Origin of the sequence: Nocardioides lianchengensis, assembly GCF_900101465.1 — a bacterium.
Lineage (GTDB): Bacteria > Actinomycetota > Actinomycetes > Propionibacteriales > Nocardioidaceae > Nocardioides > Nocardioides lianchengensis.
This window is the reverse complement of sequence record NZ_FMZM01000002.1, coordinates 113,743-470,135: the sequence shown is the minus strand read 5'-3', so window position 1 is coordinate 470,135 and position 356,393 is coordinate 113,743. Positions and strand designations below refer to the sequence as shown.

Annotated in this window: 372 protein-coding genes, 3 tRNA genes and 1 pseudogene (1 of these 376 running past the window's edge); 159 read left to right on the top strand and 217 right to left on the bottom strand. The window is 72.7% G+C overall.

The features are described from left to right. Positions 1-137: 137 nt before the first annotated feature. From BLT76_RS05870 to BLT76_RS05860, 3 genes are read right to left on the bottom strand one after another with little or no spacing between them, the layout of a single operon-like run. On the bottom strand, positions 138-371 hold the full coding sequence (locus tag BLT76_RS05870) for a biotin/lipoyl-binding carrier protein (protein WP_090852084.1): 234 nt from the start codon (positions 369-371) through the stop codon (positions 138-140). 37 nt (positions 372-408) lie between these two features. Then, positions 409-1,485, bottom strand: coding sequence for a hypothetical protein (locus tag BLT76_RS05865; RefSeq protein ID WP_244509272.1), 1,077 nt, complete (start codon positions 1,483-1,485; stop codon positions 409-411). Positions 1,486-1,496: 11 nt separating this feature from the next. After that, positions 1,497-2,252, bottom strand: a complete 756-nt coding sequence (locus tag BLT76_RS05860; RefSeq protein WP_090852081.1) for a carbon-nitrogen hydrolase family protein — start codon at positions 2,250-2,252, stop codon at positions 1,497-1,499. Positions 2,253-2,279: 27 nt separating this feature from the next. Between BLT76_RS05860 and mobA the strand changes: the two genes are divergently transcribed. The 4 genes from mobA to BLT76_RS05840 are packed head-to-tail and all read left to right on the top strand — an operon-like array spanning position 2,280 to position 4,802. After that, positions 2,280-2,846 carry a molybdenum cofactor guanylyltransferase gene (mobA, locus tag BLT76_RS05855; RefSeq protein WP_090852078.1) on the top strand — a complete coding sequence of 189 codons (567 nt, stop codon included), beginning with the start codon at positions 2,280-2,282 and terminating at the stop codon, positions 2,844-2,846. Between the two features lie 13 nt (positions 2,847-2,859). After that, positions 2,860-3,186: a DUF6457 domain-containing protein gene (locus tag BLT76_RS26120; RefSeq protein ID WP_179714447.1), complete on the top strand. Its 327-nt coding sequence runs from the start codon at positions 2,860-2,862 to the stop codon at positions 3,184-3,186. A 22-nt stretch (positions 3,187-3,208) separates the two neighbouring features. Beyond that, positions 3,209-4,177, top strand: a complete 969-nt coding sequence (locus BLT76_RS05845) for an NAD(P)H-quinone oxidoreductase (RefSeq protein ID WP_090852075.1) — start codon at positions 3,209-3,211, stop codon at positions 4,175-4,177. A 31-nt stretch (positions 4,178-4,208) separates the two neighbouring features. After that, complete coding sequence (locus BLT76_RS05840; protein ID WP_090852071.1) at positions 4,209-4,802, top strand: bacterial proteasome activator family protein; 594 nt, start codon at positions 4,209-4,211, stop codon at positions 4,800-4,802. Between the two features lie 130 nt (positions 4,803-4,932). On the opposite strand, the gene BLT76_RS05835 is transcribed toward BLT76_RS05840, so the two are convergent. From BLT76_RS05835 to serS, 5 genes are read right to left on the bottom strand one after another with little or no spacing between them, the layout of a single operon-like run. Beyond that, positions 4,933-5,556 carry a hypothetical protein gene (locus BLT76_RS05835; RefSeq protein ID WP_090852068.1) on the bottom strand — a complete coding sequence of 208 codons (624 nt, stop codon included), beginning with the start codon at positions 5,554-5,556 and terminating at the stop codon, positions 4,933-4,935. A gap of 17 nt (positions 5,557-5,573) precedes the next feature. Continuing rightward, on the bottom strand, positions 5,574-6,368 hold the full coding sequence (locus BLT76_RS05830) for an HAD family hydrolase (protein ID WP_090852065.1): 795 nt from the start codon (positions 6,366-6,368) through the stop codon (positions 5,574-5,576). Beyond that, entirely contained in the window at positions 6,365-6,856 is a 492-nt protein-coding gene (locus BLT76_RS05825) for a GNAT family N-acetyltransferase (RefSeq protein WP_090852062.1), read from the bottom strand. Before BLT76_RS05825 ends, BLT76_RS05830 begins: the two co-directional genes overlap by 4 nt. Continuing rightward, the gene (locus BLT76_RS05820; RefSeq protein WP_090852059.1) at positions 6,838-7,701 is read right to left on the bottom strand and encodes an HAD family hydrolase; all 864 of its coding nucleotides are present in this window, start codon (positions 7,699-7,701) and stop codon (positions 6,838-6,840) included. Before BLT76_RS05820 ends, BLT76_RS05825 begins: the two co-directional genes overlap by 19 nt. Next, entirely contained in the window at positions 7,694-8,980 is a 1,287-nt protein-coding gene (serS, locus tag BLT76_RS05815; RefSeq protein WP_090852056.1) for a serine--tRNA ligase, read from the bottom strand. The genes BLT76_RS05820 and serS overlap by 8 nt, the downstream gene beginning before the upstream one ends. Before the next feature lie 68 nt (positions 8,981-9,048). Here serS and BLT76_RS05810 point away from each other — a divergent pair, with 68 nt between their 5' ends. Continuing rightward, positions 9,049-10,629 (top strand): bifunctional phosphatase PAP2/diacylglycerol kinase family protein, encoded by a 1,581-nt coding sequence (locus BLT76_RS05810; RefSeq protein WP_170866950.1) that lies wholly within the window; start codon positions 9,049-9,051, stop codon positions 10,627-10,629. Positions 10,630-10,801: 172 nt separating this feature from the next. On the opposite strand, the gene BLT76_RS05805 is transcribed toward BLT76_RS05810, so the two are convergent. From BLT76_RS05805 to BLT76_RS05790, 4 genes are all read right to left on the bottom strand, one after another. Then, positions 10,802-11,833, bottom strand: a complete 1,032-nt coding sequence (locus BLT76_RS05805; protein ID WP_090852053.1) for a hemolysin family protein — start codon at positions 11,831-11,833, stop codon at positions 10,802-10,804. Beyond that, on the bottom strand, positions 11,833-13,197 hold the full coding sequence (locus tag BLT76_RS05800) for a hemolysin family protein (RefSeq protein WP_090852050.1): 1,365 nt from the start codon (positions 13,195-13,197) through the stop codon (positions 11,833-11,835). Before BLT76_RS05800 ends, BLT76_RS05805 begins: the two co-directional genes overlap by 1 nt. Positions 13,198-13,334: 137 nt before the next feature. Beyond that, complete coding sequence (locus BLT76_RS05795; protein WP_090852046.1) at positions 13,335-14,156, bottom strand: MBL fold metallo-hydrolase; 822 nt, start codon at positions 14,154-14,156, stop codon at positions 13,335-13,337. Positions 14,157-14,224: 68 nt separating this feature from the next. Next, positions 14,225-15,691 (bottom strand): MFS transporter, encoded by a 1,467-nt coding sequence (locus BLT76_RS05790; protein ID WP_211752734.1) that lies wholly within the window; start codon positions 15,689-15,691, stop codon positions 14,225-14,227. A 121-nt stretch (positions 15,692-15,812) separates the two neighbouring features. Here BLT76_RS05790 and BLT76_RS05785 point away from each other — a divergent pair, with 121 nt between their 5' ends. The 6 genes from BLT76_RS05785 to BLT76_RS05760 all read left to right on the top strand — a co-directional run bounded on the left by BLT76_RS05785 (position 15,813) and on the right by BLT76_RS05760 (position 24,530). Then, positions 15,813-16,823 carry an Lrp/AsnC family transcriptional regulator gene (locus tag BLT76_RS05785; RefSeq protein ID WP_170866949.1) on the top strand — a complete coding sequence of 337 codons (1,011 nt, stop codon included), beginning with the start codon at positions 15,813-15,815 and terminating at the stop codon, positions 16,821-16,823. A gap of 224 nt (positions 16,824-17,047) precedes the next feature. Next, on the top strand, positions 17,048-18,712 hold the full coding sequence (gene kdpA / locus BLT76_RS05780; protein ID WP_090852040.1) for a potassium-transporting ATPase subunit KdpA: 1,665 nt from the start codon (positions 17,048-17,050) through the stop codon (positions 18,710-18,712). Beyond that, positions 18,709-20,673, top strand: a complete 1,965-nt coding sequence (kdpB, locus tag BLT76_RS05775) for a potassium-transporting ATPase subunit KdpB (protein ID WP_090852037.1) — start codon at positions 18,709-18,711, stop codon at positions 20,671-20,673. The genes kdpA and kdpB overlap by 4 nt, the downstream gene beginning before the upstream one ends. Positions 20,674-20,743: 70 nt before the next feature. Further along, on the top strand, positions 20,744-21,358 hold the full coding sequence (kdpC, locus tag BLT76_RS05770; protein ID WP_090852034.1) for a potassium-transporting ATPase subunit KdpC: 615 nt from the start codon (positions 20,744-20,746) through the stop codon (positions 21,356-21,358). Positions 21,359-21,360: 2 nt separating this feature from the next. Next, complete coding sequence (locus BLT76_RS05765; protein ID WP_090852031.1) at positions 21,361-23,847, top strand: sensor histidine kinase; 2,487 nt, start codon at positions 21,361-21,363, stop codon at positions 23,845-23,847. Next, a complete protein-coding gene (locus BLT76_RS05760) occupies positions 23,844-24,530 on the top strand; it encodes a response regulator (protein WP_090852028.1) in 687 nt (228 codons plus the stop codon). Before BLT76_RS05765 ends, BLT76_RS05760 begins: the two co-directional genes overlap by 4 nt. Positions 24,531-24,567: 37 nt before the next feature. Here the strand turns inward: BLT76_RS05760 and BLT76_RS05755 are convergent, their stop codons facing one another. Both BLT76_RS05755 and BLT76_RS05750 read right to left on the bottom strand, forming a co-directional pair. After that, positions 24,568-25,344 carry an EI24 domain-containing protein gene (locus BLT76_RS05755; protein WP_090852024.1) on the bottom strand — a complete coding sequence of 259 codons (777 nt, stop codon included), beginning with the start codon at positions 25,342-25,344 and terminating at the stop codon, positions 24,568-24,570. Between the two features lie 27 nt (positions 25,345-25,371). Beyond that, the gene (locus BLT76_RS05750; RefSeq protein ID WP_211752732.1) at positions 25,372-25,776 is read right to left on the bottom strand and encodes a DUF4446 family protein; all 405 of its coding nucleotides are present in this window, start codon (positions 25,774-25,776) and stop codon (positions 25,372-25,374) included. Between the two features lie 22 nt (positions 25,777-25,798). Between BLT76_RS05750 and BLT76_RS05745 the strand changes: the two genes are divergently transcribed. Both BLT76_RS05745 and BLT76_RS05740 read left to right on the top strand, forming a co-directional pair. Beyond that, positions 25,799-26,638 (top strand): prephenate dehydratase, encoded by an 840-nt coding sequence (locus BLT76_RS05745; protein WP_090852021.1) that lies wholly within the window; start codon positions 25,799-25,801, stop codon positions 26,636-26,638. Positions 26,639-26,652: 14 nt separating this feature from the next. Further along, a complete protein-coding gene (locus BLT76_RS05740) occupies positions 26,653-27,444 on the top strand; it encodes an ion transporter (RefSeq protein ID WP_211752730.1) in 792 nt (263 codons plus the stop codon). On the opposite strand, the gene BLT76_RS05735 is transcribed toward BLT76_RS05740, so the two are convergent. Next, positions 27,398-27,739 carry a hypothetical protein gene (locus tag BLT76_RS05735; protein ID WP_090852019.1) on the bottom strand — a complete coding sequence of 114 codons (342 nt, stop codon included), beginning with the start codon at positions 27,737-27,739 and terminating at the stop codon, positions 27,398-27,400. The genes BLT76_RS05740 and BLT76_RS05735 overlap by 47 nt on opposite strands. A gap of 106 nt (positions 27,740-27,845) precedes the next feature. On the opposite strand from BLT76_RS05735, the gene larB reads away from it, so the two are divergent. From larB to BLT76_RS05720, 3 genes are read left to right on the top strand one after another with little or no spacing between them, the layout of a single operon-like run. After that, complete coding sequence (larB, locus tag BLT76_RS05730) at positions 27,846-28,529, top strand: nickel pincer cofactor biosynthesis protein LarB (protein WP_090852017.1); 684 nt, start codon at positions 27,846-27,848, stop codon at positions 28,527-28,529. Beyond that, positions 28,526-29,677 (top strand): nickel pincer cofactor biosynthesis protein LarC, encoded by a 1,152-nt coding sequence (gene larC / locus BLT76_RS05725; RefSeq protein WP_090852014.1) that lies wholly within the window; start codon positions 28,526-28,528, stop codon positions 29,675-29,677. Before larB ends, larC begins: the two co-directional genes overlap by 4 nt. A gap of 30 nt (positions 29,678-29,707) precedes the next feature. After that, a complete protein-coding gene (locus tag BLT76_RS05720; RefSeq protein ID WP_090852011.1) occupies positions 29,708-30,937 on the top strand; it encodes an arginine deiminase in 1,230 nt (409 codons plus the stop codon). Here BLT76_RS05720 and BLT76_RS05715 read toward each other — a convergent pair whose 3' ends face one another. Then, complete coding sequence (locus BLT76_RS05715; protein WP_090852008.1) at positions 30,938-32,044, bottom strand: hypothetical protein; 1,107 nt, start codon at positions 32,042-32,044, stop codon at positions 30,938-30,940. Next, positions 32,041-32,544, bottom strand: a complete 504-nt coding sequence (locus BLT76_RS05710; protein WP_170866948.1) for a SigE family RNA polymerase sigma factor — start codon at positions 32,542-32,544, stop codon at positions 32,041-32,043. The genes BLT76_RS05715 and BLT76_RS05710 overlap by 4 nt, the downstream gene beginning before the upstream one ends. A gap of 57 nt (positions 32,545-32,601) precedes the next feature. On the opposite strand from BLT76_RS05710, the gene BLT76_RS05705 reads away from it, so the two are divergent. Then, positions 32,602-32,970: a Crp/Fnr family transcriptional regulator gene (locus BLT76_RS05705; RefSeq protein ID WP_090851999.1), complete on the top strand. Its 369-nt coding sequence runs from the start codon at positions 32,602-32,604 to the stop codon at positions 32,968-32,970. Then, positions 32,967-33,962: an adenylate/guanylate cyclase domain-containing protein gene (locus BLT76_RS05700; RefSeq protein WP_090851996.1), complete on the top strand. Its 996-nt coding sequence runs from the start codon at positions 32,967-32,969 to the stop codon at positions 33,960-33,962. Before BLT76_RS05705 ends, BLT76_RS05700 begins: the two co-directional genes overlap by 4 nt. 3 nt (positions 33,963-33,965) lie before the next feature. On the opposite strand, the gene BLT76_RS05695 is transcribed toward BLT76_RS05700, so the two are convergent. Beyond that, complete coding sequence (locus BLT76_RS05695) at positions 33,966-34,910, bottom strand: DUF5926 family protein (RefSeq protein ID WP_090851993.1); 945 nt, start codon at positions 34,908-34,910, stop codon at positions 33,966-33,968. Between the two features lie 11 nt (positions 34,911-34,921). Next, positions 34,922-35,701, bottom strand: coding sequence for a glycerophosphodiester phosphodiesterase family protein (locus BLT76_RS05690; protein WP_090851989.1), 780 nt, complete (start codon positions 35,699-35,701; stop codon positions 34,922-34,924). Positions 35,702-35,730: 29 nt separating this feature from the next. On the opposite strand from BLT76_RS05690, the gene BLT76_RS05685 reads away from it, so the two are divergent. Together BLT76_RS05685 and BLT76_RS05680 are read left to right on the top strand one after the other, a co-directional pair. Then, complete coding sequence (locus tag BLT76_RS05685; protein WP_090851986.1) at positions 35,731-36,204, top strand: nucleoside deaminase; 474 nt, start codon at positions 35,731-35,733, stop codon at positions 36,202-36,204. Positions 36,205-36,359: 155 nt separating this feature from the next. Next, on the top strand, positions 36,360-36,566 hold the full coding sequence (locus BLT76_RS05680) for a hypothetical protein (RefSeq protein WP_090851983.1): 207 nt from the start codon (positions 36,360-36,362) through the stop codon (positions 36,564-36,566). Position 36,567: 1 nt separating this feature from the next. On the opposite strand, the gene BLT76_RS05675 is transcribed toward BLT76_RS05680, so the two are convergent. Both BLT76_RS05675 and BLT76_RS05670 read right to left on the bottom strand, forming a co-directional pair. Next, positions 36,568-37,761, bottom strand: a complete 1,194-nt coding sequence (locus BLT76_RS05675) for an ATP-binding protein (RefSeq protein WP_090851979.1) — start codon at positions 37,759-37,761, stop codon at positions 36,568-36,570. 21 nt (positions 37,762-37,782) lie between these two features. Next, positions 37,783-38,049 carry a hypothetical protein gene (locus tag BLT76_RS05670; RefSeq protein WP_090851976.1) on the bottom strand — a complete coding sequence of 89 codons (267 nt, stop codon included), beginning with the start codon at positions 38,047-38,049 and terminating at the stop codon, positions 37,783-37,785. 111 nt (positions 38,050-38,160) lie between these two features. Here BLT76_RS05670 and BLT76_RS05665 point away from each other — a divergent pair, with 111 nt between their 5' ends. Together BLT76_RS05665 and BLT76_RS05660 are read left to right on the top strand one after the other, a co-directional pair. Beyond that, positions 38,161-39,027 (top strand): Fpg/Nei family DNA glycosylase, encoded by an 867-nt coding sequence (locus tag BLT76_RS05665; RefSeq protein WP_090851973.1) that lies wholly within the window; start codon positions 38,161-38,163, stop codon positions 39,025-39,027. Between the two features lie 18 nt (positions 39,028-39,045). Continuing rightward, positions 39,046-39,375, top strand: coding sequence for a rhodanese-like domain-containing protein (locus BLT76_RS05660; protein WP_090851970.1), 330 nt, complete (start codon positions 39,046-39,048; stop codon positions 39,373-39,375). A gap of 7 nt (positions 39,376-39,382) precedes the next feature. Here BLT76_RS05660 and BLT76_RS05655 read toward each other — a convergent pair whose 3' ends face one another. Together BLT76_RS05655 and aat are read right to left on the bottom strand one after the other, a co-directional pair. Beyond that, entirely contained in the window at positions 39,383-39,832 is a 450-nt protein-coding gene (locus BLT76_RS05655) for a hypothetical protein (protein WP_090851967.1), read from the bottom strand. Between the two features lie 9 nt (positions 39,833-39,841). Continuing rightward, complete coding sequence (gene aat / locus BLT76_RS05650; protein WP_090851964.1) at positions 39,842-40,528, bottom strand: leucyl/phenylalanyl-tRNA--protein transferase; 687 nt, start codon at positions 40,526-40,528, stop codon at positions 39,842-39,844. Between the two features lie 117 nt (positions 40,529-40,645). On the opposite strand from aat, the gene BLT76_RS05645 reads away from it, so the two are divergent. After that, on the top strand, positions 40,646-41,338 hold the full coding sequence (locus tag BLT76_RS05645) for an EcsC family protein (RefSeq protein ID WP_090851961.1): 693 nt from the start codon (positions 40,646-40,648) through the stop codon (positions 41,336-41,338). Here the strand turns inward: BLT76_RS05645 and BLT76_RS05640 are convergent. The 7 genes from BLT76_RS05640 to BLT76_RS05610 all read right to left on the bottom strand — a co-directional run bounded on the left by BLT76_RS05640 (position 41,299) and on the right by BLT76_RS05610 (position 50,602). Next, positions 41,299-42,516, bottom strand: coding sequence for a hypothetical protein (locus BLT76_RS05640; RefSeq protein ID WP_090851958.1), 1,218 nt, complete (start codon positions 42,514-42,516; stop codon positions 41,299-41,301). The genes BLT76_RS05645 and BLT76_RS05640 overlap by 40 nt on opposite strands. After that, a complete protein-coding gene (locus BLT76_RS05635) occupies positions 42,513-43,622 on the bottom strand; it encodes a hypothetical protein (RefSeq protein WP_090851955.1) in 1,110 nt (369 codons plus the stop codon). Before BLT76_RS05635 ends, BLT76_RS05640 begins: the two co-directional genes overlap by 4 nt. Next, positions 43,619-44,710 (bottom strand): hypothetical protein, encoded by a 1,092-nt coding sequence (locus tag BLT76_RS05630; RefSeq protein ID WP_090851952.1) that lies wholly within the window; start codon positions 44,708-44,710, stop codon positions 43,619-43,621. Before BLT76_RS05630 ends, BLT76_RS05635 begins: the two co-directional genes overlap by 4 nt. A 14-nt stretch (positions 44,711-44,724) precedes the next feature. After that, positions 44,725-45,651 (bottom strand): hydroxymethylglutaryl-CoA lyase, encoded by a 927-nt coding sequence (locus tag BLT76_RS05625; protein ID WP_090851949.1) that lies wholly within the window; start codon positions 45,649-45,651, stop codon positions 44,725-44,727. A gap of 124 nt (positions 45,652-45,775) precedes the next feature. Beyond that, on the bottom strand, positions 45,776-47,623 hold the full coding sequence (locus BLT76_RS05620) for an ATP-binding protein (RefSeq protein ID WP_090851945.1): 1,848 nt from the start codon (positions 47,621-47,623) through the stop codon (positions 45,776-45,778). A gap of 89 nt (positions 47,624-47,712) precedes the next feature. Further along, positions 47,713-49,224: a carboxyl transferase domain-containing protein gene (locus BLT76_RS05615; RefSeq protein ID WP_090852201.1), complete on the bottom strand. Its 1,512-nt coding sequence runs from the start codon at positions 49,222-49,224 to the stop codon at positions 47,713-47,715. A gap of 28 nt (positions 49,225-49,252) precedes the next feature. Beyond that, positions 49,253-50,602 (bottom strand): glycosyl hydrolase, encoded by a 1,350-nt coding sequence (locus BLT76_RS05610; RefSeq protein ID WP_170866947.1) that lies wholly within the window; start codon positions 50,600-50,602, stop codon positions 49,253-49,255. 41 nt (positions 50,603-50,643) lie between these two features. Here BLT76_RS05610 and BLT76_RS05605 point away from each other — a divergent pair, with 41 nt between their 5' ends. Next, the gene (locus BLT76_RS05605) at positions 50,644-51,213 is read left to right on the top strand and encodes an SACE_7040 family transcriptional regulator (protein ID WP_090851939.1); all 570 of its coding nucleotides are present in this window, start codon (positions 50,644-50,646) and stop codon (positions 51,211-51,213) included. Then, complete coding sequence (locus BLT76_RS05600) at positions 51,213-51,956, top strand: peptidoglycan-binding domain-containing protein (protein ID WP_090851936.1); 744 nt, start codon at positions 51,213-51,215, stop codon at positions 51,954-51,956. Before BLT76_RS05605 ends, BLT76_RS05600 begins: the two co-directional genes overlap by 1 nt. 4 nt (positions 51,957-51,960) lie before the next feature. On the opposite strand, the gene BLT76_RS05595 is transcribed toward BLT76_RS05600, so the two are convergent. Both BLT76_RS05595 and BLT76_RS05590 read right to left on the bottom strand, forming a co-directional pair. Further along, on the bottom strand, positions 51,961-52,632 hold the full coding sequence (locus BLT76_RS05595) for an SWIM zinc finger family protein (RefSeq protein WP_244509271.1): 672 nt from the start codon (positions 52,630-52,632) through the stop codon (positions 51,961-51,963). Further along, positions 52,632-55,355: a DEAD/DEAH box helicase gene (locus BLT76_RS05590; protein WP_090851933.1), complete on the bottom strand. Its 2,724-nt coding sequence runs from the start codon at positions 55,353-55,355 to the stop codon at positions 52,632-52,634. The genes BLT76_RS05595 and BLT76_RS05590 overlap by 1 nt, the downstream gene beginning before the upstream one ends. 42 nt (positions 55,356-55,397) lie before the next feature. Between BLT76_RS05590 and BLT76_RS05585 the strand changes: the two genes are divergently transcribed. Both BLT76_RS05585 and BLT76_RS05580 read left to right on the top strand, forming a co-directional pair. Continuing rightward, positions 55,398-55,886: a glutathione peroxidase gene (locus BLT76_RS05585; RefSeq protein ID WP_090851930.1), complete on the top strand. Its 489-nt coding sequence runs from the start codon at positions 55,398-55,400 to the stop codon at positions 55,884-55,886. 83 nt (positions 55,887-55,969) lie between these two features. Next, complete coding sequence (locus BLT76_RS05580) at positions 55,970-57,448, top strand: DHA2 family efflux MFS transporter permease subunit (RefSeq protein WP_179714448.1); 1,479 nt, start codon at positions 55,970-55,972, stop codon at positions 57,446-57,448. Between the two features lie 56 nt (positions 57,449-57,504). Here BLT76_RS05580 and BLT76_RS05575 read toward each other — a convergent pair whose 3' ends face one another. Beyond that, positions 57,505-58,548, bottom strand: a complete 1,044-nt coding sequence (locus BLT76_RS05575) for an NAD(P)H-dependent amine dehydrogenase family protein (RefSeq protein WP_090851927.1) — start codon at positions 58,546-58,548, stop codon at positions 57,505-57,507. A gap of 237 nt (positions 58,549-58,785) precedes the next feature. On the opposite strand from BLT76_RS05575, the gene BLT76_RS05570 reads away from it, so the two are divergent. Both BLT76_RS05570 and BLT76_RS05565 read left to right on the top strand, forming a co-directional pair. Next, positions 58,786-60,720 carry a glycosyltransferase family 2 protein gene (locus tag BLT76_RS05570; protein WP_211752728.1) on the top strand — a complete coding sequence of 645 codons (1,935 nt, stop codon included), beginning with the start codon at positions 58,786-58,788 and terminating at the stop codon, positions 60,718-60,720. Beyond that, on the top strand, positions 60,717-61,949 hold the full coding sequence (locus BLT76_RS05565; protein ID WP_090851924.1) for an acyltransferase family protein: 1,233 nt from the start codon (positions 60,717-60,719) through the stop codon (positions 61,947-61,949). The genes BLT76_RS05570 and BLT76_RS05565 overlap by 4 nt, the downstream gene beginning before the upstream one ends. Here the strand turns inward: BLT76_RS05565 and BLT76_RS05560 are convergent. The 3 genes from BLT76_RS05560 to BLT76_RS05550 form a co-directional block, all read right to left on the bottom strand. Beyond that, entirely contained in the window at positions 61,946-62,836 is an 891-nt protein-coding gene (locus BLT76_RS05560; protein ID WP_090851921.1) for an LLM class flavin-dependent oxidoreductase, read from the bottom strand. The genes BLT76_RS05565 and BLT76_RS05560 overlap by 4 nt on opposite strands. A 9-nt stretch (positions 62,837-62,845) precedes the next feature. After that, on the bottom strand, positions 62,846-63,832 hold the full coding sequence (locus tag BLT76_RS05555; RefSeq protein ID WP_090851918.1) for a hypothetical protein: 987 nt from the start codon (positions 63,830-63,832) through the stop codon (positions 62,846-62,848). Positions 63,833-63,899: 67 nt separating this feature from the next. Further along, positions 63,900-65,990 carry a RecQ family ATP-dependent DNA helicase gene (locus BLT76_RS05550; protein WP_090851915.1) on the bottom strand — a complete coding sequence of 697 codons (2,091 nt, stop codon included), beginning with the start codon at positions 65,988-65,990 and terminating at the stop codon, positions 63,900-63,902. A gap of 51 nt (positions 65,991-66,041) precedes the next feature. Here BLT76_RS05550 and BLT76_RS05545 point away from each other — a divergent pair, with 51 nt between their 5' ends. The 3 genes from BLT76_RS05545 to BLT76_RS25330 are packed head-to-tail and all read left to right on the top strand — an operon-like array spanning position 66,042 to position 67,166. After that, positions 66,042-66,302 carry a hypothetical protein gene (locus tag BLT76_RS05545; RefSeq protein WP_139175430.1) on the top strand — a complete coding sequence of 87 codons (261 nt, stop codon included), beginning with the start codon at positions 66,042-66,044 and terminating at the stop codon, positions 66,300-66,302. A 45-nt stretch (positions 66,303-66,347) separates the two neighbouring features. Then, positions 66,348-66,518, top strand: coding sequence for a hypothetical protein (locus tag BLT76_RS25605; protein WP_170866946.1), 171 nt, complete (start codon positions 66,348-66,350; stop codon positions 66,516-66,518). A 48-nt stretch (positions 66,519-66,566) separates the two neighbouring features. After that, complete coding sequence (locus BLT76_RS25330; protein ID WP_139175429.1) at positions 66,567-67,166, top strand: hypothetical protein; 600 nt, start codon at positions 66,567-66,569, stop codon at positions 67,164-67,166. A gap of 6 nt (positions 67,167-67,172) precedes the next feature. Here BLT76_RS25330 and BLT76_RS05535 read toward each other — a convergent pair whose 3' ends face one another. Both BLT76_RS05535 and BLT76_RS05530 read right to left on the bottom strand, forming a co-directional pair. Next, the gene (locus BLT76_RS05535) at positions 67,173-67,469 is read right to left on the bottom strand and encodes a DUF2470 domain-containing protein (protein ID WP_244509270.1); all 297 of its coding nucleotides are present in this window, start codon (positions 67,467-67,469) and stop codon (positions 67,173-67,175) included. Positions 67,470-67,478: 9 nt separating this feature from the next. Beyond that, positions 67,479-68,012: a hypothetical protein gene (locus tag BLT76_RS05530; RefSeq protein WP_090851910.1), complete on the bottom strand. Its 534-nt coding sequence runs from the start codon at positions 68,010-68,012 to the stop codon at positions 67,479-67,481. 47 nt (positions 68,013-68,059) lie between these two features. Between BLT76_RS05530 and BLT76_RS05525 the strand changes: the two genes are divergently transcribed. Continuing rightward, entirely contained in the window at positions 68,060-68,536 is a 477-nt protein-coding gene (locus BLT76_RS05525) for a group II truncated hemoglobin (protein ID WP_090851907.1), read from the top strand. Here the strand turns inward: BLT76_RS05525 and BLT76_RS05520 are convergent, their stop codons facing one another. The 7 genes from BLT76_RS05520 to BLT76_RS05490 form a co-directional block, all read right to left on the bottom strand. Next, complete coding sequence (locus BLT76_RS05520) at positions 68,537-68,935, bottom strand: hypothetical protein (protein WP_090851904.1); 399 nt, start codon at positions 68,933-68,935, stop codon at positions 68,537-68,539. Positions 68,936-68,939: 4 nt separating this feature from the next. Then, positions 68,940-69,695, bottom strand: a complete 756-nt coding sequence (locus BLT76_RS05515) for a 2-phosphosulfolactate phosphatase (RefSeq protein ID WP_244509269.1) — start codon at positions 69,693-69,695, stop codon at positions 68,940-68,942. Between the two features lie 68 nt (positions 69,696-69,763). Then, positions 69,764-71,707, bottom strand: a complete 1,944-nt coding sequence (locus tag BLT76_RS05510; RefSeq protein ID WP_090851900.1) for a M13 family metallopeptidase — start codon at positions 71,705-71,707, stop codon at positions 69,764-69,766. 33 nt (positions 71,708-71,740) lie between these two features. After that, entirely contained in the window at positions 71,741-72,085 is a 345-nt protein-coding gene (locus BLT76_RS05505) for a hypothetical protein (protein WP_090851897.1), read from the bottom strand. 88 nt (positions 72,086-72,173) lie between these two features. Beyond that, positions 72,174-73,145 (bottom strand): NADPH:quinone oxidoreductase family protein, encoded by a 972-nt coding sequence (locus tag BLT76_RS05500; RefSeq protein WP_090851894.1) that lies wholly within the window; start codon positions 73,143-73,145, stop codon positions 72,174-72,176. 23 nt (positions 73,146-73,168) lie between these two features. Continuing rightward, positions 73,169-74,428, bottom strand: coding sequence for a M15 family metallopeptidase (locus BLT76_RS05495; RefSeq protein WP_090851892.1), 1,260 nt, complete (start codon positions 74,426-74,428; stop codon positions 73,169-73,171). A 166-nt stretch (positions 74,429-74,594) separates the two neighbouring features. Continuing rightward, positions 74,595-75,998 carry an MFS transporter gene (locus BLT76_RS05490; protein WP_244509268.1) on the bottom strand — a complete coding sequence of 468 codons (1,404 nt, stop codon included), beginning with the start codon at positions 75,996-75,998 and terminating at the stop codon, positions 74,595-74,597. Positions 75,999-76,020: 22 nt separating this feature from the next. Here BLT76_RS05490 and BLT76_RS05485 point away from each other — a divergent pair, with 22 nt between their 5' ends. Then, positions 76,021-76,893, top strand: a complete 873-nt coding sequence (locus BLT76_RS05485) for a GTP-binding protein LepA (protein ID WP_090851885.1) — start codon at positions 76,021-76,023, stop codon at positions 76,891-76,893. Positions 76,894-76,900: 7 nt separating this feature from the next. Here BLT76_RS05485 and BLT76_RS05480 read toward each other — a convergent pair whose 3' ends face one another. From BLT76_RS05480 to BLT76_RS26690, 3 genes are all read right to left on the bottom strand, one after another. Next, positions 76,901-77,461 carry a TetR/AcrR family transcriptional regulator gene (locus BLT76_RS05480; RefSeq protein ID WP_090851882.1) on the bottom strand — a complete coding sequence of 187 codons (561 nt, stop codon included), beginning with the start codon at positions 77,459-77,461 and terminating at the stop codon, positions 76,901-76,903. 26 nt (positions 77,462-77,487) lie between these two features. Next, positions 77,488-79,620: a methyl-accepting chemotaxis protein gene (locus BLT76_RS05475; protein WP_090851880.1), complete on the bottom strand. Its 2,133-nt coding sequence runs from the start codon at positions 79,618-79,620 to the stop codon at positions 77,488-77,490. A 71-nt stretch (positions 79,621-79,691) separates the two neighbouring features. After that, positions 79,692-81,131 (bottom strand): fatty acid desaturase, encoded by a 1,440-nt coding sequence (locus BLT76_RS26690; protein WP_090851878.1) that lies wholly within the window; start codon positions 81,129-81,131, stop codon positions 79,692-79,694. Positions 81,132-81,275: 144 nt separating this feature from the next. Here BLT76_RS26690 and BLT76_RS05465 point away from each other — a divergent pair, with 144 nt between their 5' ends. Further along, positions 81,276-82,463, top strand: a complete 1,188-nt coding sequence (locus BLT76_RS05465) for an ATP-binding protein (RefSeq protein ID WP_170866945.1) — start codon at positions 81,276-81,278, stop codon at positions 82,461-82,463. 9 nt (positions 82,464-82,472) lie between these two features. Here BLT76_RS05465 and BLT76_RS26300 read toward each other — a convergent pair whose 3' ends face one another. The 5 genes and pseudogenes from BLT76_RS26300 to BLT76_RS05445 all read right to left on the bottom strand — a co-directional run bounded on the left by BLT76_RS26300 (position 82,473) and on the right by BLT76_RS05445 (position 85,536). Then, positions 82,473-82,730, bottom strand: a complete 258-nt coding sequence (locus BLT76_RS26300; protein WP_244509267.1) for an ATP-binding cassette domain-containing protein — start codon at positions 82,728-82,730, stop codon at positions 82,473-82,475. 100 nt (positions 82,731-82,830) lie between these two features. Further along, positions 82,831-83,217, bottom strand: a pseudogene (locus BLT76_RS26670) (ATP-binding cassette domain-containing protein); the annotation flags it as partial. Between the two features lie 61 nt (positions 83,218-83,278). Further along, complete coding sequence (locus BLT76_RS05455; protein WP_090851874.1) at positions 83,279-84,034, bottom strand: ABC transporter permease; 756 nt, start codon at positions 84,032-84,034, stop codon at positions 83,279-83,281. Beyond that, a complete protein-coding gene (locus BLT76_RS05450) occupies positions 84,031-85,023 on the bottom strand; it encodes an ATP-binding cassette domain-containing protein (RefSeq protein ID WP_090851870.1) in 993 nt (330 codons plus the stop codon). The genes BLT76_RS05455 and BLT76_RS05450 overlap by 4 nt, the downstream gene beginning before the upstream one ends. Positions 85,024-85,158: 135 nt before the next feature. Next, positions 85,159-85,536, bottom strand: coding sequence for a hypothetical protein (locus BLT76_RS05445; RefSeq protein WP_090851867.1), 378 nt, complete (start codon positions 85,534-85,536; stop codon positions 85,159-85,161). Between the two features lie 116 nt (positions 85,537-85,652). Here BLT76_RS05445 and ppgK point away from each other — a divergent pair, with 116 nt between their 5' ends. After that, positions 85,653-86,399 carry a polyphosphate--glucose phosphotransferase gene (gene ppgK / locus BLT76_RS05440; RefSeq protein ID WP_090851863.1) on the top strand — a complete coding sequence of 249 codons (747 nt, stop codon included), beginning with the start codon at positions 85,653-85,655 and terminating at the stop codon, positions 86,397-86,399. A 15-nt stretch (positions 86,400-86,414) separates the two neighbouring features. On the opposite strand, the gene BLT76_RS05435 is transcribed toward ppgK, so the two are convergent. Next, positions 86,415-87,758 carry an NAD-dependent malic enzyme gene (locus tag BLT76_RS05435; RefSeq protein ID WP_090852182.1) on the bottom strand — a complete coding sequence of 448 codons (1,344 nt, stop codon included), beginning with the start codon at positions 87,756-87,758 and terminating at the stop codon, positions 86,415-86,417. Positions 87,759-87,958: 200 nt separating this feature from the next. Here BLT76_RS05435 and BLT76_RS05430 point away from each other — a divergent pair, with 200 nt between their 5' ends. Together BLT76_RS05430 and BLT76_RS05425 are read left to right on the top strand one after the other, a co-directional pair. Further along, positions 87,959-88,519 carry a TetR/AcrR family transcriptional regulator gene (locus BLT76_RS05430; RefSeq protein WP_179714449.1) on the top strand — a complete coding sequence of 187 codons (561 nt, stop codon included), beginning with the start codon at positions 87,959-87,961 and terminating at the stop codon, positions 88,517-88,519. Positions 88,520-88,556: 37 nt separating this feature from the next. Then, positions 88,557-90,884: an MMPL family transporter gene (locus BLT76_RS05425; protein ID WP_090851857.1), complete on the top strand. Its 2,328-nt coding sequence runs from the start codon at positions 88,557-88,559 to the stop codon at positions 90,882-90,884. A gap of 50 nt (positions 90,885-90,934) precedes the next feature. Here BLT76_RS05425 and BLT76_RS05420 read toward each other — a convergent pair whose 3' ends face one another. Genes BLT76_RS05420 through BLT76_RS05410 form a run of 3 tightly spaced genes read right to left on the bottom strand, consistent with a single transcriptional unit; the run spans position 90,935 to position 92,660 of the window. Beyond that, positions 90,935-91,405, bottom strand: a complete 471-nt coding sequence (locus BLT76_RS05420; RefSeq protein WP_090851854.1) for an SRPBCC family protein — start codon at positions 91,403-91,405, stop codon at positions 90,935-90,937. Between the two features lie 9 nt (positions 91,406-91,414). Continuing rightward, positions 91,415-91,915: a glutathione peroxidase gene (locus tag BLT76_RS05415; RefSeq protein WP_090851851.1), complete on the bottom strand. Its 501-nt coding sequence runs from the start codon at positions 91,913-91,915 to the stop codon at positions 91,415-91,417. 46 nt (positions 91,916-91,961) lie between these two features. Next, positions 91,962-92,660 (bottom strand): hypothetical protein, encoded by a 699-nt coding sequence (locus BLT76_RS05410; protein ID WP_090851848.1) that lies wholly within the window; start codon positions 92,658-92,660, stop codon positions 91,962-91,964. A gap of 216 nt (positions 92,661-92,876) precedes the next feature. On the opposite strand from BLT76_RS05410, the gene BLT76_RS05405 reads away from it, so the two are divergent. Then, complete coding sequence (locus BLT76_RS05405; RefSeq protein ID WP_139175428.1) at positions 92,877-99,614, top strand: DUF11 domain-containing protein; 6,738 nt, start codon at positions 92,877-92,879, stop codon at positions 99,612-99,614. A 65-nt stretch (positions 99,615-99,679) separates the two neighbouring features. Here the strand turns inward: BLT76_RS05405 and BLT76_RS05400 are convergent, their stop codons facing one another. After that, a complete protein-coding gene (locus BLT76_RS05400) occupies positions 99,680-100,651 on the bottom strand; it encodes an SDR family NAD(P)-dependent oxidoreductase (RefSeq protein ID WP_090851842.1) in 972 nt (323 codons plus the stop codon). 28 nt (positions 100,652-100,679) lie between these two features. On the opposite strand from BLT76_RS05400, the gene BLT76_RS05395 reads away from it, so the two are divergent. The 4 genes from BLT76_RS05395 to BLT76_RS05380 all read left to right on the top strand — a co-directional run bounded on the left by BLT76_RS05395 (position 100,680) and on the right by BLT76_RS05380 (position 103,656). Next, positions 100,680-101,918, top strand: a complete 1,239-nt coding sequence (locus BLT76_RS05395; RefSeq protein WP_244509266.1) for an FAD-binding protein — start codon at positions 100,680-100,682, stop codon at positions 101,916-101,918. 112 nt (positions 101,919-102,030) lie between these two features. Further along, positions 102,031-102,504: an SRPBCC family protein gene (locus BLT76_RS05390; RefSeq protein WP_090851839.1), complete on the top strand. Its 474-nt coding sequence runs from the start codon at positions 102,031-102,033 to the stop codon at positions 102,502-102,504. A 58-nt stretch (positions 102,505-102,562) separates the two neighbouring features. Further along, positions 102,563-103,156, top strand: coding sequence for a hypothetical protein (locus BLT76_RS05385; protein ID WP_090851836.1), 594 nt, complete (start codon positions 102,563-102,565; stop codon positions 103,154-103,156). Beyond that, complete coding sequence (locus tag BLT76_RS05380; protein WP_090851833.1) at positions 103,153-103,656, top strand: RNA polymerase sigma factor; 504 nt, start codon at positions 103,153-103,155, stop codon at positions 103,654-103,656. Before BLT76_RS05385 ends, BLT76_RS05380 begins: the two co-directional genes overlap by 4 nt. Here the strand turns inward: BLT76_RS05380 and BLT76_RS05375 are convergent. Beyond that, entirely contained in the window at positions 103,629-103,925 is a 297-nt protein-coding gene (locus tag BLT76_RS05375) for a hypothetical protein (RefSeq protein WP_090851830.1), read from the bottom strand. The genes BLT76_RS05380 and BLT76_RS05375 overlap by 28 nt on opposite strands. 172 nt (positions 103,926-104,097) lie before the next feature. Here BLT76_RS05375 and BLT76_RS05370 point away from each other — a divergent pair, with 172 nt between their 5' ends. Both BLT76_RS05370 and BLT76_RS05365 read left to right on the top strand, forming a co-directional pair. After that, the gene (locus BLT76_RS05370; protein ID WP_170866943.1) at positions 104,098-105,603 is read left to right on the top strand and encodes an ABC transporter substrate-binding protein/permease; all 1,506 of its coding nucleotides are present in this window, start codon (positions 104,098-104,100) and stop codon (positions 105,601-105,603) included. Continuing rightward, the gene (locus tag BLT76_RS05365; RefSeq protein ID WP_090851828.1) at positions 105,600-106,361 is read left to right on the top strand and encodes an amino acid ABC transporter ATP-binding protein; all 762 of its coding nucleotides are present in this window, start codon (positions 105,600-105,602) and stop codon (positions 106,359-106,361) included. Before BLT76_RS05370 ends, BLT76_RS05365 begins: the two co-directional genes overlap by 4 nt. Here BLT76_RS05365 and BLT76_RS05360 read toward each other — a convergent pair. Continuing rightward, positions 106,338-106,823: a VOC family protein gene (locus BLT76_RS05360; RefSeq protein ID WP_090852175.1), complete on the bottom strand. Its 486-nt coding sequence runs from the start codon at positions 106,821-106,823 to the stop codon at positions 106,338-106,340. The two genes, BLT76_RS05365 and BLT76_RS05360, sit on opposite strands and share 24 nt — an antisense overlap. Before the next feature lie 85 nt (positions 106,824-106,908). Here BLT76_RS05360 and BLT76_RS05355 point away from each other — a divergent pair, with 85 nt between their 5' ends. Beyond that, positions 106,909-108,105, top strand: a complete 1,197-nt coding sequence (locus tag BLT76_RS05355) for a glycosyltransferase (protein ID WP_090851825.1) — start codon at positions 106,909-106,911, stop codon at positions 108,103-108,105. A 72-nt stretch (positions 108,106-108,177) separates the two neighbouring features. Here the strand turns inward: BLT76_RS05355 and BLT76_RS05350 are convergent, their stop codons facing one another. From BLT76_RS05350 to BLT76_RS05330, 5 genes are all read right to left on the bottom strand, one after another. Then, positions 108,178-109,317: an RNA polymerase sigma factor gene (locus BLT76_RS05350; RefSeq protein ID WP_090851821.1), complete on the bottom strand. Its 1,140-nt coding sequence runs from the start codon at positions 109,315-109,317 to the stop codon at positions 108,178-108,180. A gap of 2 nt (positions 109,318-109,319) precedes the next feature. After that, on the bottom strand, positions 109,320-109,736 hold the full coding sequence (locus BLT76_RS05345) for a YciI family protein (protein WP_090851819.1): 417 nt from the start codon (positions 109,734-109,736) through the stop codon (positions 109,320-109,322). A gap of 94 nt (positions 109,737-109,830) precedes the next feature. Then, positions 109,831-110,238 carry a low affinity iron permease family protein gene (locus BLT76_RS05340; RefSeq protein ID WP_090851816.1) on the bottom strand — a complete coding sequence of 136 codons (408 nt, stop codon included), beginning with the start codon at positions 110,236-110,238 and terminating at the stop codon, positions 109,831-109,833. A 441-nt stretch (positions 110,239-110,679) separates the two neighbouring features. Beyond that, a complete protein-coding gene (locus BLT76_RS25325; protein WP_139175426.1) occupies positions 110,680-111,315 on the bottom strand; it encodes a hypothetical protein in 636 nt (211 codons plus the stop codon). 145 nt (positions 111,316-111,460) lie between these two features. Continuing rightward, on the bottom strand, positions 111,461-112,033 hold the full coding sequence (locus tag BLT76_RS05330; RefSeq protein ID WP_090851810.1) for a hypothetical protein: 573 nt from the start codon (positions 112,031-112,033) through the stop codon (positions 111,461-111,463). A 38-nt stretch (positions 112,034-112,071) separates the two neighbouring features. Between BLT76_RS05330 and BLT76_RS05325 the strand changes: the two genes are divergently transcribed. Further along, positions 112,072-112,317: a hypothetical protein gene (locus BLT76_RS05325; RefSeq protein WP_090851807.1), complete on the top strand. Its 246-nt coding sequence runs from the start codon at positions 112,072-112,074 to the stop codon at positions 112,315-112,317. 111 nt (positions 112,318-112,428) lie between these two features. Here the strand turns inward: BLT76_RS05325 and BLT76_RS25600 are convergent, their stop codons facing one another. From BLT76_RS25600 to BLT76_RS05295, 8 genes are all read right to left on the bottom strand, one after another. Continuing rightward, positions 112,429-112,587 (bottom strand): hypothetical protein, encoded by a 159-nt coding sequence (locus BLT76_RS25600; protein WP_170866942.1) that lies wholly within the window; start codon positions 112,585-112,587, stop codon positions 112,429-112,431. A 70-nt stretch (positions 112,588-112,657) separates the two neighbouring features. Next, positions 112,658-112,795, bottom strand: coding sequence for a hypothetical protein (locus tag BLT76_RS25595; protein ID WP_170866941.1), 138 nt, complete (start codon positions 112,793-112,795; stop codon positions 112,658-112,660). Between the two features lie 418 nt (positions 112,796-113,213). Next, positions 113,214-113,429 carry a hypothetical protein gene (locus tag BLT76_RS05320; protein WP_090851804.1) on the bottom strand — a complete coding sequence of 72 codons (216 nt, stop codon included), beginning with the start codon at positions 113,427-113,429 and terminating at the stop codon, positions 113,214-113,216. Between the two features lie 100 nt (positions 113,430-113,529). Further along, positions 113,530-114,357 (bottom strand): hypothetical protein, encoded by an 828-nt coding sequence (locus BLT76_RS05315; RefSeq protein WP_090851801.1) that lies wholly within the window; start codon positions 114,355-114,357, stop codon positions 113,530-113,532. Further along, positions 114,354-114,947, bottom strand: coding sequence for a hypothetical protein (locus tag BLT76_RS05310; protein ID WP_090851797.1), 594 nt, complete (start codon positions 114,945-114,947; stop codon positions 114,354-114,356). The genes BLT76_RS05315 and BLT76_RS05310 overlap by 4 nt, the downstream gene beginning before the upstream one ends. A 75-nt stretch (positions 114,948-115,022) precedes the next feature. Continuing rightward, positions 115,023-115,316: a hypothetical protein gene (locus BLT76_RS05305; RefSeq protein WP_090851793.1), complete on the bottom strand. Its 294-nt coding sequence runs from the start codon at positions 115,314-115,316 to the stop codon at positions 115,023-115,025. Beyond that, the gene (locus BLT76_RS05300) at positions 115,313-115,951 is read right to left on the bottom strand and encodes a collagen-like protein (RefSeq protein ID WP_090851790.1); all 639 of its coding nucleotides are present in this window, start codon (positions 115,949-115,951) and stop codon (positions 115,313-115,315) included. Before BLT76_RS05300 ends, BLT76_RS05305 begins: the two co-directional genes overlap by 4 nt. Beyond that, positions 115,948-116,235, bottom strand: a complete 288-nt coding sequence (locus BLT76_RS05295; RefSeq protein ID WP_090851786.1) for a hypothetical protein — start codon at positions 116,233-116,235, stop codon at positions 115,948-115,950. The genes BLT76_RS05300 and BLT76_RS05295 overlap by 4 nt, the downstream gene beginning before the upstream one ends. Positions 116,236-116,400: 165 nt before the next feature. Here BLT76_RS05295 and BLT76_RS05290 point away from each other — a divergent pair, with 165 nt between their 5' ends. Together BLT76_RS05290 and BLT76_RS05285 are read left to right on the top strand one after the other, a co-directional pair. Further along, positions 116,401-117,468: an acyltransferase family protein gene (locus BLT76_RS05290; RefSeq protein WP_170866940.1), complete on the top strand. Its 1,068-nt coding sequence runs from the start codon at positions 116,401-116,403 to the stop codon at positions 117,466-117,468. A 30-nt stretch (positions 117,469-117,498) separates the two neighbouring features. Next, positions 117,499-117,678, top strand: coding sequence for a hypothetical protein (locus BLT76_RS05285; RefSeq protein ID WP_090851780.1), 180 nt, complete (start codon positions 117,499-117,501; stop codon positions 117,676-117,678). Here the strand turns inward: BLT76_RS05285 and BLT76_RS05280 are convergent. The 24 genes from BLT76_RS05280 to BLT76_RS05170 all read right to left on the bottom strand — a co-directional run bounded on the left by BLT76_RS05280 (position 117,671) and on the right by BLT76_RS05170 (position 137,747). Beyond that, a complete protein-coding gene (locus tag BLT76_RS05280) occupies positions 117,671-118,900 on the bottom strand; it encodes a hypothetical protein (protein ID WP_090851777.1) in 1,230 nt (409 codons plus the stop codon). The two genes, BLT76_RS05285 and BLT76_RS05280, sit on opposite strands and share 8 nt — an antisense overlap. 10 nt (positions 118,901-118,910) lie before the next feature. Continuing rightward, entirely contained in the window at positions 118,911-120,299 is a 1,389-nt protein-coding gene (locus BLT76_RS05275; protein WP_090851774.1) for an SGNH/GDSL hydrolase family protein, read from the bottom strand. Further along, positions 120,299-120,907, bottom strand: a complete 609-nt coding sequence (locus BLT76_RS05270; RefSeq protein ID WP_090851771.1) for a hypothetical protein — start codon at positions 120,905-120,907, stop codon at positions 120,299-120,301. Before BLT76_RS05270 ends, BLT76_RS05275 begins: the two co-directional genes overlap by 1 nt. After that, on the bottom strand, positions 120,904-122,118 hold the full coding sequence (locus BLT76_RS05265) for a baseplate J/gp47 family protein (protein ID WP_139175425.1): 1,215 nt from the start codon (positions 122,116-122,118) through the stop codon (positions 120,904-120,906). Before BLT76_RS05265 ends, BLT76_RS05270 begins: the two co-directional genes overlap by 4 nt. After that, complete coding sequence (locus BLT76_RS05260) at positions 122,118-122,438, bottom strand: GPW/gp25 family protein (RefSeq protein ID WP_090851765.1); 321 nt, start codon at positions 122,436-122,438, stop codon at positions 122,118-122,120. The genes BLT76_RS05265 and BLT76_RS05260 overlap by 1 nt, the downstream gene beginning before the upstream one ends. Beyond that, the gene (locus BLT76_RS05255; protein ID WP_139175424.1) at positions 122,438-122,722 is read right to left on the bottom strand and encodes a hypothetical protein; all 285 of its coding nucleotides are present in this window, start codon (positions 122,720-122,722) and stop codon (positions 122,438-122,440) included. The genes BLT76_RS05260 and BLT76_RS05255 overlap by 1 nt, the downstream gene beginning before the upstream one ends. Beyond that, positions 122,722-124,020 carry a C40 family peptidase gene (locus BLT76_RS05250; RefSeq protein ID WP_090851759.1) on the bottom strand — a complete coding sequence of 433 codons (1,299 nt, stop codon included), beginning with the start codon at positions 124,018-124,020 and terminating at the stop codon, positions 122,722-122,724. Before BLT76_RS05250 ends, BLT76_RS05255 begins: the two co-directional genes overlap by 1 nt. Then, positions 124,020-124,547 (bottom strand): hypothetical protein, encoded by a 528-nt coding sequence (locus tag BLT76_RS05245; RefSeq protein WP_090851756.1) that lies wholly within the window; start codon positions 124,545-124,547, stop codon positions 124,020-124,022. Before BLT76_RS05245 ends, BLT76_RS05250 begins: the two co-directional genes overlap by 1 nt. Continuing rightward, positions 124,544-126,922, bottom strand: a complete 2,379-nt coding sequence (locus tag BLT76_RS05240; RefSeq protein WP_090851753.1) for a phage tail tape measure protein — start codon at positions 126,920-126,922, stop codon at positions 124,544-124,546. The genes BLT76_RS05245 and BLT76_RS05240 overlap by 4 nt, the downstream gene beginning before the upstream one ends. 15 nt (positions 126,923-126,937) lie before the next feature. Beyond that, positions 126,938-127,078 (bottom strand): hypothetical protein, encoded by a 141-nt coding sequence (locus BLT76_RS25590; protein ID WP_170866939.1) that lies wholly within the window; start codon positions 127,076-127,078, stop codon positions 126,938-126,940. Positions 127,079-127,170: 92 nt separating this feature from the next. Further along, positions 127,171-127,710 (bottom strand): hypothetical protein, encoded by a 540-nt coding sequence (locus tag BLT76_RS05235; RefSeq protein ID WP_090851751.1) that lies wholly within the window; start codon positions 127,708-127,710, stop codon positions 127,171-127,173. After that, positions 127,710-128,117 carry a hypothetical protein gene (locus tag BLT76_RS05230; protein ID WP_090851748.1) on the bottom strand — a complete coding sequence of 136 codons (408 nt, stop codon included), beginning with the start codon at positions 128,115-128,117 and terminating at the stop codon, positions 127,710-127,712. The genes BLT76_RS05235 and BLT76_RS05230 overlap by 1 nt, the downstream gene beginning before the upstream one ends. Beyond that, positions 128,114-129,238, bottom strand: coding sequence for a phage tail sheath protein (locus BLT76_RS05225; RefSeq protein ID WP_090851745.1), 1,125 nt, complete (start codon positions 129,236-129,238; stop codon positions 128,114-128,116). Before BLT76_RS05225 ends, BLT76_RS05230 begins: the two co-directional genes overlap by 4 nt. Positions 129,239-129,242: 4 nt before the next feature. Continuing rightward, the gene (locus BLT76_RS05220) at positions 129,243-129,803 is read right to left on the bottom strand and encodes a hypothetical protein (RefSeq protein ID WP_090851741.1); all 561 of its coding nucleotides are present in this window, start codon (positions 129,801-129,803) and stop codon (positions 129,243-129,245) included. After that, a complete protein-coding gene (locus tag BLT76_RS05215; protein WP_090851738.1) occupies positions 129,800-130,219 on the bottom strand; it encodes a hypothetical protein in 420 nt (139 codons plus the stop codon). Before BLT76_RS05215 ends, BLT76_RS05220 begins: the two co-directional genes overlap by 4 nt. Before the next feature lie 4 nt (positions 130,220-130,223). After that, complete coding sequence (locus tag BLT76_RS05210; protein ID WP_090851735.1) at positions 130,224-130,634, bottom strand: hypothetical protein; 411 nt, start codon at positions 130,632-130,634, stop codon at positions 130,224-130,226. After that, the gene (locus BLT76_RS05205; protein ID WP_090851733.1) at positions 130,634-130,921 is read right to left on the bottom strand and encodes a hypothetical protein; all 288 of its coding nucleotides are present in this window, start codon (positions 130,919-130,921) and stop codon (positions 130,634-130,636) included. Before BLT76_RS05205 ends, BLT76_RS05210 begins: the two co-directional genes overlap by 1 nt. Further along, entirely contained in the window at positions 130,921-131,430 is a 510-nt protein-coding gene (locus BLT76_RS05200; RefSeq protein WP_090851730.1) for a hypothetical protein, read from the bottom strand. Before BLT76_RS05200 ends, BLT76_RS05205 begins: the two co-directional genes overlap by 1 nt. Then, a complete protein-coding gene (locus BLT76_RS05195) occupies positions 131,430-132,344 on the bottom strand; it encodes a hypothetical protein (RefSeq protein ID WP_090851727.1) in 915 nt (304 codons plus the stop codon). Before BLT76_RS05195 ends, BLT76_RS05200 begins: the two co-directional genes overlap by 1 nt. 13 nt (positions 132,345-132,357) lie before the next feature. After that, positions 132,358-132,777, bottom strand: a complete 420-nt coding sequence (locus BLT76_RS05190) for a hypothetical protein (protein ID WP_090851724.1) — start codon at positions 132,775-132,777, stop codon at positions 132,358-132,360. Positions 132,778-132,779: 2 nt separating this feature from the next. Beyond that, positions 132,780-134,102, bottom strand: a complete 1,323-nt coding sequence (locus BLT76_RS05185) for a head maturation protease, ClpP-related (RefSeq protein ID WP_139175423.1) — start codon at positions 134,100-134,102, stop codon at positions 132,780-132,782. Continuing rightward, complete coding sequence (locus tag BLT76_RS05180; RefSeq protein WP_090851718.1) at positions 134,099-135,394, bottom strand: phage portal protein family protein; 1,296 nt, start codon at positions 135,392-135,394, stop codon at positions 134,099-134,101. Before BLT76_RS05180 ends, BLT76_RS05185 begins: the two co-directional genes overlap by 4 nt. A gap of 14 nt (positions 135,395-135,408) precedes the next feature. Next, positions 135,409-137,142 carry a hypothetical protein gene (locus BLT76_RS05175; RefSeq protein ID WP_090851715.1) on the bottom strand — a complete coding sequence of 578 codons (1,734 nt, stop codon included), beginning with the start codon at positions 137,140-137,142 and terminating at the stop codon, positions 135,409-135,411. Positions 137,143-137,147: 5 nt separating this feature from the next. Further along, the gene (locus tag BLT76_RS05170; protein WP_090851713.1) at positions 137,148-137,747 is read right to left on the bottom strand and encodes a hypothetical protein; all 600 of its coding nucleotides are present in this window, start codon (positions 137,745-137,747) and stop codon (positions 137,148-137,150) included. Positions 137,748-138,316: 569 nt separating this feature from the next. Between BLT76_RS05170 and BLT76_RS25320 the strand changes: the two genes are divergently transcribed. Beyond that, a complete protein-coding gene (locus BLT76_RS25320) occupies positions 138,317-139,051 on the top strand; it encodes a TRADD-N-associated membrane domain-containing protein (protein ID WP_139175422.1) in 735 nt (244 codons plus the stop codon). 117 nt (positions 139,052-139,168) lie between these two features. Here BLT76_RS25320 and BLT76_RS05160 read toward each other — a convergent pair whose 3' ends face one another. Both BLT76_RS05160 and BLT76_RS05155 read right to left on the bottom strand, forming a co-directional pair. After that, entirely contained in the window at positions 139,169-139,891 is a 723-nt protein-coding gene (locus tag BLT76_RS05160) for a YfbU family protein (protein WP_170866938.1), read from the bottom strand. Between the two features lie 61 nt (positions 139,892-139,952). Next, positions 139,953-141,065 (bottom strand): hypothetical protein, encoded by a 1,113-nt coding sequence (locus BLT76_RS05155; protein ID WP_090851705.1) that lies wholly within the window; start codon positions 141,063-141,065, stop codon positions 139,953-139,955. A 117-nt stretch (positions 141,066-141,182) separates the two neighbouring features. Between BLT76_RS05155 and BLT76_RS05150 the strand changes: the two genes are divergently transcribed. Continuing rightward, positions 141,183-141,674, top strand: coding sequence for a hypothetical protein (locus BLT76_RS05150; protein WP_139175421.1), 492 nt, complete (start codon positions 141,183-141,185; stop codon positions 141,672-141,674). Between the two features lie 572 nt (positions 141,675-142,246). Here BLT76_RS05150 and BLT76_RS05140 read toward each other — a convergent pair. Genes BLT76_RS05140 through BLT76_RS05130 form a run of 3 tightly spaced genes read right to left on the bottom strand, consistent with a single transcriptional unit; the run spans position 142,247 to position 143,981 of the window. Then, positions 142,247-143,110 (bottom strand): hypothetical protein, encoded by an 864-nt coding sequence (locus tag BLT76_RS05140; RefSeq protein ID WP_090851695.1) that lies wholly within the window; start codon positions 143,108-143,110, stop codon positions 142,247-142,249. 2 nt (positions 143,111-143,112) lie between these two features. After that, positions 143,113-143,550 carry a helix-turn-helix domain-containing protein gene (locus BLT76_RS05135; RefSeq protein ID WP_090851692.1) on the bottom strand — a complete coding sequence of 146 codons (438 nt, stop codon included), beginning with the start codon at positions 143,548-143,550 and terminating at the stop codon, positions 143,113-143,115. Further along, a complete protein-coding gene (locus tag BLT76_RS05130) occupies positions 143,547-143,981 on the bottom strand; it encodes an ASCH domain-containing protein (RefSeq protein WP_090851689.1) in 435 nt (144 codons plus the stop codon). Before BLT76_RS05130 ends, BLT76_RS05135 begins: the two co-directional genes overlap by 4 nt. A gap of 30 nt (positions 143,982-144,011) precedes the next feature. Between BLT76_RS05130 and BLT76_RS05125 the strand changes: the two genes are divergently transcribed. Together BLT76_RS05125 and BLT76_RS05120 are read left to right on the top strand one after the other, a co-directional pair. After that, the gene (locus BLT76_RS05125; protein WP_139175420.1) at positions 144,012-144,536 is read left to right on the top strand and encodes a hypothetical protein; all 525 of its coding nucleotides are present in this window, start codon (positions 144,012-144,014) and stop codon (positions 144,534-144,536) included. Positions 144,537-144,557: 21 nt separating this feature from the next. Next, on the top strand, positions 144,558-145,172 hold the full coding sequence (locus BLT76_RS05120) for a hypothetical protein (protein ID WP_139175419.1): 615 nt from the start codon (positions 144,558-144,560) through the stop codon (positions 145,170-145,172). A 58-nt stretch (positions 145,173-145,230) separates the two neighbouring features. Here the strand turns inward: BLT76_RS05120 and BLT76_RS05115 are convergent, their stop codons facing one another. From BLT76_RS05115 to BLT76_RS05060, 13 genes are all read right to left on the bottom strand, one after another. Then, on the bottom strand, positions 145,231-145,500 hold the full coding sequence (locus BLT76_RS05115; protein ID WP_139175418.1) for a hypothetical protein: 270 nt from the start codon (positions 145,498-145,500) through the stop codon (positions 145,231-145,233). Positions 145,501-145,565: 65 nt separating this feature from the next. After that, positions 145,566-146,480, bottom strand: coding sequence for a DUF2303 family protein (locus BLT76_RS05110; RefSeq protein ID WP_090851676.1), 915 nt, complete (start codon positions 146,478-146,480; stop codon positions 145,566-145,568). A 3-nt stretch (positions 146,481-146,483) separates the two neighbouring features. Next, positions 146,484-146,858 carry a hypothetical protein gene (locus BLT76_RS05105; protein WP_090851673.1) on the bottom strand — a complete coding sequence of 125 codons (375 nt, stop codon included), beginning with the start codon at positions 146,856-146,858 and terminating at the stop codon, positions 146,484-146,486. Continuing rightward, complete coding sequence (locus tag BLT76_RS05100) at positions 146,855-147,163, bottom strand: hypothetical protein (protein ID WP_139175417.1); 309 nt, start codon at positions 147,161-147,163, stop codon at positions 146,855-146,857. The genes BLT76_RS05105 and BLT76_RS05100 overlap by 4 nt, the downstream gene beginning before the upstream one ends. After that, entirely contained in the window at positions 147,163-148,614 is a 1,452-nt protein-coding gene (locus tag BLT76_RS05095) for a ParB/RepB/Spo0J family partition protein (RefSeq protein WP_090851668.1), read from the bottom strand. The genes BLT76_RS05100 and BLT76_RS05095 overlap by 1 nt, the downstream gene beginning before the upstream one ends. Next, positions 148,611-148,976: a hypothetical protein gene (locus tag BLT76_RS05090; protein ID WP_090851665.1), complete on the bottom strand. Its 366-nt coding sequence runs from the start codon at positions 148,974-148,976 to the stop codon at positions 148,611-148,613. The genes BLT76_RS05095 and BLT76_RS05090 overlap by 4 nt, the downstream gene beginning before the upstream one ends. Continuing rightward, on the bottom strand, positions 148,973-149,305 hold the full coding sequence (locus BLT76_RS05085) for a hypothetical protein (RefSeq protein ID WP_090851662.1): 333 nt from the start codon (positions 149,303-149,305) through the stop codon (positions 148,973-148,975). The genes BLT76_RS05090 and BLT76_RS05085 overlap by 4 nt, the downstream gene beginning before the upstream one ends. Next, the gene (locus BLT76_RS05080) at positions 149,302-149,556 is read right to left on the bottom strand and encodes a hypothetical protein (RefSeq protein ID WP_090851659.1); all 255 of its coding nucleotides are present in this window, start codon (positions 149,554-149,556) and stop codon (positions 149,302-149,304) included. The genes BLT76_RS05085 and BLT76_RS05080 overlap by 4 nt, the downstream gene beginning before the upstream one ends. A gap of 88 nt (positions 149,557-149,644) precedes the next feature. Continuing rightward, a complete protein-coding gene (locus BLT76_RS05075) occupies positions 149,645-150,040 on the bottom strand; it encodes a hypothetical protein (RefSeq protein ID WP_090851655.1) in 396 nt (131 codons plus the stop codon). Then, positions 150,037-150,207 carry a hypothetical protein gene (locus BLT76_RS25585; protein WP_170866937.1) on the bottom strand — a complete coding sequence of 57 codons (171 nt, stop codon included), beginning with the start codon at positions 150,205-150,207 and terminating at the stop codon, positions 150,037-150,039. The genes BLT76_RS05075 and BLT76_RS25585 overlap by 4 nt, the downstream gene beginning before the upstream one ends. Positions 150,208-150,403: 196 nt before the next feature. After that, complete coding sequence (locus tag BLT76_RS25315; RefSeq protein ID WP_139175416.1) at positions 150,404-151,099, bottom strand: hypothetical protein; 696 nt, start codon at positions 151,097-151,099, stop codon at positions 150,404-150,406. Beyond that, positions 151,096-151,311: a hypothetical protein gene (locus BLT76_RS05065; protein WP_090851648.1), complete on the bottom strand. Its 216-nt coding sequence runs from the start codon at positions 151,309-151,311 to the stop codon at positions 151,096-151,098. Before BLT76_RS05065 ends, BLT76_RS25315 begins: the two co-directional genes overlap by 4 nt. Then, positions 151,311-151,544: a helix-turn-helix domain-containing protein gene (locus BLT76_RS05060; RefSeq protein WP_170866936.1), complete on the bottom strand. Its 234-nt coding sequence runs from the start codon at positions 151,542-151,544 to the stop codon at positions 151,311-151,313. Before BLT76_RS05060 ends, BLT76_RS05065 begins: the two co-directional genes overlap by 1 nt. Positions 151,545-151,642: 98 nt before the next feature. Between BLT76_RS05060 and BLT76_RS05055 the strand changes: the two genes are divergently transcribed. Both BLT76_RS05055 and BLT76_RS05050 read left to right on the top strand, forming a co-directional pair. After that, complete coding sequence (locus tag BLT76_RS05055; protein ID WP_139175415.1) at positions 151,643-152,011, top strand: helix-turn-helix domain-containing protein; 369 nt, start codon at positions 151,643-151,645, stop codon at positions 152,009-152,011. Next, a complete protein-coding gene (locus BLT76_RS05050; protein WP_139175414.1) occupies positions 152,008-152,529 on the top strand; it encodes an ImmA/IrrE family metallo-endopeptidase in 522 nt (173 codons plus the stop codon). The genes BLT76_RS05055 and BLT76_RS05050 overlap by 4 nt, the downstream gene beginning before the upstream one ends. 18 nt (positions 152,530-152,547) lie before the next feature. Here the strand turns inward: BLT76_RS05050 and BLT76_RS05045 are convergent, their stop codons facing one another. The 4 genes from BLT76_RS05045 to BLT76_RS05030 form a co-directional block, all read right to left on the bottom strand. Further along, positions 152,548-153,573, bottom strand: coding sequence for a hypothetical protein (locus tag BLT76_RS05045; protein WP_090851635.1), 1,026 nt, complete (start codon positions 153,571-153,573; stop codon positions 152,548-152,550). Beyond that, positions 153,570-154,070: an ImmA/IrrE family metallo-endopeptidase gene (locus BLT76_RS05040; RefSeq protein WP_090851633.1), complete on the bottom strand. Its 501-nt coding sequence runs from the start codon at positions 154,068-154,070 to the stop codon at positions 153,570-153,572. The genes BLT76_RS05045 and BLT76_RS05040 overlap by 4 nt, the downstream gene beginning before the upstream one ends. Before the next feature lie 190 nt (positions 154,071-154,260). After that, positions 154,261-155,673, bottom strand: a complete 1,413-nt coding sequence (locus tag BLT76_RS05035) for a tyrosine-type recombinase/integrase (protein ID WP_090851630.1) — start codon at positions 155,671-155,673, stop codon at positions 154,261-154,263. A 136-nt stretch (positions 155,674-155,809) separates the two neighbouring features. Next, a tRNA-Leu gene (locus BLT76_RS05030) sits at positions 155,810-155,892 on the bottom strand. A gap of 166 nt (positions 155,893-156,058) precedes the next feature. Between BLT76_RS05030 and BLT76_RS05025 the strand changes: the two genes are divergently transcribed. From BLT76_RS05025 to pknB, 7 genes are read left to right on the top strand one after another with little or no spacing between them, the layout of a single operon-like run. Beyond that, positions 156,059-156,784 (top strand): FHA domain-containing protein, encoded by a 726-nt coding sequence (locus BLT76_RS05025; protein ID WP_090851627.1) that lies wholly within the window; start codon positions 156,059-156,061, stop codon positions 156,782-156,784. Continuing rightward, complete coding sequence (locus BLT76_RS05020) at positions 156,777-157,250, top strand: FHA domain-containing protein FhaB/FipA (RefSeq protein ID WP_090851625.1); 474 nt, start codon at positions 156,777-156,779, stop codon at positions 157,248-157,250. Before BLT76_RS05025 ends, BLT76_RS05020 begins: the two co-directional genes overlap by 8 nt. Positions 157,251-157,263: 13 nt before the next feature. Next, a complete protein-coding gene (locus BLT76_RS05015) occupies positions 157,264-158,544 on the top strand; it encodes a PP2C family protein-serine/threonine phosphatase (protein ID WP_090851620.1) in 1,281 nt (426 codons plus the stop codon). Continuing rightward, positions 158,541-159,956 carry an FtsW/RodA/SpoVE family cell cycle protein gene (locus tag BLT76_RS05010; protein ID WP_090851617.1) on the top strand — a complete coding sequence of 472 codons (1,416 nt, stop codon included), beginning with the start codon at positions 158,541-158,543 and terminating at the stop codon, positions 159,954-159,956. Before BLT76_RS05015 ends, BLT76_RS05010 begins: the two co-directional genes overlap by 4 nt. Beyond that, the gene (locus tag BLT76_RS05005) at positions 159,953-161,425 is read left to right on the top strand and encodes a peptidoglycan D,D-transpeptidase FtsI family protein (protein ID WP_090851614.1); all 1,473 of its coding nucleotides are present in this window, start codon (positions 159,953-159,955) and stop codon (positions 161,423-161,425) included. Before BLT76_RS05010 ends, BLT76_RS05005 begins: the two co-directional genes overlap by 4 nt. Then, on the top strand, positions 161,422-162,954 hold the full coding sequence (locus BLT76_RS05000) for a serine/threonine-protein kinase (protein WP_244509265.1): 1,533 nt from the start codon (positions 161,422-161,424) through the stop codon (positions 162,952-162,954). Before BLT76_RS05005 ends, BLT76_RS05000 begins: the two co-directional genes overlap by 4 nt. Beyond that, positions 162,951-164,813, top strand: a complete 1,863-nt coding sequence (gene pknB / locus BLT76_RS04995) for a Stk1 family PASTA domain-containing Ser/Thr kinase (RefSeq protein ID WP_090851611.1) — start codon at positions 162,951-162,953, stop codon at positions 164,811-164,813. The genes BLT76_RS05000 and pknB overlap by 4 nt, the downstream gene beginning before the upstream one ends. On the opposite strand, the gene BLT76_RS04990 is transcribed toward pknB, so the two are convergent. Continuing rightward, on the bottom strand, positions 164,755-165,537 hold the full coding sequence (locus tag BLT76_RS04990) for a DUF881 domain-containing protein (RefSeq protein WP_244509264.1): 783 nt from the start codon (positions 165,535-165,537) through the stop codon (positions 164,755-164,757). The genes pknB and BLT76_RS04990 overlap by 59 nt on opposite strands. A gap of 69 nt (positions 165,538-165,606) precedes the next feature. On the opposite strand from BLT76_RS04990, the gene BLT76_RS04985 reads away from it, so the two are divergent. After that, positions 165,607-166,077 (top strand): cell division protein CrgA, encoded by a 471-nt coding sequence (locus BLT76_RS04985; RefSeq protein WP_090851608.1) that lies wholly within the window; start codon positions 165,607-165,609, stop codon positions 166,075-166,077. A 319-nt stretch (positions 166,078-166,396) separates the two neighbouring features. Here the strand turns inward: BLT76_RS04985 and BLT76_RS04980 are convergent, their stop codons facing one another. Continuing rightward, on the bottom strand, positions 166,397-167,335 hold the full coding sequence (locus BLT76_RS04980; protein ID WP_090851605.1) for a rhomboid family intramembrane serine protease: 939 nt from the start codon (positions 167,333-167,335) through the stop codon (positions 166,397-166,399). Positions 167,336-167,347: 12 nt separating this feature from the next. Continuing rightward, positions 167,348-167,860, bottom strand: coding sequence for a peptidylprolyl isomerase (locus BLT76_RS04975; RefSeq protein WP_090851602.1), 513 nt, complete (start codon positions 167,858-167,860; stop codon positions 167,348-167,350). Positions 167,861-168,046: 186 nt separating this feature from the next. Here BLT76_RS04975 and BLT76_RS04970 point away from each other — a divergent pair, with 186 nt between their 5' ends. Then, positions 168,047-168,718, top strand: a complete 672-nt coding sequence (locus BLT76_RS04970; RefSeq protein ID WP_090851598.1) for a hypothetical protein — start codon at positions 168,047-168,049, stop codon at positions 168,716-168,718. A 12-nt stretch (positions 168,719-168,730) separates the two neighbouring features. Here the strand turns inward: BLT76_RS04970 and BLT76_RS04965 are convergent, their stop codons facing one another. The 6 genes from BLT76_RS04965 to BLT76_RS04940 all read right to left on the bottom strand — a co-directional run bounded on the left by BLT76_RS04965 (position 168,731) and on the right by BLT76_RS04940 (position 173,931). After that, positions 168,731-169,753, bottom strand: a complete 1,023-nt coding sequence (locus BLT76_RS04965; RefSeq protein WP_244509263.1) for a 1-acyl-sn-glycerol-3-phosphate acyltransferase — start codon at positions 169,751-169,753, stop codon at positions 168,731-168,733. Between the two features lie 3 nt (positions 169,754-169,756). Beyond that, positions 169,757-170,584, bottom strand: coding sequence for a patatin-like phospholipase family protein (locus tag BLT76_RS04960; RefSeq protein ID WP_090851595.1), 828 nt, complete (start codon positions 170,582-170,584; stop codon positions 169,757-169,759). Positions 170,585-170,588: 4 nt separating this feature from the next. Further along, the gene (locus BLT76_RS04955; protein WP_090851592.1) at positions 170,589-170,990 is read right to left on the bottom strand and encodes a DUF3817 domain-containing protein; all 402 of its coding nucleotides are present in this window, start codon (positions 170,988-170,990) and stop codon (positions 170,589-170,591) included. Beyond that, a complete protein-coding gene (locus BLT76_RS04950; RefSeq protein WP_090851590.1) occupies positions 170,987-171,754 on the bottom strand; it encodes an SURF1 family protein in 768 nt (255 codons plus the stop codon). The genes BLT76_RS04955 and BLT76_RS04950 overlap by 4 nt, the downstream gene beginning before the upstream one ends. A gap of 42 nt (positions 171,755-171,796) precedes the next feature. Further along, a complete protein-coding gene (locus BLT76_RS04945) occupies positions 171,797-172,720 on the bottom strand; it encodes a hypothetical protein (RefSeq protein WP_090851586.1) in 924 nt (307 codons plus the stop codon). A gap of 173 nt (positions 172,721-172,893) precedes the next feature. Continuing rightward, complete coding sequence (locus BLT76_RS04940) at positions 172,894-173,931, bottom strand: Ig-like domain repeat protein (RefSeq protein WP_090851584.1); 1,038 nt, start codon at positions 173,929-173,931, stop codon at positions 172,894-172,896. Positions 173,932-174,026: 95 nt separating this feature from the next. On the opposite strand from BLT76_RS04940, the gene BLT76_RS04935 reads away from it, so the two are divergent. Further along, positions 174,027-174,833, top strand: a complete 807-nt coding sequence (locus BLT76_RS04935) for an MBL fold metallo-hydrolase (RefSeq protein WP_170866935.1) — start codon at positions 174,027-174,029, stop codon at positions 174,831-174,833. Here BLT76_RS04935 and BLT76_RS04930 read toward each other — a convergent pair. The 11 genes from BLT76_RS04930 to BLT76_RS04885 all read right to left on the bottom strand — a co-directional run bounded on the left by BLT76_RS04930 (position 174,821) and on the right by BLT76_RS04885 (position 185,471). Next, positions 174,821-174,896 (bottom strand) — tRNA-Ala (locus BLT76_RS04930). The two genes, BLT76_RS04935 and BLT76_RS04930, sit on opposite strands and share 13 nt — an antisense overlap. A gap of 23 nt (positions 174,897-174,919) precedes the next feature. Beyond that, positions 174,920-175,048, bottom strand: a complete 129-nt coding sequence (locus BLT76_RS26115; RefSeq protein ID WP_211752724.1) for a DLW-39 family protein — start codon at positions 175,046-175,048, stop codon at positions 174,920-174,922. 33 nt (positions 175,049-175,081) lie between these two features. Continuing rightward, a tRNA-Ile gene (locus BLT76_RS04925) sits at positions 175,082-175,158 on the bottom strand. A 92-nt stretch (positions 175,159-175,250) separates the two neighbouring features. Further along, positions 175,251-175,823, bottom strand: a complete 573-nt coding sequence (locus BLT76_RS04920; RefSeq protein WP_090851581.1) for a DUF3566 domain-containing protein — start codon at positions 175,821-175,823, stop codon at positions 175,251-175,253. Then, entirely contained in the window at positions 175,820-178,492 is a 2,673-nt protein-coding gene (gene gyrA / locus BLT76_RS04915) for a DNA gyrase subunit A (RefSeq protein ID WP_090851578.1), read from the bottom strand. Before gyrA ends, BLT76_RS04920 begins: the two co-directional genes overlap by 4 nt. A gap of 53 nt (positions 178,493-178,545) precedes the next feature. Continuing rightward, complete coding sequence (gene gyrB / locus BLT76_RS04910; protein WP_090852159.1) at positions 178,546-180,684, bottom strand: DNA topoisomerase (ATP-hydrolyzing) subunit B; 2,139 nt, start codon at positions 180,682-180,684, stop codon at positions 178,546-178,548. A 215-nt stretch (positions 180,685-180,899) separates the two neighbouring features. After that, a complete protein-coding gene (locus tag BLT76_RS04905; RefSeq protein WP_090851575.1) occupies positions 180,900-181,439 on the bottom strand; it encodes a DciA family protein in 540 nt (179 codons plus the stop codon). Then, the gene (gene recF / locus BLT76_RS04900; protein WP_090851572.1) at positions 181,429-182,583 is read right to left on the bottom strand and encodes a DNA replication/repair protein RecF; all 1,155 of its coding nucleotides are present in this window, start codon (positions 182,581-182,583) and stop codon (positions 181,429-181,431) included. Before recF ends, BLT76_RS04905 begins: the two co-directional genes overlap by 11 nt. Before the next feature lie 6 nt (positions 182,584-182,589). Further along, entirely contained in the window at positions 182,590-183,495 is a 906-nt protein-coding gene (gene gnd, locus BLT76_RS04895) for a phosphogluconate dehydrogenase (NAD(+)-dependent, decarboxylating) (RefSeq protein WP_090851569.1), read from the bottom strand. A gap of 56 nt (positions 183,496-183,551) precedes the next feature. After that, positions 183,552-184,691, bottom strand: a complete 1,140-nt coding sequence (gene dnaN / locus BLT76_RS04890; RefSeq protein ID WP_090851565.1) for a DNA polymerase III subunit beta — start codon at positions 184,689-184,691, stop codon at positions 183,552-183,554. A 363-nt stretch (positions 184,692-185,054) separates the two neighbouring features. Next, positions 185,055-185,471: an organic hydroperoxide resistance protein gene (locus BLT76_RS04885; protein WP_090851561.1), complete on the bottom strand. Its 417-nt coding sequence runs from the start codon at positions 185,469-185,471 to the stop codon at positions 185,055-185,057. A gap of 51 nt (positions 185,472-185,522) precedes the next feature. Here BLT76_RS04885 and BLT76_RS04880 point away from each other — a divergent pair, with 51 nt between their 5' ends. Beyond that, positions 185,523-185,990 (top strand): MarR family winged helix-turn-helix transcriptional regulator, encoded by a 468-nt coding sequence (locus tag BLT76_RS04880; RefSeq protein ID WP_090851559.1) that lies wholly within the window; start codon positions 185,523-185,525, stop codon positions 185,988-185,990. On the opposite strand, the gene dnaA is transcribed toward BLT76_RS04880, so the two are convergent. Further along, entirely contained in the window at positions 185,965-187,443 is a 1,479-nt protein-coding gene (gene dnaA, locus BLT76_RS04875; protein ID WP_244509261.1) for a chromosomal replication initiator protein DnaA, read from the bottom strand. The two genes, BLT76_RS04880 and dnaA, sit on opposite strands and share 26 nt — an antisense overlap. A 479-nt stretch (positions 187,444-187,922) precedes the next feature. On the opposite strand from dnaA, the gene rpmH reads away from it, so the two are divergent. The 8 genes from rpmH (at position 187,923) to BLT76_RS04835 (ending at position 193,061) form a co-directional block, all read left to right on the top strand. Next, positions 187,923-188,060 (top strand): 50S ribosomal protein L34, encoded by a 138-nt coding sequence (gene rpmH, locus BLT76_RS04870; RefSeq protein ID WP_090851553.1) that lies wholly within the window; start codon positions 187,923-187,925, stop codon positions 188,058-188,060. Beyond that, positions 187,999-188,427 carry a ribonuclease P protein component gene (rnpA, locus tag BLT76_RS04865; protein WP_373366993.1) on the top strand — a complete coding sequence of 143 codons (429 nt, stop codon included), beginning with the start codon at positions 187,999-188,001 and terminating at the stop codon, positions 188,425-188,427. The genes rpmH and rnpA overlap by 62 nt, the downstream gene beginning before the upstream one ends. Beyond that, on the top strand, positions 188,424-188,690 hold the full coding sequence (gene yidD / locus BLT76_RS04860; RefSeq protein ID WP_090851547.1) for a membrane protein insertion efficiency factor YidD: 267 nt from the start codon (positions 188,424-188,426) through the stop codon (positions 188,688-188,690). Before rnpA ends, yidD begins: the two co-directional genes overlap by 4 nt. 36 nt (positions 188,691-188,726) lie before the next feature. Further along, complete coding sequence (gene yidC / locus BLT76_RS04855; RefSeq protein WP_218856799.1) at positions 188,727-189,725, top strand: membrane protein insertase YidC; 999 nt, start codon at positions 188,727-188,729, stop codon at positions 189,723-189,725. Further along, entirely contained in the window at positions 189,722-190,252 is a 531-nt protein-coding gene (locus BLT76_RS04850) for a Jag family protein (RefSeq protein ID WP_170866934.1), read from the top strand. The genes yidC and BLT76_RS04850 overlap by 4 nt, the downstream gene beginning before the upstream one ends. 42 nt (positions 190,253-190,294) lie before the next feature. Next, entirely contained in the window at positions 190,295-191,002 is a 708-nt protein-coding gene (gene rsmG, locus BLT76_RS04845) for a 16S rRNA (guanine(527)-N(7))-methyltransferase RsmG (protein WP_342027891.1), read from the top strand. A gap of 161 nt (positions 191,003-191,163) precedes the next feature. After that, entirely contained in the window at positions 191,164-192,111 is a 948-nt protein-coding gene (locus tag BLT76_RS04840) for a ParA family protein (protein ID WP_280139620.1), read from the top strand. Beyond that, a complete protein-coding gene (locus tag BLT76_RS04835; RefSeq protein WP_090851538.1) occupies positions 192,108-193,061 on the top strand; it encodes a ParB/RepB/Spo0J family partition protein in 954 nt (317 codons plus the stop codon). The genes BLT76_RS04840 and BLT76_RS04835 overlap by 4 nt, the downstream gene beginning before the upstream one ends. 57 nt (positions 193,062-193,118) lie before the next feature. On the opposite strand, the gene BLT76_RS04830 is transcribed toward BLT76_RS04835, so the two are convergent. Further along, the gene (locus tag BLT76_RS04830) at positions 193,119-193,880 is read right to left on the bottom strand and encodes a lysophospholipid acyltransferase family protein (protein WP_090851533.1); all 762 of its coding nucleotides are present in this window, start codon (positions 193,878-193,880) and stop codon (positions 193,119-193,121) included. 33 nt (positions 193,881-193,913) lie between these two features. Beyond that, positions 193,914-195,233 carry an aminotransferase-like domain-containing protein gene (locus BLT76_RS04825; protein ID WP_090851530.1) on the bottom strand — a complete coding sequence of 440 codons (1,320 nt, stop codon included), beginning with the start codon at positions 195,231-195,233 and terminating at the stop codon, positions 193,914-193,916. Positions 195,234-195,297: 64 nt separating this feature from the next. Between BLT76_RS04825 and BLT76_RS04820 the strand changes: the two genes are divergently transcribed. Beyond that, positions 195,298-195,966 carry a GNAT family N-acetyltransferase gene (locus BLT76_RS04820; RefSeq protein WP_090851528.1) on the top strand — a complete coding sequence of 223 codons (669 nt, stop codon included), beginning with the start codon at positions 195,298-195,300 and terminating at the stop codon, positions 195,964-195,966. Between the two features lie 16 nt (positions 195,967-195,982). Here BLT76_RS04820 and trxA read toward each other — a convergent pair whose 3' ends face one another. The 7 genes from trxA to BLT76_RS04785 form a co-directional block, all read right to left on the bottom strand. Next, positions 195,983-196,312: a thioredoxin gene (gene trxA / locus BLT76_RS04815; protein ID WP_090851525.1), complete on the bottom strand. Its 330-nt coding sequence runs from the start codon at positions 196,310-196,312 to the stop codon at positions 195,983-195,985. Between the two features lie 91 nt (positions 196,313-196,403). After that, positions 196,404-197,414 (bottom strand): thioredoxin-disulfide reductase, encoded by a 1,011-nt coding sequence (gene trxB, locus BLT76_RS04810; protein WP_090851520.1) that lies wholly within the window; start codon positions 197,412-197,414, stop codon positions 196,404-196,406. An 81-nt stretch (positions 197,415-197,495) separates the two neighbouring features. Further along, entirely contained in the window at positions 197,496-198,287 is a 792-nt protein-coding gene (locus tag BLT76_RS04805; protein WP_090851517.1) for a hypothetical protein, read from the bottom strand. Between the two features lie 55 nt (positions 198,288-198,342). Beyond that, positions 198,343-199,014, bottom strand: a complete 672-nt coding sequence (sigM, locus tag BLT76_RS04800; protein WP_090851514.1) for an RNA polymerase sigma factor SigM — start codon at positions 199,012-199,014, stop codon at positions 198,343-198,345. Beyond that, entirely contained in the window at positions 199,011-200,819 is a 1,809-nt protein-coding gene (locus BLT76_RS04795) for a protein kinase family protein (protein WP_090851511.1), read from the bottom strand. Before BLT76_RS04795 ends, sigM begins: the two co-directional genes overlap by 4 nt. 73 nt (positions 200,820-200,892) lie before the next feature. After that, the gene (gene murJ, locus BLT76_RS04790) at positions 200,893-202,566 is read right to left on the bottom strand and encodes a murein biosynthesis integral membrane protein MurJ (RefSeq protein WP_090851508.1); all 1,674 of its coding nucleotides are present in this window, start codon (positions 202,564-202,566) and stop codon (positions 200,893-200,895) included. After that, positions 202,563-204,842: a DUF6049 family protein gene (locus BLT76_RS04785; protein ID WP_090851505.1), complete on the bottom strand. Its 2,280-nt coding sequence runs from the start codon at positions 204,840-204,842 to the stop codon at positions 202,563-202,565. Before BLT76_RS04785 ends, murJ begins: the two co-directional genes overlap by 4 nt. A gap of 72 nt (positions 204,843-204,914) precedes the next feature. On the opposite strand from BLT76_RS04785, the gene BLT76_RS04780 reads away from it, so the two are divergent. Together BLT76_RS04780 and BLT76_RS04775 are read left to right on the top strand one after the other, a co-directional pair. Next, positions 204,915-206,369, top strand: coding sequence for a CCA tRNA nucleotidyltransferase (locus BLT76_RS04780; RefSeq protein WP_090851502.1), 1,455 nt, complete (start codon positions 204,915-204,917; stop codon positions 206,367-206,369). Positions 206,370-206,450: 81 nt separating this feature from the next. Beyond that, positions 206,451-207,998 carry a helicase HerA-like domain-containing protein gene (locus BLT76_RS04775; protein WP_244509260.1) on the top strand — a complete coding sequence of 516 codons (1,548 nt, stop codon included), beginning with the start codon at positions 206,451-206,453 and terminating at the stop codon, positions 207,996-207,998. A gap of 169 nt (positions 207,999-208,167) precedes the next feature. Here the strand turns inward: BLT76_RS04775 and BLT76_RS04770 are convergent, their stop codons facing one another. Together BLT76_RS04770 and BLT76_RS04765 are read right to left on the bottom strand one after the other, a co-directional pair. Continuing rightward, the gene (locus tag BLT76_RS04770) at positions 208,168-209,253 is read right to left on the bottom strand and encodes an inositol-3-phosphate synthase (RefSeq protein ID WP_090851495.1); all 1,086 of its coding nucleotides are present in this window, start codon (positions 209,251-209,253) and stop codon (positions 208,168-208,170) included. A 50-nt stretch (positions 209,254-209,303) separates the two neighbouring features. Next, complete coding sequence (locus BLT76_RS04765; protein ID WP_090851492.1) at positions 209,304-209,891, bottom strand: PadR family transcriptional regulator; 588 nt, start codon at positions 209,889-209,891, stop codon at positions 209,304-209,306. 162 nt (positions 209,892-210,053) lie between these two features. On the opposite strand from BLT76_RS04765, the gene BLT76_RS04760 reads away from it, so the two are divergent. Together BLT76_RS04760 and BLT76_RS04755 are read left to right on the top strand one after the other, a co-directional pair. Continuing rightward, the gene (locus BLT76_RS04760; protein ID WP_090851488.1) at positions 210,054-212,312 is read left to right on the top strand and encodes a transglycosylase domain-containing protein; all 2,259 of its coding nucleotides are present in this window, start codon (positions 210,054-210,056) and stop codon (positions 212,310-212,312) included. Then, entirely contained in the window at positions 212,309-213,730 is a 1,422-nt protein-coding gene (locus BLT76_RS04755) for a glycosyltransferase family 87 protein (protein WP_090851485.1), read from the top strand. The genes BLT76_RS04760 and BLT76_RS04755 overlap by 4 nt, the downstream gene beginning before the upstream one ends. On the opposite strand, the gene BLT76_RS04750 is transcribed toward BLT76_RS04755, so the two are convergent. Both BLT76_RS04750 and BLT76_RS04745 read right to left on the bottom strand, forming a co-directional pair. Continuing rightward, the gene (locus BLT76_RS04750; RefSeq protein WP_090851482.1) at positions 213,691-214,749 is read right to left on the bottom strand and encodes an alanine racemase; all 1,059 of its coding nucleotides are present in this window, start codon (positions 214,747-214,749) and stop codon (positions 213,691-213,693) included. The genes BLT76_RS04755 and BLT76_RS04750 overlap by 40 nt on opposite strands. A gap of 2 nt (positions 214,750-214,751) precedes the next feature. After that, positions 214,752-215,867, bottom strand: coding sequence for a lipid II:glycine glycyltransferase FemX (locus BLT76_RS04745; RefSeq protein ID WP_139175413.1), 1,116 nt, complete (start codon positions 215,865-215,867; stop codon positions 214,752-214,754). A 137-nt stretch (positions 215,868-216,004) separates the two neighbouring features. On the opposite strand from BLT76_RS04745, the gene BLT76_RS04740 reads away from it, so the two are divergent. The 5 genes from BLT76_RS04740 to BLT76_RS04720 all read left to right on the top strand — a co-directional run bounded on the left by BLT76_RS04740 (position 216,005) and on the right by BLT76_RS04720 (position 221,558). Further along, positions 216,005-216,616 (top strand): RNA polymerase sigma factor, encoded by a 612-nt coding sequence (locus BLT76_RS04740; protein WP_090852151.1) that lies wholly within the window; start codon positions 216,005-216,007, stop codon positions 216,614-216,616. Positions 216,617-216,683: 67 nt separating this feature from the next. Further along, positions 216,684-217,136 (top strand): hypothetical protein, encoded by a 453-nt coding sequence (locus BLT76_RS04735; RefSeq protein WP_090851474.1) that lies wholly within the window; start codon positions 216,684-216,686, stop codon positions 217,134-217,136. Between the two features lie 6 nt (positions 217,137-217,142). Beyond that, on the top strand, positions 217,143-218,726 hold the full coding sequence (locus BLT76_RS04730) for a S8 family peptidase (protein ID WP_090851470.1): 1,584 nt from the start codon (positions 217,143-217,145) through the stop codon (positions 218,724-218,726). Between the two features lie 4 nt (positions 218,727-218,730). Further along, positions 218,731-221,163, top strand: a complete 2,433-nt coding sequence (locus tag BLT76_RS04725) for a CHAT domain-containing protein (protein ID WP_090851467.1) — start codon at positions 218,731-218,733, stop codon at positions 221,161-221,163. Positions 221,164-221,240: 77 nt separating this feature from the next. Further along, positions 221,241-221,558 (top strand): hypothetical protein, encoded by a 318-nt coding sequence (locus BLT76_RS04720; RefSeq protein WP_090851463.1) that lies wholly within the window; start codon positions 221,241-221,243, stop codon positions 221,556-221,558. An 85-nt stretch (positions 221,559-221,643) separates the two neighbouring features. Here the strand turns inward: BLT76_RS04720 and BLT76_RS04715 are convergent, their stop codons facing one another. Both BLT76_RS04715 and BLT76_RS04710 read right to left on the bottom strand, forming a co-directional pair. Further along, positions 221,644-222,441 carry a deoxyribonuclease IV gene (locus BLT76_RS04715; RefSeq protein WP_090851459.1) on the bottom strand — a complete coding sequence of 266 codons (798 nt, stop codon included), beginning with the start codon at positions 222,439-222,441 and terminating at the stop codon, positions 221,644-221,646. Between the two features lie 36 nt (positions 222,442-222,477). After that, a complete protein-coding gene (locus BLT76_RS04710) occupies positions 222,478-222,852 on the bottom strand; it encodes a DUF4406 domain-containing protein (protein WP_211752722.1) in 375 nt (124 codons plus the stop codon). A gap of 68 nt (positions 222,853-222,920) precedes the next feature. On the opposite strand from BLT76_RS04710, the gene BLT76_RS04705 reads away from it, so the two are divergent. Then, positions 222,921-223,676 (top strand): DeoR/GlpR family DNA-binding transcription regulator, encoded by a 756-nt coding sequence (locus BLT76_RS04705; RefSeq protein ID WP_090851453.1) that lies wholly within the window; start codon positions 222,921-222,923, stop codon positions 223,674-223,676. A 22-nt stretch (positions 223,677-223,698) separates the two neighbouring features. On the opposite strand, the gene BLT76_RS04700 is transcribed toward BLT76_RS04705, so the two are convergent. After that, complete coding sequence (locus BLT76_RS04700) at positions 223,699-224,499, bottom strand: serine/threonine-protein kinase (protein ID WP_170866933.1); 801 nt, start codon at positions 224,497-224,499, stop codon at positions 223,699-223,701. Between the two features lie 220 nt (positions 224,500-224,719). On the opposite strand from BLT76_RS04700, the gene rpsF reads away from it, so the two are divergent. The 4 genes from rpsF (at position 224,720) to rplI (ending at position 226,555) form a co-directional block, all read left to right on the top strand. Next, entirely contained in the window at positions 224,720-225,010 is a 291-nt protein-coding gene (rpsF, locus tag BLT76_RS04695) for a 30S ribosomal protein S6 (protein WP_090851446.1), read from the top strand. 110 nt (positions 225,011-225,120) lie between these two features. After that, a complete protein-coding gene (locus BLT76_RS04690; protein WP_090851443.1) occupies positions 225,121-225,675 on the top strand; it encodes a single-stranded DNA-binding protein in 555 nt (184 codons plus the stop codon). Positions 225,676-225,857: 182 nt separating this feature from the next. Next, positions 225,858-226,094 carry a 30S ribosomal protein S18 gene (rpsR, locus tag BLT76_RS04685; RefSeq protein WP_090851440.1) on the top strand — a complete coding sequence of 79 codons (237 nt, stop codon included), beginning with the start codon at positions 225,858-225,860 and terminating at the stop codon, positions 226,092-226,094. Between the two features lie 14 nt (positions 226,095-226,108). After that, positions 226,109-226,555 carry a 50S ribosomal protein L9 gene (gene rplI / locus BLT76_RS04680; protein WP_090851437.1) on the top strand — a complete coding sequence of 149 codons (447 nt, stop codon included), beginning with the start codon at positions 226,109-226,111 and terminating at the stop codon, positions 226,553-226,555. A gap of 69 nt (positions 226,556-226,624) precedes the next feature. On the opposite strand, the gene BLT76_RS04675 is transcribed toward rplI, so the two are convergent. After that, positions 226,625-227,761, bottom strand: coding sequence for a hypothetical protein (locus tag BLT76_RS04675; RefSeq protein WP_090851434.1), 1,137 nt, complete (start codon positions 227,759-227,761; stop codon positions 226,625-226,627). Positions 227,762-227,840: 79 nt separating this feature from the next. After that, the gene (locus BLT76_RS04670; protein ID WP_090851431.1) at positions 227,841-229,211 is read right to left on the bottom strand and encodes an MATE family efflux transporter; all 1,371 of its coding nucleotides are present in this window, start codon (positions 229,209-229,211) and stop codon (positions 227,841-227,843) included. A gap of 582 nt (positions 229,212-229,793) precedes the next feature. Here BLT76_RS04670 and dnaB point away from each other — a divergent pair. Beyond that, positions 229,794-231,083: a replicative DNA helicase gene (gene dnaB / locus BLT76_RS04665; RefSeq protein WP_244509276.1), complete on the top strand. Its 1,290-nt coding sequence runs from the start codon at positions 229,794-229,796 to the stop codon at positions 231,081-231,083. Positions 231,084-231,214: 131 nt separating this feature from the next. On the opposite strand, the gene BLT76_RS04660 is transcribed toward dnaB, so the two are convergent. Beyond that, positions 231,215-231,880, bottom strand: a complete 666-nt coding sequence (locus BLT76_RS04660) for an SDR family oxidoreductase (RefSeq protein ID WP_090851425.1) — start codon at positions 231,878-231,880, stop codon at positions 231,215-231,217. A 162-nt stretch (positions 231,881-232,042) separates the two neighbouring features. Next, entirely contained in the window at positions 232,043-232,465 is a 423-nt protein-coding gene (locus BLT76_RS04655) for a hypothetical protein (RefSeq protein ID WP_090851422.1), read from the bottom strand. Positions 232,466-232,881: 416 nt separating this feature from the next. Between BLT76_RS04655 and BLT76_RS04650 the strand changes: the two genes are divergently transcribed. The 6 genes from BLT76_RS04650 to BLT76_RS26530 are packed head-to-tail and all read left to right on the top strand — an operon-like array spanning position 232,882 to position 237,046. Next, on the top strand, positions 232,882-233,319 hold the full coding sequence (locus BLT76_RS04650) for a hypothetical protein (protein WP_139175412.1): 438 nt from the start codon (positions 232,882-232,884) through the stop codon (positions 233,317-233,319). Beyond that, entirely contained in the window at positions 233,319-234,644 is a 1,326-nt protein-coding gene (locus BLT76_RS04645) for a hypothetical protein (protein ID WP_090851416.1), read from the top strand. Before BLT76_RS04650 ends, BLT76_RS04645 begins: the two co-directional genes overlap by 1 nt. A gap of 60 nt (positions 234,645-234,704) precedes the next feature. Next, on the top strand, positions 234,705-235,133 hold the full coding sequence (locus BLT76_RS26665) for an ATP-binding cassette domain-containing protein (RefSeq protein WP_306457654.1): 429 nt from the start codon (positions 234,705-234,707) through the stop codon (positions 235,131-235,133). Continuing rightward, positions 235,130-235,474 carry an AAA family ATPase gene (locus tag BLT76_RS26660; protein ID WP_306457655.1) on the top strand — a complete coding sequence of 115 codons (345 nt, stop codon included), beginning with the start codon at positions 235,130-235,132 and terminating at the stop codon, positions 235,472-235,474. The genes BLT76_RS26665 and BLT76_RS26660 overlap by 4 nt, the downstream gene beginning before the upstream one ends. Further along, positions 235,471-236,259, top strand: a complete 789-nt coding sequence (locus BLT76_RS04635) for an ABC transporter permease (RefSeq protein ID WP_090851413.1) — start codon at positions 235,471-235,473, stop codon at positions 236,257-236,259. The genes BLT76_RS26660 and BLT76_RS04635 overlap by 4 nt, the downstream gene beginning before the upstream one ends. Positions 236,260-236,263: 4 nt before the next feature. Beyond that, complete coding sequence (locus tag BLT76_RS26530) at positions 236,264-237,046, top strand: MerR family transcriptional regulator (RefSeq protein ID WP_090851410.1); 783 nt, start codon at positions 236,264-236,266, stop codon at positions 237,044-237,046. On the opposite strand, the gene BLT76_RS04625 is transcribed toward BLT76_RS26530, so the two are convergent. From BLT76_RS04625 to BLT76_RS04600, 6 genes are all read right to left on the bottom strand, one after another. Then, positions 237,021-237,407 (bottom strand): PLDc N-terminal domain-containing protein, encoded by a 387-nt coding sequence (locus BLT76_RS04625; RefSeq protein ID WP_090851407.1) that lies wholly within the window; start codon positions 237,405-237,407, stop codon positions 237,021-237,023. The genes BLT76_RS26530 and BLT76_RS04625 overlap by 26 nt on opposite strands. 25 nt (positions 237,408-237,432) lie before the next feature. Next, positions 237,433-237,822, bottom strand: a complete 390-nt coding sequence (locus BLT76_RS04620; RefSeq protein WP_244509259.1) for an MmcQ/YjbR family DNA-binding protein — start codon at positions 237,820-237,822, stop codon at positions 237,433-237,435. Next, the gene (locus tag BLT76_RS04615) at positions 237,819-238,484 is read right to left on the bottom strand and encodes a response regulator transcription factor (RefSeq protein ID WP_090851401.1); all 666 of its coding nucleotides are present in this window, start codon (positions 238,482-238,484) and stop codon (positions 237,819-237,821) included. The genes BLT76_RS04620 and BLT76_RS04615 overlap by 4 nt, the downstream gene beginning before the upstream one ends. Then, positions 238,481-239,575 (bottom strand): sensor histidine kinase, encoded by a 1,095-nt coding sequence (locus BLT76_RS04610; protein ID WP_244509258.1) that lies wholly within the window; start codon positions 239,573-239,575, stop codon positions 238,481-238,483. Before BLT76_RS04610 ends, BLT76_RS04615 begins: the two co-directional genes overlap by 4 nt. A 41-nt stretch (positions 239,576-239,616) precedes the next feature. Continuing rightward, positions 239,617-241,695, bottom strand: coding sequence for an MMPL family transporter (locus BLT76_RS04605; RefSeq protein WP_090851399.1), 2,079 nt, complete (start codon positions 241,693-241,695; stop codon positions 239,617-239,619). 65 nt (positions 241,696-241,760) lie between these two features. Continuing rightward, a complete protein-coding gene (locus BLT76_RS04600) occupies positions 241,761-242,174 on the bottom strand; it encodes a hypothetical protein (protein WP_090851397.1) in 414 nt (137 codons plus the stop codon). 23 nt (positions 242,175-242,197) lie between these two features. Between BLT76_RS04600 and BLT76_RS04595 the strand changes: the two genes are divergently transcribed. Both BLT76_RS04595 and BLT76_RS04590 read left to right on the top strand, forming a co-directional pair. Then, complete coding sequence (locus BLT76_RS04595) at positions 242,198-242,569, top strand: hypothetical protein (RefSeq protein WP_211752720.1); 372 nt, start codon at positions 242,198-242,200, stop codon at positions 242,567-242,569. Positions 242,570-242,620: 51 nt separating this feature from the next. Then, positions 242,621-243,175, top strand: a complete 555-nt coding sequence (locus BLT76_RS04590) for a hypothetical protein (RefSeq protein ID WP_090851394.1) — start codon at positions 242,621-242,623, stop codon at positions 243,173-243,175. Between the two features lie 298 nt (positions 243,176-243,473). Here the strand turns inward: BLT76_RS04590 and BLT76_RS04585 are convergent, their stop codons facing one another. The 3 genes from BLT76_RS04585 to BLT76_RS04575 all read right to left on the bottom strand — a co-directional run bounded on the left by BLT76_RS04585 (position 243,474) and on the right by BLT76_RS04575 (position 245,670). Beyond that, positions 243,474-244,229, bottom strand: a complete 756-nt coding sequence (locus BLT76_RS04585) for a DUF4259 domain-containing protein (RefSeq protein WP_090851392.1) — start codon at positions 244,227-244,229, stop codon at positions 243,474-243,476. 340 nt (positions 244,230-244,569) lie between these two features. Further along, positions 244,570-245,106 (bottom strand): VanZ family protein, encoded by a 537-nt coding sequence (locus BLT76_RS04580; RefSeq protein WP_090851390.1) that lies wholly within the window; start codon positions 245,104-245,106, stop codon positions 244,570-244,572. 168 nt (positions 245,107-245,274) lie between these two features. Continuing rightward, a complete protein-coding gene (locus BLT76_RS04575) occupies positions 245,275-245,670 on the bottom strand; it encodes a DoxX family protein (RefSeq protein WP_090851387.1) in 396 nt (131 codons plus the stop codon). Between the two features lie 37 nt (positions 245,671-245,707). On the opposite strand from BLT76_RS04575, the gene BLT76_RS04570 reads away from it, so the two are divergent. From BLT76_RS04570 to BLT76_RS04560, 3 genes are read left to right on the top strand one after another with little or no spacing between them, the layout of a single operon-like run. Further along, positions 245,708-246,913 (top strand): YibE/F family protein, encoded by a 1,206-nt coding sequence (locus tag BLT76_RS04570; protein ID WP_244509257.1) that lies wholly within the window; start codon positions 245,708-245,710, stop codon positions 246,911-246,913. Between the two features lie 2 nt (positions 246,914-246,915). Next, positions 246,916-247,980 (top strand): carbohydrate kinase, encoded by a 1,065-nt coding sequence (locus BLT76_RS04565; protein WP_090851381.1) that lies wholly within the window; start codon positions 246,916-246,918, stop codon positions 247,978-247,980. Continuing rightward, a complete protein-coding gene (locus BLT76_RS04560) occupies positions 247,977-248,888 on the top strand; it encodes a pseudouridine-5'-phosphate glycosidase (protein WP_090851378.1) in 912 nt (303 codons plus the stop codon). Before BLT76_RS04565 ends, BLT76_RS04560 begins: the two co-directional genes overlap by 4 nt. On the opposite strand, the gene BLT76_RS04555 is transcribed toward BLT76_RS04560, so the two are convergent. Genes BLT76_RS04555 through BLT76_RS04530 form a run of 6 tightly spaced genes read right to left on the bottom strand, consistent with a single transcriptional unit; the run spans position 248,876 to position 254,383 of the window. Beyond that, entirely contained in the window at positions 248,876-250,396 is a 1,521-nt protein-coding gene (locus tag BLT76_RS04555) for a SpoIIE family protein phosphatase (RefSeq protein WP_090851375.1), read from the bottom strand. The two genes, BLT76_RS04560 and BLT76_RS04555, sit on opposite strands and share 13 nt — an antisense overlap. Then, positions 250,393-251,736, bottom strand: a complete 1,344-nt coding sequence (locus tag BLT76_RS04550) for a sensor histidine kinase (protein WP_090851372.1) — start codon at positions 251,734-251,736, stop codon at positions 250,393-250,395. Before BLT76_RS04550 ends, BLT76_RS04555 begins: the two co-directional genes overlap by 4 nt. Continuing rightward, the gene (locus tag BLT76_RS04545) at positions 251,733-252,752 is read right to left on the bottom strand and encodes a SpoIIE family protein phosphatase (protein ID WP_244509275.1); all 1,020 of its coding nucleotides are present in this window, start codon (positions 252,750-252,752) and stop codon (positions 251,733-251,735) included. The genes BLT76_RS04550 and BLT76_RS04545 overlap by 4 nt, the downstream gene beginning before the upstream one ends. Further along, positions 252,749-253,162, bottom strand: coding sequence for an anti-sigma regulatory factor (locus BLT76_RS04540; RefSeq protein WP_090851366.1), 414 nt, complete (start codon positions 253,160-253,162; stop codon positions 252,749-252,751). The genes BLT76_RS04545 and BLT76_RS04540 overlap by 4 nt, the downstream gene beginning before the upstream one ends. Continuing rightward, positions 253,143-253,541, bottom strand: coding sequence for an STAS domain-containing protein (locus tag BLT76_RS04535; RefSeq protein WP_090851364.1), 399 nt, complete (start codon positions 253,539-253,541; stop codon positions 253,143-253,145). The genes BLT76_RS04540 and BLT76_RS04535 overlap by 20 nt, the downstream gene beginning before the upstream one ends. Next, positions 253,541-254,383, bottom strand: coding sequence for an STAS domain-containing protein (locus tag BLT76_RS04530; protein ID WP_244509256.1), 843 nt, complete (start codon positions 254,381-254,383; stop codon positions 253,541-253,543). The genes BLT76_RS04535 and BLT76_RS04530 overlap by 1 nt, the downstream gene beginning before the upstream one ends. Positions 254,384-254,521: 138 nt before the next feature. Between BLT76_RS04530 and BLT76_RS04525 the strand changes: the two genes are divergently transcribed. Both BLT76_RS04525 and BLT76_RS04520 read left to right on the top strand, forming a co-directional pair. Next, a complete protein-coding gene (locus BLT76_RS04525; protein WP_090851361.1) occupies positions 254,522-256,189 on the top strand; it encodes a DUF429 domain-containing protein in 1,668 nt (555 codons plus the stop codon). Between the two features lie 93 nt (positions 256,190-256,282). Beyond that, on the top strand, positions 256,283-259,111 hold the full coding sequence (locus BLT76_RS04520; RefSeq protein ID WP_139175410.1) for an Ig-like domain-containing protein: 2,829 nt from the start codon (positions 256,283-256,285) through the stop codon (positions 259,109-259,111). Here BLT76_RS04520 and BLT76_RS04515 read toward each other — a convergent pair. Together BLT76_RS04515 and BLT76_RS04510 are read right to left on the bottom strand one after the other, a co-directional pair. Next, on the bottom strand, positions 259,105-260,304 hold the full coding sequence (locus BLT76_RS04515) for an FAD-dependent monooxygenase (RefSeq protein ID WP_090851355.1): 1,200 nt from the start codon (positions 260,302-260,304) through the stop codon (positions 259,105-259,107). The two genes, BLT76_RS04520 and BLT76_RS04515, sit on opposite strands and share 7 nt — an antisense overlap. After that, positions 260,301-261,287, bottom strand: coding sequence for an LLM class F420-dependent oxidoreductase (locus BLT76_RS04510; protein WP_090851352.1), 987 nt, complete (start codon positions 261,285-261,287; stop codon positions 260,301-260,303). The genes BLT76_RS04515 and BLT76_RS04510 overlap by 4 nt, the downstream gene beginning before the upstream one ends. 47 nt (positions 261,288-261,334) lie before the next feature. On the opposite strand from BLT76_RS04510, the gene BLT76_RS04505 reads away from it, so the two are divergent. Continuing rightward, positions 261,335-261,838: a mycothiol transferase gene (locus tag BLT76_RS04505; RefSeq protein ID WP_090851349.1), complete on the top strand. Its 504-nt coding sequence runs from the start codon at positions 261,335-261,337 to the stop codon at positions 261,836-261,838. On the opposite strand, the gene BLT76_RS04500 is transcribed toward BLT76_RS04505, so the two are convergent. The 3 genes from BLT76_RS04500 to BLT76_RS04490 form a co-directional block, all read right to left on the bottom strand. Further along, a complete protein-coding gene (locus BLT76_RS04500) occupies positions 261,816-262,343 on the bottom strand; it encodes a hypothetical protein (protein WP_090851346.1) in 528 nt (175 codons plus the stop codon). The two genes, BLT76_RS04505 and BLT76_RS04500, sit on opposite strands and share 23 nt — an antisense overlap. A 149-nt stretch (positions 262,344-262,492) precedes the next feature. Then, complete coding sequence (locus tag BLT76_RS04495) at positions 262,493-263,986, bottom strand: SDR family NAD(P)-dependent oxidoreductase (protein ID WP_211752718.1); 1,494 nt, start codon at positions 263,984-263,986, stop codon at positions 262,493-262,495. A 10-nt stretch (positions 263,987-263,996) separates the two neighbouring features. Next, a complete protein-coding gene (locus BLT76_RS04490; protein WP_090851343.1) occupies positions 263,997-265,271 on the bottom strand; it encodes an MFS transporter in 1,275 nt (424 codons plus the stop codon). A 68-nt stretch (positions 265,272-265,339) separates the two neighbouring features. On the opposite strand from BLT76_RS04490, the gene BLT76_RS04485 reads away from it, so the two are divergent. Together BLT76_RS04485 and BLT76_RS04480 are read left to right on the top strand one after the other, a co-directional pair. Further along, positions 265,340-265,570, top strand: a complete 231-nt coding sequence (locus BLT76_RS04485) for a DUF4287 domain-containing protein (RefSeq protein WP_090852139.1) — start codon at positions 265,340-265,342, stop codon at positions 265,568-265,570. Positions 265,571-265,630: 60 nt separating this feature from the next. Beyond that, entirely contained in the window at positions 265,631-266,128 is a 498-nt protein-coding gene (locus BLT76_RS04480; RefSeq protein ID WP_090851340.1) for a DUF427 domain-containing protein, read from the top strand. A 3-nt stretch (positions 266,129-266,131) separates the two neighbouring features. Here BLT76_RS04480 and BLT76_RS04475 read toward each other — a convergent pair whose 3' ends face one another. The 3 genes from BLT76_RS04475 to BLT76_RS04465 are packed head-to-tail and all read right to left on the bottom strand — an operon-like array spanning position 266,132 to position 268,037. Next, the gene (locus BLT76_RS04475; protein ID WP_090851335.1) at positions 266,132-267,160 is read right to left on the bottom strand and encodes a glycoside hydrolase family 6 protein; all 1,029 of its coding nucleotides are present in this window, start codon (positions 267,158-267,160) and stop codon (positions 266,132-266,134) included. Between the two features lie 18 nt (positions 267,161-267,178). Further along, the gene (locus tag BLT76_RS04470; RefSeq protein ID WP_090851332.1) at positions 267,179-267,769 is read right to left on the bottom strand and encodes a maleylpyruvate isomerase mycothiol-dependent enzyme family protein; all 591 of its coding nucleotides are present in this window, start codon (positions 267,767-267,769) and stop codon (positions 267,179-267,181) included. Between the two features lies 1 nt (position 267,770). Beyond that, positions 267,771-268,037, bottom strand: a complete 267-nt coding sequence (locus tag BLT76_RS04465) for a VOC family protein (RefSeq protein WP_090851329.1) — start codon at positions 268,035-268,037, stop codon at positions 267,771-267,773. A gap of 277 nt (positions 268,038-268,314) precedes the next feature. On the opposite strand from BLT76_RS04465, the gene BLT76_RS04460 reads away from it, so the two are divergent. Together BLT76_RS04460 and BLT76_RS04455 are read left to right on the top strand one after the other, a co-directional pair. Next, positions 268,315-268,674 carry a YciI family protein gene (locus BLT76_RS04460; RefSeq protein ID WP_090851326.1) on the top strand — a complete coding sequence of 120 codons (360 nt, stop codon included), beginning with the start codon at positions 268,315-268,317 and terminating at the stop codon, positions 268,672-268,674. Positions 268,675-268,732: 58 nt separating this feature from the next. Then, positions 268,733-269,953 carry an RNA polymerase sigma factor gene (locus BLT76_RS04455; RefSeq protein ID WP_090851323.1) on the top strand — a complete coding sequence of 407 codons (1,221 nt, stop codon included), beginning with the start codon at positions 268,733-268,735 and terminating at the stop codon, positions 269,951-269,953. On the opposite strand, the gene BLT76_RS04450 is transcribed toward BLT76_RS04455, so the two are convergent. Next, positions 269,940-272,732 carry a collagen binding domain-containing protein gene (locus BLT76_RS04450; protein WP_090851321.1) on the bottom strand — a complete coding sequence of 931 codons (2,793 nt, stop codon included), beginning with the start codon at positions 272,730-272,732 and terminating at the stop codon, positions 269,940-269,942. The genes BLT76_RS04455 and BLT76_RS04450 overlap by 14 nt on opposite strands. A gap of 124 nt (positions 272,733-272,856) precedes the next feature. On the opposite strand from BLT76_RS04450, the gene BLT76_RS26290 reads away from it, so the two are divergent. The 4 genes from BLT76_RS26290 (at position 272,857) to BLT76_RS04430 (ending at position 276,625) form a co-directional block, all read left to right on the top strand. Then, complete coding sequence (locus BLT76_RS26290) at positions 272,857-273,405, top strand: hypothetical protein (RefSeq protein ID WP_244509255.1); 549 nt, start codon at positions 272,857-272,859, stop codon at positions 273,403-273,405. Further along, a complete protein-coding gene (locus tag BLT76_RS04440) occupies positions 273,402-275,321 on the top strand; it encodes a M3 family metallopeptidase (protein ID WP_090851314.1) in 1,920 nt (639 codons plus the stop codon). Before BLT76_RS26290 ends, BLT76_RS04440 begins: the two co-directional genes overlap by 4 nt. Before the next feature lie 222 nt (positions 275,322-275,543). Continuing rightward, entirely contained in the window at positions 275,544-276,239 is a 696-nt protein-coding gene (locus tag BLT76_RS04435; RefSeq protein ID WP_090851311.1) for a PadR family transcriptional regulator, read from the top strand. Beyond that, positions 276,236-276,625: a DUF1707 SHOCT-like domain-containing protein gene (locus BLT76_RS04430; RefSeq protein WP_090851308.1), complete on the top strand. Its 390-nt coding sequence runs from the start codon at positions 276,236-276,238 to the stop codon at positions 276,623-276,625. Before BLT76_RS04435 ends, BLT76_RS04430 begins: the two co-directional genes overlap by 4 nt. Before the next feature lie 107 nt (positions 276,626-276,732). Here the strand turns inward: BLT76_RS04430 and BLT76_RS04425 are convergent, their stop codons facing one another. The 7 genes from BLT76_RS04425 to BLT76_RS04395 all read right to left on the bottom strand — a co-directional run bounded on the left by BLT76_RS04425 (position 276,733) and on the right by BLT76_RS04395 (position 281,837). Further along, the gene (locus BLT76_RS04425; protein ID WP_090851305.1) at positions 276,733-277,338 is read right to left on the bottom strand and encodes a response regulator transcription factor; all 606 of its coding nucleotides are present in this window, start codon (positions 277,336-277,338) and stop codon (positions 276,733-276,735) included. Next, complete coding sequence (locus BLT76_RS04420; RefSeq protein WP_090851302.1) at positions 277,335-278,480, bottom strand: sensor histidine kinase; 1,146 nt, start codon at positions 278,478-278,480, stop codon at positions 277,335-277,337. Before BLT76_RS04420 ends, BLT76_RS04425 begins: the two co-directional genes overlap by 4 nt. 28 nt (positions 278,481-278,508) lie before the next feature. Continuing rightward, entirely contained in the window at positions 278,509-279,300 is a 792-nt protein-coding gene (locus BLT76_RS04415; RefSeq protein WP_090851299.1) for an ABC transporter permease, read from the bottom strand. Further along, a complete protein-coding gene (locus BLT76_RS04410) occupies positions 279,297-280,226 on the bottom strand; it encodes an ABC transporter ATP-binding protein (protein ID WP_090851297.1) in 930 nt (309 codons plus the stop codon). The genes BLT76_RS04415 and BLT76_RS04410 overlap by 4 nt, the downstream gene beginning before the upstream one ends. Before the next feature lie 83 nt (positions 280,227-280,309). Further along, positions 280,310-280,990: a Crp/Fnr family transcriptional regulator gene (locus BLT76_RS04405; RefSeq protein WP_244509254.1), complete on the bottom strand. Its 681-nt coding sequence runs from the start codon at positions 280,988-280,990 to the stop codon at positions 280,310-280,312. A gap of 116 nt (positions 280,991-281,106) precedes the next feature. Continuing rightward, the gene (locus BLT76_RS04400) at positions 281,107-281,442 is read right to left on the bottom strand and encodes a thioredoxin family protein (RefSeq protein ID WP_090851294.1); all 336 of its coding nucleotides are present in this window, start codon (positions 281,440-281,442) and stop codon (positions 281,107-281,109) included. Then, a complete protein-coding gene (locus BLT76_RS04395) occupies positions 281,439-281,837 on the bottom strand; it encodes a MerR family transcriptional regulator (RefSeq protein WP_090851292.1) in 399 nt (132 codons plus the stop codon). Before BLT76_RS04395 ends, BLT76_RS04400 begins: the two co-directional genes overlap by 4 nt. Positions 281,838-281,923: 86 nt before the next feature. Here BLT76_RS04395 and BLT76_RS04390 point away from each other — a divergent pair, with 86 nt between their 5' ends. Together BLT76_RS04390 and BLT76_RS04385 are read left to right on the top strand one after the other, a co-directional pair. Further along, a complete protein-coding gene (locus tag BLT76_RS04390) occupies positions 281,924-282,574 on the top strand; it encodes a class E sortase (protein WP_170866932.1) in 651 nt (216 codons plus the stop codon). Between the two features lie 119 nt (positions 282,575-282,693). Continuing rightward, positions 282,694-284,679 carry an MSCRAMM family protein gene (locus BLT76_RS04385; protein ID WP_090851286.1) on the top strand — a complete coding sequence of 662 codons (1,986 nt, stop codon included), beginning with the start codon at positions 282,694-282,696 and terminating at the stop codon, positions 284,677-284,679. On the opposite strand, the gene BLT76_RS04380 is transcribed toward BLT76_RS04385, so the two are convergent. Then, the gene (locus BLT76_RS04380) at positions 284,645-286,354 is read right to left on the bottom strand and encodes a cholesterol oxidase substrate-binding domain-containing protein (protein WP_090851284.1); all 1,710 of its coding nucleotides are present in this window, start codon (positions 286,352-286,354) and stop codon (positions 284,645-284,647) included. The genes BLT76_RS04385 and BLT76_RS04380 overlap by 35 nt on opposite strands. 110 nt (positions 286,355-286,464) lie before the next feature. On the opposite strand from BLT76_RS04380, the gene BLT76_RS04375 reads away from it, so the two are divergent. Further along, entirely contained in the window at positions 286,465-287,679 is a 1,215-nt protein-coding gene (locus BLT76_RS04375; protein ID WP_090851281.1) for an acyl-CoA dehydrogenase family protein, read from the top strand. A 66-nt stretch (positions 287,680-287,745) separates the two neighbouring features. Here the strand turns inward: BLT76_RS04375 and BLT76_RS25580 are convergent, their stop codons facing one another. Continuing rightward, on the bottom strand, positions 287,746-288,357 hold the full coding sequence (locus tag BLT76_RS25580; RefSeq protein WP_090851278.1) for a collagen-like triple helix repeat-containing protein: 612 nt from the start codon (positions 288,355-288,357) through the stop codon (positions 287,746-287,748). A gap of 77 nt (positions 288,358-288,434) precedes the next feature. Between BLT76_RS25580 and BLT76_RS04365 the strand changes: the two genes are divergently transcribed. Beyond that, a complete protein-coding gene (locus BLT76_RS04365; RefSeq protein ID WP_090851274.1) occupies positions 288,435-289,049 on the top strand; it encodes a hypothetical protein in 615 nt (204 codons plus the stop codon). Here BLT76_RS04365 and BLT76_RS04360 read toward each other — a convergent pair. The 5 genes from BLT76_RS04360 to BLT76_RS26525 form a co-directional block, all read right to left on the bottom strand. Next, a complete protein-coding gene (locus BLT76_RS04360) occupies positions 289,015-289,974 on the bottom strand; it encodes an LLM class flavin-dependent oxidoreductase (RefSeq protein WP_090851271.1) in 960 nt (319 codons plus the stop codon). The genes BLT76_RS04365 and BLT76_RS04360 overlap by 35 nt on opposite strands. A gap of 65 nt (positions 289,975-290,039) precedes the next feature. Then, positions 290,040-290,933 (bottom strand): GNAT family N-acetyltransferase, encoded by an 894-nt coding sequence (locus BLT76_RS04355; RefSeq protein WP_090851268.1) that lies wholly within the window; start codon positions 290,931-290,933, stop codon positions 290,040-290,042. After that, positions 290,930-291,841: a GNAT family N-acetyltransferase gene (locus tag BLT76_RS04350; protein ID WP_090851264.1), complete on the bottom strand. Its 912-nt coding sequence runs from the start codon at positions 291,839-291,841 to the stop codon at positions 290,930-290,932. The genes BLT76_RS04355 and BLT76_RS04350 overlap by 4 nt, the downstream gene beginning before the upstream one ends. A gap of 114 nt (positions 291,842-291,955) precedes the next feature. Further along, a complete protein-coding gene (locus BLT76_RS04345) occupies positions 291,956-292,558 on the bottom strand; it encodes a YceI family protein (RefSeq protein WP_090851261.1) in 603 nt (200 codons plus the stop codon). A 179-nt stretch (positions 292,559-292,737) separates the two neighbouring features. Further along, positions 292,738-292,872, bottom strand: a complete 135-nt coding sequence (locus BLT76_RS26525; protein WP_257024109.1) for a hypothetical protein — start codon at positions 292,870-292,872, stop codon at positions 292,738-292,740. A gap of 235 nt (positions 292,873-293,107) precedes the next feature. On the opposite strand from BLT76_RS26525, the gene BLT76_RS04340 reads away from it, so the two are divergent. The 4 genes from BLT76_RS04340 (at position 293,108) to BLT76_RS04325 (ending at position 297,429) form a co-directional block, all read left to right on the top strand. Next, positions 293,108-293,371: a hypothetical protein gene (locus BLT76_RS04340; RefSeq protein ID WP_244509253.1), complete on the top strand. Its 264-nt coding sequence runs from the start codon at positions 293,108-293,110 to the stop codon at positions 293,369-293,371. A gap of 56 nt (positions 293,372-293,427) precedes the next feature. After that, a complete protein-coding gene (gene glmS / locus BLT76_RS04335; RefSeq protein ID WP_090851255.1) occupies positions 293,428-295,269 on the top strand; it encodes a glutamine--fructose-6-phosphate transaminase (isomerizing) in 1,842 nt (613 codons plus the stop codon). Positions 295,270-295,348: 79 nt separating this feature from the next. Then, positions 295,349-297,094: a DEAD/DEAH box helicase gene (locus BLT76_RS04330; RefSeq protein WP_090851252.1), complete on the top strand. Its 1,746-nt coding sequence runs from the start codon at positions 295,349-295,351 to the stop codon at positions 297,092-297,094. Between the two features lie 38 nt (positions 297,095-297,132). Next, positions 297,133-297,429, top strand: coding sequence for a hypothetical protein (locus tag BLT76_RS04325; protein WP_090851250.1), 297 nt, complete (start codon positions 297,133-297,135; stop codon positions 297,427-297,429). A gap of 9 nt (positions 297,430-297,438) precedes the next feature. On the opposite strand, the gene BLT76_RS04320 is transcribed toward BLT76_RS04325, so the two are convergent. Then, a complete protein-coding gene (locus BLT76_RS04320; RefSeq protein WP_090851247.1) occupies positions 297,439-298,365 on the bottom strand; it encodes an NAD(P)/FAD-dependent oxidoreductase in 927 nt (308 codons plus the stop codon). A 28-nt stretch (positions 298,366-298,393) separates the two neighbouring features. Between BLT76_RS04320 and BLT76_RS04315 the strand changes: the two genes are divergently transcribed. From BLT76_RS04315 to BLT76_RS04275, 9 genes are all read left to right on the top strand, one after another. Then, complete coding sequence (locus BLT76_RS04315) at positions 298,394-298,804, top strand: MerR family transcriptional regulator (RefSeq protein ID WP_090851244.1); 411 nt, start codon at positions 298,394-298,396, stop codon at positions 298,802-298,804. A 64-nt stretch (positions 298,805-298,868) separates the two neighbouring features. After that, positions 298,869-299,804, top strand: coding sequence for an SGNH/GDSL hydrolase family protein (locus BLT76_RS04310; RefSeq protein ID WP_090851241.1), 936 nt, complete (start codon positions 298,869-298,871; stop codon positions 299,802-299,804). A gap of 82 nt (positions 299,805-299,886) precedes the next feature. Beyond that, positions 299,887-300,852: an SGNH/GDSL hydrolase family protein gene (locus BLT76_RS04305; RefSeq protein WP_244509252.1), complete on the top strand. Its 966-nt coding sequence runs from the start codon at positions 299,887-299,889 to the stop codon at positions 300,850-300,852. Between the two features lie 48 nt (positions 300,853-300,900). Next, complete coding sequence (locus BLT76_RS04300; RefSeq protein ID WP_090851238.1) at positions 300,901-302,799, top strand: penicillin-binding transpeptidase domain-containing protein; 1,899 nt, start codon at positions 300,901-300,903, stop codon at positions 302,797-302,799. 141 nt (positions 302,800-302,940) lie between these two features. Next, on the top strand, positions 302,941-305,670 hold the full coding sequence (locus BLT76_RS04295; RefSeq protein ID WP_090851235.1) for a LuxR family transcriptional regulator: 2,730 nt from the start codon (positions 302,941-302,943) through the stop codon (positions 305,668-305,670). 249 nt (positions 305,671-305,919) lie between these two features. Then, positions 305,920-307,377 (top strand): NAD-dependent succinate-semialdehyde dehydrogenase, encoded by a 1,458-nt coding sequence (locus tag BLT76_RS04290; RefSeq protein ID WP_090851232.1) that lies wholly within the window; start codon positions 305,920-305,922, stop codon positions 307,375-307,377. Positions 307,378-307,721: 344 nt separating this feature from the next. After that, positions 307,722-308,084, top strand: a complete 363-nt coding sequence (locus BLT76_RS04285) for a helix-turn-helix domain-containing protein (RefSeq protein ID WP_090851229.1) — start codon at positions 307,722-307,724, stop codon at positions 308,082-308,084. Between the two features lie 3 nt (positions 308,085-308,087). Then, a complete protein-coding gene (locus tag BLT76_RS04280; RefSeq protein ID WP_090851226.1) occupies positions 308,088-308,363 on the top strand; it encodes a hypothetical protein in 276 nt (91 codons plus the stop codon). After that, a complete protein-coding gene (locus BLT76_RS04275; protein WP_139175407.1) occupies positions 308,360-308,704 on the top strand; it encodes a hypothetical protein in 345 nt (114 codons plus the stop codon). The genes BLT76_RS04280 and BLT76_RS04275 overlap by 4 nt, the downstream gene beginning before the upstream one ends. 36 nt (positions 308,705-308,740) lie before the next feature. Here the strand turns inward: BLT76_RS04275 and BLT76_RS04270 are convergent, their stop codons facing one another. After that, positions 308,741-309,637, bottom strand: a complete 897-nt coding sequence (locus BLT76_RS04270) for a hypothetical protein (RefSeq protein ID WP_090851220.1) — start codon at positions 309,635-309,637, stop codon at positions 308,741-308,743. Between the two features lie 104 nt (positions 309,638-309,741). Here BLT76_RS04270 and BLT76_RS04265 point away from each other — a divergent pair, with 104 nt between their 5' ends. Genes BLT76_RS04265 through BLT76_RS04255 form a run of 3 tightly spaced genes read left to right on the top strand, consistent with a single transcriptional unit; the run spans position 309,742 to position 313,034 of the window. Continuing rightward, positions 309,742-310,725, top strand: a complete 984-nt coding sequence (locus BLT76_RS04265; RefSeq protein ID WP_090851216.1) for a DUF2332 domain-containing protein — start codon at positions 309,742-309,744, stop codon at positions 310,723-310,725. Positions 310,726-310,758: 33 nt separating this feature from the next. Continuing rightward, positions 310,759-311,757, top strand: coding sequence for a zinc-binding dehydrogenase (locus BLT76_RS04260; RefSeq protein WP_090851212.1), 999 nt, complete (start codon positions 310,759-310,761; stop codon positions 311,755-311,757). Then, entirely contained in the window at positions 311,754-313,034 is a 1,281-nt protein-coding gene (locus BLT76_RS04255; RefSeq protein WP_090851209.1) for an MFS transporter, read from the top strand. Before BLT76_RS04260 ends, BLT76_RS04255 begins: the two co-directional genes overlap by 4 nt. On the opposite strand, the gene BLT76_RS04250 is transcribed toward BLT76_RS04255, so the two are convergent. The 6 genes from BLT76_RS04250 to BLT76_RS04225 all read right to left on the bottom strand — a co-directional run bounded on the left by BLT76_RS04250 (position 313,031) and on the right by BLT76_RS04225 (position 318,115). Continuing rightward, positions 313,031-313,252: a hypothetical protein gene (locus BLT76_RS04250; protein WP_090851206.1), complete on the bottom strand. Its 222-nt coding sequence runs from the start codon at positions 313,250-313,252 to the stop codon at positions 313,031-313,033. The genes BLT76_RS04255 and BLT76_RS04250 overlap by 4 nt on opposite strands. A gap of 58 nt (positions 313,253-313,310) precedes the next feature. Beyond that, positions 313,311-314,312 carry a LuxR family transcriptional regulator gene (locus BLT76_RS04245; protein ID WP_139175406.1) on the bottom strand — a complete coding sequence of 334 codons (1,002 nt, stop codon included), beginning with the start codon at positions 314,310-314,312 and terminating at the stop codon, positions 313,311-313,313. A 74-nt stretch (positions 314,313-314,386) separates the two neighbouring features. Further along, positions 314,387-314,956 (bottom strand): TIGR03086 family metal-binding protein, encoded by a 570-nt coding sequence (locus tag BLT76_RS04240; RefSeq protein WP_090851200.1) that lies wholly within the window; start codon positions 314,954-314,956, stop codon positions 314,387-314,389. After that, positions 314,953-315,957 carry a sigma-70 family RNA polymerase sigma factor gene (locus BLT76_RS04235; protein ID WP_090851196.1) on the bottom strand — a complete coding sequence of 335 codons (1,005 nt, stop codon included), beginning with the start codon at positions 315,955-315,957 and terminating at the stop codon, positions 314,953-314,955. The genes BLT76_RS04240 and BLT76_RS04235 overlap by 4 nt, the downstream gene beginning before the upstream one ends. 62 nt (positions 315,958-316,019) lie before the next feature. Next, positions 316,020-317,540, bottom strand: coding sequence for a glycerol-3-phosphate dehydrogenase/oxidase (locus tag BLT76_RS04230; protein ID WP_090851193.1), 1,521 nt, complete (start codon positions 317,538-317,540; stop codon positions 316,020-316,022). Continuing rightward, positions 317,537-318,115, bottom strand: coding sequence for a TetR/AcrR family transcriptional regulator (locus BLT76_RS04225; protein WP_090851191.1), 579 nt, complete (start codon positions 318,113-318,115; stop codon positions 317,537-317,539). Before BLT76_RS04225 ends, BLT76_RS04230 begins: the two co-directional genes overlap by 4 nt. 17 nt (positions 318,116-318,132) lie before the next feature. On the opposite strand from BLT76_RS04225, the gene BLT76_RS04220 reads away from it, so the two are divergent. Next, positions 318,133-319,701, top strand: a complete 1,569-nt coding sequence (locus tag BLT76_RS04220; RefSeq protein WP_244509251.1) for an FAD-binding oxidoreductase — start codon at positions 318,133-318,135, stop codon at positions 319,699-319,701. After that, positions 319,701-320,624, top strand: a complete 924-nt coding sequence (locus tag BLT76_RS04215; RefSeq protein ID WP_090851185.1) for a diacylglycerol kinase family protein — start codon at positions 319,701-319,703, stop codon at positions 320,622-320,624. Before BLT76_RS04220 ends, BLT76_RS04215 begins: the two co-directional genes overlap by 1 nt. 89 nt (positions 320,625-320,713) lie before the next feature. On the opposite strand, the gene BLT76_RS04210 is transcribed toward BLT76_RS04215, so the two are convergent. Then, entirely contained in the window at positions 320,714-321,403 is a 690-nt protein-coding gene (locus BLT76_RS04210) for a pirin family protein (protein WP_170866931.1), read from the bottom strand. A gap of 48 nt (positions 321,404-321,451) precedes the next feature. Here BLT76_RS04210 and BLT76_RS04205 point away from each other — a divergent pair, with 48 nt between their 5' ends. Genes BLT76_RS04205 through BLT76_RS04190 form a run of 4 tightly spaced genes read left to right on the top strand, consistent with a single transcriptional unit; the run spans position 321,452 to position 325,414 of the window. Then, a complete protein-coding gene (locus BLT76_RS04205) occupies positions 321,452-322,780 on the top strand; it encodes a GH1 family beta-glucosidase (protein ID WP_244509250.1) in 1,329 nt (442 codons plus the stop codon). Between the two features lie 28 nt (positions 322,781-322,808). Beyond that, the gene (locus BLT76_RS04200) at positions 322,809-323,384 is read left to right on the top strand and encodes a sugar O-acetyltransferase (protein WP_090851176.1); all 576 of its coding nucleotides are present in this window, start codon (positions 322,809-322,811) and stop codon (positions 323,382-323,384) included. Positions 323,385-323,435: 51 nt separating this feature from the next. After that, positions 323,436-324,188 (top strand): DeoR/GlpR family DNA-binding transcription regulator, encoded by a 753-nt coding sequence (locus BLT76_RS04195; RefSeq protein ID WP_090851173.1) that lies wholly within the window; start codon positions 323,436-323,438, stop codon positions 324,186-324,188. Continuing rightward, a complete protein-coding gene (locus tag BLT76_RS04190; protein ID WP_211752715.1) occupies positions 324,185-325,414 on the top strand; it encodes an MFS transporter in 1,230 nt (409 codons plus the stop codon). The genes BLT76_RS04195 and BLT76_RS04190 overlap by 4 nt, the downstream gene beginning before the upstream one ends. Here the strand turns inward: BLT76_RS04190 and BLT76_RS04185 are convergent. From BLT76_RS04185 to BLT76_RS04160, 6 genes are read right to left on the bottom strand one after another with little or no spacing between them, the layout of a single operon-like run. Then, positions 325,411-326,112, bottom strand: a complete 702-nt coding sequence (locus BLT76_RS04185; RefSeq protein WP_244509249.1) for a response regulator — start codon at positions 326,110-326,112, stop codon at positions 325,411-325,413. The genes BLT76_RS04190 and BLT76_RS04185 overlap by 4 nt on opposite strands. Continuing rightward, positions 326,088-327,341 carry a sensor histidine kinase gene (locus BLT76_RS04180; protein WP_090851169.1) on the bottom strand — a complete coding sequence of 418 codons (1,254 nt, stop codon included), beginning with the start codon at positions 327,339-327,341 and terminating at the stop codon, positions 326,088-326,090. The genes BLT76_RS04185 and BLT76_RS04180 overlap by 25 nt, the downstream gene beginning before the upstream one ends. Beyond that, positions 327,338-328,318, bottom strand: a complete 981-nt coding sequence (locus tag BLT76_RS04175) for an acyltransferase family protein (RefSeq protein ID WP_090851166.1) — start codon at positions 328,316-328,318, stop codon at positions 327,338-327,340. The genes BLT76_RS04180 and BLT76_RS04175 overlap by 4 nt, the downstream gene beginning before the upstream one ends. Further along, on the bottom strand, positions 328,315-329,226 hold the full coding sequence (locus BLT76_RS04170; protein WP_090851163.1) for a D-alanine--D-alanine ligase family protein: 912 nt from the start codon (positions 329,224-329,226) through the stop codon (positions 328,315-328,317). The genes BLT76_RS04175 and BLT76_RS04170 overlap by 4 nt, the downstream gene beginning before the upstream one ends. Beyond that, a complete protein-coding gene (gene alr / locus BLT76_RS04165) occupies positions 329,223-330,371 on the bottom strand; it encodes an alanine racemase (protein WP_090851160.1) in 1,149 nt (382 codons plus the stop codon). Before alr ends, BLT76_RS04170 begins: the two co-directional genes overlap by 4 nt. Beyond that, complete coding sequence (locus tag BLT76_RS04160) at positions 330,368-330,991, bottom strand: M15 family metallopeptidase (protein ID WP_090851157.1); 624 nt, start codon at positions 330,989-330,991, stop codon at positions 330,368-330,370. Before BLT76_RS04160 ends, alr begins: the two co-directional genes overlap by 4 nt. Positions 330,992-331,086: 95 nt before the next feature. On the opposite strand from BLT76_RS04160, the gene BLT76_RS04155 reads away from it, so the two are divergent. Genes BLT76_RS04155 through BLT76_RS04145 form a run of 3 tightly spaced genes read left to right on the top strand, consistent with a single transcriptional unit; the run spans position 331,087 to position 333,541 of the window. Next, positions 331,087-331,968 (top strand): ABC transporter substrate-binding protein, encoded by an 882-nt coding sequence (locus tag BLT76_RS04155; RefSeq protein ID WP_090851154.1) that lies wholly within the window; start codon positions 331,087-331,089, stop codon positions 331,966-331,968. Further along, positions 331,965-332,813 carry an amino acid ABC transporter permease gene (locus BLT76_RS04150; protein WP_090851151.1) on the top strand — a complete coding sequence of 283 codons (849 nt, stop codon included), beginning with the start codon at positions 331,965-331,967 and terminating at the stop codon, positions 332,811-332,813. Before BLT76_RS04155 ends, BLT76_RS04150 begins: the two co-directional genes overlap by 4 nt. Continuing rightward, on the top strand, positions 332,810-333,541 hold the full coding sequence (locus BLT76_RS04145; protein ID WP_090851148.1) for an amino acid ABC transporter ATP-binding protein: 732 nt from the start codon (positions 332,810-332,812) through the stop codon (positions 333,539-333,541). The genes BLT76_RS04150 and BLT76_RS04145 overlap by 4 nt, the downstream gene beginning before the upstream one ends. Before the next feature lie 35 nt (positions 333,542-333,576). Here the strand turns inward: BLT76_RS04145 and BLT76_RS04140 are convergent, their stop codons facing one another. Then, a complete protein-coding gene (locus tag BLT76_RS04140; RefSeq protein ID WP_139175405.1) occupies positions 333,577-334,530 on the bottom strand; it encodes a hypothetical protein in 954 nt (317 codons plus the stop codon). A gap of 145 nt (positions 334,531-334,675) precedes the next feature. On the opposite strand from BLT76_RS04140, the gene BLT76_RS04135 reads away from it, so the two are divergent. From BLT76_RS04135 to BLT76_RS04110, 6 genes are all read left to right on the top strand, one after another. Then, positions 334,676-335,833: a CaiB/BaiF CoA transferase family protein gene (locus tag BLT76_RS04135; protein ID WP_090851142.1), complete on the top strand. Its 1,158-nt coding sequence runs from the start codon at positions 334,676-334,678 to the stop codon at positions 335,831-335,833. Beyond that, positions 335,830-336,564 (top strand): glutamine amidotransferase, encoded by a 735-nt coding sequence (locus BLT76_RS04130; protein WP_090851137.1) that lies wholly within the window; start codon positions 335,830-335,832, stop codon positions 336,562-336,564. The genes BLT76_RS04135 and BLT76_RS04130 overlap by 4 nt, the downstream gene beginning before the upstream one ends. 32 nt (positions 336,565-336,596) lie before the next feature. Next, positions 336,597-338,021 carry a flavin-containing monooxygenase gene (locus BLT76_RS04125; protein ID WP_090851134.1) on the top strand — a complete coding sequence of 475 codons (1,425 nt, stop codon included), beginning with the start codon at positions 336,597-336,599 and terminating at the stop codon, positions 338,019-338,021. 55 nt (positions 338,022-338,076) lie between these two features. Further along, entirely contained in the window at positions 338,077-338,271 is a 195-nt protein-coding gene (locus tag BLT76_RS04120; protein ID WP_090851131.1) for a CsbD family protein, read from the top strand. 181 nt (positions 338,272-338,452) lie between these two features. Next, positions 338,453-339,892: a DEAD/DEAH box helicase gene (locus BLT76_RS04115; RefSeq protein ID WP_244509248.1), complete on the top strand. Its 1,440-nt coding sequence runs from the start codon at positions 338,453-338,455 to the stop codon at positions 339,890-339,892. A 6-nt stretch (positions 339,893-339,898) separates the two neighbouring features. Further along, on the top strand, positions 339,899-340,594 hold the full coding sequence (locus BLT76_RS04110) for a CPBP family intramembrane glutamic endopeptidase (protein WP_090851125.1): 696 nt from the start codon (positions 339,899-339,901) through the stop codon (positions 340,592-340,594). Here BLT76_RS04110 and BLT76_RS04105 read toward each other — a convergent pair. After that, positions 340,591-341,472, bottom strand: a complete 882-nt coding sequence (locus BLT76_RS04105) for an NAD(P)H-binding protein (protein WP_090851122.1) — start codon at positions 341,470-341,472, stop codon at positions 340,591-340,593. The two genes, BLT76_RS04110 and BLT76_RS04105, sit on opposite strands and share 4 nt — an antisense overlap. A gap of 56 nt (positions 341,473-341,528) precedes the next feature. Between BLT76_RS04105 and BLT76_RS04100 the strand changes: the two genes are divergently transcribed. Both BLT76_RS04100 and BLT76_RS04095 read left to right on the top strand, forming a co-directional pair. Further along, a complete protein-coding gene (locus BLT76_RS04100) occupies positions 341,529-342,152 on the top strand; it encodes an alpha/beta hydrolase (protein WP_090851119.1) in 624 nt (207 codons plus the stop codon). Continuing rightward, positions 342,149-342,886, top strand: coding sequence for a 2-keto-4-pentenoate hydratase (locus BLT76_RS04095; RefSeq protein ID WP_090851116.1), 738 nt, complete (start codon positions 342,149-342,151; stop codon positions 342,884-342,886). The genes BLT76_RS04100 and BLT76_RS04095 overlap by 4 nt, the downstream gene beginning before the upstream one ends. Positions 342,887-343,054: 168 nt before the next feature. Here BLT76_RS04095 and BLT76_RS04090 read toward each other — a convergent pair whose 3' ends face one another. Next, positions 343,055-343,756 (bottom strand): MerR family transcriptional regulator, encoded by a 702-nt coding sequence (locus tag BLT76_RS04090; RefSeq protein ID WP_244509247.1) that lies wholly within the window; start codon positions 343,754-343,756, stop codon positions 343,055-343,057. 82 nt (positions 343,757-343,838) lie between these two features. Between BLT76_RS04090 and BLT76_RS04085 the strand changes: the two genes are divergently transcribed. The 7 genes from BLT76_RS04085 (at position 343,839) to BLT76_RS04055 (ending at position 354,459) form a co-directional block, all read left to right on the top strand. Next, positions 343,839-345,050 carry an acetyl-CoA C-acetyltransferase gene (locus BLT76_RS04085; protein ID WP_090851112.1) on the top strand — a complete coding sequence of 404 codons (1,212 nt, stop codon included), beginning with the start codon at positions 343,839-343,841 and terminating at the stop codon, positions 345,048-345,050. A 178-nt stretch (positions 345,051-345,228) separates the two neighbouring features. After that, positions 345,229-347,424, top strand: a complete 2,196-nt coding sequence (locus BLT76_RS04080; protein WP_090851109.1) for a 3-hydroxyacyl-CoA dehydrogenase NAD-binding domain-containing protein — start codon at positions 345,229-345,231, stop codon at positions 347,422-347,424. A 108-nt stretch (positions 347,425-347,532) separates the two neighbouring features. Beyond that, positions 347,533-348,765: an acyl-CoA dehydrogenase family protein gene (locus BLT76_RS04075; RefSeq protein ID WP_090851106.1), complete on the top strand. Its 1,233-nt coding sequence runs from the start codon at positions 347,533-347,535 to the stop codon at positions 348,763-348,765. Next, positions 348,762-349,604 (top strand): SDR family NAD(P)-dependent oxidoreductase, encoded by an 843-nt coding sequence (locus BLT76_RS04070; RefSeq protein WP_090851103.1) that lies wholly within the window; start codon positions 348,762-348,764, stop codon positions 349,602-349,604. Before BLT76_RS04075 ends, BLT76_RS04070 begins: the two co-directional genes overlap by 4 nt. Continuing rightward, entirely contained in the window at positions 349,601-350,647 is a 1,047-nt protein-coding gene (locus tag BLT76_RS04065) for a phosphotransferase family protein (RefSeq protein WP_090851100.1), read from the top strand. The genes BLT76_RS04070 and BLT76_RS04065 overlap by 4 nt, the downstream gene beginning before the upstream one ends. Then, positions 350,647-351,291: a histidine phosphatase family protein gene (locus BLT76_RS04060; RefSeq protein ID WP_090851097.1), complete on the top strand. Its 645-nt coding sequence runs from the start codon at positions 350,647-350,649 to the stop codon at positions 351,289-351,291. The genes BLT76_RS04065 and BLT76_RS04060 overlap by 1 nt, the downstream gene beginning before the upstream one ends. 147 nt (positions 351,292-351,438) lie before the next feature. Then, entirely contained in the window at positions 351,439-354,459 is a 3,021-nt protein-coding gene (locus BLT76_RS04055; protein WP_090851093.1) for a S8 family serine peptidase, read from the top strand. A gap of 66 nt (positions 354,460-354,525) precedes the next feature. On the opposite strand, the gene BLT76_RS04050 is transcribed toward BLT76_RS04055, so the two are convergent. Then, on the bottom strand, positions 354,526-355,284 hold the full coding sequence (locus BLT76_RS04050) for an SDR family oxidoreductase (protein WP_090851090.1): 759 nt from the start codon (positions 355,282-355,284) through the stop codon (positions 354,526-354,528). 84 nt (positions 355,285-355,368) lie between these two features. Between BLT76_RS04050 and BLT76_RS04045 the strand changes: the two genes are divergently transcribed. The 3 genes in view from BLT76_RS04045 to BLT76_RS04040 are tightly spaced (each overlapping or abutting the next) and all read left to right on the top strand, a layout consistent with a single transcriptional unit that may run on beyond the window. Further along, complete coding sequence (locus tag BLT76_RS04045) at positions 355,369-355,941, top strand: PadR family transcriptional regulator (protein ID WP_090851087.1); 573 nt, start codon at positions 355,369-355,371, stop codon at positions 355,939-355,941. After that, complete coding sequence (locus BLT76_RS26520; protein ID WP_257024110.1) at positions 355,938-356,069, top strand: hypothetical protein; 132 nt, start codon at positions 355,938-355,940, stop codon at positions 356,067-356,069. Before BLT76_RS04045 ends, BLT76_RS26520 begins: the two co-directional genes overlap by 4 nt. Further along, positions 356,066-356,393 carry the start of an ABC transporter ATP-binding protein gene (locus BLT76_RS04040; RefSeq protein WP_090851084.1) on the top strand. Its footprint extends 395 nt past the window's final position, so the window shows 328 of its 723 coding nt (coding positions 1-328); it begins with the start codon at positions 356,066-356,068; its stop codon lies beyond the right edge, outside the window. Before BLT76_RS26520 ends, BLT76_RS04040 begins: the two co-directional genes overlap by 4 nt.

The window sequence follows — 356,393 nt, the reverse complement described above, 5'->3', positions numbered from 1 at the left end:
GCGGCCCCGTCCTGAGCCTGCGAAGGGCGGGAGCCTGCCGCGAGGTCGAGTAGCCGGGCGAGCGACGAAGGAGGTCGCGACCGGCGTATCGAGACCACATCCAGGGTCCAAAAGAGATACGGATCGCGACCGAGTCGCTAGGAGACGAGCAGCTCCACCAGCACGTCGCCCTCCTGGACGACGTCGCCGGGCGCGACCTTGACGGCGCGCACGGTGCCGGCGACCTCCGCCAGCATCGGGATCTCCATCTTCATGGACTCCAGGAGCGCCACGGTGTCGCCGACGGCGACGGCGTCTCCGGGACCGACAGCCACGCTCAGCACGTTGGCCACCATCTCGGCGACGATCTCGGTGACCTGTTCGCGGGGCATGTCGCGAACCTAGCCGTTACTGAGACGTACGCCGAACTCAGAGCAGCGCGCTCGTCCGCGCCGGCTCCGGGCGGGCCGCCGCCTCCTCCTCGGCCTGCCGCGCCCGGCGACCCCGGGGGCCGGTGAGGAGCAGGTCGAGACGGACGACGACGTACCCGATGACCAGACCGATGACCAGGCCGTAGGTCACCGACAGCCCGACCTCGGAGAGCGAGATGGTGGGGTTCATCAGGGAGTTCGCGACCGGGGTGGTCGCGGCCGCGCCGAACGCGCAGACCCACCAGCCCTGGCGGCGGCGGGCGCGCATGTGGGTGCCCCAGACCAGGGCGGGTACGCCGAGGACGGTCTCGATGGGGCGCGGGAAGGCGCCGAGGTGCTCGCGGCTCCAGCGCACGCCGTCGAGGAGGTTGTCGACCAGGCCGGGGGTGCCGTAGCGGCGCAGCAGCTCGGCGTACGCGAGGGTGACGGCGAGGACGACGGCGCCGATGAGCACGGTGGCGACGCCGCGGCGGCCCAGGCCGTGGAAGCCGGCGCCGAGGCGGTAGACCACGCCGAACGCGCCGGCAAGCGCCAGCACCAGGGTGACGTACTCGAACCGCAGCAGGTCGATGGTCGGCGCGAAGCCCGCCGTCGCGAGCGCGCCGACGGCCGCGATCAGGATCGCGACGACGCACTCGCGGGCCGCCCCCACGAAGCGCCGGGCGGGGACCGTCGCGACCACGCCCAGGACGGCGCTGATGACGCAGGTCATCACGGCCGCGCCGGTGCGCAGCGCGTCCTCGTCGGCGACCAGCACGCCGATGCCGCAGGCGACGGCGAGGACGCCGAAGAGGATCGGCCGGCCTCCGGTGCGGGCGGCCAGGGCCCAGGCGAACGCACCGGCCACGGCGACCGAGCCGGCCCCGGCCAGCTCCTCAGGACCGACCGGGACCATCGCGGCCACCAGGCAGCCGACGCCCGCGAGGACGACGACCGCCCACACGCTCACCGGCAGCCGGGACTCCCCGACGGTGGCGGCGCGCTGACGCAGCGGCTTGCGCTCGCGGCCCTCACGCCGCTGTTGGCGCTCCCGTGCCGGGCGCTCGGCGCGACGGCGGGGGGCGGCGGACGACACGACGAGGAAGGTTACAGACGACGGTTCGCGAGCGAGGGATTGGTACGACGCGCCTCGGCGAGCCGCTCCGGGTCCAGCTCGGCGGTCAGCACGGCCGGCCCGTCCGCGGCCTCGGCGAGCACGTCGCCCAGCGGGTCGACGACGAGCGAGTGTCCGCTGTAGCGCGGACCGGGCTGGCCGGCGGCGGCGACGTACACGGTGTTCTCGATCGCCCGGGCCCGGACCAGGGTCCGCCAGTGGTCGACCTTGCGCGGCCCGGCGACCCACGCCGCCGGCACCACCAGCACCTCGGCGCCGGCGTCGACCAGCGCGCGCGCGAACTCGGGGAAGCGCAGGTCGTAGCAGGTCATCAGGCCGACCCGCAGCCCGCCGACCTCGACGACGGCGGGCGCGATCTCACCGGCGGAGAGCCGGTCGGACTCGCGGTAGCCGAAGGAGTCGTAGAGATGCACCTTGCGGTAGTCGGCGCTCGCCGCGCCCCGGACCACCAGCGTGTTGAACGGACGGTCCGGGTCGGGACCGACCTCGAACATGCCGGCCACGACCGTCGTGCCACGCTCCGCGGCGACCTCGGCGACGGCGGTCGCGAAGGGGCCGTCCGCGGCCTCGGCGTACGGGCTGACGTCGGAGCCGGCCTCCCCGAAGTCGCGGGCGAAGGCCTCGGGGAAGACCACCAGGTCCGCCCCCGCGGGGGTCAGCTCGCGCAGGCGGGCGCGGTTGGCGTCCGGCTCGAGGCCGGCGGGCTCCTGGACCAGGGCGATGCGCACCTCCCCAGCGTGGCACGCTGGTGGGTCATGGAGGACCTGGGTCCGTTCGATTTCTGCGCCGTGGTGCTCGCGGGCGGTACGGCGGCGCGCCTCGGGGGCGCCGACAAGGCGTCGATCGAGCTGCACGGCCGCACCCTGCTGACCCACGCGCTGGACGCGCTCGTGGACGCCGCCGAGGTGGTCGTGGTGGGCGACCCGGTGCCGACCGAGCGGCCGGTGACCTTCTGCCGCGAGAGCCCCCGGTACGGCGGCCCGGTGGCCGGTCTGCTCACCGGGGTGGACGCGCTGCTGCGCACGCCGCGGACGGTCGGGGTGCTGGCGGTCGACATGCCGCACGTGAGCGCGCTGACGTTCCGGCGGCTGCACGAGGCCGCCTCCTCACGTGACGGGGCCGTCCTGGTCGGGCCGGACGGCCGTCGCCAGCTGGCGCTGGTGCTGGACGCCACGCGGCTGGCCGCCGTACGGCCCGGGCTCGAGGCGCAGCACGGCATGGCCGTGCACCGGCTGCTCGGTCCGCTGGACCTGGCCGAGGTCGCCGCCACCGGCGACGAGCACCGCGACGTGGACACCTGGACCGACCTGCGGGACCTCTGAGAGTCTGGAACGCGTGAACCTCCACGACTGGATCGACGAGCTGAGCGACGTCCTCGACCTGGACCCGGAGATCGAGATCGACGAGGCCCTGGTGCTCGACCTGGCGCGCGTGGTCGCGCACACGGTCGAGCGGCCCGCGGCGCCGGTGACGGCGTACCTGCTGGGGCTGGCGGCGGGCGCCCAGGGCACCGACCCGAGCACCGTCGAGAAGCTGGCCGCCCGCGCGCAGCAGCTCGCCGAGGGTTGGGAGCGACCGGCGGGTGCGCCGGACCCCGACGACGTCGACGACGATGTCCCCGACGACAGCGGGGTCGACCACACGGGCGAGCGCTTCGACTGAGAGCCGTCCGTAGGCTGGCGACATGCGTGCTGTCGTAGCGAGCGGGACCGGTGGTCCCGAGGTCCTGTCGGTCGCCGAGGTCCCGGACGTCGAAGCCGGACCGGGCGAGGTGCTGGTGGCGGTCGCGGCCGCGGGCCTGAACCGCGCCGACCTGCTGCAGCGGCAGGGGTTCTACCCGCCGCCGCCGGGCGCCTCCGACGTGATCGGCATGGAGTGCAGCGGCACGGTCGCCGCCCTCGGTGAGGGCGTCACCGGCCTCGCGGTCGGCGACGAGGTCACCGCGCTGCTCGCCGGGGGCGGGTACGCCGGCCTCGTCGCCGTCCCGGCCGGCCAGGTGATGCCGGTGCCCGCCGGGGTCGACCTCGTCACCGCGGCGGCACTGCCCGAGGTCGCGGCCACCGTGTGGTCCAACGTGTTCATGGTGGCCGGGCTCCGGCCCCAGGAGCGGCTGCTGGTCCACGGCGGCGCGGGCGGGATCGGCACCTTCGCGATCCAGATCGCCCACCGGCTGGGCGCGACCGTGCTGACCACCGGCGGCACCGCCGAGAAGCTCGCCTTCTGCACGTCGCTCGGCGCCGACGTCGCCATCAACTACCGCGACGAGGACTTCGTGGCGGTGGTGCAGGAGCACGGTGGCGCCGACGTCATCCTCGACAACATGGGCGCCAAGTACCTCGGCCGCAACGTCGACGCGCTCGCCACCGAGGGCCGGCTCGTCATCATCGGCATGCAGGGTGGCACTCGTGGCGAGCTGGACATCAGCGCCCTGCTCCGCAAGCGCGGCGCGGTCATCGCCACCACCCTGCGCGCCCGGCCGACCGAGGAGAAGTCGGCCATCTGCGCCGCCGTCGTCGAGCACGTCTGGCCGCTGGTCGCCGAGGGCCTCGTGAAGCCGGTCGTGCACGGCACGATGCCGATCGAGCAGGTCGCCGAGGCGCACGCGCTGATGGAGTCCGGCGAGCACACCGGCAAGATCCTGCTCACCCTCTGACGGCTCCGGGCCGCTGGGTAGGGTCGACGCCATGAGCGAGCAGCAGGGGTCCGGCCAGGACGAGCAGCAGGTCATCGTGATCGGGCCGGACGGTCAGCCGTTGGGCGCCGTACCCGCCTCGGCGCTGGCGCAGGCCGCGTCCGACGACGAGGGGTCGGGCGGCGAGCGCGCGATCACCGACCTGGTCGAGCAGCCCGCGAAGGTGATGCGGATCGGCAGCATGATCCGCCAGCTGCTCGAGGAGGTGAAGGCGGCCCCGCTCGACGAGGCCAGCCGCAACCGTCTCAAGGAGATCCACCAGGCCTCCATCCACGAGCTGGAGGAGGGCCTCGCGCCCGAGCTGGTCGAGGAGCTCAACCGGCTCGCGCTGCCGTTCAGCGAGGAGACCACCCCGTCGGACGGCGAGCTGCGGATCGCCCAGGCCCAGCTGGTCGGCTGGCTCGAGGGGCTCTTCCACGGCATCCAGACCGCGATCTACGCGCAGCAGATGGCCGCGCGGGCGCAGTTCGAGCAGATCCGCAAGGGGCTGCCCTCGGGCATGCTGCCGCCGCAGGCCGCTCCGGGCGTCCAGCCCGGGCAGGACCCCGGTGCGCAGCCGGGCGACTCGGGGGGCATGTACCTGTAGGTGGGCCGTCGGCGGGCGGCCGCAAAGGTTCATCGGCTGGCCGATGAACCTCGAGGCTGGACGATGAACCTTTGTCGTCCCGGCGTGAGGTTCATCGGCTAGCCGATGAACCTTTGCGGGGGCGGGCCGATCAGCGCCGAGCCAGGCGCCGTACGACGACCAGCCCGAGCAGCCCGACGAGCACCATCGCGCCTCCGGGGGCGGCCGCACGGGTGAAGGTGGGCGGGTCCTCGACGCCGGGGACCGGCTCGATGCTGGCGGTCTCGGCGGGGACCTCGACGGGGGGCGGCTCGCCCGCGCCGTACAGCGCCTCCAGCTCGACGAGCAGCTTGGGCCGGACGGGCTGGGTGCCGCCGCAGCCGTCGGCGACCAGCGCGTCCTCGGCGGCCTCGACGAAGAACGCGTACCGGCGTCCGGCCTCCAGCCGGCCCAGGTCGCACTCGGAGGTCCCGCGGACGGTCTCGACCTCGACGGTCGACTCGCGGACGTCGCCCTTGTAGATCAGCTCGACGGTGACCTCGGCGGTGAAGACCGCGGTGGCCGTGCCGTCGTCGAGACGGACGACGGTGGAGCCGACGACCGTGCCGGTGAAGACGCTGTTGGCGTTGCGGGCCAGCCGCTCGGTGTCGGAGCGGATCACCGCGGCGGTGCAGGTGCACGCGGCCGAGGCGGAGGACGGCGCCACCCACACCAGCGCGCTCGAGAGCAGGGCCAGCACCAGGAGGCGCAGCAGCGTCACGGGCGGGGTCGGCACGCGCTCATGGAACCAGGTCACAGCCCGAACACACCAGCCAGCACCCGCGCGACGCCGTCCTCGTCGTGCCCGGGGGCGACGTGGTCGGCGATCTCGGTGACGGTGCGGTGCGCGTCCGCCATGGCGTACGACGTCCCGGCCCAGGTGAGCATCGGGAGGTCGTTCGGCATGTCCCCGAACGCCACGACCTCGTCCGCGGAGATCCCGAGCCGCTCGCACAGCAGCGACAGGGTGGAGGCCTTGGTGACGTCGGGTGCGCTGATCTCCAGCAGCGCGGTCGTCGAGGACCAGGTGATGACCAGCCGCCCCTCGGTCGCGACCTCGGCCAGGTCCCAGAACTCCTCCGCGTCGAGTTCCTCGTGGCGGGCCAGCAGCTTCAGCGCGGGCCGGTCGAGGAGCTCCTCGACCGGGGCGCGCCGGCTCCCCTCGGGCATCGGGAAGCGCTCCAGGTAGCCCGGCTCCAGGCCGATCCCGTCCAGGCCCTCCACGGCGTACGACGTCCCCGGGACCGCCGCGCGGATGGCCCGGCAGACCTCGATCCCGAGCGCCGGCTCGATCGGCCGCTCCAGGTCGACCCGCTCGCGGGCGACGTCCCAGACCAGCGCGCCGTTGGAGACGATCGCCAGCCCGTGGCTGCCGACGTGCTCGAAGACCTCCGCGGCCCAGCGCAGCGGCCGGCCGGTCACGAACACCACCGGGACGTCGCGGCGGTCGAGCTCGAGGAGCACCTCGCGGGTGTAGTCGGAGACGCTGCCGTCGGAGCGCACGAGGGTGCCGTCGAGGTCGGTGGCGACCAACCGTGGAGTGGTCACGGGAGCGGCCGCGCCATCACGAGCTCGCCGTCCTCGTTGGCCCCGCGCAGCTGGGTGAACCGGCACTTCGCGAGCACCCGGATGCTGGCCTTGTTGTCCGGCTCGACGCTGGCCCGGACCCGGATCCCGGCCGCGTCGGTGAGCTCGAGCAGGCCGGTCAGCGCCTCGGTGGCGAAGCCCCAGCCGCGGGCCTCGGCGACCAGGCCGTAGCCGACCTCGACCTCGTCGATCCCGTCCTCCAGGCCGGCGGCCGGCTCCGGCGGGCCGAAGAAGCCGATCGAGCCGAGCACGGTCGTGCCGCGCACGATGCTCCGCGGCGCCCACGGGTCGCCCGCGCGCCACAGGGTGGCCGCGTCGCGGTCGTCCCGGCGCGGGAAGTCGGCGTGCCACCCGGGGCGTCGTACGCCGTCGCGCATCGCGGCCACGTCGTCCGCGGTCCAGAGCGGCAGCCGGAGGCGCTCGGTCGCGACTACCGCGGGGAGAACCACTGGTCGATCTCGATCGCGGCGCCGTCCTCGTAGACGCTCTCCGTGACCGCGTCGGCGACGTCGAGGACCGGCTGGATGGCCTGGCCCATCGCCACGCCGCGACCGGCCCACTGGAGCATCTCGATGTCGTTGCGGCCGTCGCCGATGGCGAGTACGTCGGCCGCGGTGAGGCCGAGCTCGTCGCAGACGTGCGCGAGACCCGAGGCCTTGTCGACGCCGACGGCCGCCAGGTCGAGCCACGCGGTCCAGCCGACGACGTAGTTGGTGCCGTGCAGGCCGAGCTCGCCGGCCAGGGCCACGAACTCGTCGGCGGTCGCCTCGGGGTCGCGGATGATCACCCGACTGACCGGGCCGGCGACCAGGTCGTCGACCGCGGTCACGATCATCTCGCCGGAGAGCTCGCCCTCCGGGAAGTGGTCGGTGACGCGGTAGCCGACCCCGCGCTCCTCGACCGCGACCAGCGCGTTCGGGTGCCGCTCGAGGACCGCCTTGACGGCCGGACCGGCGTCGAAGGTCTCCTCCCGGACCACCTCGAGCGGCGGGTAGCGGGTGATCACCGCGCCGTTCGAGGCGACGATCCAGAGCCGGTCGCCGTCCTGGCCGCGCAGGTCGAGCAGGTCGGCGATCGGGGTCATGCCGTGCGGGGAGCGGCCGCTGGCCAGCACCACGTGGGCGCCGGCGTCGAGGGCGCGGTGCACGGCGTCGTACACGGCCGGGGAGATCTCTTCGCGGGTGGCGCCCTCGCCCTCGATCCACTTCAGCAGGGTGCCGTCGATGTCGAGGGCGACGACCTTCGGGGTCCAGTCTGGGTTTCGAGACGGTCGCTGCGCGACCTCCTCAACCACCGAGTCCTCCGACGGGCTTCAGCACCTCGAGGCCGCCGAGATGGGGCTGCAGGGCCTTCGGGACCCGGACCGAGCCGTCGGCCTGCTGGTGGGTCTCGAGGATCGCGACGATGGTGCGGGTCATCGCGCAGAGCGTGCCGTTGAGCGTGGCGACCGGGCCGACCTGGCCGTCGTACCGGGCCCGGGTGTCCAGGCGCCGGGTCTGGAACTCGGTGCAGTTGGAGGTCGAGGTGAGCTCGCGGTACTTGCCCTGTGTGGGGATCCAGGCCTCGCAGTCGAACTTGCGGATGGCCGAGAGGCCCAGGTCGCCGGCGGCCACGTCGATGACGCGGTAGGCGAGCTCGAGGCTGTCGAGGAACTCCTTCTCCCAGGCCAGCAGCCGCTGGTGCTCGGCGTACGAGTCCTCGGTGGTCGTGTAGACGAACATCTCGACCTTGTCGAACCAGTGGACCCGGATGATCCCCTTGGTGTCCTTGCCGTGCGAGCCGGCCTCCTTGCGGAAGCACGGGCTGAACGAGGCGTAGCGCAGCGGCAGCGCGGCGCCGTCGAGGATCTCGTCGGAGTGGTACGCCGCCATCGGCACCTCGGAGGTGCCGACGAGGTAGAGGTCGTCGCCCTCGATCTTGTAGACGTCGTCGGCCGCCTGGCCGAGGAAGCCGGTGCCGTCCATGGCCCGCGGGCGCACCAGCGCGGGGGCGATGACCTGGGTGAAGCCGGCGTTGCGGGCCTGCTCCATCGCCAGGTTGATCAGCGCGAACTCGAGCTGGGCGCCGACGCCGGTGAGGAAGTAGAAGCGGCTGCCCGAGACCTTGGCGCCGCGGTCGAGGTCGATGGCCCCGAGGAGCTTGCCGAGCTCGATGTGGTCGCGCGGCTCGAAGCCCTCGGCGGCGAAGTCGCGCGGGGTCCCGACGGTCTCCAGGACCACGAAGTCGTCCTCGCCACCCTCCGGGGTCTCCTCGGAGGCCAGGTTCGGCAGCGACAGGAGCGCGGCGTTCCACGCCTCGTCGGCGGCGGTCTGGGCCGCCTCGGCGGCCTTGACCTCGGCGGCGAGGGTCTTGGTCTGGGCGAGCAGGGCCTGCTTCTCGTCGCCCTGCGCCTGCGGGATCAGCTTGCCGAGCTGCTTCTGCTCGGCCCGCTTGCCCTCGAAGTCGAGGATGGCCCGCCGGCGCTCGGCGTCGGCGGCGAGGGCCTGGTCGACCACCTCGTCGGACAGCCCGCGCTTGGCCTGGGCGGCGCGCACACGGTCGGGGTCTTCGCGGAGGATGCGGGGGTCGATCATGACGCCAGGCTATCGGGGCGTACGGCGGCGGCTCACGCGAGTAATGCCCCCTTGGTCATACTTGGCCGGTGCTGGATCGTCCCCGTGTCGTGCTGCTGAGCTGGGCAGCCCTGTGCTACCTGCTGTTCGCGGCCCTCGCGGTGGCCGTCGACCAGCGGTGGGCGCCGGTCGTCGACGTCGACGACCGCGGCGGGCCGGCCACCTCCTGGGCCACCGACCTGGGCTGGCTGCGCCACCTGCTGCGCGGCGTCGAGGAGGCGTTCGGCGACGTGGGCATCGTGGTCGCCGGCGTCGCGCTGGCGGTCGGGCTGTTCGTCAAGGGCCACCGCCGGGCCGCCGGGTACGCCGTCGGCGTGCTGGTCGTCGCCCGGGCGCTGACCCACCTGACCAAGCTGCTGCTGGACCGCGACCGGCCCGAGTGGCAGGTGCTGGTCAACGAGCACGGGACGCCGTCGTACCCCTCGGGGCACGCGACGATGACCGCCGCGCTGGCCGGCGTGGTGTGCGTGCTGGTGCTGATGCTGGTGCGCCGCTCCGGCGTACGACGCATCGTGTACGTCGCCGCCGGACTGGTGACCGTGCTGGTCTGCCTCGACCGGGTGCTGCTCGGCCGGCACTACCCCTCCGACGTCGTCGGCGGTGTGCTGCTCGGCATCGGCACCGTGCTCCTGGGGCTCGCGATCTACAGCCCGCTGCCGCGGAGCATCGCGGTGAAGTCCGGCATCGAGCCGCTGCCCGAGGTGTTCAGCTCGGCGCGCCAGCTGGCGGTGGTGCTGAACCCGATCAAGGTCGAGGACGTCGGCGCCTTCCAGGCCATCGTCACCGCGATGGCCACCGAGGCCGGCTGGAACGAGCCGACCTGGCACCTGACGACCATCGAGGACCCCGGCACGGGCATGGCCGAGGCGGCGTCGGTCGCCGGCGCCGACCTGGTGCTGGTGTGCGGCGGCGACGGCACGGTCCGCGAGGTCTGCGCCGAGCTGGCCGGCACCGGGATCCCGGTCGGGATCATCCCCGCCGGCACCGGCAACCTGCTGGCCCGCAACCTCGGCATCCCGCTCTACCTGCGCTCGGCCATCGACATCGGCCTCAACGGCCAGGACCGGGCGATCGACCTGGTGAACGTCAGCGGCGACGGCTTCGACGACACCCACTTCATGGTGATGGCCGGCATGGGCTTCGACGCCGCGATCATGGAGGGCGTCAACGAGGACCTGAAGAAGAAGGTCGGCTGGATCGCCTACGTCCTCTCCGGGATGAAGGCGCTGATGTTCCCCGCCGTGAAGGTCGAGATCTCGGTCGACGGCGCGCCGTTCACCAAGCACCGCGCCCGCACCGTCGTGGTCGGCAACGTCGGGTCGCTGCAGGCCGGCATGCCGCTGCTGCCCGACGCCGCCATCGACGACGGGCAGCTCGACGTCGTCCTGCTGCACCCGCAGCGGTTCCTGTCCTGGGTGCCGCTCGCCTTCCGGGTGCTCGCCAAGCGGTCGCGCACCGACGACACCATCAACCGGATGACCGGCGCGACGATCCACGTCCGCGCCGGCTCCGACACCCCCCGCCAGCTCGACGGCGACTCCATCGGCCTGGGCCGCGAGCTCCGCATGGAGTGCGTCCACGGCCGCCTGCTCGTCCGCGTCCCGCGCTAGCGAGGACGCGCCAGCGGACTCGCTGATGGTGGTCGAGCGAGCCGCGCGGCTGAGCTCGCGAAGCCGCGACCGGCGTGTCGAGACCCATTCCGCTCCCGCGGGAGACCCAGCCGGGTCGCCGAGTCGGCGCGAGCTCGCGCCGACTCGGCACCACCCTCACGCCGACTCGGCGTCAGGCGGGCTGCTCGCGGAGCGGGAACAGGCGCTGGAGCAGGTCGGCGATGGTGACCAGGCCGCGGACCCGGTCCGGGCCGCCGTCGGGTCGGGCGGGGTCGGTGACCACGGCCAGCTGGTTGCTGGACTCCCGCATCCGCGCGAGGGCGGCGTACACCTTGGTGTCGGCGGGCAGCGACAGGACCGGCCGGGTGAGCGGGGCGATCGGGCCCTCGGCGTCCTCCTCGAGGGTGTCGCGGACGTGCACCAGGCCCACGGTCCGGTCGGCGTCGCCGACCAGGATCCGCAGGTGGCCGGTACGACGGCTCGCCGCCTGGACGTCCGCGACCCGTGCACCCTCGGGCACCGCGGTGGGCGTGGCCGCCCGGACCAGGTCGCCCAGGGTGAGGGTCTCCAGCTCCAGGGCGCCCGTCAGCTGGGCGGAGTACGACGCGTCCAGCGCGCCGACGTTCGCCGAGTGCTCGACGAGCTGCCGCAGCCCGGCCGGGTCCTGGCCGCCGGCCATCTCGTCGACGGCCTCGACCCCGACCTTGCGCAGGCACCAGTTCGCGGCGTTGTTGAGGCCGCGGAGCAGCGGACGGGTGAGGAGCATGAAGCCGCGCATCGGGATCGCCAGCAGCGTGGCCGAGCGCTCCGGGTGGGCGATGGCCCACGACTTGGGTGCCATCTCGCCGACGACCAGGTGCAGGAAGGTCACCACGATCAGCGCCAGCACGAAGCCCGCGACGTCGGCGGCCCAGAGCACGACGCCCCAGTCCTCGAACAGCGGGGTCAGCCAGTGGTGGACGGCCGGCTTGGTGATCGCGCCGAGCGCCAGCACGCTGATGGTGATGCCGAGCTGGGAGCCGGCGAGCAGCACGGTCAGCTCCGAGGAGCTGCGGAGCGCGGCGCGAGCCGACCGGCTGTTCGGGGCGGCGTCCTCGAGACGGTGCTTCTTGGCCGCCATGAGCGCGAACTCGACGGCCACGAAGAACGCGCTCGCGGCGATGATGACGACGGTGGCGACGGCCACCACGACGGGGTTCTCCATCAGGACTCCTCGACCTCGTTGGTGACCGCGTGGACGGTGACGCGCACGGTCGCGGGGACGTGCTGCTCCACCTCGACCACCTCCAGCCGCGCGAGGCGCGGGGCGGGCTCGCCGTCCTGGACCAGGTCGGCCGGGTCGTCCGGCAGCCGGATCTCCACGACGGTGCCGACCTCGGGCAGCCGGCCGTGCTCGGCGATGACCAGGCCGCCGAGGGTCTGGTAGTCGCCGTCGGGCAGGTCCTGGCCCAGCGCGCGCTCGACCTCGTCGAGCGGCAGGTCGGCCGGCACCAGCCAGGAGCCGTCGGCCTCGTCGACCGCGACCGGCTCGTCGTCGGTGTCGTGCTCGTCGGTCAGCTCGCCGACCAGCTCCTCGGCCAGGTCCTCCAGGGTGAGCACGCCGACGAAGCCGCCGTACTCGTCGACGACGGCGGCCAGCTCGTTGCGGGTGCTGGCCAGCTCCTCCAGGGCGTCCGGCAGCGCCATCCGGGTGGGGACGACGAGCGGCGGGCGGGTCAGGTCGGCGAGCGTCGCGCCGGGCGCGGCGTCCAGGACGTCGCCGAGGTGGACGACGCCCGCGATGCCCTGCTCCGTGTCGACGACGGGGTAGCGGGAGTGACCGGTGGCCATCAGCCGTCGTACGTCGAGGACGTCGGTGCCGACCGCGACCACGTCGACGCGGCTGCGCGGCACCATCGCGTGCTCGACGTCGCGGGTCGGGAAGTCCAGGACCCGGTCGAGCAGGACCGAGAGCTCCTCCGGGAGGTCGCCGGTCTCACGCGACTCGGCCACGATGTGCTCGAGGTCGCGGGCGGTCGCGGAGTGCTCGACGTCGTGGACCGGCTCGATGCGCAGCGCGCGGAGCAGCAGGTTGGAGGACTGGTCGAAGACCCAGATCAGCGGCCCGGTGGCCTTCAGGTAGGCCAGCGTCGAGATCGCCAGCCGGTCAGCGACCGGCTCGGGCCGGGCGATGGCCAGGTTCTTGGGGAACAGCTCGCCGAACAGCATCTGCACGAGGGTCGAGAAGACCAGCGCCAGCACGGTGCCGATCGCGATGCCGACGCCGGTCGGCACCCCGACCCCGCCCAGCAGCTCGCCGAGCGAGTCACCGATCAGCGGCTCGGCGACGTACCCGACCAGCAGGCCGGTGACGGTGATGCCGAGCTGGGCGCCGGACAGCATGAACGACGTACGGCGGGTGACCTTCAGCGCTCGTTCGGCGGTGGCGTCACCCGCGGCGGCGCGGGCCTTGAGGCGGGAGCGGTCGACCGCCATGTAGGCGAACTCCTGGGCCACGAAGTAGCCGGTCGCCGCGGTGATCGCGAGCACCACCAGCAGGCCCAGGAGCAGCGAGAGGATGGTCGTCATCGGCCACCCGCCTCAGGAACGAGTCGGGTGGCCTGGGATCGTCGAGGTTTCTTCTTGCGCATGGTCCTGGGAGAACGAGCGTGGTCGGCCCTGAGTTCCCGGTGTGGTGGGCGGCACGCGACACGACCTCAGGTCCGCTACTGAACGGGCCGACCGGCGAGGCTCCGCACCTGGCCCTCGTGGATGTCGCGCACCCACTCCCACCCGGGCTCCACCGCGGGACCGATGCGCGGGTCGTCCACGTGACGCCCCTCGCGCAGGGCGTGCAGGTAGGCCCGGTCCAGCTCGATCCGGGCGCCCACCTGGTCGCCCCGCCCGACCGACCCGTGACCCGGTACGACGACCTCGACGCCCGCCGCGGCGGTCTCCAGCACGTCGAGCCCGACGAGGTACTCCTCGACGGGGTCGTTCGTGGCGCCGACGTCGTCGAGCATCGGGACGAACACGTCGGAGAGCATGTCGCCCGCGACCAGCACCCCCTGCTCCTCGACCACCAGGGCTGCGTGCCCGGGCGAGTGCGCCGGGTGCTCCACTACGCGCACCGGCGGGCCGTCCCAGGGGACCTCCGTGCCGCCGGCCGACAGACCCGTGACGAGACCGAAGAGGTCGAGCGGCGTCTCCCCGGCGATCTCCGGCGGGAGGCCCGCCGTCACCCGGGCCCGCCAGTCCGGGTGCGACCGGACCTCGCGCAGAACGGCCGCGCAGCGCGCCGTCCCGTGGCGGGGCACGTCGCCCAGGGCCTCGTGCCAGAGCACGTGGTCCCAGTCCGGGTGCGTGGCGAAGCCGGCCACCACCAGCAGACCCCGCGCGCGCAGGTCGGCGGCGAGGCAGCCCATCTCGGCCCCGGTGATGCCCGGGTCGACGAGCAGCACCCCGTCCCGGCCCTCGACGACCACGGTGTTGTTGCGCAGCAGCGGGCTCTGGTGGACCAGCACGCCGGTCGCGATCTCGGTCAGCACGGGTCAACCGTCGTTCGTGGTCCGGGAGTCGTGTTCACGGATGCTGAGACCCGCAGAGTCGGCGTGGTTCATCGGTCGCCGGTCGCCGACATGCCGACCGATGGTCGGACCCGCCGGCGTACGCCGTCGACCACGCCGGCCGCCAGGCACAGCAGCGCCGCGATGCCGAGCAACGTGGCGTTGACGACGAGCGCCGTGTGCACGGCCTCCGTGGGCGTCGCGCCCGCAGCCAGCCGGTCGGAGAACACCACGCCGAGGATCGCCGGCCCCAGGGCGCCGCCGTACTGACGCAGGGCCGTGTTGGTGGCCGCCGCCATGCCGGCCTGCTGCCAGGAGACCGCGTTGATGGCGGCCGTGGAGACGGTGGTCATCGTGATCGCCAGCCCGACGCCGAAGATCGCGAGCCGCCAGGCGAGATCGGCGTAGCCGGTCCCGGCCTCGATGCCCGTCAGCGCGACGACGCCGACGGCGCTCACGGCCAGGCCTCCGGCGAGCAGCAGCAACGGCTGCAGCCGGTGGAGGAAGGGTCCGAGGAACGGGGGCACCAGGGCTCCCACGCCGGTCACGAACACCATCCGGCCGCCGATCTCGAGCGCGGACAGGTGCTGGACGTAGCCCAGGAACAGACTGAGCAGGAAGAACGCCCCCACGACGGAGAACAGCGCCACGAGCGCGGAGACGCCGGCCGCGGTGAAGTCGGCGGAGCGGAACAGCCGCAGGTCCATGAGTGGCGTCTCGGTGGTCAGCTCGACGGCCACGAACCCGATCAGGGCGATGACCGCGACGGCGTACCCGAGCCAGGTGCTGGTGGCGGACCACCCGTGCTGGCCACCGCTGATGGTGGCGTAGATCGAGGAGGCGATGGTCACCGTCGCGCAGGCCTGACCGCCCCAGTCGGGGCGGCGCCCCTCCGGGGCCTTCGACTCCGGAAGCAGGGCGAGGGCGACGCCACCGGCGGCCAGGGCGAGCGCGGCGGTCGGGGCGAAGATCCAGCCCAAGTCGTCGGTCGCCTCGAGGAGGCTGCCGGAGATGATCGGGCCGAGGGCGAGCCCGAGCATCAGGCCGGTGGCCCACATGCCGATGAACCGCCCGCGTCGACGCGGGTCGGGCACGGCGTGGCCGATCAGCGCCAGGGTGGTGGGCAGCAGCAGCCCGGCGCCGAGGCCACTGACCGCCTGGCCCAGCCACAGCGTGTGGACGGCGGTGGAGCCGGACGCGAGCCCGGCGCTGCCGGCCACGATCGCGCCGAGGACGGTGAGGAGCATGCCCACGATGAAGGCCCGCCGGCGACCGTAGAGGTCGCCGAGCACCCCGGCGGACAGCACAGTGGCGGCCATCGGGATCACGTACGCGTCACTGACCCACTGCAGGTCGGCGGTGGAGGCGCCGGTGGCGGTTCCGATCGTGGTGAGGGCCACGCTGGTGGCCGAGATGGGGACGTAGGTGACGAACACGCCGAGCACGGCGAGCCCGATCGTCAGGGTGGCCTCGCGGGTGGGGGCGTCGGCGGCGCGCGCGACGGCAGCGGTGGGCATGGTGGCTTCCTCGGATCGTGGGGCCCGCCGGGATGCGGGCGCCTCGGAAGTCTCCGGGCCACCAGGGATCCCTCCACCGGACATCACGCGGTGGGCGCATCGATCTGCCATCATCGGCTCCGTGCCCGAGGAAAGTGTCGCTCTCGACCAGATCGATCGACAGATCCTCCACAGTCTGCACCTGGCACCCCGCGCTCCGTTCGCGGTGCTCGCCGGGGTGCTCGGCATCTCCGAGCAGACCGTGGCGAGGCGCTACCGGCGGATGCGCCGGGACGGGATCGTCCGGGTGCTCGGCGTCCGCCGGCCCGAGGGGCGGGGCGAGACCGCCTGGGTGGTGCGGATCCGGTGCCGCCCCGGCGGCGCGCCCGCCCTGGCTCGGGCCCTCGCCCAGCGCGAGGACGTCTCCTGGGTCTCGATCGCCGCCGGCGCCGTCGAGGTCGTCTGCTCGGTGCGCAGCCCCTCCGCCCGGATCCGCGAGGACCTCCTGGTCGAGCGGCTGCCGCGCAGCAGCCCGGTCCTGGGCGTCGAGGTGGCCATGGTGATGCACGGCTACGTCGTCGAGCTCTCCGAGCCGACCGGGCTGCGCGCACTCGACGACGCCCAGCGGGCCGCACTCACCGAGTGGTCCGTCTCCGACCCCGCCCCCGACGCGTCCACCTGGCCACTCCTCCCGCCCGACGCCCACGATCGCGCCCTGCTGGCGCGCCTGAGCGAGGACGGCCGGGCGACGTACGCCGACCTCGCCGCCGTGTCCGGCACCACCGCCGGGGCCGCGCGTCGCCGGCTCCGGTCCCTGCTCGCCGCCGGGCTGGTCTACTTCGACGTCGACGTCTCGCCGGACGTGATCGACCGCGCGGTCGCCGCTCACCTGTGGGCCACCGTCCGGCCCGGCGACCTCGACGCGGCCGGGCGGAAGGTCGCGGACCTGCCCGGGGTCGAGTACGCCGCCGCCATCACCGGCCAGCACAACCTCCTGGTGTCGGTCACCTCCCGCGACCACCGTGAGCTCTACGAGCTCGTCACCCAGGGGGTCGGGTCGCTGCCGGGCATCGTGTCGCTCGAGATCTCGCCGTGGGGCACCGTGGTGAAGCGGACGGGCACCCTGGTGGCCGACGGTCGCCTCGCTCCGTGACCGCGCACCGCGGGTAGGGCATCCGGCAGCCGGGTCCGGGGCGACGGCCGACCCACCGTCCGGATCCCGTCAAGGCCGACCGGAAGGCCGTCAAGGAACCGTCAAGGACCCGTGAGGACGCCGTACGACGGACCTATCAATGAGGACGTGACCGATCTTCTCTACCTCGCCCTGACGCTGCTCGCCTTCGTGGCGATGGCGCTCCTGACCCGGGCGCTCGACCGGTGAGCGACCTCGCCCCGGCCCTCGGCCAGCTCGCGGTGCTCGTCGTCGCGCTGGCCGTCTCCGTCCCCTTCCTGGGCCGCTACCTCGCCCACGTCTACACCTCGCCGAAGCACCTGCGGGTCGAGCGGGCGGCGTACCGCGTCCTGCGCGTCGACCCCGACGCCGACCAGCACTGGCGCAGCTACGCGATGTCGGTGCTCGGCTTCTCGATGGTCGGCGTCCTGGTGCTCTACGCGTTCGGCCGGCTCCAGCAGCACCTGCCGCTGAGCCTGGGCTTCGGGCCGCTGACGCCGGACGGCTCCTGGAACACCGCGGTCAGCTTCGTGACGAACACGAACTGGCAGTGGTACTCCGGCGAGGCCGCCCTGGGCCACCTGATGCAGATGTCCGGCCTGACCGTGCAGAACTTCGTGTCGGCCGCGGTCGGCATGGCCGTCGCCGCCGCGTTCGCCCGCGGGCTCGCCCGCAGCGGGGGGCACGCCCGGGTCGGCAGCTTCTTCACCGACCTGGTGCGCGGCGTCGTCCGCGTGCTGCTGCCGATCTCCGTGCTCGGCGCCGCCGTGCTGATCCTGCTCGGCGTCGTGCAGAACCTCGCCTCGAACGCCGACCTCACCACCCTCGACGGCGCGACCCAGGTCCTCACCGGCGGCCCGGTCGCGAGCCAGGAGGCGATCAAGCAGCTCGGCACCAACGGCGGCGGGTTCTACAACGTGAACGCCGCCCACCCGTTCGAGAACCCCACCGCGCTCAGCAACCTGGTCTCGATCTACCTGATGCTGCTGATCCCGTTCGCCACCGCGTGGTCCTTCGGCCTCATCGTCAAGGACCGGCGCCAGGGCCTCGCCGTCCTGTCGGTCATGGCGACCCTGCTGACGATCGGCGTCGGCCTGCTGACCTGGGCCGAGATGGCCGCGCCCGGGACGGCGCCGCAGCTCGCCGGGGCCGCGATGGAGGGCAAGGAGGCCCGCTTCGGCGAGGCCGGCTCGGCGCTGTTCGCCGCCGTCACCACGGGTACGTCGACCGGCGCCGTGAACTCCATGCACGACTCGCTGACCGCCCCCGGCGGCGGCGTCGCCCTGTTCGGGATGATGCTCGGCGAGATCTCGCCCGGCGGCGTCGGCAGCGGCCTCTACGGCATGCTGATGCTGGCGATCCTCACCGTCTTCCTGTGCGGCCTGATGGTCGGTCGTACGCCGGAGTACCTCGGCAAGAAGATCAGCCAGCGCGAGATCGTCCTGGTCGCGGCGTACGTCCTGACCACCCCGATCCTGCTGCTCGCCGGCATCGCGGTCGCCGTCACCGCGAGCGACGGCGTGGCCGGGCTCCAGGAGAGCGGCCCGCACGGCTTCACCGAGGCGCTGTACGCCGTCGCCTCGGCCGCCAACAACAACGGCAGCTCGTTCGGCGGCCTGACCTCCGGCACGCCGTTCTGGAACACCCTGCTCGGCCTGCTGATGCTCTTCGGACGGTTCCTGCCGATGCTCATCGTCCTCGCCCTGGCCGGCCGATTCTCCGCGCAGCAGCGGCTGCCGCAGAGCGCCGGCACCCTGCCCACCCACCGACCGCTGTTCGTGGTCCTCCTGACGGGCGTCGCCCTGGTCGTGGTCGGCCTGAACTACGTCCCCGTCCTCACCCTCGGTCCGATCGTGGAGTCCCTGTCGTGAACGCCCTCACCCTTCGCCAGGCCCTCCCTGGCGCCCTCCGCAAGCTCGACCCGCGCGAGCTGGTCCGCACCCCCGTGATGCTCGTCGTCTGGCTCGGCGCGCTGCTCACCACGATCCTGTCGGTGACCGACCCGAGCGTGCTCGGCTGGTCGGTCACGGTCTGGCTCTGGCTGACCGTCATCTTCGGCAACCTGGCCGAGTCGGTCGCCGAGGGCCGCGGCAAGGCCCAGGCCGCCAGCCTGCGCGCGCTGCAGCAGGAGACCACTGCCTTCCGGCAGCGGACCGACGGCTCCGTGGAGGAGGTCCCCTCGACCTCGCTGCGCAAGGACGACCTGGTGGTCGTCGTGGCCGGCCAGCGGATCCCCGGCGACGGCGACGTCGTCGAGGGCGTCGCCTCGGTCGACGAGTCGGCCGTGACCGGCGAGTCGGCCCCCGTGATCCGCGAGTCGGGCGGCGATCGCTCCGCGGTCACCGGAGGTACGACGGTCCTGTCGGACCGGATCGTCGTCCGCATCACCTCCGAGCCCGGGCAGTCGTTCGTGGACCGGATGATCGCCCTGGTCGAGGGCTCCGAGCGCCAGCGCACCCCCAACGAGGTCGCGCTGAACGTGCTGCTGTCCGCCCTGACGGTCTGCTTCCTGGCCGTGGTCGGCTCGCTCTGGTTCGTCGCCGACTTCAGCGGCGCGCAGCAGTCGGTCCTGGTGCTGACCGCGCTGCTGGTCTGCCTGATCCCGACCACCATCGGCGCCCTGCTCTCGGCCATCGGCATCGCCGGCATGGACCGCCTGGTGCGCCGCAACGTGCTCGCCATGTCGGGCCGCGCGGTCGAGGCGGCCGGCGACGTCGACGTGCTCCTGCTCGACAAGACCGGCACCATCACCTACGGCAACCGGCGGGCCAGCGAGCTGCTGCCGCTCGACGGCGTCACCCAGCGCGAGCTGGCCGACGCGGCGCTGCTGGCCTCGCTGGCCGACGAGACGCCCGAGGGGCGCTCGATCGTCGACCTGGTCGGCGAGCGGCCGGACGTGCCCGCGGGGGCGGTGTTCGTGGAGTTCAGCGCGAGCACCCGGATGAGCGGCCTCGACGTCGACGGCCGGTCGATCCGCAAGGGCGCGGCGTCCGCGGTGACCGCGTGGGTGGGCCGCACCGACCCCGGGCTCGACGTCCTGGTCCAGCAGGTCAGCGAGACCGGCGGCACCCCGCTCGTGGTGGCCGAGCAGGACCGGCTGCTCGGCGTCGTCCACCTCAAGGACGTCGTCAAGGAGGGGATGCGCGAGCGCTTCGACGAGCTGCGCGCGATGGGCATCCGCACGGTGATGATCACCGGCGACAACGCGGTGACCGCGAAGGCGATCGCCGCCGAGGCCGGGGTGGACGACGTGCTCGCCGAGGCCACGCCGGAGGACAAGCTGGCGCTGATCCGCAAGGAGCAGACCGGTGGCCGGATGGTCGCGATGTGCGGCGACGGCACCAACGACGCCCCCGCACTGGCCCAGGCCGACGTCGGTGTCGCGATGAACACGGGCACGACCGCGGCCAAGGAGGCCGGCAACATGGTCGACCTCGACAGCGACCCGACGAAGCTCATCGACGTCGTCGAGATCGGCAAGCAGCTGCTCATCACCCGCGGGGCGCTGACGACGTTCTCGGTGGCCAACGACGTCGCGAAGTACTTCGCCGTCCTGCCCGCGATGTTCGTGGTCGCGTTCCCCGGCATCGACGTCCTCAACGTCATGCGGCTCAGCTCGCCGGAGTCGGCGATCGTCTCGGCGGTCGTGTTCAACGCGCTGATCATCGTCGCGCTGATCCCGCTCGCGCTCCGCGGCGTGCACTACAAGCCGGCCTCGGCGACCGCGCTGCTGCGCCGCAACCTGCTGGTCTACGGCGTCGGCGGCCTGGTCGCACCGTTCGTCGGCATCAAGCTCCTCGACCTCGTCGTCTCCCTCATCCCCGGGCTCTAGGCCGACGCTCGGCTCACCCGGTTTCGAGACGGTCGCTGCGCGACCTCCTCAACCACCGCAAAGGACTGCCATGACCGACCTTCTGCACCTGTTCCGCCAGAGCCTCGCCGGGCTGCGCCTGATGGTCGCCGCCACCCTGCTGCTCGGGCTGGCCTACCCGCTCGTGATGACCGGCTTCGCCGCCGTCGCCTCGCCCTGGCAGGCCCGCGGCTCGCTGGTCACCTCGACCGGCGCGCACACGACCGACCCCTCGGAGGCGGTCGGCTCGGAGCTGCTCGGGCAGGGGAACACCGACGACGCGCTGTTCTTCCCCCGCCCGTCGGCCGCCGGCGACGGCTGGGACACGCTGTCGACGTACGGCTCCAACCTGGGGCCCGAGAGCCCCGACCTCGTCGCCGCCATCGAGGAGCGGCAGGCCGAGGTGGCCGAGCGCGAGGGCGTCGCGGTCTCCGAGGTCCCGGCGGACGCCGTCACCGCCTCGGCGTCCGGCCTCGACCCCGACATCTCGGAGGCGTACGCCGCCCTCCAGGTGCCCCGGGTCGCGGCCGCGAACGACCTGCCGGAGGACGCCGTACGACGCCTGGTCGCCGAGCACACCGCCGGCCGGACCCTCGGCGTGCTCGGCGAGCCGCGCGTCAACGTGCTGCTGCTCAACCTCGCGGTCCGGCGGCTGGCAGGATCGTGACCGTGCACGAGCCTCGCCGGGGACGGCTGACCGTCTACCTCGGTGCCGCGCCCGGCGTCGGCAAGACCTACGCCATGCTCGGCGAGGCCCGGCGGCGCGGGGAGCGCGGCACCGACGTCGTCGTCGGGTACGTCGAGACCCACGGCCGCCCGCACACCACGGCGCAGGTCCAGGGGCTCGAGGTGGTGCCCCGGCGCGAGCTCGTCCACCGCGGCACCACCTTCACCGAGATGGACACCGACGCGGTGATCGCGCGGCGGCCCGAGGTCGTGTGCGTCGACGAGCTCGCGCACTCCAACGTGCCGGGCAGCCGGCACGAGAAGCGCGCCGAGGACATCGAGCAGATCCGCCGGGCCGGCATCGACGTGATCACCACCGTCAACATCCAGCACCTCGAGTCGCTGAACGACGAGGTCGAGCGGATCACCGGCGTCAAGCAGCGCGAGACGGTGCCGGACGAGGTGGTCCGCACGGCCGACCAGATCCAGCTGGTCGACATGTCGCCGGACGCCCTGCGGCGGCGGATGGCGCACGGGAACATCTACCAGGCCGACAACATCGACGCCTCGCTCACGTCGTACTTCCGGGTGGGGAACCTGACCGCCCTGCGCGAGCTGGCCCTGCTGTGGCTGGCCGACCGGGTCGACGACGCGCTCGACGACTACCGCCGCGCGCACCGCATCGACCACCCCTGGCCGACCAAGGAGCGGATCGTCGTCGCGGTCACCGGCGGCGCCGAGTCGGAGACCCTGCTGCGGCGGGGCGCCCGCCTCGCCCAGCGCGCCGCGGGCTCGGAGCTGCTCGCCGTCCACGTGATCTCCACCGACGGGCTGGCCGTCCCCGACGACCGCCGGGTCGCGAAGGTCCAGCAGCTCGTCGACTCCCTGGGCGGCAGCCTGCACTCGGTCGTCGGCGAGGACGTCCCGACGTCGGTGGTCGACTTCGCCACCGGCGCGAACGCCACGATGATCGTCGTCGGCGTCTCCCGGCACGGCCGGCTGCGCCGTCTCTTCGCCGGTACGACGGGCGACCGGGTCGCCCAGCTCGCGGGCTCGGTCGACGTGCACCTGGTCACCCACGACCAGAGCGCCCGCGCGGGCCGGCCACGGTGGTACCTCTCCCCGCTCAGCCGGACCCGTCAGTACGCCGGCCTGCTGCTCGGCCTGCTGCTGCCGGTGCTGCTCACCGTCGTGCTGGACCACTTCCACGAGCCCGACCAGCTGCCGCTCGACGTGCTGCTGTTCCTGGCGCTGACCGTGCTGGTCGCGCTGGTCGGCGGGCTGGTGCCGGCCCTGCTCGCGGCGGTGCTCGGCTTCGTGCTGATGAACTGGTTCTTCACCCCGCCGCTGAACCGGATCACCGTCGCCGAGCCGGAGAACCTGGTCGCGCTGCTGGTCTTCGTGGCGGTCGCGGTGGCCGTCGCGACCGTCGTGGACCGGGCCTCCCGGCGGGCGGCGGACGCCGTACGGGCGCGGGCGGAGGCGGCCACCCTCGGCGCGCTCTCGCGCTCGGTGCTGACCGGCACCGACACGGCGGACGCCGTCGTCACCCGGTTGCGGGAGACGTTCGGCCAGGACGCCGTCTCGCTGCTGGAGCGCACCGCGGCCGGCTGGACCGTGCTCGCCTCGAGCGGCGGCCCGTGCGCGTCGCACCCCGACGACGGGGACACCAAGGTGACCGTCGACGACGACCACCTGCTGGTCCTCTGCGGGTCGCCGCTGCGGGCCTCGGACCGGCGGGTCCTGGAGGCGTTCGGGGTGCAGACCGGGCTGGTCCTGGAGTACCGCCGGCTGCGGCGCCGCGAGGAGGAGGCGGCCGCGCTGGAGGGCGCCGAGGCGACCAGCACCGCCGTCCTGCGCGCGGTCTCCCACGACCTGCGCACCCCGCTCGCGACCATGCGGGCCTCGGTCGACGGCCTGGTCTCGGGCTCCCTCGACGCCGCGGACCGGGCCGAGCTGGTCGCCTCCGTCGACTCCTCCACCGAGCAGCTGGAGCGGCTCATCGACAACCTGCTCGACCTGTCCCGCATCCAGTCCGGGCTGATGCGGCCCGCGCTCACCCCGCGCAGCCTCGACGAGGTGCTGCCGCTGGCCGTCGCCGGGCACGGCCCGGGCCTCGTCTCGCTCGAGGTCGACGAGGACGCCCCGCTCGTCCTCACCGACGCCGGGCTGCTCGAGCGGGTGGTGGCCAACCTGGTCGGCAACGCCGTACGGCTCTCCGGCGGCGAGCCGGTGCGCGTGCTCGCCCACGTGCTGGCGGAGACTGTGGAGGTGCTCGTCGTCGACCGCGGCCCCGGCGTACCGCCTGCCCAGCGGGAGCGGATGTTCGAGCCCTTCCAGCGCCTCGACGACTCCTCGCCGGGCGGTCTCGGGCTCGGCCTGGCCGTGGCCCGCGGGCTGGCGGAGTCGGTCGGCGGGTCTCTGGCGGCCGAGGACACCCCGGGCGGCGGGCTGACCATGGTGCTCACCCTGCCGAGGGCTCTTCCGTGAGTCCCCGGGTGCTGGTCGTCGACGACGAGCCGGCCCTGGCCCGCGCCCTCGCGATCAACCTGCGCGCCCACGGCTGGGAGGTCACCACCGCGGCCGACGGCCGCTCCGCCCTCGACGCCGCCGCCTCCACCCACCCCGACGTGGTGCTCCTCGACCTCGGCCTGCCCGACCTCGACGGCACCGAGGTGATCGCCGGCCTGCGCGGCTGGTCGGCCGTGCCCATCGTCGTGCTCTCGGCCCGCCAGCACGGCGAGGACAAGGTCGAGGCGCTCGACCTCGGCGCGGACGACTACGTCACCAAGCCTTTCGCGATGAACGAGCTGCTCGCCCGCCTGCGCGCCGCCGTACGACGCGGCGCCTCCGCTCCGCCCTCCTCGTCCGACGCGGTGGTCGAGGTCGGGCCGCTGGTGATCGACCTCGCGCGCAAGCGGGTCGCGCGGGACGGGGCCGACGTACGGCTGACGCCCACGGAGTGGGCCTTCCTCGAGCTGCTCGCCCGCAACGTCGGCCGGCTGGTCACCCGCGAGCAGGTGCTGCGCGAGGTGTGGGGGCCGGCGTACGAGCACGAGTCCCACTACCTGCGCGTCTACGCCGCCCAGCTGCGCCGCAAGCTGGAGGCCGACCCCGCCCACCCGCGGTACCTCCTGACCTCCCCGGGCCTCGGGTACACCCTGGAACCCTGAGGGGGTCGGCGGGGTAGTCCGTCACACGATGGTTGGTCTACTCGCCGGTCACAGCCCCTGTGTGACGGACTACCCCGCCGTCGCGCCCGTCCAGGATCTCCCGCACCAGCATGGTGGAGCCGACGACGGCGGCGGGCATCACGGCGACGGCGCCGAACGGGACCAGGAAGAACGCCTGGGTGGCCAGGCCCAGGCCGAGGACCGACGAGCCGTGGCCGGCCAGCACCTCCTGGCGGGCCGCCCGGTCGAGGCCGCGGGACTCCAGCGGCCGCGAGACCAGCTCGCCGGCGAGCAGCCGGGCGGAGACCACGAACCCGAGCACCGCGCCGACCACCGCACCGACCAGGGGCAGGAAGCCGATCACCGCGAGCACCAGGGCCATCCCGACGCCCGCCAGCATCAGCCCGCCCGCGTCGCGCAGCGAGCGCCAGAAGCCGACGCCGCCCTCGGGGACCTCGCCGCCGATCATCCGCTCGGTCTCGCGCCAGATCCGCTCGTAGAACGGGTCGCCGATCGCCAGGGTCAGCCCGGTGAAGGTCACGCTGGCCAGCAGCACGGCCCCGCCGACCAGCAGCAGCGCCAGCCCCACCCGCAGCAGGGTCCGGACGCCGCCCCAGTCGTCCGCGAACGGCGTCAGCCACGCGACCAGGTCGCCCACGGTCAGCAGCAGCGCGACCAGCGCCGCGGTCACCAGCACCAGCACGATCAGCGCCGGCACCATGCCCAGCAGCATCAGCCCCGGCCGCCGGCGCCACATCGAGAACCCCTGCAGGACGTACGACGCCCCGTGCGCCACGCCGACCGGTCCGCTCACGGGCCCCAGGCTAGGGCCGGTGCCGGGTCAGCGCCGCTTCGGGCGGGCGTGGTCGATCGCCTCGAGCTCCTCGGGCGAGAGCTGCTGCTCGCAGGTCCAGGAGGCGATGCTCTTGGCGTAGGTCCGCGCCTCGGAGCGGCCGGCGATCGAGGTCAGCACCACGCCGTGCCCGGAGTCGTCGAGCAGGGCCACCGACCAGGAGAGGTGGCCGCCCATGTCGCCGAACGCGTCGTACCGGACGACCGCGAGGTGGCGCAGCGCGTCCTTGGCCTCGGTGCGCAGCGCGGCGACCTCCTGGCGCAGGCCGTGCACGTCCTCGGGCAGCTCCGCCGACGTCGTACGACGGCCGCTGCGGACCTGGCGCAGCAGCACCAGGGCCAGCGCCAGGGCGACCAGCGCGACGACCAGTGAGAGCACTCCGAGGACGACCACTCCCCGACCCTAAACTCAGGCCGTGACCGAACGACGACGCATCGCCTACCAGGGCGAGCCCGGCGCCAACTCCCACCAGGTGTGCGTGCAGCACTACCCCGACTGGGAGTCCGTGCCGTGCGCCTCGTTCGAGGACGTCTTCGCGGCCGTGGAGGCCGGCGAGGCCGACCTGGCGATGATCCCCATCGACAACTCGATCGCCGGCCGGGTGGCCGACATCCACCACTTCCTGCCCGGCTCGGGGCTGCACATCATCGCCGAGCACTTCCTGCGGATCCGCTTCCACCTGATGGCGGTGCCGGGTGCCGCGCTCGACGAGATCACCACGGTGCACAGCCACGTCCACGCGCTGGGCCAGTGCCGCAAGATCATCCGCGAGCACGGCCTGAAGGCGATCATCTCCGGCGACACCGCCGGCGCGGCCCGCGAGGTCGCCGAGATGGCCGACCGGACCCAGGCCGCGATCAGCCCGCCGCTGGCCGCGGAGATCTACGGCCTGCAGATCCTGGCCGAGGACGTCGAGGACGAGGACCACAACACGACGCGCTTCGTCGTCCTCAGCCGCGACCTGGTCGAGGCGGCGCCCGGCAACGGGCCGGTGGTCACCAGCTTCATCTTCAACGTCCGCAACCTGCCGGCGGCGCTCTACAAGGCGCTCGGCGGGTTCGCGACCAACGGGGTCAACATGACCAAGCTGGAGAGCTACATGGTCGGCGGCGAGTTCACCGCCACTCAGTTCCTCGCCGAGGTCGACGGCCACCCGTCCGACGCCGGCCTGGCCCGGGCGCTCGAGGAGCTCACGTTCTTCACGACGGACGTGAAGATCCTCGGGGTTTACCCGGCGGACGCGTTCCGGTCCTGACAGACTCACCGCTCGTGAGAGAACGGGTCCTGCAGCTCGTCGAGTCGGCCCGCTTCCAGTGGTTCATCATCGGCGTCATCCTGGTCAACGCGGCCGTCATCGGCGCGGAGGTCTCCCCCTCCTGGATGGCCGAGCACGGCGACGCCACGACCGCGGTCGGCCGGGTCACCGTGGTGATCTTCGTGATCGAGATCGTGCTGCGGATCTACGCCCACGGCCGCTCGTTCTTCCGGGGCGGCTGGAACCTCTTCGACCTGTTCGTCGTGCTGATCGCGCTGACGCCGGGCGCGGGGTCGTACTCCGTCCTCCGGGTGCTCCGGGTGCTCCGCGTCCTGCGCCTGCTCTCGACGATCCGGTCGATGCGGCTGGTGGTCGCCGCGCTGGTGAAGACCGTGCCCGGCATGGCCTCGATCGGCGCGCTGCTCGGCATGCTGATCTACATCTCGGCGGTGATGGCGACCCAGATGTTCGGGGACGCCGATCCCGAGCGCTTCGGCTCCCTGGGGGACTCGCTGGTCGCGATGTTCACCATCACCACCGGCGACGACTGGGCCAACATCATCAAGCCGTCGGTCGAGGCCTACCCGGCCGCCTGGTTCTTCTTCATCCTCTACATCGTCGCGTCGGCCTACATCGTGCTCAACCTCTTCATCGCGGTCGCCGTCGAGGCGCTCGACCGCGAGGCCGAGGAGGTCACCGACGAGATCGAGGAGGTCGTGGACGAGTCGACCGAGGCGATCCTGGCCGCCATCGCCGACCTCAAGACGCAGGTCGCAGGCCTGGAGCTCCGACTGGACCAGCGCTGAGCTGACGGGCCAGCCGGTCGACCTGCGCCTCCAGCCGCCCGAGCTCCGCGACCAGGTCCATCTCCCCCGCCAGCCGGGGCAGCTGGCGGGTGCCCCACTGGTCGCGGCACTCCTCCTGGACCGCCATCCGGGCCCGCAGCACCGCGCCCCGGCGCTCGGCCGCGCCGTCGAGCACCCGGTGGGCGGCGGCGCGGTCGCCCGTCGCCGCCGCCCGGACCACCTCGGCCAGGGCCGACTGCGTGAGCCGGGCCAGGTCGTCGATCGCGAAGCGGGTGCGTTCCTGCGAGGTGGTCATGACTCGATGCTGCGCCGTACGCGCGGGCGCCGGTGACGTCCTGACGGATCCCTGACGGGACGGACGTCGTTCCTGACGGAAGCCGGACGCCGGATAGATTCACCGGGTGAGCGAGCCAGATCCCCGTACCGCCGACCTCGGCTTCGCCCGGGTCGACGTCGACCGCGCGGCGCGCACCGGCGACCCCGAGGTCGTGTACGGCGAGGGCAAGACGCCCGACCAGGTGGTCGCGATCCTGCGGACCCTGCACGAGCGGCACCCCGACCGGGCCGTCCTGGCCACCCGACTCTCGCCCGACGCGCTCGCGGTCGTCGCCCGCGATCTCCCCGACGCGGTCCTGGACCCCGTCGCGCGGGCCGCCACCCTGGGCCCGATCCCCGCCCCGACCGGCACGGTCGCGGTCGTCAGCGCCGGCACCTCCGACGCGCCGGTCGCCGCCGAGGCGGCCCTGACCATCCGGGTGCACGGCGGCGGGGTCGACCGGATCGACGACGTCGGCGTGGCCGGGCTGCACCGGCTGCTGGCCGTGCGCGACCGGCTCGCGGAGGCCGACTGCCTGGTGGTCGTCGCCGGCATGGAGGGCGCGCTGCCGTCGGTGGTCGGCGGGCTGACCGGCGTCCCGCTGGTCGCCGTACCGACGAGCGTCGGGTACGGCGCCTCCTTCGGCGGCCTGTCCGCGCTGCTCGGGATGCTCAACTCCTGCGCGCCGGGCGTCACGGTCGTCAACATCGACAACGGGTACGGCGCGGGCGTCTTCGCCGCCCGGGTCGCGCGGCAGTCCGCGCGATGAGCCGCGCCGTCTGGATCGACGCGTCCTCGGGGGCCAGCGGCGACATGCTGCTCGGCGCCCTGGTGGGGGCGGGGGTCCCGCTCGACGTCCTCCAGGCCGCCGTCGACGACGTGGCCCCCGAGCCGATCGCGCTGCGGGTCGAGGCGGTGACCCGGAGCGGGTTGGCGGCCACCCGGGTGCACGTGGAGGGCACCGAGTCCCACCACCACCGCACCTGGCGCGACGTGCGGGCGCTGATCGGCGGCCACGAGCGGGCGCTGGCCGCGTTCGAGCGGCTGGCCGTCGCCGAGGCCACCGTGCACGGGACCACCCCCGACGAGGTGCACTTCCACGAGGTCGGCGCCCTGGACGCGATCGCCGACGTGGTCGGGGTCTGCGCGGGCTTCGACCACCTCGACGCGTCCTCGGTGACCGTCTCGCCGGTCGCGGTCGGGTCGGGGACGGTCCGGGCCGCGCACGGCACGCTGCCGGTCCCGCCGCCCGCGGTCGTCGAGCTGCTGCGCGGCGTGCCGTCGTACGCCGGGCCGGCCCCGTTCGAGTCCTGCACGCCCACCGGGGCCGCGCTGCTCACCACCCTGGCCACCGCGTGGGGTCCGCAGCCGCTGCTGACCACCTCGTCCGTGGGCGTCGGCGCGGGCGCGCGCGACGCGGAGGGGCACGCCAACGTGCTGCGGCTGCTGGTGGGCGCGCCCTCACCGGCCGCCGCCAACACGGAGCTCGTCCTGGAGGCGAACGTCGACGACCTCGACCCCCGGCTCTGGCCGAGCGTTCTGGACGCGCTGCTGGCCGCCGGCGCCGCCGACGCCTGGCTGACGCCGATCCTGATGAAGAAGGGCCGGCCCGCCCACACCCTGTCGGTGCTGGTGACGACGGAGCGGGCCGACGTCGTCCGCGACGTGGTCTTCCGGGAGACCACGACGATCGGGCTGCGCTCGTACGACGTCGCCAAGCACGCCCTCGACCGCTCCGCGGTGGAGGTCGTCGTGGGGGGGCAGGTGGTGTCCGTGAAGGTGGCCCGGCTGGAGGGCCGGGTGGTCAACGCCCAGCCGGAGTACGACGAGGTCGCGCGGGCCGCGGCCGCACTCGGGCGGTCCGTGGGCGACGTGCTCGCCGAGGTGCGGGCGACGTACGACGGACGGATTGTCTGACAATCCCGTCGGAGGCACTACGCTCCTCCCATGACGTCCACGGGTGCCGAGCACGGCGCGAGCAGCGAGGTCGGCCGACTCCAGACGGTGATGCTGCACCGTCCCGGCAACGAGCTGAAGCGGCTGACGCCCCGCAACAACGACAAGCTCCTCTTCGACGGGATCCCGTGGGTGGCCCGCGCGCAGGAGGAGCACGACGCCTTCGCGCAGGCCCTGCGCGACCGCGACGTCGAGGTCCTCTACCTCACCGAGCTGCTCACCGAGACCCTGGAGAGCGAGGTCGCGCGCAACCACGCGATCACCTCCGCCCTCTCCGGGCTGCACCTCGGTGACACGATGCGCGGCTACCTCGCCCGCTTCCTGCGCGAGGCGTCGCCGGCCGAGCTGACCGACTACCTCACCGCCGGCATCCGCAACGACGAGGTGCGTGGCGGCTTCGGCCTGGTGACCTCGCTGCTCGACCCGCACGACTTCCTGGTCGACCCGCTGCCCAACCTGCTCTTCACCCGCGACTCCAGCGTGTGGGTGCAGGACCGGGTCGCGATCACCTCGCTGTCGATGCCGGCCCGCAAGCGCGAGACCCAGCTGACCGAGCTGATCTACACCGAGCACCCGCGCTTCCGCGGCACCCGCAAGATCCACGGCTGGCACAGCGAGTACGTCGAGGGCGGCGACGTCCTCCTGCTCGGCGACGGCGTGATCGCGGTCGGCGTCGGCGAGCGGACCACCCCAGCCGGGGTCGAGCGGCTGGCCCGCCAGGTCTTCCACGCCGACCTGGCCCACACGGTCCTCGCCGTCCCCATCGCGCAGGAGCGCGCCACCATGCACCTCGACACGGTCTGCACGATGGTCGACGTCGACAAGATCGTGATGTACCCCAACGTCGCCGACTCGCTGACGGCGTACGCCGTGACGCTCGCCGAGGGTGCGGAGTCCGACGCCGAGCTGACCCTGCGGGTCGCCGACGCCGAGCCGTTCCTGGTCGCCGCGGCCAAGGCGATGCAGATCGACACCCTGCACCAGATCGACACCGGCCTGGACCCGGTCACCGCCGAGCGCGAGCAGTGGGACGACGGCAACAACACCCTCGCCCTCGCGCCCCGGGTCGCCGTCGCCTACGAGCGCAACGACGAGACCAACGCGCGCCTCGAGGACGCCGGCATCGAGGTGGTCCGGATCGCCGGCTCCGAGCTCGGCTCCGGCCGCGGCGGGCCGCGCTGCATGAGCTGCCCGGTCGCGCGGGAGCCGCTGCCGGCCTGATCAGAGGCCGGGAAGCAGGACCCGGCCGCCCGGGACGAAGGCGTCGGCGCCGGGCTGCGATGGCTCCACGAGCGCGCAGCGGAGCTCGACCACCGAGCAGCGCCAGATGCCAGTGACGGCCTCGTCCTCCGCGAGGTACTGCGCCACCACCACCTCGCTGTCGCTCTCCCAGCCGACGACTCGCAGGTCGCCCTGCTCCAAGGGGACGACGGTCGCTCCCGCCCGGGTCGCGATCCGGATCCCACCGGCAGCGGCCTCGGCGTACTGCTCGCCGTCGCCGGACCACGCTCCGGAACCGTCGCCGTCGGTCTCCCAGAGCGCTCGGAACCGGTTGCGGTCGTCGACCTCGCCCGCGACGAGGGTCTGGGGACTCGGTGCGACCAGGCCCCCCGGGCGCGGGCCGATGAGGCCGACCTGCGCCTCGGCGCTCAGGCCGGTGACCGGCCGGATCCGCTGCCCGTCGGGGTCCCAGGTCGAGAGCTCGGTCGCGTCCGCGCTGCGCAGCACCACGCGGCCGTCGGGCAGCACGCCGACGGCCGTCGAACCCTCCGCGTCCGGCGGCAGCGACAGCGCCGACCCGCCGGTGGCCGAGCTGACCACGACCGACCAGCCCGTCTCGGGATCACCCTCGACCCAGGCCACCGTCCCGTCCGCGCCGATGACGGGCGTCCCGCTGACCGGGCCGTCCCCCAAGGGGTTGGGACCACCCCGGTCGACGCGCACCCAGGCTCCCGGATCGGTCCGGACCAGCGTGGTCCGACCCGCGTGCAGGATCGCGGTCGCGTCGACAGCGACCTGCGCGTCGCCGAGATGCAGCTGGCCGTCGTCGGCCCCCCACCAGGGCAGCTCCAGCGGCCGTCCCAGGGCGTCACCGGCCGGCGCCGGCGCCGGGTCGACCGCCCGGTCGTGGCCGCCCGGCAGCCCGGTCTGTCCGAGCACGGCGACGACCGCCACGGCCGCGGCGGCCAGGCCGGCGACGACCGAGCGGCGTCGTACCCGCTCGCGACGACCGGCGGCGGCCAGGCCCGGGGTGTCGACGTGCGGGGCGTCCAGGTCGGTGGCGAGCGAGCCCAGCTCGCGGGCCAGGCGCTGCTCGAGGTCGTTCATGCCTGCTCTCCCATCGTCTCGCGCAGCGACCGCAGGGCGGCCGAGCAGGTGGACTTCACGGTGCCGGGGGCGATCCGGAGCTCCTCGGCGATCTCGCGCTCGCTGAGCCCCTCGTAGTAGCGGAGCACCACCACCGCGCGCTGCCGCGGCGGGAGCGCGCTGACCAGCGGCCAGAGCGCGAGCCGGTCGTCGGGGTCCGGGTCGTGGACGGCGGCGTCCGGCGGGCTGTGGACCAGCCGCTCGCGGGTGAATCGCGCGGGCCGTCGCGACGACACGAAGGCGTTGACCAGGGTGCGCCGCGCGTAGGCCTCGGGCGAGGTGGCCCGGGAGACGCGGCGCCACGCGGCGTACACCTTCACGAGCGCGACCTGCAGCAGGTCCTCGGCGTCGGCACGGCTTCCGGTGAGCAGGTACGCCGTCCGGAACAGGGTCGCCGAGCGGGCGGCGACGAACTCCTCGTAGGAGCCCGTCCTCGCGTCGCCGGCCACGGAGTCGATCATCACGTCCGGTAGACGCGGCCTGTTGTGCGGGTGGTTCAGTCGGGGAACCATGCGGTCATGACGGAATCGTTCTTCGACGCGTTCAGCCCGCAGGAGGTCGCGCGGATCAGCTCCGCCGGCACCCACCTGACCCTCCCGCAGGGCTGGTCGCCGATCTGGGAGAACACCCCCGCCGACAAGGCGTACGTCGTCCTCGGCGGCACCGTCTCGGTCCGCCGCGACGGTGCGGAGGTGGCCCAGCTCGGGCCCGGCGACATCGTCGGCGAGGCGGCGATCCTGAACCGGAAGCTGCGCAACGCCACCATCGTGGCGCTCACCCCGCTCGAGCTGATCCACCTGACCGCCGAGTCGGTGCGCGAGCTCTGCGACGAGATGCCGACCTTCCGGGCCACCCTGGACCGGGTGGCGGAGTCGCGGCTCGGGTGAGCGACCAGCCCGACCTCTCGGGGGCGCTCGAGACGGTCGAGGAGTACCTCCTCGGCTCCCGCCCCTCCCTGACCCGCGTCGAGGTGGCGGCGGAGGCCGGCGTACCGCTGGTCGTGGCGGAGCAGCTGTGGCGGCTGATGGGCTTCCCGAACGCGGCCGACGACGACGTCGCGTTCACGGCCGCCGACGTCGAGGCGCTGCGGCTCAGCCACGACCTGATGGAGCTCGGCATCCTCAGCCCCGAGCGGCAGGCGGCGCTGGTGCGGACGTGGGGGCGCAGCTACGCGCGGCTCGCGGAGTGGCAGACCACACTGCTCACCGACGTCGCGCTGGAGGCCGACGACCCGGTCGCCCAGCTGACCTCGCTGGCCGAGCAGGTGCTGCCGCGGGTCGAGTCGCTGCAGTCCTACGTCTGGCGCCGCCACCTCGCGTCGGCCGCCTCGCGCACCCTCGCGGTGGAGTCCGTCGGCTCCCCCGCCGCTCCGCTCGCGGTCTGCTTCGTCGACATCGTGGGCTACACCTCCCGCAGCAAGGCGCTCAGCGAGGCCGAGCTGGTCGGCTGGATCGAGGGCTTCGAGGACGCCGCCACCGGCGTCGTCGCCGACCACGGCGGGCGGATCATCAAGAACATCGGCGACGAGGTCCTGCTGGTCGCCGACTCGGCCGCGGCCGCCGCCGAGATCGCGCTGACCATGACCGCGCGCGGCTCCGACCCGGCCGACGACTTCCCGGAGGTCCGGGCCGGGGTCGCGTACGGCGACGTCGTCTCGCGGCTCGGCGACGTCTTCGGCGAGACCGTCAACCTCGCCGCCCGGCTCACCTCGGTCGCCCGGCCCGGCACGGTGCTGGTCGACCGCGGCGCGCACGACACGCTCGACGGCGACCCGTCGTACGTCTTCCGGCACCTGCGGCGGACGCCGGTGAAGGGGTACGCCAAGCTGCAGCCGTTCGTGCTGCGGCGCCACGCTGGCGGGCGCGGGACGGAGCTGTAACGATCAGCGGATCGTGACCTGGCGGTTGGCGAGCCCGCTGCGGGCGGAGCGCTGCTCGGGGGTCAGGTCGGAGGTGTCGGCCAACGCCTCGGCGAGCGCCGTCGCGAACTTCTCGGCGGGCTCCTCGAGGGCCTCCGGGCCGGTGCCGACCGGCAGGTCCCAGACCGGGCAGAGCAGGCCGTGGGCGCGGAACATGCCAACCAGGCGGGACTCCGGCACCAGCACGTCGGCGCCGGCGGCGTGCAGCCGCGACAGCGCGTCGAGCAGGTCGTTCTCGGGCTCGGGCATCACCCAGCGCAGGTGCTCCTTGGTGCCGACGTTGGTCCAGTACGCCGCCGGCACCGACGTCAGCTTGGCGGTCGGGTGCACCGAGCCGTTGGCCTGCTCGAGCGCGGCCTCCATGCCGGTCTGGTCCTCGACGTCGGCGACCCAGTACTCGAAGCCCTCGTGCACGGTGATGTCGAGCTCGCCGCCCTCGACCAGGTCCTGCAGGCGCGGGCCGGGGCCGGGGTCGCTGGTGAGCCCGACGATGCCGGACTCGCCGCGCTCGGCCTGCTCCAGCGCGGCCGTCAGCACGGCGGCCAGGTCGCGGGACGGGTCGCCGAAGGCGTGCTGCACCTGCAGGCCCAGCCACACCTCGCCGCTGTCGCGCACCATCGCCGGCGCGGCCATCGGCAGCAGCGACGCGAGCAGCACCTTGCGGTCGCCGTTCTTCAGGGTCAGCGGCGCGGTCGCGGCGGGCACCAGCTCGCGCAGGGCGACCAGGTCCGGCTCGGACGGCAGGCCCTCGAACGGGCGGCTGACGTACGCCGTACCGGCGCCGCCGGGCGCGCCGTGGCAGGCCTTGTAGCGCTTGCCCGACCCGCACGGGCAGGGCTGGCGCGGACCGACCTCGCCCTCGGCGAGGGGGGCGGCGTCGCGGTTCTTGGTGCGGGACTTCTTGGCCATGAGGCCGGACTCTAGTTGTCGAGCAGCTCGAGGAGGTACGCCGGGCGGTCGCTGATGACGGCCTTCACGCCGAGCTCGCGGCACAGCTCCAGCTGCGTGGGCGTGTTGACCGTCCACACGTGCATGTCGTGGCCGCTGCGGGTGATCCACTGCCCGAACCGCGGGTGCTCGGTCAGCTCGTCGATGCCCGGCCCGACGATCCAGTCGTCGCCGATCACCCGCCGCAGCATCGGCCAGAACTCGACCCGGTCGATCAGCATGACCAGGGGGATGTCCGGCGCCAGCCGCTCGACCCGCTGCAGCGCGGTGTAGGAGAAGCTCATCACCCGCGCCGGCGTACCGGGGCCGTCCCAGCCGAAGTCGCGCAGCAGCTCGACGACCCGCTTCTCGACGAGGCCGCCGTACCGGGTCGGGTGCTTGGTCTCGATGGCGATCTCGACCCGCCGGTCGTAGTCGGCGACCACCTCGAGGAGCTTGCGCAGCGTGAGCACCTTGTCGTGCTCGGCGTCGCGCTCGGGCGCCTCGTCGTCGAGGTCGGCCCAGGGGTTCTTCCAGGACGCGAAGTCGAGCTCGGCCAGCTCGGCGAGCTCCATCGTGGAGACGGTGCCGCGGTGGCTCGCCGTACGGCGGAGGCTGCGGTCGTGCACGCAGACGAGGTGCCCGTCGGCGGTCAGCCGGACGTCGCACTCCAGGCCCTCGGCCCCCGCGTCCAGGGCGGCGACGTACGCGCCCAGGGTGTGCTCGGCGTTGTCGTGGCTGGCGCCTCGATGAGCGACGACCTGCGGCCTCATGGCGCCCATCATTCCGCGAGGATGGCGTCATGGACGACACCGGACTGCTCCGACACGCCATCGCGATCTCGGCCGACGCCGTGGCCCACGGCAACCATCCCTTCGGCGCGCTGCTGGCCTCGCCGTCCGGCGAGGTGCTGCTGACCGCGGAGAACACCGTCGTCACCGAGCGCGACGTCACCGGCCACGCCGAGACCAACCTCGTCCGCCTGGCCTCGCGGACCCTCGCGCCGGCCGACCTGGCCGCGGCGTCGCTCTACACCAGCTGCGAGCCCTGCGCGATGTGCACCGGCGCGCTCTACTGGGCCGGCATCGGCCGGCTGGTCTTCGCGATGTCCGAGGCCGACCTGCGCGAGATGACCGGCGCCCACCCCGACAACCCCACCCTGGCCCTCCCCTGCCGCGACGTGCTCGCCGCCGGCTCGCGTCGTACGCCGGTCGAGGTGGTCGGGCCGCTGATCGCCGACGAGGCGACCGTGCATCACGCGGGGTTCTGGGGGTGATCGGCGTCGGGTGTCCTAGTTCCCCTGATCACCGGGTAAGTAGGACGTTCCCGGCCAACGCGATCCCCGGGAACGTCCGGGACAGGCCAGGAACCCCCGCGGCCGACCGCGGCGCACCGTCGACGCCGGCCCGATCGACGGCGTAGGTTCCCGGCATGAGCAAGCCGTTCGGCGAGGACCCGTGGCGCAACGTCCAGGCGGTGCGCCTCGACGGCGACGGCACGTTCCACGCCCCGGTCCGGGCGAACGGCACCGACGGGATCGTCGTCGGGACCGAGGCGATCGCCGCGGCGGACGCGCGGCCGGCCGATCCGGCTCCCGCCCGGCCCGGCCTGCTGCGCCGACTGCTGCGGCGCCGCTGACCTACCCCTGCTCGCGCAGGTACCGCCCGAAGTGCGGCACCGTGAACGCGATCCGGCCCCGCTCACCGGAGTAGATCAGCCCCTTCTTCAGCAGCGAGTCGCGGGCGGGCGAGAGCGACTGCGGCTTCTTGCCGAGCACGGCGGCGACCTCGGCGGTGCCGACCGAGCCGACCGCGTCGGAGTCGGGGCCGGCGGCGTCGGCCATCGCGCGGAGGTACTCGCGCTCGCCCGGGGTCGCCCGCTCGTAGCGGGAGCCGAAGAAGCCGACGGCCAGCTCGCGCTCCGCCTCGGGGGCGGCGACGGCGATGTCGGACGCGGTGATCGGGCTGCGGGGGGCGACGTCCCAGGCGGCCTTGCCGTAGGCCTGGATGAAGTAGGGGTAGCCGCTGGTGGCGTCGTAGAGGGCGGCCAGGGCGGCGTCGGCGTACGCCGCGTCCTCCTCGGCGGCCGGTGAGGACAGCGCCCGGTCCGACTCCTCGCGGGAGAGCCGGTCGATGCGCTGGTAGGAGAAGAGCCGCTCGGAGTAGGACTTGCTCGCCGACAGCACCGCCGGCAGGTGCGGCAGGCCGGCGCCCACGACGATGACCGGCAGCCCGTTCTGGGACAGTTCGTGGCAGGCGGCGCAGAGGGCGGAGACGTCGTCGGCGCCGAGGTCCTGCATCTCGTCGACGAACACCGCGATCCCCCGGCCGGTGTCGGAGGCCAGCCCGCCGACGTCGGTCAGCAGCTCGACCAGGTCGATCTCGACGTCGCCGGAGTCGGCGCGCCCGCGCACCGGAGGTACGTCGATGCCGGGGCTCCACCGGTCCCGCAGCTTCGCGTCCGGCCCGGCCTCGCGCTGCGCGAACGACCGGATGACCCCGAGGACGTGGTCGGCCTCGTCGGTCGAGGGGTGGCCGAGCTCGCGGACCGCCTGGTGCAGCGCGGAGGACAGCGGCCGGCGCAGCGACTGGTCGGGCCGGGCCTCCAGCTTGCCGGTCCCCCAGCCCCGTCGTACGGCGGCCGAGCGCAGCGCGTTCAGCAGCACCGTCTTGCCGACGCCGCGCAGCCCGGTCAGGACCAGCGAGCGCTCCGGCCGGCCACGCGAGACCCGTTCGAGGACGACGTCGAACGCGCGCAGCTGGTCGTCGCGACCGGCCAGCTCGGGCGGTCGCTGACCGGCGCCGGGGGCGTACGGGTTCCGGATCGGGTCCACGATCGGACCGTATCGGGGTGTCTAGGAGATTTCGTAGACCGGTGCCGTGTCGGGGCCGTGGTCGACCGCGGCGTCGTAGGCGAGGTCCAGACCGGCGCGCAGCATGTCGATCAGGTCGGGCACCTCGTCGACCGCCAGCCGGAACGACCCGGCGCAGACGTTGTCGCGCCACAGCGACAGCACGACCAGGCCGGAGTCGTGGTGCCACGAGACCCGCAGCGCACGCTCCGCACCGCGGGCGTCGAGGTAGATCGACCCCAGCTGCGGGAGCGGACGGGCGGCGGTCATGCCCCATGATGCGCCGTGAACGCCCCGCCTGTCACCGGTTCGGTCGGTCTCGATACACCGCCTCGTTCCTCGGCGGCACTCGACCACCGATCTCCTCCTAGACTGCTTGCTGTGCCCGAACTGCCCGAGGTGGAGGCGCTGGCCCTCGACCTGAGGAGCCGGCTGGACGGTCGCGCGATCACCAAGGTCCACGTGGCCCAGTTCAGCGCGCTGAAGACCTTCGACCCGCCGCTGTCGGCGGTCGAGGGGACGCTGGTCGACGACGTGACCCGACACGGCAAGTTCCTCGACCTCGAGGCCTCCGGCGTCCATCTGGTCCTCCACCTCGCCCGGGCCGGCTGGGTGCGGTGGCGCGACGAGGTCCCGACCATCCCGCCGAAGCCGAGCACCAAGTCGACGCTGGCGGTCCGGGTGGTCCTCGACGACCAGTCGGGCCTCGACATCACCGAGGCCGGCACCCGCAAGAGCCTCGCGATGTACCTCGTCCGCGACCCCCAGGACGTCCCCGGCATCGCGAGCCTGGGCCCCGACCCGCTGACCGACGACTTCACCGTCGACGTCCTCGGCGCGATCCTCCAGCGCGAGGGCCGCAAGCAGGTCAAAGGCGTGCTGCGCCACCAGGGCACCATCGCCGGCATCGGCAACGCCTACTCCGACGAGATCCTGCACGCGGCGCGGATGTCTCCCTACAAGCCGGCGAGCAGCATCGAGGGCGACGACCTCCAGACCCTGTACGACGCGCTGCGCACCACCGTCGGCGACGCCGTCGAGCGCTCACGCGGCCTGGCCGCCGCCGACCTGAAGAAGGAGAAGAAGAGCAACCTCGCGGTGCACGGCCAGACCGGGAAGCCCTGCCCGGTCTGCGGCGACCTCGTCCGCGAGGTCTCCTTCGCCGACTCCTCCCTGCAGTACTGCCCCACCTGCCAGACCGGCGGCAAGCCGCTCGCCGACCGGCGGATGAGTCGGCTGCTGAAGTAGCCGTCGTACGGTGGTCCCATGATCCCGAGCGTGTCGATCGACGAGGTCCCCGACCCCATCCCGGAGCTGCTGGCGATCCTCGACGTCCGCGAGGACGTCGAGTGGGAGCACGGGCACATCGACGGCGCCGTGCACATCCCACTGATGGACCTGCCGCACCGCCTCGACGAGGTGCCCTCCGGCCAGGTGCTGGTGGTCTGCAAGGTCGGTGGCCGCTCCGGCCAGGCCGTCGGCTACCTCGCCCAGCAGGGCATGGACGTCGTCAACCTCGACGGCGGGATGCTCGACTGGGCCGGCGCGGGCCGGCCGATGGTCAGCGAGACCGGGCAGGACCCACAGGTCGTCTGAGCCGTCCTCAGTACGGCGCGCCGCAGGTGGCGCGGGCCCAGTCGTCGAACGCGTGGTAGGCCGCGTCCTCGGACTCGCTGAGCTCCGGCAGGTCGTCGAGCGTCGAGAGGTCGTCGTCCAGCGCCCCGGACGGGATCGACCGGTTCTTCTCGGCGTAGACCGTCAGCCCGCGTCGAACCTCCGCATCGACGTCCCGGGGCAGGCCCGCGGCCGCCATCCGGTCGGCGTACTCGACCTGGTTGTCGGCGAAGTCGGCAGCACCCGTCGCCATGTCCTCCATCAGCGGGAACGGGTTCAGGAACGCTGCGCAGAACTCCTCCTCCGTCCCGACCGCCAGCTCGGGCAGGTCCCCGTCGCCGGTCCCCGGCTGCCCGCAGACCAGCCACAGCACCCCGGCGACCGCCGCGAGCACGGAGACGACGGTGGTCGCGACGGCGGCGACGAGGAGGCGGTCCACGGCGGGAGGCTAGTGCCCGGCGAACACCCCCGGCAGCGGAACGGTGAGTGACGCCCGCAACAGCTCCAGGTACGACGCCCGCGGCACCTCGACGACCCCCAGCGAGGCCAGGTGCGGGGTCTGCCACTGCACGTCGAGCACCCGCCGGTCGGCGTGCTCGTCACGGAGCAGCTCGACCAGCCCGACCAGGGCCACCTTGGAGGCGTCGGTCGCGCGGTGGAACATCGACTCGCCCGCGAACAGGCCGCCGATCGCGACGCCGTACAGGCCGCCGACCAGGCGCCCGTCCTGCCAGGTCTCGACCGAGTGCGCCCAGCCCAGGTCGTGCAGGCGGCCGTAGGCGCGGCGGATGTCGCGGTCGATCCAGCCCTGCGGCCGCCGCGGGTCCGCGCAGGCGGCGACGACCTCGTCGAAGGCGGTGTCGACCCGGACGTCGTACTCGCGCACCGAGCGGCGCAGCGAGCGCGACACCCGCAGGCCGTCGAGGGGCAGCACGCCGCGGTCGACGGGGCTGAACCAGTACGTCGGGTCGCCGCGGCGGGCGCCGGGCATCGGGAACAGCCCCGAGCGGTACGCCGCGAGCAGGGTCCCTGGCTCCAGGTCGGCCCCGATCGCGACCAGGTCGTCGAGGTCCCCGTCGTCGGCGAGCGCCGGGTCGGGCAGGACCCAGGGCGTCGCAGGCGGCTCGATCGGCACGCCTCGACCCTAGTGCCGTGCGTCGAGAGTCCTGGGGCGCTTCGCGCACTCCGGGCACGCCGACCGATCGACGACTTCCGACGCACGGCACTAGGACGTGCTCCGTACGATCTGGCCATGGGCACCAAGGGCAAGGTCACCAGCGGCGTCGCCCGCCAGCTGGCCCCGCGCGCGATCGCGATGGCGCCCGGGCTGACCTCGTCGTTCGTCCGCGAGGCGCTGCACCGCGCCATCGCCGGCGTCGGCCCGCTGCCGGCGGCGTCGAAGGCTGCCGACGCCCAGCTGCGCGAGCAGAAGGGTGACGTCGACAAGGCGATCCACGAGGTGATCGAGAACCACGTCCGGTACGCCGGCGCGCAGGGCTTCGTCACGAACATCGGCGGCGTCGTGACCGCCGCGCTCACCATCCCCACGAACGTCACCGGCCTGGCGCTCGTCCAGTGCCGGATGGTCGCCGGGATCGCCCACCTGCGCGGCCACGACCTCGACGACCCGCGGGTCCGCAACGCGATCCTGGCCTGCCTGCTCGGCCGCGAGAGCGTCGACAAGCTGGTCAAGAAGCGCAAGCTGCCGGCACCGCCGATGGCGCTGGCCACCGCGCCGCAGCACGACCCCGAGCTCGACCGACGGATCAGCACCGAGGTGGGCACCGAGATGGTGGCCCGGGTCGCCGGGAAGCGGCTGGCCGTGACCGTCGGCCGGCGGGTGCCGGTCGTCGGCGGGCTGGTCGGCCTGGGCGCCGACGGCTACGCGACCTGGAAGATCGGCCGCTACGCCTCCTCCGAGCTCCTGCCCCGCGCCCGGCGGTAGACCCCCAGCAGCCGCTGGCCGGTCGCCCCGGACTGCAGCCGACCCACGACCCGCTCCTGCCACCGGTACGTCGGGTCCAGGTGGGCCCGGTCGAGCTCGCCGCGCAGGTCCTCGACCTCGCGCTGCAGCCGCATCTCGGCCTTGCGGATCCGGGCGTTCTCCAGCAGCAGCGCCTCGATCGCGTCGAGCGAGGCGCTCGCGACCTGCCGCGGCACCGGCCGGTCGGGGTCGGCGAACGTGGCCGGCGGCGCCGGCGCGCGCAGGTCGTCGAGGTCGCCGACGACGTCGTACCCCTGAGCGCGGATCTCGTCGATCCACACCTGGGTGACCTCCTCGACCCACGGGTGCACGGCGGGCGGCAGCGCCAGGCGCGGCGTGTCGGTGCGGCGCGACAGCGTCTGGTGGGCGAGCAGCTCGCGGACCAGCGGCCGGTAGAGCGCCGAGTCGACGACCCCGTCCGTCCGACGGTTGATGCGACGCACGAGCGCGGTCTCCGCGGCACCGAGCGACGGGTTCACCCGGCCCGCGTGGTCGAGGTCGAGCGGGACGTCGTCGAGGCCGAAGGCCCGGCTGAACCGCTCCCAGAGCAGCTGCCGCGGTCCGCCCGGCGCCGGCACGGTGACCAGGTGCACCTGCTCCGGTGGCAGGTCGAAGCCCCAGCGGTCGAGGATGTCGGGAAGCTCCTGGACCCCCCAGAACCAGGTGGCGATCCGGCCTTCGCGCGCGGGGTCGCGGATCTGGTCCAGGAAGCTCGCGTAGCTCAGCCGGCTGCGGTGCTTGACGTTCTCCTGCCACTCGGCCGGGATCTGCCGGGCCAGGTCGCGCACCGAGAGCACCAGGTGCACCTCGGTGCCGGCGCCGTGGCCGAGCGACTCGAGGGCGCGGGCCGCCTGGGCGCGGGAGGCGGTCGCGAGGATCTCGTGGCTGATGATCGCGGTGCCGTCGTGCGCGCGCACGGCCGCAGCGAGCCGGTCCCAGGCGCCGACGGCCTCGGACTCCAGGCCGCCCCAGGCCAGCCGCATCAGGTCGAGCGCGGCCAGGAAGTGCTCGTCGAAGCGCTCGGCGGGGTAGAGGATGCCGTGCTCGGCGAGGAGCGGACGGTTGAGGAACAGCACGTCCTGGAGGTACGACGTGCCGGTCTTGGGGGTGCCGACGTGCAGCAGGACGCGCGCGCTCATCCGACTCCTCCGGTCGCGTTCTCGTGCAGCAGCCGCAGGGCCAGGTCGAGGACGTCGCCGTCGCGTGGCGCGTCGACGCCGTTCCCGGGCGGTCGCAGCAGGACGTCGAGGTCCCCGACGACCGGGTAGCCCTCCTCGCCCAGGGTCCGGTGCAGCCGCTCGGCCTGCTGCCGCACCCACGCGTACCGGGACTCCGGGACCACCAGCGGCGGGCCGCCGCTCCCGGTCAGCTGCGGCAGGAGGTGCTCGCGGAGCAGCCGCACGCGCACCGGCCGCTCGACCAGCACCCCGAGCACTTCCCCGACCCGCCGGGCCAGCTCGCCGGCGGCGGCCGAGACCGGCGGCGGAGGCGTCAGCCCGGGGGCGTCGAGCAGCCCGGGCAGCGCCGCCGGGTCGAGCACGACGCGGAGCCGATCGTCCCCGACCTCGCCGCGCCAGTAGCGGGCGACCCGGGCCAGGTCGGCCCGCCGAGGAGGCGTACGACGACCCGTGGCCGCGTCCAGCCACTCGGGCCAGGACGCGGTGCCGGACGAGAAGCACCGGGCGAGCCACAGGTCGACCAGCATGCCGGCCAGGTCGCCGCCCACGACCACCACCCGCTCGTCGCGCCCGCCGGGCGGACGGCCCTGCGCGACCAGCTGCTCGCGGGCCCGGGTGGCCGGCCAGGGGTCGCCGACCAGCCGGTAGTGGACCGGCCCGGGGCCGCGCCGCAGCCACGACCGGCGCGCGGGCGCGGCCGGCTCGGGGTCGGGCAGGTCCTCACCGGACAGGTCCTCGGCGAGCAGCCCCGAGGCGACCCGCACCAGCTCGTCGTCGGGCAGCGCGGCGGGATCGACCGGTCGCGGCCCGAACCGTCGGTCGCGGGCCGCGCCGACCAGCTCCAGGTCGGGGCGGCCGCGCCCCGGGGCCCCGGCCGCGAGCACCCGCTCGGTCAGCACGGAGGTCGTCGTACCGCTGAGGTGGAGGCGGCGCAGCAGCTCCAGCTGCTGGGCGCCGGGCAGGAAGCGGCCGACGGGGTCCGCCTCGCCCTCCCATTCGACCCAGGGGGTGGTCCCGCCCGCACGCAGGTGGGCGTGCCAGCCCCAGGCCCGTCGCTCGCCGCTCATCGGTCACGCAGCCTGCGGGCGACCTTGCCGACCCGGGCCACCAGCTGATCGTCGGGTCCCGGGCGCCGGTCGGCCTCCATGATGACCGCCACCAGGGCGTCCATGGTCGCGTGGGCCACCGCGCGCTGGCCCGGCCGGTCGGGATCGTGCCAGGGCGCGTCCGGGTCGGGGCGGACCGGGCGCAGGTCGACGAGGTCGCCGACCACGTCGACCCCCGACCCGACCAGCCAGTCGTGCCAGCGGTCCGCGACCTCGTCGGCCCAGTCGTAGGCGTCCGGCGGGAGGGTCACCTTCCGCGGGTTCTCGGCCACCGCGAGCGTGTCGTGCACGATCAGCTGTCGGACCAGCTCGGCGTAGCCGTCGTACCCCAGGCCCTCGGCGCGCAGCCGGGTGTTCAGCCGGCGCAGCATCACGCTCTCGGCCGCCCCGATCGACGGGTTGCGGCGCACGCTGTCGAGCGGCGCCCAGGCGGGGTCGACGGCGATCGCCCGGCAGAACCGGTGCCACAGCTCGCTCGGCGCCCCACCGGGCGGCGGCACGGTGACGACGTGGACGCGGTCGGGGGTCAGCTGCCGGCTCCACCGCTCCAGGACCCGGGTCAGGTCCTGGACCCGCCAGAACGACTTCGCGGTGTCCGAGCGCGGGTTCTTGCGCACCCGGCGCGCGAACCGGCGGTACGACGACACGTCCTGGTGCTTGAGCCGCTCCTGCCACTCGGCCGGCACCTGCCGGGCGATGTCGCGGGCGGTGAGGACGAGGTGGAGCTCGGCCGGGGCGAGCGAGGTGACCGCCCGCTCGACCTGGTCGCGGTCGGCGCCGGCGAGGATCTCGTGGCTGACGACGACGGTCCCCTTGGCCCGCCGGACCCGTCGTACGAGCGCGTCCCACTCGCCGCCGACATCGTTCCCGACCCCGGCCCAACGCCGCTCGACCAGGTCGAGCGCAGGCCGGAACATGTCGTCGTGCGGGCCGACGGGGTAGCGGACGCCGTGCCGGGCGAGGGTGGCGCGGTTGAGGGCCAGCCGGTCCTGCAGGTAGGTCGTGCCCGTCTTGGGCAGGCCCAGGTGGAGGTAGACGACGTCGGCCATAGCCCGATTGTGGCCTACGCCAGGGCGCGCACCACCGCCGACGGGCTCGGCCGACCGAGCTCCCCGGCCAGCCAGGTGCTGGTCGCCACCAGCGCCCCCAGGTCGACGCCGTGCTCGATGCCGAGACCGGTGAGCATCCACACCAGGTCCTCGGTGGCCAGGTTGCCGGTGGCGCTCTTCGCGTACGGGCAGCCGCCCAGCCCGCCGGCGCTCGCGTCGAAGGTGGTGATCCCCGCCCGGAGCGCCGCGTGGGTGTTGGTAAGCGCCTGGCCGTAGGTGTCGTGGAAGTGCATCGCCAGCCGCCCCTCGTCCACCCCGGCGTCGCGGAAGGCCTGCACCAGGGCCGTGACCTGACCGGCCGTCCCGACCCCGATGGTGTCGCCCAGGCTGAGCTGGCTGGCGCCGAGGTCCAGCAGCCGCCGGCCGACGTCGACCACCTGCCGCGGGTCGACCGGACCCTCCCACGGGTCGCCGAAGCACATGCTGACGTAGGCCCGCACGTCCATCCCGGCGTCGCGGGCCCGCCGTACGGTCGGCTCGAACATGGCCAGCTGGGTCTCGAGGGTGCGGTTGAGGTTCTTCTGGGCGAACGTCTCGGTCGCCGAGCCGAAGATCGCGACGTGCTGGAGGCCGAGGGCCAGGGCCCGGTCCAGGCCGCGCTCGTTGGGCACCAGCACCGGGTGCCTCCGGCCGGCCTCCCCCAGGATCGTCATCAGCTCCTCGGCGTCGGCGAGCTGGGGCACCCAGCGCGGGTGCACGAAGCTGGTCGCCTCCACCACCGGCAGCCCGGCCGCCACCAGCCGCTGCACCAGCTCGGCCTTGACCGCCACCGGCACCAGCGCCTGCTCGTTCTGCAGACCGTCCCGAGGCCCGACCTCGTAGATCGTCACCCGCTCCGGCAGTCCCGGCTCCGGCACGACCATGGGCAGCCCGGGGGTCATCGGGGGGCTCCGGGGGTCGTCGGGGCCGGGCTGTAACGCGATGTTCGCCGCACTGGAGACGTGCTGCAGCGCGTACCTAGTGCGGCGAACATCGCGTTACAGCTGCGGCGGCTGCGACCCGGTCTCACGAGGCGGCCCCCGGTTCCACGTGGAACAACCGGGCGCCGAGGGCGACCTGCCGGCCGACGGCGGCGTCGACGTGCGCGACCGTGCCGGCGAAGGGCGCGCGGAGGGTGAGCTCCATCTTCATGGCCTCCAGGATGCCGAGCGGGTCGCCCGCGGCGACGACGTCCCCGACCGCGACGCCCACTGCCAGGACGGTGCCGGGCATCGGGGCGGTGACGGAGCCGTCGCCGGCGGCGGGGCCGTGGTCGGCGAGCGGGTCGGGGCGCTCGAAGGCGAAGCGCTGGCCGAGGTACGACGCCTCCGCGGTCCCGTCGGCCTGCACGTTGACCACCATCGACACCTCGTCGCCGGCCACCGACAGGGTCAGCACGTGGTCGGCGGCGGAGACCTGGCGGACCGGGACTCCGTCGACGGTGCCGGCGGCTCGGTCGACCAGCACCTCCCGGTCCAGCGGTACGACGGTCGCCGCGGGCGGTCCGCCGAGCCGGAACCCGTCGGGCTGGAACGGGTGCCCGGCGTCGCCGTACGCCGTCAGCATCGCGCTGACCCAGGCGACGAAGGTCCGCGGCAGGTCGGCGTCCGGCTCGGGGACGGTGTGCCGGTCGAGCCAGGCCGTGTCGATGGTCGCGTCGCGGAACGCGTCGGAGGCGGCCAGCGCGCGCAGGAAGCCGGTGTTGGTGGTCAGCCCGAGGATCGCGGTCCGGTCGAGCGCGTCGACCAGGGCGGCCCGGGCCGCCTCGCGGTCGGGACCGTGGACGACGACCTTGCCGAGCATCGGGTCGTACGACGTGCTGACGACCTGCTCGGACGCCAGGTCGTGGTCGACCCGGACGCCCTCCGGCCAGCGCACGATCGACGTGGTGCCGGCCTGGGGCAGGAACCCGCCGAAGGCGTCCTCGGCGTAGATCCGGGCCTCGATCGCGTGTCCGTCGCAGCGCACGTCGTCCTGGGTGAGTCCGAGTGACTCACCTGCGGCCACGCGCAGCTGCAGCTCGACCAGGTCGAGGCCGGTGATCGCCTCGGTGACCGGGTGCTCGACCTGCAGCCGCGTGTTCATCTCGAGGAAGTACGCCGCCCCCGTCACCTCGTCGACCAGGAACTCGACGGTGCCGGCGCCGACGTACCCGACCTCGCGGGCCAGGGCCACCGCGGACGACAGCACCAGCTCGCGGACCTCCGCGGAGATGGTCGGGGCCGGCGCCTCCTCGAGGACCTTCTGGTGCCGCCGCTGGGTGGAGCAGTCGCGCTCGAAGAGGTGCAGCACGGTGCCGTGGGCGTCGGCCATGACCTGGACCTCGACGTGGCGGCCGCGCTCGACGTACGTCTCGATGAGGATCGTGTCGTCGCCGAACGCGGCCAGCGCCTCCCGCTTGGCTGCCGCGACGGCCTCGTCCAGCTCGGCGGCCGAGCGGACCACGCGCATGCCCTTGCCGCCGCCACCGGCGGCGGCCTTGACCAGGACGGGGAATCTCGATAGGCCCGCTCGTTCCTCGCGGGCTACTCGATCACCGAAAGCCCCGGCGTCGGTGGGGACGACCGGCACGCCCGCCGCGACCGCGACCTCGCGGGCGACGTCCTTGCGGGCCATCGCCTCCATCGCCGACGGCGGCGGCCCGACCCAGGCCAGTCCGGCGTCGATCACGGCCCGGGCGAAGCCGGCGTTCTCGGACAGGAAGCCGTAGCCGGGGTGCACGGCGTCGGCCCCGGCGGCCAGCGCCTGCGCGACCTGCGCCTCGACGTCGAGGTAGTCGCCCGTCGCGACCGTCGAGGCCAGGCCCAGACGCGCACAGGTGCGGGCGATGCGGACCGCGATCTCGCCGCGGTTGGCGATGAACACCGACTTCACGAAAGCACCTCCAGCGGCAGGGTCGGGGTCCCCGTGGCGTTGTTCACGGAGGAGCGAAGCGGGGGAGTGAAGAACGTCATGGGGTGGGCTTACATCCTGAAGACGCCGTAGGAGGGGGCCGGCACGGGCGCGTGTGCGGCGGCCGCGAGGCCCATGCCGAGCACCCGGCGGGTGTCGGCGGGGTCGATGATCCCGTCGTCCCAGAGCCGCGCGGTCGCGTAGTACGGCGAGCCCTGCGTCTCGTACTGCTCCCGGATCGGGGCCTTGAACTCCTCGTCGTCGGGGCGCCCGGCGACGGTGGCCAGCACCGAGGCGGCCTGCTCCCCGCCCATCACCGAGATCCGGGCGTTCGGCCAGGTCCAGAGGAACCGTGGGTCGTAGGCCCGCCCGCACATGCCGTAGTTGCCGGCGCCGAACGAGCCGCCGATCACGACGGTGAGCTTGGGGACGACCGAGCAGGCGACGGCGGTGACCAGCTTGGCGCCGTCGCGGGCGATGCCGCCGTTCTCGTACTCCCTGCCGACCATGAAGCCGGAGATGTTCTGCAGGAAGACCAGCGGGATCCCGCGCTGGTTGCACAGCTCGATGAAGTGCGCGCCCTTGAGCGCCGACTCGCTGAACAGGATCCCGTTGTTGGCGACGATCCCGACCGGGTGGCCCCAGATGTGCGCGAATCCGGTCACCAGCGTCTCGCCGTACAGCTTCTTGAACTCCTGGAAGCGCGAGCCGTCGACGAGGCGGCGGATCACCTCGCGGACGTCGTACGGCGTGCGCACCTCGGCGGGCACCACGTCGTAGATCGACGCCGGGTCCTCCAGCGGCTCCTCGACCGGGCGCACCTCCCAGGGCGGCGCGGGTGTCGGGCGCAGGGTGTCGACGATGCCGCGGACGATGGCCAGCGCGTGCGCGTCGTCGTCGGCCAGGTGGTCCACGACGCCCGACTTCGTGGCGTGCACCAGGCCGCCGCCGAGCTCCTCGGCGGTGACCACCTCGCCGGTCGCGGCCTTCACCAGCGGCGGGCCGCCGAGGAAGATCGTGCCCTGGTCGCGGACGATCACGGTCTCGTCGGACATGGCCGGGACGTAGGCGCCGCCGGCGGTGCACGAGCCCATCACCGAGGCGATCTGCGGGATGCCGCGGGCCGACATCTGGGCCTGGTTGAAGAAGATCCGGCCGAAGTGCTCGCGGTCGGGGAAGACCTCGTCCTGCATCGGCAGGAACGCGCCGCCGGAGTCGACGAGCGCGATGCACGGCAGGTGGTTCTCGGCGGCGACCGCCTGGGCGCGCAGGTGCTTCTTGACCGTCAGGGGATAGTAGGTGCCGCCCTTCACGGTCGCGTCGTTGGCGATCACCACCACCTCGCGGCCGTGCACCCGGCCGATCCCGGTCACGATGCTCGCCGCGGCCACGCCCCCGCCGTACATGTCGTAGGCGGCGAGCGGCGAGAGCTCCAGGAACGGGCTGCCGGGATCGAGCAGCCGGTCGACCCGGTCACGCACCAGCAGCTTGCCCCGGTCGGTGTGCTTGGTCCGGGCCGCCTCGCTGCCGCCCTGCCGGGCCACCGCCAGCCGCTCGCGCAGCTCCTCGACCAGCTCCCTCATGTTCGCCACGAGGTCAGGTTAGCGATCATTAACCAACCACGCCAGGACAGAGGCCGCCGGGGCACGAGGCCAGCCAGGCCCGGCCGCCCTGCAGCGAGCGCACCGCCTTCCTCCCCTGCGCGTCGTCGAACCAGAACATCGCCCAGAGTGCCGGGGTGCGGGTCCGGCGCAGGGTGTCGGCGACCACCCGCGGGTCCCACGAGCCATCGCTGTGCTGCGGCCCCACCTCGGTCAGGGCCATCCGCGGCACCCGGGCGGCCACGGCGGCATAGCTGGAGAGGTCGAGCACCGCCGGACGGCCGTCGGCGGTGTCGTCGTAGCTGTCGGTGCCGCCGAGGTCGACCCGCGCGGGCACCAGCGCGACCGGGTCGTGCACGCCGCTCCAGGTCCGGGGCGCGGCGGCGTACGCCCAGAGCAGGTTGTGGACGCCGCGCGCGGCGGCGCGCTGCTGGAGCCGGGCGAAGAGGGCGCGGTACTCGGCCGGGTCGGGGTGCCCCCACCAGAACCAGCCGCCGCCCGCCTCGTGCAGCGGCCGGACGACGACCGGTACGCCGGCCGCCCCCAGCTGGGCGAGGGTGCCGAGGTGCTGGTCCCAGGTGGCCCAGAAGGCGTCGTACGCCGCCGTGTCGCCGCCGCTCCGGCGGGTGAGGAGCGCGCCGAGATCGGCGTCGGTCCGGTCGTTCCAGTCGCCGCCGGTCCACGGGTTGCGCGCGTGCCAGGAGGCCGTGAGCACGTGGCCGGCCCGGGCCAGGTCGACCAGCCGGTCGAGCCGTTCGGCCTTGCCGAGCGCGAGGGCGTCGGCCAGCTCGGTGAGGTCGAACCCGACCACCCGGAACCGGGCCGGGGCGACGTCGAGCAGGTCCGCCCAGGCGTCGTTGCTGATGTTGACCTGCTGACCGACGGCGGTCCGGCCGGCGCAGCGCCAGTCGTCGAGGGTGCGGACCAGCGCGACGGCGGCGGCGTCCGCGGCCGCGTCGACCGGACCGGGTCCGCGGCGGCAGGCGACCGCGCCGACCCGGACCCGGATCACCGGCGAGCCGGTGGCCCGACGGCCCCGGGCGGCGGGCACCCGGACCCGGAGGCGGAGCAGGCCCGCGGCGCTGGGCGTCACGCCCAGACGGTAGCGGCCGCGGCGGTCCGTGCGGTCGGTCGCGACCCGGACCCAGCGCTTCCCGACCAGGCGCTGGAGCAGCACCGGACGACGGGCGGCGGGCCGGACCCGGCCGGTCACGACGACCCGCTGACCGACCCGCGGGCTCGGGGTCTCCACCCGGTGGCTCACCGCCGACCGCGGCAAGCGCTGCAGCTCACCGCCGACGGCCGGGACCGGGGCGAGGACCCCGGCGGCCACCAGCACCGCGACCGCGATCCTGAGCACGTGAGCACGGTATCCACCGGCAGCGCCGATAACCTGACCCCATGACGAGCGCCGCCGGGACCCCCACCCGGCGCGAGCAGATCCTCGCCACCGCGGCCGAGCTCTTCGCCGCCCGCGGCTTCCACGGCGTCTCGGTCGCCGACCTCGGCGCGGCCTGCGGCATCTCCGGACCGGCCCTCTACAAGCACTTCGCGTCCAAGGACGCCGTGCTCGCGGCGATGCTGGTCTCGATCAGCGAGGAGCTGCTCGCCGGCGGGCAGGAGCGGGTCGCGGCCGCCGCGACGCCGGCCACCGCCGTACGAGCGCTGGTGGAGTGGCACACCGACTTCGCCCTGAACCACCGCGCGCTGATCGTCGTCCACAACCGCGACTGGGAGTCACTGCCCGACGACGCCCGCGAGCAGGTCCGCACCCTCCAGCGCACGTACGTCGACCTCTGGGCCGAGCAGCTGCGCCGGGTCTCGCCCGACCTCGGGCTCGACCGGGCCCGAGCCACGGCGCACGCGGCCTTCGGGCTGATCAACTCCACCCCGCACAGCCGGCTGCTGCCCGACGAGCCGATGCACGAGCTGCTGGTGCGGATGGCGCTGGGCGCGCTCGGGGTCCGCTGATGCGGACCCGACTGGTCGCCCTGCTCCTCGCGGTCGTCCTCGGGGTCGGCGGGGGCGCGGCAGCGGCGCTGTTCGGCGACGACGGCGGTGGGGACGGCGGTGCGACGTCGTACGCCGACCCGCTCGGGCTCGGGATCCCGAAGATCGACCTCGACTGCACCGGCGAACCTGTCCTGGTCGTCGGCTTCGGCGACAACGCCGCCGCGCTGCGTAACGAGGTCGTGAACACCCCGCACGAGGACCTCCGCTACCTGGAGACCAGCCGCTCGTGCGCCACCCGCTGGACCCCGTCCTCCACCGACGACACCTTCGACTGGGTGGTCTACCGGTCCGGTGACGCCACCGACCTGTGCCTGGACCGGCTGAGGAAACCGATCCACCGGCGCGACAACGTCACCTTCCTGGTCGACGGCATCGACGAGCGGGCGATGTGCCTGTGCGAGGTCCCCGCGACAGAGGCGCCGGTCCTGCAGAAGCGCACCCCAGCGGCGATCGCCCCCCGCAACGAGGTCTGGATCGGCGAGCTGCAGGACATGCTCATCACCATCGACGCCGAGCTGCGCCCGGACGCGGAGGTGCGACTGACCGGGAGGAACCGCGTGCGCGGCAAGTACGGCGAGGTGATGGCGGCCCGGATCTCCGCCGCCCAGCAGGAGTCCCGACTGCCCGAGACCGGGATCCTCGACGCCGCGACCTGGAACCGGATCACGGCCACCGGGTGCCGGCTCTACGACTACCGCTGAGCGGTCACAGCAGGTGGTCGAGCCGGCTGTCCGGGTCGGCCATCAGCTCCAGCAGCCGGGCCGCGCGCAGCGCCGCGTCGAGCGCGGACTCCAAGTCGGCGTCCTGCGCGGCGGGGGCGGCCTGCTCCCGCTCGTGCAGGCGGGCCAGCAGGTCGTCGCGGGCCAGGCCGCGCAGGTGCAGCAGCACGAACGGATCGGCCTCGACCAGCCAGGCCAGCTGGTAGAGCACGGCCAGCGCGTGCCGGCACGGGTCGGCCCAGGCGTCGCAGGTGCAGGCCGAGCCGAGCTCCCCGCCGTACGGGAGCAGCTCGACGCCGGCCTCGTCGGCGTGCTCGACCAGCAGGTGGGGCAGCTCGCCGGACATCAGCGCGGCGATCCGGCCCGCCTCCGCCGCGACCACCTCCACCAGGGCGGTGCGGCCGTCGGCGTCGAGCACCGGCAGCACGCCGGCCACCGTGAAGACGCCGTCCTCGTCCTCGACGGCCGCGTAGTAGCCGCCCTCCTCCACGGTGACCTGCCCGACGCGACCACTGCGCGCGAGCCGGCGCGCGCCGGCCAGGTCCTCCTGGGCGTACGCCGCCTCCTCCACCGCGCGCACCCAGGCCTTGCCCCACCAGGTGGTCGCGCGCGCCGCGCCCCGTCGTACGGCGAAGCGCGGGTGGACGACCCTGCTCATCAGGTGCTCCGCAGCGTGACCAGGTCGCGGAGCTCGTCGTTGCTCAGCTCGGTCAGCGCCGCCTCGCCGCGCCCGAGCACGGCGTCGGCCAGCGCGCGCTTGCGGGTCAGCAGCTCGGCGACCTTCTCCTCGATCGTGCCGCGGGTGATCATCCGGTGCACCTGGACCGGCTTGGTCTGGCCGATCCGGTAGGCCCGGTCGGTGGCCTGGTCCTCGACGGCCGGGTTCCACCAGCGGTCGAGGTGGACGACGTGGTCGGCGCGGGTGAGGTTGAGGCCGGTGCCTCCGGCCTTCAGAGACAGCAGGAACACCGGGGTCTCGCCGGCCTGGAAGGCGCGCACCATCGCGTCGCGCTGCCGCACCGGGACGCCGCCGTGCAGGAACTGGTGGGGGACGCCGGTGCGGGCCAGGTGGCTCTCCAGCAGGTGGCCCATCGCGACGTACTGGGTGAAGACCAGCACCGCGCCGTCCTCCGAGAGCGCGGTCGCCAGCAGCTCGTCGAGGAGGTCGAGCTTCTCGCTGCGCCCCGCGAGTCGCGCGGCTCCGGACTGCTTCAGGAAGTGGGCCGGGTGGTTGCAGATCTGCTTCAGGCCGGTCAGCAGCATCAGCACCAGGCCGCGCCGGGCGTCCTCGTCGGCCCGCTCGATCCGCTCCATGGTGTCGCGCACGAACGCCTCGTAGAGGACGGTCTGCTCGCGGGTCAGCCGCAGCGGGTGGTCGGTCTCGGTCTTGGGCGGCAGCTCCGGCGCGATGCCGGGGTCGGACTTGCGGCGGCGCAGCAGGAACGGGCCGACCAGCTCGGCGAACTGCTTGGCCTTGGTCGGCTCGAGCCCGGACTCGATCGGCGCGGCCCAGACCTTGCGGAAGGCGTTGCGGCTGCCGAGCAGGCCCGGCGTCGCCCAGTCGAGGATGGCCCAGAGCTCGGTCAGGTCGTTCTCGACCGGGGTGCCGGTCAGGGCGACCCGGCCCACGCTCGGCACGGCCCGCAGCGCGCGGGCGGTCGAGGAGCGCGGGTTCTTGACGTGCTGGGCCTCGTCGGCGACGACCAGGTCCCACGGGACCGCGGCCAGCTCCTCGGCCGAGACCCGCATCGTCCCGTACGTCGTCAGCACGAAGCCCGGCCCGCCGCCGCTCAGCAGGTCGGCCTCGTTGAGTCCCTCGAGCGAGCGCTGCCCGCCGTGGAAGCGGCGTACGGCGGTGCCGGGCGCGAACCGCTCGATCTCGGCCTCCCAGTTGCCGAGCAGGCTGGCCGGGCAGACGACCAGCGTCGGTCCGGTCGCGCCCTCGGCCACCCGGTGCAGGTGCAGCGCGATCAGGGTGATCGTCTTGCCGAGCCCCATGTCGTCGGCGAGACAGGCGCCGAGGCCGAGGTCCGTCATCTCGGCCAGCCAGGTCAGGCCCTGGCGCTGGTAGTCGCGCAGCGTGGCCCGCAGCGCCTCCGGCACCGGGACCGGCTCGCGGGTGGCGGCCGCCGCCAGCCGCTCGCGGACCTTCAGCAGGGTGGCACCGACGATCACCTCGGTGGCCTCCGCCTCCCCGCCCGGGGTCGGGACCAGGGCGGTGCCGGTGAGGGTCGCGGCCACCGCCTCGCCGGCGGTGATCCGGCGCAGCAGCCGCTTGCGGGCGCGGCGCGCGACGGCCGGGTCGATGACCGTCCAGCTGCCGCGCAGCTTGAGCAGCGGGGACGCCGACTGCGCGAGCTGCTCCATCTCCTCGTCGGTCAGCGGGTCGCCGTGCAGCGCGACCTGCCAGTTGAACGCGAACATCTCGCCGGCGCCGAAGAGCCCGGTCTGCAGCGGCTCCTCGCGGGGCCCGTCCGACGGCGACGGCGCGCGGTCGAGCACGGCGCGGGTGGTCAGGTCGCGGCCGAGCGAGCGCGGCCAGAGCACGTCGACGCCGCGGTCGCGCAGGGCGGCGACCCCGTCCTCGAGCAGGCTCGCGATCTCGGCCCCGTCCAGGGTGATCTGGTCGGGCACCCGCAGCTCGAGCATCCGGTCGAGCACCGGCCAGGCCTCGGCCGCCGCGCGCAGCGCGATGGTCGCGTGGGTGCGCGCCCGATCGCCGAACCCGTGGCTCGCGTCCGGTCCCGACTCGGCCCACAGCACCGCCGCGTCGCTGACGTGGAGCGGGTCCTGCTCGTCGTGGACCTGCAGCACCAGGCGTACGGCGCCGCCGACCAGCTCCTCCTCGTCCGCCTCGACCCGCAGCGAGACCGCGACCAGCTGCGGCCGGCGGTCGGGCGGCTCCTCGCGGTGCTGCTCGATGCGGCGCCGGAGGCGGGCCCGGAAGTCGGGGGCCGGCTCGGGCGTGGCCGGCCCGGGGGCGGTGCGGGGGACGGCGTCCACGACGGCGGCGAGCACGTCGCGCACCAGCGCCGACGCGGCGGCCGGGTCGAGCCCGACCGCGCCGCGACCGCCGGCCAGCAGGCTGACCCGCTCGCGGTCGTCGGCGTCCAGCGGCGCCACCCGCCAGCTCGGGACGGCCGTCGGGGCGGGCTCCAGCTTGCCGGCGGCGACCAGCCGCAGGCCGAGCAGCGCGGCCCCCGCCAGCAGGGCCACGCTGGGGTGGGTGTCGTCGCGCGCCTGCGCCTTGGTGAGGATCGGCAGCGCCGCGCGGATGGGCAGCACGACCGAGCGCCGGTCGTCGCTGAACTCCACCGTCCCCTCCCGCGGCGGCTCGGCGGGACGGAACGTCGCCGGGCCGGTGGTCGGGACGAAGCTCACGCGCAGACGCTAGCCGGGGCGTCCGACACTAGGGTCAGGAGCATGAGCATCCTCGACGCCCCGATCGCGCGCCTCGACGGCACCGCCACCACCCTCGGCGAGATCACCGGCGGCAAGCCCGCCCTGCTCGTCAACGTGGCCAGCAAGTGCGGCCTGACCCCGCAGTACACCGGCCTGGAGCAGCTCCACGAGGAGTACGCCGGCGCCGGGTTCACCGTGGTCGGTCTGCCGTGCAACCAGTTCCTGGGCCAGGAGCCCGGCAGCGCGGAGGAGATCGCCGAGTTCTGCTCCGCGACGTACGGCGTGAGCTTCCCGATGACCGAGAAGATCGAGGTCAACGGCGACGACCGGCACCCGATCTACCAGGGCCTGGTCGACACCCCGAACGAGCAGGGCGAGGCCGGCGACGTGACCTGGAACTTCGAGAAGTTCCTCCTCGCCGGCGACGGCACCGTCGTGGCCCGCTTCAGCCCGGGCGTCGTCCCCGAGGACCCGGCCCTCGTCGACGCGGTGAAGGCGATCACCGCCTGACCGGCCCGGGCGTGAGCGAGCCCACACGCCGTTGCGACGAAAGTCGGATGCCATCGGTTGAGACCGGCTCTTAGCCTGGGCCGGTGACCAGTGCTCCCGAGACCAGCGCCCCGCCGCCCGCCCCCGGATCCCCCGACAAGCTCGACCGCGACGTCCTGCTGGTCGCCGGAGTGGTCGTGGTCGGCGCGATCATGTCGATCCTCGACATCACGGTCGTCTCGGTCGCGCTGCGCACCTTCGAGGACGTCTTCGACGCGACCACCGCGCAGGTCGCCTGGACGATGACCGCCTACACGCTCGCCCTGGCGAGCGTGATCCCGCTGACCGGGTGGGCGTCCGACCGGTTCGGCACCAAGCGGCTCTACCTCACCGCCGTGGTGTTGTTCACCGTCGGCTCGGTGCTGTGCGCGGTGGCGACCTCGCTGGAGATGCTGGTCGCCTTCCGCGTCGTGCAGGGCTTCGGCGGCGGCATGCTGGTGCCGCTCGGCATGACCATCCTGACCCGCGCCGCCGGCCCCGACCGGATCGGCCGGGTGATGGCCGTGATGGGCATCCCGATGCTGCTCGGCCCGATCGCCGGCCCGATCCTCGGCGGCGCGCTGATCGACAACGCGTCCTGGCACTGGATCTTCCTGATCAACCTGCCGATCGGCCTGGTCGCGCTGGTCTACGCCTGGAAGGTGCTCCCGGCCGACGCCCCCACCCCGTCGGAGTCCTTCGACTGGCTCGGCATGGTGCTGCTCTCCCCCGGCCTCGCCCTCTTCCTGTACGGCGTCTCCTCGATCCCCGAGACCGGCACCGTCTGGGCCGCCAAGGTCCTGCTCCCGGCGCTGATCGGCGCGGTCCTGATCGCCGCCTTCGTCCCGTGGGCCCTCAACCGCCGCAACGAGCACCCGCTGGTCGACCTGCGGCTGTTCGCCAACCGCACCCTCACCTTCGCGGTGATCGGCATGACGCTGTTCGCGATCGCGTTCTTCGGCGCCAGCCTGCTGTTCCCGCAGTACTACCAGGGCGTGCGCGGCGAGTCCGCCATGATGGCCGGCCTGCTGCTGGCCCCGCAGGGCGTCGGCGCGATGCTCACCATGCCGCTCGCCGGCGTGCTGAGCGACAGGATCGGGCCCGGCAAGATCGTGATGGCCGGCGTCGCCACGATCACCGTCGGCCTGGGCCTCTACGCCACGCTGGACGACACGACGTCGTACTGGTTCCTCGGGCTGGCGCTCTTCGTCCAGGGCCTCGGCATGGGCGCCACGATGATGCCGATCATGTCGGCCGCGCTGCAGACCCTGCGCGAGCACACCATCGCCCGCGGCTCGACGCTGATGAACATCATCCAGCAGGTCGCCGCCTCGATCGGCACCGCGATCTTCTCGGTGCTGCTCACCAACGGCGTCAAGAACGACATCGGCGCCACCGACCCCGTCGGCGACCTGGCCGGCGTCTTCAGCGGCGTCTTCTGGGTCGGCACCGTGATGGTCGCGCTGGTGCTGATCCCGGCGTACTTCCTGCCCCGCAAGAAGGCCGAGCAGTCCGTCGACCCGACCGTCCTCGTCGGTCACTAACCGCCGAGTCAGCAGTTGTTGTGGGCCGAGTCAGCACAACTGGTGCTGACTCGGCCTCACTTCGTGCTGACTCGGCCGGTGATCGGCGGGAGGTCCTTCAGGGTGACGATGCCGGGGGGCGCGGCGACGACGTAGGGGACGGCGTTGGTGACCGGCATCGCCGTGTAGATCATCCCGAGGTCCATGAAGCCCTCGCTCCAGTCCTGCGGGGGCAGGCAGTGGATGACGGTGCGCATGTTGGGCACGCCGAAGATCTGGATGACGTGGCCGTGCGCCAGCGGCTTCGGGGGTACGACGTGCTCGCCCATCGTCCAGTTGAAGCCGACGCTGACCACGTTGCGATCGCCGACCCAGCCGCGGTGGTAGCCCATCACGCCGCCGACCGTGCCGGCCGGGATCGTCATGAAGCCGAGGTCGGTGTCGCCGGTGGCCGCGGTGAAGGTGACGTCGAAGGTCAGCCGGTCCAGGGTCACGCCGATCGCGTCGGCCATCATCGCGGCCGACTCCGCGAAGACCTCCGACTCGCGGCGGACCGACTCGGCCAGCCCGGGGGTCTCGGGGTCGAGCGAGAAGCCCATCGCGGTCTGCGTCTCGGCCGACTCATACGTCGAGCAGTCCACCGACTCGGTGATCCTGATCTCGTCGACCTGCTCGCAGGAGCCGCTCAGCACCATCCCGACCAGGTTGGTCATGCCGGGGTGGGCGCCCGACCCGAAGATCGTCGAGCCGCCCCGCTCGCACGCCGTACGGATCCGCTCGAGGTCCTCCGGTGACTGCTTCCCGCCGGTGATCCAGGCCGCGCTGGAGCAGACGTTCACCCCCGCCTCGAGCAGCGCGCACAGCTCGTCGACCGAGGGCCACAACGGGTTGTAGCAGCAGGCGTCGGCGCCCAGGGCCAGCAGCGCGGCGACGTCGTTGGTCGCGAGGACCCCGGTCGGCGACGGCCAGCCGCAGAGCTCGGCGGCGTCGCGGCCGACCTTGTCGGCACCGTGGGCGTAGACGCCGACGAGCTCGAGGTCGGGCCGGGCCAGGATCGCGTGCAGCGAGCGCCGCCCGATGTTGCCGGTCGTCCACTGGATCACGCGCAGGGGCTGGGTCATGATCGCAAATTAGAACGTGTTCCACCTGCTGTCCAGGAGCCTCGTGACCGGAACCACCCCGCCGGGGCTTGAGTCCGGCCCCCCGTCCGCCCCTACGGTGGAGGACGAGCGCGACTCACGCAGCGCGCCTTTCTCGTCCGATCGGACGCCCCATCCGCGGCGCCCCGGACCGTCAGCACCACCGTCGCCCGCCACCCGCGGGCCGCGGCGTACCCGACTCCGAAAGGCCAGTGCCCCGTGTCCCTCATCCCCCTGCGCCGTCCCGACCAGCCGTCCCGGCTGGCGGGCGGCCGTGTCGTGGCCCCCGAGGTCGTCGTCTCCGCCGAGCCGCTGCGCTCCCGGCCCTCACGCCGCGAGATCGTCGCGGTCCTCGAGCCGGTCTGGGCCGCCCCCAGTGGAGACGCCGGCGACTCCGTGCGTGCCTCGGGCGACCTCGTCGTCGAGGCCGCCGAGCGGCTCACCCGCTTCCTGCACCCCGGCGAGGTCGTGGCCGGCACCCCCGAGGGGCGACTCACCCTGCGGCTGCGCCGTGGCGAGCGGGCCGCCCGCCCGGTCCGCCTGCAGGAGATGGCCTACCACGCGGTCGAGGTCCTCGACCTGGTCGCGGACGCCCACGGTCTGCGCCGCGGCGTCATCGACCTCGGCGTCGGCTGGGCCCCGGTCACCCGCAAGCAGGGCGCCCGCCAGGCCGAGGTGAACGCCTCCTCCGCGGCCGCCGAGTCGCTGCTCCAGCGCGACCTCCAGCCCCGTCACCATGCCGCCGACGTCAGGACGCGCCAGCCGCGGATCAACCTCTGGTCGGCCGGCTCCCAGATCGTGTGGGCGACGCTCGGCGCCATGCTGGTGCCGTTCCTGGCCCTGGTCGGGCTCGACGCCGTCGGGCTGGACGTCTCCACGGTCGTCTACTGGTTCCTCGTCGGCGCGCTCTCACTGACCGCGCTGACCATCTGGGCCGAGAGCTCCCAGGCCCTCGACCCGCCGCGCCCGCCGGCCGACCCCGGTCCGGCCCCGCGCGCGACGGCCGTGATCGCGGCGTACCTGCCCAACGAGGCCGACACCATCGTCGAGACGGTCCGCGCCTTCCTGGCCCAGGAGTACGCCGGCGGCCTGCAGGTCGTGCTCGCCTACAACACCCCCTTCGCGGTCCCGGTCGAGGCCGAGCTCGAGCAGCTCGCCGCCGACCACGACGGCCTCACCGTGCTGAAGGTCGCCGACAGCACCTCCAAGGCGCAGAACGTGAACGCCGCGCTGCGGGTGGCCGAGGGCGAGTTCGTCGGGATCTTCGACGCCGACCACCACCCGATGGCCGGCGCGTTCGACCGCGCCTGGGCCTGGTTCAGCGACACCCGCGACCCGGTCGACGTCGTGCAGGGCCACTGCGTCATCCGCAACGGCGACGACTCCGCGCTCGCACGGCTGGTCGCGGTCGAGTTCGAGCAGATCTACGCCGTCTCGCACCCCGGCCGGGCCCAGCTGCACGGCTTCGGGATCTTCGGCGGCTCCAACGGCTACTGGCGCACCTCCGCTCTCGAGCGGATCCGGCTGCGCGGCTCGTTCCTCACCGAGGACATCGAGGCGTCCATGCGGGTCCTCGCCGCCGGCGGCCGGATCGTCAACGACCCCGGGCTGATCAGCCGCGAGCTCGCGCCCGAGACGCCGAAGGCGCTGTGGAAGCAGCGGATGCGCTGGGCCCAGGGCTGGTTCCAGGTCTCGCTGAAGCACCTGCGCCCGATCCTGCGCTCCTCCCGGCTGACCCTGCGCCAGAAGCTCGGGGCGACGTACCTGCTGGGGTGGCGCGAGCTCTACCCCTGGATCGCCGTGCTCGCCTGGCCGCTGATCGGCTTCTACGCGTGGCGCGACGGCGGGCTCGACCTGACCTCGCCGATCTTCGCGCTGGTGACCTTGTTCGTGACCGTCTCCGGGCCGCTGCAGACCTTCGCCGCCTGGCGGCTGGCCGCGCCCGAGATCCGGCGCCACGGCCGGTGGTTCCTCGGCGCCGCGATCGCCAACATGCTCGTCTACACCGAGGCCAAGAACGTCGTCGCCCGGGTCGCGCACCTCAAGCAGCTGCGCGGCGAGCACCAGTGGGTCGTGACGCCCCGCAACGCCCCCAGCTCCGGCAGCAGCCGGTCGACCGACGTCCCCGAGACCTCCGAGGAGGTGGCCGCATGAGCGCCCAGACCGTCCCCACGACCACCGCGCCCCGCTACCCGCTCGGCTGGCTGCGCGCCCTGGCCGCGTTCGCCGTCGTGTTCTTCCACGCCTACCAGCACAACCGGACCGGTGCCGAGGGCACCTGGCCGTGGTCGGGCACGGCCCACCAGCTGATGACCGGCACCGACCTGTTCGTCGACATGTTCTTCGTGCTGTCCGGGCTGGTGCTCTGGCTGCCGATCGCCCGGGCGGCGGCCGCCGGGGCCACTGACAAGCCCGGTCGGGTGCTGCTCTACCGCCGGATGGCCCGCCTGCTCCCGCTCTACTACGTCGTCGTGTTGCTGGTGTGGACGGCGACCAACCCCGAGCTGCCGGGGCACTGGCAGGACCTGCTGACCCACCTGACGTTCACCCACGTCTACAGCGACGAGTACATCTTCTGGACCAACGGTCCGGCCTGGTCGCTCGGCGTCGAGTTCCACTTCTACGTCGTGATGGCGCTCGCCGTACCCCTCGTCCACGCCGGGGTACGACGGGCCGCGACCCGTCGCGGCCGGCTCGCCGTCGCGGCGGTGCTGCCGGCGCTGCTCGTGGTCGTCGGCCTGGCCTACCTGGCCTGGGCGACCCTGCTCTCGGGCCAGCCGCACACCGACTGGTCGCTCTGGTTCTCGCCGATCTCCCGGGCTGCGGACTTCGGCCTCGGGATGGGCCTGGCGGTGCTCGCAGCCGCCGGTGTCCGGCTCGGCCGGGCGGCCCGCGGCGCGCTGGCGACCGGGGGCGTGGCCGTGCTGGTGTGGCTGGTCCTCATCCGCCCGATCGACTCGGTGACGGGCGAGTGGTGGCACCCGGCGTACGCCCTCGCGCTCACGGCGGCGTTCGCCTCGATCGTGCTCCACGACGGCCCGTGGCCGGCCGTGCTCGACTGGCGGCCGCTGGCGTGGCTCGGCGGTCTCGGGTACGGCGTCTACCTGATCCACGAGCCGGTGATGCGCCTGCTCGGCCACCTCGGGGTGCTGCCCGAGGCCCGCAGCGGGAGCTTCTTCGTGGTCACCGCCGTGCTCGTGGTGGTCCCCACCGTGCTGCTCGCCTGGGTCAGCTCGCGCACCGTCGAGGCCGCCGGGCTGAAGCTGCTCGCGATGATCGACCGCCGCGGGGCGCCGCGCGACTACTACGCGCACCTCACCGACGGCCCGCGGGTCGAGGAGCGCGAGGACCGCAGCGACCGGGAGCTCGCCGCGAGCCGCTAGCCCGCCTGCAGGCCCGGCAGCACGTCGGCGGCGACGGCCTCCAGGACGGCCTCGTCGCCGACGTACGCCGTCTCCCGGCGCGGCCAGTGGGTGACCAGGTCGGTGAAGCCGAGCTCGGCGACCCGACCGGCGACCTCCTCGAAGAAGGCCACGCTGGACAGCGCGAACCGGCCCGTGCCGGTGAGGTGCGGGGTCGCGTCGGGCAGGACGTAGCGCGGCACGGTGCCGGGGTCGCGGCCGACCTCGGCGAGCGCGTCGTCGAAGCGGTGCACCGACTCGGCGAGGCCGGCGTACCAGCTGTCGACGGAGTCGGCGGCGTAGGGACCGGTCGTGATCCAGCCGCTGCCGTGGGCGGCGGCGAACCGCAGCGAGCGCGGCCCGTTGGCCGCCAGGAGGTACGGCGTCCGCGGCAGCCCCGGTCGCGTGCGCGCGTCGGCGGTGGAGAACCAGCGGCCCTCGGTGGTGACGTGGTCGCCGTCGCGCAGCTGCTCGAGGACGCCGACGAACTCCTGGAACCGATCGACCCGCTCGCGCACCGACAGGTCGGCACCCCCGAGGACCTGCGCGTCGAGGTCGCCGCCGGTGCCGAGGCCGAGCAGGAACCGGCCGCCCGAGACGTCCTCGAGCGCCTGGGCGTCGCGGAAGAGCAGGTAGGGGTGCCGGAAGTTGGGCGCCGAGACCAGGGTGCCGAGGGGGATCCGCTCGGTGATCGCCGCCGCGGCCGCCAGGGTCGGCGTCGCCCCTGCCCACGGCGAGTCCGGCAGCCCGCCCCAGGTCAGGTGGTCGTAGGTCCAGGCGTGGTCGAAGCCCAGCTCCTCGGTGGCCCGCCACCGCGGCGCCGCCTCGGCCCAGGGCTGGTCGGTGAGCAGGGTGAGTCCGACGCGCATGGGTCGAGCCTAGGGCTTGGGCCCCGGCTCGGGCCGGGGAGCCGGGCGCAGGGCTCGGAGCCCGGCGAGGACGAGCACGCCCCCGCCCGCGACGCCCAGCGCCAAGCCCCACCAGGAGGGGTGCGTGACCGTGAGCAGCTGCATGGCCAGCGGGATGATCGTGACCGTCATGGCGACCACCAGCAGCCGGTAGGCGACGTGACCGGTCACCGCGGCGCACAGGCACCAGCCGAGCACCAGGGCCAGGGCGAGCAGCAGGATCGTCCAGGCGTCGGCGGTGTAGCTCTCGGAGTCGGCCACCGGCCCGTCGAACGAGGACCCGTAGATGACCCCGTCCTCCGAGCTCATCCCCGAGAAGGCGACCGAGAGGCTGTGCTCGAACGACAGCACCCCGGTCAGCACGGCGAACCCGACGACGGTGACCCCACCGGCCACGGCACCGCTCAGCACCCGGCTCGCCGGCAGCCGCCACCCCGCAGCGGTGACCAGCAGCGCGAACAGGGCCAGGGCCAGGGCGATCTGCACCCCCGGGACTCCCTCGCCGTCCCCGGTGCCGACGGCGTCGTCGATGCCCTGCAGGTAGGCGACCAGCAGGCCGAGCACCCCCGTGACGACGAACGGCCCGCGGCGGGTCAGGGCCAGTCCGGCGGCGGAGAGCAGGACGACCAGCAGACCCGCGACGTACGGCGTCGCGTCGTGGGTGTCCATCGCCACCGCCACCATCAGGCCGACGCCGACGCTGCCGAACGCGCCCGGCCAGGCGACCAGGTCGCTCGACCGGTCCCCCTGCTGGAGCCGGAGGTAGGTCCCCACGGCGAACAGGAGCAGCCCGCCCGTGGCCAGCAGGCCCACCGCGAAGTTGGACAGGTCGAGATCGCCGCTCTCACGCGAGTAGAACGCCGACAGCACGACCGCGGTCGCGAGGAGGGCCACGCCGAGGGCCACCACCGGACGGTCTCGGTCGAGGGACGGGCGCAGCGGCAGGGTCTCGATCACGGCGAAACCCTAGGGGGTACCGCCCCCTCTCGGATGGACTCCCGGGGAATCGGCTCGGAGGTCCGGATCAGCTCTGGCTGGCCAGGGCCAGCGGCAGCACCTCGGCCGCGCCGGCCCGCCGGAGCGCCCGGGTGGCGACGGTGAGGGTCCAGCCGGTGCCGACCAGGTCGTCGACCAGCAGCACCCGGGCGTCCGGGGGCAGGTCGGCGTGGAGGTCGTAGCGCCGCCCGACCGCGGCCACCCGCTGGGCGGAGTTGGCCTGGCCCTGGCCGGGTGCGAGGTCGGGGTCGACGATCGCGAAGGTGCCGGCGAGCGGAACCTTGAGGTAGCGGGAGAGTCCGGCCGCCAGGTCGGCCACCAGCGTGGGCCGGGTCGCGGACTCGACGTGGACGACGGCGTCGACCGCGGGCCGCCAGTCGCCGAGGACCGCGACGACCGCCTGCACGAGCGGGACGGGGACCGGCCCGTCGGGGGTCTCCGGCCGGAACAGCTCGCGCAGCGCCTGGCCGTAGCCGAGGTCGGTGAGCCGGGCGACGACCCGGCCCTCGCTCGCGGCTTCGCTGATCCGCCCCTTCCAGTCGATGCCGAGGCTGGCCAGCGCGGTCGGCCACATCTTGCGGGGCTCGAGCGGGACGCCGGGGCGGGACAGCCGGGCGTCGGCCTCCTCGACCGCCGCGGCCGACACCTCGGTCGAGAGCTGCAGGCCGCCGCAGTTGTCGCAGCGCCCGCAGTCGGTGGCGTCGGGGTCGTCGAGCTGGTCGCGCAGGTAGCGCATCCGGCACACGTCGGTGTCGAGGTAGTCGAGCATGGCCCGCTGCTCGCGCTCGCGGGCCTCGGTCACCCGCTGGTAGCGCTCGGCGTCGTAGGACCACGGCTGCCCGGTCGACTCCCAGCCGCCGCGGACGCGGCGGACGGCGCCGTCGACGTCGAGCACCTTCAGCATCGTCTCGAGGCGGTTGCGGCTGAGGTCGACGTGGGCCTCGATGGCCGCCGTGCTGAGCGGGCGGCCCTCGCCGGCCAGCACCTCGAGGGTCTGGCGGACCAGCTCCTCGCGCGGGAAGGCCAGCGAGGCGAAGTAGGCCCAGATGTCGCGGTCCTCGAGCGCCGGCAGCAGCACGACGACGGCCTCGTCGGTGCCGCGGCCAGCCCGGCCGACCTGCTGGTAGTAGGCGACCGGCGACTGCGGCGCCCCCATGTTGACCACGAAGCCGAGGGTCGCGTCGAAGCCCATCCCGAGGGCGGAGGTCGCGATCAGCGCCTTCACCCGGCCGGCCGCCAGGTCGGCCTCGAGGGCGAGCCGCTCGGTCTGCTCGGTCTGCCCGGAGTAGGCCGCGACGTCGTGACCGCGCGAGCGGAGGTAGTCGGCGATCTCCTGCGTGGCCGCGACCGTCAGGCAGTAGACGATGCCGGAGCCGGGCTGCTCGGCCAGGTGGTCGGCCAGCCAGGCCAGCCGCTGCTGCGCCGTCTTGAGTCGTACGACGCCCAGCCGCAGCGACTCCCGGTCCAGCGAGCCGCGCAGCACCAGGACGTCGGCGCCGAGCTGCTCGGCGACGTCCTGGGTGACCCGCGAGTTGGCCGTCGCGGTCGTCGCCAGCACCGGGATGCCGGTCGGCAGGTCCCCGAGCAGGGTGCGGATGCGCCGATAGTCGGGGCGGAAGTCGTGGCCCCAGTCGGAGATGCAGTGGGCCTCGTCGACCACCAGCAGCCCGCAGGTGGCCGCCAGCTTCGGCAGCACCTCGTCGCGGAAGCCCGGGTTGTTGAGCCGCTCGGGACTGACCAGCAGGACGTCGACCTCGCCGGCGTTGATCGCGTCGTGGATCGGCTGCCAGTCCTCGATGTTGGTCGAGTTGATCGTCACCGCCCGGATGCCGGCCCGCTCCGCGGCCTGGATCTGGTTGCGCATCAGGGCGAGCAGCGGCGAGACGATGACCGTCGGCCCCGCCCCGCCCGCGCGCAGCAGCAGGGTGGCCACGAAGTAGACCGCGGACTTGCCCCAGCCGGTCCGCTGGACGACCAGCGACCGGCGGCGGTGCACGGCCAGCGCCTCGATGGCCGACCACTGGTCCTCGCGCAGGGTGACGTCGTCGCGTCCCACCAGGGCGCGCAGGTGCGCCTCGGCCTGGGCGCGGACGTCGGTCGCGGTGGTCGGAGTGGTCATGCGGCCTGTCTACCAGCGCGTCCCGACATTCCGTGCGCGGCGGGGGCCGGGATGGTCCACACTCGTTCCTCCCCAGCAGGGACCGAGACCGTCGTCGTCGTGGTCGGGGGACTCGCCCTGCTCTGCTGGCTGCCGCTGCTGGTGGTCCTGCTCTTCGCGGTCGCCGACAGCGGGTCCGACCTGGGCGACGTCCTGCTCGCCGCCGGCGCCGCCCTGGGGGTGACGGTCGTCCTCGAGGTCGCGGTCCTGGGTCCGCTGAGCCGGCGCTGGGACCTGGCGCACCACGACGAGCCGGCGACCAGCCCGGCCTGAGACCGGTCCCGCTTCGGGCGGGCGGGTTCCGGGTACTCCCCCCCCATGGCCCACCCCGTCCGCCGGATCATCGCGACCCTGCCGGGCCTGCTCGCGCTCTCGGTCTACCTGGTCCTCGCCGCGGGTCCGATGGCCCCGGTCGACGCCGACGTGGACACCGGGCTCAGCAACGGGCCCAGCACCGGGCCCAGCACCGGCCAGCACCGGAGTCCATGACCCGTCTGGGCCATGCCCGCGCCCGGAGGGTCCGACCTACCGTCGGGCATGCGCCTTCCCCTGCCCCGCTCCACCCCGGCCGTGCTCCTCATCGCCGGCGCCCTCTTCGTCGCCGCCTCCGGAGGTGCCGTCGCCGGGACGATGATCACCGGCAAGCAGATCAAGGACGGCACGGTCACCACCAAGGACGTCAAGGACCGAACGCTGAAGGTCCAGGACCTCGCGCCCGGGACGGCCACCTCCCTGCGCGGCCGCGCGGGTCCGGCCGGCGCACGTGGAGCACCCGGAGCACCCGGAGCACCCGGAGCACCCGGCGCACCCGGCGCCGACGGGCTGGTCCGGGCCTACGCCCACGTCCAGGGGACCCTCGTCACCCGCCAGTCGGGGGGCATCACCGCGACCAGCCCGGCCCCGGGGGTGCGCTGCCTGTCCCTGCCCGGGATCGACGCGCAGCAGGCGAGCGCCGTCATCACCCTGGACTTCTCCACCGACGCCACGGGCACCAACGCCCAGGCCTACGCCGAGGTCCAGTCGAACCCCGGCGGGTGCCCGAACGAGACCGATCTCCGGGTCCTCACGTTCTTCCGGAGCGTGCCCACCGGCGAGATCACCTGGGCGGACCAGGGGTTCTTCCTGCTGGTGCCGTGAGGGCGGTCAGTGCGGCCGCGGCGCGACGCCCAGTCGCGCGCAGGCGGCGTCGTACAGCGCCACGACCTCGCGGCGGATCTCGGCCCGCTCGCTGATCGTCCCGGCCGGCCAGGCCACCCGGACCTCCGCGTTGCCGTCGGGCGTGGTCGCGGCGAACACACCGGCCTCCCCGTCGAGGCCGGTCATGGCCGCCGCGGTCGCGTCCGGCCGCGCGAAGGCGCGGACGATCAGCAGGCTGTCGTCGTTGTGGTCGTCGTTCATGTGCGCGAGGACCGCGGTCACGACGGACTCGGGGAAGGTCACGGCGGCAGCCTAGGCGGCCGGGCCCTTCGCCCGTACGTCGGCGACCCGGCCGGTGGCGTCGCGCAGCTCGGCGAGCCAGTCACCCTCGTGCTGGCCGACCAAGCGGACGCACCAGGCCAGCGCGTCCGCCCGGGAGCGGGCCACGCCCGCGTCGACGAGAGTGTCGAGGACCAGGCGCTGCGGCTGGCGCAGCCGGGTCATCACCGGCGTCGACACGTGGGTCCACAGCTCGCCGTGGGCGTCGTCGCCCTCCCCGAGGCGCACGCCCCACGAGACCTTGCGCCCGTAGCGGTGCTCGGCCTCGCGGGCGATGGCCATCCGGGTCTCGCGGGTCTCCTCGCGGAACGCCTTCGCCCGGCCGGCCCGGGTCTCGGCGACCTCGACCGCGGAGGCGCCCTCGGCGGTCGTCACGTCGGGGACGGTGAGCAGCACCGTCACCTCCTCGCGGTCCACGGTCACCTCGGCCGGCGCCGCCGACCAGGCCTCCGGCAGTCGACCGGCGAACCAGCCGCGGATCCGCTCTCGCGTCTCATCCTGAATCATGATTACATGCTTACACCTTTGCAGCGACGGAACCAAGGAGTGCAGACATGGGCGTCGACGAGCCGGGTCTCCCGACCCTCCACGCGTGGGCGGGCGGCGACGCCGCCGTACGCGCGCTGATCGACGCCTTCTACGACCGGGTCGAGGGCGATGCGCTGCTGGCCGGGTTCTTCCCGAGCGGGGTCGACGAGCGGCACCGGGCCCACGTCGCGGCCTGGTGGTGCGAGGTGCTCGGCGGCGCGACGTCGTACACCGACGACCTCGGGGGCTACCCGGCGATGTTCGACCACCACCGCGGGCTGGCCATCACGCCCGAGCAGCGGCACCGGTTCGCCGCCACCATGAGCCTGGCCGCCGACGACGCAGGGCTGCCGGACGACCCCGAGTTCCGCGCCGCGATCGTCGGGTACGTCGAGTGGGGCACCCGCCTGGCCCAGCAGAACTCCCAGCCGGGGGCGACGCCCGTCGAGGACGCGCCGGTCCCCCGCTGGGGCTGGGGAGTGGCCCCGCCCTGGCGGGGGTGATCAGGCGGTGCGGGACCGGCGGATCAGGGCGCCGAGCGCGGCGCCGGCCAGCGCCGGGAGCACGACCAGCAGGGTCAGGAACACGAATCCGTCACCCAGCTCCTCGCCGAACGAGCCGGAGGCGTCGGGCTCCAGCAGGACCGCGGTGAGCGCGATGCCGACCGTGGTCCCGATCCCGGCCAGCACCCACACCGCGGCGGCGGCCGGGTAGGGACGCCGCGAGCCGTCCCAGACGGCCCAGGCGAAGCCGATGGCCATCACCAGCACGAAGTAGAGCAGTCCCGCCCCGAGCGCGTCCCCGCCGTCGGTGCGGTCCAGCACGAGCAGGAACACGGCGTACACCGCGACGAGGAGGGCCGCGCGCAGGACGGCGGCGGCGATGACGCGGAGGACGGGCATCGGGTCAGGATGCCACGAAGGACTCGCCCCGCAGCGCCGGTACGACGTTCGTCGCGTCGAGCTCGCCCGCGACCTCGACGTCGCCGGGGTGACCGGCCGCCACCAGCTCGCGCCCGCTGGCGCACGCGCGCAGCGCGGCGAGCACGTACGCTGCGACCGCGTCGTACGCCGTGACGGCGAGGCGGGCCTCCGGGCTCGGCGTCCCGGCACCGATCGCGGCCAGGATCGCGCCCGCGCCCCAGAGGTCCTCGACCGCCGGCCGCAGCGTCCCGTCGGGCCACCGCTCGCCCGCGGCCACGACGGCGACCGAGGCGCCCGCCCGGACCCGCTCCGCGAGCACCGCGCCCACGGCCGTCGCGTTGCGCAGGCAGCCGCCGAGCACCTCTCCGCCGGCCGTGGCGAGGGCGAAGGAGATGCTCGACCCGTTCGGGCTGGGCAGCACCAGCCGCTCGACGCCGCTCGCGGCGCGGACGCTCAGCGGCGACAGGCTCACCTCGCCCGGCCCGGCCTGACTGCGCCCCACGGCCAGCACCGCGTCCCGCGTCAGCGCGTACGACGTCGCCCGCACGTCGCGCCAGCCGAACGGGAAGACCTCGATCCCGCCCTCGACCGCGACCGACAGCGTGGTGGTGAACGACAGCACGTCGACCACCACCGTCACGTCGGCCGCGACCGCCGCCGCTCCGGTCGGGCCCCAGTCGAAGCGGACGTCGTACGACGCCTGCTGCCAGGCGGGGTTGGTGGTGTCGATACGCGTCACGCCCCCTCGCTCCGGGTCTCGATACGCCCGCTCGTTCCTCACGGGCTACTCGACCAGCGATCCCGTCACTACCAGATGCGGACGCGGTCGTCCGGCTCGAGCCACAGCCCGTCACCGGGCGCGGTCTCGAACGCGTCGTGGAACTCGTCGAGGTTGCGCACGATGTTGGCCCGGAACTCCGGCGGGGAGTGCGGGTCGATGGTGAGGTACTGCTGCTCCTGCTCCGTACGACGCTTGGTGCGCCACACGTAGGCCCAGTTGCTGAACAGCCGGCGCCGGTCCTCGACCGACGCCTCGCCGCCCTGCGAGATCAGGTAGGCCTTGTGGGCGATGGTCAGCCCGCCCAGGTCGCCGATGTTCTCGCCGACGGTGAGCGAGCCGTTGACCTTCTCGCCGGGCAGGTTGCGCGGCTCGAAGCCGTCGTACTGTTCGACGAGCTTCTTGGTCTTCACCTCGAAGGCCGCCTTGTCGTCGGCGGTCCACCAGTCCTCGAGGTTGCCGTGCGGGTCGTACTGGGCGCCCTGGTCGTCGAAGCCGTGGCCGATCTCGTGGCCGATCACCGCGCCGATGCCGCCGTAGTTCTCGGCCGGGAGGGCGTCGGGGCTGAAGAACGGCTTCTGCAGGATGCCGGCCGGGAAGCAGATCTCGTTGGTGCCGGGGTTGTAGTAGGCGTTCACGGTCTGCGGGAGCATGAACCACTCGTCGCGGTCGACCGGGTTGCCGAGCTTGCCCAGCTGGCGGTCGGTCTCGAACGACGATGCCGCCGCCACGTTGCCGAGCAGGTCGTTGGCGCTGACCTGGAGACCGGAGTAGTCGCGGAACTTCTCCGGGTAGCCGATCTTGGGCCGGAACGTCTCCAGCTTGGCGTAGGCCCGCTGCTTGGTCTCGTCGGTCATCCAGTCGAGCGCCTCGATGGAGACCCGGTACGCCGCCAGCAGGTTGGCGACCAGGTCATCCATCAGCGCCTTGGAGGTCGGCGGGAAGTGCCGGGCGACGTACTCCTGGCCGACGGCCTCGCCGAGCGCGCCCTCGACCAGGGCCACCCCGCGCTTCCAGCGGGCCCGCAGCTCGGGCGTGCCGTTGAGGGTGCGGCCGTAGAAGTCGAAGTTGGCCTCGACGAAGTCGTCGGTGAGGTACGGCGCCGCGCTGCGCAGGACGTGGGTGAGCAGCCAGGCCTTCCAGTCCGCGATCGGCACCTCGTCGAGGACGGTCGAGAGGTGGCCGAAGTACGACGGCTGCCGGACGCACGACTCGGCGACGGTCAGCTCGTTGCCGCCGAGGTTGGTGACGTAGGCGTCCCAGTCGAAGGACGGGCAGAGCGCCTTCAGCTCGTCGGCGGTCAGCAGGTTGTAGGTCTTCTGGACGTCGCGGGTGTCCGCGCGCTCCCAGTGGCCGGCGGCCAGCTTGGTGTCGATGGCCAGCACGGTGGCCGCGGCGCCCGCGGCGTCGGGGTGCTCGGCGAGCGTGAGCAGCCGGGTGAGGTAGCCGACGTACTTCTCCCGGACCTCCGCGAACTTCTCCTCGCGGTAGTACGACTCGTCCGGCAGCCCGAGACCGCCCTGGACCAGGTGGAAGAGGTAGCGCTCGGAGTTGCGGTCGTCGGAGTCGACGTACGAGCCGAAGAGGCCGTGCCCGCCGATCCGCTCGAACTCGCCCAGGAAGGCGGCCAGGTCGCGCACGTCGCGCAGCGCGTCGACCGCGTCGATGAGCGGGCGGACGGGGCGCAGCCCCTTGGCGTTGATGGCGTCGGTGTCCATGAACGAGGCGAACAGGTCGCCGATCTTGCGGGCGTCGTCGGTCATGGCCGCCGCGTCCCCGGCCGCCAGGTCCTCGATGATCGCCTTGACGTCGCTCTCCGCGCCGTCGGCCAGCTGCACGAACGGGCCCCAGCTCGAGCGGTCCGAGGGGATCTCGGTCTCGTCGAGCCAGCGCCCGTTGACGTGGCCGAACAGGTCGTCCTGGGGACGGATGTCGGGGTTCATGCCCTCGCGGGCGTCGTCGAGGATCGTCACGGGGACGACCCTAACGAAGAGGTGTGCGGCGGGTCAGCCGTCGATGCGCGTGCGGATCCGCGCGAGGACGTCCTCGGGGGAGCTGCCGTCGCGCTCGGCGATCTCGTTGACCAGCTCGGTGACGACCAGCAGCACGCCGCTCATCAGGGGCGAGATGTCGAGCTCGAGCTCCCCCTCGTCCTCGTCCATCGTCACCTCGATGGCGTCGATCTCGAGGAGTCGGCCGAAGGCCAGCTCCATCGCGTCCTCGTTGTCGACGTCGGCGGCGGTCACGCCGTCCAGGATGATGTGGCCGGCCCGGCGGACCAGGTCGTCGCTGGGACCGTCGTCGCCGTGGTCGTGGTCGCTGTGGTCGTGATCGTGCTGGTGCTCGCTCATGGGGCCATCCTGCCGGGTCGGTCCGCGGCGTCCGTCGTCGAGTGACGCCAGACGGTCGCCAAGACCTGTCCTATCCAGCCATCTCGCGTCACTCGACGGGGCGGACGTGGACCACCGACTTGCCGAGCGTGCGCCGCTCGTCCATGTCGACGAGGGCCTGGCCGAAGTCCTCCAGCGGGTACGTCGAGCCGACCGGCGGCTTCACGACCCCCGACTCCAGCATCGGCAGCAGCCGGGTCCACTGCTCGGCCATGTAGCCGGGCCGGGCCATCGCGTACGCGCCCCAGCCGACACCGCGCACGTCGACGTTGTTGAGCAGCAGCCGGTTGACCTTGACCTGCGGGATGCCCGCACCGGCCGCGAAGCCGACGACCAGCAGCCGGCCCTGCGGCGCCAGCACGCGCAGCGAGTCGGTGAAGGCGTCGCCGCCGACCACGTCGACCACGACGTCGACGCCCGCGCCGCCGGTCAGCCCCTGGACCGCCTCCTTGAACCCGTCGAGCAGCACCGCCTCGTCGGCGCCCGCGGCCCGCGCGACCGCGGCCTTCTCGTCGGTGCTGACCACCGCGACGACCCGCGCGCCCATGCCCTTGGCCACCTGGATCGACGCGGTGCCGACCCCACCGGCGGCGCCGTGCACCAGCACGGTCTCGCCCGCCCGCAGCCCGCCCCGCTCGGCCAGGGCGAAGTCGGCGGTGAGGTAGTTCATCGGCAGGGCGGCGCCCTCGTCGTACGACGTGGTGTCGGGGAGCGCGAAAGTGAAGCCGGCCGGGTTCGCCACCAGCTCGGCCGCGCCGCCCCACCCTCCGACGCCGCAGACCCGCTGACCGGGCTCGAAGCCGGCGCCGCTCACGACGGTGCCCGCGAAGTCGACGCCGAGGGTGAACGGCGGCTCCGGCTTGAGCTGGTACTCGCCCTTGCTCAGCAGCAGGTCCGGGAACGAGATGCCGACGCTGTGCACCTCCACCAGCACCTCGCCGTCGCCCGGCGTGGGCTCGGGGACGTCGCGCAGCTCGACGTCGCGGGGACCGGTGGGCGTGATGACCTGGACGGCTCGCATGCGGCCGAGGCTAGCCCGCGGGGTCAGCGCGGGGCGACGAGCGCGTTCATCTCGAAGTGCATGGGGTCGGTGTAGTTCCAGTCGCCGCCCCAGGCGAAGCCCCACTTCTTGAAGATCGAGACCACGGTGCGGTCCATGTCGCCGGGGATGCCGCGGCCGTTGGTGGAGGTGTTGAGGTCGAGCGCGAGGCCGAAGGCGTGGTTGGAGAGCTTGGAGGACCCGGCGATGAAGCGCGGGTAGTAGCAGCCGGCGTACTGGTCGGGGTCGATCTTGTCGGCGAGGCCGCGCTGGACGATCTCCTCCAGCGCCGCGCGCAGCTGGGGGAAGAGCAGCTTGTTGCAGGTCACCGAGCCGAGGATCGGGACCGGCTCGGTGGCGATGTGCTCGCGGACCCAGGCGGGGTCGGGCGCGACCCGGCCGCCACCGAGGACGGTGTAGGTGAAGGTGCCGACCGCTTGGGCGGTCGCACCCACGACGACCGCGACCTGCTGGGCGCCAGGCTCGAGGCCGAAGCGGGCGACCGCGTCGACGAAGCTCAGCGGCCGCTCCTTCCCGACCGCGGTCCGCACCTGCTTGCCGACGTCCTGCGGGTCGAAGCCGGGCGCGGCGACCAGCAGCGCGTTGCCGGTCGTCATCCCGAGCTCGTCGGCCCACTTCTCGTTGACGACCGCGTCGATGCCGCCGTCGACCTGCGGGGCGTACGAGCCGACGTGCGCGCGTGGTGCCTGCTTGTCGCTGCCGAGCTTGAGGAACCCGTCGGCGTCGACCGGCAGCTCCGCCTGGACGGCGGGGTCGACGGCGATCTCGCCGGCCGCGACCCGGTCCCACACCTGCTGGGTGTCGGCGCTGCCGGCGTCGGCGAAGTTGCGGTACGACGCCGGGTCGACCGCGGCGACCGTCAGCAGCTTGTTGTCGATGCTGACCTGGGCCAGCGAGATCCGCTCCACCGCCGCGACGTTCGGGACCGCGCGCACGGCCGCGAGGGTCTGGTCGGTGATCGACTCGCGGCCGTTGACCAGGATGTCGGCGTAGGTCAGCCGGCCGGTGCGCGGCCCCGGCGCGTCCATCGCGTACGGCGCCAGCGGGTCACCGCCGGCCCCCGCGCCGGGATCGCCGCTGGGATCGCCGGTCGAGTCGTCGGAGGTCGGGGTCGCGGAGGCGCCGACCGTGCTGGGCGACGCGTCGGGCTCGGTCGTGCCGCTGCCGTCACCGCCGCCGCAGGCAGCGACCAGCGCGAGCACGCCGGTCAGCCCGGCGGCCCCGAGTGCCTGCCGCAGTCGCATCTGTCCCTCCCCCGAACTCCGGGCCGGTCTCTCAGGGTAGGTGGGCCGGCCAATCCGCACGGGCGAACGCCGGACGCGGCCGCGGGGTTCTCGGGGAGAACCGGACGTTCTGGGGGGATGCTTCGCCCGGGAACGTCCTAGTTACCCGGATATCCGGGTAACTAGGTCACCCCTCCCGCAGCGCCCCGTTCCGGATCGTGAACCACGACACGAGCCCCCCGACGACGAGCAGCGCCGCGGCGATCACCATCGCCGAGCCGTACGCCGCGTCGAACGCGTCCGGGTCGGCGTACTCCGTGCCGCCGAGGCCGACGACGACCGGCAGCGCGGCGACGGCCAGCAGCGAGCCGGCGCGGGCGACGGCGTTGTTGACGCCGCTGGCGATGCCGGCGTGCTCGTCGGGCGCGGCGGCCAGCACCGTCGCGGTGAGCGTCGCGACCATCAGCGCCAACCCCAGGCCGAAGACGGTGATGCCGGGCAGCACGTCGCGCCAGTAGACGACGTCCGCGTCGACGCCGAGGAGCAGCAGGGTCCCCGCGGCGGTCACCAGCGGACCGACGGTCATCGGCACGCGCGGCCCGATCCGGGCCCCGAGCCGGCCGCCGCGCGCGGCGAGCAGCAGCATGCAGACGGTCAGCGGCAGGCTGGCCAGCCCGGCCGCGAGGGCGCCGTACCCGCCGACGGTCTGCAGCTGCAGGGTGAGGAAGAAGAGCACCGACCCGAGGGCGCCGTACACGAGGAAGGTCATCACGTTCGCGGCGCTGAAGGTCAGGTCGCGGAAGATCGAGAGCTCCAGCATCGGCTCGCGCTCGCGCCGCTCGACGAGCAGGAACAGCACCGCAGCGACGACCGCCAGCACCCCGGCCCACGGCGCGAGCGGCCCGCCCCACTCGATCAGGGCGTACGTCGTACCGCCGAGCGCGGCGGCGGCCAGCACCGCGCCGACGAGGTCGAAGTGGGCGGAGGCGTGCGGGTCGCGGGTCTCCGGCACCGAGCGCGTCGCGATCACGACCGCCAGCGCCGCGAGGGGGAGGTTGATCAGGAAGATCCAGCGCCAGTGGACGTACTCGACCAGCGCGCCGCCGACGAATGGCCCGATCGCCGCGGCGATCCCGCCCAGCCCGGACCAGGCGCCGATGGCCGCGGCCCGGTCCTCCTTCACGAAGGCGCCCTGGATCATCGCCAGGCTGCCGGGGGTGAGCAGCGCGCCGGCGACGCCCTGCAGCACCCGGGCACCGATCAGCACCTCCGCGGTGGGCGCGATTCCGCACAGGAGGGACGCGAGCGCGAACCCGACCGTGCCCCAGACGAACACCCGCCGCCGGCCGAACCGGTCGCCGAGCGAGCCCCCGAGCAGGATCAGGCTGGCCAGGGAGAGCAGGTAGCCGTTGGTGATCCACTGCAGCTGCGCGAGCGATGCGTCGAGGTCCTCGCCGATGGTGCGGAGCGCGACGTTGACGACCGTCCCGTCGAGCAGCGCGATGCCCGAGCCGAGGACCGCCGCCGCGACGACCGCGCGCCCGCCCGGCGAACCCATGCGTACGACGCCGGCCGCCGACTGATGCACCACGTCCGAACGGTAGCCTTCCTCCATGGCTGAGGGGACCCTAACCACTGCGGTGCGGCTCGCCCGGCACGTCGACCGGCTCGAGGCCGAGCACCCGCCGATCGACCTGGAGAGCGTCGACTGGACGGTCGGCCGGCCGGTCGAGTTCGAGGCCCGGTTCGGCCACGTCCTCGACTACATGGCGCGTGTCGAGCTCGAGGTCGACCGCAACGTGCTCGAGCTGATGACGATGCTCCCCGACCCGCCCGAGATCGACCGGCGCTTCTACGCCGACGTCTGGCAGCCGCAGGAGACCCGGCACGGCCTGATCCTCGACCGGCTCCAGGTCGAGCTCGGCCGCGAGCCCGCCGACGCCGACCTGTCCTCGATCGGCAGCAAGCTGAAGATCCTCGGCGCGCTCGGGCGCTGGCCGGCGTTCCAGGACGTCAGCCGGATGATCTACTACCTCACCGGCATGGCCACCGAGCGCTCCGCGGTGCTCGCCTACAACCTGCTGCACGACGGGGTCATCGAGATGCGCGAGGGCGCGATGGCCGAGACGATCATCGCGCCGATCAAGCGCCAGGAGCCCGGCCACTACGCCTTCTACCAGCTGTCCGCACGCGGGCTTTGGGCCGAGCTGGCCGGCTGGCAGAAGTGGCTGGTCCGCAAGCTGCGCACCCTGTCCTTCGCCCCGGTCGGCGCCAACAACGACCGGCAGAAGGCCGACTTCGGCGAGCTGATGGAGACCCTCGGGATCACCGCCGACCTCGATGACTTCGCGCGCCAGATCTCGCGCGTCGAGACCGAGCTGCTCTGGGCGCAGAAGCGCGGGCTGAAGGTCCCGCCGTACGTCGTCGCGGCGTTCCGCGAGGCGGTCCAGCACGCCGAGGCCCGGCGCGCGGCCGCGTCGGCCTGACCTTCCGTCAGTCGCGCAGCACCCGCGCCGCGATCCAGGCGATGTCGTCGGCGGTGGCCTCCGGGGTGTCCGAGGGCTGCATGACGTGGCTGAGGACGACCCGCACGACCATGTCGATCGCAGCGTCGAGACGGTCCCCCGCCGGCCCCACGTCGTACGGCGCCAGTCGCGTCGCGACCACCCCCTTGGCGGCGGCCAGCAGCGACTCGCCGTGCGTGGTCAGCAGCGGCAGCAGCTCGGTGTCGGCCCCGTGGGTGGCCGAGACGACGGCGTGCAGCAGCAGGTTGTCGTGGGCGTGCTCGAGGACCCCGCGGGCGCTCGCGCGGATCGCCTCGACCAGGTCGTCGGGGTGCTCGTCGAAAGCCGCGGAGACGACGTCGAGGAAGCGGGCCAGCTCGCGCAGGATCATCGCCTCGGCCAGCCCGGGCTTGGTGCCGATCTCGTTGTAGACCGTCTGCCGGCTGACCCCCACCCGGTCGGCGAGCTTGGCCATCGTCACCTGCGACCAGCCGATCTCGACGGTCATCGCGACGGCCGCCGCGACGACGCGCTCCCGGGTGGTGGCCATGGCATCAGTCTAGGAAGGGCCCGACCTCACACCCGGAAGGCGCCCACCAGCTCCCCCAGCCGGGCCACGGTGTGCCCGAGGTCCTCGGTGGCCTGCCGGGACTCGGCGACGGCCTCGCGGGTGCGGCCCATGGTGGTCTCGACCTCCCCGAGGCTGTCGAAGATCAGGCCACTGCCCGCGGCCGCGGAGGCGACGTTGCGCGACATGTCGTTGGTGGTCGCGGTCTGCTCCTCGACGGCCGCGGCGATCGCCGTCTGGTAGCCGTCGACCCGGCCGATCGTCTCGGTGATCGCCTCGATGGCGGCCGTCGCGCTGGCGGTGTCGTTCTTGATCGTGGCGACCCGGCTGGTGACCTCGTCGGTCGCCTGGGCGGTCTGGGTCGCGAGCTCCTTGACCTCGCCGGCGACGACGGCGAAGCCCTTGCCGGCCTCGCCGGCGCGGGCGGCCTCGATGGTCGCGTTGAGGGCGAGGAGGTTGGTCTGCTCAGCGATGGACGTGATCACGTCGACCACGTCGGCGATCCGGCTGGAGGACTCGCTGAGGGTCTTCATCACCCGCTCGACGTCGCCGGCCAGGGCGACGCTCTCCCGGGCGACCGCAGCGGCCTCTTGGGCGCTGCCGGAGATCTCGCCGATCGAGGCGGTCATCTCCTCCGAGCCGACGCTGAGGGTCGCCACGTTGTCGGAGACCTGGCCGGCCGACGCGGCCCCGGAGAGCCGGGTCGCCTCGTCCGCGGAGCTGGTCAGGTCGGCGCCGACGCCGCCCAGGCGGTGGGCGGCCGCGTCGACGCGACCGGCCTCGGCCGTGATGTCGGTGAGCAGGCCGTGCAGCTGGCCGACGGCCCGGTTGAGCGCTCGGCTCATGGTGCCGATCTCGTCGGTGCCGTCCTCGGGCACCTCGACCGTGAGGTCCCGCTCGGCGAGCGAGGTCATGGCCGAGGTCAGCCGCGCCATCCGGCGCGACATCCGGGTCGCCACCAGCCACGCGACGGCCGCACCGACCACGGCCAGCCCGAGACCGACCAGGACGAACATCCGCATCATGGTGCTGCGCCCCTCGGCCAGCGCCTCGGCCGCCGCCGCGTAGTCGGGCCCGTAGGCCTGGACGACGATCGCCCACTGGTACGCCGGGTAGTACGCCGAGTAGACGGTGCTCTCGGCCGGGGCCGCGCCCGCACCGCCCAGCCGGTACGACGCCGAGGCCAGCTCGCCCTCGTCCAGCTCGACCGCGCCGGCGAGGACCTGCTCGACCCACGGCACGCCGTCGGCGTCCTCGGCCACGAGCTCGCCGCCGACGAGCGCGTCGTCGGTCGAGGCGATCACGCGACCGCGGTCGGCGGCCGCGGTGCTGAGGATGGAGACCGACCCATGCTCGCCGACCGTCATGTCCGAGAGCGCGCCGCTCAGCGCGGCGATGGCCTCGGCCTGCGGCACGCCGACGAAGACGGCACCGATCACCCGGCCGGATGCGTCGCGGAGCGGGTCGTAGGCGGCGACGTTCCAGGTGTCGACGACCTTGGCGACGCCCCGGTAGGAGTCGCCGGCGGCGATCGCGGACGCGACGGCGTTCGCGCTGCCGTCGGCGTTGACGGCCGGGATGTAGGTCCCGATCGCCCGCTTCCCCTCGGCGTTCTCGACGTTGGTGGCCACCCGCAGCAGGTCGCCGCGCGCGTTCATCCGCTGGAAGACCGTGACCGGGCCGCCGACCATCCGGCGGATCTCGTCGACCAGCGGCGTGCGGGTGTCGACGTCGGTGTTCTGGCCCAGCCAGGCGCCGTCCACCTCCACCCGGGGCAGCGAGACGGTGCTGACCTCGCCGCTGACCTGATCGGTCGCCCGCCAGGTCGCGGTGGCCTCCCGGTCGAGCCCGACGCCGCCGCTGCCGGCGACCACGGCGCGGGCCACCCCCATGCTCCGGTCCTGGGCCTGGAGCACCGACTCGCCGACGGCCGTCGCGAGCCGGTCGACACCGTCGGTGACGTGGCTCAGGTCGGACTCGGTGAGCTCGTCGACCCGCTCACCCGCCTGCTCGGTGAACCGGTCGCTCTGCCAGGCGCCGGCCCCGACCAGGACCCCGGCCGTGACGACGACGCTGCCCGCGCCGAGGGCGATCAGGCGGTGCCGAAGCCGCCAGGAGGCTAGGGAGAAGCGGGAAGTCATACGACACTTGTCGGCTAACGCCCCTCGCGGTGAAGGCTGCCGGGACGAGAGATGGGTCTCACCCCACCCGTTCAGGCGACCTCGTTGCGCGCGAGCGGCACGAAGTCGACCTTCTCCCGGACCCCGCAGTCGGGGCAGCACCAGTCCGCGGGGACGTCGGCCCAGGCCGTGCCGGCCGCGAAGCCCTCGTGCTCGTCACCCGCGGCGACGTCGTACACGTAGCCGCAGCCGGGGCAGCGGGCCGCGAGCACCTCGTCGACCGCACCCGGCACCAGCTCGGCCCGCTCGGCGGCGGAGAGCTCCACCGCCGGCGGCGGGTACGACGCCAGGATCCGCTCCCGCTTGCCGGGCTGGAGGTTGGCCCGGGACAGGTCGCCGCCGAAGTGCGCGTGCACGAGGGGGTCCATCACCCGGCGCCAGACCGGCGGGACGAGGGCGAGCACGATCATCCCGGCGTACCCGGTCGGGAGCGCCGGGCTCTCCTCGAAGTCGCGCAGCGTCTGGTAGCGCCGGGTGGGGTTGGCGTGGTGGTCGCTGTGCCGCTGCAGGTGGTAGAGCAGCACGTTGGTCGCGATGTTGTTGGAGTTCCAGGAGTGCGACGGGTCGACCCGCTCGTAACGCTGCCGCTCGCCGACGCCTACTCGTCGGCGCAGCATCCCGTAGTGCTCCATGTAGTTGACGACCTCGAGCAGCGAGAAGCCGACGACGGCCTGGACGACGAGGTACGGCAGCACGCCGACCCCCAGCCAGGCGACGACCGCGCCCCAGAGCACCGCCGACATCAGCCAGGCGTTGAGGACGTCGTTGCCGATCCGGAACGGATGCTTCTTCTTGCGTGAGTAGCGACGCTTCTCGATCCGCCAGGCGCTCTTCAGGGACCCCAGGACGGTGCGCGGCCAGAAGGCGTAGAAGCTCTCGCCGACCCGGGACGACGCCGGGTCCTCCGGGGTCGCGACCCGGACGTGGTGGCCGCGGTTGTGCTCGATGTAGAAGTGGCCGTAGAAGCTCTGGGCCAGGGCGATCTTGGACAGCCAGCGCTCGTTGGCCTCCTTCTTGTGGCCGAGCTCGTGGGCGGTGTTGATGCCGATCCCGCCGATGCAGCCGATCGAGATCGCGAGCCCGATCTTGTCGAGGACCGTCAGGTCCCCCTGGAACCCGAGTGGGTCGCCGTGAGTGATGAGGTACATCGCGCCGAGGAAGCCGGCGTACTGGACCGGGAGGAACAGGTAGGTGATCCAGCGGTAGTAGCGGTCCTTCTCGAGCCGGTCGATCACGTCGTCGGGCGGGTTCGAGCGGTCCAGCCCCGCGACCAGGTCGATGGCCGGGACGACCACCAGGATCACCACCGGCCCGATCCAGAAGAACGCGCCGACCCCGGTCGCGGCCCAGGCGCCGTACGCCACGAAGGCCAGGGAGGGCACGACCAGACCGATCAGCCACAGGTAGCGCTTGGGGTCGCGCCAGGTCTCGGTCGAGCCCTCGGGGACGGTGCTGTTGGCGACGGTGTCCATCGGTGCTGCCTCCTTGGTCGGCGTCACTGCCGGTTTACAGGACGATAAGATATGTAAACCACGCTTGACAAGAGGCGCCCGAATGTCAAGGTCGGTGGCCGGGTTTACGGTTCCTGATGAACGTCGCCCTTCATAAGGAACCGTGTGAGCCATCCGCTGCCCAGCCCCTACACCCCCGGCGAGACGCCGCCCGTCCTCGTCGGCCGGGGCGCCCAGCTTGCCGACGCCCAGGCCGACCTGGCCCTGCTCGCGACCTACGGCCGTTTCCTGGGCCGGGTGCGGGTGCACGTCGGCTCGCGCGGGGTCGGCAAGACGTCGCTGCTGAAGGCGGTCCGCGACGAGGCGACTCGCGCCGGCGCGGTGGTGGCCTGGGTGACCGCCCGTGGCGACGAGAGCCTGGTGGCGGGGCTGGTCGCCGCCCTCGCCCGGTCCCTCGACGGCATCGGGGTCGACGTGACCCGCCGCTCGCGGCTGCGCGACCGGCTCCAGTCGCTCAGCCTCGAGCTCGGCGCCGGCCCGGCCAGTGCCGGGGTCGAGCTCGACGTCAGCCCGGCCCCGGCACCCGGCGCCGGGGCCGCCTCGGCCGCGTTCGGAGACTTCGTGACCCTCGCGGCCGCCGCCGCCCGCGAGCGGGGCTCAGCCGGGCTCTGCCTGCTGGTCGACGAGATCCAGGCGGCGCCCCGCGAGGACCTGCGCACCCTCGCCTACGCCTGGCAGGAGCTCCAGCAGGCAAGCCCCGAGCCGTCCGCCGTGGTGATCGCGGCCGGGCTCCCCAACACCCCCGACGTGCTCACCGCGGCGGTGACCTTCAGCGAGCGGTTCGCGTTCCGGACCCTGGAGCGGCTCGACGACGCCGACGCGGCCGAGGTGCTCGAGGCGCCGGCCCGCGAGCACCGAGTCGACTGGCACGCCGGCCTGCTCGCCGAGGTGGTCGGGCTGGCCCAGGGCTACCCCTACTTCCTCCAGCTCTACGGCGACGCGGTGTGGCGTGAGGCCGCGCCCGCGGAGGGCGACACCCTCGGCCCCGACCTGCTCGACCGCACCCGCGCCCGGGTCGACGAGGAGCTGGCCACGATGTTCCGGGCCCGCTGGGTGAAGGCGACCCCCGGCGAGCAGCGCGTGCTGACCGGCATGGCCGAGCTGGCCGGGCCGGCGGAGGCCGACGTCCGCCGGGGCGAGGTGGCCGACCACCTCGGCGTGACGAGCAACGACCTGAGCGTGCCCCGGCGCGGGCTGCTCGACAAGGGGCTGATCGAGGTGGCCGGCCGCGGCGCGCTGCGGTTCACCGTGCCGGGGTTCGCCGCCTGGGTCCGCCAGGAGACCGGCGGCTGACGTCCGACCTCAGTGCGCCACGGCCGACCAGCGCCCGCGCCGTCGGTGCACCTCGATGGGATGGGCGAAGGTCTCGGTGACCAGCTCGGTGGTCAGCACCTCGTCGACCGGGCCGGCCGCTACGACCCGGCCCCGCCGCAGCAGGGCCGCGTGCGTGGTCGTGGTCGGCAGCTCCTCGAAGTGGTGCGTGACCATCACGGTCGTCAGCCCGGGGATCGCGTCCGGCAGGCCGTCGAGGGTCTGGATCATCTGCTCGCGGGCGGCCACGTCGAGCCCGGTGCTGGGCTCGTCGAGCAGCAGCAGGGGCGGGGTCGGTCATCAGCGCCCGCGCGATCAGGGTCCGGCCCCGCTCGCCCTGGGACATGGTGTGCCAGTGCAGCGGCACGGTCGCGTCGACGCCGAGGGTCTTCATCAGCTGCCGGGCCCGGTCCAGGTCGGCGGCGGACGGCGTCCACCGCAGCTGGGTCTCGATGGTGCCGGTGACCCCGGTCAGCACCACCTCCTCCGCGGTGAGGTCGGAGCGCAGCGGGTGGCGGGGGTTGACGAAGCCGATCGAGCGGCGGAGCTCGCGCAGGTCGATCTGGCCCAGCCGGTGGCCGAGCACCCGCACCTGCCCACGGCTGGGGAAGGTCACCGCGCCGCACAGGTTGAGCAGGGTGCTCTTCCCGGCGCCGTTCGGCCCGACGAGCGCCCACTGCTCGCCCCGTCGTACGACGAGGTCGACCTCCTCCAGCAGCGGGCGCGCGTCGCGCACGAAAGTCACGCCGGTCAGCTCCAGGGCGGTGTCGTCCACCCCGTCAGCATAGGAACGAGCCTCAGGCGTTCTCCTTGCGGAAGACCGAGACCCCCCACCAGACCGCGAGCCCGAAGAGCGCGACCGTCCAGCCGACGCCCCAGCCGATGGTGCCGAGGTCGTAGTCGCCGAAGAACGCCCCGCGCACGGCGTCGACGACGTGCCGGATCGGCATGAAGTTCGCGAGGTTGTCGAGCCAGGCGGCGCCGAAGCTCATCGGCAGCAGGATCCCCGACAGCAACAGCACCGGCATCATCACCAGGTTGATCACCGGGGCCATCACGTCCTCGCTCTTCACCGTCAGCGCGAAGGCGTTGGAGGCCGCCGCACACGCGCCGCCGAGCAGGATCGTGAGGACGACGCCGAGCACGATGCCGGCGGCGTTGAAGTCCATGCCCAGGGCGAGGCCGAGCCCGACCAGGATCACCGCCTGGACGAAGAGCTGGAGCAGGTCGCGGTAGAGCCGGCCGAAGAGCAGCGCCGCCCGACTGGCCGGGGTCACCCGCTCGGCCTCGATGACCCCCTCGCGCCACTCGCCGATCAGGCTGAAGCCCGCGAAGAAGGCGCCGAAGATGCCGAGCTGGACCAGCATGCCCGGGACGAACCAGGTGTACTTGTTGCCGCCGAGCTGGCTGATCACCGGCTCGAGCAGGGGCCCGAAGAGCAGCAGGTAGAGCACCGGCTGCAGCATCCCGATGATCACCCAGGCGGGGTTGCGCAGGTTCATCCGGATCTGACGCCGGAAGACGATGCCGCTGTCGCGGAGGAAGGTCGTCACAGCTCGGCTCCTTCGGTGGTCGGTACGTCGGCCTCGGCGTCTCGCAGGGTCCGGCCGGTGAGGGTGAGGAACACGTCGTCCAGGGTCGGGCGCGCGATCTCGATGGACTCGAGGCTGACGCCGGCGGCCTCGAGGTCGCGCAGCAGGCCGGGCACCACCTTCCCGGCCCGGGACACCCGGCCCCGGACCTGGCGGCCCTCGACCTCGACGGTCTCCGCGACCGCGCTGAGCCGGTCGCGGGCCACGGGCACCTGCTCGTCGGAGCCCACCTCCAGGGCGACCAGGTCGCCGGCCACCTGGGCCTTGAGGTTGTCGGCGGTGTCGCTGGCCACGATGTCGCCCCGGTCGATGATGACGATCCGGTCGGCCAGCGCGTCGGCCTCGTCGAGGTAGTGGGTGGTGAGGAAGACCGTCGCCCCCTGGCTGGTGCGCAGGTCGGCGATGTGCTCCCACAGGTTGGCCCGCGCCTGCGGGTCCAGGCCGGTCGTCGGCTCGTCCAGGAAGACCAGCGACGGCGAGTGGATCAGCCCCATGGCGATGTCGAGGCGACGCTTCTGTCCGCCCGACATGTTCTTCGGCATCCGGCGCCACAGGCCGTCGAGCTGGAGCCGCTCGAAGAGCGCCTGGCCCTGGGCGACCGCGTCCTTGCGGGACATCCCGTAGAGCATCCCGTGGTCGACGACCTCGTCGCCGGCGTAGGCGCCCGAGAACGTCGACCCGACCTGCGAGCAGTAGCCGATGCTCCGTCGTACGTCGACGGCCTGCGTCGCGACGTCGTACCCGGCGACGGTGGCGGTGCCGGCCGTCGGCTTGAGCAGCGTCGTCAGCATCCGCAGCGTGGTCGTCTTGCCGGCGCCGTTGGGACCGAGGAAGCCGACCACCTCGCCCTCGGCCACGTCGAGGTCGATGCCGTTAACCGCCTGCACGGCCGTCTTCTTCCTGCCCTGGCCGGTGTGGAACGTCTGCACGAGCCCTCGTGCGGTGATCATCGGCTGCCCTCCGCGTTGGTGTGTACCTGGCTAGACCGTCCGTCGGACGACGGGCTCCGGTCAACGCAATTGCGCGCACGGCACAGACCCGGCCACCGACGGGGAATCATCGGCGGTCGGGTGGGGCAGGTGGGCTCAGACCAGCCGCGGCGTACGGCGTACGTCCTCGGCGCCCTGCGCGACCGCCTGGGCGAACTGCTGCGCCCCCGTCGTCCGCACCCGGACGACGTGCCGCGCGGTGCGGATGCCGACGACCCGGGACACACGCCCGCCACCGATCTCGACGCTCGTCACGTCGCGCAGGTGCAGCTCGGTGATGGCCAGGCCCCGGCCGAGCCGGGTCGGCACGAAGCCGAGGTGCAGCCGGGTCAGGGTGATCCGTCCGGCGATCCAGACGGCGCCGTACCCCTCCTGCAGGCGGTCGAGCGCCAGGTCGGCCTCGGACCCAGCGGCTCCCGCGGTGGTCTCGACGAGGAGGTGGGCGCTCTTCGAGCCGATCACGCCGTAGGACATGTCCCCAGTGTGCGGCCGGTCACACCTGCGGCGACCCCTGGACAAGACCAGCTGATTCCCTGGGGTTGATGGGCCGGTCGTGAGGCCGCGAGTCCTGCGTGTCCTAGGGTCGTGGGATGTCCACGACCCACCTTCCGTTCGGCATCGACTTCGGCGGCACCGGCATCAAGGGCGCCCCGGTCGACCTCGAGACCGGAGAGTTCGCGGCCGAGCGGTTCCGGATCAAGACCCCCACCCCCTCGACCCCGGAGCGGGTCGCCGAGGTGTTCGTCGAGCTGCTCGCGGCGTTCCCGGACTCGACCGGGCCGGTCGGCGTCACGGTGCCCGGCGTGGTCCGCCACGGTGTCGTCAGCTCGGCCGCCAACATCGACAAGGCCTGGCTCGGCACCGACGCCGACGCCCTGTTCACGAAGGCCACCGGCCGCGACGTCCACGTCGTCAACGACGCCGACGCGGCCGGCCTCGCCGAGGTGCGGTACGGCGCCGCCGCGGGCCGGGGCGGCCTGGTCATCGTGACCACCCTCGGCACCGGCATCGGCTCGGCCCTCGTGCACGAGGGCGTCCTGGTGCCGAACGCCGAGCTCGGCCACCTCGAGGTCGACGGTCACGACGCCGAGTCCCGGGCGGCCAACAGCGCCCGCGAGGCCGAGGGCCTGAGCATGGAGCACTGGGCGAAGCGGCTGACCCGCTACTACCGCACCCTGGAGAAGCTGTTCTCCCCCGACCTGATCGTCGTCGGCGGCGGCATCAGCAAGCGCGCCGACGAGTTCCTGCCGCTGCTCGACCTCGACACCGAGATCGTCCCGGCGACGCTGCGCAACAAGGCCGGCGTGGTCGGCGCGGCCCTCTACGCGACGAGCTGACCCCGAGCCGGCCCGCTACCGGTCGCCGCGGATGGCGGCGGCGACCGCCTTCGGCACGTCCGGGTGGAAGACCGTCGGGATGATGAAGGACGCGTTCAGCTCGTCGTCGGTGACGACGAGGGCGATCGCCTCGGCCGCGCGCAGCAGCATCTCGATGGACACGTCGGTGGCGCGGGCGTCGAGCAGGCCCCGGAACACGCCCGGGAAGGCCAGCACGTTGTTGATCTGGTTGGGGTAGTCCGAGCGGCCCGAGGCCACCACGGCGGCGTACTTGCCGGCCTCGGCGGGGTCGACCTCCGGGTCGGGGTTGGCCAGCGCGAAGACGACCGGGTCGGTGGCCATGTCCTGGATCCACTCGGCCTGCAGCACGCCGGGGGCGGAGACGCCGATGAACACGTCGGCGCCGGCGAGCGCCGTACGCAGGTCGCCGGTCACGCCGCGCGGGTTGGTCGCCCGGGCCAGCTCGACCTGGGCCGGCGAGAGGCCCTCGAGGTCGGGGACCAGGCAGCCGAGGCGGTCGAAGACCACGACGTCCTGGACGCCCGCGGCCAGCAGCAGCGTCACGATCGCCGTACCGGCAGCGCCGGCGCCGGAGACGACGAGGCGGACCTCGCTCAGCTGCTTGCCGACCACGCGCAGGGCGTTGGTCAGCGCAGCCAGGACCACGATGGCGGTGCCGTGCTGGTCGTCGTGGAAGACGGGGATGTCGAGGGACTCGCGCAGCCGGCGCTCGATCTCGAAGCAGCGGGGCGCGGCGATGTCCTCCAGGTTGATGCCGCCGAAGCCGGGGGCGATGAGCTCGACCGCGCGGACGATCTCGTCGGTGTCCTGGGTGTCGAGGCAGATCGGCCAGGCGTCGATGTCGGCGAACCGCTTGAACAGCGCCGCCTTGCCCTCCATCACCGGCAGCGCCGCACCGGGGCCGATGTTGCCGAGGCCGAGGACCGCGGAGCCGTCGGTCACGACCGCGACCGAGTTGCCCTTGATGGTCAGCCGACGCACGTCCTCGGGGTTCTCGGCCAGCGCCTTCGACACCCGCCCGACACCCGGGGTGTAGGCCATCGACAGGTCGTCGCGGTTGCGCAGCGGGACCTTGGAGGAGACCTCGATCTTGCCGCCGATGTGGAGCAGGAAGGTCCGGTCGGAGGTCCGGTAGACCTCGACGCCCTCGATCGCGTCGACCGCCTTCTCCAGCTCCTTCGCGTGGTCGGCGTCCGAGGCCGAGCACGTCACGTCGACGACCAGGCGCACGTGGCTGGACTCGGTGACGTCGATGGCGGTGACGATCCCGCCCTGGGCGGCGATGGCCGTCGCGACCGCCCCGACCACCGCGTGGTCCGGGACGGTGTGCAACCGCATGGTGATCGAGTACGACGACGTGGTGGCGGTGCGCGGGGAGGACACCCGGACACTTTCCGCCCGGTCGTCGGTTACCGGCAAGTCGGGGACCGACCACAACGACCAGAACCGCCGTACGGGTGACCGCCGTCACAATTTTGCACTATTTGGATCAGAGTGCAAGAATGCACTCCGTGACCGAAAGTGCAACGAGCCGTCAGGTGAAGCGGCTGCGGACGGAGCGGCGGATCAGCCGCTGCGCCCAGCAGCTCACCCAGGAGCGCGGCCTCGACGGCTTCACCATGGACGAGCTGGCGGAGCGCGCCGAGGTCTCGCGGCGCACCCTGTTCAACTACTTCCCCAGCAAGAACGACGCCGTCCTCGGGCCGGTGCCGCCACTGTCGGAGGAGGCCTGCGGGGTCTTCGTCGCCGGTGGCCCGACGGGCCACCTGATCGACGACCTCTCCGCCCTGGCCGACGAGATCCTCGACGCCCACGACGTCGACCGTGAGGACGTCGAGCTGGCCAAGCGGGTGATCATCGGCGAGCCCCGGCTGCTGCCGATCGCCCACGAGCGCTTCGAGACCGTCCTCGGCCAGCTCACCGACCTGATCCTCGAGCGCGAGGGCGACCGCATCACCCCGACCGAGGCCCGACTGCTGATCCGGCTGCTGGTGACGATCTTCGAGTGCGCCATGACCCAGTTCGTGGCGGGCGACGACCGCCCGGTCGACGAGCTCTTCGACGAGAACCTCCGCACCGCCCGCACCCTGCTCGCCTGACCACCCGCTTCCTCCCTCTTCCTCCAGGAGACCACCCATGGCCACCCTGCTCCACCGACTCGGCAAGACGGCGTACCGCCGCTGGCCGTTCTTCATCGCCGCGTGGCTCGTCGCGTTCGTCGCGGTCGGCATCTTCGCGGGCACCATGTCCAAGCCGATGACCGACGCCTTCTCGATCCCGGGGATCCCGTCGGAGAAGGCCGCGGACCTGCAGGCCGAGCTCTTCCCGGGCGCCGTCGACGCCTTCGACCAGGCGTCGGTGAAGGTCGTGGTCGCCGCGCCCGAGGGCAGCACCCTCGCCGACCCGGAGTACGCCGGGCAGGTCCAGGACCTGATCAGCGACCTCGAGGCCCTCCCGCAGATGCCCGACACCCCGCTGGTCGACCCGGTCACCGCCGCGGCCGACCAGCAGCAGGCCATCGTCGACGCCGCTACCCAGGCCGGTGGCGACGTGGCTGCCGCCCGGGAGAACGCGCAGGCGCTGTCGCCGCTCTCCGAGGACGGCCGGGTCGGCACGATCACCTGGGACTTCGACGTCGAGACCGTCGCCGACGTCGAGCCGGAGACCATCACCGACCTCGGCAAGGCGATGGACGCCGCGAGCGAGAACGGCCTCGTCGTCGAGGCCAACGGGTCCGGCTCGGCCGGGATGATGGAGATCAGCGGCACCTCCGAGCTGATCGGCATCGCCGTCGCGCTGCTCGTGCTCGTCCTCACCTTCGGCTCGCTGATGGCCGCGGGCCTGCCCATCGTCACCGCGCTGCTCGGCGTCGGCCTCGGCATCACCGGCATCACCGCCAGCACCGCGTTCTTCGACATCGGCTCGACCACCCCGATGCTCGCCACGATGATCGGGCTCGCGGTCGGGATCGACTACACGCTGTTCATCCTGGCCCGCTACCGCACCGAGCTGCACCACACCGACGACCGCGAGGAGGCCGTCGGCGTCGCCGTCGGTACGGCGGGCTCCGCGGTCGTGTTCGCCGGCCTGACCGTGCTCATCGCCCTCTCGGCCCTGGCCCTGGTCCGGATCCCCTTCCTCACCTCCATGGGCCTCGCCGCCGGCGCCACGGTGCTGATCGCCGTCCTGGTCGCGCTGACCCTGCTCCCGGCCGTGCTGGGCCTGCTGAAGAAGCGCGCCTTCGCCGGCACCGTCCGCCGCTACCAGCCCGAGCGCGACACCGACGGCCTGGTCAAGAACAACGGCGTCCGCTGGGCGCGCCTGGTCGGCCGTCGGCCGATCACCGCCGTGCTCCTCACGGTCGTCGCCCTCGGCGCCCTCGCCCTGCCGCTGAGCAGTCTGCACCTCGCCTTCCCGACCGACAGCACGGCCTCTCCCGAGACCACGCAGCGCAAGGCGTCCGACCTGATCGCCGAGTCCTTCGGCCCCGGTCGGGACGCGCCGATGATCGGGGTCATCGACGGCCGGGACCTGCCGGACGAGGAGACCCGGATGACGGCGTACGCCGACGTGGTGGCCTGGGCGGCCGGCCAGGACGACGTCCAGAACGCCCAGCTGATCGGCACCAACGAGGACGGCACGGGTGCCCGGGTGATGATCACGCCCGACACCGGACCCGAGGACACCGCGACCGAGGACCTGCTCACCGCGCTGCGCGACGGGCAGGACGAGATCGAGGCGGCGACCGGGACCACCATCGGCATCACCGGCCTGACGGCCATCACGACCGACGTGTCGGAGCGGCTGAGCGGCGCGCTGCCGATCTACCTCGCCGTGGTCATCGGGCTGGCGTTCATCCTGCTGATGATCGTCTTCCGCTCGATCCTCATCCCGCTCACGGCGACGCTCGGCTTCCTGCTCACGGTGCTGGCCACCCTGGGCGCGACGGTCGCGGTCTTCCAGGAGGGCGCCTTCGGGATCATGGAGGGCCAGCCGATCGTCAGCTTCATGCCGATCTTCCTGATCGGCCTGGTCTTCGGCCTGGCGATGGACTACCAGGTCTTCCTGGTGACCCGGATGCGCGAGGCCCACGTCCACGGCATGTCGACCCGCGAGGCCGTCGTCGACGGCTTCCGCAACAGCGCCCGGGTCGTCACCGCGGCCGCGGCGATCATGATCGCGGTGTTCTCCGCCTTCATCCTGATCGACGAGCCGATCATCCGCTCGATCGGCTTCGCCCTCGCCGTGGCGGTCTTCTTCGACGCCTTCATCGTGCGGATGACGCTGATCCCGGCCCTGATGTACCTGATGGGCGAGAAGGCCTGGTGGCTCCCCGCCTGGCTCGACCGGATCCTGCCGGACGTCGACGTCGAGGGCGAGAAGCTCGACCGCCCGTACCTGCGGACGTACGCCGACGGCGCGCTCGACGGCCAGCAGTCCGAGACCGAGTCGGTCCAGGTCTGAGCGATAGTCCCTGACGTCCTGCCGGCCTGACCGCTGCAGGACGTCAGGGACTATCCGATCCCCAGCTCCCGCAGCAGGTTCGCCGAGAACCGGTCGCCCATCTGGCCGATGACGCCCTTCATGGTCGCGACGACGGCGGGCGAGGAGAGCTTGGGCAGCGGGAGGTCGAGGGTGATCTCCAGGCTGGTGGCCAGGTGGGTGCCGCCGTCAGGGGCGTCGGAGAGGTCGTACCAGCCCTCGACGCCGGAGCGCTCCTTCTCCCCGGCCGGCGGGTCGTGGTGGAACTCGATCCGCTCGAGGTCGTCGAAGACCATCCGCTCGGTGAACGCGGGCGCGACCTTCACACCGAGGACGTCGAGGCCGGACATCTCCCAGCGCCAGTGCTCGCCGTCGGCGGTCACCCGCTTCAGGAACGGCGTGAGCGCCGCGATCTTGTCGGGGTCCACCAGGACGTCCCAGATCTGCTGGCGCGGGGCGGCCACGACCGCCTCCGCCGAGGTCTTCGCACTGAACCGGGTCATGCCCGGCTGTTACCCGGCGAGGGCCTTCTCGATGTCGGAGGCGATCTTCTCGGGCTTGGTGGTCGAGGCGTAGCGCTTGATCACGGTGCCGTCGCGGCCGATCAGGAACTTGGTGAAGTTCCACTTGATCCGGTCGCCGAGGACGCCGCCCTTCTCGGAGCGCAGCCACTGGAAGAGCGGGTGCGCGTCGTCGCCGTTCACGTCGATCTTCGAGAACAGCGGGAACGTCACGCCGAAGTTGCGCTCGCAGAAGCCCGAGATCTCCTCGTCGGTGCCCGGCTCCTGGTGGCCGAACTGGTCGCACGGGAAGCCGAGTACGGCGAAGCCGCGCTCGGCGTACTGGTCGTGCAGCGCCTGGAGGCCCTGGTACTGCGGCGTGAAGCCGCACTGGGAGGCGGTGTTGACGACCAGCACCACCTGCCCGTCGTACGACGCCAGGTCGATCTCCTGGCCGTCGATGGAGCGAGCGTCGAAGTCGGCCAGCGTCGCCGGCCCCGCGTTTCCTGACATGTGACAAGTCTGCCAGCGGTGGCCTGACCGGGGCGGGAGGTCCCGCTCAGCCGACCATCCGGCCGCGCACCCGCGCGCTCTGCTGGTGGCCGACGGGGTTGTGGTGCCCGGCGAGCTCCACGACGACGCGGCGTCCGGCGACCTGCAGCACCACCCGGTCATCGGCGATCGACTCGACCTCGCCGGCGACGACGTACTCGTCGCCCTCAAGGCGATCCAGCACCGCGCCGGGCGGGCAGCGCTCGACGTCGCCGTGGGCCACCAGCCGCAGCTCCGGCCGGATCCGCTGCCGGTAGCGCCACAGCAGCAGCCCGCCGGCCAGCAGCAGCAGGTCGGCGACCAGCGTCACCACCAGCGCGCCCGACCCGCGCACCTCCCCCTCCACGGAGTACGACGACGGCCGCTCGGGCAGCACGCGGACCTCGATCTCGCCGGCCGCCACCGCCTGCTCGCGGACGTCCTCGGTGACCTCGACCGTCCAGCCGCGGTCGTCGTCGTCCAGCTGCTCGCCGGCGACGTCGTCGGGCAGCTCGAAGCCGACGTACGAGCGGCCGTCCTGGACGGTGTCGGCGACCACCCGGGCCGTCACCTCCACGCCGGAGCGCTCGAGCTGCCAGCGCAGCCAGGTGCTGTGTGCCAGCGGCAGGTTGACCATCAGCAGCACGACCGCGACCAGCAGCAGGCCGAGCCGACCGCCTCCGCCCGCGCGGCGCTCCGGGGTCGACGAGGACATCGACGAGGACATGGGAGCAGTATGCGGGTCACCCCGGCCTTCACCCCTCGATGACCCGTCCGGGCCATTGCCCATGGCCCAGGCGGGCTGGGAGCATCGGGAGGCTCGTGCCCGTCAGGCACCGAGCACCACGACTCGGCGTGGTCGACGAGCAGGACCTGCAAGTGGCTGGGGGGCCCTTCGACGATGAGTCGTTCTATTGCTGCGCGCACGCGCGCCATCAGGCTGTTGACGCAACTGGTCATCACGGCGGTGGTGAGCGGCATGCTCGCCGTCACCGCAGCGGTGCTCGGCGCCGCGCCCGCGCAGGCCGCCGGTACGCCGGACCTGCAGCTGAGCGGCGGTCCGGCCGCCGAGGTGCTCTACGGCAACACCGTCCCGGTGTCGCTGACCGCCTCGCTGCCCGCGGGCGCACCGAAGGGCTACAACCTGGCCTACCGGTTCGTGCTGCCCGCCGGCACGTCGTACGTCGGCGGCTCGGCCGGGTCCGAGGCCGGCGAGCCGACGGTGATCGCGAACGCGCCGACCAGCGGTAAGACCACGCTGATCTGGCCGAACACCTACGACCTGGTCGCCAACGCCAGCCACACGCTGGCCTTCGCGATCGCCTACCGCGACACCGGGGTCGCCGCCCCCCGCTTCGACGTCGGCGACCCGATCGCCGTCGACATGGGCGCCTACCTCTCCACCGACCCCCGCGACGAGGCCGACTTCAGCGCCCTCGGCGTTCCGCAGACCGGCGCCGACTCCTACAGCGGGTACGCCGAGAAGTCGACGACCACCCAGCTCACCGCGGTCGAGATCGTCAAGGACGAGCCGCACCCCGAGGGCGAGATCCCGCGCGGCGTGCACGACCACCAGACCGTCTACACGCTGACGGTGACGAACAACAAGGTGAACCCGACGACCGGGGTCACGGTCGACGACTACCTGCCCGCCGGCCTGGAGTTCCTGGGCTGCGCCGGCCAGGCCGACCACAGCGCCACGCAGGAGTACGCCGGCTCCGGCCCGATCGTCGTCACCGCGCCGACCACCGACTGCGTGGACCCGGTCCTGGTCGAGACGGTCGACACCGACCCCGACGGCTCCGGCCCGCTCCCCGCCGGCGTCTACACGCACGTCCGCTGGACCCACCTCGGCGGCTTCGCCGCCAACGGCGTGAAGAAGATCAGGTACGCCGCCGCCATCCCGATCCGCGAGAACACGGTCACCTGGCCCGGCGCGACCCCCGCCACCACCGGCGCCCAGACCGCGAACCTCGACAACAACACCGGCCCCGAGACGTACGACGAGCAGCCGCTGCTGAACGGCGCGATCGCCGCCGGCACCTACCAGTCGCCGGTCAACGGCCCGCGCACCGTGTCCGACGAGGGCACCCTGCTGCGTACCGCCGAGGACATCGCGATCCAGAAGTCGAACGACAACAACGGGCTCGAGCAGGGCGACCTGACCAAGTGGACGGTCGACCTGCAGGTCTCGGAGTACCGCTACGTCGACCACGTCGTCATCCGCGACACCGTCCCCAACGGCCTGTGCCCGCTCGGCACCGCCAACCTGACGACCGGCAACAGCGCGAGCGACGCCGAGTGCGCCTCGACCGCGGGCAAGCTGCCGAGCCAGCCCTACACCTCGGTCGACGAGCAGTCGAACGGCACCTTCGCCGTCGTCTGGGACGAGAGCACCTTCCCGTCCCTCGCGCGGATCGCCCCGAGCGGCACCCGCCAGCTGACCTTCTGGACGCGCACCCGCGCCAACTACCAGTCCGGCTTCGCCGACAGCACCCCGGTGCTGTCGAAGGACGCGGTCACCAACAACATCGCCACCGAGGGCGTCGACTGGGTGCGCTGCGCGCCCGCCGACCCCACGTGCGCCAGCTCCGGCACCAAGATCGACCACGACGAGACCGACGGCGAGCTCGACTACGACGTCTCCCAGTCCGGCAAGGCCGCCGAGGGCCCGTCCATCCTCAAGCAGGTCGCGGCGACGTACCCCGCGAGCGGTGACTGCGACGACCTCGTGGCCGCGAGCTACGGCAAGACCGTGCCGGTCTACGGCCCGGGCGACTTCGTCTGCTGGAAGCTGCGGCTGGTCTTCCCGACCAACCTGGACACCTACAGCCAGGACGTCTTCGACGTGCTGCCGGACACGCTCAGCTACGTGCCGGGCAGCTGGAAGAAGACGGTCAACAACGACGTCCCGGTCGGGGCGTTCGACGACACCGCCGACGACACCGCGGGCCGGCTGAGCTGGAAGATCGGCGCCGGCGACACCGACGTCGACACCGGGGGCCAGGTCTTCGAGGTCACCCTCAAGACCACCGTCGGCTCGCCGCTCGGCCACCACTCCGGTGACGTCGACGGCAACCTGCAGAAGTTCTCGTACCAGAACACCGCGGGCCAGGCGTTCACGCTGCGCGACAAGGTCGACTTCGCCCTGAAGCTCCCCGAGGTCGGCGTCACCAAGGCCGCCGACGACGAGGCCGTCGAGGCCGGCCAGGCCGTCCACTACACGGTCGGCGTGCAGAACACCGGCGCCGCCCGCGCCGAGGACGCCCGGGTCTGGGACGTGCTCCCGTCCGGCCTCACCTGCGCCGCGATCAGCGCGGTCTCCGACGGCGGCACGTGCGCCGGCGGGCGGATCACCTGGACCGGGCTCGACGTCGCCGCCGGGGCCACGAAGAACGTGACCTACACGCTGACCGTCCCGGCCGGCGTCAGCCCGGGCATCACCTACACCAACCGGGTCGGCGTCGTGGAGTACGGCTACACGACCAACCACGGCACGACGTACCAGCTGGTGCCGAACAACCCGGTCGTCAAGGACCCGGCCCTCCCGACGCCGAACATGCCCGCTGCGGAGGCCACCGAGCAGATCCACACCCCGGATGCCGGCGTCGCCAAGACCCGCACCACCTCGGTGACGGAGTCCGGCAACGGCGCCGGCCAGGCGACCATCGGCGAGGTCGTGACCTACACGGTCACCACCACCATCCCGCGCAACACCACGGTGTACGGCGCCACGGTCACCGACCCGCTCGGCTCCCGGCAGACCCTGGTCCCCGGCAGCCTCTGCGTGAACGGCTGCACCCTCGACGGCGTTGCCTTCGGCGGGGTCAGCGAGTCGCCGGCGAACACGGTCCGGGCCACGCTGCCGACGCCGTACCAGCCCACCACGGCCGACGGCGTCCTCGTCGTGACCTTCCAGGCGACTGTGCTCGACGTCGCCGCCAACGTCCGCAGCGCCTCGCTCGGGAACACCGCGACGCTGGCCTACACCGACCAGGACGGGCAGTCCCGCACCCGGGCCGGCTCGGTCAGCACCACGATCGTGGAGCCCAAGATCGCGGTCACCAAGACCCACGCCGGGTCCGCGACGGTCACCGCCGCCGAGGTGAAGACGTTCACCGTCACCGCCTCGAACTCGTCGGCGACGAACGTCTCGACCGCCCACGACGTGGTGGTCGTCGACACCCTGCCGCTCGGCACCGACCCGGTGACGATCCACGACGGCGGCGTGTGGAACGCGGCCGCGCGCACGATCACCTGGACGGTCGCGTCCATCGCCCCCGGGGCCTCGAAGGCGCTCACCTACGACGTCCAGGTCGAGTCGCCGCCGATCGGTGGCACGACGTACACCAACAACGTGGCCGAGACCGCCCGCAGCCTGGGCAGCATCCCGGGCGCGCGCACCTCATCGTCGACGGCCTCCACAGCCGGTGACTACGCCGCCACCGCCTCCGACACGCTGAAGGTCGTGCTGCCCACCGTCACCAAGACCGTGGACCCGGCGACCGCCACGATCGGCAGCAACGTGACCTGGACGGTCGGGGTCGAGATCCCGGCCGGGGTCCGCTACCTCGACACCACCGTGGTCGACGGCGTCCCCGACGGCCTGGCCGTCGACGGGTACGGCGCGATCACCTGCACCTCGGGCTGCCCCGGCACCGACCCGGCCGTCAGCACCTTCCCGGTGACGACGGCGGGCGCGACCCAGCAGGCCGCCTGGTTCCTCGGCGACCTCGCCGCGGCGCCGCAGAAGCGCACCTACACCCTGGTCCTGACCGGCCACGTGCTCGCGACCAAGCGGGCCGGTGGCGCCGTCACCGCGCCGGTGTCGCTCACCAACACCGCGCGGGTGCGGACCAACCGCACCGACGTCCTGCCCGCCAACCCCGGCGCGGTCGCGTCGTCGTACTCCGACACGGTCGGGCCGGCCTCGGCCACCACCGCCGTCCGGGAGCCGGTCCTCACCCTCGACAAGTCCGCCGACCGCGGGCCGTACGTCGAGGGCAACGACCTGGTGACGTACTCGGTGGCGATCAAGAACACCGGCACCTGGCCGGCGTACGACGTCGTCGTCACCGACCAGCCCGACAGCGAGCTGGTCGACGTCACGCTCGTCGACGGCGCCTCCCGGAGCACCGACGGCTGGACCGCGGGCGACCCGGACCTGGCCTGGCTGATCCCGGGCGGCATCGCGCCGGGCGCCACGGTGACCCTCACCTACACGGCGAAGGTCAAGCCGGGCGCCCAGCTCGCCTCCGGCGACCAGGTCGTCAACACCGCCGCCATCCCGCGCTACTACGGCGCCTCGGGCGCCGAGCGCACCGGCGACAGCGACAACCCGTGGCGCGAGTACGCCGGCCCGCAGGACACGGTCACCCTGACCGTGGCGAAGCCGGAGCTCACCATCGTCAAGACGCCCGACAACGGCGCCGCGACGGCCGGCGAGGACGCGACCTTCACGATCAAGGTGAAGAACACCGACGCCCACGCCACCGCCCACGGCACCGTGCTCCGCGACGTGCTCCCGACGGGGCTGACCTATGTCAGCAGCTCGCCGTCCGGGACCGCCTCGGGCCAGACGATCGACTGGACGATCGGCAGCCTGGCGCCGGGCGCCACCGCGACCTTCACGGTCGTCGCCCGCGTCGGCGCGGACGTCGACACCGGCACCACCCTCACCAACACGGCGTCCACGCACGCCGACGAGGTGCCGACCGACAAGACCGACACCGGCTCGCTGGTGGTCGGGACCCGGACCGACCTGAAGGTCGTCAAGACCGCGTCGAAGACCTCGGTGCGGGCCGGTGAGCAGCTCGTCTACACGCTCACCACCACCAACGTCGGGCCGTCGGACGCGCGGGCCTCGGTGCTCACCGACACGCTGCCGTCGTACCTGACGCTGGTGGAGACCGACGACCCGGACCGGTGCTCGGTCGTCGGGCAGGTGATCACCTGCTCGTACGGCACGCTCGCCCCGGGCGCGACCCGGACGGTCGAGGTGACCGTGCTGGTCGACCCGGCCCGCACGGCCGCGGCCACCAACGCCGCCGACGTCACGACCACGACGCCGGACACCGCCCCGGCGAACAACCACAGCGAGGTGACCACCCCGGTCACCCCGGTCTCGGACGTGTCGGTGGTCAAGACGGCGAACGGCACCGAGTTCCACGGCGGTGACGTCGTCACCTACACGCTGGTGGCCCGCAACGCCGGTCCGTCCACCGCGACCGCCGTCACGCTGACCGACCCGATCCCGGACGACCTCACCTTCGTGTCGGTCACCCCGGGGGCGCCGACCTGCACCGAGGCCGCCGGCACGGTCAACTGCTCGTTCGGGGCGCTGGCCCCGGGCGCGTCGCAGACGGTGACGATCAGGGCCAAGGCCAAGGGCACCCCGCCGGTCCCGGCCGACGACAGCCACGACCACCAGGTCGAGGTGTCGAAGGTCGAGCAGTCGGTCTCGCTGCAGGCCGGCGAGACCCGGACGCAGGACCTGTCCTGCACCGGCGGCGCGACCATGACCGACGGCTCGGTCGAGGTGATGAGCGTCGACCAGGGCGCCGGCGCCAAGACCGACGTCGTCGTCCGCGAGGCCCGCTCGACCGGCCTCGGCAGCTACCGGTTCGTCGTCGCGAACGGCACCAGCGGCCAGGCGCAGCTGAAGCTGTTCGGCACCTGCCTCGCGGCCGAGACCACGTCGGTCGAGGGCCACGCCCACACCATCGAGGTGAGCGCGCCGACGGTCCTGTCCCTCGGCACGCCGACCGCCCTGCCGGTCGGTCGCCAGTCGTTCACGATCCCGGTCGCGGGCGGCACGCGCGGCGTGGCGCCGGGCATCCAGGTCCTCAGCGGCCAGGCCCGGCTGGTCGGCGCCGAGCCGGTCTCCGGGGGCTGGAGGCTGACGGTCGACGTCCTGGCCCCGGCCACGGTCGACCTGAGCCTGCGGACCCTGCGGGCGCGGACCGGCCTGGCCGGCTCGCCGACGCACCTGCACGCGCTGGACCTCCAGCACGTGAAGCGCACGGTGACGCTCGTGCCCGGCGAGAGCGTCGAGCGGGTCGGCTGCCCGACGCTCTACAAGGGCATCACGGCCACCTACGACCTGCCCGCGGGCGTGGTGCTGCTCGGCACCTCCCCGCAGCCGGTCAACCGGGACTTCCGCCTGCTCAACACGACCGGCGGCGACGTCGACGTGCTGCTCGACCTCGAGTGCGTGGCGGTCCGGACCAGCAAGGCGCTCGACCAGGTGCTGACCGTGGTCAACACGGCCGGCGTGGCGACCACGACGTACGACGCGGACGCGTCGAACGACACCAGCTCGGCGACGGTCACCGTGGCCCGGGCCGCCGGCAGCGTGACCCCGACGCCCATCCCGACGCCCACCCCGACGCCGGTCCCGATCCCGGTCGCGCCGTCCTCGGTCGTGAAGGCCTTCCAGGTCGGCTCGGCCGGGCGGGGCGCCAACGTCCGGGTGGCCTGTCAGGGCACCGGGGTCTGCACCGGCACGGTGAGGCTGACGGCCGTCGTGCCGCAGCGCTACGCCCGGGCGAAGCGGGTCGTGATCGGCTCGGCGCGCTACCGGGTGGTCGGCGGGCACACCGAGCGGGTGCGGGTCACCATCAAGAAGAAGTTCCGCAAGCTGGTCCGTCAGGACCGGGTCCGGAGGATCCGCGTCAGCTGACGCCGTACCTCCCTGAGACAGGGCCGGTCCCCTCGCGGGGGCCGGCCCTGTCGGCATCTCGGGCGTCAGTCCCAGTCGGGCGGCGTCTCGGTGCTGATCGCGACGTAGTCGAGGAACCGGGCGACCGCGGCCGGGTCCTGGTCGCGCTGCCAGCCGAAGGTCGTGGGGCGCTGGGCGCGGTCGTGCCATAAGTGGCCGGGCTCGGAGGGCGGTCGGGTGGCGACCAGCCAGACGGCCGTGTCGGCGCCGTCCTCGGCGGTCCGCAGCAGCGGCCTGGTGAGCGAGCGGAAGCGCGGCAGGTGGGTGGCCACGCCGGGCGTCTCGACCCAGCCGGGGTGCATGCTCTCGACGCGGACGTCGGTGCCGTCGTACCGCCGGGCCCAGGCGTCGGCCAGCACCACCTGCATCCGCTTGGTCCGCGCGTACGCCGAGACGCCGCGGTAGGTCCCGTCGCGGTACTCGATCGCGTCCTCGCCGTCGGGCAGCGCGGCGCCGTACATGCCGCCGGTCGACATCCACACCACGATCCCCCGCGCGGCGGTCAGCGCCGGCAGCAGCAGCTCCGTCATCAGGTGCGGCCCGAGCACGTGCACGGCGAGCTGCAGCTCGTGGCCCTGCGGGCTCTCGGTGCGGGTGTCGGTCATCGTGCCGGCGTTGTGGACCAGCCCGTCCAGCCCTGGCACCCGGTCGGCGAACGCCTCGCCCCAGTCCCGGACGGCGTCCAGGTCACCGACGTCGCAGACCTCCTCGACGATCGTGGCGTTCGGGTGCTCCAGCCGCAGCTCGCGGGCCACGCCGGCGAGCTTGTCGGCGTTGCGCCCGAGCACGTGCACGGTCGCGCCGAGCCGGGCGAACGAGCCGGCCATCGCCTCGCCGATCCCCGACGTGGCCCCGGTGACCAGCACCCGCTTGCCGGCGAGCGAGCCGGGGGCGGGGTCGGCCGGCCACCAGCGGCGGCGCAGCCGGGAGCCGAGCGAGGTGTAGCCGAGGACGACGGAGCGGTCCAGCGCCGCATCGAGGAGGTCGGTGATCGCCATGCCACCAGGTAACCAGGAGGATGTGCGGGTGCTGACGAACTGGTCCGGGAACCACCCCTACGCCGCCGCCCGGGTCCACCGGCCGACCTCGGTCGACGAGCTGGCCACCGTGGTCGCGGGTGCGGAGCAGGTGCACGCGCTCGGGTCGCGGCACTCGTTCACGGACGTCGCCGACACGCCCGGCGACCTGGTGGCGACCGACGCGCTGCCGGAGACGGTCGAGGTCGACCCGTCGCGCCGGCAGGTGCGGGTCAGCGGCGGGACGACGTACGGCCGGCTGGCCGAGCGGCTGCACGCCGAAGGCTGGGCGCTCGCGACGATGGCCTCGCTGCCGCACATCTCGGTCGCCGGCGCGGTCGCCACCGGCACGCACGGCTCCGGCGACCGGACCAGGTCGCTGGCGGCGGCCGTCGCCGGCCTCGAGTACGTCGACGCGACCGGCGCCCTCCGGTCCGTCCGGCGGGGCGACGTCGACTTCGACGGCTCGGTCGTGGCGCTGGGCGCCCTCGGCGTGACCACCCACGTCACGCTCGACGTCGAGCCGTCGTACGACGTCCGCCAGGACCTGTACGTCGACCTGCCCTGGGACGTCGCGCTCGCGAACCTGGACGCGCTGACCGCGACCGGCTCGAGCGTCAGCCTGTTCACCGACTGGGCCAGCGGCCGGGTCGCGCAGGTGTGGGTGAAGAGCCGCGGCACCGAGCCGCCGCCGACCCTGTACGGCGCCGCCGCGGCGACCGGCACCCTGCACATGCTCCTCGGCGCCGACACCGCCGCGGTGACCGAGCAGGGCGGCGTGATCGGGCCGTGGCACGAGCGGCTGCCGCACTTCCGGATGGCCTTCACGCCCAGCCGCGGGGAGGAGCTGCAGAGCGAGTACCTCGTCCCGCGCACCCACGCCCCCGCCGCCGTGTCGGCTCTGCTGAGCCTGGCCCCCTCCTTCGCGCCGCTGCTCCAGGTCGCCGAGGTCCGCACCGTCGCCGCCGACCCGCTCTGGCTCAGCCCGGCGTACGGCGTCGACGTCGTCGCCCTGCACTTCACCTGGCTGCGCGACGTCCCCGGCGTGTACGGCGTGCTGCCCGCGATCGAGGCGGCCCTGCTCCCCCTCGGCGCCCGCCCGCACTGGGGCAAGTGCTTCGTCGCCCCCGCCGCCGACCTCCGCCCGCTCTACCCCCGCTTCGACGACTTCCGCGCCCTCGCCGCCCGTCTCGACCCGGAGGGCACCTTCCACAACCAGTTCCTCACCCGCCACCTAGACCTCCCCTGACCCCCCACCTGACCCCGGCATCGCCGAGTCAGCAGCAGTTGCGGGCCGAGTCAGCACCAGTAGTGCTGACTCGGCGGGGTTCCCCACAGGATGGGCGGGGCAGGCTCCTTCCATGCCGCAGGTGACAGCCGAGATCTGGGTGCCGGTCCCGCCGGAGACGGCCTTCGCCGTGTCCCAGACCACCGGCGAGGTCCGGCTCTCCTGGGACCCGTTCATCCGGCACCAGCGGCTCATCGACGCCGAGCGGCCAGGCAAGGACGTGCACACCTTCACCCGCGCCCGGGTCGGGCCGTCGATGGTCAGCCGCTACGTCTCCTACCGCCCGCCGACGTCGGTGGGCATGACGATGGAGCAGGGGCCCTGGTTCTTCGCGTCCTTCGGCGGCGGCTGGCGGTTCACCCCCGAGGAGCGGGACGGCGTCGCCGGCACCCGCGCGGTCTGGAAGTACACCTGGGCCGGCCGCCCGGCCTGGCTCTCCCCCGTCGCCGACCGGGTCGGACGGGCGCTGCTCGGCCGAGAGATCCGCGCCCGGATCGCCGCCTTCGCCCGCGCCTGCGAGGACCCGGCGGTGCTGGCCGCGATCTGAGTGCAACGTTCGGAGCGGGTCCGGCCACGAGATGCTGTGACCCCCGAGGAGGCACCCCGTGCTGGACCACGATCTCGACCACCTGCTGCAGCGGGCGCGCGGCCCCGAGCCGTCCGAGCGGGCCGTCGCGGCCGCCCGCGGCCTGGCCGGCGACCTGCGCCCGACCCAGCGTCCTCACCGTCGCCCCTCACGCCGGCTGCGGCTCGCGGCCGTGGGCCTGGGCGCCGCCGTACTCCTGTCGGCCGGCACCACCCTCGCGGCCTACCAGCTCAGCATCCCGCCGTTCCAGACCCTGCCGGCGGGGATGCAGCGGTTGGAGCATCCCATCCCGCTGGACTTCGTCGAGCCCGACGGCACGCAGCGGCGCTGCCTGGTCTTCCTGGAGTTCACCGACGTCGACGCGGCCGACCTCGAGCGACTCGACCGGGCCGTGGCCGACCGGGCCTGGACGACCGACCAGCAGCGTGAGGTCACCGGGACGGCCGGCGGCCCCGCTCCCCGGACCGAGGACGAGGTGCTGCCCGACACGGCTCACGACCACCTCCTCGCGTTCGCCGTCACCGTCGTCCCCACGCTGAGTGACGACCTGCCCGACGGACGCCGGCCGACCTTCGCCGGGTACGGCGCCAGCTGCGTCGACGGGCTCCCGTGACGACCCACGTCGAGCAGGTGATCGAGCGTGAGCTCCCCGACCTGCTGGCCTACTTCACCCGACGGGTGCGCCCCGTCGAGGACGCCGCCGACCTGCTGTCCGAGACGCTGGTCGTGCTCTGGCGGCGGGCGGACGCCGTACCCGAGGAGCCGGAGGCGGCCCGGCGGTGGGCCTTCGGCGTCGCCCGCAAGGTGCTCGCCACCCATCGCCGTACCCTCCGGCGCCGCGCGGCGCTCACGGACCGGCTCCGCGACGAGCTGAGCGTCCCGAACCCCGACGGCGACGGTGACGCCACGGCTGCGCTGCACGACGCGCTCCTCACCCTGCGGCCCCTCGACCGCGAGATCGTCCGGCTCGTGCACTGGGACGGGTTCTCGCTGGTCGACGCGGCGGCGGTGCTCGGCAGGCGACCGGCCACGGTCCGCAGCCGCTACCACCGGGCGCGCCAGGCGCTGCGGCGCCGGCTGGTGGATCAGGGAGCGCTGAAGAGCGTCCAGTAGCTGCGGTAGTCGGGGTGGTCGACGTACGCCGCGGACATCCGGTAGAGGAACCGCGCGACCTCGTCGGCCCGCCGTGGCTCCTCGGCGAGGTCGCTCCGCATGCTCTCGAGGATCGACAGGCTCTGCCGCGAGAACCGCTCCGCCGGACCGTCGCCGCGCAGCGACGCCTCGCTGACCGACTCCCCGACCCGGGCCAGGAGGAACTCGAAGAGGCTGTCGATCCCGGCGTCGTGGCTGGCGCGACCGGCGCGGGCGCGGGTGTGAGGCATGGGGCATCTGCTCCGGGTCGAGGGCGTGCGAGACCGAGGTTGAGGTGACCGTCCCCCCGGCGTCGCCCCCCGTTGGCGATGCGGCCGGACCACCTGTTCGGATGAGGGTAGCCGCGGACTGTTTCGGGGCGATGACGGTTGGCGCAAAGGTCCAGATGGGTACGACGTCCAGGTGTCCCGTCCACCCTCCGCCGTCCGGCTGCTGCTGCTCCTGGTCGCGACCGCGCTGCTGACGGCGGTCGGCGCCGTACCCGTGCAGGCCGCGGGGCAGGACCGGGCCGCGGCCGATGGCGAGCGCCGGGTGGTCCGGGTCGGCACCGAGGGCACCTACCCGCCGTTCACGTTCACCGACCCCGAGACCGACGAGCTGACCGGCTACGACATCGAGGTGATGAAGGCGGTCGGCGAGAGGGCCGGCTGGGACCTGCGATTCACCCAGGGCACCTTCGACGCGCTCTTCCCGGCCCTGGACGCCGAGCGGATCGACGTGATCGCCAACCAGGTGACGATCAACGACGAGCGCGAGGCCCGCTACCTCTTCACGCAGCCCTACACGTTCTCCCGCGGCGTGATCGTGACCGCGAGCGACACCGACGACATCACCTCGCTCGCCGATCTGAAGGGGCGCACCACCGCCCAGTCGGAGACCAGCAACTGGGCCCAGGTCGCCCGCGACGCCGGGGCCGACGTGCAGTCGGTCGAGGGGTTCGGGCCGGCCGCGGAGCTGCTGGTCCAGGGCCGGGTCGACGCGATCGTCAACGACAACATCGCGGTGCTCGACTACCTGGCCTCCACCGGCAGCGACGAGATCAAGATCGCCGGCGATGCGGGCGAGGAGGTCAGCCGGCAGGCGCTGGTCTTCCGCCAGGGCGACGAGGCGCTGCGCGACGAGGCCGACGCCGCCCTGCGGGAGCTGGCCGCCGACGGCACGCTCGCCGAGATCTCCGAGGACTACTTCGGCGCCGACGTCTCCGTCGAGAACGACGCCGACCTCGACGTCGCCGGCTCCGACAGCGGACGGAGCCGCTGGGACGTCGTCCGGGACGCGGCCTGGCCGATGCTCCGCGGGGCGCTGGTCGGCACCATCCCGCTGACCGTGATCAGCTTCGTCGCCGGCCTGGCCCTGGCGCTGGCCCTCGCGCTCGCGAGGCTCTCCGGCGTACGGCTCCTCGACTGGCCGGCCCGGGCCTACGTCTCGCTGATCCGCGGCACCCCGCTGCTGGTGCAGCTGTTCATCGTCTTCTACGGACTCGGGCAGGTCGGCCTGAAGCTGCCGAGCTTCGCCGCGGCCTGCCTGGCGCTGAGCCTCAACGTCGCCGGGTACGCCGCCGAGGTGATCCGGGCCTCGATCCTCTCGGTGCCGCGCGGGCAGTTCGAGGCGGCGACCACGATCGGCATGGACTCCTGGCAGACGATGCGCCGGATCGTGCTGCCCCAGGCGTCGCGGATCGCCGTACCCCCGCTCGGCAACACGCTGCTCTCGCTCATCAAGGACACCGCGCTCGCCTCGGTGGTGCTGGCGCCCGAGCTGTTCCGAGCCGCGCAGGACGCGGCGGCGCTGAGCACCGAGTACCTGCCGCTCTACTGCTTCGCCGCGCTCTACTACTGGGTGATCTGCTACCTGGTCTCGCTCGCCCAGCAGCCGCTGGAGCGCCGTCTCGGGAGGTACGCCGTATGACGCTCGTGGAGGCGCACGGCATCACCAAGTCCTTCGGCGACCAGACGGTCCTGCGCGGCGTCGACTTCACGGCCGAACGGGGTACGGCGACCGTGCTGCTCGGCCCGTCCGGCTCCGGCAAGACGACGATCCTCCGCTCGCTGAACGTGCTCGAGACCCCGGACGCCGGCCGGGTCCGGATCGGCGACGCGGCGGTCGACTTCGACGACCTCCCCCGCGACAAGGCCGCGCGCCGTCGACAGATCGCCGCGCTGCGGGCCTGCAGCGGCATGGTCTTCCAGAGCCACCACCTCTTCCCCCACAAGACCGCGCTCGGCAACCTGCTCGAGGGGCCGGTCCAGGTGCAGGGCCGCCCGGTCGACGAGGCGACCGCCGACGCCCGGCAGCTCCTGGAGCGGGTCGGCCTGGCCGGCCGCGAGGACGCCTACCCCAGCCAGCTCTCGGGCGGGCAGCAGCAGCGGGTCGGCATCGCCCGGGCGCTCGCCCTGAAGCCGGAGGTGCTGCTCCTCGACGAGCCGACCTCCGCGCTCGACCCGGAGCTGGTCGGCGAGGTGCTGGCCGTCGTCCGCGACCTGGCGGCCGACGGCTGGACGATGCTGATCGTCACCCACGAGGTCCGCTTCGCCCGCGACGTCGCCGACCAGGTGCTCTTCCTCGACGGCGGCGTGGTCGCGGAGCGCGGCGGCGCCGAGGTGCTCACCGACCCGCGGGAGGAGCGGACCCGGCGGTTCCTCTCACGCGTCCTCGAGGCCGGCTGAGCGACCCGGAGCCGCGCAGACGCGATCGGCGCCCCACCACGACACCTTCTGGGTCTGAGCGTCCAGCTCCTGGAAGAGCGTCACGCTCAGTCCGGCCGGCGCTTCGAGGCGCGAGTTGAGCGAGCGCCACGGCGTCTCGACGGGCGGGGCGACGAGCTCCGCGCCACCGGCCACCAGCCGCTCGGTGCGGGCCTCGGCGTCGTCGACCTCGAAGGCCACCCGCAGCCGTACGCCGGTCTGCCGGCCCACCTCGACGTCGTCGATCATCCGGGTCTGCGCCGGGTTGGCCAGCTCCAGGGTGGCCCGGCCCGCGTCGAGGATCGCGACGCGCGCGTCGCCCTCCCCCTGGTACGCCGCCTGCTCCGGCAGCCCGAGCACGTCGCGGAAGAACCGCAGCGCCTCGTCGTAGTCCGTCGCCTCCACGACCAGCCGAAGCTGGCGCACGGGTGTCTGCTCGCTCATGCCGACCAAGATGTCACCGTCCGGTCGACCGGCGCTCACCTGATCCACCCGGCGCCCGCCTCCGGCCGCTCCTACGGTCGCGCGCATGGAGAAGGTGACGTTCCTCGAGGACGGCCCCCGGGTGCTGTCGATGTACGACGGCTTCTTCGCGGGCGGGGCCCGGATGCTGCACACTGCGGTGGTCCGCAGCCTCGAGGCGACCACCAGCCAGCGGCACGCCGTCCTCGGCCTCAGCGACCGCGTGCACCGCGAGGCGACGGTCCAGCTGGCCCGTGAGGACGCGAGCTACCGCCGGCTCCGCGCGGCCGGCGTACCCGTCTCGCTCCTGCAGCGGGCGCCCGCGGACCCGCTGCGCCCCGCCCACCTCGCCTCCCTCGAGCGCGCGGTGGCCGGCGCCGACGTGGTGCTGTCCCTCAAGGAGCAGCCGCTGGCCGCGCTGGCTCGGGTGGAGGTCACCCGGCCCGTGGTCACCTGCCTGCACCGCTCCGACCCCGAGCACCAGGGCCCCGGCCTGGAGACCCTCGTCTCCCTGGTCGAGCGCGGCGTCGTGACGACCGCGATCTGCTGCGCCCGCTCCACCCAGGCGGCCTACCACGCCGCGACCGGCATCCCCCTCGAGCAGCTGCCCGTGGTGCTGAACGGCGTCGACCTGCACCGCTTCCGCCCGGACGCCGACCAGCGCAGCGCCGTACGACGGGAGCTCGGCGTGGTCGGCGACGCCCCCGTGGTGCTGCTCGCGGCCCGCTTCGACCCGATGAAGGACGTCGGCCTCTTCGTGCGGTCGGCCGCGGTCCTCGCCGCCCGCTACCCCGACGCCCACCTGGTCCTCTGCGGCGCCGGCATGTCCCCCGACAACCGCGACCTGACCGACCTGCTCACGACCGGTCTGCGCCGCTGGGACGGCGCCCACCGCCAGGTGCACCTGCTCGGCATCCGCGAGGACATGCCCCGCCTCTACAACGCCGCCGACCTCGTCGTCCTCACCAGCGCGTACGGCGAGGCCGCGCCGCTCTCGCTGCTTGAGGGCATGGCCTGCGGCGCCGTCCCCGTCACCACCGACGTCGGCGACGCCGCGGCGATGGTCGGCGACCGCCGCCTGGTGGTCGACCGCGACGCCGCCTCGGTCGCCGCCGGCTGGGAGGCCGCCTTCGAGCTGCGCGAGGAGCACGCCGAGCGGATCCTGCGGCAACGCCAGCGGCTCAGCGACCAGCGGTGCTTCGACGCCTACGCCGCGATCGTCGCCGGTCAGGTCCGGCCGGAGGTCCTGGAGCTCGCGGTGTGAGTTTCATCGGCTAGCCGATGAAACTCATCCCTGGACGATGAACCTTCGTCGTCCCGGCGTGAGGTTCGTCGGCTAGCCGATGAAACTCACCAGCCTGGCCGCCTGCCGCGTCAGGTGGGTCCGCTCGGCGACGCTGGCGGCCTGGTCGGCGGCCCGGACGTAGAGCTCGCGGGCGGCGACGAACTCGCCGGCCCGCTCGCGCAGCCACGCCTCCACGGCGGTACGGCGCGGCAGATCGGCCGGCACGCGCTCCAGGGCGCGCAGCCCGGCCAGCGGGCCGTCGACCTCGCCGACGGCGACGGCCCGGTTGAGCGCGACGACCGGAGAGTCGACCAGGCGCTGCAGCTCGTCGTACCACTCGAGGACCTGGGGCCAGTCGGTCTCGGCGGCGCTCGGGGCGTCGCAGTGGAGCGCGGCGATGGCGGCCTGGGCCTGGTACTCGCCCAGCCGGTCCACCGCGAGCGCCGCCTGGAGGACCTCGACCCCCTCCGCGACCAGCGCGGTGTCCCAGCGCGAGCGGTCCTGCTCGGCCAGTGGCACCAGCGACCCGTCGGCGGTGAAGCGGGCGGCCCGCCGGGCATGGTGCAGCAGCATCAGCGCGAGCAGGCCCGCCACCTCGGGCTCGGCGCTGGCCCGCGCCAGGGGCCGGGTGAGCCGGATCGCCTCCGCGGCCAGGTCCACCGAGCCGGCGTACCCCTCGTTGAACATCAGGTAGAGCACCGCCAGCACCCACCGCAGGTCCCCCGGGGTCCCGACCCCCTCCGCGGCCACGGTGCGCTTGGCGCGGCTGATCCGCTGGGCCATGGTCGCCTCCGGCACCAGGTACGCCGACGCCACCTGCGCCGTGGTCAGCCCGCCGACCGCGCGCAGGGTCAGCGCGACCGCCGAGGCCGGGCTGAGCGCCGGGTGGCAGCACCAGAAGAGCAGCAGCAGGGTGTCGTCGTGCTCCTCCGCGGGCCCCGCCGCGGGCTCGTCGGACACCCGTTCCTCCCGGGTACGACGGGCCGCGTCCGACCGCGCCGCGTCCAGGAACCGCCGCCACGCGACCGTCACCAGCCACGCCCTCGGGTCCGCGGGCGGGTCGTCGGGCCAGCGTCGTACCGCCTCGAGGAGGGCCTCCTGCACGGCGTCCTCGGCCGTCGCGAAGTCGGCCCCGCGACGGACGAGGACGCCCAGGACCTGCGGCGCCAGGTCCCGCAGCAGGTCGTCCATGCTCACTCCGTGACGGTGCAGGGGTCGTGGTCGAGGAAGGGCCGGACCTCGATCCACTCGTGCAGCGGCCGACCGCCCTGGCCGGGGGCGGAGGAGAGGAACGCCGCGGCCTCGTGGGCCCGCTCGACGCTGTCGACGTCGATGACCATCCAGCCGGCGATCAGGTCCTTGGTCTCCGCGAACGGCCCGTCGGTCACCGGCGGCCGCCCCTCCCCGCCGAAGCGCACGAAGGTGCCCTCGGGCGAGAGCGCCTGCGCGTCGACGAACTCGCCGCGCTCGCGGAAGGTGTCGGCCACGTGGTTCATGAACGCGATGTGCGCGTCGATCTCCTCGGGCGTCCACCGGTCCATCAGCACCGTCGCGTCGGGGTGCGGGGTCGGGTTGCCGCGGTAGTGCTTCAGCAGCAGGTACTTCGCCATCTCGGTCTCCTTCGATCCGGGACCCCGTCGTCGGTGTCCTCACCCCAGGGACGGAGCCGTCCCGACGTTCTCGACATCGGCGGGCCGAGAAGTCTCAGTGTCGTTCTTCGAGACCCACGGCGTCGCGCAGCCGGCGTACCGACTCCTCGAGGGTGGGGTCCTGCTGGGCCCGCGACGACATCAGGTCCGAGAGGGCCTCGGCGATCACGTTCAGCTTCTCCTGCGCGGCCTCCTCGCTGCGCCGGCCGGCGTTCTCGAGCAGCACCAGCAGCATCAGCGAGAGCACGCTCGACACGGTGTGGATGACCACCTGCCAGGACTTGGCGTCCGGGAACAGCGGGAAGCTCACCGCCCAGGCCACGACGATCAGCAGGCACAGGCCGAAGAACGGCGCCCGGCTCACCTGGAAGTACGCCGCCTCCACGAACCGGTCGAACCCGCTGCGCCCGTCCTGCTTGCCTCGGTCCTGCGCGGCGTCGCTGCGGGTCTCCTCGTTGCTCACGTCGCTGACCCTAGAGCCCGTCCCACCGCCCGGCGTCGCGGAACGGGAAAGCAGAAGGCCCCGGACTCTCGTCCGGGGCCTTCATCACGTGCGCGAGGGGGGATTTGAACCCCCTTCGGACTTGGCCCCTGACCAGCAGAAAGTGCCTCTGACCTGCGCTTTCTTGCTTGTCGCTGCTTATCGTAGTCGGTCGCTGTCGTGCGGTGTGTGTATCTGGTGCACATTGTGCGCGGTGGTCGGCTGGGAACGACGACTGGACTCGTGCCGAGTCAGACAGTGTGCTAGCGGTGGCGTGCAGCCAGAGCCGGCGGGGCAGAACCACGAAGAAGGCACGAGGGCGAGGCTCTCGCAAGCTTGCTCGACGCGATTGCTTTCGCGAATCGGCTCACGGGCCGCTCGCGGAAGCCAAGACACGGCTCTCGTGCTCCTAGCCACCACGGATCAGACAACTTCTTCGGCGGCTCTCAGGACCGCGCGCCCAAGGTCCGTGAGGGGATAAGCGTTACCCCCAAGGACGGATGTCAGCTTGGTTAGTCCACTGTTCGCGAGGTTCAACAGGCAGTGCTCAACCACGACCTCCGACATCGCCGCCTTCGTGGCCACGTACTCCGCCACAAACTGTCCGAGGTTGTCGCCGCCGTCCTGCTCGGTGACGACGACGCTATCGGCAAGCACAGCCAGCACCCTGAAGTGCAGGGGGCCGAGGTCGGTCATCGCCTGCAGCGCCAACTCAGCGCGAGTGAAACCCTCTTCGTCCTTGCGCGCGGTCGCGTTGGCGGCCTCACCGAGCACGGCACCCATGGCCCGCAGAGTGGCGTCATGACCATTCATCCCGGCAGCCCACAAGACTTTCATGTAAAGCGGAACGGCGCGAGGCTCCGCCTCGACCCAATCCGTGAACTCCTCGCGCGTCAGGCCTGAGTGCTCCTCGGCGACCTTCAGAGCTCGCGATGTAAGCCGAGCCCACTCTTGGCGAACTAGTCCAGCCGCCTTCTCGCCGATCGTGCTGGTACCTGGGACGAGCGCTCCCAGTGCCTCACCAGCAAGACGATCCTTAAGGTTTTCCTCTGATCCCACGTCGCCACCCTAGGGTCTCGGCAACCTTCCTTCGAGACTGTGGACGTACCCGATCTCGGCAGATCCGGCAGGTGCTAGCCAGGCGTGTCGTCGGCGCCTGCTGCTGCTCGGAGTCACGCGGGGACCGGCAAGTAGCGGCGCCGAATCACCGTCGCCGGTTCTCCGCAAACCGCTCGACCGACGCCCGGGAGAGCGAGGCTTGCGCGCGGTGCACGACGCGCTTCTCGATGCGGCCATCGGCGACGGCGCGGCGGATGGTCTCGTGGCTGCACCCGACCAGTTGCGCGGCGTCGAGCCACGAGATCCACCGGTCTCGGTCCTCGCGATACGCCTCGACCTCAGCTTCGCGGACCCACCATCGGCCGTTGACCTTGCGACCCTCGAGGCGCCCCTGCCGTGCGAGGTAGACGACATGGTCGGAGTGGGCGTACCCGAGCCGCTCGGCGGCCCCCGTCGCCGGGATCCATCCCTGGGGCTCGGGCGGTCGGATGCGGCGGTCCTCGCGGTGCTGGCGGCGCTCCTGCAGCCCTGCGGTGTGTTCGCGCCACCAGGCGGCGAACTCCTCGACCGACTCGCGGTTCAGGCTGCCGCTGCGGCGGCCCTGGCCGGGGCGGCGGGTGATGCGGCCAGTGCGGGCGTGATGCTCGATCGTGGAGATCGGACATCCGACGAGCTCAGCGGCCTGGGGCCACGTCAGCCAATCGGGGTCGTCTGCCACGGCGTGATCATGTCAGGGGTGCTGGGTAGCCTGCCGCGGTGAACATCACGGGCGACGCGACGACGAACCGCGGGCACATGGTCCCGCGGCACGTCTGGGTCGCGCCGACCGGGCAGTGGCACGAGAAGTGCCCCGGGTTCGCGTGGGATCGTCGTCGCGACGAGAACGGCTTCTGGGAGTACCTGGTGAGCTACGTGACGGGCGGCGGGAACGTGCGGCCCCAGCAGCGCGCGGGCTGGATGTCGGCGGCACTAGTGCGGCTGGTCGACGAGGTGAAGTCCTGAGCGGAGGAGCGGCCCCGTCCGTCTCGGGAGTCGAAAGGGCCGCCCAGTTCCGCGCCGTGACCGTCCGCGAGGCACCAAGAAGGTGCCCGGCCGCAGACGGTTCATGCGCCGCTAGTCCTCGATCCGCTGGACGTGTATCAGCTGCTCCCCGCCGGCGGTCTGCTCGCGCGCGTAGTCCCAGGCCTCGTCGTAGGTCGGCTGCTCGATGTCGAGCACCCGGGTCTCGGCCGAGGTGTCGCCAGTGGGGCGGTAGGTCGCGCGCAGGATCACGACCTGAGGGCACGGCGGCCGGTCTCCGCTCGCCCGCGCGGCGAGCGGAGACCGTCCTGCCCGGCGCTCGCTAGAGCCGGGGCTCGATGCACCACCTCCAGATGACCGACGCCAGGAGAGTGCCACCGGCGTTGGCCGTGAGGTTGACGGCGAAGTTGATGACCGAGACCATCATGGAGGTCTGGTCCGGCGGAGAGTTACGGTTCATTCCCGTTCCGTTCTACGAGGTGTGCTGGATCTCGGCGGCCGCGAGTTCGCCCCTCGCGGCCGCCATGCACCAGGTCGGTGCAGGTCTAGGGGTAGTGGGCCGATGCTCCTTGCGTCGCGTCCTCCTCGGTCATGGGCAATCTGGGCTCTCCCGGGTGAGCGTTCAAGACGGTGCCTTTGTCTAGGTCCTTCACCTCTTCCACTCGGTCCAGCACGGTGCTGGACAGGTCGCCCAGCGCAGTCATCCGCCCGTGCAAGTACTAGGTGCGCGGGGCTTGCGTCCACCGCTCGCGTGCGTCGCTCATCCTTCGACCGCGAAAACGCCTTGCGCGACCGGTTCACCGGCTGCTAGAAGCCGAAGAGCGCCCCGCCCTCCCGGAGGAGAGCGGGGCGCGGGTCGGCGCGGAGCAGCTGGCCAGTCAGGCCTCCTCGGTGGCGGGCTCGTTGCGGACCCCCCACGTCGCGCCGCCTACCGAGGCGAGAGCGCCGAGGGCCAGGCCGGCGGCGATGACGGTCTCGGACCCGGTGAGGTTGCCGTCGGCCATGCCGGCGGCGAGGCCGGCGGTGCCGGCGAAGAAGCCGGCGCCGATGCCGGCGACGAGGGCCTTGCGGATCCGGCGGATGGTTGTCTTCATCGGTGCTCCTTCGGGTTGCTGATGCGGTAGGTGACGAGGAGGACGGTCAGGCCGACGAGCAGGGCAGCCGCGGCGAGCGGGCTCTGGTGGTCGAGGCGCATCACGCGGCCTCGGGGATGTGCAGTACGCCGGCGACTGCGCGGTGGTCGACGCGGCGCCGCTTGCCGTCGACGACGACGGACGGGAGCTCGCCAGGCACGAGGTGCGGGTCGCTCATGCGGGCGTTGGACAGTCGGGCGTCGATGACGCGTCCGCCGTCGTGCGAGCCCTGGCCGGCCGGCGGCCGCTTGCTGTCCCACATCGTGTCGAGGCCGGTGGTCTCGTGGAGGTAGGTCCGGAACTCGGCGATGCGGAGGTCGAGGTTGGTGTCGATCCCGATGCGGATCACGATCCCGGGCCACCGGTTCTCGGCGCGGCCGACCCAGCGGCCGACCTTCCTCATGCCCTGGTGGTGGGCGAGCACGCCGAGCGGGTTGTCGTCCTCGTTCCAGCCGCTGCCCTGTTGCACGCGGGCGGGCGGGTGCAGGGCGCCGAGCGCGACGAGCGCGCCGGACTGGCGATGCACGAAGATCCGGAAGTGGCCCCAGAGGTCGCGCCAGGCCTCGCGCTCGGCCTTGTAGGCGCGGGTCCAGCGGCGGTAGAGCACCCAGCGGTGCCGCCGGTAGACCGATCGCTTCACGGCGATGACGTACTCGCCGCTGCGGGTCACGATCCACCCGGCGCCGAGCTCGCGGGCGATGAGGCGGCGCATCCGGGCGCCGGTCTCGGTTGTGGTGAACGACGTCAACTGCTCGGCGCGGACGACCCTGGCGACGTACTTCGCGATCGTCTTGGCCGGGACGTCGTAGCGCAGGGAGATGTGGGCGTCGTTCTCGCGGTGGCCGGCGCCGTAGGATCGACGCTCGAGGACCGTCTCGGTGGTGTTCATGCCCGGCGCCGCAGCTCGCGGTAGTCCTTGCGCAGCGCGATGATCCGGCGGCCGATGCGCTTGCGGTCGGCGGTGTCGCCCTGGGCGGCCGCGACCCCACGGGCGACCTTCAGCGCCTTGATGGCCGCGGCGATCGCGCCGTACCGATTCGTCTGCGACGCGGGCTTGGCTGGCGCCGCGACGGTCGGGAGCGCGGGGTACTGGCCGTCGATCGACCGGGTCCAGCCGACCCAACGCAGGTTCGGCCACCGGTCGAGCAGCCGTGCGGCGGTGGTCTCGTACCAGGCGTCGTCGTCGGTGGGCCCGCCCGGCGTCCAGATGTCGCCCTGCTCGTCGACGACTACGACGTGCCCGTGGCCCTGGCCACCGCCGGTCATCCAACCGAAAGAGAGCGGCGGCGCGTCGAGCGGGTTGCTGGAGGGGTGCTGGTCGGGCGCCGCCGCCCAGGACGCGGACGCGCCGGGGGTGCCGTTGCTGGGCACTGCGAAGGCCTCGCGGGTGCGGAGCTTGCAGTTGCCGGCGCCGATGTCGACGCGGTCGGCGGCCATGCGGCGGATCGCGGCGAGGCCGTCGAGGAAGGTGCGGGGCATGGAGTCTCCTGGCTGGTGTGGGCAGGGGTGAGCGCCGCCGAGCACGGGCGTGCCGGCGGTTCGAGATGGGGTCGGTCAGGTGGGGGTGTGGTCCTCGCGTTCACCGCGCGAGAGCCAGAGCCCGACGACCACGAGCGAGCAGGCGAGGGTCACGACGGGGACGCTGACGTCGGTGGGCGCGTGGCGGACGTACTTGATCGCCGAGCCGGAGGTGGCGGCGACGAACAGGAGAAGCACGCCGGCCCAGGCGAGGCGCCGTCCGAAGGTGAGGGCGGCGTAGATGTCGTTGGCGCGGACGAGCAGACCTGCAAGCGCGGCCAGAGAGAGCGGGACGTTGAGCGCCCGGAGGGCGTCGAGGACTTCGGTCACTGGACCTCGCAGGTGTAGGACCGATCTCCGTCCGGGTCGGTGCACACGTAGGTGATCTCGTCGCCCTCGAGCGGGGTGCCCGGGTCGACGTAGGTGAAGGACTCGGGGTAGCCGGCCGGTCCCTCGGGCCCGGCGGCACCGGCCGCTCCGGTGGCACCCGGAGGCCCTGTGTCGCCGCGCTCGCCCTTCTCGCCGCGCTCGCCCTGCGGACCCTGCGGACCCTGCGACCCGATTGGGCCAGGGGGTCCGGACGCTCCGTCCTGGCCGGTGGCGCCAGGCGTGCCGGATGTCCCGTCGCCCCCGTCCGACCCGGGCAGACCTCGGGGACCGGACGACCCGCTCGGGCCTGGTGGTCCGGACGGGCCGGGCTCGCCCTGGCTACCAGCCGGGCCGGCCGGTCCTGGCCCGACGGTGGGCAGACTGCTCGGTTCAACGATGGGCGTGCCGCCGAGGTCTTCGACCTGGTCGGCCAGCTGGTTGACGGCGGCCGCGTTGGCGTTCGCGGCTTCCGCGGCCTCGCGGCGCTCGTGCTCGACGGACTCGACGCGGCTGGTCAGGGTGGTCATCCAGAGCACGACGACGGCGAGGGTCGCGCCGGCGAGCAGGACGTACGCGACGCGGTGCAGGCGTGTCATGACGGTCCCCCGGTCTGGGCGGCGAGGTACAGCTGAATCACCAGCAGGACGAGGGGCAGCACGAACGCGGTGATGAGGAGCCGACGGTCAGCGGCGCGCCGCTCGTCGGCCTTCTCGATGCGACCTTCGAGCTCCTTCACGTCGGCGTCAACGTCGTCGATCTGCTTGGTCAGCAGCTTCTGGTCGACGGCGTACACGTCCTTCCGGACGAGCTCGTCACGCAGCCGGTCGATGGAGCCCTTCAACTCGGTGACGGCGTCTCTGAGCTCGCTCGACTCGGTCACTCGGAACCTCCTGGAGGCAGGCTGGCGCCTCGCTCGTCGCGGGGCGGTAGAGCGCGGAAGGGTTCAGGAGAAGGAGGACAGCAGTCCCGGCCTACTGCTCGGATCGGCAGGACGATGTGGCGGAACCGACTGCGCCCGCCGCGTCGGAACGCGAGGATGTGCGCCATGTCCCTGACGTCCCACCGCCTCCGCGGCCTCACGGTGCTGCGTGGACTCGCCATCGGCCTAGTCCTGCTCGGCCACGCTTTCCCGCGGTTCCACGGCGGCGGGCTGGTGGGTGTCGTCGTCTTCTTCACGCTCTCCGGCTACCTCATCACCGGCATCCTGGTCCGCGAGATCGAGAAGTCCGGGCGCGTGTCGTTCCGCCGCTTCTACCGCAACCGGGTGCTGCGTCTCGCCCCAGCGCTGCTCCTCGTGCTCGCCGTGTTCGCAGTCGGAGAGACCGTGACCGAACGTCTCGGCGACGGAGGCCGCGTGCCAGGCACGCTGCTGCTCGCCTTGACGTACACCGCCGACCTGCCCATCGGGCCGCCGATTAGCATCGGCATGTCTCACCTGTGGACTCTCGCTGTCGAGGAGCAGTTCTATCTCGTGTGGCCGACCATGCTGGTCCTCGCAGTCCGCTTCGAGCGGCTTCGAGCGCTCGTCTGGCTGACTGCAGTTGCGGCGCTCCTCGCATGCGCGGCTTCGATCTTCCTGGTGTCGCCCGAGACCTTCAAGGTGTACACGCTGCCCACGAGCTGGGGCGTGACGATGATCGCCGGCGCGGCCGCCTACATCTATCGAGACCAGCTCGGTCGCGTGACCACTGGCAGGCGCGGCCAGGTGCTGGCGACTACTGCCGTCGTTGTGCTGGTGGGGTTCAGCCTCGTCCAGGACGCCAAGGACCACTGGTGGACCTACCTGGTCGGGGGCCCGCTCATCGCCGCTCTCACCATCATTCTGATCTTCCGCGTATCGCTCTGGAGCGGCGACCTCAGTCGACCCATGCGAGCCTTCGAACTGCTGGGGCTCATCTCCTACGCGGCGTACCTCTGGAACTACCTGATCGTGTCGTGGATCCGGGGTGACGAGTTACGCAACCTCACCACGACTGAGGGCCTTGCGGCGACCCTCCTGACGATCGCCGCGGCCACGCTCAGCTGGCACTTTGTTGAGGCCCCTGCACTCCGACTGAAGGACAGGCTCCAAGCGCGAGATGCGGGACGGAGCTCTGTTCCCGCAGCCCGCTAGAGCCTCGGCGGGCACGAGTACCCTCGGCGCATGGCGAACGAGACCGGCAAGCGACTGCTCGAGCTGACCGTGGAGTACATCGACGCGAAGGACCGAGACTCCTACGGCCCGCGCATCGGGGACCGGCGTAGCGACGAGCGCACGGTCGACCAGATCGCCGAGGAGTACGAGAACGTGATTTCTTCGATGTTCGGCCCGCGCATCAAGTAGCGAGCGTCACGACCCAGATCGTGACCAGCGCGCCCGTGATGGCGCCGACGACCGCACTCATCAGCCGGTCACGCAGGGCCAGGAGCAGCAGTGCGCCGACCAGCGCGTCCACGCCCGCGTAGGCGCAGAGCAGAGTCACGAGCTCGAAACTGTCGCGGCTGGCTGACCCCGCGGCGAGCAGCACGACGACGGGTACCGCCACCAGCGTCACGCGGGACGCGCTGGGAGCGAGAAACCGAAAGGCCATGCGCTGTGCCGTAGCGGCCGACGAGGACGCGAGCAGCCACAGGGCGATCACCAGCGCGCCGAGCGTGAGGTCCGGACGAACCACTGCGACCCCGATGACGCCGACGACCCCGACCGGGGCGATCGTCGCGGCGGTGAGCCGCAGGAACCTCCGCCCACCCTCGGGAGAGGTCGTGCCCTGATGCACCAGCTTGGGCATGACCGAGTTGACGAACGTGGCTGCGACGGACCCGACGATCTTGATGGCGATCGACAGGAACGTGAGCGCCGAGGTTGGGAGCAGCACCGCGAGGGACTGAAGGACCATCAGGCCGCCGTAGCCGGTTCCGGACTTGCCCAGGAACCACCAGTGGGTGCCACGTCGCGCGGTCCGCTCCTCTGGCAGGCCATCGAGCGCTGGCCGGCCAGCCTTCCGGTAGAGAGCGGCCAGCAAGAATCCCGTGTTGCCGATGAGCAGCGCCGACATCATGGCTGTCACCGTCGCTGTCGACGACGACAACGGCACGGCGATGACGGCCGTGGCCAACAGGTTCGCGGGTAGCGCGACAGCCGCCTCCCACTCTGGGCTCCCGCTCGCGGCCGCGGCCATCGCCCGCTGCCAGAGAACGGCCTGGACGGCAGCGTTCGCAGCCGCAAGTACGACGACCGGCAGCAGTGAGTCGGGGACGCGCCCAGCCGCCGCAAGCCACCCGGACCCTGCGAGGACCGAGGCGATGCTGAGGGCCGGCACGGCGAGCATCAAGCGTCGTGCGCCGGGCCGCGAGAGCCGGTCGTCACTGAGCATCATCGGGTACATGACGCCGACCGTGAGGATCTGAGTCGGCAGTAGTCCGAGGTTGAAGAGGTAGAAGTAGGCGTCGGTGGCGTTGGTCGCTCCCGTGCGCCAGAGCAGCGCGAAGAGCTGGATGACGCCGATGCCCTGAGATGCGAGGGAGAGTGCTGAGCCCCGGAAAAGGCGAAGATCCATCCGGGGCACGGCGCTGATCCTAGGCTGCGAACCCGAGTGCCGTGAGCAGCGCCTGCGCCTTCTCCGTGTAGCCGCTCGCGTTGGGGTGCAGGTTGTCGGACATCAGGCCGTAGCCGTTGGCGGACGTATAGGTAGCCCAGCGGTCCTGGAAGTCGATCACCGGGAGGTCGTTGGTGTCCGCCAGCTCGTAGATCGCCTTCGTGTAGGCGGTGAAGTCGTAGCCGTTGCAGGGGTTGCTGGTGTGCAGGATCAGGTCGGCGCCGTTGGCGCGGAGCCGGTCGATCGCCGTCTGGTAGTCGGCCTTGTAGGTCGCGACCATGGTCGCGCTCCCCGGCGTGGCGTCGTTGATCTCCATGTCGAGCGAGACCAGGTCGGCGGCGAACCCCGCGGGGGCGGCGGCGACCGGCAGGTGGCCGTTCTTGAACCAGTTGGTCCCGGTCGCGGCCAGCGCGGCGATCTTCGTGGAGCCGACTCCGAAGTTCATCATGCGGAGGCCGGTGCCGGAGCGGACCTGCTCGGCACCGATGACCTCGAGGCGGTTGCCCGTGCCCGTGGTCAGCGTGACCTCGATGGTGTGCGCGCCTCCCGAGAGGGCCGGGCTGACGTAGGTGCCGAGCGCCTCGGTGTTGTCGGGGGTGATCGTGGCCCCGCTGCGGGTGGCGCCCGTGAGCGTGCCCCCGGTGATGTCGGCGCCGTCGATCTTGACCGTGAAGGCGGTCGACTTGCGGCCGAAGAACAGCTGCAGCTGGATCCCGTCGGTGGCGGTGAACGCGAACACGATCTTGTCGCCGCCCGTGACGGTGAACGCCATGTTGGCGTCGCCGGACCGAGCACCCCACGTGCCGGTCTTCGTGACCCGGACGTCGTTGATGGTCCCGTAGGTCCCGAGCGCCAGGCCGGACGACGTCAGCAGCACCCCGCGGGCGCTCAGCAGGCTCGCGACGAGCGCGGGGAGGCTGGTGGTCGCCACGGCCGCCCCGACCCCCGCAGCGGTCGAGTCTCCCACCATGGCCCACGAGAACGTCCCGACGCCCGCGCGGGCCGCCGCTAGCCGGGCACGTGCCTTGCGGAGGTGCTTGGGCTTCAGGTTGTAGACGTTCAGCCGGCGGTCGTAGACCCCGACCGCGGCGGCCGTCGTGGGGGCAATCTGCTTGGGCGCGTAGGCGGCGTTCGACCGGGCCTCTTCGGTCGCGACCGCCGGCGCCACGACCCCGTCAATAGAGGCCGTGACGGCCGTGGCGAACAGGCCGCCGGACTCGAGCGCCGCCTTCATCGTGGCGTCGTTCAACTCGGCGCCGGCGGCGAGCTGCTCGTCCGCCCACTCCGCGAGCGCCTTAAGGTATCCGGGGACGTCGTTGGGGTCGCTCGGCAGCGGGTACGGCGCCCCGTTCGGCGTGGTCTCGGGCATCAGAAGATCGTCCCTTCCTCGGGCACGTGCGGGGTCATGGATCCGAGGGTGGGGAACGCCTCGGCGAGCTCGGCGAAGGTGCCGTGCACCTCGGTGAGGTGGGCGAACGTGGCGTCGTGGTCGACGACCTCGACCTCCGGGTCGATCCGGAGCCCGACGGGCTTCTGCGTGGCGGCGACCGCGATGACGTCAGGCAGGTCCTCAGGTGCCTCGGAGGCCCAGACGCGGATCTTGAACGTCCAGGGGTCATCTGTGCGCTCGAGGACGTCGACGCGCTTCGTGGCGCCGGTGAGGACGGTCTGGACGGCGCCCTTGATGGCACGAGGGGTACCACGGCGCCATTGAGACCGGGTGCGGACAAGGTCGCGCTGCTTTTCGGTGGTGAGTCCATCCGGGATGGGCGTGCCGGTGGCGCGACCGAGCCAGGCCGGATCGGGGGTTTGCTCGAGGTCGAAGGCGGCTGCCCAGCCTCGCGCTGTCGGCTGTACGAGCGCGGCCGGGCGATCCAGCGGATCGGTGAGACCCTCGACGAGCGGCGTCAGCTGCTCACCGGCGCGGCGTCGGAACGCGGCCCCGAGACCTCCCAGGACGCGCTCGGCGACGCTCACGTGACGACGACCGTGATCTTGGAGTCGGTGACGTCCGGCCCGACCGCGGCAGGGAGCGCACCTGGGCCGTCGAGGGTGGTGATGCCCTCGGAGTCGTGGACGGTCGTGCTGGTCACGGTGGCTACGCCAGGGACCTGGGAGGCGGCGATCGCGAGGTCGAGGGGACGGAGCACGGTCCGCTCGACCCACGAGCGGGGGTCGCCTGGGGTGGTGCCCCAGCTGGCCGGGTCGATGAGCGCGAGGATCGCGGCGCGGACGGCGGCCTCGACGGTCGCGTGGTCGGCGCCGGGGACAGCGACGACCTCGGCTTCGACGTCGACCAGGGTGTGCTTCGGCGGGGCGAGGACGATGCGGAAGTTGACCTCGCGGACGGCCTCGAGCGTGGCGGCGAGCTCGGTGGCCGTCGAGCCGTCGACCGCCTCGCCGGCGGCGTCGAGCGCGATGATCGTGACGGTCCGCTCCTGGGGCACGTTGGGCGTGGCCGGGTCGTATAGGTCGATCGCGAGCGCGCGGTAGACGCCGGGCACGGTGCGGGCCAGCGTGACCAGATCGGCGGCCAGGACGCCGCCCGGGCGCAGGGTGGAGAGGTAGTCGGTGAGCCGGGAGAGGTAGTCGGTGAGGGACTCCTCGTCGACGCCGCCGTCGGCGTCCTCGGCGATGACGGCGCTAGCGACGTCGCGGGCGCTGGTGATGATCGTGACCGGCGTGTCGGCCGGGACGTTGCCGACCGTGCCGGGGGTGATCGCGGTCATCGGCGTGTGCACGGTGGCGGTGTAGAACTTGCCCGCGATCGTCGTCATGGTCACGGTGCCGGTGATGTCCGCGGTGGTCTGGAAGGCGACGCCGTCGGCCACGATCGTGAACCCGGCCGGGATGGCGACGTCGCGGTCGATGGTCGGCGGGTAGACCTGGGTGTTCTGCAGTTGGTAGACGACGCGGAGGTTGATCGCGACGTCCGGGATGACGGCATAGGCCGCGGTGCGTGCGGTGAGCCCGAAGACGGTCTCCCCGATGCCGGCGAGGGCGAGCTGGCCGGCCTCGATCACCAGGGCGTTGGTCTCGGCGGTCTCTCGGCCGATTTCCTCGGCGAGCGCGACCTCGGGCGCGCCCTCGTTCGGCTCCCAGCCGTCGAGCCGGTCGGCGATGCCGGTGAGGATCCGCTCGATCAGCTCGTCCTCGTCGACGGCAAGCTCCAGGTCTTCCCAGGGCATCAGGACTCCTCGCTGTCGGTGTCGACGTAGGCGGACGGGTGCACGGCGGCGGCCTGGACGGCGGCGGCCACGAGGACCTCGACGTCGGCGGGGTCTGCGCGCTCCTCCCACTCGGTCACGACGCCGACGAGCAGGTCGGCGTCGAGGCCGGAGCCGACCGGGTCGGGCAGTCCGTAGTCGGGCAGCGCGGCACGCTCCCCGGGCCGGGTGTCCGCGAGCAGCGCGACGGACTGGGCGATCTCGGCCTCGCTGTCCTGCTCGTGCGCGGTCAGGCCCCGGTCGCGGCCGACGGCGATGGGCAGGGCGAGCGTGCGGGCCATCAGGCTCCTTCCCAGGCTGCGATCCAGGGGCCGCCGTCGGTGAAGACGAGCAGGACGAGGGTGTCGACGGGCAGCTGCTCGGTGGTGAGCTCGTAGCCGCTCTGCCCGGACGACGTCAGCGCCTGGCGGGTGCCGCCGAGGCACGGGCCGTGCGGGGTGCGGTTGTCGCCGTCGAGGGGGGTGGCGTAGACCCCGGAGTCGTCGGAGGTGGTCACGGTTGCGGTGACGGGCGGGCGGGTCTTCCGGGCGGGCCTGCGCTGCACCAGGTCGTCGACACTGGCCATCAGACCCACCACCCGGCTCCGGTGTACTGCGGGGCGTAGGCCTTGAAGACGCCGGTGCCGTAGGCCGAGCCCTTCGCCTCGATGGTGGAACCGTTGCCGAGGGAGATCGCGACGTGGCGGATCTCGCCGTTCTGGATGAACAGCAGCGCGCCACGGGTGCGGAGCGCCTCATCGACGCTCATCGTCTTCCCGGCCTGCTGGACCGCGGCCCACTGGCTGGCGGACGGCTTCGCGAGCACGTTCCCGCCAGCGCGGGTGGCTTCCTGCACCAGCCCGGAGCAGTCCCACGAGCCCGGCCCGGACGCGCCCCAGACGTAGGGGTCACCGGCCTGCGCGAGGGCGAACTGGACCATCCGCTCCCGGGCGCCGGACGCCGAGCCGCCGGTGTCGGTGCCGTCCTGGCCGGGGGTGAAGTCCGGGTCGCCGTCGTCGCCCTTGGTCTTGTTCCGCTCCCGCTTCGGCTCCTTCAGCGCGGCCTTGGCTCGGGTGAGCGTGACCAAGGCCCGAGGCGAGGTGATCGAGCGGGAGATCTCCGAGACGAGCCAGCGGCCGTCGGCGGGGCCCATCTCCTCGGCGATGACGACCGAACCGGGTGGGAGGTCCCAGGCGGCGACGTCGACGGTCACGGACGCCTCGGAGGCACGGCGGCCGACGTCGAGGGTGAAGTCGATGTCGTGGACGCCGCCGGAGTACTCCCGGATCGTGGTCGGTCTGGAGTCGCGGGCCACGAGCCAGGTGTCGGAGCCCATGACGAGCCGGCGGCCATCGGAGAACCGGCGCCAGCGGATGTCCTCGGCGGCCTCGCCGAGCACCTCCCAGGAGTTGGAGCGCTCGCCGCCCGTGGACCGCTCGACGACGCGCTGGATCGGGCCCCGCTTGTCGGGGTCCACGGCGACGTCGATCTTGGCCTCGCGCGCGAGGCGCTGGGCGAGCTCGCGGCGGGTGACCTTGCCGGGCTTGATGGAGAACTTCCCGGTGCGCCGGCGCAGGGCGGCGACGATCGCGTCCTCGAAGGTGAGGGTGATGAGGTCGGCGCTCTTGGACACGGCGACGAGCTCGAAGTGCAGACCGTCGAAGACGGCCCAGCTGCGCTCGTCGAGCGGGCTGCGCCCGCGCAGGAGCTTGCGGTGCTGGTCGACCACGACGACCTCGAGCGTGGAGGCGCCGTCGATGGTCTGCTTCACGGTCGGGTCGCCGTTGATGGCCTGGAGGAGGTCGACGCGGCCGCCGCGCTTCCCGCCGCTGACGAGCGTGAGCCGCTCCATGACCATGTCGCGGAGCGTGTCGGTGGCGGGCATCAGCTCTTGCCGCCCTTGCCCTTGCTCTTGTCCTTCCCCTTGCCCTTGCCGCGAGCCTTCTTCGCGTGGCTCTTCACCAGCTGCGGGGCGACGTACTCCAGCAGCGTGACGGTCACGGCCTGCCGGATCCGCCGGTCGGCAGCGTCGCGCTCGACGTCGCCCCACGCGATGTCGGTCAGGACCCACCGGGTGGTGGCCGGGAAGTGCACGGGTCCGATGACCTGCAGCACGGGCGGCGGGATCGTGACCCTCTTCGGCCGGCTGGCCCGGCCCCAGCTGGCGAGCCGCGCGCACTCGGCCTCGACGACCCGGTCGACGCCGCGGCTGACCTCCATCCCGTCGAGCAGCAGCGGGATCGTCCAGGTGTAAGCCGGGCTGCCCTTCCAGTACGTGGCGGCGACCGCGCGGGGCCGCTCCAGGCCCTCCCAGCCGCCGACGCCGCCGCCGGGCTCGTCCTTGCCGTCGAGCTCGAAGACGATCCCGGGCCCGGCCGGCGAGGCGGGCCGGATGGTGACGCGGGTGCTCACAGCCGCGCCTCCTGCGAGCGGAGGTCGTCGAGCACGGCCTCGCCGAGGACGCGCCCGTTCGGGAGGACGAGCTGGATGACGATCGGGCCGCCGGGCCAGGCCGGGCCGACGGTGAGGCTGCCCTCGTCGAGGTCGAGCGCGTCGTCCGGGAGGCTGAGCGTCGGCGCTGCGGCGAGCCGAGGAGGCACGCGCGGGAGGACCTCGCCGTCCTGGTGCGGGACGAACAGCTCGGACCGGCCACCGTCACCGACGATGTACGGCCGGCCAGCGACCACCGGGCCACCCGTGGCCAGGCGCGGGATGTCGGGAGTGCTCAGGGTGGCCCCGCCGATCTTGCCGATCCCCGGGACCTCTACGGCGGGTATAGAGAACGAGAGGCCGTTCCAATTGTCGATGATCCAGTTGATCGCGCTGCGGAACGCCTCCTTGATCCCGCTGAAGAGACCGGACGCCGCCGACGAGATCCGCCCAGGCAGGCGCGTGAAGTAGCCGACGAGCGCGTTGAACTTGTCGACGACGAAGTTCTTCGCTGCTGCCGCGCCGCCCTTGATCCGGTCCCAGTTCTTCACGATGAGCAGGGCTGCGATGCCGAACGGGCCGGTGAGCACGGCGAGGAGGGTGGGCCAGTTCCGCTTCACCCAGCCGAAGACGAACATCGCCGCGTTGCCGACGGCCCGGAGGGCGCCGTTGACAATGGTCCGGAAGGTCTCGGACTTCTTGTAGGCCAGGACCAGTCCGGCGACCAGGGCGGCGATGCCGACGATGACTAGACCGATCGGGTTCGCGGTCAGGGCGGCGTTGAGGAGCCACTGACCTGCGGTCCAGATCGCGGTGGTCGCGGCGACGGCCTTCGAGGCCGTGGCCTGCGCGATCGTGGCGACGCGTGCCCGGGTGCGGGCGAGGATCCCGGCGTTCTGCGCTCCGGTGTTCGCCGCGACGGCCGCTGTCTCGGCGACGGTGCCGGCGACCACGGCGCCGCGGCTCGCGACGAGGGCCTGGTTGGACTTCGTCAGCTTCCGGTTCACCAGCAGCTCGGCGACCTTCAGCGGCAGCGAGGCGGCGAGGACGATGTTCGCGGCGAGCTGGGAGACCTTCAGCGCGCCGTACCCGATCACCAGGTACGGGACGGCCTTCGCGAGGAGGTCGGTGTGGTCGGCGAGGAAGCCGGTGACGACACCGGTCACCTCGAGCATGTCGGAAATCCCGGGGAGCTGGCGGCCGACCTCGCTGAGCGCGGGGCCGAGGTCGCGCACATCGGTTGCGAGGTCGCCGACCTGCTCCTGAGTGCGACCCCAGGAGACGCCCTCGAGGCGGCCCTTCAGGTCGTCCCATCGTGCGACGGTGGTGTCGATCGCGCTGGGTAGCTCGTGGGCGAGCTGGCGGCCCCAGCGGGCGAACCGACGCGACAGGCTGCCGGCCTGGGTCTCCAGCTGCGGCAGGCTCCCCCGGAGCTCGCGGATCGCGACCTTGGCGATCGCGTTGAAGCCTTGGAAGAAGCCGGTCGCCGCGGTGGCCATCGGCCCACCAAGGAGCGTGAAGAACGACTTGGTCCGGCCCTCGGCGGCGCGCTGCTGGTTGGCCAACCCGCCGGAGGTGCGGGCGAGGTCGCCCTGGGCGTCGCCGAGGTTCTTCAGGATCAGCTGGTGACGGACCATCACCTTCTGCTGCTCGCTGAGCTCGCCGGTGAGCCCCATCTGGGCGGCCTGGGCCTTCATCGCGGCGTCGGAGATGAAGATGCCGAACTGGCGCAGCGGCTCGGCCTCGCCGGAGAGGCCGGACTGGAGCGCCTGGAAGACCTCGCCGGGGTCCTTGTTGTAGAACGAGCCGAGGTCGAGACCGGCCTGCACCAGGTCGGTGGAGAAGCCGGACAGGTCCTTGCGGCTGATGCCGGCGGCCTTCCCGAAGACGCCGAACTGGCGGGCGGCGTCCTGGAGCTCGGGGTTGTAGAGCCCGAAGCGGCGAGTGAGGTCGTTCAGGTCCTTCTGCACCCCACGAGCGGAGGGACCGAAGACGGTGTCGAAGGCGGACGCCGTCTCGCGGGCGTCGCCGGCGAGTCCGATGGCGTTGATGCTTACCCCGGCCGCGGCGACTCCAAGCGCGGTGAGGCCGACGACGCCGACCTTCGTCGCGCCGAGGATGCCGCGGCCGACGGTGCTTATGACGCTCCGCCCGCCGCGGGCGACGGCCAGGAGACCGCGCTGCACCTTGTCGGAGGCCACGGCCAGGAGCCCACGCTCGGCGCGCTTGCCAGCCTTGCCGACCTCGTCGGTCGTCTCGGCGACGTCGCGCAGCTCGCCCTTGGTGTCGACGAGCCCGCGGGCGACGGCCTGGCGCTCCTTCAGGGAGAGCCGGAGTGCGACCTCTTCCTCAGCCACGGCACTCCCCCTCTCTTACTTGAAGGCGCGCGCGATCCACCTGGTGATGGACCGTGCGGTCAGGCCGGCGGTCTTGCCGGCGAGGTAGTCCGCCAGGGCCTTCTCGCGGTCCTGACGGATCTGCTGGGCCTTCTCCAGCACCGCGGTGACGAGCACGAGGTCGTCGGGGTGGTGGCCCAGGTAGCGCAGCGGGTCGTAGCCGAGGGAGAGGGCGACCGCCGCCCCCTCGATGAGGACGGGGTCGCCGGTCAGTTTCCCTCGGTGTCCTGCTCGAGCATGTCGCGGGCGTAGCCGGACCACTCACCGAGGTCGGCGGCGGTGGAGATGATGTCACCGTCGGTGAGGTAGAGGCCGCGGACGACGTCGGTCGCCTTCCCGGCCGGGATCTCCAGGAGCCGGGCGAGCCGCTTGTCGAACTTCGGCCAGTCGGCCGGATCGGTCGAGCGGTCGGTCGGGTCGATCGAGACCTTGTCGTCGTCGACGACCTCGAAGACGCCGATGCAGGCCTCGGCCAGGATCGCGGCGTTGGCGATGACCGTGCGGTCGTCGTCCTTGCTCTTGCGGGCCCGCTCGCCGGCACCGTCGATGCGCTTCTGCTCGGTCGGCTTGAACCGGACCCAGACCGGCGGGTCGTACCGCGGGACCTTGATGTCGATGAACAGCACCGACTTCGCGCGGTCGCGGCGCGCGCGGATACTCTCCAGCACACTGCCCGGCGCGGCCTCGACCTCGCCGGTGGTCGACGGCTCGCCGTACCCGTGCTGGTCGGCCTCGAACTCGTCGCCCATCAGGCGACCTCCTCGATCTCGGCGACGAGCTCGCAGTCGCGGGGCTCGTCGGAGTTGGAGTCGACGTCGCCGGTGTTGATGGACGAGAGCCGGCCGATGAAGATCGTCGGCTTGCCCCAAGGCAGGCCGTCGTCGTCGAGGGGCTGCTCGGTGATGACGACCCGCGCGCGGCCGTTGCGGGTCCGCAGCCGGCGGCCGAGCTCGATGTCGCGCTCGCGCTCGTAGCCGCGGCCGATGGTGACGGCGCCCGTGGTCGGCCGAGAGGCGTAGGTCTTCTCCTTCGTGGTCCCGCCCGGGCGGCGCTTGGTGATGTCGGCGGTGGACTCGCCGCCGGAGCGGGTGTCCCAGGCGCCGGTGGGCGCCCCGTCGATGACAGCGGTGATCAGGTACTGGCTCTGCGTGCTCACGCGGCGACTCCTTCAGCGACGGCGGTCACCACGGCGATGGTGATCCGCTCGGTGTGGGCGGTGGCGGCAACCTCGGCGGCCGCGAAGACCTGCCCCTGTGCGATCGACTGGGGCGGGTTGTTGGCGAAGCTGCAGTCGACGTCGAAGGCGTCGTCGGCGGTCTCGCCGTAGAGCGCGCCGGCGCCGTAGAGCTCGAGCAGGAGCCCGCGGAGGGCGCCCTCGGTCTCGGCGAAGAGCTGGCCACGGCCGTCGATCTGCCGGCCGAGGAACTTCAGCATGGTGCCGCTCATGCCGGTGACGAGCGACATGGCGAGCCGGCCGACGTTGAGCTGGCGGAAGATGGGGTCGTCGGACAGCGACCGCCAGGCGGTGAGCGTCGGCTTCCCGTTGACGAGCCGGATGAGGTTGACCCCGGCGTCGTACAGCGTGTCGGCGTCGACGTCGCTGAAGACGGTCGTGACGGTCACCCCGCGTCGCACGAGCCCGGCGTCGCGGCCCTGGTCGAAGATCGGCGCCTGGTTGGTGTGCCCCACGGCGGCGTCCCCGCGGGCGGCGAGGCCGGCGGCGATCACGGAGCCCGGAACGTTGCGGGTGGTGCCGGCCGGGCCGGGGACGGTGACCCAGGGGCCGACCATGCTGGCCCGGATGGAGCCGTCGGCGGCGTTGAGACCGGTCGCGGCCGTGGCCGTGGTCGCGGCGACGACGGTCGAAGGGGTGTCGAGCAGCACGGTGCGCTCAGTGAACTCCTCGGCGTGGTCGACCAGCGCGGCGTACGCCGCGGCGGTCGTGATGCCGGGGATGCAGACCTGGCCCGGGCCGAAGTCCTTCGTCAGCTTCCGCAGGCCGGCGGTCCACTCGGCTTCGGTGACGGCGGCGACGTCGGTCGCGGTGGCACGGACGATGACGACCTTCGGGGCGCCCTGCTCCAGGGCGTCGCCGACGAACGCGGCGACGGTGTCCGGGACGGCGGCCGCGGTGGCGTCGGCCGAGGAGAGGCACTCCTTGGGGGCAGTGGGTCCGGTGGCGCCGGCGTACACCAGGAAGGCGGTGCCGGTCGCCGTCGGCGTCCCGCGGCGCGGGAGCGCCCCGGTGACGTTGACGATGATCTGAGGACGGGACATGCGGCTACTCCTGGTGTGTGCGGACGGAGAGGGACGGGTGCGTGCTGAGGACCGTGGGCAGGACGTCGGCGCCGAGGTCGAAGAGGCCGGAGGCGGTGACGTCGAGGGCGACCGCGCCGCCGGCGAAGGTGCGGGCCTTGTCCTTCTGCGGGACCAGGCGGTACTCCTCACCGACCCAGGTGACGCCGGTAGCGACGCCGCCGAGGCTGCGGTTGACGAGGCAGACGGTCCGGATGAACGAGCACCAGTCCCGGACGCGGGCCTGGGTGTCGTCGTGGTCGCGGCCGCGGTCGTAGATCCCCACGGCGATGCGCCACGTCGCTGTCCAGGCGTCGCTCGCGCGGCTGTACGTCGGCGGGCCGGTGAGGCCGGGCGAGGTGATAGCGACGGCGGGGAACCGTGCCGACGCGAGCGCCTCGATGGTGGGGAGCTGCTGCCACTCCTTGACCGGCTTGTACCGGTCCTCCAGGCCGAGGACCTCGACCAGGACGGGCAGCTTCTCGCGCAGCAGGTTCTCGACGGCGACGCAGAGGTCGTCGGCGCCTCGGACGGTAGCGGTGCTCATCGGCGTCTCCCGTGGACGAGCGAGCCGAGGAGACCCTCGGCCCAGTCGTCGAGGTGGGCGGGGGTCGGAGTCGGGGTGGCGTCGCGCTTCGGCATCCCGCGAGCGCCCTGTCGGAGGTAGTCGAGGTACGACGGGCCGGAGGCGGTGACTGACTCCCCGGAGATGTCCGGGCTGCCGGTCAGGTGCCGCAGAGCCTCGCCGGTGTCGACGAGGATCCGGTTGCAGTCCTTCGCTCGGACGGTGGCCGGGTCAAGCGTCGCCCAGGTCCCGAAGCCGTCGGTGGCGAAGACCTCGCGCTCGTAGTCGCCGAGCAGGTCACCGAGGACGGTGAGTGCGTCGCGGGGGTTGTCGAGCCGGTCGATGATCTGCTGCAGGAGCTCGGTGCCCGCGGAGACGTCGACGTCAATCGCGAGCATCAGCTCACCAGCAGATCTCGGGCTCGGGCGGCGGGAACGAGCCGACCGGCCCGGGCCCGGGGATGACGCCTGGCCCCTCGGTGGGGAAGGTGCCGAGCTGGGCGAGCATCTCCAGGTACTTCTGGTGCAGGTGGTAGCCGCGGCCGATGTTCCCCTGCTCCTGCTGCTCGGGGAAGAGGGAGTACTCGATCTCGGAGGCGACCTCGTAGGCGATCGCGTCGAGCGCGATGTCGCGGGGCGCGCCCTCGGGCGGGTTGGTCCCGACGTAGGGGACGACCTTGGCGGCGACTCCCCTGACCCACTCGTCGAGTCGGTCCTCAGGGACGTCCTCGTCGAGCAGGTCAGGGGACCGGCCCAGCAGCAGCTTCGCGATCGACTCCTTCGTGACGTGCGCTGCCAGGCCGGTGAGCGCCATCAGTCGCCCGTGTCCTCGCCGGACACGCTGCCGCGCGGTGCCCGGGTGCGGGGCGCGGGCGGCGGGGACGGGACCGGGGCGTCGGGCGCCTCGGTCAGGACGCCGGCGTCGACGAGGCGCTGCACGTGCTCCTCGTCGGCGTCGGCCGGGACGGTGTCGCCGCTGGTGAGGCGCACCTTCCCGCCGTCGGCGAGCCGGACGAAGGCGGTGAGGTCCTCGCGGGTCTCGCTGGCCTCACCGCCCTCGTCGCCGTCGGTCGCCGTGACCAGCTGGTCGACGACGAGCATCAGGACCCACCGCCGTCGGCGACGCTCTGGAGCTTCTTCACCAGCGTGGCCCGGGCGGACTCGCCCTTGCCCTGCTCGGCGGTGAGGAACTCCGCGGCGCGGTCCTTGTCGTCACCGACGTACGCCGTGATGAGCTCGATGCTCGCGTCCGTCGCCGGCTTCTCGTCGCTGCCGCTCCCGGGCGCCGGGGATCCCGGCGTCTGGGGCACGGTGCCCGGCGCGATCTCGGCGCGGACGTCCTCGGGGAGCCCGGCCAGGATCGCCTGGTAGTCCGCCGCGGCACGCTCGGCCAGGGCCCGGGCCTCCTCGGCGGCGTTCTTCTCCAGCTGGCCGGGCTTCACCACGGCGCCGGCCTTCACGAGCCGCCGGGCGTCGGCAGCGTTGAGCTCGACGATGTCGCCGCGGCGGTGCCGGATGTAGTCGAGCGGCTTGCCCGGCTCGGAGGTGATCTGGTCCCAGCGGACCGCGACCAGCTGGTACTTGCCGGCCTTCACGTCGTTGAGGTCCATCAGTCCTCCACCACGCCCGTGATCCAGCACGCGGCGAGGGGCTGGTCGATCCCCATGCCGCGCTTCATGGTGGCGTCGACGCGGTGCGACTCGGTCGGGCCGCCGTTCGGGCCGTTGCCCTCCGGGTAGAGCGGGGTGACCTCCAGCGGCCGCGGGTCGGTGTAGAACCCGATGGTCTTGCGCTGGCAGACCAGGACCCGGTCGTTGGGCCAGAACCGCGCCTTGAGGCCGAGCATGCCGAGGACGTCCTGCTCGAGCTTGCCGGTGTAGGCGATGTTCTTGCTCGCCATGTCCCCGCCGTAGACCTTCAGGAAGTCCTCGTTGTCGAGCAGGATCGGGGTGATGCTGCCCGGCATGACCGTGGTGTCGGCCTCGTAGTTCTCGGTGGTGTCGACCGTGTCGTTGCCGGCGGAGGCGACGACCTCCATCGCGGCGGCGAAGTCCTTCCGCGGGCGGCCCGAGGAGGTGTTCCACGCGGCCGACGCCGGGATGGTCGGGATCGCCGGGTTCATCACCAGCTGGCGCATGGCAAGGAAGCGGGCCCGGATCATCGTGTTCGTCAGGGCGAGGACCTGACGGTTGATGGCGCCGATGTTGTTCTCCCGGCGCATGTCCTCCGAGACCCGGACGCCGAGACCCTTGCGGGTCGCCAGCGCGACGCGGGGCAGGCCGCGCTGGTAGCCGGCGACGGGGATCTCCTCGAACTCGAGGAGCTCCTGGATCTCGTCGTCGAGGAACAGGGACGAGCCCTCCTCGAAGGCGATGGTGCTGGCGTCGCCCTCGTAGCGCAGGAGGATGTCGTCGATGAACTGCCCGTCGAGCAGCTCCAGGATCCGCGCGGGGAGCCACAGGGGGTTCCGGCGGATGTCGTCGACGGTGATCTTGCGGCCACCGTCCAGGGTGAGCTGAGTCATCTGGTTGCGCTCCTCAGTAGATCCAGGCCTTGGCGACCGAGTCGACGACGGTGACGCCCGCCGGCTCGGTGCACTCGCCCACGATGGTTCGGGCATCGGGGTTCGCCCCCGCGGGCGTGACACGGCCGTTCGAGGCGGCGATGAGCTTGTCGCCCAGCGCGGCGGCCGCGGCGTACTTGACCGGGACCTCGACGCCCTTGGCGACGTTGACCCGGGTCCCGAGCGGTGCGGTGTTCAGGACGCCGCCGACCGGGTCGGTGACGAGGACGGCGACGGCGTCGTTGAGGCTGACGCCGAGGACCTTGACCGACCCGGCGGCAGCGACGCCGACCTTGCTGGCCGCGCGGCCCTCGACCAGCTGGCCGCCGACGACGGCCTCGGCGGCGGGGTAGGACTTGGGCCCGGTCTTCCGGACCTGCGGGATGGCACCCATGCTCAGATCTCCCAGCTCTTGTAGCCGGGGTCCTCGCGGACCTCGGCGAGGGACGTGGTGGCGCCGCCGCCGGCGGTCGCCGGGACGTCGCCGTGGCCGATCTCGCCGGTGGGCACCAGCGGAGCGGCCGCGGACAGGTACTTCTCGGTCCCGGCCGGGTCACGGCGGAAGTCGGCCGCCCACTTCGCCCGGGCCTCGTCGGTCGGCGGGAACCGGTCCTTGAACCGGTCGAGGAACGAGTTGGTCTGCATCGTCAGCAGCTCCTCGGCCGCCTTGGCGCCGCGCTCGGCCTTCGCCGTCACGTCGTCGAAGACGGTCGCCGAGACGAGCTTCATGCCCTCGGGGACCTGGGTGGTCACCTTGGGGTCGGCACTCTCAGCGAGCGCCTCGGTCACGGCCGCGACGATGGTGTCGGCGTCCGCGTCCGCGGGGAAACCGACCTGCTCGCGCAGGGCCGCGATCTGCGTGTCGTTGAAGTCCACGACAGCAGCTCCTTCCGGTTGGGTGGTCCCGCCCGCGGACGCGGTCGGGGGCTTGATGGGCTGGCCCTGCCAGGCGGCGAGGGCAGCCGGGGGGACGGCCTCCAGGAGGCGGAGGTCGTGCTCGAGGCGGGCGAGGATGTCCTCGTCGTCGAAGTCGTCCTCGTCGGGAGCGGTCGGCGGGCTGCCGACGGCGGTGCGGGTGCCGACCTCGGTGGCGAGGTTCGCGGAGACGGCGCCCTCGGCGGTGTACCAGGTGCCGGTGCCGTCGTTGGCGAGCATGACCTCGCGCCACTGGGCGACGGTGCCGCCGGCCTTGTACTGGTAGACGCCCGCGTAGTTCTCGCTCTGGCCGTCGATCCAGTCGGCCTGCCGCCGGAGCTCGGCGGCGTTCCCGTAGCCGTAGGTGGAGGCGTCGTGCAGCATCATCTGCGAGCCGGGGCACATGACGATCTCGTCGCCGGCGATCGCGATGACGGACGCGGCCGAGGCGGCGAGCCCGTCGACGACGACGATGACCTTGGCCCGGTGGTTGCGGAGCAGGTTGGCGATCGCGATGCCGTCGGGCGCGTAGCCGCCGGGCGAGTGGATCCGGACGTAGAGGGTGCCGACGTCGAGGGAGCGCAGGGCCTCCGCGACGGACTCGGCGTTGAAGCCGCGCCACCAGCCGCCGACCGGGCCGTAGAGCCACAGCTCGCCGCTGTCGGGTGCGGGCTGCGGTGCCTGGTCGTCGTCCGCGGCGGCGAGGGCCGCGCGGGAGGGCTGGCCGAGCAGCAGGGCGGCATCGGCCTTCAGGGCGGCCGCGGTGCGCAGCCGCGACCGCTTCGTCGGGCTCTTCGTGCTCACGATTCCTCCAGGGGTGGGCGGGCGCCGTCGCGCGCGGGGACGCCGATCGCGGCGCGGACGAACTGCTCAAGGTCCTGGTCGGCGGTCAGTACGCCGGCCTGGACGAGGGTGGCGAGGGCCTGGACGAGGGCGTCGCGGCGTGCGCCGATCTCGTCGAAGACGAGGCACGGCGCGCGCTCGCCGGGCCAGTTCCAGCGGACGAGGTCGGCGACGACGTGCCGCGAGGCGGTCCGCGCGATGTCTTTCGCCGTCTTCTGGAGCGCGAGGACGAAGGCGTTGAAGAAGGTCGAGCCGAGCGCGTAGGACCCGGTGCCGGACTGGGATCCGAGGTTGAGGAAGTTCGCGAGCATCGACCCGGCGATCCGCTCGTCGTGGCGGCGGATGACCTTGTCCAGGTCGGGCAGGGTGCCGTCGATGCCCTTCAGGGTCAGCTTCGCGCCGGCGGGGATCGCGACGCCGGCCTCGCGTCCGACTCGGACGGCGGTGGCGATTGCCTTGCCCTTCGTCAGGTCGGTCTCGCCCTGGGCGGCTTCGTAGACGACGACGGGGGCGCCGGCGCGTTCGCCGAGGATGAGCTCCAGGCGCTGACCGCGGCTGCTCATCATCCAGGCGGGGTACGACGGGCGGAGGACGGACTCCCCGCGCCAGTTGCCGCCGCGACGGTTGCGGACGTACACGACGATCCGGCCCACCGGGAGCGGGGTCGGCTTCGCGGTGACCGCGGTCGTCAGGCTTCCGCGGCTCGGCCTGGCGGACTGCTCCAGCGAGATGAGGCCGCCGTCGCGCGCGACGTTGTACCGGGTGATCGTGCGGCCCGAGCGCCAGCCGAGCTTGGCGAGGTGCCAGCGGTTGTCGTCGCCCCACTGGGCCTTCTGCTCGTAGATCGAGTGGCCGTAGCGGAGGTACTCGTCGATGGCGATCTCGACGTGCTCGTCCCAGGAGAACTTGTCCTCGACCGGCAGCGAGCTGTCGTCCTGGTCGCTGACCCCGACGATGGGCACGGACAGGTCGCGGGCGACGTGCTGGACGATGTCCTCGCGGCAGCCCGTCCCGTCGAGGCGCCACCCGGTGCCGAGGATGGTCTGGACAACGGCGGAGAAGACGCCGGCGACCTGGGGGCTGGTGAGCATGTCGTCGTAGACGCCGTACGCCGTCGGCCAGCGCAGCTCGGGGACCTTCTCCAGCGTCAGGGAGTCCCACCAGTCGGTGGTGGCGCCGGTGTCGCCGATGCCGAGCTCGCGCTGCGGGACGTTGGTCATCTGCGGGGAGGGAGGTGCGTCGGCGTCGGCCACGTGTCCTCCTCGGGTCAGAGCGGGATGTTGTTCCAGTCGACGGCGTCGCCGAACTCGGCATGGCTCGCACCGAGCGCGTGGTCGGCGTCCTCGGAGATGCCTTCCGGGGCGGGCGGCGGCTTGTCCTGCAGGGCGCCGTCCTCGATGGCCTGGGCCCGGGCGGCGTACGACAGGAGCATCGAGATTGCGGCGTCGATGAAGACGCCCTCGAGGCGCTTCACGACCTTCAGGTAGTGCTCGATGACCTGGCCATCGGCGCCGACGCGGGGCTTGGTGGCCTTGCGGGTGCCCTTCGCGATGACGGCGTCCGCGACGTGCTGGGTGAGGTCGGCGTCGCCGGAGTGCGTGAAGGTGTCGTTGTCCCGGGCGACCAGGAACAGGTCGAGGATCGCGTCCATGCGGGACTGGACGTTGGTGGGGACCTCGACGACCTTGCCGGGCCAGCGGGCGGCCCACAGCGACATGTACTCGCCCCACTTGTAGGGGTCGCCGTAGAGGTACCAGACCTTGTAGCCGTCGAAGGCGTTGGTGACGGCCTCGTCGACCTTCTTGCGATCGACCCGCAGGTCGGTGCACGCGGCCGGCGGGTGGTCGGGCTTCTCGCACATGCACTTCGGCGAGAAGGTCCGGAGGTGGAAGACGCGGCCGTCGCTGATCCGGGTCGCGGTCAGCGTGGTCTTGTCTCGCGCCCGGGATCCGTCGAAGCCGAGGGCGACGGCCTCGCCGGGGGCGAGCACGGACGGCCGGGAGAAGGCGGCCCACTTCTCGGTGGGGCAGAGGACCTGCTCGCCGGACAGGATCTCGGAGAGGAAGAACCGGCGGCGCTCGGTCTCCAGCTTCGACTTGTCGCGCACCGAGCGGGTGATGCGCTGGCTCGACACGTGGCCGCCGCGCTCGCGGAGGCTGTCGCCGTAGAGGTAGATGATCTCCCGCTGCAGCGCCTCGTCGTCGTCGAGCTCGACCCGGGTCCGTGCGATCCGGGCGTCGATGAGGATGTGCGGGTCCTTGGCCTCGTAGACGCGCTGGGCGTGGGACCGCTCGGTGGGGTCCCACGTGTTGGTGGCGGCGGTCCACATGCCGTTCATGCCGTCGGTCGACCGGATCAGCGTCTGGGCGAACGTCAGCGGCGAGCGCTGGCCGCCGGAGGCGCCGGTCTTCACCGTGTCGGTCATCAGGCCGTTCTCGGTGAGCGACACCTTTGTGAAGCGGCCACCGAGCCGACCGACGGCGGTGGTGGTGAGTCGCTCGACGGGGTTCCCGCAGGGCAGCCGGATCTTGTCGAGGGTGACGTCGACGCCTGGGTAGTCGGCCAGCTCGGAGGCCTCGACCATGGCCTTCAGCGGGAGCCAGGTGTTGTTGGCCTGGTCGTCGTTGAGCGCGGCGACCGCGACCCACGGCGACGGGTGCGGCCGGCCGACCGGTTCGCCGTTCGCGTCCCACCCGGCGAAGTCGCACGGGCCGAAGGCGTGGAAGAGGTCGAGGGCCGACAGGATCGGGTCCTTGCCCCACTTCTGACCGCGGACGACCATCGACCCGCCGTACTGGAAGGCGTCGTTGCCGATGTCGCCGGGGGCGTTCGGGTCGAGCCGGTACTTCCGCAGCACGTGCTTCTGCTGCTCGGGGTAGAGCTGGAACGGCTGGCCCATCTTCGGGCCGTCCGGGATCGGGAGCGTGTCGCGGATCCACTGGAGCGCGACGTGCCCGAGGGTCGGGAACTCCTTCGGGACCCGAGGCCCTCGCCACGGCACGGCGGTCAGTCCTCGTCGTCGTCGACTGCCAGGACGACGACGGTCGCGCCGTGGCCGTCAGTGCCCGTCGCCACCGAGGAGAGCTGGGCCCGGCCGCGCTGCTCGGCGAGCTCGTCGGTGGCGATCGTCCACATCAGGTCCTTCATGCCCTTGGGCGTGAGGCCGAGGTGGTGACCGCGCTGCCGGGCCTCCTTCGAGTCGTCGAGCGACCCGACCTCGGCGGCGGCCTTGTGCCGGACGTACTGCGCGACGTCGCGGTCCCACTTCAGCTTCGCCCACTGGCAGGCCTGGGGCGTGCGCCAGAGCTTCTTCCAGAGGTCCTTCTCGCCCTCGACGATCGCGTCCCGCTCGGCCTCGGCGATCGCGAGCCGCTCCCGCAGCCGGGTGAGCTTCGTCCGCTCGGTGCGGGACAGGTCCTCGTCGAGCTCGCGCTCCTCCAGCGCCTCGAGCTCCTCGCGGATGAGCCGGATCCGAGCGGTCAGCCGGGGGTTCTCCGGCAGCGGCCACTTCGGGGTCCGACCGCGGTAGCCCTCGGCGGGGAGGACAACGACGCCGACCCGAGGGTTGCGTCGGGCGGCGAGCGGGTTGGGCGGAGGTCCGGGCAAGGCTCGTCACCTCCTCTCGCTGGGGGCCGAGGGCCCCCAGGCGGAGCGCAACGCGCTGAGACGACGGGTCCGTGCACACGAATCGCCTCTGGATCCCGTACAGAACTCTTTTCACGTCCCCCCGGGTCTAGCCCCCCAGGGGTCCTGGATTTTTCAGGTGGGGGGCCGAGACGTTGCAGGAGACGTGCTCAGGGGCTCTCGGAGCCCCACAGGCGGCGTCCGGATGCCCGAGGTGCCAGTCCTGGCCCGGCCGGATGAGCGGGTCGTCAGCCCGGCACAGACCGGACGTGAAGCGACGGCAGTAGACACCGTCCGCGTCGATGACGAGCTGCCACGAAGCGCGCTCTCGCTGGTGCGCGGCGTCGTACCCGCGGGCGGTCGAGCTGCCCCGAGCCTGCTCGCGGGCGGTGCTGCACGACGGACACCGGCTGCCCTCCACTGGGCGTCCGCAGCCGAGGCAGGGACGGAGGGGCACGACGTGACCTCCGTTTCCACCGTTCTTCGGCGGTTGCTGCCGCGTTACGGCACCATCCAAGGATGCGTTTCGTCATTTGCGAGTTGAGCAAGCGGTGATCGATTGGGCCGAAGTGGTTCCACCTGCCGTTGCCCTACTTGGTGTCAGCGTCGCTAGTACTCAACTGCTTCGAACCGTTCGACGCTCGACAGACAAGGCTGAGGCGAACTACCGACAGAGCCTGCGGATCACCTACGGGCCAAAGGTCGTGTTCGAGGAGTTACGTGCCGCGAGCGAGGCCGCTCCTGCACAGCTTGAGGTAATCAACGGCGAAGCGGACCCATTGCCCCACGGCAAGACGCCGCCGAAGCTCGATGGCGAGCCGTCGCTGAACCCACCTGAGGCAAACGACCATCGGGCGCGACTTGCCGCGCTGCCGATCGACTATCACGCTCAAGTGCTAGCTCAGTCCCGCCAGAGCTTCATACTTAGCGTCGGGGCTGCCGTCGTTGGATTCCTCGTCATCACGATCGGAGTCATCCTGGCGTTCGTCGGGACGGCGCCGGCGACCATCGCGACGATGGCCGGTGGAGTCATCGCCGAGGCCGTGGCCGCGTTGTTCTTCACGCAGAGCAACAGGGCACGTTCCGTCATGGCCGGGCAGCTGGAAGGGTTCCGCGAGGCGGACGAGGTCTCCCGGCAGGCTACAGAACGCCGCGATCTGATCGAGATGGTCCGGAGTCCTGAGAAGCGCGACGACCTCCTGGTGGAGACCGTGCTCATGTTGGCCGGTCGGGTGACTTCCGAGCGACCGGGCCGACCCGGCGATAGCCCGACCGAACCGGTCTAAGCCCACTCGATCCCGTACGCCTCGGGACGGAGGCGAAACGGCGCCCACGCACTTCGGGGGCACCGTCCGCTACAGGATGCCACACCGCGGGCGAGATCGCTCGCGGAACGGCGTGTGTCACGCGCTCTTCGCGATGCGCTCCAGGTCGTCGAGGGAGAAGTCGTAGACGCTGCTGAACCCGCCACCGGCTTCGCGGCGCTCCTTCAGGACGGCGCGGTAGGTGACGACCATGCGGCGGTACGACACCAGCATCGGGGCGTGGGAGTTGCCGCCGTCGTGCTTGTCGTCGATCCTCGTCGAGACCTCCCCCCAGCGCCCGGTCGCGACGAGGTGGCGGACGTAGCCCAGCATGTGGATCTCGACCGAGTCGTTGCCGTCGAAGCCGCCGAAGGACAGCTCGCGGAGGTTGTCCTCGCCGAGGGTCTCGCGCTCCTTCTTGGTGAGCTTCTCGACTGCGGCGCCGCAGACGCGGAACATGTCGAGGATGTCCATCACGATCCGGCAGTTCTCGGGGCTGAGCTCCTCCCAGATGCCGCCGAACTCCTTCTCGTACTCCAGCGTGTAGCCCCGCTGGAGCACCTCGATCATCGACTCGTGGTACTCGATGTCGTGTCGGTCCTTGCTCAGCTTCGCCAGGATCTCGTGGTTCTGCACGAGCAGCTGGCGCTGAAGCTTGGTGAGTCCGACCGGGGCAGGCCGACCGCCGACCTCCTCCTCGCGGCCGAGGAGGCTGTTGATCTGCGAGCGGAGCAGGTCGCTGACGTTGGTGCGCTGGGAGGCGGCGAGCTCCTCCAGGGCGCGGCGTGTCGCGTCGTCGACGCGGATGGTGAGCGGGGGCATGAGCCCTTCCTCTCTGTCATTCGTCATACACAGCGTACGACGTCGTACGCGATAGCCTACGTCATACGGCAGATGAAGCCAAGGAACGCCGTTCGCGCTGCTGGAGAACGTCGGCCACGTCGTAAAGGAGGCGGCCGGAGCCGTCCTTGCCGCGCTTCGTCACGAGGCCCTTCGCTGCCCAGCCGCGAGTCGATCCCTCCGGGACGCGGTACGTCTCGCGGATCTGGCTCGCCGTGAGCGCCGGCGCGACCGTGACGTAGACGCCGGCGACCTTGGCGCGGTAGTCGTGCTCGGTCCACCACTGGGCGCACATCGGGCAGGTCCAGCGGTCGTCGTCCTCGGTGGCGCCGTAGGACTTCACGAGGTGGCCCTTGCCGCAGGCCGGGCAGGGTGCCCCGGTCTCGTCGTAGGGGGCGACAGCGAGGACCTCCTCGAGGTGGCCACGGCACTGGCCGACCTCGCGGGCGAGCTGGCCGAAGTCGAAGGCCTGGTCGTGCGCGAGGCGGCTCAGGTGGCCGTCGAGGTACGCGGCGGCGGTCGCGATGTCGATGCGTTCTCCGACGGTGTCGAGCAGCTGGTCGAGGTGGTCGCGTACGGCGAAGTCCCACATGCCGAGGACCCACAGCGGGTGGAGCTCGTCGCGGACGTCCTCGTGCCAGGCGATGACGTCCGGGCACAGCTGACCACGGACTCGGTCGCAGGACTGGTGCTTGCAGGGCTTCCCGTCGTCGTCGGGGGCGCAGCTGGGCCCGGACGCTGGCGGCAGCGTGGCTGGGCACTGGCGGCTTCGGACGCGCTGGCAGCGGCACAGCTTGCCGGTGACCATCGACCGGTGGACGTGGCGCTGGGCGTCGTAGTTCGCGGCCGGGCCGGCGTGGAGCGCGGCGAGGCTGTTGACGCCCCGCTCGGTGGCTGCTGCGGTCATGATCATGGAGAGGTCGCCGATGCGGGCGATGTCGGTGCGGGTCGTGCCGATGCAGCTGGCGCAGGTCTCGTCGGTGCCGCGGCCGTCGACGGTGACGTGCTCGTGGCCGCAGACCTGGCAGTGCCGCTCGGGGCATGCCTCGCAGCCAGGGCAGCCGCTGGTGTTGCAGTCGCGGTGGTGGCTGCGGAGCATCCGCGGCTGGTCGTCGCCGACCCAGCGGCAGGTCGTGGCGGTGCTGGTGGTGATCACGGGGTCTCCGTCGTCGTGGTGCTGAGCTGGTCGGTCGGGGACGTGCGCGTATGACCGAGGAACTGGTCGATGCACGGAACGCGAGACAGTCGCGGCGTCGGCGCGTACCGTCCCGGCGTGAGTTGGCAGCAGAGCGACACCTGGCAGTGGTGGCTGCAGTACGGCTTCGACGGCATCGCGGGCGGCCTTCTCGGAGGAGCGGCCACCGGCCTCGTGTTGTGGGGAACCATCAGGCACGAGCGCCGCATGTCTGAGGATCGCGATCTCCGGGATGCGGTTCGTCGACTCCAGGTCGTGGCCATGTCGGTGGGCATGCACCCCGTAGCCGACCCGCTCGAGCGACACCACCGGGTCCTGCAGCTGCTGGCGGCGATGATCGAGGTGGAGCCCCTGGCCCAGCGGCTCGCTCCCGCACTGAAGAGCGACATCGCACGTGGTCGCCAGTTCATCTTCACGGATCTTGGGTCGGCGGATCCCAATGCGATGCTGCTCTCTCGGTTCACGGCCGCGCTGTCCGCGACGCTTTCCTCGTGGTTCGCGGATCCGAAGAAGTTCCAGAAGACCGCCGAGAGCACTGGCGACTGGCTCGACGGACTCAGGTCCGCCTGACTCGGGCAGGTAGTCGATCGTGTCACCATCAACGGGTCTCCGATGAACCATCGAGAGGCAGTGGAGTGTCTTCCTCCGGGATCGGCTCCGTGCAGTCGATGCACGCGGACTCCGGGCCGTCGGCGTGGTGGGCCGTGCGCCATCCGGCGGCGTCGGGCTGGTCGTAGTGGTCGTGGTGGTCAGGCTCCGTGATGACGGGGTAGGGCTTGATCCGCTCGACGGGTACGCCGTACGCCGTCGCCCGGCCGTAGGTATCTCGCCGGTCTCGTCGTAACGGGCGGCTGCCCATGCCCAGGCCTGGTCGTGGGTCATGCCCTGGTTGATGGCGTCGGCGAGGAGGGCCATGTCGCGGGCCTGGACTAGCAGCTGGGTCCGGGTGACGGTGAGCCGGCGGCCCTCGTCGGTGTCGCGGAGGTCGTGCCAGTCGGTGCCGAAGACCTGGAGACCGATGGCCACGGCGTAGAGGTATGGGACCTCGATGCGGAGCGGTCGGACCTCGCCCTCGGCGGGGTGGGGGTAGAGCTCGTGGGCGTAGCGGCGGATGGTGCGTCGTCCGGGGAGGGCGGCGGTGGTCATGCTCGGCTCCTTCGTGAGCGGGTGGCGGCGGGGTCGACGCCCTTGGCCTCGGAGGCGCACTGGACGCAGTGCTTGGTCGTTCCGGAGTGGCCCGGCTCGTCGCAGGGCGGGGCGGGGACGGCGTGCAGCGGCGTCCCCGGCGAGGGGAGCGCTTGCCAGGCAGCGAGCCAGGCCTGGGCGAAGACGGCAGGCCGGTCGGGCCGGTACGACGCCTTCGCGGCGTGGACGAGTCGGGAGTCGCCGTGAAGGTCGACGAGCCGCTCGATCTCGGCGAGGTGCTCGGCGGTTAGCTTGTCCCAGCGGACGGTGAGCTTGTGGGCGTCGAGGGCTGCTCGAAGGATCTCGACCGCCGGAGGCAGGTCGAGGGTCTTGGGCGCGTTGTCCACAGGTGCGGCGGCGGCCCGCGCAACTGCTGCCGCAGCAGCAGTTGTCTCTCTCTTACTCTCCCTCTCTGATTCATAGAGGGATTCCTCGTGACCGTCCGCGCCCGCGTCCGCGGACACGTCCTCGGACTGGTCGGTGTCGTGTCCGGCTGCGCGGCTCGCGCGCTTCCGGTCGCGGTCGCGCTTCTTCTTGTCCTGGAGCTTCTTCAACTCGGCGTTGATGGATGCCCAGTCGACGATCATGTAGCCGCCGCGAACGCGGACCCACAAGCCGGTCTTCGCGAGCCGGTCAGCGATCTTCTTCGCCTGGGCCGGCCGGCGGGTGAGCATCGGGAGCATGGCGTCGGGGATGAAGCCGTCGGTGCCGAGCTCGCCGGCGAGGGCGTCAGCGCGCTTGAACATCACCTCCATGGCGTCGTCGCCGGTGGCGATCTCGATCAGTCGGTAGTAGCCGACGAGGGACTTGACCCAGTCCATGGTCAGGCTGCTCCTCTCTCCATCTCGGCCGCGGTCTCGCGGGACGCGCGGGTGAGCTCGGTGCGGATCCGGTCGGCCTGTCGACCGAGCTGGACGGACTCCGCGACGCGCTTGCAGCTGTTCATGGCGGTGGTGTGGTCGCGGCCGAGTGCGCGGCCGACCTTGGGCAGGGAGAGGCCCTGGTCCCGGAGCAGAAAGGCGGCGACGTGTCGGGCGGCGACGACGGCGTGGTGTCGGTCGCGGCCGATGATCTGGGTGACCTCGACGGCGTACGCCGCGGCGACCGCGCGGAGCGTGACCGCGGTGGTCGTGCTGAGGCCCTGGAGGAGATCGGCGACATCGTCGCGCAGCTGGGCCATGCGCCACAGCTGGCGCCGCTCGCGTTCAATCTCGGCGTCGATCGCCGCGCGCATCTCGTAGAGCTCGTCGAGGCGGGTCACGACATTTCCTGACGGCGGATCGCGCCGAGAATCAGCTGGTCGGGCGTGAACAGGCCGAGGCGGCCCGGGCAGGGCACCATCCGGCGCAGCGGGCGCCGGTCTCGGATCTCGATGTGCCAGCCGGTCGGCTCGGCCCAGCGCGAGCACTGGCCGCCGCAGTCGTAGGCGCGGTGGGCGCCGACGACGTTCATCACGCCGACGACGCCGCCGAGCTGGACCTCGGGTGGCGATCCGGGCCCGCCGAGCTGCGGCATCCGCATGTTCGCGAGGTCCTCGGCGGCACGGAGGCCCGCGGCGTCGAGCTGCAGCCCGGCGTGGACCAGGGTCCAGCCGCGGTGCGCGCCGACGACGTTGCGCGACCGGTTCTCGACGTCCTTGCCTCCGGCGAGGATCGCCCAGGCCCAGGGCTGGCGGATCGAGATCGCCTTCATGTTCCAGTTCCGCTCTGTACGGTGCGGGTCATGAACCCGGGAGACACGTGGTGGGGCGTTGTGCTTGACGGGTTGTTTGGCGGTGTCGTCGGCGGTGCGGCGACGGGGGCTGCCGTCTGGGCGACGCTGCGGCACGAGAAGAGGTCTGCGCGGTTGCAGCGGCTGCATGCTTCAGCTGCTCGGTTAGGCGAGATGGCGACCGTGCTCGCGCAGGAGGTCGCCTCGGCGATTCCAGATGAAGTCGAACGAGGTGACTTACGGAGTTGGGCGTCGCAGGTCCGGCTCATCCAGGCCGCTTCGTTCGATCTCTGGGCCGGCATCTCGGACGATGAGCCCGACGCTGCCAAGGTGCTGGACAAGATCCGAGACCAACTGTCGGGGGCGACGCTGGGTCGCCGGGGCGAGTGGGAAGACAATCGCAATGAAGCACTCGAGGCGCTTGGATCGCTCTCGTCGTTCTCGGTCGCGTGGATCACAGAGCCCGACCAGTTCGTCGAGAAGAAGAAGCGACGGATCACCTTCCAGTCACCGGTGACTCGACAGATTCGTCCATAGAGTGCAGATACGGTGCGCGCCATGGATGAGACCTGGTCTGGCGGACACCTAAACGATCCGTCGTGGTGGTGGGCCATCGCGAGTGACGGCGTCCTTGGCGGCATCATCGGCGGCCTCGTGACCGCGTGGGCCGTTTGGCTGACGCTTCGGCATGAGAGGCGTAGTTCACGACTGACGTCGTCGCAAGATGCGGCTGGTCGGATGCTCGGCCTCGCGGCGGCTCTGCTCACCGAGATTGGGCAGACGTCGTTCGCCGGCCGGACCCCGGAATCGGATCTCGTCACTCTGGAGAAGTGGTGGGCCTCGTATCGCACCATGCAGGCTGCTTCAATCGAGTGGGCGTCGCGGATGAAGCTTGACTTTCCAGGCGCCTCCGCTGCCGTAGCAACGCATCGTCGGAAGGTGCACGACGTGCTCATCGACCGTTCGTCCACCCTCGAAGAGCGCCAAACGCCGTTGAGCGAGGCCGTGGCTGACGTGATCGTCCACGCGTCGACATGGCTCGGGGACCCGAAGTGCGACGAACCCGGGATCTTCGACCGGGCGGGCCTTCGGACAGCGAGAGCGACAACGGTCGTAGACGCCTCGGTATCACCTGCCACGGTGCAGACCGAGTCCACGGTCTCGTCGGCGTGACGCACCCCCACTTCGCCCAGACCTCGGAGAGGCGCTCGCCTTACGACGCTGGTGAGTCTCATGGCCGGGGCCTGGGACGTCGGCCGCACTGCAGCTGCGCCTCCATCAGGACCCAGGACGCGACGCCCTCGACGGGAGGCAGGTCGACACCCGCGGCGCCCGTGGCCACGACGCGCACGCGGCACTTCCCGCTGAGCCAGTGCTCGGTGTACGCGGCGTTGGCGATCACGTTGGCGCGGAGCGTGGAGATGATCTGGCCGAGGTCCTCGGTGGTCTCGGGGTCCAGGACGGCGCCGATGCTGAGGCGGTAGGGCCATACGACGGTCATGGAGCAGGTCCCGGGCCCCGCGACGCGGCCCGGCTGCGCCCCGTCGTCGGGGCCCCGGAAGCGGGTCACTCGGGGCGGCCCTTGAACAGCGGGTGGCGGATGTTGTTGTCGACGTGGTCGACGTACTCGATGAACGCGGCGCGGACGATGTCGTCGGGGTTGAGCAGCGCGTAGAAAAGCGAGAGCCGCCCGCTGGTGATCCGGTAGCGGAACCGGGCGATCAGCTCGACCGGGTCGGCGCCCTCGAACGGCGCGACGGCGATCGTGAAGGTCTGCGGGATCTCCAGGTCACCGCCCTCGCCGGCGCGGGCCTGGGTGGTCTCCTCGTAGCGCAGCTGGACCTGGCCGTCGCCCAGCCGGACCGCGGACTTGAAGTCCACGCCGGTGGTCGCGATGAGCGAAGAGGCGATCTCCAGCATCGTCGCGGCGTCGGGGGTGACGACGTCATTGGCGCGGTCCTCGAGGTGCTCGGCGAACTGCTCCTGGGTGAGCGCCTTCTTGTCGAGGGCGCGCCAGGCCTTCCAGGCGTCGGTCTGCACGAGCTCCAGCACGACACGGTGGTCCCGGTGGCCGGCCAGGCCGCCGGGCCTGTCGGTGTTGTCGACGTCGGCCTCGGCGTGGGCGTTGATGACGCCGACGAGCTGCATCTTGCCGAGGTCGGCGAAGACCTCGGTCTCGGGCAGGCCGTGCTTGGCGAGGTACTCAATGAAGGAGGGGGCGTCCTGGACGAAGACGGTGCCCTTCTTCCGGATCGGGTGCGGGGCGTAGCCCTCGTACTTCTTGTCGAAGTCGAGCTCGAGGGCGTCGACGTCGATGACGTGCGGCTGCTGGCCGTCGGCGCGGGGCAGGACGAAGAAGCGGCTGCCTTCGGCGAGCGCCTCCGGCATGGGCTTCATCGCGTAGCCAGCGAGGACGGCGGCGGCGGTCTCGTTGCTGCCGAACTCCTCCGGGCTGAAGTCGGGCGGGGTGGTGGTGCTCATGGATCAGGCCTCTCGTCGGGCGGCGGTCGACGCGGTCGCGTCGGCCGGGTCGGTGGGGACCCCCTGCAGGGACGGGAACTCGTCCTGGTTGGGGTCGCGACGGACGGGTCGGCCGTCGTCGGTGAGGAAGAAGGTCGAGGGCAGCACCGAGCGGCGCGGGACCTTCGAGCCGACCTGGTCGGTGACCTCGAGGCGCGGGGTCTCGTGGTCGTTGACCTTCTTCGGGGTGAACTTCAGCTTCACGACGACCTCGCCGGGCTTGCCGGTGTCCTGGCAGGCGGCGATGACCTTGGCGATCTCGTCGGTGAGCTCCTGGCTCAGGCGTCCGCGGCGCAGCTCGGCGAGGATGTCGAGTGCGGGACGCGCGTGTGCGCTCATGGGGCGGGGTTCTCCTTCGTGTCGGTGGTGCTCGGGGTGGTGCACTCGTGGGGGACGTGCCAGGGCATGTCGCGGACCTCGGCGTCGGCCTCGACGTCGGAGCACTGCCGCTGGACCTGGATGAGCTCGACGAGGTCGACGACCTTGTAGGCGGTGCGGCCCATGACCGGGAAGGCGTTCACGGCGAGCGGGTGGTGGCCGTCGACGGGGGTCGGGTCGAAGGTCCGGACGTTCCCGGTGAATGGCGAGCGGAGGAACACGACGGGTCGGCGGCACGTCCGGCACTTCGCGGGGCCGCGAGGCATCAGGACGCCGCCTCGGCGGTCTCGTTGACGAGCTCGGTGTGGCGGATCTCCAGCTCGGTGCGGACCTCGCGGTCGACCTCGCTGAGCGGGTAGCCGGCGGTCTTCAGCCAGTCCCACACCGCGAGGGCGTGCTGGATCTCGGTGAGGTCGTCGGAGAGGTCGTCGACGGCGTCGAGCGCGGACGCGATCGACGCGGCGGTCCAGGCGGCGAACGTGGCGAGGGCGTGGGTCGGCTTCGCGACCGCGACGGTCGCGGCGGCGATCGACCGGGCCCGCTGCTGGCCGGCGTACGACTGGTCGTCCTGGGCGACGCCGAGCGCGGCGAGGAGGGTGCGGGTGTCGATCGCGTCCTCGGAGCCGGGGGCGGTGATGAGCAGCGGTAGCGCGGCGGTCGCGGCCTTCGCGAGGTCGGAGTGGGTGCGGGGCGGGAGGAGGTGGGCGAAGTGCTCGCGCATCCAGTCGAGCCGTGCGGCGGACGCGGCCGCGCGTCGGGCGGCGCGCTGCTCGCGCTCGGCCTGCTGGGCCTCCCACTGGGAGCGCTGCTGCTCGCTGACGACCGGGGCGGTGCTGGTGGTGGCCGGCAGAGGGTGGAGGGACCCGTCGCGGCACAGAAGCCGCGGCTCGCGGTGCTGGTCGGCGTCGCCGTCCTCGTAGACGAGGCAGCCGTCGTGCCCGGCGGGGTCGCGGAGCTCGTCGGTGGTGAACCAGGCGACGGGGTAGATCCGGTTCGGGCCGGTGACGCGCTGTCCGTCGGGCCACTCGACCAGGGCGATCCCGGCCGCGGTCCACTGCTCGACCTGGGCGGCGTACGACGCGAGGGTGTCGCGACGCCTCCGCAGCACCCGCACCTCGACCTGGAAGTCCGGGGTCCCGAGCGCGGCGTCGAGGCGCTCGGCGGCGGTCTCGTCGCCCGCGAACTCGAGGACGGCTTCGGCGTCGGCGATGGTGATCTCGCCGGCGTGGAGCCGGCCGCGGGCGGTCTCGCCGAGGCTGGTGAGCCGGAGGCGGGCCTTGATGGTCGACTTCGCGCGGCCGGTCGCCGCGGCGATGGCGTCGATGTCGTGCCCGAACAGGGTGAGTTGCTCGTAGGCCGCGGCCTCCTCGGCCGGGGAAAGGTCGGAGCGGTGGAGGTTCTCGACGAGCATGAACTCCAGCTGCTGGGCCTCGGTGACGAGATCGTCGCGCAGCATGACGGGGACCTCGTCGAGGCCGGCCTTCGCGGCGCCGTCGAGGCGGCGGTTGCCGCCGAGGGCGTAGTAGCCGTCCCAGTCGTACGCCGGGGCGACCGTGAGGGCCTGGGCGATCCCGATGGAGCGGATCGACTCGACCATCTCCGGGTCAGCGACCGCGGCCCAGCGGGCGTTGTTCGGGTGTTGCCGGACGCGGTCGAGCGGCAGGGTGGGCGTGGTCAGGTCGACGGTGGTGTCGGTGGGGTGCTCAGTGGTGGTCATGCGGACTCCCGGTCGGTGAGGGCGCCGCGGACCGGGGCGTAGACGTTCACCCGGGCGGCCTTGGTGGAGCGGAGGGTCGACGGCGTGACGCCGACGTATCGGATGAGGCCGTCGAGCTGGGCCTGGATGAGGCGGCGGCTGATGAGGCACTTGCGGACCTCGGGCAGCAGCGGGCGGAGGTCGTTGGCGGAGAACGGCCGGCCCTGGCGGACGAAGGCGTGGATCACCTGGTCGATGACGCGGCGGTCCCACTCGTCGGCCTTGCCGTGCTCGCGGGTGGATGCCTCGTAGAGCTCCCAGCCCTTCGCGACGGCGGCGCGTACGGCGTCGGAGACGGGCGCCTCGATGATCGGGCCGCTCACGAGGTCGCCGACTTCCAGCGGCCGACGAGGGCGTCGAGGTGCTGGTCGGAGAACTCCCACCGGTGCACGGGGTGCGCGCGCCAGTTGCGGAGGTCCTCGGCCGGAGGGATCGAACGGGAGCCGGTGGACGGGGCGCGATCGGGGAGAGCCGCTCCGTCCACCGGGCCGTGTCCCGCCACCGGCCGCGCTTCCCATTCGCAGCTGGTGGCGGGAGTCTGGGGGTAGGGGTCCTGCATCGCGGCGAGGATCCGGGCGCGGTCCCGCGGCGGGACCGAGGGGAACAGCACCGCGGCGGTGCGGCGGGCGATGAGGATGACGAGGTTCGTCATGTCGGGTCACCTCCAGCGACCTTCAGGTGTCGGGCCGGCTTGGCCGGCGGGAGTGCGGCGAGGTCGGACGCCTCCTGGGCGGCCTTGCGCAGGTAGGCGACGTGCGCGGCCGCGGCGTTGATGTCGGCCGCGGGGATGCCGCCCGAGGTGGAGATGAACTCCAGCCCGTCGGCGAGGTCGCGGGCGGTCTCGACGTCGACGACGACGGTCACGACGCCGGGCGCGATGAGCGCGTCGAATCGGGCGGTCACGTCGTCGCCCAGATGACGAGGACGACGATGAGGATCACCGCGGTGAGGACGGTGAGGTCTCCGGCGCTGTCGGCGAACAGCGGCCGGATCATGACTGCACCTCGACCGGTCCGTACGCCGTGACGAGCTCGTCCCAGAGGAGGACGCGCCCGACCTTGGTGTTGTACAACGGGCCCTGCTCGGCAGTCGGGCACGAACGGCCGCACGTGTGCCACCAGGCGCCATCGGCCGGCGCCCAGGTGCATCGCTCGCGGTCGAGCACGCGGGAGTCGGGCGAGGTGGACGGCTCGGGCGTCATGGCCGCGGCGGCGGCGTCGAGGAGTTCGGAGACCAGCGCGGTGACCCCCGATCCCCAGTAGCGCTGCTCGCGCACGCGAGTGGCGGCCTGGCGAAGGTGCATGACCGTGGCCTCGTCGACCGTCATTTGCTTCGGGCCCGTGGTGAGCTGCGGACGGGGGACGCTGATCCGGCGAGGGGCGGTCACTGCAGGGCCTCGTTCGCGTCAGCGCCGTCGAGGACCCAGTCGAGGACCAGCCAGCCGAGGTAGAGCACGGCTACGACCAGCGCGAAGACGACCGCGGCGGCCTGGAGCTCGGCCTGGGTGGCGGGCTGCGGGGTGCCATCGCGGACGACTGTGGCGAGCGTGATCACGCGGCACCGCCCTGGAGGACGTCGTGCAGCTCGAAGAGGAGCCCGACGACGTCGGAGACCTCGAGGGGCGCGGAGGGCGTGGTGCTGGTCGTGGTCGGTCCCGTCATGGGACACTCCCTTCAGTTCGTGAACCCCGGTCTGCCTGCAAGCTGTGGCCGGGGTTCCGGCTTGTCTGGATGTCGTGCGGCGCTGCCGGTCAGGCGGAGATGCCGATCTCCTCGCGCTCGGAGCGGGTGAGGTAGCGGCCCTGGTTGGCCATGTCGTGGAGGCGGTCGAGGCGTCGACCCCGGGCACGGCCGCGGCGCGCGAGGTCGTCGACGAGCGCTTGGTGGTCGCGCTCGGCCTCGCGGGCGGCGAGCTCCTCCGGTGAGAGGGCGCGGACGGCGAGGGCCCGGCGACGGTCGAAAAGGGCCTGCTCAAACGTCCACAACGCGTACGACGGGCTGTCCCGGTCGGCCGGACGCCGTACCGGGGTGGAGCCGAGCACGACGAGCGCGATCCGTCCGACCTGGTGCGTCTCCTCCACCGTGCGGCACCAGACTGCGGCGACCGTGAAGTCGGCGACGGTGAGGTGGCCGTACGCCAAGAGGTCGTCGTCTCGGGTCCGGAGGTGCTCGACGTCGGATCCCAGGCTGATCGGGAGCATTGCCGTGCACCGGCGACAGAACCGGCGCCCCTCCCCCGGCACGCCGACGACGCCGGGCGTGAAGAGGTAGAGGCGACCGGTCCTGGCGCGGCACACCGTCCGGGCGGCACGAGGGAGGGCAGACCCGGACGGGGTCAGCGGGCCGGCGGGCGCGAGGTGCACCACGCCGCGAGGACGGGCCACCACGTGAGCGCCGGCACGAGCGGCCGCGACGACGCGGAGCGGCACTGCGACGGAGGTCGTCATGCGGCGGCCCTCCGCCGGCGGCGCCGGGCGACGGGGACAGCCTGCTTCGGCTTCAGCGCCTCACGCAGCGCTTCCTTGTCGGCGGCCGTGAATCGCCACCCGGCGCTTCCGCCGAGGTTCATGCCGATGCCGTGCTCGCGGGCGGTCTTCGCGATCTTCTCGCGACCGCACCGGAACTCGTCGGCGACCTCGTAGACGGTCTGGGTCTCCATCAGGCCGCACCGGCCCTCGTCGGCGGCTGCAGCGACTCGACGGGCACGTCGAGCCAGTTCGCCACGACCATCAGCTCGACGACGTCGAAAGGAACGGTCCCGTTGAGGCGGCGAGCGGCGGTCGCGGTCGTGATGTTCAGGACCTCAGCGAGGTCGAGCTGCTTCTTCTTCTTGCGCGCCATCCCGGCTCGCACCTCGCCAGCGACGGCTGCTGCGTACTCCCCCGGTGTCATGTCCGAAAGTCTGGAACGTTTTCGTTCCAGACTCAAGCGAATCATCCAAATTGGCTAAAAACGTTCCAGTTGGGTCGTTGGTGTGGGAGGCTCGCCCCGTGACTTCCCCCCGCGAGTACGCACAGCGCGTCGCGGACGCGCTGGTAGACGTGATCGAAGACGCCAGGTGGCAGGCCAGGATCGGCAGCCTGCGAGACCTGGCGACCCGCGCAGGCATGACCCACACCGCACTCAACAAGCGGATGCGCCACGAGACCCCGTTCAACGTCCGGGACCTCGCGGCAGTCGCCGCCGTCCTCGATATCCACCCGGCCGAGCTGCTGACCCGCGCGAAGGCGCTGGTCGACGAGCGCGCTTCCCTCTCCCTGGTGCCTGGGGTCGAGACGGACGAGGTCGTCGAGGAGATCGCCGCCCACGACTCCGAAGGCCTCATCGCGGACGAGCAGGAAGCAACCGACACGCCGTGACGGCCTCTGCACCCGGCACTGTCGGTGGCGGCTTGTACAACTTGCGGCGCGTCAGCGTCGCGCTACCCAGGCACGACGGACGTCGGAGAAACGGGACGCCGGCAGGCCATGACTCACCACTGAACGAAGAGCGGTTCGCAGACCTCATCGACCTCTGCGACGACCACGACGTCAGGGTGGAGTGGGCCGACCTGGGCCCGAAGCGCCACGGTCAGTACAAGCGCCGCCTCCGCCTCATCGAGCTGAACCAGAATCTGAACCTGCGTCAGCTGGTGCCTGCCCTTGCACACGAGTTCGCGCACTTCGTGTACGACGACGGCTGCTCGACGCCGACCGCCGAGAGGCGAGCCTGGGAGTACGCCGCGCGGATGCTCATCACGGCGGAGCAGTACGCCCGCGCCGAGCAGATCGTGGGGTCTCACCCCCACGCGATCGCGGCCGAGCTCGACCTCACCGCCGTCGTTGTGAAGGCGTGGTGCCGCCAGCATCGAGCGGCCTTCGATGGCCGAGGGGCGTGACCGCGCCTACATAGGCAATTAGCCGAGCGGAGCGTCGGGTGGCAGGGGTCCCTCATCGAGCGATTCCTCAGATCCCTGGGCGGCGTCGGCTGTCTCGGAGCCGTGCATCGCGTTCGGGTCCTTGTAGCCATCCAGGTGGTCGGTAGGCGCCTCTCGAATCGCGGCCGTTGCGCCCTGGGACAAGTAGAGTCTTGACGGCCACTTGTCGGCGTCGATGCAGGACTCGCACAGCGCGATGGCCTCCGCTGGACCCTTCATCCCCTTGTCATTCCGCAGCGACTTGACGGCCTCGTTGACCTTGTCGTCATTGCGTCGGTCAACTGTGAAGAAGGGATAGTCCCGCTGCTCCCAGACCCCCTTGAGCTCGCGGCCCCCGTGATACTCGAGGTCGTTGTAGGCGTCGGGGGTCGCCCGAAGCACGGCGAGCACCACCTCGACGCTCATAGGGAATCGTCGTGGAGACGCCTGCGCGAACAGACGGAAGCCCGTGTCGATGGAGGGACCGAAGTAGTCATAGAGGTAGTTCTCGTGATCAGGCGGACCGTCACACAGCTCGTCGTTGGCAGCGATGGGATTCTTATCCGACCCCAACCCGACCGTGTTCCGTGGCACTGCCACGGCGCGATCTGGATAAGGGAACGTCGCGATGAACGCCCCGCCCTTCGTGCCCATGCCAAGCGGAGCAATGCGGTCGTTCCACACGTCGATGGCGCGTAGCCAGATTCGCACCGCGTTGTACACGTCGACTTCGGATTCCAGATCGACGGTGAAGACCAGCTCGTCACCGATCGGCTTCCACAGACGGAACTCAGGACTCGTGTCCGCGGGCGGCCGGTCCGCCATCCACAAGTTCGTCTCCTGAGCCAGTGTCTGGGGGAAGTCGAGATAGAACTCAAGGAACGAGACTTGCCAGGGGACGCCGTCGCCCTCTGTCCACTCGGCGGTCGTCCTGCCAGCGCGTCGAGCCGCCTGGCTCTGCTTATACCTGGTAGATCCGACCAGGTCGCAGGACAGGAAGAGCTTCGAACTTGGCGGCTGCGTCACGGGATCCGGAGGACCTGAGCCCGGACCTCTGCCGCTGCTGGCGAGACGTCGAAGTGCAGCGCCGCACGCCAAGCGTCCTCTCGTCGGTGACACTGCTCGCGGAACTTGCTTTCAGGCATCAAGAGCGAGGAAGCGAAGACGTTCGCCTCAGTCTCCGCACGGTTGCGGCCTCCACGCCCATAGCCCTGCTCACCCTCCCTCTTCGGGAGCAGGTAGTGAAGGAAGTAGTGACCAAGTTCGTGCGCGATCGTGAAGCGGTCGCGTCGAGGGGAGGTCGTGGCAGGCACGTTGATCGTGAAGTCTCCGATCTCCCGCACGTGGAGTGACTCCCGGCTCGTCGAAGCCATGACGTGGCCACCCAGCTTCGCCACAAGACTGTGGATGTCTGCGACGCCGTCACGGGAGTAGATCCCATGGTGCTCCCCGACCTTCTCGGCGTAAGCCGAGATAGCCGAGTACGAGAGGTTCGACGGTTCCGTCAGAGCGTACGAACTCATGACTTCATCCCGGCGGTCATGGCCGGAAAGTACATCAGAATGCTTGTGAACCCGCGCATCTTGTTCTCCTTCGCGAGCAAATTCTACCCAGCGGTGGTGCTTGACACACCCCTCGAGCAGTGTGAGTTCGAACCTATGTTCGATGTCCAGGCCAGGCGCACTCGATACATCGGCTGGCCGAACGACTGTCTTAGGCCGCGCCGTCAACGGCGACTCGCCCGGCAATGGCCGGGCTGCGGCGAGCGGTTTCGTCTGAAACTGCGTGGGCGAGGTGACGCAGTGCATCGTCCGGAAGTGACTCGACGCGCGGCAGCCAGGACCCTCCACCGGCGCGGCCCGCAAAGGCCAGTGACGCGGCCTCGGCGGCGAGGAGTTGGGCGTCGGGCAGCAGGTGGGAGTAGGTGTCGACGGTCGTCTGGATGGACTCATGCCCGAGGCGGGCCTGGACGACGTGGATGGGCGTGCCGGCAGCGAGCAACCAGGACGCGTGGGTATGCCGCAGGTCGTGGATCCGTGGTGACTGGGCGAGGGTGCCGCGGCACCCGCAGGCGCCCGGCGGGTCCGAGTGGACCTTGCAGCGGTGCGGCTCCCCGGTGCCACACCGGCAGTCCTTCGGGATGTGGGCCGCGCAGTGCTGCGCTCGCCAAAGCGCCGGCCGCCAGTTCTTCGACCAGAAGGTCCGGTGGGCGATCATCCCGCCGCGCGGGGCCGTGAAGACGAGGTCGCGGCCCGCCTTGCCGTCGAGCAGCGGGCGGAGGTCCTTGACGACTTCGGCGGGCAGCGCAATTGTGCGCCGGCCCTTCTTGGTCTTCGGCGGCCCGATGACTCGGGCGCCGTCGCCGGACCACTTCAGCGCTCGCCGGATCTTGATGGTCCGGGCGCCGAGGTCGACGTCGCCGCGGCGGAGTACGACGGCCTCACCCCAGCGGCAGCCGGTGCCGACCAGGAACCGGAGGAAGGGGAGGTAGTGCGGCGAGAAGGTCGCGTAGAGCGCCTCCCACTCCTCGTGGGTCAGGCACACCATCTCGGCGTCGTCCTCGTCGTCGATCGAGTCGACCGCGACCCGCCGACCCTCCGGGAGTCGTACGCCCTTGACCGGGTTGCGTGTGAGGTGGCCGAGCTCGATGCACCGGGCGACCACGCCGGACAGGAGCCCGCGCTGGTTCTCGAGGCTCTTGGTGGAGTAGGCCTCTCCGGTCAGGCCCTTCCCGGCGGCGAGGTCGTTGACTGCCTGACGGACGATGTCGGCGGTGAGCTGGTCGGCGCGCGTCGTGCCGATGAGGTGACCCCAGCTGCGCGCCCAGAGCCGCTCGTAGCCGAGCCGGGTCCCCTCCTCGATGCCGGTGAGCAGCCGGATGTGGTCGGCGGCGACCTGGTCGAGTGTCGGGATGCCCTTCTCTTGCTCGCCGGCGTACAGCCGGTCGAGCGCGCCCTGCGGGCCGAGGGCGTCGAGCCACTTCGCGAAGGTGTCGGCGTCGGCCTTCCGGTCGAAGGACTCCGACGTCTGCAGCGGCTTGCCGGTCTTCGCGCTGATGCCGTGCCGGAACCGGACCCGGTACGTCGTCGAGCCGTCGCTCTTCGTGAGGGTCTCGACCTTGCGCACGGGTGCCTCCTGTCGTCGTTGCGGACGCTAGCCGCGGGCACCGACAGGAGCTTGTGTGTACGGGAGTGCATTTCGGCGAAATGCAGTCCGGCCCCTGGTCCGCATCTCTGCAGGCCAGGGGCCGGATCACTTCGCGTGCGCGAGGGGGGATTTGAACCCCCACGCCCTTTCGGACACTGGCACCTGAAGCCAGCGCGTCTGCCGTTCCGCCACTCGCGCGTGAAGCGGCCTCACGGTATCCCAGGCGCTGACACATTCCCAAACCGGCGTGCGGCGGTCCGGCACCCGCTCTCGGCACCCCGTTACGATCGGTCGCAACCCGGCGCCAGGTCGGGGCGGTTGGCCTGCCGTGGGGGCAGGGCGCGAGGACGAGAGGGGAACGCGGATGGGCGGGCTCCAGAAGTTCGAGCAGCGCTTGGAGCAGATGATCTCCGGTGCCTTCGCGCGTGCGTTCCGCTCCGCGGTGCAGCCGGTCGAGATCGCGGCGGCCCTGCAGCGCGAGTGCGACAACAACGCGCAGATCCTCTCCCGCGACCGGCGGATGGTCCCCAACGACTTCCACGTCGAGCTGTCGTCGGTCGACCTGGACCGGCTCGCGCCCTACGACACCGCGATGGCCGACGAGCTGGTCGCCCAGGTGACGCTGCACGCCGAGACCCAGGGCTACGTCTTCCCCGGGCCGGTGTCCATCGCCTTCGAGGCGGCCGACGACCTCACCACCGGCCGCTTCCGGGTGAAGGGGCAGGCCCAGGCGAAGGTCACCGGCAGCTCCACCTACACGCAGGTACGGCGCGCGCGGGCGATGCTCGAGATCAACGGCACCCAGCACCCCCTCCAGCCGCCGAGCCTGGTGGTCGGCCGGGGCACCGAGGCCGACGTCCGCATCAACGACCCCGGGGTCAGCCGCCGCCACGTCGAGTTCGTGGTGCACACGCGCCACACCGACCGCGGCGAAGAGGTGCAGGTCGAGGTGCACGACCTCGGCTCCACCAACGGCATGCTCGTGGACGGCCAGAAGGTCAAGCGCTCGCCGCTCGACGACGGCTCCACGGTCCGCATCGGCAACACCACGATGACCGTCCGGGTGGTCGAGGAGGACGGTCATGTCTGAGCTGACCCTGCTGCTGGTCCGGATCGCCTACCTGGCGATCCTGTGGATCTTCGTGCTCTCGGCCATCTCGGTGATCCGCTCCGACATGTTCGGCGCCCGGGTCCCGGAGGCCGCGCGCGCCAAGGCGCCGCGCCGCAAGGAGAAGGCCGCCAAGCCCCCGTCGAAGCGCCGCGGCGCCCCCACCCACGTCCTGGTCGTCGAGGGCTCCAGCGCCGGCGAGCGCGCCGACCTCGACCTGGCGCCCGTGCTGATCGGCCGGGGCAGCGACGCCGCGATCCGCCTCGACGACGACTACGTCTCGACCCGGCATGCCCGGATCGCCGCGTCCGGTGACCAGTGGTTCGTCGAGGACCTCGGCTCCACCAACGGCACCTACATCGGCACCGTCCGCATCACCCAGCCGACCACGATCACGCTCGGCACCCAGGTCCGGATCGGCAAGACCATCCTGGAGCTCCGGAAGTGACGGGTCTCCCCTGATGCTGCGCCTCCAGTACGCCGCGCTCTCCGACGTCGGTCGGGTCCGCCGCGACAACCAGGACTCCGGGTACGCCGGCCCCTGGCTCCTCACCGTCTGCGACGGGGTCGGGGGCGCCGCCCGCGGCGACATCGCCTCGAGCACCGCCGTGCAGCAGCTCCGCAAGCTCGACGAGCAGCCGGGCGAGGACCTGCTCGGTGCCGTCGCCGGGGCGCTGCACCGGGCCCACGACCGGATCGCCGAGCTGGTCGACGAGGACCCCGCGCTCAACGGCACCAGCACCACCGCCACCGTCGCGCTGTTCGACGGGCAGCGGATCGGCCTGGGCCACGTCGGCGACAGCCGCGCCTACCTGCTGCGCGACGGCGAGCTGAGCCAGCTCACCGTCGACCACACCTTCGTCCAGAGCCTCATCGACGAGGGCCGGATCACCGAGGCCGAGTCGCGGGTCCACCCGCACCGCAACATCATCCTCAAGGCCCTCGACGGGGTCCGCGAGGCCGAGCCCGACCTGTTCGTCCTCGAGCTGGTCGCCGGTGACCGGCTGCTGCTGTGCAGCGACGGCGCCAGCGGCGTGCTCGACGACCCCCGGCTGGCCGAGATCCTCGCCGCCGGCACGCCCGACTTCGCCGCGGTCGAGCTGGTCCGCGCCAGCCTGGAGGCCGGCAGCTCCGACAACGTCACCTGCATCGTCGCCGACGTCGCCGAGTCCGACGGCTCGCCCGCCACCGACGCGGACGGCGAGCCGCTCCAGCCGCAGCTCGTCGGCGCCGCCGCCGAGCTCCGCCGGCGCCCGACCCGGGCCCCGCGCACGGGCGGCATGTTCCGCGGACGCGCCGGCGACACCGGCGAGCTCGAGCCCGTGCCCGCCGACCTGCCCGACGACGTCCACGCGATCCACGCCGACCCGATCGACCCCGAGCAGGCCCGCTACGCCCCCCGCGCCCCGGTGCGGTTCGTCTGGCTCTCGCGGCTCCTGCTCACGCTGGCCCTGCTCGGCCTGCTCTGGATCGCCGTCGCGGCGGCCTGGTCGTGGACGCAGCAGCAGTACTACGTCGCCGAGGAGAACGGCGAGGTGGTCATCTTCCGCGGGGTCAACGCCGACCTGCCGGGCCTCTCGCTCTCGGAGCCCTACGAGACCACTAACGTCGAGATCGACCGGCTCGCCGACACCTACCAGCAGCAGTTGGGCGAGGGCATGGGCAACGGCTCCCTCGACGACGCCCACCAGATCGTCGAGAACCTCGTCGAGCGGATGGCCCCGGCGGAGTCGACGCCATGAGCACCCCGACCGCCTCCCCCGGCACGTCCGGGCTGATGGGCTTCGTGCACCGCCGCCGGCGCGGTGCCGAGCTCTTCCTGCTCGTCCTCGCCCTCGCCGTCGGCGTCGGGGCCTACGCCGCCGTCGGCATCGGCGTGAAGGGCGAGGTCCCGGCCGACATGGTCGGCTACAGCAGCTGGCTGGCCGCCCTGACCATCGCCGCCCACCTGGTCATCCGCTTCGTCGCGCCGTACGCCGACCCCGTGCTGCTGCCGGTCGTCGCGGCGCTCAACGGCCTCGGGCTGGCCGTCATCCACCGCCTCGACCTGGCCGCGGGCAGCGCGTCGAAGGACGTCGCCCGGGCGCAGCTCACCTGGATGACCCTCGGCGTGATCCTCTTCGCGGTGACCCTGATCGTGCTCCGCGACCACCGCCGGCTGACCCGGTTCACCTACACCAGCGGCCTCGCTGCGATCGTGCTGCTGCTGCTGCCGATGGTCCCGGGCCTCGGCAAGACCATCAACGGCGCCAAGATCTGGATCGGCGTCGGGCCGTTCAGCTTCCAGCCGGGCGAGATCGCCAAGCTGCTGCTCGTCATCACCTTCGCCGGCTACCTGGTCCTCCACCGCGACGCGCTCGCCCTGGCCGGGCGCCGGGTGCTCTTCGTCGACCTGCCCCGCGGCCGCGACCTCGGCCCGATCCTGGTGATGTGGCTGATCAGCCTCGGCGTCCTGGTCTTCCAGCGCGACCTCGGCTCCAGCCTGCTCTTCTTCGGGCTGTTCCTGGTGATGCTCTACGTCTCCACCGAGCGGCCGGGCTGGCTGGTCGTGGGCGGGATGCTGTTCACCCTCGGCGCCGCCGGCGGCTACTACGCCTTCTCCCATGTCCAGCAGCGCTTCGACATCTGGCTCTCGCCCTTCAGCTACTACCGGCCCGAGTCCGGACCGACCAGCGACCAGCTGGTCGAGTCGATGTTCGGGATGGCCTGGGGCGGCCTGCTCGGGCGCGGGTTCGGGGAGGGCAGCCCGTGGCGGATCTCGTTCGCCAACTCCGACTTCATCATGGGCGCGATCGGCGAGGAGCTGGGCCTGACCGGCGTCCTCGCCGTGCTGGTGATGTACGGCCTCATCGTGGAGCGTGGCCTGCGCGCGGCCCTGATCTCGCGCGACGGGTTCGGCAAGCTGCTCGCGACCGGCCTGGCCGCCGTCTTCGCCCTCCAGGTCTTCGTGGTCATCGGCGGCGTCACCCGGCTGATCCCGCTCACCGGCCTGACCACCCCGTTCCTCTCCGCTGGCGGGTCGTCCCTGATCGCCAACTGGGTGATCATCGCGCTGCTGCTGCGCGTCTCCGACCTGGCCCGCCGCCCCCTCCCGGACCTCTCCACCGACGACGAGTCCGCCGACGACGAGTCGACCCAGGTGATCCGACTGTGAACAAGCCGATCCGCACCATCTCGATCTTCTGCCTCGTGCTGTTCCTCGCGCTGATGGCCAACGCGACGTACCTCCAGTACTTCCGCAGCGAGGCCCTCAACGACCGGGCCGAGAACCAGCGGGTCTTCGACGCCGCCTTCTCGCGCGAGCGCGGCTCGATCATCGTCGGCCGTGACGCGATCGCCGAGAGCGTCCCGGTCGACGACCAGTACGAGTTCCAGCGCACCTACAACGCTCCCTTCAAGTACGCCCCGCTCACCGGCTTCTTCGCCTACGCGTACGGCGCCAGCCAGCTGGAGCGCACCCAGAACGACGTGCTCTCCGGCGAGGACGACCGCCTCTTCGTCACCCGGCTGGTCGACCTGCTGAGCAACAAGGGCACCCAGGGCGGCAACATCCGGCTCACCATCGACCCGGCCGCCCAGGACGCGGCCGCGGAGGCGCTGTCGAACGTGCCGGGCGACGTCGAGGGCTCGGTCGTGGCGCTGGAGCCCAAGACCGGCAAGATCCTGGCGATGGTCACCGCTCCGTCGTACGACCCCAACAAGCTGGCCTCCCACGACAAGGCCTCCGTGGACCGGGCCTGGAAGCAGCTGACCACCGACGACTCCGAGCCGATGCTCAACCGCGGCACCCAGAAGACCCTGCCGCCCGGCTCGACCTTCAAGCTGGTCACCGCGGCCGCCGCGATCGAGGACGGGCTGGCCGAGTCGGCCGACGACCAGGTCCCCGGCGGCACGGAGTACCAGCTGCCCCAGACCTCCGGCGACACCGGGCTGATCGACAACGAGGGCCGCTCCTGCGGCACCGACACGATCCCGTTCACCCAGGCGCTCGGCAACTCCTGCAACACCACCTTCGCCCAGCTGGCCGTCCAGGTCGGCGGGGACAAGCTGCGCGAGCAGGCCGAGGCCTTCGGCTTCAACCAGGACTACCTCGAGGACCTGCGCCCGCAGGCCAAGTCGGTGTTCCCCGACGGCGCGAACGAGCCGCAGACCGGCCAGGCCGGCATCGGCCAGTACGAGGTCCGCGCGACCCCGCTGCAGATGGCGATGGTCGCGGCCGGGATCGCCAACAACGGCGTCGTGATGCGGCCGTACGTCGTCGACGAGGTGCAGTCGGCCGACCTCGACGTCGTGGAGACCACCCAGCCCGAGGAGTTCTCGCGCGCGGTGAAGTCGTCGACGGCCAAGGTGCTGACCGACCTGATGACCTACACGGTGAACGACGGCACCGCGAGCCCGGCGGCCATCCCCGGCGTCCAGGTGGCGGGCAAGACCGGCACGGCGCAGAGTGGCCAGGACGACGTCTCGCCGTACGCCTGGTTCGTGTCGTTCGCCCCCGCCGACGACCCCGAGGTGGCGGTGGCGGTGATGATCGAGAAGGCCGACATCCCGCGCGGCGAGATCGGCGGCGGCGTGATCGGCGGACCGATCGCGAAGGCGGTCATGGAAGCGGTGATCAAGTGACGACCGGAACCCCCGAGACGTACGCCGACGACGCGCGGCGCTACCTGCTGCGCAGCCGGATCGCGACCGGCGGCATGGGCGAGGTGTGGCGGGCGACCGACACCACGCTGGGCCGCGAGGTGGCGGTCAAGCTCCTCAAGACCGAGTACGCCGACGACCCGGCGTTCCGTTCGCGCTTCGAGACCGAGGCCCGGCACGCCGCCGCCCTGCACCACCCGAACATCGCCTCGGTCTACGACTTCGGCGAGGCCGACGCGGCCGACGGGTCCGGGATCCCGCGCCCCTTCCTGGTGATGGAGCTGGTCGACGGTCAGCCGCTGTCCGCGCTGCTGCGTGTGGGCTCGGGGCTCGACCCGGTGCCGACCCGCGAGCTGCTCGCCCAGGCCGGTGACGCACTCGGCGTCGCCCACCGCGCCGGCATCGTGCACCGCGACGTGAAGCCCGCCAACCTGCTGGTCACGCCCGACCGCCAGCTGAAGATCACCGACTTCGGCATCGCCCGCGCCACCGAGGGGCTCGGCATCACCCAGACCGGCCAGGTCATGGGCACCCCGCAGTACCTCTCCCCCGAGCAGGCCCGCGGCGAGACCGCGACCCCCGCCTCCGACGTCTACGCGCTGGGCGTGGTCGCGTTCGAGTGCCTGGTGGGTCGCCGGCCCTTCGACAAGGAGTCGCCGGTCGCGACCGCGCTCGCGCACCTGCACGACCCGGTGCCGGAGCTCCCGGCGAGCGTGCCGGACGACCTCGCCCGCGTCGTACGACGGGCGCTGGCCAAGGACCCCGCGGAGCGGTACGCCGACGGCGCCGCGTTCGCCGCGGCGCTCCGCGACCCCGCGGCCGACGCCGCGACCCAGGTCGTCGCGCCCGTGGTCCCGCCCGCCACCCAGCAGACGCAGGTGCTCGGCGCTCCCGTGCCGGCTCCGACCCCGGCGCCCACGACGACCACGCCGGCGCAGGACGACGCGAGCGACGGCCGTCGTACCCGCTGGCTGGTCGTGCTGCTGCTGGTCCTGCTCGGCGTGGTCGCCGTGACCGCCGCGGTGCTCGCCACCCGGGGTGGCGACGACGACAGCTCGTCCCCGCCGGCCGACACCGGGGAGATCACGATCCGGGAGAGCGACTACGTCGGTCGCCCGGTCGGCGAGGTGGCCGACGAGCTGGGCGAGCTCGGCCTGCGGGTCGACACCAGGGAGGTCGACAACCCCGGCGACCGCACCGAGGGCAACGTCTCGTCGGTCGACCCGTCGGGCCGGCTCGACGAGGGTGAGCAGGTCCGGGTCTCCTACTGGGGCCCGGTCCCCGAGGAGGAGCCCAGCGAGGAGCCGACCCCGTCCGAGGAGCCCGAGCCCACCGAGGAGCCGAGCGAGACGCCGTCGGAGGAGCCGTCCGAGGAGCCCAGCGAGACTCCGTCCGAGACGCCGACCCCGTCGGAGACCCCGAGCCCCACCGAGTCCGCACCCGCGGCGGGTGCGAGCACCCCCGCCGCCGGCCAGAGCCCCCAGACCGACCGGGAGGTCACACCCCGATGAGCAGCCCACAGCCGACGACGGTCGGCGGACGCTACGAGCTCGGCGAGCTCCTCGGCCGAGGAGGGATGGCGGAGGTCCGCAAGGGCACCGACACCCGCCTGGGCCGAGTCGTCGCCGTGAAGCGGCTGCGCACCGACCTGGCCAGCGACGCCACCTTCCAGGCCCGGTTCCGCCGCGAGGCGCAGTCGTCGGCCTCGCTCAACCACCCCTCGATCGTGGCCGTCTACGACACCGGCGAGGAGCCCGCGAGCGACGGCTCGGGCGTCTCCCAGCCCTACATCGTGATGGAGTACGTCGCCGGACGCACGCTGCGCGACGTGCTGCGCGAGGGCCGCAAGATCCTGCCCGAGCGCGCGCTCGAGATCACCAGCGGCGTGCTCGCCGCCCTCGACTACAGCCACCGCGCCGGGATCATCCACCGCGACATCAAGCCCGGCAACGTGATGCTCACCCCCAGCGGCGACGTGAAGGTGATGGACTTCGGGATCGCGCGCGCGATCAGCGACGCCGCCAACACGATGACCCAGACCGCCGCGGTCGTCGGCACCGCCCAGTACCTCTCCCCCGAACAGGCCCGCGGCGAGACCGTCGACTCCCGCTCGGACGTCTACTCCGCCGGCTGCCTGCTCTACGAGCTGCTGACGGGGCGCCCGCCGTTCGTCGGCGACAGCCCGGTCGCGGTGGCCTACCAGCACGTCCGCGAGCAGGCCCTGCCGCCGTCCGACCACGACACCTCGCTGGCCCCCGAGATCGACGCCATCGTGATGAAGGCGCTGACCAAGCGTCTGGAGGACCGCTACCAGTCGGCCGCGGCGATGCGCAGCGACATCGAGCGCTACCTCGCCGGCCGTCCGGTGCAGGCCACCGTGCCTCCCCCGGCCCCGCCGACCTCGGCCACCACCGTCGTCGCGCCGGTCACCGGTCCGACGACCGCCGCCACCCCGCTCCCGGAGGCCGAGGAGCGCACCGGTCCGCGCACCGGCCTGCTGGTCGGCCTGGGTCTGCTGCTGATCGCGCTGATCGTCGGTGGCGTGCTGCTGTGGCCCAAGCTCTTCCCGCCGGCTCCTCAGGACGAGGAGGTCCCCGACCTGGCCGGGATGACCGAGCGCGCGGCCCGCGCGGCGATCGGCGACGCCGGCCTGGCCGTGGGGACGATCGCCCGCGAGGCCAGCACCGAGGTCCCCGCCAACCGGGTCATCCCCGGCTCTCAGGAGCCGACGGCCGGCCTGTTCGTCGACCCCGGCACCACCGTCGGCTTCACCATCTCCACCGGCCGGCCCCAGGTCAACGTGCCCGTGGACCTGGTCGGCCAGAGCCGCGACGAGGTCAAGCAACGGCTCGCGGAGCTGGGCCTGGTGCCGGACGAGAAGGAGGAGAAGTCCGACGAGGACAAGGACGTCGTGATCCGGACCGCACCGCCGCCCGGCACGCCCGTGACCACCGGTTCCACGGTCACCGTCTACTTCTCCGACGGCCGCGAGACCCTACCCGACCTGGTCGGCCGGACCCGTCAGGAGGCCGAGCAGATCGTCAAGGACCTCGGCTTCGTCCCGCGCTTCTTCGAGGACGACGGCAACCCCGATGTCCCGAACGGTCAGGTGTTCGAGCAGGACCCCGCCGCCGGCAAGGAGTACGACGACCAGACGATCGTCTACCTCACCGTCTCGACCTACGTCGAGCCGACCCCGACGCCTACCCCGACGCCGACCCCCACGCCGACCCCCACGGACCCGGGCGTCCCGACCGACCCCACCGACCCGACGGACGGCCTGCCGGGCACCGAGCGCTCGACCGGACCGGTCACTCCATCGGCTCGGCGTACGACAGGTCGAGCAGGCCGTCGTACGCCGGGGCGGTGACGTCGTCCTCGACCTCCAGCTCCCAGCCGATGGCGATCTCGGGGTCGTCGGCCTGCTGACGGTAGGTCTGCAGGTTCGTGTCGTCGGCGACAGACGACAGCAGGTCGTCCTGGTCCCCGACCGCCGAGATGACGTACGGCGGGGAGTAGGGCCGGCCCTGCAGGAACACCGAGTTGCCGATGCACTTGATGCCCGTGGTCGACACGATCCGCTTGCCCATCACCGTGACCGCCTCGGCCCCGCCGGCCCAGAGCGCGTTGACCACGGCCTGGATGTCCTGCTGGTGCACGACGTAGTCGCTGAGCCGCGCACCGGTCTCGGTGGCCTGCTCGACCAGCTCCTCGGGCGAGTCGGTGAGGGTGATGGTCAGGCCCTCCCCGGAGCGCTCGACCAGGCCGGCCGGGTCCTCGAAGCGGGCGATCTGGCGGCGGTAGCGGTTGACGCTCCGGTCGTTGACCGACTCGGTCAGGGCGGTGACGTCATCGGTCAGGTCGCTGACCCGGTCCTGGAGCCGCTGGTAGCGGTCCGACTCCGCCCGGACCAGGTCGGCGAGATCGGTGTAGCGCCCCGGACGCAGGTCGGTGCCGTCGCTGTTCTGGGCGCTGACGACGAAGAGCGACCCGCACAGCAGCACCACCACGGGCGGCCCGAGGGTCCACGGGCCCCGGAAACGCAGCAGCCTGCGCCAGCGGGAGGTACCCGCGTGCGGGTGCTCGGACGTCACGCCGACTAAGGTAGCCCGCGACCCGTGGGCGGACGTCCCGGGCGCGTCGCGAACCGAGGAGCAAGACCAGTGTCCAAGTCGAAGGCCACCCCGACCTTTGCCGACCCGGCCCGTGGGCCCGTGCTCTCGGCACGGTTCGTCGTCGCGCTGGTGCTGATCGTGCTGGGCATCGCCTGGATGGCGTACTACTACATCGCCGTCCGGGTCGATCCCACCGCGATCCCGGTGCCCGACGCCGGCAGCCCGAAGTTCATGGCCGACCTCGGCGACTGGAACTACCTGATCGGCTTCGGCGCCCTGCTGCTGGGCCTGGCCGTCTCGGCCCACCCCTCCACCCCGCTCGGCCGCGGCCGCGGCGTCGTGGTGGGCATGCTGGGCTGCTTCCTGATCGGCCTGATCTGGATCTGCACGTTCTACGTGTTCAGCGACTCCGCCGACACCGGCGGCATCCCGATCCTCAACGACCTGGGCCAGAAGAACCTCTTCGTCGGCATCGGCTTCATGGCGATCGGCTTCACCTTCGCCACGCGCTGGGAGTGAGCCGGCAGGCAGGTCGCGACGAAGGAGCGAGCTGCCGTCGCCGGCGAAGGTCGAGCAGACCCGCGGCTGAGGAACGAAGCCGGGACGGGGATGACGAGACCCGTCCTGGCTCCGCGATCAGCACGACCCGCACCGCCCGTCACCTCCCTGGTGGCGGGCGGTTTTTGCACACCTGGGGACAAGCCTGTGGAGAACTACATCGGTGTAGTTCTCCACATGTTGTTCCACAGCTGTGGAGAACACGGGGGTGCACACGACGAAGCCCTGGCCCCCCGGTATCCGGGAGGCCAGGGCTCGATTCCTGGGGGCGCGGTTCGGTCTAGGCCAGTGCGGCCGACCGGGCGATGACCGCGAGCGCGAGGAGCGCGGTCACGGTGACCAGACCGCAGGCCTGGAAGGCCGCGCGCCGTGGCCCGCGGGGCGCGTAGACGAGCACGCCCGAGATGACGACCCCGCCCAGGAAGCCGCCGAGGTGACCGGGCCAGGAGACGTTCGGGATGGTGAAGGTGATCACCGCGTTGACGGCGAGCAGCAGCAGGATCTGCTGCACGTCGCCGCCGACCTTGTGGGCGATGACGAGCAGCGCGCCCATCAGGCCGAAGACCGCGGTCGAGGCTCCGACGGTCGAGCCCTCCGGATCGGCGAGCCAATAGACCAGCGCCGAGCCGGCCAGGCCGGACAGCAGGTAGAGGGCGAGGAACCGGACCCGGCCCACCGCGAGCTCGATCTGCGGACCGAGCATGTAGAGCGCGAGCATGTTCAGGCCGATGTGCCAGATCTCCACGTGGGTGAACATCGTGGTGACCAGCTGCCAGTAGCTGCCGTCGACCACGCCGGGCACCCAGCGGGTCCCGGCGACGGTGCTGCACAGTCCCTCCGACGTGACGCCGGGGAAGTACCCCGACCCGTCGCTGACGCTGCACGTGCCGGTGGGGGTGAGCGCGAAGAGCTCGTAGAGCCGGGAGCCGTAGCGCCCGGTCAGCTGGATCATCGCGAAGACGGCCACATTGAGGCCGATCAGCACCATCGTGGTGATCGAGGCGTTGGTGGGCCGGAGCCCGCCGTACGCCGTGCGGGCCTGGCGGGTCGTACGACGGCCCTCCGCGACGCACTCAGGGCACTGGAAGCCCACGGCGGCGTCGCGCATGCAGTCGGGGCAGATCGGCCGGCCGCAGCGCTGGCAGCGGATGTGCGACTCCCGGCCGGGGTGCCGGTAACACGTGGGCACCCCGGCCTGGGGCATCGGAGGCTGGGTCACGGACGGAGAGGGTCAGGCGTTGACGATCTCGACCGACTCGAACACGACCGGCTCGACCGGGCGGTCCATCGGACCGGTCTTGACCTTGGCGATCGCGTCGACGACGTCGCGCGAGGCCTGGTCGGCGACCTCGCCGAAGATCGTGTGCTTGAAGTTCAGCCAGGTCGTCGCCCCGACGGTGACGAAGAACTGCGAGCCGTTGGTGCCCGGGCCGGCGTTGGCCATCGCGAGCAGGTAGGGCTTGTCGAAGGTGAGCTCGGGGTGCGGCTCGTCCTTGAACGTGTAGCCCGGGCCACCGGTGCCGGTGCCGAGCGGGCAGCCGCCCTGGATCATGAAGCCGTCGATGACCCGGTGGAAGCCGAGGCCGTCGTAGAACGGGCCGGTCTTGCCGTTGCCCGCGTCGTACGACTTCTCGCCGGTGGCCAGGCCGACGAAGTTGGCGACCGTCTCGGGCGCGTGGTTCGGGAAGAGCGTGATGACGATGTCGCCCTTGTTGGTGTGGAGGATGGCCTGCTGGTCAGCCATGACTGCCCTTCTGGTGTGACGACGCGGGGGTAAGTGGGTACTGCGGAGGGCACGACGATCTCTCGTCGTGCCTCGTCGATCCTCGCACGGTCCGCAAGCATCCCCTCGGAGTGGGTGCTCGCCGCCCAGGTCGCCGCTTGCGCGACATGATCGAATGGCAACGACCGAACGAGAGGAAGTGACGCGATGCGTCTCCGCAAGAAGAAGAGCCTCCTCGACCAGGCCTCGGACTACGTCGACTCGGTCCGCCCCCAGGTGGAGGCCGCGTTCGCGCAGGCCGTCGACGTCGTCGAGGACTTTGTCAACGACACCGCCCGGCCGGCCCTGCACGACGCCCAGAAGAAGGCGGGCCCCGCGCTCGCCGACGCCCGGGTCCGGGCCGCCGCGGCGGCCAGCGACGCGAAGGACAAGGCGGGACCGGTCGTCGCGGACGCACGCGCCCGCGCGGTGCCGCTGATCGCCTCCGGCGCTGCGATCGCCGGTGAGAAGGCGAGCGCCGTCAAGGATCTCGCCGACCAGAAGGTCGCCGAGCTGAAGGGTGAGCCGCCGAAGAAGAAGGGCGGCAAGCTGAAGAAGATCGCGCTGTTCGCGATCGTCGCCGGCGGCGTCGGCTACGCGGCCAAGAAGCTGCAGGGCGGCAAGCAGAGCGACAGCTGGCAGTCGTCGTACGTCCCGGCCCCGCCGCCGGCGGGCCCGACCTCCCCGAAGGCACCGGGTGCCCCCCGGGTCACCCCGGCCGACGACCCGGCGGGTGCGGCCCCCGACGAGGCCATCGCCGACCAGGCGGAGGGCGCCCACGACGTGACCACGCCCGACGAGCCGGCCGAGGTCGTCTCGATCGACGAGGGCAAGAAGTAGCAGCAGAGCAGGTCAGGACCGGTCCGAGGGGAGATCCTCGGGCCGGTTCTGCTGTATCCAGAGGTCGATCCGCTCCCACCACCCGAAGAGCCAGTCGATCCGCTCGGCGCGGTCCTCGGGGATCTCGGCGCGCGGCACCTGCCACCACCGCATCACGATCCGCTTGTCCATCGGCAGCTCGCGCCACACGTCGCCGACGGTGAGCAGGTGGTCGAGCCCGGTGTGCGCGACCAGGACGACGTCGGCGTCGGGCGCCGCGTCCAGTGCCGCGAGGAAGCCGCCCGGCCGGGGCGCGAGGACGTGGATCATCGACTCGGCCCGCTCGGCCATCCGCTCCATGCCGATCCGGCGCAGCCGGGCGATCGCCCGGTCCCGACGCCGCGGGGTGAAGTTGCCGCCCTCCGGGAAGATCACGAACGCGTCGTTCTCGTCGAGCCCGTCGGCCAGCGCGGCGATCTGCGACTCGAGGTCCTCGCCCTCGGCCGGGTTCGGGGTGATGAAGCGGGCCGGGATCCGGTTGAGCACCACGTCGAACATCGGGTCCCAGGCCAGGGTGTCCTTCAGGACCACCCGCGGCTCCCGGCCGTACCAGTGCATGAGCGCGTGGATGAGGGTGAACGAGTCGCCGGGTCCCGCGTGCCGGCAGCAGACCAGGATCGGGACCCCGGGGTGCGCGTCCGGCGTTGGCCCGTCGGTCTCGATGCTCAGCCGGAGCACCCGCTTGGCCTCGCGGAAGAACACCCACATCACGCCCTGCACCAGGTCGTAGTGGATCCCCTCCCAGTAGGGACGGCGGATGGTCCGGCCGAAGCCGGAGGCGAACCAGGCGCCCCACATGATCAGCAGCACGACCGTCTCGATGCTCAGGTAGAAGACCACCAGCCAGAGCACGCGCAGCGCCCGCCACCGTCCGGGCAGCAGCGGCGACAGCGCCGCGGCCCCCACCAGCCACAGCGGCAGCGAGACCCACATCAAGACGGTGAGGCCGACTACGGCCGGCGCGACCACGAAGCGACGCACGGCCCAGATGAGCACGGCTCAGCCCGGCCCGTCGAGGTACGCCGCGCAGGCGTCGTACGTCGCGTCGATCCGCTGCTGGACGGTCGAGAAGTCCTTGCTGCCGAGGAAGGTGTCGTCGCGGGTGGACGTGCCGCGCGCGGGGAGCACGTGCGCCTCGACGCCGGCGGGCAGCTCGTCGAGCTCGCGCACGAACCGGTGCCGTCGGGCGATCTCGAAGGACACCCGGGCGACCTCCCACGGCCGGCGCGGGACGGACAGCGGCCGGTCGAAGCGGCCGACCTGGAGGACGAACACCCGGGTCGCCCCGAGCGCGACGGCCCGGCCCAGCGGGATCGAGTTCACGATGCCGCCGTCGAGGTAGTGCTCCCCGTCGACCTCGGCCGGCGGCAGCAGCCCGGGTACGGCGGCGCTCGCCACCACGGCGTCCACGACCGGTCCGGTGCTGAACCAGTGCTCGGCCGCCCGCTCGATGCTTGCAGCGCAGACCTGGAAGCGGACGGGCAGCTCCTCGAAGGTGACGTCACCGAGCTCGTCGGCCAGCCGCTGCTTCAGCGGCTTCGAGGAGTAGAGGTGGGTGCCGCCGCTCGACACGGCGCGGCGCACGGTGCGCAGCGGCTTGTCGCCGTACACCTGGCGACCGGCGTCGTTGGCCGTGCGCCAGAGGTCGGTCATCCGCTCGATGACCGGGAGCGCGGGCTCGCGGGCGACCAGGGCACCGTTGAGGGCGCCGACACTGGTGCCCAGCACCAGGTCGGGGACGATCTCGCGCTCGAGGAGCGCACGCAGCATCCCGACCTCGACCGCACCCAGCACGCCACCGCCTCCGAGCACGAACGCGGTGGTCATGGGCTCAGGTCACCGGCTGGTCGGCGTGCGCGTCGGCGGCGGCCTGGAGGCGGACCCGCCTGGTCGCCCGGTGCTCGGCCCAGAAGCTCAGCACCGGGATGGTGCCGCAGACCAGCGTGACGATGGTGAAGGACGGCTCCCACGCCTCCTTGCGGGCCAGCAGGAAGGCGCTGACCAGGAAGATCATGTAGAGCCACCCGTGGGCGACCCCGAGGTACTCGGTGATCGCCTCGCCGACCTGCTGGACGTCGGAACCGGGCGTCACCAGGGAGGGCGTGGCCCCGAAGACGCCCCACATGCCGGACCCGTCGAAGTTGGCGAGCGGTACGCCGACCAGGATCAGCACGATCAGCAGGACGCCGACGATCGAGGCCATCACCCGGTAGGCGGCGAGGTTCCGGTTCACGGCTCCGACGGTACCGGGTCGGGCTCCGGCTGGGTCCCGGCGGACTCGGCGTCGTCCTCCGCGCGCGTGACGTCGCGCACCCAGCGCCACCAGATGAAGGCCGCGAACGCGCCGAAGACCCACCACTCGATCGCGTAGAGCAGGTTGCGCAGCGCAGTGAAGGTGCCGGCCGGGGGCAGCTGCTCGAGGGTGGCGGGCTCGAGCCCGTCGAGGGGCTCGGTGGCGACGCCGTAGGCGCCGTACAGGTCCTGGTCGACGCGCTGGATCAGGTCGGCCGTGCGGACCTGCGGGAGGATGTCGTCGCTCCGGTCGGTGTCGACCTCGTTGGTGCCCTGGGTCGGTTGCAGCCAGGCCACCAGGTCCGTCGTACCGCTCGGCGGAGCCGGCGCCTCGCCCGGGTCGGCCACCCAGCCTCGTACGACGGGCAGCGCGGGCGCGTCCGCGGCACCCACGGCCAGCGGCGTGACGACCCAGTAGCCGTCGACCCCGTCGTGCTCGCGCCCGGAGACGTAGACCGTCCCCGTGGGAACCCAGGTCCCGCTGACCTCGACCGGCTGCCCCACCTTGTCGCCCGGGAAGGGGTCGTCCGGACCGAGCACGTCGGTGAGCGGCTCGGGTTCGAGATCGCTCAGGTCCGCGGCCTCCGCGGCCCGGCGCTCCTGCCACGAGTCGTACTGCCAGTAGCCCAGCAGGCACGCCGTACCGACGAGGACCAGCGCCAGCAGGTGCGCGCCCCAGAAGCGTGGGGCGAGCAGTCGGGGCACCCCCTCAGGTTACGGGGGTGCCCCGACGGCTCGACCGGTGGATCAGCGCCGGCGAACGACCTTGAACGTGCCGGTCCCCGTCGAGGGGCTGGACGACCAGCTCCCGAGGTAGGTCGCGACGACCCGGTAGCGACGTGGCTTCAGGCTGCGCGGGACCGCCAACCGTGCCGACCCGTTGCGCAGCGTCTTGGTGACGGTGAGCCGGCCGAGCTTCATCCGCACCCTGCCGGTCGCGGGCAGGTTCCCGGCGCTCACCTCGACCCGGATGCCGGGTGTGCGGCCCGGGAGGACCTTCTTGCGGAACACGTCGACCGTCGTACCGCTGGTGATCTTGGCGATCCTTCCGCCGACGACCGTGCGGGGCGACCAGTCCTCGCTCCGGTGGTCCCAGAAGCTGCCCGCCGGGTAGGAGAGCCGCACGCTCAGGACGCGACCCAGGTCGGCGCGGGTCGTCTCGTAGGTGACCCCGAGCTCGTGTGGGATGACCACGCCGTTCCGGAGCCACTGCACGGTCGGCAGCGCGATCCCTCCGGAAGCGCTCAGCTCGGCGATCATCGTGGCCATCTGCGGGGACCAGGTCACCCGCAGCCGCTGGCCGATCACCCGCGACCCGCTGACGGCCGCGGGAGGGGCCAGGCGGATGGTGAGCCGGGCGGGCGTCTCGACGTCGTCCACCGTCACGGCTCCCGAGACCGGGGAGGGTTCGGCCTGCAGGCCGAAGTAGTCGCACGGATCGATCCCGGCGCAGGTCATGCCACCCCAGGGCGACATGGTGTAGGCGCCGTACCGAGCGGCGGGGACGTCGACGAAGTCGAAGGTCCCCGGCGCGACCCGCACGCCGTTGAGACCGCCGCTGCCGGGACCCGCCCCCTGCTTCATCAGGAAGAGCTGGGCGTCGACCGGCGCACCGGTGGGATCGAGGATCGTGACGCGCAGCGAGCCCTTGCCATCACCTTCCTCGGCCATTGCCGGAAGGGCGCCGAGGGTCGAGGCGAGGACGCATGCGATCACGACGGCGGCACGCCGGCGTAGAGGGTTCTTCATCGAGTGCTCCAGGAGGGAGGCCGGCGACTCGGGCGTCGTCCGGGTGCGGCGTCGAGCACCCCCGCAGGGCGCGGGGGTGCCCGAGCTCGGGTGCGTCAGCCCTTGCGCACGACCGAGAAACGACCGGTGCCCTTCGAGGCGCTGTACGACGCGTTGCCCAGGTAGGTGGCGACGACCTTGTAGCGACCCGGCTTGAGCGTGCCCGGGACCGGCACCCGCGCCGAGCCGTTGCGCAGCGTCTTCTGGTAGGTGCGCTTGCCGATCTTGATCTTGACCTTGCCGGTGGCGGGCAGGTCGCCGGCCGTCACGTCGACTCGCAGACCCGGCGAGCGGCCCTGCACGACCTTCTTGCGGAAGACGTCGACGGTGGTGACGCTCGTGGCCCGGGCGACCCTCCGACCCCCGATGGTGCGGGGGGCGGCATCGAAGCCGGCCCCCGGCACCAGGACGACCGAGCTCGGGTAGCTCAGCCGAGCGGACACCACGCGTCCCGCGTCGGCCCCGGTCGGGTCGTAGGTGTTGCCGATCGCGTTCGGGATCGCCACGCCGTCGCGGAGCCACTGGACGCCGGGGGCGAGCGCACCGGCGCCCACCAGGGTGTAGGTGTCGATGAGGTTCTTCATGGTCGGCGACCAGGTCATGGTCAGGCGCTTGCCGACGGCGGCCGTCCCGGTGATCGTCCCGGGCGCGGCCAGACGGACGGTGTAGACGGCCGGGGTCTCGGAGTCGGTGACCGGGAGGACGCCGGGGACCGACACGGTCGTGGCACCCGGCGCGCCCTGCATCCCCAGGTAGTTGCACGGGGTGACTCCGTGGCAGCTCAGGCCGCCCCAGGGGCTCATGGTGCTCACGCCGTACCGACCCACCTCGGTGGCATCGAACGTGGTCGTGTTGGGCGGCGTCAAGGTCCCGGTCAGTCCATCGGGGTCGGCCTCGCCGGACTTGTACAGCTCGACGATGGCGGTCACCGGCTTGCCGGCCTGGTCGACGACCTTGACGACGACGACGCCACGCCCGTCGTCCGGCACGGCTGCGGCCGGTCCGGCCGAGACGACCGGGACGAGGAGGGCCGCAGCGGCCAGGGCGGCCACGAGGCCGCGTCGCAGAGGGTTCTTCTTCAGATGGGAGTCCACGTGTTCGGATGCTAGGGCTCGCGGACCTTCTGTGAGACGGTTCCTCACTCTTGCCCGCCCTGGACTAGACGCCTGTCGGCCGTCACGATGCCCCCGTGAGCGTCACCCACCTGAACTGCGCGTCCTTCCGCCCCGCGCTGACCTTCGGTGGTCGCGCGATGCCGAGGACCGTGGTCGCGCACTGCCTGCTCGTCGAGCGGCCCGACGGCCTGCTCCTCGTCGACACCGGCTTCGGCACGGGCGACCTTGCGGACCCGAGGCGGCTCGGCCAGCCGTTCCGGGCGATCCTGCGCCCGGTCCTCGACCCGGCCGAGACCGCGATCGCCCAGCTGCGCCGGCTGGGCCACGATCCCGCCGACGTCACCGACGTCGTCCTCACCCATCTCGACCTCGACCACGCCGGCGGCATCGGTGACTTCCCGTTCGCCCGGGTCCACGTGCACGCCGCCGAACTGGACGCGGCCCTGCACCCCACCCTGAAGGAGCGCGGCCGCTACCGCTCCCCCCAGTGGGCCCACGGGCCGCGCTGGGTCCGCCACCACACCGCGGGTGACTCCTGGCTCGGCCTGGAGTCGGTCACCGTCCTGGGCGACGACGTCCTGCTGGTCCCGCTGGCCGGCCACAGCCGCGGCCACAGCGCGGTGGCGGTGGCCCGGCCCGGAGGTGGATGGCTGCTGCACGCCGGTGACGCCTACTTCGCGGCGGGCGAGAAGGAGACACCACGCACCTGCCCGCCGGGACTCCGCCTCTTCCAGAGCCTCACGCAGGCCGACTCGCACCTGCGGCACAGCAACCAGGAGCGGCTCCGCGAGCTGTACGCCGCGCACCGTGACGACGTCACGGTCTTCTCCGCCCACGACCCGGCGGAGTACGCCGCGCTGTCAGGAACTGGTGGAGCCTAGGGGACTCGAACCCCTAACCCCCTGCTTGCAAAGCAGGTGCGCTACCAATTGCGCCAAGGCCCCTCGTGGTGAAGCAGGGTGGGCGGTCAGGCCTTGCGAGTGACCGCGTCGGTGGCCTCGGCCCAGAGGGCCTGCTCGGCCTTGCCCTCGTCGATCTTCTTCTTGGCGAGGACGGCGCCGGCGGCGGCCAGCGCGAGGAGGACGAGCTTCTTCACAGCGGCTCCTTGGTGCGCGGGGCGGGGTGGTGCTGGTGGGCCTAACAGGACTTGAACCTGTGACCTCTTCCTTATCAGGGAAGCGCTCTAACCGTCTGAGCTATAGGCCCGCTCCCGGCCAGGGCCGGAGGCGGTCGCCGGGCGACCGAGGGGTGACACTACCCCACCCCTGAGGAGCCCGACAAAACGAGGAAGCCGCAGGTCAGTTGTCCTCGGCCAGGGTGACTTCGATGCCGCCCAGGAGGGCCGCAGCCATGTTGTAGAGGAAGGCCCCGAGAGTCGCGATCGCGGTCAGCAGCACCACGTCGACCACGGCGATCAGCATCGTGAAGCCGACGACGCGCGAGGTGCCGACGTAGTTCTCGACGTCGAAGTCCTGGGCGGTGTCGCCGCCGAGGATGTCGCGGACCGAGGTGTTGATCGAGTCCCAGACGCCGGCGGCGTCGAGCACGCTCCAGACCATCAGCACCGACACGATCGTGACGATGCCGAAGGCGATCGAGAGCAGGAACGACGTCTTCATCACCGACCACGGGTCGATCCGGGTCAGACGGAGCCGGGCCCGCCGCGGCGGACGCCCGCCCCGGGCGGCCTTCTTCGCCGCCTTGGTCGACTCCGGCGCGGAATTCGCCTTGTGCTCGTCAGCCGCGCTGCCGAGCTTGGCCTGGACCCGCTCCTTCAGGGGCGGTCGTACGGCGGTCTCGTCGCTGGAGCGCTCGCGGCCCGCGTCACGGGCCGGTCGCGCCGGGGCGCGTTCGGCTGAACGGTCCGTCATGCGTCCTCATCCCCGGGCTGGTCCGTCGTCGTGGTCGCATCGATTGTTGCATCCGCGTCCACATCGGACGACTCAGCGAGCGCGTCCTCCTCCTCGGCCTCGTCGACCTTGGCCTCGACCGATCGGGCGACGACCGCGACGGAGTCCTTGCCCTTGGGCGTCACGAAGCGCACGCCCTGGGTCGAGCGGCCGGTCGGGCGGAAGTCCGCGTTGATCGGGCTGCGGACCACCTGGCCGGCCTGGGTGATCGACAGGACCTCGTCGCCGTCCTCGACGATGAAGGCGCCGACCAGGCCGCCACGGTCCTCGTTGGCCAGGGTCATCGCCTTGACGCCGAGCCCGCCGCGACCGGTGATGCGGTACTCGCTGATCCGGCTGCGCTTGGCGAAGCCACCGTCGGTGATGGTGAAGACGTACTGCGGCTTCACCTCGGCGACCTGCTCGCTGGTCGCCTCGACGTCGGCGGAGTCCTCGGTCTCCTCGCTGAGCCCGGCGGCCTCCTCGGCCGCGACCTGGGCCGCGCGGATCACCGACATGGAGAGCACGGAGTCCTCGGGGCTCTTGAACTTCATGCCCGTGACGCCCGAGGTCGCGCGACCCATCGGGCGCAGCTGGCCGTCGTCGGCACGGAACCGGATGGCCTGGCCCTTGCGGGAGACCAGCAGGATGTCGTCGTCACCGCTGACCAGCTCGGCCCCGATCAGCACGTCGTCCTCCTCGCGGAAGTTGATCGCGATGACACCGGCCTGCCGCGGGCTGTTGTAGTCGCCGAGGCGGGTCTTCTTGACCAGGCCGCTGCGCGTCGCCAGGACGAGGTACGGCGCCTGCTCGTAGTCGCGGATGGCCAGCACCTGGGCGATGTTCTCGTCCGGCTGGAAGCTCAGCAGGCCGGCCACGTGCCCGCCCTTCGCGTCCCGCGACGCCTCGGGGAGGTTGTAGGCCTTGGTGCGGTAGACCCGCCCGGCGGTGGTGAAGAACAGCAGCCAGTGGTGGTTGGTGGTCGAGATGAAGTGCTCGACCACGTCGTCGCCGCGCAGGGTCGCGCCGCGTACGCCCTTGCCGCCCCGCTTCTGGGTGCGGTACTGGTCGGCCCGGGTGCGCTTGGCGTAGCCGCCGCGGGTGATCGAGACGACGAGGTCCTCGTCGGGGATCAGGTCCTCCATCGAGAGGTCCCCGTCGGCCGCGATGATCTGCGTGCGGCGGTCGTCGCCGTACTTCTCGACGATCTCGCCCAGCTCGGTGACCACGATCTGCCGCTGGCGCGACACGTTGGCCAGGATGTCCTCGTAGTCGGCGATCTGCAGCTCGATCTCGGCGAGCTCGTCGATGATCTTCTGGCGCTGCAGGGCGGCGAGCTGCCGCAGCTGCATGTCGAGGATCGCGGTCGCCTGCAGCTCGTCGATCTCGAGCAGCTGCATCAGGCCGACGCGGGCCTCGGCCACGTCGGGCGAGCGCCGGATCAGGGCGATGACCTCGTCGAGGGCGTCGAGCGCCTTGACGAGCCCACGCAGGATGTGGGCGCGCTCCTCGGCCTTGCGGAGCAGGAACTCCGTACGACGGCGCACGACCTCGAGCTGGTGGGTGACCCAGTTGGAGATGAACTGGTCGATCGACAGCGTCCGCGGGACGCCGTCGACCAGGGCCAGCATGTTGGCGCTGAAGTTGGTCTGCAGCTCGGTGTGCTTGAGCAGGTTGTTGAGGACCACCCGTGCGACGGCGTCGCGCTTCAGCACGACCACCAGGCGCTGCCCGGTGCGGTCGGAGGTGTCGTCACGGACGTCGGAGATGCCCTGCACCCGGCCGGTGTCGGCGAGCTCGGCGATCTTCAGCGCCAGGTTGTCCGGGTTGACCATGTAGGGCAGCTCGGTGATGACCAGGCAGGTGCGGCCCTTGCTGTCCTCGTCGACCTCGATCACCGCGCGCTGGGTGATCGAGCCGCGGCCGGTGCGGTAGGCCTGCTCGATGCCGGTGTGGCCGGTGATCAGGGCGCCGTTCGGGAAGTCGGGGCCCTTGATCCGCTCGATGAGCGCGTCCTGCAGCTCCTCGCGGGTCGCGTCGGGGTGCTCGAGGGCCCAGGTCGCGCCCTCGGCCACCTCGCGCAGGTTGTGCGGCGGGATGTTGGTGGCCATGCCGACGGCGATGCCGGCCGAGCCGTTGACCAGCAGGTTGGGGATCCGCGACGGGAGGACGACCGGCTCCTGCGAGCGGCCGTCGTAGTTGGGCTGGAAGTCGACGGTCTCCTTGTCGATGTCGCGGACCATCTCGAGGGCCAGCGGGGCCATCCGGCACTCGGTGTACCGCATGGCTGCGGCGGCGTCGTTGCCCGGGGAGCCGAAGTTGCCCTGGCCCTGGATCATCGGCGCGCGCATCACCCAGGGCTGGGCGAGGCGGACCAGGGTGTCGTAGATCGCGGTGTCGCCGTGCGGGTGGTACTGACCCATGACATCGCCGACGACGCGCGAGCACTTCGAGAAGCCGCGGTCGGGGCGGTAGCCCCCGTCGTACATCGCGTAGAGCACGCGGCGGTGCACCGGCTTGAGCCCGTCGCGTACGTCGGGCAGCGCGCGACCGACGATGACGGCCATCGCGTAGTCGATGTAGGCGCGCTGCATCGAGGTCTGCAGCTCGACCGGCTCGATCCGGCCGCCGGGGGTGGGGGTCTCAGTCACGTTCTCGGTCTCTCTCGTCGGCTCTACTGGAATCTAGGGATCTCGCTAGAGAGCTAGATATCCAGGAATCGAACGTCCTTGGCGTTGCGCTGGATGAAGGAGCGGCGCTGCTCGACGTCCTCGCCCATCAGGATCGAGAAGATCTCGTCGGCGTGCGCCGCGTCGTCCAGGGTGACCTGCAGCATCAGCCGCTGGTCGGGGTCCATCGTGGTCTCCCACAGCTCCTTGGCGTTCATCTCGCCGAGACCCTTGTAGCGCTGGACCGGGTTCTCCTTGGGCAGCTTCTTGCCGGCGGCCTGGCCGTCGCGCAGCAGCGCGTCGCGCTCGGCGTCGGAGTAGACGAACTCGTGCTCGGCCGGCTTGTTCCAGCGCAGCCGGTAGAGCGGGGGCTGGGCCATGTAGACGTAGCCGTGCTCGATGAGCGGGCGCATGAAGCGGAAGAGCAGCGTCAGCAGCAGGGTGTTGATGTGGTGGCCGTCGACGTCGGCGTCGGCCATCAGCACCACCTTGTGGTAGCGCAGCTTCTCCTCGTTGAACTCCTCCTGGATGCCGGTGCCCAGCGCGGAGATGATCGACTGCACCTCCTGGTTGCCCAGGACCTTGTCGATGCGCGCCTTCTCGACGTTCAGGATCTTGCCGCGGATCGGGAGGATCGCCTGGATGCGCGGGTCGCGCCCCTGACGGGCCGAGCCGCCGGCCGAGTCGCCCTCGACGATGAAGACCTCGCACTCGGCGGGGTTGGTCGACTGGCAGTCCGACAGCTTGCCGGGCAGGCCGCCGCCGCCGAGCAGTCCCTTGCGCCCGCGGGCCAGGTCGCGGGCCTTGCGGGCCGCGATCCGGGCCTGGGCCGCGGCCTGGCTCTTGCGGACGATGTCCTTGCCCTCGGCCGGGTTCTCCTCGAACCAGGCGCCGAGCTGGTCGTTGACCAGGCGCTGGACGAAGCCCTTGGCCTCGGTGTTGCCGAGCTTGGTCTTAGTCTGGCCCTCGAACTGCGGCTCGCCGAGCTTGATCGAGATGATCGCGGTCAGGCCCTCGCGGATGTCGTCACCCGTGACCCGGTCCTCGGGCTTCTTCATCAAGCCCCACACGCCGCCCCAGTTGTTGACCAGTGAGGTCAGGGCCGCGCGGAAGCCCTCCTCGTGGGTGCCGCCCTCGTGGGTGTTGATGGTGTTGGCGAAGGTGTGCACCGACTCGGTGAACGAGGTGTTCCACTGCATCGCCACCTCGAGCGACATGTGGTTCTCCTGCGACTCCGGGGTCTCGGCCTCGAAGGAGATGACCGTCGGGTTCGCGATCTGCTTGCTGCGGTTGAGGTGCTCGACGAAGTCGACCAGGCCGCGGTCGAACTTGAAGACCTGCTCGAGGCCGCCGCCCTCGCCCTTCTTGATCCCGGTCGGCCCGCCGTCGACCTCGGGGTCGATGGTCGAGTCGGCGACGGCCTCGGCGATGTCGCCGGCCGCCGGGCGGTCGTCGCGGACGACGATCTCGAGACCCTTGTTGAGGAAGGCCATCTCGCGGATGCGGTGGGTGATCGTCTCGAGCGAGTACGTCGTCGTCTCGAAGATCGTCGGCGAGGCCCAGTAGGTGACCGTGGTGCCGCTCTCCTCACCGGGCTCCAGCGGGCGGACCTGCTCGAGGTCGGCGTCCGGCACGCCCAGGCTGAAGGCCTGGCGCCACAGGTGGCCGCGGTTCTTCACCTCGACCACGAGGTGGTCGGAGAGCGCGTTGACGACCGAGACGCCGACGCCGTGCAGACCACCGGAGACCTTGTAGCCGCCGCCGCCGAACTTGCCTCCCGCGTGGAGCAGGGTCAGGGCCATCGTGACGGCGGGCATCTCCTGGCCGGGCGCGGTGTCGGTCGGGATGCCGCGGCCGTTGTCGGAGACGCGGATCGCGCCGTCCTCGGTCAGGGTGATGACGATCCGGTCGCAGTGGCCGGCCAGCGCCTCGTCGACCGCGTTGTCCACGATCTCCCAGATCAGGTGGTGCAGGCCGCGCTCGCCGGTCGAGCCGATGTACATGCCCGGGCGCTTGCGGACCGCCTCGAGGCCCTCGAGGACCTGGATCGCGGAGGCGTCGTACTCGCTGTCGACGCGGGAGGAGGAGACGGGGGGCGGTGCGGTGGGGGTCTCGTCGGGCTGGACCGGGTTGACGTCGCTCACGCGCACCTCTTCTGCGGACGGTCGTGACATGGAGAAGGCCGCGTGCGTGAATGCGTGGCGGCCGACCTCCATGATAGCCCCCGGAAGGCCTGATTCCACGGTCTGCACCCCCACAGGGGGGCGTCTGTGGAGGAAATCGTCCCGTGAGCGCCCCCTGCGGGCGTCCGAGACGGCTCGGGAGGGGGTCGGGTGGGTCCCGGTACGCCGGAGGGGCCCGCAGATCGCCCCGTCGGCCCGATCCGGGCTCAGCCGTAGGTGTCGCGGGGCCCGCGGCCGTCCCGCGCCGACCGGGGACCCTTCTTCCAGGTCGGCAGGTTCGGTCCGAGCACGTCGATGAGCGCCACCGTCCCGTGCCCCAGCTGCTCGTTGAGCCGGCGTACGACGGTGGGGGCCAACAGCTTCAGCTGGGTCGCCCAGGCGGTCGAGTCGGTGCGGACCACGAGCTTGCCGTCGGCGAACGTCTCGGGCGTGCAGTGGGCCGCCACCTCGTCGCCGACCAGCTCGGCCCAGCGGCCGAAGACCCCCTGCATCCGCAGGTCGAGCTCCCACCCGTGGTCGCGGACCAGCCGACCGAGAGTGGCGTCGAGCAGCTGCGGGTCGCGCTCGTCGGGGTGCGAGCCGGACACCCGGCTTCCGGTGGCCCGGCGGGGCCCGGTCCGGGGCTTGCGCCGGGCCGGGCCGCCCGAGCGGGCGTTGGCGCGGGTGAACGCCTTGGCCAGGTCGAGGCCGTCGTCGCGGCGCTCGGGCTCGACCGCCTCCTCCGGGGCGTCGTCGTCACTGCTCACGGGTGACCTCGCCGCCCTTGACCAGGAAGCGCGCCCCGGCCAGGGCCGGCGGGACGTCGTCGGCGACGGCCGCGGTGACCAGCACCTGCTCCGCCCCGGCGACGAGCTCGGCGAGCTGGGCCCGGCGCTCGGTGTCGAGCTCGGCGAAGACGTCGTCCAGGATCAGGATCGGGTCGTCGCCGTCGGCGCGCAGCAGGTCGTACGACGCCAGCCGCAGCGCCAGCGCGAAGGACCACGACTCACCGTGCGAGGCGTAGCCCTTGACCGGCAGCGCTCCCTCGCCCGGTCCGTGACCGATCGTCAGCAGCAGGTCGTCGCGGTGCGGGCCGACCAGCGAGATCCCGCGGTCCAGCTCGTCCTTGCGCCGGCGCTCGACCTCGGCGAGCAGCACCTCCGCGAGGGCCTCGCGATCCGTGGCGCCGCCGAGGTCGCACGACGGCCGGTACTCGATCTCGGCGTCGTCGCGGGTCGCGCCGCGGGCGACGGTCTCGTAGGCCTTGCCGACGTAGGGCCGCAGCGCCTCGACCAGGGACAGTCGCTCGGCCAGCAGCTCGGCGCCGGTGCGGGCGAGGTGGTCGTCCCAGACGCCCAGGGTCGAGAGAGCACCCTCCTGCGACGAGCTCCCGCGCCGGGCCGCGCCGGCGGTCTTCAGCAGCGAGTTGCGCTGGCGCAGGATCCGGTCGTAGTCGGATCGCACCCCGGCCAGGCGGGGCGCACGCAGGACCAGCAGGTCGTCGAGGAACCGCCGCCGGTCGGACGGGTCGCCCTTGACCAGGGTGAGGTCCTCGGGCGAGAACACCACCGTGCGCACCAGGCCGACCAGCTCGCGGGCCCGGGGCAGCGGTGACTTGTTGACCCGGGCCCGGTTGGCCTTGCCCGGGTTGAGCTCGATCTCGAGGACCGCCGTCCGCCCGTCGCGTACGACGGCCGCGCGGACCACGGCCTGCTCGGCACCGGCCCGCACCAGGGGCGCATCGGTCGCGACCCGGTGCGAGCTCAGCCGCGAGAGGTAGTCGATCGCCTCCACCAGGTTGGTCTTGCCCTGCCCGTTGCGCCCGATGAACGCGGTGACGCCCGGCTCGAGCGGGACCTCCGCGACGGCGTACGAGCGGAAGTCGTGCAGGGAGAGGTGGGAGACGTGCACGGCCGGTCAGCCGGGGTTGGCGTCTCCGCCCACCGGCGGCTCGGTGTGCACGGCGTGACCGCCGAACTGGTTGCGCATCGCGGCGATCGCCTTCATCGCAGGACTGTCGTCCTGGCGGGAGGTGAACCGGGCGAAGAGGGACGCGGCGATGACGTGCATCGGGACGGCGTTCTCGATGGCGGCCTCGACGGTCCACCGGCCCTCGCCGGAGTCCTCGGCGTACCCGGCGATCTTGTCGAGGTGCGGGTCCTCCTCCACGGCCGCGACCAGGAGGTCGAGCAGCCAGGAGCGGATGACCGTGCCGGAGCGCCAGGAGTCGAAGACCTCGGTGACGTTGTCGACCAGGTCGACCTTCTCGAGCAGCTCCCAGCCCTCGGCGTAGCTCTGCATCATCGCGTACTCGATGCCGTTGTGGACCATCTTGGCGAAGTGCCCCGCACCCGGCTTCTTGCCCGCGTGCACGAAGCCGCCCTCGTCGGGCTTGAGCGCGTCGAAGGCCGGCTGGACCTTGGCGACGTCCTCGTCGGAGCCGCCGCACATCAGGGCGTAGCCGTTCTGCAGGCCCCAGACACCGCCGGAGACGCCGCAGTCGACGAAGCCGATCCCCTTCGCGCCGAGCAGCTCGGCGTTCAGCTGGTCGTCGGTGTACTTGGAGTTGCCGCCGTCGACGACCAGGTCGCCCTCGCCGAGCAGCTCGCCGAGCTGGCGGACCGTCTCGCGGGTCGGGTCGCCGGCCGGGACCATCACCCAGACCACCTTGGGCGAGGGGAGGGCCTCGACCAGCTCCTCGAGGCTGCCGACGTCGGAGACGTCGGGGTTGCGGTCGAAGCCGACGACGGTGACGCCGCCGTCACGCATGCGGGTGCGCATGTTGCCACCCATCTTGCCGAGGCCGACGAGTCCGATGTGCATCGAGTGCTCCTCCTGAGGATGGACGGTGGCACCAGCCTAGAGCCGGTGCTCGAGCGTCAGGAGAGCAGGCGGCGCGGCATGAGCAGGTAGCGGAAGCCGGGGTCGTCCGCACCCTCGGCCGTCGCCCCGCTGATCACCACCGGCTTGGAGGCCTGCGTGAACGCGAGCTCGACCTGCTCCTGGTCGATGGCGGTGAGCCCGTCGAGGAGGAACTGGGGGTTGAAGCCCGTCGTGATGTCCTCGCCGTTGATGTCGGCCTCGATCGACTCGGACGCCTGCGCCTCGTCGCCGGAGCCGGCGTCGAGGGTCAGCACGCCGTCGCTGAAGGCCAGCTGGACGGCGGTGTTGCGCTCGGCGACCAGCGCCACGCGCTTGACCGACTCGACCAGCTCGGACTTCTTCACCGTCGCGACCGTGAGGTGCTCGGACGGGAACAGGCTGCGGACCTTGGGGAACTCACCGTCGAGGAGCCGCGTCGTCGTACGGCGCACGCCGCCGGCGGCCGCGCCCTCGAAGCCGATGATGCCCTCGCCCGATCCGCCCGCGGCCAGCGCGATGGTGACCTCGGAGCCGGCCGTGAGCGACTTGGCCGTGTCGCCGAGCACCTTGGCGGGCACCAGCGCGGCCACGGCCTCGTCGGGCGTGCGCGGGTCCCAGCCGAGCTCGCGGTGCGAGAGCCGGAAGCGGTCGGTGGCCAGCAGGGAGATCGACGAGCCGTCGATCTCGATCCGGACGCCGGTCAGGACGGGGAGCATGTCGTCACGGCCGGCGGCGGTGACGGCCTGGGCGACGGCGTGGGCGAAGACGTCGCTCTGGACCGTGCCGGTGGCCGCCGGCATGTCGGGCAGCGTCGGGTAGTCCTCGACCGGCATCGTCTGCAGGCTGAACCGGGCCGACCCGCAGGTCAGCGAGACCCGCGAGCCGTCGAGGACCATGTCGACGGGCTTGGCGGGCAGGCTGCGGCAGATGTCGGCGAGCAGCCGGCCGCTGACCAGCGCCCGGCCGTCCTCGGCCACGTCGGCCTTGAGGGTGGCTCGCGCCGACGTCTCGTAGTCGAAGGTGGAGAGCACCAGGCCCTCGTCACCGGCCTCGATCAGCAGGCCGGCGAGGACGGGGACGCTGGGCCGGACCGGCAGGCTGCGCGCGGCCCAGGCAACGGCATCGGCGAGCACGTCGCGCTCGACGCGGAACTTCACGATGTGTCGTCCTTCGACTCGGATCCAGGGATGCGCATCCTGCCATGACGCGGGTCCCGGGGGGAGGTGCGGTCTGGTTGTCCCCAGGTCGGGGCCCGGATGGATGTTGACCGAGGATCGTGATGGCTAGAGGTACGTCGTAGTAAGAGCAAGGGTGGAATCTGTGGACAGGGGACATCTTCGCAGGTCAGAGGCTGTCTCGACTGTGCACAACGGGTGTGGAGGAACGACGGACGGCCCGGGCCTGCGTGTGGACGCAGGCCCGGGCCGTCGCTGAGTGTGTTGTTCCTCCCCAGGCCTTGTGGACGAACCACGGCGTGGCACCACAGGAAGTCCACAGGGCGGGGGTGCCGCCCGAGTGGCTCAGGCGACCGTCAGCGTGACCTCGATGTTGCCCCGCGTCGCGTTCGAGTACGGGCACACCTGGTGCGCCTGCTCGACCAGCTGCTGCGCCTGGTCGGCGTCGACGTTGGGCAGGGTGATCTCCAGGCCCACGGCGAGCTGGAAGCCCCCGGCCCCGTTGTCGCCGATGGACACGTCCGCGACCACCTCGGAGTCGGAGTGGTCCGCTCCGGCCTTCCCGGCGACGAGGCGCAGCGCGCCGTGGAAGCACGCGGCGTACCCCGCGGCGAAGAGCTGCTCGGGGTTGGTGGCACCACCGGCGCCACCCATCTCCTTCGGGACGCGGACGTCGAGGTCGATCTGGTCGTCGGTCGAGTGGACGTGGCCGTTGCGGCCGTCCCCGGTGGCGACGGCGGTGGCGGTGTAGATAGGTTCCATGTGCACAAATGTATTGTGCGTAATCGAATTGTGCAAGCGTATGATGTGGGCATGTCCGCCACCACTCCGCAGCTGTCGCTGGACGACATGGTCTGCTTCCCGCTCTACGCCGCGACACGGGCGGTCACGCGCGCCTATGCGGACCTCCTGGCCGAGGTCGGGCTGACCTACCCGCAGTACCTCACGATGCTGGCGGTGTGGGAGGCCGAGGAGCCGCGGAGCGTGCGTGAGCTCGGCGACCGGCTGATGCTGGACTCGGGGACGCTCACGCCCCTGCTGAAGCGACTCGAGGTGGCCGGTCACGTCGTACGACGACGCGACGAGCGGGACGAGCGGCGCGTGCTGGTGTCGGCGACGGAGCGGGGCGAGCAGCTGCGGGCCGAGGTCGCCGAGGTGCCGGCGCGTCTTTTCGCCGCGATGGGACTGGAGCTGGCGGAGCTGGTCGAGCTGCGCGAGCGGCTCGGGGTGCTCCTGGAGAACTTGGGGTCCTCCGTCAGGACTGACGCGCCTGCATCTTGACCCGGTTAGTCAGCTCGGAGACCTGGTTGAAGACCGCACGCCGCTCGGCGAGCAGCTGGTTGATCTTGCGGTCGGCGTACATGACGGTCGTGTGGTCGCGGTTGCCGAACTGGGCGCCGATCTTGGGCAGCGACAGGTCGGTCAGCTCGCGGCAGAGGTACATCGCGATCTGACGCGCCATGACGAGGTGTCGGCCACGGCTGGGACCGGTGAGCTCCTCGATGGAGAGACCGAAGTAGGCGGCGGTCTGGGCGATGATCAGCGCCGCCGTGATCTCGGGCTCGCCGCCCTCGGGGATCAGGTCCTTGAGGACGATCTCGGCCAGGGTCATGTCGACCTCCTGGCGGTTGAGGTTGGCGAAGGCCGTGACCCGGATCAGCGCACCCTCGAGCTCGCGGATGTTGGTCTGGATCTTGGAGGCGATGAACTCCAGGACGTCTGGTGGAGCCGTGAGGCGGTCCATCGCGGCCTTCTTGCGGAGGATGGCGATGCGGGTCTCGAGGTCCGGCGGCTGGACGTCGGTGATCAGCCCCCACTCGAAGCGGTTGCGGAGCCGGTCCTCGAGCGCCTCGAGCCGCTTGGGGGCGCGGTCGGACGTGAGTACGATCTGCTTGTTGGCGTTGTGGAGCGTGTTGAAGGTGTGGAAGAACTCCTCCTGGGTCTGGGTCTTCCCCTCCAGGAACTGGATGTCGTCGATCAGCAGGACGTCGACGTCGCGGTAGCGCCGCTTGAACCGGTCCTGCCGGTCGTCGCGGATCGCGTTGATGAACTCGTTCGTGAACTCCTCGCTCGACACGTAGCGCACCTTCGCGCCGGTGTAGAGGCTCCGGACGTAGTGGCCGATCGCGTGCAGGAGGTGGGTCTTGCCCAGTCCGGAGTCGCCGTAGACCAGCAACGGGTTGTAGGCCTTGCCGGGTGCCTCGGCGACGGCGACCGCGGCCGCGTGCGGGAAGCGGTTGGACGAGCCGATGACGAAGGTCTCGAACGTGTACTTGGGGTTCAGTCGCGTCTCGAGGGCGGACGGCTTGGTGGGGCCGGCGTGCAACGGGTCGGCCAGGACCTCGCCCTGACCGGAGACGACCTGGCTCGGGCCGGACCGGCCGACGCCGTTGGTCGACAGCGCGGGCTCGGGCTCGTGGTCGTCGGTGAGATCGTCGTCGGCGACCGAGGGCGCGGCGTCCTCGAGGAGCGGGTTCACGGTGACGGCGATCCGGATCTCGCGGCCGAAGGCGACCGTGAGCGCGTCCTCGAGCTGCGCGCGCAGGCGGCCCTCGAGCTGACCACGGGTGAAGTCGTTGGGCACGGCGATGATCGCGGTGTTGCCGTGCAGCGTCACCGGCTCGCTGGCTCGCAGCCAGGCCCGCTGGTTGGGCTGGAGCTCCCGGACGACGCGGGACCAGGCCACGACGAGGTCGGCGGCGGGGTCGGCGTCGTGCTGGATGTCCTGGTCCACGGTTCCCGTTTTCTCTGTGCTGGCGGGGGGCTCCCGACACGCCGGCGGCCCGGTGGTCGAGTCTGTTTCCACAACTTTGTCCACAGGCTGTGAACCTGGCGGTGACGCGGTTGGGGAGGTGTTTCCGAGACGCAGCCGGCGCGAGTCGTCTTCCACGTTCGCCCTGGTCAGAGGCCGTCCTGCGGGATCTGCCGGCTGATCTGAGTCGCGTTCGTGAGGATTGGGTCCGCTGGCTGGCGGGGAACCTCGGTGCGGCGAACCTAACCCGGGCGCTCGCGCTGCGGCAAGCCGTCATCCACAGGCTTGGGGCACGGTCCGTACGCTGGCTCCATCGGCGCCCGACGTCGGTTTGACCCTGCGGAATCGCAGCGCGTACCGTTGGCCGGTCATCCGGTGTCGATCGCCTGTCGTCGAGCAGTCGACGGGCAGCGCCGATCCGCCGGGCCCTGAGGCCTGAACACCCACCGAAAGAGAAGCTCGTGAGCAAGCGTACGTACCAGCCGAACAACCGTCGTCGCCACAAGGTGCACGGGTTCCGCCTGCGCATGCGCACCCGTGCGGGTCGCGCGATCCTGTCGACGCGCCGCCGCAAGGGCCGCAAGAACCTGGCTGTCTGACGGCCGTCCGGCCGTCCTCGCGGGAGCTGCGTTGCTGTCGCCGGACCACCGTCTCACTGACGCGGACCAGTTCCGCGCCGCGAGCAGGGGTCGGCGCTCGGGTTCGCGGACTCTCGTCGTTCACCTCGGCACTGCCGAGGAGAGCGGCGTGCCGGCCCGAGTCGGGCTGGTCGTGAGCAAGGCCGTCGGCAATGCCGTCGTCCGCAACCGCGTGAAGCGCCGTCTTCGACACCTGGCCCGGGAGCACCTCGCTGTGCTCCCGGGCTCTGCTGTGCTCGTGGTCCGGGCGCTTCCGGCGGCGGCGTCGTCGTCGTACGACGAGCTGGGTGAGGACCTCGGGCGTTGTCTGGGCCGGGTGCTGTCATGAAGCACGTCCTGGTGGCCCTGCTCCGTGTCTACCGCGCGGTGATCAGCCCGCTGTACGGCCAGGTCTGCCGCTACCACCCGTCCTGCTCGGCGTACGCCCTGGAGGCCGTGCAGGAGCATGGCAGCATCCGGGGCTCCTGGCTCGCGATGCGTCGGCTCGGCCGGTGCCACCCCTGGGCCGCCGGTGGCTACGACCCGGTGCCCTCTCGAACCCGTCCTCCGCGCTCCGGCGTGGCCGCACCCTCACCCCAGCAAGGAGCCTGATCCGTGGGCATCTTCAGCGACATCGGCAGCCTGATCATGACGCCGCTGTACTACGCGATCTCGGCGATCATGCTCTCGTGGCACTGGCTGTTCACGCAGATCGGCCTGGACCCCGAGGGCGGCGCCTCCTGGGCGCTGTCGATCATCGGCCTGACCCTGGTGATCCGGATCCTGCTGATCCCGCTGTTCGTGAAGCAGATCAAGTCCAGCCGGAACATGCAGCTGATCCAGCCGAAGGTCAAGGAGCTGCAGAAGAAGTACGGTCACGACCGGGAGCGTCTCGCCCAGGAGACGATGAAGCTCTACAAGGACACGGGCACCAACCCGTTCGCCTCCTGTCTGCCGCTGCTCCTGCAGATGCCGATCTTCTTCGCGCTCTTCCGGCTGCTCGACCAGGCGGCGAAGAACGGCACCGCGCACGGTCTGCTGACCGAGGAGCTGGCGCGCAAGTTCGGTGCGTCCGAGATCTTCGGTGTCTTCCCGATCTCCGAGAGCTTCTGGCAGGCCCGGGTCTGGGGTGCCGAGCCCGATGGCGCCGTGATGGTGCTCGCCCTGATCCTGGTGCTGGCGATGACCGCGACCACCTTCACGACGCAGCGCCAGCTGATGAGCAAGAACATGCCTGCCGACGCGCTGAGCGGGCCGTACGCCCAGCAGCAGAAGATGCTGCTCTACGTCCTCCCGGTCGCCTTCGGCCTCGGCGGTGTCGCGTTCCCGATCGGCGTGCTCCTCTACTGGACCACGTCGAACCTGTGGACCATGGGTCAGCAGTTCTACGTGATCCGGAACAACCCGGCCCCCGGCACGCCGGCCTTCCAGGCCAAGGTCGACCGGGACCGCGCCAAGGCCGAGCGGAAGGGTCTGCTGGTCGCCGAGCCTGAGGCCCCGGCCGTCAAGGAGAAGCCGCGGGCGGCGACCCGTCAGCAGCCCAAGAAGCAGACCCGCCAGCAGCGCCGGCAGGGCGGCACGCGCCCGCCGGGAAGCGCGCAGGCGAAGCCGAACCAGAAGAACCCCAGCAAGGGAGAAGAGTCGTGACCGACGAGATCACCGAGGCCCCGGCCGCCGAGGAGTCGACCGAGCAGGAGACGCCGTCGACTGACGAGCGCGTCGACCGCCTCGAGCAGGAGGGCGACATCGCCGCCGACTATCTCGAGGAGCTGCTGGACATCGCGGACCTGGACGGCGACCTGGACATGGATGTCGAGGGCGACCGTGCGGCGGTGTCGATCGTGGGGGCTGACCTCTCCCAGCTGGTCGGTGACCGGGGGGAGGTCCTCGATGCGCTGCAGGAGCTGACGCGGCTCGCGGTCTACCGCGAGACGGGTGAGCGCTCGCGATTGATGCTCGACGTGTCGGGCTTTCGTGCGGCCCGTCGTGCCGAGCTGGAGGCGCTGGCGGCCGAGAAGATCGCCGAGGCTCGAACCTCCGGCGAGTCGGTCTCCCTCAAGGCGATGTCCCCGTTCGAGCGGAAGGTCGTCCACGATGCTGTCGCCGCGGCCGGGCTCTCCTCGGAGTCCGAGGGCGTTGAGCCGCGCCGCTACGTGGTGATCCTGCCGAGCTGACCGATGGACGATGTTTCACGTGAAACACCCTCCGCACCCGACGTGGCGCGGAGGGTGTTCTCGTCTGAGCGACTTCCGCTGGCCGAGGCCTACGCGGCCCGGCTCGCGACCGATGGTGTGGTCCGTGGCCTGATCGGACCTCGTGAGGCCCCCCGGCTCTGGGACCGGCACCTGCTGAACTGTGCGGTGCTGGCCGAGCTCCTCCCATCGGGAGCGTCGGTCGTGGACATCGGGTCGGGTGCGGGACTGCCGGGTCTGGTGGTCGCCATTGCCCGGCCAGATCTGAAGGTCACGCTGGTCGAGCCCCTGCTGCGTCGTACGACGTTCCTGCAGGAGGTCGTCGATGAGCTGTCGCTCGAGCACGTCGAGGTGGTGCGTGGCCGCGCGGACTCGCTGCACGGGACCAGGGTGTTCGACGTCGTGACGTCTCGGGCAGTGGCTCCCCTCGACCGCCTGCTGGACTGGTCGATGCCGCTGGTGGCGCCCGAGGGCGCGTTGGTGGCGATGAAGGGCTCGTCGGTCGAGGAGGAGGTCGCCTCCTCCAGATCTGCGTTGGAGCGGTGGGGCTGTGCCGATCCGGAGGTCCGGGTGCTGGGCGGTGAGGTGCTGACGTCCACAACAGTGGCCCTGCGAGTGGTGTGGGCCGATCCCGCTCAAGTATCGTGGCCACTTGCGCCTGTCGCGGGTCGGAGGCCGTCTGCACGTCCGCGCCGCAAGCCCCGACGACCCCAGCGAAGGCAGAACCCGTGAGTCAGCATTTCCCGCCGGGCGGTAGCCAGGACGATCAGCCCTCCGGAGAGTTTTCCACCGGTCCGGACCGCCCTGCTGAGCGTGCCCATCCACAGATTGCCGGTAGTTCTCCACAGGGCGAGCCGGACGATGTTTCACGTGAAACGCCCGAGGAGACACCCGTGACCTTTCGGATCCGCACGGCCGGGGACGTGGCGCCGTACGCGTCCGACCTGGCCGACAACAGCACCCCGCTGGCCCGGGCCGCCGAGCACATCGTGATGGCCAGGCAGACGGGACCGAACCGGCGAGCCGTGCCCCGACCGACCGAGACCCGGGTCTTCGTGGTGGCGAACCAGAAGGGGGGCGTCGGGAAGACGACGTCGACGGTCAACGTCGCGGCCGCCCTGGCCCAGCTCGGTCAGAAGGTCCTGGTCATCGATCTCGACCCCCAGGGGAACGCCTCCACGGCCCTGAACATCGAGCACCGGCGGGGGGTGCCGTCGACCTACGACCTCCTGGTCGACGGCGCCATGCTCGCCGACGTGACGACACCGTGCCCGGACGTGCCCGGCCTCGACGTGGTCCCGGCGACGATCGACCTCGCCGGCGCGGAGATCGAGCTGGTCAGCGTCGTCGCCCGCGAGGGGCGGCTGCGACGGGCGGTGCACGGACACCCGCTGGTCGGCGACGAGAGCATCGGCGAGGAGCGCTACGACTACGTGCTCATCGACTGCCCGCCGTCCCTTGGACTCCTGACGCTGAACGCGCTGGTCGCCGGTGACGAGATGATGATCCCGATCCAGGCGGAGTACTACGCCCTGGAGGGGCTGGGTCAACTCCTCGAGACCGTCGACATGGTCCGGGCGCACCTGAATCCCGAGCTCGCGGTCTCCACCATCCTGATCACGATGTACGACGCCCGCACGCGGCTCGCTGCTGGGGTCGCCGACGAGGTGCGCGAGCACTTCGGTGACCAGGTCCTGCAGACCGCGATCCCGCGATCCGTACGGGTCTCCGAGGCGCCGTCGTACGCCCAGACGGTCATGACCTACGACCCGGGCTCGCCCGGGGCGCTCAGCTACTTCGAAGCCGCACGCGAGATCGCCACCAAGGGAGTCCGCCCGTGAACGCCAGCCGTCCCCAGCAGCGCCGCGGTCTCGGTCGTGGTCTCGGGTCGCTCATCCCGACCGCTCCGCCGCCGTCGGCCCGGCCGGACGAGGCGGACGCGAGCCAGGAGCCGCAGCCCGGCGACCTGGCCCCGGTCGAGGGCGCCTACTTCGCCGAGCTGCCGATCGGCCAGATCGTTCCCAACCACGTCCAGCCGCGCTCCGTCTTCGACGAGGAGGCGATGGCCGAGCTGGTGCACTCCATCAAGGAGATCGGCCTCCTGCAGCCGATCGTGGTCCGGCGCTCCGGCCCCGACGCCTACGAGCTGGTCATGGGGGAGCGGCGCTGGCGCGCGTCCCAGGAGGCCGGACGCGAGACGATCCCCGCGATCGTCCGCGAGACCGAGGACACCGACATGCTCCGGGACGCGCTCCTGGAGAACCTGCACCGCTCGCAGCTCAACCCGCTGGAGGAGGCGTCGGCCTACTCGCAGCTGTTGGAGGACTTCGGCTGCACCCACGAGGAGCTGGCCGGTCGGATCGGCCGCTCCCGCCCCCAGATCAGCAACACCCTGCGGCTGCTTCGGCTGAGCCCGGAGGTCCAGCGACGAGTCGCCGCCGGCGTCCTCTCGGCCGGTCACGCCCGCTCGCTGCTCGCCGTGGAGGACCCCGAGATCCAGGACCGGCTGGCCCAGCGCGTCGTGGCCGAGGGGATCAGCGTCCGGGGCCTCGAGGAGATCGTCGCGGTCGGGGAGCACGGCGGCGCCCAGCGTCGTTCCCGGCGCAACAAGCCGACTGCTCCCGGCCTGGCCGACCTGGCCGAGCGGCTGTCCGATCGCCTGGAGACCCGCGTGAAGGTCGACCTCGGCCGCACCAAGGGCAAGATCACCGTCGAGTTCGCCTCGCTGGACGACCTGCGGCGCATCGTGGACGTGATGGACCCGCGCAACCGGGACGACCGGCCGATCTAAAGCAACAAGCCGATAAGTCGACAAAACGACTTATCGGCTTGTTGATGAATGACTAGATCAACCCTTGGCTGCCCGGCGCTTCTCGGCCCGGCGCCGCTTCTCCTCCGCGTCGAGGCGGCTGGCCTCGTCGGGAGTCGGTGCGGAACCACCGAGCCTGGCCGGCAGCCACCAGGAGCCCGGGGGCTGCTCGTCGCTGGGGTAGGCCGCGATGGTCTGGTCGAGCAATCGGCTCATCGCCTCCCGTAGCTGAGCGGTTTCCGCGACCGAATCTTCCCCGGTCGGGTGCAGCGGCTCCCCGACGGTGATCGCGATGGTCTTGCCACGCGAGAAGTCACGGGGGTGGTCCTTGGTCATCATCCGCTGGGTGCCCCACAGGACGACCGGCAGCAGCGGGACCCCGGCTGCGGCGGCGATCCGCGTCGCGCCGGTCTTGAACTCCTTCAGCTCGAAGGAACGCGAGATGGTCGCCTCCGGGAAGATGCCGACCGCCTCGCCCTGCTTCAGGAAGTCCACCGCCGTGCTGAAGGACTTCACGCCCTCACCGCGGTCGACCTCGATGTGGTGGAAGGACCGCATTACCGGACCACCGATCCGATGGTCGAAGATCTCCCGCTTGGCCATGAAGCGCACCAGGCGCTTCGACGGGTTGGCGGCGAGGCCGCCGTACACGAAGTCCACGTAGCCGATGTGGTTGAAGGCGAGCATCACCCCACCCGAGCGCGGCACGTTCTCGGTGCCGTTGAGCACGATGCGCTGGCCGAGGAGCCGGAAACCGGTCTTGGCGGCGACGATGATCGGGGGATAGGTGAGGTCCAGCACGGACCGAACCTACAGCGCTGAACGAGCGGGGAGTCAGCTCAGGTCGGTGCTGGGGCCGTCGTACCCCTGGGGGTTGACCTGCCGCGCGGGGACCACGGGGCCGAAGGTGGCCCGCAGCTCCATCTCGGCCTCGAGGACGCCGGCCAGGCGGCGCACGCCCTCGCGGATGCGCTCCGGGGTCGGGTAGCAGAAGGACAGCCGCATGTGGGAGCTGCCGAAGCCGTCGGCGTAGAAGGCGGTGCCGGGGACGTAGGCGACCCGGGCGGTCACCGCGCGCGGGAGCATGCCCTTCGCGTCGATGCCCGGGGGGAGGGTGAGCCAGACGTAGAAGCCGCCGGAGGGGACGTTCCACTGGCAGGCGGCGGGCATCAGGTCGGCCAGCGAGGAGACCATGGCGTCGCGGCGTTCGCGGTACATCTCGCGGAACTGCTTGATCTGCCCCTGCCAGTCGTGCTTCGCGAGATAGGCCGAGACCGCCATCTGCGAGAACTGAGGCGGGCAGAGGGTCGCCGACTCCTGGGCCAGGACCAGCTTCTCGCGGACCGGGTGGGGCGCCAGCGCCCAGCCGACCCGGAAACCGGGGGCGAAGGTCTTGGAGAAGGAGCCCAGGTAGATGACGTTCTCGGCCTCGTCGGCGCGCAGCGCGCGCATCGGCTCGCGGTCGAAGCCGAGGAGGCCGTAGGGGTTGTCCTCCAGGACCAGGACGCCCTCGGTGCGGCAGATGTCGAGGATCTCGATGCGGCGCTCGGCCGCGAGGGTCACGCCGGCGGGGTTGTGGAAGTTCGGGATCGTGTAGAGGAACTTGATGGTCTTGCCGGCCGCCTTGACCGCGGCGATCGCCTGCCGCAGCGCCTCCGGGACCAGACCGTCGGCGTCCATCTCGGCGTGTACGACGTCGCACTGGTAGGACTTGAAGACCCCCAGCGCCCCGACGTACGACGGGGCCTCGCAGATGACCACGTCGCCGGGGTCGCAGAAGACCCGGGTGACCAGGTCGACCGCCTGCTGGGAGCCGACCGTGACCACGACGTCGTCGGGGTGGGCCTCGATGCCCTCGAGCCGCATGACGTCGGTGATCTGCTCGCGCAGCTCGGGGACGCCCTGGCCGGAGCCGTACTGCATCGCCACCGGGCCCTGGGTCGCGACCAGGTCGGCGATCGCGCCGCCGACCACGTCGAGGGGGAGCCCGGAGATGTTGGGCATGCCGCCGGCGAGGGAGACCACCTCGGGCCGCGAGGCCACCGCGAACAGGGCCCGGATCTCCGAGGCCGTCATGCCCGCGGTGCGCGCAGCGTAGCGGTCGACGTACGAGTCGAGCCGGGCGCTGGGCGGACGTGCGGGCGTGTTCTCCATGATCTCCCTAGCATGAATGATGCAGCGGTCGTCCGCACCCGCGGCCCGCGGATTGGGAGGTGCCATGTCCCGCAAGGTGGTCCGGCTCACCGTCGACCACCTCGCCCGCCTGCCCGACCCGGTGCGGACCTGCCTGTTCTGGGAGCTCGACCCGGTACGCCGGTCCCGGGTGCGCCCCGAGGAGGCCGCCGAGGAGAAGGAGGCTTGGCTCAGCGAGGTGCTGCGCGAGTGGGGGTCCTGCGGGCGCGTGGTGCTGGTCGACGACGAGGTCGCCGGCCTGGCGGTCTACGCCCCGGAGGCGTTCCTGCCCGGGGCGGCCGGCTTCCCCACGGCGCCCGTGTCCCCGGACGCCATCCTGCTCGCGACCGTGTACGTCGATCCCGCGCGCACCGGGGGCGGTCTGGGCCGGCTCCTGGTCCAGGGCATGGCGCGGGACCTGATCGGGCGCGGCGGGGTATCGGCCGTCGAGGCCTTCGGGCACCGCACCCGGCGCGGGGTGGCGCAGTGCACCGTGCCCGCCGACTTCCTCGGCAGCGTGGGGTTCAAGACCCAGCGGCCGCACCCGACGACCCCCCGGATGCGGATGGACCTGCGCACGGCCCTGACCTGGCGCGAGGAGGTGGAGTCCGCCCTGGAGCGGCTCGTCGGCGCCGTCCGACCGGCGCCGAAACCGGTGAGGCCCCCGACACCCTCCCGCGTGAGCGGGAGCGTGCCGAGGGCCTCTCAGGACTGAGCGGACGCCGGGGGCGTCAGTTGCCGATGAACTCCGACAGCTCGTTGAGCAGCGCGGCCTTCGGGCGGGCGCCGACGATCGTGCGGACGACCTCGCCGCCCTGGTAGACGTTGATCGTCGGAATGCCGGTCACGCGGTACGACGACGGCGTCACGGGGTTCTCATCGACGTTCATCTTGAAGAAGGTGATCTTGTCACCGTGGCTGCCGGCGATCTCGTCGAGGATCGGGGCCACCTGGCGGCACGGACCGCACCACTCGGCCCAGAAGTCCACGAGGACCGGCTTGTCGGACTTCAGGACCTGCGCCTCGAACTCGGCGTCGGTCACGGCGGAGATGTTGCCCACGGTTGTGCCTCTCTCTCGATGACTGCTGCGACGGGAAGTCTGTACTACCTGAACATCGGTCCGGGGAAGGATGTTCCCCGAATCCGGTCGCTCAGAGACCGGCGGTCTGCACCTGCTCCGAGAGCGCCGACCCGGCGACGCCGTCCTGCGCCTGCTGGGCCGTGTGCGCCGAGTGATCGAGCTCGGCGAGGTAGCGCTCGGCGTCAAGGGCGGCCGAGCAGCCCGTGCCCGCCGCGGTGATGGCCTGCCGGTAGTGGTGGTCGACCAGATCGCCGGCCGCGAAGACGCCGGGCAGATTGGTGGCCGTCGAGGGGTGCTGGACCTGCACGTAGCCGTCGTCGTCGAGGTCGACCTGGCCGGCCAGCAGCTCCGAGCGCGGGTCGTGGCCGATCGCGATGAACAGGCCGGTGGCCGGCAGGTCGCGGGTCTCACCGGTGACGGTGTCCTTCAGGGTCAGCGACTCCAGCCGGTCGGAGCCGTTGATGGTCTCGACGACGGAGTTCCACTCGATCTCGAGCTTGGGGTCGGCGAACGCGCGCTCCTGCATGATCTTGGAGGCGCGCAGCTCGTCGCGGCGCACGATCAGGGAGACCTTCGAGCCGAAGCGGGTGAGGAAGGTGGCCTCCTCGATGGCGGAGTCGCCGCCGCCCACGACCGCGATGTGCTGCTCGCGGAAGAAGAAGCCGTCGCAGGTCGCGCACCACGACACCCCGCGCCCCGAGAGCTCTTCCTCGTTGGGCAGGCCCAGCTTGCGGTAGCCCGAGCCGGTGGCCAGGACGACCGCGCGCGCGGTGTAGGTGTCGGTGGCGGTCTTCACGATCTTGAGGTCTCCGGTCAGGTCGACCTCGACCACGTCGTCGGCGACCAGCTCGGCACCGAAGCGCTCCGCCTGGGCCCGCATCTCGTCCATCAGGGCCGGACCCATGATGCCGTCGCGGAAGCCGGGGAAGTTCTCGACCTCGGTGGTGTTCATCAGCGCCCCGCCCGCGGTCACCGAGCCCTCGAAGACCAGGGGCTGCAGGCTGGCGCGTGCGGCGTACACCGCGGCGGTGTAGCCGGACGGCCCGGAGCCGATGATGATCACGTTGCGGGTCTCGGACATGACGTCCTCTCGAGTCGGTGGTTGCTCCTGCGACAACCGATCGTAGGCGAGGAAGATTCCCCGCCGCGGGCCCGCTCGGCCCTACGGGACGGGAACCGTCGCCGAGCGGAGTACGGCGCCGCTGCCGCAGCGCAGCAGCTCCACCACCGACGAGTCCCCGGTAGACGGCCGCACGGCCAGCACGGCCGGCTGGCCGTCGTACTGGACGGCGATCAGGCGGCCTGCACCGAAGGGGCCGGGCTGGCAGGTGAACCAGGTGGGCGTCGCCGCGTAGCCCTCCGCGGAGCGGGACTCGTCGCTCTCGGGAGCTGCCGAGCTTCGGGCCTCCTGGGAGAGGGTCGCATCGAGGTTCTGGAGGGTGGTCCGGCGCAGCGACTTCAACTGGGCCTCGCTGCCGAAGTCCTCGTCCTCGACGACGAGGGGCTCAGCCGTGAGAGCGAGCGGGGCATCCCGCTGGAGTGGACTCGCCTCGTCCAACGCGCTGGGGGCCCCGGCAGCAGCGGCCGGTCCCTCGGCCTCGGCCTCGGCCGAGTCACCTCCCGAGTCCGCGGCGGACCCACCCGCGCTGCTGCCGTCCATGTCGGCCTGGAACGTCGACGGCAGCCCGACCTGCCCGAGACCCACGCCGATGACCCCGACCGCGACGGCCGCCACCAGCAGCTGGCGGACCCGCCGCCGGCGCCGCTGCGCGGCCAGGTCGATGACGCGGTGCTGGTCGGCGACCTTCTCGGGCGGACCCTCGTCCACCAGCTCGGCCAGGACCCGGTCGAGGCGCGCGGCGACGTCGTCGGGCACCGGCTCGTCGTACCGCGCTTCGGCGAGGAGGCGGCGCACGTCGGCCTCGCGCTCGTGGTCGAGACGGTCGTCGGTCATGGGTGCGCCTCCTCTCGGCGGGTCGGGTGGGTGGGAACGGGAGCGTCGCTCGAGCCTACGGAGGCGCCCTGGTGTCCTCCTGGGGTCGGACGGCCGGCGGCGGCAGTGGGTTCCTCGGCTCCGCGTGCCCCGCGTCACGCCCCGGAGCCAGGTCGCCCAGCAGCCCGGCCAGCCGGTGCCGGCCGCGCGAGCAGCGCGACTTCACCGTGCCGACGGCGCAGTCGAGGATCTGCGCGGCCTCCGCGACCGGGTAGCCCTCCATGTCGACCAGCACCAGTGCGGCACGCTGCTCGTCGGGGAGCTCGGCCAGCGCCGCGAGCACCGCGCGGCGCTGCTCGGAGCGCAGCGACACATCGGCGGGGTCGTCGACCTCCGGGGCGGCCGAGGCGACCGAGCCGCGGCCGGCGTACTCCTCGAGGTCGTCGGGCAGCGCCTCGGTACGACGGACCTTGGCCGCCCGGAGCCGGTCGAGGCAGGCGTTCACGACGACGCGGTGCAGCCAGGTGGTCACGGCCGCCTCGCCGCGGAAGGATCCGGCGCGGCGGTAGGCGGCGATCATGCCGTCCTGGAGCCCGTCGGCGGCGTCCTCGGGGTTGCCCATGGTGCGCAGCGCGACCGCCCACAACCGATCGCGGTGGCGCGCGAAGAGCACCCCGAAGGCCGCCCGGTCGCCGGCGACGTGGTCGGCGAGGAGCGCGGCGTCGCTGTTCTCCGGGGACGGGGTCACCCGCGCACCGCGATCTCGGCGACCTCGCCCCGGAACCCGTCCTCGACCGAGGGCAGCGCGGTGAGCCAGACGGTGAGGTAGCGGCCGGCGACCGGCGCGTCCGGCGCCAGCGAGGCCTCGGTGCCGACCCGCTGGTCGGCCAGGGACGGCGTCAGCCCCTCGACATCGGAGGGCGCCTGGTCGGTGAGGTAGAGCGACACCACGGTCGGGCGGCCGACCAGACGCAGGTCGACCTGCGCGACGTCGTACGAGCGGCCGAGGTCGACCACGACGCCGACCCCGTCCTTGAGGCCGCCCGGGCCGAACTGCTCGTTGTACGTCGAGGTCCGCCACGTGGTCTCCGGGTCACCGTCGACGACCCGACCGACGGTGTCGGGGTTCTCCCGCGGCGGGTTGCCCGCGGGGTCGAGGTCGGTGGCGCGCAGCCCGGAGATCGGCCTGGGCGTGGCCGACGGGGTGGCGCTGGCCGACGGGGTGGTGGTCGGGTCGTCGTCGGGCTCGGCGCCGAGGGGCGTCTTGCCGCGGCCGAGGTTGAAGGCGATCACGACGGCGACGAGCAGGAGCAGCGCGGCGCCGATGCCGAAGGCCAGCCGCAGCCAGCTCCGACCCGGGACGTCCTCGACGGCCGGCGTGATCCCGGTGCCGGAGGTGGGCGGACCGTCACCGCCCCAGGGCCAGTACTCGGCGCGGTCCTGGGCCTCGCGCGCGGTCACGGTCGGCCGGACCTGGCGCGCCGGCCCGCCGTCGGCCGGCTCGGGCGCGAAGAGCGGGCGCTCCGGGGGCGACTCGAAGGGGGGCGGCGGGGGTGACGGCGTCTCGGGAGCCTCCAGCCACGACACGTCGTCGTGCTCGTCGTCGAAGATCGGCAGGCCGGCCTGGGTGGGCTCCGGCTCGGGGACCGGTGTCGGCTCGGGTGTCGGCTCGGGTTCGGGCTCCGGGTCCGGCTCGCGGACGGGGATCTCGGGGACCTGCGGGAGGACGACGGTCTCGCCCGGGCGCAGGTTGGACAGCGCGAGCTGCTCGGGCAGCCCGGTGGGGTCGCCCACGAAGTCGGCGAGCAGGTCGGCGATCCCGCGCGCCGTCTCGAGGTCGACGTCGTCACGCTGGCGGCCGCCGGAGTAGGGGTTGAGGACCTCGTCGCAGAGCGCGTCGAGGGGACGGGGTACGCCGGCCCGCACCTGGCGCGGCCGGAGCACCCGGCCGTGCTCCTGCGGAGCCGGGGGTACGGCGGACGTCGACACGCCGGCCCACTTGCCGGTGAGCGCGCAGTAGAGCAGCCCGGCGAGGTCGGTCACGTCGGTGGCGGTCCGGCCGGGGGCCAGCCCGTGCAGGGCGGCGTCGACCGAGAAGCCGATCACCTTCACCGCGCCGGTCTGGTCGATCAGGACGTTCTCGGGCGCGAGCCGCCCGTGGGCCACGCCGGCCGCGTGCGCGACCGCGACCGAGTCGGCCACCTCGGCCACCAGCCAGGCCGCCCGGCGCGGGGGCAGCGCGCCGTGGGTGGCGACCACGATGTCGAGGGACGTGCCGGAGCCCCACTCGTTGACGACGTAGCAGAGCCCGCCGGTGCGCTCGGCGTCGAGCACGCGCAGGATCCGCGGGTCGAGCACCGTCGCCGAGCGGCGGGCCGCCTCGACCAGCCCCGCGGCGCGGTCGTCGTCCTCGGCGATCACGTGGAGCGCGACGTGCCGCTCCAGGACCCGGTCGTGCGCGCGCCAGAACCGGCCGTTGCCGCTCTCGCTGAGGAGGTCGACCAGCCGGTAGCGGCCGGCGAGGACGTCGCCGGGTCGGTTCGAGTGCGGCACCGCTCAGCGACTCCTTCCCGACGCCTGGAGGGCAGCGGGGACCGGGCCCGGTCCCCGGGTCATCGTAGGACGGTCAGGCCCGGTGCGCGGGCGGACGTCGCCGCAGGACGGTGTCGATCACGGAGGTCACCTCGCGCAGGCGCAGCAGCGTCGCCACCACGAGGAACACGACCACGTCGACCACGCCCACGGCGACCAGCCGCACCGCGGCCCCGACGTACGACGGGTCGTCGCCGACCGGGCCCGCGAGCGCGAGGTGCACGCCGTACGCCGCGGCGCCGGCGACGGCGATCGCGACGGCGGTCCGGACCAGGAACCGGACCAGCTGGGCCGAGCGCAGACCGCCGAGGCTGCGGGAGAGCACCGAGTAGGAGAGCACCGAGCCCACGAGGTAGGCGGCGGCGTACGCGATCACGAGGGACGGGGCGGTGGCGGCGTCGGAGGTGGCGCGCACCAGCAGCACGGCGACGACGATGTTGGTCGCCGCCACCCAGACCTGGATGAGGAAGACGGTGCGGGTCCGCTCGACGGCGTAGAAGCCGCGGAGCACGACGTAGTGCACCGTGAACAGCACGACCGCCGGACCGAACAGCATCATCGTCGGGACGAGGTTCTCGTAGGTGTCCGCGGCCTTGCCGTAGGCGATCAGCTTGGCCAGGTCGGTCGCGACCAGGGGCAGCAGCGCGGCGAAGGGGACGACGACCGCCAGCGCGGTCCGCAGGGTGGTGGCCACCCGAGCGCCCATGCCGTCCAGGTCGCCGTCGGCGGCCAGCCGCGAGAGCCGCGGCAGGGTGGCCGTCGCCAGCGAGACGGTGATGACCGAGTGCGGCACCATCACGATGAGGAACGCCGTCGAGTAGACGAAGATGCCCGTGCCGGCCTCGTCGCCGGCCGCCGTACCGCTCGTGCCGAGGCGGACCACCACGAAGTAGGCGATCTGGTTGGCCAGCACGAAGAGCACCGTCCAGGTGCCGAGGCGCAGCGTGTGGCCGAGGCCGGTGCCCCGCAGGTCGATCCGCGGGCGCAGGCTGATGCCCGCCGCGCGGACGTAGGGCATCAGGACGAGCAGCTGGACCACGATGCCGAGGGTCGAGCCCACGCCGAGGATCAGCTCCTGGGTGGAGGTGAACCCGCCGTCCGCGAGCGGCTCCTCACCGGCGTACACGACGAGGTAGCCGGCCAGGACGGCGACCGACACGACGTTGTTGGCGATCGGCGCCCACATCATCGGGCCGAAGCGGCCGCGGGCGTTGAGGACCTGGCCGACCAGCACGAAGGCGCCGTAGAAGAAAACCTGCGGCAGGCAGTAGCGCGCCAGCGCGATCGCCGACTCGCGCCCCGCGTCCGGCACGGTGCCCGAGAGGGCGAGGGTCACCACCGCGGGCGCGGCGAGGACCAGCACCACCGTGACCGCCCCCAGGAAGAGCAGGGCGGCGGTGATGATCCGCGAGGTGTACGCCGCGCCGGCGTCCTCGTCGTTGCGCATCGCGCGGACCAGCTGCGGGACCAGCACCGCGTTGAACACGCCGCCCGCCAGCAGGATGTAGAGCATGTTGGGGACGGTGTTGGCGACCGAGAACACGTCGCTGTGGACGCCGGTGCCGAGGGCCGCCAGGAGCAGCCCGGCCCGGACGAAGCCGCTGAGCCGGGACACGATCGTCCCGGCGGCCATCACCGCGCTGGAGGCAAGGACCTTGCGGTCGGCCTCGGCCGCCTCGACGGCTGCGTCGGCGTCGGTCGCGGTCATGCGGGAGCCGGCGCCTGCTCGGCGGCCACCGGCTCGGCGGGCGTACGACGGGCCGCGCGGAACCGGCGGACCAGCCGGACGCCGATGGCGCCGAGGAGCAGTGCGCCGCCGGTGCCGATGATCAGCCAGATCACGTCGCTGACCTGGGCGGCGCGGATCGGGAGCCGGTCGCTGGAGCCGACCGCCGTGCCGGCCAGGTCGGTGACCTGCAGGGTGATGTTGTGGACGCCCTGCTGGCCGGTGCTCGCGGTGAGCAGGACGCTGCGCCGGCTGCGCGGCGGGAGGGTGACGTCCTCCTCCGCCATGGAGATCGTGACCACCTCGTCGGCGACGGCGCGGACCTTCACCGTCACGGGCTGGTCGAGGGTGTTCTCCAGGGTGGCCGAGAAGCGTCCGCTGTTGCTGGAGAGGGTGACCTTCGGGGGCCCCTCGATCCGCACGCCGTCCAGCGACTCCTGGATGACGGCGCGCGAGCGCGCGTTGCTGGCGCGGGTGGCGCCCGGGTCGACCCGGTTGGCGTAGCCGAGCGAGGCGAAGGCCTGGTCGGCGACCTCGCGGCCGACGGTGTCGTTGCGGGTGAGGAGGTACTGCAGGGTGGTGCCGGCCTGGGCGAGCGAGGTCGCGGAGGCGAAGTCGGCCGCGTCGAGCGCCCGCCGCTGCTGCACCCGCGGATAGACCAGCTCGGCGGTGTCGACCGGGGTGGAGCGGTCGTCGCGGATGTCGTCGACGGTGGTCAGGTCGAGCCAGGTCTGGTCGAGCCCCGCGAAGAACCCGTCGGGGTCGGCCGGCACCCAGCCGCCGGGGAGCACGACGACCAGCGGCTCACGGGGCCGCGACAGCCGTCGTACGGCGGCCTCGGCCAGGATCCGCTGGCGTACGGCGACGCCCGCCTGCGGGTCGTCCGGCCCGGGCCCGCCGCTCGCGGCACCGGTCGAGGCGAGGACCAGCCGGTGGCCGGCGATGGTGGCGACGGTGGGCGTCGCGTCGCCGAGGCCGGCGACCATCACGTCGGTCCCGATCAGCCGCTCGTCATCCTCGGCCATCTCGATCGCGTCGAGGCTGAGGAAGGCCCGGCCCCCGAGACCGGGGGCGGTGCTGCCCTCGGTCGGCGGCAGGGTGTCGCCCGACCGCTGCCGGGCGCGGGTGTAGGCGGTGGGGTCATGCTCGGCGGCCGCCGAGACGTCGAGGTCGCCGTACGGCAGGGCCAGCACCTGGGAGCGGTCCAGGGCGGTGGCCAACCGCTCCCGCCAGCCGGTCGCCGCCGCGGCCGCCTCCGTCTCGGCGGGGCTCGGCGCCTCCGTCTCGTCGGCGTCCTCGTCCTGGGTCTCCTCGGGGGCGGTGGACGTCGCGGGCGACGGCAGCGCCGTCTCGGGCGCGGCGGACGGGGTGGCCTCCGGGTCCTCGGGGTCGGCGAGCAGGCGGTCGGGATCCTCCGTCGCCTCCGGGTCGACGGTCGCGCCGAGGGAGCGGCCCGGGTTGCCGGCCGCGAGCCGGGCCGTGGCGTCGGTGAGCGCGGGGTCGACCAGCCAGGTCAGCGGCCGGCTGCCGGCGGCCTCGCCCAGCCCGACGACCGAGCCCAGGTCGCCGTCGGGAGCCAGCGACTCGGTCCACGAGGCCGGGTCGGCGAGCGAGCCGTCGGCGTCGTACGGGATCGCGGAGCGCAGCGGGACGACGAGCGCGGTCTTCACCTGGCGCTTCGAGCCGCCCATCAGCGGGAGGAACGTGCGGGCCCGGCCGTCCGCGGTGGGTGCGCCGCCGTCGCCGGCGTCGTCGGCGCTGCGCCCGAGGGCGTGCACGCCGAACCAGTAGACGCCCGCGGCGCCGGTCAGGTCGCCGCCCTGCGCGGCGACGTGGGCGCGCAGGTCGCGGGCGCGGACGCTCACGGTGTAGCCGAGGGACTCCCCGGGCTGGAGCTCGTCGATGGTGTCGTAGGGGCCGCCGGTCGTGACCCGGTCGCCGACCGGGGCCGACGGCTCGGTGAGGGCGGCCTCGGCGATCTCGGTGCGCGTGGTGAGTGGCTGCGCGGAGATGAACGGGTAGAGGTTGATCGTCGACCACGCGACGTCGTCGTCGTTGGTCACCCGGCCCTGGATGGTGACCCGGCCGCGCTCGGGGACCGTCGCGGGCGACATGCGCTCGATGCTCACCGAGAGCGGGGCGTCCGGGTCGGCGGGAGCCGCCTGGGCCGCCTGGGCCGGGGCCGGACCGACCAGCCCGGCCCACGTCGTCGCCGCGACCACCATGAGGGCAGGCAGCAGCGACAGGGGGCGGAGCATGCGCTCGACTCTATCCGTCGGGGGTCGTCGCGAGTCGGAGGCCCGACGACGTCTCCTCTAGACTCACCGCCCGTGTCCGACGTCGAGCTGCCGCCCCTGAACCTCGTCGAGGTGCAGCGTTCCGTCGCGGCCGAGCTCGACCGGATCGCCCCCGTCATCGACGAGCTGGGCGCCCTCTTCGAGGCGGCCGGCCACGAGCTGGTGCTGGTCGGCGGGCCGGTGCGCGACGCGATGCTCGGCCGCCGGCACAACGACCTGGACTTCGCGACCTCGGCCCGGCCCGACGCGACCGAGCGGCTGCTGAAGAAGTGGGCCGGCGCCACCTGGGACATGGGGCGCGCGTTCGGCACCATCGGCTGCCGGAAGGGCGACTGGGTGGTCGAGGTGACGACGTACCGCTCGGAGACCTACGACCCCACCTCCCGCAAGCCCGACGTCGACTTCGGGGACTCGCTGACCGGCGACCTCGGCCGCCGCGACTTCACCGTGAACGCGATGGCGGTGCGGGTGCCGGGCCGCGAGGTCGAGGACCCGTACGGCGGGGTCGTCGACCTGGCGCACCGGGTGCTCCGCACCCCCGGCCGCCCCGAGGACTCCTTCTCCGACGACCCGCTGCGGATGATGCGGGCCGCCCGGTTCGCCGCCCAGCTCGGCTTCGGCGTCGACCCGTCGGTCGTGGCCGCGATGACGGCGATGGCCGACCGGATCCTGATCATCTCGGCCGAGCGGGTCCGCGACGAGCTGGTCAAGCTGGTCTGCGCGCCGTACCCCCGGCTCGGGCTGGCCCTCCTCGTCGAGACCGGCCTGGCCGCCCACGTGCTGCCCGAGCTGCCGGCGCTGGCGCTGGAGCGCGACGAGCACCACCGCCACAAGGACGTCTACGAGCACACCCTGACCGTCCTGGAGCAGGCCATCGACCTCGAGGACCGGCTCGGCGGCGAGCCGGACTTCATCTCGCGCTTCGCCGCGCTGATGCACGACGTCGGCAAGCCGCGCACCCGACGCTTCGTCGACGACGGCACCGTGACCTTCCACCACCACGACGTGGTCGGCGCCAAGATGACCCGCAAGCGGATGAAGGCGCTGCGCTTCTCCAACGACCAGATCGAGGCGGTCGGGCACCTCGTCGAGCTGCACCTGCGCTTCCACGGCTACGGCACCGGCGAGTGGACCGACTCCGCCGTACGCCGCTACGTCCGTGACGCCGGCGACCAGCTCGAGCGGCTGCACGTGCTGACCCGGGCCGACTGCACCACCCGCAACCAGCGCAAAGCCGACCGCCTGCGCCGCTCGTACGACGACCTCGAGGCGCGGATCGCCCGGCTGTCCGAGGAGGAGGAGCTCGCCTCGATGCGGCCCGACCTCGACGGCAACCAGATCATGGGCATCCTCGGGATCGGCCCGGGCCGCGAGATCGGCCAGGCCTACCAGTTCCTGCTGGAGCTGCGCATGGACCGGGGCCCGCTCGAGCCCGAGGTCGCCGAGGCCGAGCTGCGTGCGTGGTGGGCGGCCCGCTCCGTCGAGTGACGCGAGATGGCTGCCCCGGTAGGTCCGGAGCAGCCAATTCCCGTCACTCGACGGGAACCGAACGGTCGTAGGGTGACGGACGTGACCGACGACCCGATCGCCCAGGCCGTGGCGGAGGGCTACGCCTTCGACGGCGCCGCCCTCGAGCTCGGCGGGCTGGTGCTCGAGGACGGCAGCCTCGCCGGCGTGCCGGTCCGGGTGCCGCTGGCGATGCTCAACCGGCACGGCCTGGTGGCCGGGGCGACCGGCACCGGCAAGACCCGGACCCTGCAGCTGCTGGCCGAGCAGCTGAGCGCGCAGGGCGTCCCGGTCTTCGCCGCCGACATGAAGGGCGACCTGTCGGGGCTGGCCCAGCCGGGGGAGGCGAGCGAGAAGCTGACCGCGCGGGCGTCGACCCTGGGCCAGCAGTGGCAGGCGACCGGCTTCCCGGTGGAGTTCTACGCGCTGGGCGGGGTGGGCCAGGGCGTGCCGCTGCGGGTCACCATGAGCGCCTTCGGCCCGGTCCTGCTGAGCAAGGTGCTCGGCCTCAACGACACCCAGGAGTCCAGCCTCGGCCTGGTCTTCCACTACGCCGACCGCGCCGGCCTGCCGCTCCTCGACCTCGCCGACCTGCGCGCGGTCGTCGGCCACCTGCTCAGCGACGAGGGCAAGGGCGAGCTGAAGGAGCTCGGCGGGCTCTCGTCCTCCACCGCGGGCGTCATCCTGCGCGAGCTGATCGGGCTGCAGGACCAGGGCGCCGACGCGTTCTTCGGCGAGCCCGAGTTCGCCTCGGCCGACCTGCTCACGCTCGCCGACGACGGCCGGGGCGTGATCTCGCTGGTCGAGCTGCCCCAGCTCCAGGACCGGCCCGCGCTCTTCTCGACCTTCCTGATGTGGCTGCTGGCCGACCTGTTCCACGACCTGCCCGAGGTCGGCGACGTCGAGAAGCCCAAGCTGGTCTTCTTCTTCGACGAGGCGCACCTGCTCTTCGACGACGCCTCCGAGGACTTCCTCGACCAGGTCGCCCAGACGGTGCGGCTGATCCGCTCCAAGGGGGTGGGCATCTTCTTCGTGACCCAGCGGCCGACCGACGTACCGGACGACGTCCTCTCCCAGCTCGGCTCGCGCGTCCAGCACGCGCTGCGCGCGCACACCCCCAATGACGCCCAGGCGCTGAAGCTGACCGTCGCCACCTACCCCACCAGCGGGTACGCCGACCTCGGCGCCGTCATCACCGGCCTCGGCACCGGCGAGGCGGTCGTCACCGTGATGGACGAGGACGGCGCCCCGACCCCGGTCGCCTGGACCCGGCTGCGCGCGCCCCAGGCCCGGATGTCCCCCTGCGACCCCGACCTGCTCGCCGCCACCGTGGCCGCCAGCCCGCGGCAGGCGTCGTACGGCGTCGCCGTGGACCGTGAGTCGGCCCGCGAGCTCCTCGCCAAGCGCCTCGAGGCGGGTGCGGCGAAGGCCGGGGAGGAGCCGGCGGCCCCCGCCCCGCGACGTCCGGAGCAGCCTCGGCCCGCCCCGCGGAAGAAGGCGGAGAAGAGCGTCGTCGATCAGGTCGTCGGCTCGTCCGCCTTCAAGCAGTTCGCTCGCACCGCCGCCCGCGAGATCGCCCGCGGGATGTTCGGCACCGGTCGTCGCCGCTGACCGTCGAACGGCGAAGCCCCGCCCGACCCTGGTTGGTCGGACGGGGCTTCTGTGCTCGCTTGACGCTGGTGGGTTTCGACGCGCCCGTCGCGGCTTCGTTCCTCAGCCGCGGGGCTTGCTCAACCTTCGCTCGCGACGGTCCCTCGCTCGTTCCTCGCGAGGGACCTGCTCACTCCTCGCCGGCGATGAAGGCCTCGACGCGGCGGCGACCCTCGTCGTCGGGCAGCTGCACCGGCGGGCTCTTCATGAGGTACGACGAGGCGCTGATGATCGGGCCACCGATGCCGCGGTCCTTGGCGATCTTGGCGGCGCGGAGCGCGTCGATGATGATGCCGGCGGAGTTGGGCGAGTCCCAGACCTCGAGCTTGTACTCGAGGTTGAGGGGGGCGTCACCGAAGGCGCGGCCTTCGAGGCGGACGTAGGCCCACTTGCGGTCGTCGAGCCACTCGACGTGGTCGGACGGGCCGATGTGGACGTTCTTGTCGTGGATCTTGCCCGCGAGCTCGCCGGTCAGGTTGGACGTGACGGCCTGGGTCTTCGAGATCTTCTTGGACTCGAGGCGCTCGCGCTCGAGCATGTTCTTGAAGTCCATGTTGCCGCCGACGTTGAGCTGGTAGGTCCGGTCCAGCACCACGCCGCGGTCCTCGAACAGCTTCGCCATCACGCGGTGGGTGATGGTGGCGCCGACCTGGGACTTGATGTCGTCGCCGACGATCGGGACGCCCGCGTCCTCGAACTTCTTGGCCCAGACCGGGTCGGAGGCGATGAAGACCGGCAGGGCGTTGACGAAGCCGACGCCGGCGTCGATGGCGCACTGCGCGTAGAACTTGTCGGCGTCCTCGGAGCCCACCGGGAGGTAGGACACCATCACGTCGACCTGGCGGTCCTTGAGGATCTGCACGACGTCGACCGGCTCGGCGCCGGACTCGTCGATGGTCTGGCGGTAGTACTTGCCGAGGCCGTCGAGCGTCGGGCCGCGCTGGACCTCGACACCCAGGGTCGGGACGTCGGCGATCTTGATCGTGTTGTTCTGCGAGGCGTTGATGGCCTCGGAGAGGTCCTTGCCGACCTTCAGGTCGTCGACGTCGAACGCCGCGACGAACTCGACGTCCTTGACGTGGTAGTCGCCGAAGGCGACGTGCATCAGCCCGGGGACCGAGCCGGACGGGTCGGCGTCCTTGTAGTACTCGACACCCTGGACGAGGGAGCTGGCGCAGTTGCCGACTCCCACGATTGCTACGCGAACCGAACCCATCGGGATTCCTCTCCTGCCACTGGCTGAATGACGCTGAATGACGTTGATTGTTAGGACTGTGGTGCTGGCGGAACCGGCGGCGCCGCGGGGGGTGGCATGCCGGCACTTCGCTCGGCGTTGATGAGGTCGGAGAGCCAGCGGACCTCGCGCTCGACGGACTCGACGCCGTGCCGCTGCAGCTCGGCGGCGTAGCGGTCGACCTCCTGCTCCGTCATGTTCAGCTCACGCTGCACGCGGTCGAGCCGCTCCTGCAGCCGGATCCGGCGCCCTTCGAGGACGCGCAGCCGGATCTCCATGTCGGTGCGCCCGAAGAAGGCGAACCGGATGTCGAAGTTGTCGTCCTCCCACGCGGTGGGCCCGACCTCCGACATCAGACGCTCGAACTCACGGGTGCCGGCCTCGGTGACCTCGTAGACGATGCGCGGGCGCCGGGTGACCGGCGTGACCGTGGCGGTGGTCTCCTCGATGAGGGACCCCTTCAGCATCTTCTTCAGGGTCGGGTAGAGCGAACCGTAGGACAGCACCCGGCCCCAGCCGAGCATCAGGTTGAGCCGCTTGCGCAGCTCGTAGCCGTGCATCGGACCCTCGTGCAGCAGTCCGAGGACTGCCAGCTCGATGGTCTCTGCGCGACGTGCCATGAGACCTATCGTAGCGATATATCCACGCGACGTGAATTCGCATCGCATCGGAACGGATGTTTCCGCGAATGAGGCGCCCTGGGGGAGTTGCGTACCCTCTGATGTGGCCGTGAGCGGCCCGCAGAGCCCCAGACCCCGACGAGACCCGTGGAGCAACCGCGCGTGAATGCGAAGCGCCGGGCCGCCGGCCCCGCCCAGAAGAAGGCGAAGAAGGCCCCCAAGCCGCCCCGCACCCGCAAGCAGAAGGTGCTGCGGGTCGCGAAGTGGTTCGGCATCGTCGGGCTGGTCGGCACGCTGCTCGCGGTCGGCTCGTTCGTCGCGCTCTACCAGGCGATCGACGTCCCGAAGCCGAACGAGAAGTTCCAGGACGAGACCACGGTCGTCAGCTACGCGAACGGTGACAAGCTCGGCACCTTCGCCACCCAGAACCGCGACATCATCTCCTTCGACGAGATCCCGGAGACCCTGCAGAACGCGGTGGTCGCCGCGGAGAACCAGTCCTTCTGGTCCGACCGCGGCATCGACCCCAAGGGCATCCTGCGCGCCGCGTTCAGCAACGCGTCCGGCGGCTCCACCCAGGGCGCGTCCACGATCACCCAGCAGTACGTCAAGATCCTCTACCTCAACCAGGACCGCTCCTACACCCGCAAGGTGAAGGAGGCGATCCTCTCGCTGAAGATCCAGCGTCAGCAGAGCAAGAAGGAGATCCTGACCAACTACCTGAACACCATCTACTTCGGCCGCGGTGCGTACGGCGTCGAGGCCGCCGCGCAGGCCTACTTCCGCCGGCCCGCCAGCAAGCTCAACCTGCGCCAGTCCGTGGTGCTCGCCCGGGTGCTCAACAACCCGACGGCGTACGACCCGGCCAACGGCGAGGACGCCGCGACGAACCTCAAGGCCGGCTACGACTTCATCCTCGACGCGATGACCCGCCTCGACTACGTCACGGCCGACGAGGCCGCGAAGGCGAAGGAGCGGCTGCCGAAGTTCCCGCCCGTCGTCAAGGAGGACTCGTACGGCGGCCAGCGCGGCCACATGCTGACCATGGTCAAGAACGAGCTGGCCCGGCTCGGCTACTCCGAGGACGAGGTCGTCGGCAAGGGCCTGCGCGTGACGACCACGCTGACCAAGAAGGACATGGACGCGGCCCAGGCCGGCGTCAAGGAGGCCCGGCCCGAGGGCTTCAGCGACAAGAACCTGCACGTCGGCGTGGCGAGCGTCGAGCCCGGCACCGGCGCCATCCGCGGGTTCTACGGCGGCCAGGACTACCTGAAGTCCCAGCTCAACTGGGCCGTGGCGGGTGGCCAGGCCGGCTCGATCCTCAAGCCGTTCGCGCTTGCGGCCGGGATCAAGGCCGGCTTCTCGCTGAAGGACACCTTCGAGGGCAACAGCCCGTTCACGGTGGGTGACACCGACTTCAACAACCAGGGGTTCCGGGACTACGGCCGGGTCAACCTGATCAAGGCCACCCAGGACTCCATCAACACCGCCTTCATCGACCTGACCGACAGCATCCCGAATGGGCCCGCGAAGATCATCAAGATGATGAACGCGATGGGGATCCCGCCGGAGAAGGCGCCCTCGACCCGCTCACCCGGCTTCCCCAACAAGACCCCCGGCCTCGAGCCCGGCGTCGGCGTCGCGCTCGGCAGCGCGACGGTCAGCCCGATCAACATGGCTACCGCCTACGCCACCATCGCCAACAAGGGCGTGTACGCCGAGCCGTACCTCATCGAGAAGATCGTCGACCGGGACGGCAAGGAGGTCTACACCCACCGGGTGAAGGACAAGCGGGTCCTCGACGAGGACATCGCCGCCGACGTCTCCTACGCCATGCAGCAGGTCGTCAAGGCCGGCTCCGGCACCGCGGCACTCGCCCTGGACCGCCCGGCGGCCGGCAAGACCGGCACGTCGACCAACGACGACGACCACGTGGTGTCGTCCTGGTTCAGCGGCTTCACCCCGCAGTTGGCCACCTCGGTCGTCTACACCCGGGGCAAGGGCGCCGAGCCGCTCGACGGCTGGCTGCCGAACTTCTTCGGCGGCACCTTCCCGGCCCAGACCTGGACCGAGGTGATGACCCGGGCGCTCGAGGGCGAGGACGTGCTCGACCTGCCCGACGCGGTCTACGTCGACGGCGACGCACCGGACACCGGGCACGCGCCGTACACGCCGCCGCCGTCGCCCACGAAGAAGCCGACGAAGAAGCCGTCGGACAAGCCGACCCGTCAGCCGACCCGCAACCCCTCGACCGCGCCGCCGACCACCTCGGCCCCGCCGCCCACCACCTCGGCCCCGCCGCCGACGCCCACCAACCCGACTCCGTCCTGCGGTGGTCTGCTGCCGCCGTGCGAGACGCCGACGCCCACGGACGAGCCGACGCCCACCGACGACCCGTCTGCGGCAGGTCGTCGCCGATGACCGTCCCGCCGACGCGCACCGACGGCGTCGTCGCCGCGGTGAGCGCCGGCGTGGGCGGTCCGCTCGGCACCCGGGCGGGCGGGCACCGCTGGTGGACGCCGGTGCGGGTGGTGCTGGCCATCGCGGCGCTCACCTTCGCGCTCGGGATGGTCCAGAAGGGCAACTGCTACGAGGACACCTGGACCGACGGCACGGCCCGCTACACCCACATGTGCTACTCGGACCTGCCCTACCTCTACACCGGGCGCGGGTTCGCCGAGCTGGCCTGGCCGTACGACGACGACGCCGAGGTCCGGGGCCGCTACCCCGAGGTGATGGAGTACCCGGTCGGCATCTCCTACTGGGCCTGGGCCACGGCCGACGTGACCCACCTGATCACCGGCTCACCGGACCTGGGCGAGCGCTACCAGCGGCCCACCTCGGAGTTCTTCGGCGACCCCACCATCCAGCGCGAGATCCGGGCGTTCGTGATCGTCAACGCGCTCGGGTTCGCGGTCCTGGTGCTGCTGTCCGCCTGGCTGCTGGCGGGGGTGGACCGGAAGCGGCCCTGGGACGCCGCGATGTTCGCGGCCTCACCCGCGCTCGCCCTGACCGCGCTGGTCAACTGGGACCTGCTGCCCGTCGTCCTGGTCGCGGGCGCGGCCTGGGCCTGGGCACGGGAGAGACCGGTGCTGACCGGGGTGCTGATCGGCCTGGGGGCGGCGACCAAGCTCTACCCGCTGTTCCTGCTGGGCGCCGTGCTGGTCATCTGCCTGTGCGACAAGCGGGTCCGCGACTTCGTGCTGACCACGGCCGCGGCCGTCGCGGCCTGGGTGCTGGCGAACGCGCCGGCGTACCTCACCGGACCGGACGAGTGGAAGGTGTTCTGGACCTTCAACTCCGAGCGGGCCGCCGACCTCGGCTCGATCTGGCTGGTGATCTCGCAGGCCACCGACGGCGTCGACGTCTCGACCATCAACACGTGGTCGTGGCTGTTCTTCGGCGCCTGGTGCGTCGGGGTGTTCGTGCTCGGCGTGCTGGCGCCCGAGACGCCGCGCTTCGCCCAGCTCGGCTTCCTGATCGTGGCGGGCTTCCTGCTGGTCAACAAGGTCTACTCGCCGCAGTACGTCCTGTGGCTGCTGCCGCTCGCCGTTCTGGCTCGTCCGCGCTGGCGCGACCAGATCGTCTGGCAGGCCACCGAGGTCCTCTACTTCGCCTCGGTCTGGTGGTACCTCGGCGGCTACCTCGCGCCCGGCGGCGGCGGGGACTCCGGCTTCTACTGGATGGCGATCATCCTGCGGCTCGCCGGTGAGCTCTACCTCGTCGCGCTGGTCGTCCGCGACGTCTGGCTGCCGCACCACGACCCGGTACGGCGCGACGCCGAGGTCGTCCCGCCCGATCAGGACACGACGACGCGGTCGAACGCCGTCGCGGTGTAGCGGACCCGCACGTCGACCTGCTCGCCGACCTCGGGCACCCGGGGCCCGTGGGGCAGGAACAGCATCGAGGCCTGCATGTGGGGCGGCTCGGCGAAGAGCCGCTGCTTGCCGTCGATCGAGAACGGCGAGCGCACGAAGCCGACCGCGTCCAGGCCGCCGCGGGCCAGGGTGGCGGCGCGGGCCTTGATGCTCTGGTCGCCGGTCGGCGCCTCGAGCCCGATGCCGTGGGCCGTGCCGCCGCTGACGATCAGCAGGTGGCCGGACTTGGGCGCGGTGCGGCCGCGGTACCCGAACGCGTCGCCGCGCTCGACCTCGTGCACGTCGAGCACGGTCGCGGTCACGCGCAGCGCGGCGCGGTCGCCGAGCCACAGACCGGTGCCGATCCGCGGGCGGATGTCGTAGTCGGCGTACGACGCCCGCAGCTGGGCGAGCTCGGCGTCGGTGAGGTGGCTGACCCAGATCGTCCGGGTCGGCAGCTCGGCGGCGACGACGTCGTTCATCAGCCGGCCGACCTCGGAGAGGTGGGAGCCCTGGGCGAGCGGCAGGTGCAGGGCGATGCCCTCGACCCGGGCGCCGGGGTGCTGGTCGTGCAGCACCCGGGAGGCGGCCCAGAGGTCGCGGGCCGAGAGGCCGTGCCGCAGCATGCTGGTCGTCCGCTCGAGGACGAAGCGCGCGTCGGGCTGGCGGGCCAGCAGGTCGGAGACGTCGGAGACCCGGCCGAGGGTGTGCACGATCCGGTCGGCCAGGGCGGGGTCGGTCTCGAGGGCCGCGCCGAACGGCCGCCAGGGCGTGAGCACGAGGAGGTCGCCGTCGAAGCGGCTGCTGACGTGGGGCAGCTCGTCGTACGTGCCGACGGCGATGGTGTCGACCCCGAGCCAGGCGGCCTTGCGGGCGAGCCGGCCGAGCGTGAAGCCGTAGCCGTTGCCCTTGACGACCGGGGTCAGGCCGGGGTTGGACTCGGCGACCGCGCGCAGGTGGGCGCGCCAGCGGTCGCCGTCGACGGTCAGGGTGAGGGACATGCTCAGCGCCGCTTCATGTAGAGGTCGAAGGCCTGGTAGAGGACGCGGTTGAGGGGCAGGTCCCACTCGCCGGCGTACTCGACGGCCTCGCCGCCGGTGCCGACCTTGAACTGGATCAGCCCGACGTGGGAGTCCTCGGCGTCGAGGGTGTCGGTGATGCCGCGCAGGTCGTAGACCTCGGCGCCGGCGGCGATGGCGTCCTGGAGCATCGCCCACTGCACGGCGTTGGAGCCGCGGACCTCGCGCTTCTCGGTCGAGGAGGCGCCGTAGGAGTACCAGGCGTGCGTGCCCACGCGGACGGCGATGGTCGCGGCCACCAGGTCGCCCTGGTGGTGGGCGAACCAGAGCCGGATCCGGTCGGGGTCCTCGGCGCTGAGGGCGTCGACCATGGTGCGGAAGTAGGACAGCGGACGCGGGGTGAAGTGGTCGCGCCGGGCGGTGTGGACGTAGAGCTCGTGGAAGGCCTCGAGGTCGGTGCCGACCGTGACCGTCACGCCCTCCTTGGCGGCCTTCTTGATGTTGCGGCGCCAGAGCTGGTTCATGCCCTTGAGGACGTCGTCCTCGGAGCGCGGCTTGCCGTCGGCGTCGACGAGCGGGACCTGGAAGACGTACTGCGGCTGCCCGGCGGCGAAGCCGCCGTCGGTGACCTGGGGGCGCCAGCCCAGCTCGTGGAGCTGGGTGACGACCCGGGCGCCGGTGGCGTCGCGCTCGGTGGGCGGCAGGTCGCCGAGGCGTCGTACGCCGGCGTCGGCGATGCCCTCCTTGACCTGGGCGGCGGTCCAGCGGCGGGTGACGACCGGCGGGCCCATCCGGACGCCGAACGCCCCCTGCTTCCTCAGGTGGGCGGCCAGCGGGGTGAGCCAGGCGGCGAGCTGCTCGGTGTCCCAGTCGATGACCGGACCCTCGGGCAGGTAGGCGAGGTAGCGCTTGACCTTCGGCAGCTGGCGGTAGAGCACGAGCGCGACGCCGGCGAGGCGGTCGCCGTCGTACCAGCCGAGCGACTCGCGCCGCCACTCCGCCTTGACCTGTCCCCAGGCAGGAGTCTGGAGGAAGGAGGCGGACGAGCGGGTGCGCAGGAACGCCAGGTGTTCCGCGGGGCTGATCGTGCGCACGTCCATGGGGCCCGAGGCTAGACGAGCCTGCCGACTGGTCTGAACCCCGTGGCGGACGGAGGTGGTCTGCACCACCATGGAGGCGGACGTATCAGGAGCCGGACCCCCTGCTCCTCGGGGGCGTGATGGTGACGGAGGCGAGGATGGCGGCGAGACGACCGGCCGCGCGGGTCGTGACCGGGGCGAGCGCCCCGCCCGACGGGCTGTGGGCCGACGCGAGCCGGGCGTTCGTGCGCTGGCTCGACGGCGACCCGTCCGGTCTCGACGAGCTGGTCGCCGTCATGACCCCGGTGCTGTGGCACGTGGTGCGCGCCTACCGGCTGCCGCAGGAGGCGGCCGAGGACGTCGTGCAGTCCACATGGCTCGCGCTGGTGCGCCGTCGTACGGCGATCGCGGACCCGGCCGCCGTCGGCGGCTGGCTGACCACGACCGCGCGGCGCGAGTCCTGGCGGGTGGCGAAGGCCGGCCAGCACGTCGCGCCCGCGGCCGACGAGGAGCTGGCCGCCCGGCTGCCCGCCGAGTCCTCCGCCGAGACCTCCGCGGTCGAGGCCGACTCGCGGCACCGGATCTGGTCGGCGGTCGACGCGCTCCCCGAGCGCTGCCAGCGGCTGCTGCGCGTGGTCGCCTTCGAGCGGCGGCCCGACTACCAGTCGCTGGCGAGCGACCTCGACATGCCCATCGGCAGCATCGGGCCCACCCGCGGCCGCTGCCTGGCCAAGCTGCGGGTCGCCCTGGTGCAGGCGGGAGAGATCTGATGAACCACCCCACGAAGTTCTCGTCCCCCGCTGCGCTCCTCCGTCCGACAACGTCTAGGGGACCCCGATGAGCGAGATGAGCCGCGAGGACCTGCTGGACGTCGTACGACGGGTGCACGAGGAGCGGGACCCCGTCCCGGACGACCTGGTCGCCCGCATGCAGGCCGCCGCCGCGTTCGCCGCGAGCGACCTGGACGCGGAGCTGCTGGGCCTGATGGAGCTGGTCGACCGCTCCGACGAGCTGGTCGGCGCGCGCGGCACCGCGACGTACACGCTGCGGTTCGTGCACGGTGAGACCGACCTGCTGGTGCGGGTCGCCGTCGAGGACGGTGCGTCCCGCATCGACGGCTGGGTGGTGCCGCCGGAGGCGATGACCGTGCGCGCCGGCACCTTCGTCGCCAGCGTCACCGACACCGGCCGCTTCGAGCTCACCGGCCTGCCTCTCGGGCTGCACCGGCTCAGCCTCGAGCCGCACGACATCACCCGCCCGGCCTTCTCCACCCCCACCTTCGAGATCTGAGGAAGCATGGCCCTGCCCGACGATGAGAAGCGCCCGGCGCCTCGCAAGCCGCTCGACCGCGATCCCAACCCGCCCCGCCCCGGGGTGATCGCCGGCGTCGAGGGCCGGGTCCTCGACCCCGCCACCGCCCTCACGGTGCGCGGCGTGCGCCCGCGCCCCACGGTGTACGTCGGGCCGCGGCTGCTGATCTCGAAGTCGGTCGACGTCGACGGTGCCCTCGCGGTGCTGCGCGCCGTGGCGAAGCCGCTCGGCTGGGACGTGGTCGCCGAGCGCGAGGACCCGCGCACGGTGAACCTGCGCTTCGGCGTCCGGCCGGTCCGGCTGGTGGTCGCGTCCGACCGCGCCACGATCGCTCCCGACGGGTGGACGCTGCTGCAGCAGACCCGGGCTCAGTTCGGTGTCGAGTCGGTGCGAGGGGTGGGGCTGGAGCACGTGGTGTTCTCGGGCTCCCTCGAGGCGAATCCGTACCACTCGGGCAACCCCTACCACTCCGGGAACCCGTACCACTCGGGCAACCCGTACCACTCGGGCAACCCGGCGGCCGACGCGTCGTCACCGGTCGCGTCGTACGGCGCCGCCGGGTCCGGCGGGCGGCAGGCCGTCGCCTACGTCGGGCCGGCGCCCGTGCGCAGCGACGACGGGCCCACCCGCAGACCCGTCGTGGCGCTGCTCGACACCGGGTGCGGATCGCACCCGTGGCTCGACGACGTGGTGCGCACCGAGGTCACGCTCGACGGCACTCCGATCGGCTACGTGGATCCGGACACCGATCCGGAGGCGCACGGCGACCTGACGGGCCCGCTCGACGGCGTCATCGATCCACTGTCGGGGCACGGGACCTTCATCGCCGGACTCGTGCACCAGGGGTGCCCGGACGCCGACATCATCGCCTGGCGCGTCGTCCCGTCAGCCGGCCCGATCCTCGAGTCCGACCTGGTCGCCTCGCTCGCCCAGATCGCCGAGCTGGCGCGCCGGCACCGTGAGGGAGTGCCCGGCGGTCAGGCCATCGACGTGCTGAGCCTGTCCATGGGCTACTACCACGAGACGCCCGAGGACGAGCTCTTCGACCCGACGCTGTTCGACATCCTCAGGGACCTCGCCGCGGGCGGCACGGTGGTCGTCTGCTCCGCCGGCAACGACGCCACGAGCCGACCCAGCTTTCCCGCCGCCTTCGCGCCGTGGGCCGACGGGGCCGGGCCGTACGGGGCGGCCCGCGAGGTCGCGCCGATCGTCTCGGTCGGCGCCCTCAACCCGAACCTGGCCTCTGACGCGCTGTTCACCAACGCCGGCCCGTGGGTTCGTGCCCACGTGCCGGGTGCCGCCCTGGTGAGCACCATGCCGTCCTTCCAGGGCGGGTTGCTGCCGCCGGCGCGGATGACCGCCTTCGGCCGCGTGCGCGAGGCGATCGATCCGGACGACTTCCGTGGCGGCTTCGCCGTCTGGAGCGGAACCTCGTTCGCGGCGCCCCTGCTGGCCGGCCGGCTGGCCACGCTGATCGCCGCCGAGCTCGGGACGGGCGAGGAGCCCGCCACCGCCGTCAGCCGCGGATGGGCGGTGGTGGAGAACCTGACGGGAATCAGTCCAGACTGAGCGAGTGCTGTCTGCCGGGGAGCTCCACCAGCGGGGTGTCGTCGCGACGAACGCGGGTCGCTACGCCACGGCGCGGCGACTGCTGCGGCTGGCCCTCACCCGGGTCGGTGACGATCCACGTCTCTCGGCCGAGGTGGAGTCGAGCCTGGCGCACCTGGAGGCGGAGACCGGGGACAGCGAGGCCGCTCTCGAGCGGTGTGGCGCGGTCCTGGACCGGTCGAGCCTGCCGCAGGTGACGCGGGCGTCCGTTCTCAGCCAGCGCGGCATGCTCCTCATGCTGGCCGGTCGGACGCAGGAGGCGCTCGCCGACTTCAACACGGCCGGCGAGCTGCTGGACGACGAGGACGACCTGCTGGGGCGCATCCACCTCAACAGGGGTGGCGTGCACCTGCGCCACGAGGACCTGCCGGCGGCCGAGCGCGACTTCGCTGCGGCCACCCCCCACCTGCTCCGGGCCGGGATGCCGACCGAGGCGGCGATGGCCCAGCACAACCTGGGCTACTGCCGCTTCCTGGCCGGTGACCTCGTCACCGCGCTGGGCCTGATGGACGCGGCGGCGCCGGTGCTGGCTCCGCTGAGTCCCGTCAGCGAGGCGGTGGGCCAGCAGGACCGGGCCGAGGCGCTCCTCGCCGCCGGGCTCGTGGGAGAGGGACGTCGGGCGTTGGAGGCGGCGGCGCGGGCGTACGGCTCGCGGCGGCTTCGGCGCCGTCAGGGCGAGGCCGAGCTCTCCCTGGCCCGCGCGTTGGTCGCCGCCGGACCGGACGAGGCGGGCAGGCTGGCCCGGTCCTCGGCACGGCGGTTCCGTGACGCCGGCGCGCCGGCGATGGCCCGCCGCGCGGAGGCGGTGCGGCTGGCGGCCGAGCGACGGTCAGGAACGACGCGGACCCGCTGGCTGACGGACGCGGACGAGCTCGCCGCGGCACTCGCCGAGGACGGCGCCCGCTGGGACGCCGTCGTCGTCGGTCTCCACGCCGCTGCCGTCGCGGCGGCGAGAGGTGATCTCGTCGAGGCGCGCGAGCGCATCCGCCGCACGCCCCGTCGACGGGAGGCCCCACTCGCGGTCCGCCTCGTGCACGCGGAGACGGCGGCGACGATCGACGAGGTGGCCGGGCGCAGTGCCCGTGCCCTGGGCCACCTCCGCGCCGGCCTGGCCGATCTGCACGCGTGGCAGAGCTCCTTCGGCTCGCTCGACCTGCAGACCGGGGTGGCCGGGGCGGGGGTCCGGCTGGGGGTGCGCGGGCTGGCGCTGGCCGTGGAGTCGCGGCGGCCCGCCGTACTGCTGGAGTGGTCGGAGCGCGCGCGGATGCTGGCCAGCCGGGTGCAGCCGGTACGGGCGCCCGAGGATCCCGAGCTGGCCGCCGACCTGGCCGAGCTGCGAGGCGGTCCGTCGGCGGCGCGCGAGGCCGAGCTGCGCCAGCGCGTCCGCGAGCGGGCCTGGCAGCACCGCGGGTCCGGCGAGGTGGCCGACCCGGTCACGCTCGACGCGTTGCGCGAGGCCCTCGACGCGGACTCGGCGCTGGTTGCCTACGTCGTCACCGCGGACGCGATCGTGGCGCTGGTCGTCACGCCCGACGCCGCCACCTGGGTCGACCTCGGCGGTCGCGCCGACCTCGACGCCCTGCTCGGCGGCCTGCTGCCCGACCTCGACGTCGCTGCTGCCGACCTGCCGGAGCCGATGGCGGGCGCGGTCCGGGGCGCGCTCGCCGTACGTCTCGATGAGCTCGCTCGCCTCCTCGTGGCCCCGGTCCTCGACGCGGTCGGCGACCGGCGGGTGGTGCTGACACCGTCGGGCGTGCTGGCCGGGGTGCCGTGGACCCTGCTGCCCGGGTACGTCGGCCGCCCGGTCACGGTCGCGCAGTCGGCCACGTCCTGGCTGGCGCGCCGTACGACGCCGCTGCGCACCGCGACCGCCGGCTTCGTCGCCGGCCCGCGGGTGGTGCGCGCGGAGGACGAGGTCAACGCCGCGGCCAAGGAGTGGCGTGACGCCCGGGTGCTGGTCGGCACCGAGGCCACGGCCGACGCCGTCTCCGAGCTGGCCGAGCAGGTCGACGTCCTGCACGTGGCGGCCCACGGGCGGCACTCCGCCGAGAACCCGCTCTTCTCCGGTCTGCTGCTCGCCGACGGCTCCTGGTTCGGGTACGACGTCGACCGGCTCCGCTCGGTCCCCGACGTCGTCCTGCTGTCGGCCTGCGAGGTCGGCCGCTCGACCGTGCGCTGGGGCGAGGAGCTGATCGGCATGTCGGCGGCCTGGCTGCACGCCGGTGCCCGCTGCGTGATCGCGTCGGCGGCCGCGGTCAACGACGCCGCGGCGTACGACGTGCTGGTCGCCGTGCACCAGCAGCTCGCGGCCGGCGTGGACCCGGCCACGGCCCTGGCCGCGGCGGTGCCGGCCGTCTCGACCGGCACCGCCCCCGTGCCGTTGGTCTGCTTCGGCTGATCGCCTTCCCGCTTCGACGTATCAGCGCGCACGGACACTGCTCCTCACCCTCGACAACCCAGTGCGAGGAGGCAGTCGTGTCGGTCGGAGTGCAGCAGCGGATCAGCCGTCACGTCCTCGAGGACCCCGCGTCGGGGCAGGTGATCGACGCGGGTGTCGGCAGCTGCGTGCGCGTGAGCTTCCGGCGACACCTCGGGGACAGCCGGTGGCAGGTCCTGGACCGGCCGGCGCACCTGGTGCCGATCGAGGAGAACGGGCACGACTTCGCGTTCCTCGTCTTCGGTCCGGAGCAGCCCGCGCTGGGGCCGGTCGGCAGCACGTTGCGGCTGGTCCGCCAGCGCAGCGGCCGGCCGGACTCGTCCGAGGTCCGGTGCCTCACCGTCACGGTGTCCTGACACCGGACCGACCCCCCACGGGACGGGTCGTGCGGGTCGGCCGCTCACGGGGGTGGCCGGCCCGCAGGCGTCGCTCGACTCGAGGTCAGAGGCGCTCGCGCAGCCAGGCGAAGTCGGCGACGTGCGCGTCGGCCGGTCCGGGGGTCTCGCAGACCACCGGAGCCCCGGCGTCGCGCACCACGCTGGCCAGCAGGTCGGGATCGATCTTGCCGGCGCCGAAGTTGGCGTGCCGGTCGGCGCCCGAGTCGAACTCGTCGCGGCTGTCGTTGCAGTGCACGAGATCGATGCGACCGGTGATCCGCCGGACGTCCTCGACCACGGTCTCCAGCGCGTTGCCGCCGGCGTGGGCGTGGCAGGTGTCGAGGCAGAACCCGACGAGGTCGGCCTGCTCGGTGCCGGAGATCGCCGCCCAGACACCCTCGATGCGATCGAGGTAGCGCGTCATCGCGTGGTCGCCGCCGGCGGTGTTCTCGATCAGCAGCGGCAGCTTGAGGTCGGTCGCCTCGATCGCCTTGCGCCAGTTGTCGAACCCCTTCGCAGGGTCGTCGGCCTTGTTGACGTGGCCACCGTGCACGATCAGCCCCTTCGCCCCGATCGATGCCGCGGCGTCGACGTGCTGCTGGAGCAGCTTGCGGCTGGGGATCCGGATCCGGTTGTTGGTCGTCGCCACGTTCACGATGTACGGCGCGTGCACGTAGAGGTCGATGCCCGCCGCCTCGGCGTCCGCCTTCAGGCCCTCGGCGCCCCCGGCGTACGCGAACTCGGGGCCTTGGTAGCCCTGGGGGTCGCCGAGGAAGAACTGCACCAGCGGCGCGTTGCGCGCCCGGGCCTCGGCGATCGGGTCGGTCTGGTCGACGTGGGCACCGATGGCGAGCTGGGTCATGGGGCCATCGTAGGAAGGCCCGCCGACAGCCGGCGCTCAGGCCGCGACGTACCCCGGGATCTCCTCGACCGCGTGCCAGACCGGGATCCCGCGCTCGCGCGCGATGGCGACGTCCTGGTCGGCGCCGGTGGAGGCACCGGGGAGCCGGAGCACGCCGTCGCAGTGCTGGAGGAGGCGGTGGGCGGTCGGGTACATGACCTGCTCGGCCAGCGGATCGGCCAGCCCGTCGGCCCCGGCGCTGCTCAGCACGGGGAGGGCGACCCATTCGCCGATCATCGGCACGTGGCCGGCGCGGAAGACCGGCCAGGCCGCGGACTCGAGGGCGCGGAGGTTGGCGGCGAGGAGGGTGGGGTCGTCGCCGGTGCCGGAGCGGTAGGGGCCGGCGATCAGGATCATCAGAGGTTTCGTCATGCCGCGACATTAACGTGCAGAAACGTGCAGACTCAAGCACTTTCGTGCAGACGGTCTAGAGTGGCCCCGTGCTCGCCGCCCAGCGCAAGGACCGGATCCTCGACCTCCTCCGTGCCGACGGTCGCGTCGTCGCCAAGGAACTGGCCGCGGCCTGGGACCTCTCCGAGGACACCGTCCGCCGCGACCTGCGCGAGCTGGCCGCCGACGGGCTGCTGCACCGCGTGCATGGCGGAGCCCTCCCGGCCTCGCCGGCCGTCGCCGACTTCACCGCCCGCACCGCGATCGCCACCGACGCGAAGTCCGAGGTGGCGCAGCTGGCCGCGTCCCTCGTGCGCCCGGGCCAGACCGTCGCCATCGACGGCGGTACGACGGCGCGCGAGCTGGCCCGCCGGCTGCCGCCCGACCTCCGGGCGACGGTCGTCACGCACAGCCCGACGGTCGCCGTGGAGCTGGCGACCCACCCGACGGTCGAGGTGATCATCGTGGGCGGGCGGCTGTTCAAGCACTCGGTGGTGGCCGCGGGCGCTGCCGCCCACGAGGCGATCGGCCGGGTGTCCGTCGACGCCTTCTTCCTGGGTGTCACCGGCATCCACCCGACGGCCGGGCTGACCACCGGGGACGCCGACGAGGCCGCCGTCAAGCGGGCCTGGGTCGGCCGGGCAGCGGAGACCTACGTGCTCGGCAGCGGCGAGAAGATCGGCGCCGCGTCCCCCTTCGAGGTGGTCCCGCTCGCCGACGTGACCGCGGTGCTCACCGACGCCGCCGCCCCGGAGCGCGGGGTGGCCGAGCTCCGGGCCGCCGGCGTGGACGTACGGCGCCCCTGATCCGGTTGCACGTGAAACACGCTCACCGCAGCCAGGCCCGTCGTACGACGGGGTCGGGGCCCAGCCGGTCGCGGACCGCGGGCCAGGCCGGACCCCGGCGGACCGGCAGCGACCGGAGCCGGTCGAGCGCGTCCGACGCGCTCGGGCGCAACCGGGCCTCCGGCCGGGTGAGGGAGTCGAGCAGGGTCGCGACCGGGGCGGGTCCGGCCAGCAGCCGGCGGCCGGTGATCCCGAGCGCGTAGAGGTCCTGCGCCGGCTCCGGGGGCGCGCCCGACTCCTGGTCCGGCGCCAGGTAGCCGGCCGTGCCCACCGGACCCGCCCTGGTGAAGACCACCCGGTCGTCGCGGCCGGTCGCGACCCCGAAGTCGGCCAGCCGGAGGTGCGGTCGACCCGACCCGGTGGGTTCGAGCAGCAGGTTGGCCGGCTTGACGTCGCCGTGCACGACGTCGCCGGCGTGCACGGCGACCAGGGCCTGCAGCGCTTGGTCGAGCAGGGCGACCACGAACCCTTCCGGCAGCGGCCCGGCGGCCCTCCGGAGGTCGCTCACCGAGCCGCCGCGCACCAGGTCGCTGACGATCACGGCGACGTCGTCCTCGGCCGCCCAGCCGCGAGGAGCGAGCACGTGGGGGTGACGGATCCGGACGGCCTGCTCGCGCACGAACCGCAGCAGCAGCTCCTCGTCGTACCGCCGCAGGAGCTTGGCCGCGACCCACCGCTCGGACCGCAGGTCCCAGGCCCGCCAGACCGTGCCCGAACCACCTACGCCGACGGGGTCGGCGAGGCGGTAGCGACCGACCAGGGCCGGGCTGCGGGTGCGGGTCACGACCCCGACGCTAGGTGCGGCCGCCGACGGGTGCGGACCTCTCTCCACAGGATTGGGAGGCGGTACGACGCCGCTGCTAGCCTGTGCTGTCCGCTGCGCCCTGCCCACCGACGGGACCAGGTCGCCGCGCGACTCCCGTCACGACCTCGGTCGTGACGGGGAACGAACCCCCTCCTGCCACGGAGAGACCGTGGCCGCTGAGTCCAAAGGAGGACGCGCTTTGCGCGCTTACGAAGTCATGGTCATCCTCGACCCGAGCCTCGAGGAGCGGACCATCGAGCCGTCGCTCGACAAGTACCTCAACGTGATCCGCAAGGACGGCGGCTCGGTCGAGTCCGTCGACGTGTGGGGTCGCCGCCGGCTGGCCTACGAGGTCAAGAAGAACGCCGAGGGCATCTACGCGATCATCACGCTGAACGCCGAGCCGGCCACGGTCAAGGAGTTCGACCGCCAGCTCACGCTCAACGAGTCGATCCTGCGCACCAAGGTCATCCGCCCCGACGCTCACTGAGCAGTCGGCAGGCATCGCCTGTGGACGACCCCTTCCGGCTGTCGGCGCCCTGCACCACGATGGGCGCGACGACGACCGGACACGATCAGACAAGAAGCTGAGGAGACCTCATGGCAGGCGAGACCGTCATCACGGTGGTGGGCAACCTCGTCGACGACCCGGAGCTGCGCTTCACCCCCTCGGGTGCGGCAGTGGCGAACTTCCGGATCGCCTCGACGCCGCGCACCTTCGACCGGCAGACCAACGAGTGGAAGGACGGCGACGCGCTGTTCCTCTCCTGCTCGGTCTGGCGGCAGGCGGCGGAGAACGTCGCCGAGTCGCTCCAGCGGGGGATGCGCGTCATCGTCCAGGGCCGGCTGAAGCAGCGGTCCTACGAGACCCGCGAGGGTGAGAAGCGCACCGTCGTGGAGCTCGAGGTCGACGAGGTCGGTCCCGCTCTCGCCTTCGCCACGGCCAAGGTCACCCGGGCCTCGCGCTCGGGCGGCGGCGGTGGCGGCGGGTACGGCGGCGGTGGGGGCGGTCAGTCCCGCCCCCAGCAGTCCGGCGGCAACGACCCCTGGGCCACCCCGGCTCCTCAGGGTGGCGGCTCCGGCGGCGGTGGCGGTGCTCCCGCCAACGACCCGTGGGGCGCCCCCGGCGTCGGCTCGGAAGAGCCGCCGTTTTAACGCCCTTCCGCTGAGCCTGCGAAGCGGAAGACCCAGGCGGGAAGGTCGAGTAGCCCCACGGCTGAGCGGAGCGAAGTCGTGACGGGCGTATCGAGACCCTCATCTCGCATCTGATCAGCACTCAATCCGAACACCCTCAACCATTCCGGCGCGAGCCGGGCTTCTAGAAAGGAAGCACCACAATGGCCAAGGCAGTGATTCGCAAGCCGAAGAAGAAGGTTTGCCAGTTCTGCAAGGAGAAGGCGGGCGGTGTCGACTACAAGGACACCACCCTGCTTCGCAAGTTCATCTCCGACCGCGGCAAGATCCGTGCGCGTCGCGTGACCGGCAACTGCGTCCAGCACCAGCGGGACGTCGCCATCGCGGTCAAGAACGCCCGCGAGGTCGCGCTGCTGCCCTACACCTCCACCGGTCGCTGAGAGGGGACGGAGACATGAAGATCATCCTGACCCAGGAGGTCACCGGTCTCGGTGGCCCCGGCGACGTCGTCGAGGTGAAGGACGGCTACGGCCGCAACTACCTCGTCCCGCGCGGTGTGGCGATCCGGTGGACCCGGGGTGCCGAGAAGACCGTCGAGTCGATCAAGGCCGCCCGGGCGAGCCGCGCGGTGCGCGACCACGATCACGCTGCCGAGATCAAGGCCAAGCTCGAGGCTCAGCCGGTCTCGGTCAAGGTTCGCTCGGGCCAGGGCGGCCGCCTCTTCGGCGCCGTCACGGTCTCCGAGATCGCCGGCGCCCTCACGGACGCCTCCGGCGAGCAGGTCGACAAGCGCACGATCGTCCTCGGCAACCCGATCAAGGCGCTCGGTGCGCACGAGGTCTCGGTCAAGCTGACCGACGAGGTGTCCGCCACGGTGGCCCTCAACGTCATCCCGGCCTGATCCAGGCCGACCCAGCAGCACCCAGCAGGGCCCGTTCCTCCTCGTGGAGGGACGGGCCCTTGCTCGTTCTCAATGCGCCAGGATCCCGTCGAGCTGGACCCGCCCGCGCACGACCCGGATCTCGACCCGGCCCGGGAGCGGAGCGGCGCGGTGGTCGCGCACCCGCACCTGGTCGTGGACGGTCGTGGTCGTGCGGCGCAGGTCGACCCGCTGCCAGCGCCGGCCGAGCCTGACCTCCACGACCCCCGCGCGCGGACCGGTGGTGGCGAGCAGCCGGAGCTCGCGGAACCGACCGACGCGCAGCACCATGCGGGCGTCCGGACGGCTCGACCGCAGGTAGTCGCCGCCCAGGTAGCCGCGGCGCCGTACCTGCTTCCAGCCGGGGGTTCGACCGCGCGGCGCGAGGTTGGCCGGTACGGCGAACCGCACCGTGGCGGGCGAAGGGTCGACGTTGCCGGCCCGGTCGACGGCCGCCACCTGCAGCACCTGGTCGCCTGGTCGGAGGGCCGGCAGCGTCGTCGTACCGCCGGTGCAGGGCACGTCGACGCCGTTGACCGTGCACTGGAAGGTCGCCGCCTCGGTCGCGCTCAGCCGCAGGCGCGGGCGGGCGGTGCCGACCATGGGCAGGTCCGGACGGAACGGGTCCCGGGGCAGCCCGGCGACCCGGGTGTCCGGCGCGACGTTGTCGATCCGGAAGGTCAGCCGGACTGGCGTGGGGTCGACGTCGTCGACCGGCTCGTCGTTCGACGAGAGAAGGTTTCCGTCGGACCAGCGGACCGAGAGGTCGGCGCTGTCGACGGCCCGGATCCACAGGACGTACGGCGTCGTGCTCGGTGTGATCCGGCGGAAGACCCGGTCCTCCGGGCAGTCGTACCACTCCTGGTCGGTGGGCACAGCGGGGTCGGTGCCCAGGGAGCACTGGAACGCGATCGGGTCGGGGTCGGCGTCGCTGTGCCGGCCCGTGTAGCCGACGCGCAGGGTCCGCTTGTTGATCCATCCGCTCGCGGTGATCCGCGGCGCGGTCGTCCCCAGCTCGGTCACGGGCGGGGTGGTGTCGTCGCACCCGGCGGGCGTGAGGATCGGGACCACGGGGACGTCGTGCAGGCATCCCTGTGCGGCCTGAGCCGGCGGGGCGGTGGCCAGCGGCAGCACGGAGCCGCCCAGCAGCAGTGCGAGGACGATGGTGCGGCGTCGCCGATGGCTCACGTGGTTCCTCCTCGGATGTGACCCCGATCTCACTTCCCGTCCCAACGGGTTCCGAACCCGATCGGCTACGGCGGAGTGCTCAGAGCCTCGACCGGTCTGGACCGGTGACCAGCCAGGCGTCACCGCGGGCGCGGTGCAGCAGGACCACCAGGCGCGCGCCCATGAAGAGGAAGGCGAAGCAGAGCCAGACGGCGACCAGCCCGCCACCGGCGAGGCCCGCGACCAGGAGCACGACCGGCGCGTAGACGACCAGCGTGACCACCCCGCCCCGAGCCAGGTAGCGCCCGTCGCCGGCACCGATGAGCACGCCGTCGAGGACGAAGACCACGCCGGCGATCGGCTGGGCGAGCGCGGCGACCACCAGCACGGGCACCAGCGCGTCGCGCACCGCCGGGTCGCCGGTGAAGAGATGGCCGAGTAGCGGGCTGCCCGCGGCGAGCAGCACCCCGCTCACCACCCCGCTGCCGACGCCCCACTGCACCATCCGCCGGGTGACCTCCCGGGTCCCGGTCGCGTCGCCGGCGCCGAGCAGCCGGCCGGTGATCGCCTGGGCGGCGATGGCGATCGCGTCGAGCACGAAGGCCAGGAAGGTCCACAAGGTGAGCGCCAACTGGTGGGTGGCGAGGTCGACCGACGAGTCGGTGGCGTCGACCGCCCCGAGGGTGACGGCGTACGTCGTGACCAGCAGCGCGGCCCTCAGGGTGAGGGTGCGGACGACGAGCGGCACCCCGGCCCGTCCGGCGGCCCGGATGCCGGCGGCGTGCGGCCGCAGCGAGGCCCCTTCGCGTCGGGCCCCGCGGACCACGACGACCAGCAGCGCGGCCGCGCTCGCGACCTGGGCGAGCACCGAGCCGATGGCCGATCCGGGCAGTCCGAGGCCGGCCACCGGGCCCGCGCCGTACACGAGCAGCAGGTTGAGCACGATGTTGAGCGCGTTGCCGCCGACGGCGACGACCAGTGGGGTGCGAGTGTCCTGGAGGCCCCGGAGCACCCCGGTCGCGGCGAGCATGATCAGCAGCGGGACGGTCCCGAGGAAGGCGATGCGCAGGTACGTCGTCGCGTGGTCCGCCACCACCGGCGACGGGCCGAAGGCCGCGACGACCGGTCCGCTGGCGGCGATGCCGACGACGGTCGCGACGGCGCCGATGACCACGGCGAGCCAGAGGCCGTCGACCCCCTGGGCGAGCGCCCCGCGCCGGTCCCCGGCCCCGAGCCGGCGGGCGACGCCGGCCGTGGTGCCGTAGGCCAGGAAGACGCACAGTCCGACCACGGTCTGCAGGACGACGGCGGCGACGCCGAGTCCGGCGAGCTCGGGGGTGCCGAGGTGGCCGACGATCGCGGCGTCGGAGAGCAGGAAGAGCGGTTCGGCGACCAGCGCCAGGAACGCGGGTACGGCGAGCCGCAGGATCTCCCGGTCGTGAGCGCGCCGCACCCAGGAGAGCCTAGTCATGTAAGGACCACCGAAGGCTTCTGGCCCCGACATGACTAGTCATCGACGGCGGTGGATAACCCACATCACCCTGTGGACGGAGTGTCGGGCCGGGCGCTTTGTCGACATGGCGACGGGCTACGTCCAGATGTCGGTCAGGTGAACGAGGCCCCGAGGGGAATTTCTTCCTCCACACGCAGGGGAGCGTGTTTGCGCAGGTCAGAGCGGTGATGGCGGCGTCGCGCGGCGTGTCGTCCACAGCGTCCTCCCCATCCTGTGCACATCTCCGTGCGTGTCGTCCACGCCCCCGACCGAGTTATCCCCAGGCCCTGTGGACAAGGTGGTGTCGCCGGGCCAGGCGAACGTCGTACGGTCCCCCGGTCGCCGTCGCCCGCGGCGGCCGCTGTCGGTGGTCGTCCCTACCCTCGGCACCATCATCCGAGGTCGATCCGGGCACGATCGTGGGAGGGCACGTTGAGCGTCACCGAGCAGTCCGGCCGAGAGTTCCCGGAGCCGTCGTTCGAGGACTGGGGCGACGGCCCCGTCTCGTACGCCCCGGGCGAGCGGCCGACCTCGCCGGGCGACCGCACCCCGCCCCAGGACATGGCCGCCGAGCAGTCGGTGCTCGGCGCGATGCTCATCTCCAAGGACGCCATCGCCGACGTCACCGAGAACATCCGCGGGACCGACTTCTACCGCCCGTCCCACGAGACCATCTACGACGGCATCATCGACCTCTACGGGCGGGGCGAGCCGGTCGACATGGTCACCGTCGCTGCCGAGCTCCAGCGTCGCGGCGAGCTCCAGCGCATCGGCGGTGCGTCGTACCTCCACACGCTCTCGGCGAACGTCCCGATCGCGGCCAACGCCGGTTACTACGCCGAGATCGTGCGCGAGAAGGCGATCCTGCGCCGGCTGGTCGACGCCGGCACCAAGATCGTCCAGATCGGCTACGCCGGCGAGGGTCAGGTCGACGACGTCGTCGACCAGGCCCAGGCCGAGGTCTACAAGGTCGCCGACAAGCGCACCGGCGAGGACTACGCGCCGCTGAGCGAGATCATGACCGGCGTCCTCGACGAGATCGAGGCGATCAGCAACCGTGAGTCCGGCATCTACGGCGTCCCGACCGGCTTCGCCGACTTCGACGAGCTCACGAACGGTCTCCACTCCGGCCAGATGATCATCGTCGCGGCGCGTCCTGCCATGGGCAAGTCGACCCTGGCCCTCGACTTCTGCCGCGCCGCCTCGATCCACAACAACCTGGCCAGCTGCTTCTTCAGCCTCGAGATGACGCGCGCCGAGATCACCATGCGACTGCTCTCGGCCGAGGCCAAGGTGCCGCTCAACCACATCCGCAACGGCAACATGACCGACGACGACTGGGTGAAGCTGGCCCGCAAGATGGGCGAGGTCTCGTCGGCCCCGATGTTCATCGACGACTCACCCAACATGACGATGATGGAGATCCGGGCCAAGGCGCGTCGCCTCAAGCAGCGCCACGACCTCCGGCTGATCGTGATCGACTACCTCCAGCTCATGTCGTCGGGCAAGAAGGTCGAGTCCCGCCAGCTCGAGGTCTCGGAGTTCTCCCGCCAGATCAAGCTGCTGGCCAAGGAGCTAGAGGTCCCGGTCATCGCGCTCTCCCAGCTCAACCGTGGTCCCGAGCAGCGCGCCGACAAGCGGCCGATGGTCAGCGACCTGCGTGAGTCCGGCTCCATCGAGCAGGACGCCGACATGGTCATCCTGCTCCACCGCGACGACGTCTACGAGAAGGAGTCGACCCGCCCCGGCGAGGCCGACCTGATCGTCGCCAAGCACCGCAACGGCCCCACCCGCGACATCACCGTCGCCTTCCAGGGCCACTACTCGCGGTTCGTCGACATGGCGCACTAAGCGGCGCGGCTGTCGAGATGTAGCGAACGTTTCGTTCCACTCGATGCATGAATACATGACTGAGCGACTCCACCTTCGCCCGCCCGTCCCATCGCACAGGACCTATCTTGACCAGTTGCGGTCCTGCCGGGTCAGTAGCGCGCCGAATACGCCCCGTCGGTTTGTAGCAGCTGGCCCGACACCCAGCGCCCTTCCTGCGAGACCAGGAACGACACGACACCCCCAATGTCTCGGGGGGTGCCCAGGCGCCCCAAGGGTGTGTACTCCGCGACCGAATTCCTCGTCTCGTCGTCCATCCACCCGGTGTCGATGGGCCCGGGGTTGACCACGTTGGCGGATACGCCGCTCGGGCCGAGCTCCCGTGCCGCCGATATGACGATCCTGTCGAGGGCCCCCTTCGATGCGCCGTACGGAAGGTTGCCGGTCGCGTGGTCACTCGTCATCGCGACGATGGCTCCACCCGTCGAGGGCACCTGCCGCGCAAACTCGGCGATGAGCAACATGCTCGCCCTCACGTTGACGGCGAGGTGGAGGTCGAGGCTCTCAGCCGTCGTATCGAGAATGCCGCTCTCGACGCCGTGAGCGTGACTGAGGATCAAGGCCTCGATCGGGCCTCGGTCCTTCGCCACGGTCCTCACCAAGGCGCTCGTGCTCTGGGCGTCGGCAAGGTCGCAGGGATAGTCACCAGCAACGAGGTCGCTGGTCGCGACATCCCACCCGTCTGCTCGTAGGCGCAGGGCAACCCCTGCGGCGATGCTGTTGACGCGGGCAGCTCCGGTGATGAGGGCAACGGGCATGGCATCACGCTAGTGGGAACCACTGACGCAGTTTCGGTCTGCCGGGAGCTGTCGCGATCCGACCTCGTCGCGCGCCGGCCAGACAAGCCAGATCGTGCAGTCTCCGGCGCCTACGACCGGGCAGTCTCCACTGCATCTCGACAGTCAGCGGCGGCTCGTCTGTCAGGCCGCCCACTGCGCGGACGCGAGGACTGAGTCGATCAGCTCCCGCTTCTCCCGGGCCGACAGCATCGGCGCGAGGGTGAAGCCGAGGTAGACGCGAGCTCCGTTGTGGATGGTGCCGAACTCCCAGAAGTCGGCCATCCCCCGCTTGCCGCGGATCTGATAGGCCTCGGCGCCGCCGCCCATCGTGACGTTCTCCACGCGCTTGAGGGCCGGGTCGTCGTAGGCCTTCAGGGCGTTCTCCGCGGCCTGGTCGAGCGTGGGGGCGGCGCTGTCGGGGGAGTCGCTGAGCGACACCCGGCTCCCGGTGGTCCCGTCGGTCGCCGAGGAGATGTCGGCGGACACGTTGCTCTCCTCGACCGTCCAGCCCTCCGGGAAGGTGAAGGTGACGTCCTCCTCCACCATCAGCCGGCTCGGGTCCACCGGCGGTGCCGTCGACGGAGGCGGGGTCGGCGAGGTGGACGGCGTCGTACTCGCCGACTCGTCAGGTGAGGTCGTGGGAGGTGCGGGGGCCGACGAGCTGGCGGTCGGGTCAGCCTCGGGGCTCGAGCTGCTGTCGCTGCAGCCAGCCAGCAGCAGCGGTACGACGAGCACCGACCCGGCGGTCGTACGGAGCGCGCGGCGAGGGCGCCCCGCAGGCAGTGGTCCAGGTCGTCGATTCACGCAGCTCTCGCTCTCCCGAGTGGGTCGTCTCACATCCGATGGAGGAGGCATACCCGCGCAGGTTTGGTCGCACACCGTCCCGGGAATCTCCAGACACGTCAGCCGTGACCCGTCCCGTTCGCCCGCGTTGGACAGCCGAAGGTCACCATCCCGGGGCTCGATGAGGAGGCACCGCCATGCTCGCTGCTGTGGACATCCTGCGCGGAGTCGGCGTCGACGAGGCGCTGCTCGCGAAGATCGAACGGATGCTGGAGGTCGACTCGACCAAGCTCAGCCGCCAGCAGCCCGTGAACGCCTCCGCCGGCAAGTTCGGCGGCTCCGGCGCTGGTGCCAATCTCGACCACCACGCCTCGACCGCCCACCAGCACGTCGTCGAGGCTCTCAACGAGATGGTCGCGGGACTGCAGAACTTCCACCTCGGGGTGCGCGACTTCGGCCGCTTCGTCGTCGACGCCGACGACACCGCACAGGTGGACACCACGCGCATCCAGCAGCGCACGGATGCCGCCCTCGACTGCGCCGGCGGCACCGACTTCCGCAACCAGCAGCCCACGACCTGCGCGGCTCCGTCCCCCGAGGACCTCGCCGGTTCCGACGACGAGGGAGACTCCTGATGGCCGGACCCCAGGAGCTCCGACTCCAGCAGGCGCTCAGTGGCGCGAAGCCCGAGCTCATCGACGCCGACGCCAAGGAGTGGGCGGACTGCGCCGCCCTGCTCAACAACATCGCCGACGACCTGGCCAACGCCCGGATGCCCGTGGAGCCCGGAGAGCTCGGACACCTGACGGCCGAGGCCATGCACAAGGCCTTCGACGAGAGCGCCGCTGGGATGCGCAAGCGCGCCCAACACCTCACCGACGGGGGCACGGCCCTCGCGAACGCGGCGATGGCGGTCTACGCGGCCGAGGCCGTGCGGAAGGGCGAGTCCGATGCCCCGAAGGCGCCGGTGACCAAGCCGCACCCCGACCCGGGATCCGAGGAGGCGCTGCGCGCCGAGGCCAAGGACCGCGCCGACCAGAAGGCGTATGAGCGTGCGGTGGCCGACCGCGAGGAGGCCTTCCGCAAGGCCGCGGACCAGCTCGACCTGACCTACGACGCGTCCGCCGAGACGATGAAGAAGATCCACGGCGTCCCCGACACCGAGATCCCGCCGCCCCCGCGAGACGAGAAGCAGCCCGGCCCCGGTGGACGGATGCCGGTCGGCGGAGGGTCGACTCCGCCTGTCCACGTCGGCGGAGGCGGGGGCGGAGGCGGAGGCGGGAACGGCTCGGGCGGCGGCGGGGACGGATCGACCGAGGTGCCCGTCCCGGAGGAGACCGAGCCGCCCAACCCCACGACCCCGACGACTCCCACGACTCCCACGACACCCGTGCCTCCTGGCGGCGGCGGTGGCGGAGGCGCTCTCGGCCCCGGGGACACCCCCGTCACGCCCGGACCGGGCGCGGGCGGTCCGGGTGCGCTCGGCAGCCCGACGCCGGCCGCGTCGGCCGGCGGGCTCGGTGCGGGTGCCGCGGCCGGTGCCGCCGGCATCGGCGCCGGTGCTCTCGCCGCCGGTGGGCTGCGCGGCGGACCGACGGCGGTCCCGACCGGCAGTGCCGGCAGCCCGACCGGCCGGTCGGCCGGTGCCGGGAGTGCCCGGCAGATCGGCGCGGGCGGTCGGGCCGGGACCAGCGGCGCGCTCGGCCGGGGACCGGCCGCCGGGACCGGGCAGGCAGGCGGCGCGCGTACCGCCGGCGGAGCGGGCAAGGCGGGCGGACGACGCGCCGGTGCCGCCGCGGGTGCGGGCAAGGCCGGTTCACGGGCCGGTGCCGCGTCCGGCGCCGGGGCCGGTGGCCGGTCCGGCAAGGCGAAGGACCGCGAGGCCCAGCGACAGGGGTCGGAGTTCACCGAGGACTGGGTGGACGAGATCGAGGACGCAGCGCCGCAGGTGCTCGAGTAGCAAGCACGGGGCGGGAAGGGGCTTGACCCTGACGCAGCGTCAACCCCGCACGCTGCTCGCATGACCCCTTCCACCCCCGCGATCGAGGTCGCCGGGATCGCCAGGTCGTACGACGACCACGCCGTCCTGACGGGCCTCGACCTCACCGTGCCGACCGGCACCGTCTACGCCCTGCTCGGGCCCAACGGCGCCGGCAAGACCACCCTGGTCCGCATCCTGTCCACGCTCACCACCGCCGACGCGGGCACCGCCCGCGTCGCCGGGTACGACGTCCGCCGCGAGCCCGACGGGATCCGCCGCTCGATCGGGCTGACCGGCCAGTTCTCCGCGATCGACGAGCTGCTGACCGGCCGCGAGAACCTGCGCCTGATGGCCGACCTGGCCCACCTGCCCCGCTCCGATCGGGCCGCGCGGGTCGACGGGCTGCTGGCCCGCTTCGACCTGACCGAGGCGGCCGACCGGCGGGCGGCGACGTACTCCGGGGGATGAAGCGGCGCCTCGACCTGGCCATGACGCTGGTGGCCCGGCCGCGGGTCATCTTCCTCGACGAGCCGACCACCGGGCTGGACCCGCGCAGCCGCCGCGACCTGTGGCGGATCGTGCGTGAGCTGGTGGCCGGCGGGGTGACGGTCCTGTTGACGACCCAGTACCTCGAGGAGGCCGACCAGCTCGCCGACACCGTCGGGCTGCTCGACGGCGGCCGGATGGTCGCCGAGGGCGCGCCGGCGGAGCTGAAGGCCCGGGCCGGCGGCGACACGCTCGACGACGTGTTCCTCGCCCTGACCGGGCACGGCGTCACGCCGGAGCCGGACCAGGAGGCGGCCCGATGAGCACGATGACCCTCGCGGCCCGCGACTCGGCCACCATGCTGGGCCGTCAGCTCAAGCACCTGCGCCGCTACCCGTCGCTGACGATCATGCTGATCGCGCAGCCGGTGCTCCTGCTGCTGCTCTTCGTCTACGTCTTCGGCGGCACCATGGGCGCCGGACTCCCGGGCGGCGACGGACGCGCCGACTACCTCGACTACATCTCGCCGGCGATCCTGGTGATGACGGTGGCCTCGGTGGCGCTCAGCACCGCCATCCACATCGCGAAGGACGCCACCGAGGGGATCATCGACCGGTTCCGCACCCTGCCGATCGCGAAGGCGTCGGTGCTGACCGGTCACGTGCTCGGCGCGCTCGTGCAGACCGCGGTCGCACTGGTCGTGGTGCTGGGCGTCGCGCTGCTGCTCGGCTACCGGCCGGACGCCGGGCCCGGCGGCTGGCTGGGCGCGCTCGGCCTGCTCCTGCTGATGACGGTCGCGTTCACCTGGCTCTGCCTGCTGCTCGGCCTGGCCGCGGGCAGCGTCGAGACGGCGAGCAACACCCCGATGTTCCTGGTGCTGCTCCCGTTCCTCTCCAGCGGCTTCGTCCCGACCGACACCATGCCCGCCGGCCTGGCCTGGGTCGCCGAGAACCAGCCGTTCACCCCGATGATCGACACTCTCCGCGCCTGCCTGGCCGGGACGTCCCCGGGCGACGCGGCCGGGTGGGCGGTGAGCTGGTGCGTGCTGATCACGGTGGCGTCGTACGCCGGGGCGCGTCGCCTCTTCACGGCGGCTCGGGCAGGCTGAGCGCGTGCTGACGATCGGCCAGCTGGTGGCGTACTCCGGGGTGACCATCCGCGCCGTGCGGCACTACCACCAGGTCGGGCTGCTGCCCGAGCCCGAGCGGGACGCCTCCGGCTACCGCACCTACACGGCGCCGGACGTCGTACGCCTGGTCCGGATCCGCACGCTGGCCGAGGCCGGGGTGCCGCTGGCTCGGGTGCAGGACCTGCTCGAGGCCGGCGAGGAGGAGTTCGCGGCGGCGGTGGCCGACCTCGACCGGCGGCTGCGGGCCCAGGTGCGCGAGCTGCAGGAGCACCGCCGGCGGATCGCCCGGCTGGCCGCGGGCGACAGCCTCGCGCTGCCGCCCGCGGTCGTCGCCTACCTCGACCGGCTGCGGTCCCTCGGCGTACCCGAGGCGATGGTGGCGGGCGAGCGCGACGCCTGGATCGTCATCGCTGCGCGGTGGCCCGAGCAGATGGGCTCCTTCATGGCGGACAAGAACGCCCAGCTCGACGACCCGCGCACGGTGCGCCTCTACCGGATCCTCGGCGAGCTGATCGAGCACGGCCTGGACGAGGACCGGCTGGTCGAGCTGGCCGACCTGATGGCCCAGCAGATGGCCGAGTACGTCGCCGGGGGAGGGACCGGCGACGTCGCGGCCATGTCGGACGACACGGTCGTGGACCTGCTCGACGCCTGGGCGGACGCCTCGCACCCGATGGTCGAGCGGCTGCGGGAGCTCCTGGCCGAACGGGGCTGGACCGGGTGGATCCGGATCGAGCCCGCTACCCCGCCAGCGCCCGGGCCTTGAGGCCCTCGAACTCGCGCTGGTCGATCACCCGCTCGTCCAGCAGCGCCTTGGCCCGGGCGATCTCGTCGGCCGGCGACGTCGAGCCGGCCGAGACGGAGCGGATGTAGTCCTCGGTGGCGTCCTGCGCCCGGCGGGCGGCGGCCGCGCTGCGCTCCGCCATCCCCCGGCCGCGGGCGACCAGGTAGACCAGCGAGGTGAGCAGCGGGAGGACGACGAGGAAGAAGACCCAGACGGCCTTGACCAGGCCGCTGGTGTCGCGGTCCCGGAAGAGGTCGGTGATCACCTGGAAGAGCACCACCAGGTAGGCCATCAGCAGAAAGAACGACACGGTGAACCAGAAGAAGTCCCAGAACGAGTCCATGGGCGCGATCGTGGCCCGTCTCCGCTCAGGGCGGGCCACCCGAACCGGGTGAGGGAGGCCGCGGGACGAGGGTCGCGAGCCGCTCGGGCGCGCGCAGGCAGTAGGCGTCGGTCAGCAGCTCGGCCAGCTCGTCCCAGTCGGTGCCGTCGTCGAGCACCAGGCCCACGACGTCGCGGCCGTAGCCGGCCCGGAAGTACGGCGCCCCGAGGTGCTGGAAGGCCATCACCTCGTCGGGCTCGGCGCGGAAGGTGATCCGGACCAGCCCGTCCTCGCCGCCGAACGCGTGCGCGACGCTCTTCGACGCCACCTGCCACTGCACGCCGACCCAGGCCTCGACCCGCTCGCACTCGGGCAGCGCCTCGAGGACGGCGGCGATGCGTCGTACCCAGGCGGCCGGGACGTCCGGGCGGCTCACGATCCGGCGCTCACGAGGCCGGCCTCGTAGGCGGTGACGACCAGCTGAGCGCGGTCGCGGGCGCCCAGCTTGGTGAGGATCCGGGACACGTGGGTCTTGGCCGTCAGCGGGGACAGGACCAGGTGCGCGGCGATCTCGTGGTTGGACATGCCGCGGCCGACCAGGGCGAGGATCTCGCGCTCGCGCGGCGTCAGGTCGGGGAGCGCGACCGGAGGGGCGGGGACCGGCGTCGCGGGCGCGGCGACGTACGCCTCGATGAGGCGGCGGGTGACCTGCGGGGCCAGCAGCGCCTGGCCGTCGTGGACCAGGCGTACGGCGTCGAGGAGCGCCTGCGGCTCGATGTCCTTGAGCAGGAAGCCGGAGGCGCCGGCGCGGAGGGCGCCGAAGACGTACTCGTCGAGCTCGAAGGTGGTCAGCACGACCACCTTGGTCGCGGCCAGCGCCGGGGTGCCGGTGATCCGCGCGGTGGCCGCGAGCCCGTCGACGCGGGGCATCTGGACGTCCATCAGCACCACGTCGGGGGCCGTCTCCGTCGCCAGCCGGACCGCCTCCTCGCCGTCGGCGGCCTCGCCGACGACCTGCAGGTCGGGGTCGGAGTCGAGGAGCGCGCGGAAGCCGGCGCGCACCAGCGCCTGGTCGTCGACCAGCAGCACCCGGATCACACCGACACCTCGACGGGGAGCGTGGCCGCGACCCGCCAGCCGCCCTCGGGGCGCGGCCCGGCCTCGAGCGAGCCGCCGACCGCGAGGGCGCGGTCGCGCATGCCCGCCACGCCGGCGCCGGTGCCCGTGGCCCGCAGCGGCGCCGGGGCGCTGCCGCCGTCGTCGACGACCTCGATGACCACGTGGTCCCCCTGGCGGGTGACCCGCACCCGCGCGGACGTCGTCCCGGAGTGCTTGAGGGTGTTGGTCAGCGCCTCCTGGACGATCCGGAAGCCGGTCGCGTCGACCGAGGCCGGGAGCGCCCGGGCCGCCTCGTCGATGTCGACGCTCAGCCGGAGGCCGGTCCCCTCCAGGTCGGCGAGGTCGGCGAGCCGCTGCACGGGCAGCGCGACGGCGTCGGCGCCGGCCTCGGCGTCGCGCAGGACGCCGAGGACCGCGCGCAGGTCGGTCAGCGCGTCGCCGCTGACCTGCTTGATCGCCCGTAGCGCGGCGTGCGCCTGGGCCGGGTCGCGGTCGATCAGGTGCGCCCCGACCCCCGCCTGGACGTTGATGCTGACCATGGCGTGGGCGACGACGTCGTGGACGTCGCGGGCGATCCGCAGCCGCTCCGCCGAGCCGGCCTTCTCGACCAGCGCCGCGGTGTAGGCGCGGCGCTCGTGGTTGGCGACACCGAGCGCGAACGGCAGCCCGACCGCCGCGAGGTAGCTCGCCGTCGGCCAGCTGAGCAGCACGTGCGGGCTGTAAATCTGCAGGATCACGAGCGTGAGGGGCAGCGCGAGGGCCGCGACCAGCGCCGCCGTACGACGGCCGCGCTGGTCGGCCAGGGTGAAGGCGCAGATCACGGCCGGGGTGGGGATCGTGTTGTAGACGCTGCAGGTCTCCATCACCGGGAACAGCAGCGCGAGGACCGCGAAGAACGTGGCGACCGGCCAGCGCCGTCGTACCAGGACGGGCAGGGAGGCGGCGAGGATGGTCACCACGGCGAGCACGCTCGGCTCGGCCTTGGGTCCGACCCACAGCTCGACCAGCATCGCCCCCGCGCACAGGGTGGCGAGCGCGACGTCGAGGCGCGTCAGGCCGAACCGGGTCACCCGCGCAACGGTAGTCGCGGGTGACCCGGCTCGGGAGGCTGTCACGGAGTGAGCACCAGACGGTCGGCCGGCTTCTCGCCCTCGGACAGGCCGACCCGGTCGTGGACCCGGCGCAGCCACATCGGCGCCCACCAGTTCCACTTGCCCATCAGGCCCATCAGGGCCGGTACCAGCAGCGAGCGCACGATGAACGCGTCCACCAGGACGCCGACCGCCGTCGCGATGCCGATCTGCTGCATGAAGGAGATCTCGCTGGTGCTGAACGCCCCGATCGCGACCGCCAGCAGGATCGCGGCCGCGGTGACGATGCCGCCGGTGCGGCCCAGGCCGGTCGCGACCGCCTCGCGCTCGGTCAGGCCGGAGTCGCGGGCCTCCTTGATCCGGCCGAGGAGGAAGACGCCGTAGTCGGTCGAGAGGGCGAAGACCAGCGCGGCGGCCACCAGGAAGTTGGTCGGCTCGATGCCCCCGTTGGGCGTGTAGCCGAGCAGGCCGGTCAGCCGACCGCCCTGGTAGATGAACGCGATCGCGCCGAGGGCGACGCCGACCGTCAGGACGTTCATCACCACCGCCTTGACCGGCAGCACCACCGAGCCGGTCATCAGCCAGAGCACGAGCATGGTGAGTACGACGAGCAGGCCGACCGCGAGCGGCAGGCTGGCGGCGATCGCGGCCTGCTGGTCGACGAACTCCGCGGCCGGCCCGGTCACGAGGGCGTCGGCCCCGGTGCTGCCGGCCAGGTCGCGCACCTCGGCGACCACGTCCTGGGCGGCGTTGCCGGCCGGGTCGCCGTCGACGACGAGGTCGAGCTGCCAGACCCCGCTGCCCAGCTCGGTCGCCTGGGCCGGTGCGAGCACGCCCGGGAGTGCGGAGGCGTCCGTGGCGAACGCGGCCACCTCCGCCGGGTCGTCGCTGCTGACGGCCACGGTGACGGGGGTGCCGGCATCGCCGTCGTACTCTGCCTCGAGGGTGTCGCTGACGATGCGGGCGCTGAGGTCGGTGGGGACGACGGTGCCGTCGACCGGGGTCCAGCTGGCCTGGAGGGCCGGGGCGGCCAGGACCAGCATCACCGCGGCGGTGCCGGTGGCGACCAGGCCGGGGCGGCGCATGACGGCGTGGGAGAAGCGGTACCAGCGGCCCTCGGTCGCCGCCTCGCCCCGGGTGCGGCGGGCCAGTCGGGCCCCCCAGAGGCTGAAGATCGCGGGGGCGATCAGCAGCGAGGCGGCCGCCGCGACGACCGCGACCGCGGCGCCGGCGATGCCCATCGAGCGCAGGAAGCCCATCGGGAAGACGGCCAGGGTGGCCAGCGCGACCGCGACGGTCGCGGCGGAGTAGACGACGGTGCGACCGGCGGTGGCCATGGTCGTGCGGACCGCGGCGGCGGTCGGGCCCTGGCGCTGCAGCTCCTCCCGGTAGCGGCTCAGCAGGAACAGGCTGTAGTCGATGGCCAGACCGAGGCCGAGGCCGATGACCAGGTTGAGGGCGAAGATGCTGAGGCCGTAGACCTGGTTGGCGCCGGTGAGCACCAGGAACGTGCCGAGCACGGTCGCGATCCCGACGACCAGGGGCAGCACCGCCGCGCGCCCGCCGAAGATCAGGATCGAGAGCAGCACCAGGATCGGCAGGGCGAGCAGCTCGGCGCGGGTGAGGTCCTGCTCGACCTGCTCGCCGAGCTGGAGCCCGGCGACCGCGGACCCGCCGACGGTCACCGCCTCGTCGTCGGCGAAGGCCTCGACGACGTCGTGGGCGACCACCTCGTCGTCGACGCCCGCGGTGACCGTGCCGAGGACCAGGGCGGACGAGCCGTCGGTCGACGTCCCGCCCGGGGTGACCTCGGCCAGGCCGTCGATCCCGGCGAGGGTGTCGGCGACCGCCCCGGCGTCGGCGGCCGGCTCGACGAGCAGCACGAGGCCGGCCGAGGCCTGCTGGCCGGTGGCCGCCTCGATCCGCTCGACCGCACGGGCGGACTCGGCGTCGGCCGGCGCGAAGCCGCCGTCACTCTGCAGCGCGCCGGCGACCGGTCCGCCGATCACACCGGCCAGGGCGACAAAGAGGAGGATCGCGGCGAGCGAACGCCGCGGGAAGGCGTGGATCGTGGTGAGGAGCCGTTCGACTGGTTTCATGCCACGACCCTCGCCGTTCGTGGGGGTCCGGCGCGTCCGCCCGGAGGAGGCAGTCGGCGGGGCGCCTACTCCCGGTGGAGTACGACGCGGCGAGCATCCGCGGCCCGCATCCCCGCCGTCACTGCGGCCATGCCGACCCCGGCGACGGTCCAGGGGCGCCGTACGCCTCGCGCCTCGAGACGCCGTACGGCGGCCGCGGTGAGCCGCTTGGTCCCGCGCGCGGTCGCGAACGAGGCGACCACGGCGGCGGTGACCTTGGCGACCGCGAGCTTCGAGGGGGGACCATCGGGCAGGTCCGGCTCCTCGTGGGAGGGCCGTTCCAGCAGGAGGTAGGCGCCGGTGGTGCCGGCCAGGATCGCCAGCCGGGTCACTCGGCGCGACCACGGACGGGTGACGTAGTCCGGCACGGCGATCCACGCCACGGTCGTCACCGCCTGCAGCACCAGCTCGGCGGGGCGGGGCGGGGTGGAGTCGCTCACGCTCCCAGTCCACCATGGGGATGGTGAGCACCCGTGAGCAGCGTCGCCGGGCCGCGCGCGGGTCGCGCCAGGCCCTGCTGGTCACCGTGCTGGCGCTGGCCTGGGCCCGGTTGTGGCGCCGACCGGTGCGCTTCGACGAGACGGCCGGCATCTTCGTGGCGGTCGGCGTCCCGCTCGGTGCCGTGCGGGCCGGCACGTCGTACGCCGGGGTCTACCTGGCCCGCCGCGAGCCGGACGCGGCGATGCTCCGGCACGAGGCCGTGCACGCCGAGCAGTGGGCGCGCCACGGCCTGAGCTTCCCGTTCCGCTACTGGCTCGAGGAGCTGCGGCACCGCGGGTCGCGGAACCGGTTCGAGATCGAGGCGGGGCTGGAGGACGGGGACTACGCGGGCTGACCGGGGGCCGTCGTACCGCTGAGGGGGTGGGCGGCCGGTAGCGTCGCGGCCATGAGCCTGCCCCGCGACCCGTTCGCTCCCCACGCCCTCGGTGACGCGGCGACGGTGCTGGGCCAACGGGCTCTGGCGCCGATCAGCCAGGCCGCGATGGAGGCGGCGGACAACCTGCTCCGCAAAGCGGCCAAGGCACTCGCGTCAGGTGACGAGCAACGGGCCGCGACGTTCGTCGCCCGCGCCGTGGCGTTGCCCTATGACAGGCGCGAGGAGATGTTCCCGGCCGCGGCCTCCGCCGCGATGATGCTCTTCACGATCGTCGGCGACGAGGCGGAGGCGCGGAACCCGCGCTGGATCGACGCGGCTGCGGAGGTGCTCCCGTCCGAGCCCGGCTGGGGGCGCTCGGAGCTGCTCGTCACGCTCGGCGCCGTGTGGGACGACTACGACCTCGACCCGGACGAGGAGGCCGGCCTCCGCGCGCTGCTCGCCGCGCCCGTCGACCGGCCGGAGCTCCAGTCTTCCGATCTGGCCGGGGACGAGCTAGCCGCGGCGGTGACCGAGGTGCTGAACGTCGTCGTCGACTACGTCGCCGTGCTGGAGTCGTGGGGCTGAGGACTCGACCTCAGTGGCGCCGGCGGCGTCGCGCGTCCCACCAGTCAACGGTCCGACGGAGCTCGGGCGTCGACTTCGCCAAAGTCGCGATCAGGATGGCGGCGGCGATCAGCCACGGGGTCTCGTTCATGGTTCCTCCTCGTTCTCACCGCAGCGGTGCGCTCCGGCGTGCCGAACCGTAGGCATCAACGCCGGGGCAGCGAAAGGGCGACCGGGCGCGTTCGTGCAGGTCAGCGGCACACCCGGGCACGGCACTTGGCCGAGAGTGATCGGATCTGCCGGTGAGAGCGCGGGTCGCCTACGACGTGGGTTCTTGCTTTAAGAGTGTGACGAGCCCTGTCCAGTCGGTGTAGCTCCACGCGGCAGCACCGCTGTCCTCTGGCCGGGGTTCTTGATGCGCGACGAGGGTGAATCCAAGAGACGTCCAATCGGGGTCCTTCTTGCGATGTCGCGCAACCCGGTGCGTATCGGGGCGCATTGGGCCGACGTGGTCTTGCATGCGGATCTTGAGTCGGCGGAGTTTGCGATCCGACGGCACTCGCGATCCGTCCCAATCGAGCAAGGCGAGAATGGGCGCTGCTCCCACTCGGTCATCGTCGACGCGTAGCACTCGCAGTAGGCGGAGCGAGTCGCGCGACTCGAAGCTGAGCACGTCTCCGGCGCGGAGCTCAGTGTCGTCGCGCCACGGGCGCTTGACGGTCTTTCTGGCGGGCTGTGGCCCCGACAATGTTTCGCGCAGTTTGGTCAATGCCGCTTTGCGCTTGGCCAATGAAGAGGCGCCCGCCTCTGCCCAGAGCTCGAGCCCGACGCCACTGTCGATGACCTGAATCGCTTCGGCTTTGACCTCCTCGTCGAGGCGGCCGAGTTGCGATTGCACGGCGGCGAGGGCGAGCCAGAGCACGTGCTTTTCGTCATCGGCAAGGTGCGCATAGGCGTCGATCGTGCGCTGGGTGGCTTCTCTGTCGGGGACCTGGTCCTCGAGCTGTTGGCGGTAGGCGTCCCGGATATCGCACGCAGTGTCATCCGAAAAGATGGCCGGACCCCAAGCACCCACGCGCGGGACGTTAGCCACTTCAGAGCATGCACACCACACGGTCGGCCAGTAGACGCAGGAGTCAAAGCCCCCGAGCGATCGTTCGCCTCTGCCATGAACCGATCGGATCACTCCGCCCGGAGTGGGCCGAGGGATCTCACGCCTAGACTTCTTCGCAACCGTCCCGCGGTACGAGATCGGCGGACGATCCACCGATCCGTCGGGCTTCTCGCGCCGGCCCGAGCAGCAGTAGGCAGAGGGGGCCACCTGGTCCCCTCTCCGTACTACTCGCGAACCCACCCGACGGAGAGCGTCCAGGGTGCAGGTGTCGCCGCGGCCCCGTCCCGAGCCGCGGGCGGCCTCAGGACCAGCGGAACCGCCGGATCGAGGGGGCGAGGATCCGGGCCCGCGAGAGGGCGCCGAGCAGGAGACAGCCGAGGGCGCCGCCGATCACGTTGAAGACGAGGTCGTTGACGTCGGCGATGTGGCCACCTCCGAGGAGATGGGCGGTCGTGTACTGGCTGACCTCGATGGACAGGCTGACGGCGGCCGTCGCGGCCAGGACGCGCCACCAGGACCACCGGGGCACGGCCAGGGACAGCAGGACGCCGAGCGGCACGAAGACGCAGATGTTCATCACCGCATCGGCGGTCTCGTAGCCGGCGATCGGCGTGAGGTTGATGAACTGGGTCCACGGGACGTCGCTGGTGGGCTTGTCCAGGAAGATCGGGAAGAGGGTGTTGGCGACGATCCCCGCGGCGTAGACGCTGACGACGAGCGCCACGGCGGCACGGGGCAGGGTCAGCAGAGCGCGTCGGTGCAGGTGCCACGACGACACGACGAGGACGGCCGCGGCGAGCGGAACGACCACGGGCAGGACCGGGACCTCGGCGAACAACGCCACCTCCTCCGATCTCCGAGCGAGCTCGGCAGACGCGACTGATCGGCCGGATGCCGACGACGGAGATCATCTCGACGAGCACCGACCTGTCTCATCGGCCTGGGGTACCGGATCGCTCGCCGGAGGTACCGGTCGTCGGGTGGCCGAGCTGGATCCCGGACGGGCTCAACTCCTGCGATCGCGTCCGAAGCCACCACCGAACAGCGCCCAGAGGACCAGCTCCGGCTGGAAGAACAGCCGCACGAAGCGCTTGGTGTCGGTGTCGAGGCCGAAGGCGTCGGTGTGCTCGACGTACTGGGCGATGTTGCCGGGGAAGATCGCGACGTAGAACAGCGCGAGCAGCGCGCCGACCGTGCGCTGGCGCTTCGGGAGGGCGACGAAGGCGGCGCCGAGGCCGATCTCGACGACGCCCGAGGCGAGGACCACCGCGTCGGCGTCGACCGGGAACCAGTCCGGTACCTGGGCCCGGAACTCCTGGCGGGCGGAGGTCAGGTGGGTCACCCCGGCGCCGACCATGATCGAGCCGAGGGCGACGCGGGCGACCGTGCGGGCGAGACTCATGGAGGCACGGTAGCCACCGCCGGGGAGAATGACTCCCATGGCCGGCGCCCACTCCCACCGACGTGAGCGCCGACGTGACGACCACGCCGGCCACTCGCACACCCACGACGCCCCCGACCTGCGCATCGGCCGCGGCCCGCGGACGGTGCTGTTGGCCTTCCTCGCGCTGGTCGCCGTGGTGACCGCGGTGGGTGTCTGGCAGCTGTGGCCGGACGGCGGCAAGGTCGACGAGCTGACCAGCTCGGTGCCGTTCGCGGCGCCGGGGGTGGAGTTCCCGACCGCCGAGGTGGTCCGGACCGAGGCCGACCAGCTGGTGGTGTCGTACGACGGCGAGGAGGTCGGCCTGCAGGTGCCGCCGCAGGTCCTCGACTCCGACCTCGGGGCCGGCGACACCGTCCGGCTGGTCGTCACGCCGGGCGCGGCGGGCGAGCCGGACCGGGTGAGCTGGTTCGGCGTCGACCGGACCCGGCCGATCTGGATCATGGTCGGCCTGTTCGCGCTGGTCGTGGTCGCGGTGGCCCGGCTGCGTGGCGTGCTGGCCCTGGTCGGGCTGGGCTTCGCGGGTCTGGTGCTGTTGCAGTTCGTGCTGCCCGCGCTGCTGGTCGGCGAGCCCGCGATCGCGGTCGGGCTGGTCGGCTCCGCCGCGATCATGTACGTCGTCCTCTTCACGACCCACGGCTTCTCCATCCGGACCAGCGCGGCCCTGGCCGGCACCCACGTCGGCGTCGCCCTCACCGCGGTCGTCGGCTGGCTGGCCGTGCGCGCGACCAGCCTCAGCGGCATCGGCGACGACGGATCGACGGTGCTGTCGGGCTTCGCGCCCGACCTGGACTTCTCCGGCCTGATGACCTGCGCGGTGATCATCGCGGGGCTCGGCGTGCTCAACGACGTCACCATCACCCAGGCCTCCGCGGTCTGGGAGCTGCGCGGGGCCGCGCCGGGGATGAGCCGGTCGCGGCTGTTCGCCAGCGGCATGCGGATCGGCCGCGACCACATCGCTTCGACGATCTACACGATCGTCTTCGCCTACGCCGGCACGGCGCTGACCGTGCTCCTGGTCCTGGAGCTCTACGGCCTCCCGGTCGTCGACCTGCTGGCCACCGAGGAGATCGCCCAGGAGGTGGTCCGCACGCTGGCCACCAGCATCGGGCTGGTCCTCGCCGTCCCCGTCACGACCGCGATCGCCGTCGCCACGGTCCCGGCTCCCTCTACTAATTCTGATAAGGATGCTTTAGCCTTCTAAGGGTGAGCCTGACCGAGCGGGAGAGCGAGATCGTGGCCCTGCTGCGCCGCGACCCGCTGCTCGGCTCGGCGGCCCTCGCCGACGCGCTCGGCACCACCCGCGCGGCGGTCAACGTGCACCTGTCCAACCTGGGCAAGAAGGGCGTGATCCTCGGACGCGGCTACGTGCTCGGCGACGGGCCCTCGGTCGTGGTGATCGGCGGCGCCAACATGGACGTCAAGGCGCGCAGCGCCCGCAGCGCCCAGCCCGGCACGAGCAACCCCGGCCACTCCGCGCTCGCCGCCGGCGGGGTCGGCCGCAACGTCGCCGAGAACCTGGCCCGCCTCGGCACCCGCACCCACCTGGTCGCGGCGGTCGGCGCCGACCCGCTCGGCGACCAGGTCCTGGCCGCCACCTCCGACGCCGGCGTCCGGGTCGAGCACGTGCTGCGCAGCCCGCACGGCACCGGCACCTACACCGCGGTCCTCGACGCCGACGGCGAGCTGGTGGTCGCGGTCGCGGACATGCGCGCGACCGACGAGCTCGCCCCGGCCGACGTCGACGCCGCCCGCGACCTGGTCGCCGCGGCGAGCCTGGTCGTCCTCGACGGCAACCTGGCCGCGCCGACGCTGGGCTACGCCCTCGACCTGGCCGCGGCCGCCGACGTACGTGTCGTCCTGGAGCCGGTGAGCGTGCCCAAGGCCGAGAAGCTGCGGGACCTGCTCGACCCCAGCCGACCGGTGTACGCCGTCACGCCCAATCGCGACGAGCTTGCCGCGCTCGGCGGCGACGCCGACGCCCTGCACGCGCGCGGCGTGACCTGGGTCTGGGTCCGCCTCGGCGCGGAGGGGTCGCTGCTCAGCGGGCCGACCGGCGTCCATCGGATCCCTGCCGTCCCCGCCGCCGAGGTCGTCGACGTCACCGGCGCCGGCGACGCGATGCTCGCCGCCTTCTGCCACGCCGTGCTGGCCGGCGAGGACGAGGTCGCGGCCGCGTCGTACGGGCACGCGGCCGCCGCCCTCACCGTCGCCAGCACCCACACCGTCCGTCCCGACCTCACCGACCGCCTCGTCAGGAGACACGCATGACCCACCCGATGCTGACCGTGACCCCGGAGGTGGCCGACGCGCTCGCCGAGGGCCGCCCGGTCGTCGCGCTCGAGAGCACGATCATCAGCCACGGGATGCCCTACCCGCAGAACGTCGCGATGGCCACCGAGGTCGAGGGGATCGTGCGCGAGCACGGTGCCGTCCCGGCGACCATCGCCGTCCTCGACGGCACCCCGCGCATCGGCCTGTCGCCCGAGGACCTGGAGCTGCTCGCGAGCCACGGCGACGTCACCAAGGTCAGCGTCCGCGACCTGCCGTACGTCGTCGCCCGCCGCCTGCACGGCGCCACCACCGTCGCGGCGACCATGCGGCTGGCGGCCCTCGCCGGCATCAAGGTGTTCGTCACCGGCGGCCTGGGCGGCGTGCACCGTGGCGCCCAGCAGACCTTCGACATCAGCGCCGACCTCACCGAGCTCGGCCAGACCGACGTCGCCGTCGTCAGCGCCGGCGTGAAGAGCATCCTCGACATCGGGCTCACCCTCGAGACGCTGGAGACCCTCGGTGTGCCGGTGCTGGTCGACGGCAGCGACGAGTTCCCCTCCTTCTACTCCCGCTCCAGCGGCCACGCCGCCCCGATGCGGGTCGACGGCCCCGAGCAGGTCGCCGCGGTCATGCGGGCCAAGTGGGACCTCGGCCTCGGGGGCGGCGTCGTCGTCGCGCACCCGATCCCGGTCGAGGACGAGATCCCGGCCGCCGAGATCGGCGGGATCATTGACCAGGCCCTGGCCGACATGGACGCGCTCGGCATCCACGGCAAGGAGGCGACGCCGTACCTCCTGGGGCGGATCGTGGAGATCACCGGCGGCGCCAGCCTCACCGCCAACATCGCCCTGGTGCGCGCCAACGCCCGCCTCGGCGCGGCGATCGCGGCGGCCTACGCGGGCTGACCCAGCACGTCGACGACCAGCAGCGCGACGTCGTCCTCGCTGTCGCTCCACGTCGCGACCAGGGCGTCGGCGAGCTCCTCGGGCGAGCCGCCGGCCGCGGCCGCCTGGGCTGCCAGCCGGTCGATGTTGACGTCGATCGGCTCGCGGCGGCGCTCGACCAGGCCGTCGGTGAAGAGCAGCAGGCGGTCACCCGCCTCCAGCTCGTACGACGTCGACGGGTGCCCGCCGATCATCGCGCCGAGCAACGGGCCGCGGGCCTCGAGGGGGCGGGCGGTGCCGGCCCGCACGAGCAGCGGCGCGGGGTGGCCGGCGCAGACGACCTCGACCGAGCGCCGGTCGGCGGCGACCGCGAGCACGGCGATGGTGGCGATCAGGCCGGAGCCGGACCGGTCCAGGAGCCGGTCGAGCCGGTCGACGACGGCCTCCGGGCCGTGGCCGTCGTACGCGTAGGCGCGCAGGGAGTAGCGCAGCTCGGCCATCACCACGGCCGCCTCGAGCGAGTGGCCCTGGACGTCGCCGATGACCAGGAGGCAGCGGCCGTCGACCTCGAACGCGTCGAAGAAGTCGCCCCCGACCTCGGCCTGCTGCTGGGAGGCGCGGTAGCGCGCGGCCAGGACCAGGCCCTCGGGCTCGGGCAGCACACCGGGGAGCAGGCTGCGCTGGAGCATCAGGGCGGTGCGGTGCTCGAGCTCGAGCGCCCGGAGGTTCTCGGCCGCGACCGCGGTCGCCTGGGCCAGCCGCTGCAGGAGCACGTCGACCTGGTCCTCGTCGTCGTCCGGCCCGGCAGCCGGTACGGCGACCGCCCCGATCGCCCCGCGGTCGGTCGCGACCGCCCAGCTGGTCCAGCCGCCGGCGACGGTGGGCAGCCGGTCGGTCCAGGCCTCCGGGTCGGGGTCCGGGAGCGCGGTCGACGTCGCGACGGCGTCGGACTCCGGCCCGGTGACGACGGTCCGCCAGGCGGTGCCCTGGTCGTCGACGAGTTGAGCCGCGGCGGCCCCGCCGACCACCTCGGCGGCGGCCCGGGCGCTGGCCTCGGCGAGCCGGGCCGGGCTGGCCGCCACGTGCAGCCGGACGACGGCGCGGTTGAGTCGCCCGAGCCGGGTGGCGAGCAGCTCGGCGTCGCGGCGGGCGCCGAAGGAGCGCAGCAGCGCCCGCACCGTCGAGAGCAGCTCCTCCGGCTCGATCGGGTCGACCAGGTAGGCGTCGGCCCCCTGGTCCAGCGCGGTCACCTTGTCGGAGGTCTCCATCGCCACCGCGGACACGTGCACGACCGGGGTCGAGGCCAGGACCGGGTCGGCGCGGAGCGCGCGGGTGATGTCGAGGCCGTTGCCGTCGGGCAGGTGGATGTCGAGCACGGCGAGGTCAACGGGCTCGTGGTGCAGCAGCTCGAGGGCGCCGGCGGCGGTGTCGCACTCGACCACGCCGTACCCGGAGCGCCGCAGCCAGCTCGCGAGCACGTAGCGCTTGGCCGGGGTGTCGTCGCAGACCAGCACGGTCGGGGTGCTCACGGGGCGGGCTCCGGTGGCCGCAGGGGCAGGCGGAGGGCGAACCGGCTGCCGAGCTCCGGCGTGCTGGTGACCTCGATGTCGCCGCCGAGGGCCTGGGCGACCCCGAGCGCGAAGGGCAGGCCGAGGCCGGTGCCGCGGGCCGTGGCGTGGAGGGGGGTGCGGGCCTGGAAGAACTCCTCGAAGACCCGTTCGCGGTCCTCCTCGGTCAGGCCCACCCCGGTGTCGGTGACGCTGATCGTCGTCCCGTCGGCGTCCTGGTCGGCCGCGAGGGTGACGGTGCCGGCCTCGGTGAACTTCGCGGCGTTGCTGAGCAGGTTGCGCAGCACGTGCCGGACCAGGTCGGGGTCGGTGTGCACGACGGCGCCGGGCCGGCCCGCGTCGACGACGAGGCGTACGCCGTCGCGCAGCAGCGGGCCGGTCATGTTCGCGAGGTCGTCGAACAGCTCGCGCAGGACGAGGTCCTGCGGGTCGGGGACCAGCCGCCCGGACTCGGCCTTGGCCAGGTCGAGCAGCTCGTTGACCAGCCCGAGCAGGTCGGTGGCGCTGGTGCGGATGAAGCCGACCTGCTCGGCCTGCTCCGGGCTGAGGCTGCCCGCCCCGGGGTCGGTGAGCAGCCGGGTCAGCCCGAGGACGGAGTTGACCGGCGTGCGCAGCTCGTGGCTGATGCTGCGCAGGAACCGGCTCTTGGCCTCGCTGGCCGCGCTCAGCCGGTCGTTCTTGTCGTCGATCTCGGCGTAGAGCGCCACCACGCCCTGGTTGGTGCGCTCGAGCTCGCCCGACAGCTCGTGGTAGAGCGCCATCACGCCGTGGTTGGTCTCCTCGAGCTCCCGGTTCAGGGTCTCCAGCTCGACGTTCTTGGCACGCACCTCCTCCAGGACCGAGACCAGCTCGGCGTGCTGCTGGCGCAGCTCCTCGATCGGGGTGCTCTGGTCGTGGTGGCTCACCCGCCCGCGGAGCTGCTGCACCTGCGCGGGGGAGAGCACGGACGCTGTGGGCGGCGCTTTCGTGACGACCACGGTCACACGGTCGCCCTCGCGCTCGTGGACGAGCGAGTCGACCAGCCGGGTGGCCGCCCGGACGCTCTCGTCGTCCGGCCCGAGACCCGCGGCGGCGCGCACGACCGCGACCAGCTCCCCGGACTCGCGCACGGCGTACGTGACCCGGCCGCCGCCGACCGCCACGGCGACCCGGGAGAGCTCGCTGATCGCGGTGGCGACCCGGGTCGCGTCCAGCCGGTCGAGACCGAGCGAGCTCGCCAGCTCGCGGCCGAGCTGGCGGGCCGTGAAGACGTCGGCGTCCTCGGCCAGGACCAGCGTGGTCAGGTCGTGCTGCGGGCTCATGCGCTGACCCGCATCGCCAGCACGCTCGCGTCGTCGCGGCGCGTGCCCGCGTCCCGCAGCAGCGCCGCGGCCACCACGGTCGCGCCGTGCCGGGTGACGGGGGGCAGGTCCTCGGGCGACCACTTCTCGGTCAGGCCGTCGCTGTGCAGGACCACCAGCTGGGAGTCGTCCAGGTCGACCGGCTGCTCCTGCACGCGGGGCAGGTTGTGCCCGACGATGCCGGGCTGCGACGGGAGCCAGCGCGCCCGGCGCCCTCCGACCAGCCGGCAGCTGACGTTGCCCACGCCGGCATGGACCAGGGTCCGGCGTGCGGGGTCGACCAGGCAGACCGCGATCGCCGCGCCGCGGGTGCCCGACAGCGCCTGGTGCATCCGCCGCACCAGGTCGGCGGGCGACGTGGACGAGGCCGCGTGGAAGACCTCCAGCGCGCGCGAGGACGCCTGGGCCGCGAGCGGGCCGTGCCCCAGGCCGTCGGCGACCACCAGCAGGGTGCCGCCGTCGATCTCGCGGTGCCCGACCGCGTCGCCGCAGACCGTCTCGCCGCGCAGCGGCCGGCGCAGCTCGGCCACCAGCGGCTCGTGGTCGCTGCCGTCGGCGGTCAGGCCGGCGACCACGACGGTGCCGCGGGTCGGGGCCGACCACATGTCGACGCGCGCCGAGAGCCGCCGTACGGCGCCCAGGCCGACGCCCAGCGTGCCGGCGCTCGACCGGCCGTCCCCGGCCATCGCCTCGAGATGACGGGTGCCCGGGCCGGCGTCGACCGCCACGACCTGCAGGCCGCCACCGTCGGTCTCCGGCAGCCGGCGGAGCACCAGGTCCCCGCCGCCACCGTGCTTGACCACGTTGGTCGCCAGCTCGCTGACGACGATCTCGACCTCGCCGACCCGGTCGGCCGCCAGCCCGGCGGCCGTGGCCAGGGCGCCGGCCCGGCGCCGGGCGCCGGCGACCGCCGCGGTCTCGTCGACGGGGATCCAGACGTCGTCGTGGACGACGCCGGACCCGTCGGCCGAGGTCATCGTCTCCACTTGACGATCCGGACCCGCGTGCCGCGGTCCGGAGCGGTGTCGACCTCGAACTCGTCCACCAGCCGCTTGGCACCGGACAGCCCGAGGCCCATCCCGCCGCCGCTCGTCCAGCCGTCGGTCAGCGCGAGGTCCAGGTCGGGGATGCCCGGCCCCTCGTCGCGGAACCAGATCTCGATCCCGGGCCGGCCGGCCTTGTCGAGGAGGGCGACCAGGGCCTCGCCGCCCCCGCCGTACACGAGGGTGTTGCGGGCCAGCTCGCTGGTGGCGGTGACCAGCTTGGTCTGGTCGACCAGGGAGAACTTGGCCTGCACGGCCAGGTCCCGCACCGCCTGGCGGACGCGGACCACGTCGGCGTCCGCGGCGACGGCGTACGTCGTGGGCTCAGTCGTCGAGCTGGTCATCGTCGTCCGCCTCGGCGACCACGCCGCTCTCGCGCCCGGCCAGGATCGCCAGACCGCGGTCGACGTCGAGGGCGGTGCGGACCCCGCTCAGGGTGAGGCCGAGCTCGACCAGGGTGATCGCGACGGCCGGCTGCATGCCGACGACGACGGTCTCGGCGTCCAGGACCCGCGAGACCGCGGCGGTTGTGGAGATCATCCGGCCGACGAAGCTGTCGACGATCTCGAGCGCGGAGATGTCGATCAGCACGCCCTTGGCGCCGGTGTCGACGATCCGCTGGCTGAGGTCGTCCTGGAGCGCGAGGGCGATGTCGTCCTGGAGGTCGACCTGGATCGACACCAGCAGCACGTCACCGATGCGCAGGATCGGCACCCGGTCCATCAGCCGCGACCCCGTCCGCTCTTGACGACGTCCAGGCCGGACCGGCGCAGCGCCAGCAGCATGGCGTCCGAGAGGTTGGCCTTGGTCTGGATGTCGCCGAATTCGATCCCGAGCGCGACGACGGTCTGGGCGATCTGCGGCCGGATGCCGGAGATGATGCACTCCGCGCCGAGGAGGCGGGCGGCCTGCACGGTCTTCAGCAGGTGCTGGGCGACCTGGGTGTCGACGGCCGCGACGCCGGTGATGTCGATGATCGCGTGCTCGGAGCCGGTGTCCACGAGCGCCTGGAGGAGCGCCTCCATGACCACCTGGGTGCGGGCGGAGTCGAGGGTGCCGACCAGCGGCAGGGCGACGATGCCGTCCCACAGCTTCACCACCGGCGTCGACAGCTCCAGCAGGCTCTCGGCCTGCTCGGCGATCACCGTCTCGCGCGTCGCGGAGTAGGTCTCGACCATGAACAGCCCGAGCTCGTCGACCAGGCCGGAGAGGTCGGCGAAGGCGCGGTAGCCGCGCAGGTCGCCCGACGCCTGCAGCAGGCCGAGCACGGCCTCCTTGAGCGCGAAGACGCTGACCGCGGTCTCGGTGGGCGTGAAGCCCTGGCGCGCGCGGGTCCGGCTCAGCTCTGCCAGCAGCGAGCGGAGACCGTCGTACGACGGGGACCGGACGTCGGTGCTGCCCTGGCCGGCCAGCAGCGCGTCGAGGACCTCGCGGAGGTCGTGCGACGACTCCGTGGCGCTCATCCGGCCGGCGAGGCTGCCGCGGACGATCTCCGTCCAGCGGGCCAGGACGTCGTCGCGGTTCTCCTGGAGAAGGCGGACCCAGTCGTACGTTTCCTCAGACACCTGCGCGTGCTCCTCACTTCTTGTTGACCGGTGAATCGTGTCACGGCCGCCGCCAGCGGCAGTACCCACCTGCGGGGGAGAAGCAGGAGGTGTCCAGACCGGTGGGTCGAGGACCACCGGTAGGGCAGGCTGTGCCTCGTGCAGCAGCCCGTCCACTACATCGGCCTCGACCTCGCCTGGGGCCCCAAGGGTCCGACCGGCGTGGCGGTGATCGACCCCGAGGCGCGCCTGCTGCACGTGTCGACCCGCCGCAGCGACGAGGAGATCGACGCCGCGCTGGCGCCGTACGTCGGTGAGGCCTGCCTGGTGGCCATCGACGCGCCGGTGATCGTGCGCAACCCGACCGGCTCGAGGCCGGCGGAGAAGGCGCTGTCCAAGGACTTCCGGCGCTTCGAGGCCGGCACCCACCCGTCCAACACCGGCAAGCCGGAGTTCGCCGACGGCGGCCGCGCGTGGCACCTCGCCAAGCGGCACGGCCTCGACGTCAACCCGCGCTCGGGCCGGGCCCGGCGGGCGATCGAGGTCTACCCGCACCCGGCGACGATCGTGCTGTTCGGGCTGGGCCGGACGCTGAAGTACAAGCACAAGACCGGCCGCGACCTCGAGCTGCTCCGCTCCGAGCTGCTGGAGCTGATGCGCCACGTCGAGTCGGTCGTGACCGTCGACGAGACCTGGCAGGCGCTGCGCCGCCAGGTCGAGCAGGCGGCCCGCAAGAGCGAGCTGCGGGTCGTGGAGGACCAGGTCGACGCCGTGGTCTGCGCCTACGTCGGGCTGTTCGCCGACCGCTGGCCCGACCGGACCACGACGTACGGCGACCTCGAGACCGGCTACATCGTCACCCCCGCGCTGCCCGACGAGAGCGCGGTCATCGGCCGCGCTGTGCAGGAGTACGCCGCCAGCCACGCGGGCCTGGTCGCGGCCGGGGAGCGGGCGCTCGGACTGGTGACCTCGATCCTCGACGAGGCCGGCATCAACTACCTCAGCGTCACCGGCCGCACCAAGAGCGTGTCGTCGTTCGCGGAGAAGGCCGGCCGGATGGCCGACGGCAAGCCGCTCTACTCCGACCCGCTGCGCGAGATCACCGACCAGATCGGCCTGCGCGTCATCACCTACGCCCAGAGCGACGTCGACGCGGTCGCGCGGCTGCTGGCCGACCAGGTGGTCGTGGTCGACGACCGCGACATGGGCCGCGAGACGGCCAGCGAGGGCCGCTTCGGCTACGCCAGCCGGCACCTCCTGGTGGAGGTCGGCGTGGGCCGCGTCGTCCAGGTCCAGGTGCGGACCGTGCTGCAGCACGCGTGGGCCGAGTTCGAGCACGACATCCGCTACAAGGGCCAGATGCCGGCCGAGCACGCCCGCGACTTCGACCGCCGCTTCACGCTGGCCGCGGGCCTCCTCGAGCTCGCCGACCGCGAGTTCTCCGCGATCCGCGACAAGCTCCGCGAGGCCGCGACCCCCACGGTCGCCGTCCCCGACGACGACCCCCGCCTCGACCCGCGCGAGCTGGCCGCCTTCCTCGCGGGCCAGTACGCCGACGCCGGCTGGTCGCGCACCGACCACTACGCCTGGATCTCCGGCCTGCTCCTCGAGCTCGGCATCACCTCCCTCGACGAGCTCGCCGACACGCTCCGCCCGACCGCCACGATGGAGCTCAGCGAGCGGATGGACTACCGCTACCCGCCCGGCGCCGTACGCCGGCTCGACGACGCGCTGCTCGCCGTCTTCGAGGAGCGGTACGTCGAGCTGCACGGCAACGCCCACCGGGCCCCGCTGCTGCGGCAGCGGTTGGAGAAGCTGCGGGGCTGAGCGGGCGGCGGGCGGATCGGGCATTTTCGCCTCGAGGGGTCCCGCGCCCGTCTAGTCTGCGCCGACGAGCCACACCGATGAGACGAGGGACCCATGAGACGACGTCCGGGCGTCGTGGCGGGTGCGCTGCTCGCCGCCCTGCTCGTCCCCGTGCCGACGGTGGCGCAGGCCGATCCGCCCGCACCGGCCGCCGGGCTCCCGCCCCTGGTGGAGGACGCGGTCATCACCACGATCTCCGGTGGCACGGCGTCGCTCCGCCTCGCCAACCTGCTCGTCAGCAGCGGTAGGTGGCCGATCCGCTTCGCCGTGAGCGCACCGGAGCACGGCGTGCTGACGGGGGACTGCGCCTCGGGTTTCTGTGTCTACACCCCCGACGCCGGTCACGTCGGGCTTGAGAAGCTCCGGGTGGTCGTGACCGGGGCCGCCGGTGCCGCGGAGGCGACGTACTGGATCACCACCAGGCCCAACCTCGCGCCGGTCGCCTTCGACGACCGGATCGTCCTCGACGACGGAACGCCCGCCCTCTTCGACCTGAAGATCGACGACGACGGCGGTCCGCAGGGGAGCCGAGCGGTGGAGATCGTCTCCGCGCCCCGGCACGGCACGCTGGTGTGCCGCGAAAGTCGGCAGTGCACCTACAACCCGGTCCCCGGTTATCGCGGCCCGGACGCGGCGACCTACCGCTATCGCGACGGCGGTCTCACCTCCGCGCCGGCCACTATCGCTTTCGCGGTCGAGGCCAACCGACCTCCGCAGCTGCTCGACCAGGTCGTCATGGTGCGCGCCGGCGACTCGCTCCCGGTCTACGCCAATGCGACGGACACCGACCGGGCCCCGCTGACCACCGAGCTGGTGGACCCCCCAGCGCACGGCACGGTGACCGATTGCGGGCCGGCGGGGTGCACCTACGAGGCCGAGCCGGGCCATCTCGGCGCCGACGAGTTCACCTGGCGGGCGGGCGACGGCCGGGCCTGGTCGCCTCCCGCGCGGGTGCTGGTCTCGGTGCGGGGCAACGTCGCCCCCTACGCCTACGACGAGATGGCGAGCGCGCCGGCGCCGGGAGCGACCTCGCGGCACGCTCCGGCGAGTGACGTGGACGGCGATCGGCTCGCCTATCAGTTGGTGAGGCCGCCGGCGGTCGGGACGGCTACCTGTGACGATGTGTGCGCCTTCACCGCGCCGGAGGAGGGCGTCACGGAACCGGTGTCGCTGGACTATCGCGCCAGCGACGGCAAGCGCTGGACCCGAACGGCGACGATCACCTGGCAGCCGGTGCCGGTCGACACCTTGGCGCTCTCCGGGTCGGTGTCGCGGCTGCACGCGCTGAACGACCGCACGACGCGGCTGTCTCTTGGCGCGCGGTACACGCCGGGTTCGACCGGTCGCTCGGTCGAGATCGTCGACGCGCCGGCGCACGGGACCGTCACCGGCTGTGACGAGACCTTCTGCGACCTGGTGCCCGACCCGGGCTTCGTGGGCGAGGACCGGATGGCCTGGCGCGCGACCGATTCCGTCGGACCGGGTGAGGTGGTGACGTCGGCGATCACCGTGTCGGCGGCCGGCGTCCCGCGGGTGGACGGCGGCGCCACCAGGAAGTTGCCACAGGGGCAGAGCCGCCTGGTGCGGTTCGAGGTCTCCGAGAGGGATGGCGACCCGACCCACCTCGTGATCGAGCGGCAGCCCGCCCACGGACGCGTGGAGCACTGCTCCGGGACGACCTGCGTCTACACGACGGACCCCGACCACGTCGGCCCCGACTCCTTCACCTGGCGCGCGGAGGACCGCAGCGGCACCTCCGCCACGGTCACCACTGCGGTCCAGGTCGACGCCGATGCGCCTCCGAGCGTCCGGCCGGTCACCGTCGCGGCCACCGCCGGTCGAGCGAGCACCGTGCTGCTCCCCGACGGCGTCGACCCGAACGGCTTCCCCGTCCGGACCCGCGTCGAGACATTGCCGAGGCGCGGAGCGCTGCGATGCGCAGGTCCCGCCTGCACCTACCTCGCCGATCCGGGGGCCGGAGGGACGGACACGTTCACCGTCGTCGGCCACGACGGCACCCGAACCTCCGCCGCGGCCGTCGTGACGGTCAACGTCCGTCCCGACACTCCGCCGACCGTCCTGGACAGGGTGGCGGTCCAGTACGAGGCCGACCAGCCCGGCGCGGGCATCTGGTTGCCCGCTTCCGACCCCGGGTCCGACCAGCCTCTCTCCGCCCAGATCGTCGAGCAGCCGCCGCACGGCCGCCTCCACAGCTGCTGGGAACTCCGGTGCAGCTACGAGCCCGACCCGGGGTTTGTGGGCCGCGATGTCTTCTCCTGGCGGGCGACCGACGGACGACGTCTCAGCCCGATCGTCACCCAACGGATCATCGTCGGGACGCCGCCGCCCCCGGACCTAGTGCTCTCGCGCGCCACCGCGTCGGCCCGGGAGGCCGGAGTGGGCCGCGCCGTCCGCCTCGCCACGACGGTGCGCGCGATCGGGGACGACGCCGTCCACCTCAGCGTGGAACACGTGATCCCGAGGGGCGTGGTCGTCGACCGCGGCTCGCTCCCGGGGGGATGCCGGCTGAGATCCGTCTCCGTCATCTGCGCCCAGGACGTGCTCGGAGCTGGTACCTCGCGCACCTTCGTCCTGCGGGGGTACGCCGTCGCGCCCGGCGACCTGGCGATGACGGTCCAAGCACGCTCGGACCAGCTCGCCGCGCGTTTCCTGCGTCATCGCCTGCGCGTGAGCGGCCACGCCTGCACGATCGTCGGGACCGGGGGTCGGGACCGACTGCGCGGCACGCGGGGGAACGACGTCATCTGCGGCCTCGACGGTGACGATGTGCTGCGCGGACGACGAGGCAACGACGTCCTGATCGGCGGCGACGGCAGGGACCGGCTCGTTGGAGGACCCGGTCGGGACCGGCTCCGTCAGTAGGTCGGCAGGTCCGGCAGCTCGCGATCCGGCTCGGAGCCGGACCCGATCCGGGAGGCCACGGCCTGCACCGGCCGGGTTGCGGCGAGCTTCGTGCCGGCCCGGAACAGCGCGACGCCGAGCCGCGACTTCGGGTTGGCGACGCGCGGCACGCCCGGCGGGAGGTCCTGGGCGTCGGTGACCATCGGCCGCATCCACTCCTCGTACGCCGCGAACGCCGCCGCGGGGGAGGACTCCCGGGCCAGGGACGCGGCGAGGACGTAGCCGCCGATCAGCGCGAGCGAGGTGCCGAAGCCGCCGACCGGGGTGATGCACCAGGCGGCGTCGCCGGTGAGGACCACGCGGCCGACCGACCAGGTCGGGCAGCGGACCTGGGTGAGGTCCTCGACGTAGAGGTCGTCGACGTCGTCGAGCGCGTCGAGGACGCGGGGGACCTCCCAGCCGAGGTCGCCGAACCGCTCGCGCAGGCCCGCGCGCTGCTGGTCGAGGGGGAGGTCGACGAAGCCGGTGTCGTCGCCCATCCAGTTGAGCATCACGCGGGTCGTGCCCTGGTTGTCCGGTCGCAGCGACATCGACCGCGACCCGGGCACACTCATCCAGCGCCACCAGTCGTCGTCGTCCGGCGTGCGCGGGATCGTGCCCCAGGCGATGTGCATGCCGAGCCGGTCCAGCTGCGGGGCGTCGTCGCCGGTCAGCACCAGCGACCGCGTGCGCGAGCCGGCGCCCTCGGCGACCACGACCAGGTCGAAGCGCCGCAGCTCCCCGCTCTCCAGCCGTACGGCGACCCCCGCGTCGTCCTGGTCCAGCCCGACCACCTGGTCGCCGTACCACCAGGCGACCCGGTCGCCGCAGGCCTCGGCCAGCACCCGGGCCAGCTCGCCGCGCAGGATCTCCAGCTCGGCGGTCGGGCCGTCGCCGGTCTCGGCGTCGGTCGGGAACTCCGAGACCGTGCCGCCGTCCTCGTCGACGAAGCGGGTGCCGACCTCGCCGGTCCCGGCGGCCCGGACGGCGTCCTCCAGGCCCATCCGGACCAGGACCTCGCGGGCCAGTCCGCGGACGTCGACGTTCTGGCCGCCCTCGCGCGGACCGTCCGTGCGCTCCAGCACGGTGACGTCGTACCCGACCTGGGTGAGCCAGTACGCCGTCGCGGGTCCGGCGATGCTGCCGCCGGTGACGAGCACCCGTCCGCGGGTCACGACGACGACGCCCGCAGCTTCTCGAGCAGCGGCTGCGCCACCTCGTCGAGGAACCGCTCCTGCAGCCGGTCGCCGACCTGGACCAGCGCGACGTCGGTGAACCCGGCCTCCCAGAACGGCCTGACCGACTCCACGATCGCGTCGAGGTCGGGCCCGCAGGGGATCTGGTCGGCCACGTCCTCCGGGCGGACGAACTGGGACGCGCCCGCGAAGCCGGCCGGGGTCGGCAGGTCGGCGTTGACCTTCCAACCGCCCGCGAACCAGCGGAACTGCTCGTGCGCCAGCGCGACGCCCTCCTCCTCGGTCGGCGCCCAGCAGATGGGGATCTGGCCGATCGCGCGGGCGCCGGAGCCGATCGTGGTCGTGCCCTCGGTCGCGTTCCAGGCCTGCACCAGGTCCTCGCGCGGCTCGACGGCGACCAGGTGGTCGCTGATCGGCCCGAACTCCTCGATCGACCGCTCGCCCGACACCGCGACGCCGATCTCGACCGGCTGCTCCGGCAGGTCCCAGATCCGCGCGGACTCCACGTCGAAGTGCGCCCCGCGGTAGTCGACCAGCTCGCCGCCGTGCAGCTCGCGGATGATCTCGATCGCCTCGCGCAGCATCTCCTGGCGTACGCCGACCGCCGGCCAGCCGGCTCCGACCACGTGCTCGTTCAGGTTCTCGCCGCTGCCCAGCCCGAGGGTGAACCGGCCCTCGGCCAGGATCTGCAGCGTCGCCGCCTTCTGGGCGACCACCGCCGGGTGGTAGCGCAGGGTCGGGCAGGTCACGTAGGTCATCAGGCCCACCCGCTCGGTCGCCTGGGCGACGGCGCCCAGCACCGTCCAGGCGTACGGCGCGTGCCCCTGCTCGGTGAGCCAGGGGGAGTAGTGGTCGCTGGAGACCTCGAAGTCGAAGCCGGCCCGCTCCGCGGCGACGGCGTACCGCACCAGCTCGCGAGGGCCGCTCTGCTCGGTCATGAGGGTGTAGCCGAAGGACGTCATGGCTTCCCGGTAACCCGCATTGGGTCCCCGTCGTACCGTCCGAAGGTATGACTCCCGCCGAGCTCCTGATCGAGTCCCTCGAGCGCGTCCTCGAGAGCGGTCGCGCCGTCGTCGACGGCCTCACGCCCGACCAGCTGGCCGCCCGTCCCGCCCCGGACGCCAACCCGATCGGCTGGCTGGTCTGGCACCTCGCCCGCGTCCAGGACGACCACGTCGCCGACGTCGCGGGGACCGAGCAGGTCTGGACGGCCCAGGGGTACGCCGACCGCTTCGGCCTGCCGTTCGAGGTCGGCGACATCGGCTACGGGCACAGCAGCGAGCAGGTCGGCCGGGTCCGCGCCGACGCCGACCTGCTGGCGTCGTACCTCTCCGCGGTGCACGCGCAGACGGTCTCCTACCTCCGCGGCCTGTCCGCCGACGACCTCGACCGGGTCGTCGACGAGCGCTGGGATCCGCCCGTCACCCTCGGCGTCCGGCTGGTCAGCGTCGTCAACGACGACACCCAGCACGTCGGTCAGGCGGCGTTCGTCAGGGGGCTGCTGGGGGCGTAGCCGCCTCCAACTCCTGCTCCTCGTCGACCTTCCGCTTGATCCGGCCCATCCCGGGCAGCTTCGCCAGCATCTCGTTCAGCTCGCGGCTGACGTCGAGCAGGTCGTGGAGGTCGGGGGCGACCGACGAGAGCGTCCGGAGCATCGGGATGACGTCGGCCTGGACCGCGTCGGCGATCACCGGGAGCCGGTCGATCAGGTCCACCATCGCGTCGACCTCGCGCGGGTCGGTGGTCTCGGCAAGCCGCTCCAGGAGCGGCAGCAGCCGCTCGACCGGCCCCTGCACCGACCCCAGCAGCAGATCGACCCGCTCCCGGGTCTCGTCGACCGCCGCGATCACGAAGCCGGCGTCGGCCCGCGTCGCCTCGATCCGGTCCAGCAGCCGCCGTACGTCGGCGAGGAGCGCCTCGGCGCCGCTCACCAGCGCCGTCGCGCGGGGCAGCAGCCCGAGCGCCTGCCGGACGGTCTGGTCGAGCACGCTGATCGGATTCAGGAGGGGGATGGCCACGGCGCTCCGGTATCCGAACGCGCCGCAGCTGTAACGCGATGTTCGCCGCACTAGGTACGCGCTGCAGCGCGTCCCCAGAGCAGCGAACGTCGCGTTACAGCTGCGGCGGCGACCGCGGCGGCGACCCGGCGGCGACCCGGGCGACCGGGTCACCAGGGGCTGGGGACGTAGTCCTTCAGGAAGTGGCCGTAGAGGTCGACGCCGGCCTCGCCCTGCACGATCGGGTCGTAGACGCGGGCGGCGCCGTCGACCAGGTCGAGGGGGGCGTGCCAGCCCTCGGCGGCGATCCGGAGCTTCTCCTGGTGGGGACGCTCGTCGGTGATCCAGCCGGTGTCGACGGCGGTCATCAGGATCTTGTCGGTCTCGAACATCTCGCCGGACGAGGTCCGGGTCAGCATGTTGAGGGCGGCCTTGCTCATGTTGGTGTGCGGGTGGCCCGGGCCCTTGTAGCGGCGCGAGAACTGCCCCTCCATCGCCGACACGTTCACGACGTACGCGCGGCGCGCGCCGGCTGCGACCGCCGCCCGCATCGACGCGCGCAGCCGCGAGATCAGCAGGAACGGCGCGGTCTGGTTGCAGAGCTGGACCTCCAGCAGCTCCAGCGGGTCGACCTCGTCGACGTGCTGGGTCCAGGAGTTCGTGCGCTGCAGGTCGGGCAGCAGGCCGCCGGCGTCGACGGCGGTGCCGTCGAGGTGCTTCTCCAGCGACGCGTGGCCGGCGGTGAGGGCCAGCGCGGTCAGGTCGGCGGCGGTGCGGGCGGCGACGGCGGAGCCGGACTCGGGGTGGGAGTGCACGTGCTCCTCGAGGGCGCCGGCGATCATCGCGGGGTGCGCCTCGCTGACGCCGTCGAAGGTGACCATCGACGGCAGCGCGACATCGGTCGGCAGCGGCGCGGACTCCATCTCGACCAGTCGTGAGTAGGCGCCCGGGGAGCGTCGTACGGTCTGGCAGGCGTTGTTGATCAGGATGTCGAGCGGCCCGGCCGCGGCGACCTCGTCGGCCAGGGCCACGACCTGGGTCGGGTCGCGCAGGTCGATGCCGACGACGTGCAGCCGGTCCAGCCAGTCGGCGGAGTCCTCGAGCCCAGCGAAGCGGCGTACGGCGTCGCGCGGGAAGCGGGTGGTGATCGTCGTGTGGGCGCCGTCGCGCAGCAGCCGCAGGGCGATGTACATGCCGATCTTGGACCGGCCGCCGGTGAGCAGGGCTCGCTTGCCGGTCAGGTCGGTGCGGGCGTCGCGCTTGGCGTGCGAGAGCGCGGCGCAGGTCGGGCAGAGCCAGTGGTAGAACGCGTCGACCAGCGTGTAGTCGTTCTTGCAGATGTAGCAGCCGCGCGCGTTGATCAGCTCGCCGGCGAAGGCGCCGGTCGTCGAGGACACCAGCGGGATGCCGGCCGTCTCGTCGTCGATCCGCAGCGCCGACCCGGTCGCCGTCGCCTCGGTGATCGCCCGGTCGTGGGCCAGCTCGGCCTCGCGCTTGCGGGTACGACGCTCGGCCTTGAGCGCCTTGTACATGTGCGACGCCGCGTGCTTGACCGTCGTGATGTCCGGGTGGTCGGACGGCAGCTCGTGGAGCTGCCGGAGCACCCGCACGGTGGTGGCGAGGTCGGCGGGGTCGATCCCGTCGAGCTCTTCAGGGGTGGGCACCGGAGGGATTCTAGGCCGGGGTGCGGGTGATCCGATAACGGACGAACGACGGTACGACGAGCGCCGCGACCACCGTCCCGACGACGACCAGGACGCCACCGCCAGCGGCGGCGGCCGCCGTACCGACCGCGGCCGCGCTGGCGCCGTGCAGCACGTCGGCGATCCGCGGGCCGCCCGCGACGACCACGATGAACACGCCCTGGAGTCGGCCGCGCATCTCGTCGGTCGCCGCGGCGAGCAGCATCGAGGAGCGGAACGCCGACGACGCCATGTCGGCCGCGCCACCGACCACGAGCATCGCCAGCGCGGCCACCAGCGTCGGCCCTCGCCACCGGTCGGCCAGCCCCACCGCGAGGCCGAAGCCCACCATGGCCAGGCCCCACAGCAGGATGCAGACGATCACCGCGCGGCCCTGCCGGTCGACGTGCGAGACCCAGCCGCTGAGCACGCCGCCGATCACGGCGCCGGCGGGGATCGCCGCGAACAGCAGCGCGAAGACCAGGCCGCCCTCGTCGGGCCCGCCGAAGTCGAGGTGGGCGATCTCGGGGAAGAGCGCCCGCGGCATGCCGAAGACCATCGCGATCAGGTCGACGACGAAGCTCATCAGCAGCACCGGCTGGTGCCGCAGGTAGGCGAACCCGTCGATCACGGCCCGCACGCCCGGCGCCGCGCCCGTCGCGATCGCCCCGAACCGCGGCAGGCGTACGACGGCCGACAGCGTCGCGAACAGCGTGACGGTGTCGACCAGGTAGAGCCAGGCGAAGCCCACGAACGGGATCAGCACGCCCGCGAGGAGCGGACCGGCGATCGCCCCGGCCTGGAAGACCGTCGTGTTCAGCGCGTTCGCCGCGGGCAGCAGCTCGGTCCGGACCAGCCGCGGGAGCAGCGCGCTGCGGGTCGGCTGGTTGACCGCGAAGAACGCCTGCTGCACCGCGAAGAGCGACAGCAGCAGCCACACGTTGGTCGACCCGAGGGCGGCCTGCACGAAGAACAGACCGCTCGTCCCGATCAGCCCGAGCGTGGTCACCACGAGGATCGAGCGCCGGTCGAAGTGGTCGGCCAGCGCGCCGCCGTACAGGCCGAAGACGACGAGGGGGACCAGGCCGAAGAGCCCAGTGAGCCCGACGTACGCCGAGGAGCCGGTGTCGGCGTAGATCTGCGCGGGGACCGCGACCACGGTCAGCTGCGCGCCGATGACGGTGACGATGTTGGCCAGCCACAGCCGCCGGAAGTGCGGCTCCTGCAACGGGCGGGTGTCGGCGACCAGACCCCGGAGACGCGACACGACGCAGAACGCTACGCGCGCGGCGATGAGTGCTGCGCAGCGGTCCGGTCTGTAGAAGCATGGACACCATGACGGAGCAGAAGAGCGCGAAGGTGCAGGGGCCGGCGTCGTACTTCCCCTCGATCGAGAAGAAGTACGGACGACCGATCCCCGAGTGGAAGGCGCTGCTGCGCGCGAGGGACGGGTACGCCGAGGCCAAGCACATGGAGCTGGTCTCCTGGCTGAAGGCCGAGCACGAGATGGGCCACGGCCACGCCAACGCCCTGGTCGCGCACACGCTGCAGGAGGACCGCGGGTGAGGCTCGGCCCGCCCGCCCCCCTGGCACCCTGGACCCCATGACGACCACCCGGACCCGCTGATGCGCCGCCCCGTGCCCGAGCGACCCGGTCCGGGCCAGGAGTCGGTGTGGGACTACCCCCGGCCCCCGCGCCTGGAGCAGTACGCCGGGTCGCTGGTGATCGAGCTCGGCGGTGTCGAGGTGGCCCGGACGACCCGCGGCTGGCGGGTGCTGGAGACCAGCCACCCGCCGACGTACTACCTGCCGCGCTCGGCGTTCCTCGAGGGCAGCCTCCGCGAGGCGGCGGGGTCGAGCTGGTGCGAGTGGAAGGGGCAGGCGTCGTACCTCGACCTGGTCGGGGGCGACGCGGTCGCGCCGCGGGCGGCCTGGACCTACCTGACGCCGACCGCCGGGTTCGAGCCGATCGCCGGGGCGATCGCGGTGATGGCCGCGGCGACCGACCGGTGCCTGGTCGACGACGAGGTGGTCGAGCCGCAGCCGGGCGGCTTCTACGGCGGCTGGGTCACCTCGACCGTGGTCGGCCCGTTCAAGGGGATCCCGGGCTCGACGGGCTGGTGAGGCTCAGCAGCCCCCGTCGGGAACCCGGCCGAGCAGCCGGTCCGCGAGCAGGTTCGACCACTGGCCCGAGGACGGCCCGCCGCACTCGGGGCCGTCGGACTCGCCGGGGTGCTTGACCCAGAGGGTGCCGTCGAAGGCGCCCTTGAAGCGCAGCTTCGGCGCGGCGCCGAGGCGGGCCCAGGTCGGGTTGATGACCCGGCCGTCCAGCGGGCCGCCGGAACGGCCGTTGCGGGAGGTGTCGACGACGTACTTCTTGCCCTTCACGCCGACCTTGCGCAGCTCGCGCAGGAGGGTGTTGGCGTAGGCCTGCTCGGCCGCGGTGGTGCGGAAGTTGGAGACGTTGGTGCTGAACCCGCGGGCCCACCGGATGCCCGAGCGCTTCAGCAGCGCGGCCCGACCGGGCACGCCGCCGTTGGCGTTGGACCAGTTGGAGTGCGCGGAGTCGAGGTAGACCCAGGCGCCGGCCTTGGTCAGGGTGCGCGAGGCGTAGCTGAGCAGCGCGGGCCAGGAGCGGGTGCCGGCGCACGAGGCGTTGTCGGCGTAGAACCCGATCGCGTCGGGCTCGAGGATCAGCAGCGGCTTGGCCTGGCTGCGCTTGATGCCCTTCGCGACCTGGCGGACCCACTTCTTGTAGGCCGCCGGGGTGCGCAGGCCGCCGGCGGAGTGCTGGCCGCAGTCGCGCCCGGGGATGGCGTAGACGACCATCATCGGGGTCTTGCGCGCCGCCTTGGCCCGGCCGAGGTAGTCGCGGGCCGCGCCCGCGACCGACCCGGTCGCGTAGTAGTCGGTGAACCACAGCGCCTGCGGCTGCCGCGCGATCGGCTGGTACGCCGACCCCTGCTGGGCGGCCGGCATCCGCGGGTCGACGAACAGCCCGAGCCGCTTGCGCGGGTCCTTGGCCTTCTTCTTCGCCACGACCTTCTCGACCGGTGCGGCCACCGGCGCGGCCTCGGCGGAGGCCGGGGTCACGGCGTGGAGCGGCGCGGTCAGGAGCAGACCGGCCGCGAGCAGGGCGAGGCGACGTGGGAGCACCCGTCCAGGGTAAGCGGCCTACGGCGTCGGCTGGTCGTCTTCGCGAGGACCGAAGACGCAGATCACGTCGAGCTGGTCCTGGTCGAGCGGGAGCCCCCAGGCCGCCATCTGCGCCCGGGAGCGCCGCGAGAACAGCCCCCTGAACAGCTCGTACGGCGCCACGCCCTCCGCGGGGACGTCACCCAGCATCATCGGCGCGACCGCGTCGAGGACCGGTCGCCACAGCCGCTCCGGCGGGATCCCGAGCCCGAACGCCTCGTGCAGGTCGGCGTGGTGGACGGCGATGTCCCACACGATGGCCGGGCGCGGGTTGTCGACGGTGGACGCGATGACCGCGCCCTGGTGGGACAGCAGCTCCTCGACCAGGTCGGCCACGGGCAGGTGCATCCGCTCGTTCACATGCCGGGCCGTCCATTCGGGGCCGGGCGCGCCGTCCATCCGGCCGGTGACCAGGTCGGCCGGCCCGCCCGCGAGGTGCGCGAACACCTCCTGCGCGGTCCACGCCGGCGACGCGGGGACCGCGGTCGCGAGCTGGCTCGGCGTCAGCCCACGGCCGAGCGCCGCCACCGCCTCCGCGTTGCCGCGGTAGACCGATCCCCAGTCCGACATCTCAACCTCCGGGTGCGAAGAGGCAGAACGGGTGCCCTGCCGGATCCAGCATGACCCGCACCAGCTCCTGCGGCTGGTACGACGCCGGCCGCGCGCCGAGCTGCTCCGCGCGGGCGACCGCCGCGGGCAGGTCGTCGACCGCGACGTCGAGGTGCAGCTGCATCGCGACGTCGCCCGGGCCGGCCGGCCAGGTGGGCGGGACGTGGTCCTCCTCGAGCTGGAAGGCCAGCCCGGTGCCCCCGCCGTACCCCGGCGGCTCGAGGACCACCCAGTCGTCGCTCGGCGCCGGCTCGCCGTCGCACCCCCGGTGGTTGAGCAGGTCGCGCTAGCGACCGTGTCGAAACCCCCGCACCCGAGGACCCACCCCTACCGACCGAACGTCACCCCGAACGGCTCGCGGACGAACCCGGGGAACACGGGCGTGGGCATGGCCCCTCCGAGAAAATCTGAAAAAGTTCGCTCACGGCTGTCGTACCCGGTGCTCGTCGCTCGTAGACCGGGTGAGAGGCAGCCAGCAGCGGCCGCCGTCCACCGAGGAGAACGCGATGACCCAGTACTTCCTGTCCGTCCACCACGACGAGGCCGGCCAGGCCGAGATGGAGGCCATGACCGAGGACGACATGCAGCGCATGTTCACCCAGGTCGGCGCCTTCAACGACAAGCTCCAGGCCGAGGGCGCCTGGGTCTTCGCGGGCGGCCTGCAGCCGATCGAGCAGTCCACCTGCGTCGACGCCACCGGCGAGAAGCCGGTCGTCACCGACGGCCCGTTCGCCGAGTCGAAGGAGTACCTCGGCGGGTTCTGGATCATCGAGGCCGCCGACCTCGACGCCGCGCTGCAGTGGGCCACCGAGGGCTCGGCCGCCTGCGAGGGCAAGGTCGAGGTGCGGCCCTTCCAGTCGGAATGACTCCACCCCACGAAGTCGCTCGCTGCGCTCCCGACTCCGCGGGGACCCCGGAACTGCGATGGATGTGACGCGAACAGCGGTTGAGCGGATCTTCCGCGACGAGCACGGCCGGGTGGTCGCCGCGCTGGCCCGGCGCTTCGGGGACCTCGACGTCGCCGAGGACGCCACCAGCGAGGCCCTCCTGGTCGCGCTCGAGAAGTGGCCGGTCGACGGCGTCCCCCCGAACCCGGGCGCCTGGCTGACCACCACGGCCGGCAACAAGGCCATCGACCGGATCCGCCGCGAGCGGCAGCGCGACGTCAAGCACCAGGCGGCCCTGATGATCAGTGACGACACCCCGCACGAGGCGACCGGCCTCGTCGAGGACGACCGGCTCCGGCTGGTCTTCACCTGTTGCCACCCCGCCCTCGCCCCCGAGGCCCGGGTGGCCCTGACCCTTCGCCTGCTCGGGGGGCTCACGGTCGCCGAGATCGCGGCGGCGTTCCTCGTTCCCGAGACGACGATGGCCCAGCGGATCACCCGCGCCAAGGCCAAGATCAAGGGCGCCCACATCCCCTTCCGGGTCCCCGCCGCGGCCGACCTGGCCGAGCGGCTCGCCGGCGTGCTCGCGGTGGTCTACCTGGTCTTCAACGAGGGCTACCTCTCCTCGTCGGCCGACGCCGAGCCGCTGCGCGAGGAGCTCACCGACGAGGCGATCAGGCTCGGCCGGATCCTGCGCACCCTGCTGCCCGACGAGCCGGAGGTCGCCGGCCTGCTCGCGCTGATGCTGCTCACCGACGCCCGCCGTACGACGCGGGTCGCCGGCGGCGAGCTGGTCCCGCTGCCCGAGCAGGACCGCGGTGGCTGGGACCGTGCGCTGATCGGCGAGGGGCACGCCCTGGTCCGCGAGTGCCTGGCCCGCAACCGCCCGGGCCAGTACCAGCTGCTCGCCGCGGTCAACGCCGTCCACACCGACGCCCTCACGGTCGCCGACACCGACTGGTCGCAGATCGTCACGCTCTACACCCACCTGGGCTCGATCGCGCCCAGTCCGTTCGTCGAGCTCAACCGCGCGGTCGCCGTGGCCGAGCTCGACGGACCGGAGGTGGCGCTGGCGCTCGTCGACCGTCTGCCGCTGACGTCGTACCACGCCTTCCACGTCACGCGCGCCGACCTGCTGCGCCGCCTCGGCCGCAGCGCCGAGGCACGCGAGGCGTACGACGCCGCCCTCGCCGCCACCGAGAACTCCGCCGAGCGGGCCTACCTCACCCGGCGCCGGGACCAGCTCAGCGGACCCTGAACCTGACCGTCGTCGAGCTGGGGAGGGTGCTGGCCGAGCCGAGGTATCGCACTGTGTAGGTGTGCCGGCCGGGCCGGGGGCTGAAGGACATCGACACGCGGTGTCCGGGGTAGCCCGTGCTCGTGCCGAGGACGCGAGCCCGCTCGGTCACCCGGACCGGTCCACCGGCGCCGCCGATGAGGACGACACGGAGGCTGAGTGTCGGAACCGACCGGTCCTTCCCGAGGTAGCGCACCTTCGCCGTCGCCCGGGTTCGCGTGGCGAGTCGGTCGACCGTTACCGGCAGACTGCGAGCGGTCGCGAACACCGAGCCCCGCCGTGCCGTGACCTCGACCTCGACCTGGCTGCCGGCCGCCCGTGCCGTGAGCCGGTACGACGGGCCGGTCGCGACCGGCCGACCCGCGACGAGCCACCGGTAGTCGAACCCGTTGCCCACCGCGGGGCGCCACCGACCGGGGCTCGCACGGAGCACGGAGCCGACGGCCGACGATCCGCTGACCGTCGGTCGACCCAGCAGGATCAGCGGCTCGGGCTCGGGCTCGGGCTCGGGCTCCGGCTCGGGCTCCGGCTCGGGCTCGGGAGCCGGGGCACGCTCGACGGTGACGGGTGCCGAGACGATCACGGTCGACCGCCCGTCCACCGCACCGGTCGCCTCGGCCCGGATCCGTCGGCCCGCGTCCGTCGAGGTCGGCGTGTATCTCGCCCCCGCGGCGAGTGCGCGACCGGCGTCGTCGAGCCACCGGTACGAGACGATCGTGTTCGTTGGCAGCCACGCCGGGCTGGAGGCCGTCAACTCGTGGCCGGCGCGGGCGATCCCGCTCACGGTGACCGGGGCGGCGCTGCGGGGCCGGCTGCGCAGCGTCACGTCGAGTGAAGAGCCCGGGTCCGCCTCGCGGCGCGCCGTCAGCCATGCGGTCCCTCCATCCTCGAACTGCCAGTGAGTGGGGAGGAAGTCTCGGACCACGCCCTCGTCGTCCTCGCCACGTCCGTGGAAGTGCAGGTTGTAGGGCTGCCCCGGGACGAGGTCGGTGAAGACGAACGAGCCGTCGGACCGGAGGTCGGTCCACACGTCGGGGTTCAAGGACAGACCGTCGGCGTGGACACGGCCGGAGGTGGGAGCGGCGCCGGTGTCGAGCACGACCCGGCCGTCGATGATGCCGGGCACGGGCTCCATCGCCAGCGAGTAGCCGGTGCTCACCTCGGCCGGGGACACGGTCACCGGTTCGGCCGATGCCCGGTCGGGCACCCCCGGCCACCAGCGGGTGCGGTAGTCCGGGCCGGAGAACCGCAGGAGGTAGCGCCCGGGCGCCAGCGCAGGCAGGTCGACCTCGTCCCCACCCTGCTGACGCAGCCACGTCGCGTCCGACACGGCGACATCCCGCCCGTCGAGGGAGACGGCGGTCATCCAGATCGCGTCGTACCGTCCGGGCCGAGAGCTCGTGACAAGAGCCTGCAGCGCGCCGTACTGGCGCAGCGACGCATCGGCGGTGATGCCACCGGCCGGGGGCACGACGACCGGTACGGCGTTGGCCCGCACGGCCGTCCCGCCCGAGTACATGGTGACGAAGGGGTACCCGTCGCGAGCAGTGGAGTCGGAGAACTCGAGCCGGAAGCTCGCGGACATGTCCGGCATGGGATCGAGATCCGTGAACTGGAACCGGCCGTCGGCCCCGGTGGTCGTCACCCGGACGCGGGGGATCTGCTGAGGGTCGGTCGGGACGCTTCTCGCCTCGACCCGGATCCTCGCGACCGGTCGGCCGAGGTGGTCGGTCGCGACCCCCTGGATCTCGGCGGTGCTGGGGTCGATCGCGGACCGGATCCCGAGCGAGGCATCGATCGCCGAGGTAGTCGCGTCCGCGACCACCTCCACCGGGACGGCGCCGGCCAGGGTGTGGCTGTCCGGGTAGTACTCCTGGACGTAGCGCGCTCGCTCGCGCTCTGAGTCGCGGAAGTGCACGAGGTAGGAGCCTGGCTGTACCCGCCTGAACACATAGGCGCCGCGAGCATCGGCGTAGGTCCGGCGGAGCTCGCGGCCGTCGAGGTCGAGGAGACGGACCTCGACGCCCCCGTCATCAGGGACAGAGGTGGCGCCCTGGATCGCACCGGCGCGCGCCAGCTCGATCGTGCCGAGGTCGAGGTCGGTCCGCGCGACGTCGACTGGCCGCGCCTGGACGGCTGTCTCGACATCGTCGTACCACTCGGTGACGTACTGACTATCCGCGTCGGAGATCTGGAACCGCCAGCGGTCGGGTGGGACCGCCATCGAGAACCTCCCCGACTGGTCGGTCCGCTCGTAGTCCCAGGCGTTCACGGTGTCGTTCGGACGGTAGGCGCCGAACCATGCCCCCGCCACGGGCTGCCCGGAAGGATCGACGACCCGACCGCTCACCCGCGCGACGGGGGACAGGTCGATGGCGCCGAGCTCGACGTGGCCGCCGGACACCACGACCGGAGTGGCGTCCTTGCGGGTCAGCACGTCGTCGTACCACTCGTCGACGTAGTCGTAGCCCCCGCGAGCACGCAGGAGGTACGAGCCGTCCGGGAGGTCGAGGTGGAAGCGGCCGCCTTCGGTGAAGGACAGGGCCACCCTGCGGCTCGGGTCGTCGGCGTCGGTCCGGTACGCCTCCACCTGGCCGTGGTCGTCGCGGAGCGGCACGCCGGCGCCCGTGAGGGATCCGGACACGCTCCACGTGGCAGCCGCCGCCGGCGCTGCGGGTAGGACGAGGGTGGCGAGACCGAGCACGGCCACCAGGCCCTTCCCGAGCAGGCGCGTATTCATCAGGCTCCGATCGCGTGTGTCAGCACAACCGGACAAGGTTAGGGAGCGGATGACTTCCGTGTCCGACGATTGCGACAGCCGCGTTCGCAACATGAACGCACGATGAACGTGGCACCCTGGTCCGGTGAACAGACCCGGCGTGACGCTCTGGCGACTGACCGTCGCCGCGAGCGCGGCGACCGGGGTCTGGCTCGCCGCCCAGCAGTACGACGTGTGGTGGACCGCGCTGAGCCAGCTGGCCAACCTGGCGGTCGCGGCGTCGTACGTCGGCCTCGCGGTGCGCGAGCCGCGCTCGCCCTGGCTGCGCGGCGGGCTGACCAGCGTGATGCTGCTGGTCGCGCTGGCCTACCTGCCGATGGCCAACGGCAACCTGCTCGAGCCCTGGTCGCTGCTGGAGCACGTCGTGACGCCGGGGCTGGTGCTGGCCGACTTCCTGCTGGTCGGGGCCAACCAGGGCGGGCTGCGCTGGTGGCACCCGCTGACCTGGCTGGTGGCGCCCGCGGCGTACCTCGTCTGGTACGTCGCCGCCGACCTGGCCGTCTACGACGCGCTCGATCCTGCCGCGTCCGGGGTCTTCCTGGCCCGGCTCTCCCTGCTGCTCACCCTGCTGCTCGCGGCCGGCTTTGCGCTCTGCCTCGCCGGTCGGCGGCGCGTCCTACGCTTGCCCGCGTGACCCTCTCGCCGCTCGCCCTGCCCGGTCCCGACGACGCCCTGGCGTGGGTGCAGACCTACGCCGCCGACGGGCTGGCGACCGCCCGCCGCCTGGTCGACGAGCTGCGCGCGACCCCGCCGGCCGACACCCGCGACGCGCTGCGCCGGTGGGACGAGATCAACCGCCAGCTCGGCAACGTGGCGGCGCTGGGCTCGCTGCTGTCCAACGTGCACCCGCAGGAGGACGTCCGCACCAGCTGCGAGGAGGCCGAGGTCGAGGTGGACCGGTTGGCCACGTCGCTGCGCCAGGACCGCGCGCTGTTCGACGTGTTCGCCGGCCTCGACCCGGTCGGCCTCGACGACCAGGCGGCCCGGCTGCTCGACAAGGTGCTGGCCGACTTCCGCCGGGCCGGCGTCGACCGGGACGACGCCACCCGCGCCCGGCTGGCCGAGATCAACGAGCGACTGACCGCGCTCGACCAGGAGTTCGGCCGCAACACCCGCGACGACGTCCGCAGCGTCACCGCGCCGGCCGCGCGCTTCGCCGGCCTCCCCGAGGACTGGCTGGAGGCGCACCCCGCCGACGAGCACGGCGACGTCACCGCCACCACCGACTACCCCGACTCCGTCCCGGTGCGGATGTTCGCCCACGATGCCGACCTCCGCCACGACATGTCGGTCGCCTTCCTCACCCGCGGCTACCCCCAGAACGAGCCGCTGCTCCACGAGCTGTTCGCGCTGCGCCACGAGCTGGCCACCCTGGTCGGCTACGCCGACTGGGCGTCGTACGACGCCGACGTGAAGATGATCGGCTCGGGCCCGGCCATCCCCGAGTTCATCGACCGCATCTCCGCCGCGGCGACCGAGCCGATGGAGCGCGACCTCGCCGTCCTCATGGAGCGCTACCGCCAGGACCGGCCCGACGCGACCGAGATCCCGGGCAGCGACGCGTCGTACTACCAGGAGGTCGTGCGCCGCGAGCAGTACGACGTCGACGCCCAGCAGGTCCGCCGCTACTTCGACTTCGCCAAGGTCCGCCAGGGCCTGCTCGACGTGACCGGCCGGCTGTTCGGCCTGTCGTACGTCGAGGTCGCCGACGCGCCCGTCTGGCACGAGGACGTCACGGCCTACGACGTCGTCGAGGCGGGCTCGGACGAGCCGTTCGCGCGGATCTACCTCGACCTGCACCCCCGCGAGGGCAAGTACAAGCACGCCGCCCAGTTCACCCTCACCGACGGCGTCGCCGGCCGGCAGCTCCCCGAGGGCGTGCTGGTCTGCAACTTCGCGCGCGGACTGATGGAGCACGACCACGTCGTCACCCTGTTCCACGAGTTCGGCCACCTGGTCCACCACGTCCTCGGCGGCCGCGGGGAGTGGGCCCGCTTCTCGGGTGTCGCCACCGAGTGGGACTTCGTCGAGGCGCCCAGCCAGATGCTCGAGGAGTGGGCCTGGGACGCCGACATCCTCGCCACCTTCGCCACCGATGCGTCGGGTACGCCGATCCCCGCCGACCTGGTCGCCCGGATGCGCGCCGCCGACGACTACGGCAAGGGGATCTACGCGCGGGTGCAGATGTTCTACGCGTCGATGTCCTACTGGTTCCACACCTCGCGGCCGGACGACCTGACGGCCGCGATGCGCGAGCTCCAGGCCCGCTACTCGCCGTTCCCCTACGTCGAGGGCACCCATATGTTCGCCAGCTTCGGCCACCTCGGCGGCTACTCCTCGGCGTACTACACCTACATGTGGTCGCTGGTCATCGCGAAGGACCTCTTCAGCGCCTTCGACCCCGACAACCTCTTCGACCCCGAGGTCGCCGGCCGCTACCGCGACCGCGTCCTCGCCCCCGGTGGCGCGCAGGACGCCGCCGACCTGGTCGCCGACTTCCTCGGCCGGCCGTACTCCTTCGACGCGTTCGCGGCCTGGCTGGCGCGGTAGGGCCGGTGTCCTAGTTACCCGGTTCACCGGGTAACTAGGACGTTCCCGGGGGTTGCGTTGCCCGGGAACGTCCTACTTACCCGGTGATCCGGGTAACTAGGCGACCCCGCTTGAGCCCAGCAACACATCGGCGTACGCTCACGATATATCGCGAACAGTCGCCGACAGTCACTCGGACCGCCAGGTCGACCGCGGTACTCCAGATCAGGAAGGAGTCCCACGATGGGACAGCGAGGATTCAACCGACAGTGGTCGCGCTACGCCGACGACCAGATGCAGCAGCACCGGGGTCGCGGCGGACGCGGCGGCCCCTTCGACGGCCCGTGGGGCGCCGCCGGCCCCGGCTGGGGTGGCGGCCGCCAGGGTCCCCCGCCGTGGGTCGCGGGCCTCTTCGGCCTCGACCAGGGCGACCGGCGCCGGGGCCCGCGGGTCCGGCGCGGTGACGTCCGCTCCGCCATCCTCGACGTGCTCCGCACGGCGCAGGAGGGCGAGCCCGTCAACGGCTACCAGGTGATCCAGCAGATCGCCGAGAAGTCCGGCGAGGCCTGGCGCCCCAGCCCGGGCTCGGTCTACCCGACCATCCAGCAGCTCCAGGACGAGGGCCTGGTCGAGGTCGACGAGGAGACCAAGCGTCGGACCGTCCGGCTCACCGAGGACGGCGCGACATACGTCGCCGAGCACGCCGACGAGCTCGCGGCCGTGTGGGCGCCCTTCGAGGCGCGCGAGCGCGAGGCGAGCAGCGACTTCGCCGACCTCAAGCCCGAGATCGGTCAGGTCATGGGGGCGGTGTGGCAGGTCGTCACCACCGGCTCTGAGGCGCAGCGCCGGGCCGCCGTCGACGTGCTCGTCGACGCCCGCCGCAAGCTCTACGGCATCCTCGCCGAGGGCGACGCCGCCGAGGAGGCGGACGAGCGATGAACGACGCCCAGCTGCGGATCGGCGACGCCGAGCGCGAGCAGGCGGCGGCCGCCCTGGGCGACCACTTCGCCCAGGGCCGGCTCAGCGCCGACGAGCACGGCGACCGGCTCGACCGGGTCTGGGCCGCGCGCACCCGCGCCGACCTGGCCCCGGTCTTCCGGGACCTCCCGGGCCACCGCGACCCCCGTCGTACGGCGCCCCGCGGCTACTGGAGCGGCGGGCCGAGGATCTTCCCCGGCCCGCTGCTGCTCGTCCTCGGCGTGCTGATCACCCTGACCGTGCTCACCCACCTGCCGTTCGTGCTGGTGGGGCTCCTGGTCGCGGTCTTCGTGATGTCGCGTCGCCGGCACCGTCGGTCGGGGCCGCCGCAGCTGGGCTGGCGCTGACGCGCTCGTGACACCTGATCGGGGTCTCGACACGCGCCTTCTGACTTCGCAAGCTCAGTCAGAGCGCTCGCTCGACCACCATCAGCGAGTCCGCTGGCGCGTCCTCGCTAGATCCACCCCAGCCGCCGTGCGGTGGCGGCGGCGTCGTGCCGGTTGGCGGCGTCGAGCTTGGTGACGGCGCTGGAGAGGTAGTTGCGCACCGTGCCGGGCGAGAGCGAGGCCCGGCGGGCGATCTCGTCGACGGGGGCGCCGTCGGCGGCCAGCTCCAGGACGTCGGCCTCGCGGGGGGTGAGCGGACTGTCGCCGGCGGCGATCGCCTCCGCGGAGAGCTCGGGGTCGACGTACCGGCCGCCGGCGTGGACCGAGCGGACGACGGAGGCCAGGGTCGCGGCCGAGGTGGTCTTGGGCAGGAAGCCGCGGACGCCGGCGGACAGGGCGCGCTTGAGGTGACCGGGCCGACCGTGGCCGGTGACGATGACGACCGCGCAGCCCGGCTGCAGGCGCAGCAGCTCGGTCGCGGCGCTGATGCCGTCGCGGCCGGGCATCTGCAGGTCGAGGACCGCGACGTCGAACGACTCGGCACGGGCCACCGCAACGACCTCGTCGCCCGACGCGGCCTGCGCGACCACGGTGAGGTCCTCCTCCAGCTCGAGCAGCTGGGCGAGGGCGGTGCGGATGAGGTGCTCGTCGTCGGCGAGCAGCAGCCGGATCATGCCGGCACCTCCACCGACGAGAGCCGTACGACGACCGCGAAGGACGTCTCGTCCGCGTCGATCTCGAGCGTCGCGCCGACGCCGGCCAGCCGGGCCGCCAGGCCGCTCAGCCCGGTGCCGGACGCGTCGCCGCCGGGCCTGGGTCGGTCGTTGGTGACCCACAGCGTGCCGTCGTCGTAGGCGATGGTGACGGTGGTGGCGTCGGAGTGCCGCAGCACGTTGGTGACCGCCTCGCGGACCACCCAGCCGGCGGGCTCGTGCCACGCCTGCGGCAAGGAGTCCACGGAGAGCGAGACCGCGATGCCGGCCGAGCGCAGCAGCGACCGGGCCCCGTCCAGCTCCTGGCCCAGGTCGGTCCGGCCGTAGCCGCGGGCCAGCTCTCGGGCCTCGCGCAGCGTCTCGTGGGCGGTCTCGCGGACCTCGAGCATCCGGTCGGCGGCGGTCGGGTCGCCGCGTCGGGCGAGGGTCGCGGCCAGCTCGGCCTGCAGCCCGATCGCGGACAGCCGCCGGCCCATCACGTCGTGGACGTCGCGCGAGAACCGCAGCCGCTCCTCGGCCACCGCCAGTGCGGAGCGGGTCGCGCGGGCCCGGTCGAGCTCGCGGACCACGCCGAGCATCCACAGCGACGCCCGCACGGTGAACATGAAGAACAGCGCGATGCCGAGCCCGCCGACCAGGAACCACGGCTCGCGGGCGGCCAGGGCCGGCGCCCCGGCGAGACCGACCAGCACCGCGATCGTCGTACGGCGTCCGCGGAGCCCGACGAGCGACCAGGCCAGGGCCGACCAGAGCACGAGTACGGCGAGCCCGCGGACCTCCCTGGGCAGCCCGAGCGAGGCCAGGAAGCCGACGGCCTCGAGCCCGAGGAAGGGCCCGAGGCTGCGCCAGGGGACGGGGCGGGTGGCGGGGTAGAGGGCGATCACGTCGCTGAGCACCCGGTGGCCGGCGTACGTGACGACGGTGCCCGCGACGAGGACCGCGACCGCGAGGTCACGGTCCCCGGCGGGAACCTCGTTGAACGCCTGGATCGCGAAGATCACGAAGAAGCTCCACAGCAGCGCATAGAGCGACTGGCGGGTGTACATGTCGACGCGGGCGACCTGGTCCCGGTCGGCCCAGGACCACCACCGGTGGGAGCTCATGCCGCACAGCCTGCCCCGGGACCGGTCGTCACGAACGCGGCTCCCACCGCATCGACCGCGCGGCGAGCCAGGCGGCGAGGGCGGCCCAGGCGGCGAGCACCAGCAGCGGCTGGCCGGCGGCGGCCCAGGTCTCGCCGAAGGACAGCGACGGGTCGGTCGAGGGGCCGTCCAGGCCGAGCCACGAGGAGCGGACCAGGTCGGTGATCGCGGCGCCCGGCGTCAGGTCGATCCAGCGGCGGACCTCCTCGGGGAAGCTGATCGCCACCTGGCCGACCACGGCCAGCAGGATCACCGGCATGCTGGTGATCTGGGCGGCTTCGGCGTTCTTGGTCCAGGCCGCGGTCCAGAAGGCCAGGACGGCGAAGACCAGCGCCGAGACCAGCACGGTCAGGACGAACATGACCGGGTTGACCGGCACCGGGGCGCCGAGCGCGAGGGCGAGCGGGATCGCGCCCAGGCCGACGATCATCGCCACCGCCACGCCGGGCAGCGCCAGCGACGTCAGCAGCTCCAGGTCGCGGGTCTCGCCGGTGCGGATCCGCTTCAGGACGAGCTCGTCTCGGCGGGTCACCGTCATCGACAGCACGTTGTAGTAGACGGGGAAGAGCGCGGCCATCACGATGACGGAGACCAGCGCCATGCCGGCCGAGCCGACGTCGCCGCGGTCGCCGACGAGCAGGAACGCGAGCGGCAGCAGCGGCAGCACGAACCCGTAGGCCAGGTTGAGCCGGTTGCGCAGCATCAGCCGCCCGTTGGCCTTGGTCAGCCCCGTCGTACGACGAAGCGCGGGGGAGGTGGACGAGAAGGTCATCGTGGTCATCGGACGGCTCCTTCGAGGTCGTCGGTGCTGGCGTCGGTGGCGGGGGTGTCATCGGACCGGGGCGTGCCCGCGATCGCGAGGAACGTGGACTCCAGCGAGGCGTGCCGGGCGTCTAGCCCGGAGAGGCGTACGCCGTGCTCCGCGGCCCAGGTGAGCACCTCGGTGAGGGTGGTCTGCAGGTCCTCGGTCTCGAGGGTGGTGGTCTCGCCGTCGGGCGTCGTGTAGCGGACGGTCGACGGCTGCTGGCCGACGACCTCCGCGAGGGTGCCCTCGCGGACGATCCGGCCCGCGTGCATGATCGCGATCTGGTCGGCCAGCTCCTCGGCCTCGTCGAGGTAGTGGGTGGTGAGCAGGACGGCGGCGCCCTCGTCGCGGAGGTTCCGGACCAGCTCCCAGACCCGGCGCCGGCTCTCGGGGTCGAGACCGGTGGTGGGCTCGTCGAGCATCAGCAGCTCGGGCTTGCCGAGCAGGGCGCAGGCCAGGTCGAGCCGGCGGCGCTCGCCGCCGGAGAGCGAGAGGACCTTGGTGTCGACGCGGTGCTCGAGGTCGACCAGCGCGACGACCTCGGAGACCGGCCGCGGGTCGGTGACGGTGGCGGCCTCCATCTCCAGGGTCTCGGCGACGGTGAGGTCGCCGGAGAAGCCGCTGACCTGCAGGACCACGCCGGTACGGCGCCGGGCCTCGGCGCGGTCGGCGACGGGGTCGAGGCCGAAGACGCGCACCGAGCCGCCGCTCGCGGCGGCCAGGCCCTCGACGACCTCCATGGTGGAGGTCTTGCCGGCACCGTTGGTGCCGAGCAGGGCGAGCAGCGTGCCGCGCTCGACGGTCAGGTCGACGCCACGGACGGCCTCGTAGGCGGACTCGCCGGTGCCGTAGGTACGGCGGAGCCCGCGGATCTCCAGAGCGGGTGTCGTGTGGTTGTCCATGCCTCCAGCCTCACGCCACCGGGAGCCGCCCAGTAGTGCGTGGCGTCAGCAGAACCCCATGACAGATGTCAGGTGGGGAGCGCTCAGGACGAGAACGCGCGCAGCCGGTCCTGGTCGCGGATTGTGATGACCCGCTGCTGGACGTCGATCCAACCCTGTGCCGCGAACCGGGCCAGGGCCTTGTTGACCGTCTCGCGGGCGGAGCCGACGAGCTGGGCCAGCTCGGACTGGGTCAGCTGGTGCTCGACGACCAGCGAACCGTCCTCGGCGGGGACGCCGAACCGCTCGCCGAGCCGGACCACGAGCCGCGCGACCCGGGCCGGCACGTCGGCGAAGACCAGGTCGGAGACGGTGTCGTTGGACGAGCGGAGCCGGCGGGCGAGGTGGCCGAGCAGCGCCCGGACCAGGTCGGGCCGGCGCCCGAGCTCCTCGTCGAAGCGCGCTCGGGACAGCTCCAGCAGGGTGGTCGCGGCGACGGCGGTGACCGTCGCGTCGCGGTCGTTCGCGTCGAGCAGGGACATCTCGCCGAACACGTCTCCGGTGCCGAGCACCGCCAGGATCGTCGGGCGGGACTGGGCGTCCGCGCGGGTGACCTTCAGGCTGCCGCGGGCGACGACGTACATCGATGCACCCGGGTCGCCCTGGGCGAACAGGATGGAGCCGCGCTCGAGGTGCACCCGCGTCATCAGGGCCAGGAGCTCCTCGGCGGCGGCGGGGTCGGAGCCCGCGAAGTCGTGCAGGGCGGCGCTGAGCTCGGACGACACGGTGGTTCCTTCGAATTGAAGTAAAACGGGTGGGGAACCAACATTTTCGGACACTCCGCGCGAATGCGCGAGCCCGGACGGGATGAGATCCGCCACGTCCGGGCCGGGAACTCCGCTCAGGCGGGCTCCAGCACCCGCTCCAGCTGCTCGCGCAGGGCCCGTCGCGGCCGGCTGCCGACGAGCGTCCCGACCACCTCGCCGTCGCGGACCACCAGCACGGTCGGCAACCCGAGCACCCGCAGCTCGGCCGCGGTCACGGGGTTCTCGTCGGCGTTCAGGGCGACCACCCGAAGCCCCAGCTCGGCCGCGACGTCGACGAGCACCGGCGTCAGCTGGTGGCAGGGGCCGCACCACGCGGCCCACACGTCGACGACGGTGGTCCCGGGGGCGGCGAGCACCTCCCGGGCGAAGGTCGCGTCGGTCACGGCGGGCAGGTCGGTCAGGGTGGTCATCGGATCTCCTCGGGGACGAGCTCGCAGCGCGGCGCGGGTGCGGTGCGGGCGGTGGCGTCCGCAAGGCGTACGGCGAGCGCGTCCCGCCGCTCGACCAGCCGGTCGATGCGGGACGTGAGGTCGACGATCGCCTCGCGGTAGGTGTCGAGGGAGGCGGGGCAGTCGTCGCCGGACGCGGCGCCCGACGCCAGGCAGTCGAGGAACGGCCGGGTGCGCTCGGCGGTCACACCGAGCTCCCCGAGGGTGCGGATCTCGCGGATCCGGAGGAGCTGGGCGTCGTCGTACTCCCGGTAGCCGTTGGGCAGCCGGTCGGCCCGGACCAGCCCGAGCGACTCGTAGTAGCGCACGGCCTTCACCGTCACGCCCGCCGCACGGGCGACCTCGCCGATCCGCATGCCTGCCTCCTTCGCGCCCCACCCTCGACCCTGACCCCCGGGGCAAGGTCAAGCGTCGGCCGGGGATTCCCGGGCACGATGGGGTGGTGAGCCGGATCCGCTGGGCGTGGTGGTCGGGCCTCGTGCTGCTCGTGGCCGGGGTGCTGCTGGGTGGCTGGGTGGCCTGGCAGTACTGGGGCACCACCTGGGTCTCCGAGCGTCGGCACGCCGCCGTGGCCGACGAGCTCCGGAGAGCGTGGGACGCGGGGACCGACACCGCCAGCGTCGACGACCTCGGGACCGCCACCGCCCTGGTCCGGGTGCCCGCCCTCGGCGAGGACTGGGTGGTGCCGCTCCTGGACGGCACGTCCGACGAGGTGCTCGCGAGCGGGCTGGGCCGCTCCGAGGACGGGGCCGAGCCCGGGGACGAGGGCAATCTCGTCGTCAGCGGCCACCGGGTGACCCACGGCGAGCCGTTCGCCGACCTCCCCGACCTCGAACCCGGCGACGAGGTCCTCGTCGAGACCCGCACGCACACCTACGTCTACCGGCTCGACACCGGCGGGGACGACCTCGACCTGCCGTTCACCGCCTCCTGGGTGCTCGCTGCCCGCCCGGTCAACCCGGACGCGTCCGGGCCCGGGCCCGAGACGGGGGCCGCCCGGCTGATCACCCTGGTCACCTGCGCCGACCTCTTCCACAGCGACCGCCGCCTGGTCGTCTTCGGCCACCTGACCGGAGTGCGGCCCCGGGCCTGACCCCTGTTCGGATAGCGACCGCTCGGGTTAACCTCGGATCGCCCGACGCTCGGCCGGGCGGAGCGGGGGGACCGATGACTCGGCGTCGGAAACTGAGGGGCGCGTCGGCGCTGGCGTGCGTGGCCGCACTGGTGGTCGCGACCGCGGCGCCGGCCCACGCGATGACGGACCGCTGGTCGGCATGGGCGCCGATCGCAGGGTCGTCCAACGACTACACGACCCGGATGGAGCAGCGCTCCCCCGGCTTCCCGGCCGCGGCGGTGGCGTCCGACTCGCGCGGCAACGTCCAGCTGGCCGCCGGGACGAGCACCTACCTGCGGGCGACCACGCCGCCCGGTGCGAAGTACGGCTCGAGCCTCGGCTCGCCGTACCTCGTGCTGCGGCCGCGTGCGGACACCCCGACCGCGCCGTCGACGACGACCTACAGCTTCGACCACCCCACGCCCGACACCGGCTGGGGCTTCGTCCTGGGCGACGTCGACGCCGACCAGGTGCGGGTCCGGGCCACCGCGGCGGACGGCAGCGCCGTACCGGCGGCGGACATCGACGGCTGGTTCCAGGGGACGTTCAACCACGCCGGCGGCACCGACCAGCCGAGCTGGAACGCCGGCACCTCCACGCTGACGGGCAACCCCGCGGCCCTCGACACCGACGGCGCGTCCGGCTGGTTCGAGCCCGACGTCCGGCTCTCCAGCCTGACCTTCGTCTTCACCCGGCGCGCGGGCTTCCCCGTCTACCAGACCTGGTTCGTGAGCCGGGCCCGGCCGATCAGCGGTCGGGTCGACGACGTCTCGGCCCCGGGGCGGAGCTGCCCGGTCGAGGACGCCGTGCTCACCCTGGTCTCGCCGTACGGCGAGGAGCTCGCGACCACCCGTCCGGCCGCCGACGGCAGCTACGACCTCGGCGAGTTCGCCACCCAGGACGGGTACGTCGTCCGCCTCACGCCGCCGGCCACGTGCGCGGCGTTCGGCGCGGTCGAGGACGTCGTCGACAACCGCGGGAACGACGGGTCGACGGACTCCCGGGCCGAGTTCGAGGTCCGCGAGATCGTTCCCCAGCCGATCAGCGGCACGGTCCGCGACGCCGACGGCAACCCGGTCGCCGGGGCGACCGTGGCCGTGGTGCGCCCCGGTGGCGGCGGCTCGGTGCCCACCACGACCGGGCCGGACGGCACCTACCTCGTCGACGAGAACGCCCTCGGCACCGGCTACCAGGTGGTGCTCACCGTGCCCGACGGCTACGCCGCCGGCCCGGGTGGGACGACCCGCACCGGCATCGAGATCGCGGCCACGCCGGTGACCGGCCAGGACTTCGTCGTGCAGGCGCTGCCGTCGGTCTCGGGACAGGTGACCGGCGGCGGGAACGGGCTCGGCGGGGTCCGCGTCGTGCTGACGCCGCTCGGCGGCGGCCCTGCGGTCGCGGTCGTCACGGACGGCGACGGCCGCTACTCCGCCCCCGGACTCCCCGCCGGCGGCTACACCGTCGCCGTCGAGCCGCCCGAGGGGTACGACGCCGTCGCAGCCCGGCCGGTCACGGTCGCGACGACCGACGTGACCGGTGTCGACTTCGTCCTGCCGCGCCCGGGCGCCGCGGCCGGCACGGTGACCGGACCGGAAGGTCCGGTGCCCGGCGCCACGGTGACCGTCGACGGTCCCGGCGCCCCGGTCCCGCTGACCACCGACGGCGAGGGCGGCTTCTACCTCGGCGGGCTGCCGCCCGGCAGCTACACCGCGACCGTGACCCCGCCGGACGGCCTCGACGTCGACGGTCCGGCCGGCGTCGACTTCACGATCACCGCCGCGGGCGAGGTGGTGGGCGGGCTCGACTTCGCGCTGGTCGCCGCGCCGGCCGAGCCCACGCCGTCCCCGTCCCCGAGCGAGGAGCCGTCGGCCGACCCGTCGCCCGAGCCGTCCACCGGACCGGGCGAATCGGCGAGCGCCCAGCCGCAGGACGCCGCGCCCGCCGGTGCCACCCTCCCGGACACCGGCGGGCCCCGACGCGGCCTGCTCGTGCTGGCCGGCCTCGCCGTGGCCGCCGGTGCCGCGCTGATGGCCGGCTCGGGCCGGCGGCTCAGGAGAGCAGCTGGTCCACGAAGTCGCTCGTGAACACCCGGTGCGGGTCGAGCCGGTCGAGGGTGGCGATCGCGGTGTCCCAGCGGTCGGTGCTGGGCTGCCCGGCGCGGTAGGCCGTGGGGACGGTGGTGTCGACGACGGCGCTCGACGTCCACGCCCCGGCCGCGGTGTAGCCCCAGCCCTTCGACCACTCCGGCCGTACGGCGGCGTACGACGCGTAGTTGCTGAGCACCCACGACTCGATCTCGGTGTAGAAGTCGTCGGCGTACGGCGTGCCCGGCAGCGTGAGGATGTCCAGCCAGACCGCGCAGTCCCAGTCGGTGCGGTCCGGCCGCGGCCGCAGCGCGGAGAGCTGCGGCGACCGGGTCGCCCCGATGTCGCCCGGGTGGTCGAGGCCGGTCACCCGGATCTCCACCGGGCCGTTCATCGGGAACTTGCCGCTCGCCTGGTAGGCCGCGAGCCGGGTGCGGTAGCGGGTGGTGAACTCGTTGATCACCCGCTGCACGTCGGCGCGCTTGCAGAGGATCGCGTAGCCGTTGGCCGTCACCCGCAGGGTCGAGGGCCGCACGTAGAGCAGCAGGTTCTTCGACCAGCCCCAGATGTCGTAGGTCAGCGTGGTCACCAGCCCGGCCGCGACGATGTTGTAGTTGGTCAGCCCGAAGTCCGGCGTACCCCCGGGGTTGCCCGACACGATCGCCCCGGCGAGGTCGAAGAACGACTGCGGCAGGTTGTCGCTGAAGGTGTAGTTGTACGGCGCGTTCACCTGCCGCGACAGCAGCGGCTTGGACGGCGCCACGCTCCAGACCTTCAGCCACGGGTTCGGCGTGTAGGGGAACCAGATCGCCTCCATCCGGCCGGCGCTGTTCAGGTAGCTCTGCACGGTGCGTCCCGAGGAGCCGGCCGGGGCGAACAGCTCGGTCGCGGGGATGTTGAACCAGCTCTGGCAGCGCAGCCGCTGGTTGGCGCCGGTCTGCAGCACGACCTCGGTGACGAAGGCCCGGCCGACGTGCGCCATCAGCGCGCCCGCGTCGGCGTGGCTGCGCGCGAATGTCCGCAGGACGTACGACGAGGTCGCGGTGTCCCAGACCACCGCGGTGACCTCCTGGACCAGGTTGCTCACCGAGCCGTAGGTGTGGCCGGCCGGCTTCACCTCGCCGGTCCGCGGCACCGCGGTGCCGTGCCCGTCGATGGCCAGCACGCCGCCGAGGGTCAGGTCGCCCGGCGCCGGGGTCGCGGTCAGGCCGAGGCCCTGGGCCTCGAGCGCGGTGAGCAGCGCCTCCATCGTGATGCCGGCCTGCGCGCGGACCCGCGAGGTCGCGGTGTCGACGCTGACCGCCTTCAGGTTCGTCTTGGTGTCGACCAGGACGACGTTCGGGGCGTCGCTGCCGTCCGCGGCCAGGGTGAGCGGCGACCAGTTGTGGGAGCTGCCCTTGGGCCGCAGCCGCCAGCCCTTCGAGCGGGCCCAGTTGGCGAGCGTCACGACGTCGGCCGGCGTGGCCGGCGTACAGGTCCACACGCCGGCGACGGCGATGTCGCGCGCCCAGTTCGTGTAGGCCTGCTGGAAGAGCGGGATGCCGGCGGGGAAGCCCGGCGGCGTCGGCAGCGCCGCGGACGCGGCGGGGATGCGGTGCGCCTCGACCCAGGCGAGCGCGCCGACGGCGGCGGCCCCCTGGATGACCCGGCGGCGGGACAGTGAGTGGTCGGACATGCGGTGGCTCCCTCGGTCGTCCCCCCGGGTCCCCATGTGACGCGCGTCACGGTAACGTGTTCTAGTTCCGGCGGCAGCGTGGTCTGGTCAGGTCCGGTTACCGTCCGGTCATGACGACGCCGTCCTTCGAGCTCGGACCCGACCACCTCGAGCTGCAGCAGTGGCTGCACCGCTTCGCCGCCGACGTGGTCCGCCCCGCCGCGGCGGAGTGGGACGAGCGCGAGGAGTTCCCCTGGCCGGTCGTCGAGGAGGCGGCCAGGATCGGCCTCTACTCCTTCGACTTCGTGGCCACCCAGGCCTTCGACGCCACCGGCCTCGGCTTCCCGGTCACCATGGAGGAGCTCTTCTGGGGCGACGCCGGCATCGGCCTCTCCATCGTCGGTACGTCGCTCGCCGCGGCCGGCGTCCGGGCCAACGGCACCGACGAGCAGGTCGGCGAGTGGATCCCCGAGATGTACGGCGAGCCGGGCGACCTGAAGCTCGGCGCCTTCTGCTCCTCCGAGCCCGACGCCGGCTCGGACGTCGGCGCGATGCGCACCCGCGCCACCTACGACGAGGCCACCGACGAGTGGGTCCTCAACGGCACCAAGACCTGGGCCACCAACGGCGGCATCGCCGACGTCCACGTGGTGACGGCCGTGGTCGACCCGGAGCTGCGCACCCGCGGCCAGGCGAGCTTCGTCGTACCGCCGGGGACGACGGGGCTCAGCCAGGGTCAGAAGTTCCACAAGCACGGCATCCGCGCCTCGCACACGGCCGAGGTGGTGCTCGACCGGGTGCGGGTGCCCGGGCGCTGCCTGCTCGGCGGCAAGGAGAAGCTCGACGCCCGGCTGGCCCGCGCCCGTCAAGGCTCGGGCGCCCGAGGCAACGCGAGCATGGCGACCTTCGAGCGCACCCGCCCCGCCGTCGGCGCGCAGGCGGTCGGCATCGCGCGGGCGGCGTACGAGGTGGCGCTCGACTACGCCCGGACCCGCGAGCAGTTCGGCAAGCCGATCATCGAGAACCAGGGCATCGCCTTCGCCCTCGCCGACATGAAGACCGCCATCGACGCCTCGCGGCTGCTCGTCTGGCGCGCGGCCTGGATGGCGGCGACCGGCAAGCGGTTCGAGGCCGCGGAGGGGTCGATGTCGAAGCTGATGGCCGGCGAGACCGCGGTGAAGGTGACCGGGCAGGCCATGCAGATCCTCGGCGGCAACGGCTTCACCCGCGAGTACCCCGTCGAGCGCTGGGCCCGCGACGCGCGGATCTACACGATCTTCGAGGGCACCTCGGAGATCCAGCGGCTGGTGATCGCCCGGACGATCTCGGGGGCACCCATCCGGTGACCTGGCGGAGGCCGGTACGGCGCGAGCGGGACCGGTCCCGCGAGGCCGCTCGCGCGGCGGCGGGGGTCAGGGGACGAGGAAGGTGAAGGGCTGGTCCTCGAGCGTCAACGACGTGCTGATGAGGTCGCCGCTGGAGGTCACGTAGCTCCGCACGAAGGTGCGGACGGCGATGGCCGTGGCCGGGCAGAGGGCGGACTCCCCGACGTACTCGATGAAGGACTGGGTGTTGTTGGCGCCCGTGCCCGTCGAGCTCAAGGCGTAGTCGGGGCTGACCACGGCGACCGTCGTCGCCCCGTCCACGCCGGCCACGGAGACGCAGTAGACGCCCTCCGCGGCGCGGGCCACGGACGTGCCGGGGGAGGCCTGGCTGACCGTGCCGTTCGGGGCGACCCGACCGTAGCCCCGGACCAGACCGGGGGCACCCGGGGTGCCCGGGGTGCCCGGGGCACCGGCCGGCCCGCGCGCGCCGGGGGTGCGCAGCTGCTGGACCGTGGCCCGACTGAGGTCGGCGGTGCGCAGGCTGCGGTCCTTCACGTCCTTCGTGGTGACCGTGCCGTCCTTGATCTGGGCGCCGGTGATGAGGGTGCCGGCGACCGCGCCGCCACTGGTGAGCAGCAGGGCGGCCACGGACAGGGCGACGACGGCGGGCAGTCGGCGGGGGCGCGTGCGAACGGTCATGCCCGGACGGTAGGGCGCGGGCGCGGGCGGCGTCCCTGGCCCGATCGGGCCATGGACGCCCGTGCCACGATCGTCAGGTGCGCGACCGCTTCTCCGGGGCCATCGCCGGCGTCGGGACGACGTCCGGCGTCCGCGTCGTCGTCGGCCGCTGGCCGACCTCGCCGTACGGCGCCTTCGCGGACGCGATGGTCGAGACCGCCACGGGCCACCGGGTGCTGCTGGCGCCCAGCCGGGAGGTGGCCGACTTCGTCGCGGCGACGTACTCCTTCGACGAGGTGCGGGTCGAGCCGTTCGCGGTGACCGATGCCTGGTCGGTGCGCTCCGACTCGCTCGAGCTCGACCTGGTCGTCGGTGGCACCACCGCGCTCGGTCGACTGCTGCGCCTGGTGCCACGCAGGATCGCCACCGCGCCCTGGTGGTGCACGGTGACCGACCCCGTCGCGCGGGTGGTGCTGCGCGGGGTCCGCACCCGGGGGAGCGCCGGCGGCGGGCGACGGGAGTACTACGGCGCGACCGGCGTACGACGACTGACCGCTGCGCGAGGGGCGTTCGACGGCGTCGACCTCGGCACCCTCGCCCCGGTCGACCCGCCACCGCGCTTCGGGTTCTCCTCCACCCCGCGCCGGCCGTCGGTGACCGACGTGGTGACGACGGTGGTCAGCCCCGCACCGCCGGCAGCACCGTCTCGCTGACCGCCCGCAGGCTCGCCCAGGACGGCTCGGCGGGCAGCCCGCCGCAGGCCGGGTGGCTGGTGACCAGCCGCAGCCCGGCGCGGCAGCGGTCGATCAGGTCGTCGGGCGTGGTGACCAGGTAGACGCCGGCCGCGCGCATCTCCTCGACCGTGCGCGAGTGGTCGACGACGTACGACCCGGCCTCGCCGTGCCACTCCTGGTAGGCGAGCGCGTCGGCCAGCAGGTGGTGGCCGAAGCGCTCCCAGAACTCGTCGGGGTCGTCGGCGCAGAACACGTTGGCCGGGCCGTCGTCCGGGGCGCGCAGCACGAAGCCGGGCTCGCGGCCGAGCGAGCGGCAGGTCTCGTCGTAGAGGTCCTTCAGCGCGCGGTCGCCGTGCTGCGGCTGGAACCCGAGCCCCAGGCGGGCCGCCCGCTTCGCCGCCGCGGGGGAGCCGCCGCCGTAGAAGAGGAACGGGTGCGGCTGCGAGCAGGGCCCCGGCGTGGTGGCCCCGGACGCCCAGAGCGACAGCAGCGTGCTGATCCGCTCCTCGATGTCGCGCCCGCGGGTCGACCAGGGCCGGTCGTAGAGCTCGTACTCCACCGGCCGGTAGCCCAGCCCCAGCGTGTAGCTGACCCGGCCCTTCGAGAGCAGGTCGAGCACCGCGATGTCCTCGGCCAGCCGCACCGGCTCGTAGAGGTTGACCAGCAGCGCCGAGACCGTGATCGGCACCCGCGAGGTGACGGCCGCGAAGGCCGAGGCGACCAGCAGGGGGCTCGGCAGGTAGCCATCCTCGGCCGCGTGGTGCTCGGACACCATGATCGCGTCGTGGCTGTGCGCGTCGGCGTACGCCGCCTGCTCGACCGCGCGGCCGAACAGCTCCTGCCGCTGCTCGGGGGTGGCGCCGGGGGCGCGCAGGTCGTAGCGGGTGACGAAGCTGGTGGCCATAGGGTGAATCTAGAACGCGTTACAGATCTCGGTACACCCCGTTCGTTCCTCACGGGGCACTCGATCTAAAGCTCGATGGCGCGGTTGATCCAGGTGGACGAGACGACCATGCCGACCTTCTCGTAGAGCCCCCGCGCCCCCGCCCGGGTGTCGGTCGACAGGTAGCACCGGTCGGCCCCGTGCGCCCGCGCCCGCGCGAACGCGTCGACCAGCAGCGCCGGCGCGAGCCCGCGCCCCCGGTGGTCCGGACGTACGGCGATCCGCGCGACGTAGCCCGCCCCGCCCGCGAGGAACACGTGCACGGCCCCGACCAGCTCGCCGGCGGGGCTCTCCAGCAGCCGCAGGTTCCACGGGGCGGAGCCCGGCCGGCCCCAGACCCGCGCGCCGAAGTCCTCGAGCGTCATCCGCTCGCGGTCCGACCACTCCAGGAACGCGTCCTCGACCAGCGTCCAGGTCGGCGCGTGGTCGTCCGGAGCGGCGTCGCGGATCGTGAATCCGTCGGGCAGCGGCCGCGCGACCACCGTCGTCCCGGGCGGCAGCTCCAGGTCCCACGCCGTCCAGCGCTCGGTGTAGCCGAGGTCGGCCATCAGCCGGTCGGCCGCGCTGCCCGCCGGCGTCTGCGCGCCGATCGAGGCGTAGCCCCGCTCGCGCGCGGCCGCCTGCAGCCACCGCGCGATCGCCGCACCGATCCCACGCCCCTGGTACGACGGCAGCACGGCCGCGTAGGCGGTCCCCGGCCCGCTGAGGTCGCCGTACGCGACCAGCCGGTCGCCGTCGAGCACCCCGATCGTGCTCGTCGCGACGTCGTACGACGGCCGCTGCCAGTCGGCCAGCACGTCCTCCAGGGTCATCTCGACCTCGCCCAGGTCGACCAGCTCCTCGGCGGCGATCAGGGCCTGGACGGCGACGGCGTCGTCGAGGGTCAGCGGCCGGGTCGTGAACGGGGACGGGACGCTCACAGGTCGACCGCCCGGTTCACCCAGGTGGAGGTGACCTCCATGCCGACCTTCTCGTAGAGCCCGAGGGCGCCGGTGCGGGAGTCGGTCGAGAGCTCCGAGCGGGTCGCGCCGTGCTCGCGGGCGACGGCGAAGGAGTCGACCAGCAGCGCCTGGGCCAGGCCCCGACCGCGCTGGTCGCGGCGGGTGGCGAGCCGGTCGACGTAGGCGGCCGCCTCGCCGAGGAACACGATCGCCACCGCCACGACCTCGCCGGCCGGGTCGACGACCACCCGCAGCTGCCACGGCGCGAAGCCCGGGCGGAGCATCACGCCCGCGGCGAAGTCCTCGAAGGACTGGCGCTCGCGGTCCGACCACTCCAGGAAGGCGTCCTCGACGACCGTCCAGCAGGCCCGGTGCTCGTCCTCGGCGGCCGCGCGGACGACGTACCCGTCGGGCAGGTCGCGCGCGGGGACGGTGCGGCCCTCGGGCAGCTGCAGCACCCAGCTGGTCCAGCGGACCCGGTAGCCGAGCTCCTCGAGCAGCCGGTCCCCCGGGGAGCCGGCCGGGACCGGCATGCCGATCACGGTCGAGCCCTGGCCGCGGGCCAGGTCCTGCATCCGGTGGGCGAGCCACGTCCCGAGGCCCCGCCCGCGCACGTCGGGGTGGACGGCGGCGTCGCCGCGGTCCCGGCCGGACACCTCGACGTACCCGACCAGGCGGTCGCCGTCGAGGACGCCGAGGGCGCTGGCGGTCAGGTCGAAGGAGGGGCGGGCCCAGTCGGAGACGATGTCGGCCTCCTCGATGACGACCTCACCGATGTCGGCGAGCTCCTGGGCGGCCATCAGCTCGTAGACGGCGCGGGCATCGGTCGGGACGAGGGGCCGGGTGGTGAGGCCGGCCGGCAGCACGGCAGGCGGTACGGCGGACATGCGGGCCAGTGTGGACGAGGTGCCGCCGATCGCGCGCGGTCATTTACTGCTCCGGACGCGCCGACGGCCCGGACCCCAGATGGGCCGGGCCGTCAGCAGGAGAACGGGAGTGCGTCAGGCGTTCTTGATCGCCGAGACGTCGAACTCGAGCTTGATCTTCTCGGAGACGAGCACGCCGCCGGTCTCGAGCGCCGCGTTCCAGGTCAGGTCCCAGTCCTTGCGGTTGATCGAGGTGGCGCCCTCGAAGCCGACGCGCAGGTTGCCGAACGGGTCCTGGGCGGAGCCGGTCTCGTCGAAGGCGACGGTGACGGGCTTGCTGATGCCCTTGATCGTCAGGTCGCCCGTGATCGCCCAGGTGTCGTCGTCGACCTTCTCAACCTTGGTCGAGACGAAGGTGATGTCGGGGTTGACCGCGGCGTCGAAGAAGTCGGCCGAGGACAGGTGGCCGTCACGGTCGGCGGAGCCGGTGTCGACGCTGGCGGTCTTGATGGTCAGGGAGACCGACGACGCGGCCGGGTTGGCGGCGTCGATGTGGGCGGTGCCCTCGAACTCCTTGAAGGCGCCGCGGACGGTGGTGACCATCGCGTGGCGGGCGCTGAAGCCGATCCGGCTGTGCGAGGCGTCGATCGTGTAGTCGCCGGAGATGTCGTCGACGGCGGTGGTGGCCGCGTCGAAGTCGGACTCGGCAGCGGCGGGCTTGCGGGAGAAGATGCTCATGACGGGTGTGCTCCTGGGTGGTGGTGAGGGTCGTACAAAGTTCAACCACCCTAACCGGACCATCGTCCGGATCTATTCCCTCGCACGCGACTTTTCTCGGAACTTCTGTGTGCGGACGTGCGACGAGGCCGTGAACCCGGGTGGGTTCACGGCCTCGTCGGCGTGGGACGTGTGGGTCGTCAGGCGGCGTGGGGAGCCAGCGCGTCGGCCTCGCCGACCACCAGCCAGCGCGCCTCCATGCGGGTCCGGCCGTCCGGGCCGAGCACGGAGATCCAGTGCATCTCGAGCTCGCCGGTCATCGTGGATTCCTTCATGGGACACCTCCTGTTCATCTTCTGTTCACCTAAGGTACCCGATCCCCACGCGGATAGCCAGAAGAGCCGAGAATTGGTGCCCACTCCTCCATTTCGACCCTGGAAGCGGGGTGTGCGCACCGCCGGTCCCCCACTCGGTCGGAGGGTGGCCATCCAATACCCACAACTGACGATTCCTGCCCGATTTCGGGCAGGAAGTTGCACGACGTGCCGATGAATGGTCAGAGTGCTTGTCGTGCTCGCTGATCCGGACCTGGTCGCCCACCTCGTGGCCACGACCGGGCTCACCACCGCCGAGGCCGAACGCGTCGTCGAGGACGTCGTCGCGTTCCACGCCGAGCCGGTGGAGGCCTACGTCCGGCGGCGGCACGCGCACCTGAAGACGTACGGCGCGAAGAACCCCGAGATCTTCGCGCAGATCGCGGCCGAGCTGGCCGATCGCGTCGTCGGCGCACCCGAGCTCAGTGAGCGCCAGCTGCGGCGCATCGTCTACACCTGATCTCGATACGCGGCCTCCTTCGTCGGCCGCTACTCGATCACCGAAAGAGGTTCTTTATGTGCGGCATCGTCGGCTACATCGGCACCCAGCAGGCGGCCCCGCTGCTCCTGGAGGGCCTGACCCGCCTCGAGCACCGCGGCTACGACTCCGCGGGCGTCGCCGTCCTGGGGGCGAGTGGCAGCGCCCTGAAGGTCGCCAAGAAGGCCGGCCGGGTCCGCGACCTCGCCGAGGACCTGCCGAAGCGCTTCGCCGGCAAGGTCGGCATCGGCCACACCCGCTGGGCGACCCACGGCCCGGCCACCGACGCCAACGCGCACCCGCACACCGACACCAAGGGCGACGTCGCCGTCGTCCACAACGGGATCATCGACAACGCCTCCGCGCTGCGGAAGCTCCTCGCCGACGACGGGGTCGACCTGGTCAGCGACACCGACACCGAGGTGTTGGCCCACCTGGTCGCCCGCTCCGACGCCGACACCCTCGAGGGCCGGGTCGCCGACGCGCTCGCCGTGATCGAGGGCACGTACGGCGTCGCCGTCGTGCACGCCGACTTCCCGGACCGGATCGTCGTGGCCCGCAACGGCAGCCCGCTGATCATCGGCGTCGGCGACAAGGAGATGCACGTCGCCTCCGACCTGGCCGCCCTGGTCCGCTACACGACCACCGTCGCCCACCTCGACGACGGCGAGATGGCCACGCTGACGGCGACCGGCTTCACGACGTACCGCCAGGACCTGACGGCGACCGCGACCCTGGCCCGGACCGTCGACATCGACCCCTCGGCGTACGACGCGAGCGACGCCGTGCACGCCGCGGGCGGCTCGTTCATGCACCGGGAGATCCACGAGCAGCCGCAGTCGACCGAGCGGGCGCTGCGCGGCCGGCTCGACGAGCGGTTCGGCACCGCCCACCTCGGCGGGCTCAACATGGACCCGCGCGAGACCCGCGCGATCCGCCGGGTGAAGATCCTCGGCTGCGGCTCGGCGTACTACGTGGGGCAGATGGGCGCCTCGCTGGTCGAGGAGCTGGCCCGGATCCCCGCCGACGCGGAGGCAGCCAGCGAGTTCCGCTACCGCAACCCGATCATCGAGCCGGACACCCTCTACGTCGCGGTCAGCCAGTCCGGCGAGACCATCGACACGCTGCTCGCCGTCCAGGAGATCCGGCGCAAGGGCGGCCGGGTCATCGGGCTGGTCAACGTCGTCGGCAGCGCGATCGCGCGCGAGTGCGACGGCGGCATCTACCTGCACGCGGGCCCCGAGGTCGCGGTGGCCTCGACCAAGGCGCTGACCAACATGTTCGTCGGGTTCGCGCTGCTCGCCCTGCAGCTCGGCCGGGTGCGCGACCTGTCGATCGCCGACGGCAAGCGGCTGATCGCGGGCCTCAACCGGCTGCCCGGCCAGATCGCGGAGATCCTCGAGCAGGAGGAGGAGCTGGCCGCCGCGGCCGCCCGCCTGGCCGAGGCCGACAGCCTCTTCTTCATCGGTCGGGTCCGCGGCTTCCCGGTCGCGCGGGAGGGGGCGCAGAAGTTCAAGGAGATCAGCTACCGGCACGCCGAGGCCTACCAGACCTCCGAGCTCAAGCACGGCCCGCTGGCGCTGATCGACGAGGCGCTGCCGACCGTCGCGGTCGTCCCGAGCGACGAGCTGACCGACCGCAACGTCGGGGCGCTGCACGAGATCGCGGCCCGACGCGGCCCGCTCGTCGTGGTCACCCACGAGGACGTCGACCTGGGCGAGCTGGACGCGGTGCGCATCGCCGTACCCCGCAACGAGCGCGAGCTCGACCCGATCCTGCTGACCGTCCCGCTGCAGCTGCTGGCCTACCACGCGGCGCTGCACCTGGGTCTGGACATCGACAAGCCGCGCAACCTGGCGAAGTCCGTCACGGTGGAGTGAGGGCGGGCGAGGGGCGCGTGACCCAGCCCACCGCGACCACGAAGGTGGCGGCTGAGGCGTATACCACTACCGTTGACGGGTGAGCACCGAGGACCAAGCAGTCGAGACCCCCGCCCAGCAGACCACCTTCGCGGACCTGGGCCTCGACGACGCCGTGCTCCGCGCGCTGAAGGACGTGGGCTACGAGACGCCCTCGGCGATCCAGGCCGCGACCATCCCGCCGCTGCTCTCCGGCCGCGACGTGGTCGGCCTGGCGCAGACCGGCACCGGCAAGACGGCGGCCTTCGCGCTGCCGATCCTGTCGCGGCTCGACGTACGCCAGAAGTCGCCGCAGGCGCTGGTCCTCGCCCCCACCCGTGAGCTCGCGCTCCAGGTCTGCGAGGCGTTCGAGAAGTACGCCGCCCACCTCAAGGGCGTCCACGTGCTCCCCGTCTACGGCGGTCAGGCGTACGGCGTGCAGCTGTCCGCGCTGCGTCGCGGCGTGCACATCGTGGTCGGCACCCCGGGCCGGATCATGGACCACCTCGACAAGGGCACCCTCGACCTGTCGGAGCTGCGCTTCCTGGTCCTCGACGAGGCCGACGAGATGCTCAACATGGGCTTCGCCGAGGACGTCGAGACGATCCTGGCCAGCACGCCCGAGGACAAGAACGTCGCGCTGTTCTCCGCGACCATGCCGGCGCAGATCCGCCGGATCTCGAAGAAGTACCTGAACGACGCGCAGGAGATCACGGTCAAGGGCAAGACCGCGACCGCCGCCAACATCACCCAGCGCTACCTGATGGTCAGCTACCCGCAGAAGGTCGACGCGCTCACCCGCATCCTCGAGGTCGAGAACTTCGAGGGGATGATCGTCTTCGTCCGCACCAAGAGCGAGACCGAGACCCTCGCCGAGAAGCTGCGGGCCCGCGGGTTCAGCGCCGCCGCGATCAACGGCGACGTCGCCCAGGCCCAGCGCGAGCGGACCGTCAACCAGCTGAAGGCGGCCAAGCTCGACATCCTGGTCGCCACCGACGTGGCCGCCCGCGGCCTCGACGTCGAGCGGATCAGCCACGTCGTCAACTACGACATCCCCACCGACACCGAGTCCTACGTCCACCGGATCGGCCGCACCGGTCGCGCCGGCCGCAGCGGCGACGCGATCTCCTTCGTCACCCCGCGCGAGCGCTACCTCCTCAAGCACATCGAGAAGGCCACCCGCCAGCCGCTGGTCCAGATGCAGCTGCCCTCGCCGGAGGACATCAACGTCACCCGGCTCACCCGCTTCGACGAGCAGATCACCGCGGCGCTGGAGCAGACCGCCCGGATCGAGCGGTTCCGCGACATCATCGACCACTACGTCCGCCACCACGACGTACCCGAGGCCGACGTCGCCGCCGCCCTCGCCGTCGTGGCCCAGGGCGACGAGCCGCTGCTGCTCGACCCGGCCGCCGAGAAGCCGATCCGCGAGCCCCGCTTCGAGGAGCGCGAGCGCCCCGAGCGGTCCGCGTCCCGCGAGCGCCGGGGTGCGCGCAGCGACGTCCCGATGGCGATGTACCGGATCAACGTGGGCAAGCGTCACAAGGTCGAGCCGCGCCAGATCGTCGGCGCCATCGCCAACGAGGGCGGCCTGCGTCGCGCCGACTTCGGCCAGATCCAGATCCGCCCGGACTTCTCGCTCGTCGAGCTCCCGGCCGACCTGCCCGGCACCGTGTTCGACGCGCTCAGCGGCACCCGGATCTCCGGGAAGCTGATCGAGCTTCAGAAGGACAACGGCCCCCGCCCGACCAGCCGCCCGTCGTACGACGACCGCCCGGACCGGAAGCCGCGCCACAAGTCCCGCTGAGCCTGCGAAGGCCCGCCGGTCTCTGCCACCATGCCTGCGTGAGCAGCGAACGGCAGGTCGTCGACGTCGGGGTGCCGCTGCTGGGCATCGCGGCCGCGGCCGTCTGGCTCGCCTGGTTCGTGGTGCCCCCGTCCGTGGTCTCGGCGCGCGTGCCCGTGATCGAGCTGGTCCTGCCGCTCGTGGTGCTGGCGGCCCTGGTGGTCGGGACCGTCGTCGCGGTCCTCGAGACGCGGGGGCGTGCCGTCCTGCCCTGGTTGGGTCTGACGGCCGTGCTGACAGCGAGCTTCCTGCACACGCTCGTCGTCGTCGCCGCCACGACGTTCTCCTTCGGCTGACGGGTCCCGTCAGCCGACCGCCAGCTCCTGCACCGCCGCCGCGCCGGCGACCAGGCCGGCGGCGGCGGAGGTGAGCACGGCCGACATCGGCATCGGCAGCTCCTCCAGGTGGGCGAGGTCGCCCGCGGCGAACACGCCCGGGCGGCTGGTGCGGCCGAAGGCGTCGATGCGCACGCAGCCGGACGGCAGCAGGTCGAGGCCGAGCTGCTCGGCGAACGGGGCGGACTGCGCGAAGGTGGTCGCGACGAAGAGGCCGCCGGCCTCCTCGGCCGGGCCGCTCGCGAAGGACACGGTCGCGCCGGTGGCGCTGCGGCAGAACCCGGTCACCTCCTCGGTCCGCACCGCCACCCCCGCGGCCACCAGCGCGTCCCCGACCTCCGGGTCGACGGGTGCGCCGTCGGTGAGGACGGTCAGCCGGGCCGCGATCGGGCCGAGCATGGCCGCCATCCGGGGCGCGTGCGGACCGGCACCGAGCAGGACGACGTGCTGGTCCGCGAACTCGTGGCCGTGGCAGAACGGGCAGTGCGCGGCCACGGTCCCGAACAGCTCGGTCAGGCCCGGCTTGGCGGGGAGGGTGTCGCGGACACCGGTCGCCAGCACGACCTTGCGGGCGGTCATGGCCGAGCCGTCGGCGAGCTCGACCCAGAAGAGGCCGTCCTCCTCCGAGACCACGGTGGCTGCGGTGCGCCGTACCTCGACGGTGTCGTAGGCGGCCAGGTCGGCGTGGGCCAGGGCGCGGAACTCGGCCGGGTCGCGGCCGTCGTGGGTGACGAAGTTGTGCAGGTGCTCGACGGGGGCGTTGCGGTACTCCCCGGAGTCGAGGAGCACGACCGTCCGGTGCATCCGGCCGAGGGTGAGGGCGGCCTGCAGGCCGGCGGGTCCGCCGCCGATCACGACGACGTCGACAGGGGGGTCGAGGAGCTCGGGAGTTGTCATGGGAACGAGGATGTGACTTCATGTCAACATGAAGTCAAGTCGTGAGGGGACGCCCTGGTCGGTCGGCGACGTGGCGGCCAAGTTCGGGCTCGCCACGCACGTCCTGCGGCACTGGGAGGACGTCGGCCTGCTGCGGCCCGCGCGCGACGGCGCGGGCCGCCGGCGCTACGGGATCGACGACCTCTCCCGGGTCGCCACGATCGTCCGGAGCAAGGACGCCGGCATGGGCCTCGACCAGATCGCCGTGCTCCTGGACGCGGACGCGCCCGAGCGGCACCGGGTGCTGCAGGCGCACCTCGACGACCTCGCGCGGCGGATGGCCGAGATGGAGCGCTCGCGCGAGATGACCGAGCACGCGCTGTCCTGCCGGGCCCACGACGTCGCGACCTGCCCCAACTTCCAGCGGTTCGTCGCGGACCTGGTCGAGGCGGCCGCGTAGGGGTTCCCCTTGTCCTCGCGCCGCGCCCTTCCGGGCGCCCGCGGCACCGTCCTACGTTCGATCGGTGCCCCGTCTCGGTCCCGCCCTCGTGTCCCTCACCGCCACCGTCGCCCTGGTCTCCCTGGCGCCACCGCCCGCCTCCGCCGCCGGTGAGGAGTACGTCGCCCTCGGCGACTCGTACTCCTCCGGCCTCGGCACCCGGAGCTACCTCGACGACGGCAGCGAGTGCCGCCGCTCGACCTCGTCGTACGCCGGGCTGATCGCCGCGGCGCAGGACCTGGCGCTCAACCTGCGCGCCTGCTCCGGGGCGACCGTGCCCGACGTGGCGAGCACCCAGCTCGACGCGCTGAGCGGGTCGACGTCGTACGTCACGATCTCCGTGGGCGGGAACGACGCCGGCTTCGCCGACGTGCTGACCGAGTGCGCGCTGCCGGCGTGGGCCAGCGACTGCGCGGGCGCCGTGGCCGGTGCCCAGGCCTACGTCTCCGACACCCTGCCCGGCGCGCTCGGCGGCCTCTACTCCTCGATCCGGTCGGCCGCCCCGGCGGCGCAGGTCGTGGTGGTCGGCTACCCGCGGGTCTTCATGGGCGAGGACTGCAACGCCGCCACCTTCTTCTCCCCGGAGGACGAGGCGCTGCTGAACCAGACCGCCGACCAGCTCAACGGTGTGCTGGCCAGCGCCGCCTCCGGCGCGGGCTTCGCCTTCGCCGATCCCACCTCCGCGTTCACCGGCCACGCCGTCTGCGACGATCCGGCCTGGCTGAACGGCTTCTCGAGCCCGATCGACGAGAGCTACCACCCGAACGTCGCCGGTCACGCCGACGGCTACGCGCCGCTGGTGGCCCCGCTGCTCACCGGCTCCGGGCTCCGCGTCACCGCCGACGTACGGCGCGACGCAGCTGCCGACGCGCCCGCGCAGACCCGCGAGCAGCGCCGGTACGCCGACCGCGACGCGGTCATCGAGCAGGACCCGTTCCGCGCTCCTCCCCAGGCGCGCTGACGTCGGTGGCGGCCGTCGGAGCCGAGTGCTTCAGTGATCCGGCGGCCGCATCGGGGCGGCCGCCGGACCTCGGAGGTCGCTCGTGCGCCGTCCCCTCACCACCGCCGGGCTCGTGCTCGGCCTGCTCCTCTCCCCCCTGACCGCCGCGCCGCCGGCCCGGGCCGCCGCGCCGCCGGTCTACGCCGCGCTCGGTGACTCCTACGCGTCGGGGGTCGGCACTGGCCGCTACCTCGACGACGGCAGCGACTGCCAGCGGTCGTCCTACGCCTATCCGGCCCTGCTGGCGAAGGCGCGCGGCTGGACGCTGCGGTTCCGTGCCTGCTCGGGCGCGACGATCGCCCACGTCCGCGCCTCGCAGCTGGCGGCCCTGAGCAGCCGCACGCGCTTCGTCACCCTCTCGGTCGGCGGCAACGACGCCGGCTTCGCCGGGGTGCTGACCACCTGCGCGACCCCGTGGTGGCTGCTCGACTGCGACCCCGCCGTCGCCCGGGCGCGGGCCTTCATCCGCGACACCCTGCCGGCCCGCCTCCGCGCCCTGTACGCCGAGGTCCGGTCCCGGGCCCCGCGCGCCCGCGTGGTGGTGGTCGGCTACCCGCGCGTGTTCCAGGGGACCGACTGCGACCTCGGCACCTGGTTCACCCGGGCCGAGCAGCAGCAGCTGAACGCGACCGGCGACCTGCTCAACGCCCGGATCGCCGCCGCGGCCCGGGCCGCCGGGTTCGCCTTCGCCGACCCCTCGAAGCGGTTCGGCGGGCACGCCGTCTGCGACGACCCGGCCTGGCTCAACGGGCTCTCGGTGCCGGTCGGCGAGAGCTACCACCCCAACCGCGCCGGGCACGCCTCCGGCCTGCTGCCCGTGGTGCGACCGCTGCTGCGAGGACCCGGGCCGGCCGCCCGCACCGGGGTCGCGAGCCCGGCTCCCCTCGCGCGGACGGCGGGAACGCGGGTCGCGCCGTTCCGCAAGCCCGACCCGCGCACGAAGCAGGCCAGGCGGGCCGCCCGGCGCCACGGCATCGACCTCGAGGCCTGGCTGCGGCGACACCCCTGAGGCGTCCGCAGCACGGTCCGGTCGGTGCCGGCTGGTAGAAGAGGGGCCATGCGACGCGTCCTCCTGGCCTCGACCGCCGTGCTCCTGGTGACCGGGCTGCTCAGCTCCTGCGACCAGGTGGCCGACCGGCTCGCGGACCCCGAGCCCGACCAGGCCGCGGCCGACCTGGCCACCGGCCTGGCCGGCGGCGACCTGGCCCAGGTGGTGTTCACCGACGCCACGGCGGCGGAGGCGACGGCGTCGTACTCCTCGGTGGTGGAGGGGCTCGGCGACGTGGAGCCGACGGTCACCGTGGAGGACGTCGCCGACGCGACCGACGGTGAGTCGACGGCGACCCTCGCCTGGTCCTGGCCGGTGGGCGCCCAGCCGTGGACCTACACCACGGAGGCGCCGCTGGAGCTGGTCGACGACGAGTGGCGGGTGGCCTGGTCGCCGGCGCTGGTCGAGCCGTCGCTGGCCGAGGGCGAGGTGCTCGACACCACGCCGATCGCCGCCCGGCGCGGCGACATCACCGGCGACGGCGGGCAGACCCTGGTCACGCTGCGGCCCGTCGTACGACTCGGCGTCGACCGGTCGGCCGTGCCGAAGGCCCAGGCCGTCGAGGCCGCGCGGGGCCTGGCGCGGGTGGTCGACATCGACGCGGCGTCGTACGCCGACGAGGTGGCGAAGGCCGGCGACGCGGCGTTCGTGGAGGCGATCACCTACCGCCGCGAGGACGTCCCCGCGGCCGCCGCCCGGCTGGCCGAGCAGGACCCCGCGGTCCTGGCCATCCAGGACGAGCAGCCGCTGGCCCCGACCCGCGAGTTCGCCGCGCCGATCCTCGGCACGGTCGGCGAGGTGACCGCCGAGATGGTCAAGGACGAGCCGGAGAAGTACGCCGCCGGCGACCAGGCGGGCCTGTCCGGGCTGCAGTCCCGCTACGACGACCTGCTCCAGGGCGAGCCCGGCGTGGTGGTCAGTGCCGTCACGGACGCGGGCGAGGAGGGCGAGGCGGAGCGCGAGCTGTTCCGTGCCGACGCCCGGACCGGCGGCACCCTGGAGCTGACCCTCGACCCCGACCTGCAGCTGGCCGCCGAGGGGCTGCTCGCCGACGTGAGGCCCGCCAGCGCCCTGGTGGCCATCCGGCCCAGCACGGGGGCGATCCTCGCGGCGGCCAACGGGCCGGGCACCGACGGCTACAACATGGCGACGTTCGGCCAGTTCGCGCCGGGCTCGACGTTCAAGACCGTCACCAGCCTGGCCCTGCTGCGGGCCGGACTGACGCCCGACACCCGGGTGCCCTGCACCTCCACGATCGTGGTCGACGGCAAGCGGTTCAAGAACTACTCCGACTACCCGAGCGGCGCGACCGGACGGATCCCGCTGCGCTCCGCGGTGGCCAACTCCTGCAACACCGCCTTCATCTCCCAGACCGATCGCCTCGGAGGCACCGGCCTCTACGACGCCGCCGTGTCCCTCGGCATGGGCCTCGACCACGACCTGGGCTTCCCGGCCTTCCTCGGCAGCGTGAAGGCGGCCGGCTCGGAGACCGAGGCGGCGGCCAACACCATCGGCCAGGGCACCGTCCTGGCCTCGCCGATGGTGATGGCCACGGTCATCGCCTCGGTCCAGCAGGGCTCGCTGGTGATCCCGCAGCTGGTCCCCTCGGTCCAGGTGAGCGCGCCCGACGGCGCCCAGCCGCTGAGCGCCGCCGAGGCCAAGGCCCTGAAGGGGATGCTGCGCGGCGTCGTCACCGAGGGCAGCGGCCGCGCCCTGGCCGACCTGCCCGGCCCGGCCGCGATCGCCAAGACCGGCACGGCCGAGTTCGGCAGCGACCCGGTCCGCACCCACGCCTGGATGATCGCCGCCCAGGGTGACCTGGCCGTCGCCGTCTTCGTCGAGGTCGGCGAGTCCGGCTCCCGCACCGCCGGCCCGATCCTGAAGGAGTTCCTCCGAGCGGCGCGATAGTCCCTGACGTCCTGCCGCTCCCGTCCCTGCCGAACGTCAGCGACTATCGGCGAGGTCCGGAACCTTCCACCCCCGGTGGGCCCATTTCACACGGCGCACGCCTGTCGGCGGCCGGAGGCGCGGACGTACCGTGGTCGTTCCATGTCTCGGGTGATGGGTAGGCCGGACCTGCTGGGGGAGGTGCACGACCTCCTCGGGCAGGGACTGCCGGTCGCCCTCCACGGCCCCGCGGGGATCGGCAAGAGCGCGCTGCTCGACATCCTCGAGGCCGAGGCCCGCGAGGAGCCGTCGACGCTGGTGCTGCGGGCCAGCGGCGCGGCGGCCGAGCACTCGCTGCCCTTCGCGGCATTGCGCGATCTGGTCGACCAGCTGCCGCCGGGTCTGCTCGCGAGCCTGCCCGACGAGGCCCGCGACCGGCTGGCGACCGGCCTCGGGGGGCTCGACTCCTCCGACGAGATGCGGTCGTCGCTCTGCGCGGTCCTGCACGGCCTGCTCGACGTGGTCTCGCGCCGTGGGCCGGTGCTGGTGCTCCTCGACGACGTCCAGTGGCTCGACCCCGAGTCGGCCTGCGTCCTCGGCTACAGCCGCCGGCGGCTGCCGGGGCGGGTCCGGATGGTCGTCGCGGTGGGTCCGGACGCCGGCACCGGCATCGACGTGACCGACCTGCACGCGCTCGACGTACCCCCGCTCGACGCGCCCACGATGATCGAGCTGCTCGGCAGCCACGGCCTGCCCGCCCACGTCGCCCAGCGGGTGCACGCCGAGTCCGGCGGGGTGCCGGCGCTGGCCCTGGCCCTCTGCGGCGCGATCCGGGAGCGGCCGACCCTCCTCGGCGGGCCGAGCCCGCTGCCGGCGAGCATCGAGCGGGTGCTGCGCGACCGGGTGGCGGCACTGCCCGACGACCTCCGCGAGACCCTGGTGCACGCCGCGCTGCTGCACCGGCCGACGCTGCGCCAGCTCGAGCGCGCGGGCCGGATCGCCGCCGACGACGACGTACGACGCCTGGTGCAGGCCGGCGTGCTCGTCCGGACCGACGGCGCCCTGCGGTTCACGCCGACGGTGCTCCGCTCGGTGACCGCCGAGCTGACTCCCGCACACCGTCGGGGCGAGCTGCACCGTGAGCTCGCCGCGGTCGCCACCACCGAGGCGGAGCGGATCCGCCACCAGGCCCTCGCCGACCCGCGGCCCGACCACGACCTGGCCCGCGAGCTCGGCGTCGCCGCCCGCGAGGCGGCCGAGGCCGGTGGCCGCGAGATCGCCGCCGAGCTCTACCTGCTGGCCGCCGACCGGGCGCCGGTCGAGCTGGCCGAGGAGCGGGTGGAGTGGCTGGCCTCGGCGATCGAGACCGCGGCCCCCGGCAACCACGTCGAGATCGTGCAGGAGGCGCTGGCCGAGATCCTGGAGGCGAACGCGAGCCCGGCCCAGACGGTGCGGGTCCGGCTCGCCCTGCCGGAGCTCGCCGGCTCGCCCGTGACCGCGCTCGACGAGGTGCTCACCGCAGCCCTCGCCGACGCGGGCGACGACGACCGGCTGGTGGCGATGGTGCTGCTGCAGCGCTCACGCGTGGCGCTGATGGAGTCCCGACCGGACGCCGCGGCCCACGGCGCGCAGCAGGCGGTCACGCTGCTCGACCGGGCCGGCGACGTCGAGAGCTCGGCGGTGGCCCTGACCGCGCTGGCGGTCTCGCGGCGCTGGACCGGCGGCGACCACCGCGGCCCGATCGACCGCGCCGTACGCCTGGCCGAGAGCGGGACGAGCGGCGGCAGCACCGGGTTCGTGCACACCTCGCCCGCCTACATGGCCGCCCGGTTCGACTTCTACGACGACCGCCTCGACGAGGCCTGGGCCGCCTACCTCGCGATGCTCGCCCAGGTGGAGCGCGGCGCCGGCATGGACCAGGTCCACGTGCTGCGCTGCTTGGTCGAGGTCGGTGCCCGGTCCGGCCGTTGCCGCGAGGCGCTCGAGTACGCCGCCCGCGCGGCCCGGGTCGGCGAGGAGTTCGCCCTCGACCTGCACACCAGCTGGTTCATCCAGGCCCTGGCCGAGCTGGCCGGCGGTGACCTGTCCACGGCCCGCACGCTGGCCGAGCGCGGGGTGCTCGCCTCCGAGGAGCGCGGCGACACGCGCTACCTCCAGCGACACCTGCTGCTCCTGGGTCAGGCCCGGCTGCGCTCGGGCGACGCCCAGGGCGCCCGGGAGGCGCTGACCCGGATCCGGTCCATCGAGCGCGCGCACGGCATCGGCGATCCGACCGTCAACCGCTGGCAGCCCGAGCTGGTCGAGACCCTCGTCCGGCTCGGCCAGCTCGACGACGCCGAGGACCTGGTCGCCGAGGCCCGGCACGGCCTGGACGGCCGGCCCGGCACCGAGGGGGTCTCGGCCCAGCTCGACCGCGCGGAGGCCGAGCTGCTCAACGCCCGCGGCGACGCCGACGGGGCGCTGCTGCTGCTCGACCGGGCCGCGAAGGTCTTCGCCGACGTCGGCCTGCGCATCGAGCTCGGCCGGGCGCTGGTCAGCCGCGCCCACCTCGAACGGCGCCGGCGCCGGGCGGCCGCCTCGCGGGCCGCGCTCGAGGAGGCCCGCAACCTGTTCGTCTCCCTCCACGCCCGCTCGTGGGCCGACCAGGTCGGCGCCGAGCTGGAGCCGACCCGCGCCGACGTCAGCGACGACCCCGCGCTGGACCAGCTGACCGACACCGAGGCGCGGATCGCGCGGGCGGTCGCCCAGGGCGCCAGCAACCGGGAGATCGCGGAACGGGTCTACGTCAGCGTCAAGACCGTCGAGGCCACGCTGACCCGGATCTACCGCAAGCTCGACGTGCGCTCCCGCACCCAGCTCGCGGCGCTGCTGGTGCCGGCTCCGCCGGAATAGCCCCACGACGAGCGAGAGGCGCGGGTGCCCGGTGAGGAACCGGGGACCCGCGCCTCTTGGCGTCCGGGGCGGTGGGGACCATTCCCGGACAAGGGAGAACCCCTCGCCGCATGGGGTCGGCAAGGGGTTCGGTCGCCTTCAAAGTGCTCCCTCCGAAGTCGACTCCTCTATGGTTCCACGGGCCTCCACACCTGTCATCGATTTCCTGGAACTGGTGCGGGTGATCAGCCGGGTGACAGGCTGGGGACCATGACTGGATTGGATCTCCTGAGCCCCCACCAGCGGGGCCTCCTCATCGGCGGCGCGTGGCGCGAGGCCGACGAGGACCGCCGCTTCGACGTGCTCGACCCGGCCGACGGCAGCGTGCTCACCGACGTCGCCGACGCGTCCGTCGCCGACGCCGTCGAAGCCCTCGACGCGGCCGTCGCCGCGCAGGCCGACTGGGCCCGTACGGCGCCCCGCGAGCGCGGGGAGATCCTGCGCACGGCGTTCGGGCTGATCGCCGACCGCGCCGACGACTTCGCCGAGCTGATGAGCCTCGAGATGGGCAAGACCGTCGCCGAGGCGAAGGGCGAGGTGGCCTACGGCAACGAGTTCTTCCGCTGGTACGCCGAGGAGGCGGTCCGCATCCACGGCCGCTGGATGCAGGCGCCGGCGGGCGGCAGCCGGCTGCTGACCATCAAGAAGCCGGTCGGCCCGTGCCTGTTCATCACGCCGTGGAACTTCCCGCTGGCGATGGGCACCCGCAAGATCGGACCGGCGATCGCGGCCGGCTGCACGATGGTCGTCAAGCCGGCCGAGCTGACGCCGCTGACGATGCTGGCCCTGGCCGGCGTCCTCGAGGAGGCCGGGCTCCCGGCGGGCGTGCTGAACGTCGTCCCCACCACGCGGGCGGCGGAGGTCAGCCGGGCGCTGCAGGGCGACGACCGGCTGCGCAAGGTCAGCTTCACCGGGTCGACGGCGGTCGGGAAGGTGCTGGTGCGCCAGTCCGCCGACCAGCTGCAGCGGGTGAGCATGGAGCTCGGCGGCAACGCCCCGTTCCTGGTCTTCGAGGACGCCGACGTCGACGCCGCGGTCGCCGGCGCGATGGTGGCCAAGATGCGCAACATGGGCGAGGCCTGCACCGCCGCCAACCGGTTCCTCGTGCACTCCTCGGTCGCCGCCGAGTTCGCCGAGAAGCTCGGGGCGCGGATGGGGGCCCTGAGGGTCGGCCGTGGCCAGGACGACGGCGTCGACGTCGGCCCGCTGATCGACGAGAAGGCCGTCGAGTCGGTCGGCCAGCTCGTCACCGACGCCGTCCACGACGGCGCGACGGTCGTCACCGGGGGCTCCGCCCCCGACGGTCCGGGCTACTTCTTCACCCCGACCGTGCTGCTCGACGTCCCTGCCGACAGCGCGATCAACGTCCAGGAGATCTTCGGCCCGGTCGCGCCGATCACCACCTTCGAGACCGAGGAGGAGGCGGTCGCGCGGGCCAACGACACCGAGTACGGGCTGGCGTCGTACGCCTACACCCGCGACCTGTCCCGCACCATCCGGCTGGCCGAGTCGCTCGACTACGGCATGGTCGGCATCAACACCGGCCTGATCTCCAACCCCGCGGCCCCGTTCGGCGGCGTGAAGGCCAGCGGCTTCGGGCGCGAGGGCGGCTTCGAGGGCATCGAGGAGTACCTCGAGACGACGTACGTCGCCCTGCCGGCCGGCTGACCCGACGTCAACGCCGGGGAGAGTCCGTCACGATCTGGCACGTTCGGACACCTCCTGGGTGCCAGATCGTGAGGGACCTTCAATCGACCGCGCCGCGGACAGGTGCGTGATCGCGGTCGACGGGCTCGATCGCGACGGTTCACCGACTGATGACGGCGGTGCAGGGTCCACCTCCCGACGCGCCGGATCGGTGGGGGGTTCACCGCCGTGCCGCGTGTCGGGGCGGACGCGCCGCATCGGCGGTGAGCACCCCACCGAAACCTCGCGGCAGATGGTGGACAGCTCACCGGCCGACGGGCGGCCAACCTGGAGCCGCCATATCGCTGATCGCGCATACTGAGGACATGGCCAACACGACAGCGCTCGCCGACCTCACCGGCCCGACCACCGCGACCCACATCGAGCGGTCCGCCGGCAGTCTCGTCCGGCTCGCCCGAGCGAAGGTCGGCCTGACCCAGGTGGAGCTCGCCGAGCGGGCGCACGTGCCGCAGTCGACGATCTCCCGCATCGAGAGCGGCCGGACCCAGCCGAGTCTGGTGCTGCTCGGACAGCTGCTCGCCGGCGCCGGGCTGGAGCTGCGGATGACCCTCGCGCCCTTCGACGACCACGACCGGGTCCTCGACCGTCGCGCGGCCGCCGACCCGGCGCGCCAGGAGTCCGCCGAGACGGCCCTGGACGCCTTCCTCGACGACCTCCGCAACGGCTGACCCGTGAGCGTCTTCGACCCGGCAGCCATCGTCGAGGTCCTCAACGAGCACGGCGTCCGCTACGTCGTCATCGGCGGGTACGCGGCGACCGTGCACGGGGCGGCCCGGCCCACGCTGGACATCGACGTGACACCCGAGCAGAGCGCCGGCAACCTCGACCGGCTCGCGGCCGCGATGCGCGAGCTCGGGGCCAAGATCCGCACCGATGCCGTCGACGGGGCCTGCCGTTCGCCGTCACCGGCGAGGACCTGGCCACCCGGTCGATGCTCAACGTCGTGACGACGTACGGCGAGCTCGACGTGTCGATGGTCCCCAACGGGACCACCGGCTACGACGACCTGATCCGCGACGCCGAGCCCCGCACCCTGCGCGCCGGCGTCGTGGTCGACGTGGCCAGCCTCGCCGACGTCATCCGGTCCAAGGAGGCCGCCGGAAGGCCCAAGGACCTCGTTGCGCTCCCCGAGCTCTACCGACTCCTCCAGGCCGGCACGTCGCCCACCCCCACCGACGAGATCGCCGCGCCGAGCCAGGCGCCGACGGCCGATCGGCAGGCAGCCGAGACGCCGGGGAAGACTCCCCAGGAGCGTGCCGCGCGCTACCTACGAGAACGCGACCGTTAGGGGCTCGGACCGAGTCCGCGGGCTCGGTCCGGTCGATCAGGTCGCCCGGGACTGGGCCACCAGCCAGGCGTCCCAGCCCCGGGCGAGCCGGTCCCGGCCATCGGCCGGCGGGCGGTCGGAGGTCCACCACGCGAAGACGTCGGCGCGCTCGCCGACGGGGTGCGACAGCCGGACCACGACCGGGCGGCGCTGGCGGCCGAGGGCCGCGACACCACTGCGTGCGAGCGGGGCGATCCGGCCACCCCAGGCGGCGGGGGTGACGTCGGCGGGGGCGACGGGGCCGAGGTCGGTCCCGAGGTCGAGCCGGACCTGGGACCGGCCCCGCTCGAGCCGCCAGCTGGCCGCGGCGAGCGGGAGGCTGGGGGAGGAGACGCCGCGCTGGACCCGCTCGACCAGGTCGATGTCGCCGTCGGACACCTTCCCGTCCAGGACGACGGTCCCGACGCCGCTCGTGTAGCGCCAGGTCACCGGCTGCGGCGGCAGCGGGAGCCGGCTGGACTCGGTGACGTCGTGGGCGAGCCCGCCGCCCGAGGCGACCTCCACGGTCGTACGGCCGCTCTCGTAGGTCACCCGGGTCTCGCCGACGAAGGCAGCGGCCGAGCGCCGCCAGGCCGCGACGACCTCGGCCGCCCGCGCGTCCGCGGCGAACGCGTCGTCGACGGCCAGGACGTCGGGGGCGTCGGTCTCCCTGAGCTCCAGCAGGTACGACGACTCCCCCTGCTCGGCCGTCACCCGGTCGACCTCGGCGACCAGCGCGACGACGGCGGCCTCGGCGAGCCCGGGAGTGAGGCCGATCTCCAGGTGGGCGCCCTGCTCGTCCACCTCGACGTCGGCGACGGCGGCGTGGGACGCGAGATCGTTGCGGATGCCCGCACCCCGGTCGGCCTCGCTCGAGCAGCCGGTGGCGACGACGAGGAGGACCGCTGCCGTCATGACGGCAGCCGTCGTCCTGCTCCTGCCCCCCCAGGCCATGCCTAGATGGTCACACGGCCGCGACCCGCACGCGACCAAATCGGTCCAGGCGTGATGATGCCCTCGTGGACGTCTACGGAGAGCTGGTCGACCAGTACGCCGACTTCGGGCGCTACGCGGCCGCCGACTCGGCCTGCTTCGGGACCTGGGCGGCTGCTGTCGCGGACGACGCGGACGTGCTCGCGTGGCTGGGCACGCTGCCGCCCGGCAAGGCCCAGCCCAACCTGGTCTTCGCCGCCGCCCGCTGGCACGGCGTCCCCGCCCCCGGCCCGTACGACGCCCTGCGCGACGCCCTGCTCGGCGACGACGGCCGGATCCGCGCGACGATCCTCGAGCGCCGTACCCAGACCAACGAGGTGGGCCGGCTGGCCACCCTGGTCCCGGCGATCGCGACCCTGGGGATCGTCGAGCCGGTCGCGCTGCTGGAGGTCGGGCCGAGCGCGGGGCTGGTGCTCTACCCGGACCGGTGGTCCTACGCCTGGGAGACCGAGGACGGGACCGTCACGGCCGGGACCGGGCTGGCGTTGCGCTGCCGGGTGCGCGGGCCGGCGCCGCTGCCCGCCGAGCCGCCGCGGGTCGCCTGGCGCGGCGGCGTCGACCTCCATCCGCTGGACGTCGCCGACGCCGACGCGATGGCCTGGCTGACCACGCTGGTCTGGCCCGAGCAGGACGCCCGCCGCGCCCAGCTGCAGCAGGCGATCGAGGTGGCCCGCGCCGACCCGCCGGACCTGCGCACCGGCGACCTGCTGGAGGAGCTGCCGGCGCTGGTGGCGGAGGCGTCGTCGTACGGGCCGGTGGTGGTCTTCCACACGGCGGTGATCGCCTACCTGACCGACCCGGACCGCGAGCGCTTCCACGACCTGATGACCGGCCTGGTGGCCGACGGCGCCTGCCGCTGGGTGAGCAACGAGGGCAAGCGGGTACTGCCCCGGGTGACCGCGACCGGGCCGCCGGTGCCCGAGGAGCGGGCGACGTTCGTGCTCGGCGTGGACGGGCGGGCGGTGGCCTGGACGCACGGGCACGGCCGCTCGATGCGCTGGCTCGCTTGACCTCAACTTAACTTGAGGTTGTCTGATCGGCTCATGCACGCGATCCGGCTCCACGCCTTCGGCCCGCCCGACCACCTCGTCCTCGACGAGATCCCGGACCTCGAGCCCGCCCCGGGCGAGGTCCGGGTCGCCGTCGCGGCCGCCGGGGTGCACCTGCTCGACACCTCGCTGCGTCGCGGCGAGAGCGGCGGGCCGATGCCGCCGCCCGACCTGCCGACCGTCCCCGGCCGCGAGGTCGCGGGGGTCGTCGACCGGGTCGGCGCCGGCGTCGACGGGGCCTGGTTGGGTCGCCGGGTGGTCGCCCACCTCGGCATGGTCCCGGGCGGGTACGCCGAGCAGGCGGTCACCGCGGTCGGCTCGCTGCTCGCCGTACCGGACCACGTCCCGTTCCCCGACGCGGTCGCGGCGGTGGGCACCGGTCGGACCGCGCTCGGCGTCGTCGAGCTGGAGCCGCCGCGCGCCGGCGACACCGTGCTGGTGCTCTCCGCCGCGGGCGGCCTGGGCTGGCTGCTCGCGCAGTCGGCCCGTACGGCGGGCGCCCGGGTGGTCGCCGCCGCCGGCGGCCCGGACCGGGTCGCGGCCCTCGCCGCCCTCGAGCCGGACGCCGTGGCCGACTACACCGAGCCGGGCTGGAGCGAGGCCCTGGCCCCCGTCACCCTCGTGTACGACGGCGTCGGCGGCGAGGTCGGCCGCGCGGCCCTGGAGCTGCTCGCCCCGGGCGGTCGCCAGGTGATGTTCGGGTTCAGCGCGGGCGCCCCGACCCGGTTCGACTCCGGCGACGTGGTCGCCCGCGGGCTGACGGTCGGCTGGAGCCTCGGCCCGCGGATGGCCGCGCTGCCGGGCGGGATCCCCGGGCTGGCCGCCCGGGCCCTGGACCGGGTCGCGGCGGGCGACTGGCGGCCGCGGGTGTCGACGTACCCGCTCGCGGACGCGGCGCGCGCCCACGCCGACCTCGAGGGCCGCCGGGCCCTGGGGAAGGTCGTCCTGGTGACCGATGAGAGTCCGGGCGTGGCAGGGTCTGCCCCGACATGACCGAGCAGTTGACCGACGCGCCCGAGCGGAGCCTGCCGCGCGCGCTGACGCCGTTCCGGAGCCCCGGCTACCGGCGGCTGGCGCTCGCGCTGGTGCTGTCGACCTTCGCGTCCGGGGTCTGGGTCGTCGGGCTGGTCTGGGAGGTGATCCGGATCGGCGGCGGCCCGGGCCAGCTGTCGCTCGTCTCGACCGCCGGCGCCGTCGGCGTGCTGCTCCCCGCGCTGCTGGGCGGCGTGGTCGCCGACCGGGTCCCGCAGAAGCTGGTCCTGCTGGGCGTGGCCGCCGTCGAGCTGGCCGGCATGGCACTGGTGGCGGCCCTGTCGACGGCCGACCTGACCCGGGTCTGGCACCTCGCGGCGGTGTCGTTCGTGATCGGCGCGGCGATGGCCTTCTACTACCCGGCGTACTCCGCCTGGCTGCCCGCGCTGGTCGAGGAGCGCGACCTGCTGGCGGTCAACGGCTTCGAGGGGATGGTCCGGCCCACGGTGGGCCAGGCGGTCGGACCCGGCGTGGCCGGGGTGGTCGTCGGCGTGGCGTCGTCCGGGGCGGCCCTCGGGGTGGCCGCGGCCGCGTGCCTGGCGGCGATCGTCGCCCTGACGCTCGTGCCCCTGACGCCGGTCCGGCGTGAGGAGGGCCCCCACGGGTCGGTCCTGGGCGACCTGCGCGAGGGCTTCGGCTACCTGGTGCGGACGCCGTGGCTGCTCGCCACGCTGCTCTTCGCCTCGCTGATGGTGCTGGCGATGATGGGCCCGCTCGAGGTGCTGGTGCCGTTCCTGGTCAAGGACAAGCTGGGCGGCGGTCCGGGCGACCACGCGCTGGTCCTGGCCGCCTTCGGCATCGGCGGCGCGGTGGGCTCGCTGACCATGGCCTCGCTGCGGATGCCGCGGCGCTACCTCACGGTGATGAACGTCGGCTGGGGCGTCGGCTGCCTGCCGCTCGTGGTGATCGGGCTGGCGACCGAGATCTGGGTGGTCGTCGTCGCGGCCTTCGTCCTGGGGGCGATGTTCGCGTTCCCGATGGTGATCTGGGGGACGCTGCTGCAGCGCCGCGTCCCGCCGCACCTGCTGGGCCGGGTCGCCTCGCTCGACTTCTTCGTCTCGGTGAGCCTGATGCCGGTCTCGATGGCCCTCGCCGGACCGGTCAGCGAGCTGCTCGGGCTGCGCACGACGTTCCTGATCGCCGGGCTGGTGCCCGGGGTCGCCGCGGTGGTCGCGACCGTCGCCGCCCGGTTGCCGGCCGACGAGATCGCGCACCCGCTGCGCGACGAGGCCGCTTAGAGCGGGGACATCCCGGTGAACGGGCTGCGGATGTGCAGGGTCTGGTCACCGAAGTCGACCGTCACCCCGCTCGCGTGCACGGCGGTGACCCGACCGAGGCCGTAGGAGTCGTGGGAGACGCGGTCACCGACCGTGAACTCCTCGATCACAGGCTCGGGATCGGGCTTGAACGGACTGCTGGCGAGGTGTCTGCGCTTCGCCCCGGGAGAGGTGGTCATCACCTCGAGTATGCGCCCCCGAGCCCGATGGTGGTGCTTTACCGTCGGATCGGTCGGCTCAGACGGGGGTGCCGAGCGTCTCGGCGAGGCGCGAGCGGGAGGGGATCCCGAGCTTGCGGTAGATGTGCGAGAGGTGCCACTCGACCGCCTTGACGGTCACCACCAGCTCCTCGGCGATCTGCCGGTTGGTCAGCCCGTCGGCGGCCAGCAGGGCCACCCGGCGCTCGGCCGCGGTGAGGGTGGCCATCGCCTCGGACCGGACCCGGCGGGGCTGCTCGCCCAGCCGGTCGAGCAGGCGTCGTACCCGACCCTGGAGCGGCCAGAGCTCCTGGCGGCCGGCGTACTCCTCGGCGGAGCGGAGGAGCTGGCGTGCCTCGTCCTCGCCGGCCCGCTCGGGGTCCAGCAGGAGCAGGCCCGCGAGGTCGGTGTCGATCTGGGCGGCGAGCCGCTCGGCCACGACCTCGGTCAGGGTGGCCCGGGCCTCGCGCAGCAGCACGATCCGGTCGCCGCCGACTCCGACGGTGGCGAGGGTGCGCAGCCCGTGGGCGTGGGCGTACGGCGACCCGGAGGCCGCGACGACCCCGCGCCACTCCTCGGCCAGCCCGACCGCCTCGCGGTGCCGGCCGACCCGGACCAGGGCGACGGCCGCACTCGCGCGCCAGGGCACCAGCGCGGGATCGGCCAGCTGCTCGGTCTCGGCCAGCCGCTCGCCGGCCGCGAAGAAGTGCTCGACGGCGGTCTCGGCCTCGCCGAGGGCGGTCGCCAGCTCGCCGCGGGCGTGGTGGGCGACCGCACCGGCCGGACCGGCGCGGTCCAGCAGCGGCTCCAGCGACACCCCGACGCCCATGGCCTCGGCCAGGTCGCCGCGGGCGAGCCGGCAGTCGATGAGGCTGGCGGCGATCAGGCTGGCGGCGATCGGGTCCGCGGAGGCGTCCGGGTGCTCCCGCAGGACGGTCAGCGACGCCAGACCCTCCTGGATCCGGCCGGCCCGCACGTGGACGAGTGCCGTGCCCAGGGCCCCGGCGAGACCAGCCTCGTCAGGCACCTCGGGCGAGCGCATGGGCATGAGCCTAGGAATGCCGAGCGCCGCTCGGGCCGGAACGGCCGGATCCGACCAGGTGGACCAGTCAGGTGCTACGTCACATTCACGACGCCCCGGCGACCCAGGAACGCGAGCAGCCGTACGTCGGGGGGTGCGTCGCCGGGGACCGCGCGGGCGGGCCCGAAGCGGACCCCGCGGTCGCGGGCGTCGACCAGCGCGCCGGCCGCGTCGAGGAGGCCCGCGGCCAGCTCGGCGGGCACCCGGCGGGGCGAGCCGGTGGCCTCGGCGACGTCCCAGCCGTGCACGGTGATCTCGAGGGCGGCGGCGGTGACCAGGACCCCGCTGGCCACGGCGGCGTCGCCGACCAGGACCTCGCCGGGCCGGGGCCCGACCCAGGCGCCCAGCAGGGCGCAGGCCTTCTCGCGCAGCGTCCCGACCCGGTCCGGGGCGGGGGCGGGCGGGGTCACCGCGACGACGCCGTCGGCGGCCTCGAGGAAGGCGTCGAGCGAGTCGTCCATGTGGGCGAGCAGCGAGCCGAGGGACCACCGCTGGCACGGCGTCGGGCGGTCCAGGTCGACCGTGGAGACGCCGGTCAGCGTGGCGCTGGCGTAGGCCAGCGAGCGGTCCAGCAGCTCGACGGCGTCGTCGAGCCGCGGGGTCACTGCGGAGCCGGACCCCGGCTGGCACCCACGGGCAGCTGGGCGGGCTCGTAGTCGGCTGGCAGGTCCAGCGGCAGCCCGCACTTGGCGAACAGCGAGCTGTCGAAGAACGCGTGCACGTGCCGGACCCGGTCGCCGTCCAGCTCGAGCACCTGGAGCTGGAAGGGCACGAAGTGGCCGTCCGGGGTGCGCATGTAGAGGCCGAAGGCCGGTTGGCCGTTCGCGTAGGTCGCGATCATCGGCATGTCGTAGCTGCCGCCCGGGCAGGCGGTGGCGATCAGCTCGCCGATGGTCGCGGCGCCGACGTACCAGCCGGTGAACGGCGGCATCTCCCAGACCGCCTCGGCGGTCAGCAGGCTGACGATCTGGTCGATGTCCTTGCGCCAGAACGCCTCGACGTAGCGGTCCAGCAGCCGCAGCTGCTCGGGGCTGAGGTCCTGCTCGACGCTCTCCTCGGTCAGCCCGCGCTCCTTGAACTGCGCGTGCGCGCGCTGGAGGGCGGAGTTGACCGCGGCGGTGGTGGTGTCGAGGGCCTCGGCGGTCTCGGCGGCGCTCCAGCGCAGCACGTCGCGCAGGATCAGCACCGCGCGCTGGCGGGCCGGGAGATGCTGGAGGGCGGCGACGAAGGCGAGCCGGATCGAGTCGCGCTCGGCGACCACGACGGCGGCGTCGGGCACCGGCTCCAGCCAGGCGATCTCGTTGTTGGCCTCGAGCGCGTCGCCGGCGACGGCGTCGGGGGTGCCGAGCCCGGTCGGGAGGGGCCGGCGCGGGCGGCCCTCGAGGTTGGTCAGACAGACGTTGGTGGCGATCCGGTAGAGCCAGGTGCGGACCGACGAGCGACCCTGGAAGTCGGCCGAGGCCTTCCAGGCGCGCAGGAACGTCTCCTGGACCAGGTCCTCGGCCTCGTGCACCGACCCGCTCATCCGGTAGCAGTGGGCCAGCAGCTCGCGCTGGTAGCGCTCGGTGAGCGTGGGGAAGTCGTCGAGCTCGCTGATCGTGGTCATCGCACCTCATCCTCCGGTTGTCCAGTCTGCCTCCACCTACCGACAGCGGTCGACCCCGAAAGTCATCGGTGCGCGGCGCAGATCTCCAGCGCCCGCTCCGCGGCGGGTACGGCGAGCGCCCGGTCGGCCGCCACCAGGCCGACCCGCGTGCGCCGGTCGAGCAGGTCGCCCACGTCGGCCGCCCCCTCGTGGGTCACGCCGAAGAGCAGCTCGGCCAGCGTCACCGGCACCCCGTCGGCGACCGGGGCGAGCAGCTCCTCGTCGCCCAGCCCGCTGACCTCGCGGGCGCTGGCGAGGACCAGGGCGGCGTCGGTGCCGTAGCGCCGGACCAGCCGGACCGGCTCCTCCAGCTCGGCCAGGACCCGCCGCGGGGCGGCGCCGAGCAGCGGGAGCCGGGCGGTCCGGCAGGGCTCGGCGTCGAGACCGGCCTGGGCGACGGCGGCGTCGACGGCGTCCTCGGCCATCCGGCGGTACGTCGTCAGCTTGCCGCCCACGACGGTGAGCAGGCCGGACGCCCCGGTGAGCACCGCGTGCCGGCGGGACAGGTCGGCGGTCGAGCCGTCCTCGGCGTGCAGGAGCGGCCGCAGCCCGGCGTACGCCCCGACGACGTCGGCGCGGTGCAGCGGCCGGGCGAACGCGGCGGAGACGACGTCGAGGAGGAAGCCGATCTCGGGCTCGGTCGGCTCCGGGACGTCGGGCACCTCGCCGTCGACGGGCTCGTCGGTGAGGCCGACGTAGAGGGTGCCGTCGGGTTGGGGCAGGACCATCACGAACCGGTTCGTGGCCCCCGGCACCGGGCAGAAGACCGCCGCGCGCAGGCCGGGGACCGCGTCGCCGCGGAGCACCAGGTGGGTGCCGCGGCTGGGCCGCAGGGTGACCTCGGCGGCCAGGGTGTCGGCCCACACGCCGGTCGCGTTGACCACGGCCCGGGCGGTGACCGTGCGGGTCGCGCCGGTCAGCTTGTCACGCAGCTCGACCCGGGTGCCGGTCGCGCTCAGCACGCGGGCCCGGGTGCGGACGTGGGCGCCGTACGACGCCGCGGTCCGCGCGATCGTGGTGACCAGCCGGGCGTCGTCCTCGAGCTGGCCGTCCCAGGCCATCATCGAGCCGCGCAGCCCGGCCCGGCGCAGGGCCGGGGCCATCTGCAGGGTCTCGGTGGCGGTCAGCCGGCGGGGTCGGGGCAGCGTCTCGAGGTCGGTGCGGGCGCCGCGGCGCAGGGCGTCGCCGGCCCACATGCCGGCCCGGGTCACGCCGGCCATCAGCCGGCCCACGCTGGAGTCGAAGGGCACGACGTACGGCATCGGGCGGGTGAGGTGGGGGGCGGTGACCTCCATCAGGACGCCGCGCTCGACCGCGCTCTCGTGGGCCACGGCGACCTGGCCGTTGGCCAGGTAGCGCAGCCCGCCGTGCACCAGCTTGGACGACCAGCGGGAGGTGCCGAAGGCCAGGTCGTGGGCGTCGACCGCGAGCACGCTCAGGCCGCGGGTGACCGCGTCGAGCGCGACCCCGGCGCCGGTGACCCCGAGGCCGACGACGACCAGGTCGACCTGGTCGGGGGCTCCCTGGAGGCCGGGGGTGATCACGGCTGCAGGATCCGGGTCAGGGCGAGCTCGAGCTCGCCGTCGAGGTCGCGCATCCCGACCCCGTCGTCGACCATCGTGTGGGCCGAGAGCACGAACCCGTGAGCGGCGAGGACCAGCGCGCGGGCGATCGCGGTGGGGTTGCCGGCCCGGACGTCGCCGGTGGCCTGCAGGGCGGTGATCGCCTCCTCGGCGATGGCCAGGATCAGGTCCTGCGAGCGGCCGCGGCGCGAGAGCAGGTAGGGCAGGACCAGCTCGGGGTCGAGCTCGACGATCCGGACGAACAGCTCGTTCTCGCGCAGCGCGCGGATGGTGGCGACCATCCGCTCGACCAGCCCCTCGGTCCCCGTCGTGCCGGCCACGATCCCGGTCCACTCGCGGGTCATCAGGTCGCCCAGCAGCTGCGGCATGTCCGACCAGGTGCGGTAGATCGTCATCCGCGACACCCCGGCCCGGCGCGCGACCTCGGTGAGGGTGGTGCGGCGCCAGCCGACGTCGAGGATGCAGGCCCGGGCGGCGTCCAGGTAGCCGTCGCGGGGGCTGGCGGCCGACTCGGGGTTGTGACGAAGTGACGTCATGTGTCACATTGTAACGCATGACGGTTGAGATGCACCCCTCCCGCTGGGGCGACCCGGCCCAGGCCGCCCCGCTGCCCGACTCCGCCCGCGGGCTGGTGGAGCTGGTCTTCGGCCTCACGGACCGCCCGGCCGTGGCGGAGGTCGTCGTACCGGTGTCGGGGCTGGCGCCCGCCCTGCTCGCCGGGCTCGAGGACCTGCTGGGGGCCGAGCACGTGCTCACCGACGACGCCCTACGACGGCTGCGCACCCGCGGCAAGTCGACCCCCGACCTGCTCCGGCAGCGGGCCGGCGACCTGTCCGACGCCCCCGACGTGGTGGTCCGCCCGAACGGCCACGACGAGGTCGCCGCGGTGTTGGCCTTCGCCGTCGAGCACCACCTCGCCGTCGTCCCCTTCGGCGGCGGTACGTCGGTGACCGGCGGCCTGGTCGCCCGGCGCGCGGGGTACGCCGGCGTCGTCTCGCTCGACCTGGTCCGGATGAAGCGGCTGCTGGCCGTCGACCACACCTCGATGACCGCCACCCTCGAGCCGGGGCTGCGCGGGCCCGAGGCCGAGGCGCTGCTCGCGGCGGAGGGGCTGACGCTCGGCCACTACCCGCAGTCGTTCGAGCACGCCTCGATCGGGGGCTTCGCCGCGACCCGCTCCTCGGGCCAGTCCAGCGCCGGCTACGGCCGCTTCGACGCGCTGGTCGTCGGGCTGCGCGCCGCCACCCCGCGCGGCGAGCTCGCCCTCGGCAGCTCCCCGGCCAACGCCGCCGGCCCCGACCTGCGCCAGTTGCTCCTCGGCTCGGAGGGCGCCTTCGGCGTGATCACCGCGGTCACCGTCCGGGTCCGCCGGCTGCCCACCGAGAAGGTCTACGAGGGCTGGCGCTGGCCGTCCTTCGAGGCCGGCCGCGACGCCATGCGGACCCTCGCTCAGGCGGGGCTGCTGCCGACCGTGCTGCGGCTCTCCGACGAGGCCGAGACCTCGATCAACCTGGCCCGGCCGGACGCGATCGGCGACTCGTCGGACGGCGGGTGCCTGATGATCACCGGCTACGAGGGGACACCCGAGGCGGTCGCGGCCAGGCGGGACGCCGTCACGCCCGTGCTGACCGGTCTCGGCGGCCTGACGGCCGACGCCGGCGTGGGTCCTGCGTGGGTCGAGGGGCGCTTCCGTGCGCCGTACCTGCGGGACTCGCTGCTCGACGTCGGGGTGCTGGTCGAGACGCTCGAGACGGCCACCTTCTGGTCGAACGTGCCGCGGCTCTACGCCGACGTGAAGGCCGCGCTCGTGGCGTCCCTGGGGACCTCGACGCTGGTGCTCTGCCACGTCTCGCACGTCTACGAGACCGGCTGCTCGCTCTACTTCACCGTCGCCGCCCAGGAGGCCGACGACCCGCTGGCCCAGTGGGCGGCGGCGAAGGCGGCCGCCAGCGACGCGATGGTCGCGACCGGCGCCACGATCACCCACCACCACGCCGTCGGGACCGACCACAAGCCGTGGCTGGCCGCCGAGATCGGGGCGCTGGGCGTCTCGGTGCTGCGCGCGGTCAAGGCCGACCTCGACCCGACGGGCATCCTCAACCCCGGGGTGCTGGTGGACTGATGCGCTCCTTCACGTTCCTGGTCAACCCGGCCTCCGGGGGCGGGGCGGCGCCCGCGGCCGTCGTGCCCGTCGCGCGGCTGCTGCGCGACGCGGGAGCGACGGTCGACGTGACCTACTCGCCCGGGCCGCTGGCCATGGGCGAGCTGGTCACCGAGGCGGTCGGTCGCGGCGACGTGGTCGTCTCGGTCGGCGGCGACGGGATGCTCTCGCACCTCGCCGGCCAGGTCGCGGCCGCCGGCGGCACCCTCGCCGTGCTCCCCGCCGGCCGGGGCAACGACTTCGCGCGGATGCTCGGCCTGCCGACCGCCTCGCCCGACGTCGCGGACCTGCTGCTGCACGGCCCGGCCTCGCCGGTGGACCTGCTCGGCTGGACCCTCCCCGGTACGACGACCCGCGTCGTCGCCGGCTCCGTCTACGCCGGCGTCGACGCCCGCGCCGCCGCGCTCGTGCACCGGATGCGGTGGACGCCGAAGCAGCTGCAGTACCCCTGGGCCGCCGTACGCTCCCTGGCCACCTACCAGCCCGGGCGGTTCTCGGTGACCGTCGACGGCGCCACCCACGCCTTCTCCGCGGCCACGGTCGTGGTCGCGAACTCGGCGTACTACGGCAAGGGCATGAAGATCGCGCCCGCCGCGGCCGTCGACGACGGCCTGCTCGACGTGGTCGTCATCGAGGCCGCCTCCCGGCTGGAGCTGGTCCGCTCCCTGCCGAAGGTCTACGACGGCGGCCACGTCGCGCTCGACGAGGTCACGGTGCTCACCGGACGCCGGGTCGAGCTGCACGGCACCGCTCGCGGCGGCATCCCCGTCGGCGCGGACGGCGAGCCGCTCGGCGACCTGCCGACCCTCGCCGACCCGGCGGCCGTGGTCGAGCTGCTGCCCGCCGCCCTGACCGTCGTCCGGCCGGTCTCGTCGGTCGGGTAGCAAGCGGTGTCGTCGGTCGAGTAGCGAGCGCCAGCGAGCGTATCGAGACCCGTCGGTGGGTCTCGATACGTCCGCTCGTTCCTCGCGGTCTACTCGACCGGCGAGGGTGTTCCGAAGGCCCAGACCAGCAGGTCGGTGGGGACCGCAGCGGTGACGGAGACCGCGGGGTGGTCGACCATCTCGAACGCGTCGCCGGCGACGAGCGGCTCGGCCAGCGACGACCGGGTCAGCGCGCCGGTGGCGACGTACGCGTGGACGCGGCCGGCGGCGGGCAGCTCGACGGTGTCGCCGATCCCGAGCCGGGCGACCGAGAACCGGGCGCCGGGCAGCGGGGCCGCGACCTCGGTCAGGGCGCCGGGCAGGAGCACCGGCGTCGACACGTCGTACGACGGCGCGGGGGGCTCGTCGGTCGCCAGCCAGACCTGCACGAACCGGGTCCGCGGCTCGGCGGCCACCTCGCTGTGCTCGACCGCGGGGTGGTCGACGCCGTCGCCGGTCTGGAGGACCGCGACCTGTCCGGGCGCCACGACCAGGGGGTCGCCGACGCCGGTGTGGGCGAGCCCGCCGCTGACCACCCAGGACACGATCGCCACGCCCGAGTGGCGATGTGTGTCGAAGCCCTCACCGGCCGTCAGCAGGTGGTCGTCGTGGCAGACCATCGGCCCGAAACGCAGGCGTTCCGGGTCGTGATGGTTGCCGAAGGAGAAGGAGTGCTGGGTGGCCCGGCCTGACGCACGTTCGGTAAAACGAGCGGAAGCCCGGCGGATCTCGACCGTCACGTCCATGATGGTGTCATGGGGGAAGAGTCCGAAAGTCGAACGTTCCCGGTGCTCCCTCCAGGGTTCCGGTTCGGGACCAGCTCGGCGGCGTTCGCCGTCGAGGGCGGGGCGGACGCCGACGGGCGGGGCCCGAGCATCTGGGACACCTTCGCGCAGCAGCCCGGCAAGGTCGCCGACGGCACGACGTGCGCGGTGGCCGCCGACAGCTACCACCGCTGGGCCGAGGACGTCGACCTGCTGAAGCGGCTCGGGGTCACCGGGCACCGGCTCTCGATCTCCTGGTCGCGGGTCCAGCCGACCGGCTCGGGCGCGTGGAACCAGGCGGGTCTCGACTACTACGACCGGCTCCTCGACGCCCTCAACGAGGCCGGCATCCAGCCGATGGTGACGCTCTACCACTACGACCTCCCGCAGGCGCTGGAGGACGACGGCGGCTGGCTCAACCGGGCCACCATCGAGCGCTTCGCCGAGTACGCCGCGGCCATGGGCGAGCGGTACGCCGACCGGGTCGAGCACTGGGTGCCGGTCAGCGAGCCGGCGAACGCGGCCTACCTCGGCTACGGACTCGGCCAGCAGGCGCCGGGCCGCGAGATGCTCTTCGACTCCCTGGTCGTCGCCCACCACCTGCTGGTGGCCCACGGCCGCGCGGCGATCGCGCTGCGGGGCGCGGGGGCGACCAGCGTCGGCTGCGCCAACAACCACGCCTCGATCTGGCCGGCCAGCGACGACCCCGCCGACGTCGGTGCGTCCAAGCTCTTCGACGCGATCTGGAACGGCGTGTTCCTGGAGTCGATGCTGCTCGGCCGCTACCCCGTCGACCTGGCGCCGATGATGGAGGAGTTCATCGAGCCCGGCGACCTGGTCACCATCCGCCAGCCGCTCGACTTCTACGGCCTCAACTACTACAGCCCGCAGCGGGTCGGCGCGACCCGCGAGGACGCGCTGCTCCCCTTCGAGTGGCGGCCGCTGCTGGGCTACCCGGTCACCGACGCCGGCTGGTCGGTCGTGCCCGACTCGCTGCGCGAGTGGCTGATCATCTTCCGCGCCCGCTTCCGGGCCGCGCTGCCGCCGATCATCATCACCGAGAACGGCGCGTCGTACTCGATCCCGCCGGGCCCCGACGGGGTCGTCGACGACCAGGTGCGCATCGACTATCTCGACGTCTACCTGCGGGCGGTCGCCGAGGCCGTCCAGCGCGGCGTCGACGTGCGCGGCTACTACTACTGGTCGCTCCTCGACAGCTTCGAGTCCGCCGACGGGCTGCGCTCGAAGTACGGCCTGGTGCACGTCGACCCGGAGACCCAGGACCGGACGCCCAAGCGGTCGTTCCAGTGGTACGCCGAGACGATCGCCGCGCAGACGCGGTCCACGGGCTAGTCACGGGCTGGTCGCTAGCGTCGGGCCCATGACGGCCTACGAGCGCGACCACCGCACGATGCGCGAGCGGATGGAGGCGGGCGACGCCTACATCGCCGACGACCCCGAGCTGGAGGAGGCGTCGTACGCCGCCCGCGACCTGATGGCCGCGGTCAACGCGACCGGGCCGCGGGAGGGCGTGCGGCGCCGTGAGCTGCTGGCCGAGCTGCTCGGCGCGATCGGCGAGCAGACGGAGATCCGCCCGCCGCTGTACGTCGACTACGGCCGCAACATCGGCATCGGTGCCCGGACGTTCGTGAACTTCGGGCTGGTCGCGCTCGACGTGGCGCGGATCGAGATCGGTGACGACGTGCAGATCGGGCCGAACGTCCAGCTGCTGACGCCGACCCACCCGGTCGAGCCCGGGCCGCGGCGCGACAAGTGGGAGGCGGCCGAGCCGATCACCATCGGCGACAACGTCTGGCTCGGGGGCGGGGTGATTGTCTGCCCCGGGGTCACCATCGGCGCGGACACCGTCGTGGGGGCCGGGTCGGTGGTGACCAAGGACCTGCCGGCGGGCGTGATCGCGGTCGGCAACCCGGCGCGGGTGATCCGCTCGGTCTGAGCGTTCGTGCATAGTTTGACCGTTCGATCAGATGGTGTCTAGGCTCGCGGCATGCGAACCGACGAGCGCCAGCAGGCCCTGACCGAGCGGGTGCTGACCACCGGCAGCGCCACCGTGGCCGAGCTGGTCGCCCTGGTGGGCGCCTCCGAGGCCACCGTCCGGCGCGACCTGGCCGAGCTCGACGAGCGCGGCGTCGTACGACGGGTGCACGGCGGCGCCCGGCGACCCGGGCTGCGCGGCGTGGACGTCGTCCCGGGCGCGCAGCCGCACCCCAACGCGGCCGGCCGCGACCGGGTCGCCCACGCCGCGGCGGCCCTGCTCGCGCCCGGCGAGGCGGTGATCCTCGACAGCGGGACCACCGGCACCGAGGTGGCCCGCAGCCTGACCGGCCCGCACCGCGTCGTCCCGCTCTCGCTGACCGTGGCCGAGGCGCTCGCCGGTCGGGACGGTCTCGACGTGACCGTGCCCGGTGGCGACCTGCGCCCCGGGTCGCTGTCCTTCGTCGGGCCGATGACCGAACGCGCACTCGCCGGGCTGCGGGTCGACACCGCCGTCGTCTCGCCCTGCGGGTTCGACCTGCGCGGCGCGACCGCCTTCGACCTGGGCGACGCAGCGGTCATGCAGGCAGCGATGCGCTCCGCCGAGCGCCGGGTGCTGGTCTGCGACGCGAGCAAGTGGGGCGGCTCCGCGTTCGCCTGGTTCGCCGACCCGGGGGAGTTCGACGTGCTGGTGACCGACCAGGTCCTGACCGCCGACGAGGCCGGTCGACTCGACGAGCTCGGCGTCCGGGTGGTGGCGGCATGACCTCGACCGACACCCGGATCCTCCGCGCCCGGATCGCGGTGATCGCGGCCTTCGGCGTCAACGGCTTCCTGCTCGCCTCGTGGGTGGTGAGCATCCCGCAGGTCGAGGACCGGGCCGGGCTGAGCCACGCCAGCCTCGGCAGCATCCTGCTGCTGCTCGGGCTCGGCTCCTTCGTCTCCATGCAGGTCGGCGGCTGGGCCGTCGACCGGCTCGGCAGCCGGGTCGTCACGATGACGGCGGTGGCGATGCTCGCGGTCGCGGTCACGCTGCCGTCGCTCGCGACCGGCGCCGGCACCCTGGCCCTCGCCGTGCTGGCCATCGGGCTCGGCAACGGCGCGCTCGACGTGGCCATGAACTCCCACGCGGTCCAGGTCGAGCGGGCCCACGGCCGGCCGCTGATGTCCGGGTTCCACGCCTGCTGGTCGATCGGCGGGGCGATCGGCGCCGGCGTCGGGGCGATCGCGCGCGGCCAGGACGTCCCGCTCGGTCCCTACCTGGTCGGCTCGGCGATCGCCGGGGCCGCGGTCGCCGCGGTCACGCTGCCCGGCCTGCTGCCGCCGTACGACGCTGCCGCGGCCGACGACGCCGTGGCGCCGGTGACGGTCGTCCCTCCCGAGACGCGGCGGATCGTCGGGCTGGCCCTGCTCGCCTTCGTGCTGATGCTGGCCGAGGGCGTGGCCGCCGACTGGAGCGCGCTGCACGCCCGCGACCACCTCGACGCCGGGTCGCTGGCCGCGCTGGCCTACGCCGCCTTCGCCGTCGCGATGACCGCCGGCCGGCTGGTCGCCGACCGGGTGACCGCCCGGATCGGCGCGGTGGCCGTCGTCCGCTGGGGCTCCCTGGTCGCCGGCGCCGGGATGCTGGTGGCGGTGCTGTCGCCCGCGCTGCCGCTGACCCTGGTCGGCTGGGCGCTCTTCGGCCTCGGTCTGTCCGGGACGGTCCCGCAGATCTTCAGCGCCGCCGGCGCGATGTCGGCCGGCGGGGGCGGCGTGATCATGTCCCGCATCGTCGGCGCTGGCTACCTCGGCCTGCTCGCCGGCCCGGCGCTGATCGGCTGGCTGGCCGCGGGCACCTCGCTCACCCTCGCTCTCGTCCTGCCCGCCGCGCTCTGCGTGCTGGCGGTGCGGTGGGCGGGGCTGCTAGGGACCGACGGGTCTCGACACGCCGGCCGCGACTTCGTTCCTCAGTCGCGCGGCTCGCTCGACCACCAACGTCAGATCCGCTAGCGCGTCTCTGACAGCCCGTGCTGGTGCGCGAAGACGACGATCTGGACCCGGTCGCGTAGCGCCAGCTTCCGCAGGATCCCGCCCACGTGGGTCTTCACCGTCGACTCGCTGGCGAAGACCAGCCCGGCGATCTCGGTGTTGGAGAGCCCGCGGGCGACGGCGGCGAACACCTCGCGCTCCTTCTCCGTCAGCGAGAGGTACGACGCGGGCGTCGGCGCCGCCGCCTGGAACTGCCCGTCGAGCAGCGTCGAGAGGTCCTGCGGGGCGAGCACGGCGTTGCCGGCGTGCACGGTGCGGATCGCGTCGCGCAGCATCACCGGGGTGGTGTCCTTGAGCAGGAACCCGCTGGCGCCGTACCGGATGGCCGTGGCGGCGCGGTCGTCGAGGTTGAACGTGGTCAGCACCACGACCCGCAGCGGCTTCGACCGGCGCGAGACCCGGTCGGGCAGGAACAGCTGCCGGGTCGCCTCGACGCCGTCCATCTCGGGCATCCGCACGTCCATCAGCACCACGTCGGGCTGCAGCTCGTCGGCCAGCCTGACCGCCTCCAGGCCGTCGCCGGCCTGGCCGACGACGCTCATCCCGTCCTGGGCGTCGACGATCACCGCCACACCGGCCCGGAAGAGCTCCTGGTCGTCGACGAGCAGCACCCGGATGCCCTCGGGGTCTGCGGTCACGTCGGTCGCACCGGTATCCACGCCGTCACCGTAAACGTCGGCCCCTCGGGCTCCTCGCGCCGCCGTACGTCGAGGCGGCCGCCGATCGAGTCGAGGCGGCGGCGCATCCCCTCCAGGCCCTGGCCGGAGCCGTCGTCGACGGCGCTCAGCGGCTGGGTCTCGTCGGGGGCCGGGCTGACGTTGCGGACCTCGAGGCGCAGCTCGTGCTCCCACGACCCGTCCGGCCAGTGCCGCTCGACCCGGACCGGCGCGTCGCGGCGGCCGTGCTTGATGGCGTTGGTGAGCATCTCCTGCAGGACCCGGTAGGCGACCGTCTGCAGCTCGGGCGGCAGCGGCTGCACCTGCCCGACCTCGGTCGCGGCGACCTCGTGGCCGCTGGCCCGGACGCCCTCGATCAGGCTGTCCAGCCCGCCCGGCCGGGTCGGAGCGGGCTGCTGGGTGGTGGTCAGCACCTGGCGGACGTCCTGCAGCGAGGCCCGGGCCGAGGTCGCGATGGTCTCCATCGTCCTCTTCAGCGCCTGGGTGTCGGCGTCGGGGAGGTACTGCGCGGACTCGGCCTGGGCCAGGATCACCGCCAGCGAGTGCCCCACGACGTCGTGCACGTCGCGGGCCAGCCGGGTCTGCTGCTCACGGAGCCGGGCGATCTCCTCGGCCTGCTCGCGGTCGTGCACGGCCCGGGCGGCCTCGTCCTCGGCCACCTCCTGGGAGGCCTGCGAGGACTGCGCGCGGGCGACGTACCGCAGGGCGAGGCCGGCCAGCCACGGGACGCCGAGCAGCGACATCCCCATGATCGCCGCGGCGACCTGCCAGGCGTCGTCGTAGCTGTAGTTCTGCCGGACCAGCGTCTCCAGGCCGGCGTTCTCCGCCAGGACGCCGAGCCCGAAGAGGCCGATGTAGACGACCGTGATGGCGGCGGCGGCCGGGATCGACAGGGCGCTGAGCCACACGGTCGCCGTCGATCCCCAGCGGGCGCAGCCGAAGGCCACCACCGCGATGGCGAGCTCGACGATCATCAGGTCGACGCTCCCGGCGACCTGCAGCACGCCCATGCCCCAGACGAGCGTCAGCGCCGCAGCAGGGGCGGCCCGGCTGAGGCCGACCGCGAGGGCCATCGCCATCGCGACGAGCACCAGGGCGGGGCGGTACGTCGTGACGTAGTCGCGACCCGTGGCCTCCACCAGCCCGGCGACCAGGACGGCGAGCCCGAGCGCGGCGTCGGGCAGCCAGCGCTGCCACTGCTGCGCGTTCACGCGGCGACCAGGGTGCGGGCGGGGGCGAACCGCTTCTCCACCAGGTGCCAGCTGAGCAGCGCCAGCGGCACGGTCAGGGCCGCGGCGAGCAGGCCGGCGTACTCGCCGTGCGGGCGCAGCCAGAGGGTCAGCGGGTAGTTCCACAGGTAGGCGCCGTACGAGATCGTGCCGAGGGCGACCAGCGGTCGCAGGGTCGGCGCGGTCACGTCGGTCCAGTCGCGCCAGGCGAGGAGCAGCACGGCGGTGAGCAGCGCGACGGCCGGGCCGGCGACGAGGTAGGTGAGCGCATGACCCCGCAATGGAATCACGCTCAGGAGTGCGAGGCCGGCGAGCGCGGCCCCCAGCGCCCACGACGGTACGGCGAGCCGCGGCGACAGGATCCGGCTCGCCGCGCCGATCACGAAGCAGACCGCCCAGGAGGTCGGCAGCGCGTAGGCCAGGTCGGGCTCGGCGTGCAGCCAGAGGACGGTCACCAGGCAGGCCGCCAGGCAGACGGCGGTCGCGGCGACCAGCAGCACCAGCACCAGCCGGCGCCGGAACGCGAGGGCGAGCAGGGCCGGCCAGACCAGGTAGAACTGCTCCTCGGTGGCCAGCGTCCACAGGTGGAAGGTCGCGCCGTCGGGGGTCAGGCGCGGGAGGTTGCCGGTCCAGGTGAGGGCGACCAGCACGTCCTTGCCCAGCGACGACCGGTCGCCGAGGGGGTCCAGCAGCAGGGTCACCAGCGCCACCCCAGCCACCACGAGCAGCAGGGCCGGCACCAGCCGGCGGGCCCGGCGTACGTAGAAGCGCCGCAGGTCGACCTGCCCGGTCCGCTGCAGCTCGCCGAGCAGCACCCCGGTGATCAGGTGGCCGGACAGCGCGAAGAACATCACCACCCCGACCACGCCGGCGCCCGGCGCGAGGTCGGGGAGGGCGTGCCGGAGCACCACCAGCCCCACGGCGATCCCTCTCAGCAGGTCCAGGCCCTGGATCCTCACGCCAGGACGTCCCGGACCAGCAGGTCGACGAGGTCGGCGTAGGCGAGGCCGGCGGCGGCGAACATCCGCGGGACCTGCGAGTGCTCGGTGAAGCCCGGCATCGTGTTGACCTCGTTGAGCACCGGACCGTCGGCGGTCCAGAAGAAGTCGACGCGGGCCACGCCGGCGCAGCCGAGGGCGTCGTACACCGCGACGGCGGCGTCCTCCAGCGCCTTGCGGTCGGGGTCCTCGAGGGCGGCCGGGACCCGGAAGTCGGCGGACCCGCCGTACTTGGCGTCGAAGTCGAACAGCCCGTCCACCACGATCTCGAGGGCGGGCGAGACCACGAGCCCGTCCCGCGTCCGCAGGACCGCGACGTCGATCTCCCGACCGACCAGGAGCTCCTCGACCAGCACGCGGTCGTCGAGCGCGAGCGCGGCGGCCAGCGCCGGCGCGAGCTCCTCGGCGGTCCGGACGAGGGAGACGCCGTGGCTGGAGCCGGCGGCGACCGGCTTGACGACGACCGGGTGCGTGAACCGGTACGCCGCGGCGGTGGCCGCCGTGAGCAGCACGCCCGGCGCCGTGGCGACGCCGACCGCGTTCGCCACCAGCTTGGTCGCCCACTTGTCCATCGCCAGCGCGCCGGCGCCGACCCCGGAGCCGACGTAGGGCACGCCGGCCAGCTCGCAGAGTGCGGCCAGGGTGCCGTCCTCGCCGAGCGGGCCGTGCACGACCGGGACCACGGCGTCGCAGCGCTGCAGCTGCGCCACGGCGGCGGGGAGGCCCCCCTCCCACTCGCCGGCCCGGCCGATGGTGAGGCGGACGACGTCGTACCGCTCCTCGAGGGCGTCCGCGACACCGGCGGCCGAGGCCAGCGAGACGTCGTGCTCGCAGCTCGCGCCGCCGCCGATGACGGCCACGCGGGTCATCGCACACCTCGCAGCGACGACACGACGGTGCCACGGGCGATCCGCGGCCCGAAGCCGGTGACCACCTCGTGGGGGAGGGTGTCGGACCAGGCGGCCCAGTCGGCGGGGGTCGGCTCGCCGGCGGTGCCGGGGCCGAGCACGGTCGCGGTCTCGCCGGCCAGCACCGGCTCGTCCCCGACGTCGACGACCACCTGGTCCATCGACACCCGGCCCACGACCGGGCAGCGGCGCCCGCGGAGCAGCACCTCCGCGCGCCCCGAGGCGGCGCGGGGCAGGCCGTCGGCGTACCCGAGGGGGAGCAGGGCCAGCGTGGTCGCGCGCGGCGTGGTCCAGCTGTGGCCGTAGCCGACCGGCGTCCCCGCGCGGACCCGCCGGACGGACACGACCGGGGCGGTCAGGGTCATCGCCCAGGTCAGCTCGGTGCTCCCCGACGGGTCGATGCCGACCAGGCCGGCGCCCACCCGCACCGTGGTGTGGTGGCTGCGCGGATCGGTGAGGGTGGCCGCGGTCGCGGCGAGGTGCCGTACGACGGGCCGCAGCCCGGTCGCCCGCGCGGTCTCCAGGCCCCAGGCGAACCGGGTCCGCCCGGTGGCGTTCGCCGGGTGCCCGGGCTCGTCGGCGCAGGCCAGGTGGCCCATCACGCCCACGACCGTCAGCAGCCCGGCCTGCTCGGCCCGCCGGGCGGTGCGGCACAGGCGGGCCCACGACGTCGGCTCCGCGCCGTCGCGGGCGAGGCCGGTGTCGAGGTGCAGGTGGACGCGCGCGCCGGGCGCCGTCCGGACGACCGCGTCGAGGTGCGCGGCGCTCGGGACGGCCAGGTCGAGGTCGGCGGCCACGGCCGTGGCGAAGTCGGCGTCGACCGGATTCAGCCAGCTCAGCACCGGCGCCCGCAGCCCGGCCTCACGCAGGGCGAAGCCCTCGGCGATGCTCGTCACGCCCAGCCCGGTGGCGCCGTTGGCCAGCGCGGTGCGCGCGACGGTGACAGCACCGTGCCCGAACCCGTCGGCCTTGACTACGGCCATCAGCTCGCCGGTCGCCCGAGCGGCGAGCAGGCGGGTGTTGGCCGCGATTGCGGCGGGGTCGACGACGAGCTGCGGGGCGCTCACCCGCGGGTCGGCGTACGTCGTCGTGGCCACGGCGCTCATGCCGCGACTGCCACGTCGAGCGGTCCGTACGACGCCGCCGCGGCGCCGGTCACCAGCGCCCAGTAGCGGTCGCCGAAGCTCCAGTGCCACCACTCGGTCGGGTAGTTCACCAGCCCGGCCCCGCCCAGCACCCGCGCCATCAGGTCGCGGTGCGCCCGGGCGTCGGCGCCGATGCCGGCCGCGGCCGTGAAACACCGGCCGTCGGACTGCTCCGGGGTCGCGTCGATCGCCGTGCCGAGGTCGAGCTCGTCCCCGCAGGCGTCGACCAGGGTCAGGTCGACGGCGGCGCCCGCGACGTGCGGCGCGACGTCGACGGGGGAGACGAACCGGCTCACCAGGCGGGCCCGTTCGGTGGCGTCGGCCTGCGGGTGGGCCGCGCGCACCTCGGCGTCGTACCGCTCGATGATGGCCCGCTGGTCGCGCACCGACCGGTGGCCCTCGACCACCCGGAGCGTGACGCCGAGGGGGAGCGCGTGGCGGGCCGCGACCAGGCGGTCGGCGAGACCGGCGCGCACCAGAGCCCGGGCCGGGCCGAAGCCGGCGTCGAGGCGGACGAGCGGCTCGCCGCACTCGTGGACCGGGACCGCGGCGACCCGCGGGTCGGACAGGAGGATCGTCATGCGACCACGCTCGCCGGTCCGGTGGGGACGTGACCTCCACCTCAGGTGCCGGAGGGCTGGCCCGAGGTGCCGACCTGCGGCCCTACGATTCCTCCATGCGCCTGCGTCGTACCGCCCTCGCCGTGCCCGTCCTGCTGACCCTCGCCGCCGCCTCCGCCTGCGCGCCGGTCGACGACAGCGACTCCGCCGCGGACTCCTCCGGCGACTCCGCCGCGAGCGGCGAGGCCTGCGGCGTCGACGACCTGTCGCTGAAGACCGACGGCCAGCTGACCATCGGCACGGACTCCCCGGCGTACGAGCCGTGGTTCACCGACAACGACCCCACCAACGAGAAGGGCTTCGAGTCCGCCGTGGCGTACGCCGTGGCCGACGAGCTCGGCTTCGCGAAGGACGACGTCACCTGGGTGAAGGTGCCCTTCAACACGTCGTACGCGCCGGGCGAGAAGAACTTCGACTTCGACATCAACCAGATCTCGATCTCCCCGGAGCGGGCCGAGGTCGTCGACTTCTCCGACGGCTACTACTCGGCCGCCCAGGCCGTCGTCGCGCTCAAGGGCAGCAAGGCCGCCAACGCGACCACGCTGGCCGAGCTGAAGGACCTGCGCCTCGGCGCCCAGACCGGCACCACCTCGCTCACCGCCATCCGCGACGTGATCGAGCCCGGCACCGACCCGGCCGTCTTCGAGGACACCAACGCCGCCAAGCAGGCCCTCCAGAACGACCAGATCGACGCCGTCCTCGCCGACCTGCCGACCGCGTTCTACATCTCCGCGGTCGAGATCGAGGACTCCACCATCGTCGGCCAGTTCCAGCCCGAGGTCGGCGACACCGAGGAGTTCGGCCTGCTCTTCGAGAAGGGCAGCGAGCTGGTGCCGTGCGTGAACGACGCTCTCGCCGCGCTGCGCGAGGACGGCACCCTCGACGAGATCGAGCAGGAGTGGCTCTCCGACGTCGTGGACGTGCCTGAGCTCCAGTGAGCACCTGGCAGCCCAGCGCCCGGGAGCTCGAGCGCCGGCAGGTCCGCCGGTCGCTGCGCCGGCGGTCGGTGCTGATCGCCACCGCGGTCACCGTCGCGGTCTTCGCGGCGGTGGCGGTGGGGCTGACCTCGTCGCCGGGGTGGGCCACCGTGCGCTCGACCTTCTTCGACGCGGGGGTCGCCCGGGAGACCTTCCCGGCGATCCTCGACGGCCTGTGGATCAACATCAAGCTGTTCCTGATCTGCGAGGTGTTCATTCTCGTGCTCGGTCTGGCGGTGGCGCTCGCGCGGACCGCACGCTCGCCGTGGCTCACGCCGGTGCGGGTGCTGGCCGTGCTGTACGTCGACCTGTTCCGCGGCGTCCCGACCGTGCTGCTGGTCCTGCTGCTGGGCTTCGGCGTACCCGCCCTGGAGCTGCAGGGCCTGACCAACGACCGGTACGTCTGGGCCGGCGTCGCCCTCGTGCTCTCGTACGGCGCCTACGTCGCCGAGGTGTTCCGCTCGGGCATCGAGTCGATCCACCCCTCGCAGCTCAACAGCGCCTCCGCGCTCGGTCTCAGCCGTGCCCAGTCGATGCGGTTCGTGGTGGTCCCGCAGGCCGTGCGCCGGGTCGCCCCGCCGCTGCTCAACGACTTCATCTCGCTGCAGAAGGACACCGCCCTGGTCTCGATCGTGGGCGTGTTCGACGCGGTCTTCGCCGCGCGTGACTCCACCGGCTACCTGTTCAACTACACGCCGTACGTCGTGGTCGCCGCGATGTTCATCGCCATGACCATCCCCCTGGCGCGCGTGACCGACTGGCTCGGGCGCCGCGCTCTCGCGCGCGAGAGGGCGGGGGCGCTGTGACCGGGCTGCTGGAGGTCTCCGGCCTGCGGAAGTCGTACGGCGACCGCGTCGTCCTCGACGACATCGCCCTGACCGTGGCGCCGCACGACGTCGTCTGCCTGATCGGCGCGTCCGGCTCCGGCAAGTCGACCCTGCTGCGCTGCCTGAACCTGCTCGAGGAGATCGACGACGGCGTCATCCGCTTCGAGGGCCGCGAGATCTCCGACCCCCTGGTCGACCCGCGCGAGGTCCGCAAGCAGATCGGCATGGTCTTCCAGGCCTACAACCTCTTCCCGCACCTGTCGGTCCTTGACAACTGCACCCTCGCCCCGCGCCGCGTCCACGGCATCTCGCAGTCCGCGGCCGAGGCGCAGGCCCGCGAACTGCTCACCCGCTTCGGCCTCGGCGAGCACATCGACCAGCACCCCGACCGCCTCTCCGGCGGCCAGCAGCAGCGCGCCGCCCTGGTCCGCGCCCTCTGCACCCGCCCCCAGGTCCTGCTCCTCGACGAGATCACCGCCGCCCTCGACCCCGAGCTGGTCGGCGAGGTCCTCGAGATCGTCCGCGCCGAGGCCGCCGCCGGCATGACCATGGTCCTGGCCACCCACGAGATGGCCTTCGCCCGCGAGGTCGCCACCAAGGTCTGCTTCCTCGACCAGGGGCGGATCCTCGAGCAGGGCCCGCCCGCCGAGATCTTCTCCGACCCGCGCGAGGAGCGGACGCGGCAGTTCCTGCGGCGGGTGCTGTAGCGCCGAGCTGTGGAAGTCCTGACGTACCCGGTACGTCAGGACTTCCACAGCCCGGGGGCCTCGCAGGCCTCCGAGCAACCGATGAGTGTGCCGACCCACCCGCGGCGGGTCAGCAGTGACCCGACCCGTCCCGCGGTGTGGCAGGGCCGGTCGAACACCTGTCCCCACCCGAGGCGTACGGCGTTCTCCCGGTCCACGGCGGCGACCAGATCGCGCTCCAGGTCGGCATCACGCTGCGCTGCCGTGTTGTGGAACAGCCGCCCGTCGAGCTCGACGACCTGGCCGACCTCGCGGTACTCCACGTCGCGACGGCCACCGTGCACCGGTCGCTGCCGCGTGCCCTGCGGGAGGGAGTGTGGCCGCTCGACCCGGTGCAGGTATCCGTGCTCCAGCACCGAGCACGTTCCACCAGCGATGTCGCCGAGCACCTGGGTCAGCCACTCGCGGCGTGGCAGGCCGACGAGGGTCCCGGCCGCCTCGACGACCCGGGTCGCCGTCGTACGCCGCGACTGGCACACGTCGGCCAGCATCTGGATGGCGTCCAGGTCGCCCAGGGTCGAGGCGACCAACAGGGCGGCGTGCTCGACCCGGACACGCGGCGGCGAGGCGGGTGCGAGGACCAGGTCGTCGTACCGGCGGGAGCGGTGGACGTCGTACCCCGGGTCCGGACGGCGCCTGACCCCTGCCGGGACCACGATCTCGATCAGCGCGGTGTCGTCGTGGTGCCGCCAAGTGGGACCGAGCGCCGCCCGGAGCGCGGAACGCCCGGCGAGTGCGGCGGGCCGGAAGTGGTGGATCCCCGCCCATGCCCGCTGGGACCAGGTGGGTCGCCCCGTGTGGTCGACGAAGGCGCCGGGCAGGATGCGCACCAGCTCTCGGCGGCGGAGCAAGCGCTCGAGGTCGTGGGGTGCGATCCCGTGCTGCCGCAACTGGGCGCGGCTGATCGTGCCGTCCTGGCGACGCATCAGTCGGCGCGTTGGGGCATCCATGGCAGCAGGGTGTCCGGCCGAGCCGGCTCGCACCACCGGCCGCCGTCCGCCTGTGGACGGGGGCGTGGAACTCCTGACTTACCAGACGCGTCAGGATTTCCACACCCTCTACAAACGTGACAGTAAAACTGTCATCATCAACCGCATGACGGTAGAGCTGGGACAGGGAACCGGCCCGCTGAAGGGCGTCAAGGTCGTGGAGATCGCGGGGATCGGGCCGGGCCCGCACGCGTGCATGATCCTGGCCGACCTGGGGGCCGACATCATCCGGGTCGAGCGGCCGGGCGGGCAGATGCTCGCCGGCGGGGCCAAGAACATCCTCAACCGCGGCCGTCCCAGCGTGGCGCTGAACCTGAAGGACCCGGAGGCGATCGCCACCATCAGGGAGCTGGTGCGGGACGCCGACGTCCTGGTCGAGGGGATGCGGCCGGGGGTGGCGGAGCGGCTCGGGATCGGACCGGACGACGTCGCGGAGGTCAACCCGCGGCTGGTCTACGGCCGGATGACGGGCTGGGGGCAGCACGGACCGCTGGCGCACGCCGCCGGGCACGACATGAACTACGTCGCCATCACCGGCGCGCTGTTCGGGCTGGGACAGGACAAGGCCAAGCCGCACTTCCCGACCAACCTGCTCGGCGACTTCGGCGGCGGCTCGACGTACCTCGTGATCGGGATCCTGGCCGCGCTCCTCGAGGCGAGGATCAGCGGGCAGGGGCAGGTCGTGGACGCGGCGATCGTCGACGGCACCGCCCACCTCAACGCGATGACGGCCGCGTTCGTCGGGGCCGGCACGTTCAAGGAGGAGCGCGCGGCCAACCTGCTCGACGGCGGCGCGCCGTTCTACGACCTCTACGAGACCAGCGACGGCCGGCACATGTCGGTCGGGGCGCTGGAGCCGCAGTTCTGGGCGACGTTCATCAAGCTCCTCGGCGTCGAGGACGTCGTCCCCGGCCAGTACGACCTCGACCGGTACGACGAGATGCGCCAGCTGTTCGCCGACACCTTCCGCACCCGCACCCAGGCCGAGTGGGTCGAGGTGTTCGAGGGCAGCGACGCGTGCGTGGCCGGCATCCTGCCGATGAGCGAGGCCGCGGAGCACCCGCACCTGAAGGCCCGCGGCGTCTTCGTCACCAAGGACGACACCCTGCAGCCGACGCCCGCGCCCCGCTTCTCCCGCACCGAGGCCACCCTCGGGAGCGCGCCCGCCCCCGAGGCCGGCAGCCAGACCCGGGAGGCGCTGACCGCCTGGGGCATCGCGGACGTGGATGGACTGATCGCCCGGGGGGTAGCGGTCCAGGTGTGAAGCCGTTCCTCTTCCTCGGCACCCGCGCGCAGGACCTCGCGGCCGACGGGGAGTACGACGCCGTCCTCCGCTTCACCGGTCTCGACGAGCGTGACGTACGACGGGTCCGCCTCGAGCGGGATGAGCTGGGGGAGGTCGACCTCGACGCCTGGTCGGGGATCGTGCTGGGCGGCGGTCCGTTCAACATCAGCGACCCCGAGGACGCCAAGAGCGGCACCCAGCGACGCGTCGAGGCCGAACTGCGCGCGCTCGCCGAGCGGGTGCTCGAGCGCGACTCGCCGTTCCTCGGTGCCTGCTACGGCATCGGGACCCTGGGCACCCTTCGCGGCGGCGTCGTCGACCGCACGTACGCCGAGCCGATCGGCGCGGTGACGGTCACCCTCACCGACGCCGGTCGGGAGGACCCGCTGACCGGCGTCCTGCCGGAGACCTTCGAGGCCTTCCTCGGCCACCAGGAGGCGGTCAGTCGGCTGCCGCGGGGCGCCGTACTGCTGGGTGAGGGGGCGGGCTGCCCGGTCCAGGCCTTCCGGCTCGGGCGGAACGTCTACGCCACGCAGTTCCACCCCGAGCTCGACGTCGAGGGGATCGTGACCCGGATCCACGTCTACGCCGGCTACGGCTACTTCGAGCCGGCCGACGAGCAGGTCCTCGTGGACGGCGCCCGTGCGGCGACGGTCACCGAGCCGCCACACCTGCTCCGCCGGTTCGTCGAGCTGTTCGCCGACTATTGAACATCCGTCAATAAGGCGCTTACAGTGTCAGCATGGAACACGTCGACGTCCTGATCATCGGGGCCGGGCTCTCGGGCATCGGGGCCGCCTGCCAGCTGCGCGAGCATCACCCCGACCGCAGCATCGCGGTCCTGGAGGGCCGCGCGGTGAGCGGCGGCACCTGGGACCTGTTCCGCTACCCCGGCATCCGCAGCGACTCCGACATGTTCACGTTCGGCTACCGCTGGCGGCCCTGGCCCGGCGACACCGCGCTGGCCGACGGGCCGCTCATCCTCGACTACGTTCGCACCGTCGCGGCCGAGTACGGCGTCGACGCGCTGATCCGCTACGACCACCGGGTGACCCGCGCGAGCTGGGACTCCCGCACCGCCCGCTGGACGGTCGAGGTCGAGGGTCGCGAGCCGATCAGCGCGAGCTTCCTGCACGCGTGCACCGGTTACTACGACTACGAGACCGGGCACGCGCCGGTCTTCCCGGGCCAGGACGACTTCCGCGGCGACGTGGTCCACCCGCAGCACTGGCCCGAGGACTACGACTACGCCGGCAAGCGGGTCGTGGTGATCGGCAGCGGCGCCACCGCCATCACGCTGGTGCCCGCGATGGCCGACACGGCCGAGCACGTCACGATGCTGCAGCGCTCCCCGACGTACGTCCTGTCCCGGCCGGGCAAGGACCCGTTCGCCACCAAGCTGGCCCGGCTGCCGCAGCGGCTGCGCTACCCGCTCGTGCGCTGGAAGAACATCCTGGTCGCGACCGGCTTCTACCAGCTCTCGCGCCGCCGCCCCGCGCTGGTCAAGAACGTGATCGCGAAGGCGCTGCATCGCCAGCTCGACGGCCACGTCGACGTCGACCAGCACTTCAAGCCGTCGTACGACCCGTGGGACCAGCGGCTCTGCTTCGTGCCCGACGGCGACCTGTTCAAGGCGTTCCGCAAGGGCACCGCATCGGTGGTCACCGACACCATCGAGACGTTCACCGAGACCGGCATCCGGCTCACCTCGGGCGAGGAGCTGGCGGCCGACCTGATCGTCACGGCGACCGGGCTGAAGCTGCTGCCGTTCGGCAAGATCGACCTCGAGGTCGACGGCGCGAAGGTCGAGCTCAGCGACACCATGGCCTACAAGGCGCTGATGCTCAGCGGCGTGCCGAACTTCGTCTACACGATCGGCTACACCAACGCCTCCTGGACGCTGAAGGCCGACCTCGTGAGCGAGTACGTCGTCCGCCTGCTGACCCACCTCGACGAGCGCGGGCTGCGCAGCGTGGTCCCGCGCAAGGACCCGTCGGTGACCGAGCGGCCGTTCATGGACTTCCAGTCCGGCTACGTCCTGCGGGCGCTCGACGGGCTCCCCAAGCAGGGTGACCGGGCGCCGTGGATGCTGAAGCAGAACTACCTCACCGACGTCCGGACCATCCGCACGGACCGCATCGACGACGGTGTCCTGGAGTTTGCCTGAGCAGGCCGTCGGTCACTGGCACGGTGACACGCAATCGACTCGAGGGAGGCCCCTGATGGGCATCGGTGACAAGATCAGCAACAAGGCCGAGGAGCTCAAGGGCCACGGCAAGGAGCACGCCGGCAAGGCGACCAACGACCCGGGCCTCGAGGCCGAGGGCAAGGCCGACCAGACCTCCGGCAAGGTCAAGAACGCCGGCGAGAAGCTCAAGGACGCCGCGTCCGACCTCAAGGACGGGCTGACGAAGTAGTCAACGTCACCCTCCGGCAATGATGGGTACGACGGGCCGCACCCCTACGCTGGGAGTGCGGCCCGTCCAGTCTTGCCTCGGGCCCGCCTCGCGCTCGTCATCATGAGCGCGCTTCTTCTGGCGAGACACCGCCACAGTGAGTGACTCTCTTTTGTCTTCGCACAACTTCGCCGACCTCGGCGTGCCCACCTCTCTCGTCGCCCTCCTCGCGGAGCGCGGCATCACCGTCCCGTCGCCCATCCAGGCGGCGACCCTTCCCGACTCCCTCGCCGGACGCGACGTCCTCGGTCGGGGCCGCACCGGCTCCGGCAAGACCTACGCGTTCCTGCTCCCGCTGGTCGCCCGGCTCCAGGCGTCCGACAAGCGCCCGCAGCCCAAGCGGCCCCGCGCGCTGATCCTGGCCCCGACCCGCGAGCTGGTCGGCCAGATCCAGGAGGCCCTCGCGCCGCTGGCCAAGTCCGCCGGGCTCTCGACGATGACCGTCTTCGGCGGCGTCGGCCAGAACCCCCAGGTCGCCGGCCTGCGCCGCGGCGCCGACATCGTGCTGGCCTGCCCCGGTCGCCTCGAGGACCTGATCGGCCAGGGTCACTGCGACCTCGGCGGCATCGAGATCACCATTCTCGACGAGGCCGACCACATGGCCGACCTGGGCTTCCTGCCCGGCGTGCGCCGGATCATGGACCGCACGCCCCGTGAGGGCCAGCGGATGCTCTTCTCGGCCACCCTCGACAACGGCGTGAACGTGCTGGTCAAGCGGTTCCTGACCAACCCGGCCACCCACGAGGCCGACTCGGCCCAGTCGCCGGTCGCCAAGATGGACCACCACGTCCTGCACGTCGCCCGCGAGCAGCGGGTGCCGGTGCTGGTCGACCTGACCAGCGCGCCCGGTCGTACGGTCGTCTTCACCCGCACGAAGCACGGCGCCAAGGCGCTGACCCGCCAGCTCAACAAGAACGGCGTCCCCGCCGTCGAGCTGCACGGCAACCTCAGCCAGGGCGCCCGCACCCGCAACATGGACGCCTTCCACGCCGGTACGGCCAGCACCCTGGTCGCCACCGACATCGCCGCTCGCGGCATCCACGTCGACGACGTGGCGCTGGTCGTCCACGCCGACCCGCCGGCCGAGCACAAGGCCTACCTGCACCGCTCGGGCCGCACGGCCCGCGCGGGTGCCGCCGGCACCGTCATCACCCTGATGACCGAGGACCAGGTCCGCGACGTGCGCGACCTGACCCGGGCGGCCGGCATCAAGCCGACCATCACCAAGGTCGACGGCCCGCGGCACCCCGTGCTGACCCAGCTCGCCCCCGGCGAGCGGGTGCTCGTCGAAGGCGGCCTCGTGGTCGACACCCCCGAGCCGCAGCAGCGGCAGCCGAAGCAGTCCCGCCCCGGCGGGGCCGGCGGCGGCGCGAACGGCGGCGGCCGCAACCGTCGCCGGCGCGGCGGCAGCGGTGGCGGCACCGGTGGCGGCCAGGCCGGTGGTCAGGCCGGCGGCCGGCAGTCCTCGGGCGGCGGCCAGGGTCGCAAGCCCGCGGCCAAGCGGACCCAGTCCGCCGGCGCCGCGAAGAGCGGCGGCGGCTCGCGCCACAGCGCCTCGTCGTTCTCGACGGGTCGTCGCTAGGACCTCATGAGCCCGGTCGTCGCCTGGATGCGGAGGTCGTTGTGGGACGTCGTCCCGCGCGACCACCGCGACCCGCCTGAGCTGCTCCGGCGGCGTCAGCTGGTGACGGCCGGGTTCGTCGTCCTCGGGGCGGTCGTCCTCGGCTTCTCGCTCCGCATCGAGCCCGGCAGCTCGTGGTTCTATGTCTCGACCCTCGTCCTCGCCGCGGTGTGGGCGGTCGGTGCCTTCGTCTCCGGCCCGCTCCACCTCGGCCGGATCGCCCGTCGCGATCGGCTGGTCCGTCCCTGGGCGACGCCGATCGGCGTCGGCCTCGCGCTCGCGGGCGTGTTCGTGGTCGGCGCCCTCGTGGTGCGCGAGATCCCGTTCCTGGGCGACCAGGTGTCGTCGGTCCTCGACTACGCCGACCAGGGCTCGCTGCCGCTGCTGGTCGGCATCACCCTGGTCAACGGCATCGCGGAGGAGCTGTTCTTCCGCGGCGCGGCGTACGCCGCCATCCCGCGCCGGCCGGTCCTGTGGACCAGCGTCGCCTACCCGATCGCCACGCTCGCGACGGGCAACCTGATGCTCTCGTTCGCGGCCGTGCTGCTCGGCGTCGTGGTCGGGCTCGAGCGCCGCGCCTCCGGCGGCATCCTGGCGCCGATCCTCACCCACATCACCTGGTCGCTGGCCATGCTGCTGGTGCTGCCGCAGGTGATCGGCTAACTCTCCGCGACGGCCTTGCGGACCGCCTCGGCGTACGTCAGCGGCTCACCGGGGACGACGTCGCGGATCGCGAAGTCGGTCTGGATCACCTCGGTGCCCATCGAGTCGATGAGGTTGCGCCCGGTGGTCACGTCGACGTTGGTGACGAACGAGATCCAGTACGACGACAGCTTCGGCGTCAGGACCGGCACCACGAAGATCGGCGGCTTGCGGCCGTTCATCACCTCGGCGGCCTGCTGCAGCATCTCCAGGTAGCTGACCTGGTCGGCCCCGCCCACCTCGAAGACCCGTCCCAGCGCCGCCTCGTTGCCGACGACGCCGGCCAGGTAGCGGATCACGTCCTCGAGCGCGATCGGCTGGGTGCGGGTGGTGGCCCACCTCGGCACCACCATCGCGGGCAGGTTCTTCACCAGCTGGCGGGTCATCTCCCACGAGATGCCGCCGGCGCCGACGACGATGGCGGCACGCAGCACGGTGACCGGCACCCCCGACTCCCCGAGCAGCTGCTCCACCTCGCGCCGCGAGCGCAGGTGGGCGGAGAGATCGTCGCCGTCCTTGCCGAGCCCGCCCAGGTAGACGATCTGCTGCGTCCCGGCGGCCGCGGCGGCCAGGCCGAAGCCGCGGGCCGCCTCGGCGTCCTTGTGCTCGAAGTCGTCGTCGTCCAGCGAGTGCACCAGGTAGATCGCGACGTCGACGCCGGCGAGCGCGTCGGCGAGCGATCCGGGGTCGTGCACGTCGCCGAAGACCGGCTCGCCGGGGCCGTCGTACGTCTCCGGGTGGCGGGTCATCGCCCTCACGTCGTGACCGGCGTCGACGAGGACGGGGACCAGACGCTGGCCGACGAAGCCGGTGGCGCCCGTGACGAGAACGGAGGTCATGAGGGTGCAGTACCCATTAGAGTGTGATTGAAAGTTCAATCGCAAGGAGTCGTGCTGTGTCCGAGCCCCCCGTCGTCGCCCGGTACGGCGATCCCGATCCCGGAGCGCCGTTGGTCGTGCTGCTGCACGGGCGCGGCTCGTCGGAGACCGACATCCTCGGCCTGGCCGGCCACCTGCCGAGCGGACCGGAGTACGTCGCCGTCCGCGCCCCGATCGCCGAGGGCGGCGGCTACGCGTGGTTCGCCAACCGCGGGATCGGTCGGCCGGTCGCCGAGAGCCTGGCCGCGACGACCGCCTGGTTCCGCGCGTGGCTCGACGAGGTCGCGCCCGCGGGTCGACCCGTGGTGCTGGTCGGCTTCAGCGGCGGCGCGGCGTTCGCCGGCGGCCTGCTGCTGACCGACCCGCAGCGCTGGGCCGGGGTCGCCGTGCTGCTCGGCACGCTGCCGTTCGAAGACGCCGGGATGGACGTGGGGGCGGGTCGACTCGACGGCGTCCCGGTGCTGGTGGCTCAGGGCGACGCCGACACGGTCATCCCGCGCGAGCTGCTCGACCGGACCTGGAGCTGGCTGCACGACTCGTCCGGCGCCGAGGTCACCGGCCACCGCGACCCGTCCGGGCACGGTCTCACCGCCGGGACCGTCGCGGCCCTGTCCTCCTGGCTGACCGAGCGGCTCGGATGACGCCCGCGGAGGCGGCGGCCGAGCTGCGCGCGGTCCGGGCGGGGCATCGTACCCGACGGCCGTTCACCGACGACGAGCCGGGCCTCGACGCCGCCTGGGGCCTGGCCGTGCAGGACCTCGACCGCGCGACCCGGGTCGCGGCGGGGGAGCGGGTCGTCGGTGCCAAGCTCGGCCTGACCAGCGCGCCCAAGCAGCGCACCATGGGCATCGCCGAGCCGATCGTCGGCTTCCTGACCGACGCGATGGCGTCCGCCGACCCCGCCTCGCTCGTCCAGCCGCGCGTCGAGCCCGAGATCGCGTTCACCCTCGCCCGGGACCTCGACGGCCCGCTCACCCGCGCCGAGGCGGCGTCGTACGTCGGGGCCGTGCACCTCGCCCTCGAGGTCCTCGACAGCCGGTACGACGGCTACCGCTTCCGCCTGGCCGACGTGCTGGCCGACGCCACGAGCGCCGCCGGCTTCGTGCTGGGCGACCCGTTCCCGCTCCCCGAGGACCTGTCCGACCTGGCCTGCTCGTGGACCGTCGACGGGCGCACCGAGACGGTCCGCCCCGCGGCGATCCTCGGCGACCCGCTGCTCGCCCTGGTGCACCTGGCCGGCCACCTCGCGGCCCGCGGGGAGACGTTGCCCGCCGGGTCGGTCGTGCTCTGCGGGGCGATGACGGACGCCGTACCGCTGCCGGCGGAGGTGCGGCTCGACGCGCCGGGTGCGGGAGTAGTCACGCTCGACGGCTGACAGCGACTCGGCCTCGTCGCTCGGCCCGCCGGTGGTTGAGCAGGTCGCGCAGCGACCGCGTCGAAACCCCCGCACCCGGCAAGCGACCTCGATCGAGGCGGACTGTCGGCTCACCGGGTTTCGACACGCTCGTCGCTGGCGCTCCTCGCTGCTCAACCACCGGGGCCGCTAGCCGCGCGAGGGTCGGATGGTCGTCGTGCGCGCCGTCCGGGCCACGGCCGACTCGTAGGCCGTGACGAGTCCGCCGACCGACAGCGGCTTGAGCCGCTCCAGGACCTCCTGGAACAGCTCGGAGCTGTCGCCGTACCGAGGAGCGAGCTTCTCGGCGATCACCGCGTGCAGCTCCTCGGCCATCTGCCGGCCGTGCTCCTGGTAGACCCGGGCCGCGGCGACGGCGACCTCACGGGGGAAGCCGAGGTCGAGCAGCCGGACGCCGATGCTGAGCTGGGTGGCGGCGACCAGGTAGGCGTCCTCGCGGAGCCGGACGATGCCGAGCGCCTGCAGGGTCGCGACGTCGTCCTCGTCGAGGGGCCGACCGGCCCGCTGCTCCAGCTGGGCGCGATCCATCTCGACCGGGAGGTCGGCCTGCCAGGGGGCGAGCATGGTCCGGGCCAGGGTGATGTCCTCGGGCGCGGCGTCGGCCGGCAGCCCGGCGACGTACCGCTCGATCGCGGCCAGCGTGAAGCCGTGGCTCTGCAGCTCGCGGACCAGCTCCAGCCGGGCCACGTGGTCGCCGGAGTAGTAGCCCGACCGGCCTCGCCGGATCGGCGGCGGCACCAGGCCCTTGGTCGTGTAGAAGCGCACGTTGCGCACGCTCATCCCGACCCGGGCCGTCAGCTGGTCGAGCGTCAGCAGCTCGTCGTCGGGCACGTGATCCACCTCTCAGGTCTTGACCGTGACACCAATAGTGTCACAATCGGAGCACATCCCTCGATCACTCGCTAGGACGGTCATGGCTGAAGCATTCGTGTACGACCACCTTCGTACGCCGCGCGGCAAGGGCAAGGCAGCAGGCTCGCTGCACGAGGTGAAGCCGGTCGACCTCGTCGTCGGCCTCCTCGACGAGGTGAAGGAGCGCAACCCCGGCCTCGACCCGGCGCGCGTCGACGACGTCGTCCTCGGCGTGGTCTCGCCGATCGGCGACCAGGGCGGCGACATCGCCAAGACCGCGGCGCTGGCCGCGGGCTACCCCGACACCGTCGCGGGCGTGCAGCTCAACCGTTTCTGCGCCTCCGGCCTGGAGGCCGTCAACCAGGCCGCCTCGCGGGTCCGCGGCGGCTTCGAGGACCTGATCCTCGCCGGCGGCGTCGAGTCGATGAGCCGGGTGCCGATGGGCTCCGACGGCGGTGCCTGGGCCTCCGACCCGGCCACCGCGTTCCGGGCCGGCTTCGTGCCGCAGGGCATCGGGGCCGACCTGATCGCGACCATCGAGGGCTGGAACCGCGACGACGTCGACGCGTACGCCGCCGAGTCGCACCACCGGGCCGCCAAGGCCTGGGCCAACGGCTACTTCTCCGGCGCGATCGTGCCGGTCAAGGACATCAACGGCCTGACCGTCCTCGACACCGACGAGACGATCCGGCCCGACACCTCGCCCGAGGGTCTGGCCGGTCTCAAGCCGTCGTTCGCCGGCATCGGCGCCGACGCCGGCTTCGACGACGTGGCCCTGGAGAAGTACCACTGGATCGAGAAGATCGACCACGTCCACCACGCCGGCAACTCCTCCGGCATCGTCGACGGCGCCGCCCTCACGCTGATCGGCTCCGAGCAGGTCGGCACCGACCTGGGCCTGACCCCGCGTGCCCGGATCATCGCCACCGCGGTCTCCGGCGCCGACCCGACGATCATGCTCACCGGTCCGGCCCCCGCGGCCCGCAAGGCACTGGCCAAGGCCGGCCTCGAGGTCGGCGACATCGACCTGTTCGAGATCAACGAGGCGTTCGCCGCGGTCGCCATGCGGTTCATGCGCGACCTCGACATCAGCCACGAGATCACCAACGTCAACGGCGGCGCGATCGCCATGGGCCACCCGCTCGGCGCCACGGGCGCGATGATCCTCGGCACGCTCATCGACGAGCTGCAGCGCCGCGACCAGCGCCGCGGCCTCGCCACGCTCTGCGTCGGCGGCGGGATGGGCATCGCGACGATCGTGGAGCTCGTCTGAGCGACGGAGTCGCCAGACGAGCGCCACGGATCTTCGCGATCCGTCGGTGGTCGAGTAGCCCGCCACGACCGAGGAACGAGGTCGTGCCGGGCGTATCGAGACCCATCCAGGTCACGCGCGCACCCCGACCCGCGCCCCGCCGTACCCCTGAACCTCTCTCATCCAGAACAGGACCCTGATGAGCACCAGCACCGACACCCAGTCCGCCGTCCACTACGACAAGGACGCCGACGGCATCGTGACGCTGACCCTCGACGACCCGACGTCGAGCGCGAACACGATGAACCAGCTCTACATCGACTCCATGAACGCCGCGGTCGACCGGCTGTACGCCGAGGAGGCCGACGTCACGGGCGTCGTGGTCGCCAGCGCGAAGAAGACCTTCTTCGCCGGCGGCAACCTGAAGAACATGGTCCAGGCCGGACCCGACGACGCGGCCGACGTCTTCGCCCTGGGCGAGACCGTCAAGGCGGCGCTGCGCCGGCTGGAGAAGTTCCCGAAGCCGGTCGTGGCCGCCATCAACGGCGCGGCGCTCGGCGGCGGCTACGAGATCTGCCTGGCCACCCAGCACCGCATCGCGTGGGACGGCCCCGGCGTGATCGTCGGCCTGCCCGAGTCGAGTCTGGGCCTGCTGCCCGGCGGCGGCGGCGTGACCCGCATCGTCCGCAAGTTCGGCCTCCAGGCCGGCCTGATGGACATCCTGCTCACCGGCGCCCAGTTCAAGGCGTCGGCCGCGAAGGAGAAGGGCCTGGTCGACGAGCTGGTCGCCACCCGCGAGGAGCTGGTCCCGGCCGCGAAGGCCTGGATCAAGGCCAACCCCGAGACCACGCTGAGCCCCTGGGACGCGCCCGGCTACAAGATGCCCGGCGGTACGCCGAAGTCGCCGGCCCTGGCCGGCTTCCTGCCGGCCTTCCCCGCCCTGCTGCGCAAGCAGACCAAGGGCGCGGTCTTCCCGGCCGCGCGGGCGATCCTGTCCGCGGCCGTCGAGGGCGCCCAGGTCGACTTCGACACCGCCTCGCGGATCGAGTCGCGCTACCTCACGAACCTGGTCGTCAACCAGGGCTCGAAGGACATGATCCAGGCGTTCTTCTTCGACCTGCAGGCGATCAAGTCCGGCTCGCTCCGCCCCCAGGGCATCGAGCCGTGGAAGGCCACCAAGGTCGGAGTCTTGGGCGCCGGCATGATGGGCGCCGGCATCGCCTACTCCTGCGCCCGCGCCGGCATGGAGGTCGTCCTGAAGGACGTCTCCGACGAGAACGCGGCGAAGGGCAAGGCCTACTCCGAGAAGCTCAACGCCAAGGCGGTCAGCCGCGGCAAGCTGACCGAGGAGAAGTCCCAGGAGCTGCTCGACCGGATCACGCCGACCGGCGACCCGGCCGACCTGGCCGGCTGCGACCTGGTCATCGAGGCGGTCTTCGAGGACCCGTCGCTGAAGGCCAAGGTCTTCGCCGAGATCGCGCCGTACGTGAACGCGGACGCGCTGCTGTGCTCCAACACCTCGACGCTGCCGATCACCGAGCTCGCCGAGGGCGTGGACCGGCCGGCCGACTTCATCGGCCTGCACTTCTTCTCCCCGGTCGACAAGATGCCGCTGGTCGAGATCATCCGCGGCAAGGAGACCTCCGACGTCGCCCTCGCCAAGGCGTACGACGTGGTGCAGCAGATCAAGAAGACCCCGATCGTCGTCAACGACAGCCGCGGCTTCTACACCTCGCGGGTCATCGGCTTCTTTGTCAACGAGGGCCTGGCCCTGCTCGCCGAGGGCCAGCGTCCGTACTCGATCGAGCGCGCCGCGACCCAGTCCGGCTACCCGGTCGGCCCGCTGCAGCTGACCGACGAGCTCAACATGGAGCTGATGGCCAAGATCGCCAAGGCCACCCGCGACGCGGCCGAGCGCGACGGCACGCCGTACTCCGAGCACCCGGGCACCGCGGTCGTCGACACGATGATCGGCCTCGACCGCCCCTCGCGCCTGAAGGGCGCCGGCTTCTTCGAGTACGTCGACGGCAAGCGCGGCTCGATCTGGTCCGGCCTGGCCGAGCAGTTCCCGATCGCCGACGAGCAGATCCCGTTCGTCGACATGAAGGAGCGGATGCTCTTCGCGGAGGCGCTCGAGACGGCCAAGTGCTTCGAGGAGGGCGTCATCACCTCCGCCGCCGCGGCCAACATCGGCTCGATCATGGGCATCGGCTTCCCGCCGATGACCGGCGGCGCGGCCCAGTTCATGACCGGCTACGAGGCGGCCGACGGGTCCATCGGCCTGGCGGCCTTCGTGAAGCGCGCCGACGAGCTCGCGGAGACGTACGGCGAGCGGTTCCGCCCCACGTCGTACCTGCGCGACCTGGCCGAGCGGGGAGAGACCTTCCCCGCCTGATCTCCCGCTCCCCGCCGAGTCAGCAGAAGTCGGGGGCCGAGTCAGCACCAGTAGTGCTGACTCGCGCCCCCACTTCTGCTGACTCGGCCTCTACGTAAGGTCGGTCACATGGACTTCTCACCGTCTCCGCGCGCAGCCGACCTGACCGAGCGGGTCAGGGCCTTCGTCGCCGAGGAGATCGAGCCGGTGGAGGCGGCGTACCACGCCGACCTCGCCGAGCAGCGCCGCGGCGGTGACCCGTGGCAGGTGCTGCCGGTCATCGACGAGCTGAAGCGCAGGGCCCGGGACGCGGGGCTGTGGAACCTCTTCCTGCCCGCCGGCCACAGCGAGGGGTACGGCGAGGGGCTGACCAACGTCGACTACGCCCCGCTCGCCGAGATCATGGGCCGCAGCGCGATCGCGCCGCTGGTGATGAACTGCAACGCGCCCGACACCGGCAACATGGAGGTGCTGCTGAAGTACGGCAGCGACGCCCAGAAGGAGGAGTGGCTCGAGCCTCTCCTCAAGGGCGAGATCCGCTCCGCGTTCGCGATGACCGAGCCGGGCGTGGCCTCCTCCGACGCGACCAACATGGCCGCGACCGCGGTGGTCGACGGCGACGAGGTGGTCATCAACGGGCGCAAGTGGTGGTCGACCGGCGTGGGCCACCCCGACTGCCGGGTGTTCGTGTTCATGGGGCTCACCGATCCCGACGCCGACCGCCACCACCGGCACTCCATGGTGCTGGTCCCGAAGGACGCGCCCGGCGTGAAGGTCGAGCGGATGCTCTCCACCATGGGCCTGTACGACGAGCCGCTGGGCCACGGTGAGGTCTCGTTCACCGACGTGCGGGTCCCCGTCGAGAACATCATCAGCGGTCCGGGCGAGGCGTTCTCGATCGCCCAGGGCCGGCTGGGTCCGGGCCGGGTCCACCACTGCATGCGGTTGATCGGGCTGGCCGAGCTGGCCCTCGAGCTGGCCTGCACGCGGGCCCTCGAGCGCAGCGCCTTCGGCAAGCCGATCGCCAACCTGGGCGGCAACCGCGAGCGGATCGCCGACGCCCGGATCGCGATCGACTCCGCGCGGCTCCTGGTGCTGAACGCGGCCTGGAAGCTCGATGTCGGCGGCCCGCTGAACGCGCTGTCCGAGGTGTCGCAGATCAAGGTCGCGGTGCCGAACATGGCCCAGGGCGTCATCGACCTGGCCATCCAGCTGCACGGCGGCGCCGGTCTCTCCGACGACTTCCCGCTCGCGGCGGCCTGGACCGCGGCGAGAGCGCTGCGGCTCGCCGACGGGCCCGACGAGGTGCACCGCGGGGTCGTCGCCCGCCTGGAGCTGGGGAAGTACGGAGCGAAGCGATGAGCAGGGTCCTGATCACGGGTGCCGCGTCCGGGCTGGGCGCCGCGCTGGCCGAGGCGTTCGAGGCGCGCGGCGACGAGGTGCTGCGCACTGACGTGGTGGGTCTCGATACGCCGTCGCTCGTTCCTCGCGACGACTACTCGACCAACGAAGCGCCGTCGCTCGTTCCTCGCGACGGCTACTCGACCAACGAAGGGCTGACGCTCGACATCACCAGTGACGCCGACTGGGAGGCCGCACGAGCGCACGTCGAGGAGACCTGGGGCGGGCTCGACGTCCTGGTCAACAACGCCGGCGTCGCGGGCGGCGGGCGGCTCGACGTGGCCGGGCTCGACGAGTGGCAGTGGATCACCGAGATCAACCTGTTCGGCGCGGTCCGCGGCACCCGCGCCTTCGTGCCGATGTTCAAGCGCCAGCGCAGCGGCCGGATCGTCAACGTCGCGTCCCTGGCCGGGCTGGTCCACCCCGCGGGCATGGCGTCGTACAACGCGGTGAAGGCGGCGGTGGTCGCCCTGACCGAGACCACCGGCCACGAGCTCGCGTCGTACGGCGTGACCGCGCACGTCGTGTGCCCGTCGTTCTTCCGCACCAACCTGATGAGCTCGATCCGCGGCGCCGACTCGGCGCTCGCCGAGACCATGCGCGCCCTGGTGGACGACTCACCGACCAGCGCGGCCGACATCGCGCGCGAGGTGCTCGCGGGGCTGGACCGCGGCGACGAGATGATCCTCCCCGACGAGGCCGGCCGCACGGCGTACGGACTCAAGCAGGGCGACCGGGCGACCTACGACGCGATCATGCGCGACCAGGCCCGCAAGCTGCACGAGAGGGCGGAACGGTGAGCGACGACGGCAATCCGGCCAAGCCGGTCCGCGACGAGGACGCCTTCGACACCGCCGCCGTCCAGGAATGGCTGGGCCTCGGCCCGATCGAGGAGGTCCGCCAGTTCCCGGGCGGGGCCTCCAACCTGACCTACCTCCTGCGGATGACGGACCGCGAGCTGATCCTCCGTCGCCCGCCCTCCGGGCAGAAGGCGGCCGGCGCCCACGACATGGGACGCGAGCACCGCATCCAGGCCGCGCTCGCGCCGGTCTTCCCCTACGTCCCCGAGATGGTCGGGTTCTGCGAGGACGAGGCGCTGATCGGCTCGCCGTTCTACGTGATGGCCAAGGTCGAGGGCACCGTCCCGCGCCGCGACCTCCCGCCGACGATGAGCCGCGACGACGTCTCGACCCTGTGCGGCAACGCCTGGGACGTGCTGGCCGAGCTGCACTCCGTCGACGTCGCCGCCCACCCCGAGCTGGCCGCGCTCGGCCGCGGCGAGGGGTACGTCGGTCGCCAGGTCGCCGGCTGGACCTCCCGGTTCGCCAAGGCCCGCACCGAGGACACCGGCGACTGGAGCGCGATCGAGGCCTGGATCGCCGCGCACCAGCCGGACGACGTCGCGCAGGTGCTGATCCACAACGACTTCCGCCTCGACAACCTGGTCGTGGCGCCCGACGACCCGACCCGGGTGGTCGGCGTCCTCGACTGGGAGATGGCCACCGTCGGCGACCCGCTGATGGACCTCGGCGGCTCCATGGCCTACTGGGTCGAGGAGAGCGACGACGAGTTCTTCCAGATGTTCCGCCGCCAGCCCTCGCAGGCCCCCGGCATGTGGACCCGCGCCGAGATCGTCGAGCGCTACACCCGGCGGATGGGCTACGACGTCAGCCCCGACCAGTGGCTGTTCTACGAGGTCTTCGGCCTCTACCGGCTCGCGGTGATCGCCCAGCAGATCTGGTATCGCTACTTCCACGGCCAGACCACCAACGAGCAGTACGCCGTCTTCGGCCCCGCCGTCGGCTACCTCGAGTCGCGCTGCCGGCGACTCACCGGCACCTGATGGGGCTGCTCCTCCTCGTCCGGCACGGCCAGGCGTCCTTCGGGGCCGACGACTACGACGTGCTCTCGCCGACCGGCCACGAGCAGGGCCGGCTGCTCGGCGCGCACCTCGCGGGCCTCGGCGTACGGCCCGACGCCGTCGTGCGCGGCGGGATGCGCCGACACCGCGAGACGGCCGAGGCGATGCTGGAGAGCTCGGGCTGGGGCGTCGTACCCCAGGTGGACGGCGACTGGGACGAGTTCGACCACGTGACCCTGGTGGGCGCGATGGGGGAGGAGCTGCCGACCGACCGGCGGGCCTTCCAGGACCTCTTCGAGCGGGCCACCGCCCGCTGGGTGGCCGGCCACGTCCACGAGGGCGGCGAGTCGTACGACGCCTTCCTGGCCCGCACCCGGGCCGCCCTGGACCGGGCCGTCGACCGCGCCCGCACCGGGACCGTGGTCGTGGTGACCTCCGGTGGCCCGATCGGCGCGGCCGCCGCGAGCCTGGTGGACCCGACCGACCCCGCCCGGCTCTGGTCGGCGTTCAACACGGTGCTGGTCAACAGCTCGGTGACCCGGGTGGTCGTGGGCCGCAGCGGTACCCGGCTGCTCACCTTCAACGAGCACCCGCACCTGGTCGGGGACACGCTCACCTATCGCTGAACCCCGGGTGGACCCCGCACGAACGGGTGATGACGGAGGTTTCCGGCCCACCTCTCTTGACCAGGGAAGACTGATCACTTTGGGTAAAGATGCCCTGGGGTCGCACGCGCCTGCGCTCGACCGGGCACCAGAGTCAGGAGTCTGCACGTGCGCCAACACAGCTCAGGATCACGCCGGTTCGTCGGCCTCGTCTCGGTCGGGGCGGTCGTCGCCGCCCTGCTCGCCGCCGCGCCGGCCGCGCCGGCCTCCGCCGCCGACGGGTCCGACGTCGGGCGGACCGTCGCCGCCGGCAAGCCGACGACGTTCAAGGACGGCCGGTACGTCGTCGTCCTGCGCGACCCCTCGGTCGCCGGGTACGACGGCGGCACGAAGGGGATCCCCGCGACCAAGGCCGCGCCCGGCGCGGCCTTCCGCGACGACACCTCGGCCGCGCGGCGCTACGCCGCCCACCTGCGCTCGAGCCAGGACGCGCTCGCGAAGGGCGTCGGGGCCAAGGTCGCGACCAGCTACACCGTCGCCACCAACGGCTTCTCCGCCGAGCTGACCGGCGAGCAGGCGCTGGCCCTCGCGACCGACCGGCGGGTGCTCGCCGTCGAGCGCGACGAGGCCCGCAAGCTCGACACCTGGAACAGCCCGAAGTTCCTCGGCCTGACCGGCAAGCGGGGCGCCTGGGCCGCGGCCGGCGGGATGAAGCGGGCCGGCGACGGCGTGGTGATCGCCGACCTCGACAGCGGCATCTGGCCGGAGTCGAAGTCCTTCTCCGGCCGGAGCCTGTCGAAGAAGCCGAAGACGAAGTGGGACATCTCCCGCGACGGCACGAAGACCAGGATGGAGAAGGCCGACGGCGAGGTCTTCACCGGTGAGTGCGAGAAGGGCGAGGCCTGGACCGTCTCGCTGTGCAACACCAAGATCATCAGTGCCCGCTACTACCCCGAGGCCTTCCTCGCGGAGACGCCGGCCGCCGAGATCTCGCCCGACGAGTCGATCTCGACCCGGGACGGCGACGGCCACGGCACCCACACGGCCAGCACGGCCGCCGGCAACCGGGTCCGGCACTCGAAGGTCGAGGGCCGCGACTTCGGCCCGATCTCCGGCATGGCCCCGGCCGCGAAGCTCGCGGTCTACAAGGTCTGCTGGGAGGACACCGACGAGGACACGGGCGGCTGCTACAACAGCGCCATCCTGTCGGCCATCGACGACGCCGTCGCCGACGGCGCGGACATCCTGAACTTCTCGATCTCGGGTGCCACCGACACCGTCCTCGACGTCGTCGAGCTCGCCTTCGAGGGCGCGGCCGAGGCCGGCGTCTTCGTCAGCGCCTCCGCCGGCAACAGCGGTCCGGGGGCCTCGACGGTCGCCCACAACAGCCCGTGGCTGACCACCGTCGCCGCGACCACCCACGCCAACCTGGAGAACACCGTCCGGCTCGGCAACGGCCGCAGGATCGTAGGCGCCTCCGTCGTCGACCGGCGCATCAAGGGCCTCCGGCTCATCTCCGCGCGTGACGCGGGCAAGGCCGGCGTCGCCGCCGAGGACGCCGCGCTGTGCGGGCCGAACACGCTCGACCCGGCGAAGGTGAAGGGCACCATGGTGCTCTGCCTGCGCGGAGTCCAGGCGCGGACCGCCAAGAGCGCCGAGGTCAAGCGGGCTGGCGGCAAGGCGATGATCCTCGCCAACCCGACCGAGGGCAGCCTGGACGCCGAGTTCCACGCCGTACCCACGGTGCACATCAGCCACCTCGACCTGCCGAAGGTGCTGCGCTACCTCGCCGCGGACGGTCCCGCGCGGGCCCGCTTCGACAAGGGCAACACCACCCGCAAGAAGGCGCCGCTCCCGCAGGTCGGCGGCTTCTCCTCCCGCGGTCCGGCGCTGGCCAACGACAGCGACATCCTCAAGCCCGACATCTCGGCCCCCGGAGTGAGCGTGCTCGCCGCCGTCTCGCCGCCGTCCAACCAGGGCCGCCGCTTCGACCTCTACTCCGGTACGTCGATGTCCGCCCCGCACATCGCGGGCCTCGCGGCCTTCGTCCAGGGCGTGAAGCCGCGCTGGACGCCGATGGAGATCAAGTCGGCGATGATGACGACGGCCACGAGCGCGCGCAACGCGAAGGGCAAGAAGTCGAGCGACTGGTTCGGCCAGGGCGCGGGCCAGGTCCGGCCCCGGAAGCTCCTGAAGCCGGGCCTGTTCGTCACGACGAGCGGCAAGGACTGGCGCGGCTTCATCACGGGCCAGGGCCTGGACACCGGCACCCCGGCGATCGCGGCCAAGGACCTCAACGTCCCCTCGATGGCCAAGAGCGGCGTCACCGGCAAGGTCTCGTTCGTCCGGACCTTCCGGGCGACCTCGAAGGGCGTGTGGCGCGTCAAGGGCACGGTGCCCGGCTTCAAGGTCCGGTCCAGCGTGAAGAAGGTCCGGTCCAGCCGGGCCAACGACCTGATCCGGGTGCGGTTCACCTTCACCCGCACCTCCGCCCCGCTCGACAAGTGGGCCAAGGGCGCGGTGCGGCTGAGCGGTCCGACCGAGGTGCGGCTGCCGGTCGCGCTCCAGCCAGTCGCCGTCACGGCGCCCGACCTGGTCACCGGCAGCGGCGTCGCCGGCACGGCGGACGTCCCGATCACCGCCGGGACCACCGGCAGCGTCCGGGTCACCACCGCCGGGCTGACGCCCGCCGTCGTGTCGGCCGGCAGCGTGGCCACCCGGGCGACCGAGTACGAGTGCGTCACGGTGGCGCCCGGCACCGACCGGGCCCGCTTCGAGCTCGACTCGGCCGACGACAGCGCCGACCTCGACATGTTCCTGCTGTCGGTGTCGTCCTGCGCCCAGGACCCGGCCACCGCCGCCCTGGTCGCCGAGGTCGCGACCGGCAGCGCCGACGAGGCGGTCACGCTGACCGGGCTCCCGGCCGGCACCTACCTGGCCGCGGTCAACGGGTTCTCGGCCGGCACGGCCGGCAGCCCGATGCCCTATGAGGTGCGCTACTTTGGCATCGGCGGGGCCCCCGACGAGGGGGCGCTGACCGCCACGCCGAACCCGGTGCCCGTCACCGCCAGCAAGCGGACGTCGTTCCGGCTCTCGTGGACCGGCCTCACCCCGGCCACGCGCTACTACGGCTACCTGACCTACGCCGGGTCGAAGGACCCGACGTACGTCTCGGTCGTCACGCCGTAGCGCGCTCCGCCGTACGACGGGCGGCGCCCGGGACCTCGTGGTCCCGGGCGCCGTTCCGCGTCCGGCTCAGATCAGCCGCTTCAGCACCGGCAGCGGGGCGTGCTTCATCACGAGCGACAGCGGCGCCCACGGGAGCGGGGGCACACAGGCGGAGCCGACCCGCTTCTCGATCGCCGCGACCATGGCCTGCACGCCCTTCTCGGTCGTCGACATCAGCGGAGTGCGCTGGGCGACCTTCTCGTTCATCTCCGAGGCGATGTAGCCCGGGTAGAGCACGGTGACGTGCACCGTCCGGCCGAGCTCGGTGCCGTGCAGCTCGGTCCGCAGCCCCTCCGCGAGGTGGGCGATGCCGGCCTTCGAGGCGGCGTACGTCGTCAGCGTCTTGGGCAGCCCGCGCATCGCGGACATCGACGAGATCACCACCAGGTGGCCGGCGCGCTGGTCGCGGAAGACCTCCATCGCGGCCTCGCACTGGGCCAGGGCCGAGACGAAGTTGGTCGTCGCGGTCTCCTTGTTGGCCGCGAAGCCGCCCGTGCCGAGCGGGGCGCCCTTGCCGAGGCCGGCGTTCACGATCACCCGGTCGAGGGTGCCGAGGTCGGCCCGGAAGGCCCGCACGACCTCGAAGACCTGCTCGTGGTCGTTGACGTCGAGGGCGCGGACCGCCACCCGGCGGTCGGGGTGCGCGGCGAGGATCTCGGCCCGCAGCTCCTCCAGCCGGTCGGTACGACGGGCGCACAGCGCGAGGTCCTCGCCCGTCGCTGCGAGCTGGCGGGCCATCTCGGCGCCGAGCCCGGAGGACGCGCCGGTGATCAGGGTGGTGGGCATGGGCCGAGTGTGCCCGAACGTCCTGCCCCGCCGGGTGCATACGTGGTATACATACCGAGTATCTAGGGACCGTGGAGGTCAACGATGTCGGTCAGGCAGGCACTCCTGGCGCTGCTCGAGCAGGGCCCGATGTACGGCTACCAGCTCCGCAGCGAGTTCGAACAGCGCACCGGCGGCACCTGGCCGCTCAACGTCGGGCAGGTCTACACGACCCTGACCCGGCTCGAGCGCGACGGCCTGGTGGCCGGCGCGGGGGCCGACGACGAGGGCCACGTGGTCTACCGACTGACCGAGGACGGGCACGGTGAGGTGGCGACCTGGTTCACCACCCCGGTCGCGCGCACCCAGCCGCCGCGCGATGAGCTGGCGATCAAGCTGGCGCTGGCGGTGACGGTCCCGGGTGTCGACGTCGGCCGGGTGATCCAGCAGCAGCGGACCGCGACCATGAAGGCGCTGCAGGACTACACCCGGCTCAAGCGGAGCGAGCGCGGCGCGGAGCGGGTCGACCTGGCCTGGGGCCTGGTCCTCGACTCGCTGGTCTTCGCCGCGGAGGCCGAGATCCGCTGGCTCGACCACTGCGAGTCCCGGCTGCGACGGGCGGCCCGCGAGCAGTCCGCGGCGCCGGCGTCCGCTCCCGTCCAGGAGGAGGCCCGATGAGCCGCGAGCTCCAGCCGACCCAGGCCGCGCTGATCGCCCGGGCCGAGGCCCGCTGGCTCGACCAGGCCCGGCTGCGCCTCCGGCTCGTACGACGACCGCGGCCCGTCCGTCCGGCGGCGACCCGATGAGCGCCGTGCTGACCCTCGACCGCGTCAGCCGGGTCCACGGCGAGGGCGCGAGCGCCGTCGAGGCCCTCAAGTCCGTCACCTTCACGGCCGCCGCGGGCGAGCTGGTCGCGGTGATGGGCCCGTCCGGGTCCGGCAAGTCGACCCTGCTCACGCTGGCCGGCGGGCTGGACAGCCCGACCTCCGGGACGGTCACGGTCGAGGGCGCCGACCTCGGCTCGCTCGGGCTGAAGGACCGGGCGCGGATGCGCCGTACCGCCATCGGCTACGTCTTCCAGGACTTCAACCTGATCCCCGCGCTCACCGCCGCCGAGAACGTCGCGCTGC

Bases quoted from the DNA above. Each gene is read 5' to 3' on its own strand.
- BLT76_RS05870 (WP_090852084.1), bottom strand. From the start codon at position 371: ATGCCCCGCGAACAGGTCACCGAGATCGTCGCCGAGATGGTGGCCAAC.
- mobA (WP_090852078.1), top strand. From the start codon at position 2,280: ATGGAGGACCTGGGTCCGTTCGATTTCTGCGCCGTGGTGCTCGCGGGC.
- BLT76_RS05845 (WP_090852075.1), top strand. From the start codon at position 3,209: ATGCGTGCTGTCGTAGCGAGCGGGACCGGTGGTCCCGAGGTCCTGTCG.
- BLT76_RS05840 (WP_090852071.1), top strand. From the start codon at position 4,209: ATGAGCGAGCAGCAGGGGTCCGGCCAGGACGAGCAGCAGGTCATCGTG.
- serS (WP_090852056.1), bottom strand. From the start codon at position 8,980: ATGATCGACCCCCGCATCCTCCGCGAAGACCCCGACCGTGTGCGCGCC.
- BLT76_RS05805 (WP_090852053.1), bottom strand. From the start codon at position 11,833: ATGGAGAACCCCGTCGTGGTGGCCGTCGCCACCGTCGTCATCATCGCC.
- BLT76_RS05800 (WP_090852050.1), bottom strand. From the start codon at position 13,197: ATGACGACCATCCTCTCGCTGCTCCTGGGCCTGCTGGTGGTGCTCGCG.
- BLT76_RS05790 (WP_211752734.1), bottom strand. From the start codon at position 15,691: ATGCCCACCGCTGCCGTCGCGCGCGCCGCCGACGCCCCCACCCGCGAG.
- kdpC (WP_090852034.1), top strand. From the start codon at position 20,744: ATGACCGACCTTCTGCACCTGTTCCGCCAGAGCCTCGCCGGGCTGCGC.
- BLT76_RS05735 (WP_090852019.1), bottom strand. From the start codon at position 27,739: ATGACCACCTCGCAGGAACGCACCCGCTTCGCGATCGACGACCTGGCC.
- larC (WP_090852014.1), top strand. From the start codon at position 28,526: ATGAGCCGCGCCGTCTGGATCGACGCGTCCTCGGGGGCCAGCGGCGAC.
- BLT76_RS05720 (WP_090852011.1), top strand. From the start codon at position 29,708: ATGACGTCCACGGGTGCCGAGCACGGCGCGAGCAGCGAGGTCGGCCGA.
- BLT76_RS05715 (WP_090852008.1), bottom strand. From the start codon at position 32,044: ATGAACGACCTCGAGCAGCGCCTGGCCCGCGAGCTGGGCTCGCTCGCC.
- BLT76_RS05710 (WP_170866948.1), bottom strand. From the start codon at position 32,544: ATGATCGACTCCGTGGCCGGCGACGCGAGGACGGGCTCCTACGAGGAG.
- BLT76_RS05705 (WP_090851999.1), top strand. From the start codon at position 32,602: ATGACGGAATCGTTCTTCGACGCGTTCAGCCCGCAGGAGGTCGCGCGG.
- BLT76_RS05695 (WP_090851993.1), bottom strand. From the start codon at position 34,910: ATGGCCAAGAAGTCCCGCACCAAGAACCGCGACGCCGCCCCCCTCGCC.
- BLT76_RS05690 (WP_090851989.1), bottom strand. From the start codon at position 35,701: ATGAGGCCGCAGGTCGTCGCTCATCGAGGCGCCAGCCACGACAACGCC.
- BLT76_RS05685 (WP_090851986.1), top strand. From the start codon at position 35,731: ATGGACGACACCGGACTGCTCCGACACGCCATCGCGATCTCGGCCGAC.
- BLT76_RS05680 (WP_090851983.1), top strand. From the start codon at position 36,360: ATGAGCAAGCCGTTCGGCGAGGACCCGTGGCGCAACGTCCAGGCGGTG.
- BLT76_RS05670 (WP_090851976.1), bottom strand. From the start codon at position 38,049: ATGACCGCCGCCCGTCCGCTCCCGCAGCTGGGGTCGATCTACCTCGAC.
- BLT76_RS05660 (WP_090851970.1), top strand. From the start codon at position 39,046: ATGATCCCGAGCGTGTCGATCGACGAGGTCCCCGACCCCATCCCGGAG.
- BLT76_RS05645 (WP_090851961.1), top strand. From the start codon at position 40,646: ATGGGCACCAAGGGCAAGGTCACCAGCGGCGTCGCCCGCCAGCTGGCC.
- BLT76_RS05640 (WP_090851958.1), bottom strand. From the start codon at position 42,516: ATGAGCGCGCGCGTCCTGCTGCACGTCGGCACCCCCAAGACCGGCACG.
- BLT76_RS05635 (WP_090851955.1), bottom strand. From the start codon at position 43,622: ATGAGCGGCGAGCGACGGGCCTGGGGCTGGCACGCCCACCTGCGTGCG.
- BLT76_RS05630 (WP_090851952.1), bottom strand. From the start codon at position 44,710: ATGGCCGACGTCGTCTACCTCCACCTGGGCCTGCCCAAGACGGGCACG.
- BLT76_RS05625 (WP_090851949.1), bottom strand. From the start codon at position 45,651: ATGACCCCCGGGCTGCCCATGGTCGTGCCGGAGCCGGGACTGCCGGAG.
- BLT76_RS05615 (WP_090852201.1), bottom strand. From the start codon at position 49,224: ATGAGGGAGCTGGTCGAGGAGCTGCGCGAGCGGCTGGCGGTGGCCCGG.
- BLT76_RS05605 (WP_090851939.1), top strand. From the start codon at position 50,644: ATGACGAGCGCCGCCGGGACCCCCACCCGGCGCGAGCAGATCCTCGCC.
- BLT76_RS05600 (WP_090851936.1), top strand. From the start codon at position 51,213: ATGCGGACCCGACTGGTCGCCCTGCTCCTCGCGGTCGTCCTCGGGGTC.
- BLT76_RS05595 (WP_244509271.1), bottom strand. From the start codon at position 52,632: ATGAGCAGGGTCGTCCACCCGCGCTTCGCCGTACGACGGGGCGCGGCG.
- BLT76_RS05585 (WP_090851930.1), top strand. From the start codon at position 55,398: ATGAGCATCCTCGACGCCCCGATCGCGCGCCTCGACGGCACCGCCACC.
- BLT76_RS05575 (WP_090851927.1), bottom strand. From the start codon at position 58,548: ATGACCCAGCCCCTGCGCGTGATCCAGTGGACGACCGGCAACATCGGG.
- BLT76_RS05565 (WP_090851924.1), top strand. From the start codon at position 60,717: ATGAGCGCCCAGACCGTCCCCACGACCACCGCGCCCCGCTACCCGCTC.
- BLT76_RS05560 (WP_090851921.1), bottom strand. From the start codon at position 62,836: ATGCGCGTCGGACTCACCCTGCTCACCGACCAGCCCTGGGCCGAGGCG.
- BLT76_RS05550 (WP_090851915.1), bottom strand. From the start codon at position 65,990: ATGACCACTCCGACCACCGCGACCGACGTCCGCGCCCAGGCCGAGGCG.
- BLT76_RS05545 (WP_139175430.1), top strand. From the start codon at position 66,042: ATGGTCCACACTCGTTCCTCCCCAGCAGGGACCGAGACCGTCGTCGTC.
- BLT76_RS25605 (WP_170866946.1), top strand. From the start codon at position 66,348: ATGGCCCACCCCGTCCGCCGGATCATCGCGACCCTGCCGGGCCTGCTC.
- BLT76_RS25330 (WP_139175429.1), top strand. From the start codon at position 66,567: ATGCGCCTTCCCCTGCCCCGCTCCACCCCGGCCGTGCTCCTCATCGCC.
- BLT76_RS05530 (WP_090851910.1), bottom strand. From the start codon at position 68,012: ATGATTCAGGATGAGACGCGAGAGCGGATCCGCGGCTGGTTCGCCGGT.
- BLT76_RS05525 (WP_090851907.1), top strand. From the start codon at position 68,060: ATGGGCGTCGACGAGCCGGGTCTCCCGACCCTCCACGCGTGGGCGGGC.
- BLT76_RS05520 (WP_090851904.1), bottom strand. From the start codon at position 68,935: ATGCCCGTCCTCCGCGTCATCGCCGCCGCCGTCCTGCGCGCGGCCCTC.
- BLT76_RS05505 (WP_090851897.1), bottom strand. From the start codon at position 72,085: ATGAGCGAGCACCAGCACGATCACGACCACAGCGACCACGACCACGGC.
- BLT76_RS05500 (WP_090851894.1), bottom strand. From the start codon at position 73,145: ATGCGAGCCGTCCAGGTCATCACGCCCACCGGTCCCCGCGACGTCGAG.
- BLT76_RS05495 (WP_090851892.1), bottom strand. From the start codon at position 74,428: ATGCGACTGCGGCAGGCACTCGGGGCCGCCGGGCTGACCGGCGTGCTC.
- BLT76_RS05485 (WP_090851885.1), top strand. From the start codon at position 76,021: ATGGCTGAGGGGACCCTAACCACTGCGGTGCGGCTCGCCCGGCACGTC.
- BLT76_RS05480 (WP_090851882.1), bottom strand. From the start codon at position 77,461: ATGGCCACCACCCGGGAGCGCGTCGTCGCGGCGGCCGTCGCGATGACC.
- BLT76_RS05475 (WP_090851880.1), bottom strand. From the start codon at position 79,620: ATGACTTCCCGCTTCTCCCTAGCCTCCTGGCGGCTTCGGCACCGCCTG.
- BLT76_RS26690 (WP_090851878.1), bottom strand. From the start codon at position 81,131: ATGGACACCGTCGCCAACAGCACCGTCCCCGAGGGCTCGACCGAGACC.
- BLT76_RS05450 (WP_090851870.1), bottom strand. From the start codon at position 85,023: ATGATCACCGCACGAGGGCTCGTGCAGACGTTCCACACCGGCCAGGGC.
- BLT76_RS05445 (WP_090851867.1), bottom strand. From the start codon at position 85,536: ATGTCCTACGGCGTGATCGGCTCGAAGAGCGCCCACCTCCTCGTCGAG.
- ppgK (WP_090851863.1), top strand. From the start codon at position 85,653: ATGTCCACGACCCACCTTCCGTTCGGCATCGACTTCGGCGGCACCGGC.
- BLT76_RS05435 (WP_090852182.1), bottom strand. From the start codon at position 87,758: ATGCGGTTGCACACCGTCCCGGACCACGCGGTGGTCGGGGCGGTCGCG.
- BLT76_RS05425 (WP_090851857.1), top strand. From the start codon at position 88,557: ATGGCCACCCTGCTCCACCGACTCGGCAAGACGGCGTACCGCCGCTGG.
- BLT76_RS05420 (WP_090851854.1), bottom strand. From the start codon at position 91,405: ATGACCCGGTTCAGTGCGAAGACCTCGGCGGAGGCGGTCGTGGCCGCC.
- BLT76_RS05415 (WP_090851851.1), bottom strand. From the start codon at position 91,915: ATGTCAGGAAACGCGGGGCCGGCGACGCTGGCCGACTTCGACGCTCGC.
- BLT76_RS05410 (WP_090851848.1), bottom strand. From the start codon at position 92,660: ATGTCCTCGTCGATGTCCTCGTCGACCCCGGAGCGCCGCGCGGGCGGA.
- BLT76_RS05400 (WP_090851842.1), bottom strand. From the start codon at position 100,651: ATGGCGATCACCGACCTCCTCGATGCGGCGCTGGACCGCTCCGTCGTC.
- BLT76_RS05390 (WP_090851839.1), top strand. From the start codon at position 102,031: ATGCCGCAGGTGACAGCCGAGATCTGGGTGCCGGTCCCGCCGGAGACG.
- BLT76_RS05375 (WP_090851830.1), bottom strand. From the start codon at position 103,925: ATGCCTCACACCCGCGCCCGCGCCGGTCGCGCCAGCCACGACGCCGGG.
- BLT76_RS05365 (WP_090851828.1), top strand. From the start codon at position 105,600: ATGACGCTCGTGGAGGCGCACGGCATCACCAAGTCCTTCGGCGACCAG.
- BLT76_RS05360 (WP_090852175.1), bottom strand. From the start codon at position 106,823: ATGAGCGAGCAGACACCCGTGCGCCAGCTTCGGCTGGTCGTGGAGGCG.
- BLT76_RS05355 (WP_090851825.1), top strand. From the start codon at position 106,909: ATGGAGAAGGTGACGTTCCTCGAGGACGGCCCCCGGGTGCTGTCGATG.
- BLT76_RS05350 (WP_090851821.1), bottom strand. From the start codon at position 109,317: ATGGACGACCTGCTGCGGGACCTGGCGCCGCAGGTCCTGGGCGTCCTC.
- BLT76_RS05345 (WP_090851819.1), bottom strand. From the start codon at position 109,736: ATGGCGAAGTACCTGCTGCTGAAGCACTACCGCGGCAACCCGACCCCG.
- BLT76_RS25595 (WP_170866941.1), bottom strand. From the start codon at position 112,795: ATGAACCGTAACTCTCCGCCGGACCAGACCTCCATGATGGTCTCGGTC.
- BLT76_RS05320 (WP_090851804.1), bottom strand. From the start codon at position 113,429: ATGAAGACAACCATCCGCCGGATCCGCAAGGCCCTCGTCGCCGGCATC.
- BLT76_RS05315 (WP_090851801.1), bottom strand. From the start codon at position 114,357: ATGAACACCACCGAGACGGTCCTCGAGCGTCGATCCTACGGCGCCGGC.
- BLT76_RS05310 (WP_090851797.1), bottom strand. From the start codon at position 114,947: ATGCCCCGCACCTTCCTCGACGGCCTCGCCGCGATCCGCCGCATGGCC.
- BLT76_RS05300 (WP_090851790.1), bottom strand. From the start codon at position 115,951: ATGACACGCCTGCACCGCGTCGCGTACGTCCTGCTCGCCGGCGCGACC.
- BLT76_RS05290 (WP_170866940.1), top strand. From the start codon at position 116,401: ATGTCCCTGACGTCCCACCGCCTCCGCGGCCTCACGGTGCTGCGTGGA.
- BLT76_RS05285 (WP_090851780.1), top strand. From the start codon at position 117,499: ATGGCGAACGAGACCGGCAAGCGACTGCTCGAGCTGACCGTGGAGTAC.
- BLT76_RS05275 (WP_090851774.1), bottom strand. From the start codon at position 120,299: ATGCCCGAGACCACGCCGAACGGGGCGCCGTACCCGCTGCCGAGCGAC.
- BLT76_RS05265 (WP_139175425.1), bottom strand. From the start codon at position 122,118: ATGCCCTGGGAAGACCTGGAGCTTGCCGTCGACGAGGACGAGCTGATC.
- BLT76_RS05260 (WP_090851765.1), bottom strand. From the start codon at position 122,438: ATGGCCCGCACGCTCGCCCTGCCCATCGCCGTCGGCCGCGACCGGGGC.
- BLT76_RS05255 (WP_139175424.1), bottom strand. From the start codon at position 122,722: ATGGCCAGTGTCGACGACCTGGTGCAGCGCAGGCCCGCCCGGAAGACC.
- BLT76_RS05250 (WP_090851759.1), bottom strand. From the start codon at position 124,020: ATGCCCGCCACCGACACGCTCCGCGACATGGTCATGGAGCGGCTCACG.
- BLT76_RS05235 (WP_090851751.1), bottom strand. From the start codon at position 127,710: ATGGGCGACGAGTTCGAGGCCGACCAGCACGGGTACGGCGAGCCGTCG.
- BLT76_RS05225 (WP_090851745.1), bottom strand. From the start codon at position 129,238: ATGTCCCGTCCTCAGATCATCGTCAACGTCACCGGGGCGCTCCCGCGC.
- BLT76_RS05220 (WP_090851741.1), bottom strand. From the start codon at position 129,803: ATGAGCACCGCTACCGTCCGAGGCGCCGACGACCTCTGCGTCGCCGTC.
- BLT76_RS05215 (WP_090851738.1), bottom strand. From the start codon at position 130,219: ATGCTCGCGATTGACGTCGACGTCTCCGCGGGCACCGAGCTCCTGCAG.
- BLT76_RS05210 (WP_090851735.1), bottom strand. From the start codon at position 130,634: ATGGCGCTCACCGGCCTGGCAGCGCACGTCACGAAGGAGTCGATCGCG.
- BLT76_RS05205 (WP_090851733.1), bottom strand. From the start codon at position 130,921: ATGCTCGTCGTCGACCAGCTGGTCACGGCGACCGACGGCGACGAGGGC.
- BLT76_RS05200 (WP_090851730.1), bottom strand. From the start codon at position 131,430: ATGGACCTCAACGACGTGAAGGCCGGCAAGTACCAGCTGGTCGCGGTC.
- BLT76_RS05195 (WP_090851727.1), bottom strand. From the start codon at position 132,344: ATGACTCAGCTCACCCTGGACGGTGGCCGCAAGATCACCGTCGACGAC.
- BLT76_RS05190 (WP_090851724.1), bottom strand. From the start codon at position 132,777: ATGGGTGCCATCCCGCAGGTCCGGAAGACCGGGCCCAAGTCCTACCCC.
- BLT76_RS05160 (WP_170866938.1), bottom strand. From the start codon at position 139,891: ATGCCCCCGCTCACCATCCGCGTCGACGACGCGACACGCCGCGCCCTG.
- BLT76_RS05140 (WP_090851695.1), bottom strand. From the start codon at position 143,110: ATGGACTGGGTCAAGTCCCTCGTCGGCTACTACCGACTGATCGAGATC.
- BLT76_RS05130 (WP_090851689.1), bottom strand. From the start codon at position 143,981: ATGAAGGCGATCTCGATCCGCCAGCCCTGGGCCTGGGCGATCCTCGCC.
- BLT76_RS05125 (WP_139175420.1), top strand. From the start codon at position 144,012: ATGAACCCGGGAGACACGTGGTGGGGCGTTGTGCTTGACGGGTTGTTT.
- BLT76_RS05120 (WP_139175419.1), top strand. From the start codon at position 144,558: ATGGATGAGACCTGGTCTGGCGGACACCTAAACGATCCGTCGTGGTGG.
- BLT76_RS05115 (WP_139175418.1), bottom strand. From the start codon at position 145,500: ATGACCGTCGTATGGCCCTACCGCCTCAGCATCGGCGCCGTCCTGGAC.
- BLT76_RS05110 (WP_090851676.1), bottom strand. From the start codon at position 146,480: ATGAGCACCACCACCCCGCCCGACTTCAGCCCGGAGGAGTTCGGCAGC.
- BLT76_RS05105 (WP_090851673.1), bottom strand. From the start codon at position 146,858: ATGAGCGCACACGCGCGTCCCGCACTCGACATCCTCGCCGAGCTGCGC.
- BLT76_RS05100 (WP_139175417.1), bottom strand. From the start codon at position 147,163: ATGCCTCGCGGCCCCGCGAAGTGCCGGACGTGCCGCCGACCCGTCGTG.
- BLT76_RS05095 (WP_090851668.1), bottom strand. From the start codon at position 148,614: ATGACCACCACTGAGCACCCCACCGACACCACCGTCGACCTGACCACG.
- BLT76_RS05085 (WP_090851662.1), bottom strand. From the start codon at position 149,305: ATGACGAACCTCGTCATCCTCATCGCCCGCCGCACCGCCGCGGTGCTG.
- BLT76_RS25315 (WP_139175416.1), bottom strand. From the start codon at position 151,099: ATGACGACCTCCGTCGCAGTGCCGCTCCGCGTCGTCGCGGCCGCTCGT.
- BLT76_RS05065 (WP_090851648.1), bottom strand. From the start codon at position 151,311: ATGGAGACCCAGACCGTCTACGAGGTCGCCGACGAGTTCCGGTGCGGT.
- BLT76_RS05060 (WP_170866936.1), bottom strand. From the start codon at position 151,544: ATGACACCGGGGGAGTACGCAGCAGCCGTCGCTGGCGAGGTGCGAGCC.
- BLT76_RS05040 (WP_090851633.1), bottom strand. From the start codon at position 154,070: ATGAGTTCGTACGCTCTGACGGAACCGTCGAACCTCTCGTACTCGGCT.
- BLT76_RS05025 (WP_090851627.1), top strand. From the start codon at position 156,059: ATGGGCGGGCTCCAGAAGTTCGAGCAGCGCTTGGAGCAGATGATCTCC.
- BLT76_RS05020 (WP_090851625.1), top strand. From the start codon at position 156,777: ATGTCTGAGCTGACCCTGCTGCTGGTCCGGATCGCCTACCTGGCGATC.
- BLT76_RS05015 (WP_090851620.1), top strand. From the start codon at position 157,264: ATGCTGCGCCTCCAGTACGCCGCGCTCTCCGACGTCGGTCGGGTCCGC.
- BLT76_RS05010 (WP_090851617.1), top strand. From the start codon at position 158,541: ATGAGCACCCCGACCGCCTCCCCCGGCACGTCCGGGCTGATGGGCTTC.
- pknB (WP_090851611.1), top strand. From the start codon at position 162,951: ATGAGCAGCCCACAGCCGACGACGGTCGGCGGACGCTACGAGCTCGGC.
- BLT76_RS04975 (WP_090851602.1), bottom strand. From the start codon at position 167,860: ATGGCTGACCAGCAGGCCATCCTCCACACCAACAAGGGCGACATCGTC.
- BLT76_RS04970 (WP_090851598.1), top strand. From the start codon at position 168,047: ATGCGTCTCCGCAAGAAGAAGAGCCTCCTCGACCAGGCCTCGGACTAC.
- BLT76_RS04960 (WP_090851595.1), bottom strand. From the start codon at position 170,584: ATGACCACCGCGTTCGTGCTCGGAGGCGGTGGCGTGCTGGGTGCGGTC.
- BLT76_RS04945 (WP_090851586.1), bottom strand. From the start codon at position 172,720: ATGGCCGAGGAAGGTGATGGCAAGGGCTCGCTGCGCGTCACGATCCTC.
- BLT76_RS04920 (WP_090851581.1), bottom strand. From the start codon at position 175,823: ATGACGGACCGTTCAGCCGAACGCGCCCCGGCGCGACCGGCCCGTGAC.
- gyrB (WP_090852159.1), bottom strand. From the start codon at position 180,684: ATGTCACGACCGTCCGCAGAAGAGGTGCGCGTGAGCGACGTCAACCCG.
- gnd (WP_090851569.1), bottom strand. From the start codon at position 183,495: ATGCACATCGGACTCGTCGGCCTCGGCAAGATGGGTGGCAACATGCGC.
- BLT76_RS04885 (WP_090851561.1), bottom strand. From the start codon at position 185,471: ATGGAACCTATCTACACCGCCACCGCCGTCGCCACCGGGGACGGCCGC.
- BLT76_RS04880 (WP_090851559.1), top strand. From the start codon at position 185,523: ATGTCCGCCACCACTCCGCAGCTGTCGCTGGACGACATGGTCTGCTTC.
- yidD (WP_090851547.1), top strand. From the start codon at position 188,424: ATGAAGCACGTCCTGGTGGCCCTGCTCCGTGTCTACCGCGCGGTGATC.
- yidC (WP_218856799.1), top strand. From the start codon at position 188,727: ATGACGCCGCTGTACTACGCGATCTCGGCGATCATGCTCTCGTGGCAC.
- BLT76_RS04825 (WP_090851530.1), bottom strand. From the start codon at position 195,233: ATGGAGAACACGCCCGCACGTCCGCCCAGCGCCCGGCTCGACTCGTAC.
- BLT76_RS04820 (WP_090851528.1), top strand. From the start codon at position 195,298: ATGTCCCGCAAGGTGGTCCGGCTCACCGTCGACCACCTCGCCCGCCTG.
- trxB (WP_090851520.1), bottom strand. From the start codon at position 197,414: ATGTCCGAGACCCGCAACGTGATCATCATCGGCTCCGGGCCGTCCGGC.
- BLT76_RS04805 (WP_090851517.1), bottom strand. From the start codon at position 198,287: ATGACCGACGACCGTCTCGACCACGAGCGCGAGGCCGACGTGCGCCGC.
- murJ (WP_090851508.1), bottom strand. From the start codon at position 202,566: ATGACCGCGACCGACGCCGACGCAGCCGTCGAGGCGGCCGAGGCCGAC.
- BLT76_RS04785 (WP_090851505.1), bottom strand. From the start codon at position 204,842: ATGCTCCGCCCCCTGTCGCTGCTGCCTGCCCTCATGGTGGTCGCGGCG.
- BLT76_RS04770 (WP_090851495.1), bottom strand. From the start codon at position 209,253: ATGGGTTCGGTTCGCGTAGCAATCGTGGGAGTCGGCAACTGCGCCAGC.
- BLT76_RS04765 (WP_090851492.1), bottom strand. From the start codon at position 209,891: ATGGCACGTCGCGCAGAGACCATCGAGCTGGCAGTCCTCGGACTGCTG.
- BLT76_RS04755 (WP_090851485.1), top strand. From the start codon at position 212,309: ATGACCGTCCCGCCGACGCGCACCGACGGCGTCGTCGCCGCGGTGAGC.
- BLT76_RS04750 (WP_090851482.1), bottom strand. From the start codon at position 214,749: ATGTCCCTCACCCTGACCGTCGACGGCGACCGCTGGCGCGCCCACCTG.
- BLT76_RS04745 (WP_139175413.1), bottom strand. From the start codon at position 215,867: ATGGACGTGCGCACGATCAGCCCCGCGGAACACCTGGCGTTCCTGCGC.
- BLT76_RS04740 (WP_090852151.1), top strand. From the start codon at position 216,005: ATGGCGGCGAGACGACCGGCCGCGCGGGTCGTGACCGGGGCGAGCGCC.
- BLT76_RS04735 (WP_090851474.1), top strand. From the start codon at position 216,684: ATGAGCGAGATGAGCCGCGAGGACCTGCTGGACGTCGTACGACGGGTG.
- BLT76_RS04730 (WP_090851470.1), top strand. From the start codon at position 217,143: ATGGCCCTGCCCGACGATGAGAAGCGCCCGGCGCCTCGCAAGCCGCTC.
- BLT76_RS04715 (WP_090851459.1), bottom strand. From the start codon at position 222,441: ATGACCCAGCTCGCCATCGGTGCCCACGTCGACCAGACCGACCCGATC.
- BLT76_RS04710 (WP_211752722.1), bottom strand. From the start codon at position 222,852: ATGACGAAACCTCTGATGATCCTGATCGCCGGCCCCTACCGCTCCGGC.
- BLT76_RS04690 (WP_090851443.1), top strand. From the start codon at position 225,121: ATGGCAGGCGAGACCGTCATCACGGTGGTGGGCAACCTCGTCGACGAC.
- rpsR (WP_090851440.1), top strand. From the start codon at position 225,858: ATGGCCAAGGCAGTGATTCGCAAGCCGAAGAAGAAGGTTTGCCAGTTC.
- rplI (WP_090851437.1), top strand. From the start codon at position 226,109: ATGAAGATCATCCTGACCCAGGAGGTCACCGGTCTCGGTGGCCCCGGC.
- BLT76_RS04670 (WP_090851431.1), bottom strand. From the start codon at position 229,211: ATGACTAGGCTCTCCTGGGTGCGGCGCGCTCACGACCGGGAGATCCTG.
- dnaB (WP_244509276.1), top strand. From the start codon at position 229,794: ATGGCCGCCGAGCAGTCGGTGCTCGGCGCGATGCTCATCTCCAAGGAC.
- BLT76_RS04660 (WP_090851425.1), bottom strand. From the start codon at position 231,880: ATGCCCGTTGCCCTCATCACCGGAGCTGCCCGCGTCAACAGCATCGCC.
- BLT76_RS04650 (WP_139175412.1), top strand. From the start codon at position 232,882: ATGCTCGCTGCTGTGGACATCCTGCGCGGAGTCGGCGTCGACGAGGCG.
- BLT76_RS04645 (WP_090851416.1), top strand. From the start codon at position 233,319: ATGGCCGGACCCCAGGAGCTCCGACTCCAGCAGGCGCTCAGTGGCGCG.
- BLT76_RS26665 (WP_306457654.1), top strand. From the start codon at position 234,705: ATGACCCCTTCCACCCCCGCGATCGAGGTCGCCGGGATCGCCAGGTCG.
- BLT76_RS26660 (WP_306457655.1), top strand. From the start codon at position 235,130: ATGAAGCGGCGCCTCGACCTGGCCATGACGCTGGTGGCCCGGCCGCGG.
- BLT76_RS04635 (WP_090851413.1), top strand. From the start codon at position 235,471: ATGAGCACGATGACCCTCGCGGCCCGCGACTCGGCCACCATGCTGGGC.
- BLT76_RS04625 (WP_090851407.1), bottom strand. From the start codon at position 237,407: ATGGACTCGTTCTGGGACTTCTTCTGGTTCACCGTGTCGTTCTTTCTG.
- BLT76_RS04605 (WP_090851399.1), bottom strand. From the start codon at position 241,695: ATGAAACCAGTCGAACGGCTCCTCACCACGATCCACGCCTTCCCGCGG.
- BLT76_RS04590 (WP_090851394.1), top strand. From the start codon at position 242,621: ATGAGCCTGCCCCGCGACCCGTTCGCTCCCCACGCCCTCGGTGACGCG.
- BLT76_RS04575 (WP_090851387.1), bottom strand. From the start codon at position 245,670: ATGAGTCTCGCCCGCACGGTCGCCCGCGTCGCCCTCGGCTCGATCATG.
- BLT76_RS04570 (WP_244509257.1), top strand. From the start codon at position 245,708: ATGGCCGGCGCCCACTCCCACCGACGTGAGCGCCGACGTGACGACCAC.
- BLT76_RS04560 (WP_090851378.1), top strand. From the start codon at position 247,977: ATGACCCACCCGATGCTGACCGTGACCCCGGAGGTGGCCGACGCGCTC.
- BLT76_RS04550 (WP_090851372.1), bottom strand. From the start codon at position 251,736: ATGAGCCCGCAGCACGACCTGACCACGCTGGTCCTGGCCGAGGACGCC.
- BLT76_RS04545 (WP_244509275.1), bottom strand. From the start codon at position 252,752: ATGACCTCGGCCGACGGGTCCGGCGTCGTCCACGACGACGTCTGGATC.
- BLT76_RS04540 (WP_090851366.1), bottom strand. From the start codon at position 253,162: ATGACCAGCTCGACGACTGAGCCCACGACGTACGCCGTCGCCGCGGAC.
- BLT76_RS04535 (WP_090851364.1), bottom strand. From the start codon at position 253,541: ATGGACCGGGTGCCGATCCTGCGCATCGGTGACGTGCTGCTGGTGTCG.
- BLT76_RS04520 (WP_139175410.1), top strand. From the start codon at position 256,283: ATGAGACGACGTCCGGGCGTCGTGGCGGGTGCGCTGCTCGCCGCCCTG.
- BLT76_RS04510 (WP_090851352.1), bottom strand. From the start codon at position 261,287: ATGACGTCCTTCGGCTACACCCTCATGACCGAGCAGAGCGGCCCTCGC.
- BLT76_RS04505 (WP_090851349.1), top strand. From the start codon at position 261,335: ATGACTCCCGCCGAGCTCCTGATCGAGTCCCTCGAGCGCGTCCTCGAG.
- BLT76_RS04485 (WP_090852139.1), top strand. From the start codon at position 265,340: ATGACGGAGCAGAAGAGCGCGAAGGTGCAGGGGCCGGCGTCGTACTTC.
- BLT76_RS04480 (WP_090851340.1), top strand. From the start codon at position 265,631: ATGCGCCGCCCCGTGCCCGAGCGACCCGGTCCGGGCCAGGAGTCGGTG.
- BLT76_RS04470 (WP_090851332.1), bottom strand. From the start codon at position 267,769: ATGTCGGACTGGGGATCGGTCTACCGCGGCAACGCGGAGGCGGTGGCG.
- BLT76_RS04460 (WP_090851326.1), top strand. From the start codon at position 268,315: ATGACCCAGTACTTCCTGTCCGTCCACCACGACGAGGCCGGCCAGGCC.
- BLT76_RS04455 (WP_090851323.1), top strand. From the start codon at position 268,733: ATGGATGTGACGCGAACAGCGGTTGAGCGGATCTTCCGCGACGAGCAC.
- BLT76_RS04450 (WP_090851321.1), bottom strand. From the start codon at position 272,732: ATGAATACGCGCCTGCTCGGGAAGGGCCTGGTGGCCGTGCTCGGTCTC.
- BLT76_RS04435 (WP_090851311.1), top strand. From the start codon at position 275,544: ATGGGACAGCGAGGATTCAACCGACAGTGGTCGCGCTACGCCGACGAC.
- BLT76_RS04430 (WP_090851308.1), top strand. From the start codon at position 276,236: ATGAACGACGCCCAGCTGCGGATCGGCGACGCCGAGCGCGAGCAGGCG.
- BLT76_RS04425 (WP_090851305.1), bottom strand. From the start codon at position 277,338: ATGATCCGGCTGCTGCTCGCCGACGACGAGCACCTCATCCGCACCGCC.
- BLT76_RS04420 (WP_090851302.1), bottom strand. From the start codon at position 278,480: ATGAGCTCCCACCGGTGGTGGTCCTGGGCCGACCGGGACCAGGTCGCC.
- BLT76_RS04415 (WP_090851299.1), bottom strand. From the start codon at position 279,300: ATGACCACGATGACCTTCTCGTCCACCTCCCCCGCGCTTCGTCGTACG.
- BLT76_RS04410 (WP_090851297.1), bottom strand. From the start codon at position 280,226: ATGGACAACCACACGACACCCGCTCTGGAGATCCGCGGGCTCCGCCGT.
- BLT76_RS04400 (WP_090851294.1), bottom strand. From the start codon at position 281,442: ATGACCACCCTGACCGACCTGCCCGCCGTGACCGACGCGACCTTCGCC.
- BLT76_RS04395 (WP_090851292.1), bottom strand. From the start codon at position 281,837: ATGCGGATCGGCGAGGTCGCCCGTGCGGCGGGCGTGACGGTGAAGGCC.
- BLT76_RS04380 (WP_090851284.1), bottom strand. From the start codon at position 286,354: ATGTCCGACCACTCACTGTCCCGCCGCCGGGTCATCCAGGGGGCCGCC.
- BLT76_RS04375 (WP_090851281.1), top strand. From the start codon at position 286,465: ATGACGACGCCGTCCTTCGAGCTCGGACCCGACCACCTCGAGCTGCAG.
- BLT76_RS25580 (WP_090851278.1), bottom strand. From the start codon at position 288,357: ATGACCGTTCGCACGCGCCCCCGCCGACTGCCCGCCGTCGTCGCCCTG.
- BLT76_RS04360 (WP_090851271.1), bottom strand. From the start codon at position 289,974: ATGGCCACCAGCTTCGTCACCCGCTACGACCTGCGCGCCCCCGGCGCC.
- BLT76_RS04350 (WP_090851264.1), bottom strand. From the start codon at position 291,841: ATGTCCGCCGTACCGCCTGCCGTGCTGCCGGCCGGCCTCACCACCCGG.
- BLT76_RS04345 (WP_090851261.1), bottom strand. From the start codon at position 292,558: ATGAGCATCTTCTCCCGCAAGCCCGCCGCTGCCGAGTCCGACTTCGAC.
- BLT76_RS26525 (WP_257024109.1), bottom strand. From the start codon at position 292,872: ATGAAGGAATCCACGATGACCGGCGAGCTCGAGATGCACTGGATCTCC.
- glmS (WP_090851255.1), top strand. From the start codon at position 293,428: ATGTGCGGCATCGTCGGCTACATCGGCACCCAGCAGGCGGCCCCGCTG.
- BLT76_RS04320 (WP_090851247.1), bottom strand. From the start codon at position 298,365: ATGACAACTCCCGAGCTCCTCGACCCCCCTGTCGACGTCGTCGTGATC.
- BLT76_RS04315 (WP_090851244.1), top strand. From the start codon at position 298,394: ATGAAGTCAAGTCGTGAGGGGACGCCCTGGTCGGTCGGCGACGTGGCG.
- BLT76_RS04300 (WP_090851238.1), top strand. From the start codon at position 300,901: ATGCGACGCGTCCTCCTGGCCTCGACCGCCGTGCTCCTGGTGACCGGG.
- BLT76_RS04295 (WP_090851235.1), top strand. From the start codon at position 302,941: ATGTCTCGGGTGATGGGTAGGCCGGACCTGCTGGGGGAGGTGCACGAC.
- BLT76_RS04290 (WP_090851232.1), top strand. From the start codon at position 305,920: ATGACTGGATTGGATCTCCTGAGCCCCCACCAGCGGGGCCTCCTCATC.
- BLT76_RS04285 (WP_090851229.1), top strand. From the start codon at position 307,722: ATGGCCAACACGACAGCGCTCGCCGACCTCACCGGCCCGACCACCGCG.
- BLT76_RS04270 (WP_090851220.1), bottom strand. From the start codon at position 309,637: ATGACGGCAGCGGTCCTCCTCGTCGTCGCCACCGGCTGCTCGAGCGAG.
- BLT76_RS04260 (WP_090851212.1), top strand. From the start codon at position 310,759: ATGCACGCGATCCGGCTCCACGCCTTCGGCCCGCCCGACCACCTCGTC.
- BLT76_RS04255 (WP_090851209.1), top strand. From the start codon at position 311,754: ATGACCGAGCAGTTGACCGACGCGCCCGAGCGGAGCCTGCCGCGCGCG.
- BLT76_RS04250 (WP_090851206.1), bottom strand. From the start codon at position 313,252: ATGACCACCTCTCCCGGGGCGAAGCGCAGACACCTCGCCAGCAGTCCG.
- BLT76_RS04245 (WP_139175406.1), bottom strand. From the start codon at position 314,312: ATGCGCTCGCCCGAGGTGCCTGACGAGGCTGGTCTCGCCGGGGCCCTG.
- BLT76_RS04235 (WP_090851196.1), bottom strand. From the start codon at position 315,957: ATGACCACGATCAGCGAGCTCGACGACTTCCCCACGCTCACCGAGCGC.
- BLT76_RS04225 (WP_090851191.1), bottom strand. From the start codon at position 318,115: ATGACGTCACTTCGTCACAACCCCGAGTCGGCCGCCAGCCCCCGCGAC.
- BLT76_RS04220 (WP_244509251.1), top strand. From the start codon at position 318,133: ATGACGGTTGAGATGCACCCCTCCCGCTGGGGCGACCCGGCCCAGGCC.
- BLT76_RS04215 (WP_090851185.1), top strand. From the start codon at position 319,701: ATGCGCTCCTTCACGTTCCTGGTCAACCCGGCCTCCGGGGGCGGGGCG.
- BLT76_RS04200 (WP_090851176.1), top strand. From the start codon at position 322,809: ATGACGGCCTACGAGCGCGACCACCGCACGATGCGCGAGCGGATGGAG.
- BLT76_RS04195 (WP_090851173.1), top strand. From the start codon at position 323,436: ATGCGAACCGACGAGCGCCAGCAGGCCCTGACCGAGCGGGTGCTGACC.
- BLT76_RS04190 (WP_211752715.1), top strand. From the start codon at position 324,185: ATGACCTCGACCGACACCCGGATCCTCCGCGCCCGGATCGCGGTGATC.
- BLT76_RS04170 (WP_090851163.1), bottom strand. From the start codon at position 329,226: ATGACCCGCGTGGCCGTCATCGGCGGCGGCGCGAGCTGCGAGCACGAC.
- alr (WP_090851160.1), bottom strand. From the start codon at position 330,371: ATGAGCGCCGTGGCCACGACGACGTACGCCGACCCGCGGGTGAGCGCC.
- BLT76_RS04160 (WP_090851157.1), bottom strand. From the start codon at position 330,991: ATGACGATCCTCCTGTCCGACCCGCGGGTCGCCGCGGTCCCGGTCCAC.
- BLT76_RS04155 (WP_090851154.1), top strand. From the start codon at position 331,087: ATGCGCCTGCGTCGTACCGCCCTCGCCGTGCCCGTCCTGCTGACCCTC.
- BLT76_RS04140 (WP_139175405.1), bottom strand. From the start codon at position 334,530: ATGGATGCCCCAACGCGCCGACTGATGCGTCGCCAGGACGGCACGATC.
- BLT76_RS04135 (WP_090851142.1), top strand. From the start codon at position 334,676: ATGACGGTAGAGCTGGGACAGGGAACCGGCCCGCTGAAGGGCGTCAAG.
- BLT76_RS04125 (WP_090851134.1), top strand. From the start codon at position 336,597: ATGGAACACGTCGACGTCCTGATCATCGGGGCCGGGCTCTCGGGCATC.
- BLT76_RS04120 (WP_090851131.1), top strand. From the start codon at position 338,077: ATGGGCATCGGTGACAAGATCAGCAACAAGGCCGAGGAGCTCAAGGGC.
- BLT76_RS04110 (WP_090851125.1), top strand. From the start codon at position 339,899: ATGAGCCCGGTCGTCGCCTGGATGCGGAGGTCGTTGTGGGACGTCGTC.
- BLT76_RS04105 (WP_090851122.1), bottom strand. From the start codon at position 341,472: ATGACCTCCGTTCTCGTCACGGGCGCCACCGGCTTCGTCGGCCAGCGT.
- BLT76_RS04095 (WP_090851116.1), top strand. From the start codon at position 342,149: ATGACGCCCGCGGAGGCGGCGGCCGAGCTGCGCGCGGTCCGGGCGGGG.
- BLT76_RS04085 (WP_090851112.1), top strand. From the start codon at position 343,839: ATGGCTGAAGCATTCGTGTACGACCACCTTCGTACGCCGCGCGGCAAG.
- BLT76_RS04080 (WP_090851109.1), top strand. From the start codon at position 345,229: ATGAGCACCAGCACCGACACCCAGTCCGCCGTCCACTACGACAAGGAC.
- BLT76_RS04075 (WP_090851106.1), top strand. From the start codon at position 347,533: ATGGACTTCTCACCGTCTCCGCGCGCAGCCGACCTGACCGAGCGGGTC.
- BLT76_RS04070 (WP_090851103.1), top strand. From the start codon at position 348,762: ATGAGCAGGGTCCTGATCACGGGTGCCGCGTCCGGGCTGGGCGCCGCG.
- BLT76_RS04060 (WP_090851097.1), top strand. From the start codon at position 350,647: ATGGGGCTGCTCCTCCTCGTCCGGCACGGCCAGGCGTCCTTCGGGGCC.
- BLT76_RS04050 (WP_090851090.1), bottom strand. From the start codon at position 355,284: ATGCCCACCACCCTGATCACCGGCGCGTCCTCCGGGCTCGGCGCCGAG.
- BLT76_RS04045 (WP_090851087.1), top strand. From the start codon at position 355,369: ATGTCGGTCAGGCAGGCACTCCTGGCGCTGCTCGAGCAGGGCCCGATG.
- BLT76_RS26520 (WP_257024110.1), top strand. From the start codon at position 355,938: ATGAGCCGCGAGCTCCAGCCGACCCAGGCCGCGCTGATCGCCCGGGCC.